We start from the raw sequence: 461373 nt of genomic DNA on the forward strand, positions 1-461373 counted from the left end.
CCGCGGTCCCTTCGTCTATCGGTTAGGACGTCAGGTTTTCAACCTGAAAAGAGGGGTTCGACTCCCCTAGGGACTGCCACCGGCGGATCGTTGAGAAGTCACTCCGATCCCGGATTAACCAAACCCCAACCATTTGGGCCGGATCGAGGCGAGTAAGCCTATCGATTCACGGACTTTTTTCGAACGCATACAGGAACTATCCACAGCCGTTGTGGTTAACCCACTGTCGTCTCGGTGCAGAAGCGCCTGTCTCACATCCGAGTGGTCCATGTTTATCGCCATCGCCCGTCCGGCGGTGGAGCCCCAAGGCCCCGACACCGTCGCCGTCCCCGGCTCTTCCGCCATTTCTGAACCGACACCCCGCGCCCTGCATGCGCGCCTGCTGGAAAACGCCGCCCTCAGGCGGATGCGCGGCCTTGAACGCCGTCGTGAGCAGCGGCTTGATGACGCCGACTACTGGCTGCACGCCGCCCCTATGGCGGTGCAGAAGGCCAGCGCCCTGCGCGAGGACAAGAGTTTCGCGCCCCTGCCTTAGGCAAGAGCTTAACGCAGCTCGGGGGTCCGCCGGCGCAGCGACGCCTTCAGCTTGTCGAGCCTCCGCGCCGCCGACTTCGGGCGGACCCGTTCGCGGTGCTCAAAGCCGCCGCCCCAAAGGTCGTGCACGGCCTTCGCAAGGTGGGGATGTCGATCATGCTGGTGGACGATAGGGCTGACCGTGCCGTCCGGATTGACCACGCGGCCCTCACTGAACGCCAACCCCTCCCCCGGCGTCAGGCCCAAGGTCGCGACCCGGCCGTAGTTCGGTTGGATCGCCGCCGCTGTCAGTCCTTGGTGGATCGCCATGTTGAAGGCCGCCTGATCGGCGCCGAAAGCCCCGCCGATCTCAGACCGGGGCGTGGCCGCCAGCGACAGGATCAACCGCGACAGGCGCGCGACTTCGGCCCGAGGACCGAGAACCGTCCCGACGCACAGACAGGCCTTGTCGCCCAGTTGCGCGGCCTGGGCCTCGCCGAACAGGGCGCGCAGATACTTCATGTTGAAAGCATGGTCGGCCAAGGGCGCCTCGGCCTCGACGAAGGCTTCCACCCCCGCCGGCGGCCGCTCAAACGGCGGGGCCTGGAAGATGACGTCGCGCACGTCGCAGGCCAGGGCCGCGCCGGGCCGGTCGCCCAGCAGACCGGCGAAGGCCACGAACCTCTGCATCACCGGATGGGGCGCCCAGCCGCGCCAGACCGGCGCATCGACGGCGGTCACGCCATGCTCGGCCAGGAAGGCGCGCAGCTCAGCATCCGCATCCACCACAAGCGCGACCGAACCGTCGAACACGGCCCGCAACGACAGCACGAATGGCGCGATGTCGGCGGCGTCATAGCCGGTGGCGTAGCCGACCACCGCATCGCCATCGGGCAAGGGCGTGATCCGGCGTCCGACCTCCAGCGCCTGGGCCAGCCAGTCCAGATAGTCCGACCGGACCGCCCCCTGTTTCATGGCGTCAGCGCGGGCCCATCAGGTCGGCGAACCGGTCGAACAGATACAGGCTGTCGGCCGGCCCGGGCGAGGCCTCGGGGTGGTGCTGGACGCTGAAGATCGGCTTGTCCTTGACGGCGATGCCGCAGTTGGTGCCGTCGAACAGGCTGACGTGGGTTTCGGTGACGGCCTCGGGCAGACTGTCGCGATCAACGGTGAAACCGTGGTTCATCGACACGATCTCGACCTTGCCGGTGGTCAGATCCTTGACCGGATGGTTGGCGCCGTGGTGGCCCTGTTCCATCTTCACCGTCTTGGCGCCCAGGGCCAGGGCCAGCATCTGGTGGCCCAGGCAGATGCCCATCAGGGGCTTGCCGCTGGCGACCAGTTTCTGAATCTCGGGCACGGCGTATTCGCCGGTCGCGGCCGGATCGCCCGGACCGTTCGACAGGACGACGCCGTCGGGATTGCGCGCCAGAACCTCTTCCGCCGTCGTCGTGGCCGGGACCACAGTGATCTTGGCGCCGGTCGAGGCCAGGGCGCGCAGGATGTTGCGCTTCACCCCATAGTCGATGACGACCACGGTCTTGCGCCCTTGCGTCTTGGGGTGGCCTTCCGGCCATTCCCACAGGCCCTCGTCCCATTCGAACGCCTGAAGCGTCGAGGCGGGCTTGGCCAGGTCCAGGCCGACCAGACCGGTCCAGGCGCGCGCCTGGGCGATCAGGGCGTCCAGATCGAACTGGCCGTCCGGATTATGGGCGATGACCGCGTGGGGGGCGCCCTTGTCACGGATAATCTTGGTCAGGGCGCGGGTGTCCACGCCCGCCAGCCCGACCACGCCGCGCCGTTTCATCCAGTCGTCGAAACTGGCGTCGGACCGATAGTTGGCCGGATCGGTCGGCACGTCGCGGAAAATGGCGCCGCGCGCGGAGGTGTCCGAACCGCCGCCCATCTGTTCGATATCTTCGACGTTCGTGCCGGTGTTGCCGACATGGGGGAAGGTGAAGGCCAGGATCTGGCTCATGTAGGACGGGTCGGTCAGGATTTCCTGATAGCCGGTCATGGCGGTGTTGAAGACCACCTCACCCAGCGCCGATCCGACAGCGCCGACGCCGATCCCTTGCAGGATCGTGCCGTCGGCGAGCGCGAGGACGCCCGTAGCGCCCGGAAGTATCTTGGTCGTCATGGGCGCGCTCCTACACACGAATCCAGCCTAAACGGAGGCCGGAGACAAACGGCGGGGTCGTTAAGCCCTGCCGTGCGCCGGGTCAACGACCATCCGCATCTTACGCCGGTCCAACCAGCCGGAACTGGGCCGTCGAACCGCCCTGGGCATGGGGCGCCAGCCACAGATCGAACAGGCCCGGCTCGATCCGATAGGCGTTGTCCGCACCGATGAAGCCCAACTGACGGGCGTTCAGCGTGAAACGCACCGTCTCGGTCTGGCCCGGTCGCAGCGTCACCCGCTTGAAGTCCTTCAGCAACCGCCCCGGCTGGGTCAGGCTGGCGACCCGGTCGTGGACATAGAGCTGCACCAGTTCCTCGGCGACGTGTGCGCCCCGGTTGGCGACGGTCACGGCCACGTCCAAGGTTCCGGCCCAGGCCAGTTCATTGCTCGCCATCTCAACCGGACCATAGGCCACATCGCCATAGGTCAGGCCGTAGCCGAACGGATACAGGGCCGTATTGGTCGTCTCGCGATAGCGGGCCTTGTATTCCTCGATCGGCAGGGCCGGATTGGCCGGACGGCCGGTGTTCTTGTGGTCGTACGAATAGGGCTGCTGACCGGACTTGTGCGGGAAGCTGACCGGCAGGCGGGCCGACGGGCCGTGCGACCCGAAGATCACGTCAGCCACGGCGTTACCCATCTGCTCGCCCAGGAACCAGGTGACGACGATGGCCTGGGCGTTCTTGACATTGCCCTCCAGCGCCAGGGCTCGGCCGTTGCGCAGCAGGATGACCATCGGCTTGCCGGTGGCGGCCATGGCGTCGACCAGGGCCTGCTGCGGGGCCGGGACGACGATCTCGGTGCGCGACTGGGCCTCGCCCGACATCTTCTGGCTCTCGCCGATGGCCAGGACGATGACGTCGGCGTTTGCGGCGGCGCGGATGGCGTCTTCGATGCCGCCGTCCAGCGGGGTCTCAATGCCCGAACCGCGCGCGACGGTCAGGGTTTGCGGATCGGTCATGGCGGCGCGGAAGCCGGCCTCCAGCGAAACCCGACGCTCCGGCGCGCCCCAGATGGTCCACGGGCCCCAGACATTGTCCACGTCGTCGGCGAAGGGGCCGACCAGGGCGATCTTCTGGCTCTTGTTCAGCGGCAGAAGCTGGTTGTCATTCTTCAGCAAGACCAGCGACTTGCGGCCGGCCTCGCGCGACAGGGCGATGTGGTCGTGCGAGCCGACCACGGCCTTTTCGCGCACCGGGTCGGTGCCGCGATAGGGATCGTCGAACAGGCCCAGGGCCGCCTTGGTGGTCAAGAGGCGACGCACCGCCTCGTCCAGCCGCGCCATCGACACTTCGCCGCTCGCCACCAGGCTGGGCAGGTGTTCGAGATAGAGGCCCGACACCATCGAGACATCGACGCCGGCGTTGAAGGCGATGCGCGCCGCGTCGCGGCCGTCCTCGGCGAAGCCGTGGGCGACCAGTTCCTGTTCGGAGGTGTAGTCAGAGACCACAAAGCCCTCAAAACCCCATTCGCCGCGCAGGATGTCGGTCAGCAGCTTGCGGCTGCCGGAAGCGGGCACGCCGTTCACATCGTTGAAGGCGCTCATGATCGACAGGGCGCCCGCTTCCACCGAAGCCTTGAACGGCGGCAGGAAGACGCCGCGCAGCGTCTGTTCGCTCATGTCGGTGGTGTTGTACTCGACCCCGCCGATGGCGCCCGAATAGGCGGCCATATGTTTGGCGGTGGCCAGGACGGCGTCGCGATCGTCCAGCCCCTTGTCGCCCTGGAAGCCGCGCACCCGGGCGGCGGCCAACAGGTTGTTCAGCAGCACGTCCTCGCCGGCGCCCTCGACATTGCGGCCCCAGCGTTGGTCGCGCGCCACATCCACCATGGGGGCGTAGGTCTGGTGCACGGCGGACGCCGCCGTTTCGACCGCCGCCGCGCGGGCCGTACGGCGCGCCAGCTCGGTGTCGAAGGCCGCGGCCTCGGCCAGGGGCACGGGGAAGATAGTGGACAGGCCATGGATCACATCCGCCGCGAACAGCAGCGGGATCTTCAGCCGGCTTTCCTCCATCGCCACCTGCTGGATGCGGCGGCCGGTCTCGGCGCCGATGCCGTTGAACAGACTGCCGACCTTGCCTTCGCGGATCATGGCGGTGACGCGCGCGGGATCGCCGGTGCCGTCCAGCGGGTTGACCGCCGTCGGCATCCAGCGGAACGGGTCGGCCAACAGGTTCAGCTGCCCCGCCTTCTCTTCGACCGTCATCGCCGCGATCAGATCCTCGATCCTCTGGCGGTGGCGTTGCACGGTGCGCGAGGTTTCAGCGGAAACAGGCATGGGGAAGACTCCGGTGCCCATCAGGGCCAGAAGCCCCAGGCCAGACAAGAAGTTTCGACGGGAAGCCGAAGGCTTTATAGGTCGCGTCTTAATGGGGCGCTCCTTCGGGAAGTTCTGGCGGGGAAGACCGGACTGCGAGTTTGGTGGCCTAACCTCTGGCGGCGGGCGCCGTCCAGACCCGCGCCGGATGTAAATGATGTAACTGTCCCGCCGCCAACCGCGATAAGCGGCTCAACCTAGGGCGATATCCAGGAACATCATGCCCACCAGGCCGATCATCAACCCGATCATCGAACTGTCGCCCTTGGACTGTTCGCGCGTCTGCGGAATGATCTCGGCGGTGACGACATAGATCATCGCGCCGGCCGCCAGACCCAGACCCCACGGCAGGGCGCCGGGCAACATTCCGACCACTCCGGCGCCAATCAGGCCTCCGACCGGCTCGACCAGGCCGGAAGCCAGCGCGCCCAGAAAAGCCGGCCCGCGACCATAGCCCAAAGACGCCATGGCGGCCGAGACAGCCAGGCCTTCCGGCATGTTCTGGATGCCGATCCCCAGGGCCGTGGCCAGCCCCTGGTGCATGTCGCCGCCGCCGAAACTAACGCCCACGGCCGCGCCTTCAGGGAAGTTGTGCAGGGTGATGGCGATGATGAACAGCCAGATGCGCCGTGCCAGATCCTTGGACTGGGCCGGGCCGATGGCCAGCATGTCCACAGGCGCGAAACGGTTCATCAGGCCGATGGCCGTCGCACCGATAAGCACCGCCGCCGCCATCGTCCCGGCCGCCCAGGCCTGAGACGCGCCGCCGGTTTGCAGCACGTCCACGCCGGGAATGATCAGCGAGAAGAAGGACGCCGCCAGCATGACCCCGGCGGCGAAACCCAGCAGCACGCTCTGGGTCTGCTCGCTCGGCTTCTTTAGGAACAGCATGGGCACGGCGCCCACCGCCGTCATCATGCCCGCCGCCAGACTGCCCAGGGCGCCGGCGGCGATCGGGGAAAGAGTTTCCATCATTCGCTTGCTGTGAAGGCCGACACAGCAAGAGACAAGCCCGAACAGTCGCGTTAGAGAAACCTTCATGTCCCAAGTCGCCTGCCCCGCTCCTCGCCCGGACGCCGCTTCCGCCCTGGCTGCGGCGCGCCGGGTCGTGATCAAGATCGGATCTTCGTTGCTGATCGACGCCGAAACCCGGCGGCCGACGCACGACTGGCTGGCGGCCGTGGCTCGTGATCTGGCAAGCCTGAAGGCCGAGGGGCGCGAGATCATTGTCGTCTCGTCGGGCTCCATCGCCTTGGGCCGCGGCCGTCTGCCGAACCTGGGGACGCGGCTGGAGGACAAGCAGGCGGCGGCTTCGGTCGGTCAGTCCCTGCTTATGGCCGCCTGGTCCGAGGCCTTGGCGCCGCACGATCTGGTCGTCGGCCAGGTGCTGCTGACCCGCGACGACACAGAACGCCGCCGTCGCTGGCTGAACGGCCGCGCCACCGTCGAGGCCCTGCTGGGCCATGGGGTCATCCCCATCGTCAACGAAAACGACACCGTGGCGACGGAAGAAATCCGCTACGGCGACAACGATCGTCTGGCCGCGCGCACGGCTCAGCTGGCGCGGGCTGACCTGCTGATTTTGCTGTCGGATGTGGACGGCCTCTACACCGCCGACCCGCGCCGCGATCCCAACGCCGCCCACTTGCCGCTGATCGAGACGCTAAGCCCTGACATCCTGGCCATGGGCGGGGGCGCCAACGCACAGGCCGGGGTCGGGACCGGCGGCATGGCGACCAAGCTGGCGGCGGCCCAGATCGCCCGCTCGGCCGGTTGCGCCACCATCATCGCCTCGGGCCAGACCCTGTCGCCCTTGGCGGCCATAGCGGACGGCGCCCGCGCGACCCTGATCACCGCCCCCGACGGCCCCATGGCCGCCTACAAGCAATGGATCGCCGGCAGCCTGTCGCCGGCAGGAACCCTGACGCTGGACGCCGGGGCGGTGACGGCCCTGGCCGCCGGTAAAAGCCTGCTGCCCGCAGGCGTGACGGCCGTGACCGGCGACTTCGAAAAGGGCGATTGCGTGCGCCTGACCGATCTGGACGGCGCCTCGGTCGGGGTGGGCCTGGCCGCCTACGCCGCCGACGAAGCCGCCCGCATCCGGGGCCGCCGCAGCGACGAGATCGAGGCCATCCTCGGCTATCGCGGCGCCGCAGTGCTGATCCACCGTGACGATATGGTTTTGGACGACCGATGACCGATCTTGAGACCCGAATGCTCGACACTCAGATGCTAGAAAGGGGCCGCCGCGCCCGCGCCGCCGCCGCCGGCCTGCGCGACGCGACGGCCGCCGCCCGCACCCGCGCACTGGAGATCCTGTCCGAAAAGCTGACGGCCGCCGAAACCGACATCCTGGCCGCCAATGTCCGCGATGTGGACGCCGCCCGCGCCAACGGCATGACCGAGGCCCTGATTGACCGGCTGTCGCTGACGCCCGCGCGCGTCGCCGGCATGGCCCAGGCCGTGGCGACCATCGCCGCCGTGCCCGACCCCCTGGGCGTCGAGACCGAACGCTGGACCCCGGCCAACGGCCTGGACATCGCCCGGGTCCGCACCCCCATCGGGGTCCTGGGCGTCATCTATGAGAGCCGGCCCAATGTCACCGCCGACGCGGCCGCCCTGTGCATCCGTTCCGGGAACGCCGCCATCCTGCGCTGCGGATCGGACTGTCTCCAGTCATCTCTGGCCATCGCCGGGCTGATTGGCGAAGCCCTGGCGCTGGCCGGCCTGCCCGCCGACGCGGTGCAACTGGTCGATACGCCGGATCGCGAGGCCGTGGGCCTGATGCTAGGCGGGTTGGACGGCGCTATCGACGTCATCATTCCGCGCGGCGGCAAGAGTCTGGTCGCGCGGGTCCAGGCCGAGGCGAAGACGGCGGTGCTCAGCCATCTTGAGGGTCTGAACCATACCTATCTGCACGAGGCGGCCGATTTGGACGCCGCCCGCGCCATTGTGCTGAACGCCAAGATGCGGCGGGTGTCGGTCTGCGGCGCGACCGAGACCCTGCTGGTGGACCGCGCCGGCGCCGCTCGCCTGCTGCCCCCGGTCGCCGCCGACCTGATCGCCGCCGGCTGCGAACTGCGCGGCGACGCCGAGGCCTTGGCCCTGGTCCCCGCCATGATCCCGGCGACCGACGCCGACTGGACCACCGAATATCTGGCGCCCATCCTGGCGGTGCGGATCGTCGATGACCTGGACGCAGCGACGGCCCACATCGCCCGCTACGGCTCGGGCCACACCGAGGCGATCATCACGACGGACGCCCAGGCCGCAGAACGGTTCGCGGCGCGGGTGGACAGCGCCATCGTCCTGATCAACGCCTCGACCCAGTTCGCCGACGGCGGCGAGTTCGGCTTCGGCGGCGAGATCGGCATCTCCACCGCCCGCCTGCACGCCCGCGGCCCGGTCGGGGCGGAACAACTCACGACCTACAAATATGTGGTGCGCGGTCAGGGCCAGACACGGCCTTGAGCGGCCAAGGTTTGCTGTTCGGAACCCGAAAAACCGCGCAATGAATTCATTCCCACGCATTCAACGCGGGATTATTTTTGCAATTTAGTCATCTTTAGCCCCTGTCACGCAAACGGTAATTGCGCGAGCCCCGCCATTTGCGGCATATGCGCGGCATGCATAAGACCCTGAAGCAAGGCGGGACTTTCGTCGTCGAACCACGCCGCCTCTCGAAGGCCTCAGCCGAACTGCGCGCACGCGGGTTCGGCGAGATTACGATTCCGCCCTCGACCGAGACGGCCGAGAAACAGGCGTCGCGCTGCACCGACTGCGGCGTGCCCTTCTGCCAGAACGCCTGCCCGCTTCAGAACAACATCCCCGACTGGCTGCGCCTTTCGGCCGAGAACGAGCCGCGTGAAGCCTGGCGTGTGGCGTCCCTGACCTCGACCATGCCCGAGATCTGCGGCCGCATCTGCCCGCAGGACCGGCTGTGCGAGGGCGCCTGCACCCTGAACCAATCCGGCTGGGACGCCGTCACCATCGGCTCGGTCGAGGCCTGGCTGGGCGATCAGGCCTTCGCCAACGGCTGGGTCGAACCGATCCGTCCGGCGGCCGAGCGCGGCGAGAGCGTCGGCATCGTCGGCGCCGGCCCGGCCGGCATGGCCGCCGCCGACCGCCTGCGCAGCGAAGGCTATCAGGTCACCGTCTATGACCGCCACGACCGCGCCGGCGGCCTGCTGATCTACGGCATCCCCGGCTTCAAGCTGGAGAAGCACGTCGTCCAACGACGGGTGGACCGCCTGATCGACGGCGGCGTCCAGTTCGCGCTGGGCTGCGAAATCGGCAAGGACGTGACCCTGACCGAACTGCGCGAGCGCCATGACGTCGTCCTGCTGGCCATGGGCGTCTATCAGCCCCGCATCCTGTCGGCGCCGGGGCGCGGGCCGGATTCGACCGTGGCGGCCCTGTCCTATCTGACGCATCAGAACCGACGCGACCTGGGCGACGCCGAGCAAGACGGCTGGCACGAGGCGCGCGGCAAGCGGGTGGTCGTCATCGGCGGCGGCGACACAGCCATGGACTGCGTCCGCACGGCGATCCGCCAGGGGGCGGCCTCCGTCACCTGCCTGTATCGCCGCGACCGAGAGAACATGCCGGGCTCGGCCCGCGAGGTCGTCAACGCCGAGGAAGAGGGCGTCGTCTTCGAATGGCTGGGCGCGCCCAAGGCCCTGCTGTCGCAAGGCGACACCGTCACCGGCGTTCGCGCCGCGCGGATGCAACTGACCGAAGCGGCCCCTGGCGAGCGGCGCGACATCGTGCCCGTGCCGGGCGCCGACTTCGACATTCCGGCCGACATCGTTATCGAGGCCCTGGGCTTCTCGCCCGAACCTTTCGCGGCGCATGAACCCAATCTTCGCCTGCGCGACGACGGCACGATCAAGGTCGGCTCGATCAGTTTCGCCACCAGCCTGCCCGGCGTGTTCGCCGCAGGCGACGCGGTGCGCGGCGCCTCGCTGGTCGTCTGGGCCGTGCGAGAGGGCCAGGACGCCGCCGCCGAGATCGACCGCTATTTGAAGACCCGCACCGAGGAGGTCGCGGCATGACCGCTCATTTAGGCCAACGGCCGATAGCGCCCCAAGAAGGCGATTGGCTGAACAAGTACGAAGAGACCCGCGACCGCCTGGAAGCCGGCCACGCCTATGACCGCACGTCCGAGCGCGACGCCTGCGGCGTGGGCCTGGTCTGCTCCATTGACGGCACGCCGCGCCGCGACGTGGTCGAATATGCGATCCGCAGCCTGAAGGCCGTGGCCCACCGCGGCGCGGTCGATCCTGACGGCCTGTCCGGCGACGGCGCCGGCGTCATGTGCGAACTGCCCCAGGGCTTCTTCGCCGACCAGGTGGCCTTGATCGGTCAGTCCCTGCGTCCCGGCCCGATCTGCGTCGGCCAGGTCTTCCTGCCGCGCACCGACCTGGGCGCCCAGGATCGCGCCCGCGCCATCGTCGAGACCGAGGCCCTGCGCGCCGGCTTCTGGATCTATGGCTGGCGCCAGACGCCCATCGACCTGTCGGTCGTGGGAACCAAGGCCGGCGCCACCCGGCCCGAGATCGAACAGATCATGCTGGCCCCGCCTCTGGACGACGCCGGCCAGCCGCTGGACGGCGAGGCGCTGGAGCGCGAGCTGTATCTGTGCCGCCGCCGCATCGAGAAGACGGTCAAGACCGAGAACCTGGCCGCCGTCTACATCTGCACCCTGTCCGCACGCTCCATCGCCTACAAGGGCATGGTGCGGGCCGAACTGCTGGGGAACCTGTACCCCGACCTGGAAGACCCACGCTTCGTCTCGGCCTACGCCGTCTTCCACCAGCGCTATTCGACCAACACCTTCCCCGAATGGAAGCTGGCCCAGCCCTTCCGCATGCTGGCCCACAACGGCGAGATCAACACGCTGAAGGGCAACCTCAACTGGATGAAGTCGCACGAAATCCGCATGGCCGCCCAGGCCTTCGGAGACCGCGACCGCGAGGTGAAGCCGGTGGTCCAGCCGGGCGGGTCAGACTCGGCCGCCCTGGACAATGTCATGGAGGTGCTGGTCCACGCCGGTCGCCCCGCGCCCATGGCCAAGGCCCTGTTGATCCCCGAGGCCTGGGCCAAGGACGATGTGGTCATGCCCGCCGAACACCGGGCCTTCTACGCCTATTGCAACGCGGTGATGGAGCCGTGGGACGGCCCGGCCGCCATCTGCGCGGCGGACGGTCGCTGGATCGTGGCCGGCAAGGACCGCAACGGCCTGCGCCCGCTGCGTGCGGTCGAAACCGTGGACGGCCTGCTGATGGCCGGGTCGGAAGCCGGCCTGGTGCCGATCCCCGAAAGCCGGGTGAAGCGCCGCCTGCACATCGGCCCCGGCAAGCTGATCGCCGTCGATATGAAGCACGGCCGTCTGTACGACGAGCGTGAGGCCATCGACGCCCTGTCCGCCGCCCACCCCTATACCGAGTGGCTGGACAATATGGTCGATCTGGAGCCGATCATCGGTCCCGGACCGGAACCCCGCTCGACCTCGGGCGAGGATCTGACGCGTCGCCAGATCGCCGCCGGCTACAGCCGCGAAGATCTGGACCTGCTGCTGGACGCCCTGGTGCGCGACGGCAAGGAGGCGGTCGGCTCCATGGGCGACGACGCCCCGCCGGCGGTGCTGTCGGCCCTGCCGCGCCCGCTGAGCCACTATTTCCGGCAGAACTTCAGCCAGGTGACCAATCCGCCGATCGACCCCCTGCGTGAAGCGGGGTCGATGAGCCTGAAGACCCGGTTCAAGAACCTGGGCAATATCCTGGCCCAGGAAGCGGCCCAGACCGACGTCTTCGTGCTGGACAGCCCCGTCCTGACCAACGGCATGTACGACCGGATGGTCGCCACCGTCGGCGCCGGTTCGACCGTGATCATCGACTGCAGCTACGACACCCCGACCGAAGACGCCCGACCGGGCGCCGGCCTGCGTGCGGCGCTGGATCGGATCATGGACGAGGCCGAGGCCGCCGCCCGCGACGGCGCGGCCCTGATCGTGCTGACCGATCAGCAAGGCTCGGCGACCCGTCTGGCCGCCCCGATGATCCTGGCCACGGCCGGGGTTCACGGCCGGCTGACCAGCGCGGGCCTGCGCACCTATTGCTCGATCGTCGTCCGCACGGCCGAAACGCTTGATCCGCATGGGTTCGCCGTCCTGGTCGGAGTGGGCGCCACCACCGTCAACGCCTGGCTGGCCCAGGACCTGTTCCAGGAGCGTCTGGATCGCGGCCTGTATCCCGGCCTGACGCTGCGCGACGCCTGCCTGAACTACAAGCACGGCATCGAGGCGGGCTTGCTGAAGACCCTGGCGCGCAAGGGGATCAGCGTCATCTCCGCCTATCGCGGCGGCTGCGAGTTCGAGGTGCTGGGCCTGTCGCGCGCCCTGACGGCCGAGTTCTTCCCCGGCGCCCCGTCGCGCATCTCCGGCATCGGCTTGGCCGGTCTGGAACAGGCGGCGATGAAGCGGCACAAGGTGGCCTGGGGCGAGGCCCTGCCCTCGCCCGCCATCGGGGGCTTCTTCAAGATCCGCTCAGGCGGCGAGGCCCATGCCCACGAGGCCAAGACCATCCACCTGCTTCAGGACGCCTGCAACAGGGGCGACTATCGCCGCTTCAAGCAGTTCTCGGAAGCGGTCCGCGCCCAGGCCGACCTGTCCCTGCGCGACCTTCTGGACTTCCGCGAGGGCGTCGCCATTCCGGTTGATCAGGTCGAGAGCGTGTCGGACATCCGCCGCCGCTTCCTGACCCAGGCCATGTCCCTGGGGGCGCTTGGCCCCGAGGCGCACGAGACGCTCAACATCGCCATGAACCGCATCGGCGCCCGCTCGGTCTCGGGCGAGGGCGGCGAGGATCCGGAACGCTATCACCCGCGCGCCAATGGCGACGACGCCAACTCGGCGGTCAAGCAAGTCGCCTCGGGCCGGTTCGGCGTCACGGCCGAATATCTGAACCAGTGCCGCGAGATCGAGATCAAGGTGGCTCAGGGCGCCAAGCCCGGCGAGGGCGGGCAACTGCCCGGCTTCAAGGTAACCGAGTTCATCGCTCGGATGCGCCACGCCGTGCCCGGCACCACCCTGATCAGCCCGCCGCCGCACCACGACATCTATTCGATCGAGGACCTGGCCCAGCTGATCTATGATCTGAAGGCCATCAATCCCGACGCCAAGGTGACGGTGAAACTGGTGTCCGCCTCGGGCATCGGGGCCATCGCATCGGGGGTGGCCAAGGCCAATGCCGACGCCATCCTGATCGCCGGCCACAACGGCGGCACCGGCGCCTCGCCCCAGACCTCGATCAAGCATGCCGGCCTGCCGTGGGAGATCGGCCTGGCCGAGGCCCATCAGGTGCTGACGCTGAACAATCTGCGCGGCTCGGTGACGCTGCGGACCGACGGCGGGGTCCGCACCGGCCGCGACGTCGTGATCGCCGCCATGCTGGGCGCCGAGGAATACGGCGTGGGCACCGCCGCCCTGATCGCCATGGGCTGTCTGATGGTGCGCCAGTGCCATTCGAACACCTGCCCCGTCGGCGTCTGTTCCCAGGACGAGCGGCTGCGCGAGAAGTTCACCGGCACCCCGGACAAGGTGGTGAACCTGTTCACCTTCATCGCCGAAGAAACGCGCGAGATCCTGGCCTCGATCGGCGCCCGGACGATGGACGAGATCATCGGCCGCACCGACCTGTTGCGTCAGGTCCGGCGCGGCGGCTCGCACCTGGATGACCTGGACCTGAACCCCCTGCTGGTTCGGGTGGACGAGGGCGCGGCCGGCAAATGGGCGGACAAGGTCAGAAAGCCCATCGCCGACAGCCTGGACGCCCGGGTGCTGAAGGACGCGGTGCGCTTCCTGGATCGCGGCCAGACGCTGGAACTGTCCTATCCGCTGAACAACACCCAGCGCACCGTCGGCGCGGCCGTCTCTTCCGCCATCGTGCGGCGCTTCGGCGCCCAAGGGCCTGCGGGTCGCCTGAAGCTGCGTCTGGAGGGCATCGCCGGCCAGAGCTTCGGCGCCTTCGCCGCCAAGGGGCTCGAGCTGCACCTGACCGGCGAGGCCAACGACTATGTCGGCAAGGGGCTCTCGGGCGCCGAGATCTCGGTCCGCACGCCCGAATGGCGCGAGGATCAGCTGATCTGCGGCAACACCACCCTGTACGGCGCCACCTCGGGCCGGCTGTTCGTCGCCGGTGCGGCGGGCGAGCGGTTCGCGGTGCGCAACTCGGGCGCCGAGGCGGTGGTCGAGGGTCTGGGCGCACACGGCTGCGAATATATGACCGGCGGCCGCGTCGTGGTGCTGGGCGCAGTCGGCTGGAACCTGGCGGCGGGCATGAGCGGCGGCGAGCTGTTCGTACTGGACCAGCCCGGCTTCGCCGAACGGGCCCTGAACGGCGACCTGGCCGGAGTGGCCGACATCGACACGGCGGCGGCCGAACGGCTGCGCGGATTGGTCGAGGCCCACTTCGCGGCGACGGGTTCTCCCCTGGCGCGGCGCCTGCTGGGCGACTGGGAAGCCACGCTTGACCGTTTCGTGCGGATCCTGCCGCTCACGGACATTGTCAGGGCGGAGGAACGGCTTAAGACTTCAGCCTGAGCCGTTCCTTACCTCTCCTCCCCGAGACGCCTGAAATGACCCGAACCGCCGCCTTTTCCGCCGTCGCCTTAGTCGGGGCGGCGGTCGCCTCTCCAGCCGCCGCCGCGCCCCTGCTGGCGCACCAGGCGCCCCTGGTGATCGACAATGCGGCGACCGCCTGGATCCTGACGTCCACCGCCCTGGTGCTGCTGATGACCCTGCCGGGTCTGGCGCTGTTCTATGGCGGCATGGTCAGGAAGAAGAATATCATCAGCGTCATCGCCCAGTCGGCGGCGGCCTTCGCCATCGTCTCGGTGCTGTGGTTCCTGGTCGGCTACAGCCTGTCGTTCGGCAAGGGACCGGAGGCGGTCAATGGCCTGATCGGCGGGGTCCAGGCGGCCTTCCTGAACGGGGTCACGATGCAGACGGCGCACAGTCTGCTGCCCGGCCTGCCGGAGCTGCTGTTCGTCAGTTTCCAGATGACCTTCGCCATCATCACCCCGGCCCTGATCGCCGGCGCCTTCGCCGAGCGGATGAAGTTCTCGGCCAGCCTGCTGTTCTTCGCCCTGTGGCACCTGATCGTCTATGCGCCGATCTGTCATCAGGTCTGGGGCGGCGGCTATCTGGGCGGTCTGGGCGTGCTCGACTTCGCGGGTGGGGCGGTCGTCCACGTCAGCGCGGGCGTCGCCGGCCTGGTCTGCGCCCTGGTTCTGGGGCCGCGTCACGGCTTCGGCCGCGACAACATGGCCCCCGCCAACCTAGTCTATAGCGCCATCGGCACCGGCCTGCTTCTGGTCGGCTGGATCGGCTTCAACGCCGGCTCGGCGGGTGCGGCCGATGCCCTGGCCGCCACCGCCGCCTTCAACACCATTCTGGCCGCCGGGGCTGCGGCCCTGAGCTGGATGGCGGTGGAATGGTTCGACCGCAAGCGCCCGACCCTGCTGGGCCTGCTTTCGGGCATCGTCGGCGGTCTGGTCGCCATCACGCCCGCCGCCGGCTTCGTCGATCCCAAGGGCGCCTTCTTCATCGGACTGATCGCCGGGCCGGCCTGCTATGCCGGCGCGGTCTGGCTGAAACATGCGCTGAAGTACGACGACAGCCTGGATGCGTTCGGCGTGCACGGGATCGGCGGCATCGTCGGCGCCCTGCTGACCGGCGTCTTCGCCACCACCAGCGTCAACGCCCTGTCCGAGGGCGCGACGGTGTGGAAACAGGCGCTCGGCCTGGGCGGCGCCATTGTCTGGAGCGCGGTGGGCACCTTCGCCGTCCTGATGATCTGCAAGTTCACCACGGGCCTGCGCGTCACCAAGGACGAAGAGGTCGAGGGGCTGGACTATACCCAGCATGGCGAAGCCATCCACTGAACGATCGGCCCAGCCTCATCCTGGTCTGTTGACGAAGACCAGGGGCGCCAGCCCTATTCGTCCGTCTTCGCCTTCTCCGCCCGCTCGGCCGCCAGCTTGGCCAGCACACGCCCCCGCCCCTTGGCCAGGGCGTGGATGGCGCCGCGCATGGTGGCGACCTCCTGTTCGGAGAAGGCGGCGCGGCCCAGCATGACCCGCAGGTTCTGGCTCATCGAACGTTTCTTCTCGGGGGGATAGAAGAAGCCGCCGTGCTCCAGCTCCGCCTCCAGATGTTCGTACATGCCGACCAGCAGTTCGTTCGACGCCGGCGGCTCGCTGTCGCGGAAGCGGGGCGGCGGGGCGTCAAGGATCAGGGTGCGCCACTCATAGGCGTTGATCGCCACCGCCTGGGCCAGGTTCAGCGAATGGTGTTTCGGGTCGATGGGAATGGTGACGATGCCGGCGCACAGGGCGATGTCGGTCGTCTCCAGCCCGGCCCGCTCGCCGCCGAACAGCAGGCCGGTCTTCAGGCCCGAGGCGGTGTCGTCGTACAGGATACGGCCGGCCTCGCGCGGGGTGCGGACCGGCTGACGCGTCTCGCGCGGGCGGGCGGTGGTGGCGAAGACGGTGTTCAGGTCGGCGACCGCCTCGGCGACGCTGTCGAACACCCGCACCCCCTCCAGCACCCAGTCGGCGCCCGAGGCCGTGGCCCAGGCCCGTTCCTGGGGCCAGCCGTCGCGCGGCGTCACCAGACGCAGGTCCGTCAGGCCAAAGTTCGCCATCACCCGCGCCACAGCGCCGATGTTCTCGGCCATCTGCGACTTGTCGAGGATGACGGCGGGGGGCGTGAGTTCGGCGGCGGCGAAGTCGGAAGAAGCGGACATGGCCGCCTCCCTACCCGTCCAGGCCGTATCGGGCCAGAGCCGCGCGCAGATCGTCCAGATGCGGCGCATAATTCTTCCACCGCCCCGAGGCCCGGGCGTAAAGCGGTTCGCGCACCTGCCAGACGCTGGCTGTGCGGACCGGCCCCTGGCGCTGATGGAAGTCCATCACCGACGGCTCCCACGCCAGGTCGCAGGCCGCCACCAGATCGCGCACGGCCGGCTCGCCCCGCGCCACCAGGTCGTCGTAGTCGACCTCATACACATCATCCGGCCAGACCGATTTCCAGTGCGCCGCCAGCCGTCGTTCCTGGGCCGTCCAGTGGGCGGCGTGCTCCAGGTCCAGCGCATAGGCCATGTCGTAGGACAGGTGCAGGAAGAAGACCGACAGGGCGTTGTCGATCGGATTGCGCACCGTGTGGATGATCCGGGCCTTGGGGAACAGGGTCTTGGCCAGGCCGATGTAGAGGATGTTGTCCGGGCGCTTGTCCGTGACCACCCCGACGCCGGGCACGCGCTCGCGCACGGCGTTCAGATAGACGTCACGGATCTTGCGCCGGCTGGCGTCGTCGAACACGCCCAGGGCTTCTGGGAAGGGATTGAAGACATTGGCGGCCAGGGTCGGCAGCAGGTCCAGCTCTCCACCGGCGCGAACCCCGCTGTGTCCGCCCAGGATACGCTCGACCAGGGTCGAGCCGGAGCGGAACATGCCGCAGATGAAGATCGGCGCCGCTGCGGGATCATCGTCATCCAGGGCGGCAACCGGCGCCGGCGTCGCCGCGATAATGCGATCAACGAGGGCCTCGGCCTTGGCCGGATCGTAGACGACGCCCTTGGCGCGGGCCAGGGCGGCGCTGGCCTGGTTCGCGGCGACATAAGCGTGGAAGGCGGCGTGATAATCGCCCGCCGCGTCCAGAATCCGCCCCAGGGCGAAGCCCAGATCCGCCTGTCCCAGCCCTTCAGGCGTGGCTGCCAGGGCGGAGCGCAGCCGACCGATCAGGGGATCGTCGGACGTCGCCGTCGCCTGCACCCCCGCAAGCCGCGCCAGGGCCGTGCCGTGGCTCGGTTCGACGGCCAGGACGGACTCATAGGCCTGCCGCGCTTCATCGCGTCGCCCGGCGTCCTCGTATAGATTGCCCAGATTGAGCCAGGCTGGCGCATAGGCGGGCGCAAGGGCGAGCGCGGTCTTCAGCTCGGTTTCGGCCGCATCGGGCCGGTTCAGATCCTCGGCAAGGATCACGGCGCGGTTCAGATGGACTTCTTCCGGGTCGCGCGCGCCCTGGGCCAGGGCCTGATCATAGGCGGCCAGGGCGTCGTCGAGGCGACGCATGCGCCGCAGAAGCCGACCCAGATCGTACCAGACGTCGCCCAGTTCCGGTCGCTCGGCCACGACGGACTGATAGAGGGTCACGGCCTCGGGGATACGCCCCAGGCGCTCGAGGGTCGCGCCTTGCGCGAGGCGGACTTGGTGTGCGTTGGACATCAGTCTTCACCGACCATGGCGAGCCACGGATCAACGGTTCCAGCCTCGACCTCGGCGACCTTGACGGCGGGCCAGCCGATGGAGGCGCTGCCCGAGGCGGTCCAGGCGGCGGTGATGAAGTCCCGCAGCTCGGCCGCGCCCGCCGCCAGACGTTCGTTGACGAAGGCGGCGCCGCGCGGGTCGCTGTCGCGGAAGGCCCCCGCCTTCTCCAGCCGGTAGAAGGGAATGACTGTGCCCACGGTCGTGGTCAGATAGGAGACGGTGCGCGCCTTGACGTCGAACCCGTCCAGATTGGCGGCAGGCATGGCCGCCTCGACCGCGTCCAGGCGAGCGACGCGGTTGGTGAATGCGCCTTCGAACAGGGCGTGGGTCTGGCGCGAATTGGTGAAGCCTTCGGGGTTCGGGAAGTCGCCCCAGCCGTTGTAGTGGATCGTCGTGTGGTGGGGTTGGGACCCGTCGCCGACATAGTGGCCCATGACCCCGATGTCGCGCAGGATCAGGGCCTCGCGGCGCAGGCGGTCGGCCCGGTACCAGGCCAGGCGCTCCATATCGGTCTCGCGCTTCTCAGCGGCGTTCAACACGCGCCAGTAGGCGAAGTCGCGGCCCAGGTTCTGCCAGGCGTCGATCATGGCGTAGGGCAGATAGCCGGCGTCATCGACGTCCAGCCCCGCCTTGGTCAGGGCGGCGTCGTATTCCGACTTCAGGCGCGGCAGTTCGGCCAGGGTCATGCCGCGTTGGTCGAAGACGTGGCCCTCGTCGTCCAGGTCGATGAAGTGGGCGGTGTCGCGCTCGCGGTCATGCGGCTGGCCCGCGCCCTTCCAGCGGTCGGGCTCGCGCGCCAACTCGCCCACGTCGGCGATGGCGCCCGGCGTCTTCAGGAAGGCGGGCAATTCGGCCGGCAGGGCCCGCATGGCCGCGACCCCGATCAGCCTGTGGCCGGTATTGCCCCAGGCGCCGACGGCCACGGCGGGCGCGACGACGGCGATGAACGCCAGGGCGGCGATGGCGAGACGTTTCATGAGACGGACCCGGAAGGAAAGCACGACCGCTCTAAAAGCATGATCGGGGCGTGGGTGGATAGAGGAAGCGAACAGGCGACTTCGACCTCAGTCGCCGACGGCTTCCCGCATGACCGGCGCAGGCGGCCCCGCCTCGTCTTCGTTCAGCAGTTTGCCCTCGCGGCGCGGCTTGATGTAGGGGGCGGGCTGTGGGGTCGGCATATTGCCGCGCATCAGCTGGCGGCCGGCCTTTATGCCGCCGGTCAGTTGCAGGTCCAGTCGAGCCTCGTCGCGACGGCGGACATCGCCGACGGTCTCGGCCGCCTGCCCCTCGTCCATGCCCAGCTCGACCAGGGCGCGCTCGCCGAATTTCAGCGCCGACTCGAAGGTTTCGCGGATCTGATAATCGACCCCGGCCTGGATCAGCCGCATCGAATGGCCCCGGTCGAAGGCGCGGGCCATGATCTTGGTCGTAGGGAACTCGGACTTGACCAGTTCGACGATGCGGTCGGCGACCTCGGGCTTGTCGACGCAGACCAGGACGATCTCGGCCTCATCCGCGCCGGACGCCCGCAAGGTGTGCAGCTGGGCGCCGTCGCCGTAATAGACCTTGAACCCGAACTGCGAGGCGGCCTGGATCATTTCGACGTCGTTCTCGATGATCGAGACATCCACGTCCCGCGCCAGCAGCGGCTGAGACACCACCTGGGCGAAGCGGCCAAAGCCGATGATCAGAACCTGACCGCGCAGATCCTTGGCGAAATCCACGCCTTCGGCGTCCTCGGCAGACACCCTCGGCTTGGGCAGCAGGCGCAGGGTCAGCAGGCTGGTCAGGGGCGTCAGGGCCATGGACAGGATGACGATGGCCGACAGCATGGCCCCGACCTGGGCGTCGAACAGGCCGGCCGTCACCGCCGCACCGTAAAGGACGAAGGCGAACTCGCCGCCCTGAGCGAACAGGGCCGCCCGTTCGACCGCCTCGTGGTGCGAGGCCTTGAACAGCCGGGCCACGCCGTAGATGCCCAGCGCCTTGACCGCCATGAAGGCGACCACGCCGCCGACGACCAGACGCCAGTCGGCGACCACTACCGACAGGTCCAGCGACATGCCGACACTGAGGAAGAACAGACCCAACAGGATGGCGCGGAAGGGCTCTACATCCGCTTCCAACTGGTGCCTGAAAGTGGACTCAGACAGCAGCACCCCGGCCAGGAAGGCGCCCATGGCCATCGATAGTCCGCCCAGCGACATGGCCCAGGCGGCGCCGACCACCACCAGCAGGGCCGCCGCCGTCATCACCTCGCGCCCGCCGTAGCGGGCCAGCAGACGGAAGATCGGATTGACCAGATATTTGCCCGCCAGCAGCACGCCACCGACCGCCGCAACCGCGAAGCCGATGGTCTGCCACAGGGGCGGCGCCTGCTCGTTGGCCACGCCCAGGACCGAGGCCAGGACGGCGACAATGGCCAGAAGCGGCACGATGGCCAGGTCTTCCAGCAGCAGGATGGAGACGGACCGCTGGCCGGGGCCGCCCGCGACCTCGCCGCGCTCTTCCAACATCTGCATGATGACGGCGGTGGACGACAGGACGAAGCCCATGGCGCCGACGAAGGCCACGGGCGCCGAAAACCCCGCCAACATGGCGGTCAGGGTCAGGATCAGGCCGCAGAACAGCACCTGTGCGGCGCCCAGCCCGAAGATGTCTTTCCGGAGCCCCCACAGGCGTTTGGGCCGCATCTCCAGCCCGATGATGAACAGGAAGATGACCACGCCGAACTCGGCGACATGCAGGATGGTCTCGGGTTCCTGGAACAGCTTCAGTCCGAACGGCCCGATGGCCAGCCCCGCAGCCAGATAGCCGAGCACGGAGCCCAGCCCGACCCGCTTGAACACCGGCACGGCGATGACGCCCGCCGCCAGCAGGGCCGCAGCCGCGCCCAGATCCAGTCCCGTCGCTGCTTCAGCCATCACGCCCCCTGATATGCGAGCGACAATATTGGGGAAGCGAACACGATAATGCGAGCCCTATCCGCCCACACCAACGCCGTGATCAACCAAAGACAACGCCGATTTTCGTCAGGCCGTCTCCGGCAGGGGACATGACCGACCAATCTTCAGCCAGTCCGTCGGCCAGGCTTTTCAACCGCTCCAGAATGGCGAGCATCGGATAGGGACCGGTGCTGATCCGACAAGCGCCCGCCGCAAACAGCGCCGTCGCCGGCGGCGCGTTCGGCCCCGCCATCAGGCTGATCGGCCCGCCGACGCCATCGGCCAGACGCTTCACGACGGCGGGATCGGTCACGCCCGGCAGGAAGACGACATCCGCCCCCGCCTCCAGCCAGGCGCGACCCCGTTCGATCGCCATCCCGACGCGCACAGCGTCGCTGTCGCCCAGCCCCAACAGGAAGACGTCCGTTCGGGCGTTGATGACCATTTCAGGCGCGGCGTCGCGCATCGCGGCGATGCGGGCCTGCTGATCGGAAACCGATGCGAGGGCGCCGGGCGCAGCATAGTCGGCGTCCTCGAAATTAACGCCGACGGCGCCGGCCGCCCAGGCTTGGCGCGCGGTCTCGGCCGCATCGACCGCAGCGGGGCCGTAGCCGGCCTCGACGTCGGCGTTCAGCGGCAGATCGAGGGCGCGGGCGATGGTCGCTATCTCCCGCATCATCTCGGCGCGCGTCAGACCCTCGCCGTCGCGAGCGCCGCGCGCCCAGGCGACGCCTGCGCTGGTGGTGGCCACGGCGGCGAACCCGGAGGTCTGAAACACCCGAGCGCTGGCGGCGTCCCAGGCGTTCGGCAGAATCAGACCGCCCTGGCGATGCAGGTCGCGGAAGCCTTGGGCGCGACGTGTCTGGTCGGTCATGCTGATCTCCTGTCTGGATGCGCCATCTGACATCAAATCCACCTCCAAGGGCTGGCGATTTTCGGACGCGGTCAAAATGACGGCGTGACGGCCTCCGTTCGCGGCACATCGCCGGGTCACAGCGGAACTCCGCCGCCTTCGACGGGTTTTGCCGCCAAGCCTCCACAAGGAAATCCGATGAAAATCCGCGACGTCATGACCAGGGATGTCCACCTCGCCCGCCCCGGCGATACGATTCAGGAGGTCGCCGCGCGGATGGCGAAGGGCGACTTCGGCTTCGTGCCTGTGGCGGAGGGCGACCAGCTGATCGGCGTCATCACCGATCGCGACATCGTCGTGCGCGCCGTGGCGGCCGGAGCGGCCCCGACGGCCCCCGTGGTCGAATACATCACCCGCGATCCGCAGACGGTCCTGGACACCGATGACCTGAAGTCGGTTCTCGACCTGATGGGATCGCGCCAGATCCGACGCGCGCCCGTGGTGGACAAACATGGTCGGATCGTCGGGGTGATCTCGCTGGGCGACCTGTCCCCGCGGGTCAAGGAGAAGTACGCCGGCGAAACGCTGGAGAGTATTTCGCGTTAACCCAACCCTCACACCCGACGCTAACGTCCATCATTCATCCTTACGGAAATCGTTGGAGGGTGGAATGGCGCGGGCGCAGTTCCAGAAGGGTCAGAAGGTCTGGGTCGAATGTGTCGGCGCATGGGCCACGATCGAAAAGGTCCAGCCGGTCTGGGCCAAGGGTTTCGACGAGCCGGTGCGCGTCACCTATGACGTCGGCCTGGGTCGCGAGTTCGCCGCCACTGAACTGATGATGGCGGCTGAAGACGCCGCCGGCGCCGATGTCGGCGACTGGCGCCTGCTGCGCGCCCGCAACAAGTGGCAGACCGAGGAAGACTGTCTGCATCATCCCCAGCCCGGGACCTATCCCGTGGTCGTGACCGATACCGCCGATTGGGGCGGTTGGCGCGTGCCTGGGGCCGAGTATGATCGCGATCCTCAGAAGATCGAATTCCAGGCCCGTCTGATCGCGGCCGCCCCGCGTCTGATGCAACTGGCCGAGAGCCTGATCGATCTAGTGGCCGAGGCGCCGGACGACGCCCCGCCCGCCGTTCTGGCCCTGGCGCGCCAGGCTCGCGACACGCTGCAGCCGGTCACCGAAATAGTGGAATCCCCGCCTTCAAGAATTCCATCCCCGGCGACGGCGGCTTGAGGTTCAGAAACCCTTAACCAAGCCTCGACAGGAATCCGCGACACAGCCTAGATTCCCCTGAAGCTGATTTGGTCGGGAGAGCGCCTTGCGAGGCATGGAGCGGAGGCAGGAAGGGCGGGGGCGACGCGCCACCGACCGCGCCTCGGGCGCCCTGACCTGGATGCGGATAGGGGTTCTGGTTCTCGCCCTGGCCACAGCCGGATATGGCCTTCTGCTGTCCCGCGAAGCCGGCCGCCCGACCCGTGACGCTCTGCGGCTTAGCGAAGAAAACCTGAGCCTGAATGCGAGGCTGACAGCCAGCCAGACCGCAGCCCTGATGCGCGCCGCGCGCGACGGCCTGAACGCCGGCGAGGACGCCTTGAGCGAGGACGCCGAACCCATCGCAGTCGTGGAGGCGGCGCGTCGGGCCGCGCCGGACATCGGCTTCACAGTCACCGGCGCCGACGGCGCCCTCCTGGCCCGCCAGGGCGAAGGCAGCCTCGCCGTACCGGGGTCAGACCTGTGGGAGCGCAGGCTTGAGGCGCAGATCACCCCGCCCTTGGTCAAGGGCGCCGGGGTGCGGATCGTATCCGCCGCCGGGATCGTCCTGGCCTCTTCAAATGCCGACGAACAAGGCAAGACCGCTCAGTCCGTGCTGGGCTTAACGGCTGCGGATCTGGCCTCCCTGGAACAGCCGCGTGCGATCGAGACCAACCAGGGCGAACGCACCGTCGCGGCCGCGCCGGTCGCGGCCGGCGGCCCGTATGTCGTCGCGGTGGGCGAGCCGCCGGCCCACGGACTGGCCGCGATGATCGACGACTCCTGGGTTCTGGTCCCGCCCATCGTCCTTGGGCTGGGGGTCATCGGCCTGTTCCTTTGGCAAGGCGTGCGCCGGGCCCGCGCCAGCCGCGAATGGGCCTCGTCCGAGCGCCGGTTCCGCATCGCCGTGGAGGCCGCCCGCTGCGGCGTCTGGGAATGGGATCTGGAAGCCGAAGAAGTCACCCTGTCAGACTATATGGCGACCTTGCTGGGCTTCGAACGGGGCGGCGTGACATCGAGCGACGCGGTGATGGCCCGCATCCACCCCCGTTTCCGCGACGAGGTGCAGCACGCCCTGCGCCAGGCCTCGGCCTATGGCGCGTTCGAAGTGACCTTCCCCGTCCCTGGCGAGGCGGGACGCACGCGCTGGATCGATGCACGGGGCCAGGCGCGCGGCGAACGGGGCGAGACCGGGTTTTCGGTCATTCTGGGGGTGGCGCTGGACATCACCGAGGCGCGCCGCGCCAAGGCGGCGGCCCAGTCCGCCGAGAGCCGGCTGCGGGACGGGGTCGAGAGCATTTCCGAGGCCTTCGTCCTGTTTGACCGGCACGGTCGCCTGATCCTGTCGAACCAGGCCTTCGAGGACGCCTTCGGGTTCGAACGCGGCGTGGTGCGACGCGGCGCGGTGAAAGATGAGCTGAACCGGATCGCCGCCCTGGCGATCAAGGCGGAACACGCGCCGGCGCACCGCCGCGCGGGCCTGCGCGAGGTCGAGCTGCACGACGGGCGCTGGCTGCAGTTGTCCGAACGCTTCACCTCCGAAGGCGGGTCGGTCGTCACCGCCGCCGACATCACCGCCATCAAGCGCGAAGAGGCCGAGCGCCGCCGCGCCGTCGAGGATCTGAGCCGGACCGTAGCCCAGCTCGAATCCAGCCAGCAGATGCTGTCCCAGCTGGCGCGGAAATACGAAGTCGCCATGACCCGGGCCGAGGCCGCCAGCCAGGCCAAGTCCGAGTTCCTGGCCAATATGAGCCACGAGCTGCGCACGCCCCTGAACGCCATCAACGGCTTCTCGGAAATCATGGCCGCCGAGCTGTTCGGCCCCATAGGCGAGAAGTACAAGGGCTATGCCGGGGACATCCTGAAGTCGGGTCAGCATCTGCTCAGCCTGATCAACGACATCCTCGACATGGCCAAGATCGAGGCCGGCAAGATGACCCTTCACTACGAAGCCGTGTCGCTGCGCGAGGTGTGCGACGACGCGATCCGACTGATGCGCGGCCGGGCGCAGGACTCGGGCCTGACCCTGACCGTGGAGGCCGGGGACCTGCCGGACATCGAGGCCGACCAGCGGGGCGTGAAGCAGATTCTGCTGAATCTGATCTCCAACGCCGTGAAGTTCACGCCCGAGGGCGGCGCCGTCACACTGTCGCTGACGCCCTTCCAGGGCCCGGCCGGTGAGGGTCGCGTGCGGATCGCCTGCACCGACACCGGCATCGGCATAGCGTCAGAGGACCTGTCCCGGCTGGCGCGGCCGTTCGAACAGGTCGAGGGGCAGCACTCCAAGACGACCCAGGGGACCGGCCTGGGTCTGGCCCTGACCAAGTCGCTGATCGAGCTGCACGGCGGCCAACTGGCGATCCAGAGCGAGCCCGGCGTCGGCACCGTGGTCAGTTTCGACCTGCCCACGCGGCGGCCCAGTTCTTCGATCACCCCGATGAAGGTCGCCTTCGCCGCCTGAAGCGGCCAGTCCGAACGCATACACCCCAAACAAAAACGCCCCGGAGCCTGAGCTCCGGGGCGTTTCGCCTGCATTAGGGTCGCCGCCCGCAGGCGGCGACCCTGACAGGGGATCAGAAGGCGTAACGGACCGAGGCCTGGATCGTCCGCGGCGCGCCTTGCGACGCATACGGGCGGCTGGACGCGCTGTAACCCGGCTCGGTCGGCGTGACCGTCACGATCGTGCCGAGCGAACCATAATAGTCCTCGTCGAACAGGTTGATGACGTTCAGCTGCACATAGGTGCCGGCCATGCCGAAATAGCCCAGGTCGAAGCGGGCGTCGGCGTTGACGGTCGTATAGGCGTCGACCTTCAGATCGTTGACGTCGGTGACCCAGCGTTCACCCACGTACTTGACCTGAACGCCCGTCTGAAGCGGACCGGTCTCGTACTGGGCGCGCAGACCGAAGGTCCAATCCGGCACCTCGACCAGGGTCTTGCCGGCCGTCGCATAGGTGGTGGTCGAGTTGTAGACCACGTCGTCCTTGATCTCGCTGTCGTTATAGGAGGCCGACAGATAGACCGACAGGGACTCGATCGGCGAGAAGCCCAGCTGGGCGTCGAAGCCCTTCAGATCCACGTCGCCGACGTTGCGGTCGGCGTAGATGCCGGTCTCTTCGTCATAGGTCGACAGGATGCGGTTCTCGAACTGGCTGTACCAAAGGCTGGCCGAGGCGATCAGGGTTCCGCTCTGGTAACGATAGCCGATGTCGAAGGTCTTGCTCTTCTCCGGATCGACGATCGGGCTGACCAGGTCGCCGTCGGCGTTGTACGTCACGGTGTACAGATTATCCGTCCGCGGCAGGGTCAGGCTTTCGGCATAAGAGCCGTAAACACTGTGGGCCGAGTTGAAGCGCCAAGTGGCGTTCAGGTTCGGCAGGATGTCGTCGAACGACTTCTCGCGGCTGTAGGGTGCGATGTAGTCGGTCGTCGAGGTTCCGAACCGGTAGTAGGTGTAGTTTGTGGTCGAGTTCGGCGAGACCGTCGCGGTCTGGGTGGTGCAGAGCACCGAGCTGGTGCCCTTGGCCGAGTAGCAGTTCTGGTTCATCTCGCGCTTGAAGAAGGGGGCGCGGACGCCCAGGCTCAGGCGCAGGTGGTCGTCGATGAACTTGCCGCGGTATTCGACGGCGAACTGGTTCAGTTCGGCATAGGACAGGCGGTCACGCGAACGCAGGGCGTAGCCGTCCAGGTTGACGATGCGATTGCTCTCTTCCTTCAGGCCGCCCCAGATGTCGGCGAAGACCGGCGCGGTCGGGTCCGAATAGTCGATATAGCCGTATTGGCCCGTCTGGCGGTGACGCGCCCAATCAAACGTATAGGCCAGGCGGAACGAGTGGTTCTCGCTGGGCGACCACAGCAGCGAGGTGTTGATGCCGTAGCGCTGGGTGTGGGTGTTCGACGGCGCCATGACGCGGACGGTGTCCAGCGTGTCGCCGTCGCCGTTCAGATCGACGCCGCCCGAGGTCTGCGATCCGCGCAGCAGGGCGTTGGTCTCGGTCAAGGTGGTCTGCTGCGACCCGCCGTTGGCGAGGGTGTACTGGAACGACGGATCGAAGGTGAAGGTCAGACCCTTGGCCAGGGTGAAGCGCGACTGCCCCCGGATATTGCCGGTGTCGGACGGGTTGATGCGCAGACCGTAATAGTTGGTCGTATTGCTGTCGGTGTCGGCCGTCCCATTGCGGAAGGTCGGCGCCGTATAGGTGTTGACGTAGTCGACGTCCCAACCATAGGGGCTGACTTCGACGTCTGACCGCGAGTCCGTGGCCGACTGGATCAGATACGGGCCGTTATAGGCGTTGTTCCGGTTGCGGTTCCAGTGGAAGGCCAGCGAAACGAAGTCGCCGTTGTCGCGGATCGGCTGGTAGATCTTGGCGTTGTATTGGGTCTTGTTCAGGTCGCCGAGACCCTTGAACTTGTCATAGGACTGGTCGGAATAGGCGAACCAGGCGCGCGTGCCCCAGGGGCCGACGGCGCCGGTGTTCAGCAGCATGGCGAAGCGCTTATAGTTGAAGTCGCCCAGCGAGCCCTGCACCCAGCCGCCGAAGTCTTCGGTCGGGGTGATGGACGAGATATTGATCGTGCCGCCGGTGGCCGAAGCGGTGGGGCTGTCGGCGTCGGTGGTGCCGGTGTTGACCGTCGCCTTGTCGATCAGATCGCTGTCGAGCTGCTGGTTCGTATAGAGGGAATAGTTGCCCGAGTCGTTCAGCGGCATGCCGTCGAAGGTCTGGGCGATACGGGGGCCGTCAAAGCCGTGCAGACGGATGTTGCCGCCCGACGAACCATAGGGGTCGTTGTTGGTGAAGTTCATACCAGGGACGAGGTTCAGGACCTCGTTGATCGACTGGCCCGAGGCCTGGGTCGAAATCAGTTCCTGATTGATGGTCGAACGGCTCTTGCCGACCGACTCGGCGGTGATCACGCCGTCGATAGTGCGCGGACCGCGCTGACCCGTGACGACGATTTCCTTCAGTTCAGCGGCTTCCGTACCCGTCGATTGGGCGGAGGCGGTTCCGGCGAGAGAGAGGACGCCGGCCAGGGCGGTCGTCGCCCAGATCAGCTGTTTGCGGCTTGTCATTTAATCGATCCCCGATTGATGCGTACGGGCGGCCGTATCGGCTCTCCCATCGCTCGCCCGGTAATCGGTTCAGCAGAACAATTCTCGAAAAAAATGTGAAGTATAAATGACAATCACAGTATTTTGCCCCAATATTTCAATAGCGAAACATTAGAATGCATTGCCTTTTCCACAATGACATCACCACGACATTTGAGGCAATCAATATATCTAACATGACATGTACGCCCGCACCCATGAGCAGCGGCCGCAAACGCAATATCGGACCAGATTCGTCAGCCCAAGCAGGACTTCAGGCTGTGCGAATAATCCCTGCGCTCGCAACCACCGGCCAGGACGTCAGCCGCCCGCCTGCACAGGGGCCGCCCTTGCACTCGCCGGTCAGGGGCTCGAACACCGCGCCGTGCCAGCCGCACAGGATCAAGGCGCCGTCAGGCGTCAGATAGCGGTCCAGCTCCATGGCGATGGGGAAGCCGGCATGCGGGCAGCGGTCAATCCAGCCCGCAACCACCCCATCCTTACGCACCACAAAGCCGTGAAAAAAGGCCTCGCCGATCTGGAGAACGAAGCCGCGCGAGCCAGGATCGGCGATATCGGCCTCGGCGCACAAAGCCACGCCGGGCGGCGTCTTCCAGACTCGCTTGCGCTCGGTCGCTTCGTCGGACACGGAGGTCAGACCCGCTCTGCCTTCAGAGGGCGCGACAACAGGCCGTCGATCAGGCCGTCCACAGTGATTTCACCCGCCAGCAGGGCGGCGATGCCCTCGGCGATGGGGGTCTCCACACCCAGTCGGGCGGCCAGGGCGCGCACAGCCGGCGCGCTCTCATAGCCCTCAGCCACCGAGCGCTTGCCCGCCAAGGCCTGTTCCACCGTCCGGCCTTGGCCCAAGGCTAGGCCCAAGCTCATGTTGCGCGACTGGGGGCTGGAACAGGTCAGGACCAGATCGCCCAAACCGCACAGCCCCGCCACGGTCTCGGCCTGCCCGCCCATGGCGACGGCGAGGCGGGTCATCTCCGCAAAGCCGCGCGTGATCAGGGCGGCGTGGGCGCTGCGACCCAGTTGACGTCCCTCGGACACGCCGCAGGCGATGGCCAGAACATTCTTCAACGCCCCGCCCGCCTCGGCGCCGACCAGGTCGGTGGCCAGATAGGGTCTGAAGCCGGGCGCCGACAGGGTGTTCAACAGGGCCTGCCCCAGGCATTCGTCAGCGCAGGCCAGGGTGACGGCGGTCGGAAGACCGCGCGCCACCTCGCCGGCGAAACTGGGGCCGGACAGAACCGCCGCCGGGGCGTCCGGCAGGGTCTCGGCCAGCACCTCGGTCATCAGCTTCATCGTGCCCCGCTCGACGCCCTTGGAGCAGAGCACCACCGGCACGCCGGCCCGGTGATAGGGGGCGAAGGCCGTCAGGGTCGCGCGCATATGCTGGGCCGGCGGCACCGCCAGGATCAGGTCGCAGTCGCCCAGATCAGCCAGATCGGCGGTGAATTTGAGACCTTCGGCCAGGGGCACGCCCGGCAGATACAGGTCATTGGTCCGCGTCGTCGCCAGAGTGTCGGCCAGTTGCGGCTCGCGCGCCTGAAGCGTCGTATCCAACCCGGCGCGGACGCAGACCTGGGCCAGGGCCGTGCCCCAGGCGCCGGCGCCGATGACCCCTGCGGTGCGGAATTCCATGCGCCCTCCCGAGGCGGTCTCTTTGGTCATGACTTCGCGCCCTTGCGGCCCGGCTTGTGCGAAGGATCGGCCAGAGCACGGGCTTCGTCCAGCGGCCATCGCGGCCGAGCGACCACGTCGATGTCGCTGGTCAGGCCCAAAGCCAACCGTTCAGCGCCGGCCAGGGCGATCATGGCGGCATTGTCGGTGCAATAGGCCATGGGCGGCGCCAGAAAGTCGAAGCCGTGTTTCGCGGCCGTCGCCTGTAGCGTGGCGCGGATGGTCTTGTTGGCGGCGACGCCGCCCGCAACCACGAACAACCGGTGCTCATGGGTCTCGGCATAGGCGGCCAGGGCCCGCTCGGATCGATCCGACAACTGGCGGGCGATGGCGCTCTGGACCGCGTCGGCCAGATCAGCCTTATCCTGCTCGGTCTCGCACGTCTGGGCGATACGGAAGGCCGCCGTCTTCAGGCCCGAGAAGGAGAAGTCGCAATCCTTGCGCCCCAGCAGGGCGCGCGGCAGGTCGATCTTCGAGCCGTCGCCCTGGGCCGCCAGCCGCTCCAGCGCCGGCCCGCCGGGATAACCCAGCCCCAGCGCCTTGGCGATCTTGTCGAACGCCTCGCCCGCCGCATCATCGATGGTGGCGCCGATACGGCTCATGTCGCCGACGCCGCGCACCTCCAGCAGTTGGCAATGGCCGCCGGAAACCAGCAGCAGCAGGAAGGGATAGGCGACCTCCTCGCCCAATCGGGCCGAGACCGCGTGCCCCTCCAGATGATTGACCGCCACCAGGGGCAGGCCGCGCGCCAGGGCCGCCGCCTTGCCGAAGCTGAGGCCCACCATGACCCCGCCGACCAGGCCCGGCCCGGCGGTCGCGGCGATCCCGTCCAGTTCTTCATAGCCCATACCGGATTCGGCCATGGCGCGGCGCGTGACCTCGGCGATCATCTCGACGTGGCTGCGGGCGGCGATTTCGGGGACGACGCCGCCATAGGCCGCGTGATCGTCGATCTGGCTGTGAACGACCGAGGACAGGACCTCGGCTCGGCCGCCCCGCTCGGACGGGTGCAGGCGCACCACCGAGGCGGCGGTTTCGTCGCAGCTGGTCTCGAGACCCAGCACCGTCAGGGCTTCACCAGGAACGGGGGGGACATCCCGTCCAGTTGCCGCTGCGGCGCCGCTGCTATAGTCGGCGGAACTCTCCATCGGGTCGAGGTAGCGATCCGGCGTCCGGTAAGCAACGATCATGACCCTTCCTCTCCGCATCGGCACCCGGCGGTCGAAACTGGCCCTGGCCCAATCCGGCATGATGCAACGGGCGATCGGCCGCGCGCTGGGCGTGCCCGAAGACGAGATCGAGGCCGCCGTGCCCCTGGTCGAGATCGTCACCACCGGCGACCGGATCCAGGACCGCCGCCTGATGGAGCTGGGCGGCAAGGCCCTATTCACCAAGGAGATTGAGGAAGCCCTGCTGGACGGCCGGATCGACATCGCCATCCATTCCATGAAGGACGTCCCCGCAGAACAGCCCGAGGGCCTGTGTATCGCCGCGATCCCGGAACGCGAGGACGCCCGCGACGCCTTCATCAGCCGCGACTTCGCCAGTTTCGACCAACTGCCGTTCGGCGCCCGGTTGGGCACGGCCAGCCTGCGTCGTCAGGCCCAGGCCCTGGCCCTGCGGCCGGACCTGAAGATCGAAATGCTGCGCGGGAACATCGACACCCGGCTGCGGCGAGCGGCCGACGGGGATTTCGACGCCATACTGCTGGCCGTCTCGGGCATGACCCGGCTGGGCGTGACTGAACATATTCGCGAGAAGCTGTCGTTGGACGCCTTCCTGCCGGCGCCGGGCCAGGGCGCCCTGGCCATCCAGACCCGCGCCGCCGACATCGACGCCCCCCTGAACGCCCGCTGGATCGCCGCCCTGAACCACCCTGAAACCGCCGTCGCCGTCGCCGCCGAACGGGGGGCCATGACGGCGTTGGAGGGGTCCTGCCGGACGGCGGTCGGCGCCCATGCCCTGATCGAGGGCGACACCCTGCGTCTGACCACCGAAATGCTCAGCCCCGACGGATCGGCCCGTTGGCGCCGCGCCGGCGAACTGTTCCAACCCAACGAGGCCGACGCCCGCGCCCTGGGCCAGCGGCTGGGCGGCGAGGTCCACGCCTTCGCCGGCGATCAGGAGGTCGATCCCTCGACCCTGGACGGGTGACCGCCCCTCGCCGCGACACACCGGCGAAACCGCGCGTCTGGGTCACCCGCGCCGAGCCGGGCGCGTCGCGCACCGCAGCGCGCCTGCGCGACATGGGGTTCGAGCCGCTCGTCCATCCGCTGCTGGTGGTCGAACATCTGAAACCGGCCCTTCCAGACCTGGAACGGTTCGCCGCCCTGGCCTTCACCAGCCCCAATGGCGTCGTCGCCTTCGCCGCCCTGACACCGCGCCGCGACCGTCCTGTCTTCGCGGTCGGCAAGGCCACGGCCCAGGCCGCGCGTCAGGCCGGCTTCGTCGCCGTCCGTTCCGCTGATGGCGACCTGACCGCCCTGGCGAGATTGATCGCTGCAGAATTGAGCGACGCGGTCCTGCTGGCGGCCCAGGCCGAGACGCCCGCCGGCGACCTGTCCGCCGCCCTGAAGGCCGCAGACGCCCGCAACATCGCCGTCACGATGCTGAGCGTGTATCGCACGACCGGCAAACGGCTCAGGCCGCCCGTCTGCGACGCGGTGCTGATCCATTCCCCGCGCGGCGGCCAGGCGCTGGCGTCCCACATGGCCCAATCAGACATGGTTTACGCCTGTATCTCGGCCGCAGCCGCAGCGCCCCTGATCGCCCTCGGCCTGACCCCAGCCGTGTCTGAACACCCCGACGAGGCGACATTGTTGGCGACCTTGCAAGCGGCGCTTGGCAAGCGCGATACGCCCGTATAAAGAGCCCCTCTCGCGCGGGCTGTTTCGCCTTCGCAACCGGGCCGCTTTAGCTCAGCCGGTAGAGCACCTCATTCGTAATGAGGGGGTCGCGTGTTCGAGTCACGCAAGCGGCACCACCTCGCGGCTTTCAGCGCCGCGAGTCAGAAGCAAACGCCGAGCTCGTCTTAGGCGCTTCAGAACTGAAGCCTATCGCAGTCTTTCTGAGATTAATTATTGTAGACTCGATACATTAACCTTGATATTCGCTTCATAGTTGATAAGAACAATATTCTGAGTACGTAGCATTCCTCTAAAGTGCAGCTACGGCTTGACGCCTTCGATGATTTGGGGCCTGACGGCGGCATTATCGTCTCCCCCCGAAGGCAAAGATGAGCGACACAGTAGATCCCATCGACATCGCCATCGGCGCGCGCATCCGCAGCCGCCGCGAAGAACTCCGCATAACCCAGGCCCAATTGGCCGCCGGCGCCGGCGTGACCTTCCAGCAGATCCAGAAGTACGAGCGCGGCGTGAACCGTGTATCGGCCGCCCGACTGCTGCAGATCGCCGCCGTTCTGAAATCGACCGGCGCCGCTCTGCTGGGTGAACTGGAGACGGCAGAAGGCGACGAACTGGTTCTCGCCTCCCCTGGGGTGGCGGAATTGCTTTCAGCCTTCCGCAGCATCCGCGACGCCGAGAAGCGCGACGCCCTGCTGGTCATCGCCAAGGGGCTGCGCGGCTGACATCAGGGGCGGGGTTGAAGCAGTCTTTCCATGGCTGGCCCCGCCTCCCCGCCAACCGTCAGGTCCGCCAGCCACGACTGGACGGCTTCCAGGGCTCGCGCATCAAGCCGGTCCGAACGGCCTGAGTCGGTGATGTTCTGACGGACGATTTCCAACAGGCAGGCGGCCTCGACCGCGCTGGACGGGGCGTGGTTCAGCAAGCGCGCCTCGGCCTCGACCATCGGGCCAAGATCCAGTTCGGCTAGCAGCAGGTTATCGCCGCTGGACGCAAGGCTGGAGACGCCGAGCTTGTCTGCGACATGCGCAGTTTCGAACCACGACCTGAAAAGCGGCATGAAGTTCGCGAGCGATTTAGCCGTCACAGTTGATATCCTTGTCTTTCAAGACAGGCGCGGCTTGGCGCGCTCTGACTTCTGATTGGAGTAGGGGGCGGCGTTCGCCTCCCAGACGCCGAAGAGTCCCAGGACCATGATTTCAACCCAGGCCACCATGCGGGTGGTCACGATCGACCATGTCAGGGCGTCCGGTCCGACGAGGGCCGACACATGGGTGCCCAGCGCCAGAAGCTGGGCGCCGGCGGCGAGCAGAAGCCACCACCGATCATAGCGAAGGCTGAGTTGGGCGAGCCAGGCCAGCAGCCCGGCGGACACCAACGCCACCGCCCAGCGAAACTCCCCCACGGCAAGATGATCGACCCACCCGGACAACAATTGCGCCAAATACAGGCCCGCGGCAGCCTCTCGCTCTGGTCGCTTCCCTTTCCAGATCAGCAGAACCAGCGAGAGATAGGTAAGGCCTACGCCAAACACCCAGAGCGGAGATGGCATGCCGTCGACGCCGATCAGGCCACGAGGTGCAGTACGTCGGCCTGCGCGACAGGATTAGACTTGCTCTCGTGCATGCCGTCCATCCGCCACCCGATCTGGTGCGCGTCCGCCACAGACGCCAGACCCGCGTGACCCGAGGTGACGGCTGCGCGAACCGTGGCGAGCCGGTTGAGGCCCATCACAATGTCTTCCAGCGCCGACTGACCGACCTCGGCCGCCAGGCGCGCCTCGACCCGCCCTTCCAGCGACGTCTGGATCAGCTTGCAGACCTCGATCATGGCCTGATCGACCGCGTGTTCCGCGGTTCTGACCTGGCGTGCGACCCTGAGCCCGACTTGCATGTTTTTCATTGCTTCATCCTCCAAGATGTTTCCCGCGTCAGCGAGCCCATTCAGGAGCGATCCGATCAAACAGGGAGGGAACCACCATGCCTGCCGTCACGATCCCGATGGCGAGCAACAGGGCGACGGCGGCCCCTGCGACAATGACCGCCAACCTCCCGCCGACGCCGCGAGGCGGCGCAGGAAGGAACCAGGCGGCCGGAAGTCCCCGGCCGTCGTCCTCCGGATGTCCGGCCGACGCCCGCTCAACAAGCCCGTCTTCGCCGACATGGGAAATGAGTATCGGCTCCCCTGAGTAGGCGCTACTCAGCCGCCGCGCGGCCAACCGACGATCGGACACGCCCAGTTTGCCATAGGCGCGATGCAGGTGATTGCCGACGGTTCGCGGCGATATGCCCAGACGCGCGGCGATCTCCTTGTCCACAAGACCGAGGCCGGCCAGGCGAACACACTCGATCTCTCTCGGCGACAGACTTTCAGACATTCACGCGCTCCCCCACCCTTGTCATAGAGGAATTTGCAATGACAACCAGATGGGACGTGCGGCCACCCAATACGGGAAGATCACTTGAACATATAAACATGTCTTTATATGTTTGACGGATAAGTTTGTCGGCTGACACAGACAGGAGCCTCTATTGGCCACTCGTTCCTCCTTCCTCTTCACCTCGGAAAGTGTGTCCGAAGGACACCCCGACAAGGTGGCCGACCGCATCTCGGACACTGTCGTCGACGCCTTCCTGTCCAAGGATCCCGAGGCCCGCGTGGCGTGCGAGACCCTGGTCACCACTCAGCGGATCGTTCTGGCCGGCGAGGTCCGTGCGACCCAGCCCGGCAACACCAAGGAACAGAACGAAGCCTTCACCCAGACCATTATCGACAGCCTGGAGCCGCTGGTCCGCGCCGCGGTCAAGGACATCGGCTACGAGCAGGACGGCTTCCACTGGGAGACGGCGGACTACGCCTGCTTCCTGCACGCCCAGTCGGCCGACATCGCCGTCGGCGTCGACTCGACCAATGAGAAGGACGAGGGCGCGGGCGACCAGGGCATCATGTTCGGCTACGCCTCGAACGAGACGCCGGAACTGATGCCGGCGACCCTGCAGTACAGCCACAATATTCTGAAGCGCCTAGCCGAGGTGCGTCACGCCGGCGGCTCACAGCTGGAGCCCGACGCCAAGAGCCAGGTGACGATTGAATACGAGAACGGCAAGCCCAAGCGCGCCGCCTCAATCGTCCTGTCGACCCAGCACGCCAAGGGCCTGAGCTCCGAGCAGGTCGCCGAGATCGTCAAACCCTATATCCTGGAGGTTCTGCCCGAGGGCTTTACCGACGAGGACACCGTCTGGCACATCAATCCGACCGGCATCTTTGAAATCGGCGGCCCGGACGGCGACGCCGGCCTGACCGGGCGCAAGATCATCGTCGACACCTACGGCGGCGCAGCCCCCCACGGCGGCGGCGCCTTCTCTGGCAAGGATCCGACCAAGGTGGACCGTTCGGCCGCCTACGCCTGCCGCTACCTGGCCAAGAACGTGGTCGCGGCCGGCCTGGCTGACCGTTGCACCATCCAGATCTCCTACGCCATCGGCGTGGCCAAGCCCCAGTCGATCCACGTGGACCTGCACGGCACCGGCAAGGTCTCGGAGATCCTGCTGGAAGAAAAGCTGCTGGACCTGATCGGCGGCGCCACGCCGCGCGCCATCCGCAAGCATCTTGGCCTGAACAAGCCGATCTACGCCCGCACCACCGCCTATGGGCATTTCGGCCGCGCGCCGGACGCCGAGGGCGGCTTTAGCTGGGAAAAGACCGATCTGGTCGATCAGTTGAAGGCGCTGGCCTAAAAAAGGCTCAGGCGGCCTGGTCGTCCAGGACCAGGCCGCGAACGCCCGTCAGATTGGCGTTCGTCAGGTCCAGTTGACGCGTCTGGGCGCCGTGCAAGGTCGCCCGCCCCAGATCGGCTCCGGCCATGACGGCCCGGCGCAGATCGGCGCCCGAAAGGTCCACGCCCCGCAACACCGCTCCGGTAAGGTCGGCGGGCAGCAGCCGATCCGCACCGATCAGCAAGGGGCCCAGTTGCGCCCCACGCATGTCTGCCCCGTTCAGCTTCGCGTTCTTCAATCGCGCGCCCCGAAGGTCCGCGCGGCAAAGCTTGGCGGAGCGCAGGTCAGCGTTTTCGAGGTGTGCGCCCTGAAGCTGCACCCCCTCCATGTCCAACCCATAGAAGACCGCCCCCTTGGCCGACAGGGCGGTAAGGTTCAGGCCCGTGATCGACTTCAGCGGACGCAGGTCGACGCCGTCGAACACGGACGGCTGTCCCTCGGCGCCACCCGTCTCGCACCAGCGGGCATGGACGCGCAGCATCTCGGCGGCCGGCATCTGGTCAACGGACTCGCCGATGGTGCTCTTATCCGTCAGGGCGCCCTCCATATTGGCGCCGTCGGCGCACCACATGGTCATCTTGCAGCCCACCAGGATGGCGTCGCGCATATCGGCGCCGGACAGGTTGGCGCCGGACAGGTCTGCACCGGCCAGATCCGCGCCCCGGAAGTCGGCCTGTTTGAGATTGGCGCGGATCATCTTGCAGTCCTTCATCACCGCGCCCGAAAAATCGGCCTTGATCGCGATGACGCCCGACATCTTGGACCGCTGAAGATTGGCGCCGGCCAGGCAGGCGCCGCTGGCCTCGGTCTCCTGGCGATGGCGGGGCTCGATGACCTTGAAGCCCAGTTTGGCGTCGGCGGCGGCGATGGTGCCCTCGCGCAGGTCGGCTTCGAACAGGTCGGCGCCCGACAGGTCCGCGCCGCGCAGGCAGGCGCCACGAAGATCGGCGCGACGCAGACTGGACTCGGCTAGGACCACATCCTGCATGTCCGCGCCAAAGAAATTGGCGTTGTCCAGCTTGGCGCCGGTCAGGTCGCAACCTTCCAGACAGGCGGCGGCGAAATCGGCGTCCGCCAGGTTGCGGCCGGTCAGCTTGAGGCCGGAGATGTCCATCCAGGCGAAGACGGCCCGGGCGCCGCCGGGACGGGCCTGGAACAGCCGGTCGTGACGAGCGCAGATGATATCGACTTCAGCCTGCGTCAGGCGCTTGCGCACAATGGGTTCAGCTGCCTGGGCCATTGCGCCAGACTAACGGCGATCGACTTAAGAAAGCCTTGCTCAACAGACGGTTGTCAGTCCGTCAGCAACCCCTGTTCGCGAAGGGCCTCCGCCAGTTCCCCGGGGGATGTCCACAGGCGAGTATAGCCGGCCTCGCCCAGCCGCTTCAGCTCGGTCACCAGATCCGCCTTGGCGGAGGCGGCGAACCGACCGTCGAAGCCCGCCCCATCCTTGCTGATCCGCACCATCGGCCGTCCCGTCTCAAGTCGATGCAGGAAGCCTTCACACAGGGCCGCGCCCTCTTCGCACATTAGACCGGTCTCGACCGTCAGCCCCTTGGCGCGAAGGCGTTCGGTGCCGCGGCCGGCGGCGAAGGGCGAGGGGTCAAGACAGGCCACGACCACACGCCCGACCTGGGCCTCGGTCAGGAAATGGGCGCAGGACTGCCGACCCGATGACCGGGCGCCACACGGCTCCAGCGTGACATAGACGGTTGCGCCCGCAACCTCCGCGCCGGCGGCGGGAACAGCCTGCTCTTCGGCATGGGGACGTCCGCCCGGCGCCGTGGCGGCCTGGGCGATCACCCGACCGTCCTTGACGATGACGCAGCCCACGGCGGGATTGGGCCAGGTCTCGCCCATACGGCCGGTCGCCAGCTCTATGGCCTGGGCCATGAAGGCGCGGTCGGCGTCGGACCAGCTCATGCGACGGCCGGCAGCTCTTCGGCGCGGGCGGCGTCAAGATAACGGGCGGCGGTCGGCTTCAGGTCGGCATCGAGGTCGATCTCCAGCGGATTGCCGGTCGGGATTTCCACCCCGACGATCTTGTCGTCCGGCACCGCGAACAACAGTTTGACGATGGCGCGCAGCGAATTGCCGTGGGCCGCGATCAGGACGTCCTCGCCGGCCTTCAAGCGCGGCGCGATCTCGGCGTCCCAATAGGGCTCGACCCGCTCGAGGGTGGTCTTCAGGCTTTCGGTGTCGGGAATGGCCTTGCCGGCATAGCGGGGGTCGGCGTTGAAATCGAACTCTCCGCCGGGCGCCAACGGCGGGGGCGGCACATCGTAGCTGCGGCGCCAGACCTTGACCTGGTCTTCGCCGTGCTTCTGGGCGGTCTCGGCCTTGTTGAGGCCCGTCAGGCCGCCGTAGTGACGCTCATTCAGGCGCCAGTCCTCGACGACCGGCACATCCGTCAGGCCCGCAGATTGAAGCGCCAGAGCGCCGGTGCGCTTGGCGCGGGTCAGGACCGAGGTGAACATGACCGCGGGCGTGAACCCCGCCTCGGCGATCAGCTCGCCGCCGCGACGGGCCTGCGCCTCGCCTTCCGCTGTCAGATCGACATCGACCCAGCCGGTGAAACGGTTTTCCAGGTTCCATTGGCTCTGGCCATGGCGGAGCAGGATCAGGCGCGGCATTCGATCGGTCCTCGGCGAAACAGTCTGTCCGGGTAAGCCGCCGTCATGAGCCGGTCAAGGCTTGCGCGCGCCGCCATGTTGCAGCGCACAGCCGAGGCGCCACCTACTCGGCTTGTGGCGGCCAAGGGCGGCCGCTAGGCTGGCGCCATGTCCGACCGTCTGTTCTTTCCCATAGCCTTAGCCGCTATCGCCGCTCTGATCGCTCTGGCGGTGGTCTGGCCCTGACCGGTCAGAAGGCCGAGAAGGCAGGACGGAGCCAGTCCGCCCTGCCCTGTCCCGTCAGTACAGAATCTTGCGCAGGTTGATGCGGAACACCCGGCCCTGCGGGTCCAGATAGTCGCGCTGGTAGTTGACCGGCGTGGACCCGTCGCTGCTGGTGACGGAAATCCGGTCGTCGAAGATGTTCTGCACGCCCAGGCCCACGCGCGCCCCTTTCAGGAAGGGGAAACGCTCAACCCAGGCGGTGCGCTGGGTCAGGTCGGCGAAGGCGAACAGATTGATCTGGGTGCGGTCCGAGAAGTCGAGATCGGCCGAACCCGCGCTGTCCCCGTCGACGGTCGTGCCCGACTTCCAGTTGGCGTTCACAAAGGCGCCGAAGCCGTTCTTGAACAGGCCGGTCTGGAGCTGAACCTCGTGACGCGACTGGCCGCCCGAACCGGAGATGGAATCCCCATCCAGAAGGTCCAGCGGCGCCAGACCGTCGCGGATCACCACCTCGTCCTGAACGCGCCAGGTGTGGGTCAGCGAGAAGTTGAACATCCCCTGCCCCGGCTGCATGCCGGGCGCGGTGGAACCTCGCATACGACCGCCGCCGGGCCCTCCCGGTCCACCGGGACCGCCGGGACCGCCGCCCACACGCATCGCGCCGCCCGGGGGCGGGCCGCCCGCCCCCGGCCCGCCGGGTCCGCCCGGTCGCTGGCCCATCATGGCCGGATTGGGCTTGCCGAAGGGTTTGGAGAAGTTGAAGCCCCACTGGACGTCCTGCTGCTCACGGCTGGCGAAGTTCAGCGGGCGGGCGTCGATAGCGAGAAGCGTACCGTCGTCCGCGCGGGTGAACCGCTCGGGCAGGGCGGCTTCGAGGTCGGGGGTGATGGCGGGGAAGCTCGAAATCTCATCCTCGGCCTCGGTGCGGGTATAGGCCAGGTTCAGGCGTAGATCGGTCGCCGACAGCGGCTGCCAGTTGACGCCCAGCTTCAGGATCCGGCGGTTCTCGGCCTTCAGATTGGGATCGCCGCCGGTGACCTGGGTGACCTGGACGGTCTGGCCGGTCGAATAGTCGAAGACGGCGGTGTTCGGCGTCGAGATGGTGGGATCGTTCAGCTGCTGGATCGTCGGCGCCTTGTCCTCGTCCGAATAGTTGGCCGACAGGGACAGCCGCGCGACCGGCGACCAGTTCAGACCACCGCCCAGGGCAGACACGCCGCCGAAGTCCGACAGTTCCTGGTAGGCCAGGTTCATATTGGCGGACAAATCGCCGATCTTCGGCAGGACGCCCTTGTCCACGCTGGAGATCGGCAGGTCGAAATTGGCCTGCAGGCTGCCCTGGTCGCGGGACTGCGAGCGGTCGGTCGAGACGCCTGATCGGAAGCTCTCGGAATCCAGCGACTCGTGCTCGCCCCCGACTTTGAAGGTGGTGGTGACGCCGCCGGCCGGCAGCTCCCAGGCCGTGCCGTTCAGCACGACCTCGCCCTCCAGCGACTGCGAGATAGAGTTTGCGGTGTTGCGGGCGGCAGGGGTGACCGCCCCGCTCAGGTCACCGTAGGGATCAACGCTCGTGTCGCCGGCGAGGATCGCCGCCTTGAGGGCGGCGTCGTCGAGGCCTGCGCCGGTCGTGGTGTCCGTTTCGATACGGCTGTATTCGCTCGTCGCCGTCCAGCGCCACTCGCCCAGATAGCCGTCGAACACCGTGCCCAGTTCTGCGGTGCGCGTATTGGTCTGGCGCTGAAGGGCGTCCGGCAGGCCGACGTAGCGATACAGCTCGACCGCCGCGCCGTCGGGCGACCAGGGATTGCCCTCAGGCAGGCTCAGACTGACGCCCGGCAGGCCCAGATAGCTGCGGCTGCTGCTGTCCTCCAGGCTGCCGCTCAAGGTCATGCCGACCTTGTCGTTCAGATCGTGCTTGTAGGTTCCCGCCACCGACGCCTCGGCCGTGCGCGGCTGCAGGGTGCGATAGGCGTTCAGGTCGGTGTCGCCAACCGAGTCGAGCTGCGTGCTAGTCCCACTGCGATCAATGTTCCGCTCGGACTCATACAGGGCGTTGCTGCTCTCGCCATTGACGTCCAGCGACCAACGGTCCGCACCGGCGATGTTGAGGATATTGTTCTCGCTCGCCGTCGTCGTGCGACCACCCTGATCCGACCGGCTGACGTTGACCGAGGCGGTCAGCGAGCGGAACTGGGCCTTTAGAACAATGTTCACGACCCGCTGATTGGCGCTGTAGCCGTAGGACAGGGCCGTTTCCTCAGGCAGGATGTCGAACCGCTCGATCGCTTCCGGCGGGATGCCCCGAATTTCCCGGAAGCCGGAAATGCGACGACCATTGACCAGGAAGACCGGTGATCCACCGCGCGCGCTGCGAGTCTGGGCCTCAAGCAGGGTCACCAGTTCACCGATGTTGGTGGCGCCAAAAGCCTGAATCTGATTGGCGTCATAGGAGACGATCGGCTCCTGCCCTCCAAGAGCCACGCCGCGTTTCACTGCCGTGACTTCGATGTCCGGCAGCACCGTCGTGGGCGCGTCCTGCTGCGGCGCTTGAATTTCCGAAGCTCCCGTCGGAGCGAGTGCGAGCAGCATGAGCGCGGTCGGGATCATGAGAACCGTGTTCCAGAGAAAGAAATCAGCCCCCTTGGGACGGGACAATCATGGCCGGAAAGCGGCTAAATTCATGAAGTTTCAGAAAGCGTGGCTCACCTTCAACACCGACAAAACTTGTGCGACGGAAACTGGTGCGCACCCCGTTAAACGACGTTGAGACGAGTTTTATCGCCAAAGAAGAAGAAGGGGCGGAACCGGCGTCCCACCCCTTGATATTCTGTCAGAACTCTTCCCAGCCGTCAGAACCAGAACCGACCGTCAAGTCGCGTCCGTTCGCGACCTTGACCACGCGTTGCTCAACCCTCGGAGCCGCGCGCGAGGGCGGGCTCGCAGGCGCGCCTCGAGCGGCCGAAGCCTTGGCGCCAGACTTTCCACCTGAAACCCGAAAGAAGGACACCTGGGCCGACAGTTCAGCCGTTTCCTGGCGCAGCGAGTTGCTCGCCGCTGTAGCCTCTTCCACCATGGCGGCGTTTTGTTGCGTCACCTGATCCATCTGGTTCACGGCGATATTGATCTCGTGCAGGCCGGTGGCCTGTTCCTTGGCGGATGCTGCGATCTCCACCACCAGGGCGCTGATGTCGTTGACCTGGGATGCGATGGCCTGCAGCGCCGACCCGGCCTCGCTGACCAGGCGGACGCCGTTCTCGACCTCTGAGCCCGAGCTGCTGATCAGGGTCTTGATCTCCTTGGCCGCCTCGGCCGAGCGCTGAGCCAGGGCCCGCACTTCGGAGGCGACGACGGCGAAGCCGCGGCCGGATTCGCCGGCGCGCGCAGCCTCGACCCCGGCGTTCAGAGCCAGCAGGTTGGTCTGGAAGGCGATCTCGTCGATGACGCCGACGATCTGGCTGATCTGACGCGATCCGCCCTCGATCTTCTGCATGGCCTGGACGGCGTTCATGACGACCGCGCCCGACGCCTCGGCGCTTTGGCGGGCGCCGCTGGTGACCTCGGCCGCCTTGGTGGCGCCCTCGGCGGTCATGCGCACAGTCGCGGTGATCTCATCCAGCGCAGCGGCGGTTTCTTCCAGGCTGGCGGCCTGTTGTTCGGTGCGGCGCGACAGGTCGTCGGACGCCTGGCTGATCTCGCCGGCGCCGGAGTCGATGCCATGGACCGAACCGAGCACTCCGGTGACGGTCTCTTCAAGACGGGCGATCGAGCGGTTGAAGTCGGTCTTCAGAATTTCGCTGCGCTCGGGGAAGGGCGCGTCGATGCGATAGATCAGGTCACCTTCGGCAAGGGCGGACAGGCCCTTGCCCAGGCTTTCGATAACGACGGCGTTTTCAGTCGCCTCCTGCTGCGCGGCGGCCTCGCGGCGACGACGTTCGGTCTCAGACTCGTCGCGCATCGATTCCGCTTCCTGCTCCAGCGTCTTGGCGCGAAGACCGTTGTCGCGGAAGATCTGCATGGCTTGGGCCATGGCCCCGACCTCGTCCTTACGGTCCGTGTCGGGGATAGCGACGTCCAGCTTGCCCTGCGCCATGGCCGACATGGCGCCGGTCATGCGGCGCACCGGGGCGACCATCAGGATCGACAGTTGCACGCCCAGGAAGACGGCGGCCGCGACCAGGATCAACCCGCCGACAGCCAGGGCGAGGAAGGAGGCCGTGATCGCCGAAGCCTGTTCGGCGTCGCGCAGGTTCATCCGCTCGACTTCGATGTCTCGAACCTGAGTAATGGACTTGGTGATGTGGGTCACGCGAACCTTGTCGCCCGAGTCGATCACGACGCGACGCGCAGCCTCGATACGCGCCAAATCAAGCGCGGCCTCAGTCAGCGGCGTTCCGAACTCGGTGCGCCAGGCCATCGCATCCTGCTGAGCCTTATCGACCAGCGCCTTCTCTTCGGCGGTGAGATTGGACGCTTGAAGGGCGGCGACGGACTCTTCGAACTGCTCCCAGCCGGTTTTATACACGTCGAGATAATCAGCATTGCCGGTTAGCAGGACGCCCCGCATCTGCGAGTTCAGACGAATGAAGCCCTTCTCTGCAACGTGGGTGCGATCGATGATCGCTTTACTCTCAGCGTTCAGCTCGGCGGCCGTTTTCATCTCTGACAGTTGGAAGAACACGGCGCCGATCATCGCGGCGGCCACAGTCAGCAAAAGGGCGAAGGCGATCGCCAGCTTCCGCTGCATCGGAATGTTCTTCGGATTCATTTTATCGTCTCGTTAGGGCTCATCACTGTCTTGACGATCAATTGTGAAGAAACCCGGAACGGGGGGCCGTTCCGGGTTCCTTCTAGACTTATCCGGGTTTCTTCTAGACTTAGAAGGCCGTCTGGACGCGAACAGTGACCGTATTTCCGCTGTCGTCGCCGACATAGGTCCCGGTCTTGTTATCGATCGACCAGGCGCTCCAATGGGTGGAGATGCGCGTGTTGTTGGTCGGGTACCAGTTGACGCCCAACAGCCAGGAATCGGCTTCACCGCCCGTGGGATTGTCGCTGTAGTCGGCCGTGTCGTAACGGCCGACAACCTCAAGCGCGCCATAGCCGTCGGTCCCCAGCGGGTTCAGGACCTTGGGGCGTGACCAGGTGCCCGTTCGGGCCGACAGGGGCGGCTTTTCGCCGGTGATGAAGAAGCCGGCCGAGATGCTGTAGGCGTCCTGGTCGTAATCACGGGCCGCCGTTTCGAGCACGCGACGTCCGCCTTCGGCCATCAGCCAGCCCGAGCGGTGCACGCCGCCCAGTTCCAGGCCGAGACCCTTGCTGCCCTTGGGATCGGCGTAGGCGCCGGACGACAGGCGCAGATTGTCGTTGCCGCGCGAGGTGACAACCAGGCTGCGCGCCGCCACCGAGGCGTTAGGCGTCAGATCCTCGACAAAGCCCCACCCGCCGAGGTGTAGGAAGCCGGCGTCCGTCTTGAACGGCGACCAGTGGGTGCGGCCCATCAGGGTGACGGAGTCATTCGTCGTGCCGCCGCTGATGGCGTCGCCGGTCAGCGACAAGGAGGCGTGCCAAACGCTGCCGGTCAGCTTAGACGAAACGCCGACGCCGTAGGCGCCGCGCTCCGGCCCGACGGTCGAGACCATCAGGCTGCGCTCCAGGAAGGGAACGACATCCTCCGCCGTGCCGCCTTCGACGCCGCGGTCGTTCAGGCGTTGGCCCATGGACACTTCCAAGTCGCGACCGCCCAGTTTGGCGTTATAGGCCATGAAAGCGTTGGCGATGCTGACGGCGTTGTCTGCGAGATCGGCTTCAATCCAGTAGGTGAACCCGCCGGCGATCTTGCCCTGACCGCCGATACGCAGGCCACGCAATTCGGTCGTCGTCAGGTTCCGGCCGTCGAAATCCGAACCGAAAGTGTTCGACAAATCGGCAGTGACGCGCATCCGAGGCTTGAAGGTGAAGCTGCCGTCAGGGCTGCGCAGCTCGGGCACGCCCGAGGCCCAATCGACGGGGGAAGGCGCGGCGGCGGCCTGAGCGGCCGGACGCGGCGTCACAGCGACAGGAGGCGGCGTACCCGCAACAGCAGGCGCCGCCGCCGGGGCCGGAGCGTGCGACTGGGCTTCCAGTTGCTCCAGACGCGCCGACAAGGCCTGCACCTGTGCACGCAGGGCCGAGATTTCATCTGCCGACGGCGTCGCCGATTGCGCGAATGCCGAAGTGCTGAGGGCGGCGAAGCCGACGCCCGCCAGCAGGGCGCGTTGAATCATCATGGGGCTGTACTCATCAGTGGATGCTTGTTGTGATCAGCCGTAAAGCCTGATTGTTAACGAAGGGCCAAATTTGGATAGGCAAAACTGCGTATCGTTGTTTAAACCTGTCCCAAATGCAGTACAGGCGCCGCGCTTTCGCGACGGCGCCTGTTTCCCGGGGAGGAAATCAATCGGCGGTGACCAGGTCCTTGTCACCCGGTCCGGCGGCGGGATCAGGCTGAGCCGCGATAGGCTGGGCCGGACCATTCAGCGCCGCCTTCAAGGCGTCCCGATCCAGTTCACCCTCCCATCGGGCGACGACGATGGTGGCCACCGCATTGCCGATGAAGTTGGTCAAGGCGCGGCACTCGCTCATGAAACGGTCGATGCCCAGGATCAGGGCCATGCCCGCGACCGGGACCGTGGGGACCACCGACAGGGTCGCCGCCAGGGTGATGAATCCGGCGCCCGTGATGCCGGCCGCCCCCTTGGACGACAGCATGGCGACCAGCAGCAGCAGGACCTGCTGCTCCAGCGTCAGATCGATGTTAAGGGCCTGAGCGATGAACAGCGCCGCCATCGTCATATAGATGTTGGTGCCGTCCAGATTGAACGAATAGCCGGTCGGCACGACTAGACCGACCACCGACTTGGACGCGCCGGCGCGTTCCATCTTGGTCAGCAACGACGGCAGGGCGGCTTCCGAAGAGGAGGTGCCCAGGACCAGCAGAAGCTCTTCCTTCAGGTACCGGATCAGCTTCAGAATGTTGAAGCCGTTAGCCCAGCCGACAAGACCCAGGACGCCAACCACGAAGACGATGGCCGTCAGATAGAAGGTGGCCACCAGGGCGGCCAGATTGGCGATCGAACCGATGCCGTACTTGCCAATGGTGAAGGCGAAGGCCCCGAAGGCGCCGATGGGCGCAGCCTTCATCAGTATGGCGACCAGCTTGAAGAAGGCGTGGCTGATCGATTCCAGGAAGTTCAGCACCGGCTTGCCGACATCGCCGACCATGGCCAGGGCCAGGCCGAACAGAACCGAGACGAACAGAACCTGAAGAATATTGCCCTCAGAGAAGGCCGAAACCATGGTGTCCGGAATGATGCCCATCAGGAAGCCGGTGATGGTCGTCTCGTGCGCCTGCTCGGAGTATTTGGCGACCGCGCCGACATCGAGGGTGGCGGGGTCGATGTTCAACCCACGGCCCGGCTGGACGATATTGGCGATGACCAGGCCTAGGATCAGAGCCAGGGTCGAGAAGGTCAGGAAATAGGCGAAGGCCTTGGCCGCCACGCGGCCGACACGGCCGATGTCGCTCATTCCCGCGATGCCGGTGACGATGGTCAGGAAGATGACCGGGGCGATGATCATCTTCACCAGTTTGATGAAGGCGTCGCCCAGGGGCTTCAGGCCTTCGCCGAAGCTAGGCCAGAAATGCCCGATGACGGCGCCCGCGACGATGGCCGTCAGCACTTGGAAATAGAGATGCCGATAGAAGGGTCGGCGAACGGCCGGCTCAGCGGCTGAAGGAAGCGCGATCACGGGAGACTCCTGTCACTGCGGGACCATCCCGCGGTTTCCTCAACGGCCCCCGCTGCTGACGGCGAGGTTCCGGCGACAAATGTCTCGCATGGCCTGAAGCCCTCCAAGCTCATTCGAAGGACAGTCTAAACCTTTGATTAGAAAGTGAAGTCTATCGATCCACCCGGACCAGCTTCACAAGACAGTGCGGTTCACCACACAAAAGGTTCGCGCATTTGTGCGAAATGTCGCACAGATAAGGAATGAAGCTGTCCGCGATGCGCACCATTATCGAAAAAGCTTCGAGTTTTGTCCGACGCCCGTGGACGGTCTTAGTCGGCGGTTGGCTGGCGGCGAGTCTGCTTCTGGGCGGCGTCGTGGGCGAGGCCGCACGCCGTGACGCGATCGACGAGTTGGAGCGACAGGCGTCCGCCGGCGCCGTCATGCATGCGGCGGTATTGCGCAGCGAGTTGGAAAAGCAGCGCGCCATCCCCGCCATATTGGCGGAGGATCCGGATGTGGCGGGACTTCTCAGATCGCCTGACACGGGCGCCGTGGATCGCGTCGATCGCAAGCTTGAGCGCCTGGCGATCCAGACGCGCGCAGCCGTCATCTATGTGCTGGACGCCAAAGGCTTGACCCTGGCGTCCAGCAACTGGCAGGCGCCCACCAGTTTCGTCGGCATACGCTACGACTTCCGACCCTATTTCACCAACGCCATGCGCGACGCAAAGGGCGAGTTCTATGCGCTCGGCACGCGCAGCGGACGGCCCGGCCTGTATCTTTCTCGCCGTGTAGACGCGAGCGACGGAACACCCCTGGGCGTCGTGGTGCTGAAACTGGAATTCGACGCGCTGGAGTCCGAATGGCGCAGTTCTGGCGAACCCGCCTGGGTGGCCGATCCGGGCGGCGTGGTCCTGGTGACCAGCGTGCCGGAATGGCGTTTCCGCACCACGGGGACGATGGACGAAACGCGGCGCCGTCTCAGCCAGATCGATCTGACCCTGCGCCCCGACGCGCTCGCCCCCCTGCCCTTCCAGACGCCGAACGGCGATCGGCCCCGTCTCGTGCGCACAGCCGTAGGCGAAGGCCGTCCCCAAACCTGGATGCATTCCAAGACCGTGACGGCTACGCCAGGATGGACCCTGCATCTGCTGACGCCCGAGCGGGGCGTGGTCGGGACCGCCGTGGCGGGCGCGCGCGGGCTCGCCTTGCTGATCACCAGCCTGCTGGCTCTCGCCGCCGCCCTGCTGTTGCGGCGGCGTCATCAGGCCATCGCCCGCGCAAGGGCCGAAGAGGAAGGCCGGCTAGAGCTTGAACGCCGCATCCGCGAACGCACCCACGAGCTTCACGAGGCCAATCTGGCCCTGAATCGGCAAATCGATGAGCGGCGGCGCGCCGAGGCGGCGCGGGAGCTGCTGCGCGACGAACTGGTCCAGGCCAGCAAGCTGGCGGCCTTGGGCCAGATCGTCGCCAGCGTGGCCCATGAGATCAACCAGCCTGTCGCCGCCATCTGGACCCATGCGGACACCGCCGTTCTGTTGTTGGAGCGAGATCAGCCCGACAAGGCGCGTGATGCGCTTCGCAAGATCGGCGACCTGACGCGCCGGATCGGCGCCATTACTCAGGACCTGCGTCTGTTCTCGCGCAAGGCCGCGCCCAGCATCGACGCAATTGAGCTGGAAGACGCGATCCAGGGCGGACTGCAACTGACCCGCGGAAGGCTGGAGGAAGGCGGGATAAGTCTGGAGCGGATCGGCGGCGGCGAGGTTCGAATTCTCGCCGATCAATTCCGGCTGGAGCAGGTCATCGTCAACCTGATCAAAAATGCTGCGGAGGCCATGGAGGGCCAGGACGACGCCCGGCTGATCCTGTCGATCGAACGCCAGGGGGAGCGGGTGCGCCTGATCTTCGCCGACAACGGCCCAGGCGTCGCGCCCGAGGTGGCCGGCCAACTGTTCACCCCCTTCGTCACGACACGCGCCAATGGCCTGGGCCTGGGCCTGGTCATCTGCCGCGATATCATCGCCAGTTTCGGCGGCGAGCTGGACCTGATCCCCAGCGCCCGGGGTGCAACCTTTATCGCCTCGCTCAAAGCCGCCTGATGCAACCCTTCCCCTCGCAAACTGTGGCTCTCGTCGAGGACGACACGGACTTCCGGCAAGCGCTGGTGGAGCGCATGACCCTGGAGGGGCTGGAGGTGAAAGCCTTCGCCGCCGCCGAGACTGCGCTGAAGTCTTTGACCGCTGATTTTCCCGGCGTGGTGGTGACCGACCTTCGTATGCCCGGCATGGACGGGCGCCAGCTTCTAACCCGGCTTCAGGTCTTGGACCCGACCCTTCCGGTCATCATGATCACGGGGCACGGCGATATCGCCGACGCGGTGGCCGCCATGCACGACGGCGCCTATGACTTTGTAGCCAAGCCGTTCCCCTTCGAACGTCTGCAGGACAGCCTGAACCGGGCCCTGGAGAAGCGCGGCCTGGTGCTTGAGAACCGGCGTCTGGCCGCCTTGGCCGCCGGCGATGGCGGGCATGAACTGCCGTTGGCCGGATCGTCGCGCGCCATCACGGCGCTGCGGGCCACCATCGCCCAGATCGCCGACGCCCGCATGGATGTGCTGATCGAAGGCGAGACCGGCGTCGGCAAGGAGGCGGTGGCCCGCGCCCTGCACAACGGCGGCCGCAGACGACTGGCGCCCTTCGTCGCCGTCAACTGCGGCGCCCTGCCCGACGGCTTGATCGAGAGCGAGCTGTTCGGCCACGAGCTGGGCGCCTTCGCCGGGGCCATGCGCCGACGGGTCGGGCATGTGGAGCGGGCGCACAACGGTTCGCTGTTTCTCGATGAGGTCGAGAGCATGCCGCTGGGGGTTCAGGTCAAGATGCTGCGGGTGCTCGAGGAGCGTGAGGTCCACCCGATCGGCGCCAACGAACCGAGGGTGCTGGACCTGCGGATCCTCGCCTCGGCCAAGATCGACCTAGGCGAGGCGGCGCGGCGCGGCGATTTCCGCGAAGACCTTTTCTACCGGCTGAATGTCGTGCGGCTGCGGGTGCCGCCGCTGCGGGAGCGTCGCGAGGATATTCCGCTGTTGTTCGCCCAGTTCCTGCGCCGCGCGGCCGACCGCCACGGCGTCGAACCGCCGAGCGTGACCGACGGCGTCCGCCGCCGTCTTCTGGAAGAAGACTGGCCCGGCAATATTCGCGAACTGGCCCATTTCGCGGAACGGGTCGTCCTGGGCCTGGAGGACCGATCCGGCGTCGAGGACTCTGGCCTCAGCCTGCCCGACCGGCTGCACCGGTTCGAGGGCGAGTTGCTGAGGAGCGCGCTTCAAGGCCATCGCGGCGATATCGTCGCGGTGCTGGAAGAAATGCAGATTCCGCGCAAGACCCTGTACGACAAGTTGCAGCGCCACGGGTTGAAGCCTGCCGACTTCCGCAACTGATCGTCAGGCGGCGACGCGGGCCTTCAGCAGTTCGACCGAACTCAAGGCCGCAACCACTCCATCGAGAAGGCCGGCCAGGGTGATCGGCTTGGACAGATGGCCGTCGGCGCCCGCCGCCCGTCCGGCCTCCACATGATCCGCCAAGGCGTTCGCCGTCAGCATGATGATCGGCGTGCGTCCCCGCCCGGCCTCAATTTCCAGCGCGCGAATGGCGGCGGTGGCGGTCAGGCCGTCCATCACCGGCATTTGCATATCCATCAAAACCAGATCGAACACACCCTGCCTGCACGCCTCAAGCGCCTGGGCGCCGTCCTCCACCACGACCAGTTCGGTCGGGAAGCCCGCCAGCATGATCTCGATGACTTTGCGGTTGGCGGGATGATCGTCGGCCAGAAGAATACGTCCTGGGAAGGCGACCTCGTTTGCGTTCGACGTTTCCGCCGGACTTGGCGCGACGGAGGCGGACGTCTCGGCCTGCGTTTCGGCCAAGGCAATCTCGAACCAGAAGGCCGCCCCATCGCCCGGCCGGCCGTCACAATCCAGAACGCCGCCCATCAGTTCGACCAGCTCTCTTGAGATGGCGAGCCCCAGCCCCGTCCCGCCGAACCGACGCGTGATAGAGCCGTCCGCCTGCTGAAACCGATTGAAGATGCGGGACTTCTGCTCATCGTCGAAACCGCAGCCGGTGTCGCTGATGGTGAACCGCACGCGACCGTCGTCCGCGACCGCAGCCGTGACCGTGACGGATCCAGCCTCGGTAAATTTCAGCGCATTGGAGATCAGGTTCGACAGCACCTGCCGCAGACGGACCACATCCCCCTCTACCGCGCGTTCGACAAGAGGATCGACCTGGACGCGCAGTTCGACGCCCTTCTCATCGGCCTTCGGTCGATACAGGGCCGCAGCGCCGCGCACCGTGTCGCCCAGATCGAAGATCGACCGTTCCAGTGCAATCTGTCCCGCCTCGATCTTGGCGGAGTCCAGAATGTCGGACAGCAGGCGCTCCAGCGTCACGCCAGAGGACCGGATCACATCGACCATTTCCCGTTCACGGGGTTCCAGAGACGCGCGCGTCAGGGCGTCCGCCATGGCCACCACGCCGTTCAAGGGGGTGCGGATCTCGTGGCTCATATTGGCCAGGAACTCAGACTTGGACCGGTTGGCGTCTTCCGCACGTCGACGCGCGACGCGTAGATCCTTGGCCTGGCTCCACATCCACAGCAGGGCGGCGCCCGCAGACAGGACGAAGATGACGCAAAAGGCGAGCAATATCCCTTGCAGCCGCGTGTTGGCCCGCGCTGTCTCCAACTGCGCGCGCCGCTCCATCAACTGCTGTTGCATGTCGCCGGTGACCTGACGGATGCCGCCGCTGAACCGACGGGCGTCTGCAATACGTTCCTGGCGGGCGTGATCGCGAAGCTTGACGAAGGCCTCGGACGCCCGCCCCTCGGCGAACAGTATCTCGGCCTCCACATGGGTGATTTCCGACCGCCCTTCCTCTCGGAAGCGGTCGAGGGCGGCCCGGCGGCGGATTTGCTCCAGGTCCCGGCGCGCACCGGCGACCTGGCCCATCCTGGCGCGAGCTATGGCGCGGACCGGCAAGAGTTGCGCCGCCAGAAACGAAGCCACTTCCAAGCCTTCTCCATAGGGCTCCAAACACTTCAGCACATCCTGCGGCGCATCGGCGGCCTCGGCCGCCATGGCGCACAGCCGGGCGTCATACACCGCCAGGCTGGGAAGACCGGCGCGCAGGGTCAGCCGATGATGGGCCTGATAAAGGCGCTTCGCCTGCTCAGCATCGCCCAATTGGGCCGAAAGCCGCGAGAGATTGTAGATGGCGTCGAAGTCGGGTCGTGGATAGTCAGGATTGGCCAGGTCGATCTCGAACTGACCGAAGGCGGCCGTGGCCCCGTCGAGGTCGTTCAACTTCATCAGGCCCATGCCCGTCATTTCCCAAAGGCCGGCCCGGGCCACTTGTGCATACGGAGTCTTATCGGGAATGAGGGAGTCGGCGTCGGCCAGCAGCTTTAATCCCTCGCCGATCTGGTCGCGATCCATCAGGGCCAAGGCCCAGATTCGGATGGCGTGGACGCGGGCGAACCAGTCCGGCTCCATCGCCGCAAGTCGACGCATTTCATCGGCGGCGGCGGTCTCGCCCTCGTCATAGCGCAGGGTCAGACCATTCAGTTGGGCGATCCGGACGTAGCGCTGGTCCCCCTGATGGCGGGCGGCGGCCGCCAGTCGGTCGTTCCACATCTCGGCCGTGTCGAACTCGCCCTGGTTCAGGAAAATCCAGGCCACATGATAGAGCCGCTGTAGGCCTTCGCGGTCGTTGCGCCTCATCGCGTCGTGCCCGAAGGCTTCCAGCGCCGCGAAATTGGTGGCGCCGGCCCGTCGCTCGACCGCCTGGGCCAGCTCAAGCGGCGAGCGCGCCCCGCTGTTCTGCTGGGCGGATGCGTCATCGACGACGGCATGGCCCCAAAGGAAGCAAACGAGGGTTACAAAAACGGGTAATCTAAACATGCGGCTTCCGATTTGAACGGATATTGGCCGGCATTTCGTTGAAAATGCTTTATCGGCCTCGCTCAAACGACGCCTCGTGCGGCGAAATCAGACTCCGCGTTGACCACTCCCGGGCTTTCGGCTATAGGCCCGCCCTCTTGAGATTTCCGCGCCGTGGACGTGTGCTCCGCGGCGTTTTCCGTTCGAAGGTTTGAAATGGCTAACAACCCCGGCGCCCGCAAGGCGATCCGCAAGATCGAAGCGCGGACCGAAGTGAACAAGGCGCGTCGTTCGCGCGTCCGCACCTACCTGCGCAAGTTCCAGGAAGCCCTGGCCGGCGGCGACGCCGCTGTCGCCAAGACGGCTTTCGTGGAGGCCCAATCCGAGCTGATGCGCGCCGTCTCCAAAGGCGTCGTTCACAAGAACACCGGGTCGCGCAAAGTGTCGCGCCTGGCTGCCCAGCTGAAGAAGCTGTCGGCCGCCTGAATCCTTAAGGGATTTCCAGCATACGGAGCGGCTATCGTCGTTCCGTTATGACATTAGTCCGCGTTTTCAACGGCGAAGGAGCATGTGCTCCTTCGCCGTTTTGCGTTTGGCCGTTAACTCTCTTTAGGGGCGAATACGGACTCCACACCGCCGAACTGGGGAATTTCCCAAGCAGGATTAGCGTTTGACGGAGTCAAACAATTTAACTGCGAATCGACCAACGAATCAGCGTTGACCGGACCGGCGTGCGGCGTAAGTTTTGGCCTCTAACGCACTTCCATCCCAACACGGATGAAGACGGCGCGGGACGATAGTTTCGCGTTGGCGGGAGATGTCTGTCCAGGAGCTCGGCCCCGCCCGAAAAGCATCGCTTTTCGGCGCAGGAGAAGTCGTCCCTGAACCATCGCCCTGAAGCGCCGAAGGTCGGAACAGTTTTTGAATTGGGTGGCGGAATTATGGTTGGGGGTGCGACGGCGGTAGTGAGTAGCGTGAACGGATCGAACATGACCGACCCGGATCGGATCTGGAACGAGGCTTCGGTACGCCTGCGGGCCGAAATCGGCGACGGCCCCTTCTCGTCCTATATCGCGCCTTCCGCCGTGCGGATGGATTCTGCGGGCCAGTTGATCCTGGTCACTCCGACCGCCTATGCCCGTGACTGGGTCCGCAAGAACGCCCTGCGCCGCATGAACGAACTGTGGCTGGGGCTGGACGGCCTCAACCGTCGCCTGGACGTCCGTTGCCGCGCCGAAGTGGGTTCGGCGCCCCCTGCCTCGGCCATCATCACCGGCAACGTCCTGGACGCCACGCCGCGCCTGGCGGCCCTGGCCCAACCCACGGTCGCCCCCATCGCTGACGGCGCCCGCGCCGTGCGTGCGGCCGGTCTGCAGGACCGCCTGACGTTCGACAGCTTCGTCGAGGGGCAAGGCAACGCCTTCGCCGTGGCCATCGCCAAACAGGTGGCCAGCTGGGCTGACGGCCATTTCAACCCGGTCTTCTTCTGCGGCCCCTACGGCTACGGCAAGACCCACCTGCTGAACGCCATCGCCTGGGAGGCCCAGCGCCTGCGGCCCGAGGCCAAGGTGGTCTATCTGACCGCCGAACGCTTCCTGTCCACCTTCGTCAAGGCGATGCAGGACCGTTCGACCGCCGCCTTCAAGGAAAGTCTACGCTCGGCCGACATGCTGCTGCTGGACGACGTCCAGTTCGTCGGCGGCAAGACGAGCACCCAGGAAGAACTGCTCTCGACCCTGACCGCCCTGATCGAGGACGGCAAACGGATCGTCTTCTCGGCCGACCGCGCGCCCATGGCCCTGACCGAGGTCGAGCCGCGTCTGCGCAGCCACCTGGCCGCCGGCCTGACCTGCCCGGTCGAGGCGGGCGACCGCGAGCTGAAGATCGCCGTGGCCCAGAACCGTCTCAAGGCCCTGTCGGCCCTCGGCGTCGTCCAGGGCGAGGCCAATCCCGAGGTTCTGGCCCAACTGGTCGATCGCACGCCCGGCTCGATGCGTGAGCTGGAGGGCGCTGTGAACACCCTGGCCGCCGCCGCCGGTTCGCGCCTGTCGACCGTCTCGGTCGACGAGGCCTCGATCCTCCTGGGCGCGGCCCTGCGCGGCGGACCGGAGCGTCGCATCACGGTCGATGAAATCCAAAAGACGGTCGCCGACCACTTCAACCTGAAACAGGCCGACCTACTCAGCGAGCGCCGCACCCGTTCGGTGGCCCGCCCGCGCCAGATGGCCATGTATCTGTGCAAACAGCACACGACCCGCTCCTATCCCGACATCGGCCGTCGCTTCGGCGGTCGCGATCACACCACCGTCCTGCACGGCGTGCGCAAGATCGAGGAACTGATGGGCCAGGACGACCAGATCGCCCGCGACGTCGAGGCCCTGACGCGCAAGCTGCGGGGCTGAGTGAATCTCCCTCCCCTTCATGGGGAGGGATGATCGCGTAGCGATCCGGGTGGGGCCGAAAGGGCGCGAACCGTAGCGCTTACACATTTCCCCACCCCGGCTTCGCTTTGCTTCGCCGCCCCTCCCCATGAAGGGGAGGGAGAAACAGAAATCTGTGAACGGCTTCGGTCGCCTTCCTTGCTCCTTGCGCCCAATCCGCTAGTGTCCAAGGCCCTCTATCGCGGCGCTCCAGCCTGAGTCGCTGCATCCGGGCGAGACGACATGCAACTGACCATCGAACGATCCGCGCTCCTGAAGGCCCTGGGCCATGTGCAGAGCGTGGTCGAACGTCGAAACACGATCCCGATCCTGTCCAACGTCCTGCTCAGCGCGGGCCGGGACCGGCTGGCCTTTGCGGCCACCGACCTGGACATGGAGATGGTGGACGAGGCCGAGGCGACGGTGAACGTCGAGGGCCAGATCACCGCCCCGGCCCACACCCTGTACGAAATCGTGCGCAAGCTGCCGGAAGGCGCCGAGGTGTCGCTGCTCTATTCGGGCGACGATCCCCGCCTGGTGGTCTCGGCCGGCCGGTCGCGCTTCAACCTGCCGGTCCTGCCGGCGGGCGACTTCCCCGTCATGTCCACCGACAGCGCCGGCGCCTCGTACGTCATGCCCAAGGAAGACCTGGCGCGCCTGATCGACAAGACGCGGTTCGCCGTCTCGACTGAAGAAACCCGCTATTATCTGAACGGCCTGTACCTGCACACGGTGGCCGAGGCGGGCGTGCCCCTGCTGCGCGCCGTGGCCACCGACGGCCACCGCCTGGCCCTGGCCGAGACCCCTGCGCCCGAGGGCGCGGCCGGCGGCCCCGGCGTCATCGTGCCGCGCAAGACCATCGATCAGGTCCGCCGCCTTCTGGACGACGCCGGCGGCCCGGTCCAGGTCACGGTCTCGGCCCAGAAGATCCGCTTCCAGATGGGCGAGGCGTCCCTGACGTCCAAGGTCATCGACGGCGCCTTCCCCGACTATCTGCGCGTCATCCCCAAGGGCAATGACAAACAGGCCGACATCGACAACGCCCTGTTCGCCAAGGCCGTCGACCGCGTGGCCACCATCTCCGCCGAAAAGAGCCGGTCGGTGAAGCTGGCCTTCGACAACGACCGGGTGAAGCTGACTGTCCGCAATATGGAGGCCGGCCAGGCCGAGGAAGAGGTCGAGATCGGCTATTCCGACGAACCGTTCGAGATCGGCTTCAACGCCCGCTATCTGCTGGACGTCGCCGGCCAGATCACCGGTGAAAACGCCGCCTTCCGGTTCGCCGACCCGGCCTCGCCGACGCTGGTGCTCGATCCAGGCGATCCGGGCGTTCAGTATGTGCTGATGCCGTTGCGGGTGTGATCGAGTGGCGAGTGGCGAGTGATGAGTGGCGAGCACACCTCGCCCTGCTTTCCTCGCCACTCGCCACTCGCCACTCGCCACTCGTCACTTCCTTGATCACCTCCCTCACCCTCACCGACTTCCGCTCCTATGCGAGCGCTCGGCTGGAGCTCGCCTCCGGCCCCGTGGTGCTTCACGGCCCGAACGGGGCGGGAAAGACCAATCTGCTGGAGGCCGTCAGCCTGCTGACCCCCGGCAAGGGGCTGAGGGGCGCGACCGCCGCCGAAATGGGTCGGCGCGAGCCCGGCGAGGCGACAGGCCGCGCCTGGGCCGTTATGGTCGAACTGGACGACGAGACGCGTCTGGGCACCGGGGTCCAGACGGCGGGCGCGGCGCGGCGCATCGTCCGCATCGACGGCGAGACGGCTCAGCCGGGGCGGTTGCTCGATTATCTGCGACCCGTCTGGGCCACGCCGGAACAGGATCGGCTGTTCTCCGACGCCCGGGCCGAGCGGCTGAAATTCTTCGACCGGCTGGTCTTCGCCGCCGATCCCGACCATGCCGCCGCCGTCTCCGCCTATGAGAAGGCCCTGCGCGAGCGGCTGCGACTGCTGAACGACGCACAGGATGGACGCGAGGCCGACCCGGTCTGGCTGGACGCCCTGGAGGCCCGGTTGGGCGAGGCCGGCGCCCGCGCCGCCCTGGCCCGCGTCGCCGCCCTGCATGCGCTCCAGGCCGCCATCGACGCCCGCAGCGACCGCCCCTTCCCCCAGGCCAACCTGGGTCTGGACGGGCCCGCCGAACAGATGGCCGAGGCCGGGGCGGAAGAAGACGAGATCGCCGCCGCGATCCGCGAGGGCCTGGCCAAGGCGCGCGCCCGCGACGGCGCCGCCGGCCGCTCCCTGTTCGGCCCGCACCGCACCGACCTGACCGCGCTTCACCGCGAGAAGAACCGCCCCGCCGCCGAGGGCTCGTCCGGAGAGCAGAAGGCCCTGGTCCTGAACCTGATCCTGGCCCAGATCAGCCGCCTCTCGCACCATGACGCCGCCAAGGCCGCCCGCCCCGTCCTTCTGCTGGACGAGGCCCCCGCCCACCTGGACGAAGCCCGCCGCGCCGCCCTGTTCGACGAGATTGTCGCCCTGAACCTCCAGGCCTTCATGACCGGCACCGAACGCGCCCTGTTCGCCGGCCTGGACGGCCGCGCCCAGTTCGTCCGCGTCGCCGACGGAGCGCTGGCGAGCGACTAGTCCCCGCCTCGGCGTTCGGCTATTCTGACGGCCATGGCGACCCTGACCCTCTCCCTGCCGGATTCCCTGAAGGCCTTCATCGACGCTCAGGTCGCCGACCAGGGTCTGGCCGCCGACAGCGACTATGTCCTCGCCCTGCTGCAGTTGGAGCAGGAAAAGAAGCGTGTGCGCGACATGCTGATCGAAGGCCGGGATTCCGGACCGGGCCAGATCGTGGACGACGCCTATTTCGAACGCCTGCGTGATCGCATTCGCCGCGCGGCCGAATGACGTTCGCCGTCTCTCCTCGCATAGCCGCCTTGCGCGACGTCGAGGAGACCGTTGACTATTACACTCGGGAAGTCGGTTCGCAGACGGCAGATCGGTTCGTCGATGGCTTGGCCGCCGCCTATGACCGTCTAGCCCATGCGCCGAAAGCCGGGTCGCCCCTGCTGGGTGCAAGCCTCGGACTGCCCGAACTCCGCACCTGGCCGATCCCCGGCTTCCCCTATCTGGTCTGCTATCAGGCACGCCCAGGGGTCATTGACGTGTGGCGTGTTCTTCACGCCCAGCGGGACCTAAGACAGGCTTTTTCCCCGAGCGCTCACTGACCTCGGCCGCGCTGCGGCGGCAAGTTTCGTATTCGCCGCATTGAACCGACCGACTACGCCGTTTTCACACCGCCGGAAGACCTCCGCACAAACCCCGCACCGCCCGCCCGTTTCGCTCGCAATTCCTGTCAAATTTCCTATATCTTACCCGCTTCGGACGCCGCCCGGATTCGCGTCGTTCGCCCCCTGTCTCGAAGCCCGTCCGCCGGGCGTCTCAACGACCGATTTCATGACCGATCCGATTGCCGACATGCCCGAATACGGCGCTGATTCCATTAAGGTTCTCAAAGGCCTGGACGCGGTGCGCAAACGCCCAGGCATGTATATCGGCGATACGGACGACGGCTCCGGTCTGCACCACATGGTCTATGAGGTGGTGGACAACGCCATCGACGAGGCTCTGGCCGGCCACGCCGACCTGGTCCAGGTCATTCTGAACGCCGACGGCTCGGTCACTGTGACCGACAATGGTCGCGGCATTCCCACCGGAATCCACGAAGGCGAAGGCGTGTCGGCGGCCGAGGTCATCATGACCCAGCTGCACGCGGGCGGTAAGTTCGACCAGAACTCCTACAAGGTCTCGGGCGGTCTGCACGGCGTGGGCGTGTCCGTGGTCAACGCCCTGTCCGACTGGCTGGAGCTGAAGATCTATCGCGACGGCAAGGCGCACCAGATGCGATTCGAGCGCGGCGACACGGTCAAGTCGCTGGAGATCACCGGCGTCGCCCCGATCCGCGAGGACACCGGCAAACCGCTCAGCGGCACCGAAGTCACCTTCTATCCGTCGGTCACCACCTTCAGCCACATCGACTTCGACCTGAAGACGCTGGAGCACCGCCTGCGCGAACTGGCCTTCCTGAACTCGGGCGTGGTCATCAAGCTGTCGGACCATCGCGGGGCCGAGCCGGTCGAAATCCTGTTGCACTATGAAGGCGGCGTCGAAGCCTTCGTTCGCCACCTCGACAAGTCCAAGACGCCGATCCTGAAGGACGTCATCGTCATTCGCGGCAAGAAGGAAGGGATCGAGATCGACCTCGCCCTGTGGTGGAACGACAGCTACCACGAGACGATGTTGTGCTTCACCAACAACATCCCCCAGCGGGATGGCGGCACCCACCTGTCGGCCTTCCGCGCCAGCCTGACCCGCGTCATGGGCAGCTATATCGAGAGCTCGGGCGCCGGCAAGAAGGAGAAGGTTTCGGTCACCGGCGAAGACGCCCGCGAGGGCCTGACCTGCGTCCTGTCGGTCAAGGTGCCCGATCCGAAATTCTCGTCGCAGACCAAGGACAAGCTGGTGTCGTCCGAGGTGCGCCCCGCCGTCGAAGGCCTTTGCATCGAGGGCCTGTCGCAATGGTTCGAGGAACACCCCGTCGAGGCCAAACAGGTGGTCGCCAAGATCATCGAGGCCGCCTCGGCCCGCGAAGCCGCGCGCAAGGCCCGCGACCTGACCCGACGCAAATCGGCGCTGGAGATCAGCAGCCTGCCCGGCAAGTTGGCCGACTGCCAGGAGCGTGATCCCGCCAAGTCCGAACTGTTCATCGTCGAGGGCGATTCCGCCGGCGGCTCGGCCAAACAGGCGCGCAACCGCGAGAACCAGGCCGTCCTGCCCCTGCGCGGCAAGATCCTGAACGTCGAACGCGCCCGTTTCGACCGGATGCTGTCGTCCGATCTGATCGGCACCCTGATCCTGGCCCTGGGCACCGGCATCGGCCGCGACGACTTCAACGCCGACAAGCTGCGCTATCACAAGATCATCCTGATGGCGGACGCCGACGTCGACGGCGCCCACATCCGCACCCTGCTGCTGACCTTCTTCTATCGGCAGATGCCCGAGCTGATCACCCGCGGCCACGTCTATATCGCCCAGCCGCCCCTCTATAAGGTCTCGAAAGGCAAGCAGTCGCGCTACCTCAAGGACCAGTCCGAGATGGACTCCTATCTGATCGAGGAGGGCTCGTCCGAGGCCGAGCTGGACCTGTCGACCGGCGAACGCCGCCTGGGTCTGGATCTTCAGGCCCTGGTGCGCGAGGCCAAGGCCTTCAAGGCCGGCGTCGATCGCCTGAGCCAGCGTGCGCCCGGCTTCGCCATCGAACAGGCGGCCCTGGCCGGTCTGTTCGCCGAACACTCTGACATGGCGGCGACCTCTGCCGCCGCCGCCGTCCGCCTGAACCTGTACGCCGAAGAGGGCGACGGCGACTGGACCGGCGCGCCGGGCGAACAGGGCGCTGTGGTCTTCACCCGCACCCGTCGCGCGGTGCAAGAGACCATCGTGCTGGAAGAAACCCTGATCCGCTCGCTGGACGCCCGCCGTCTGGCCGAACGCGCCGCAGCCTGCGACGGCGTCTTCGCCGCCCCCGCCGTCTATCGCCGCAAGGAAAAGTCCACCACCATCCGCGGCCCTCTGGACCTGCTGAACGCGGTGCTGGACGCCGGCAAGAAGGGCCTGGCCATCCAACGCTACAAGGGTCTGGGCGAGATGAACCCGGAGCAGCTGTGGGAAACCACCCTGGACTCCAACGCCCGCACCCTGCTGCAGGTCTCGGTCGAGCACGAGGAAGACGCCAACGACCTGTTCGCCAAGCTGATGGGCGACGTCGTCGAACCGCGGCGTGAGTTCATCCAGGAAAACGCCCTGGATGCGGCGGTCGACGTCTGATCGCATAGACTTCGGCGACGTGCAGGGTTTGGGAAACTGAGATCCTCGCGTCTTAGTCGCTCTCTCAAATCCGCCGAACACGGACGAGGCATTGGGGCTGGATTTCCATCCAGCCCCAACCTTGGATCACCATCCGACACAAGGGGAATCCTGCGATTCCGACCCAGCCGATTTCGCTCTAATATCGAGCGGTCAGCCGTACGCCATAGGTGCGGGGCGGTCTCAGGCCATTATAGACCACGCCCAGGATGGGGCGGGGGAAGCTGGTCGAATAGACCGTTTCGTCCTCGATATTGTTGACATAGGCGCTGGCGGACCAGGCGCCGGATGGCGCATCCAGCGTCATATAGGCATCGCTCATCATATAGTCGTCCTGGCGTTGCTCCTCGAGATACTCGATCGACAGATAGCGGCTGGCCTCGATCCGCGCACGTACCCCGGCTGTCAGTTCGAAACCGCCCGCCAGAGGGAATGTGTGATCATAGCTGAGGTTCAGCGACCACTCCGGCGAATTGATCGCCGAATATCCTGAACAATCGACCGTGTAGATTCGGGCCGGCGCTGCAACGGCAAGGCTTTCGTTCTCCTTCCAGGGACAGGCGACGCGCGGCGCTGCACCCTGGGCCGAAAAGGCATTATAGACAAAACTATCGTAGATTGCGTCAAGATACTGGATGTTGGCGCCGAAGACGCCGTTCTCAGACATCTGAAAGCGGATGTCCGCCTCGAAGCCCTTGATGGTGGCGTCGCCGACGTTCGTGGTGACATTGGCCTGGGTGTAAAAGTCGGCGCCGCTGGCTCTGATAGGTCCATTATAGCTAATCTGCTGGTCCTTGTAGTCCCACCAGAAGACTTCCATGTTGAACTGAAGCCGATTATTCAGGAACCGGTTCTTGGCGCCAATAGTGTAGGCGGTCAGTTCTTCCGGGTCATATGTATTGTCGCCCACCGACGTGAAGAAGCCACCGGATTTAAAGCCCGTCGCGATGTTGGCGTAGACGAGCGAAGCGGGCCTCGCATCGAATTCCACCCCTGCCTTGTAGGTGAATTTCTCAACATCCAGCGATCCGGACAGCTGAAGGAACGGCCCCGTCGCGCTGCCGAGCGGTCCCGTCGACTGACGGAACAAGGTCTCGTGGCTCTTTTCCTCGGTCGTGTAGCGACCGCCCGCAACAAGCCGGAAGGTCTCCGCCAGCGCATAGGTGGCCTGACCGAAGAGGGCGTAGCTACGCGTCTCCTGCTGAGGGAAGAAATGAGTTGTGGAGGCGTTGCCCTGGAAGAATCGATTCTCCGCATCGACATCCTCGTCGAAGAAGAACGCACCGGCGACATATTGCAGGGGGCCGTCGCTCGAGGACGCCAGTCGCGCCTCAAGTGAGAACTGGTCGATGGTTTCCCTGACTTCCCCCTGAAACCCCGTGCTCCAGAAGAGAATATCCGGTTCACTCCTGCGATAGGCGGGGATCACCGTCAGGACTCCCACACCAAGATCAGCCTCAATGGTGGCCGTAAGCCCCCAGAACTGACTGTCCAGAAATCCGTCGTCCTGCGGAGCGACGACAACCCCGGAGTTGATGAGGCCCGGAAACCTTGATGTCAGGGCCGCGACGCTGCGCGGATCTGAACCGCCTATCCGTTCGGACGGGGCCGGGCCGGCGGGGTAGAAATCGCTCGGCACGGTGACGCCGCCGGTCCCCTTTCCGCCCTGAGCGAAATAGTCGGCGGCAAGCAGGACGGACCAGGTCTCGTTCGGCCGCCATAATAGGGAAAGCCGCCCGGCTGTAGCGTCTTCATCGTCGTAGCCGTCCGACATATAGCCATCGCGCTCTACGTCCTGGAAGGCGAAGCGCACCGCAGCCGTGTCCCCAAGCGGAAGATTGACCATGCCGGCGAACCGGCGATGCGAATAGTTGCCGATTTCGGCCGTAGCCTCAGCCGCGAAATCGCCGATGCGCGGGCGGTTCGGCAGGACGTTGATCGCTCCCCCCGTGGCGTTGCGCCCATAAAGGGTGCCCTGCGGCCCCTTGACCACCTCGACCCGTTCCAGGTCGTAGAAGCTGCCGTTGGGCGCGCTCGGCCGACCATAGTAGACGCCGCCGACGTTGTAGGCGATGGCGTTCTCGGCGAAGGCGTTGGCAGGCAAGGTGCCGACGCCCCGCAGGTAGAAGGCCGTATTACCGCCTGAAGGTTGGACCACAAGCGACGGAACCATCCGCGTCAGTCCCGTGATTTCGTTCACACCGGCGTTGGCGAGCGCCTCGCCGCTCACGGCCGAAACAGCGACTGCGGCGCGTTGAAGACTTTCACTGCGGCGCTGGGCCGTGACGATGATTTCGTCGAGGGTGGCCTGTCCATCCGAACGGGTCTGGGCGTCGGGCTCCGTATCCTGAGCGGAAGCCGCCGACACGGCGGCCAGGGCCAGGACGGCGACGGATGTCATCATGATGTAGCGCATGGCGTTTCCCTTTTGCGACCGTTCCACAAGGCGCAAGCAGGCCCGCCCCTCAACGGGACGTTTGATTGCGAATGGATGGACGGCCTGTTCCCTAATGCTTGGTTCCCGGTTCTTTGGCGGACCGGTTACCGAGCAAGCGAACACGGTTTAACCAAGCAGTAAAACAGCTTTTATCAATCGCATGTATTGATAGGACAGATGGGAAGGGACGTCAGATTCTTGCGGCGGGCTGGCCCGTCTTCGCGAACATCAGGCCGCTGATCTTTTGGTGCTGGTCGGGCGCAAATGACGCGGACTGGGTTCGCCGAAAGCATGGGCGACCCTTTGTCGGCCCCGCAACGACCAGATAGGCTTATTGGATCAATCGTTTGGATACATGGCCGCGCCATCAGCGGGCGTTCCATGCCGCCCCCGTCCGCTCGCCATCCTAATCTTTTGTGATCAGCTCGACGCCCATGGCGGTGGCCTCGCCGCCGCCGATGCACAGGGCCGCCATGCCCTTCGTCTTGCCCCGCGCCTTCAGGGCGGACAACAGGGCCGTCAGGACGCGCGCGCCCGAGGCGCCCAGCGGATGGCCCAGGGCGCAGGCGCCGCCGTTGACGTTGATCCTGTCGTGGGGGATGCCCAGCTCTTGCATGGCGATCATCGGCACGATGGCGAAGGCCTCGTTGACCTCCCACAGATCGACGTCTTCAGCCGTCCAACCGGCCTTGGTCAGAGCCTTCTTCAGGGCGAAGACCGGAGCGGTGGTGAACAGACTGGGTTCATGGGCGTGGGCGGCCTGGCTGACGACCCGCGCGACCGGGGTCAGGCCCAGGGCATCCGCCGTCGATTGGCGCATCATGACCAGGGCGGCGGCGCCGTCCGAGATAGAGGCGGCCGAGGCGGCGGTGATGGTGCCGTCCTTGCCGAAGGCGGGCTTCAGATTGGGGATCTTGGACGGGTCGGACTTGGTGGGCTGTTCGTCGCGATCAACGACCACCACGCCCTTGCGCGTCTTGACCTCGACCGGCGTGATCTCGGCGTCAAAGGCGCCGCTGTCCTGGGCGCGCTTGGCCCGGCCGGCGCTTTCGGTCGCATAGGCATCCTGCTGCTCTCGCGTGAACTGATAGGCCTTGGCGGTGTCCTCGGCGAACTGCCCCATCAGCTTGCCGGGCTCATAGGCGTCTTCCAGACCGTCCAGATACAGGCTGTCGGAGATGACGTCGTGGCCGATCCGGGCGCCGCCCCGGTGCTTCTGCATCAGATACGGCGCATTGGTCATCGACTCCATGCCGCCCGCCACGATCACCTCGGCCGACCCCGCCAGCAGGGCGTCACGCGCCATCATCGCGGCCTGCATGCCCGAGCCGCACATCTTGTTGATCGTGGTCGCCTCGGTCGAGATCGGCAGGCCCGCCCCCATACCCGCCTGACGCGCCGGCGCCTGGCCCAGACCGGCGGGCAGGACGCAGCCCATGATGATCTGTTCGACCTTGTCCGGCGCCAGACCCGCCCGCTCCAGCGCCGCCTTCACCGCCGTCGCGCCCAGGTCGGTGGACTTGGCGTCCGACAGCGCGCCCTGGAAACCGCCCATCGGCGTGCGGGCGTAGGAGACGATGACGACGGGATCGGCGGACATGGTCGAGCTTCCTCTGGCTTTGGGCTCTGAGATAGCGATCCGACCGCCCGATGTGAACCGGGCGGCCTGCTGCGATCAGGCGAAATGGAGCCGTCGGTAGCGGCCCCGGAAATACAGCAGCGGATCGCGGCGCGGTTCGAACCGGGCGCGCGTCACCCGGCCGATGAAGACCAGATGATCGCCGGCCTCGACCACCTGATGGGTCGCACATTCGAAACTGGCCAGCGAACCGGACAGAATGGGGACGCCCGTTTCCCAGGTCTCCCAGGCGACGCCGTCGAACCGTTCGGCCGACGACCGGGCGAAGGCGCCCGACATCGGCTGCTGGCCGATGTGCAGGACGTTGATGGCGAAATGCTCGGCCCGCTGGAACCGCTCCAGATTGGACGAGCTGCGCGCCAGGCAGAACAGGATCAGCGGCGGATCCAGCGACACCGAGGAAAAGGAGTTAGCGGTCAGGCCGACCGGCTGGCCCGCCTCGTCCAAGGTCGTCACCACCGTCACCCCGGTGGCGAAGCAGCCCAGGGCGTCGCGCAGGGTACGCGGATCTGATCCGGCCTGGTAGTAGAGGGCGTCGCGAGGCGCCTGTCGCTCCAGGAAAGCCAGGATGACGGCGTCGGCCGCCTCCCCCGACTCGGACAGGGTATCGGGCCTCAACGTCAGGATCGGCAGCCCCTCCAGGGGCGCGGTCGTCACGGCCGGGGCTTCGCCCACGACGATCAGGCAACTGGCCAGAGGCGGCCCAGAGACGATCAAGGCCGGAGCGACCCGCGCCAGGGTCTCGGCCGAACACAGGATGGCGGGACGAGACGAGATGTCGGTCAACAGGCCGCGCAGGGCCGTGGCCTCTTCCCCTTCGTCCAGCCCCGTCGCCGACAGCACATGACGCCCGGCCTCGACCAACGCTCGAACCCATTGGATCCAGTCGGGCGACAGCGACGCGAGCGGTCCGATCAGCAGAACGACGGGATCCTCCGGATCGCCCCAACCCTGGACCTCCAGGCCTCCGATCCGGGGCGGCGATGCGATCATGAGGCGTGGTTGTCCAAAGCGAGCGGTAAGAGACGTCTAATAGGGCAGGTCCAACCGCCGACGCCACGATTTACGCCCGCAATCGGGGATCGGATCATCCGGCGTCGAGATCCGCCAACCGTCCGCGCAGCATCTGCAACATGGCCGAGAAGTCCCGACCGCCGTGACCCAGGCCGTCGAACAGGGCGTACATCGCTTCGGCCTGGGCGCCCAAGGGGGTCGAGGCGCCCGATTTGGCCGCCGCATCCTGGGCCAGCTTCAGATCCTTCAGCATCATGGCGGCGGCGAAACCGCCTTGATAGCCGCGGTTCGACGGGGCCGTGGGCACCGGGCCGGGCCAGGGATAATAGCTGTTCACGCTCCAGCACTGGCCTGTGGATTTGGACGCGATTTCAAAGAACCGCTCTGGATCCAGACCCAGCTTCTCGGCCAAGGCGATCGCCTCGCACGTCCCCAGCATGGAGACGCCCAGCAGCATGTTGTTGCAGATCTTGGCCGCCTGACCGGCGCCGTGGTCGCCGGCGCGGATGGTGATCCGGCTCATCGGCTCCAACGCGGTCTCGACCCGGCTGAAATCGCCTTCGTCGCAGCCGACCATAAAGGCCAGGGTTCCCGCTTCGGCCGCCACCGTCCCGCCCGAAACCGGCGCATCGGCGAAGGCGTGGCCCGATTCCTTGGCCAGACCCGCCACCTTGCGCGCCGTCTCGACGTCGATGGTCGAACAGTCCAGCAGCAGGGCGCTGGACGGGGCGGCGCCGATGATCTGTTCGGCATAGACCTTATGCACATGGGGTCCGGCGGGCAGCATGGTGATGACCGCCTCGGCGTCGGCCACGGCCTCTGCGACCGATCCTGAGGGCCTACAGCCTGCTTCGCGCGCCCGTTCCAGGGCGGCGGCGCTCAGGTCGAAGGCGGCCACCGCATGGCCGGCCTTGGCCTGATTGGCCGCCATCCCGCCCCCCATATTGCCCAGGCCGATGAAGGCGATCTTGGTCATGGTCTCTCTCCCTTGGTCGGCGCCCCTATCTGTCGAGGGGCGTCCATTTTTCGTTGTCCGGCAGCGGCGTGAACAGCGCGTCCAGCATCTCGTCCGTCACACCCGACAGGTCCGCCGGGGACCATCGGGGCGCATTGTCCTTGTCCACGATCACGGCCCGCACCCCCTCCTGGAAGTCGTGGGTGCGCACCACCCGGCCGCCCAGAGCATATTCCATCGCCATGTTCTCGGCGAAGGAGGTCAGGGCGGCGCCGACACGCAACTGGCGCAAGGTGACCTTCAGCGACTGCGGCGACTTGGTCTTCAGCGTCGCCAGCTGGGCCAGCGCCCAGTCCGAGCCTTCCGTCTCCAGCGCCGCAAAGATGTCCTCGACCCTGTCATGGGCGAACAGCCGGTCGATGGCGTCACGGTGGGGGTTCAGCGGCGCCTCTTCTGGCTCGGTCGGGCAGACCCAGCGGTTCGCCTCCTCCAGCGGGTCCGACGGGTTCGCCAGCAGCGCCGCCTTGAACCCCTCGATATCGATGGCCGGCACGAAATGAGTATGGATTCCCAACGCCACCGTGTCCGCCACCTTCAGACGCACGCCCGTCAGCGCCAGCCAGACGCCGGTCTGGCCCGGCAGACGCGGCAGAAACCAGCCGCCGCCGACATCAGGGAACAGGCCGATGCCCGTCTCCGGCATGGCGTAGGTCGTCCGCTCCGTGGCGATACGGATCGCCGACGGCTCCGAAATCCCGACGCCGCCGCCCATGACGATCCCGTCCACAATGGCCGTGATCGGCTTGGGATAGTCGAACATCAGGTGGTTCAGCCGGTATTCCGCCAGGAAGAAGGCCCTGGCCTCGGACGCGTCCCCCGCCCCGCTCTCGGCGATCATGCGGATGTCGCCCCCGGCGCAGAAGCCGCGCTCGCCGGCATGGTCGATCAGCACCGACGTCACCAACGCGTCCGCGCGCCAGGCCGCCAAGGCCTCGATCATCGCCTCGCACATCGCCCGGTTCAGGGCATGGATGGCCTTGGGCCGGTTCAGGGTAATGCGGCCGACGCCGTTCTCGACGCGGGCGATGATTTCGGGTTCGGGGTTCATTATCGGCTCAATCCCGCAGATCAAAAACATCCACGCCGACGGCGCGGCAGGCATCCAGCAAAGCGGCGTCCCGGGACGCGAGAGCACCGCCGTTCCCCAAGGCGTGAAGTAGATAGGCGGTGTCGAACAGGCTGAGTCCGTGCGTCACGGAGGGGCCGATCAGCGCCAGCGCCGCCTCGCTGTCTCGCGGCGGCGTCAGCCGGATGTCCAGTTGATCCAGTTTCTCGCGTAGCTGATCCAGATCGGCGCGGCCGCGTCCTACCCGCAACGAGATAAAATTCCCGATCTCCCACACGAAGACGTCCGGCGCCGTTCGGTAGACCTGTTCGTCCAAAAGCAATCGATCCGCCGCCTGGGTGCGTTGCTCAGGAAAGAGCCAGCTGATCGCGCAAGAGGCGTCAATCGTAACGGTTTTCATTGCGGACCAGTGGCTTCAACTCGTCCCAACTCATGTCGGCCAGGGTCGGATCGATAGGTTGAGCATCTCGCCAAGCGATGATCTTCTCTGCCACGGCCTTGCGCTCTTCCGGCGACAGGGTTTGACGCTGGGGCATGGCCGGCACGATTTTGACCGCCGCCCGCCCTCGCCGCGTGACTAATATTTCTTCTCCCGTTCGCTCCACCTCGGCGATCAAGCTGGTGAACGAGGTCTTGGCTTCCAGCACTCCGACCTCACGCATGGCGCGGCCTCCTGACCATTATGGTCAGAACATAGTCTGTCTTGCGGATTGCGGCCATAGGCTGCGTCACTCTCGCCCCATCTCCCGCGCGATGATCACCCGCATGATCTCGTTGGTCCCTTCCAGGATGCGGTGGACCCGCAAGTCGCGCACGATCCGTTCCAACGGATAGTCCTTCAGATAGCCGTAGCCGCCGTGCAGTTGCAGGGCCTCGTCGGCGATCTGGAAACAGGCGTCGGTAGCCAGGCGCTTGGCCATGGCGCACCATTTGGTCTTTTCGGGATGATCAGTGTCGATGGCCCAGGCGCCGCGCAGCACCATCAGCCGCGCCGCCTCCAGGTCGGTGGCCATGTCGGCCAGGCGGAACTGTAACGCCTGAAACTCGCCCAGCGGCTTGCCGAACTGTTTGCGTGTCGTGACGTAGTCCTGCGCCGTCTCCAGCGCCAGCCGCGCCCCGCCCAGGGAACAGGCGGCGATGTTCAGCCGCCCGCCGTCCAGACCCGCCATGGCGTAGCGGAAGCCCGCCCCTTCTTCGCCCAGCAGATTGGCGACCGGCACACGGCAGTCGTCGAACTGGACGATGGCGGTCGGCTGGGCGTTCCAGCCCATTTTGCGCTCCTGGGCGCCGAACGACAGGCCGGGCGTTCCGGCCTCGACAATGACGGCGCTGATCCCCTTGGGGCCCTCCCCTCCGGTCCGGACCATGACCACATAAAGGTCGCTGGTCCCCGCGCCCGAGATGAAGGCCTTGGCGCCGTTCAGGACATAATGGTCGCCGTCGCGCACCGCCGTGGTCCGCAGGGCCGCCGCGTCCGAGCCGGAGCCCGGCTCGGTCAGGCAATAGGAGGCGATCTTCTCCATGCCGACCAGATCGGGGACGAAGCTTGCGCGCAGATCGTCCGACCCGAACCGGTCGATCATCCAGGTCGCCATATTGTGGATCGAGATGAAGGCCGCCGTCGCCACATCGCCGCGCGACAGCTCCTCAAAGATCAGCGCCGCCTCGACCCGGCCCAGGGCCATGCCGCCGTGTTCCTCAGCCGTATAGATGCCGCAGAAGCCCATCTCGGCCGCCTCTTTCATCACCGCGACGGGGAAATGCTTCTCCTCGTCCCAGCGCGCCGAATGGGGCGCCAGTTCGGCCTCGGCGAAGGCGCGCGCCGCGTCCTGAATGGCGCGCTGGTCATCGGTAAGGGCGAAATCCATGATCTCTAAACCTGCTCAATCATCCTGGGGCGTCCCGACCACCGGCCACACTGGACAGCAATGGGATACGCCCCAGGATGATGATGGCTGACTATCTCGCCCCCGTCAGCACCCCATACAGATCCGTCCGCCGATCCCGGAAGAAGCCCCAGGCCGCGCGATACTTGTCCAGTTCGTCCAGGTCGAAACGGTGCACCAGCACACCCTCCTCCTCGGCGTCCAGGCTCTCGACCAGATCGCCCTGCTGATCGGCGATGAAGGAATGGCCGTAGAAGGTCTGGCCGACCTCGGTCACCGTCTCATGGCCGATGCGGTTAGCGCCGACGACCGGCACGGCGTTGGACACCGCGTGCCCCTGCATGGCGCGCCGCCAGGGCTGGGCCGTGTGCAGGGTGGCGTCGTGCGGCTCGGTGCCGATGGCCGTCGGATACATCAGGACGTCGGCGCCCATCAGCATCATTGCCCGCGCGGCTTCCGGGAACCACTGGTCCCAGCAGATGCCGACCCCGACCTTGCCGAACCGGGTGTTCCAGACCTTGAATCCGGTGTCGCCGGGCCGGAAATAGTATTTTTCCTGATAACCCGGACCGTCGGGGATATGGCTCTTGCGATAGATCCCCAGAGCCTCTCCGTCCGCGTCCAGCATGACCATCGAATTGTAATACTGCGGCCCGTCCTTCTCGAAGATCGAGACCGGAATGGCCACGCCCAATTGCTTGGCCACGGGCGCCATGGCCAACACGCAGGGATGTTCGCGCCATTCATAGGCCTGGCTGAACCAGTGCTCCTCCTGCGAGACGCAGAAATACGGCCCCTGGAACAGTTCCGACGGCAGGATCACCTGTGCGCCCTTCGACGCCGCCTCACGCACGAAGTCGATGGTCTTGGCGATGTTCGCCTGCATATCCTCGCCATAAGAGGTCTGGATGCCGGCGACGGTGATGGTGCGGGTCATGCTAGGCTCCGAGTGAATAGTGCGAGTGAGCAAGGGGTGAGCCGGTCAGCGGCGGTCGCTGATCGATTTCAGCAGGCCGGTGGTCATGCGTCCCAACTCGAACAGGTCATCCATTATCGCACGGAACGACGGCTCTTCGATGTAGGCGAGACGACGCGCGATGATCAGAAGGGTTTCAAGTTCCGCCAATGAGCCACGCGCAATCCCGATGAAATGCCCAAACTCCCCGGGTGTGCGGCGGCCGGCCCCTTCTGCAATATTAGCCGGCACAGACACAGCGGCCCGACGGACCTGACTGACCAAGCCATACTGCTCCGCCTTCGGCCAGTCGGCCGTCACCCGATACAACGTCTCCGTCATGTCCAGAGCAATCTGCCAGACCTTCAAGTCACGGTGACTGCGGGGCGCCCCCTCGCTCACCCCTTGCTCACTAGCACTCGTCACTCACCCCGGCTCCTGCTGGGAGATACAGTGAAACGAGCCGCCACCGGTCAGAATGGCCTTGGACGGCAGCGGGATGATCTCGCGATCAGGGAAGGCGTCCTGCAACGCCTTACAGGCCATATCGGCTGCACCGTCATCACCATAGGTCGGGACCACCACGGCGCCGTTGGCGATCAGGAAGTTCATGTGGCTGGCCGGGATCGGGCGTTCGTCCTCGTCCAGAACCAGACCCGGCGACGGGATCCTCAGCACACGGAGCTTACGTCCCGCCGCGTCCGTCATACCCGACACATCGCGCGCCGTGGCGTCATAGACCTCGGCGTTGGGATCGTTGCGGCCCCAGGCGACCGGGCAGGCGACCACGCCCGGCGCCACGAACCGCGCCAGATTATCCACGTGTCCGTCGGTGTGGTCGTTCAGAAGGCCGTCGCCCAGCCACAGCACAGCCTTGGCGCCGATGGCCGTCTCCAGCGCGGCGGTCGCGACCGCCTCGTCCTGATTCCAGGCCGGGTTGCGGTTCGGGTTCAGCAGGCACTGGCGCGTGGTCAGGACCGTCCCCTCCCCGTCGTGATCCAGCGAGCCGCCCTCCATGACGAAGTCGTTCCACGTCAGGGCCACGCCCGAATGCTCGCCGATCTGGTCCGCCACCAGTTCGTCGCCCGGCATGTCATACTTGCCGCCCCAGCCGTTGAACCGGAACGCCGCCGCCGTCTTCGACCCCGCGCCGAAGATCGGCCCGGTGTCGCGCAGCCAGATGTCGCCGAACTCCCCGGCCACCACCTCGACATTCTCGACCCCGGCGAAGCGCGCCTGAGCGTCCGCCAGAACCTCGGCCTTGCCGACCATCAGCCTGACCTGTTCACGTCCCGGCCCGGCCAGGGCCCGCACCAGCCCCTCGACCTCGTCCTGCGCTTGTTCCAGCGCCTCGAACCAGTATTCGGCATGGCTGGGCCAACCCACCCACATGGCGCGGTGCGGAGCCCATTCTGCGGGGATGAAGGCGGTCATCGGCGAACTGATCCTGTCTAGGTCCGGCGGCGGGTCCGGAGACGAAACGCGAGCCGCGCCATATGGCCCCTCCCGCCCCCGACTTCAACGGCGGGCGGCATCATCACCCCGGTGGCAAAGAAAAAGGGCGGCCCGCGAACGGACCGCCCTTCGTCGTTTCAGTCTGGCTTGGCCTTAGAAGGCGTAGCGCAGGCTGGCCATGATGGTCCGGGGCGCCGAGATATTGGCGTACGGACGGCTGTAACCCGGTTGTCCAACCACCGACGACGTGGTCGTACCCAGCGAGCCGTAATATTGCTCGTCGAACAGGTTGATGACGTTGAACTGTAGATAGGTGCCTTCAAGGCCCAGCGGGGCAAAGTCGAAGCGGGCGTCCAGATCAACGACGGTGTAGGCGTCGACCTTCTGGTCGTTCACGTCGGTCACCCAACGCTCGCCGACATATTTACCTTGGATCGCAGCCGAGAAGACCGGGTTGAAATCGTAGGCGATACGCAGACCGAAGGTCTCCTTCGGCGTCTCGACCACTTCCTTGCCCTTGGTCAGAGCAACCAGGGTGGAGGAGATGTTGACGTTCTCCTGCAGTTCGCTTTCCAGCAGCGCCATCGAAGCGAAGATGCTCAGCTTGTCGGTCGGCTCCCAGCCCAGCGAGCCGTCGAAACCGTAGGATTCCACGGCGCCGACGTTGCGGTCGACGTTGAAGCCCAGGTCCTGGTCGTAGGAGCTGACGATTCGGTTCTGGTAGTCGGTGTGCCAGACGGCGGCCGAAGCGATCAGGCTCGAGGTCTGGAAGCGATAGCCGAGGTCGAAGGTCTTGGTGTTTTCCGGCTGGACGTCGGGGTTTCCGATCGAACCGTCGGCCAAGCGAGTCACGGAGTACAAGCTGTCCGTGCGCGGAGCGGAAAGGCCCTCAGCGTACGAGGCGTAGAGCATGTTTGCGCCGAAGCGGTAGGTCGCGCCGATGTTGGGCAGCACGTCATCGTACTTCAGTTCCCGCGAGTAGGGCGCGATGTACTGGGTCGTGGCGCCGGCGAAGGTGACGTTGCCGTTGGCCAGCGTGGCGTTCGGGACTTCAGTGGTGCAACGGACGCTCGAGGACGAGTTCTGCGAGTAGCAGTACTGGTTCAGCTCACGCTTGAAGAAGGGCGCACGCACGCCGATGTTGATGCGCAGGGCGTCATTCAGGAAATCACCACGATATTCGGCGGCGAACTGGTTCAGCTCAGCGTAGGACAGACGATCCCGTGCACGCAGATAGAAGCCGTCCCGGTTCAGGATGCGGTTATCCTTGTCATCCAGACCACCGAACTCGTCAGCGAATCTCGGGTTCGATGGATCGCCGAAATCGACTGCGCCATAAGCGCCGGTCTGACGGTGACGGCCGTAGTCCAGCGTATAGGCGGCGCGCAGTTGGTGATCCTCGTTGAGGTTCCAGATCAGCGAGCTGTTGATGCCGTAACGATAGGTATTGGTGTTCGACGGCGTCATGACGCGAACGCGGTCCAGCACATCGCCATCACCGTTCAAATCCACACCGCCGGTAGCCGACGAACCGGCAAGCAGCCGCCAAGTGGTGTCGTTTGCGCCAGTCGCCGCAGCTTGCGACTCGGACATCACAGTCTGCTGACCGCCGCCATTGGCTTGGGTGTACTGGAACGAAGGATCGAAGGTGAAGGTCAGCCCCTCAGCCAGAGTGAACTTCGAGTTGAGGCGGATGTTCCCCGTATCCGACGGGTTGATCCGGAGCCCGTAATAGGCCGCCTGGACCGTGCTGGACGTGTTGGTGTCGTAGTCAGCGACGCCGTTGCGGAAGGTCGGCACCGTATAGTTGGTGCTATAGTCGATGTTCCAGCCAAACGGGCTGGTTTCGACTTCGGCCGGCGTGACGACGCCGTTAGCGGCCGTCGATACCAGGTTGGGGCTGTAGTAGGCGAAGTTACGGTTTTCGTTGTAGTGAGCCGACAGGGCCACGAAGTCGCCGTTCCCACCGATCGGCTGATAGATGCGGAAATTGTACTGGGTCTTCTTCAGGTCGCCCTGACCCTTGAACTTGTCATACTCTTGGCTGGAAACGGCGAACCAGGCCGAGGTGCCCCACGGGCCGAACTCGCCGGTATCGACCAGAGCCATGATGCGGCGGAAGTTGAAGTCGCCCAGCGCCCCCTGGACCCAGCCGCCAAAGTCCGTGGCGGGACGACGCGACACATAGTTGATGGTGCCGCCGGTGGCCGAAGCCGTCGGGCTGTCCACGTCCGTCGTTCCGGTATTAACCGAGGCGCGCTCGATCAGTTCCGGATCCAGTTGTTGGTTGGTGTAGCTGGCGTAGTTGCCCGTGTCGTTCAGCGGAATACCGTCGAAGGTCAGCGAGACGCGGTTGCCGTCAAAGCCACGCAGACGAATGTTGCCGCCCGACGAACCGTAGGGGTCGTTGTTGGTAAAGTTCAGACCCGGCGTCAGGTTCAGGGTCTGGACGATGGTCTGACCGGCGGCCTGGGTCGCGATGAACTCTTGCGTCACGGTCGAACGGGTCTTGCCGGCCGTTTCCGCGACGATAGTGCCGTCCGTGGTGCGCACGCCGCGCACGCCGGTGACGACGACTTCTTGGACTTCGGTCGCTTCCGTACCGGTCGATTGCGCCGAGGCGGCGCCGGCGCCGGCCATGACGCCGACGATGGCGGTAGTCGCCCAGAAGAGGCGCTTGCGGTTGATCATTGCATCTATCCCCAGATGAAGGCCGCACCGGGCCCCAAAGGCGACAGGCGGGGTCGCCTGCCGAAATCTGGCCCCATCTACGTCCCGTGTTGCAATGTCAGGCGACAGTTATACGACAGTGATATGACAAGGCCCTTATGTGGCCTTGTCGCAACATTCATGTCGCAGCATGTCAGGCTGCTTAGAAATTCCACTCAAACATGTCAGCGACGCCATGCGCCGTCCGCTCGATGGCGCGCGGTTCGTGGAAGTTGCCGTTCACCTGGCTCTGGGCGATCACATGGGCGCGGAAGCGGGCGAACAGCGCAGAATCCGGTGCCTGGGGCGCAGCCCAGAAGTCGTCCAGCGATTGCTGGTCTGTCAGACCGTCGAAGTCGAAGAAGGCGTCGCCCATGACCTTGACCGGGGTCTGGAAGCCCAAGGCCGACAGGGCGGCGCTGGAGTTATTCACCACCATGCCGCGCGACGCCCGACACAGTTGGGCCAGATTGCCACCGTCGATGAAATCGACCCGGCCCTGCAGCCCGCGCTCTATGACCAGCCGCCGCGTGACCGCCGCCAGATCGACCACGCCGGGATCAAGCGGATGATTCTTGACCACCAGCCGGGCCTGTTTGGGCGCATGGGCCGCGAAACTGGTCATAAGCCTGGCCAGGAAGGCGGTGTTGTCCGGATAGCGCGAATACCGCAGCAGTTGGGCGTCGCCCTCGCGCTGAAGACAGGCGATGAAGAAGTCGCCCCGCGGCGCGATGACGTCCACATGGCTGGCGGCGGACGACTGGAAGGCCAGCCCCAGATACCGCCGAATATGGCCCAGGCACTGAGCCAGGGGCGAAAACGTATAGTGGTTGACGTAGCGCGGGAACAGCAGCCGCCCCAACCCTTGGACCAGATGGTAGGTGCTGATATTGACCACATGATAGGGCAAAATCCGTCCCACAGGGACAGGCTCGGGCAGTTTCGGCGCCGGCGCCCCATAGGCCTGTTTAAAACGTGGCAGGCCGCTGGCCGCATTGACCCCGTTCCGTTCCACCGTGATCCAATCGGGACGGAAATAGCCGTTTTCCAGCACCCAAACCCTGGCCGCCAGGCTTTCGGCGGCCGACAGCACGGCGCGATTGTAGGGTCCGCCCTCACCGAACAGAATGACGTCTGAATAGCCCGCCGTCATCTCCGCCAGCCGCGCGCCCCAGACTTCTTCTCCGCCCTTGAACACCACCCCGCCGCTTCGCCGCCATTCCATCGCGTCCCCGGCGTTGAAGATCATCCGCCGCACGGTCGCACCGCGCGCCTCCAGCACCTTCGCCAGTAGGGCGCTGAAGCGTCCGAACGGCGCGGAGACGATCAAAAACCGCCGACCTTGAAGACCGGCTTGGTTCGTGGATGACGTGGGGGGCGCGCGATTCAGCTCGGTGGAATCGTCCGGGCAGAAAGCAGGTGACGAAGGCGACGGCCTCGTTCGATCCTGTACATACGAAGAAACCTGAGCGCGAAGTCTGTAACGACGCTGCCGACGCGTCGACACGGACCTAGCGGTGGGGCGCGCATCCACCATCAAACATCTCTCGATTGCAAGTCGCCGATTCGCAGAGGCGCACTCGCCAACTCTGCGTCTTTAAAATCACTAGCGAGAGACCCCATCATCCCGGCCACTGTGACTTTTCCAACAGAACCGTTCAACCCATTTCGAGCCCCGCCTCAGAAGATATTTCCGATGGCGAAACATTAAGACACACAGTCGAAGGCCGCCGCCTCCAGAAGGAGGCAGCGGCCCTCGCCGTCATCTTCGCACAATCTCAGCCTGCGTCGTCGGCTCGACCGAAATCGAACCGGCGATCAGGCTTAGAAGTTGATGTCGATGGTGGCGCGACGGTTCAGCGGTTCACGCACGCCGTCGGCCGTGACCTTGGCCAGGGCGGTTTCGCCCTTGCCGTCGAGGGCGATGACGCCGCCGGCGACGCCTTGCGAGACCAGGGCGTCCGCGACGGTGCGCGAACGACGGTTCGACAGGCCGAGGTTATAGGCGGCCGAGCCGGAGGTGTCGGTGTAGCCGACGATGACGACGCGGGTCGCGGCGCCGGTCTTGGCGTAGTTCGCAGCCTGGGTGACGACCGAGCGGGCTTCAGCCGTCAGGTCGGAACGATCCCAGTCGAAGTAGACCACGAACTGACGCGCGGCCGGCTTCTGAGCCACCGGCGGCGGGGGCGGCGGGGGCGGAGGAGGCGGCGGGGGCGGGGGCGGGGGCGGCGGAGGAGGCGGGGGAGCCGCTTCTTCGGCGCCGAAGCTGTAGCGCAGACCCAGGGTCACGGTGTGCGACTGATCGTAGTCGCCGTCCCATTCGCCGAACGAGGTGCCGCCGACAGTGGCCGAATCGAACGAGACGTCGCCGGTCAGATAGCGATAGGTCAGGTCGATGTTGGTACGGTCGCCGATGGCCCAGGCCAGGCCGGCGATCGCCTGAGCGGCGAACTCGGTCGAGTCTTCATCGGTGTTGAAAGTGGCGCCGCGGCTGTCGCGCAGATTGCCCGAAACCTTGGTGTCCACGCGGTTCACGCCGACGCCGAGGCCGACGAAGGGACGCACGCCCCAGGCTTCGTAACCGAAGTCATAGATGACGTTCGCCATCAGGGTGGCGGAGTCCATGCTGCCTTCCGGGGAGTAGCAGCCACCGGTCGCCGGGGTGACGTTGCAAACGCCGCCGGGACCAGAGACGGCGCGCACGGTGCCGATGTCGCCAGAGCGATAGCCGCCCTCCAGTTCGACGCGCCAGTTGGGGTTGAAGCGATAGCCGAGACGGGCGAAGGCAGCCCAGCCGTCGTTCACTTCATAGTTCCAGTTCACTGCAGTCGTCGACGACTCGGCGTTGATGTCGTCGATGATGTGGTAACCCGCATCAACCGCGCCGTACCAGCCGTTGGGTTCCGCCGAGGCCGCGCCGGCTGCGAACAGCCCTGCGACGGCGACAGAGGCGAGAAGTTTGAGCTTCATAGCTTCCTCAATCTGTAAAATGCCCGAAGCCGAGCTGTTGCCCGACGTTCCCGAGCCAAACGACATCACTTGGCCCTAGTTCCGCCCGGCTTCGACGAATGTGGCGACTGTGGCGCCGTTTCAACACAATGAGCGAACGCTGATTTGGGCGACACAGCTATTCTGATCGACAGTCCCTCTTGCGTTGACCCAACGTGAGGCGCCTAACTTCAAGCTGAGAAACGCCACGGCCTCAAGCAGCGCGAAGCGCGATAGGCCACACAAACAGCCTCAAGCAGCGCGAAGCGCAATGGGCCAACCAGGAAAGACAATCCCATGCGTGAAGCCGTCATTGTCTCCACCGCCCGCACGCCAATCGGTCGGGCCTATCGCGGAGCGTTCAACGACACCCAGGCCCAGCAGCTGGGCGCCCATGCGGTGAAACACGCGATCCAGCGCGCCGGGGTCGATCCGGCCGAGATCGAGGACGTGATCATGGGCGCGGCCCTGCAGCAGGGCTCGACCGGCACGAACGTCGCCCGCCAGATCGCCCTGGCCGCCGGCCTGCCGTCGACGGTTCCGGGCATGAGCCTGGACCGCCAGTGCGCCTCGGGCCTGATGGGCATCGCCACCGCGGCCAAACAGGTCGTGTTCGACCAGCAGAAGATGGCGGTCGGCGGCGGGCTGGAGAGCGTCTCCCTGGTCCAGAACCAGCACATGAACCTGTACCGCGGCAAGGACGAGGCCCTGCTGAAGCTGGCGCCCCATATCTATATGTCGATGCTGGAGACGGCCGAGGTCGTGGCCCGGCGCTACGGCGTCAGCCGCGACCGCCAGGACGAATACGCCCTTCAGTCCCAGCAGCGCACGGCCCAGGCCCAGGCCCAGGGTCGGCTGGACGCCGAGATCGTCCCCATGACGACCACCATGCTGGTCACCGACAAGGCGACCGGCGAAACCGCCTCCCAGGAAATCACCCTTTCGAAGGACGAGGGCAACCGACCCGACACGACGCTCGAAGGCCTGAAGGCGCTGAAGCCGGTGTTCGGCAGCGGCGAGAAAATCCAGCAGGGCGAGTTCATCACCGCCGGCAATGCGTCCCAGCTATCCGACGGCGCCTCGGCCTGCGTCGTCATGGAGGCCGGCGAGGCGGTGAAACGCAATCTCCAGCCGCTGGGCGCCTATCGCGGCATGGCGGTGGCGGGGGTCGAGCCGGACGAAATGGGCATCGGCCCGGTCTACGCCGTGCCCAAACTGCTGAAACGCCATGGCCTGACGGTGGACGACATCGGCATCTGGGAGCTGAACGAGGCCTTCGCCGTCCAGGTGCTGTATTGCCGCGACACCCTGGGCATCCCGAACGATCTGCTGAACGTCTCGGGCGGCGCCATCTCCATCGGCCACCCCTACGGCATGTCCGGCGCCCGCATGACCGGCCACGTCCTGATCGAGGGCAAGCGGCGCGGCGCCAAATACGGCGTCGTCACCATGTGCATCGGCGGCGGCATGGGGGCGGCGGGGCTGTTCGAGATTTTCTGAAGGGCTCCCGCCCACTCCAACTCCGTCATCCTAGGGCTTGTCCCTAGGATCTATACGCCCGGTGCATCCGCAGGGGCCCTGGCCTTAAAGACCGGGAGTATGGATCCTCGCCACAGGGGCGAGGATGACGATTATAGGTGGCTGCGACGACGGGGAGCGGGAGACGCCTCAAACCCGCTCGCTGACCTTGATCGCCACCCGGCACCCGGCCTTGATCACCCCGCTCAGCAGCCGATAGGCTGGCGCCTCACGGCTGCCGTGTTCGATGGCGTGGTCGTGGTGCGCCAGTTCTTCGTCGCGGAACTGTTTCAGTTCGGCGGCCAGGGCCGGATCGCGGTCGCCGATCTCGGCGATCTGGTCGGCGTAGTGTTTCTCGATCACGCTCTCGACCGCCTCGGTACAGGCATGGGCCGCCTTCTCGCCCATCAGAGCCGTGCCCGCGCCCAGGGCCGAGGCCGCGATCCGCCACAGCGGCGTCATCGCCGTAGGCCGCACGCGACGTTCGTTCAGCAAGCGCTCGAACCGGGCCAGATGCACTGCCTCCTGATCCTGCATCTCGCCCAGATCACGCGCCATTTGGCCATGCGCCTTGCGGCCCTCAAACACCGCCTTCTGGGCGCGATAGATCAGCACAGCCGCATATTCGCCGGCGTGATCGACGCGCAGAATCTCGTCCATCCGCGCCTTGTTCGCCCCCATTCCGGGGCGGGGCAGGGGAATATGGGATGCGGCGTCCGACATGGCGTCAGGCCTTTTCAAACCGGGGGGCGCGGGCGTCCTTGGGGCGTTGGGCCGCCAGCAGGCTGAACCCGGCCAACGCAATAGAGATGACGGCGTTCCAACCCGCCATCGAAAGACCCAGCCAGCTCCAGGCCACGGAATCGCACATGGCCACCCGCTGTGACGGTCCCGTCCCCAGCGCCAGGGCGGTCAGGCTTTCCAGATCGACGGCGCCCCCGCCGACGCAGGTCGCAGGCAGGCTCCACCACTTGTATTCGCCGCCCATATGGAAGACGGCGGTTATGGCGCCGGTGGCGAAGACGGCGGCCAAAAGGAAGGAGGCGATTCGCGGCGTGCCGCGCCGGCTGCCGCTCAGGATCGTCCAGGCCGTCGCCACCACCGCCACGGCCACCGCGCCCCAATAGACTTCACGCTGCTTGAGACACAGGTTGCAGGGCGCCAAGCCCGCGAACCGCTCGAACGCATGGGCTGCAGCCAGCATCGCCAAGGACGCGGCCAGGGCGAAGGCGGTCCACCAACGGGTCAACAGGCGATAGAGTTTTCTCATCGTGAAACGGTCTTACTCTGCTCCAGTCTCGGCGTCGACTTACAGAAGCTTCAGCACGACGATCAGCGCGATCAGCACCGCCAGCCCGATCCCGGACCACAGGGCCAGCCGCTTTTCGACCTGGGCCAGCATGGCCGGCCCCCAGGTCTTCAGGATCCAGGCCTCCAGAAAGAACCGCCCGCCGCGGGTCGCCGCCGACGCCGCCATGAAGATCGGGAAACTGAAGGCGGCCAGGCCCGAGGCGATGGTCACCAGCTTGTAGGGAATGGGGGTGAACCCCTTGATCAATATGACCCATAGCCCCCACTGGGCGAACCATTCGCGGAAATGATCCAGCCCGTCCGCATGGCCCAGGAACCGCAGGATCGCCAGGCCGACGTCGGTCAGAAAATAGCCGATGGCGTAACCCAGAATCCCGCCCAGGACCGAGGCCAGGGTGCAGACCCCGGCGTAGAAGTACGCCTTCTCCGGCTTGGCCAGGATCATGGGCGCCAGCATCACGTCGGGCGGAATCGGAAAGAACGAGCTCTCGGCGAAGGACACGACCGCCAGGGCGGGCGTGGCGTGGCGATGGCGCGCCAGATTGAAGACGCCGTCATAGAGCTTACGAAGCATGGATAGTCCCCTGGGAGGCCTGATCCGTAGCAAGCCCGCGCCCCGCCGTCACCCGCTGCGACACCGCAACCCTCGCGACGGACGCCGACCTGATCTAAGGATCGCCGGATGACCGCCTCCCCGCCGTCCCACCAACACGACGACGTCAGCCAGAACGTCACCCGCCTGCTGCGCCGCCTGTCCGACGACGGGGGCGACGTCGGCCTGACCCTGGACGAGATCCGCGACCGGCTGGACGAGCGCGCCTACGGCCTGCTGATCCTGCTGCTGTCCATCCCCTGCCTGGTGCCGGGCCTTTACGGCGTGCCCCAGGTCGTCGGCGTCGCCATCCTGTTGCTGGCCGGCCAGATGCTGGTGGGGCGCGAAGAACCCTGGCTGCCGCGCTGGCTGCTGAACCTGCGCGCCAAGGCCTCGTGGCTGAAGGCCATGGCCGATTTCGCCGAGTCGAAACTGGGCTGGATCGACCGGCTGTCGCGCCCCCGCCTGCGTCGCTTCGCCGACGGGCCGGGCGAGAAACTGGCGGCGGGCTTCATGATCCTGGCCACCCTGACCATTGTCCTGCCGATGACCAACACCATCCCCTCCATCGCCCTGGCCCTGCTTTCGGTCGGCCTGATCCAGCGCGACGGCCTGTTCGTGATCGCCGGGGCGGCGGTGACGACGGGCTGGCTGACCCTGCTGGGCGTGGTGGCGACGGGCCTTCTGTTCGGCGCGGAATGGGCGACGCGGCTGCTGCCGGGCTGACGGCTAGTCGTCCGACCGATCCGACGCCAGCCCCCGCTCGATCCGGACCAGGTCCAGCACCCCGATGATCTGACGCGACCGCCACTGGCTCATCATATAGATGATCGGCCCCAAGCCCACGGCGACGAGGAGACTGACCACCTCCCACATATGGGCGCGCATGAAGCTCAACAGGCTATCTCCCGCCAGTTCTGCCAGCAGGGCCAGGATCGACAGGGGGACCGTCAGGTAGCCGACGATGACGAACCGTAAAATCTGGTCCTGCCGACGCGCGTTCAGGTTCGCCAGGGCGTACAGGGCCTCGAAACCCGCCTCGTCTATCCCGTCCAACAGATCGAGGGTCTTCAGCGTCGAGGGATTCTGTCGGAACCCGCTGACGAAATCCACCCCCGCATAGCCCCAGGCGCCGGGCGTATAAAAGCTGGACGGGATCAGGCTCCAGACCGGAAACAGCGCCTTCAGCCGCCGCCAAAGCGCCCACAGGTCGCCGTTCGGTTCTAAGTCTTCCATGACTTTCCCCCTGCTCCCCTTGTCCCTCGCGTCCCAGCCTCGCGACGAGATCATGATTCTGCGCGGCCATCCCTGATCATCGCAGAATGTCCAAAGTTTAACGGGAGGCGCCCGCAAATTTGTCGGAGGATATGTCTGAGGTCGCAATCAGCGGCCTGGTTTTTACGCTTGAAGCCGAGTGCAATGATCCGTCTTGTCCCCTCTCTGATCCTCACCTCTACCCTCCTGACCTTGGGCGCGGCGTCGCCTTCTCTGGCCCAGGAGGGGGCGCCCGACTACAGGCCCAGCTTCGATCCGTCCGCTCTGAAAGGGCCGCCGGCGGGGCCGCCAAATGAGGTTCTGGTTCTGGGGACCGTGCATCTGTCGGAACTGGAGGAAGGGTTTCAGACGGATCTTCTGTCGCCCCTGCTGGACCGGTTGACCGCCTGGCGTCCGACCGCCGTGGCCACTGAGGACGTGTCGGGCCTTCAATGCGACGGCCTGCGCCGCTATCCCTCGCGCTACGCCGAAACCATCAAGTTGCGTTGCTGGGATCCCGCGCCGGCGAACCAGGCGACGGGCCTGGACGTGCCCGCCGCCAACGCCGAGGCGGAACGTCTTCTGGCCGACTGGCCCGCCCAACCCACGGCCGCGCAGCGGCGGCGCCTGGCCGCCGTCTTCATGGCGGCCGGAGAGCGCAGCTCCGCCCTAGTGCAATGGTTGCGCCTGGCGCCGGAGGATCGGATCGCCGACGGCGCGCTCACCCCCGAACTCGTCGCCATGCTCGAACGGCTCCGGACGCGCCGGAACGAGACCTATGCGATCGCCGCCCCTGTGGCGGCGCGGATGGGGCTGGAGCGTCTGTGGAGCGTGGACGACCATTCCGCCGACACGGCCGGAACGGACGACGAGGCGGAAAACGAGGCCGCCCAGGCTGCGATCATGGCGGCCTGGAGCAATCCGGCCAGCGAGGCGCGCCGGGCAGAACACGTCAGACTGATCGGACAGATCTCCCAACCCGGCGGGGTGCTGGACATTTACCGGGCCTACAATTCCGCCCAGGCGCAGCAGCTGGCCTATCGCTCCGACTTCGGCGCGACCCTGGTCGAGCCGTCGCCGCAAATGTTCGGGCGCCAGTATCTCGGCTACTGGGAAACCCGCAACCTGCGCATGGTCGCCAATATGCGTGACGTCCTGGGCCGCCATCCAGGCACGCGGATGCTCGCCATCGTCGGCGCCTCCCACAAGGGCTACTACGAGGCCTATCTGGACCAGATGCATGACGTCCGTCTGGTCGATGTTGAGACCGTGCTGCGCTGAGGCGGCGGGGGCGGCGCCATCACGACCCTGTGGGACCGCCTTGGCTCTGTCGTCATCCGCGACTAGGTTCCGCCCCAATCGGCGGCGCCTTTCGGTTAAGCCCGCCACAAAAGCTACGCGGGAGACGCGCCATGAACGACATGACCCTGTCCAAGGCTGAACAGATCGACCAGGACAACCCCCTCGGCGTCGACGGATTCGAATTCGTCGAATTCACCGGCCCCGAACCCAAGGCGATGATTTCGCGCCTTGAACTGATGGGCTTCACCCAGACCCACGTGAACCCCAAGACCGACGTGGTTCGCCTGAAACAGGGCGACATCAGCTTCCTGGTCCACCGCAAGCCCACGGATCGTCCAGGGAGCCAGGCCGAGACCTTCGCCAGGGACCACGGCCCGTCGGCCAACGGCATGGCCTTCCGCACCACCGACGCCAAGGCCGCCTATGAAGGCGCGCTGGAACGCGGCGCCGTGGCCGCGACCGATGCGAACGGCGGGGCGCTGGGCGCCTATCCCTATATCCTCCAGGGCATCGGCGGTTCGCTGCTGTACGTCATCGATCAGTATGGCGACGCCGGCTCGCTGTATGACGCCTGGGACGAGATCGAGGGCTGGGAAGAGGCCGAGCGCAAGAACTCGATGGGTCTCGAGATCCTGGACCACCTGACCCACAATGTCCGTCGCGGCCAGATGCGCACCTGGTCGGGCTTCTACGGCTCGGTCTTCAACTTCGAAGAGCAGAAGTATTTCGACATCAAGGGCAAGGCGACCGGCCTGTTCTCGCAGGCCATGATCGCGCCCGACCGCGCCATCCGCATCCCCCTGAACGAGAGCCAGGACGACAACTCCCAGATCGAGGAATTCCTGCGCCGCTACAACGGCGAGGGCATCCAGCACATCGCCCTGACCACCGAGAATATCTTCGAGACGGTCGAGGCCATGCGTGCGCGCGGCGTCGACTTCCAGGACACCATCGAGACCTATTTCGAACTGATCGACAAACGCCTGCCCAACCACGGGCATGACGTGGAGCGGATGCGCAAGAACCGCATCCTGATCGATGGTTCGGACGAGGACGGCCTGCTGCTGCAGATCTTCACCCAGGACACCTTCGGTCCGATCTTCTTCGAGATCATCCAGCGCAAGGGCAACGAGGGCTTCGGCAACGGCAATTTCCAGGCCCTGTTCGACTCCATCGAACTGGACCAGATCCGTCGCGGCGTCATCAAGGTCGACGCCTGAATGCGGATGCGGCCGCCGACCTGGCTGCCCTACCTGGGGCCGCCTCTGGCCGGGCTGGGCGCCGGGATCGTCGGGGCGTGGCTGGGCGGCGGGTTCTGGATTTCCCTGCTCGCCGCCCTCATCGTCGGCTTCGCCCCCATCGTCGCCTACCGCCTTTGGAAGCGGCTGCACCATCGGGGATGAGTCACTTCCCCTCTGAGCCGTCATCCTCGGGCTTGACCCGAGGACCGGACGTTCCGCCGCATTGCGCCTGAGGCGACGCACAGTCCGCCCGACGCCTGATCCTCGGGTCAAGCCCGAGGATGACGGGGAAAGAGGCGTCAGCTCGCACAATCTCGTCCACCCGGCATCTGAAAACGCACAGCTTTTCAGATTCTCTCCGCAATCGACCTGACACGCCCCGACGCTCGGTTAGAATGGCGGCCCAACGCGGGGAGCGGGCCATGACGCGAACGACACGGACTGAACCACAGGCGCGCCGTCGCCCGGCGCCCGGGCGCGGCGCAGTCCAAGAATGGACGAAAATAGACTCAAAAAATTCTGAGTCGATTCGTCTATTCACCCCGCCGCGCGCCGTTCTGGCCGCCCTGGCCGCCCTGGCCGCCGCCCCCGCAACCGCCCAAACCCCGACCGACGCCCCCCGCTGGTCCCTGGCCATCCACGGGGGCGCGGGCGTGATCGAGCGCGCCAGTCTGACGCCGGAACAGGACGCCGCCTATCGCGCCGCCCTGCAACGCGCGCTGGACGCCGGATCGGCGGTGCTGGCGCGCGACGGCTCGGCGCTGGACGCAGTTCAGGCCGCCGTCCAGGTCATGGAGGACGATCCCCTGTTCAACGCCGGACGCGGCGCCGTCTTCACCGCGGCCGGCCGCAACGAACTGGACGCCGCCGTCATGAACGGCGTGGACCTGACCGCCGGCGCCGTCGCCGGCCTGACCACCACCCGCCACCCGGTCGCCGCCGCCCGCGCGGTGATGGAACAGTCGCCGCACGTCATGCTGATCGGCCCCGGCGCCGACGCCTTCGCCGCCCAGGCCGGTCTGGAACAGGTCGATCCGTCCTTCTTCTTCACCGAACGCCGCTGGCAGGGCCTGATCAAGGCCCTGACCGAGGCCGGCCTGCCCCTGCCCGCCCGTCCCGCCGGAGCCCCCGCGCCTGGAGCCCAAGCGGCCGTCGCCCCGCCGCTGAACGAGAAGAAGTTCGGCACGGTCGGCGCCGTGGCCCTGGACAGCCAGGGTCGTCTCGCCGCCGCCACCTCGACCGGCGGCATGACCGCCAAACGCTGGGGCCGGGTCGGCGACGTGCCGATCATCGGCGCCGGAACCTACGCCTCCAACGCCGACGGCTGCGCGGTCTCCGCCACCGGCTCGGGCGAGTATTTCATCCGCTCCACCGTGGCCCGCGACATCTGCCGCCGCACCGCCGACGGCGCGACCGTCCAGGCGGCGGCCGAAGCCGAGATCGCCGACGTCGGCGCCATCGGCGGCGACGGCGGCGTCATCGTCCTGGGCCTGACCGGAACCCCGGCCTTCGCCATGAACACCTCGGGCATGTATCGGGGCGCAGTGGCCTCGAATACGCCGGCCCACGTCGCCATCTATGCCGACGAAGACTGACCTCCTCTTTCGTCATCCGCCGACAAGCCGCGCAGCGGCGCAGGTCGGGGGATCCAGCGGCGCGCGCGAGCGCAAACCTTTCGCGAACTCGCCCCTTAGCGTTCTTGCGGCAGAGGGATTTCGCCTTCGGCGCCGCTGGGTCCCCCGGTTCCGCTTCGCGGCCCGGAGGATGACGAAAGCAAAAACTCGTTCCCTGCTGTAAGATAGACCTCATGACTCCGACCGACGACGAACTGACCAAGATGGCCGAGGAAGAACTGGACGCCGCCTGCGCCATGCCCTTCGTCGAGCTGAAGAAGATCACGCCCTGGGGCGACTCCTATGTCGGCTTCGCCCCGTCCGGCCGCGAGGTCGAGGTCGAGCGCCGCTATCTGTGGGCGGTCGAACCCGCAGGCGGGGTGGTGGTCGAGGTCGAGGTGCGCGACCCCGCCGCCCGCGCCGGCGCCGAGGCCAAGGCCCTGCTCACCGAACATCGTTAACCTTTCACTTGGCCCCGCTTCGCGGCTGCGGCATGATGTGAGCGTCTGGGGACAGGGGCGTGCGCATGGCGATTTCGATCAACTACCCGTCGGATTTCGTCCCGGCCGAGCCCGCGCCCTTCGACGTGGCGGACCCAACCCTGTTCCTGGGCGTAGATCCCCTCATTCTTCTGCTCCTGTTCGTGATCGGCCTGTTGCTGTTCGCCGCAGGGGGCTGGGGCGCACGCGAGTACAGCTATCGGCGCGAAGGCGGGGTCGGCCGCGACGGCGACGCGGTTCCCCAAATCTACAAGCGCCTGCTCCATGTGCTGGAGAACGCGATGAAGGCCAGCAGCAACGCCCTTCCCGCCCGCGCCCAGGAAGTGGAGGAAGAATTCCAGCGCCTGCTTGGTCCCCTGCTGGTCATCTGCGCCAGCGTCGGCGGACCGTTGAAGGATTTGAAGAAGGCCCTGATCGGCGACGCGCCGAAGGAAGAACCCAAGAAAGCCGACAAACCGGCCGAACCCAAGCCTGAGGCCGCTTGCGGCTGCGGTGGGCATGGTGGACAGGATCGGGGCTGTAGTTGCGGCGTCGGCGCCGCGCGTGACCGGGGCTGCGGCGGCGGCCATTCCGTCATGCCTGCCGTGATCGTCAGCCAGACGGTGGTGGCGAACGGCTTCGTCTGCCTCTGCGGCCGCCCCTCCAAGGGTGAAGCCTGCACCTGCCCAAAGGAACCGGCCAAGCCTCACGCCAAACCGGCCGAGGCGCATGCGGAGACCAAGCCCGACAAGCCTGAGAAACCCAAGAAAATGCCCGAGGACCAGCGTGCACGCGCTTTGCGCGAAGCCCTCCAGGCCCTCTACGACCACTGGTCGGTCGAAGTTGATCGGATCAGAGAGCTTGAAAACGCCCGCCGCGCCCTGTGCACCGCCCCGCCGAAGCCCAAGAGTGAGACGGAGACCGGCCATTCCCCCGTCTGGTCCAGAGGCTGACCACCGGTCTGTTCCCCCCGCCGCGAATTCGGTCTAGGCCTTGGGCATGAAACTCGCCTCGCTCAAGCATGGCCGCGACGGCCGCCTCGTGGTCGTGTCGCAGGACCTGCACTGGTTCACCGACGCCTTCCTGATCGCCCCCACCCTCCAGGCCGCGCTGGACGACTGGGACCGCTGCGGTCCCCGGCTTCTGGCCCTGGCCGAGAGCCTCGAGCATGAGGCCGTGCCGCGCGGCCGCTTCCACGAACGCGACGCCGCCCCCCCCCTGCCCCGCGCCTATCAGTGGGCCGACGGCTCGGCCTATGTGAACCACGTCGAACTGGTGCGCCGCGCGCGCGGCGCCGAGATGCCCGCCAGCTTCTGGACCGATCCCCTGATGTACCAGGGCGGTTCCGACAGCTTCCTGGCGCCCCGCGATCCCATCCCGCTGGCCGACCCCGCCTGGGGCTGCGACCTAGAGGCCGAGATCGTCGTCGTCGTCGGCGACGTGCCCCAGGGCGCGACGCGGGACGAGGCCCTGGCCGCCGTCCGCCTGGTCGGCCTGGTCAACGACGTCTCCCTGCGCAACCTGATCCCGGCCGAACTGGCCAAGGGGTTCGGCTTCGTCCAGTCCAAGCCCGCCAGCGCCCTCTCGCCCGTCCTGGTGACACCAGCTGCGCTGGGCGACCGCTGGAAGGACGGCAAGCTGCACGGCGAACTGACGGTCCAGCTGAACGGCGCCGACTTCGGCAAGGCCGACGCCGGCGTGGACATGACCTTCGACTTCGGAACCCTGATCGCCCATCTGGCCAAGACCCGGTCCCTGTCGGCCGGGACGATCATCGGGTCGGGCACGGTCTCGAACCGCGACGCCGACGGCGGCCCCGGCAAGCCGGTCTCCGAAGGCGGCCTGGGCTATTCCTGTATCGCCGAGGTCCGCACGGTCGAGACGATCCTGCGCGGCGCGCCCGAAACCCCCTTCCTCGTCCATGGCGACACGGTCCGGATCGAGATGCTGGACGACCACCATCACTCGATCTTCGGCGCCATAGAACAGACGGTCGCCCCGCTTCCAAGCCGCCCGTAACAGCGCTAGGCTGACGGCGATCAGTCTCCGGGGGGAGGCGCCGGAGGATCGACATGCCACCCGAGAAGCTCATACCGCTGCTGGTCTTCCCAGCCGTGCTGATCCTGGTGCTGCTGAAGAACCGGCGCAAGCGGGTGCTGAAACCGCAGTTCCTGTGGATCATGCCCGCCATCGTCGTACCCCTGATCGGGCTTGGGATCTGGGGTTCCAGCTACAGCCCGCGCGCCGTCCACGCTCCCTTCGGCCCCGACGCCTGGGCCGTCCTGGCCCTGGGCGCCCTTCTGGGCGGCGCCGCCGGCTGGTATCGCGGCAAGACCGTCACCATCGAAAAGGAGCCGGACGGCTCCCTGATGGCCCAAGCCTCTCCGCTGGGCCTGATCCTGCTGATCGTACTGTTCGCGGGCCGGGCCGGCCTGCGCGACCTGATTGAGACCCACGCCGCCGAATGGCATTTGAACGCCATGGCCGTCACCGACGCCTTCCTGGTCCTCGCCATGGGCATGATCGTCATGCAACGCGTCGAGATGTACATCCGCGCCAAGCGGGTTCTGGCCGGCGGCGTTGATCCACATGTTGAGGTCGTGACTTAAGGTTCACGCTTTACGCCGCCGTCGCCTCTGTGGCATGAGGCGGTCCTTCCGCTGCGGGCGTGGTGGAATTGGTAGACGCGCTGGACTCAAAATCCAGTTCCGAGAGGAGTGCCGGTTCGACCCCGGCCGCCCGCACCACCTTCTGAAATTTATGGAAATTCGCGCGCAGGCGGTCTTCAGACGGAGACGGCCCGCCCCGGAGCCAATAGGTTCGGCGCGCCTACGCGCACCGGAGCCAGACAGGTTCGGAACGGGCCGTAAAAGATCGGTACGAATACTAAAATCCGACCCGGTTCTATATTGGCATTAAGTCGCATTGCTGGAAAGGTGCGCCACTAACGAAAATGCACTTCACCCGCAAAAGCCTGGTGATCAACCCAGCGCCCCGTGGAAGAAGCCGGTCACATCGGCCAGGACGGTCGCCTTCTTGCGGAACAGGAGCGAGAAGGTTGAGATCAGATCCGCATGGTCCAGCCCCGGATAGAGTTTCGCCTCCGACCGACCGCCAACCGCCCTCATCCGTTGGTCGAGAATGGTCGTGTCCTCGGCATGGACCACGACGTCAGCCATGCCGTGGCCCAGCCAGATCGGCGGCGCGTCGGGACGGACGAAGGTGACCGGCTGGGTCAGGGTGGGGTCCGGCGCCCGACCAAAGGCGTTCCGTGACGCCGCCACATCGAACGGCAGAAAATCATAGGGCCCGGCCAACCCCGCCGCCGCCTTGATCAGACGGGGACGTCCCACGGCCTCCATATAGCGGCGGTCCAGGGCGATCATCATAGCCAGGTGCGCGCCCGCAGAATGGCCCAGCACGCCCAGTCTGTCGGGGGCGCCGCCATAGTCCGTAGCGATATCCGCCGCCTTGGCCGTCGCGGCGGCGGCGTCTTCGATGAAGGCGGGGAAGACGGCCTGGGGGGCCAGGCGGTAGTCGGGCAGGGCCACGACGAAACCCTGGGCCGCCAGGGCCTGCGCCGCCCAGCCATAGAGGTCTCGCGAACCCGAGTCCCACCCGCCGCCATAGAAGAAGACCACGGTCGGATAGGAACCCCGCGCGGTCGGCGCATAGAGATCCATTCGCTGCCGGGCGTCGTCGCCATAGGCGAGGTCGCGCGCGACGCGGCGCGCGCCCGCGTCTCTTGGGCCCAGGCTGTTGAGCAGGCCCAGGGGCGAACAGGCGGCGGCGAGAAGGCCCAGAGCGGGGGCGAACAGACCTCTTCGTGTCATGCGGTACGATCCATGGCTTTCACAATATCGCGTCGCGGCCGGTTCGGCTCCGTCCCTTGAAGATTATCGCGTCCCGGCGATCAACCGGCCGTAACCGGCGTCCTCGGCCCGATCTGGATCGACAAGGGCGAACGCGGCGGCGATCGGCTCCTGTGGTCGGTTTCAATGCGCCAGTCTGGCCTTGGGGCCAGCGGCGGTCAGCCCCCGTATGGAAGCGAAATTATCATCCGTTTCCACCTCAGTTGTCGTGAAAGCTTTACATCTCCAAAAATCGGCGCATATTTCATCAGAGCCCTGATCTTAATTCAGGCCATAGGAGGATGCCCGATGACCCGTTTCGTAACGCCCGTCCTGATCGCCGCTACCCTGGCCGCGGTCGCCACCCCCAGCCTGGCCCAGTCTACGCGTAGCCAGACGGCCCAGCCGGCCAAGCTTCAGTCCGTCATGGTCTGCGCCACCGACGCCGCGACCCGGCGCGCCTATCAGCGTGAATTCGGCGCCGCGCCGGTCTTCGTCACCGCCCAAGAGGCGGTCGAAGCCCGCCAAGCCGGCCAGCGCTGGGCCGCTCCGCGTTGCATGACCGAGCGGCAGTACGACCGCCTGGTCTCCATGACCCAGACCCGCGCCTCGCTCTGACCCCTGAGGCGGCGCAGTAAAAAGGGGCGCGGCCTTGCGGCTGCGCCCCTCTTTCGTTCTGGAGATGACCCGACCTATTGGGCCGGGGTCAGGTATTTGTTCAGCCAGCCGAACACCTCGTCATGCCATTGCAGGCTGTTGGCCGGCTTCAGCACCCAGTGGTTCTCGTTCGGGAAGACGATCAGACGGCTGTCGATGCCTCGGCGTTGCAGCGCCGTATAGGTGGACAGGCCCTGAGCCGTCGGGATGCGGAAGTCCAGGTCGCCCTGCACCACCAGCATCGGCGTCTTCCAGTTCTCGACGTGATTGGCCGGGTTGAACTTCTGGTAGCCCTCCGGCTTGTCCCACGGCGTGCCGCCGTATTCCCACTCGGTGAACCACAGCTCCTCGGTCGAATAGCCCATGCCGAAGGTGTCGAAGACGCCGTCGTGGTTGACCAGACACTTGAACTCATTGGACCAATTGCCGGCAATCCAGTTGATCATATAGCCGCCGTACGACGCCCCGAGGGCGCAGGCGTTGTCGCCGTCCAGGAAGGCGTATTTCTGCTGGGCTGCGGCCCAACCCTTTTGCAGATCTTCCAGCGGGCGGTCGCCCCAGTGCTGGCTGATGGCGTCGGTGAAGGCCTGGCCGTAACCGGTCGAGCCGTGGAAATCGATCATCACCACCGCATAGCCGGCGCCGGCATAGGTCTCAGGGTTCCAGCGATAGGACCAGCCGTCGCCGAACGAGCCCTGCGGCCCGCCGTGGATCAGGAAGGCGACCGGGTACTTCTTCCCCTCCTCATAGCCGACCGGCTTGATGACATAGCCGTGCACCGTCTCGTTGTTCCAACCGGGGAAGTTGAACTGCTCGTATTCGCCGAACGCCTTGGCCTCCAAGGCCGGGTTGGCCACGGTCAGACGACGGGGCATTTCGCGACCCATATAGGTCTTGAAATACAGATCGCTGGGCGACTTCAGACTGTCCTGGGCAAAGACGAAGCCCGACGGAGTCTGCTGGAAGGCCGAGACATGGCCCGGCCCGGTGACCGGGGTCACCACGCCGTTGCGCGTATCCACAGCGAACAGTTTGGTCGAACCGACGTCGCCGGCGGTCGTATACAGGGTCTGGCCGTCGCGCGACCATTGCAGGGTGTCGGCCGAACGGTCCCAGTTCGACGCGATCTCGCGCTTCTGGCCCGATTGCACATCCATCAGCACGATCTGATAGCGATCGGCCTCAAAGCCCGGACGCGCCATGGCGCGATAGGCCAGGGTCCGGCCGTCCGGCGAAAACACCGGACCCGCGTCCCACGCCGGATTGTCCGGCGTCAGGTTCGAGAAGGTTCCGTCCCCGGTCAGGCCGTTGGTCTTCCACAGGTCGAAATTGGTGCTCCACGGCTCGGTCTTGCCGGCCAGCCGCGCCGAGAAGACGACGGAATCGCCCGCCGGAGTAAAGACGAAATCGCTCTCGTCGCCGAACGGCTTGGACGGGGTGTCGCCGTCGAAGCCCTTGGTCACCCAGACCGGGTTCCCCGTTGTCTGGCCGTTCCGGCCGATGGACTGGACGAACAGATGGTTCTGGGTGTGGTCGTTCCACGTATCCCAGTGGCGTACGAACATCCGGTCATAGACTTGGCCGGTCGATTTCCGCTCGGCCACGGCCTTGCCCGTTTCGACTGAGGCGTTCAGGTCGGCCGCGTCCGGATAGACGGCCAGGGACACGGCCACCTTGTCTCCACTCGGACTGATCCGATAGGCGTTCACGTCCAGCGGCAGATTGGTCACCTGCACCGGCGTCGCCGTGGGAGATGCCACCCGCCAGACCTGGCTGGCGCCCGACTTGCCCGACAGGAAATACAGATTGCCGTCCCCGCCCCAGCGGGCGGTATTGGCGCCCTGATCCGAAATGGCCAGGCGGCGCGGCGCCACGTCCGGCGTCTCCAGATCCAGCAGCCACAGACTGCCGGCGCGGCGGTTGGCCTCCACATCCGTCGTCGTCACCGAATAGACGACATAACGCCCGTCCGGCGACACCTGCGGATCGCCCAGCCGGTTGGCGGTGATCATGTCGCGATAGGTGAAGGCTTCCGGCGTGGCAGGCGCGGCCGGAACCGGGGCGGGCGGAACCTGGGCCAGGGCCGGAGCGGCGCTCATCAGGGCGATCCCCGCGCAGGCGGCGGACAGGAGGGAACGGTGACGCATGGGGCATTCCTCGCAAAGCTTGCAGCCGCGAGGCGTAGCACCCCCCTTCGCCGGGCGAAAGTTGCTGCGCGCAGGCGTCTTAGCTAAGATGGATGGACCAAGGAGCGACAGATGACCATCGTCACCGTCCATCACGCCAAGACCCACCTCTCCAAACTGATCGCCGCCGCCGAACGCGGCGAAGAGGTCGTCATCGCCCGCGGCGACAAGCCGGCGGTGCGGATCGTGCCGTTCGAGTCCAGGCTCACGACGCCCGTCGCGCCCCGTTTCGGGGCGCTGCGCGAAGAAGGTCGGTTCGATGAAAGCTTCTTCGACGCACTGCCGGAGGAGGAGTTACGCCTCTGGGAAGGACGTGAGGATTGAGCCTTCTGCTCGACACCCACGCCCTGCTGTGGCTGGCTTTCGGCGACGAGCGCCTGCCCCCGCGCGTTCGTGCTCGCCTGGAAGACCGGTCTGTCCCGATCTATGTCAGCGCCGTTTCCGCCATCGAGGTCGCGATCAAGCACCGGATCGGCAAGCTGCCGCAAGCCGGTTCGATAGCTCGAGACTTCGGCGGGGCGATCACCCGCCTGGGCTTGCAGGGGTTGCCGATTTCCATCGCCGAAGCGGAACTCGCCGGACGGATGGACGGCGATCATCGCGATCCCTTCGATCGCCTGCTCATCGCCCAAGGCCTGCTCAACGATCTGACGCTGGTCTCCAACGAAAAGCTGTTCGACAGCTTCGGCGTGGCGCGCCTCTGGTAGGCTTGCTCACTTTCACTGAACCGGCGACAAGCGGTCGTCCATGAATCCCGCCGCCCTTCCCGTTCGCCGTTCGCCCCATATCGTCGATGTCCTCATCGCCGAGCGCGCCCCGCGTCTGACCGCCTCGGCCTGGTGGCCGATAGTCCGGCCGGCCCTGTATTCCGTGCTGAACTACAAGGCTGCGGTGCAGATGGCCGACGCCATCCAGGGCCTGTCGGGAGCCGAGACCCTAAACCATGTCTCAGACCTGCTGAGCCTGAAAGTCGCCGCCGACCATCTGGACCGCCTGCCCGCGACCGGCCGCTGCGTCGTGGTCGCCAATCATCCCACCGGCATCGCCGACGGGGTCGCGGTTTATGACGCTGTCAGACAACGCCGCCCCGACGCCATCTTCTTCGCCAACGCCGACGCCCTGCGCGTCTCTCCCCGGCTGGCTGAGACGGTCATCCCGGTCGAATGGGTTCACGACAAGCGCACCCGCGAAAAGACCCGCGCCACCCTGAACGCCGCGAAAGACGCCTTCGAGGCCGAACGCTGCGTCGTCATGTTCCCCGCCGGCCGTCTGGCCCGCGAGAAGAAGGGCGTTCTGACCGATCCCGAATGGGCGTCCACCGCCGCCTCCCTGGCGCGCAAATACGGCGCGCCCGTCATTCCCATGCACGTTACCGGCCCCTACAGTCGGCTGTTCCACCTGTTCGACAAGATCTCGCAGGAACTGCGCGACGTGACCCTGTTCCACGAACTGCTGAACAAGGCAGGCAAGCCCTTCGGCGTCGTGGTCGGTCAGCCGATCCCGCCCGAGCGACTGGACGTGGACGCCGTCAAGGCCACCGTGGCCCTGAAACATTTCACCGAACGGACCCTGGCCGCCGATCCCGACGCGGTGTTCCCATGAAGATCAACCTTCCCGACGCCGAGGCCACCACCCGTCTGGGCCACGCCATCGCCCCTCTTCTGGCGCCAGGCGACAGCCTGCTGCTGTACGGGCCGCTGGGCATGGGCAAGTCAACCCTGGCGCGCGGCCTGATCCGCGCCCTGACCACGCCGGACGAGGACGTGCCCAGCCCGACCTTCACCCTGGTCCAGTTTTATGAGTCCGATCCGCCCGTCGCCCATTTCGACCTCTATCGCCTGACCCGGCCGGAAGAGGCGTTCGAGATCGGCCTGGACGAGGCCCTGGACGAGGGCTGCGCCGTCATCGAATGGCCCGAGCGGCTGGGCGAGGAGCCAAGCCGGTTCCTGGGGCCCGACCGGCTGGCCATCGAAATTTCCGAACACGGCGACGGCCGTGTTGCGACCGTTTCCGGCGCAGGCCGGTGGGAAGACCTGATCGACCATGTCCGTTTCTGATCGCGAACAGCTTCGCCTCGACTTCCTGAAGGGCGCCGGCCTGGCCGAGGCGGCGCGCGCGCCCCTGCGCGGCGACGCCTCGACGCGGCGCTACGAGCGGCTGACCACGCCGGACGGCGCCAGCCTGATGCTGATGGACCAGGCGCCCGCCGCCGAAAGCCCGCCCGCCGACCCATCCTGGACGCCGCAACAGCGCCAGGCCGCCGGCTGGAACGCCGTCGCCCGCCTGTCCGCCGGCCGGATCGAGGCCTTCGCCGCCGTCGCCGCCCATCTGAAGTCCCTGGGCCTGTCCGCCCCCGAAATCCCGGCCCTGGACGCCGCCAACGGCCTGGCGGTGCTGGAAGATTTCGGCGACGCCCTGTTCGCCCGCGTGATCGAGGACGGCGCCGACAAGACGCCCCCCGAGACATCGATGTATCTGGCCGCCATCGAAGCCCTGGCGACCCTGCACGACGCCGGGAACCCGCCCCAAACCCTGCACGGCCCCGGCGGCGACTGGCCCCTGCTGACCTATGACGAGACGGCGCTTCAGGGCGGGGCGGATCTGTTCGTCGAATGGCTGCCACGCTTCGACGATCGCGTGCGCTTCGACGCCGCCGCAGTCGCCGACTGGCGCGAAGCCTGGGCGCCCCTGGTCGCCTCGGGCGCGGCCGGCGCCTCGGTCATGGCGCACCGCGACTATCACGCCGAGAACCTGATCTGGCTGCCTGAGCGCCAGGGCCCCGCCCGCGTCGGCATGATCGACTTCCAGGACGCAGTGCGCGCCCACCCGTCCTGGGATCTGCACTCCCTGCTTCAGGACGCCCGCCGCGACGTGTCGCCGGCGCTGGAGACCGAGGCCCTGGACCGCTATTTCGCCCTGCGCCCCCATGTGGACCGCGCCGCCTTCATGGCCGACTACGCCGGCCTGGCCGCCCTGAACGAGGCGCGGATCATCGGCATCTTCGCCCGGCTGATCGCCCGCGACGGCAAGCCCCGCTACCGTCAGTTCCTGCCACGCATGTGGCGGCATCTGAACGCCAATCTGGAACAGCCGGCCCTGGCGCCCGTCGCCCGCTGGTTTGACCGCCACGTCCCAGCCGAGGTGCGCGCATGACCGCTCCCAAGACCGCAATGGTGCTCGCCGCCGGCCTGGGCACCCGGATGCGCCCCCTGACCGACGATCGGCCCAAGGCCCTGGTCGAGGTGGCGGGGCGCGCCCTGATCGACCATGTGCTGGACCGGTTGGCCGACGCGGGGGTGGAGACGGCGGTCGTCAATGTCCACTGGTTCGCCGACCGGCTGGAGGGTCATCTGGCCGCGCGCGGACGCGGCCCCCGCATCCTCATCTCCGACGAACGGGCCGAACTGCTGGAAACCGGCGGCGGCTTGAAGAAGGCTCATCCCCTGCTGGGCGAGGATCCCGTCTTCGTCGCCAACATCGACAGCGTCTGGATCGACCGGGGCGACGCCCTGGCCGATCTGATCCGCCTGTGGAACCCCGAGACCATGGACGCCGCCCTGCTGCTGGCCCGCCGCGAGGGCTCCATCGGCTTCGAGGGCGACGGCGACTTCTTCCTGGCCGAGGACGGAAAACTGACCTTCCGCGGCGACGCCCCCTCCGCCCCCTTCGCCTATATGGGCGTCCACATCACCCGCCCCGGCTATGCCGACCACGGCCCCGACGGCCCCTTCTCCCTCAGCCCCCTGTGGCGCAAATCCGCCGCCGAGGGTCGCCTCTACGGCTGTGTCCTGGACGGCGACTGGATGCACGTCGGCGATCCCCAGGCGCGGGATCAGGCCGAGGCGAAACTGGCGGGGCAGGGATGACGCCCGCCGCTTTGCCGCGCCCCACCCCCTCCCCGTCATCCTCGGGCTTGTCCCGAGGATCCATACGCCCGGTGTTCGCCGGTACGCACCGGGCTCGACGGAGTCTATGGATCCTAGGCACAAGGCCTAGGATGACGGAATTGAAGTGAGCGGCTTCGACCCCTTCGCGGACCTCCCTCAAGCAGCCGACCGCCGCGCGGTCGGCGCTAGGGAAACAGAAGTGCGCCCCCGCTGGTACGCCATCCCCGCGCACCGGCCCTTCCTCGAGGATCTGGCCGCCGGCGTCCTGGCCTGGCTGGGCGATCTGCCGCCCGAGACCCTGTCCGACGCCACCATCCTGTTGCCCAACCGCCGCGCCGCGCGCGCCTTCACCGGCGCCCTGTCGAAACTCTCGCAGGGCCGCCCCATCCTGCTGCCTCAGGTCCGGCCGTTGGGCGATCTGGAGGAGGACGAGCCGCCCTTCACCCCCGGCGCCCTCGGCCTGGACCTGCCGCCCGCCATCCCCGCCCTGACCCGCCGCTTCGAGATGGCGCGGATGATCGTCGAACAGTTCGACAGCGACCTGACGCCGATGCGGGCCCTGGATCTGGCGGATGCACTCGGCGGCTTCCTCGATTCCTGCCAGCTGGAAGAAATCCAGAACCCCGAACGGATCGCCACACTGGTGGACGGCGAAATGGCCGAGCACTGGGAACGGTCAGCCGAGTTCCTGGGGCTCGCCGTCACCGCCTGGCCCAAACGCCTCGCTGAACTGGGCCTGGTCGATCCCGCCTGGCGCCGCGCCACCCTGCTGCGCCGCCTCGCCGAACTATGGGACCACACGCCCCCGACCCAGGCCGTCATCGCCGCCGGTTCGACCGGCACCGTCCCTGCCGCCGGCGACGTGCTGAAGGCCGTGGCCAGGGCGCCCCTGGGCTGCGTCGTCCTGCCCGGCCTCGACCTCGATCTGGATGAGGCGGTCTGGGACCGGCTGGACGAACAGCATCCGCAGAGCGCGATGAAACGACTGCTGGACCGCTGTGAGATCCCCCGCGACGCCGTCCGCCCCTGGTTCCGTCCCCCGGTCGCCCCCGCCGTCGAGGCGCAAGGCCTGGCCCGCCAACGCCTGGTCAACGAGGCCCTGCGGCCTGCCGAGGCCACCGACGACTGGCGCCGCGCCATCCGCGACCTTCGCTCGACCGCCGCCGCGCGGGGCGAGGCCCGCGACCCCATCGCCGAAGGTCTGCAAGGCCTGTCCCTGCTCACCGTCCGCGCCGAGGAAGAGGCCGCCGCCGCCATCGCCCTGATGATGCGAGAGACGCTGGAGACGCCCAATCCTGATGGAACGGGCAAGACCTGCGCCCTCGTCACGCCCGACCAGGCCCTGGGCCGCCGCGTCGCCGCCCGGCTGGAACGCTGGGGCGTCGTCCCGGATTCGTCGGCCGGCGCCCCCCTGTCGCGCCTGCCTGCCGGCGCCCTGGTCGATCTGTGCGCCCGCTGGATCGCCGATCCGGTTCAGCCCCATCTGCTGCTGGCCGTCGTCAAACATCCGTTGGCCCGGTTCGACCTGGGCGACGCCCCTCAAGCCGCCGCCGTCGCCGCCCTGGAGGAACACGCCCTGCGCGGTCCTCGCCCGCGCGACTTCGCCGCCATCCGCCGTCGCCTGCTCGAGGCGGTCGAACCCGACCGGCGCGGCAAGGCCCCGCCCGAGTGGAAACGCGACCGCCTGTCGGCCGCCACCCGCCTGGTCGATCATCTACAAACCACCGTCGAGGCCGCGACCGCCGCCTTCGCCCCTGACGCCGATCTAAACACGGCCGCCTCCGCCCTGACGCGCCTGATCGAGACCCTGGCCGGCCAGGACGCCTGGGCCGGTCCCGACGGCGAGGCCGCCGCCGGCCTTCTGTCCGGCCTGATCGAGGGCGGCGCCTCGCTGGGCCGCATCGACCGGGCCGACCTGGCCGAGCTGACCACATCGCTGGTGCGCGAGACCGTGGTCCGCACCGGGGGCGCCACCCATCCGTCGCTGCGGATCCTGGGGGCCATAGAGGCGCGGCTGGTGCGCGCCGACCGGATGATCCTGGCCGGGCTGGAGGAAGGCGTCTGGCCCCAGGCCGCCCCGACCGATCCCTTCCTGTCGCGTCCGATGCGCAAGGCCCTGGGCCTGCCCCCGCCCGAACGTCGCCTGGGCCAGACGGCCCAGGACTTCGTCCAGGCCGCCTGCGCCGACGAGGCCATCCTGGTCCATAGCGAACGACGCGGCGGACAGCCCGCCGTGCGTTCGCGCTGGCTGTGGCGGCTGGAGATGCTGACGCGGGGCGCCCATTCCGCCGAAACCCCGGTCGAACTGCCCCGGCCCCGCACCGTCCTGGACTGGGCCCGCGCCCTAGACGCGCCCCCGCCCGGACCGCCGCGCTTCGCCAAACGGCCCGAGCCGCGCCCGCCGGTGCATCGCCGTCCGCGCAGCCTCTATGTCACCCGCATCGAACGCTGGGTGCGCGACCCCTACGCCATCTACGCCCTGTGGGTGCTGGGGCTGGAGGCGATGGAGCGTCCCGGCGCCTCGGCCGAGGCTATGGAGCGCGGCAACGCCGTCCATGCGGCCATCGAACGGCTGACCCTGGACTGGCCTGACGACCTACCCGACGACTGCGAAACCATACTGCACGACCATCTGCTGCGCGAACTGGGCGCGCGCGGCTTCGAGGATGCGGCCATGGCGCGCGAGGCCCCGCTCGCCCGCAACGCCGCCCGCTGGCTGACCGATTTCGAGCGCCGCCGTCGCGCGCGGGGGATCGACATCCTGGTCGAGCAACAGGGCGTGATGACCTTCGACGGCCCCGCCGGCCTCTTCACCGTCAAGGCCTTCGCCGACCGGATCGAGCTGGCCTCCGACGGGGCGGCGGTGATGGACTTCAAGACCGGGGCCGCGCCGTCCGCCAAACAGGTCAAGTCCGGCTTCGCTCCGCAACTGACCCTGACCGCCGCCATCCTGGCCGACGGCGGGTTCGAAGGCGCCAAAGGCCCCGTCACGCCCGACGAACTGACCTATGTCCGCGTGGTCGGGCGCAAGACGGCGGGCGAGGTCATCACCCGCGCCTCGGGCGCCGAGGCGGCCGACCTGGCCCAGGCGGCGCTGGAGGGACTGAAGCGCCGCGTCGCCCGCTTTGACGACCCGAACACCCCCTATGTCTCCTGGGCCGCGCCCCAGTTCATGGGCGCCCAGGGCGGCAACTACGACCATCTGGCCCGCGTCTGGGAATGGTCGGTCATCGGCGACGGCGAGGACAGCGAATGACCGCCCCCTCCCCTCAGATCATCGCGGCCGACCCGCGCCTGACCGTCTTCGTCACCGCCAACGCCGGCTCGGGCAAGACCACCACCCTGGTCAACCGGGTGGCGCGGCTGTTGCTGGACCAGGTCGATCCCGGCGCCATCCTGTGCGTCACCTATACCAAGGCCGCCGCCGCCGAGATGCAGGCCCGGCTGTTCGACCAGCTGGGCGGCTGGGCCGTGCTGGACGACGCCGCCCTGTCGCGCGAACTGGCCCGGCTGGACGACGGGGATCCGCAGACGATGGATCACGCGGCGCTTTCACGCGCCCGCAAACTGTTCGCCCGCGCGCTGGAGACGCCGGGCGGGCTGAAGATCCAGACCATCCACGCCTTCTGCGAAAAACTGCTGCGCCGCTTCCCGCTCGAAGCCGGGGTCTCGCCCCGCTTCACCGTGCTGGAAGACCAGGCCGCCACCGCCCTCAGCGAGGCCGCACGCAAGGAACTGGCTCAAACCGCCTACGACAATCCGGACGGGCTAATCGGCCTGGCCTACAGCCATTTCGCCGTCGAACTGGACTGGCAGCGGTTCCAGGCCCTGCTGTCGATGATCGAGGCCAAGCGCGCCGATCTGCTGGACTATATCGACCGCGCCGAGGCCGGAACCGCGCCCGATCCCTACGCCCTCACCGGCGCCGAGGCGGGCCGCAGTCCCGAAGAATTGGAACAGGACTTCGTCGCCTGGATCGACCCCGCCGAATGGAACCGCATGGCCGAGGCCATGGCGACCGGCTCGACCAACGACCGCAAGATCGCCGACGCCATGAGCGTCGCCGCGCCCCCCTACGCCGGGTTCGCGGCCCTGGCCGGGGTCTTCTGCACCCAGGCGGGCGAGCCGCGAAAAAGCATGGGCACCAAGTCGGCGCCGCAAGGGGCGGTCGGCTGGCTGGTCGATCTGCAAACCCAATTCCTCGCCACCCGTGAGGCGCTGCGTAAGGCCCGGATCGCCGATGACACGATCAAGGTCCTGACCCTGGCCCGCGCCCATGCCGCCTTCTACGAGGCCGCAAAGGCCCAGCGCGGCGCGCTCGACTTCCCCGACCTGGTCGCCCGCGCCGCCGCCCTGCTGACCCGCAGCGGGGCCGCCGCCTGGGTGCTGTACAAGCTGGACGGCGGGGTCGATCACGTCCTGATCGACGAGGCCCAGGACACCGCCCCCGAACAGTGGGCCATCGTCCGCGCCCTGACCGGAGAGTTCTACTCAGGCCAAGGTTCACCTCATCGGGCCTCGGGCCGCACCGTCTTCGCCGTCGGCGACGAGAAACAGTCGATCTACTCCTTTCAGGGCGCCCGGCCGGAACGTCTGCGTCAGGAACGGGCCGACTTCCTGGCCCTGGCAGAGGGCGCCGGCGAACCCTTCGCCGGGCCCGAGCTGAACACCTCCTACCGTTCGACCGAAGAAGTGCTGACCTTCGTCGACGCCGTCTTCGCCGATCCCGACCGCACCCGCGCCCTGACCGGCCCGCAAGGCGACATCGCCCGCCACATCCCGGCCCGCATCGGCCAGCACGGCGCCATCGACCTGTGGCCCCTGTTCCTCGACGAGCCCGCGCCCGAGACCGACGCCTGGGACGATCCGGTCGATCAGGAGAGCGCCGGCAGCGCCCGCAAACGCCTGGCCCGCGACCTTGCCCGCGAGATCCGCCGCCAGGTCGAAAGCGGCCTGGCCGTCTTCGACAGCCGCACCCGCGATCTCCGCCCCGCCGGCTACGGCGACTACATCGTCCTGGTCCGCCGCCGCGACGCCACCTTCGAAGAAATCATTCGCGCCTTGAAGACCGAGGGCGTCCCCGTCGCGGGCGCCGACCGGCTGAAACTGTCCAGCCATATCGTCTTCGACGACCTGATCGCCCTGGCCCGATTTGCGCTCTTCCCCGACGACGACCTGTCCCTGGCCGAGGTGCTACGCAGCCCCCTGTGCGACGTGGACGAGAATGGTCTCTACGCCTTGGCGGGCCGCGAGAACCGCAAGGCGGGTCAACTGTGGCGCGACCTGCGCGACCGGGCGCACGAACGCCCCGAATGGACCCGCGCCCGCGACCTGCTCCAGGCCGTCATCGGCGCGCGCGGCGGCGACCCGTTCGCCTTCTTCTCCCTGGCTCTGAACCGGGTGGACGACACAGGCCGCTCCGGCCGCGCCCGAATCCTGGCCCGGCTGGGCCGCGAGGCGGAAGAAGCCATAGACGAGACCCTGAACCAGGTGCTGGCGGCCGAGAACCGGGGCGCGATCGACCTGGAGGCCTGCCTCGCCCAGCTCGAGGCCGCCGACGTCGAGGTGAAGCGCGAGCTGGAAGGGGCGCGCGGCGAGGTCCGCGTCATGACCGTCCACGGCGCCAAGGGGCTGGAGGCGCCCATCGTCATCCTGCCCGACACCACCATGAAGGCGAAGGCCCAGGGGCCGTCCCTGATGCCCGCCGTCCCAAGAAGCGAGAATGGCGAGGACGAAGGCGAGGCCTGGCTGATGGCCCCCGGCTCGGCCAAGGACGACTGCCCCGCCTCGGCCGACGCCCGCGCGGCGCGCCAGGCCCGCACCGACGACGAGACCCTGCGCCTGCTCTATGTCGCCCTGACCCGCGCCCGCGACCGGGTCATCGTCATGGGCCGCGCCTCCAGCCGGGGCGCCGAGCCCGGCAGCTGGTGGTCGGTGATCGAAGAGACCTTCGACCGCTTGGGCGATCAGGTACGCGAGGTCGAGAACGGCGTCCGCCGCTTCGGCGTCGATCCCGAACGCCGTCCCGTCGCGACCGCCCAAGACCGCACGACCGCAGCCCTGCCCGCCTGGGCCGCCACGCCGCCGTCCGCCGACGCCGCCGCCCGCTTCGCCGCGCCGTCGCGGATGGAGGGCGCGATCCGCATTCCCGCCCCCTCGCCCCTGGCGCGCAGTGCGGCTGGCGGCGCAGCCCTGGGCCGGTTCCGGCGCGGCGACCTGATCCACCGACTGCTGGAGCGCCTGCCCGAGATCGCGCCCGCCGACCGCCCCGACGCCGCCCGTCGCCTGCTGGCGCGCGAGACCGATCTGGACGAAGCCCAGCGCGCCGAAATGATCGCCGCCGCCTTCTCGGTGCTGGACGACGCCCGCTTCGCCCCCGTCTTCGGCCCCGGCTCCCGCGCCGAGGTCGCCCTGACCGGCGCCCTGCCTGGACCGTCCAGCGTGGCGATCAACGGCCGCATCGACCGGCTGGTGGTCACGCCCGACCGGGTGCTCGTGATCGACTACAAGACCAACCGCCCCGCCCCCGACGCCCTGGACCGGGTCGATCCCGCCTATGTCTTGCAGGCCGCCGTCTATGTCGCCGTGCTGAAACGCCTCTATCCCGACCGCCCGGTCGAGGCCGCCCTGGTCTGGACCGACGGCCCCAAGCTGATGCCCATCCCGCAGGCGATGCTGGACGCGGCGCTCACACCTTAAGCTCCGTCACCTGCGGATTGACCCGAGGGTGACCAATCGAGGCGCGAGATCAAGGCGGCGGAGGGGCGTCCGGCAGCGGCGGCAGAGACTTTTCTTCACCCCGCACGTCCCGACGCGCCCCGCCCGGTCCCTTGCGCGCCAGAAGCTCGGCCAGGGCCGTCCGGTCCTGGACGTCCAGCTTTTCCAGCATGGCGATGGTCCCGCCCTCCAGACGCGCCCGACCACGCAGTTCAGCTGTGCGTGACTGGTCCAACAGGGCCTGGACCCGCGCAGGATCCATCTGCGGCTGCCGGGCCGCCTCGACCGCCTGACGTCGCGCATCGCGCGCCGCCTCGAAGTCGGGACGGGCCGAAAGAGCGACGGCGCGCATCGAGGTGCGAACCTCCTGGCGAGCTTCGGGGCTGAGCCGACTGATGAACTGGGGGAAGCCGCCTTCGCGGCCGGGGCGGCTTTGTTCGGCGATCCGTTCGTCCACCTTGGCCCGGCTGATCAGGAAGGCCGCCCCCCCGCCCAAGGCGAACAGGTTCAGCGCCACCGACGCCGCCAGCGCGATCTTCAGCGTGCGACCGCTCATCCCAGAACCTCCGTGTCGTCCACCGCGACCAGGGTGGATTGATACAGGACCGCATCGGCCCGCTCATTTGCGGTGACATGGGAGGTCAGGCCGACGCCCGCGACCACGCCGGCGCAGGCCGCCGCCGCCCAGCCGGCGCCGAGATAGAAGGCGATCCGGTCCAGATGGAAGCGACGGACATTGGCTTTCGGCGCGGCGGCCAGGATACGCGCAGCCAGATCGGAGGACGGCTTCGGGGCGGGCGAGGCGTCCAGCAAAGCGTCCAGCGCCGCCGCCTGATCCAGCACCGACCGCAGCGACGGATCGGCCGCGATCAGGGTCTCAGCGAAGGCGCGTTCGGACGCAGGCCACCGACGCAGGTCGGCGCCATAAGCATCCGCCAGAGCGTGCAACCGTTCCGCCTTCATCGTCCGTCTCCTCTACTCGCCCCTGGGGCTATATCCGCCAGGGCCAAACGCAGTGCGCGGCGTCCGCGCGACAATAGACTTTCCAGCGCCTCGACGCTGATCTCCATCAAGGCGGCCGCCTCGATGTTGGACAGCTCCTGATAATGGCACAGGACCACCGCTTCGCGCTGGCGATCCGGCAGGCGTTTCAGCGCCGCATCGACCCGCACGCCCGTCTCGGCCGCCAACAGGCCCCGGTCCGGCGCGGGCCCTTCGTCCGGACGATCCGGCGGAGTGTCCGTGGGAATCTCGCGCCGTCGCCGCAACCGGTCGTAGCAGAGGTTCAGCGCCACCCGGTGCAGCCAGGTGTCGAACCGGGCCTTGCCGGGCGTCCATTTCGGCGCCTGTCGCCAGGCCTTCAGCAGGGTCTCCTGGGCCACGTCCTCGGCCTCGGCCGCGTCGCCCAGCATCCGCTGGGCCAGGGCGAGGATGCGCGGCAACTTGCGCGCGACAAGCGTCTGCGCGGCCGCCGGATCGCCCTGACCCACGCGGCGCACCAGATCCTCGTCGGGGTCGACGATCGCGACCAAATCCGCCTCTTCCGCTGCTGACGAAAGGGACCGATTCGCGCGCGAAGGCCGACCCCGACACTGTTCTTACTCCGAAGCGGGGGGCGGGGAAGCCGGTTCTTGACCCGGACCTTGATGGCGGCGGTGATCGGGACGCTCGCCCCGACGGGCCGGCATGGCGGCGCGACGTTCCTCGGCGGTGACGACGCCGTTCTTGTCGGCGTCCATCTTGTCGAAGCGCTCGCCCAGCTTGGCGGCGACTTCGGCGATCACCACGGGGCCGGGTTCGCGACCTTCGGGTCCGCCCGGCGCACCGGGGCCTTCAGGACCGCCGGGACCGCGCATCGCATGGCGAGGGCCGCCGCGACCAGGACCGGGTTCGCCACGGGGACCGCGGCCGTCGCCGTCGGCTCGCTCGGCCCCGCCAGCACGTTCGGGACGGCCGGCGTCGAACTCGGCGCGGCTGAGGGCGCCGTCGCTGTTCGCGTCCAGCTTGGCGAAGCGTTCATTGGCCCGCTCGGCGCGCTTGGCCTGCATGGCGGCCTCACGCTCGGCGACGCTGACCGTGCCGTCGCGGTTGGCGTCCAGGGCGGTCAGGCGGCTGACGCGCGCGTCGACGAAGGCGGCGCGGGTCAGGTCGGCGTCACGATCCGGAGCGTCCTCAAAAGGACCGTCCATGTCATTCGGCGGCGGGGGCGCATCAGCCGGCGGCGGCGGAGGGGGCGGCGGGACTTCGGCGGTGGCGGCGCCGGCGACGGCGCCCATGGCGGCCGCCAGTGCGACGGCGCTGAGGCTGTTCAGAAAGATCTTTCTCATCTCGATATCTCCTTAGGACCGCTTGTCGCGGCCTTCGACATGCCCTGTCAGGAGATTGAACGCAGCCCCGCCTAATCTCCGTCGCGGGCCTCTTCGCGGCCGGCGGGGACCGCGCGTTCGAACGCCTTACGCGCCCGCGCCCGCAGTTCGGTCAGTTCGGTCTTCAGCGCCGCGAAGTCCTGCGCCCCCGCCGCCTCGGCCAGCCGCAGCTGAAAGACCCCTGGTTCGGCCTCGGGATCGACCCGGCCTTCGAAGGCGGCGGCCAGCAGGTGAGCCAGCCGCTGCTGAACCCGCCAAGCCTCGGCCAGGACGGGGTCGTCGTGCAAGGCATCGAGCGTCGACAGCGTAAGGGTCTCGCCGGCGACGGCGGCCTGGAGCTGGCGGTACTGGGCCGCGAACTCGGCGTCCACCTGGCCGCCGGGCGACAGTTTCAGATCCCAGAAGCCATGCGGGCGGCGCTCGCGGTCCATCAGGGCGCGCATCTTGCGGATGTCGGCGGGCACATCGACGCCAGGCCGGGGCCGCCGCAGGGCCGCCTCGATCGCGGCCGAGACTCGGTCGCCGAAAACCGGATCACTGGCCCAGACGACACGCGCGCGGGTCAGGACCATGAACTCCCAGGTCTCGGCCTCGCCGGCGTAATAGTCGTCGAAGGTGGACAGCCGCACCGAGACCGGCCCCTTGGACCCTGTGGGCCGCAAGCGCATGTCCACCTCGTACAGACCGCCCTCGGCCGTATGGGCCGACAGGGCCGCGATCAGCCGCTGGGTGAAACGCGCGTAGAAGACGTCGGCGGTCCAGCCCTTGATCTCGGACACCGTCTCGAGCGGGGCGTCATACAGGGTCATCAGGTCCAGATCGGACCCGGCCGTCATCTCGCGCGAGCCGGCCTTGCCCAGGGCCACCACCGCCACCGCGCCGGGGAAGGCGCCGCCCAGCCGTTCGGTTTCGGCCAGGGCCGCCGGAGACAGGGTGCGCATGGCGGCGTCGGCTAAGGCGGCGTAGGCGCGCCCCGCCGCCTCGGGTCCGGCGCGCCCCGTCAGGGCGTGAAGGCCGATACGGAACATCTGTTCGCGATGCAGGCGGCGCACGGCGTTCATGGCCTCTTCGAAATCCTCGGTCTCTCCCGCTTCGCGCTGGATTTGCTCGGTCAGGCCTTCCTCGTCCGACAGGTCAGCCAGAAAGCGGGCGTCAAGCACCCCGTCCAGCGCCGCCGGCTGACGCCCCAGGGTCCGGGCCAGGCGCGGCGCGAAGGCCATGACGCCCAGCACCATCTCGAACAGTTTCGGCTGGTTCAGGAACAGGGCCTGGACCTGAACCCCCGCCGCCAGGCCCGAAAAGAAGACAGCGAACCGGCGGAAGGCGTCATCGGGCGCGCCGGACCGGGCCAGGGCCTCCAGCAACCGCGGCGCCAGGCGGGTGAACAGTTCGCGGCCCCGCTCGGTCCGGGTCGCCGGGATACGGCCATGGTGCCAGCTGCGGATGGTGTCCGCGACCGATGGAGCCTCGGAAAAGCCCATGCGGCGCAGGGTCTCCAGCGTCTCGGGATCGTTCTCGACCCCGGTGAAGACCAGGCTGCCATAGCTGGAATCCAGCTCCTCGCCGCCCTCGAACAGTTCGCCATAGCGGGTGTTGACCCGCACCAGCAGGGCCTCGACATGGGCGTCGAAGGCGACAAGGTCGTCCCAGCCGGCCAGGGCGGCGACGGCCGCGCGGGCCTGGGCGTCCTCGGGCAGGCGGTGGGTCTGCTCGTCGTCCAGCATCTGGATCCGATGCTCCAGCCCGCGCAGCCCGACATAGGCGGCGGACATCTCCTGGGCGACAGGCGCGGAGATATGGCCGGCCCGGGCCAGGGCCGCCAAGGCGTCGAGGGTGCGCGTCGCGCGCAGGTCAGGGTCGCGCCCGGCTAGGATCAGCTGCTGGGTCTGGGCGTAGAATTCGATCTCGCGGATGCCGCCCCGGCCCAGTTTCAGATTGGCCCCGGCGGCGTGCAGCCCCTCGCCCGTCTTGTGGACGTGGATCTGGCGCTTGATGGCCTGGATATCGAGGACGGCGGCGTAGTCGAGGCTGCGCCGCCAGATAAAGGGGCGCATCGCCTTGACGAACCGGGCGGCGGCGCGCGGGTCGCCCAGCACCGGCCGCGCCTTGATGAAGGCCGCCCGTTCCCAGTTCTGGCCGACGCTCTCGTAATAGGCCAGGGCCATGGGGCCCGACACCACCGGCGGGGTCGAGGACGGGTCGGGCCGCAGGCGCAGATCGACGCGGAAGACATAGCCGTCAGCCGTCCGTTCGGTCAGCAGGCTGGCGATCCCCTTGCCGACGCGGTTGGCGAAACCCTGCATCTCCTCGCCCTCGCGCAGGGCCAGGCCCATCAGGCGCGGCTCGAAGAAGAGGGAGATGTCGATGTCGGACGAATAGTTCAGCTCGTTGGCGCCATGCTTGCCCATGGCCAGGCCGAACAGGCCGGGGATCGGCCCGCGCGGATCATCAGGCGGCGATACCAGGCGGCCCCGCGCCCGCTGCTCCGCCGCGACAGCGCGCAGGGCGGCGCGACAGGCGGCGTCGGCGAAACTGGACAGGGCGCCGGTGACTTGATCCAGATCCCAGACCCCGCCCAGATCAGCCAGGGCCGTCAGCAGGTGCAGATCGGCCTTCAGCACGCGCAGAGGGGCGCGCACATCGTCAGGTTCGGCGTCCAGGGCGTCGGTCTCGGCGAGGATGCGGATCAGACCCGAGGTCGGGTTGATCTCCAGCAGCCGACGCAGGTGGGCGGGGCGGCGACGCATCAGCCCGGCGAGATAGGGCGAGGCGCCGGCCACAGACGCCAGGGCCGGCCAGGCGGCGTCCAGGGTCTCGCGCCAGCCGTCGGCCTCGGCGGCCTGGGTCAGGGTCTCCAGCAGGCGGTCGGCCGCTGCGGGGTCCGCGACGGGGCCTGCGGGGGTCAGGCTTTCGAACAGGGGTTGGGGCTTGAGATCGGGCATTCAATTCTTCCGCTCATCCCCGCGGACGCGGGGACCCAGTGCTTTCGCTCGGCACTGTGTTGGACCACGATCCCGACACGCGCCACAAGCCTGATCGCCCAAAGAACTGGGTCCCCGCGTTCGCCGGGATGAGCGGAAATCTCTAAGTTTGCCCCGCCGGCGGCAGCACCAGGGCCACCCGCAGGCCCGGCCCGAAGCCGTCATAGGCGCCGGGGCCTTCGTCCAGCACCACCCGGCCGCCGTGGGCCTCGGCCACCGCCGTGACCAGGGACAGGCCCAGGCCCGAGCCCGGCTCGGTGCGGCTGTTGTCCAGGCGCACGAACCGCTGGACGACGCGCTCGCGGTCCTCTTCCGGCACGCCAGGGCCGGTGTCGGTGACGGAATATTCGATCTCACCCGACGAGCGCCGCCGCGCCCGCAGCTTCACCGCCCCGCCCGCCGGCGTATATTTGATGGCGTTGTCGATCAGATTGGCCAGGGCCTGGGCCAGGAAGGGCTGGTTGCCCTCGATCATCAGGCCGGTCTCGACCTCGGATGAGAAGTCGATGGACTTGTCCTCGGCCGCCGGTTCGTAAAGCTCGGCCATGTCGGCGGCCAGTGCGGCGGCGTCCATCAGCTTCGGGTCCGGCGCGCCTCCGGCCTGAAGCCGGGCGATGGCCAGGACGGTGTTAAAGGTCTTCAGCAGGTGATCGGCTTCGTCCAGGGCGATGCCCAGGGCGTCGACTCCATTGATCTTGCCTGCGTCGGCGTCGATCAGGGCCACCTCCAGCTTGGCCCGCATCCGCGTCAAGGGCGAACGCAGGTCGTGGGCGATGGCGTCGCCGGCATGGCGGATCGAGGCCATCGACCCCTCCAGCCGATCCAGCATGGTGTTCAGCCCCTGGCCCAGTTCGTCCAGTTCGTCGCCGGTGTGGCGGATCACCGCCCGCTGTTTCAGGTCGCCGTCCTGCACCGCCTGAACAACGCGGTTCAGCCCGCCCATGGCGCTTTCGACCCGACGGCTGATGTAGAGGCCGCCCGCCAATCCCAGCAGCATGACCAGACCCATGGCGCCCCACAGGGCCTGGGTCAGGCGCGACAGATATTCCTCAATCCCGCCGATGTCCTCGCCGACGAACAGGGTGTCGCCGCCCGCCAGCGGCATGATCACCCCGATAGACCGTCGGGTCTCGACCCGGCCGTCAGGATCGGTGTCAGTCAGACGGAAGGTGCTCCACTCGCCCTGCCCGACTTCCGGCGTCGCTTCCAGATCGAAGGGCATGACGGACAGGTTGCCGGTGACGATCTGCCCGTCCGGCCCGGTCAGCAGATACAGATAGGGGCCGCCCCGGATGGTGCGTTCGACCAAGGCCTGGTTCAGGGCGTCGATCCCGCGCGTGCGGTGGACGGCGGTCAGGGCCTCCAGCTCGGTCTCCACATCCGTCCGCGCCCGCGCCTGGGCCTCCGACGCCGAGGCGAAATAGACATAGGCCAGGATCGCCCCCGCCGCCGCCACGAACAGGGCCAGGAACAGCAGCGTCAGCCGGAAAGGCGTGCGGCGAAGGAGGGAGGGGAGGCGCATGGGTCTAGCAGGCGGCGACGGCGGCGGTGGTTAGTGAGGAGTGCTAGTGAGCGAGGGGTGAGCGAGGCCGCGACCTTCATCGAAATCGCAGCTCACTTCTTGCTCACTAGCACTCTTCACCCCTCGCCACCGACTTCTACGCCTCCAACCTATACCCCGCGCCGCGCACGGTCTGGAGCATCGCCCGGTCGAAGCCCTTGTCGATCTTGGAGCGCAGGCGGCTGATGTGGACGTCGATGACATTGGTCTGGGGGTCGAAATGATATTCCCACACCTTCTCCAACAGCATGGTGCGGGTCACCGACTGGCCGGCGTGGCGCATCAGGAACTCCAGCAGCTGGAACTCGCGCGGCTGAAGGTCGATCTCAGTCGTTCCGCGATGGACGGTGCGGGCGATCAGGTTCATCTCCAGGTCGCCGACCTTGAGCACGGTCTGCACCCCGCCGGTCTCGCGACGGCGCGACAGGGCCTCGACCCGGGCGATCAGTTCGGCGAAGGCGTAGGGCTTGACCAGATAGTCGTCGGCGCCGGCCTTCAGGCCCGTGACCCGGTCCTCGACCTCGCCCAGGGCCGACAGGAACAGGACCGGCGTCTGGTCCCCGCCCTTACGGACGGTTTCCACCATGCCGACGCCGTCCAGGCGCGGCATCATCCGATCGACCACATAGACGTCATATCCGCCCTTCTGGGTCTCCAGCAGGCCGAAGGCCCCGTCCACGGCATGGGTCACATCATGCCCCGCTTCGGACAGCCCCCGCACCATGGCCGTCGCCGCCTCTGCGTCGTCCTCGACCACCAAAATCCGCATGGAACCCCTCCCGGAATCAAAATCGCCGCCGATGGTAGCGCATCGGCGGCGATTGACGAGTTAAGGCTTGGTCAGATTGAAGATCAGTTTTTCGGCAGCCTGGGTCGGATGGCCTAGCGTTCAAAACCAGCTTGAGCCGCACTCTGTGTTCAACAAAAAATGAACCCGCTTAACCGCACCGTCAAGTTGACAAACACGCCCCCTCAAGGCGAACTGATAGCGCCCTTGGATCGCTGGGGCACCCAACCTTGGAGGACAGAGTGAAAAGAACGCTGATTGCCCTGAGTTTGCTTGCGTCAGCTATAGGCTATCCCGCCTTAGCATCACCGGCAGCTTCATCTCATAAACCGACCTCAGTGAGAGCAGTGACGGTTTGCATAACCAATCACTATCCGGATGGCGAACCTTTCTTGGACTGCCAAACCGTGTACTTCTACGATGACGAAGTCGTCCAAGCGTAACCATCGTAAAGAATAGCCCGCCATCAGAACAGCGATGGCGGGCTACGCATCGCTCTATTCTTTAAAACTCAGCACATAGGGTACGTTACCCCTGCTGCGTACCCAGATCAGAAGATAAGCTCCGGATCGACCAGACGCTTTTGCCGAATCTACCGCGTTCCGGAAGTCGTCCACGGTTCTTACGGGCGTGTTCTGAACCTGCTGGATCACGACGCCTTGCCCAAGACCAGGATCGACGCCGCTGGCGACACCCGTGATCGCCAGACCCTCGACAGTGGCAGGCGCACCAAGACGCTGACGTAGCGCGGGGGTCAGCGGCGCTACGGTCAAGCCTTCGACCGTTGCCGGGGCGCCGGGCGGCGAATTGGGCACGCTGCCGTCCTGGTTATTCAGTTCCGTCTCTGTCGGGCGAGAACCAGAACGGGCCGTAATGGTCAGGCGACTTCCGTCACGCAACACATCCATCCGCAGACTATCGCCCGGCTTGGCGGCGCCAACCAGACGAGTGAGCTTGGTCGAAGAGTCGATCGCTTCGCCGTTCAGCGAAACGATAAGATCGGTGAAGCGCAGCCCCGCCTTGTCGGCAGGGCCGTCGGGCGTCACTTCTGCAACGAGGGCACCCTTCTGATCCACCTTCAGGCCCAAGGCGCCCAAATCGTCAGGCGTAGGGGTGCTGACTTTGACGCCCAAATAGCCGCGCTCGATGACTTCGCCACGCATTAGGCGTGACGTGATCTGTTTGGCGATTTCCGCAGGAATGGCGAAGCCGATGCCGACCGAGGATCCGGTGGGAGAAAGAATGACAGAGTTCACGCCGATCACGCGGCCATAGATGTCGAAGGTCGGGCCGCCTGAATTGCCACGGTTGATGGCGGCGTCGATCTGAAGAAAGTCGGTGTAGGCGGACGAAGCATCCGGCAGGATGCGCGCCTTAGCCGAGACGATACCAGCGGTCGCCGTGCCGCCTAGCCCGAATGGATTGCCGACAGCGATAACCCAGTCGCCGACTCGCGGCTCGGCCGTCTCTTCAAAACTAACGTATTTGAAGTTGTCGCCATCTACCTTGATCACCGCCAGATCCGTGGCCTCATCACGCCCGATCAGCCGCGCCGTCAGTTCGCGGCCGTCCGACATCTTGACCTTGATCTCGGTGGCGTCGGCGACGACGTGGTTGTTGGTGACGATGAAGCCGTCCTGCGAGATGAAGAAGCCCGAACCGGCGCCCTGGGTCGTCTGAGGCTCGGCCTCTTCGCCTTCACCGCCTTGTCCCTGGGGCGGGACGAACTGGAACGGCAGGCCGGGGATCTGGAAGGCGCCGCCGCCCTGGGGCTGTTCGACCTTGACCGTCACATCGATCTGAACGACGGCGGGGGCGACCTGTTCGAAGATGTTGGCGAAGCTGTTGGGCGCGCCGGGCGGGGGCGAGAAGCTGTCGCCGTTGGCCGGGACGGGGGTGATCCGGTTCACCGCCTGGGGATCGGCGTGGGCGCCGGGCCAGTTGATGACGCCGCCGGCGGTGGCGCCCGCCGCCAGGGTCAGGCCGGCCAAGGCCCCGAGAATGAACTCTTTGCGCTTCAGCATCTTGTCCTTGCGATCCTCTGTCGGGGCCGAGCGGGCCCCGCATTCGCGTTTGATATAGGTGGAACGGGCGAGACGCCAATTCCAACGTTCGATGGTTGATCCCGACTAACGCCCGTCGTGAGGCGAGCTTGCGTCAGGATCGCGGCGAAGCTTCTCATTTTGCAGAACTTCGTCCAGGCGGCGCTCTTCGTCAGGCGACAGGGGCGCGGCCTCGGCCGGGCGGCGACGCGCGCGCAGCATCAGGACGGCGGCGGCCGACAGGACGAGGGCGAAGGGACCGAACCACAGCAGCCAGGTCCCGACCCGCACCGGCGGGGTGAACAGCACATAGTCGCCGAACCGCCGCACCAGGTCGTCGCGCACCGCCTGGTCGGAGGCGCCTGACGCGATCTCCTCGCGGATCAGACGGCGCATGTCGCCAGCGACGCCCGCCGGACTGTCTGCGATGGCCTCGTGCTGGCAGACGACGCAGCGGACATCCTTGAACAGAGCCTGGGCGCGAGCCTCCTGGGTCGGATCGCTCAAGGGACGGTCGGGGGCGGCCGGAGGCTCGGCCGCCGTCAGCATGATCGCCAGGACCGGCGCGGCCAGCAGAACCCACAGCCGCCTCACGCCGCCGTCCTCCGCCGCGTGCCGACGCCCAGCCGCAGGCGACGGTCCAGCAGGGACAAAAGCCCCCCAAACGCCATGATCATCGGCCCTAGGAAGATCAGCCGCGCCCAGGGATTCCAGTACAGGCGCACAACCCAGGCCGGAGCCTCCGGCGTCCCGGCCCGCTCGCCCATCACCACATAGACGTCGTCCAGACCCCGGAAATCCAGGCCCACCTCGGTCGTCGTCTGACCGCCCGTGGGGAAGAAGCGGCGTTCGGCCGTGACGGTGCTGGCCCGGCCTCGGTCGTCCGACGGGCGCACCGTCAGTTGGCCTTGTTCGGCCAGATAGTTCGGGCCTTCGACCACCCGAACCTGATCCAGTGTCACGGTCCAGGGGCCGGCGGAGACGCTCGAGCCCAGGGACAGGGCGCGCGCGGCCTCGGCCTTGAAGCCGGTCTCGACCACCGCCCCCAGGATGAAGACGCCCAGGCCCAGGTGCGCCAGGCTCATGCCCCAGGCGCCCAGCGGCAAACCTTTCAGGCGGCGCAAGGTCTCGACGCCCGAGGTGCGGAACAGCCGCGCCCGTTCGGCGACCTCCGCCAGCGACCCCAGGATCAACCAGGCGCCCAGACCGACGCCGGCGGCGGCGAACGCCCTCCTGGGCTCCCACAGGGCGTAGGCCGCGAGGGCGCTGACAAGTGCCAGGCCCGCCGCCACGGCCAGTCTCTGCATCGCCCCGGGCAGATCGCCGCGCTTCCACGCCAGCAAGGGCCCGGCGGGCAGGATGATGAAGGCGACCGTCATTAGGGGCACGAAGGTGGCGGCGAAATAGGGCGGGCCGACCGAGATGGTGGCGCCGGACGCGGCCTCCAGGATCAACGGATAGAGGGTGCCCAGCAGGACGGTCGCGGCGGCGGCGGTCAGGAACAGATTGTTGAGCACCAGCGCACCCTCGCGGCTGACCGGGGCGAACAGGCCGCCGCCCTTCAGCTGGGGCGCACGCCAGGCGAACAGGGCGAAGGCGGCGCCGGCCGTGACGCCGAGGATGGCCAGCAGCATCAGGCCCCGCTGGGGATCGACGGCGAAGGCGTGGACGCTGGTCAGAACGCCGGAGCGCACCAGGAAGGCGCCCAGCATGGAGAAGCTGAAGGCCAGCAGGGCCAGAAACACCGTCCAGCCCGCCAGGGCCCCGCGCCGCTCGGTCACCACGGCGCTGTGCAGCAGGGCCGCGCCCGCCAGCCAGGGCATGAAGCTGGCGTTCTCGACCGGATCCCAGAACCACCAGCCGCCCCAGCCCAGCTCATAATAGGCCCAGAAAGAGCCCAGGGTGATGCCGACGGTCAGAAAGGCCCAGCTAGCCAGGGCCCAGGGCCGCACCCACCGGCCCCAGGCGGGCCAGAAGGCGGTCTGGGCCCGGCCTTCGATCAGGGCGGCGACCGCCAGGGAGAAGCAGACGGAGAAGCCGACATAGCCCGCGTAGAGCAGCGGCGGATGCACGGCCAGGGCCGGGTCCTGAAGGAGCGGGTTCAGCGACGCCCCCTGGAAGGGCGCGGGGTCCAGGCGGGTGAAGGGGCTGGAGGTGAAGACGGCGAAGGCCAGGAACAGCGAGCCCAGCGCCCCCTGCGTCGCCACGGCCGAGGCCTTCAGCCCGAACGGCAAACCACGCGCCCGCGCCAAGGCGCCGCCGAAGACGGTCAGGACCAGACACCACAGTAGCAGCGACCCTTCGTGACTGCCCCAGGCGCCGGCGACCTTGTACAACATCGGCTTGTCGGTGTGGCTGTTGGCCGCGACGTTGGAGACTGAGAAGTCAGAGACGACGAAGGCATAGATCAGGGCCGCGAAACTGAGAGCCACAGCGCCCGCCGCCGCCAGGGCCGCCCCTTGCGCCGCACCCGCCAGCACCGGACTGCGCCGCGCCCGCCCCACCGCCGACAACACCGCCTGCAAGATCGACAGGGCCAGGGCCAGAGAGAGGGCGAAGGCCCCGAGTTCGGCGATCATAGGCTTTCGGTCGCGCTATCGGCCTGCGGCCTGCTTGAGCGCGTGTTCACGGCGGGGTTTTCCGGCCGCCACTCGCCCTTGGCCTTGATCCGGTCGGCGACCTCGCGCGGCATATAGTTTTCGTCGTGCTTGGCCAGGACCTGGCTGGCGTGGAAGACGCGGTCGGCGCCGAACGACCCCTGGGCCACGATCCCCTGCCCCTCGCGGAACAGGTCGGGCAGGTCGCCATGATACTGGACCTGGGTCACAGCGATATTGTCGGTGACGGTGAAGACCACGACGCCGTCGCCGGACTTGCGCACGCTGCCGGTCTCAACCAGGCCGCCCAGACGGATGTTGCGGCCCTGCGGCGCCTTGTCGGCGGTGGCCTCGGACGGCGAATAGAAGAAGGTCACGCTGTCCTGCATGGCCCACAGCGACAGGCCGACAGCCAGGGCCAGGATCGGGGCGACCGCCGCCACGACCCACAATCGACGGCGCGCCTTCGGCGATTTCGGCAGCCAGCTCATGGGTTTGCGGTTCCGCTCCCCGACGGAATTTTCTTTCCGTCTATAGGGGCCTGCGCCCCGCGCCAACGCGTCATTGCGCCCTCGGCAGGCGGCGTTCCAAATCCTGGCGACGCGGATCGGCCGGGTCCAGGGCGGCGATCAACGGCGTCCACTGGGCGCGCGTCGCCGCCGCATCGCCCCGCTCGAACGCCGCCTGCCCCAGGAAGAAGCGCGCGCCCAACTGGTCCGGATCCAGCCGAACCGCCTCACGGAAGGCGGCCTCGGCGTCGCCGCCGATCCGGCCGTCATTGGCCCGCACCAGGCTTTCGCCCAGCCGCGCCCAGGCCTGAGCGTCGGTCGGCTCCAGTTCTATCAGCCGGCGAAAGGCCGAGGCGGCGCCCAGAGGGTCCTCGGCGGCGAACCGGGCCGCGCCCAGCATGGCCAGAGCCTGGCGATCTTGCGGATTATCGCGCGCGACCCGCGCCGTCACCGCCGCCAGTTGCGCCGGTTGCAGAGTCTCCAGCTGGGTGGACCACTGATCAACCCGCCGCTCATAGGCCTGGTCCGGCAGACCCGGCGACGCCGTAAAGACATAGAGGGCCAGCGCCCCCGCCGTCGTCGCGCCGATCCCGCCCAGAACCCACAGCCGGTCATGCCGGCCGACCACAGGCGTCGCCGCAGCCACGGCCTGTCCCGCCAGAAGCCGCCGCCCCGCCTCGGCCCGTGCAGCGGCATGGGCCGCCTCGTCCAGCAGGCCGCGCGCCTTCAAACGGTCCAGTTCGTCCAGTTCACGGCCGCCCACATCGGCGTCGGCGCCGGCCGGATCGGCCCCACGCCGCGCCCCGGTCAGCACCAGCAGGCCGGCCATCGCCGCCGCCAGACCGGTCATTATCCAGAAGACGATCATCCCCGCCGTCTATCGCATCAGACGACGCCGGGCGAGGCCCCAGAGTTCGCACCTGTGGTCGCACCTGCGGTCGCACGGGCGGCCTCGGCGGCGGCGGCGCGGCGTCGCACCGCCCGCGCGGCCTCCAGGGCTTCGATCAGGGTCAGGAAACGCGCCGCCACGCCGATCAAACGCAAGGCTTGATCCGGATTCTCCACATCGCCGTCCGCCACACTGTCCAGCGCCTCGTTGGCCCAGGTCGACATATAATCCGTCAGCTCGACCTTCAACCCCATCCGGTCCGCCTCGCAGCCGAAGGTGGTGGCCGCGCGGCGCAGACCGGAGACAGCGGACAACAGGGCCGCCGCCGCCTCGATGGCCTCCCCCTTGGCCGGGGCCTCCAGCCAAGGACACAGGCGCGTCATCCGCCCGGTCAGCACCTGACGCTTCATCGGCAAGGCCGCATGGACGGCGACGGAGGTGGACTTCATCAGGCCCGACAACTGGCCGGCGACCTGAACCCTGGCCATTCGTGCGGCCCGTCCCCAGGGCGAGTCGGGACGCACCTGAAGCGTCATATCCATCTCGGCCAGAACCCCGGCGCACCAGGTCACGTCGGCCACCACCTCGGCCATGACCGTCTCGTCCTGAAGCGGACGGGCCGCGGCGATGCGTTGTCCCCGCGTTTGCACCGAAGCCAGCAGGCGCTCGACGAAGACCCCCATGTCCGAATGACTCAGGATGATCTCGCTGTCCGCCAGCCGACTGGTCTGGGTCACGACCCGCAGCATTCGTTCGGCGTCGGCGACATGGGCGAACAGGATGTCGATCATCCGTTGCCCCCCGTCCGACGCGACGGCCACAGCGTCCTGAATCAGCAGCCTCAGCCCCGCCAGCTGATTGTCGTCAGGCCGCTCCAGCCAGGCCGGCAGGCGCGGCAAGGCGCTGCGGGCCAAGGGGACCAGATCGAAACAGCCCGCCAGCTCGGCCGGCGTGGCGGGGGGCGCGCCCGTCTCGGGCTTGCGATACCCGGGCCAGACCTCGCCGGGTCGATCCCGCAGCACCGCCGCAGCATGGGCGCACAGCCGGTCTGCGACCAGGGTCCATTCGCCGTGAGAGGGGCCGGCCCCATCCAGCAGACTGAGAAACGACTCTTCGTCCCGTCTCGCCTCGCGCCATATCCGCGCCAGAAGGAAGGATGGGAAAACCAGGGCTGGGGTGGCGTCTGCGCGCGGCTGAAACAGGGGCAGCAGGGGGGCGAAGGCCGTGTCGCGACGGACGCGGTCGCGCGCCTCCTGCACGATCATGACCGCCAGCTCCGCCGCCTTTCCACCACCCAGGGCGGGCACGGCGGCGCCCAGCTGGGTCAGGGCGGCGTCCGGCGCGGCCTGAACCACCGCCTGAAGGGCGGCGCGATGGGCGGCGGACAGCGAGGACAATTGACGCTCCCGTCAAAGGAGGACGAAGACGACACCGTGCCTGCTTTCCGTTAACAACGGCTTCTCGCCTCGCGCCGCCCCTTGAGCCGGGACCACGAGACGCCATATTCGCGCCACGACGCCGGGCGCCAGAGTCTCGGGATACGGAGCGCCGATGCCGGTTATCGAAATTCAAGGCCTGACCAAGACCTACAAGTCCGGGCTTCAGGCGCTGAAACGCGTCGATCTGACCATTGAGAAGGGCGAGATCTTCGCCCTGCTGGGGCCGAACGGGGCGGGCAAGACCACCCTGATCTCCATCGTCTGCGGCATCGTCAACGCCTCGACAGGCACGGTGATCGCCGACGGTCATGACATCCGAAAGGATTTCCGCGCCGCCCGCACCAAGATCGGTCTGGTGCCCCAGGAGCTGACGACAGACGCCTTCGAGACCGTCCTGGCCACCGTCACCTTCAGCCGCGGCCTGTTCGGCAAGCCGGCGAACCCGACCCTGATCGAACAGATCCTGAAAGACCTGTCGCTGTGGGACAAGCGCGACGCCAAGATCATGACCCTGTCGGGCGGGATGAAGCGCCGGGTGATGATCGCCAAGGCCCTGAGCCACGAGCCGGACATCCTGTTCCTGGACGAGCCGACCGCCGGGGTCGATGTCGAGCTGCGCCGCGACATGTGGACCATGGTCCGCAAGCTGCGCGAGCGGGGCGTCACCATCATCCTGACCACCCACTATATCGAAGAGGCCGAGGAGATGGCCGATCGGGTGGGCGTGATCCTGAAGGGCGAACTGATCCTGGTCGAGGAAAAGACCGCCCTGATGAAGAAGTTGGGCAAGAAGACCCTGACCCTGAACCTGATCGAGCCGCTGACCGCCCTGCCCGCCGACCTGTCGAATTGGGCCCTGGCGCTGAATGCCGACGGGGGCGAGCTGGAATACAGTTTCGACGCCCAGGCCGACGACACCGGCGTGCCCTCGCTGATCCGCCAGCTGGAACGGCTGAACATCGGCTTCAAGGATCTGAACACCCGCCAGAGCTCGCTGGAAGACATCTTCGTCAGCCTGGTCCACCGCGACGGGGAGGCCGCCTGATGAACTTCAACGGACATGGCGTCTGGGCCATCTATCGGTTCGAAATGGCGCGCGCCCTGCGCACCATCTGGCAAAGCGTGGTCACGCCCGTGATCACCACCGCCCTGTATTTCATCGTCTTCGGCAGCGCGATCGGCGGCCGAATGGATGCGATCGACGGCGTGGCCTATGGCGCCTTCATCGTGCCAGGCCTGATCATGCTGAGCCTGTTCACACAGTCGATCTTCAACGCCTCCTTCGGCATCTATTTCCCCAAATTCACCGGCACCATCTACGAGATCCTGTCGGCGCCCGTGTCGTCGCTGGAGGTGGTGATCGCCTATGTCGGGGCGGCGGCGACCAAGTCGGCGGTTCTGGGCCTGATCATACTGGCCACATCGACCCTGTTCGTGCCGCTTCAGGTGCTGCACCCCGTGGCCATGCTGGCCATGCTGGTGCTGATCTCGGTGACCTTCAGCCTGTTCGGCTTCATCATCGGCATCTGGGCCGGCAGTTTCGAACAGCTGAACTTCATCCCCATGCTGGTCGTGACGCCCCTAACCTTCCTGGGCGGCTCCTTCTATTCGATCAACATGCTGCCAGACGTCTGGCGCGCGGTGGCCCATTTCAATCCGGTGGTCTATCTGATCTCGGGCTTCCGCTGGACCTTCTACGGCCAGGGCGACGTGCCCATCGGCATCAGCGTGGCCGCCACCCTGGGCTTCTTCGCCCTTTGCCTGGGCGTGGTCATGTGGATGTTCAAGACCGGCTATCGGCTCAAGGCCTGACGGCCGCCCGGCCGTCACGAAACCGGCCATATCGCCTGCGAGTAGAGTAGCATGTCCGACGACGCCAAAAGTCCCGCCGCCCCGACCGACCCCGTGGGGGCGCCGCCGGAGCCGTTCCAGCGCAAACAGGTGACCTGGGGCCGCATGCCCACGACCACCTTCCACGTCGGGCCCGTGCCGGTCGCGCCCAATCCGCTGGACCGGATTCCCAACCGTCCGCCGCTTAAGACGCCGCTGGGCCAAGCGCAGGCGGGTCAAAGCCTGTCCGGCCAACCCCGCCAGACGCAACCGCGCCTCGCGCCGCAGCCCAACGCGAGCATCCTGAGCGGCTCCTTGATCCCGCTGGCCCGCCCCACGCTCGACCCGCGCCCCGCCGCGCCTGCTCCTCAGTCTGCTCCCCAGCCTGCCCCGCAGGCCTCGGACACCGACCAGACGGTTCGCCCCCTGCCCGGCGCCGCGCCTGAACCTGCGCCCATCTCAGCGGCGGCGACGCCGGTCGCACCCAGCCCCGCCCCTTCATTGACCCGGCGCACGTCGCGACTGCCCGCCTATATCGGGCTCGGCGTCCTGGCCGTCCTGGCGATAGGCGGCGGTCTGTGGTTCGCCCTGCGTTCCGCCCCAGAGCCGGCGGCGACGCCCGTTTCCTTGACGACCGCGCCCTCGACCGCCACGCCGCCTGCCGCCGTCCCCTCGCAATCAGCTCCGCTGCCCCAGGCCCCATCCACCCAGGCCACGCCCGTCGACGCCAGCTCGACCGAAACCGCGCAGGCCCGCGACACGACGCCCCTCGCCGCCCCCCGATCGACGACGCCGCCGCCCACCCCGACTGTCGTCGCTCCCCGCGCCGCAACGTCCAGTCTCGCCCCAACGCCCAGTCTCGCCGCGCCGTCGCAGCCCACGCCGACCGTCACCCAGCCGCCCCGGATCGTCGTCGCCCCAGCCCCCCCGCCTGCGCGCCAGACCCCGACGGATCCGGACACCCCCGTCGTGACGCGCCCCCAGTCGCTGGACTGACCCGGCGCACAATTCACGGCGTCGACGCCGGAATGAACGCCCGAACCGCTGTTCCTTCCATTTGGTTATCCTCCCGTTAACCATCCTCCCGGCATTTTCTGCCCAGTGATTTGCGGGAGCCTGTGGCGATGAACGGCGCGGAAGTTCTGGATGTGGGGCGCGACGCCATCTGGCTGACGATCCAGCTGTGCCTGCCGGTCCTGATCGTGGGCCTGGTGGTCGGCGTGGTGATCGGCCTGTTCCAGGCACTGACGCAGATCCAGGAACAGACCCTGATCTATGCGCCCAAGATCATCGCCATCTTCGCGTCCCTGCTGGTGTTCTTGCCGCTGATGGGCGCCCTGCTGGGCGGGTTCATGCGCCAGATCGCGGCCCGCATCGCGGGCATGTAGACGGGTGGAGGCCTACGCCACCGCCGATCAGGTCTGGGCCGGCGGGCTGATCTTCGCCCGGATCGGGGCGATGCTGATGCTGATCCCGGGCTTCGGCGAGACCTATGTGCCGCCGCGGGTGCGGCTGTCGCTGGCCCTGATCATCAGCCTGGCCTTGTGGCCGGTGGTGCGCGGGGTCCTGCCGGGCCTGCCCGAAACCCTGGGCGGCATGGCGGGCTGGGTGATCCGTGAAGTGGTGGTCGGTCTGATGATCGGCATGCTGTTGCGCATGTTCCTGACCGCCCTGACGACGGCGGGCGAGATCGTGTCGCTTCAGACCACCCTCAGTTTCGCCCAGACGGCCAATCCGCTCCAGGCCGCGCCGGGATCGACCATCGCCTCCTTCCTGATGCTGTTCGGGGTGACGCTGATCTTCGCGACCAACACCGATCACCTGTTCATCGCCGGCATGGTGGGCTCCTACGAACTGATCGCCCCGGCCAAGCCCCTGATCATGAGCGACTTCACAGAGATGGCGGTGCGGACCCTGGGCGACAGCTTCCTGCTGGGGGTGCAGCTGTCGGCGCCGGTTCTGGTGTTCGCCCTGATCTTCAACCTGGCCTCGGGCCTGATCGCGCGGGTCATGCCGTCGTTCCAGGTCTATTTCGCCGCCGCGCCTCTGAGCGTCATCCTGGGCCTGTCCATCTTCGCGCTCAGCCTGGGCGCCCTGGGCACCGTTTTCATCGACCGCTACCGCCGCCTCGCCGAGGTGTTTGCGGCCGGCGCCTTCGGGGGAGGGGCGGGTGGCTGACGACACCGATCCCGAGTCGAAAACAGAAGACGCCACCCCCCGAAAACTTGAGGAGGCGCGCAAGAAGGGCGACGTCGCCAAATCCCAGGACGTCGGCCAGGTCCTGTCCCTGGTCGGTGCGGCGGCGGTGGTGTTGGGGGCCGGAGGCTGGTTTTCCGGTTCCATGGCGGAACAGCTGCTGCCCTTCCTCGCCCAGCCTCATCAGATGCTGGGCATGCTCGATTCCGGCGCGGGGACGCAGATCCTGGCCAAGGCCCTCTGGGCCATGACCCCCTTCCTGGGGTCCGTCATGCTGGCCACCATCGTGGGCGGGGCCGGCGGGCACCTGGCGCAGTCCGGCCTGATCTTCACCACCGAAAAGCTGAAGCCGCAGTGGTCGGCGGTGAATCCCCTGTCCGGGTTCAAGCGGATCTTCGGCCCCGACGGCCTGATGCAGTTCGTCAAGACCTTCCTGAAGCTGATCGCCGTCTGCGTCGTCTGCTGGATGGTGCTGAAACCCCATGTCCGCGAGTTCGAGAACATGGTGACGCTTAGCCCCGCCGCCCTGCTGCCGCTGGCGCGGGACATGAGCGTGGCCCTGTTCATCGCGGCCATAATCCTGCTGTCGGCCACGGCAGGCGCCGACTTCCTCTGGCAGAAGATGCGCTTCGCCAAGCGGATGCGGATGACCAAGGAAGAGCTGAAAGAGGACTACAAACAGTCCGAAGGCGACCCTCACGTGAAGGCCAAGCTGCGGCAGATCCGCATGCAACGCAGCCGCCAGCGGATGATGGCCAATGTGCCCAAGGCCACCGTCATCGTCACCAACCCGACCCACTATTCGGTCGCCCTGCGCTACGAACCCAGCGAGGGCGACGGAGCGCCGGTGTGCGTGGCCAAGGGCGTCGACGCCCTGGCCCTGCGCATCCGTGAGGTGGCCAAGGAACACAATGTGCCGATCGTCGAGAACGTGCCCCTGGCCCGCGCCCTATACGCCTCGGTCGAGATCGACGGCGTCATTCCCAAGGAACATTTCGAAGCCGCCGCCAAGATCATCGGCTTCGTCTTCCAGTCCCGAAAACGTCGGTAAGACCCTGTAAGGCCCCAGGTCCGATTTGGGGGTATGATTCAGACCACTGATTCGCGAGGCCGCATGAAGTCCACCCGTCGTCTTCCGTTCGACCTGCTCGCCGTCGCGACGGCGTTCGGCGTCGTCGTGGCCATCGCCGCCCTGGCCTATCCGGCCTTCAAGGCCAATCCGATGTCGGCGCCAGGGATGATCCTGCTGGTGACGGCGGGTCTGATCGCCCTGATCGGCCTGTTCGGCTTCCGCCGCGCCGAAACGGTCAAGCCGTCCAGCGACGTGGCCGTGGACATGCTCGACGCCATGGCCGAGCCGGCGGCTCTGGTGTGGGAGACGGGCCAGGTGCTGGCCTTCAACGGCGCCTGGGCCCAGGCCAACGGCACGATCACCGCCCTGCCCCGCGGCAAGTCGGCCCAGGCCCTGTACATGGCCTTCGCCCAGGCGCGCCGGGGCGAGCCCGGCCACGCCATCGTCCAGATCGGCGACCGCGAGGTCGAGGTCGTGATCGGGCGCGCCGGCGACAACCGGTTCCTGTTGCGGGTCGCGCCCGAGGCCGTCCTGCCCGTACCGGTCGCCGCAACGGCGCCGGCGAACGGCGCGGCGGCGGGCGAGTCCCGCGCCATGGCCGCCGGCGCACCGTTCGGCTCGGCCGTCATCGAAGGGGCCGACCTGTTCGGCGGCCGCGCGCAAGAAGCCAACGCCGCCCTGGCCGTCCTGACCGGTCCCGGCGCGGCCCGCGACGCCGCCTTCGGCCATCTGTTCGAGCCGATGGGCCTGGCCGAGGCCCGGGTGAAGCTGGCGGCCGGTTCGTCCGGCCCCATCGAACTGGTCGCACGCGCCTATCCCGACAAGATGCTGCACCTCTATGTGGCGCCCGAGGGCGAGCGCAAACGCATCTGGCTGTTCGACGTCTCGGCGCAGAAGTCGATGGAGCTGCAGCTGTCCCAGGCGCAGAAGATGCAGGCCGTGGGCCAGTTGGCCGGTGGCGTGGCGCACGACTTCAACAATCTGCTGACGGCCATCCAACTGCAGCTTTCAGGCCTGCTGGAACGCCACCCGGTCGGCGATCCTTCGTACGACGGGCTGAACGAAATCCGCCAGACCGCCATCCGCGCCGCCGACCTGGTGCGCAAGCTGCTGGCCTTCTCGCGCAAGTCCACGGTCCGGCGCGAGCGACTGGACCTGGGCGAGCTGGTCGGGGAATTCGCCGTCCTGCTGCGTCGTCTGCTGCGCGAGGACGTGCGGCTTGAGACCGACTACGGCCGCGATCTGCCGGTGGTGCTGGCCGACAAGAGCCAGTTGGAGACGGCGGTCATGAACCTCGCCGTCAACGCCCGCGACGCCATGCGCGGCGTGGTCGAGCCGGGCGATGCGGTCGTCACCATCACCACCCGCCGCCTGACCGCCCAACAGGCGCGCGAAATGGGCTGGTCCAACGCCCCGACCGAAGAGGTCGCCCTGATCGAGGTGTCCGACACCGGACCCGGCGTGCCGCCCGAGTTGGTCGACAAGATTTTCGAACCCTTCTTCACCACCAAGGCGATCAACGAGGGCACGGGCATGGGCCTGGCCACCGTCTACGGCATCGCCCAGCAGGCCGGCGGCCATATCTCGGTCAGCAATATCGAGGGCCCCCACGGCATGAGCATGGGCGCCGCCTTCCGCATCTTCCTGCCCGCGGCGGGAGAAGCGGAACTGGCCGAGGTCCAGCCGGTCGAGGTCAAGGTCAAGGCGCCGCGCGACCTGTCGGGCGCCGGCCGCATCCTGTTCGTCGAGGACGAGGACGCCGTGCGCGGCATCGCCGCCCGTCTGCTGCGCCAGCGCGGCTATGAGGTGATCGAAGCCGCCGACGGCGAAGAAGCCCTGCTTCTGGCCGAGGAATACGCCGGCCAGATCGACATGATGATCTCCGACGTCATCATGCCCGGCCTAGACGGCCCGTCGCTGCTGAAAAAGGCGCGCAAATACCTGGGCGACGCGCCGGTCATGTTCATCTCGGGCTATGCCGAAAGCGACTTCTCGGACCTGCTGCAGGACGAGGTCGGGGTGTCCTTCCTGCCCAAGCCGCTGGACATCAAGACCCTGGCCGAACGGGTGAAACAGGAACTGCACGCGGGCTGAGCCGCACGCGCGCTCTTGCGGTCAGGCGGCGCGTCGGACGGTGGCGGGCGACTTGACGTAGAGGCCCTGACGGCCGCTGACAGGGCGGAAGGCGACGGTCTCGCCTTCCAGCTGTTCGTCCAGCCCCAGGAACAGGCAGCCGTCGTCGACCAGCCGCCGTTCCAGCCCGTCCAGCACACGGGCCCGACGCGACGGCTCCATGTCGCCCAGCACGTTGCGGCAGAAGATGACGTCGAAACGGGCCTCGTCCGCCGGCTCGTCCAGCAGATTGGCGCGGGCGAAGCGAACGCGGTCGGCCAGTTCGTCACGCGCTCGCCAATTATCCTCGGCCGGTTCGAACCAGCGCAGCATGGCTTGGGCGGTCAGGCCGCGCTGGATCTCGAAGCCGGTGTAGAGGCCGGATCGCGCCTTCTCGATCGCGCGCTGCGACAGATCGGTGGCGACCGTGTCGACGATCACTCCGGCGTCCAGACCCGCCATGGCGATGGACCAGGCCTCCTGCCCGGTCGAACAGCCGGCGGACCAGACGCTGACCCGGCCGCCGGGGCGCGCGCGGCTCAGGGCCGGCAACAGTTCCTTCTCGAACGCCGCGAAGGGAGATCGGTCGCGGCGGAACCAGGTCTCGACGTTCAGCAGGGCCTCGATCACGGCCCAGCCCAGGGACGCGACCGGATTGGCCCAGAGATTGGTCAGCAGGGCCTCGACATTGGCATAGCCTTCGCGGCGCGCGATCGGGCCCAGCCGGTGTTCGGCCAGGTGGATGCGATCCCGCGTCAGCCGATAGCCGGCGCGGGTAGCCAAGAGCCCCTGGAGTCTGTCGAAGTCCTCGGGAGTCATGCCGCGATCGCGCCGACCTCCATCAGTTTGGACTGCAGGATTTCGCCGTCGAACGGCTTCATCACATAGTCGTCGGCGCCGGCGGCCAGAGCTTCGGCGATCCGTTCGGGACGGGTCTCGATGGTGCAGAACAGGATCTTGGGCGCGTCGCCGCCGGGCATGGCGCGCAGGCGGCGCAGGAAGGTCAGTCCGTCCATCACCGGCATGTTCCAGTCGATTAACAACATGTCGGGCATCACCCCGGTGCAATAGGCCAGGGCCTCGGCGCCGTCCGCCGCCTCGTCGACCTCATAGCCCAGACCCTCGACGATCCGACGGGCCACCTTGCGGATGATCCGGCTGTCGTCGACGATGAGGCAGGTTTTGAAATCCAAGGCGAGGCTCCCCAGGGCGCTGGGCTTCCGACAGAAGTCACGCGTCCCGCACCATCGCCCGATTCCAGTTAACGAGTCGTTTGGAAACGCCTCAAAGGGGCATTCTGGCGATCAGCGAAACGCGACCTTCCTCGACGCTCGTCTGCAGGACGCCGCGCGCCTGAACGACGGTCAGCCATAACCAGTAGGGCTGAATCCACTGGCCCGCCAGCCCCTCCGTCAGTCGTTCGCCGGCCAGGCCCGTGACGGCCTCAGGCTTGAGCCGTGCGCGTGCGCCCTCGGCGAAGCCTTCGAAGACCAGGACGCCCTCCTCGACATGCGACTGGATCACCGCATTGCCGCCCATCGGCAAGGCGCCGACGGTCAGATAGGCCAGATTGGTCAGGGCCCGCGCCTGTGGCTTCGAGAACTCGCCCTCGACGATCCGCCAGTCCAGCGAGGCGCGTCCACCCTCGGTCATGGCGGCGACCAGGGATTGAAGCTCGCGGGCGTTGAACCTTTCGCTGGTCGTCGCCGCGCCGAAGGCCACCCGGGCGAAATGCACCAGGGAGACCATCTTGCGGGCGCTCTGTTCGATCAGGGACAGGGCGTCCTCGCGCATGTCCTGGGCCGTGGGATCGCGCATCAGATCCAGGCCCGAAACGATCGCGCCCGACGGACTGATGAAGTCGTGGCACAGTTTGGCGGCCACATAGGTGGCCAGCTCGGTTCCGTCGACGGGCAGGTCCAGCGGGGCTTTGGCGGCGGCGGTCGAATTCATGGAATCGAGCATACTCTCGTCGGCGTTCTGGTCACAGTTCGTATCGCGCGCGAAGCTGACGTGATTTGCCGGTTCATGGAACCGCCGTGATGGTCTATCGAGCGCCTAATGACGACCTCCCCCATGAACACCCTGTCCCAAGACCTTGAATCCGGCACCCTGGCCCTAGCCATAGCCGAGATCGCCGAAGACGCCGCGCGCGTCATCCTGCCCTATTGGCGCAGCGACACGGCCGTTGAGACCAAGTCCGACGACAGCCCCGTCACCCAGGCCGACCGCGCCGCCGAGGCCCTGATTCTGGAACGCCTGGCCGCCCTCTATCCCGGCGTCCAGACGGTGGCCGAGGAGGCCGTGGCCGCAGACGGCGCGCCCGATTCGGCCGACGACTGGTTCTGGCTGATCGATCCGCTGGACGGCACCAAGGGATTCGTGCGCGGCGGCGAGGCCTTCACCGTCAACATCGCCCTGATGCACGCCGGCTATCCGGTCGCGGGCGTGGTCACAGCCCCCGCGACGGGCACCACCTGGCGCACCGACGTCCCCGGCGCGGGCGCTTTCCGCCGCCAGTTCGGCGAGCAGCAGCAGGGCGAGGCCCACGCCGGCGCCGAATGGCGGCCGATCAAGGTTCGCGACCGCCCACAGGAGGGCATGGCCCTTCTGAGCCACAGCGTCTCCGACGAAGAGGCCACGCGCCTCGCCGCGCGCCACGGCTGCACCCGCTGGCAGGGCACGGACTCGTCGCTGAAGTTCTGCCTGATCGCCGAGGGTCGGTTCGACGCCTATCCGCGCTCGGGCCCCACGTCGGAATGGGACACGGCGGCCGGTCAGGCCGTGCTGGAGGCGGCCGGCGGCCGCGTCCTGGCCGACGACGGCCAGCGCCTGGCCTATGGCAAGCCGAAATTCCTCAATGGGCCCTTCGTCGCCATGGGCGGCTGACGCTGAGAGACGGGAGAGGATTCTCTCCCTTCATCTTTCGGGCCTATATGGAGATCGACGACCGGCGCGCGCCGGCATAGCGGACGATCCGATGGCCGACTTCTCCCTGTTCCACTCTCCCCCGTTCCACTCTCCGAAGACCCACGGCTTCGTGCGCGTGGCGGCCGCGACCCCGGTCAGCCATATCGGCGACCCGAAGGCGAACGCCGAGGAGCACCTGGCCCTAATCCGTCAGGCGGCCGATCAGGGCGTGGACCTGATGGTCTTCCCCGAGCTGTCGCTGTCGGCCTACGCCATCGACGACCTGCATATGCAGGCGGCTTTGCTGGACGAGGTGGAGCGCCAGATCGCGGTCATCGCCCAGGCTGCGGGCGAGCATGATCTGGTGGCGGTGGTCGGGGCGCCGATCCGCAACGGCGACGCCCTGTACAACTGCGCCGTGGTCATGGGCGCGGGCGAGGTTCTGGGGGTCGTGCCCAAGACCTATCTGCCCAACTACCGGGAATATTACGAGAAACGCTGGTTCGCCCCGGCGACGGCCCGCGCCGAGGACGTGATCCGGCTGAACGGCGAGACGGTGGATTTCGCCCCCGGTCTGGTTTTCGAAGCGGTCAACCGGCCGGGCTTCGTCTTCGCGGTCGAGATCTGCGAGGACTATTGGGCGCCCCTGCCCCCGTCCACCCGAGCCGCTCTGGCGGGCGCTCGCATCCTGCTGAACCTGTCGGCCTCCAACATCGTCATCGGCAAGGCGGACGAGCGCGCCATGCTGAGCGCCAGCCATTCGGCCCGCACCCTGTCGGCCTATGTCTTCACCGCCTCGGGTTGGGGCGAGAGCACGACCGACCTGGCCTGGGACGGTCAGGCGACCATCCACGAACTGGGGTCGAAACTGGCCGAAGGCGAACGGTTCGCCCTGGAGAACCATCTGACGATCGCCGACGTGGACGTGGACCGGATCGGGCTGGACCGGCTGCGGAACGGCACCTTCGCCGAATGCGCCCGCGTCGAGGGCGAACCTGCGACTGTCGTGCCCTTCATGGCCCGCGAAGACGCGGTCGAGAGCGAGCTGATCCGCCCGCTGGACCGTTTCCCCTTCGTCCCCGACGACGCCGGACGGCTGGATCAGGACTGCTACGAGGCCTTCAACATCCAGGTTCAGGGCCTGATGCGCCGGATGACGGCGACCCAGGCCGAACGGCTGGTGATCGGGGTGTCGGGCGGGCTGGATTCGACCCAGGCCCTGCTGGTCGCCTGCCGCGCCTTTGACCGGCTGAACCTGCCACGCACCAACATCCTGGGCTTCACCATGCCGGGCTTCGCCACCTCGGACGGGACCAAGTCCAACGCCTGGGCCCTGATGAAGGCCCTGGGCGTAACCGGGGCCGAGATCGACATCCGCCCCGCCGCGGAACAGATGTTCAAGGACATCGGCCACCCCTATGCGGCGGGCGAACCGGTTCACGACATCACCTTCGAGAATGTGCAGGCGGGGCTGCGGACCGACTATCTGTTCCGGCTGGCCAACCAGAACCGGGCCTTCGTCCTGGGCACCGGCGACCTGTCGGAACTGGCCCTGGGCTGGGCCACCTATGGCGTCGGCGACCATATGAGCCACTACAACGTCAACGGCGGGGTGGCGAAGACCCTGATCCGCCACCTGATCCGTTGGGTGGCGGCGCGCGAGCTGGTCGGCGCCGAGGCGACCCCGACCCTACACGCCATTCTGGACACCGAGATCTCGCCCGAACTGGTCCCGGCCAAGGACGGCGTGATCCAGTCCACCGAGGGGACGGTCGGCCCCTATGCGCTGAACGACTTCTTCCTGTTCTACATCAGCCGCTTCGGCCTGAAGCCGTCCAAGGTCGCCTTCCTGGCGCATCAGGCCTGGAGCGACGCGACCGCCGGACATTGGCCCGCGAACACTCCCGATGACGAAAAGGTCGAATACGACCTGGCGACCATCAAGGCCTGGCTGCGGAAATTCCTGATCCGTTTCTTCCAGACCGCCCAGTTCAAACGCTCGGCCCTGCCCAATGGGCCCAAGGTCGTCACCGGCGGCTCCCTGTCCCCACGCGGCGACTGGCGCGCCCCGTCGGACGGCAATGCGCGGGTCTGGCTGGACGAACTGGACGCCAACGTGCCTGACTAGTTTTCTTTCGTCATCCTCCGGGCCGCGCAGCGGAACCGGGGGACCCAGCGGCGCGCGATAGCGCGAACCTGTCGCGGATGAGGCGTTTGACATGGTGCGGCGGAAACATCGCCTTCGGCGCCGCTGGGTCCCCCGGTCTGCGCCGCCAAGCGGCGGCTTGCCGGGGGATGACGAAAGCAAGGTGAACCGCTAGAAGCGTCGCCATGACCGAAGACGTGACCAAAGACTCGAACGGCAACATCCTGGCCGACGGCGACAGCGTGACACTGATCAAGGATTTGAAGGTCAAGGGCTCGGGCGGGGTGACGCTGAAGCGCGGCACCCTGGTCAAGAATATCCGTCTGACCGGCGACACCGACGAGATCGAGGCCAATGTCGACAAGGTGCGCGGCCTGGTTCTGCGCGTCGAGTTCGTGAAGAAGGCCTAACCGCCCCCTCTTCCCAAATGGGACGTCAGCCGCCATCTAGCGGCCTATGACCGACACCCTCGCCGCCCCCGTTTCGACCGCCGCAACTGGCAAGATCCCCGTCACCGTCCTGACCGGCTATCTCGGCGCCGGCAAGACAACCCTGCTGAACCGGATCCTGACCGAGGATCACGGCAAACGCTACGCCGTCATCGTCAATGAGTTCGGCGAGATCGGCATCGACAACGACCTGGTGGTCGGCGCCGACGAGGACGTGTTCGAAATGAACAACGGCTGCGTCTGCTGCACGGTGCGTGGCGACCTGATCCGCGTGGTCGCCGGCCTGATGAAGCGCCAGCGGCCCGGAAAGCCCGCCTTCGACGCCATCATCGTCGAGACCACGGGTCTCGCCGACCCCGGCCCGGTGGCCCAGACCTTCTTCGTCGATGAGGACGTCAAGGCCAAGACCCAGCTGGACAGCGTCACCACCCTGGTGGACGCCAAACATGTGATGGCGCGGCTGGACGATTCAAAAGAGGCCCGCGAACAGGTGGCTTTCGCCGACCGCATCATCCTGAACAAGGTCGATCTGGCCACGCCGGAAGAACTGGACGCGGTCGAGACCCGTCTGCGGGCGCTGAACCCGTTGGCGCCCATCGTCCGGGCCGAACGCTCGAACGTGCCGCTGGATCAGGTGCTGGGTCTGCACGCCTTCGACCTGGATCGGATCCTGGAGGTCCAGCCGGACTTCGCCAACCCGCCGCACGGCGCGGACGGCCATGTGCATGACGAACACTGCGGCCATGATCATCACGATCATAACCACGGGCATGACCATCACCACGATCATGGGCACGACCATGGCCACGACGCCCATTCCCATGGCGCCCATTCCCATGGCGCAAGGGGTCACGCCCACCAGGACGACATCAAGGGGATTTCCCTATCGCTGGACCGGCCGCTGGACGGCGCCAAGTTCACCGCCTGGCTGGACCGGCTGCTGGGCGAGCAGGGTCAGAACATCCTGCGCGCCAAGGGCATCATCGACGTGAAGGGCGAAAACCGCCGCCTGGTCTTCCAGGCCGTCCACATGATCCTGGAGGGCGACCTGCAACGCGAATGGGGCGAGAGCGAACGCCGCTGGAGCCGCGCCGTCTTCATCGGCCGCGAGCTGGACGAGGCCGCGCTGCGGGCCGGGTTCGAGGCCTGCGCGGCCTAAGGATCAACGTCCGGGCCGAAAGGCCCGGACGGATCTCAGATCAGAACGGCAGCAGATTGCGCTGGCGGCTGTAGCTCATGGTGCCGACATTGGCGCCCAGACGCAGGCCGACGCCGGTGCGGATCGGCGCCAGGACGATGCCGTCCGCCTGCTGATAGTTCACACCCAGGCCGGCGATCAGATAGGCCGTGCCTTCGACGCCCGGATAGCGGCGATAGATCATGTCGGGGTGGTACAGGCCATAGACCAGGGTGAAGACCCGGCTGGCGTTGCCGCCCCAGTCCCAGCCCACCGACGCCCCCTGCCAGAACACCTCCTGCGAGGCCGACAGGTCCTTCATATGCAGGGCGCCGCGACCATAGCGCGCGCCCACCACGACCGCGCCCGAGCCCTCTTCGCCCGCGATATAGGCGGTGGGGCGATCCCCTTGGTCGGCGAAGATGCGTTCGATGGCGCCCCCGACGGCCTCGGCCGCAATACCCAGCTCCTTGGACCCCGCCGCGACCAGTTCGTCGAAGCTGTAGGACTGGGCGCTATTGTCCGACTGGATCGGATAGTTGGGATTGGCGGGCGCGGTGGCGCAGGCGCCCATCGACGAGGCGCCGGCGGCGGTGGCCAGGCCGGAAAGGATCAGTTGGCGGCGATGCATGTGGGGGCGCTCCGAGAACGGCGAGAGGACAGCCGGCGGGGACGCCGGGCTTTGTAACAGAGTCCCCGACCTTTGCGGCAGCCTTGCGGCTGCAAGGTTAACGGGGGCTTACGGAGGCGTTGTAGCGCTTCCTTCTCCCCTTGCGGGAGAAGGTGGCCGAGCGGAGCGAGGTCGGATGAGGGGTCGCTCCCCGCCGCCGCCTGCGTGACCCCTCGCCCGACCGCGCCAGGACGACGGCTGCGCCGCCGTGCGCGGTCTCCCTCTCCCGCAAGGGGACCATTGCGTTACGGTCCCGCTTTTGGCTTGGCGCGATAAGGCAGCGCTCATGCTGGTGAGATTGGGTTGTTTCGGGTCGGGTCGGCGGGTTTTGGACGGATTCCGGGCTTGGTCAGGCGGGTTGCAGGGCGGCCCAGCGGCGCAGATTAAAGGCCATGGCGACCATCAGCATCTGGCCGGACGCCTTGGTCAGACCGATGTAGCGGATGCCGGTCAGGCCCATGCGGCGCTTCCAGGTGGCGAAGGTGGTCTCCACGGCGGCGCGCCGGCGAGCGATCAGGCGGTTGAGCCGGGCCAGACGGGGCGGCAGTGTCGGGTGATGTTTGTTGGGCCGTCGCATCAGGCGCGGCTTGATGCCCTGAGCCTTGAGCGCGGCCTGCCGAGCATGGGTGTGATAGGCCGCATCGCCCAGCACGGCCCTCTCATCGCCCCGGACCAGAGCGTCGGCGGGAGTGGTGTCGTTGACGTTGGCCGGAGTGGTCAGGATCGACCGGATCAGGCCCGAGCCCTGATCGACGCCGACGTGGGCCTTGTAGCCGTGGGTCGAACCCGGCTTGCCAGAGCGGCGGGCGTAGGCGGCGTCGGGATCGACCCTGGCCTCGCCGGGGCCGCGCCGTCCTGCGGCCTGCGTCTCGATCAGGGTGGCGTCCAGCATCGTGCCCTGCTTGAGGACCACGCCCGCACCCTCCAACTGACCATCCAGCTCTGCGAACAGACGCTCCAGCAGCCGATCCCGCACCAGCCGGTTACGGAACCGGCACAGGGTCGTGTGGTCGGGAACCTCGTCCTCCAGGCTCAGCCCGACGAACCGCCCGAACGCCAGGCTGTCGCCCAGCCGGAACTCCAGCTCGGCGTCCGACAGCCCATACCAGGCCTGAAGAAGCAGGGCCTTGAACAACAGCAGAGGCCGATAGCCGGGTCGGCCCGGCCCCTCCTCGCGAAGCCCCGCCAGCGTTCGCTCGAACCCGGTCCAATCGACCAGAGCCGACACCCGCTCCAGGGCCGCGCTGCCACTACGCCGCGCCAGCGCAACCTCGCCAAATCCCAACTGGCCCGTCCGCTTCACCGACATCGTAATCCCTCCGTCGAGAACAGGGAATCACGATCCGCGAATAATGCAACGGTCCCGCAAGGGGAGAGGGAGACTGAATCAGCCTCTCAGCTTGCCGCCCTGCTTCTCCACCGCCGCCACAATCTTTGCGGTCAAGGCCTCGATCTCGGCTTCGGCCAAAGTCGCCTCACGCGGCTGGATCACGACTTCCAAGGCGACGGACTTGAAGCCCTCGTCCACTCCCTTGCCGCGATAGACGTCGAACACCCGCACATCGGCGATCAGCGCCTTGTCGGCGCCGGCGGCGGCCCGGACCAGGTCGCCCACCGGCTTGGCGTCCTCGACCACGAAGGCGAAGTCGCGGGTCAGGGGCATGAAGGCCGACAAGTCCGCCGATCCCCGCGCCTTGCCCGACTTGCCGCGCGGCTCGGGCACAGCGTCCAGCACGATTTCGAAGCCCAGCATCGGGCCGTCAGCGTCCAGCGCCTTCAGCACGCGCGGGTGTAGTTCGCCGAACTCGACCATGACGTTCTTCGGGCCCAGTTGCAGCCGGGCCGAACGGCCGGGGTGCCACCAGTCGCGGTTCTGACCCTGGGCGAGTTGCAGCGAGGCGACCGGGGCGCCGATCTCTTCCAGCAGGGTGGTCAGATCGGCCTTCAGCGCGAACAGGGCGTCTTCCCCAGCGCCGGCCCAATGACGGGCGGCGTGCGGGGCGACCAGGGCGGCGATGACCGTGCGTTGATCCTTGGGACCGTCGCCCAGATAGATGGGGCCGATCTCGAACAGGGCGGCGTCGGCGAAACCGCGCGCGACGTTACGCGCCGCCGCCTGGATCAGATTCGGCAGGGCCGAGGGCCGCATGCAGTCCAGATCGGCCGCAATGGGGTTCTCCAGCACCAGCCGGTCGTCTCCGCCGCCGAACAAGGCCGCCGTCGATTGTTTGGTGAAGGACCAGGTGACGGCCTCGGCATAGCCCAGGGCGGCCAGGGCGCGGCGCGCCGTGCGGACGCGGGCCTGGCGGGGGCTCAACACGCCGCCGGCGGGGCGGGCGACCTCGGGCAGGGGTGTATCGGGCAGGCTGTCGAAGCCCTCGATCCGCGCCACCTCTTCCACCAGATCGGCCCGACCCTCGACGTCGCGCCGCCACGACGGCGGGGTGACGGTCCAGGGCTCGGCCTGATCGGCGGGGCCGGCGGTGACCTTGAAGCCGAGCTGGCCCAGGATGGTGCCGATCCGATCGTCGTCCAGGTCCATGCCGCTGAGACGTTTCACATAGGCGGGGTCGAAGGCGAAGGGCGCCGGGCCGGCCGGGGGCTCGCCGACGAAGACGATCTCGGACGGCTCGCCGCCGCACAGGTCCAGGATCAGGCGGGTCGCCAGTTCCAGCCCCGGCGTGACCGAGACCGGATCGACGCCGCGCGCGAACCGATACTGGGCGTCGGAATGGATGCCGAGCGCACGGCCGGTCTGGGCGATGACCAGCGGATCGAACCAGGCGCTTTCGACGAAGACGTCGGTCGTGGTCTCGTCGCAGCCGGTCGACTCCCCGCCCATGACGCCGCCCAGGCCGATGGGGCGCTCGCCCCCGGCGTCGGCGATGACGCAGTCTGTGGAAGCCAAGGTGTAAGTTTTGCCGTCCAACGCGATCAGGCTTTCGCGATAGCGGTCACCCTCTTGCACATATTTCGTGTCATCACGCAATTCCCCACGAAATGCATCCTCGGCATGGACTGACTGGCCGCCGCGCACCACAATCTCGGTCCCCGACAGCTTGGCCACGTCATAGACGTGCAGCGGGCGGGCGCGGTCATAGGCGATCAGATTGGTCACATCGACCAGCCGGTTGATCGAGCGCAGGCCGATGGCGGTCAGACGTTTTTGCAGCCAGGCCGGCGACGGCCCATTCTTCACGCCCCGGATCACCCGACCGGCGAAGACCGGACACATCTCGGTCGCCTCCAACCGCACAGTGATCGGCGAGGGGAAGGCCCCGCGCACCATGGCGATGTCGAAATGCTTCAGCTTGCCGACGCTGGCGGCGGCCAGATCCCGCGCAATGCCGGCGACGCCCAGCCAGTCGGGCCGGTTCGGCGTCACTTCGAAGTCGATCACGGGTTCCGCGCCGAACAGACCGGCGACCGGCGTCCCCACCGGGATCTCGGGCGGCAGTTCCTGAATCCCGTCGCTTTCGTCCGCCAGCTCCAGCTCCGAGGCCGAGCATAGCATGCCGTTCGACACCACGCCGCGCACCGGCTTTTCGACCAGGGTCACGCCCAGGCCGGGCACATAGGCGCCAATGGGGGCGTAGATGGTGGTCAGGCCCGCCCGCGCGTTCGGCGCGCCGCAGACGATCTCCTTCAGCCCGTCGACGGTCTCGACCTGACAGACCTGAAGCCGGTCGGCGTTGGGATGACGCTCGGCCGACAGGATCTTGGCCACGGTGAAGGGCGCCAGCTTGGCGGCGGGATCAAGAACCTCTTCGACCTCCAGCCCGGCCATGGTCATGGCCTCGGCGATCTGATGGACGTCAGCCTCGGTCTCGAGGTGGTCTTTCAACCAGGAAAGGGTGAATTTCATGCGGTGGGCGCGCCCCCGAGGGCCTTAATGAAATGATCGATGAATTCGTCTGTGCCGGTGAAGCCCATGCCGAAGAAGACGCAGCGGTCGAACTTGCAATTCTGCATGGCGATGGTCCCGACCACCTTCTGCGGGCTGACGGGACGCAGCACCAGGCTGCGCACGTCCCCACCGTTCTCGCCCATATTGCAGCCGTCGAAATGGACGCCGCTCAGCGCCAGAAGCACGCCGGGGCCTTCGATGACGCAGCTGGTGAAGGTCTTGTCCTCGATCAGCGACCGGTTGGTCGCCTCGACCGTCTGCCGGTACAGGCTGAACAGCGGGAAGGTCATGCCCTCGTAATGGCTGCGCTGGGCCAGATCGTCCGGCACGACCACCTGGCGGCGCTGGACGACGGGGTTCTGCTGGAAGGTCATCAGCTCAGTCCGCTTGCAGGATTGGGGGCCGAAAAGGCCGAGAAGCCGTAGTGGGCCAGCCAGCGCGTGTCGGCGTCGAACATGGGGCGCAGGTCGGGCACGCCGTATTTCAGCATGGCCAGACGATCCACCCCCATGCCGAAGGCGAAGCCCTGATACTCGTCCGGGTCAATGCCGCAGTTGCGCAGCACATTGGGATGCACCATCCCGCAGCCCAGGATCTCCAGCCAGTCGTCGCCGGTGTTGAACACCAGTTTCCCGCCGGATCGGTCGCAGCGGATGTCCATCTCGGCCGAGGGTTCGGTGAAGGGGAAGTGGTGCGGACGGAACCGCGCCTGGACCTCATCCAGCTCAAAGAAGCGGGCGATGAAGGTCTGAAGCGTGGTCTTCAGGTGGCCCATATGGATGTCGCGGTCGATCACCAGACCTTCGATCTGATGGAACATCGGCGTGTGGGTGGCGTCCGAATCCTTACGGAAGGTGCGGCCCGGCGCGATGATGCGGATCGGCGGCGTCTGGGACATCATGGTGCGGACCTGCACCGGCGAGGTGTGGGTGCGCAGCACCTTGCGCTCGCCCGTCTCGGGGTCGGGCTTCAGGAAGAAGGTGTCGTGCATCTCCCGCGCCGGATGTTTGGGCGGGAAGTTCAGGGCGGTGAAATTGTGGAAGTCGTCCTCGATGTCCGGGCCTTCCGCCACGGCGAAGCCCATCTCGGCGAACAGGGCGATCATCTCGTCCATCACCTGCATGGTCGGGTGGACCCCGCCCTTGCGACGCGGCCGGGCCGGCAGGGTCAGATCGACGCGCTCGGCCTGAAGCCGGGCGTCCAGTTCGGCGGCCTCCAGCTCGGCCTTCTTGGCCGTGATGGCGGCGGACACGCGGTCGCGCAGGCCGTTGATCATCGGCCCCTGTTCGCGGCGTTCATCGGGGCTCATGGCCCCCATTCCCTTCAGCAGGCCGGAGACGGAGCCGGACTTGCCCAGGGCGGCGACGCGCACCTCTTCGAGGGCGGCGACGGTTTCCGCGCCGCCGATGGCGTTGATCAGGTCGAGTTCGAGTGTGGCGAGATCGGTCATTTGGCCCGTGCATTAGCGGGCCGGGGGCCGTTCGTCACCCTTGAAGGCGCGCGGCGGGATCGATCAGGGCGCGGAGGCGATGGCGGGCAGGTCCGCGGCCGGCGCCTTGTTGGCCGCGACGATCCAGGCGGGCGGTTCGGGCTCCCAGCGAATGGGTTCGCCGTCGGTGACCTTCCAGCGGTGCAGCCACGAGATTCCGTTGGCCCGCACATAGGTGTCCGCATGAGCATAGATCGGGTCCGACAGGGCCTCTTCCAGCGTGACGAACCGATAGCCGCGCGCCAGATAGAGGGCGTGGATCTGCGGATAATAGGCCTGGTTCAGGCTGTTGGCGTGCAGCAGCAGGACCTGCGCCGGCTCGCGCCCGCCGGTCAGCTCGGCGCTATAGGGTTCGAAGAAGTCCAACACCGTCGTCATATGCGCCACATAGGCTTCGCCGATGCGGCGCTTCAGCGCCTCGTCGCCCAGTTGCTCGGCCTTGCGATACACGTCGGCGAACATCCAGTCGTTGTTGTCCAGGGTCACAGGCGCGACCGTATAGCCGCGCTGGGCCAGGCCGGCGGCGATGGCGTCGTGCTTTTCCTGGGTCTCGCCGGTGAACAGATAGGGGTGGCGGAACCAGTGCAGGGTCCGGCCGTGCGCCTCCAGCACCGCCCGCGTGGTCGGGGCGCCGGCGTCCACATCGGCCAGATAGGCCTCGGCCGTGGTGCGGTGAATATTGATGTGGCTGAAGCTGTGGTTGCCCAGATCGAGCCCGCCGTCCAGCCAGACGCCCAAGGCCGTCGGCAGGGTCGAGACACGGGTCGGCTCGCACACCTTGCCCTCGTTGACGAAGGCCGTCCCATGGGTGTCCAGCGGCTTGAGCATGGCGACGAAATCGCGGGTCAGGCGCATCAACTGAACGGGATCGCATAAGGCCTCATTCGCTGCCTGATAGGGCAGATCATCGAATGTCACCGCGACCCGTCGCTCCTGCGCGAACGCCGGCAAACTCAGGGCCAAGGCCAGCACCGGAGCCAACATCACGCCAAGGATCGGAACACGTATCGTCATAGTCTCAGCCTAGCCCAGACTGCGGCCGGCGGACACCTAGGCAATACACCGTCCGCATGCAGACGACTTGTCCGAAGCATGCCTTGAAAGGTTCATGAACGGCAAAGCCGATGTTAAATATCACTCGCTAAGCCCTCCCTCGTGGACATGAGGGGGGCCGAATGCCGCTGATTGGTGATTTCGTTGACTTGATCGCGCCGGTGGCTCCGTCCACCCCGTGCGCCGAGGTGTTTGACCGGTTCCAGACCGAGCCCAACACCCTGGCCCTGGCCGTGGTGGCGGACGACAATCGACCGGTCGGCATTATCGAGCGCAACGCCTTCACCCTGCGGATGGCGGCCGAGTTCGGGCGCGCGCTCTACGCCAAGAAGCCGGCCGAAAGCCTGATGGACCGCAACGCCCCCATCGCCGAGGCGGCGACCAGCGCCGAGACCTTCTTCCAGGCCTATGGCGCCGCCGAACTGGGCGCCCTTCTCAGCGGCTTCATCGTCGTGGCCGACGGACGCTATCTGGGGGTCGGGACCGCTTTGCAGGTCGTCCAGGCCGGGGCCGCCCTGCACCGCCAGCGCGCCGAGGAAATGGGCGCCCTGGCCCGCGACCTGGCCTATGCCGAGGCCGAGGCCGTCGCCTCCAGCCGCGCCAAATCCGAGTTCCTGGCCGTGATGAGCCACGAAATCCGCACCCCGTTGAACGGCGTCCTGGGCGTCGCCGCCCTGATGGACAAGAAGCTCGAACAGGAAGAGCTGCGCCCCTATGTCCGAACCGTCATCGATTCCGGCCAGAGCCTGCTGCGGCTGCTGACCGACGCCCTGGACATGTCGCGCGCCTCGGCCGGGATGCTGACCCTGGAGGAAGAGCCGCTGAACCTGTCGGCCGTCGCCTTCGACATCGACGCCCTGTGGCGGGCTCGCGCCGAGGAGAAGGCGCTGACCCTGACCGTCCGCACCGACTTCGAGTCCAGCCCCTGGGTCCGGGCTGACGGGATGCGGATCAAACAGCTGCTGAACAATCTGGTCGGCAACGCCCTGAAATTCACCCAGAGCGGCGGCGTGGTCGCCACCCTGGCCAGTCGCACGACGCGCGACGGTCTGCGGGTCGAACTGACGGTGGACGACAGCGGGCCCGGCGTGCCCGAGGCGGCGGCGGCGACCATCTTCGACCCCTTCAACATCGGCAAGGCCGGGCGCGAGGGCGCCGGCGCCGGTCTGGGCCTAGCCATCTGTCGCCAGATCGCCGAGCGGATGGACGGGACCATCGGACTGAGCGTGGCGCCGCTGGGCGGGGCGCGGTTCCACGTCGTCCTGCCGCTGAACGCCTGCGCGGCCGACGAGGCGGGCGCCGCCTCGCCCATGGCCGAGCCGACGCCCCACGACACGCTTCATGTGCTGGTGGTCGACGACAATCCCACCAACCGCTTCGTCGCCGGCAAGCTGCTGGAGATGTTCGACTGCACGGCGGAGATGGCCGAGAACGGTCAGGAAGCCTTGGAGGCGGTTCAGGCCCGGCCCTTCGACCTGGTGCTGATGGACATCAAGATGCCGGTCATGGACGGGGTCGCCGCCACCCGCGCCATCCGCGCCCTGCCCGGCCCGGCCGCCCGTCTGCCGATCCTGGCCTTGACCGCCAACGCCGACGAACGCGACGAGCTGGACTATATCGCCGCCGGCATGAACGGGGTGGCGCAAAAGCCGATCCAGCCCGACGCCCTGCTGAACGCCATGCGGCTGGTTCTGGCGGACGCCGAGATCGACCGCCCAGCGAAATCCATGGCGGAACCCATGGCCGAGACCGCCACGGCCTGACCCCAGAACGAAGAACGCCCGCCCCGGCGAACCGGAGCGGGCGTTGATCTTTGCCGTACCGGCCTCGACTTAAGCGAGAGCGGCGCGGACCTTGTCGGCGACGGCCTTGAAGCCCGCCCCGTCAGCGGCGATCGAAGCCAGGACCTTGCGGTCCAGTTCGATGCCGGCCTTGTTCAGGCCGTTGATGAACTGGCTGTAGGTGAAGCCTTCGATACGCGCGGCGGCGTTGATGCGCTGGATCCACAGGGCGCGGAAGTTGCGCTTCTTGGTGCGACGGTCGCGATAGGCGTATTGCCCGGCGCGATCGACGGCGGCCTTGGCCGTACGGATGGTATTCTTGCGGCGGCCTGAGAAGCCCTTGGCCTGCTCCAGAACCTTCTTGTGCTTGGCGTGCGAAGTTACGCCACGTTTAACGCGAGCCATGTCGCTATTCCTTCAAATTCTTTGGGTTGAGATCAGTCGTACAGCGCGCGCCGATCAGGCGTACGGCATGTAGGATTTGATCTTCTTGGCGTCGGCGTCGGCCATGGTCTTGGTGCCGCGGTTTTGACGGATGTATTTCGAGTTGTGGCTGATCAAGCGGTGACGCTTGCCCGCAACCCCGGCCTTCACCTTGCCCGTGGCCGTGAATTTGAAGCGCTTCTTGGCGCCTGACTTCGTCTTCAGTTTCGGCATTTCGATCTCCTTTTTGAGGGGCTACCGCTCTTCGAGCTACTTGAGCCCGCGTCGTGGTGTTCCTCAGAGTTTAAGAACCGCCTAGGCATGCCTGTTCGCCCGGCGGTTCGGTACGCGAAGGCGCGGCTTGTAAGCGAAGACGCCTGCCGACGCAAGATGAGTCAGGACAAGGACTTGGCGGGCGCTTCCGCAGCGACCTGACCCCGCAGGATCGCCCGGCCCGCGTTGATCGCCATCACCGCCGCCGGAATGGTCAGAAGCGCGCCGACCAGGAAGGGCCAGTCGTGCCCCAGGCCCGAGAACAGCGCCCCGGCCGCCATCGGCCCGAAGATCCGCGCCACCGAGCTGGAGGCCATGTTCAGCCCCAGCATGGCCCCCTGCTGATCCGGAGGCGAGGCGCGGCTGATCATGGCCGAGATATTGGGCATGGCCAGGGACATGCCGCAGGCGCCCAGAGCCATGACGATCGGGATGACCCACCCCTGGACCACCGGCAGGGACAGGCCGCCCAGCTCCAGCCGAGTCGCCGGGAACCATTCGACCGGCGCCAGCACCTGCAGCACCAGCGAGGCGCCGAACAGCAGCATGCCGGTCGCCAGCACGCGCGCCTCGCCAAACCGTCGCGCCAGCCGACCGGCGAAGAAGCCCTGGTTCAGCGTCGAGACGATGCCGACGATCATGAAACTGAGGCCGACCTCGCGCGCGCCCCAGGCGTAGCGGCTCTCGGACCACAGGCCGAATACGGCCTCCATGGCCGAGAAGCCGGCCATATAGATCAGGGTCACGATCAACACCCGCGACACCACCGGATTGGTCCGCGCGTCCTTCAGCCCCGCCAGGAAGGGCGGACGCGCCGCCGAAGGATCGGCCTTGGCCCGGCTTTCGCGCAGGAAGACCATCACCCCGACCGCCGCCAGGGCCGCCAGAATCGCGGCCAGGAAGATCGGCAACTGATAGCCCAGCCGTCCCAGCTGCGGCTGGGTCAGCAATCCGCCCAGCCCCGGCCCGACGATGAAGCCCAGGCCAAAGGCGGCGCCGATCAGCCCCATCCGCCCCGCCCTCTGCTCCGGCGGCGTCACATCGGCGACATAGCCCTGCACCGTCGAAATATTGCCCGCTCCCAGGCCGGTGAACAGGCGCACCGCAATGGCCAGCCAGATGTTGGGCACAAAGGCCAGCATCAGATAGCCGACCGCATTGGCCGCCAGGGTCACGAGCAGCACCGGCTTGCGCCCGATCCGGTCCGACAGCCGCCCCCAGAAGGGTTCGGCGAAGAACTGGCCCAGCGAATAGGCCGAGAACATCAGGGTGATCTGCCACGCCTCAGCCTTCAGGCTCTGGGCGAAGAAGGGCAGCAGCGGCACCACCAGGCCGAACCCGACCAGATTGATGAAGACCACCGAGAACAGCACCGCCAGGGCGGGCGCGCGAATGACGGGAGGCGGGGGCGTTTGGCTCATGCCCCACGCTTAGCGCGACGCTTGGCCCGCGAGAAGCGCCGTCGCGCCGCCTCCCTTCAATCCCTCAGTTTGGCCCGACGGGATTGTTCGCCTCCAGGAACCGCACCGTCTCGCGCAGCATCTGCTGACGGGTGTCGGCGCGCGACAGCCAGTGGTCCTCGCCCTGAAGCTCGATGAACTCCACCGGCTTGTCCGCCCGGCGCATGGCCTCGGCCATGACCCGGCTCTGCTCGATCGGCACCACCGTATCGTCCTTGCCGTGGATCAGCAGCAGAGGCCGGTCGACCGTCTCGGCCAGCCGGGCCGGCGACAGGGCGTCCAGCGCTCGGTCGTTCAGCCGCGCCGCCCCCATGAATCGGTTCCAGTAGCGGACCGTCTGGCTGTCGTTCCGCCCCTCCTGCCGCGCCTCCCAGTTGACCATCCGGCGCAGGTCCGACACCCCGGCGACGGCGACGCCGCAGCGATAAACCCCCTTGTCCAGGGTCAGGCCCGCCATGGCCGCATAGCCGCCATAGCTGGCGCCGACGATGCAGACGCGCTCGGGATCAATGATCCCCTCGGCCGCCAGCCAGCGCACCCCATCCGAGAGATCGGTCTGCATCTTGCGGCCCCACTCGCCATAGCCCGCCTCCATAAACGCCAGGCCATAGCCGGTGGAGCCCCGGAAATTGGCCTGAAGCACCGCATAGCCCCGCGACGCCAGGGCCTGGGCCCACCAGTCGAAGCCGGCCACGTCCTGCGACGCGGGCCCGCCGTGCGCCAGCACGATCAAGGGCAGGCCAGATGGCGCCTCAACCCCCGGCGGCAGGGTTAGATAGCCGGGAATATCCAGACCATCCGCCGCCGCATAATGGATCGGACGCATCTCGCCGACCTGATCGGTCGATATGGCCGGATAGGCGTCGGCCAGGACGTCGGCCGCCCCGCGGCTGAAATCGACCAGCTGATAAAGGCCCGGTTCGCCGATGTCGTTGAACACGACGATCAGGTTCTGGGCGTCGTTCCAGGAGGTCAACTTCGGCCGCTTGCCCACAAAGGCCCGCTCGATCGCACCCCACCGCCGCGCCGCCGCCGGGTCGATGAACTCGTAATGCGTGCCGTCCTCCTCGGTGCGACCACCGCCGATCAGCAGACGGGTGCGCGGATGGTGGACCAGAAAATCGGGATGATGTTCGAACGGCAGCTGGGTCCATTCTCCGCTGTCCACATTGACCTCGAACAAGACGTCGGCCGACTCCGAATCCTCGTCCTCGGCGGCCAGATCCGGCCGGTCGGCGCCGACGATGATGGTACGCGCCGTCCGGCCCATGCCGATCAGGTTGGGCGTATCGACTGGCGCGTCCACCGCCCAGGCTTCGCTGAACCCATGCCCCTTGGGCAATCGCAACGACCACCGCCCGCCGCGCTCGACATAGCGGGCCAAGGCGATCACCTTGCCGTCGCTGTCCAGCACATAGTCCTCGATCTCGCGATCCATGGATTCCACCGACCGCCCTCGGCCGGTGGTCAGGCTGATCCGATACAGGTCGATCTGGCCGGTGGTGATGTTGAAGCCCCGCGCGAACAGGGTTGGGCCCTCCTCGGTGCTGCGGATCGAAGCAGGGCCGATCAGAACAGCCAGGACGTCCGGCGTCCGGTCCAAGACCTGAACCAGCTTCTTCTTCTCGAGGTCCAGCACCTGGCCGAAGAATAGCTCCCGGCGGGACATGCCCAGCAAGGGGATGCCTTGCGTCTGCGAGGTCACGACCAGCACGTGCCCCTCTCCGATCCAGCGCAAATCACGAACCTTGGCGTCGCCGATGGCCGCCGCGAACAGATGCTCCCCCGTGGTCATCCGCGTCACCGCGATGGCGCGGATTTCGCCCACGACCGTGATCCGGGCGATCAGATCGCCGCTGGGCGACACCTCCATATATTCGACCGCCGGCGTGGCGCTGTAGGCCTCCAGGGGCGGGAGTGCAGGAACCTCCGCCAAGGCCGCCGCCAGGCACGGCGTCGCACAAGCAACAGCAACCGCCAGGGCCGCCGCCCTCGCCACCGACTTCAACATCAAACGAGACTCCCCCAACGACCCTCAACTCAAACGATATAGGCGGAAGTTGCAACCGCTTTGGCGGCGGCCCGCGTCACGGAGGATTATGGGCGTTCAGAAAACGCACGGTCTCGCTGAGCATCTTCTGCCGCGTATCGGCCCGCGACAACCAGTGGTCTTCGCCCTCCAGACGAATGAACTCGTATCGTCGTCCCGCGCGCGCCAGGGCTTCGGCCATCTTCACGCTCTGCTCCATCGCCACCACCGTGTCGTCCTGACCGTGCATGAGCAGCACCGGCGCGTCGCCCTGAGCCGCCAAGTGGGCGGGCGACAGCAGGTCGAGTTGACGGTCTCCCAGGCGCTCGGCGCCCATGAACCGGTTCCAGTAGCGAACGGCGCGGCTTCCCCGGCCAGTCTCCCGCGCTTCCTGCAGCACCATCAGACGCAGGTCCGACACGCCGCCGAACGAGACCGCGCACCGGTAAACGTCCTTCTGTAGGGTGACGCCCGCCAGAGCGGCATAGCCCCCATAGCTGCCCCCGACGATACAGACGCGCTCAGGATCGATCCGCCCCTCCTGCGCCAGGCTTTGCACCCCGTCGGACAGGTCCGTCTGCATCTTGCGGCCCCATTCGCCGTAACCGGCCTCCATGAAGGCGTCGCCATAGCCGGTGGATCCCCGGAAATTCGCCTGCAACACCGCGTAACCCCGGCTGGCCAGCGCCTGCGCCCACCAGTCGAAACCGGCGACGTCCCGTGCGGCCGGGCCGCCGTGCGCCAAGACCACAAGCGGCAAGCCCATCGAATCGGCCTGACCGGGAGGCAGGGTGAGATAGCCGTGGATCTCCAACCCGTCCTGGCCCCGGTATTTCACTTCGCGCACGGCCCCGACCTGGTCGGGTCCGATCTCTGGATAGACGTCGCCGATGATGTTCGCGTCGCCGCGCGCAAAATCCACCAGCTGATACTGGCCTGAACTGTCCTGTCCGCCGGTGAAGACCACGACTTGGCGCATGTCATCGCTCCAAGACACCAACTCGGGATTCCGTCCCGCGAACGCCCGCTCCACGGCAGTCCAGCGCTGGGTTACGTCCGCATCGAAAAATTCGCTGTCGCTTCGGCTGGGGCCCAGATGGACTCCCCCCATCAGAAGGCCGGTCCGCGGGTGGTGGATCAGACGCGTCGGGTGGCTTCGAAAGGGCAAAGCCGTCCATTCACCCGTATCGACATCCACTTCGAACAGTTCACCCAGTTCGTCGCCGTCGCCGGCGGCCCCGATCAGGTCGTCGCGTCTTGCATCGACCACGACGGTGCGCGGCCGTCGCCCCATGCCCCTCAGCGCCGGACCGTCCAAAGGCGCGTCGGTCGCCCAGGCTAAGGTCATGAAAGTCTGTCCCAACGGCAGCAACAGAAGCCACCGTTTGCGTGTCCGGTCGTATTCCGCCTTGGCCAGAACCTGACCCTCGGCGTCCAGCACATAGTCGTCGATGTCCCAATCCATTTCATCGCTCACCCGCCCCAGGCCGGTGGCCGGGTCGATGCGGTAAAGATCCAGGCGCCGACTATCGAACAGACGAAAACCACGCACGAAAACGGCAGGGCCGCGTGGAGTCTGGCGCACCTCCGCAGGACCGAACAACATCGGCATCACGGCGCGATTGCGATTGAACAGGGGCGTGACCTTGCGCGCCGCCGGCTCGAAGATCAGCCCATAGGAGAGCTCGCTCTTCGGGACGCCGATCGACGGCAGGGACTGGGTTTCGGACATAACGATCAACAACCGGTCCTCGCCGATCCAATTCACGTCACGGACCTTGGAATCCCCGATGTCGGCCAAGCCGATTGGATCGCCGGACGCCAGATCGGTTACCAGCAGGCCGCGCTTTTCACCCTCGACCTTGACCGACGCCAGCCGCGCGCCACTGGGCGATACGCTGACGAACTCGACCGCCGGCAGAGCGCCGTACGCACCAAGCGGCGCCGGCTGGGCGTAGCCCGGCGCCGCTTGGTGCGTACGGCCAAGAAGAGCAGACTCAGCGCCGCTCCCAGCCCCTTCAACCCTCTTGCATTCATGGCGTCCCCCGACTGTCAGGAACTCAACCAGAGGCGGGGCGCAACCACAAGTGCACGACGCATGACAAAACGCCCCGGTCGTTTCCGACCGGGGCGTCCAATATCAGCGATGGATCGTGTCGATCAGCGCGGGGCCAGGATCATGATCATCTGGCGGCCTTCCATCTTGGGCGAGAACTCGACCTTGGCGATTTCGTCGAAATCGGCCTGGACCTTGTTCAGCAGCTTCATGCCCAGTTCCGGGTGCGCCATTTCACGACCGCGGAAGCGCAGGGTGACCTTCACCTTGTCGCCCTCGTCGAAGAAGCGGTGCATGGCCTTGGCCTTCACCTCATAGTCGTGGGTGTCGATGTTCGGACGGAGCTTGATTTCCTTCAGTTCGACGACCTTCTGGCGCTTGCGCTGCTCGGCCTTCTTCTTCTGCTCCTGGAAACGGTGCTTGCCGTAATCGAGGATCTTGGCCACCGGCGGTTCGGAGGTGGAGACGATCTCGACCAGGTCCATCCCGGCTTCCTCGGCGGCTTCCAAAGCGGCGGAGGTGGGCATGACGCCCTGTTTCTCGCCATTCTGATCGATGAGCAGAACGCGAGGGGCGCGGATATCCTGGTTCATACGCGGCCCGTCTTTCACGGGTGGCGCTTGCATGGGACGGCGAATGGGCGTCGTTTCCTTATGTGGTCAAAGAAGTCGTGGGTCGTGATGAGCGAATGCACGCGGCTGTCGCCACGCTCCTCTCAAGACCGACAATATGCGCCAGGAAGCCCGGTTTTTCAAGGCTTCGCGGGCGTTCCGGCGATATAGGCGTCGTGCAGCGCCAGCACCGCGTCGAAGACATGATCGACACTCAGATCTTCGATGGGGGCGAACTGGCCCCGCGTCTCGTTAGAGGCCGCCGTTCGCGTCTTTGGACCCCATGGGCCGTACAGCCACCATTCGGTCGGGCCGAACAGGCCCAGGGTCGGTCGACCCAGGGCGGCGGACACGTGCATCAGGCCGGAATCATTGCCGACGAACAGGTCCGCCCGATCGATGGCGGCGGCCGAGGCCAGGATGTCGCCCTTGCCGACGAAGTCGATGCCGCGTGCTCCTGCGGCCTCCAGGGCCGGGGTCGCCGGCGGCCGGTCGCCCGGCCCGCCCACGGGCATGAACCGCCAGCCGTCAAAGCGCGGCTCGGCCTTCAGCTTCTCGACCAGGGCGCCCCAGCGGTCGGCGGGCCAGCTCTTGCCCGGTTGGTGCGCAATGGGGGCCAGGGCGATGATGGGACCAGGGCCCGCGCCTTCCGCCAACTGCGGATCGATGACGGCGGCGGCCTCGGCCCGCGCCTGGTCGTCCAGGAAGATTTCGGGGTCCAGCGGCGTCCGCGCCCCCATCAGCCGCGACACCATCTCGACCTTGCGCAGCCCGGTCTCCCAGGACCGATTATAGACGACGCGCCGCTTGGCCGGGACCAGATAGCTCAGGGCCGAGCCCCGGATGTCGATCACCAGGTCCCACTGCGTCCCGACCGACTGTTTCCACAGATCGAGCCAGTGTCCGGCCATCTTCTTCTTGTCGAGCACGATGGTGCGCACCACGCCGGGCGCCGAACGGAAGAAGGGCGCCGGCGGACGCCCGCAGGCGACAGTGATCTGCGCCCCCGGAATCTGACGCGCGATTTCGCGGATCACCCCCGAGGAGATGACGCAGTCGCCGATGCGATTGGAGGTGACGAACAGGACCTGGGGCGCAGGCATGGGGGGGGCGGACACGCGCATTCACCTCATTGCAATCCGGCGCTTCGCTATCAGGCCCGAGGTTGTTATGCGAGGGCTGCTGGACGGGAGCGATAATGAAGGTCGGAATTTTGGTGTTTGACGAGGTCGAGGTGCTGGATGCGCTTGGCCCGTTCGAAGTCTTCTCGGTCGCCAACCGCGTCCACCGCCGCGACGCCGGCAAGACCAATCCGATCTTCGAAGTTATCCTGATTTCGGTCGATCCCAACCGGACGGCGACGGCGCGCGGCGGCCTTCATCTATCGACCGACGTCTCGATCGAAACGGCGCCGGACCTGGACGTGCTCATCGTGCCCGGCGGCGTAACCTCAGAGGTTGAAGTGAATAGGCGGCTCATCGCCTGGCTGACCGCTCGGACGGGAACGCCGATGATCGCCTCAGTGTGCACCGGCGCCTTCCTGCTGGCCGTGGCAGGCTTGCTGCGCGGCAGACGCGCCACGACCCATTGGGAGGATCTGCCCGATCTGGCGCTGCGCTTCCCTGATCTTGAAGTCGTAGGCGACGTTAGGTGGACAGGCGACGGCCGCGTATGGACCTCGGCCGGAATATCCGCAGGCCTGGACCTGAGTCTGCATCTCGTCGAAATCCTGGCGGGTCGTGAACTGGCCGTCGCGACTGCGCGCCAGATGGACTATCGATGGACGGCGACCGGAACGTCCGGTGAGGTCGAACCCCATGCCTGATCGCGCCCTTCTCCTATCCCGCCCCGATGGCGAGACGCTCGCCTTCAAATGTATCGACGGCGACGGCCCGACCGTGATCTGGGTAGGCGGCTTCCGCTCGGACATGGAGGGGACCAAGGCCCTGGCCCTGGAGGCGGCGGCGCGCGAACGCGGCTGGAGCTTCCTCCGTTACGACCATTTCGCCCACGGCCGGTCCTCCGGCGACTGGCGCCAGGCGACCATCGGCCGCTGGCGCGAGGATGCGATCGCCCTGATCGACAGCCTGTCCGGCCCGGTCATCCCCGTCGGCTCGTCCATGGGCGGCTGGGTCGCCCTGCTGGCGGCCCTGGCGCGACCGGAGCGAATCAAGGGCCTGATCCTGGTCAACCCGGCCCAGGACTTCACCGAACGACTGATGTGGCCCGGCCTGGCCGATCACGAGCGCCAGGCCATCCTGCGTGAGGGCGAGACCCTGATCGTCGAGGAGGGTCTGGGCGAATACGTCCTGACTCGCCGCATGTTCGAGGAGGCGCGCGACTGGCTGCTGCTGGACGGCGTCATCGACATCGCCGCCCCTGTCCACATCCTCCAGGGCCGCGCCGACGACGTCGTGCCCTGGCGCCATCAGGTCGAACTGATCGAGCGATTGACGGGCGGCGACGTGCGTCTGGACCTGATCGACGGCGGCGATCACCGGCTGTCCACGCCCTCAGACCTCGACCGGCTGGTGGCGGCGGCGGAGGGGATGCGGCGCTAAGCCCCGAAGCGGTCGTTCAGCCAGGCGACGATCAGGTCGCCAACACACGAGGATGACAGCATTGGGTGTCAGCCCATTGTCGGGATGACGAAGGAACTGTCCGAGTGCTCCAACGCCGAGTCAGGCCAGCGCGCGGTGACGGTCTTGGTCTTGGTCCAGAAGCGGACGCCCTCCATGCCATGCTGGTTGATGTCGCCGAAGGCCGAGCGCTTCCAGCCGCCGAAGGTGTGATAGGCGACCGGCACCGGGATGGGCACATTGATGCCGACCATGCCGACATTGACCCGGGCGGCGAAGTCGCGGGCCGCACGACCGTTCTGGGTGAAGATGGCGACGCCGTTGCCGTACTGGTGGTTCGACGGCAGGGACAGGGCCTCTTCAAACGTCTCGGCGCGGACGATCTGCAGCACGGGGCCAAAGATCTCTTCCTGGTAGGATGACATCTCGGGCTTCACGTGGTCGAACAGCGACGGGCCGATGAAATAGCCCTTCTCGTGGCCTTGCAGGCTGAAGTCGCGGCCGTCGACCACCAATTCGGCGCCTTCTTTGACGCCTTTGTCGATCCAGCCCACGACCCGGTCACGATGGGTCTGGGTCACCACCGGGCCGTAGTGGGCTTCGGCGTCCGTCGACACCCCGACCTTCAACGACGGGATCTCCGCCACCAGCCGCTCGCGCAGCTCGTCCGCGGTCTTCTTGCCGACCGGCACAACCACCGGCAGGGCCATGCATCGTTCGCCGGCGCTGCCGAAAGCGGCGCCGGTCAAATCCTTGACCACCTGGGCCATGTCGGCGTCAGGCAGGACGATGCCGTGGTTCTTGGCCCCGCCCATGGCCTGAACCCGCTTATGGTTGGCGGCGCCGGTCTGATAGACATAGTGGGCGATGTCGGACGAGCCGACGAAGCTGACGGCGTGAATCAGCGGATGGGTCAGGATGGCGTCGACCGCCGTCTTGTCGCCGTGGACCACGTTCAGCACCCCGTTCGGCGCCCCGGCCTCGAGCATCAGTTCAGCCAGCCGCACCGGCAGGGACGGGTCTCGCTCGGACGGCTTCAGCACGAAGGTGTTGCCGACCGCGATGGCCACCCCGAACATCCACATCGGGATCATGCTGGGGAAGTTGAACGGGGTGATGCCCGCCACCACGCCGAGCGGCTGGCGCATCGAATAGACGTCGATGCCGGGGCCGGCGCCTTGGGTGTATTCGCCCTTCAGAGCATGCGGAATGCCGCAGGCGAATTCGATGACTTCCAGACCGCGCTGGATGTCGCCTTTCGAGTCGGCGATGACCTTGCCGTGTTCGCTGCTGAGCAATTCGGCCAGTTCATCCATCCGCCCCTCGACCAGGCGTTTGAAGTCGAACATGACGCGGGCGCGGCGTTGCGGATTGGTGCTGGCCCAGCCGTCGAAGGCGTTCTGGGCCGCCTGGACCGCGCGATCGACCTCGCCGACGCTGGCCAGCTGGACGCGGGCCTGGACCTCGCCGGTGTTGGGATTGAAGACGTCGCCGAAACGACCGGACGCACCGTCGAAGGCCGATCCGTCGATGAAATGGCGAATGTCACGCACCATACCTGAGATTCCCTATGACGTTATTGCTGTTGCAGCCGTCATAGCAGGCAGGATCGCCCTCTTGCAGCCCCAGACGGCGAAAAACCCGCCCATCCCGTGCAAGGCCCCGGATCGAGACCTCGAAGATAGCGACAATAGTTCTCAACTAGACCGGTCCGACAAAGAGCGTGAAGACGGCAACATTGCAGCCCCAAAAGAGCAGTCCATGAATTTGCTAATGATTATCATGGCTAATATTTGTTGCCGTACTGAAATATATGTTCTCGTTCTCCCCCAAGTTGATATACGATCCGTCAATTCAACCGTCGGCGTTAACTCTCCCTTCTAGTGGAGAGGCGCCGTCCGGATGGGTGGGAGACGAAAAATGGAGCCGTTTGCACAGAGCATCCTGATGGATGCCCCTATGGCGATTGTCGCGGTCGATAGATCCGGGCACGTCCGTTGCGCCAATGCGACGGCCGAACGGTTCTTTGGCCGTTGCTTGATCGCGCCGCCCGCAGACATTTCCGATCTGATCGATGATTTCGACACCGCAGTGCTGAATTCACCTTCCGCTGTAAAAGACATCAATGCGTTGAGCCGGAGTTCCGGAAAGGACCTTTACCGCCGTGCGCGGCGATTTGACGGTCGGCAAGCCTTCGTGGATTTGCAAGCCGCCCCGTTCTCAAAAGCGGGCGAAAATCTGGTGACGCTGTTCATTCTGGACATGACGGCCTCGGTCGAGGCCGAAACCGCACTTCAGGACGTCAAGTTGCAGATCATCCACAACTGGAGACTGAACTCCCTGGGGGAGGTGGCCTCGATGTTGGCGCATGAGCTGAATCAGCCCTTGGGCGCGGCCGTCAACTATCTGGCGGCGGCGGAATCCGCGTTCCGACGACGCGGAGTCGATGCGTCCGAGACGGCTGACATGATGAGCTCGGCCAAGGGCCAGATTGAACGTGCGACCGACATCATTCGACGGTTCCGATCGCTTCTGGCCCACGATACAGGCTTTCAAACCCGTGAGAACGTCGCCGCCGTGATTGACGAGATCATGCCGATTCTGCACGTTCATGCTCGAGAGACAGAGGCGGAGCTCGCCGTATGGATTGATCCTGCCGACTTCACGCGTTGCGACCGCGTTCAACTGCAGCAGGTGATCCTGAACCTGGCCAGAAACGCCATGGACGCACCGCGGGTCGGGACGCCGCGCAAGGTTGAGATTTCAGGGCGACAGACGCCGGACGGCTACCTCATGGTCGTCAGCGACAATGGGCCGGGCGTGGCCGCTGAGATGGTCGACAGGCTGTTCGACCCGCTCGTCAGCAGCAAGCCGGGCGGAATGGGTCTAGGCCTTTCAATCTGTCGCACCATCGTCGAGGCCCATGGCGGCGCCATCGAGCTAGGGTCCAGCCCCCAGGGCGGCGCCGCTTTCGCCTTCACACTCAATGCCAACGTGCACGATTTTCATCGCCCCAGCGGCACAGACGACACCAACGCCGCCCCGGACGATTACAGTCAAGACGCCGTCACGCCGAATGCCCGACGGGCATGATCTCTGTCGGGAGCCCAAAGCGACGTCAGGTAGGTACAAACCACTATTGAAAGCCGCCCCCTCTAGATTAGAATTCAACCATGGGTTCTCGGGAAATCTTCAACCATGGGTTCACGAGGAATCATTGCGGCCGGATTCATGCCGGCCGATGAAAACACAGCCACGACGCTGATCGCCTTCGACGCACTCATCCAGCGATTGGACCAACTTCTCGATGATCTGCTCGTCGATGACAGTCTGAACCAAACGACCTTCCAGGCTTTGAACGTCATAGAAGACGCGGGTCGGCGCGGGCTCAGGCAATGCGTTCTGGCCGAGACTCTGCAACTGCCGGCGGCGACCATATCGCGACTGGTCGATACTCTCGTCAAAAACGACCTGATCGGCCGCAGCGCTCATCCCACAGACCGGCGCGTCACCATGTTGACGTTGACAACGGCCGGAGAGAAACGCCTTGCGCGGCGGCGCGCCGACTATCGCAGCCTGGCAAAGGCGCTCCCCCTCGAAGCCGCAGAGGCCATGCGAAGCGTGGCGCCGCAACTGGACTTTGTCATTCGGGCGCTCACGCCGGCTCCGTCGGGCGAATCCACCTGCGACAGAACGCCCAAAAGGTTGCAGGCCACAACCATTCCACGCGTCAACTCAGATTAACCCTGACTTAGCTCCGAGTGTTCACCCTTTCCCAATCATAAGAAAGGGCGAGCATGTCGACTGATATGGAGCTTCAGAAACGGCTGAATTTTCTGAAGCTGGACACTCGCGCCAAGACGGCGCTTTCACAAACGCGACCGGCGATCGAGGCGGCGATCGGGCAGAGCCTGGACGCATTCTATGATCAGGTCCGCGCCACCCCCGACGTTGCGCACTTTTTCAGCTCCGAAAGCCATATCGCCGGGGCCAAAAACGCTCAATCCAGGCACTGGTCGCTTTTGGCCTCGGGGGAATTCACACCCGAATATGTCGAGGGCGCCCGTCGAATTGGACAGATCCATGCCCGGATCGGGCTTGAGCCCCGCTGGTACATCGGGGGCTATGGACTGATCCTCAACGGTCTCATCAAGGCCATCGTCAAAGCTCACGCCGCCAAGCGCGGCCCGTTCGGCCGCAAGACCGACGGAGACGCCCTGGGCGAGGCCATCGCCAGCGTGGTCAAGGCCGCCATGCTGGACATGGACATCGTCATCTCCCTGTACCTCGAAGCGGCCGAAACCGCCCGGCGCGAGGCGGACGAGAAGCGCGTCCAGGCCGAAGCCGAACAAAGCCGCGTCGTTGCGGCCACGGCGGACGCCCTGACCGCCCTGGCCCAGGGCGATCTGACGGCCCGGATCCATACCGACTTCCCCGGCAGCTACGCGCGGTTGAAGGATGACTTCAACACGGCCATGGCCCAACTGGACGCCGCCATGGCGGAGATCTCCGGCAACACCCAGGCTATGCAGGCCGGCGCCGGCGAAATCAGCGAGGCGGCCGACGACCTGTCGCGGCGCACCGAACAACAGGCCGCGACGCTGGAAGAGACCGCCGCCGCCCTGGACGAGATCACCGCCACGGTGAAGAAGACCGCAGAGGGCGCCAACCAGGCGGCGACGGTCGTGGAGACGTCACGCGTCGCGGCGGAAAAGTCGCGAGAGATTGTTCACCGCGCGGTCGACGCCATGGGCGCGATCGAGTCATCGGCCGACAAGATCGGGCTGATCATCGGCGTCATCGACGAGATCGCCTTCCAGACCAATCTGCTGGCCCTGAACGCCGGGGTCGAGGCGGCGCGTGCGGGCGAGGCCGGTCGCGGCTTTGCTGTCGTGGCCTCCGAAGTCCGGGCCCTGGCTCAACGTTCCGCCGAGGCGGCGCGCGAGATCAAGTCGCTGATCACGGAATCCTCCGTGCAGGTTAAATCGGGCGTCAGCCTGGTCGGCGAGACGGGGGAGGCCCTGTCGGCGATCGTCGCGCGCGTGATGGAAATCGACCAGCTGATGTCCGAAATCACCGCCTCCACCCAGGAACAGTCCACGGCGCTGCACCAGGTCAATACGGCGGTGAACCAGATGGACCAGGTGACCCAACAAAATGCTGCGATGGTCGAGGAATCCACGGCCGCCAGCCACAACCTGACGCAGGAGGGCGCGCGTCTGGCCTCGCTTGTCGCCCGGTTCCAGATGACGAACCAAGGCGGTGGCCGGCAGACGGGCGGCGCCGCAGCCAGGCCGACAAGCAGCGCCCACCCGCCGTCCGCGCCGCGCCCTGTCGCTAAACCGGCGCTCCGGCAGGCGGGATCGGCGGCCCTGGCCGCAGCCCCCCAGGCGAGCGATTGGGAAGAATTCTAACGCGGGCGCGTCACCACGCGATCGGCTTGCCGTCCCAGGCAAAGAAGCGGCCGCTGTCCGAAGGCTGAAGCCCATCGACGACCTGGAGGAGCGCCCGCGCGGATTCAGCCGGCGACAGACGCCCGGCGACCGGCGAACGGGCGGGGAACGCGGCGCTGAGACCCGTCTCGACCGTGCCCGGATGCAGAGCCGCGCAAATCCCCAGCGGGTGGGTCCGCCGGTGCTCGACCGCCAGGGTGGCGATGAACATGTTCAGCGCCGCCTTGGACGCCCTGTAGCCGTACCAGCCCCCCAGCCGATTGTCGGACAGGCTGCCGACGCGTGCGGAAAGAGCCGCAAAGACGCTGGGCCGGTCGCGCGGAATCAGCGGCAGGAAATGCTTCGCCACCAATGCCGGGCCGACAGCATTGACCAGGAACAGCTGCTGGAGCACCGCCGCGTCCAGGGCGCGCATGGTCTTCTCAGGCTCGATCCCTTGTCCGTGAAGCACGCCCGTCGCGACGAGAACCCGCGTGGGCCGCCCCAGGGCCGAGACGACCTCGGCGGCGCGTGCAATCTGCGCCTCGTCGGTGATGTCCGTCTCGACAAAGGTCCAGCCGGCCTCGGTCGGCCAATCCGCCGGGCGGTTTCGTCCAAGCCCCGCCAGTCCCTCATAGCGCCGTTGCGCCCACAGTTCTCGCAGCAAGGCGGCGCCTATGCCGCCCCCGGCCCCGACCACGACCGCGAGACCTTCCGCCCGCTCAGTCATCGGACAGAATCTCATCGACCCGGCGCACCAGGGCTTTCGGTTCAAACGGCTTGGTCATGATGTGCATCCCAGGATCAAGGTCGCCGCCGCGATACGCTCGGCGTCTCGCCTGACGGGGCCTGCGCTTTTTGGATCGTAAGGGTCGGATTCCGTCAAACGCCTTCACCTCCGCCACGCCTCGGCCAAAGGGGCGCTCGGGCGTAGAAACACACGAAAAGCTCTACGGTTCATCCCCACTCACGGATGACCGCAAGCGCCGGCCGAGAATTGGGCAGCGCCGCGCCCGATAAGCGCGAAACCGTACAGAACACCGCCTTACCGTGACACTTAAACCACCGGAACCATTAAAGAAATTTCGCCAAAAATGGAACTGAGTCCGCGCCCGGCCATTTCATTGCGCGGCCCGGCTTGGCGGGTCGGAGCGCATGTCATGAAGATCGCGCAGGTCACCCCGCTTTACGAGGCCGTCCCTCCGAAGCTGTATGGAGGAACCGAGCGCGTCGTGGCGCATCTGACGGACGCCCTGGTGGATCTGGGCCACGACGTCACCCTGTTCGCCAGCGCTGACGCCCAGACCCGGGCGCGCCTGATCCCGGTTCGCGACCAGGCTATCCGCCTCGACCCCGCGCCTTTGAAGTCCGACCTTGCCGCCCACCTGTCGATGCTGGGCGAAGTTCTGGACCGCGTGGATGAGTTCGACGTCGTCCATTTTCATACCGACATGATCCATTTCCCGCTGTTCAGACCCTATGCGGACAAGACCCTGACCACCCTGCACGGTCGCCTGGACATGAAAGACCTGCCGGGCGTCTACCGCCGGTGGGGTGAGTTCGGGCTCATCTCGATTTCCGACGACCAGCGCAAACCGCTTCCGCTCGCCAACTGGCAGGCCACCGTCCATCACGGCATGCCGGGCGAACAGTATGTGTTCTCGCGTCGTTCAGAGGGGTATCTGGCGTTCCTGGGACGGATATCGCCCGAGAAGCGGCCGGATCGCGCCATCGAGATCGCGACCAAGCTGGGCATGCGTCTGAAGATCGCCGCCAAGGTCGATGCTGCGGACAAGATCTACTGGGAAGACACCATTCGGCCCATGGTCGAAGGCAATCCGCTGATCGAGTTCGTCGGCGAGATCGGCGACCACCAGAAGTCGGCCTTCCTGGGCGGCGCCGACGCCCTGCTGTTCCCGATCGACTGGCCCGAGCCCTTCGGCCTGGTGATGATCGAGGCCATGGCCTGCGGCACGCCTGTGGTCGCCTTCCGTTGCGGCTCCACGACGGAGATCATCGAGGACGGCGCCACCGGCTTCCTGGTGGACACCATGGAGCAGGCCGTCGCTGCGGCCGGCCGCGTTCATCTGCTGGACCGCGAGGCCGTCAGGGCCAGGTTCGACCTGCGCTTCTCAGCCACCGCAATGGCCCGCCGTTATCTGGACGTCTATGGCGACCTGCTGGCGCGTCGTCCGTTCGCCGGGGCGGCCTTGGCTGAGGAAATCCGCAAGGACATCGTCACGCCCCTGCGTCCCCTCTCCGAAGACCGGAGCTTCGCTGCGATCGCATAGGCGCCGCCTTGGCGGTTTCACGAAGAAATACAGGCGGCGAAGGTGAACCCTCCGCCGCCTTCGCCATTTGATCACTCAAGCGGCTCCGCAACGTCGCACTCGGGTGGAATAGGCTCGGGACTGGCCTCAAACGACAAGGGAGAGACCACATGGACGACGCCTACAGCACGCAACTGACCGCAGGCGAATCCATTGAGGCCTCGGGTCTCGAGCAGTTGATGGCGCTGAAGGAAGGCGACACCTTCCTGGTCGCCGACGGCTGGGGCGACATGAAGGGCGGGGCGGACGGCCTGTTCGCCGACGACACCCGCGTCCTGTCGCGATGGGCCATGACGGTCGGACTGGCCAGGCCGTCACGCCTGTCGTCGGGCGTCAGTCAGGACAACGTCTTCTTCTCGTGCCACACCACCAATCGTCCCCTGCCCCCGATGGGCGGACGTTCGGCCCCGGCGGGGGTGCTGCACATCGAACGGCGGCGCTTCCTGTGGGGGCGGCGGATGTTCGAGCACATCCAGATGGTCAACCACGGGGTCGAGGACATCCTGCTGCCCCTGGCCTTCGACTTCGGGGCCGACTTCGCCGACATCTTTCAGGTGCGCGGCACGTCCCGGGACAAGCGCGGGACCATCCACACGCCGACGACCGACGGCCGCCGCGTCACCTTCCGCTACACTGGACTGGACGAGGTGGATCGCGGCAGTTGCCTGGCCTTTTCCGAGCCGCCCGCCCGCCTGACGCATCAGCGCGCCGAGTTCATGTTCAGCCTGCCCAAGGGTCGGTCCATGGACCTGTTCATCGAATGCGGCGTCGAGTCCTGCGAGGCGCCGGACGCCCGGCGCTGGCGAGAGTACGCCGTCCAGGCGCGTCTGGCCATGCGCGCCAAGCGGCGACGCGGGGCCTCGGTGCGCGGACCGCGCAGCCCGCGGTTCAACGGCTGGCTGGACCAGTCGCGAGCCGACATGGCCCTGTTGACCACGGACCTGCCGACCGGCCCCTACCCCTTTGCCGGGACGCCCTGGTTCTCGACCCCGTTCGGGCGCGACGGCATCATCGCCGCCTGGCAGATGCTGTGGCTGGACCCGTCGCTCGCCAAGGGCGTCCTGACCTATCTGGCGTCGCGCCAGGCGACCGAGACCTCGCTGTTCCAGGACAGCCAGCCCGGCAAGATCATGCACGAGACGCGGGGCGGCGAGATGAGCGCCCTGCACGAGGTGCCGTTCGGCCTGTATTACGGCGGGGTGGACACCACCTGCCTGTTCGTGGCCCTGGCCGGCGCCTACGCCAGCCGCACCGGCGACCTGGGCCTGATCCGCACCCTGTGGCCCAACCTGATCGCCGCCGCCGACTGGATGCGCGACTATGGCGACAGCAACAATGACGGGCTGATCGACTATCAGCGCGGGGCCGATACGGGCCTGTCGAACCAGGGGTGGAAGGACTCGGAAGACTCCATCTTCCACGCCGACGGTCGCTTCCCCAAGGGCCCCATCGCCCTGCTGGAGGTCCAGGGCTATGCCTTCGCCGCCTGGCGCGCCCTGGGCGATCTGGGCGAACGCCTGGGCGACGCGCGGGCGCCCGAATGGCGGATGCGAGCCGATCAGGTCCGCGCTCTGGTGGAAGACAAGTACTGGATGGAGGACGAGGGCTTCTACGCCGTGGCCTTGGACGGCGACGGAGAACAGTGCCGGGCCATCGCCTCGAACGCCGGCCACCTACTGTTCACCGGCCTGCCCTCGGTCGAGCGCGCGCGCCGCGTCACCAAACGTCTGTTATCGGCCGAGTTCCGCACCGGCTGGGGCATACGCACGCTCGAGCTGGGCCAGGCCCGGTTCAATCCAATGAGCTATCACAACGGCTCGGTCTGGCCGCATGACACCGCCATGGCCGCCGCCGGCATGGCCAACTACGGCGAGCGGCAGGCGGTCGCTGATATCCTGGCCGAGATTCACGCCGCCGCCGCCCATTTCCACCTGCGCCTGCCCGAACTGTTCTGCGGCTTCCCGCGCGAACCGGGCGAGCCTCCCATCGCCTATCCGGTCGCCTGCCTGCCCCAGGCCTGGGCGGCGGGGTCGGTCTTCCTGATGCTTCAGGCGGCGCTGGGCCTGTCCATCGACGCCTGGACCGGAACTGTGGACATGGCCGACCCGGTGCTTCCTGCGGGTCTGGAACGGCTGAAGATTACCGGATTGACGGTTGGAGACGCCGTGGTCGACCTTTCGATCCGGCATGTCGGCGGCCGCGCCGTGGTCATCCCCGACCACCGCCAAGGCAGGCTCGCCGTTCGGACCCTGCGTTGAAGGACAGCGCGGAAACGGTCGGACCTCTGCGGCGTTAGGTGAGCGTTCGACGACGCCGGCGAAGACGAAGGCCGCCCCGCGCAAGACAGCGGCCTGACCGGAGAGGAATTGCACTGCACGACCGAAATCGGTGCAATGTGCAAAAGAGTGCAATTTCGAACCTTCACCGCCCCTGCTCCCTCATCAACTCGCATCGGCCATTATAAGGGCGTTTCGGAGAGCGGGCGGTGACTGCGGATTTTTCGGCCCCGGAAGATTGAAAACGCTGGGTTTTTCTCTCAGAATTGGGAGCGAAAGGGCGTTCTGCAGCTAAGGACCGGCGGGTTACGGCCCTGGATGGACGGCCCGCGATAGCCCTCGGCCACGCGCGCGAACAGATTAAGGCTGTCATTGACGTCATAGACTGCGCCGAGGAGGATCGGATGGGCGATCCATCGCGCCTTCAAAGCGACGCTAACCCGACGGTTGGTCCAGCGGGGAAATCCTTGGTCGCGTCAGGATTTCCCGCACTATGTCGGCGATAAAGGGGGCCATGGCGTCAACCTCGAGGACGGGGGCCGAATCGTCGCGGACCACCTCGACCCCCGCCGCCAGGGCAAGCAGAAGCCTGGCGCGTTCCGTGGCCCCCTCGCCGCCCATGGCTTGTGCGAGCGGAGGGATGAGACGACGCTCGATGATCTCGCAGATCAAGCGCGTGGCGGCGGGATCCGCCGCTGATCGCACCGCCACGTGCACCAGATCGTCAATCCGTCCAGGCGCAGTCAGCAGGCGTTCGGTCAGGGTCTCACCGGCCTCTGCTGGATCAAGCGGCTGATCGAAGATCTGGTTGAACAGGTCGATCTTGGATTCGAAATGCCGGTACACGAGGGCGTGGTCTATGCCCGCCTCGACCGCGATTTCACGCATGCTGGCGCCGAAGCCCCGCTGGATGAACAGTTTGCGGCCAGCGCAGAGTATGGATTCGCGCGTCACCTGCTGACCGGGTCGGCGGCGGATGGCGCAGGGATCGGTCGTTGGCGACTTGGCCGGTTCGACCCCCGAGCCGCCAGAGACGCGCCGACGTGTCATGATGCGATCACGGCACGGGCGACGTCCCCGGCGTCAATCACCGAAGCCCTCCGCCCAAGGTGCGGTAAAGCTCGACCAGATTGGTTTCGCGGCTGAGACGTGTGGTCAGCAGTTGTTGGTCCGCGCTGTAGGCGGTGCGCTGCGCGTCCAGGGCGACCAGGAACGAAGAAACGCCGACCCGATAGCGGGCCTCCGATATGGTCGCCGCCGCGCGCGCCGATCCCGCCCGCGCCGTCTGAGCCGACACCTGCTCATTGATCGTGCCGCGTTGCGCCAAGGCGTCCGCGACCTCGCTGAAGGCAGTCTGGATGGCCTTCTCATAGGTTGCGACGGCCGCGTCGGCGTTGGCTTGCGCCAAACGGACATTGCCCATCCGTCGTCCCGCATCGAAGATCGGCAAGCTGAGAGCCGGCGTGATCGTGTGCGAGTAGCTGCCGTCTGTGAAGAGATCGGACAGGGCCGAACTGGCGCTGCCGTAGGAGGCGGTCAGCGATATGGTCGGGAACAAGGCCGCGCGAGCGGCGCCGATGTCGGCGTTTTCCGCCCGCAGTTTACGCTCGGCCTGGAGGACGTCCGGACGCGTCAACAGAACCTCGGATGACACCCCCGTCGGCAGTTCAGCAAGGGTCGCGCCGACCTCGCTCAAGCCCTGGGGCAGGAATTCCGCCGCGACCGGTGCCCCCACCAGCAGGTCCAGCGCATTGCGGTCCCGGGCGACAGTGGTTTCCAGCACCGCGACATCATTGCGCGCCGCCTGATACTGGACGTCCGCCTGGCGAGCCTCAAGCTCGGACGCGGTTCCCAGCCGGAACTGCGCCTGGGTCAGGGACAGGGTCTCCTGGTAGCTGGCGAGGGTCTGGCGCGACAGTCGCAGTTGGTCCTGATCCCCCGCGAGCGTCAGCCAGGCGGTGGCGATTTCTGCGATCAGGCTGATACGGGTCGAACGTTGGCCCTCCTCCGTTGCGAAATACTGCTGCAACGCGGCCTCGCTCTGGTTCCGAACACGCCCGAACAGATCGATTTCGAAGGCCGAGACGCCCAGGTCGGCGGAGTAGGATTCCACCTCCGAGCCGACGGCGGAGCCGGCCGCGGCGACCTGGGACGCATTGTCCGTATAGGTCGCCGAACCACTGAGCGAAGCGGTCGGCAGCCGATCGGCGCGGGTGACCCTGTACTGGGCCCGCGCGGCGACGACGTTCGCCGCCGCCACCCGCAGGTCGCGATTATTGTCGAGTCCCTGCGCGATCACGCTCCGAAGACGGGCGTCGGTGAAGAAGTCCTGCCAACCGAGGTCAGCGACGACGATGGGGCTGGCGACGGCGTCCGGATAGACGCCGCCTTGCGGAAGCGCCGCCGGAACGACGCCCGTCGGCTGGACGAAGGCGGGCGCGAGATTGCATCCCGACAGCAGCGTCGCGCCGGCCAACAGTATTGAGATCGGCTTGATCATGGTTTGGCGCTCTCGGCGGCTTCGCCGCTCTGAAAGGATGAACTGGGGGGTGACGCCGACTTGCGTGACTTGAACAGATTGGTCACGACGACGAAGAACATCGGCACGAAGAAGATGGCCAGGATGGTGGCGCTGAGCATCCCGCCGATGACGGACCGGCCGATCGCGTTCTGCCCGCCTGCCCCAGCGCCGGTCGAAATGGCCAGCGGCAGGACGCCGAAGATGAAGGCCAGACTGGTCATCAGGATTGGCCGCAGCCGCAGACGCGACGCTTCTGCCGCCGCCTCCATGGCGCCCATGCCTCGACGCACCCGTTCCTCGGCGAACTCGACAATCAGGATGGCGTTCTTGGCCGCCAGACCGATCGTGGTGATGATGCCGACCTGGAAATAGATGTCGTTCTGAAGACCCGTGAGTTGCGCCGCCAGAACCGCCCCGAGAACACCCAGGGGCACCACCAGCAGAACCGCTACAGGCACGGTCCAGCTCTCATAGAGGGCCGCGAGGCACAGGAAGACGATCAGAAGCGACAGGGCGTATAGAGCCGGCGCCTGACCGCTCGACATCTGCTCCTCATACGACAGGCCGGTCCATTCCAACCCGGTGCCGGGAGGCGTCTTGGCATGGATCGCCTCCATGGCGGCCATGGCCGCTCCCGAACTGACGCCTGCGGCCGGTCCGCCCTGGATCTGCATCGCGGGCTCGCCGTTGTAGCGAGTCAGTTGGACCGGCGCCTGCGCCCACGACTGGGTGGAGAAGGCCGTGAAGGGCGCCAATTCTCCCGAAGCGCCGCGAACGTAGAAGTCGCTCAGGGACTCGGGCTTCTGACGATAAGGCTGATCAGCCTGGACGTAGACCTTCTTAACCCGGCCACGGTCGATGAAGTCGTTGATATAGGTTCCACCCCAAACCGTGGACACGGTGCTGTTCACGGTGGCGAGATCCAGCCCCATGGAGGCGAGCCGGTCCTGGTCGATGTTGATCTTCAGCTGGGCGGCGTCGTCCAGCGACAGAGGACGCACCTGGGCCAGGCTGGAATCCTGGGCCGCCATGCCCAGCATCATGTTCCGCGTCTGCAGCAGGCTTTCATGCCCGGCGCCGGTGCGGTCGACCAGCCACATGTCGAAGCCGGTGGCGTTGCCAAGCTCGGACACGGCCGGCGGCACCAGAGCGAAGATCATGGCGTCGCGATATTGCGAGAAGGCGCCCATGGCCCGGCCGGCGACCGCCTGAGCCTTGTTGGCTGACCCTTTGCGCTCCTCCCAGTCCTTGAGGCGAACGAAGGCGAGGCCGGCGTTCTGACCCTGACCGGCGAAAGAGAAGCCGCTGATGGTGAAGACGCCCTCGACGTTGGCGGTCTCCTCTTTGAGGAAGTGATCGCGGACGACGTCCAGAGCCTTGTCGGTGCGGTTGAGCGTCGCGCCGGACGGTCCCTGAACCATGGCGATCATCATCCCCTGGTCCTCTTCGGGCAGGAAGCCGGCCGGAAGGCGCATGAAGACGAAGGCCATCACGCCGCAGATCAGGAGATAGACCAGGCCCGAGCGTTTCCAGCTACGCGCGGTCTTGCGGACCCCGCCTTCGTAGCTGACGGTCGCCCGGTCGAAGCTGTCGTTGAACCAGGCGAAGAAGCGGCCCAACGGTCCGGTCCCATGGCTCTTGGACGCATCATGCGGTTTCAGGATGGTGGCGCACAGGGCCGGGGTCAGGATCACGGCGACCAGAACCGACAGGACCATGGCCGTGACGATGGTGATCGAGAACTGGCGATAGATGACGCCCGTCGATCCGCCGAAGAAGGCCATGGGCAGGAAGACCGCCGACAGCACCAGGGCGATGCCGACCAGGGCGCTGGTGATCTCGTCCATCGACTTGCGGGCGGCCTCCTTGGGCGAAAGCCCTTCAGTCTGGATCAGACGTTCGACGTTCTCGACCACAACGATGGCGTCATCGACCAGCAGGCCGATGGCCAGGACCATGCCGAACAACGTCAGGGTATTGATGGAATAGCCGAACAGACTCATCACCGCGAAGGTGCCAAGGAGCACCACGGGAACGGCGATGGTCGGGATCAGGGTCGCACGCCAGTTCTGCAGGAACAGGAACATGACGACGAAGACCAGAACCACAGCCTCGATCAGCGTATGGATAACCTGTTCGACCGAGAGCCGGACGAAGGGCGTGGTGTCATAGGGATAGATGACCTTCACCCCGGCCGGGAGCGTCTGGGCAATGCGGGCCACTTCGGCCTGCACCGCCGTGACTGTGTCCAGAGCGTTCGCCCCAGGCGCCAGCTTGACGCCGAAACCACCGGCGGGCTTGCCGTTGTACAGGGTGCGGAACCCATAGGATTCTGCGCCCATTTCGACGCGGGCCACATCACGCAAACGAACCACAGCACCGTCAGTGCTGGTCTTGACGCGGATCGCGCCGAAATCCGCAGGCGTCTGAAGACGGGATTGAACTGACACAGTCGCGTTCAGCATCTGGTCTTCCGGCGCCGGCAGGGCGCCGATCTGACCTGCCGAAACCTGGGCGTTCTGAGCCTCAACGGCGCTGGTGACATCGGCAGCCGTGACGCCGAATCCGGACATCTTCAGCGGATCGAGCCAGATCCGCATCGCGTACTGCGAACCGAACACCTGGATTTCGCCCACGCCGTTGACGCGGCTGATGGGATCCTGGAATTTCGAGACGACCATGTCCGACAGGTCGACTTGGCTCTGAGTTCCATCCTCAGAATAGAGGGCGGTGATCAGAAGAAAATTGCTCGATGACTTGGCGACGGTGACACCCAGTCGCTGCACCTCGGTGGGCAGTTGCGAGGTCGCGGCCTGAAGCTTGTTCTGGACCTGGACCTGCGCAATGTCGGGGTCCGTGCCCTGTTCGAACGTCAGGGTGATGGTCGCCGTGCCGGCCGATGACGAAGACGACGAGAAGTAGCGGAGGTTGTCGATCCCCTTCAGCTGCTGCTCGATCACCTGGGTCGTCGTGCGCTCCAGGGTTTCGGCGTCAGCGCCAGGGTAGCTGGCCGTGATGCTGACGGCCGGCGGAGCGATGGTCGGAAACTGGGCGATGGGCAGGGAGCGGATCGCCAGCACCCCAGCCAACATCAGACCGATGGCGAGCACCCATGCGAAGATGGGCCGATCAATGAAGAAGCGGGCCATGGGTCAGTGCGCCTGAGCCGGGGATTGCGGCTTGGCCGAGGTCGCTGCGCCGCCCGGCTGATAGGGCGACGCCTTAACCGGCGTACCGGGCATCAGGTTCTGCGCGCCTTCGACGACGACACGATCACCAGGCTGCAGACCGGACGTCACCAGCCAGTCCTGCCCGACGGTTTGGCTCGTCGTGATGGGGCGGGGTTGCAGCTTGCCGTCAGCGCCGACCACCATGACCGAAGCGCCGCCTTTGGCGTCACGGCTCACAGCCCGTTGCGGGGCGAGAATGGCGTTGGAGGCAGACCCTTGCACCAGGACAGCGCGGGCGAACATGCCGGGAAGCAGCAGGCCGTCCGGGTTGTTGAAGATGGCGCGAATGTTCTGGCTGCCGGTGTCGGCGTCCACTGTGACATCCGCAAACTGAAGCGTCCCGTCCTGCGCATAGGTCGAGCCGTCTTCCAGCATCAGCTTGACCCGGGCGCCATTGGCGTCTCGGGTCAGTGCGCCGGACGCGATCTGTTGGCGCAATCTCAGCAGATCGCTGCTGGATTGGGGAATATCGACATAGACGCGGTCGATCCGCTGGATCGTGGCGAGCGGAGATGACTGAGAGGCGGTGACGAGGGCGCCGACCGTGAAGCTGGACCGTCCGATGCGGCCCGATATGGGCGCTCGCACCGTCGTCCGCGCCAGATCGATCTGAGCCGTGCGAAGCGCAGCCGCCTGGGCCTGAACATCCGCCTCCGCCTGCTGAGCGCTGGTCACAGCGTCCTCAAGCTCTTGCTGCGAGATGCCGTTGATCTTGGCCAGTTCCTGATAACGGCGCGCCAGACCCGCAGTCGAGGCCACGGCCGCCCGCGCCTTCGCCAGGCTCGCCTGGGCGCTCGCCACCTGGGCCTCATAAGGCGCGGCGTCGATACGATACAGGGCTTGGCCCACCCGGACAAAGTCGCCCTCCTCAAACAGGCGGGCCGTGACGATGCCATTCACTTGCGGCCGAACGTCAGAGGTCTCAGCCGCGCTGATGCGGCCCGGCAGTTCCGTCGACAGGGTGACGGCGCTGGTCTTGATCGTAACGACCGACACCTGCGGGGGGCCAGCGGCCGGTTGCTGAGGCTGTGACGAACAGCTCGCGAGGAGCAACGCCAGACCAATCGCCGGGGCGACAACTTTCATCCGTTAACCTCTTGCAAACCATATGTGAACGAACGTTCACTCACTGTTGTGCCGGTCCTAGTCTTAGGCTATGGGGCCTGTCAAGTGAGGATATGTACTTTATGGCTTCAGTGGCTAAGGTGAGAGAAGCGCGAGCAGGTGCGCGGCGTCAGGCGCTGATCGACGCCGCACGCGCCCTGTTCTCGAAACAAGGATTCCATCAAACCGGCATGGCGGAGCTGGCTGCAGCGTCCGGCGTCAAGATGGGACAGATCTATCGGGACTTCGGCAGCAAGGACGACATCATCGCGGCCATATGCGAAGAGGACATCTCCCTATTGCTGTCCGATGTCAGACTCTTCGACGACTCCAGGGCCGGCAGTCCTGAGGCCCTGCGGACTTGGATCGACGACTATGTCGATCATCAGCCCCGGGTGGACCAGTGTCGGATGATGACCGAGATTGCAGCCGAGGCCGGACGAAATCCGCGCGTGGCCCAGATCCTGGTCGACTTGGAATCCCGGCTCCTGACGAGCCTCGACTCCACCTTGAACGCCGTAACCAACGGGCGGATCGATCCCATCGTGCGCCTACGTATCGTGAAAATCATGTTCGCCCTGAACTTGGGCTTGATGATCCAAAAGGCGGCGCAGCCCGGCCATGACTCCACCGGCATCCTTCGCCCCGCGATGGACCTGATCTTCGGCGAGCTTGAACGTCTCATGCGCCATGAATAGGCTCAAAGCCTTCCGCGCCTTTGGCCGCTGCGACGCCCGACCGAGCGGCAGCGTTGGACCGCCCTGAAAAGTTTGATCGGGGGCACGCTGTAGATTTGCACGTCCCCTTCCGGCTCGGCGGCGCTTCCACGACCGTCATCTGGAGCCGAGGTCGCGGACGGATGTCAGAAAGGCCGTCGCATACGTAAGGTGTAGCTGGGGTCTGACGGAGGCCACGATTTGGGTGCAAAAGGGCGCCGTGAGATGTCGTCGAGGGGCGAGCATCGTCTACCAACCGCCTGAAAATACTGAAAAATGTCTAAAAATCAAGCGCGTAGACTGGCCGTGGCGCCGATGATGGACTGGCTAAATCCGGGTTATTTTTCAAGCACTTGTGCGATGTTATGTGCAAAATTTGCACACTGAAGTTCCCGCCCCATTCTGCTTTCATTCTCACGAAATGGATAAATAGGTCGGATTGGTCTGCTCCCTGGAAACTGGATCACTGGACGTTCGAGTTTTCTGGGGAGATTTCCCGCGCTGGGAAGGAGCGGAAGACTATGAAGACATCGCGATTTTCGGCCCAGAAGGCGTTCATTTCGAAGCAGGGGCGATGACGGTGTTCCGTGGCGGAGATTTGTAGCTGCGCCGAGGTCAGTTAGAGCATGGCTCGCTTTGACGGAATCGGGATTCCCAAGTTTGCGGTGATCTGATTCAACATTCGTGCTGGATGGGAGGCCAGCCCGGATGACGGCTCCTTATTCGATGGATCTTCGTGAGCGAGCGTTGGCGCGTAAGGCGGAGGGCGAGACACACCGGGAGATCGCGGCGGCGCTTCGGATCAGTCCGTCTTGCGTGTCCAAGTGGACGAAGCGAGTTGGAGAGACAGGTTCGGTGGCGCCGGGCCAGGTCGGCGGCCACAAGCCTCGCACGCTATCAGGAGACTGCGCCGAATGGCTGCGCACCCGCATCGCCTCAGGGCCGTTCACGCTCAGAGGGCTGACGGCCGAACTTGCCGCGCGCGGGATCAAGACCGGCCCTCGAGCGGTGTGGGTGTTCGTGCACGCTGAAGGACTGAGCTTCAAAAAAAACACTGCTGCCTGAGGAGCAGGCCCGGCCTGACGTCGCGCGCCGCCGCGCACGCTGGAAGGCGCATCAGGGGCGGATCGACCCGTCGCGACTGGTGTTCCTGGATGAGACCTGGGTCAAGACCAACATGGCGCCCTTGCGCGGCTGGGGGCCGAGGGGGCGACGCTTGAAGGGCCACTCGCCCTTCGGTCACTGGAAAACCCTGACCTTCATCGCCGCCCTGCGCCATGACCGGATCGACGCGCCCTGGGTTATCGATGGTCCGATCAACGGCGCGATCTTCCTCGTCTACATCGAGAAAATACTGGCGCCGACCTTGTCGCCTGGCGACGTCGTCGTCCTCGACAACCTCGGCAGTCACAAGGGCAAGGCCGCCCGCGCCGCTGTCAGGGCCAAAGGCGCACACATGATCTTCCTGCCCCCTTACTCCCCCGACCTGAACCCCATCGAACAGGTCTTCGCCAAGCTCAAACACCTCATGCGCAACGCCCAGCCCAGAACCTTTGAAGCCACATGGCGAAAGGCCGGAGAGATCATCAATCTCTTCAGCCCCGCCGAATGTGCGAACTACCTCGTCAACTCAGGATACGGTTCCGTGTGAAGGAAGCACGCTCTAGGCGACGTACTTAATTGAAAGAAGAAGCGCGCGCCCTTCAGCGCCTTGGCGGCGCTTGGTATCCAGTCCTCGTAGGGGGCCGTCGAACGCCAGCGCCCCGCGCTTGGCCTGATCCATCATTCGGATCGCGAGATCCAGTATGCCGCCGAAGCCTATCGATCAGCCCTGGCCCGATCCGGCATCACCCCGTCGATGAGCCGCAGGGGCGACTGATGGGACAATGCGCCTATGGAGAGCTTCTTCCACACCCTCAAAACCGAGCGTGTCCATCACCACGTCTACGCCACCCGAGACCAAGCGTGGCGAGACCTGTTCGGATAAATCGAAGCTTCTACAATCCCCGTCGCCTGCACTCAGCACTGGGCTAGATCAGCCCCGCCGAGGCCGAACGCAGAGCGGCATAACCCCGTCCACTTTCTCGGGGGAGGATCAGCCCGGCAAGCGCGGACCCAGCTCCCGCCTTCAGCAGCAGGTTGAGGCCATCGGCCAACTGCCGAAGTCGCAGCAGAAGTTCGTTTCTCAGATGCTCGACACGGTGCTGGCTCAACACGCCGGCTACCCCCGTCGCCACCCCGCCGATCGACGGCGGCGGCGACGGGAGACATCGCAGCGACTGCCTCCGGGGACGGCTTCAGCCGCGCCTCTGGCGGAGCCGTTTCAGCAGCTGAAGAACAGATCCATCCGAACCATCTGCCACCGCAACGCTCTGCAAAAACGGATCACTAGAGCATGGCTCGCTCTGACGGAATCGGGATTCCCAAGTTTGCGGTGATCTGATTCAACATTCGTGCTGGATGGGAGGCCAGCCCGGATGACGGCTCCTTATTCGATGGATCTTCGTGAGCGAGCGTTGGCGCGTAAGGCGGAGGGCGAGACACACCGGGAGATCGCGGCGGCGCTTCGGATCAGTCCGTCTTGCGTGTCCAAGTGGACGAAGCGAGTTGGAGAGACAGGTTCGGTGGCGCCGGGCCAGGTCGGCGGCCACAAGCCTCGCACGCTATCAGGAGACTGCGCCGAATGGCTGCGCACCCGCATCGCCTCAGGGCCGTTCACGCTCAGAGGACTGACGGCCGAACTTGCCGCGCGCGGGATCAAGACCGGCCCGCGAGCGGTGTGGGTGTTCGTGCACGCTGAAGGACTGAGCTTCAAAAAAAACACTGCTGCCTGAGGAGCAGGCCCGGCCTGACGTCGCGCGCCGCCGCGCACGCTGGAAGGCGCATCAGGGGCGGATCGACCCGTCGCGACTGGTGTTCCTGGATGAGACCTGGGTCAAGACCAACATGGCGCCCTTGCGCGGCTGGGGGCCGAGGGGGCGACGCTTGAAGGGCCACTCGCCCTTCGGTCACTGGAAAACCCTGACCTTCATCGCCGCCCTGCGCCATGACCGGATCGACGCGCCCTGGGTTATCGATGGTCCGATCAACGGCGCGATCTTCCTCGTCTACATCGAGAAAATACTGGCGCCGACCCTGTCGCCTGGCGACGTCGTCGTCCTCGACAACCTCGGCAGTCACAAGGGCAAGGCCGCCCGCGCCGCTGTCAGGGCCAAAGGCGCACACATGATCTTCCTGCCCCCTTACTCCCCCGACCTGAACCCCATCGAACAGGTCTTCGCCAAGCTCAAACACCTCATGCGCAACGCCCAGCCCAGAACCATTGAAGCCACCTGGCGAAAGGCCGAAGAGATCATCAACCTCTTCAGCCCCGCCGAATGTGCGAACTACCTCGTCAACTCAGGATATGGTTCCGTGTGAAGGAATCGCGCTCTAGTGATCCACCTAATCCATTGTTTCGACAATACAATTGATGATGCGACGCGAGGTGGATCACTAGTGATCCATTTTGCGCCCGAACATTGCACTTTATATTCAAAGACTTAGGGCCGCCGCAGGTGTGCGTAAGGTGTGCATCGTTCCCACTCCGGAACGATCCCTCCAATCGGCCCCCTCCGGGGCACTGTAATTTTGATCTGTAAGCGGAAGGGTTCCACGCCCGGCGAACCGGCCCTCTAGGCGTCCACCGAACCATCGCCAGAACCACGACGCGGCGCCCAGCCGGGACGACCTCGAGAACGGATCACCTGGGGGGATGTTCGGTCGTGCGCGAGGCGACGGCATCCGACCGGATCGGCAACCCCATCAGCCCGTGCATGAAGCCGTGGAACAGCGGACCCAGCACCAGCCACCACAGCACCAGCCCCGTCAGGCCGCCCAGCGCGAACATCACCACGTCCATCATCAGATCACCCTACACCCGACCCCACCAACGACGCTCAGCGCCGGCCGTTCCTGCCTCACTGCCACGCCGTCAGACAATGCCGGCGCGAAGCCTATCCTGCACTCGACCGCCACGGCCGCAAAACAGGCAGCTCAGGGCAAGTCGTTGGGGGCGCTAAAATCGATGGCGAAGCGACAGGTAGACTCCTTCGATCCCCACCTCACAACGCGGAGACCGCAGGTTCGGGGCGCAAGAACAGCCCAATTTCGAGGGCGCCTAAAGTTGTCACTTCTGAATAACTTGTGACCGGAACAATCTCATCTATCAGTTTTAAGTCAGGGAAATCAGCTATCATTTCCGCGATAATGGATGCGATATCATCATCAATCTCTGGACTTCCTGTCATATGCACAACACGAATAGCAATAGCGCCCTCCCCCACGCTTGCTGAGCAGCTCAACAATTCGCAGTGAGCTCGCCCATACAACGCTCTAAGAAAGGATAATCGGACGATTTCATCTATGGTCATGACCTAAAAACTCGCGTCGGAAATTAGTCGAAGAGATATTTCTACTGGTCGCGCTGGTATAATGTGCGCTCCACTATTTCCGTAAACGATTATTGCCCTGTCAGTAGCGCTGGCAACACCTGTCGCGGGATCAACGTACTGTCCGATCACACCATTGGCTTGCACGCGCTCTTTAAACCCAGGAGCGCCTCGTTCGATCTGACCCACTTGCTGACCAGTCCCTCCGAGACGGTCCAGCATCCTCTGGGCCGGTGCCGTCAAAATGCTACGCCCGGCCTCATAATTATTGTGACCCACGATATGCTTGCCCTGCTGGCCAGCGTTAATGGCAAGTTGAGAAGCGGGGTGCTGCGCACGGGCCGCCACTTGCAAACGCTCAGCAGCAATCGTGGCCCGTTGGGCTTGAGAAGGGGCGATCCGAGACGCCAAATTTGACAGGCGCGCTCCCAGAGGCGCGAGCCGTACCGCGACCCGCTCGCAAACTCTAGCCCACCCACCGATGCACATCCCCGTGGGGTCGGTGTTGTTCACCGGATCGTTTGCGACGTACGCATAGAGGTTGACCTGATCCTCGTACCCGATGGGATCGGTCTGTAGGAACCGTCCCAGGGTCGGGGAGTAGATGCGGGCTTTATAGTGGTACATGTCCAGCTCCGGCAGCCAGGCCTGGCCGGTGTACTGGAACCGGCCGGTGTTGCCCGCGCCGGGGATGCCGTATTCGTCGTAGGTGTTGACGTTGGTCACCGTGCCTGAGGCATTGGTCCGGGCCGTGATCGAGCCCTGGTGATCGGCGTAGAGGTATTGGGGCGCGGTGACGCCCGATCCCTCGAACTCGACCAGGGGCGTGTCGGAGCCGTCGGCGTGGACGTAGCGGCGCAGCATATTGCCTGAGGCGTCATACTCCGCCGTTAGCTTGTCGCCGTCGTAGAGATAGCGGGTGACGGCGTTGCCGTTGCTGGAGCTCTGGAACAGCCGCCCCAGCGGATCCCAGACCAGGCTCGTGCCGTTGGGGCCGGCGATCAGGCGGTTCTCCACGTCATAGACGTAGCTGTCCGTGCCGTCCGAGGTCAGGTTGCCGTTGGCGTCATAGATGAAGTTCTTCGGCCCTGCCGAGGTGTATTGGTTCAGCCCGTTGACCGCATAGTTGCGGGTGACGTTGACGTGGTCGTTGAAGCGGTAGGCGTCGTTCGACACCGTCCGGCTGGTCACCTGGCTGGCCGGATTGTAGCCGAAGCCGGTCGTGACGTCATAGCCGGTCCCCACCGGATCGTGCGTCAGGCTCGTCAGCCGCGACAGGCCGTCATAGTCGTAGCTGGTGGCCCCGCCCCAATAGCCGCCGTTTTCGCGGTAGAGCAACCAAGGGCGTCCTAGCGCATCGAACAGAGCGTGGAACAGACCGACCGTATTGTTCAGGTCGGTGGACCCAATCCGCCCCAGTCCATCGCGGTGGTAGTTAACGTACTGACCGTCCGGATGGGTGATGCGGGTCCGCGCGCCGTTCAGATCGTACTGATGGTTGAAGGTGCGGGTCACCCCGCCCAGATTGACGCTGGACGCGGTCATCCGTCCCAGGCCGTCCCAACTGTTGGTCACCCCCTCCCCGGTCGCGCTGTCGAAGCGGGCGTAGAGCTGCAGCCCGCGCAGATCATAGCCGTAGTAGACGTCCCGCGTCGCCGAGGCCGGCAGACCGCCGCCGTCCGGGATGATCTTGGACGTCATCCGGTTCAGGGCGTCGTAGGTGTAGTTGATGACCCGACCGTCGCGCTTCCTCACCCATTTGCGATTACCCGCCGGATCATAGCCATAGGCCTCGTAATCCGTCGCGCTGACTTCGCCCGCAGTCGTGGTCGAGGGGAAGTACCAGGCGCTCTGACGATCAAAGCCGTCATAGGTCATCGACGCCTTGTTGCCATTGGCGTCCGTCACACTCGTCGGCTTGCCGTTCGGCGAATAGGTGTAGCGGGCATAGTCCTGTTCCAGCGGTGTACCAACACCGCGCTCAACACGAAGCAACTGACCCGCGGCGTCATAGGACTTGCGTTCGATCCGGTCCGGGCCCTGGCTACCTTCCATGCCCAGCGTACAGGCCGACGTCGGCAGGCTCCCAAACGCCGCGAAATTCATACGAACAGCCGTGCATTCCGGCCTTCCTGCGGCATCATAGCTCAACTGTGTAACCGTCAGAACGGTCTCCGCTTGCACAGAGGTCGACACGACAGTGGACACCGCGACAACTGAGGCCACACCCAAAACGATTTCGAGAGCCCCTCTCACGGAAGCACCTCTTCAATTTTTATTGGGCGTCCTGTCACTGGATCGTAAAACGTGCGCTTTACGCGAACAAGATTGAAGTCTGCTCCGTCCGTCGCATTACCGCTTCCAATCTCTTCGCGAATACGCCTCCCGGCGGCGTCATAGGCGAACCGCTGGACCACCCTAGGCAAAGGCCCTGCCCCGTCCGGGTCCTCAGAGATCGATGAAATATGCTGACCTGCCAGATCATATGTATTGTGTGTCACCGCGCCGGAGGGATCCGTGGCAGACGTCGGCAATCCGCGGTGGTTGTAAGCAAAGCCGCGCGTTATTGTCAGCCCGCCTCCAATGGTTGTTTCTGTCGAGCTTAACAGCGTCGAATCCCAATAAGATCGTTGGGTCCGGACTTCATCATCGGTTCCAGCACAGGAACTTATTGAACTGCATTTAGACATTTCAGTAAGGCGGTAAATCGCTCCATCGTTAGTAGACAAGGCATCGTACGTGTAGCGAGTTTCGAGCCTAACACCATTTAACAGGGCGGGTTGTCTTTCCGTTAGAACACCACCATGGAGATCACCGTATGTAAATTCGGTTCTTCCACCATTTCTGTCCTCAACCCAATTGGGCTGATTGCAGGTTAGAGCATTATCGCAATCCGCGTCAAATCCAGCTTTCAACTCAATAAAGCTGCCGTCGGTCGAAAATTCCTTTTCAGAAACAATGTTTCTTCGCACGTCGTACGTGTATTCAACCCTCTTTCCAGATGGAAATGTTACACGCTTAAGTACAGGATTGTGGTAGCCAAACCAATCATACGAGGTTATTCGGCCAGCGTCATCTCTAGCACTTACTAAATAATTCCGACCTATACCGTAGTCGGCACGCCCGCCATAGCCTATTTTATAGGCCCAAGAACGACCTGTGGGATCAATCACCGTTCTCGTACCGGCATAGAGACCCCACAGCGTGTCTTTCCATTCGGGTGGAAAATCCGACGCCCATAGATAGGACCACTGCGCACCGCCCTCATTCACCGTCGAAATTGTGCTCGTCGAACCCAAGGGTTCACCCGGAAGCGACCGGGCTGTGCGGTAAGAAAACGTCCTTACACGCCCGTCTGGATAATTGACCGCAGTAATGACACGCCTCAACCAACCGTTAAGGCGCCCGCCCGTTCCTTCAGTTACGGTGTATGTCGTTTGGCGGCCCGCTTCGTCGGACAAGATAATCTTGCTAGCTCCAACATATCCGACGCGGAGCGAAGGCCAAACTCGGCCATAAGTACACTCCGCAACTAATGGACAGTTTTCTTCAGCCGTGCGTATAAGAGTTGCGGATAATAGGCACGTCCAACCTTTAGCATCATACGGGACACACATTTCGTCCTGTGAGCGGCGACGAATGCGCAGTCTCAACTGATAGCCCGCACTTGATGTAACAGTGACAAACGACCTATAAATTATACTAGGGCTATCGTAATCGAATGTCAGACGCTCTCCATTTGGTCTTACAATGTAATATGCATCCTCGCTTTCATAGCAATCTGTATCGGCATTCCAATTCGCTAGAAATACGGCACGCATACCATCTCTTCTGATATACTCTAGATGATAGGGAGGCAGGGCGGATTGTGAAAGCGTTCCAGCATCTGTCGGTATCGGCCTCACGACCGGGACGGGCTGAGGATGCGGAGGTATTGGAACATCTGAAGAGACCCCCTCAGTAGAAAGGTCGATAATTTCAGACTGACCATCGACGGAAACGAACTGTTTCTCGTACATTTCCCACTCGTCTGGGTTAAGATAGCAACCGACAGACGTCGTGAGATTGTTCCCCCAAGCGGATTCAATATTGGAAGACGATCGATAGATGAGCTGAAATACCGGATTCCCCGCGTTTGCCGCAGGCATGGACAATGTATGCTCAAAAAAGATTGAGCCTGAAACTATATCAACCCCGTTTTCATCACGTGTGACAGGCAGTAACGGCTTTATCGCAGAAGCGACATCCTGGGCCACAACTTGCGCACACGTAACGATAGCCACCACGTTGATGGCAATCGTCAGCGATATTTTTTTTACATTCATAGCTCGTTCCACACCGCCTGAATTTGGTCATTAATCGATCCAAGATTCGCCACGTCCACACAACAATCAAAAAATCTTTGTTCTGCTAATTTATGAGTGCTTGAATCTCTCTGAATTCTTTGCGTTCACTGCACATCTGTTCGGTTCGGCTTATTATCGGTGCCGCCAAGACCTTGCACGGTCTACACGCTGCCTTCGATCTCCAATGTGAGGTTTCCCCACGTCGAATAGCTGACGCCCCCCCCCCCTAGCATCAGTCACGCGGATTTCAGATAAATCTTAGTCCAAGATGATCGGCCCCTCACCGCCTCCGTTGCCGGAGCTGTATCTATCGGAATAGCTTCCGCTCGCAACGAAGGTATCCACAGCGCCCCCCGGCACCGCGTGGACGGTGACCGTCATCTCTTTTCCTTGGAACACTTGTGGGTTGGACAGTGTAGCCGTGTCGCCGTTCACGATCGCCTTGAAGGCGATCTGGTCGCCGTTTTGAACCGTGACCGTTGCTGCGCTCGTGGAGACACTGCTTGAATAGGCGGGCGAGTTCAGTCTCAAGCCTTGGTCTACGCCGTTCTTGACGATATTGACCGCGAGCGCCGCAGATGTGTCTCCGTCAACGACCGCCGACAACGTCAGGGTCGCCGTTTGGCCTGCGGCCAAGCCGCTGATTGTCCTTGCTGCGCCTGTCGAATAGTTCGGACTCTGGCTTGAGCCGTTGACCGAATTCCACCACGCGCTGACCATCGGCCAATCTGTCGCGGCGACATTGCCGCCGATATTGTAGTTGTTATCGGCATCGACGACACCGCTGACGTTGAAGGCCGCGAGTTGTGCGCCGGTCTGCAAATTGGTGATGTAGCCGCTAAAGGAAGACTGACCCCGCCCCGTCGTCGTCTCGAACAATGCACGCGTGTGTATCAGATCGCCGTTGTTGACCGTCACGTCGAGGACTGCGGAAGCATCTGTTAAGACATGCTCGATCCAGGAGGCCCCGTTGTTGGTAGAATGGAAAACATGGAGACGGCGCGTGCCCGTCGAGCCCGCAGCAAAGCTGTCCGACTGATTGCCACGCGTGAAACGCAACGTCACAGGCCGGTTGATCCCCGCCACCGTGAGCATGGCCGTATTGGTCCAGGCTGCGTTATCGTTCGATGTGACCGACAGAGTCGGGATCGATATCCCATCAAGCGTGTAATCAGGAATGTTGTAGTTGTTGTCGTTGTCGACGGTCATGGTGGCGGTTCGGTTGGAGAGCTGAGCCGCTCCACCGGGCTGGGACAGGTTCCACACCACCATGTTCATCGTGCCGGTCTTGCGCCCTTCATAGGTGCGCGCATCCACGGCGTAATGGACCTTGTCGCCGTTGTTCACCGTGAAGTCGACGTATTGGTAGCCGCTGTTGCGGGGATCGAACGAGCCCTGGTGGACCCAGCCGGAGCCGCTGTCGCGATAGACGTTGACGTAGATCTCGTTGAAGTTGCCGCTGTAGTTATAGCGTTCGACCCGCAAGGTGACGGGCTGGTTGATGCCCGTGACCGTCTGCGCCGGACCGAACCAGATCGTCGGATCGTTGGTCACCGCATTCTGGTCGGTGAAGTCGTTGAAGACCTCGGGCGTGTAGTCCGGAGCCGCCGCCGTCTGGGCCACGGTGAAGGTGTCGATCGTCTGGCCGGTGGTGAGGTTCTGGACCGTCACGGTGTAGCTGCCTAAGCGCTGCGCGCCATCGGCGGACACAGCCCGCGCCACGAACTGCACGGTCTCGCCGGGCGCGAACTCGCCCCCAGGCCACGACCCGTTGCCGAGATTGGTCGAGTGATACCGCATCACTCCGTTGACCCACATCTCCAGCCGCGACCCCGCCGACAGATTGCCGCTCAGATTAGTGATCGTTCCACGCAGCGTGACATTGCTGTTGACGCCGTTGAGCGGCAGTGCCGTCCCGCCGGTGACGAAGTTGGTCGAGGACGAGGTCCCGGAAATGTTCGACCAGTCGAGGGCGTCGAGCGTGTAGTCCGCCGCCGTCGTGACCTGGAAGGTGTCCGTGACGCCGCCGACATTCAGGGTCGCCGTCTGGTTCGCGCCGCCCGCACTAGGGGCCTGGACCTGAACCTGAACCGTCTGGCCCGCAGACACCGTGCCGGCCGTCGTCGCCCAGGCGCCGCCGTTGATCCGGTACTGACCGCCGCTGATCGACACCGCCGCCGACGCATTGATCCCGGCGATCGTCACCGTGTTCGACGCCGACCAGGCCCCAGAAGCCCCAGTGACCGGCCCGCCCAGATCATAGGCGTCCGGCGTCGTGTCCGCCGTCGCTGTGACCTGGAAGGTATCTGTCACCCCGCCCACCGTCAGGGTCGCGGTCTGGTTGGCCCCGGCTGTCGCCGGAGCCTGCACCTGAACCTGAACCGTCTGGCCGGCAGACACCGTGCCCGCCGTCGTGGTCCAGGCCCCGCCGTTGATCCGGTACTGGCCGCCCGTGATCGACACCGCCGCCGCCGCATTGATCCCGGTGATCGTCACCGTGCTCGAGGCCGACCAGGCCCCTGACGCCGCCGCCACCGGATTGCCCAGGTCGTAAGCGTCGGGCGTCGCGTCCGCCGTCGCTGTGACTTGGAAGGTGTCCGTGACGCCGCCGACGTTGAGCGTCGCCGTCTGGCTCGCACCGCCCGTCGCCGGGGCCTGGACCTGAACCTGAATCGTCTGACCGGCTGTGATCGTTCCGTTCGCCGTCGTCCAGGCGCCGCCGTTGATCCGGTACTGGCCGCCGCTGATCGACACCGCCGTCGCCGCATCGATGCCGGCGATCGTCACCGTGTTCGACGTCGACCAAGCGCCCGAGGCCGCCGTGACCGGATTGCCGAGATCATAGGCGTTCGGGGTCGTGTCGGCCGCCGCCGTCGTCACTTGGAAGGTATCCGTGACGCCGCCGACATTGAGCGTGGCCGTCTGGCTCGCGCCGGGTGTCGTCGACGCCTGGACCTGCACCTGGACCGCCTGGCCGGCGCTCACCGTGCCGGCCGCCGTCTGCCAGGCCCCGCCGTTGATCCGATACTGGCCGCCAGTGACGGACACGGCCACAGCGCCGGTAAAGCCCGACACGACCGGCGCGGCGCTGAGGAGCCATGCGCCAGCCGTCGCGCCGGTCACCGCCGCACCGAGATCGAAGGCGGTCGGCCCCGTCTGAACGCCCGCCACCACAACCTGGCTTCTGTTGCCGGCCGCGTCATACGCATAGGTGACCGTCGCGCCGCCCGCAGTGGTCACCGTCTTCAGACGGCCCAGGGCGTCGTAGGTATAGGTGGTGGAGACCTGCGCATGGCCCGCCGTAGGGCAGAGCATAGAGGCTGAAAGCCCCATCGCAGACGCGACGACCAAGCTCTGACCCATATAGCGCATTGAACGTCCCCCTAAGTAACTTCACCTACCCAGGATTGAGAAGCTTCGCAATGCGGAAATGACACCGATCTGTAAGATCCAGCGCGGAAACGGCTTTGGCCTGACCGTACCGGCCTCACAACCGCGCCAGGATCTGCCGCCAAAGCCACAACGGCGACTCCGTCCGCACGATTTCTCGGTCAAGGGGGAGATACGCAACTGTCAGACAAACGGTCGTCCGGCCGCGCCTTCGCCCAGGCAGTGATCGTAGACCTCGCGGTGCCTAGGCCAGCACACCCTGCCGCCCCACGCTCCGGCGCAACAACCGGCCGACGGATCGGGAATCCGAGGTCTCAGGGCGCGGGCGGCGCTTCCGCGCCCCGATAGGCCGCCCGATCTCCCCAGGGGACGAGCGGCGCGGCGCCCCGCGATCCCGCCGCCGCCCCGTGCGACATCATCCAGGTCTGGACGCGGCCCAAGGCGGCGAAGCCCTGAGCGGTCAGGTCTTCGCCGGTGTGAATCACCTCGAGCAGACAGGCGACTTCGGTCTCCGAGGTCGGAGTCGCAGCGAGCAGCAGGCGCTCGCAGTCGTCGAGCCTCTCCTCGTAGGCGCGTTCGGCCGCGCAACAGGCTTCGTAGGACGGGAATTCATCGGGCGCGAAGCCTTCGAACCGGCGGAGCTCGCCCCATTGGGCGAACAGGACGGCGAAGGTCGAGGTTTGGCTGTCAGCCATGATCAAGTCTCCAGGCCCCGCGCCTGCGACGCGGCGGCCTCTATGGGGTTGGGGTTCAGGCCGGTCTGTTCGGCGCCAGCCGATAGCGGCGCACCACATGGGCTTCGTAGGCGCCGACGAGCAGCACGATCAGCAAAGCGATCCAGGTCGCCAGCCGGACCGTGACGGCCGTCCAGTTGTAGATAAAGGCGGGGCCCAGCGCCGCGAAATGGGTCAGGACCACGGCGATCTGCAGTCCGGCGGCGAACAAGAGCCACCACCGGTCCGCGCGCAAGGCAAGGGCGACTAGGCCGACGGCGCAGCCAAGATCGACCAAGGCGACGCCCCAGCGGAAGTCGTCGATCATCAGATGCTGCGCCAGCGGACTGAGCAGCATGTCGGCCAGCAGAAGCGCCGCGCCCCAGCGATCGGCCCGACCGCCCCAGGCGACCGGAGCCGCCAAGGCCGCCAAACTGACGATCAAGAGCCCCGCCTGAAGCATCAGTCCTCCAGGACCTGCGCCGCAGCTCTGGCCGCCGGCTGCTCCTTGCCTTCCAAAGGGCCGCCGGCGGTGATGGCGATGCCCAGGACGCGCGCGGTGCGCGCCAGCCGATCATGACTGGCCACGAGCCTGGAACGGCCTTCGACGAGGGCGCTTGCCGCCGCGTGGGCGTCGATCAGGGCCTGGTGGCCGGCCTGGGCGGCGAAACGGGCGCCGGCGCGATGCCGGGTCATGTCGTGGGTCAAAAGACTGATCTCGGCCAGGGCCTGATCAACGGCCTGTTCGGCCGTCTGCAGGCGCCGGGCGATGAGATTGGCGAACTCGGTCTTGTCATTCATGGCGAACCTCTCGGCTAGGAAGGCCGCCATGCGTCGAGCGTCGAGAAGATCGTCGTCACTACAGACGTCAGTCCGCCCAGAACGAGCAGCCACAGCGTCGTCACGCCGACGATCACTCCCAGTCGAACGAGCCGGCGCCCCGGCGGCGGCCGCCAAGCGCGGGCGAACCAGGGACGGTCGTCTTTGAGAGACCCCACGCCCGGCAGGTCGGCCGGACGCAGCCGCTCTGGCAGCCGCTCGACCAGTTCCGCATCGGTCATTCCGGCGCCTGGGTATTGAATGCCCAAGGCCTGTGCCGCCGCCCGTCTATGGCTGGTTCCGAGCTTGGCGTTGGCGCTTTGCAGATAATTGGCCACCGTCGAGGGCGTGATGCCCAAGACATCGGCGATCTCCTGGTTGGACAATCTCAGCCCAGCCAGTTGCACGCATTCGATCTCGCGCCGCGTCAATCGCCCCATCGCCCTAGCGTCCGTTCGAAAGCTCGATTCGCCGCCCAAGGCGGCCGGCGAAGCCTAGGTCAGGCCTCGACATCCGCGTCAGCCTCGACGGGAACCTCAGCCAGTTGCCGCACCAGGTCCAGGACCAGCTTCTGGTTCCGAGGCGACAGCTCGGGCGCCAGTCGGGCGATCTCCATCGTCAGTCTTGTGACCGCCTTGCGTGCATCGCGCACGACGCCGTCCGTTTCGCCAAGACCCTCGAAGAAATAGTTCAGATCGACGTTGAGGAAGTCGGCCATTTCCCAAAGGCGCGAGGCAGCGATCCGATTGGCGCCGCGCTCGTATTTCTGGATCTGCTGGAAGGTGACCCCCGCCGCCTGGGCCAGTTGCGCCTGGCTATAACGCAGCATCTGCCGACGTTCGGCCACCCTGCGGCCGACGTGTCGATCAATGGGATTAGGGGCGTCGCCCTCGGGCGTCTTGATCGCGGCTTTAACCATGCGGCCGAGCTAGCCGTGCTCGCGCGCGAGTCGTCAAGTCGCGTGTCGATATCCGCAGTGGAGGCTCGGTCTCGTCTCCCGCGCCCTTGAGCCGGAAACTCTGGGCGAGTGCCGTCCCGCCGAACCTCCGGCGCTCGGGCCCTATCCGCCAAAAGACGGCGGTCTGACGGTTCTAGACGGAATAATATTCCACAGCCGCGCCGGCAATGCGCACCCCGTAATGTCCGCTTCCAACATTGGTGGGGGCGGAAAACGCGATATTTTGCAGGGCCTGCAAAAGGGTTTCGTCCCAGAATTCGGTTTCGCCGAACAGGATCACAGAGGCGGGATTGGCGTGGAACGCGTGCAGGCGGTCGGCGACCTCCTGAACATCATCAATGGTGAAGGGCTCGTCCTGCGCGTTGAACAGGGCGAGATGAATGCCGAAGACCTGGCCTGCGTCCGTCAGTCCGGCCAGCAACAGGCAGGAGGTGATGGTGGAGAAGATGACGCCGCCATTGGCCGACCCATATTCGTCTTCCTGGATGTTGTTGGCGTCGGCCGCCTGGGCGAGCGTGAACACGGCGGGTTGATCGCTGTTCAAGTTCTTCGGTACGGGCGGGTTCGCCCTTGAGGGGGCTGCATAGGGGACGTGCACAGACAGCAGTTCGGTCCGCTCGAACGCCTCGCCCCCCACCCGGCCCTTGACCGAGAGGCGACAGAATAGCCCGCCGGCGACGGCGGCCCCGGCAGCGGGGACGACGGCGCGGTGTTGGCGATCAAAGACCACCGGCGTCTTGGTCTGGATATGGGCGAAGATGTCGCCGCGCGGCAGGAGGGCGTCGCGCACCCGGTGAAGCGCCAGGATCGCCTCCCCGGAGGGATGGCCGGCGTCGCCCAGGCCGAGCGGCGGGGCCGGCGGCAGCGCTTCGGCATGCGCCTTCATCAATGTGGCCAGCGAGGTGCGTGGATAGACGATGTCCGCGACGGCGGCGTCGATCTGCAACCCGTCCGGGACGTCGTCGAAGGCGGCGACAATGTAAAGGGGTTCGCCCTCCACCGGAGGCTGGATCGCACCGAGCGCGAGCGACGGCGCGGGCGTCGTCGGCGCGGCGAAGACCCCGATCGTCACCGGCAGGGCGACAGCGCCTGCGTACATGATCTGGACATACCATTGGCCCGCACGGACGGGCGCCGGCAAATTCCACAGGCAATAGCCGCCGCCGACCAGGCTGGGCTGGGTCGGCAGGGTGATCCCGGGCGGCGCGACCAAGGTGATGCTGATCTGGTTGGGCCCCGGGTTGGGCGAGGCCGTATAGGTCAGGGCCGCATTCTCCCAGACGACGCTGATCTGGGCCTCGGCCAGCCCGGAAGCCAGGGTCGCCGGCTGAAGCCAGAACCCCATCGGCGACACCGGCTTGGCCTGGTTCACGACGGTGATCCACCCGGGTCTTTGACCGCGAATCTGGTTCAGCGCCGTCTGCATGTCGCTGGGGCCCGGCATGTAATAATAGACGCCGCGCGAAACCGTGGCGATCTGGTTCAGCAGGGTCAGGTTGGCCGTGGGGCCCGGCGCACAGACGGAGGTCGGCGTATAGGTGGCCAGCGTCAGGGGATCGACGCCGCCCGGGCTCTGTTGCCCGGTGCTGACGAGAAGGGCGCTGGGCAGCGCGCCGGCCGGCGCCGTCGCGAACACGCCGTACGCCGCCTGCAACCCGGCGCCGATGTTGATGGTCGCGCCGGTGAAGCCGAGCGCATCGACCGCCGCGTCCGCCGCCGTCAGTTGCGACAGGGTGGCGTCCACCACCGCCAGAATATTGGTCGATGGATAGACAATGGCTCCGGCCGCATCGAACGCCGCCACCGCCACAGCGTCATTGGCCAGAAGGTCGTCGATGAAGGCCTTGACGCCGATCGTCGCCGTGGCGGCGAAGCCCGAGCTTTCCATAAGCGCCGAGGTTTCGAGGATCGGCACGACGGCGACTGAGGACATGGGATTTCCCGGACAAGAAAAGGACGTCGCGCAGGACGGCGGATCAGCCGTCGATCACGGGCACGCTGACGAGCTGGGTGCGCTGCACCGCCAGGCCGGATTTTTGCGAATAGCCGGTCGCATGAACCACGAGATTATAGCTCCCGCTCTGCTGGGTGTCGGTCAGCTGCAATTGGCGCGTGGCGTCGCCCGTCGTCGCCAAAGGCGCTTCAAATCGCCGGTAGGGCAGAATGTCGTGCGTGGGGAGATAGAGCCGATGCAGAAGCGCCAACCGACGCTCTGGCGTATCCTGCTCGTGCGCCGGTTCGTCCAGGACCGGCGATAGGGCTTTGAGATCGTCCGCGTATTTGATCAGGGCGTTCTTCACGCTGATCATGGGGGCCATGACCCGTGCGGCCATGGAGGTGACGGTGATCGGCTCGCCGTCGTCATGGACGAGATGAGCGTTCAGGGTCAGGGGCGAGCCCGCCTTGACGAACTCCGGCGTCTCCAGCGTGAGCAGGGCTTCACTGACCCCGGCCGGCGTAAACTCGAACACCCCGGTCGTGACCGACAGGCTGTTCGACGTCCCGGCGTATTGGACATAGACGTTCCAGGTCCCGTTCATGGGATTGCCGACGTCGAAGATGACATAGCCCGGCCCCGAACGATTGGGCGTGATCGGCGAAATCTGTCCATCGGGCTGATACAGGACGATGTAGAGCTGGTTGCCGGTGGGCGACGGATTTGACGAATAGACGAAACTCGGGTCGCTCCAGACCACCCCGACCTGCTGCAGGTCCGGAGTGGATATGGCCGCAGGCAACAGCAGAGACTGCTGCGTCGGCGTCATGGCGGTCAGATAGTTGAGTACGCTCTGGATGCGCGGCTGGCTCGAGCGGATCTGATTGTAGATCTGCATCATGTTCACCGGATAGGCGACGCCGTAATAGAGGCCGTTGGTGCGCGTCGCGACCTGCTGCAACTGAGCCGCATCCACGTAGGAGCCCATGCCGCAGGCGTAGACGGGGAAGCTCGGCGGCACATTGATCGGACTGGTGCCGCAGTTCTGCTGCCCATCGGTCAACAACACCGTCGCCTTGGGCGCGACGCTGGATGCGGTCAGCAGATTGTAACCGGCCTGAATGCCCCCGCCGATATTGGTGCAGTTGCCATTGAAGGTCAGTGTGGAGATGGCCTGGGTCGCGGCGGCGATCTGCGAAAGCGTGGCGTCGACCACGGCCATCTGGCCATTGGGCGCGTAACAGTTGTTGGCGTTGACGTCGTAGTTCACCACCCCGATCGCATCACCGGGAAGGGCGTAGGACACGAAGGCCTTGCTGTCGATCAGGGTGTTGGCGACCCAGGGCGACATGCTCGCCGAGGTGTCGATGATGAGGCAGGCGGACACGGTCACGGTCATGGCGGCTCTCTCGATAAGACGGCGCGGTCAATCGCGCCCTAAAGGGACGGCGGATCAGGCCGGAGGCGTCTGCTGGGGCGCGAGATTGATCATCGGCGCCGACAAATCGGCAGGGTCGATATTGAAGGTGACCTGGCCGGCCGCGGCCGTCGTGGCCGCAGCCACGACCCTGCCCCCGTCCAACAGTTGAAGGTCCACGCCGGGCTCGATGAAACTGTTGTCGTCGAAGAGAAGGGTGACGGTGACGGACATGGCGCTCTCTTGATGCTCTGAAAAACAAGGGCGGGCAGGCAGACTGAACCTGAGCCTGAGGCGGCGGCGCCCAAGCGCCGAAACCCGCTCAAGGATTGGTGTCGATGAAGGTGGTCGTGGCGTTGTCGGCGATCTGGCCCACATAGGTGAACACCGCGCCCTGGAACTCGCGATAGACACGCCGCATCAAGGTCCCGGCCGGCCCGGTCGGCACGCCGGTGAGCATGGGAAAGGCCTGGTTGGCCGCAACCGCGACCGTGGCGCTCCAAGGCCCCGGCGCAGACTCGTACTGCGCCGCGACGAAACTGACCGCATAGCGCACCTGGGCCCCCGCCACCCAGTTCGGCGGCACGGATTGGGCGCTCTGCCAGCCCGAGATGACCGGGCCCGTCGCGGGAGGCGCGGGGAAACCGGTCGGTTGGTTGGGACTGTAGCTCTGCATCAAGGTCAGGGTCGACCAGCCCCACCAGCTGCTGGTCCACGAATAGTCGTTGAGATCATCGACATTGTTGCGGCGGAGAACGACCGAGCCGTCCCAACTGAACAGGGGCGAGATATTGCCGTTAGCCTGGGCCGTCGTGCGGTCGGCGGCCTGGGCCAGGTTGGGGATACGGGCCAAGGCCGCATAGGCGGCGGGCTGAGGGTTGGTCCCATTGACGAAGGCGGCGAAGATTTCGTCGACGGACTCCTGGACCGCGACATCGACCAGGGTTCGATTGGCGAGATCGACGGTGTCGAAATATCGCTTGTCGCCATAGGCGCGCCACGCATTGCCGTGGGCGTTGGTGACATTCAGACCCCAGAGGCAGTTCTCGTCATGCATATAGCGCGACAGCAGTGAGCCGACATTGCTGGGAGTGACGCCTTCGTAGAGCTCCTTGCGGGGCGTGGTGATGTGGCCGCCCGAGAACAGATCCGACAGGAAGTGGTCGGCGAAGGCGTTCATCGCATAGGCGTAGCCGAGCGCCTGCCCCTGCTGGGCGGGCGGCGCCGCGCGCGCCGCCAGCGCCTGGGCCAGCGCAGCGGCGTGGCCGGCTTGATAGGCCAGGACGGCGTGAGCGCCGAAATGGTCCCAGTTCACCGCCGCCAGATTGAGATAGCGCCCCAAGGGCACCCAGGGCGAAATGATCGATCCGCCGCCGGTGATGCGGTTCCATTGTTCCGACAGAGTGTCGCCGAGCGCCGCATAGGCGGACGAGGCGGATTGGCCCTGCTGAAGCGCCGCGTTCACCGCGTCGATCTCGGTCTGCATGACTTGCAGGATTTGGGGGGCCTCCGCCGCTGCCGCCGCCGCGACCGCCAGGGAATTATAGGCGTTAGTGAACCGCGTAACCCGGTCCGCTGCGGTCGCGCCGTCCGAAATCGGCGCATCCGGCAGGCCGTAGAAATCCCCGCCGAGAGAGACGATCTGCCCGTAAGTCAGGCGCAAGCCATTGGGGAGCGGGATCGCCAGGCTGTAGGCGGGAATGCCAGGCTCAGATGCGGAAAAATACAGAAAGGCGCTGTCGCCGATCGCCGTGTGCTCTCCGCCCTCGAACATTACATTCTGCGGGGCGCCGACAAGCGTCGGCGGGCCGTCCCAGCGCTGGGCGAGGGAATGTTTGACGTTGCGCGTCGGGGGTTCGGGCAGGATCAGGACCACCGGCGCGGTGGTGCAGGTCAAGGCGATCCCCGCGCCTGCGAGGTCGTCGAGCGATCCGAGCGACAGACATCCCTGCTGCTTGGCTGCGATCACGATCGGATTGGTCGCCGGATCGCCCCTCAAAAGCGACAGGGGGGGGAGAGGCGTCAGCGCGTTCAGGCATTACGGCAACCCTTAGTGAGCGAAGGCGGCGAACGAATGCAACTGACGGTAAGTTGCGCTTGATCCAGGGCGCGCACAAGCTCAATTCTGGTTGTGATTTAAAATAGTTCTGATTGTGCATTGCCGCAAACCCTGTTCGGTCTGCCCCGTCGGCCGAAGCCTGGTCCTGCCGATCGGAAATGCGCCTCATACCTATCCGAGATCGAAGGCCGGTCGGGCGACGACGACGGCGCATCCGCCTTCACGCCCTTCGGGCCGAACGCTCAGGATGGCTTCCTGGTGGGCCGGCCTGAAGGCCAGCCGGACTTAGGGCTCCGCCCTCGGCGCACTTCGGCACGCCTTCCGCCCCGCTTCGGTCCTGGCGAGGGGCGTCGATCTCTCCCGAGACCCAAGGCCCTGCAGCCGGGTCCCCGCGAAGGCGCACCTCCGTTTGCACACCCGCTGCTCGCCGCGAGGCAGGGTTTCAGGCGCGCAGTTCGCGTGCCTGTAACCCCTGCCAAAAGGAAGCAGAGCCATGACGGCGCAATCCACCCATCCCGCTCCGACGCCCGCGACAGACGCGGGCGCGATCCTGGGGACGACCTTGGTCGTTCCCTTGAACCGGCTGAAGGCCTCGCCGAAGAATGCAAGAAAGACGCCCCATGCGGCGGCGACCCTCGAAGCCCTGGCGGCCTCGATCAAGGCCAAGGGGGTGTTGCAGCCGCCCGTGGTCGAGATCGATCGCCGCGCCGATGGAAGTCCGACCGGCGACTACCTCGTCACCATCGGCGAGGGGCGCCGTCTTGCCCTGCGGCTGCTCGCCAAGCGCAAGACCCTCAAGCGCGCCCATCCGGTTCGCGTGAGCGTGGACGAGACCAACGACGCCCATGAGATTTCGCTCGACGAAAACATCACCCGCGAAGCCATGCACCCCGCCGACCAGTTCGAAGCCTTCAAGCGTGTGGCGGACGAGAAGGGCTGGGGCGCCGAAGAGATCGCCGCCCGGTTCGGGGTCTCGGCCCAGACCGTGCGCCAGCGGATGCGATTGGGCGCGGTGGCGCCGGAGCTGATCGCCGCCTATCGCGCGGGCGACGTGTCTCTGGACCAGTTGATGGCCTTCGGCGTCAGCGACGACCATGCCCGGCAACGCCAGGTCTATGAACAGACCGGTCCCTATGCGGCGCCCTATGTGATCCGTCGCGCCATGACCGAGGCCAAGGTGCGGGCCGACGACCGGCGCGCCCGCTTCGTCGGCGTCGAAGCCTATACGGCGGCGGGCGGCGGCGTCCTGCGCGACCTCTTCACCGAGGACGGGGGCGGATGGTTCGAAGACGTGGCCCTGCTGGACCGGCTGGCCGAGGCCAAACTCGCCGCCTTGGCGGACGAGGTCCGCCAAGGCGAGGCCTGGAAATGGGCCGAGGGGCGGATCGACATGGCCTATGACGCCCGCTTCGGACGGGTCTGGCCCGAGGCCGTGGTCCGCACCCCGGACGAGGCGGCGGCGGTGGCGGCCTTGGCCGAGGAATACGACCGGCTGATCGCCGAGGCGGACGAGGACGAGGGATTGAGCGAAAGCGCCGACGCCCGGCTCGAAGCCCTCGACCGCGAACTGCAAGCCTATGGACCGGCGTATGACTATCCGGCCGAGGCCAAGGCGCGGGCGGGCGTCCTGGTGATCCTGGGCCACGACGGGACGGCGCGGTTCGAACGGGGTCTGGTGCGGACCGAGGACGTGCTGGCTTCGCCTGAAACCGAGGATAAAGGCGCGGGTTCCGGCGAGGACGCGGCGTCCGAAGAGCGGGGAGCGGACGAACGGGACGCGCCGTCGGGCTTGGCGTCCGAACCGCCTTCGGCCGACAGCGGCGCGCCCTTGTCGGATCGGTTGATCATCGATTTGAGCGCCCACAAGACCATGGGGCTGCGCGACGCCCTCCAGACCCAACCCATCCTGGCCTTGACGGCGGTGGTCCATGTCCTGGCCCTGTCGGTCTTCTATCCGGTCTATGATCCGCCGACGCCCTTGCAGTTACGGCTGACCAAGACGGGCCTGGAAAAGGCGGCGCCCGGCGTCTCCGAGACCCCGGCCGGGCGGCGCGTGGCCGAGCGTGGCGAGGCCTGGGCGGTGCGCTTGCCAGACAAGGCGGCGGACCTGTGGGCGGCCCTGGTGGAGATGTCGGGGTCGGACCTGCTGGACCTCCTGGCCTATTGCGCCGGATTGAGCGTCCAGGCCGTGCGCGATCCCCACGACCGTCATCCGGCGGCCTGGGCGCAGGCCGAGGTCCTGGCCACGGCCTGCGGTCTGGACATGACCCAGACGTGGCGCGCGACGGCGGCGTCCTATTTCGGGCGGGTGTCCAAGGCGCGTGTGCTGGAGGCCGTGGGCGAGGCTGTCGATGCGGAACAGGCCGGGCGATTGGCCGGGATGAAGAAGGCCGACATGGCCGAGGCCGCCGAAGGGCTTGTGGCAGGGACGGGCTGGCTGCCGCCGATGCTGCGCACCGCGCCCGCCAACCCACAGGGCGAGGCGAAGGCGCCGCATGACCCCAGTCAAGTCGGCGGCGAAGCCGGGCAAGAAGCCGGTGATCCTGACGCCGATCCGTTCGCCGCCGAATAAGCGTTCTATAGGGTGAGGCCGCGCGCTTCGGCGCGCGGCCTTGCGGTCTTCGCCTTGCAGAAGGGCGCCAAAGGGCTTTGGTCTGGAGGACTGTCCGATGTCGTTGACCGAAGGCGCGCCACGCGTCTTGGTCGGCGCTCGCCTCTCGTCGCGACATAGACCGCGAAGAAGGGTCAGGTCTGTCGCATGGAACGCGGATTCGACCGCAAGCGCGTCACGGCCGCGCACCCTGGCCCCGGTCCATGCTGTCGATGTGAACCGGGCGGGCTGAACCCTCGCCGACGCCGTGCGCTCCGCTGCGCGGCCAGATCAGGCTGAAGCCGCCGTCGATCTCGAACAGGCAGGCGTAGATCGGGGCCGGAAAGCGCGGGTCGTCGAGCTTGACCGAGAGATAGTCGCCGTTCGCCAAGCGGTCCATTGTCTACGTTCCGGACGCTGATCGCCGTGGCCGCCCAACGGAAATCGGGCGGATATCGTCGTCGTTTCGAGCCTCTGCTCCCCACAAGCCCTCTTCGGAAATGAGCCTGTGCAGCGCGCCGGAGCCGCGTCGGAGGAGGCGTATTCCGGCCGGTGCGTCTCATCGCCGTCTCTCGCAACCGGCCGCGCCGCGCGGACCTCTCTTGGCCTGATCTGGCCGACCCGCCGCCGGTCGCCGCAACCTTGCCGACGACTTTCTTCCCCGGCCTTCGGCCTTCCTCGCGCAACAAGAAAGCCGTCGTCTTGCGGTCCTCCGCTTCACTTCGGGGCCCATGACGCCCTGCGGGCGCGGGCCTGCGGACCGGCGTCGGGTCGGCCTGTCGATCGCCATCGAGGCCGCGGCTGGCGTGGCCCGATCAGCAAAGGAGAGACTGACATGGCGACCATTGGAACCTTCACCCTCACGGACGGCGCCTATTCCGGCGCGATCAAGACCCTGACCCTGAATGTGCGCAACGCCCAGCTTCGGCCCAACGAGAAGGCCGACGACAAGGCCCCCGACTACCGCATGTTCGCCGGCGCCACGGAGTTCGGCGCAGCCTGGAAAAAGACCAGCCAGGCCAACCGCGACTATCTCTCGGTCAAGCTCGACGACCCGAGCTTCCCGGCCCCGATCTACGCCTCCCTGGTCGAGGTCGACGGCGGGTTCAGCCTGATCTGGTCAAGGAACTGAGCAGAAGGCGGCGGCGCCGAGGCGCCGCCGCCTTCCCCTTCAACCCCATGCCTGGAGAGGACGTCCTGACCCGTCTGAGCGGTTTCACTCGCCCCGATGTCCACGCCGACCTCGCCGATCTCGAACGCGGCGTCCGCGCCTGGCCCCCGCGCGGGACCAAGACCGGCGTAGGCCGACCCCCGCGCCACGACGGCCAAACCTATCACAGGACCAAGGTCAGTCTCCTTTGGACTGACGCCGCGAGCAGGGCTTCGCGCGCCCGACCTTGATGAGCTTTCGTCAGCGACGGCGCGGCAGTTTTGCAAAGCGCGTCGGCCTCTCGGGCTATATTATTGTTTTCGGTAATTTTAGAGCCGTTTGCCCGTTTCACCGCTGCAATTTACCGTTTAAAGTAAAATCAGTTGATAAAGGTCGAGCGACGGATTATTTTTATCCAATACGATAAAGGAAGACGCCGTGAGCGATGAACTCAGCGCCGCGCTTGCCGAAGTGGGCTCCCGTATTCGCAAGGCGCGCGAGACCAGCGGCTTGAACCTTCATGAACTGGCGCGTCTCAGCGGCATCAGCGCGCCGGCCCTGTCTCTCATCGAAACCGGAAAGCGCGACCTGCGCATCACGACCCTGTATCGGATCGCCGGCGCTCTCCGCCTCCGCGCGGGCGACCTGGTCGAGGACAGACCGGGCGCCGATCTGGGCGCCGATCCGGCCGCCGCCGTCGCGAGCGGCCAAGGCTATGACCTTGAGGACTACAGATGACCGACCCGGTTCCTGTCTGGTTCGACGATCTGAACCTCGGCGCCGTCACAGTCGGCGAGGATGGGGCGCTATCGTTTGATTATACGCAGCGATGGCTCGAGACCGGGGGAGCCTTTGCGCTATCCCTGACCATGCCGTTGGGCGACGGGCCGTTCGGATCGGACATCATCTCGCCCTGGCTCGCCAACCTCCTGCCCGAAGAACGCCAGTTGGCGGTCCTCACGCGCGCGTTCGGCCTGGACCGGGCGGACACCTTGGCCCTGCTCAAGGTGATCGGCGGCGACACCGCCGGCGCCCTGTCGTTCAGCCTCCCCTCCGAGGCGTCGAAATGGGCCTATACGCCGCTGACCGAATTCTACCGGATCGAGGCCCCCCAGGCGGCGCTCGAACGGCATTTCGAGGACCTGCGGAGCCGGCCGTTTCTCGCGGGTGAAGACGGGGTCCGTCTCTCCCTGGCCGGGGGGCAGGAAAAATCCGCCCTGGCGCTCCTGGACCCCACGGGCGTCCCTGTCCTGCGGTTGCCGCAGCCGGGAGACGTCCTCGCCATCCCGCGCCATGGCGCGCCCTCGACCCTCATCCTGAAGCCGGACAATCCCAATCTCCCCGGCATCGTCGAAAACGAGACCTATTGCCTGCGTCTGGCCCAGGCCATCGGGATCGAGACGGCCAAGGTCACCCTCCTTGCCGCCGGTCGCCGCAAGGCGATCTGCGTCCTGCGCTACGACCGACGACTCAGCCGCGCCCACCGGGTTCAACGTTTGCATCAGGAAGACTTCGCCCAGGCGAACGGTGTGCCGCCCGGGCGAAAATATGAGCGCGGCACGCTGCGAGGGCCGGATCTGAAGACCCTGCTGGGGACCGGGCGCCGGCTTTCGCCGAGCGACGCCCTGTCCCTTCTGGACCAGCTGATCTTCAATATCCTCGTCGCCAATACCGACGCGCATGCAAAAAACTATTCGCTTCTGCTGCCCGTCGGGGCCGGTCCGCGCTTGGCGCCGCTTTATGATGTCTCGACCGTCCTGCCCTGGCCCGACGTCGTCCAATATTTCGCGCAGAATATCGACGGCCGAAAACGCAAGCCCGGCGATGTGGACGGGCGCCATTGGGACGCCATCGCCGAAGCGTGCGGCTACCGTCCAGCGGACGTCCGAAAGCGGGTCCAGGAACTCGTGGATCGCATGGTGGCGCAACGCGCGGCGACGGCCTTGGCTGTTGCGAGCCTGCCCGGGAGCGCGCCCGGCTATGTCGAGGAGGCCGCGACCCTGATCGAAACCAACGCCCTTCGTATCGGAGGACGTCTGCGCACGGCGCCGCCCCGAGGCGGCGAAGACCGCTCCCAAGGCGATTGAGAGCCGCGTTTTGGGCGTCGGAGCGTCGTCCACATGGATTCGCCGATGCGAGCCTTGCGCTGTGCGACGGCGGCTCGACCCTCTAGTGGCCAGGAGAAGTCGGCCCTCGCCTCTTCGCTTGGAACCCGCGCCCGCGCCTCCAGCACCGATCGCGGCTAGGGGGTCCTCGCGGCGCAAGCCGCTACAACGCCGGACAAACTGACGGCCTTCCAGGCGGCGGTGGACGCCATCATCGCCGCCGCCGCCGCCCATGCCGAGCATGCCGTCGTAATGTTGAACGCCGCCGCCGGAACGCTCGAACCCACGGGCTGATCGGCAAGATACGGCCGATGCCCCGGCGGCATCGCCTGATGCCGGCGCGCCCGCTATCGACCGCGCCCTCTTCGCGAAATCCTGCCCGCATCCGGCGCGTCGCCCTCCAGCGCCGCGCCAGCGTCCCAGGAGATCGCCATGACCGACGCCTTCACGCCCCTGCCCCCGCGCTTCCTGCGCACCCCCGAAGCCGCCCGCCATCTCGGCCTGTCCGGCCGCACCCTTGAGAAGCATCGCTGCTACGGCACCGGTCCCGTCTATCGCAAGATCGGGGGACGGGTCGTCTATGCGGTTTCAGACCTCCAGGCCTGGGCGGATCGCGGCGCGCGCACTGCGACCGACCTGCCCGGCGCCAACCCGGTCCTGCCCGCGCGGCGCTCCGGATCGACGAACCCGTCCTCGTCCGGATCGGTGCGATGAACGCCGCGCGCTCCGGGCCCGAAACGGCCGATCCGGTGCGAGCGCCGCGCCCCACGCCGCCGCTGACGCTCGCCGTCCAGGCCGGTCCGGTTCCGCGAGACGCCCTGACCTGGGTCGAACTGATCGACGACGAAGGCCGCACCGAGCGCTGGATCCGCTTCGGCGCCGTGGTCGAAACCCATGCCGTCAGCCGCCGCAACCGCTTCGTCGCCTTCGCCCCCGGCGCCGTCTTCGCCTATGTCCGTTGGGCGTGCGGGCCGCGCGGCGCTCTCGGCGCCCGGCTCGATATCCTCCAGGCGGTCTATCGCACCGGCGCCCGGGTCGCCGTCCCCGGCGTCACGCCCGGCGCCGTCAGCCTTCTGCGGCTGAACGGTTGGGGCCGCGTGCGCCACGCCCTCGCCGTGATCGACGCCGTCGCCGAAACCGGCGTCGCCTTGGAAGCGGTCGCACCCGATCACTGGCGCCACGTCCATAACCGCATGACCGCCGGGCTGGCGCCCCAAGCCTATACCCAGGTTCGCCACCGCGCTCTGAAATTGCGTCAGGCCCTGGGCGCGGCGGTGCGGACATGACCGCCCGGCGTCGGCAAGACCGCCGATTCCCGATCCTCGGCGCATCTCTGCTCGCGCTCTGCGCCATGGTCTTTTCCGGCCTTGCAGATCCCACGCCGCGCCTGATCTGGAACGCCAGCGCCAGCGCCCCGATCGGCCTCTATCGCCTCGATCCGGACGCGCCTGTCGCCCTCGGCGCCCGCGTCGCCTATCGGCCGACGCCGGACCAGGCCCGCCTGTTCGCCCAGCGCCGCTATCTTCCCGCCGGCCTGCCCCTGCTCAAACCCGTCGCCGCCGTCACGCCGTCGCGCGTCTGCCGCGACGGCGACGCGCTCAGGATCGACGACCGGATCGTCGCTCGCGCCCGGCGGACCGACCGCGCGGGCCGCCCCCTGCCGGTCTGGTCGGGATGTCGAAGCCTGACACCCGACACGGTGTTCCTGTTGGCCGCGACGCCGGACTCGCTCGACGGACGCTATTTGGGGCCCGTGAGGTGCGACCGGATCCTCGGCCCTGTCACGCCCCTGTGGATCCGCGAGCCGGTCCGATGAGGCGTTCGAATCGCGTCGCCCTCCTGCTCCTGGCGCTCCTCGCCTTGAGCGACCGCGCCGCCGCCCAGGCCTCCGTCGGCGCAGCCGAGCGGTCGGCTGGGTGGACGCAGCCGGCGTCCGCCCTGGCGGATTTGGACGCGATAATCGTGGAGGCCGCGCACCGGTTCGGCGTGCCGCAAGCCTGGATCCGGGCCGTGATCCGCGCCGAAAGCGACTTCGATCCGCACGCCGTCTCGTCGGCCGGCGCCCAGGGTCTGATGCAGCTGATGCCCGCCACCTATGCCGAACTGCGCGCCCGCCACGGGCTCGGCGCAGACCCGTTTTCACCGCGCGACAACATCCTCGCCGGCGCCGCCTATCTGCGGGTCCTGCATGATCGCTTCGGCGAGACGGGCGTGCTGGCGGCCTAGAGCGTGACCAGACAGCGCCGCCGCGTCCTTGGTGGAAAGCCACTCTCGCACTGCTTGTCATCGCCGATGAAGCGGCCAGAGACATGGGATTTGAGACCGGCTCTCCCAAGTCCGCTCAAGCTGCGACCGCTGAAGCGCCCATGCGGGCCAGGATCGCTAACAGTGGTAAGGTGAATACCCTGTCGAAGGCGCAGCAGGACCACGTCTGCGTCTTGCCGAAAAGCCGCACGCCTAAGGTCGGCTGCACCCTAAGATCGCTCTCACATAATCTTGCTCTGCTTCCTTCCCGGGGGCTGGCGCGGGCCTATTGGAGCCCGCCTCCTCCGCTCCGGCAGGGCGACACTATCCCCAGCATAGCCAACCCGTTTAATCTGATCGTCATCCCGGCACCTTTCACGATCCGCGCTCGCGCCTTCACGGGCACGCCCGCTGCGGATGCGACCTGGGGCTGGTTCCATGTCGAACCGCACTGGTGCCCTCGCAGTGGCGAGGCCGAGAAAATCGAGGCTGGCTTTGACGCCTTCTGGGCTTTTGTTGCCTCGATCATCGAGCGGGCGAAAGAAGACGTCGGTGTTGTCCACGGGCTGGTCTTCCCCGAAGCCAGCCTGAGCAACGAGGTGTTTCGCAAGCTCTGCGAACGGCTCGAAGACCTGGATCAGTTCGAGCTCGTCGTCGCGGGACTGTTTGATGCGCCTGACGGCGCCGGCGGTATCCGCGACGGCAATTTTGCGGGCATGGCGCGTCGTCATTGCGGGCGCGACGGCAAGATGCAGTTCGATTTTTCGACGCGAGAAAAACATCATCGCTGGCGCGTCGATAAGAGTCAGATCGAGGCCTATGCGCTCGGATCGGCGCTCGACGCCAGCCTCGGCTGGTGGGAGCACATCGACATCCTCAGCCGGAGCCTGGACATCTTCGTCCTACGAGGTGGTGCGACCGTGACGACCTTGATCTGTGAGGATCTGGCTCGGAACGACCCCTGTCAGGAACTGGTCCGCGGCGTAGGCCCTAATCTTGTATTTGCTCTGTTGATGGACGGCCCCCAACTTCGTGATCGTTGGCCTGCGCGTTACGCCACCGTATTGGCAGAAGATCCAGGTTCGTCCGTCCTGACCGTAACCTCCATGGGCCTAATCCAGCGGTCTAACGCATCAGGTCAATTTCCCCCGAGTGGCAAAGTCGCCCTTTGGCGCGACGATACGGGCCGAACTGTCGAGCTGTCGCTACCGACCGGATCGCACGGCCTATGCCTGACGCTCCAACCAACCCAGCTCACAGAGCGTACTCTGGACGGGCGTGACGATGAAGGCGGTGCTCAATCGTGGCGATTGACCGGGATTTTACCGGTCAAAGGAAATACCAACGAGGAGATTCTCGCCGGTGATTGGCCGACGAAGCGACCCTAAGCCGCCAACGGCCGGTCGTCAGACGTATCGACCTCGTCTTGCGCCGGCGCCATCTCGAGCGCGACTGCGTACGACGCATGGCCCATCATATCTTCGAGGCGTTCGAGCGCTTCGCGATTTTGCTCGAGGAAGGCTTCGCCATATTCCAACATATGTATCCTCCTTCAGAACGTCCTACGTACACGACAATCGCAAACGCTTCACGAACGTGAAAATAAACCTCTTATTGGCGACGTCAAACTCCAACGTGCAATTCAACGTAATTCGCTTCGAAAAGTTCGACGTGCGTATCGCCCGTAAACTTCGCAAATTTCACGAACCGTATTTAACTTCGATACGTGTATGAACCGCTGCGAGCGTGTGTACGAATGAAAGTGTGGGTTAGATAGCCACACGATCGAATGCCAATTTTCAGAATTTCGCGGATAATGGATATAGCACCTGCGTACCTCGCGGATGGCTAATGCCCACAAGCTATGATTATGGGCATTCAATCAGTTTGAGAGGATGATCAACCAATGTCGAATCGTCCTATCTATCTCGACTATCAAGCCACGACGCCGGTGGATCGGTCGGTCTTGGAGGCGATGCTTCCCTTTTTCACCGAAGTGTTCGGCAACGCTCACTCAGGCGAACACCCATTCGCGATTGAAGCATCAGATGCGATCGAGATTGCCCGACGTCAGGTCGCGGACTTGATCGGCGCGCAACGGCGCGAGATCGTCTTCACCTCCGGGGCCACAGAAGCGAACAATCTTCTGATTGCTGGCGGGACTCGAGCTATGGCGCGACATGGGCGGAATCGACTTGTCACCCTAGAGACGGAGCACAAATCTGTACTCGAAGTAGCGACCGGTCTCGCCGAAGAAGGTTTCGATATCCGCGTCTTGCCTGTCGAAAGCGACGGGATAGTCGATTTGGATCGAATGGCGGCTGCTATTGATGATTCAACCGCGATCGTGAGCGTCATGGCCGCCAACAACGAGATCGGAGTAATTCAGCCTCTCGCCGCCATAGGCAAAATGTGTCGGGCTGCCGGCGCGGGATTTCACGTCGATGCTGCCCAAGCGGCCGGCAAAATCCCGCTTAACGTCCTCGATCTGTCAATCGATCTCATGAGCCTTTCAGCACACAAGTTCTACGGCCCCAAAGGAGTCGGCGCAGCTTTCATCTCTCGAAAAGCGCCAAGCCGTCCACTACCCATAAGCCGCGGCGGCGGCCAGGAAAACGGGCTGCGCCCCGGCACGCTACCGACGGCTCTTTGCGTCGGCATGGGTGCCGCCTGCGAACTCGCCGCTTTGAAGATCGATCATGAAGCAGTCCAGTTGATTGCTCTAAGGGATCGCTTCCTGGCGCATCTTGTGGCCGCCGACCTGACCTTCGACGTAAACGGCGATCTGACCCATCGACTTCCGGGAAACCTCAACGTTACCTTCCTCGGGGTCGATGCTGAGGCCTTGCTTATGACTATCCGTAATCAGGTTGCGGCTGCTTCTGGATCGGCGTGTACGGCGCAATCGCTTGACCCCAGCTATGTCGTTCAGGCCTTAGGATTTGGTGATGCACGCGCGGAGGGCGCAGTTCGGTTTGGGTTCGGACGAATGACGACAGTTGCCGAGGTGGACACCGCAGCTGCCGCCGTCATACAGGCGGTCCGAAATCTGCGGCGTGTCAGCTACGCGCCCGAAAGGGCGATCAGCGCATGACAGTCGATCTCTTACCGGACGTTAGTGTCCTCGAAGCCAAGATCGCCGACATCCAAGCGGACCTGCTGGATGAATATGCATCCGACCATGCCTATCCCTGGATCATCGGCTTCTCCGGCGGCAAAGACAGCACGGTCGTCGCTCAATTTGTCTTCGAGATGCTTCTCTCGCTACCGCCGAAGCGTCGGACGAGGCCCGTGCATATCGTCGCCAACGACACCTTGGTCGAGGCCCCGCTCGTTGCCCAGCATCTCGACAAGATGCTCACCAAGATTAGGGCCGCCGCAGAGACACTGCGCCTGCCCGTAACGGTAGTGAAAACCACGCCCAAGACGGACCAGACTTTCTGGGTTAACCTCATCGGCCGCGGCTACCCGTCTCCGTCGCGGACCTTCCGCTGGTGCACCGACCGGATGAAGATCCAGCCGACGTCACACTATATTCTCACCCAGGCAGCGGCCAATGGTCAGGTTATCCTCCTGCTCGGCGTACGGCGCGAGGAATCCGCGACGCGCGCCGTCAGTGTGAACCGCTATTCGAACGGCGAGCGGCTCAACAACCACAACGCCCTGGCCGGCTGCCTCGTCTACCGCCCGATCGTCGACCTGACGACGGATGAGATCTGGCAGATCCTTCTGCAGCGCAGACCCCCCTGGGGCGGCACCCATCGCGACATCGTCACCCTCTATCGCAATGGTCAGGGCGGCGAGTGCCCTCTGGTGCTCGACAAGACGGACGCCCCCTCCTGCGGCACCTCGTCGTCCCGGTTCGGCTGCTGGACCTGCACGGTCGTGGTGAAGGACCGCAGCATGGAAGGCTTCATCGAAGCGGGGCATGCCCATCTCGAGCCCCTGATGGAGCTTCGCGACTGGCTCGCGGAGATCCGGAGCGACCCAGGACGCCGCTCGGCTCACCGGCGCACGGGCAAAATCACCCACCTTGCCGATGGTTCGCTGATACCCGGTCCCTTCACCCTGGCGGCGCGCCGGGAAATCCTCGAGGTCCTGCTGGACACCCAGACGCGTGTCGGGGAACCCTTGATCACCGAGGCCGAGATTGCGGTGATCAAGGACATCTGGGCGCAGGATGCGGCGCGCGGCATCTCGCAGATTACGGCCGAGGCTCTTGAGGATTTCCAGCCATGACGGCCAAGTCGACCTTGCTGGACGGTCCGGAAGGAACACTGGCGCTCAAAGGCCTGTCGGAGATCGACAAGCTGTCGCCCGACGCCGCGCGCGCCCTGGTCGAAGCGGTCCGCGCTCAATCCGGTCGGCGGCGCCGGGGGCTCTTCGATCAGTTCGACGCGGTGCTTTCCCATGACAGCTAGTTTGCGCCTGTCGGAAATCCGCCTCCGGAACTGGAAGGCCTATCAGAACGCCACCCTCCAGCTGCCCGCCGCTGAAAGCGGGCAGGTGGTGGTCATCGGCGGCCAGAACGGCGCGGGCAAGACCAGTCTGATGGAAGCCCTGGTCCTGGGCCTCTACGGTCGCGACGGCCTGTCCCTTGTGGCGAGGGCCAAGGATCGTCGCCGCGGAGAAGCCTCTTATGACGGCTTTCTGGAACGGGCGCTGAACCGCGACGCCGGCGCCGAGAGGCCTATGACCGTCGAACTCGTGTTTGTGGGGGGGCCGCGAGGCCGCATCGCGCTGGAGCGGGTCTGGTATTTCTCAACGTCCGGTCGCCACGAGCGCGACGATGAAGACGTCAGGATCCGCGAGGGCGATGACGAGGACCTCGTCCCCATCCCCGAGGACGGTCGGGAGGCGTTCCTGCGCGCCTATGTGTCCGACAATCTCCTGCCGGCCAATCTGGCGTCCTTCTTCATCTTCGATGGCGAACATGTCGATCGTCTAGCGGGGCTGGACCTCGAGGGTCAGGTCCGAAGCGCGGTGGAGGCCATGCTCGGGGTTCCTCTCCTGAGGCAGACCATTCAGGACCTGCGGGCCTACGCCAGGGAGCGCCGCCGCGACACGCGCGAAACCGAGGGCTCCGACCTCGGCGCGCTGCGGGTCAGCGTCAACGCCCTTGAGACCCGCGAAGATGCCCACCGCAATGTGGTGGAAGCGACCAATGACCAGCTGACGCCGCTTCGCGAGGAGCGCGATGCGATCGTCGCCCGGATCGGGTCACTGCACGGTGATACCTACGCCAGCTTCAAGGGTCTCTTCGAAACCCGCGAGCGACTGGTCCGCGACCGTGTCGAGCTGCAGGAGGAGTTGCGTCGTGCGTTGTCGGTAGACCTGGCTTTCGCCCTGGCCGGCGGCCCCTTGCGGCGAACGGTCCAGGCCCGGCTTGACGCGGAGACCCTACGAGAGCGCTGGCTCTCCGGATTGCAGACCAGCGACGCGCGCTACGCCGCCTTCGTCGGCCTTCTGGAGGGCGACCTTACGACGCCCGATGCGCTGGGCCAGTTGCGCATGGCCTGGGAGAAGGTGTGGAACGCTCCGCCCGACGGCAGCGCGCTTAATCTGCGTCACGGTCACCTGGGCGATGCGGAACGTCATCTGGTGTCTCGCCACCTCAATCTGGTCTCCGAAGCGGCAGGATCGCGGATCGGCGACCTGGCCCGGCAGGTTCAGGCGACCGAAGCGGCGATCCATGAGGTCGAGGACCGGATCGCCCGGCAGAACGGCGTTGACGAGATGTCTCAAGGCCTGGCCGGGGAGTTACGGCGCGTCCAGGGCCTGATCGCCGATTTGGAAGCCAGACACCGTCTCGAGGTCGAGGCGCTCGACGAGGCGCGTCAGACCCTGGCGCCGCTCAAGCAGTCTCTCGCCCTGCAGGTCAAATACCATGCGGACGCCGCGCCGGTCTTGCGCCGGGCCGACAAGGCGGAACGCTATGCGAGCGTCCTGGAAGATGTCATCGACGCGGTCGTTCCGCAGCAGATGACCGCCTTGTCCGACGCCGTCACCCAGGCTTATCGCGCCCTGGCCCACAAGGACGAGGTCGCCCGGATCGAGATCTCCGCAGGCGGCGACGTCCGTCTTATCGACGAGCGCGGCGAAGATCTTCGAAACCGGGACGCCAGCGCCGGCGAAACCCAGATTTTCGCCCTCGCGCTCATGGCGGCCATCGCCGCCACCGCGCCGGTCTTTCCCATCGTCATGGACACCCCGTTCGCGCGTCTCGACCCCCGTCACCGTCGCAATGTTCTGCGTCATTTCGCGGAACTGGGGCCTCAGCTCATCCTGCTGGCACACCCGGCCGAGATCGGCCCGGAGGACCTAGAGGGTCTTGGCGCGCGTCTCGCCCCCCCGATTGAGGTCGCCCAGGACCAGGTCAGCCGCGTCAGCGGTATTCGGCCGGGAGCGCCGTCATGACTCTGAGCCTGCTGGACCTTGCGCGGCTTGACTACAAGACGACACGGGCTGCCGATGAGCTGAACGTTCGGCTGCAGACGCTTCTGGCCCTGCCCCATCGTTACGGCCCAGCCCGTTTGGCCATCGGCCGCTCGCTCGGCGTGGCCTCCATGCCGGAGCTCGATCTCAACCACATGGGCTATGGCAAGACCATCAAGGGCGAGCAACTGTTCGGCCACGGCACCGAACTCGCGGCCTGGGTCAGTTTGATCATCGAACACGCCGGACGCGACGATTGGGATCGCCGGGAGTTCCAGGCGCTGGTGGCGGCCCATTGGCAACGCGGCATCACCTTCCTCTGGGAGGACTGGAAGGCGGCGGGCAAGGATTTTGACGCCTTCGTGGCGCGTCTTGTGCGCCACAGCGAGAGACACGGCGAGGGACGCCGGCTGTCCTCGGGAGCCGCCTCCTGAGCGCCGACGGCCGCCTCGGCAGTCCGCTGCTCGATGAGGACGAGTGGATCCTTTTGCTGGATCTCTATCTGCGACGCCACCCGGCCACAGTGTCCGCTCACGATCCTGAGCTCGAAGCGCTGAGCGCTTTGCTGTCGCGCCGCGCGACGAGGGGGTCCAAGCCGATGACCCAGTGGCGAAGCCCGGACGGGCTACGGGCCCGAACCTCTGTGTTTCGCGTGCTGGACCCCAGGGTCACGACGCCGGACACCAAGCGCACGGCGCTGTCGGACCGGGTCTGGAACCGGTTTCGCGATGATCCCCAAGGCCTGTGGTCGGCTGCAGCGGTGTCCCTGCAGGCGCTCCGGGAAGGCCGGGCCGAAGCCGACGCAATCCAGAGGCAGGACAGCCCGCAGCCAACGCGAGGACCCGGGGCGTGGGCGGGCGGCTATGCAACCGAACGGGTGGATGGTCTTCGCTGGGTCTATGTCATGCGCCTTGCGCAGAAACCCACCGGCCTGAAACTCATGGACGGCGATTCCTTCCTCAAAATCGGGCGCTCCCATGATGTCGATGACCGCGCCCGTCAGCTGAACGCCTCATTCCCCGACGCCCTGGGGCTGAGTTGGCGACCGATCGACGCCGTTCTGATGGACACGGAAGCCGACGCCCACGCCGTCGAGCAACGCACTCTTTCAAAGCTGCATGACGCCGGTTGGAGCGCGGGCGGCGAGTTCGTTCGGGGCGATCCCGCCGCCGTAGGGGTCGTCCTGAGGGCCAGCGCCCTGGACGAATAACGCCGCCGCTCAGGTTCATGCCCCGTCAGCCTGCCGAGCTTTCGGGTCAGCTCTCGAGCGCCCTGAACCGTTCGGCCGCCTCCTCCAGGAAGCTTCTCAGTTCCTCCGGGTGAAGGTTGCGCTCCTGCATCAGGATTTTCAGCGCGTGATGCGCCGCAGTGTTGAGCTTCAGACGATGCTCCAACCGATCCAGCAAGCGCTTGGTGTCGACGTAGCGGAGCAGAAACACCAGACGTTCGGCGGGGTTGACCGGAGCCGCCGCGCGCAGGGCGGCGACATGACCCTCGACCTCCGCGGCGATGGCCTTGTCCTCGTCCGTTCCGGCCGCGATCGCCGATTGACAAGTCTGGATGATATGCGCCGCCTTATCGTCACGGAAATAGCGCGGATCACACGCCCTGCCGCCCTTGTGCCAGGCGGCGAAGTAAGGCGTCGCTTCCAGAAGCGCCTCGCATTCCTCAAGGGCCTTGGTCAGGGCCGAGGCCATCTCCGTCGCCCCGGCGGGCAGGGGTTTGCGTTGCACGCCCACCCAAGGGCCCATCAGTTGGGGCTCAAGCAGGTAGGCTTCTATTTCCCAGAGAGAGGCCACCTTGACGTCCTCGTCGCCACTGGCTCCATCGAGGGCGGCCGGATCGGTCGAGAACAACAGGTCCCATTTCCACAACCGGTGCAGGCTGTCCCTGTCGAGAACGCCCAGTGCGGGGATGTCTTGATCCCAGCTGTATCGGACGGCTGGCGCGACCGCGGTGCACCCGCCTCCAAAGTTACCGACGTCCTCGGCCGGCATGAATTCGAACTCCGCCTGGAGATCCTCAAACCATGATTTGAAGAGTTCGACGTCAGAGGCGCCTTCCAGGATGACTCTCGGCAAGCCACGCGCATGGGCGAGGAACTGCTCGCTGGAGCTGAAGCTCTCGAGTTCCGCGACGTTCACTTCGAAATCCGGTACCGCGGCTTGATGAGGGCGGCTCCTTTCGACAGGCGCGCCTCGGCCTTGAACGGGTTGATGAACCGGAAGATTTCCTTCTGATGGCTTGTCATGAAGAAGCTAAGCCCTGGATGTTCACGCGCCCAGTCCTTCAGCACAGCCGTCAGGCGGCGCTGGAACACGACGTGAAGATGTTGCTCGACCTCGTCGATCAGGACGATTGTCGAGCCTGACATATGGCTGGCGATGCGCACCACGAGCTGTACCAGCTGTCGTTCGCCGCTGCTGAGTTCATGCAGACGGTGCGTCGCCCCGTTCTCCCGCACTTTGACTGGCACGATAAGCCGCTCGCGATCGACGGCCTGCAGTGCCTTGCGGCCAGTGAAGACCAGCCGCGTCACCAGGTCCAAACACCGGCTCGCGCGGTCGTCCGCGAGCCAGCTGAACCAGACGAACAGATTGTCGAGCGATTCCGACCAGTGTTCGCCGTCCGTATCGAACTTGCGCGCCGGTGCATAGGCCAGCAGGTCGGGGCGGACCACGCCCTCCTCCGTCGGCGGTCTACGGATGCCCCGGTTGGATGGGAAGTAGAGCACTGTGGGAAAGCCGGCCACGCCCTCGAACAGGTCCATCGAGGGCTGGCCCACATGGGCGATCACCGCGTTGTGGAAAGCGATCGCGATGGCGTCGGAAGTGGGCGAGCGTGTCACGCCTTCGCCGACACCGGCCTGGTGGAAGCGCAGGACGACAGCTTCGTCCGCCTCCGCGCGCCGTAGATCTTCCTCTGTTGGTCGGTTCAGGAGTCCCGGAGCTCCGGCGACGATAGACAAAAGATAGGATCGGGCCCGGTGACCATCGTCGAGGACGATGCGAGCGTCGATTTGCACACCGCCCTTTTCACTGTCCAGAGCCGCCATGCCGTAGCCTTCGGGCCAGGCCGACCGCTCAAGCAGTTTCATGATCCTGTAGATGGCCTCGAGGATCGTGGTCTTCCCCGCGCCGTTGGGTCCCATCATCAGATAGAGGTCATTGGGCACGCCCTCCTCGTTGACGAACGACAGGGACGTCAGGCCCCGAAGCGGGCCCACGTCGGCGAGGTGCAGGCCAACCAAGGAAAACTGGGTGGGTCGCAAGTTCAGGAGCGTGTCCGTCATTGTGCGTTCGCCACCGCGACCGCGGACCTGATGTCCTGGCTCGTGACCTGAGCCCCATGGACGCGCACCGGCTCTCGGCCGACCAACTTGACTAGCATGTCGCCCCTCATCAGCAGGTTCTCCGCTCCCGCCTCGTCGAGAATGATACGACTATCGGTTGCCTTCTGAACAGTGAGCGCGATCCGGCTGGGGATGTTGGAGCGCAGCAATCCAGGGAAGGTCGCGGCCTCTGGCCTCTGTGTCGCCAGGATCAGGTGGATGCCGACCGCCCTGGCCTTCTGGGCCAGCCGGACCAGAGGCTCCTCAGCCCCGGTCTTGCCCATTAGAAAGTCTGCCAGTTCGTCTATGACCACCACAATCCGGCGCATCGCTGATCCTGCGGCCATAGCCTCGGCGATGTTCCGGGCGCCAAACTCGCGAAGCTCGTTCTGTCGTTGGTCCATCTCCTGAGCGAGCCGCTTCAGCAGACCGACCGCGTCGCCCATGTCGGTGACGACCTTGCCCTCGCGCAGACGGACACAGCCGTCATAGTCCGTATAATCCACGCCCTTGGGATCGATGATCACCAGTTCCGGGGTTTCCCGCGACATCAAGAGGGACAGCATCAGAGCGTTCAGGCAGACGCTTTTTCCGCTTCCTGTCGCGCCCGCGACGAAGAGATGCGGCGCCTCGGCGAGATCGAAGACGAAGGGGGTGTTTAGGATATCGACGCCAGGGGAGACGGCCAGTCCGCGCGTCACGCCGGTGAGTTCCGCGCGGACCGAAGCCCACGGCACATTGCGCCAGGTAGCGCTCGGCCGGGGCACGTCTAGGACCACGCGACGCTCGCCCTGTTCGCGAGACAGGACGAGGCCGCCTGACGCCAGTCCGATAGCGAAGGCGAGATCGCCCAGACGTTTGCGGAGCCGCTCGAAGTCCTCCACGCCGCCCAGGACGAGTGGATATCGCGTCAGACGCGGCCCCAGTACCGGTTCGCCGACAGGATCGGCGCCGACGCCGATCTGGTCGAGCCCGCGGGCGATGGAGGGCCATCCCACTACGAAGGCACCTTCGGCGTCGTCGGCGTCGATGGGGGCGGCTCCCTGGTAAAGCTCATCTAGCAGCCAGTCGTGGAAACTTCTTCCGGGAGCCCAGCTTGATCCGATGATCTCGAGCCCCCGACGGGCGTGACGCTGCAACAGGTCGATGTATCGATCTTGGTCCGCAAACACGTCCACGCCGTGCTTGACGGTCAAAAGCAGCATAATGGCGTCGTCATAGTCGGGATCGGCTGGCCCGGTTGAAACTGGATCGGCGCGTTGCCCGGCTCCAGTGACCTGACGGAGATGAAGCTCGCTGGCCCGGAGTCGGCTTGGTGGCACCTTGAAGCGCTCGCCCGGATCCTCGTCGATCTGAAGCGATCGTGCGACCGCGAAACGGACAGGCCACCACATAAAACCGGAGTCCTGTCCGAGCCCCTCGCTCAGAATCCGTTCGAACAGGGTCTTCTCGTCTTCGGTAAAGAATAGTCTATCCATGGTCCGACCCCGTCCTGCGCTGACGTGTCACGTCTTCGATCCTGGCGCTCACGCTTCCATCGTTGCGTATCTCGTATCGGCGCGCGATCCGGCTGTTCAGTCGGGCGAAGTCGTCCTCTGTCAATTCCGAGTTGGTCGGAAGCACCACGAGCGGCATACCGGCTTCCGGGAAATAATCGCTCATAAGGATTTCGCGGTTTTCGCGATCAATGCGCCCCAGCGGTGTGTCGATGATGACTGGCAGAGGCAGTTTGGTCTCCTCCTTTAGGGCCCATAACATGCTCATGGCCGCCAGCTGGCGCATGCCAGCCGACAGGCTGTAACGCGCTACAGGGTCACCAAACTCGTCGATGTAGGTCATGCCGAATTGCTCGTCCAACCGTACGGATTTCACGAGCTGGGTCGGCCCCAGAAGAATGGCGACCTTGGCTTGAAGGCGCGCCTCGACCGAAGCCCGGATCTGGCGACGCCGCTCGTCCTTGTAGGATTCAAGCGCCCGCTTGGTCCGAACCGCCGTCTGGTAGGCGGCATTAAGTTTCACGACATGGTCGAACCGTTCGTAGAGCCGTTTGACGTCATCGGCGTGCTGTGCCTGCTCTCTGCGCGCCTTGGTCTCATCGAGCGTCAGAGTGGCGATCTGACCCACGCGATCGCGGATGACCGTCTCCAATCCCTCCAGTTCGACCGTGAGTTCGGCATATCGCTCCCGGGATTCCTCCGAGGTGATGTCAGATTCTTCGAGTTCGCGCTCCAGGCTCGTCTGATCGTGCGTTAGCTGACGCATGCGCTGCAGCAGGGAGGCCTGGGACGCGACGATGGTGTCGCCGGTCTGACTCCAGACGAGGAAGCGATCGCGCAGGGCGCGAAGCTTGCGCGGGCTCAACGAGGCGAACAGCGGGTTCTCCGGACGGCCGTCGTCCAATCCGCCTTCTGTGAGCCCTCGCCGCACTGCGTCTCGCACGATGGCTTTGCGCGGTTCGTCCGCCACCAGCGACGGGTCTACGTCCATCAGGGCGGACACCACGGCGTCCGGGGCGGTCCGATGAACCCTTGTCGCGACGTCGACGTCAGCGCCACCCTCCAGTTGGGCTTCGAGAAGATCGAAGGCGCGTCGGGCCATCGCCAGATTGGCGATTGCGGGTGCCTCGACCGGCAAAGTGCTGGCGATCTGATAGCTCAGCCGCGCCTGTTCTTCCTTCAGCAAAGTGATGCGGTCTTCCAGGCGGCGCCGCTCCTCCTCGGATAGGCCGTTTCGCAAGGCCGCCCGTTCGATTTCCAACCGAAGGCGCGTGCGGTCGAGATCCGCGACCTCTTCCTCGAACTCGATCCGCTGTCGCTGCGCCGCGTCGCCCGTCAATCGGGCCGTCCGCTCGGCTCCCTCGGCCTGCGCGATCTGAGTGCGGACCGTTTCTGGAATGCCCACCTTGCGCCGCTCGCGGCCATAGACGTCGATCTCCCGCGTTAGATGGGACACAAAATACAGCCCCAGAAGCCGCTCGATTTCAGCGCGCTCCCGACCGACCTCCGCATCGGCGAGCGACTGGATTTGTTCGCCATCGAAAAAGAAGAAGGACAAGATTTCGCGAGGAGCCCACGCCTGCAGGTATTGCTTGGCTTCGACGCCCTCGAGGCGACGATGGCCTAGGACGACCGTCACCTGCTCCTTGTAGTCCGTCCCGCCCTTGAGCGGAAAATATACGCGTTCTGCTCGACAGGCTTGCTCGTCGTCGGAGGTCCAGCTGAGCGCCACGCGAGCTGGCTCCTCCGTCGCGCGCGCCAGGATATTGAAGACTCCGAACCATCGTCCCTGCTGGCCCGTCACGAAGGCCTTCGGCGTGAGCGGCGTGGCTTCGCCGAAACCGACCCTGAGCATTCGGGGATCATCTGTCCCCACGAACAACAGCTTCATGGCGTTGAGCAGGCTGGTCTTGCCATGACCATTCCTCCCCTGAACCACGACGATGTTCTTCTCGGGCGTGCAGTCGGAGAGACGAATTTCGCTTCGACCGCGATAGGCGAAGATATTCTCGAGTTCGATCAACTCGAATTTCACCGCTTGGCCTCCTTGGCCTTCAGGTCTTCGTTCGCCGCAGCATCGAGAATCTGGGTCACGCGGCGTCCGAACTTCGTGCGCTCGCCGGGGACCGTGAAGTCCGGGAATTCATCCTCCAATGCCAACAGCGACTGCAGCGTCTTCCGGCCGATCTCGTTGCGATCTGCCGCGCGGGCGATGAGCGCCGCCATTTCATCCGTGTTCGTCAACTTGTGATCGCCCCCATGCACGCCCTTAGCCGCTATAACCTACTAGGCGTTGAAGCCAAACTTTGTCGCGTAATCCAAGAGTCTCGGCCGCCCGCGGTTTCGAATAAAATCCGGACAGCGTGGGATGAGGTCCAGATCGGACAACCGGGATGGGTTGTGAGCAAGGCGAACCCATCCTGCGATCACAGCCCTGGGTTGACGGTCAAATTCCGATCGACTACCGGACTTAGGGTTTCGGGGGTTGAATGGACGCGTTTCTGCAGAGTTTAGCGGAAGGGGAGCAGCGGCTAGTTAAATGCCAGCCCATGCCGTCGCGATGGATGGCTTTCGCGGCCAAGCATCCGTTTACCTGGACCCACGTACCCTTTTCGGCCGCTACGGGCGAGCAGGTTCCTCAGGAGCCCGGCTTCTACTGTTTTTTCGTTGGGCTTCCGCCCGCGTCTCTGCCGCCGATCGGTTTTCCCCTTTATGTCGGTAAGACCGAGCGGACTCTACGAACGCGATTTCGCGAATATGTCCGGGAAAAGGACGACGACGAGGGTCGTGTTCGCGCGCGCAAGTTTTTGAAGGTCTTCGAGGGAGAGCTCTATTTCTCCTTCACAGTTTTTCGCGGCACGCCCGCAGAGGTCAAGGCGATCGAAACCGAACTCCATAACGCCCTGATGCCAGCCTACAGTGATATAGGATACGATGCTGACGTCCGGGAAGCGAGGCAGGCATGGCAGTGAACGGACAGCTCTTTCTTCCAGCCCTCCAAGGCGCGTTCGGGGACTGGACCTACTACACGGCACTGATGAACCTGTCGGATCTGGTCGCCAGGGTTGGGTATGCCAGTCAAATTCAATCGAACGACAAGCTAAGCGACCTAATGCAACGAGCTCTGGATGATCAGGGGCGTGGCGCGGACATCGCCCGCTATCTGGAGGCGACCCCCGCCCGTTTTTTCAACGCCCTCGTCGTCGGCGTCCAAGGCGGAGCGCCTTCATGGCATCCCTTCGGCCTCTCATCGTCACTCGCGGATCACGACCTCGGCACCGTAATCGAACGCGACCAGGACCTCGTCGGCTATCTCCAGCTTCGCGGCGATGAGACGCTGTTTGCCTTGGATGGCCAGCATCGACTGTCGGGGATACGGACCGCACTGAATGACGGCGTGAAGATTGAAAATGAGAAGGTCTCCGTCATCTTCGTGCCCCACATCCCAACGGTCGAGGGCCTGCGTCGGACGCGAGGCCTGTTCATCTCGCTCAACAAGAAGGTCGTTCCGGTCAAGCGAAAGGACATTATCATCCTTGACGAGGTCGATCTTCCGGCCATCATCACCCGGCAGCTCCTCGACGAACACCCATGGTTCAGCCGAGGGCAGGTCGATTTCGATCGTTTCGGCAACGCCTTACCCGCCACATCGGATGCTTGGACCACGATCGGGAATTTCTACGATGTAAACAAGGCTGTCATTGGCTCGGTGATCGAGGGACGGCGCGCAGAAGAACTCAAGGACGCCGAGCGGAACCGGCTGCCGGATGATCGGATCGCCTTCTACAAGGACGGCGTAATAGACTTCTACAAGCGCCTCGCCGCACTGGATCCAATTCTCAAGTCCGCGTTCGAAGGCAATGATGTCAGCAACGTGTGTCGAGCCGCCCGAACCTCCGATAGCCCCCATCTTCTGTTTCGCCCTGTCGGTCTTAAAATGATTGTTCGCACTGCGGCGGAACTGCGCAAGTCGAAGTCCGTCGCGTCTACCTTCAAGGAGCTCGGACGCGTCCCGATCCTGATGGATGAGAAACCGTTCTCGGAGACAATCTGGGACACAGATCGCGATCGGATGGACAACAAGGGCGAGTCTCTAGGCACAAGACTGCTGGCCTACATGCTTGGGCTGTCCGCCGCAGACGAGAAGCTGCGTCAAAGTTACGCTGATTGGCGCGGCGTCGAGCGGGAGGGGGTGCGGCTTCCGAACCGGTTTCCGCCTGCGTGACAAGTTAACGCCCGCTTGGAGCCAGCCGACTGGTGGCTATTGCAGGGTCACTGCGCCATTCCAACCAAAGATCCGGCAGCGGTTTAGGCGAGCGGAAGTTCGACCCGCTTCTATCCGTCGGAGAACCGGAATTTAGCAGCGGGCTGCCCCGGCCAACACGGCCAACCTGTGCGTGCTCGACGCATTGACCAGTTGCCGGAGCCATCGCGCTGCCTCGTAAAGCGCGACAAGATCCTCCTCGGAAACATCATATTGATCGGAGTATCGCGCTTCAACGTAGGCCCGTTTTAGCATTTCAAAGCGACGTCGCTCGAGCTTTGTCTCCCGTGGCCATGCGGCAATGAGGGCCTTGTCTACGTCCTCGGCTAAGGATCGCAGAAACTTGATGTTATGGGAGCGCGGGAAATAGAAGGTGTGGACCAAGAGACTGAGGATGTAGGCCGTCTCGACGGCCTGATGCAGGTGAAAAGCTGTACGTTTTCGCGCATGAGAACCCTCATTTGATCGCTTCAGCCACCGCTCTGCGTCCTCAAGCCAGGCATCCAAATCGATCCGCTTGGCCTCCAAATATCTTTCAGCCAATGCGAGGGCATTATCAGGTGTCATTGGCTGCGGGACAGCCAAAGGATGTCCCGGCAAATCATAAAGGATGACGCCGTCTCGAACGATGTCGGTCCAAAAGTACTCGCCTCGGCCTATAGCTGCGTTTACCTCGGCGAGGTCGTGGACGATGATGTTGACCGTCCTGCCGATCGTGGTGTCGTGCAGAATCTTGTCCTCAGCGACATACCAGTAGTCGGCGATATCGGTCAGCTTCTCGTTGCTGACGATGATCAGCAGGTCGAAATCGGAGAGGTAACCGTTCTCGGGCTCGTCCACCCAATCATCGCGGGCATACGATCCGAACAGGATGATCTTGAGGATTTTGCCGTGCTTGCGCCAGGTCTGCGTGCCGCCGGCGATTGAAGCGTCGAACTCTGTCAGCAGCGTCGTGCGGATGCGGGCCAGCTCGGCCTGTTGCTTCTCCGGCAGGTGATCGATGTCACGCTTCATCGGTCTGACCCTGCGCCAAAATGAAAGGCGACCGCCCGGGTGGTGAGAACATGGCTTGTAACATGCGCCCATGCCTTTGGCCGAAACCTGAACATACGCATGGGCGACCCGAGACGGTCTGAGCGCCACTATACATCTCAAGGCTCCTCGGAAAACCACTCATGGTCATGCCGCCAGCGCCGCAGCGATCGCGTGCAGCCCTTCTGGCTTGAGATGGGTATACCGCCTCAACATCTTCCAATCCTTATGCCCGGTCACAAGTGCAACCTGGGGAATTTGAAACCCAGCCTCGAACAACCTGCTCGTTCCCTCGTGCCGGAGATCGTGGAAATGCAAATCTACGATCCCAAGCTCTTTGCAGGCCCGCGTGAATGCCGTCCCTGCCGAGCGATGGTTGAATGGAAATATCCGCATGTCCCGGTTTGACCGTGGCGGTCCCTGCGCTTCAATGATCCCGATCGGATCATACCCGGACACTTTCAAGAGTGGGATGCGCTGATCATTGCCGACCTTCTCTCGGGGATCTTTTCGATCTCGTATCGTGAGCATTTTGGTCCTCGCGGCGTAATCGTCCCAAGTGACCCGGAAGATTTCCTCCTGCCGCATGGCCGTGGCGACAGCGAAGCGGATTACCCTCCCCATAGGGATAGCCTGACGGGGATTGGCCTCGAAATGCTCGATCAAACGCGCGAGCTCTTCTTCTGTCGGACGACGATCCCGCTCCATTCCCTTTCCGACCAGTCCCAGCCGCTTCAACGCCAACCGCGCCATATTGACCGGCTCGGCGGAAATCATCAGCCCATGGACTGCGATCGCGTGCGTGATGACCAGCTTGATGGCGCCGATGTCGATGCTCAAGGTCATCGGTCCAGCGCCCTCTTTGGCTCTGTCTTTGCCGAAGTCGATGAAAAGCTGCCTATCGAGCTGGCCAAGCTTCTTTCGCCCAAGCCGCGCCCTGAGCATCTTTAATGTCGCCGCCTTCGACCGCCTCGGGGCCCTGCCGACCGATTTCATGTCCGCGACGTGGAGGTCAATGAGTTCGGCGAATGTCGTAATCCGCGCGACCCGAGAATCCCGCGGCGTCTCACCGCGATCGATTTGGCGTTCTGCCTCGACCGCCCAGGCCTTGGCATCGTCGAACCGCAGGAAGGTCTCGCTCGCAACGTGTCCCTTACGCCGAACTTGGGCGCGCCACCGGCCAGACTTTTGTTTGCGGATGGAGGCCATGATTTGGGTGCAAAAAGGGTGCAGTGAGATGTCGTAGAGGGGCGAAAACCGTCGAAAATGCGCGTAGAAGCGTCGGCGAACATCGTCTGCCAACCGCCTGAAACTACAGAAAAAATGTCGATAAATCAAGCGCGTAGACTGGCCGTGGCCCCGATGATGGACTGGACGGATCGGCACTGCCGGGCCTTTCACAGGTCCCTGACGGTGCGCGCCCTGCTCTATACTGAGATGGTGACGGCGCCGGCGGTGCTGCACGGAGACCGGGATTATCTGCTGGGCTTCGACGCCGTCGAGCACCCTGTCGCCCTGCAATTGGGCGGGTCCAATCCGGTCGAACTGGCCGAGGCGGCCAGGATCGGCGCTGACTATGGTTATGACGAGATCAATCTGAACGTCGGCTGCCCGTCTGACCGGGTCCAGTCGGGTCGGTTCGGCGCCTGTCTGATGCGCGAGCCGGAACTGGTGGCCGACTGTATGGCGGCGATCAAGGAGGCCGTCGATATTCCCGCCACCGTCAAATGCCGCATCGGCGTCGACGATCAGGACCCGGAGATCAGCCTGTTCGCCACTGTGGACGCCTGCGCCGCCGTGGGGATCGAGGTCTTCATCGTCCACGCGCGCAAGGCCTGGCTGCAAGGCCTGTCGCCCAAGGAAAACCGTGACGTGCCGCCGCTGGACTACGACCTGGTGCGCCGGCTCAAGCGCGAGCGGCCGCACCTGAACATCTCCATCAACGGCGGGATCGCGAACCTCGATGAGGCCGAGGCCCATCTGGCCGATGACGAGGACGGAGTCCGACTGGACGGCGTCATGCTGGGCCGCGTCGCCTATCATGAGCCGGCCCTGCTGGGGCAGGCGGACCGCCGCCTCTATGGCGCCGCCAGCGAAGACGTGGACGCCTTTGCCGCCCTGGACCGCTACCGCCCCTATGTGGCCGCCCGGCTCAATGAGGGCGTGCGACTGGCCGCCATCACCCGCCACATGTTGGGCCTTATGCACGGGCGACCGGGCGCGCGGGCCTTTCGGCGCATTCTGACGGTCGAGGCGATCCAACCGGGCGCGGGACTTGAGGTTCTGGATCGCGCCGCCGAGGCCGTGCGCGAAGCCGAAGCGCGGCGCGAAGACGCAGCCTGATCCGCGACGAGAAATCGTCCGTTTGATCATACACTTGCGGGAACCACCCACGCGTGAACGCCCCAGACTCGCCGACGCGCCCCTTTCTGGCCACAAGTTAACGCGAGTTTTACGGTGCCGGCGGCGTTGGGAGCCGGTGCTGTTATGAGCAAATCGGATGATCGGCGCTTCCGCTGCCTTCGCCATTCTCTGGGCCGCCGTGTCTTCGCTGTCGAGCGATCCGGTCCCTTACAATGTCGCCGTCGCGGCGGATGAAGCCAGGGTTGAAACCCCGGCGCCCGAGATCGGTTCCACCGACGCCTCGTCCGAAATCGAATTGAGCCTCAGCCCCGACCAGGCCGAACTGATGGCCGGAGACCCTGACTGGCGCGCGTCGGCGCGCCTCTATCATGCGGGCGGCGGCGGCGCGACGGGCAACGACTCCCTGGGCTGCCGACCGATCGCCATGCGCACGGTCGCGGTCGATCCCCGCGTCATCCCCCGTCGCACCAAACTGTTCATCCGCGAGACGGTCGGTCTGCGTCTGGCCGACGGCTCGATCCACGATGGCTACTGGTATGCGTCGGACACCGGCGGCGCCATCAAGGGCCAGAAGGTCGATCTGTTCACCGGACATGGCCGCGGCTCGATGGCCCAGGCCCGTCGCCTGAACATGCAGACCCTGACCATCGCCGACGCCGGCCGTTTCGACGGCTGCCCCCCGGCCTGGGAAGACGCGTCCAACTGATTGGGCCGCGAAACGAAAAACGCCGGCGCGCCTCGCGGCCGCCGGCGTCTTTGTGTTCGCCCTTGTGGTCGAGCCCTAGTCCAGTTCGCTGACCTTCAGCGTGGACTGCACCATGTCGTCCCCGTAGGTCCCGACCCAGACGTCATAGCGACCGGCCTGCGGATTGGTGATCAGCACCTTGGGGTTCACCCCGCCGCCGCTGTCGTCGTCGCAATACCAGCGGCCGTTCGGGGCGTTGATCAGCAGGGTCGTGTCCTCGGACGCCTCGACGAGGAAGGTCAGGTCCATGGAGCCGGGCTCGAAGACGACCTGGTAATCCGCCGCCGCGCTGACCTTGCCCTCGCAGCCCGATTTCGCGCTTGCCGCCGGGATCGAGCCGCCGGCCAGGATGGTTTTCTCGTGCGGGTCGGGCGTGAAGCCGGTTTCCAGGTTCACCGAGCCGAAATTGGGATCCAGACCAGGGTCCGGGGTGCCGGCGTCGGTCGCGTCCGATCCCCCCAGCTCACTGATCTCCAGCGTCGACTGCACCATGTCGTCGCCATAGGTGCCCAGCCAGATGTTGTATCGTCCGCTCTTGGGCTCGGAGATCAACACCTTGGGGTTCACGCCGCCGCCGCTGTCGTCATCGCAGAGCCACTGCCCGCTCGGCGTATTGACCAGCAGAGTCGTGTCCTCGGACGCCAGCGCCCGGACGGTCAGGTCGAACTCGCCGGCCTCGAAATTCAGTTGTAGGTCCGGCGCGGCGCTGACCGAGCCTTCGCAGCCCGACAACGCGGCCGAGGCGGGCACGGAGCCGCCGGCCAGAATGGACTGGGTCCAGGGATCCGGCGTGAAGCCGGTCTCCAGCGCCACCTCGCCATAGTTGGGATCAAGGTTGAAGTCCGGCCTGGCGCCGCTCTTCTGCGCGACGCTGACGCTGGGTGCGAGCACGAGCGCGGCGCTGGCTGCGATGGCGATGAGCTTCATGGGCGATTTCCCTCCCCTGCGGCCTCCCGCCGCAGGGCGATCCTATCCGCTTCCGCCGCAAGGCACAGCTTCAAATCACAGGGGTCGGGTTCAGAACCGCCGTCGCCCGGACGCCGTCTCGAAGAACAGGCGGAAGTCGCCCATCAGGCTCCACAGCGGATATTTGAATGTGGCCGGCCGGTTCTTCTCGAAGAAGAAATGCCCGACCCAGGCGAAGCCGTAGCCGATCAATGGCATGGCCGGCAGCCACCAGGGGTTCAGCGTCAGCACGAAGGCGAGGAAGGCCAGGATCACCAGACCCGTGCCCACGACGTGGATCCGCCGACAGGTCCGGTTGGAATGCTCGTGGATGTAATAGGGATAGAAGGCCTCGAACGAGGCGTATCGTCCCTGGGGTTCGGACGGCGTGCTCATGGGCGGAGGGTGCGCCCGGATGGAGCGAGGGGCAAGAGCAGCCATACCCCCCTTCCCATCCCCGTCATCCTAGGCCTTGTGCCTAGGATCCATACGCCCGGTCTCGCAAGTGGCGCACAACGGCAGACACCGGGAGTATGGATCCTCGCCACAAGGGCGAGGATGACGAACCAGGTGGTAAGGCGTGGTGCCTAACGTCTCAGCCCTTGGGCTTGCCTTTGAAGCCTTCCTTCTTGAAGCCCGGCTTGGCCTTGAACGGCTTCTTGGCGAACGGCTTGTCGCCGGCCGCGTTGGAGCGCGGGTTTGCGCCGCCGCCATCGGCCTTGGGCGCCCAGGGCTTCTTCTTGAACGGCGGGCGGGCGTCGCCCTCGCCGCCGTCGGCGCGCTTGTAGGGGGTCTTCTTGAACGGACGATCGCCTTCGTCGCGGTTCGGCTTGCCGGAGAAGCGGCCGGCCTTCATCGAACCCGGGGTCGGGGCTTCCGACGACGTGATCTTGACCTCGTCGTTCGAGGCGGCGACGGCCTCGCGGAAGGCCTTCTCGTGGGTCTTGGCGATCTCGAACCGGGTCTCTTCCGGGAAGGTGCGGATGGCGCCGATCTGGGGCTTGGAGATGCCGCCGATGCGGCAGATCAGCGGGATCAGCCATTTGGGGTCGGCGTTCTTGTTGCGGCCCACATCCAGGCGGAACCAGACCACGTCGTCCGAGCCCAGGCGGTCGCCCGGCCAGGGCTGGGCGGCCGTGCCGTCTTCGTTGCGCACGGTGCGCTCGCGCTTGACGGGGCTGCGATCCGAACCCGGATCGGACAGTTCTTCCGGCGCCGGCTGCTCCTTGCGCAGCAGACGCACCAGGGCGGCGGCGATCTCGTCGGGCGTGCGCTCGGCGATCATCCGCTTGGCGACGATCATGTCTTCGTCGGACACGTCGGCTTCGAAGAATTCGGGCGACAACAGACGGCCTTCGTCGGCCTTGCGGATCTCATCGAAGGTCGGTGCGCCGGACCAGACGGCGTCGACGCCGGCGTCATCCATCAGACGCTCGGCCTTGCGGCGGCGCGAGTGCGGCACCAGCATGACGGAGACGCCCTTCTTGCCCGCCCGGCCCGTCCGGCCCGAACGGTGCAGCAGGCCCGCGCGGTTCATCGGCAGTTCGGCGTGGATGACCAGACCCAGGTCGGGAAGGTCCAGACCGCGTGCGGCCACGTCGGTGGCCACGCAGACGCGGGCGCGGCCGTCACGCAGCGCCTGCAAGGCGTCGGTCCGTTCGCGCTGGCCCATCTCGCCGGACAGGGACACGGTCGAGAAGCCGCGCTCCAGCAGAGAGGCCTGGAGATGGCGCACGGAATCCCGCGTCGAGCAGAAGACCATGGCGCGCGGCGCCTCGTACCAACGCAGGGTGTTGACCACCGCGTGCTCGATCTCGTTCGGGGCGATGCGATAGGCGCGGTATTCGATGTCGGCGTGCTGGCGCGTCTTGTCGGTGGCGTCGATCCGCACCGCGTCCTTCTGGTAGCGCTTGGCCAGGGTCGCGATCTCGCGCGCGATGGTGGCCGAGAACAGCAGGGTGCGGCGTTCGGCCGGCGCATGATCCAGGATGAATTCCAGATCCTCGCGGAAGCCCATGTCCAGCATCTCGTCGGCCTCGTCGAGGACGGCGACCTTCAGTTCGGACAGGTCCAGATTGCCCCGGTCGATGTGATCCTTCAGGCGGCCGGGCGTGCCGACGACGATGTGAACGCCAAAGCCCAGGGCGCGGGCTTCACGCCGTGCATCCATGCCGCCGACGCAGGTGGCGATCTTGGCGCCGGAGTCGGCGTACAGCCATTGCAGCTCGGCCGCGACCTGCATGGCCAGTTCCCGCGTGGGCGCGATGGCCAGGCAGAGGGGCGCGCCGCCAGGACCGAAGATGGGTTTGTCGCCCAGCAGGGTCGGGGCCGCCGCCAGGCCGAAGGCGACCGTCTTGCCGGACCCGGTCTGGGCCGAGACCAGCAGGTCGCGTTCTGCGTATTCGCCTTCCAGGACGGCGGCCTGAACCGGGGTCGGCTCGGCATAGCCCTTGTTGACGAGTGCGCGGTCGAGCGCGGGATGGACGGCGGGAAAGGGCATCGGCTACCTGGGACAACGGACAAGGCGGTCGTCGAAACGGCCGCGCCCGGCCGAGGACAGTCCTCAGGCCGGGCGAATGATGGGCGCTCTATACACGGATAAAGGCGCAAGCGGGGCGGAAAACACCGTTCACCCTGTTTGTTACAGAGGCGTTGACCGGGACGGGTCCAGAGTGCGGACTGAAGGAGACCGCCCATGCAGGCCATGCCTATCGCCACCGTCGGAATGATGAGCGCTCAGCTGCAGTTCGACGCCAGCGCGCGCCGCACCGCCGCCGAACCCCTCGAGAACCTCGCCGAGGAAACCGTAGAGCGGATTCAGGCCGAGACCGCCTTCAGCGCCAATGCGGCCGTCGTCCGCACTGCGGATGAGATGACCGGGACCCTGCTGGACATGCTGGCCTAGCGGTCGGTCGCCGGCTCCGGGCCCAGGATGCGCCGGATATAGGGCCAGGCCCTGGCCACGGCCGAAATCACGCCGACCAGGCTGGCGAAGAACTGGAAGCCCGCCCAGACGGCGCTGAACACCGCCCCGCCCAGAAACAGCTCCGACAAGGGGTAGAGCACGGACGCGATGGCGATCTGGAAGTCGGCGTAGGCGACCGAATATTCGATCGACCGGTCGGCGAAGAAGGCGATCACCACCGCCGCCGACACCGGCGACCAGAGCAGCGGCAGGACCAGCAACACAGCCGCCAGCAGCACCGCCAGCTTGGTCCCCAAGGTCCGCCCCGAAAGAAAACTGGCCACGACGCCGACGCCCAGGATCAGGGCGACCAGCGCCAGCAGGGCCGGAAGCACCAGATCCGCCGCCGCCATCAGGTCCATGAACAGCATGCCGACCAGTATGGCCGCGCCGCTGATCAGAAAGCCCGCCACCCACAGGGCGGCGTACTGGCTGAACCGCTGTTTCAGATGACCGATGTCGAACATGGCGCTCCCCGACGACGCCTCCCCCGAGGCCGCCTCAAGGATACTCGCCTTCGACGCGAAGTCGACTCAGAGAACCGCGATCATCGGAATGTCGCAATCGACGGGTCGGCAGGGATCAGAATTCCTCCCATCCCTCCGTCGCAGGCGCAGCCTGAGCTTTGGGAGCCGCCCCGCCGCGACCAAGGGTCTTGAGGGCGGCGGCCATATGGTTCGAGCGGGCCGGCGAGGACGCCTTGGGTGCGGCGCGTTCCGTCTGCGTCGAAGCCGATGCGCCCACCTTGAACTGCGCCATCGACGCCTGCAGCGCTTCGGCGTCCTGAGCCAAGGCCTGGCTGGCGGCGGTCGATTGCTCGACCATGGCGGCGTTTTGCTGGGTCACCTGGTCCATCTGGTTCACGGCGGTGTTGACCTCGGCCAGGCCGATGGCCTGTTCCTGGGCCGAGGCCGCGATATCCGCCACCAGGCCGTCGATCTCGGCGACCCGGTCCACGATCCGTTGCAGGGCCTCGCCGGTCTGACCGACCAGTTTCACGCCCGAACCGACCTGGTTGGTCGAGGCGGAGATCAGGGTCTTGATCTCTTTCGCGGCCTCGGCCGAACGCTGGGCCAGGGCCCGCACTTCAGAGGCCACCACCGCGAAGCCACGACCGGCCTCGCCGGCGCGTGCAGCTTCAACCCCGGCGTTCAGGGCCAGCAGATTGGTCTGGAAGGCGATCTCGTCGATGACGCCGATGATCTGGCTGATCTGAGACGACGACCCCTCGATGGCCTGCATGGCCAAAACCGCGTCGCGGACGATGACGCCCGAGGTTTCCGCGTCGCCCTTGGCCGCCTGAACCACGTCCGAGGCCTGGCGGGCGCCCGAGGCGGTCTTGTTCACCGTGGCGGTGATCTCGTCCAAAGCGGCGGCGGTTTCTTCCAGGCTGGCCGCCTGCTGTTCGGTGCGATGCGACAGATCATCGGCGGCCTGCGATATCTCGCCGGCGCCCGAGCGGATGCTGGCGACATTGCCCAGGACCACGCCCATGGCCTGTTGCAGCTGGGCGATGGCGGCGTTGAAGTCGGTCTTCAGCTGTTCGGCCCGCGGCGCCACATCGGTCGTGAACCGGTGCGTCAGGTCGCCGTTGGACATGGCCGCCAGACCTTCGGCCAGGGCCGTCAGGGCCACGCGGTCCTCCTCGGCCAGCCGCGCCTTTTCGGCCTCGTTGGCGCGATGCTCGGCTTCGCTGACCGCACGCTGGGATTGGGTTTCGGCCTCCAGGCGGATCTTCTCCGCCGCATTGTCGCGGAAGGTCCCGACAGCGATGGCCATGCGGCCGATCTCATCGGTGCGACCTTGGGCGGGAATAGCCACGTCGAGATCGCCGCCGGCCAGTCGATCCATGGCGCGGGTCATGGCGACGATGGGCTGGCTCAAGGCGCGCATAAGCCAAATGGTCATTGCGCCCGCGACCAACAGGGCCAGAACCCCGCCGACGACCAGGGCGGCGTATCCGGCGTCGAACGCGACCTTCTTGTCGCCCTCTCTCTGGGTCAGCACACGCCGCGCCGCCTCGTCTACCGCCGCAACGGCCGTGCGGACATCGTCCAATCCCGCCGTCTGCATCAGTTGCGCCCCGGCCTGAGGCCGAGTGGCGGGATCGCGGGCCAGGCCCATCAGGCCTTCCGACTGTTGGTGGAAGGCGGTCGTGGCGGCGCTTAGCGCCTGGTGCTGGGCGGCGTACACATGGGTCGGATCGCTGGCGTCCAGCGCCGCAACCGCCTGGTCGAAGGCCGTCTTGCGCGCCCTGTAGTCCTGAAGAGCCTCGTCGCGCCCCGTCGCCACATAGGCGCGCATGGCGTTCTGTTCCTCGACCGCCGCCCCCAAGGCCCGGTACGCCGCGTCGCTGATCGCGCGTGCAGACTGTTCGGCCGTATCGGACTGCTGGATCGTCACAAGGCTGAACAGCACCACCAGGGTGGCCACGCCGCACGCGCTCATCATGGCCCCGAGGGCGATCATGAGCTTGATGGATACCGATAGGGACCTGAACACGTCCGCCTCCGAATACTAGGATGCGCCAGGGCCTAAGGGAGAGTCCTTACCAAAACTTCTAAGGCTAAGTTTTCGACATCGCCTTTTCGGGCAGGTGGAAGAAGTCCGTGAACCGTTCGAGGACGCGAACATCACCCTTGATCGAGAGATCCCCCTCCGCCTTCAAATCCGCAATCGGAACCTTGCCGTAGACCGCCGCCGCGACCAGGGAGGGCCGCGTGGTCAGGGTGACGTCCGCATCTTCGATCTGGCCGCGTAGAGCCTCCAGCTTGCCGTCCGCGATCTCGACGCGGAAGGCAGTCTCATCGAAAACGAAGCCGACGACCATGGCCGCTTCACCGGCGCGAACGGGATCGAACATGGTCTTGAACGACAGCATGATCGAGACAGCGCTGATCGGCAGGGTGGGATCATGACCCGGCGACCGCGCGGCCCAGCGCCCCAGGACCATGAAGACCGGCTCGATCTCGCGGCCCCACTCCGTCAGCTCATAGACCTGAACCGAGGCCGGCGGCGGCAGTTTGCGACGTCGCACCACGCCTGAGGCCTCAAGCCCCTCCAGCCGCTGGGTCAGAACATTGGCCGAAATTCCGTGCAGATCCTTCTTCAGATCGCCGAACCGGCGCGGACCCAGCATCAGTTCGCGCACGACCAGCAGCGCCCAGCGTTCGCCGATCAGGTCCAGCCCATGCGCCGCGCCGCACGCATCGTGGTACCGACGCCCCGGCTTAGAGGTTACTTCTTCTAACTTCATAGTTGACTATTTTAATCTCTCGCGGCACGGTTGGCAAACATAGGGAGAGGAAAGACGAATGACCCAGCTGATTTTCATCAATCTGCCCGTCGCTGACCTGAACCGGTCCATCGCCTTCTATGAAGCGGTCGGCGCCACGAAGAACCCGATGTTCAGCGACGATACGGCGGCCTGCATGGTCCTGTCGGACGTCATCCACGTCATGCTGCTGACCCACGACAAATGGCGCACCTTCACGGACCGCCAGATTCCCGACGCCCACAACTCCGCCCAGATGCTGCTGTGCCTGTCGCGTGACAGCCGCGACGCGGTCGATGAGGTGGTGGCCCAGGCCGGGGCGGCCGGCGGGACGGCGGACCCGAACACGCCCCAGGACTACGGCTTCATGTACGGGCGCAGCTACGCCGACCCGGACGGCCATATCTGGGAGACCATGTGGATGGACCCCGCCGCCGTCGCCGCCGGCCCCGAAGCCTTCGCCGCCCATGAACTGACGCCCGCCTGACCGAAAGGCCGATATGTCCGCCCCCTTCGAACTCAGTGTCACCCGCCTGATCCAGGCCTCGCCCGAAGACGTGTGGAAGATCTACGTCGAGCGGACAGGCGAATGGTTCTGCCCCCGCCCCTGGACTACGCCCGCCGTCGATTGGGACCTGCGTGTCGGCGGCCGCGCCAATGTGGAGATGGCCTCGCCCGAGGGCGAGCGCCACGCCTATTCCGGCGTCTTCCTGGAGGTGATCCCCGGCCGGCGTCTGGTCTCGACCGGCGCCATGACCGAGGGCTGGGTTCCTCAGCCGGGCGAGATGAACTTCGTCCGTATCGACACCTTCGAACCCGAGGGCGACGCCACCCGCTACACCGCCGTCGCCCGCCACTGGGACGAAAAGGCGATGCAGACCCACCGCGATATGGGTTTCGAACAGGGCTGGGGCGCCGTCGCCGATCAACTGGCCGAACTGGCCGAACTGGCCGAATCCAAAGCCTGAGGAGAACGACGATGACCTATCTGAGTGGCTTCGTGACCCCTGTGAAAACGGCCGACAAGGCCGCCTATCTGAGATGCGCCCAGGCCGTCGCGCCCATCCTCAAGGAGTTCGGCGCCCTGTCCGTCGTCGAAAACTGGGGCGTCGATATTCGCGACGGCAAGCTGACGGACTTCAAGATGGCGGTGAAGCTGGAACCCGATGAAACGGCAGTCCTGTCCTGGATCATCTGGCCCGACAAGGCGACCGGCGACGCCGCCGAGAAGAAGATGATGGAGGATCCCCGCTTCCACGAGATGGAAATGCCCTTCGACGGCAAGCGGATGATCTTCGGCGGCTTCGAGACGATCTTCGAGGCCTGACCGCCACGTCAGCGCCGCGCGCTCCGGTGTCGGCCTATCGGCAGAAACGTGTGTCGGTCGCTTCCAGATGCAGATGGTCGTAGTGGACGGCGTTATAGTCGGGGCTCAGCACCGTGCCGAAGATGCGGCAGGCGTCATCGCGGACGCGGCGCAGGAAGCGGGCCTCGGGCGCGTCGCCGTCCCAGTCGTTCGTCACCGTGATCCGCCGCCCGTCGCGCAGCCGCACCCCGGCGAAGTCCAGGGCCGCCGCCTGGGCGTGGGCGCTGATCCGGGTCGAGCCCGCGCCATTGTTCACATTACGACAGGCGTAGGCGCCCATGTGGTCGATCTGGACCACGTCGGACCCCAGGATCTCGCGCGCCGCCGGCTCGAGCGACTGACGCCGCCAGAGGCTCAGGGCCAGGGCCGTCTGACAGGTCATCTCGACATCGCCCGGCGCCATTCGCGCCACCGTGCCCATGTCGGCGCCCAGGACCCCGCCCTGGCTCAGTCCGCAGACGGCTGAGTTCTGACGGTCCGGAATGGGGCTGAACGTCACCCGCGCGGCGTTCAGTTCGGCCAGACATCGCCCCAGGTCCGCGCCCACCCGCACCACCGCCCCTTGGGTTCCCCCGTCTATGGGCCGGTCGATCAGCCCCCCGATCAAGGGCGCTCCGCTGCGTCCCGGATAGGGCGACGGCCGCAGCGGCTCGGGCGCGCGCCGCACACACCCGCTCAGGATCAGCAGAACCGCGAGGCCGACCGACAGACGCATCATCAGAACATTGGAAGCCATCGCCTGAATCCTATCCGATTCCCGATGGCGCGTCGGTCACGAGGCGGAGAGCCGCCTATCGCCGTTCCGGGGCGGCGCCGGCGGCCCGACACCGGTCGGAGCAGAACCGCACCTGATCCCAGTCCCGCGCCCACTTCTTGCGCCACGCGAACGGCAGACCGCAGGCGGCGCAGATCTTTTGCGGCAGGTCGGCCTTAGCGGGCGCTCGGCCCAGATTGACGTGTTTTCGAGCCATGCCGGTTCGCCACGAAAAAGGGCGGCCCCGTCGGAGCCGCCCCTGATCGTCTTCAGCTGTCCAGGAAGGACCGCAGTTTGCGCGACCGGCTGGGGTGTTTCAGCTTGCGCAGGGCCTTGGCCTCGATCTGACGGATCCGCTCGCGCGTCACCGAGAACTGCTGGCCGACTTCTTCCAGCGTATGGTCGGTGTTCATGCCGATGCCGAACCGCATCCGCAGCACCCGTTCTTCACGCGGCGTCAGCGACGCCAGCACGCGGGTGGTGGTCTCGCGCAGGTTCGACTGGATGGCGGCGTCGATGGGCAGGACGGCGTTCTTGTCCTCGATGAAGTCGCCCAGGTGGCTGTCTTCCTCGTCCCCGATGGGGGTTTCCAGCGAGATCGGCTCCTTGGCGATCTTCAGGACCTTGCGCACCTTCTCCAACGGCATGGCCAGTTTCTCGGCCAGTTCTTCCGGGGTCGGCTCGCGGCCGATCTCGTGCAGCATCTGGCGGCTGGTGCGGACGATCTTGTTGATCGTCTCGATCATGTGCACCGGGATACGGATGGTCCGCGCCTGGTCGGCGATGGACCGGGTGATGGCCTGACGGATCCACCAGGTGGCGTAGGTCGAGAACTTGTAGCCGCGGCGATATTCGAACTTATCGACCGCCTTCATCAGGCCGATGTTGCCCTCTTGGATCAGGTCCAGGAACTGCAGGCCGCGGTTGGTGTATTTCTTGGCGATGGAGATCACGAGGCGCAGATTGGCCTCGACCATTTCCTTCTTGGCCTGCCGGGCTTCGCGCTCGCCCTTCTGCACCGTCTGGACGATGCGGCGATAGTCGTCGATCGGCAGGCCGGCTTCCAGCGCCACAGCGGCGATGTCGCCGCGGATAGTCGCGATCTGGCCGGCTTCATTGTCGCTGAACTTGGTCCAGCGCACGCCCTGGTCCTTGATCCGGTCGGTCCAGGTCGGGTCTAGTTCGGCGCCGAAATAGGCCTTCAGGAATTCGGGCCGCGAGATGCCGTAGCTGTCGGCCAGGCGCAGCAGACGCCCTTCCAGACCGATCAGGCGCTTGTTGATCGCATACAGCTGCTCGACCAGGGCCTCGATGCGGTTGTTGTTCAACTTCATCGTCTTCAGACGATCCGAGATGGACAGCGTCAGGCTGCGATAGGCCTTCTCGTCCTTGGCGCTCAGCGCCTCGCCCTTCAGGCGGGTCTGGACCAGCTTGTCCTGCAAGCTCCGGAAGGCGCCGAAGTCGGCGGCGATGAGGTTCAGAACCTCCATCACCCCGTCGCGCAGCTCGGCTTCCAGCGCCGAGATCGACATGCCGCCGCCGTCGTCGAAATCGTCGTCGTCGTCGTCGTCGGATTCAGGCTTGTCTTCGGCGACCGGCTTTTCCTCGGCCTCTTCTTCCTCTTCGCCTTCGGGCTGGGCGGCGCCCGGCAGGGATGAGGGGTTCAGCACGCCGTAGGTCGCGTCCAGGTCGATGACCTCGCGCAGCAGGATGCGGTTGTTCTCAAGCTCGTCGCGCCACACCATGATGGCTTCGAAGGTCAGGGCGCTTTCGCACAGACCCGAGATCATGGCGTCACGACCGGCCTCGATCCGCTTGGCGATGGCGATTTCGCCCTCGCGGCTCAGCAGTTCGACCGAGCCCATTTCACGCAGATACATGCGCACAGGGTCGTCGGTGCGGTCATAGGCGGCCTTGGCCGGCGCTTCGGCCACGCCGGTGGAGGCGGTGGCGGCGACGTCGGTGGACTGCTGCTCCTGCGCATCCTCCTCGGCCTCGACGACATTGACGCCCATTTCCGACAGCATGGCCAGGGTGTCTTCGATAGCGTCCGGCGTGACTTCTTCGGACGGCAGGACCTTGTTCAGCTCCTCCATCGTCACATAGCCGCGCGCCTTGGCCTGTTTGATGAATTTCTTGACGCCGGCGTCGGTCAGATCGAGCAGGGGCCCGTCGGTCGTAACCTCGGCGTCCTGCGTCTCGGTCTGTGCGTTCATAGTCAGTTCGTCTCCAGCCGGAGGGGGTGATCAATCCACCCCGGCGAAAATACAATGCCTGGCGAGGCGTAAGGTTACGCGCCCGCGCTGTCTTCCCAAATCATCCCGGCTTTGATCGCACGACAAAGCAAACCCCGCGCGACCCACGTCGGCGGAACCCTTCATCCTGCCCCGGCGCATCTCACGCCAGGACCGAGGCGTCTTAGAACGCCTGCGACCATCGGACCCTTGCCTCGGCGAGGGGCGCATTTGCGACCAGGAATGGCGCGTCGGGCTTTGCCGCCGCCTTCTCGACCTCGCGCACTAAAGGCAATCATGATCCGATTGCGCCAGATGGCGTCGCAAGCGGGCAGAGTCAAGCGCATCCCCCTCAATCGGCGCGCAGCCAGTTCTCGACCCGCAAACCCGGCACGCGCGCGAACTCGCGTTCATTGTCGGTGACGAGGATGCAATCCAGCGCCAGGGCGTGGGCGGCGATCAGCAGGTCGTTGGCGCCGATGGGTGTTCCGGCGCGTTCGAGTGCGGCGCGAACCTCAGCATACCTTCGGTCCGCCGGCTCACTCCAGGCTTGCACCGCGAAGTCGTCCAGCAGGCTTTCGAGCCGTGACATGAGCCGAAACGACTGCTTCTTGGCAAACCCGAACCGCAGTTCCGCCAACACAACGACGCTGATGCAGATGGCGCTGGGATCGATCAACGCCAGACGCTGCGAGGATCGTCCCGCCGGGTCCTTCAAAAGGTCGGAGACGATGTTGGTATCGAGGAGGTACTGGATCAAAGATTGACCGGTTCGGGCGGAGGATCGTCGATCTCCCCCAACTCCTCGTCGATCGGCTCCATCGTCGCGAGACGCGCCAGAAGACGAGCCGACGACCCCATCCGCAGCCCCGCCCGTTCGATAATCAGCCGATCTCCCTCCTGACGCACCACGGCGTCCGCCGGAGCGGCGACGCCGCTCGGCAGATGGACGACCTGATGGTCGCCGTCTTGCGTGATCCTGACAGGCTGGGAACCATCCATGGCGCGAGACTACTCCAGATCGTGAAGCCCGCCAATCGAGGCGTATCAGACCAGGGTGGTCCAGAAGTCCGGCGCCGCAAACGACCGGGTGATGGCGTCGCGTTCGGCCTTCAGCCGGATCAGGGCCTCGATGCCCGTGCCCTGGCCCATATCCTGTTTGGCGGTTTCGATGGCGCGCGACAGGGCGGCGAGGTGTGTCATCAGCCCGAACACCTTCAGCCATTGGGCCCGCGACTCCGCCACGGCCAGGTCTGACGACAGGAAGGCGGCGCCGGATTTCGCCGCCGCCTTCTCGATCTCCGTCAACAGGGGATCAAAGCCGGAGTCGCGCAACCGATGCCGCACCACGGCCGCATCCGACGCCTGGCCCGACAGCCGCAACCGCACCAGTTCCTGGGCCAGCCCCTCCAGGGCGGCGTCGCCGAACCCCTGGACGCTGACCTCTTCCAGATGGTCGTCCAGCCGTTCGATATCGTCGATGGCGGCATAGGCCAGGGCCGCCGCCACCGGGCTGACGGCGCGGAACAGGGACTGCATCGCCTGGGCGCCCTCGACCGTCTGACCCAGTTTGGGGGGCGGGCCGAACCGGCCTCGCCCCTGCCCCGGCGTCCAGGGCGCGCGCGCCGGGGTGCGCGGAAACAGGGCGTCGAACCGGTCGAACAGGTCGCGGCGATATTGTTCCGCCAGGTCCTTGTCCTGAATGGCCGAGGCGGCGGTCCGCAATCGCGCTTTGAACCCCGCCTTGCGTTCCGGCGTGTCCAGCGGCTCGACGTCCTGTTCACGGCGGAACAAGACCTCGGCGAAGCCGTGGGTGTCGGCCAGGGCCTGGCGCAGGGCCGGCGCCCCCTTGTCGCGCAGGATGTCGTCGGGGTCCTGACCACCGCTCAGCAGCGAGAACCGGAACGACCGTCCGGGCTTCAGCAGCGGCAGCGAGCGTTCGATGGCGCGATAGGCGGCCCGCAGCCCCGCCGCGTCGCCGTCGAAACACAGCACCGGCTCATGACTGACCCGCCACAGTCGCTCCATCTGTTCTTCGGTCAGGGCCGTGCCCATGGGCGCAACGGCCGGCAGGCCCGCGCGCTGGCAGGCGATGACGTCCATATAGCCTTCGACCACGATGATGGCCTGGTTGTTCTTGCTCTCCGCCCCCAGGATGCGCCGCGCCTCGGGCAGGCCGTAAAGCGTCGCCCCCTTGTGAAACAGCGGACTCTCGGGACCGTTCAGATATTTGGCCCGGTCGTCGGGATTCATCGCCCGGCCGCCGAAGCTGACGATCCGTCCCCGCGCGTCCAGGATGGGGAACATCAGCCGGTCACGGAACCGGTCATAGGGCTGGCCGCCGCTTTCCGGCGAGATCAGCACCCCGGCCTCGACCAGTTCGGCCGGCCGCGCCCCGCGCTGAACCAGGGCCTGTTTCAGCCCCTCGCGGTCATTGGGCGCATAGCCCAGGCCGAACCGCTCCCACTGATCCTCGGGAAGACCGCGTTTCTCAAGATACTCGCGCGCCGCCTTGCCCGGCGTGCGGCGCAGATTGGCGGCGAACCATTTCTGGGCCAGGTCCATCCAGTCGGACAGACCCTGACGCTTCTGCTCGCGCTCGGCCTCCTTCGGGTCTTCGGCCGGCAGTTGCATGCCCGCCTCGCCCGCCAGCCGCTGCACCGCCTCGACGAAGCTCAGCCGCTCGGTCTCTTGCAGGAAGGAGATGATGTCGCCGTGCTTGCCGGACGAGAAGTCGTGGAAAAAGCCCTTGTCGTCATTGACGAAAAACGACGGCGACTTCTCCTTAGAGAAGGGCGACAGCCCGACATACTCCCGCCCCTGCCGCTTGAGCTTCACCGTCCGCCCGATCACGTCGGACGGGCGAAGGCGGGCCTTCAGTTCATCGATGAATCTTTCGTCGAAACGCACCCGGCGATCCTTAAGCCCTGCGGCGCTTCACGTCGATGATCGGGCATGTCGATGATCGCAGAACGATCAGGCGGTTCGTCCGGGCATCCCCCGAAGTCCGAACGAACCGCCGCATCGCAGAAGGCGTAAACCGCAGCGTCCCCCAACGCCTTGGCTTAACGAAGTCCTAACGCCTCGCGGACCTGCATCTGACGTTCACTCGCATCCTCTGTCGAGAGGGCGCCGACCGGCGTGATGCGGATCGTGACCGGACTGTGTCTTTCTCGCCGCGCCTGGTTTTTGTCACCGGCGTCCGAAGGGCACCACCTTGTTGGCGTGGTCATGCCCAATATCGGCGGACCCTAGGAATTCTATGCCCGATCTCAGGCACCAGTAGCGAACGATCTCATCCGGAGACTGGCCGAAATCGGGATCATTTGGCGTGACATCAGAAACACGTCCCAGGCGAATTCCAGCCACACGTCGGATAGAGTCCTGCCCCGTCAAGTGAAACATCATTCGGTCAATCCGATAGGCCGCCTCCGACACCTCCTCCAACATCAGGACATGGCCGGACAGATCGGGCTCTAGGTCCGTGCCCAGCAACTGGTCGATGATGGTCAGGTTGAAGGCGACGGCCGGTCGAGGGTCGATCGCCAGCGACGGCTCGATCCAGTCCGTCCGCCCGGTCGTCAGCCAGGCCAGGGCGCCTTTCGCCGTCGCATCGTCCCGCACCGAATCCGAGGCCATCGGCCCGTGCGCCAGATGTTCGAACCCAGCCTTGTACATCCCCGCCAGCAGGCTGCCCGCGTCGGAATAGCCCAGATACCGCTTCTTGCGGGCCACGGCGTTCAGGCGCGGGATGACCGACTCAGCGATCCGGCAGGATCCATAGCCGCCGCGCGCGAACCAGATGGCGTCGATGCGGGGATCATTGGCGAACTCGACGAAGGCGTCGGCCCGCGCCCGGTCGTCGCCGGCGAAATGGCCGTGTTTCAGGAAACAGGCGGGGTGAAACACCACCGCCACGTCCCCGTCAGGATGGTGCTGCGCCATCCAGGCCTCGACGGCCTCGGCCCGCGCCTTGGCGAAGCGCGAACTGGCGCAGACCACGCCGATCTTGACTGTATTGCTGCTCACGTCCGTCTTCTTCGTCGAATATTGCAATCCGCCTCTGGCGGATCGGCCCGATCCCCTGTTCTAAGGGGGCATGAACCAAGACGCCTCCTATTTCTTCTGCGGCATCGGCGGGTCGGGCATGCTGCCCCTGGCCCTGATCGTCCAGGCCCAGGGGCACCGTATCGAAGGCTCGGACCGGGCGCTGGACCAGGGGCGCACGCCCGAGAAGTTCGACTGGCTACGCGCCCACGGCGTGACCCTGCACCCTCAGGACGGATCGGGCGTAACCCGCGCCGCCCAGACCGTCGTCGCCACCGGCGCGATTGAAGAGACTGTGCCCGATATCGGCGCCGCCCGCCGCGTCGGGGCGACCATCTTCACCCGCCCCCAGCTGCTGAGCCAGTTGTTCAACGCCGCCCCGACCTCGGTCGGCGTCGCGGGCACCAGCGGCAAGTCCACCATCACCGGCATGATCGCCTGGATCCTGAACCAGACCGACCGCAACCCCACCGTCGTCAACGGCGCCGTGATGAAGAATTTCGCCGATGCCGACCACCCGTTCGCCAGCGCCCTGGTCGGAGGACCCGATCTGTTCGTGGCCGAGGTGGACGAGTCCGACGGCTCCATCGCCGGCTATGACCCCACCGTCGCCGTCGTCTCCAACATCTCGCTGGATCACAAGTCGATGGAGGAACTGCGCGACCTGTTCGGCGGCTTCACCGCCCGCGCGACCACCGCCGTGCTGAACCTCGACAATCCCGAAACGGCGGCCCTGGCCCAGACCCTGCCGGCCGACAAGACGATCACCTTCGCCCTGGGCGAGGAAAAGGCCGACCTGTCCGCCCATGACCTGGTCCCCCTGCCGACCGGCATGAAGTTCCGCCTGATCGAGGGCTGGAGCGAATATGACGTCGTCCTGAACGTCCCCGGCGCCCACAATGTCGCCAATGCCCTGGCGGCGCTGGGTGCGACCCGGGCCCTGGGCGTGCCGACAGGCCAGGCGGTCAAGGCGCTGGAGACCTTCGCCGGCATCCGTCGCCGGATGGAGGTGGTCGGGACCGTCAACGACATCACCGTCATCGACGACTTCGCCCATAACCCGGACAAGATCGCCGCCACGCTCAAAGACCCTGCACGCCTTCGACGGCCGTCTGCTGATCCTGTTCCAGCCCCACGGCTTCGGCCCGCTGAAACTGATGAAGTCCGAATTCATCGACGGTTTCGCCGGCCTGATGCGCGAGACCGACGTCCTGCTGATGCCCGAGCCGGTCTATTACGGCGGCACCACCGACCGCAGCGTCGGCTCCGAAGACATCGCCTCGGGCGTCCGCGCCGCCGGCCGCACCGCCGAGGCCCTGCCGACCCGCGCCGACTGCGGCGACCGGATCGTCGAGATGGCGCAGCCGGGCGACCGGATCATCGTCATGGGCGCCCGCGACGACACCCTGTCCAGCTTCGCGGCGGAGCTGCTGGAACGGATAAGCTCACCCTCCCCTACCGACTGAGGTCAAGAATGCTCGTCTCCCTGCTTCTCGCCTTCACCCTTCAAACAGCGCCTCACGAAGAGCTTCGGTCTGATTTGACCGAATTGGGAGAACTCATCTCTGTCGGAACTCACTGTGACAGAGCTGGATATCCCGTCGACTTCGAACCCGCCCACCTTATGGAAGCTCGCCTCAAGGCGCGCGCCGCTGAAGCCGGCCTCTCGGAAGAGGAGGCCACGAACATCATGAACGACGGCTGGGCACGGCAGGACGCGCTTTTCCCGCCCAGGAACCTGCCCGAGGATTTCGACGACGACGACTTTCTGGCGAGTCTGAACGAAGCACAGAAAATATTTCCGCAAGTTTGTCGCCAACTCGCGACCGACCACCCAGAGATGATCCAAGTCGCTGATGTCGATGAAGCCGACCGGGACTTGGTCGAGCGCTTCGATCTTTACCGTCAGGCAATCGCCCTGAAACGAGCACGCACGGGGTCTCAGTAGACGTCCCGCCGATAGCGGCCGTCTTCGAGCAACTCCAGCACCTGTTCGGCGCCCAACGCCGCCTCCAGCGCCGCATGGACGCCCTGCGACATCCCCTCCAGACTGCCGCAGACATAGATGACCGCCCCGCGCGCCACCCAGGCGCGTAGTTCGTCGCTCGCCTCCGCCGTCAGATCCTGCACATACCGCCCGTCGCCTTCGTCGCGCGAGAAGCACCGGTCCAGCCGCCGCAACACGCCCGACGTCAGCCACGCCTGTAACTCTTCATCGAAGAAGGCGTCGTGCGCCTGCGTCCGTTCGCCGAACAGCAACCAGGCCCCGCCGCCCGCCGCCGTCCGCGCCTTCAGATGCGCCCGCAATCCCGCGATCCCCGTGCCGTTGCCGATCAGGATCATCGGCGTCTCGTCCGCCGGTCCATGGAAGCTGCGGTTCGGGCGTAGCCGCATGCCGATCTGGTCGCCGACCGCCAGATCCTGGGTCAACCAGCCCGAGGCCAGCCCCGGCGTTCCGTCGGGATGGCGCATCAGGCGGATCAGGCACTCGACCCGCCCGTCAGACGGCAGCGAGGCGATGGAATATTCCCGCGCGCCGGGCGTCGCCCCGTCCCGTTCGGGCAGGCCGACCTCGGCGATGTCCCCGGCCGCCCAATCGCCGAGGCGGCCGACCGGTTCGAACGCCAGATGATAGGCCGCTCCGCCCGGACTGCCCGGATTGACCAGGGTCCGCTCGACCAACCGCCAGGGATCGAAGGCGGCCGGAGCCCAGTCCGGCGCGGCGATACTGCCGGTGATCTGGTTCAACTGATGTTGCCAGCGACGGACGGCGCCGGCCTCGCCGTTATCGACCTCCACCACGTCGAACAGGGCTTCGGCGTCCGAGCGGCGCAACCAGCCGTCCACCGCATGGCCGAAGCCGCAGAACTGATCATAGCTGCGGTCGCCGAGGGCCAGCAGTCCGAACCTAAGCCCCTTCAGGTCCGCCGCCTCACCCATCAGTTTGCGAACAAACCGGGCCGCAGTGTCGGGCGGGTCGCCCTCGCCGGTCGTCGATACGATCAGCAGGGCCCGCGACGCCGCCTTCAAGGCCGCAAGATCCAGATCAGCGAAGGACAGGACCCGCGCCCCGACCCCGCCGTCCTGCAAGGCCTTGGCCGTCATCCAGGCCAGCTCCTCGGCGAATCCCGTCTGGCTGGCGAAGGCGACCAGCACCGCCTCGCCCGGCCCGGCCATCGCCGCCGACCGTGCGCGCGCGGCCGCCTTGGCCCGGCGCTCGCGCCAGACGACGAGACCCGTCAGGACCAGCCACAGGGCTGCCGTCCCGGCGGCCCAAAACCAACGCACGGGATCGCCTGTCACCAGGGCTCTTCCATCATGGCGGCCAGGGCGGGCGTCATCCGTTCGACCGGCCCGCGCGGCGTCCGCTCCACGAACAGGGCCGCCAGACCGATCGCCTCGGCATGTTCAGGCCCGTCGAACGGCCCCATGACCGTCAAGGCCGTGGCGTAGGCGTCCGCCTTCATCGCCGACGGGTGCAGCACCGTCACCGAGGCCACGGCGTTGGTCACCGGCCGGCCGGTCGAACCGTCGATCGTATGCGGATAGACCCGTCCATTGTGTTCGAAAGCGCGGCGATAGTCGCCGCTGGTCGCCATGGCCATGTCGTACAGGGCGGCCACGGTGCGCGGCTCGGTCGAGCCCTCGACCCGCTCGATCTCGACCCACCACGGCTGGGCGTCCGGCTTGACGCCGCACCCCTTCAGCTCGCCCCCGATCTCGACCAGGTGCGAGGTCGCCCCGATGGCCGTCAGCCGGTCCGAGACCCGGTCCACCGCATGGCCCTTGGCGATGCCCGAGAAATCCAGCTTCATCCCGCCCATCTGCATCAGGCCCCGCGCCTCGCGGTTCATCCTCAGCCGACGCCAGCCCGACACCGCCAGCGCGGCCTCAACCTCTTCGTCCTCAGGAACCGGCAGCAGGGCGGAACGCGGCCCCGGCGGGCCGAAGCCCCACAGGTCGACCAGGGCGCCCAGGGTCGGATCGACCGCGCCATTGGTCTCGTCCCCCAGATCCATGGCGGCGTCCAGCAGGCCCCAGAAGGGCTCCGATACCGACCACATCCCTTCCGGCGCGGCGTTGAATCGACTGATCTCGCTGTTCGGCTCCCAGGGGCTGAAGGCCGCGATCACGGCCGCCAGCTCCTGTTCGATCGCCGCCCGCGCCTCGACCGGCCCCAGCAGGGGCGGGCCGATCAGGCGCACGCTCCAGGTCGTGCCCATGGTTTCGCCTTCCAGCGACAGAACCACGTCGCTGGGCGGACGGGGCGGAACCCCGTCCATGGGCGGAATCAGAACCCGATTGTCAGCGCGGTCGGCGAGCGGAACCTGCTCGCCGACGACGACTGTGGGCGGGGCGGCGCGGGATCCGCGCGAGAAGGGGCTGTCAGACATGCCCGTGGCTTAGGGCAGGACTTCCATCACCGCCACATAGCTGGCGTTCGAACCCAGGGTCTCGCCCTGCGCCGGCGCACGAACCGAGGCGTTCAGCCAGTACATGCCGGCTTCGGGCCAGGTCACGGTGAAGGCGCCGTCGGCGCCGGTCTTGACCGTCATTTCCTCGGGATTGTCGCGATAGCGCACGCCGCCGCGCGCGATTGTGACCTCCAGATCGGCGGCCGGTTGCCCGTCCTTGACCAGTTTGAAGGTCGCGGCTTCGCCGGCGGCCAGGTCGTTGGGATGGGTCACGGGAACCAGTTCCAGCCCCTCGCCCGTCGGCTTGAAGACGCCGTCGGTGGCGTTGTTCAGGGTGACGAAGGTCTCGATCCGGCTGGCGGTGCGGGTCGCCTGGACCTCGGTCGCGCCTGCCGGCAGGGCCGCAGGAAACTCGGCCGCGGTTCCGCGCCAGCGCTTCTGTTCCCCGTTCAGCTTGTAGCTGGCCATGACGCCGCCCATGACATTGGCGACCTTGTAGGTGCCGTTCTGCGTCAGGTGGACGTCGAAGGTGGTGCGGTACTGGCCCTGCATCAGATGTTCGGGCTGAACGGCCGATCCGTCCGGCGCCGTCACCACCAGGCCGTTCATCCGCATGGCGGCGTGATCGGGGATGAAGACCCCGTTCGACATGCCGGCGTCGAACCCGACCCAGGCGTCATTGCCCGACAGGCTGGTCGAGGTGGGAGACATCCAGGCGCGGTGGGCCTGGGCGGCCATGGGCGCAGCCAGGGCGGCGGCGAAAGCCAGAAGCGTGATCGTCTTTTTCATGGGTCTGTTCCTCAGCGAGAGACGGAGACGCTCACGGCGCCCAGTTCGGTGGATCCGGAAGCATTGGCGGTGTTGGCGCCGCCCCAGCGGAAGGGCACGCGCACGACTTCGCGTCCGCCCAGCTCACGCGCCGCCTCGACGACGATCGTGTACTGGCCGGGTTGAAGGCCGCGCAGGCGGGCGGCGGGGACGGTGATGGTCTGGCGACCCGGCGCGCGGGTGGCGCCGGAGACGCCGTCGGCCGGCAGGCTCATGGCCCGGCCGCCCTTGCGCCACCAGGTGCGCAGATCCTTCAGCCAGTCCTTGCCGTCGCCCTCGTTGTTGCGGGTCTGCTGGTACCAGACCGCCAGGGTCTGGACCGCCGTCTGATCCGGCCGCTCGATCCACACCGCCACATAGGGGCGGTGATAGGAGGCGGTGTTCAGCCGCGGCACATCGACGGTGACCGACAGATCCGCAGCCAGAGCCGGCGCGGCGGCGGCCAGGGAAAGCCCGGCCGTAGTGATGACGATGGGAAGCAGGCGCATCCGGAACACTCTCACGAAGCTCAATGAATAAAGATCAGGGCGATGACGACGGGGATAAGCAGACCCAGGGCCGCCAGCGGCCAGGTGGACGGCCGCCCCTTGGCGTGCAGCCACATCAGGCCCAGCCCCGTCAGGGCGAAGATAACGCAGGCCACGGCGAAGACGTCGATGAACCAGAACCACACCGCCCCGGCGTTGCGGCCCTTGTGCAGGTCGTTGAGGTAGGCGATCCACCCCCGCGTCGTCTTCTCGTGCAGAACATCTCCCGTTGAACGGTCGATGGTCACCCATCCGTCGCCGCCCGGCGTGGGCAAGGCGACATAGATTTCCTCCGCCGTCGTCTCGGTAGGTTTGCCGGCGATCTCGGCCTTCAGGGCCTGGGCCGACCAGCGGGCGACGGCGTCAGGAACCGGGTCCGTCGTCTCCTCGGGGAAGTCGGCCAATCGCGCCAACAGGGGCGCCGGCAGGGCGGCCGTCTGTTCGACCGTCACCGGATCGGCCGGGATCGACGCCGCGTGGTTCAGGGTGATGCCGGTCGCCGCGAACAGGACCATGCCCACCAGGCTCAGCGCCGCCGAAATCCAGTGCCAGGAATGAAGCTGTTTCAGCCAGAAGGACCGCGCGCCGTTCAGCGCCGCCTTCGGCTTTGCGCCCCCCTTTGCAGCGGGCTCGACAGGCTGTTGTGCGGCGAGTTCGGTCACGCTGTGGCTGTGCCACTGTTGCGAACCGTTTTCAATAGCATCCAGCGGACGAAATCGCCGCACCAATGTTCAGTAGCTGAACCTCATGCCGGCCCGCAGTGTACGCGGCGGGGCGTAGCCGGCCACGTCGGTCCCGGTCATAGACACCTCCACCGCCTCGTCGAAGGCGTTGTCCAGGGCGGCCCAGACCATGACGCCTTCGCGCGCCGCCCATTCCGCACGGGCGTCCAGGGTTACGGCGGCGTCCAGCGTGCGACTGTTCAGGTCATCGTCGAACCGCGCCGATTCATAGCGCGCGGCCAGACCCAGGGTCAGCCGCTGCGTCGCCCGCCAGTCCAGACCCGCAGTCACGCTCCATTCCGGCGCCTGGGCCGGACGCAGGCCGGTCAGCTGCGACGCCGCCGTCCCGCCGTCCACCTCAGCGTCCGTCCAGGACAGGACGGCGTTCAGCGACAGGGCTTCGCTCGCCTGGACCGAGCCATTCAGCTCGACGCCCCAGGCCGCGATGGTCCCGGCGTTCTGGCGCTGGCGCAACACGCCCCCGGCCGGCACGAAGCCGGCGCGGGGGAAGGTCCCCGGCCCCTCGCCGATCGTCACATTGACGATGGCGTCCTCGATCTCGTTCCAGAAGACCGTCGCCCCCCAGGCGGTCCCGTCCCGGTCGTAGGCCAGGCCCGTCTCGATCCCGCGCAGAGTCTCGGGCTCCAGCGCCGAATTGGCCTCGGTGACGTCGTTGCCGACGCGGAACGGCCGGTGCAGTTCGTTCAGCGTCGCCGGCCGGAAGCCGGAATAGGCCGCCGCCCGCCAGGCGTAGCCGGCGCCCAGCAGATTGCTCAGATCCCGCCGCGCCGCCAACCGGGCGCTGAACACCTCGCCCGACCGGTCCTCGGCCGTCTCGTCCAGGATCGGCGCGCCGGTCGCCAGGGTGTATTCGTAGCGGAAGCCCGCCTCGTTCTTCCAATGGTCGTAACGCAGCCCGCCGGCGACCAGCCAGTCCCCGCCGGTCCAAGACCCGTCCACATAACCGCCGGCCACCGACGTCTCGCCGCCCGCGCGCCGTCCCCGGGCGAAGCCCGCGCCGGTCGGATTGCTGAACAACTCGTTGGTCTCGCCCTCGTTGAACCGGGCGTCGGCGCCGACCTCCCATTCCAGTCGCCCGCCGGCCATCTCGGACACGCGGCGGCGCAGGGCGGCGTTCAGCCCCCAGCCGGTCGCCGGAGTCCTGTACTGATCATTGGCCGGGGTCGTGGTCGACCGATCCGCCGCCACCGAGGCCGAACTGTTGGCCAGATTGCTCTCTATCCGCCAGGCCTGCAGCCGCCAGCCATAGCCATCGACGGGCGGGGCCTTGGCCGCCGTGGCGCTCAGACTGTGGCCGCTGGCGTTGGACCGGGTGTTCAGCAGGCCGGACCCGCGATCCTCCTCCCAGGTCGCCGTCCGCAGCGACAGGTTGGCCCCCTCGAGGTTGAGCCCGTCCAGAGGCGCATCGACCCGCAGGGCGGCGCTGCGGCTGTCCAGATCCAGCGGCGTATCCGCCGCCCCGGCCGCCGATCCACGCACCGGCGTATAGCCGTCGCTGGTCTCGTACAGGCCTGACAGGGTAACGCCGACCGGCCCCAGCATCGTCGATCCCGACCCCGCCGCCCGCGCCCCGCCGCGCTCGCCGACCGACAGGTCCAGCACGCCGCCGCCGTCCCGTTCCGTCAGGCCGATAGTCCCGGTCAGGGCCCCGGCGCCGTATGGCCCCGCCCCGGCGCCGCGCACCACATCCACCCGCTCCAACGACTCCGGCGCAACCTGGGACCAGATCACCCAGCCCCCGAACGGATCATTCAGCGGAACCCCGTCCAGCGTGACCAGGGTCCGCCCCGCGCCCGACGGCGCGATGGCGCGCAGCGAAATCCCCTGGGTCGTCGGATTGGCGGCCAGACTGGACGTCCGCCGGAACAGGGACACCGCCGGCACGGTCCGCAAGGCCTCGTCCAGCCGGGTCGAACGCTCCAGCACGGCCTGATCCAGCCGCACCACCGAAAAGGCGGCGTCAGCAGCGGCGGGCGGAAGACGGGCGGCCGTCACCGTGATTTCGGACAATTGGGCGGGCGGTGCGGGGGGCGTGTCTTGGAACATTCCGGACACAATAGACCAGCTTCGCCCTGGTTCACCCCTGCCGCCTTATAAAGCGGACTGCGCCCCCCGGGTTACAGCGTCACACCTCGGACCAGCGCCGCAGCAGGTTGTGATAGACGCCGGTCAGTTCGATCACCGCCTGATCCTTCGGCCCCTTCTCCAACCCCACCCGCTGGGTCGCGACGTCCAGGCGGAACAGCATCTCGCGGTCGCCGTCGTCGCGGATCAGGCTCTGCATCCACATGAAGGACGACACCCGCGCCCCGCGCGTCACCGGCATGACCTTATGAAGGCTCTTGGACGGATACAGCACCAGGTCTCCGGCCGGCAGCTTGACCGACTGGGGGCCATACATCTCCTCGATGATCAGCTCGCCGCCGTCGTAATCCTCGGGCTCGGACAGGAACAGGGTGGCCGACAGGTCGCTGCGGATACGGACGCCGCCGCCACGCTGCTGGCGGATGGCGTTGTCCACGTGCAGCCCGAACTCGCCGCCGCCTTCGTAGCGATTGAACAGCGGCGGAAAGATCGTGTGCGGCAGGGCGGCGGCCACGAACATCGGATTGGCGTTCAGCGCCTGAACCACCAGAGACGAAACCTCTCGGGCCACGTCCGAGTCTTCCGGCAGTTGCTGGTTCCGCTTCGCCGTCGCCGACTGATGGCCCGAAGTCATATTGCCGTCAGCCCAGGGACCGGCGTCCAGCCGCTCGCGCAAGGCCTTCACTTCGGCCTTGGAGAAGACTTCGGGAATCTGCAGCAGCACGACAGGTCTCGCTCAAAAGAAAACGGCCCCGCCGGAGGGACGGGGCCGTTGAGGATAGGCCGGGGATCGGCCGTTTAGAAGCGCAGGTTCAGCGCCAGGATCGCCTGCCGCGCCGGGGCGACATCGGCGTGGTGAACCCCGTTGGTGCGGATGATATATTCCTCGTCCGTCAGGTTCTTCACGTTCAGCTGCAGGCTGGCGCGATCCGTCAGATCGTAAGAGGCGAAGGCGTCCACGCGCGTCCATTCCGGCGCATAGATGCGGTTGGTCCCGCCGCCCGCGCCGCCCTGGTTCCCGCCGAAGGACTTGGACGTGTAATAGACGCCGCCGCCCAGGGTCAGCTTGCGCGTGACGCGATAGGTGCTGAACAGGCTGGCGGTGTGTTCCGGCGTATTGGCCAGCGGATCGCCTTCGTTGACGCTGGTGTAGGCCCCCTCGACCAGTTCGGAGTCCATATAGGTATAGCCGCCGAAGACCGTCCAGGCGGGCGTGATGCTGCCCGACACGCCGAGCTCCAGCCCCTTCACCTCGACCTCGCCCGCCTGTTCGTAGTCCGTCGTGCCGGACACCAGGATGATGGCGTTCTTACGCGTGGTCTGGAACAGGGCGGCCGACAGAGCCAACCGGTCGCTGAAGACATTGGCCTTGGCGCCGATCTCGAAGCTTTCGCTGTCCTCCGGGTCAAGAACCTCGTTGGCTAGATCACCCGACCCGGTGCCACCGGACGCGTTCTGATCGCCGGACGAGATGGTCGGCGGCGTCGAGGAGGTGGACCAGGAGGCGTAGACGCTGCTGCTCGGCGTCGGCTTGAACACCAGGCCGACCTGATAGTTGGTGAACTCCCAGGTGCGCTTGGGCACGATCGTATAGGTCGGAGTGCCCCATACGCCGGCGGTAGGTTGGGTCGGCGTGACGGTCGCGTTGATCCCGTCCACCGCATACTGATCCCAGCGCACGCCCAGGTTCAGGATCAGCCGCTCGCTCAGGGTGATGCTGTCGTTGGCGTAGACGCCGATGGTCTCGGTGGTGTTCGAGCTGATCGGCCCGCGATTGATGACGCCCGTCCAGGCGTCGTCGGCGTTCGGATTATAGACCTGGGTGCAGTCGCCGGCGCCCAGGGCGCTCGATGCGGTCGGATAGGAACCGCTGACCGTGGTCAGGCCCGTCGGGCAGGTCGAGCCCGAAGTGGTGTAGGTCGAATAAGAGGCGTTGCGGTTCCGCTCGCGCGACAGTTCCACGCCCACGTCATAGCTGTGCTTGATCGATCCGGTGGCGAACTGACCATAGACGTCAGTCACATTGGCCAGGGTGGTGACCGGGTTCCAGCGGGTCTTGGTGCCCCGCTTCATCCAGTAGGTGCCGTCGGCCGCCCGCCCCACATAACCGCCGTCGCCGGGGTTGGTGACGATATAGTCGTTCAGGGTCTCGGAATAGCGGCTGACGTTGCGGATCGTGGCCACGTCGTTCAGGCGGTGCTCGGCCTTGAAGGTGAAGGTGTCCACCTCATTGGTCAGGAAGTCCCGACCCTTGACGCCGTAGAAGCTGTCGTAGGGCACGTCCAGAATGCCGCTGTCGGTCGTGCGCACCCCGATCTTGGTGAACAGCGGGATGCCGTAGTCGGGCATCTGGTCGCTGGTCAGGTGATAATAGCTGAACACCATCGACGACGGCGTGCCCAGGCCGGCGCCCAGGCTGATCGCCGCGCCCCACTTGTCATAATCGACGCTGTCGCGACCGGGCACATCGCCCTGCGCGCCCATCAGATTGACCCGCAGCGCCGCCGTCCCGCCCAGCGGCATGTTGGAGTCGATCGTGCCGCGCAGATAGGAGTCGGTGCCGACGCTGGCGCCGATGTTGGTGAACTCGGTCAGTTGGGGCGCCTTGGAGCCCATATTGATGCTGCCGCCGCCCGAACCGCGACCGGAATAGACCGCATCAGGCCCCTTGATGACTTCGACCTGCTCCAGGTTGAAGACTTCGCGTTGCTGGCCGCCCGTGTCGCGCAGGCCGTCGACGAAGATGTTGTTGCCCGACGACTGACCCCGGATGAAGGGCCGGTCCGCCAACGGCTGCCCGCCTTCGCCCGCGCCGAAGGTGATGCCGGGCGAGTTCATCAGCACGTCTTGCAGCGACGACGCGGCCGTCTGCTCGATGATCTGCTGCGGAATGATGGTCACCGCCCGGGGCGTGTCCAGCAGGGGCGCCACGAACTCGGGGCTTTGCGGCTCCCGCTTCTTCAGTTGGCCATTGACGTTGATCGTGCCGAGATTGGTCGGTTGTTGCTGCTCAGCGGTGAAGACTACGCCGTCTTCGGCTGGAACCTCGGCGGCAAAGGCCGGCGCGACGACCAGCATGCCTGCGGCGCTGGAGGCGAACAGAAGCGAACGGAGCGCGACGGCGCGGGACTCGGACATATTGAAGCGACCTTTTGGCCTGATTTTGCGATGCGGTCGCAATAGACAGCTTCACGCCTTCGCACAAGCACAATTGCGACTTAGTCGCACTTGGGTCGCCACAGTTCAGATAACCGCCGTTATTGTCGCCGTCTTTGCGGGCTTCAGGTCCAGCCAGGTCGGATCCGGCATGGCCTTGTGCGCGGCGGCCAGGGCCTCGGACCAGCGCCGGCCCAGGTCGCGGAAATAGGGATCGTCCGCCTCCAGCCGCCGCTCCATCCCCGTCAGGCCGTCGCGCGGCATCACGATCAGGTCCAGCGGCGGCCCCACCGCGATATTGGACCGGATCGTCGAGTCGAACGAGATCAGCCCCAGTTTCACCGCCTCGGACAGGGGCGTGTTGTCATGAAGGGCGCGGTCCAGGATCGGCTTGCCGTATTTCAGCTCCCCGATCTGCAGATAGGGGGTGTCGGCCCCGCACTCGATGAAATTCCCCTGACCATAGATCAGGTACAGACCCATCTTGCCGCCGCCGATCTGGCCGCCCAGCAGCATGGAGGCGCTGACGTTCAGGGCGTCGGCCGTCGGCGTCGGAGGCGTATTGATCGTGGCCCGCACCATGGCCATGGCATGGCCCAGGATCTGGGCGGCGCGGAACAGGCTGGGCACGGTCTCCAGCGTCTCCGGCCCAGTCGAGTCCGGCAGCTTGACCCCCTCGGCCACCATGGCCAGGGCCGTCTGGGTCACCGACAGGTTCCCCGCCGTCGCCACGGACAGGATCCGTTCGCCCGGCGTCCTGAACACGTGCAGTTTGCGATAGGACGAGATGTTGTCCACGCCCGCATTGGTGCGCGTGTCGGCGATCATCGCCAACCCGTCGTTCACCAGCATGCCTACGCAATAGGTCACTTGCCTCTATCCGCTCCCCGGTCTGCGAATCGTTCGACGCTAACAGATTCTCGCGTCATGGCGATCAGGACCATCCCCGGCTCTGATGTTGTTGCTGGCTCTGTTGCACCGGCCGCACATGAAGCGCGACCGTCAGACTGCCCACCCCGCCGCCGTAGCTGGTGCCCCGGATGGGCGTCGCGCCCAGCGCATCCAGCCCCGTGGCGATCCGCACATAGTTTTCCGTCGGACAGATGCCGTTGGCCGCGTCGAACCCGACCCAGCCCAGCCCCTCGATCCAGGCCTCGGCCCAGGCATGGGCGGCGTCCTGGTCGTGCTGGCCGTCCGACCGGTTCAGGTGGCCCGAGACATAGCGAGCCGGCACGCCCAGGGTCCGAGCGCTGGCGATGAAGATCTGGGCGTGGTCCTGGCAGACGCCGCGCCCGATGGCGAAGGCCTCGGCCGCCGTATGGGTGGCGGACGTCGCCCCGACCTCGAAGGCCACGCCGCCGTGGATCGCCCCCATCAGGCGGTGCATCCGCTCCAGCGGCGCGCCCTCGCCGATCCCGCGCGCAAACTCGACCAGGGCCGCGTCCGCCTGGGTCAGGCGGGTGTCGCGCAGATAGACGCCCGGCTGCAGCCGCTCGTTCTGGCCCCGGATCACCCCGCCGGTGTCCACGGTCGAGACCTCGCCCGTCACCCGTATGGTCAGGGCGTCGGTCGGCCGCTCGGTATAGAGGCTGTGAACAATATTGCCGAAGGCGTCCTCGCTGCGCCGCAGCCGGGCGTCAACGTCGGTCTCGACACGCCATTCGCGCACCTGCTGGCTTTCGCACGACTTGGGCGTCAGCCGCAGCATCTGCACGATGAACCGCGCCGGCCGGGCGTAGGCGTAGCGGGTGGAGTGATCGATCCGTATCCGCATGGTCAGACCAGATACTGTTCGTGGACGGCGGCGGCCAGGGCGTTGTTCTCGTTCAGGAAGCCCTGGATATATTCGTGCAGACCGGACTGGAAGATATCCTCGATCCGGGCCTCGTTGAACTGGGTCAAACGGTTGGAGGCCAGCCGCTGGGCCGGGCCGCGTCGGCCGTAATCAGCGGCCAGCTTTTCCAGATAGCTGACGATCATCCCCTGACAGCTGGCCAGCGACCGCGGCATCTGCCGGTTCAGCACCAGCAGGTCCGCCACCAGCCAGGGCCGCACGCTCTCCCGGTAAACCCAGCGATAGGCGGTCAGGGCCGAAACCTCGCGCAACAGGGTGGTCCACTGGAAATAGTCCAGCTGCCCCCCCACCCGCTCGCCGGGCGGCAGCAGCAAGTGATATTTCACGTCCAGCAGGCGGGCGGTGTTGTCGGCCCGTTCGATCGCCATGCCCAGCCGCAGGAACCAGTAGGCGTCATTGCGCAACATGGTCCGCGACGAGGCCCCCTCGACCGCCAGCGAGGTCGACTTCACGAAGTCGAGGAAGTTGGTGAAATCATCCCGCTTGGTCGGCTCGCCCAGTTCGTTCAGCCCGTTCCAGGCGCCGTTGATCGCCTCCCACAGCTCGATGGTCAGGGCCGTCCGCACCGAACGGGCGTTGGTCCGCGCCCGGGTGATACAGGCCTTGATCGAGGTCGTATTGTCGGCCCCGAACGCCAGGTATTCACGGACGGACTTCTCGGACACCGTGCGGCCGGTCGCGTCGAACGCCGACTTGACGCCCGAAGATGAAATGGCCCCCGCCCAGGCGGTGACCGTGGCCTGATCCTTGGCCGGCAGGGCCGCCAGGCGGATCGCCGCCTCCAGGATGCGCGCGAGAAAATCGGCCCGCTCCATATAGCGGCCGGTCCAGTACAGGCTGTCTGCGGTGCGTGAGAGCATCAGTTGTCCAACACCCAGGTGTCCTTGGTTCCGCCGCCCTGGCTGGAGTTGACCACCAGCGACCCCTCCTTCAACGCCACTCGCGTCAGGCCGCCAGGCGCGACCCGCACCCCCGCCGGACTGGATAGGACGAACGGCCGCAGATCGACGTGCCGCGGCGACAGATCTCCCCCGTTCAGGGTCGGCGCCGTCGACAGGCTCAGCGTCGGCTGGGCGATGAAGTCGTTGGGATCAGCGATCAGCTTGGCCCGGAACGCCTCGATCTCGGCCTTGGTCGAGGTCGGCCCCACCAGCATGCCGTAACCGCCCGATCCGCCGACCTCCTTGACGACCAGCTCGTCCAGCTTGCCCAGCACCTCCTTCAGCGCGTCCGGCTCGCGGCAGCGCCAGGTCGGCACATTCTTCAGGATGGCGTCCTCGCCGGTGAAGAAGCGGATGATCTCGGGCATATAGGTATAGACGGCCTTGTCGTCGGCCACCCCTGTCCCGACCGCATTGGCCAGGGTCACACGGCCCGCGAAATAGGCCGACATCAGCCCCGGCACCCCGACCGCCGAGTTCGGCATGAAGGTCAGGGGATCGATGAAGTCGTCGTCGATGCGGCGATAGATGACATCGACCCGCTTGGGCCCCTCGGTCGTGCGCATATAGACGGTGTCGTCATTGACGAAGAGATCCCCGCCTTCGACCAGCTCGACCCCCAGCTTGTCGGCCAGGAAGCTGTGTTCGTAATAGGCCGAGTTGAACGGCCCCGGCGTCAGCACGACGATGGTCGGATCCTCGCCCGCCCCCGACGGCGCCGAGGCCTGGAGCGAACGCAGCAGCATGTCGGTATAGATCTCGACCGGCCGCACCGCATGTTCGGCGAACAGGTCGGGGAACAGCCGCATCATCATCTCGCGGTTCTCCAGCATATAGGAGACCCCCGACGGCGTGCGGACATTGTCCTCCAGCACATAGAAGCCGTCCTCGCCCGTGCGGACCAGATCGACCCCGGCGATATGGCACCAGACGTCGCCCGGCGGCCGGCGGCCCTGCATCTCGGGCCGATAGTGGGGATTGGTCAGGATCAGGTCAGCGGGCACGATCCCGGCGCGGATACAGTCCTGCGGCCCGTAGATGTCCTTTAGGAAGGCGTTGATGGCGGTGACCCGCTGCTTCAACCCCTTCTCCAGCCCGCTCCATTCGTCGGCGCCGATGATACGCGGCACCACGTCGAACGGGATCAGCCGTTCGTTGGACTCCTCGTCGCCATAGACGGCGAAGGTCACGCCCATCCGGCGGAAGAACAGCTCCGCCTGGCGCGAGCGCGCCTGCAACAGATCCGGCGGGGCGTTTTCCAGCCAGGCCGCCAGGGTCTTGTAGCTGTCGCGGATCGTCCCCGATCCGCCGCCGTTCATTTCGTCGAAAGCTCTCGTCATTCGCCCCCGCCGCGTTGAGATCGCAGCTTGGTCTATCCCCAACGAAAAGCGCAACAGTTTTGTTGCACTGCGGCGACGCTCACCTCCCCGTTCGCGAAGGCGAACGGGGAGCAACCATGTCAGTTGAGCACGGGCGTCCAGGGCTGATCACGCTTGAGGACGAGGTTTGCGGCTTCGATCAGCTTTCGCATGACGGCGACGAGGGCGACCTTCGGGGGTTTGCCGTTGTCGATCAGGCGCTGGGCGAAGGCCTTGAGCGCGGGGTCGCATCGGCGGGCGGCCATGGCGGCGATGTAGAGCAGGCGTCGGGGCCTGCATCGTCCCCCGGCGATGAACCTCTGGCCCTTGTGGGCGCCAGAGTCTCGGTCGAACGGGGCCACGCCGATCAGGGCGGCGGCCTGGCCCCGGCCCATGGCGCCCAGTTCGGGCATGCGCACGACCAGGCCGAGAGCGACGATGGGACCGACGCCCGGCAGGGAGCGCACCAGGTCGAAGCGCCGCGCCAGGTCGGGCCAGGCGCGCAGGCGCGCCAGCAGATCCGCCGCCAGCCGGGCCTTGCGCGCCTTGAGCTGGGCCAGTTGGGCGCGGGCCTCCTCCAGCAGGTCGGGCAGGCGGACATGCTCCATCTGGGTCTTGAGCAACCTCACCAGGTCGGCGGCCTGTTCATAAGCGGTCAGCCGCTCGGCCAGCTCCCTCAAGCGGGGATCGGCGGCGGCCTTGACCGTATCGACCTGGGCCGTGGCCAGGGCGATCAGCCGCGCGTCGATCCGGTCGTTCTTGGCCCGCAGCCGCTTGATCCGGGCGAACAGCCGCACCTCCAGCGGCTGATGGACCACCACCTCCAGCCCCGCCGCCGCAAGCGCCTCGACCACGCCGCGCTCGTAACCGCCCGTCGCCTCCAGCCCGACCCGGCCGACGCCGCGCGCCGACAGCCAGGCCAGAAGCTCGGCGTGCCCCTGGGCCGTGTTGGCGACCTGCAGCGTCGCCGCCGGCTCCGCCCCGTGAAGCGCGACATCCAGCCGGGGCTTGGACACATCGACCCCGGCGATCCGTGTGTTAGACTTGGCCTCGTTCATCGATCCCTTCCCCCGGTCCGAGCTTCGCTCGGCCAGAGGACAGGCTCTTGTGGCTTCGGACCCAATCGTCCCTGCAACCATCCGGATCAGTGAACAGCCGACGGCGACCCAGCTCCCCGACGGCCCCAAAGGCCAAGGACACGGGCGGTCCCTCCATCGGTGGCTCGCCTGATGCGGTGAACATCAGGCGAGCATCCCGGATCAGGGGAAATCTAACAGATCAGCGACAAACAAGGACAGGTCGCGCCAGCGACCAGGAGGGGGCGACTCGGTCTCTGATATTTTAGCGGGTCGCCTTCGCCGTCGGAGTCACCCCCTCCTGACCGCTTCGCGGTCTGTCCTCCCCATGCGCCTTCGCGCATGGGGAGGTGAAAATCAGGCCCCCACCGCCTTCATCGAAACCGAGACGTCCGCCAGCTTCGCCACATCCACCGGCGTCCCCTTCCCGATCAGCTGTTTGCCCGCCATGAACTCCGGCGGCGCATTGACCGCCTCGACGCAGACCACTCGGTCCCCGTTCAGGTGAAACACCGCAAAGCCCCCCGCCGTCGGATCGCCCCGCACCACCTGACGGTCCGCATCGAACGTCAGACCCGCGATCTGAAGCTTGAAGTCGTACTGATCGGACCAGAACCACGGCACCTCGGCCGCCGGCCCCGGTCGTCCGACGATGGCCGCCGCCGCCTGCTTGGCCTGTTCCAGCGCATTGGGCACGCTCTCCAGCCGGCGCGACACCCCGCCGTGAACCGGAACCGGCCGCCGCGTCATGTCGCCGACGGCGAAGACGGCCGGGTCGCTGGTCCGCGCCTGCTCGTCCACCACCACCCCGTCGTCGCAGCGCAGGCCCGCCGACCGCGCCAGGCTGTCGCACGCCAGGGCGCCGACCCCGACCAGAACCGCATCCGCCTGCACCACCGATCCGTCCGCCAGGGTCACGCCGTCAGGGGCCACGGCGACCACCTCGGCCCCGGTCATAATCTCGACCCCATGCGCCCGATGCTGGGCGGTGAAGAAGGTCGAAAGCGTCTCCGACGCCACCCGGGCCAGCACGCGCGGCGCCCGTTCGATCACCACCGCCTCGGCGCCCAGGGCCCGGGCCGAGGCCGCCGTCTCAAGCCCCACATAGCCGCCGCCGACCACCGCCAGCCGCTTGCCCGGCCCCAGTACGGCCTTCAGCCGTTCCGCGTCCTTCAGCGTCCGCAGCTCCAGCAGGTCGGGATGATCTCCGCCCGGAACCGGCAGTTTCCGCGCCGTCGATCCCGTCGCCAGCACCAGGACATCATAGGTCTCGCTCGATCCGTTCTGGAAGGCGACCGTCTTCGCCTCCAGGTCCACCGACACGGCGACCATCGACGGCCGAAACTCGATGCCCTGTTCGGCATAGAAGCTCAGCGGCCGCAGCAGCAGCGCCTCCAGATCCGCCTCGCCCTTCAGCCAGGCCTTGGACAGGGGGGGCCGCTGATAGGGCGGCGCATCCTCCTCGCCCACCAGCACGATCGGCCCCTCATGGCCGTACTGCCGCAGAAACGCCGCGACGGAGCCGCCGGCATGTCCGGCGCCGATGATCAGAATCTTGGTCATGGGCGTGGTTTAGAGTGGCGAGTGGCGAGTGGCGAGTGGCGGATCAGTGAAGAGTGCTAGTGAGCAAGAGGTGAGCCAGGCACATCCAGCTCACTCCTCGCTCACTCCCCGCTCACCCCTTGCTCACTAAACACCCCTTGACCGTTCCACTGTTACAGCATAGTGGAACGCGCATGACGACCCCGCCCGCCCGCGACGCCCTCTATGACGCCCTGCTGTCGATGCAGACGCGCGCCGAGATCGACGCCTTCCTGGCCGATCTCTGCACTCCGGCGGAACTGCGCGCCTTCGCCGAGCGCTGGCAGGTGGCGCGCCTGCTCGACGCCGGCGACAAGTCCTATCGCGAGATCGCGGCCGAGGCTCACGCCAGCCCCACCACCGTCGTCCGCGTCGCCCGTTATCTCAAAGACATGCCGCACCAGGGCTACCGCATCGCCCTGGACCGCCTGAAGACCCCGAACTGAGTATCCGAACATGAGCACCGTACAGGGCCGGCTTCGCATCGCCGTGCAGAAATCCGGCCGTCTGGCCGACCGCAGCCTCGACCTGATCCGCGACGCGGGTCTGAAATGGGTCAAGGGCCACAACGACCTGCTGTATCGGGTCGAGAACTATCCGATCGACCTGCTGCGCGTCCGCGACGACGACATCCCCACCTTCGTGGCCGACGGCGTCTGCGACTTAGGCATCGTCGGCGAGAATGTTTTGGAGGAGGGCCGCAACGGCGGCGCCAACGCCTCCGTCGTCATGCCCCTGGGCTTTGGCCGCTGCACCCTGAAGATCGCTACGCCCCCGACCCTGGCCTATGACGGCCCGGCCTCGCTGGACGGACTGCGTATCGCCACGTCGTATCCGAAGATCCTGCGCCGCTTCCTGGACGAGCGTGGCGTCAAGGCCGACATCGTCGTCATGCGCGGCGCCGTCGAGGTCGCGCCCCGGCTGAAGCTGGCCGCCGCCATCTGCGACCTGGTCTCGACCGGCGCGACGCTGGAGGCCAACGGCCTGGGCGCCAAGGACACGGTGCTGGAAAGCCAGGCCGTCCTGATCCAGTCCCCCGTCGCCCCCGAGCCCGCCCTGCAACACCTGTTGGACAGCATCATCGAGCGGATGTCGGGCGTCGTGTCTTCGCAAGGCGCCAAATACGTCATGCTGAACGCCCCGCGTTCGGCGCTTGACCAGATAACCGCCATCCTGCCGGGCGCCGGTTCGCCCACCGTCATGCCGCTGATGGGCCGCGACGACGCCGTCGCCGTCCACGCCGTCTGTCAGGAGGCCGTCTTCTGGGAGACGCTGGAGAAGCTGAAGGCCGCCGGCGCCTCGGCCATCCTGGTCCTGCCCATCGAGAAGATGATGTGATGAAACTCATCGACTGGTCCTCCCTCGACGCCGCCGGAAAAAAAGCGGCCCTGGCCCGCCCGGCCCAGCGCACCGCCGGCGACGTGACCGAGGTGGTCCGCACCATCCTGGACGACGTGCGTATCCGCGGCGGCGCGGCGGTCGCCGACTGGTGCCTGAAGCTGGACAAGGCCCCGCCCCGCCGCATCGCCATCACGCCGCAAGCCGTGGCCGAGGCCCGCAACGCCCTGCCGCCCGGCGACGTGCGCGCCCTGCGCATGGCGGCCGAGAATGTCCGCGTCTTCCACCAGGCGACCAAGCCCGAAGACACGCCCTTCATCGAGACCACCCCCGGCGTGCGCTCGAAACTGGCCTGGCGTCCCATCGCCTCCGCCGGTCTCTACATCCCCGGCGGCACCGCCCCTCTTTTCTCCTCCCTGCTGATGCTGGCCATTCCGGCCGGGGTCGCGGGCGTGGGCCAGCGCGTCGCCGTCACCCCGCCTTCAAAAGACGGCGGCGTCCACCCCGCCATGATCCTGGCCGCCGCCGAGGCTGAGCTGGACGCCCTCTGGTTGATGGGCGGGGCCCAGGCCATCGCCGCCCTGACCTTCGGCGTCGAACTGGAGGACGGAATCATCCCCGCCTGCGACAAGCTGTTCGGTCCCGGCAACGCCTATGTCGCCGAAGCCAAGAAACAGGCGTCTGCTCTTCCGGGCGGCCCCGCCGTCGACATGCCCGCCGGCCCGTCGGAGCTGATGGTCATCGTCGACCGCGACGCCGCGCCCGAGATCGCCGCCGCCGACCTGCTCAGCCAGGCCGAGCATGACGCCGACGCCCAGGTCATCCTGGTCTCCACCAGCCGCGCCACCATCGACTACATCCTGTCGGAGGTTGAGACCCAGGTCGCCACCCTGCCGCGCGAAGCCATCGCCCGCGCCTCGCTGAACGAGGCCCGCGCCATCCTGGTCCGCGACCTCGACGCCGCCTGCGAAGTCGCCAACCTTTATGGCCCCGAACACCTGGCGATCCAGATCGACGATCCCGAACCCCTGGTGGATTCCATCAAGGCCGCCGGCGCCGTCTTCGTCGGTCGGTTCGCGGCCGAGACCCTGGGCGACTACGCCGCCGGCCCCAGCCACGTCCTGCCGACCGACGGCGGCGCCCGCACCCTGGGCGGCGTCACCACCGCCAGCTTCATGACCACCATGTCGGTCCAGCTGGTCTCCGAGGCCGGCGCCCGCGCGCTTGCCCCCATCGCCGCCCGCCTGGCCCGGATGGAGGGCCTGGAAGCCCACGCCCGCGCCGCCGACCTGAGGGCCGAAGGATGAACGTCGTCAGAGCGGGTTCAGTGAGGAGTGCGAGTGAGCAAAGAAGTGAGCGAGATCGCGCCGCCTTCACCGTTCTGAAGCTCACCTCTTGCTCACTAGCACTTTTCACCCCGGCCCTCCCCTACGGAGCCGCCCAATGACCCTGCCCGCCCCCTATCCCCCGCTGGTCTCCGGCGGCGACGGCCTGGACCGCTATCCCGGCGAGCCTGCCGCCCTCGCCGCCCGCATGGCCGCGATCTACGCCGTGCCCGCCGACCAGGTCCTGCCGGTGCGCGGCCTGACCCACGGGCTGGAGCTGGCCTATCGCCTCGCCGCCCGCGACGGCGGCTCGGTCGAGGCGCCCAAGGCCGAGCCCTATGACAGTCTCGCCGCCATCTATCCGGCCAAGGGAGCCCCCGCTGTCGTCGTCATCCGCGCCCTCGGCTCGCCCGAGGCCGTCGCCGAAATGGCCGCCCGCGTCGCCCCCGCCCTGCTGGTGGTGGACGAAGGCCTGATCGAGTTCTCCGACAGCGTCTCGGCCGCCACCGTCGTCGCCGATCAGCCGAACCTGGTTGTGCTGCGCAGCCTGTCCCTGGCCTATGGTTTAGCCGGCGCCCGCGTCGGCGCCGCCATCGCCCAGGCCCCGACCCTGGCCCGCCTCGCCTCGGTGCTCGAACCCTACGCCCTGCCCGAACCCCTGGTCCGGCTGGCGCAACAGGCGCTGGACCCGTCGCGGATGATCGAGACCGCCGAGCGGATCGCCTCGGTCCGGCGCGAGCGCGAGCGGATCGCCCGCGAACTGGGCCGCCAGATGCCGGTCGAACCCGGCGTGGGCCCCATCCTCATGGCCCGGCCGGAAGACCCCGCCGCCGCCCTGGCCGCGTTGGCCACCTATGGCGTCGCGGCCGACCTGTCGGGCGACCGCCTGCGCCTGCCCGTCTCGATCAAGCCCGAGGTCAACGATCGGCTGCTGGCCGCCTTCGGCCTGACGCCCGCCAAGCGCCGCCCCGCCCGCGTCGGCCAGGCCGTCCGCGATACGAAAGAGACCCGCATCGTCTGCGCCGTCGACCTGGACGCCCCCGGCCCCATCAAGATCGAGACCGGCGTCGGCTTCTTCGACCATATGCTGGAGCAGATCGCGGCCCACGGCGGCTTCTCCCTGCGGCTGCAATGCGAAGGCGACCTGCACACCGACCCCCACCACACCATCGAGGACAGCGCCATCGCCCTGGGCCAGGCGCTGAAACAGGCGCTGGGTGAGCGCAAGGGCATCGCCCGCTACGGCTTCGTCCTGCCGATGGACGAGGCGAATGCGACCGTCTCCATCGACCTGTCCGGCCGCCCCTATCCGCTGTTCGAGGGCACGTTCGACACCCCCTTCATCGGCGACTACCGCACCGACCTGACGGCCCACGTCTTCCGCTCCCTGGCCGAGGCCATGGGCGCCGCGGTCCATATCTCGGTCACGGGCCAGGACGACCACCACAAGACCGAGGCTGTCTACAAGGCCTTCGGCCGCGCCCTGCGCCAGGCCATCCGGATCGAGGGCGATGCGGTGCCGTCCACCAAGGGGGTGCTGTGATGGGCGCGGTTTTCACCGTCGGAGGCGGTTCAGTGAAGAGTGCTAGTGAGCGAGAAGTGAGCTTCTGGGCGTCAACGCCTGCACAGTCCCGCTCACCTCTTCGCTCACTAGCACGCCTCACCCAAGCCCTCCCCAAATGACCGAAGTCGCCATCATCGCCTATGGCGCCGGCAACGTCGCCTCGGTCCAGTTCGCGCTCGAGCGTCTGGGCGCCGTCGTCCGCCTGACCGACGATCCCGCCGTGATCGCCGAGGCCGAACGGGTCATCCTGCCCGGCGTCGGCGCGGCCGGCTACGCCATGAGCCGCCTGTCGGAGCTGGGCCTGGTCGAATCGATCCGCGCCTTCCCCCGCCCCCTGCTGGGCGTCTGCCTGGGCCAACAACTGCTGTTCGAAACCAGCCAGGAGGGCGAGGGCGTCGATCTGCTGGGCTTCATCCCCGGCGCCGTCTCCCGGCTGGAGCCGGCGGGCGCCCTGCCCGTGCCGCATATGGGCTGGAGCCGGCTGACGCGCGACCGCGACGACCCGCTGCTGGAGGGGGTCGCCGACGGCGCCTACGCCTATTTCGTCCACGGCTATGTCTGTCCCGACGGCCCCGCCACCCTGGCCCGCGCCGACTATGGCGGCCCCGTCCCCGCCATGGTCCGCGCCGCCAACCGCTGGGGCTGCCAGTTCCACCCCGAGCGCTCGGCCGAGGCCGGGGCGACCATTCTCAGGAACTTCCTGAGCCTGCCCGAGAATCCATCATGCTGATCTACCCCGCCATCGACCTGAAGGACGGCGTCTGCGTGCGCCTGATGCACGGCAAGTTCGACCAGGTGACGCAATACGACGAACAGCCCGCCGCCCGCCTCAGCGCCTTCGCGGCCGAGGGCGCCGAGTGGATTCACATCGTCGATCTGGACGGCGCCGAGGCCGGCCAGGCCATGCAGCACGCCCTGATCGGCGACCTGACCCAGGCCATCGAGGTCAAGATCCAGTCCGGCGGCGGCGTCCGCGGCGCCAATGACGTGGCCAAGCTGCTGGACGCGGGCGTGTCGCGCGTCGTCGTCGGCTCGCTGGCGGTGACCCAGCCCAATGACGTCGCCGCCTGGCTCAAGGGCTTCGGCGTCGAACACATCACCCTGGCCCTGGACGTGAAGATCGAGGACGGCGTGCCCGTCCCCGCCCTGAAGGGCTGGACCCAGTCGTCCGGCGTCACCCTGTGGGAGGCGCTGGATCGTTATCCCAAGGGGACGGCCAAACACCTGCTGGTCACCGACGTCGGCCGCGACGGCGCCATGACCGGGCCCAATCTGGAGCTGCTGGCCGAGATCCGCCGCCGCCGCCCCGATCTGGCGCTCCAGGCCTCGGGCGGGGTGTCGTCTCTGGACGACATCGCCGCAATCACGGCCCTGGGCTGCGACGGCGCCATCGTCGGCCGCGCCCTGTACGAGAACCGTTTCTCCTTGCCGCAAGCCATAGCGACGGCGGCATGACAGCCCAGTCTTCAGCCAAGAGGGCGGTCCGATGACCGCCCGGCGGATAATCCCCTGCCTGGACGTCAAGGACGGCCGGGTGGTCAAGGGCGTGAAGTTCGTCGGCCATACCGACATGGGCGACGCCGCCGAACTGGCCGCCCGTTACCGCGACGCGGGCGCCGACGAACTGGTCTTCTACGACATTACCGCCAGCCCCGAGGGCCGGACCCTGGACTATGGCTGGATCAAGGATATCGCCCGGCTGCTGGACATCCCCTTCTGCGTCGCCGGCGGCATCCGCAGCGTCGATCAGGCGGCCCGATGCCTGGATCACGGCGCGGACAAGGTCTCGATCAACTCTCCCGCCCTGGAACGCCCAGAACTGATCGCCGAAATGGCCGCGCGGCTGGGCAGCCAGTGCGTCGTCGTCGGCGTCGACAGTCGTCTGGAGGACGGCGACTGGGTGGTCCACAAATACACCGGCGATCCCGACGCGCGCCGCCGCGCCGGCAAGCGCACCCTGGACTGGCTGGATGAGGCGCAGAGCCTAGGCGCCGGCGAGATCGTGCTGAACTGCATCGACCAGGACGGGGTCCGCAAAGGCTACGACATCGAACAGCTGTCCGCCGCCCGCGCACGCCTGACCATCCCCCTGATCGCCTCGGGCGGCGCCGGCGCCCCCGAGCATTTCAAGGCCGTGTTCGAACAGTCCGACGTCTCCGGCGCCCTCGCCGCCAGCGTCTTCCACACTGGCGCGATAGCCATCCCGGACCTGAAGGCCTATCTGGCGGGCGAAGGGCTGGAGATGAGATTGTGACCCGATCCCCGCATTCCTCCCCCCTTGGGGGAGGGGGACCGCCGCGCCTCTTGCGCGGGGGTGGAGGGGGCCCGCCCGCGCGCCGCCGCCCGATGTCCACCACCCCGCACGCCCTTACCCCCTCCACCACCCTTCGGGCGGTCCCCCTCCCCCTGAGGGGGAGGATTTTTGAGGAGAGGATCCCATGATCGACCCCACCACCATCGATTTCGAAAAAGGGAACGGCCTGGTCCCCGTCGTGGTTCAGGACGCCGCCACGCTCCAGGTCCTGACCCTGGCCTATATGGACCGCGCCGCCCTGGACGAAACCCTCCAGTCCAAGGAAGCCACCTTCTTCTCGCGCTCGCGCGGCGGACGCTGGCGCAAGGGCGAGACCTCGGGCGACCGGCTGCACGTCGTCGGCATCACGGCCGACTGCGACAGCGACGCCCTGGTCCTGTCCGTAAACCCCGTCGGCGACGCCTGCCACCTGCACCGCCCCAGCTGTTTCGGCGAGGCCGACGCGCCGGGCCTGGGCCGCATCGCCCGGCTGGAACAGACCATCGCCGAACGCGCCGCCGCCGATCCGTCCGAAAGCTGGACGGCCAAACTGATCGGCCAGGGCGTCAAACGCATCGCCCAGAAGGTCGGCGAAGAGGGCGTAGAGACCGCGCTGGCGGGCGTCGCCGGCCCTGATGAAGAACTTGCCAGCGAGGCGGCGGATTTGATCTATCACCTCTTGGTGCTTCTCCACGCCCGTAACATGGTGTTTCAGGACGTGCTGGACGTGTTGGCCTCCAGAGCGGAAGCGGGCAAAGCGACGCCCAGACCTTAAAGGCGACTGATCCCGGATAATGGGATCGATCAGGGGACAAGTATGGCGGCTCTCATTCTGTTCGGCGGCGGCGGCGATCTGGCGATGCGCATGCTGTTGCCCTCGCTCTATTTCCTCGAGCACGACGGGCTCCTGCCGGACGATCTCAAGATCATCGGCGCCGCCCGTTCCGATGAAACCGCCGACGAATATGTGGCCAAGGTCCATGACGCGGTGAAGGCCAAGGCCGAGGCGGACAAGGCCTGGGACGACCATAGCTGGGCCAAGATGAAGGCTCGCCTCGACTATCTGGCTGTGGACGCCACCGACCCCGCCAGCCTGAAGGGCCTCAAGGATCGCGTCGGCGACGGCGAGGTCACCTCCTTCCTGGCCGTCTCGCCCTCGCTGTACGGCCGCATCGTCACCGCCATGAAGACGGCCGGCCTGGCCGAGCGCAACTGCCGCATCGTGCTGGAGAAGCCGGTCGGGCGCGACCTCAAGTCCTTCCTCGAGATCGACGACGCCGTGGCCCACGCCTTCCGCGAGGACCAGGTGTTCCGCATCGACCACTATCTGGGCAAGGAGACGGTCCAGAACCTGACGGCGCTGCGCTTCGGCAACACCATCTTCGAGCCGCTGTGGAACAATCTGACGATCGACCACGTCCAGATCACCATTGGTGAAACGGTCGGCGTCGGCGACCGCTGGCCCTATTATGACGAATACGGAGCATTGCGCGACATGCTCCAGAACCACATGCTCCAGCTGCTGTGCCTGGTGGCCATGGAGCCGCCGTCAGACCTGGACCCCGAGTCGCTGCGCAACGAAAAGGTCAAGGTGCTGCGGTCCCTGCGCCCCATCACCCATGAGGACGCCGAGCGCGTCACCGTGCGCGGCCAGTATGTGGCGGGCGTGTCCGAGGGCAAGCCGGCCAAGGGCTATGACGAGGAGCGCGGCGCCGATTCCGACACCGAGACCTTCGTCGCCATCCGCGCCGACATCGACAACTGGCGCTGGGCCGGCGTGCCCTTCTTCATGCGGACCGGCAAACGCCTGCCCGAGAAGCGCACCGAGATCGTCATCCAGTTCAAGCCCGTCCCCCACTCCATCTTCGACAACGAAGAGGGCGAGGCGCCGGCCAACCGCATGATCATTGAGCTTCAGCCCGAGGAAGACATCTCCCTGACGGTGATGAACAAGCGCCCTGGCCTGGACAAGCGGATGCAACTCCAGCCCATCACCATGAGCCTGTCCTGGGGCGTCGACGGCAAGTCCGCCGCCCCGCCGCGTCGTCGCATCGCCTACGAACGTCTGCTGCTGGACGCCATGCACGGCGACTCCACCCTGTTCGTCCGTCGCGACGAAGCCGAACAGGCCTGGAAATGGGTGGACGAGGTCGCCGAGGCCTGGGCCGAGTCCGGCCTGAAGCCCGACGAATATGTCGCCGGCACCTGGGGCCCCGACAGCGCCGACATGCTGATGATGCGCACCGGCCGCGACTGGAACACCACCGATGTGTAATCTCATTCTTTCGTCATCCTCCGGCCGGCGCAGCCGGACCGGGGGACCCAGCGGCGCGCGAGAGCGCGAACCTGTCACGGACGAATTCGTATCCGCCATTTCGCCTGCGCTGCGCTACGGCGCCGCTGGGTCCCCCGGTCTGCGCCGCGAAGGCGCGGCTTGCCGGAGGATGACGAAAGGAAGGAACAGCCAATGACCCTCCCCATCGAAACCTTCCCCACCGTCGACGCCTGGGCCGAAGCCACCGCCGGCCGCCTGTCCGAGACCCTGGGCGCCGCCGTCCGCGACAATGGCCGGGCTGTCTTCGCCGGCCCCGGCGGCTCGACCCCCGCCCCGGTCTATCGCCGCCTCGCCGCGACCGATCTGGACTGGGCGAACATCGCCGTCACCCTGGTGGACGAGCGCTATGTCCCCGAGACCTCGCCAGAATCCAACGCCCGGCTGATCCGCGACACCCTGTTGCAGGACAAGGCCGCCGCCGGTCGGTTCATCCCCCTCTATACGCCCGAGGTCACGGTCGATCGCGCCGCCATTGTCGCCGCCCACGCCCTGGCGGCTGAGGGCGGACGTTTCGACGCAGTGCTTCTCGGCATGGGAGAGGATGGCCATATCTGCTCCATGTTCCCCGACAGCCCCACCCTGAAGACCCTGCTGACCCCGACGCTGAAGCCGACCGTCCTGGGCGTGCCCCACGGCCGCGACGGCGCCGCGCCGACGATCGAGCGCCTGTCGATCAACCTGGCCTATCTGATGTCCGCCGGCCGGGTCATCCTGGGCCTGAAGGGCGCCGCCAAACGCCGCGTGTTCGAAGAACAGGCCAAGGGCGACCCCAAGATCCAGCCCATCGCCGCCCTGATCGCCGCCGGCGTCCCGCTTGAAGTTCTGTACACGGAAGCCAGCTGACATGACCCTGCACCCCACGGTGGCCGCGGTCACCGCCCGGATCGTCGAGAAGAGCCGCGCTGCGCGCGCCGACTATCTGCGTCGCATGGACGCCGCCCGCGACAGCGGGACCGGCCGCGCCAAGCTGAGCTGCGCCAACTGGGCCCACGCCTTCGCCGGCCAGACCATCGCCGACAAACTCACGTCGATGGACGGGTCCAAGCCCAACCTGGGCATCGTCACCGCCTATAATGACATGCTGTCGGCCCACCAGCCGTTCGAGCGTTTCCCCGATGTGGTCCGCAAGGCCGTGCGGGAAGTCGGCGCCACGGCCCAGGTCGCCGGCGGCACCCCCGCCATGTGCGACGGCGTCACCCAGGGTCGTCCCGGCATGGAGCTGTCGCTGTTCAGCCGCGACGTCATCGCCATGTCCACCGGCGTGGCCCTGACCCATGACGCCTTCGACGCCGCCCTGATGCTGGGCGTCTGCGACAAGATCGTGCCCGGCCTGTTCATGGGCGCCCTGGCCTTCGGCCATCTGCCCGTCGTCTTCGCCCCCGCCGGCCCCATGCCCTCGGGCATTCCGAACGCGGAAAAGGCCCGCGTCCGCGCCGAGTACGCCCAGAACAAGGTCGATCGCCAGACACTGCTGGAAAGCGAGATCGGCTCCTATCACTCGCCCGGCACCTGCACCTTCTACGGCACGGCCAACTCCAATCAGATGATGATGGAGCTGGCGGGCCTGCACATGCCCTCGACCGCCTTCGTCCACCCGGACACCGGCCTGCGCGACGCCCTGACCGCCGCCGCCGCCAAGCGCGCCGTCGAACTGGCCCGCAGCGGCGAATGCCGCATGGCCGACGTCATCGACGAGAAGTCCATCGTCAACGCCATCGTCGCCCTTCTGGCCACCGGCGGCTCGACCAACCACGCCATCCACCTGGTCGCCATGGCGCGGGCGGCGGGCGTGCTGATCGACTGGACCGACATGGACGAGCTGTCGTCCGTCACCCCCCTGCTGGCCCGCGTCTATCCCAACGGCTCGGCCGATGTGAACGCCTTCCAGGCCGCCGGCGGCGTCGCCTTCGTGGCGCGTGAACTGGCCCAGGCCGGCCACATCCACTCCGACGTCACCACCATTATGGGCAAGGGCATCCACGCCTATTTCCAGGAACCGTCGATGGTCGATGGCCAGCTGGTCTGGCGCGACGGGGTCAAGGAAAGCCTCGATCTCGACATCCTGCGCCCCGCCTCCAACCCCTTCGACAAGGAGGGCGGTCTGCGCCTGGTCAAGGGCGACCTGGGCCGCGCGGTCATCAAGGTCTCGGCGGTCAAGCCCGAGAACCGCATCGTCGAGGCCCCCGCCGCCGTCTTCGAAACCCAGGAAGACGCGCTTCAGGCCTTCAAGGACGGCAAGCTCTACCGCGACGTGGTCGTGGTCCTGCGCTTCCAGGGCCCCAAGGCCAACGGCATGCCCGAACTGCACAGCCTGTCGCCCGCCCTGTCGATCATCCAGGACAAGGGGTTCAAGGTCGCCTTCGTCACCGACGGCCGCATGTCGGGCGCCAGCGGCAAGACCCCCGCCGCCATTCACGTCAGCCCTGAGGCCCTCGCCGGCGGCCCCCTGGCCCATGTGAAGGACGGCGACATCATCCGTCTGGACGCCGAGGCCGGGGTTCTGACCACGGTGGGCGTCGACGGCCTGACCGCCCGCCCCGCCGCCGCTCGCGGCGACGCCAACGCCGCCGGCTCAGCCTGGGGCTATGGCCGCGAGCTGTTCGGCGCCTTCCGCCACGTCGTCACCACGGCTGAAGAAGGCGCCACCGTCTGCTTCGCCTTCCCCAGCGGCGCCCAATCGCATACGGACACGCCACCCGATCCCAACTTCGTCGACCGGACCGTGGACGCCTGATCCGACGCACCGACCCGCAGGAAAGACTTTATGACTGACAAGACCCTTCTCGTCGGAGACGTCGGCGGCACCAATGCGCGCTTCGCCGTCGCCCGCATGGTGGACGGCCGTCCCGTACTGGACCACCACGAAAGCTTCCCGGCCGAGACCTATCCGACCTTCCTGGAAGGCGTCGCCGCCTTCATCGACGGCTGCGAAGTCAAGCCGACCGGCGGCGTCATCGCCGTGGCCGGTCCGGTCACGGACGGCGAGATCGACCTGACCAACTCGCCCTGGCGCGTGTCCGAGGCCGAGCTTCAGACCCTGGGTCTGAAACCCGTCAAGCTGATCAACGATTTCGAGGCCCTGGCCTGGGGCGCCCCCGTGGTGCCGGAAGACCAGCTGGAAAGCCTGGGCGGCCCCGTAGACGGCGACCCCCACGCCACCGTGGCGGTCCTGGGTCCGGGCACCGGCTTCGGCGTCTCGGCCCTGATCCGCGACGCCCACGGCAAGGAAATGGCCATGCCGTCGGAAGGCGGCCACGCCTGTTTCCCTCCCGGCGATCCGGTCGAGGACGAGATCCTGCGCATCCTGCGCCGCCGCTATGACCGCGTCTCCATCGAACGCCTGATCTGCGGCCCCGGCCTGCTGAACATGCACCGCGCCCTGGCCGAAATCGACGGACGCGAGACCCATATCGAGGATCCGGCCGAGATCACCAAGGACGCCCTGGCCGATCCCAACAGCCCGTGCGGCGCGACCCTGGCCCGCTTCTGCGCCATCCTGGGCGCCGTGGCCGGCGACATCGCCCTGACCACGGGCGCGCGCGGCGGCGTCTATATCGCCGGCGGCATCGTCCCGCGCATCCTGCCCTTCATCAAGACCAGCCCCTTCCGCCAGAGGTTCGAGCGCAAGGGCCGGTTCAAGGACTATATGTCCGAAATCCCGACCAAGGTGATCATGCACAAACACGCCGCGCTTCTGGGCGCCGCGCGGGTCGCCTTCGCCGAATCCGAGGGCTGAGGCAGACCTTGGCCCGCATCAGCCCCCGTCGTTCGCGGCGGGGGCTTTTCGCGCCTCACCCGGTCTTCGGCGGCCACGGCACGAAGGCGCTGGTCCGTTTCACATAGTCCGCATACCCCGGCCGCGACCTGTTGATCGCCTTCTCGGTAATCCCGATCCCCGACCAGCGCGTCAGGGTGAAGGTCAGGAAGATCGGCCCGGCGATCGACCACAGACCCACGCCCGTCTCGGCCGCGATCAGCCACAGCCCCCACCAGACGCAGGCGTCGCCGAAATAGTTCGGATGCCGCGTATAGCGCCACAGGCCGGTGTCCAGCACCCTGCCCTTGTTGGCCGGATCGCGCTTGAACGCCGCCAACTGGGCGTCGCCGACGCTCTCGAATACAATCCCGACCACCGCCAGCAACGCCCCGACCCCGGCGACGACGCCCAGCCCCGGCTGAGGGGCGACCTGCCCCAACTGCACCGGCAGCGACGTCAGCCAGGCCAGCACGGCCTGGGGCAGAAACACGAACAACAGCGCCGTCTTGCCAAACGACCAGCCGTGGGACTTTTCCTGATCCTCGACGATCTGCACATACCGCCCATCCGCCCCGCTGGCCCGCCAGCGGCGGAACAGATGCCAGCCCAGCCGCAACGCCCAGACCGCGCACAGCCCCACCAGCAGCGCCTTGCGCGCCGGATCGCCCTCGGCGCGCGGCAGGGTCGCCAGGGCCAGCAACAACATGCCCAACGGCCAGACCGCATCGATGAAACTGACGTCCTTCAGCTTCAGCGCGACCCGCCATAGGCCGAGCATCACGGCGACGATCAGGGCCAGGTTCAGTCCCAGCAGGATGAGGATGTCGGTCAGGGTCATGGGCCTGATACGGCGGCGGTCCAGCGATGGATGGCGCCTAGGCCGGTTCAACCACCGTCAGCTCCGGCCACCGCCCCCGCGCATTCTCGACAGTCTTGACCCAGCCCTTGGCCAGCGGCCGGTTCGGGTTCGGCCGCACGACCATGGCGAACACATCCTCCAGACCGAACGGCGCCGCCACGGTGATCGTGTCGTCCGCTTCCAGCCGCACCCCGACGGCGAAGGTGGGGGCCACGAACCGGCCCAGGGCTTCGTCGGTCGCGTGCAACGGTTCATAGGGCTCGCCGAACCGGTTCTGGAACCACAGGTGCACCCGCGCCTGATTGCGGACCTCGACCTGGCTGCGGAAGGGTTCGTCGAAGGCGGCGGCGACCTGTTTGATCACCACGTCCTCGGCCTCGTACGACAGGTCCGACCCGTCGAAATAGGCCAGGTCGTAATCCTTGATCCCGTATCCCGACGGCCGTCCCGTCCTGGCGTTCCACACCGCCTGATAGACGGCGCCCGACACCAGCCGCCAGTCGGGCAGATCCAGCGCCCGCACCGTCCGCAAGACGTGCATCAGGCCGGGATCGGCGCGGACGATTTCGATCAGTCTTTCAGCTAATTTGGGGCTCAGGGCGTCGCTCATCCCCACGCCTTAGCCTCCCGATCCGTTCAGCGGGAGACCTCGCGCGCCGTCATCCACAGATGCGCGCCACCCTACCCCCGTCATCCCAGGGCTTGTCCCTGGGATCCATACGCCCGGTATCGACGACGGCGCACTGCGTGGAAACACCGGGCGTATGGATCCTCGCCACAGGGGCGAGGATGACGATACTTGGTGCAAAGCCTGCGCCGCACCGGCCAGCTATGAGACCACCGACCGGCCCCTACGCGCACAATTTCCGAGATAAGCCTTTAGCAATTCAGAGACTTGCGTATTTGTTCGACGAAATACCCGGCGCCCATTCAGCCCCGCTTACAATGGCGGCTCGGTCTTTGACATCGCCAGATACCCATACAAGCCGCCAGGTGGCACAGTGCCATTTCGGCTATGAGATTTTCGCTTCCAACACAGCCACTTACGAGACGTGGCGCAAATGGCGCCCTATTTTAGCGCCACGCCATTCGCCCCTAGCCCCGCACCGGCCAGCCGTGATCCAGCGGCCCATGCCCGCCGCCCAGGCCGGGCGCCCGCCGGATGGCCTCGCCAACATAGGCCCAGGCTTCCGCCACCGCGACCTCCAGCGGCCGGCCCAGGGCCAGGCCCGCCGCGCACGCGCTGGCCAGGGTGCAGCCGGTGCCGTGGGTGTGGCGGGTGTCGATCCGTTCGGCTTCCAGCACCGTCTCCCCGTCGGCCGTCATCAACAGGTCGATCACCGTCGGCCCGTCCACATGACCGCCCTTCATCAGCACGGCCCGGGCGCCCAGTTTCAGCAGGGCCTCGCCCGCCCGCCTCTGACCGTCGATGTCGCGCACCGCCAGCCCGGTCAGGGCCTCGGCCTCGGGCGCATTGGGGGTCAGCAGGGCCGCGCGCGGGATCATCAGGGTCCGGACCGCCTCGACCGCCGCATCGGGCAATAGCGGATGGCCGCCCTTGGCCACCATGACCGGATCGACCACCGCCGGGGCCTTGGCCTCGTCCAGCAGGGCCGCCACCGTCTCGACCACCTCGACCGAGCCCAGCATGCCGGTCTTGACCGCATCGGTCCCTATATCCTCCAGCACCGCCCGCGCCTGGGCCGCGATCAGGTCCAGCGGCAGGGGGTGGACCCCATGAACCCCCAGGGTGTTCTGCACCGTGATCGCCGTGATCGCCGTGGCGGCGAACCCGCCCATCATCGTCACCGCCTTGATGTCGGCCTGGACGCCCGCGCCGCCGCCGCTGTCCGACCCCGCCAGGATCAAGACCCTGCCCCGATGAAGACTCATGCCTGCGCCCCCGAGAACAACTTCAGGCCCACGATCCCCGCCACGATCAGCAGGATGCACACCGCCCGCACCGCCGTCGCCGGCTCGCCATAGACGACGATCCCGACCAGGGCCGCGCCCACCGCCCCGATCCCGGTCCAGATCACATAGGCCGTGCCGATCGGCAGCTTCTGCGTCGCCACCCACAGCAGGACCATGCTGGCCGCCAGCGCGACCAGCACGCCCAGCGAGGTCAGCGGCCTTTGCAGGCTGACGTTCTTGAGGCCGGACGCCCACAGCACTTCCAGCAGACCGGCGACGACCAGCGTCACCCACGGATTGATCGACAGGATCCAGGACATGCCGACCAGATGGCCCAGTCGGCTCATCGGAGCAAGCATGGAGCAGGCAAGCGGATCACTCCGCCGCCGCCACCGCCGCCTGAAGCTTCAGCGCCTGAACCGTCTCGCGCACATCATGGACCCGCACCATCCGCGCCCCGCGCCGCGCCCCCTCCAGCGCCAGGGCCAGCGAGCCGCCCAGCCGGTCGGTCGCCTCCACCGCCGTCGCATCAACCGCTTGGACCGTCCGCTTGCGGCTGGCGGCGTACAGCACCGGGAAGCCCAGCTCGACCAGCGCGCCCAGCCGCGCCGTCAGCGCCATATTGTGGTCCAGCGTCTTGCCGAACCCAATGCCCGGATCCAGCCAGATCCGCTCACGCGCCACCCCCGCCGCCACCGCCGCCTCGGCCCGCTCGCGCAGATAGGCGACCACCTCGCCCACCACCTCGTCATAGCGGGGATCGGCCTGCATGGTCCGGGGTTCCCCCCTCATGTGCATCAGCACCACCTCGCACCCCAGCTCGGCCGCAACCGCCAGGCTGTCGGACGCATGGGTCAGGGCCGTCACGTCGTTCCACATGGCCGCCCCCGCCGCCACGGCGGCCCGAGCCACCGCCGGCTTCATCGTATCCACGCTGATCAGGCCGGCCCACCGCGCGCGAACCGCAGCGATCACCGGCGCGACCCGGTCGATCTCCTCGGCCTCGCCCACCGGCTCCGCCCCCGGCCGAGTGCTCTCGCCCCCAATGTCCAGCACCTCCGCCCCCTGCTCGACCAGCCGCATCGCCTGGTCCACAGCCGCCTGCGTCGACGCCCACCGCCCCCCGTCGGAGAAGCTGTCGGGCGTGACGTTGACGATGCCCATGACCTGAACCGTCATCCCGGCCTCCCGATCAGCCCGCCCAGCGCGTCCAGATAGGCCGCGAAGGCCTTGCGCCCCTCAGGCGTGATCGACACCCGGGTCAGGGGCTTGTTGTTCACGAAACTCTTGGCCACGGCGACATAGCCGGCCTCCTCCAGCTTCTTGATATGGACCGACAGATTACCCTGCGTCGCCTCCAGCACCGTCTTCAGCTCGGTGAAGTCGGCCGCCTCCGCATCGGCCAGATAGACCATGATCCCCAGCCGCATGCGGCCGTGGATGACCTCGTCGATCCGCCCCAGGTCGTTCAGCCCCATGGGTCAGCCGGCGTCCGCATCGACGGTGCGCTTCTTCAGCGACTCGCGGGTAATGATCCAACCCGGCCCCGCGAACAGCAGGAACAGCGCCGCCGTGGCGACATACAGATAGATCAGCGGCTGGCGCACCAGCAGGCCCAGCGCCACCGCCGTCGCCCACCCGCCCAGCGACGCCGCCAGCATCCAGCCCTTCTTCTTCAGGGTCCAGGCCACGTACCAGGCCGCTGACTGAAGGGCGAAGATCATGGCCGGGTAATAGAGCCAGACGGCGAAATCCTCGTCCCGCGCCGCGCCGAAACCGAAGACGATGATGATGGCCAGATTGGCCATGCCCGCCCCGCTGAAGGCCGCGTTCAAGGTCCGGGTCACGATGGGGCTGGCCTTGGGTCGCTTGCGGTCTTCGCGGATGGCCCAGACCATCACCACCAGAAAGGCGACGGTGATCCCGGCGACGAAGGCCAGGCTGACCGGCCCCGACCAGCGGACGATGCCCAGGGACTGGCCGATGTGGACCAGGCACTGAAGCCCGTACAACAGGCCGCCGGCCAGATACATGACCCCCATGGTCAGGGTCGCGCGCGGATCGCCCCCGCCCTGGACGATTGAACGGAGGAAGGCCAGGTCGGCCTCGGGCGTGCTGCGGGACGTGTCGATCATCGATGATTCCTCTGCGGCGGGCGCGTCACTCGGATGGACGCGGCGGCCGGGGTTGGCAAGCTATTCGGCGGGAGACAGGACGGGCGCGGGGCTGCGCCGCCAGGGAACCCGGCGTCCGTTCAGCCAGCGGCCCATGAAGCTATGGCGGATCAGCAGTTCATAGGTCGCCAGACAGACGGCCAGCACCCCCAGCGACACCCCCGCCAGCTTGGCCGGCCAGGGCGCGTCCCAGTCCTGCACCCAGACCTGGGCCAGCATGACCAGCGGCAGGTGCAGGATGTAGACCCAGTAGGAGGCGTCGGCGAAGTAGCGCCGGACGGAGCTGTATCCGGACAGGAAGCGCAGGCACAGGCCGGTCGCCGCCAGGGCCGAGGCATAGACGGCGACGGCGACCACGGCGGCGGCGACCGCCTTGGCCGGGGTCGGATCGGCCATGGGCTCAAGGCTGGGTCCGCCCGCCAGCCGCCATGACCACACGCCCGCGACCACCGCCAGGATCAGATAGACCGGCCAGAAGCCGGCGAGCCGCTCCAGCAGGTCGCGACGGCGGTCCAGCAGGAAGCCCAGGACAAAGGCGCCGCCGAAGCCGACGAGGGCGGCTGTATGCGGAACCAGTCCGGTATCCGGCGTCGGCACGGCGAAGAAGGCGATCCACTTGGGGTCCAGCCAGAAGGCCAGCGCCAGCGGGGCGGCCAGGATGAAGGGCGTCTGCCAGCCGATCAGAACCCCGGTGAGGCGATCGACTCCGCGCCCCCAGCCTCCGGCCCGATCCAGGGCGGCGAAGGGCGCCCTCAGCACCAGGGCCGCGATGCAGAACAGGCTGAGCAGATACAGGAACCACAGATGGGTCAGCGGGAAATTGGTCCAGTCATGGGTCGGCGGCGGCGGCGGCGGGGCGCCGGGCGTGACCAGGCCGTTGACGTGGGCGTTCCACACCAGGGCGACGATGATCCCCGCCAACACCGGCAGCCAGAAGACCGCCAGCGGCCCGGCGATGCGAGCCGCGCGATCCTTGGCGAAGCCCCGCCAACCGCGGCGCGCCAGCATCAGATGGGCGAACAGGCCGGCGATCAGAAAGAAGGCCGTCATCCGGAACAGGTGGATGGCGAAGAACAGCCCCGCCGCCCAGATCGAACGGCTGTCGTCCGCCACGATCCAGATCTGCTGCGGAAAGAAGGACAGGCTGGCGTGCACCACCACCCCCAGCAACAGGGCCCCGCCCCTCAAGGCGTCCAGCCCGTGCAGGCGCTCGGACCGCTCGATTTCAGATGCCGACATGAGACCTCCTCCCTGATGGTGAAAGCCATATCCCACAGACTAGTCTGTTTTGCAAACTAGTTCATCAGCTTTCTCCCCTCTCCCCCCTCATCGTCACTTTCCGATCCTCATCCCAGGGCCTTGCGGCGCCGCTGTCCGGTTTAGTTTTTGGGGACGGGGCGCCGCGAGGGCGAGGATGACGGGTGGGGTTTGAGAGCCTAAGCCCCCACGATCACCGCCAGCAGCCGCGCCCGCTCATCCGCCGTATACGGAACCGCAGGCCCCCGCCCCCAGACCGGATCGGGCCACAGACCGTCGTCGCGGCGGCGGCCGACCATATGAACATGCAACTGCGCCGTCACATTGCCGATGGCCCCCACGTTCAGCTTTTCGACCGCGCCCAGCCGTCGGACCAGTTGGCCCGCCCGCACCGTCTCTTCCATCAGCGCGCCCCGCTGTTCGACGCTCAGATCCTCCAGCTCCACCGCTCCCGCGACGCGCGGGATCAGGATCAGCCAGGGGAAGCGGGCGTCGTCCTGAAGCCGCACATGGCACAACGGCCATTCCGCGGCGGCGACGGAGCCGGCTTCGAAGGCGGGGTCTGGACGAAAGTCGGTCATCGGGGCTCCTGAAGGCGCGTCAGCCAGCCTTGCAGCGCCGCCTTTGCGGGTCTAGACCGCCCGCACGATTAATCCCCATTCGCACACGCAATAAACGGAGACATCCATGGCTCGCGCGAAGATCGCCCTCATCGGCGCCGGCATGATCGGCGGCACCCTGGCCCACGTGGCCGCGCGCGAAGCGCTGGGCGACGTGATCCTGTTCGACATCGCTGAAGGCACCCCCCAGGGCAAGGCGCTGGACATCGCCGAGGCCACCGCCGTCTTCGGCTCGGACGTGGCCCTGAAGGGCGCCAACGACTACGCCGACATCGCGGGCGCCGACGTCTGCATCGTCACCGCCGGCGTGCCGCGCAAGCCGGGCATGAGCCGCGACGACCTGATCGGCATCAACCTGAAGGTCATGAAGGCCGTCGGCGAGGGCATCAAGGCCCACGCCCCCAACGCCTTCGTCATCTGCATCACCAACCCGCTCGACGCCATGGTCTGGGCCCTGCAGAAGTTCTCGGGCCTGCCCAAGGAGAAGGTCGTCGGCATGGCCGGCGTGCTCGACTCGGCGCGCTTCGCCTACTTCCTGGCTGAAAAGACCGGCGTCTCGGTTCAGGACATCCACGCCTGGACCTTGGGCGGTCACGGCGACGACATGGTGCCGATGGTGCGCCACTCCACCGTCGGCGGCCTGCCCCTGCCCGACGCGGTCGCGGCCGGCTTCCTGTCGCAGGACGAGCTGGACGCCATCGTCGACCGCACCCGCAAGGGCGGCGGCGAGATCGTGGCCCTGCTGAAGACCGGCTCGGCCTTCTACGCCCCGGCCGAAAGCGCGATTGCGATGGCCAAGTCCTACCTGCTGGACCAGAAGCGCGTCCTGCCCTGCGCCGTCTGGCTGTCGGGCGAATACGGCCTGTCGGACCTCTATGTCGGCGTCCCGGCCATGATCGGCGCCGCCGGCGTCGAAAAGGTGATCGAGTTCACCACCAACGACGACGAAAAGGCGATGTTCGAAAAGTCCGTCGCCTCGGTCCAGGGCCTGCTGCAAGCCTGCAAGGATATCGACGCCTCGCTGGCTTAGGCGATCATCCAGATCGAATGACGAAGGGCCTGCGGATCGCTCCGCAGGCCTTTTTTCTTTCTTCCTTCTCCCGTGGGAGACCTCTGCGGAATGAGGCATTTGACTGGGAGGGTCTCGTCGCCGAGGTCACGGGTCTGTCGGACAGGCGATGTTGATCGCCTGTTGGGGCGTTGTCGGCGGCCTTGGCTGGGCGTTGGACGCAACTCGGCTGTCAGGTCGCCGGCAATCCTGCGACGCGGCGTAGGTTGAACACTGTGGCCAGACGGAAGATGTCGGCGAGGTTCACGGCGAAGCTGGTTGATCGGGCGCGGGCGTAGCCGAACACCCGCCGGGCAGTTCCGAACACCTGCTCGACCACGGCCCGGCGCTTGGCGATCAGCTTGTTCCTCTGGGTCTGCCAGTAGGGCAAGGCCTTCTGGTGCTTGTGCGAGCGGTGGCAGATGCGATCCTTGCACCCGCGTGCCTTCAATCGGGCGCGCCGTCCTTTGTGCTCGTAGCCCTTGTCGGCATAGACCGCCTTCTCGTCGCCCTGGATCAGCGTCTCGGCCACCAGGCTCTCGCCGACATGGGCCGGGGTCAGCACCACGGCCCGGATCAGGTTGAAGCCCTGGTCGGTGGCCACGTGCAGCCGATAGCCAAAGTGGCTCTTGCCGTTCTTGCGCGTCCAGCTGGCCCCGGGTTCGCGCTCCAGCCCCGCGCCCGCGCCCTGCTTGATGTCGGGCTTGCGCGACGCCGCCGCCAGCAGGGTGGCGTCCATCAGCGTGCCGCTGCGAACGATCAGGCCCCGCGCGTCCAACTGGCGGTTCACCTCCTCGAAACAGGCCTGCATCACCCCTTCCTGGCCGCCGTCAGGCGGAACCGGCAGATCGTCGTCTCGTCCGGCGTCGCCTCATCCAGGCCCAGCCCGCAGAAGCGCCGGAACGACAGGCGATCGGTCAGCGCCTCTTCCAAGCCCGGGTCCGAAAGGCCGTAGAGCATCTGCAGATACAAAGCCCGGATCATCGCGCTGGCCCGGTAGGGCTTGCGCCCCAACCTGCCCGCATGGACCTGCTCGGCCAGCTTCTCCAGCGGGGCCCAGTCGATCACCTTGCCAATGGCGTCCAGTCGCGCGTTCGTCCCCAATCTCGGATCGACCAACGTCTCAGCCAAGCTCAACTGCTGATCGGCCATAACCGCCCCTCGCTTCTACGGATCCCGTCACAGATAGAGAATCACGACCCCGCCCCGCTGGGAATCACATCCCCGCAACACCCCAAATGTTTCGCAGAGGTCTCCGTGGGGAGAAGGTGGCCCGCAGGGCCGGATGAGGGGACCGCCGGTGGGCCAGTTCGCACCCCCTTGCCCCTCACCCTTTCGCGCGAAACCCGATCGCTACGCTCTCGGGCGCTCAAGCCCTCTCCCGCTGGGAGAGGGATCTACTCCCGCACGTGAGCCAGCCAGTCCTTGCTCTGCATCTCGTTGAACCGCGACACCGTCCGTTCGAACTCGAACGCCCCCACCCCTTCGGTATAGAGGGCCTCGGGCCGGGCGGCGGCCAGGACGATCAGCTTGGTCTTGGCCTCGTACAGGGCGTCCACCAGGGTCACCAGGCGGCGCGCCTCGTGGTGGTTGGCCGAACTCAGGATCGGCACCTCCTCCAGGAACAGGGTGTGGAACCGTTCGGCGATGGCCAGATAGTCCTGCGGCCCCAGCGGCCGGCCGCACAGGTCCGCAAAGCTGGCCCGCGCCATCGACCCCACCGTCCGCTCCACCACGACATCGCGCCCCAGGACGGTCAGATGCGCCGGTTCTTCCGGCTCGCCCCCCTTCAGCTCGCGCCACAGGTCTTCGAACCCGGCGCGGTCGTCCGGCGTATGCCAGACCTGGGCCGAACTCAGCCGGTCCAGCCGCCAGTCGCGCGCCCCCGCCGTCTCGACCACGGCGCACCGGTCGCGGAGGATGTCGATGAAAGGGACGAACAGCTGGCGGTTGATGCCGTTCTTGTAAAGGTCCTCGGGCGCCCGGTTCGAGGTGATGGCCAGCACCACCTTATCCTCGAACAGAGCCTCGAACAGCCGGCCCAGGATCATGGCGTCGGCGATGTCCGTTACCTGAAGCTCGTCGAAACACAGCAGCCGGGCTTCGGACGCGATCAGCTTGGCGATGGGGGGAATGGGATCGTCGCCCTTGTGCGTCCCGAACACGGCCTTGCGGGTCTTCGCATCCCCCTCGCGCCACTGGCGCACCAGGTCGTGGATCCGGGCCATGAAGGCGTGGAAATGGGCGCGCGTTTTCCGGGGCTCGGGCGTTGCGGAATAGAACAGGTCCATCAGCATGGACTTGCCCCGTCCCGGCGGTCCCCACAGATAGATCCCCTTCACCTCGGGGGCGCGCCCAAACAGGCCCCGTTTAGCCAGATCGACCTCCAGCCGCTCCAGGGCGACAATGACGGAGGCCTGGGCCGGATCGGGCGTCAGCACGCCCTCTTCCACGCGGATGTCGTAGGCGTTTCGGATGCGGGAGGTCATGAGCCCCCACATAAGGCCCCACCGGCCGAAAAGCGATTGCTTCGCGGCTGCGAACGCCTATTTGCAGGGCCATCACTACAATGCGCTCAAGCAGCGAGGTCCCGAGGGCCGAGCGGTAGCGCGTCCGAAGGACAAGAAATATGGGTTATCGCGTCGCGATCGTCGGGGCCACGGGCAATGTGGGCCGCGAAATGCTGAACATCCTCGAGGAGCTGGAATTCCCCGTCGATGAAATCCACGCCATCGCCTCGCGCAAGTCCAAGGGGGTCGAGGTCTCGTTCGGCGACAAGACCATCAAATGCCAGGACATCGAACAGTTCGACTTCTCCAAGGTCGATCTGGTCCTGATGTCGGCCGGCGGCGAAGTCTCGCGCGCCTGGTCCGAGAAGATCGGCAAGGCTGGCCCCATCGTGATCGACAACTCCTCGGCCTTCCGCAAGGACGCCGACGTGCCCCTGATCGTGCCCGAGGTGAACCCCGACGCGGTCAAGGACGCCAAGAAGAAGAACATCATCGCCAACCCCAACTGCTCGACCATTCAGCTGGTTACGGCGCTGAAGCCCCTGCACGACGCGGCCAAGATCAAACGGGTGGTGGTCTCGACCTATCAGTCGGTGTCCGGCGCCGGCAAGGAAGGCATGGACGAGCTGTGGAACCAGACCAAGGCCATCTACGGCCTGGGCGACGCCCGTCCGAAGAAGTTCCCGAAACAGATCGCCTTCAACGTCATCCCCTACATCGGTTCCTTCCTCGAGGACGGCTCGACCGACGAGGAGCAGAAGATGTCGGACGAGACCCACAAGATGCTGGACCCCGACATCAAGGTCACGGTCACCTGCGTGCGGGTGCCGGTCTTCGTCGGCCACTCCGAAGCCGTGAACATCGAGTTCGACCGCCCCATCGCCCCGGACGAGGCCCGCGCCATCCTGCGCGAGGCGCCGGGCGTTCTGGTCATCGATAAGCAGGAGCACGACGGCTATATCACCCCCGTCGACGCCGCCGGCGAACACGGCGTCTATGTCAGCCGCATCCGCAAGGATCCGACCGTCGAGAACGGCCTGAACCTGTGGATCGTGTCCGACAACCTGCGCAAGGGCGCCGCCCTGAACGCCGTCCAGATCGCCCAGCTGCTGGACGAGACCGGCGTCATCACCTCGTCGTCGGGGTATCGTTCGATCACGGTGTAATTTCTTTCGTCATCCTCCGGCGCGCGCAGCGCGACCGGGGGACCCAGCGGCGCGCGTGAGCGCGAACCTGTCGCGGACACGATTTCGGCCGTCATGCTGCTGGGAGATTTCGCCTTCGGCGCCGCTGGGTTCCCCGGTCTGCGCCGCGAAGGCGCGGCTTGCCGGAGAATGACGAAAGTGAAGTTGAGTCCCCCATGACCGCCCCCACCCCCAACGATCCCCGCGCGGTCGCCACCGCCATCGCCTGCTACAGCCTGTGGGGCCTCTTGCCCCTGCTGTTCATGGCCATGGCCGCCCATGGCTTCGGCGCGCCCGAGATCCTGGCCCACCGGGCCGTCTGGTCGGTGTTCGTGGCGGGCCTGTTCCTGCTGCTGGCGGGCCAGTGGGGCGAGGCGCGGCGGGTGCTGGCCACGCCGCGCACCCTGGCCTGGCTGACCCTGTCGGCGGCGATGATCGCCACCAACTGGAGCCTCTACGTCTTCGCCACCACCCAGCATGCGACGCTGGAGGCCAGCCTCGGCTATTATATCAATCCGCTGCTGAACATGGCGGCGGGGGCGGTGTTGTTCCGTGAACGGATCGACCGCTGGAGTGCCGTCGCCATCGCCCTGGCCGCGGTCGGGGTGGTGATCCAGACCATAGCCCTAGGCCATGTGCCGATCATCGGCCTGACCCTGGCCATCACCTTCTGCGCCTATGCGGTGATCCGAAAGCGGGTGCCCGCCTCGGCCCAGACCGGCCTGTTCGTCGAATGTCTGTTGCTGCTGCCCATCGGCGCCCTGTTCCTGGCCTGGCTGGCCACGCACGGTCAGGCGACGGGTTTCGCCTCGCCCGCAGGTCTGGCCTGGGCCCTGGTCAACGGCCCGGCGACGGTCATTCCCCTGGTGCTGTTCGCCTGGTCGGCGCGGCGCCTGCCCCTGTCCACCCTCGGCTTCATCCAGTTCCTGGCCCCCACGCTCCAGTTCGCCTGTGGCGTCTGGGCGGGCGAGGCCCTGACCCCGCTGCGGATCGTCTCCTTCGTCTTCATCTGGGCCGGGGCCGGCGTCTTTGCGCTTGGGGCTGCACAGCGGTCGCGCGCCGCAAGACGCGCCATGGCTCTGTCCGAAACGGTCTAGAACGCCCCGTACAGCGCCTCCAGCAGCCGCCGGGGGCGCGGGTCGCCGATCAGGTGCGGCGACTGGCGCGTCATCACATAGGCGGCCGACAGGCGGCGCGACGGATCGGCCATGGCCATCGACCCGCCCCAGCCATAGTGGCCGAAGGATTCGCCCGGCCCGAAGACGTTCAGCCCGTCGTTGCGCATCAGGCCCGCCGCCCAGCTGATCACATAGGGCAGCACCTTGTCCTGGCCGTGGATCCGCTCGCGCGTCAGGTCGCGCAGCACGCCTTTCGACAGCAGCCGCCGCCCGTCCAGCATCCCGTCATTGGCCACAACGCCCAGCATCCGGGCCAGACCGGCCGCCGTGGCGTGCATATTGGCCGAGGGGATCTCCATCTTGCGCCATTCGGTCGAGCCGCGCCCGCCCGGCGCCGAGCCCCGGTCCAGGAAGGCCGCCTGTTTGATGGGGTCCACCGTCCCCAGGCTGGGCGCCGCCGAGGGTTTGCGCATCTGGGCCACCCGCCCGTGCTGGTCCTCGGGCAGGCCGATCCACAGGTCCAGATCGGCGAAGTCGGCGCGCAGGGCCTGGCCCATGGTCCGCCCCGTCGTCAGGCGGAACACCTCATTGGCCAGATAGCCGACCGTGACCGGATGATAGCCCGAGGCCGTACCCGGCGCCCACATCGGCGCCTGGGCCGCCAGCCGGGCGTTGACCGCCGCCGGATCGAACCACAGCGACGGCTCCACCGCCTCGGAAAAGCCGGGCAGGCCCGCCTGGTGGCTCATCAGCTGGGCGACCGTGACCTTGTCCTTCCCCGCCTGGCCAAAGGCGGGCCAGATCTGCGAGACCTTCTCGTCATAGGCCAGCTTGCCCGCCTCAACCGCCGTAGCCATCAGCAGGGCCATCACCGCCTTGCCGGTCGAAAACACCGGGGTCAGGGTGTCCTCGGCGAAGGGCGCCGTCTTCGCCGTATCGGCATGCCCCGCCCACAGATCGACGACCGGCGCCCCCTCGATCATCACACAGAACCGCGCCCCCACCTCATTCAGCCCCTCGGGCGCCTCGGTGAAATTGGCGGCGAAAGCGTCCTTCACCGCCGCGAAACGCGGATCACAGACGCCATGGATGTCGAGAGCTTCGGTCATGGAGGCGTTCATAGACCGCCCCCTACCTGCGGGGGAAGGGCCGTCGCGCCCCCTCCGTCGCCTACGGCGACACCTCCCCCAGAGGGGGAGGATTTCGGTGTTGCGCTCCTCCCCCTCTGGGGGGGGCGGGCTCGGAGCGAAGCGGAGAGACGGAGGGGGCCCGCCCGCACGAAAAAGGCCTCCCGCCGAAACGAGAGGCCTCAATCTTTACGACCCTTGGAAAGGATCAGGCCGCGACGACCTCGGTCGCCTGTTCGGCCAGGATGGTCAGGCCTTCGCCGTTGACGTCGGCGAAGCCGCCCTTGACGTCATACTGGGTCTTGGTCCCGCCGACATAGACGGTCACCAGACCCTCACGCAGGGCGGTCATGAAGGGGGCGTGGTCCGGCAGGACACCGAAGTCGCCCTCGACGCCCGGCGCATCCACCTGGTCCACGAGGCCCGAAAAGACCTCGCGTTCCGGCGAGACGAGGGAGAAGTTCAGCTTGCCGGCCATGATCAGGCTTCCGACGCCATCTTCTCGGCCTTGGCGACGGCCTCTTCGATCGGGCCGACCATGTAGAAGGCCGATTCCGGCAGGTGGTCGTACTCACCGGCGACGATGCCCTTGAACGAGCGGATCGTGTCGGCCAGCTCGACGAACTTGCCGGGCGAGTTGGTGAACTGTTCGGCCACGAAGAAGGGCTGCGACAGGAAGCGCTGGATCTTGCGGGCGCGCGAGACGATCAGCTTGTCCTCTTCCGACAGCTCGTCCATGCCCAGGATGGCGATGATGTCCTTCAGGCCCTTGTACTGCTGCAGCACTTCCTGGACCGAACGGGCCACGTTGTAGTGCTCCTCGCCGATGACCAGCGGGTCCATGATCCGCGAGGTCGAGTCCAGCGGATCGACGGCGGGGAAGATGGCCTGGGCGGCGATGTCGCGGTTCAGAACCGTGGTCGCGTCCAAGTGGGCGAAGGAGGCGGCGGGCGCCGGGTCGGTCAGGTCGTCGGCGGGCACATAGATGGCCTGGACCGAGGTGATCGAACCCTTCTTGGTCGAGGTGATCCGCTCTTGCAGGTTGCCCATCTCGGTCGCCAGCGTCGGCTGATAGCCCACGGCCGACGGGATACGACCCAGCAGAGCCGACACTTCGGAACCGGCCTGGGTGAAGCGGAAGATGTTGTCCACGAACAGCAGGACGTCCTTGCCTTCCTCGTCGCGGAAATACTCGGCGATGGACAGGCCGGTCAGGGCGACGCGGGCGCGGGCGCCGGGAGGCTCGTTCATCTGGCCGTAGACCAGGGCGCATTTCGAACCCTCGGTCGAACCGCCGTTCTTGGCCGGATCGACGTTCACGTTGGACTCGATCATCTCGTGATACAGGTCGTTGCCTTCGCGGGTGCGCTCACCCACGCCGGCCAGAACCGAATAGCCGCCGTACGCCTTGGCGATGTTGTTGATCAGTTCCTGCATGGTCACGGTCTTGCCCACGCCGGCGCCGCCGAACAGGCCGATCTTGCCGCCCTTGGTGTAGGGGCACATCAGGTCGATGACCTTGATGCCCGTGACCAGGATTTCCGACGACGTGGACTGCTCCTCGAACGAGGGCGCCTCCTTGTGGATCGGGCGGAATTCGGCGGTCTTGATCGGGCCCTGCTCGTCGATCGGCTGGCCGACGACGTTCATGATACGGCCCAGGGTGCCGGGACCGACCGGCGCCTGGATCGACGAACCCGTGTCCGACACGGGCTGACCGCGCGTCAGGCCTTCGGTCGTGTCCATCGAGATGGTGCGGACCATGTTCTCACCCAGGTGTTGGGCGACTTCCAGCACCAGGGTGAAGGGCTCGCCCGTCTTCTGGTCGATGTTCTGCGTATGCAGGGCGTTCAGGATCGCCGGCAGGTGGCCGGTGAACTCGACGTCCACGACGGCGCCGATGACCTGGGCGATACGGCCCGTGGCGATGGCGGAGACGGGGGCGGCTGCCACCGATGATGGGGCGGCGGCCTTCTTGGCGGCCGGCTTCTTGGCGGCGGGTTTCTTGGCGACGGTGTCGGTCATGGCTGGGGTCCGTATCGGAATGTCTGTTCGGTCGGGATCAGAGGGCTTCGGCGCCGGCGATGATCTCGATCAGCTCGGTGGTGATCTGGGCTTGGCGCTTGCGGTTGTACTGCAGCGTCAGGGCGTTGATGAGGTCGCCGGCGTTGCGCGTGGCGTTGTCCATCGCCGCCATCTGCGACCCGAAGAAGCCGGCCTGGTTCTCGTACAGGGCGGCCAGGATCTGGGTCGTCAGGTTGCGCGGCAGCAGGGTCTCGAGGATTTCCTCTTCCGAGGGCTCGTAGTCATAGACCGCGCCGTTCAGGTCGATGGGCTGTGCGTCCCCTTCGACCACGGCCGGGATCAGCTGCTTGCCGGTCGGGACCTGCTGGATGACCGATTTGAACTGGCTGTAGAACAGGGTGACCACGTCGGCCTGGCCGTTCTCGAACGCCGTAGCGATCATTTCGGCGACCGGCTGGGCCAGGGGCAGGCCGATGGTCTTCTGGGCGCTCAGCTCGAAGGTGTGAACCACCTTGGCGCCGTACAGACGGACCAGCTGATCGCGCGACTTCTTGCCGACGGCGATGATCTTCACATCCTTGCCGTTGGCGATCAGGCTGTTGATCCGCTCGCGCGCGGCGCGGATGACGTTGGTCGAGAAACCACCCGCCAGACCCTTGTCCGCCGTCGCCACCACGATCAGGTGACGCTGGTCCTGACCCGTGCCGGCCAGCAGCTTGGGCGCGTCGGCGCCCGAGACGCCGGCGGCCAGGTTGGCGATGACCGAGGCCATCTTGCGCGCATAGGGTCGGGCGCTCTCGGCCTGATCCTGGGCGCGTTTCAGCTTGGCCGCGGCGACCATCTGCATGGCCTTCGTGATCTTCTGCGTGGCTTTCACGCTTCCGATCCGATTGCGCATTTCCTTGAGGCTGGCCATCCGGCTTTGCTCTTCCTCTAACTAACCGGCGGGGTTCAGGCGAAAGTCTTGACGAAGGCGGCCAGGATGTCCTTCAGCTCGGCCTCGAGGTCGGCGGTCAGGTCCTTCTTGGTGCGGATGCCGTCCAGCAGCGAGGCGTGGTTCGCGTGGATGCGGGCCAGCAGTTCCTTCTCGAACCGGCCGACGTCGCTGACGGCGATACCGTCGATATAGCCGCGCGTACCGGCGTAGACCGAGACGACCTGTTCTTCCATCGCCAGCGGCGAATACTGCGGCTGCTTCAGCAGCTCGGTCAGGCGGGCGCCGCGGGCCAGCAGCTTCTGGGTCGAGACGTCCAGGTCCGAGCCGAACTTGGCGAAGGCGGCCATCTCGCGATACTGGGCCAGCTCGCCCTTGATGGTGCCGGCGACCTTCTTCATCGCCTTGGTCTGGGCCGACGAGCCGACGCGCGACACCGAGATGCCGACGTTCACGGCCGGGCGGATGCCCTGGTAGAACAGGTCCGATTCCAGGAAGATCTGGCCGTCGGTGATCGAGATCACATTGGTCGGGATATAGGCCGAGACGTCGTTCGCCTGGGTTTCGATGATCGGCAGGGCGGTCATCGAGCCCGAGCCATAGTCTTCGTTCAGCTTGGCCGAACGCTCCAGCAGGCGGCTGTGCAGGTAGAAGACGTCGCCCGGATAGGCTTCGCGGCCCGGCGGGCGGCGCAGCAGCAGGGACATCTGGCGATAGGCCACAGCCTGCTTGGACAGGTCGTCATAGACGATCAGGGCGTGCATGCCGTTGTCGCGGAAGAACTCGCCCATGGCGGTGCCGGAGAAGGGCGCCAGGAACTGCAGCGGGGCCGGTTCCGAGGCCGTGGCGGCGACGACGATGGTGTACTCCATCGCCCCGGCCTCTTCGAGGGTCTTGACGATCTGGGCGACGGTCGAACGCTTCTGGCCGATGGCGACGTAGATGCAATAGAGCTTGGCGCTCTCGTCATCGGTCTTGTTGACGTTCTTCTGGTTCAGGATGGCGTCGATGGCGACGGCGGTCTTGCCGACCTGACGGTCGCCGATGATCAGCTCGCGCTGACCGCGGCCGACGGGGATCAGGGTGTCGATGGCCTTCAGGCCGGTCTGCATCGGCTCGTGAACCGACTTGCGCGGGATGATGCCCGGCGCCTTGACGTCGACGCGGCGGCGCTCGGTGAACTGGATCGGGCCCTTGCCGTCGATCGGCTCGCCCAGCGGGTTGACGACGCGGCCCAGCAGACCCTTGCCGACCGGCACGTCCACGATCTCGCCCAGGCGGCGCACATCGTCGCCCTCGGCGATCTGGGCGTCGGCGCCGAAGATCACGGCGCCCACGTTGTCGCGTTCCAGGTTCAGGGCCATGCCCTTGACGCCGGCCTTGGTGAACTCGACCATTTCGCCGGCCTGGACATTGTCCAGACCGTGGATGCGGGCGATGCCGTCGCCGACCGACAGCACGCTGCCGACGTCGGAGACATCGGCTTCGACGCCGAAGTTGGCGATCTGCGACTTGAGGATGGCCGAGATTTCAGCGGCGCGGATGTCCATGACGGGCTCTCTGTTCTTCAGTCTTCTGCGGGTGCGCCGATCAGGCGCGCATTCGTTTGGCGGGAGCGGGCCTTAGGTCCGCTGCTTTCTGGTTTCTGAAACGCGCCTAGGCTCGTTTCAGGGCGAACTTCATCTGGTCGAGCTTGGTCTTCAGCGAGGCGTCGAACAGTTTCGAGCCCACCTTGATCTTCAGGCCGCCCAGGATAGCCGGATCAACGCGCGCGGTCAGTTCCGGCGCCTTGCCCAGGCTGGCGTTCAGCGCGGTCTTGATCGCGACCAGCTGCTTGGCGTCCAGCGCCTGAGCCGAGACGACCTCGGCGGCGACGATGCCGGCGTGCTTGGCGTAGCGGGCCTCGAACCCGGCGATCACGCCCGGCAGATCCTTGGCGCGGTGGTTCTGGGCCAGCAGACCCAGGAAGTTGGCGGTGGTCTGTTCGAACTTGGCCTTGGCGGCGATGGCGACCAGGCCCTTGCCCTGATCCTCGGCCGAAATGACCGGCGAGGTGGCCAGGCGACGCAGGTCGGCGCTCTCGATCCAGGCTGCCTTCAGCGACGCCAGGTCGGCGCGGACGGCGTCCAGGCGGCCGGTTTCCAGCGCCAAATCAAACAGCGCCTGTGCGTAGCGATCGCCGACTTCCGTCGTTCTGAAATCATCAGCCACTGATTAGGGTCCGAGGTCGTTGTGTCAGGGTCGCGACCGATTGCGAGGGTCGCAACGGCCAAAAGCCTGAAATGCTTACGGAAAGCACGATAGAGGCCGTATTCGTGAATACGCCCCCTTCAAGCCGGGCGCCTGATAGCACGGGGTTTTGCTGCTCGCAACATTGCGTGAAGGGGCGATGAAGCCGCACCCCGTCACAAGCGCCCGCCCGGCGTGTCGCACACCGGTCATCCCCGCATGGGATATCGCGCCCTACTCCCCCTCGAGCCTCAATATCCCGAGACCCCAGATGAAGCCTGCCGCCCTGCTGATCGCCGTCGCCTTCGCCGCCCTGGCCTCCGCCTCCGCCTCCACCTCCGCCGCCGAGTCTCCAGCCTCGGACGCCGCCCGCCCTGTGCGGCTGATGAGCTACAACATCCGCTACGACGCGCCCGACGACACGCCGAACTGGGTTCAGCGTCGCCCGCATATGGCGCGCCAGATCGCCTTCTTCGATCCCGACGTCCTGGGGGTCCAGGAAGCCCTGATTCCGATGGTCGCCTATCTGGCCGAACAGGCGCCGGCCTATGACCACTATGGCGTCGGCCGCGACGACGGCGCCCAGGCGGGCGAGACCACCACCCTGTTCTGGCGGCGCGCCCGGTTCGAGACGATCAGCACCCAGACCCTGTGGTGCTCGCCCACCCCGGACCGACCGTCCAAGGGGTGGGACGCCGCCCTGCCCCGCACCGTGACGCGGGTCGTGCTGCGCGACCGGGCCAGCGGCCGTCTGCTGGACGTGCGCAACGCCCATATGGACCACGTCGGCGCGGTCGCGCGCGAGCACTGCGCCGCCCTGGCTGCGGACCTGGCCCCGGCGACGGTCGAGGGCGTGACGGCGGCGGTGGTGCTGATGGGGGATTTCAACGCCGGCCCAGACACCGCCGCCTATCGCCGCGTCCTGACGGCCGGACTGCGCGACGCCCGCACGGTCAGCCCCGTCGCGTTCGGGCCGGACGGCACCTTTAATGACTTCGACATCGCCAAGGACAATGACGGCGTCGCCATCGACCATGTCTTCGTCGGCCCCGGCCTGTCGGTCGAACGCTACGGCGTGCCGACCGATTCCTTCGCAGGCCAGGTGATCTCGGACCACTTCCCTGTCGTGGTCGATATCGCCCTGGACGGCCGGTGATTGCCAAATGGCGGCCAGGGGTGCGACGATTGCGCCGCACCCTTGCGCTTGATCGGAACCTGCGGCGGCCCTAGCGCTTTCCGCCCCCGCTTTTCCCTCTAGGACTTTTCATGCTCGACAGCATTACGCCCCTGCTCTCCGACCCGGCCGCCTGGGCCGCGCTGGTGACGCTTATCGTGATGGAGGTCGTGCTCGGTATCGACAACCTGATCTTCATCTCGATCCTGTCGAACAAACTGCCGGCGGAACAGCGTCAGAAGGTGCGGCGTATCGGCATCGGCCTGGCCTTGGTCATGCGCCTGGCCCTGCTGTCGATCATCGCCTGGCTGGTCGGCCTGGTGCAGCCGGTCTTCACCGTCATGGGCAACGAATTCTCGTGGAAGGATCTGATCCTGATCGCGGGCGGCCTGTTCCTGGTCTGGAAGGCCACCAAGGAAATCCACCACACCGTCGATCCCACGCCCAGCCATGATGTGCTGGATAAGAAGGACGTGGTGATCAGCAACGTCGGCGCGGCGATCTTCCAGATCATTCTGCTGGACCTGGTCTTCTCGATCGACTCGATCCTGACGGCTGTCGGCATGACCGAACACCTGCCGATCATGGTGATCGCGGTCCTGGTCGCCGTGACCGTCATGCTGCTGGCCGCCGACCCGCTGGCCAACTTCATCAACGAGAACCCCAGCGTCGTCATGCTGGCCCTCGGCTTCCTGCTGATGATCGGCATGGTGCTGATCGCCGACGGCTTCGGCTATCATGTGCCCAAGGGCTATATCTACGCCGCCATGGCCTTCTCGGCCGGGGTCGAGGCCCTGAACATGATGGGTCGTCGCTCCACCACGAAGAAAGAGAAGGCCACGGCCGCCCGCGCCCAGGCCGATCAGGCCGAGGCCCGCGCCAAGAAGGCCGAGGCGGAAGCCGCCGCCGAACAGGCCTGATCCGATGACCCGCCTGTCGTTACGTCTCGCCGGCCTCGTCTCCGGCCTGCTGCTGGCGACAGGCGGCGTCTTGCCGGTCCACGCTCAGGTTCCGGTCCAGGCCTATGAGGTCGTGCGCGCCTATCCGCACGACACGACGGCCTTTACCGAAGGCCTCTTCATCCATCAGGGGGCCCTGTACGAAAGCACCGGCCTGTACCCGTCCTTCATCCGCCAGGTGCAATTGGAAACCGGCGAGGTGCTGCGCCAGCGCGACCTGCCGACCGTCTATTTCGGCGAGGGCATGACCACGCTGAACGGCAAGCTCTACAGCCTGACCTGGCGCAACCACATCGGCTTCATCTGGAAGCTGGACGACTTCTCGCCCCTGGGCGGCTTCTCCTATCCCGGCGAGGGCTGGGCCCTGACCACCGACGGCCGGCGGCTGATCATGAGCGACGGCACCGACCAGCTGCGCTTCCTCGATCCCGACACCCTGGCCGAGACCGGCCGGATCTCCGTCACCGCCGACGGCAAGCCGCTGTACCGGATCAACGAGCTGGAGTGGATCGACGGCGAGGTCTTCGCCAACCTGTGGCAGGACAACCGCATCGCCCGCATCGACCCTGAGACCGGCGTGGTGAAGGCCTTCATCGACCTGACAGATCTGGTCCCCCAGGACGCGGGCCTGGACCCCAGGGACGATGTCCTGAACGGCATCGCCTGGGACGCGGCCGGCAAACGCCTGTTCGTCACCGGCAAACGCTGGCCGCAACTGTTCGAAATCAAGCTGCGCTGACCCCGGAAACAGCGAGGGGGCGGACGCCTGCATGCGTCCGCCCCCTCGCCGCCTCTGCTCCGGCCTTGATCAGCCGTGCAGGTCGAACCGGTCCAGCTCCATGACCCGGGCCCAGGCTGCCACGAAGTCATCGACCAGCTTCTTGTGTCCGTCCGCCTCGGCATAGACCTCGGCCAGGGCGCGCAGAACGGCGTTGGAGCCGAACACCAGATCGACGCGCGTGCCGGTCCAGCGCAGTTCGCCGGTCTTGCGATCACGACCGTCGAACAGATCCTTGGCTGACGAAGAGGCCGACCACTTCACGCCCATGTCCAGCAGGTTGACGAAGACGTCGTTGGTCAGGGCGCCCGGCCGATCCGTCAGCACCCCGTGGGTCGAACCGCCCACATTGATGTTGATGGCGCGCAAGCCCCCGATCAGCGCCGTCAGTTCAGGCGCAGTCAGGGTCAGACGCTGGGCCTGGTCGATCAACAGGGACTCGGCGGGAACGGTGTAGCGGGCCTTCTGATAGTTGCGGAAACCGTCGGCGACCGGCTCCAGATAGCTGAAGGACTCGACGTCGGTCTGGGCCTGGCTGGCGTCCGTCCGGCCCGGCGTGAAGGGCACGATGACGTCATGGCCAGCGGCCTTGGCCGCCTGTTCAACGCCCGCGGCGCCGGCCAGCACGATCAGGTCGGCCAGCGAGACCCGCTTGCCGCCGGCCTGTTCCTGGTTGAAGGCGGACTGCACGCCTTCCAGGGTCTTCAGCACCCGATCAAGGTGCTGGGGCTGGTTGACGGCCCAGTCCTTCTGCGGCGCCAGGCGGATGCGCGCGCCATTGGCGCCGCCTCGCTTGTCCCCGCCCCGGAAGGTCGAGGCCGAGGCCCAGGCCACGCCCACCAGCTCCGAAACGCTCAGGCCCGTCGCCAGCACCTGGGCCTTCAACGTGGCCACATCGCCCGCGTCGATCAGCGGATGATCGACGGCCGGCACGGGATCCTGCCAGACCAGTTCCTCCTGCGGAACCTCCGGCCCCACATAGCGCGAGCGCGGACCCAGGTCGCGGTGGGTCAGCTTGAACCAGGCGCGGGCGAAGGCGTCCGCGAAGGCCTGGGGATCGTTCAGGAAGCGCCGCGAGATCTTTTCGTAATCGGGATCGACCCGCAGCGCCAAGTCGGTGGTCAGCATGGTCGGCCGACGCATCTTGGTCGGATCGTGGGCGTCGGGAATGATTTCCCCGGCGTCCTTGGCCACCCACTGGTGGGCGCCGGCGGGCGACTTCTCCAGCTCCCATTCGAAGCCGAACAGGTTCTCGAAGTAGAAGTTGCTCCACTGGGCCGGGGTCTGGGTCCAGGTGACTTCCAGGCCGCTGGTGATGGCGTCCCCGGCCTTTCCGCTGCCGAAGCTGGAGGTCCAGCCCAGGCCCTGCGCCTCCAGGCCATCAGCCTCGGGCTCGGGTCCGACATGCTCAGCCGGGCCGGCGCCATGGGTCTTGCCGAAGGTGTGGCCGCCGGCGATCAGGGCGACCGTCTCCTCGTCGTTCATCGCCATCCGCGCAAAGGTGTCGCGGATATCGCGGGCCGAGGCCAACGGATCGGGATTGCCGTCGGGGCCTTCCGGGTTGACGTAGATCAGTCCCATCTGAACCGCCGCCAGCGGGTTCTCCAGATCGCGCGTGTGTTTGACGCCGTCGGCGGTGTCGTCCGCGACCAGAACGGCCTCGTCGGCCGGCTTGTCCACGCCGTTCGAGCCGCGCGCATAGCGTTCGTCGCCGCCTAGCCAGGTGTTTTCACGCCCCCAATAGACGTCCTGATCCGGCTCCCAGGTGTCTTGGCGACCACCGGCGAAGCCGAAGGTGCGCAAGCCCATGGTCTCCAGCGCCACATTGCCCGTCAGGATGAACAGGTCGGCCCAGGAGATGGCCTGACCGTATTTCTGCTTGATCGGCCACAGCAGGCGGCGCGACTTGTCGATGTTCACATTGTCCGGCCACGAGTTCAGGGGGGCGAACCGCTGCTGGCCACGCCCGCCGCCGCCCCGGCCGTCGCCGACCCGATAGGTGCCGGCGCTGTGCCAGGCCATGCGGACGAACTGAGGCCCGTAGTGGCCGAAGTCCGCCGGCCACCAGTCCTGCGAATCCGTCATCAGCTGGCGCAGGTCGTTCTTCAGCGCCTCATAATCCAGCTTGGAAAAGGCCTCGCGATAGCTGAACCCCTCGCCCAGCGGGTTCGACCGCGACGAATGCTGGTTCAGCAGATCGGTGCGCAGCTGCCCCGGCCACCAGTCGCGGTTCTGGACCCCGCCCCCGGCGACCGACTCTGTCGTCGCGCCTGAGAACGGGCATTTGGCTTCGGTGGTCATGGCGGTCTTCCCTATGATGGCGCGATGCGGCGGGCGTGTTGGCGATAGCCCTTCGGCCGACGTGGCTATTGAACACGGCCCAGCTTCATAAGGCCAATCGATTATCTTTGATTTCGGCATAGGCTTGGCCTATCTGTCTCGAATGCTCCCCACCCTGCGTCAACTCCAGTACCTCAAGCTTCTCGCCGAACACGGCAGCTTCTCCCGCGCCGCCGAGGCCGCCCACGTCAGCCAGCCCGCCCTCAGCGCCGGGGTGCAGGAGCTGGAACGGATCCTGGGCGCCCCCGTGGTCGAGCGGGCGCGCGGCGCCGTCATCATGACCGCCGTCGGGGCCGAGGCCGTGCGCCGGGCCGAGGACGTCCTGGCCCGGACCGAGGATCTGGTCGAGGCAGCCAAGAACGCGGGACGGCTGCTGTCGGGCCGGTTCCGCCTGGGCGTCATCCCGACCGTGGCCCCCTTCCTGCTGCCCGCCAAACTGCCGTCGCTGAAGATCGCCTATCCGAACCTGAAACTGTTCATCCGCGAGGATCTGACGCCCCGTCTGATCGCCGCCCTGAAAGCAGGCCAGATCGACGCCGCCGTCATCGCCCTGCCCTACGACGCGCCGGGGGTCGAACACGCCCGTATCGGCGACGACGAGATCCTGGCCGCCGCCCCCCACGACCACGCCCTGGCCGCCCCCGGCCCGATCCGCCCCGGTTCGCTGCGGGCCGAGGATCTGATCCTGCTGGAAGACGGCCACTGCCTGCGCGACCACGCGCTTGCGGCTCTGGACATCGAGGCCCCGCGCGGCGACGACGTCTTCGCCGCCACCAGCCTGCACACCCTGATCCAGATGGTCGGCTCGGGCCTGGGGGTCAGCTTCCTGCCCAAGATGGCGGTCCAGGCCGGCCTGGCCGACACCCCTTCCGTCGTCATCCGCGCCTTCGAGAACCAGGCCGACGGCGCCCCGCCCCACCGCGAAATCGTCGTCGCCTGGCGCTCCGGCTCCAGCCGCGCGGCCGAGGCCCGGTTGCTGGCCGAAGCCCTGAAGCTGGATTGAGGGTCGCAGGATGACGGACGCCAAGCTCAAGATCGCCGTGATCGGCCCCGGCGCCATCGGCGGCACGGTGGCGGCCTGGCTGGCGCAGCGCGCGGATCTCGACGTCCTGGTCTGCGCCCGCACGCCGTTTGCGGACCTGGAGATCGAAGCCCCCGGCGGGCGGATCGCCGCCACGCCGACGGTCGCGACCCGCCCGGACGGTCTGACGCCCGTCGACTGGGTGATCGTGGCCACCAAGACCTATGACACCGCCTCGACCCTGGTCTGGCTCGAGGGGCTGGTCGGCCCTGAAACGCGGGTGGCCATTCTCCGCAACGGGGTCGAACACCTGGCCCCGTTCGCCGACCGAGTCCCCGTCGACCGCCTCGTCCCCGCCGTGGTGGACATACCGGCTGAACGCCGGGCGCCCGGCCGGATCCTTCAGAGGCGCGACGGCTGGATCAAGACTCCAGACGGCGAAGCGGGCGCCGCCTTCGTCGCCCTGTTCGCCCATACGCCGATCCACGCCGAGACCACGGCCGACTTCCGCTCCGAAGCTTGGAAGAAGCTGGCCCTGAACTGCGCCGGCGCCGTCAACGCCCTGATCCTCAAACCCTCCGGCATCGCCCATGACGAAGGCGCCGCCTCCGTGATGCGCGCCCTGGTCGCCGAATGCGTCTTGGTGGGTCGAGCGGAAGGGGCGCTCCTGCCCGACGATCTGCCGGACCAGGTCATCGCCGGCTATCGCGCCGCCGCCCCGGACGGGATCAACTCGCTCCACGCCGACCGCGCCGCCGGCCGCCCCATGGAGCTGGACGCCCGCAACGGGGTCATCGTCCGCCTCGGCGCCCGCCACGGCCTGCCGACCCCGGCCAACGCCCTGATCGTCGCCCTGCTGAACGCGGCCGCGCTGTAGGCGCGGTCCCGCTTTTGGGCTCAAACAAAAAGGGCCGGCGGATCGCTCCGCCGGCCCTCTTTCTATCTCAGCGAACCGCCGACTATTCAGCCGCGATCGGGGCCTCGGTTTCCGGGCCGCGGGCCAGGTTGCGCAGGACGTAGGGCATGACGCCGCCGGCCAGCAGATAGTCCATCTCGGTCTGGTTATCGATGCGGCAGCGGACCGGGAAGCGGGCCATCTTGCCGTCCGACGGGCGGAACAGCTCGACCCACAGGTCCTGACGCGGACGCAGCTTGCCGACATTGGCGTCGGACAGGCCGCGGATGGTGACGATCTCCTCGCCGGTCAGACCCAGCTTCTGCCAGCCGTCCTGTTTGAACTGCAGCGGCACGACGCCCATGCCGACCAGGTTCGAACGGTGGATGCGCTCGAAGCTTTCGGCGATGACGGCGCGAACGCCCAGCAGGCGCGTGCCCTTGGCCGCCCAGTCGCGCGACGAGCCGGTGCCGTATTCCTTGCCGGCGAAGACGACCAGCGGCCGGCCTTCCGACTGGTAACGCATGGCGGCGTCATAGATCGACATGGTGTCGTTCGACGGGAAATGCTTGGTGACGCCGCCCTCGATCTCGGGCGTGATCCGGTTCTTGATCCGGATATTGGCGAAGGTGCCGCGCATCATGACTTCGTGGTTGCCACGGCGGGCGCCGTAGCTGTTGAACTCGGCCGCCTCGACGCCGTGGTTCGTCAGATAGACGCCGGCGGGCGAGGTCTTCTTGATCGAACCGGCCGGGGAGATGTGGTCGGTGGTGATCGAGTCGCCGAAGATGGCCAGGACGCGGGCCTCGACGATGTCCTGGACCGGCGTCAGGTCCATCGACAGGCCTTCGAAGTAGGGCGGGTTGGCGACATAGGTGGAGGCGTCGTCCCACTCATAGGTCTGGCCGCCCGTGACCTTGATCGCCTGCCAGTGTTTGTCGCCCTTGAACACGTCCTTGTAGCGTTTGGCGAACATGGCCGGGGTGACCGACTTCTTCTGGATGTCGGCGATCTCCTGCGAGGTCGGCCAGACATCCTTCAGGAAGACGTCATTGCCCTTCTTGTCCTGGCCGATCGGATCCTTGGTGATGTCGATCCGCATCGAGCCGGCGATGGCGTAGGCCACGACCAGCGGCGGCGAGGCCAGATAGTTGGCCTGGACGTCCGGGTTCACCCGGCCTTCGAAGTTGCGGTTGCCCGACAGGACCGAGGTGGCGACCAGGGCGTTGTCGTTGATCGCCTTCGAGATCGCCGGATCCAGCGGGCCCGAGTTGCCGATACAGGTGGTGCAGCCGTAGCCGACCAGGTTGAAGCCCAGGGCGTCCAGGTCCTTTTGCAGGCCGGCGTCGGTCAGATAGTCGGTGACGACCTGCGAGCCGGGGGCCAGCGAGGTCTTGACCCAGGGCTTGGCCTTCAGGCCCAGGGCATGGGCCTTGCGCGCCACCAGACCGGCGGCGATCAGGACCGACGGGTTGGAGGTGTTGGTGCAGGAGGTGATGGCCGCGATCACGACGTCGCCGTCGCCGACGGTGAACTTCTCACCCTCGACAGCCGCGCGCGGGGCGTCGGTCGGACGGGCGAAGACATCGACCAGGGCCGTTTCGAAGGCCGGGGCGGCCGTGGTCAGTTCGACGCGGTCCTGGGGACGCTTGGGACCGGCCAGCGACGGCACGACGGTGGCCAGGTCCAGTTCCAGCACGTCGGTGAAGACCGGGTCTTCCGAGGTCTCGTCGATCCACAGGCCCTGGGCCTTGGCATAGGCTTCGACCAGGGCGACGCGCGCCTTGTCGCGGCCGGTCGAGGTCAGATAGCCGATGGTCGCGGCCGAGACGGGGAAGAAGCCGCAGGTGGCGCCATATTCCGGGGCCATGTTGGCGATGGTCGCCTGGTCTTCGATGGTCATGTTCGGCAGGGCGTCGCCGAAGAATTCGACGAACTTGCCGACCACGCCCTTCTTGCGCAGCATCTGGGTGACGGTCAGCACCAGGTCGGTCGCGGTCGTGCCTTCCGGCAGACGGCCGGTCAGCTTGAAGCCGATGACCTCGGGGATCAGCATCGGGATCGGCTGGCCCAGCATGGCGGCCTCGGCCTCGATGCCGCCGACGCCCCAGCCCAGGACGGCCAGGCCGTTGATCATGGTGGTGTGCGAGTCAGTGCCGACGACGGTGTCGGGATAGGCGACCGTCTTCTTGCCCTCTTCCAGGGTCCAGACGGTCTGGGCCAGGTTCTCCAGGTTCACCTGGTGGCAGATGCCGGTGCCGGGGGGCACGACGCGGAAGTTGTTGAAGGCCGACGAACCCCAGCGCAGGAAGTTGTAGCGTTCGATGTTGCGCTCATATTCGCGCTCGACGTTCTGGCCGAAGGCCTTGGCCGTGCCGAAGTGATCGACCATGACCGAGTGGTCGATGACCAGATCGACTGGAACCAGCGGATTGATCTTGGCGGCGTCGGCGCCCAGGGCGCTCATGGCGTCGCGCATGGCGGCCAGATCGACCACGGCGGGAACTCCGGTGAAGTCCTGCATCAGGACGCGGGCCGGACGGAAGGCGATCTCGTGCTCGACCGAGCCCTTGTTCTCGACCCAGGCGGCGACGGCCTTCAGGTCGTCCTGCGTCACCGAGACGCCGTCTTCGTTGCGGAGCAGGTTCTCCAGCAGCACCTTCATCGAGCGCGGCAGACGGGAAATCCCGGTCAGACCGGCTTCCTCGGCGGCCGGAAGGCTGTAATAGGCGTATTTCTTGCGCCCGACGGAAAGGTCCTGGCGGGTGTTGAAGCTGTCGGTGGACGGCATGGAGAGTTTTCCTCTGTTCAGCGCCGCCCGACAATCCGGTTGCGCCTTCGCGCGACAGACGCAGCGGCTCACAGGGCCCCTGCGCGCGCGGCGAAAGCCTGCTGCGGCAATCGTGCCTATAGTCCGCTCATCGCGCACCGTCCATGTGTCCACACCCTCGACGCGGACATTGAGAAAGGTTCTCAAAACAAAGGCGTTCTTCTCCCTCCCCTTCATGGGGAGGGACGATCGCGCAGCGATCAGGGTGGGGCCGTCAGGATCGCATCGGCGGACACGCCCCCACCCGGGCTCGGCTGACGCCTCGCCGTCCCTCCCCATGAAGGGGAGGGAGACTTCGTCATGATCCACGCCCTCTCGATCTCCGACCTGACCGTCTCTCGCGGCGAGCGCCTGCTGTTCCAGGGTCTCGACCTGCGCCTCCAAGCCGGCGAAGCCGTGGTGCTGACGGGCGCAAACGGCGCAGGCAAGACCAGTCTGCTGCGAACCATCGCCGGCCTGTTGCGTCCCGACGCCGGAGAGGTCGCCTTCCACGACGGCGACGGCAATCCGCTGGACGAGCGGCTGGCGCGCGGCCGCGAAACCCATTTTCTGGGCCACCAGGACGGGCTGAAGACCGGGCGGACGGCGCGCGAGGAGCTGGGTTTCCAGTGCGACTGGCTGGGTCACGTCCAATGCGGCCTGGACGATGCGGTCGAAGCCTTCGGCCTCGCTCCCCTCCTGGACCTTGAAGTCCGCCGCCTGTCCGCCGGTCAACGCCGCCGCCTCGCCATGGGCCGGCTGGTCGGCTCGCCGCGCGCCCTGTGGCTGCTGGACGAGCCCATGGCCCCGCTGGACACCCGCTGGCGCGCCGTCTTCGCCGACCAGATGCGCCGCCATCTCGACGCCGACGGCCTGATTCTCGCCGCCGTCCACGACCCCCTGCCCCTCCCGGCCCGCACCCTGGACCTGGGAGGCCTGACGTGAGTTGGTCCTTCTTCATCGACGAGTCCGGTCAGGATCGTCGCGCCTCGCCATATGAGGTGCTGGCGGCCATCGGGGTCGAGGACCGCCGCATCTGGCCTTTGATCAGACAACTGTCCGATGCTCAGGCCCACTTCTTCGGCATGCGGCTTTTCGAGGCCTATGGACGCGAAGCCAAGGCTCAGAAGCTGCTCAACGCCAAGACCTTCCGGCTCGCCGGGCAGATGCCATCCTTCGACCATGCCGAGCGCACCCGGTTGGCAAACGAAGCCTTGATGGACGGCGCGCATCCGACGACCGAACGACTGACCGCCCTCGGCCAAGCGAAGATCGCCTACTGCCGTTTCGCCTTAAAGCTCGCGCGCCGCCAGAAGGCCCAGGTCTTCGCCACCATCGTTCCTCGCACTGCGCCCAGGCCGGACGACTTCAACGCCTTGCGCAAGGACTATGCCTATTTGTTCGAGCGGATCTTCTACTTCCTGAACGGGTTGGAGGAGGAGCCCATGGGCTATCTGGTCTTCGACGAGATTGACCGGAGCGCCTGTCATATCCTGCTGGGACAGGTCTCGAACTATTTCGTGCGCACGGCAAATGGACGGACCCGGGCGCGCCTGATCATTCCCGAACCCTTCTTCGTTCACAGCGACCTGACCACCCTCGTCCAACTGGCGGACATCATGGCCTATGTGATCAGTTGGGGCGTAAGGCTGCGAAGCATGAACGAACCGGCGCGCGCTGAACTGTCGCTTATCGCCGACGACGTATTGGCCCTGAGGTTCGCGCGACGCCTCGCCGGCGGGGAATGGCAATCCGGCTTCAAGATCATCAACGACCTTAGGCCTGCCGGCGGGGCCCGAAATTGAAAAAGGCAATGCTCCCGTTTCCGGTCACAAAGCCTCCAAAAGGCAATATCGTGATCTCGCCCCGCAGTGTCAACGTCGGAGCAGGCGAATGAGCTCGGACGCCGAACCCCGCCCGCCCGGCCTGCGCGGCGCGACGCGCGTGCTGCTGGAGCGGGAGTTGGATCTGGCCTGGAGCGGCGGGGGCGGCCCCCTGCTGGCCTGCGGCTTTTTCATCTGTCTGACCGCTGTCCTGCCCCTGGCCGTGGGCGGCGATCCGCGCACGCTTTCGCCCGTGGCCGGCGGGATCGCCTGGCTGGCTCTGGCCCTGGCCTCGCTGCTGTCGCTGGAGCGGCTGTTCGAGCGGGATCTGGAGGATGGGGCGCTGGACCTGTTGGCGCTCGGCCATCTGCCGCTGGAATCGGTCGTCCTGATCAAGGCCCTGGCCCAATGGATCGCCGTCGGCCTGCCCCTGGCCCTGACCGCGCCGGTCGCGGCCCTGGCCCTGGGCCTGCCGCCGGCCTTGATCCCGCTCACCGCCCTGTCGGCCCTGATCGGCGGGGCGGGCTTCGCCTTTACCGGAACCCTGGGCGCCGCCCTGGCTCTGGGGGCGAAGCGGGGCGGCCTGCTGATCGCCGTCGTGGTCCTGCCCCTGTTCATTCCGCCCGTGGTCTTCGGCGCCGGAGCGCTGGAACGCGCCGCCTCGGGCCAGTCGCCCGCTCCGGCCCTGGCCTTCCTGGGCGCCTATGTCCTGTTCGCCGGCGTCATTGCCGCCTTCGCCGGGGCGGCGGCGGTCAGGAACGCCCAGGGATGACCCGCACGATGCGCCGCTTGCCCGCTGCGGCGCCGCCGCGTAATCGCTGAAACCATGTTCGGCCTGTCCAACCCGCAGCGTTTCATGGCCTTCACCGGCCCCTTGACGCCCGTGCTCTGGGCGGTCGCCGCCGTGCTGCTGGCCGTGGGCGCCTGGCTCAGTTTCACCGTCCCCGCCGACTATCAGCAGGGCGACACGGTGCGGATCATGTTCGTCCATGTGCCCGCCGCCGTCTGGGGCCTGGGCGCCTACGCCGCCTTGGGCGTCTCCAGCTTCTTCGCCCTGGTGTTCCGCCACGCCCTGGCCGACGCCGCCGCCCGGGCCGCCGCCCTGCCCGGCGCCGCCTTCACGGCCCTGGCCCTGTTCACCGGCTCGCTGTGGGGCCAGCCGATGTGGGGGACCTGGTGGGTGTGGGACGCGCGCCTGACCAGCGTGCTGGTCCTGTTCCTCTTCTACCTCGGCTATATGGCGCTGCGGGCCTCGATCGACGATGAGCAAAAGGGGGCGCGCGCCGCCGCCGTGCTCGGCCTGGTCGGCCTGATCAACCTGCCCATCGTCAAGTTCTCGGTCGACTGGTGGAACACCCTGCACCAGCCGGCCAGCTTCCTGACCCCTGGATCGTCAGGCCTGGACCCGGTCTATCTGCCGCCCTTCCTGACCATGCTGGCGGCCTATGGCGCGCTGTTCGCGGCTCTGTGGCTGACGGCGATCCGCACCGAGATCCGCCGCCGCCGCGTCCTGAGCCTGCGCGCCCGCCAAGCCCTGGAGGCCTAGGATGCCCGATCTCGACATGACCCCCTACGCCGCCTTCGTCTGGCCCGCCTGGGGCGTCAGCGCCCTGGTCCTGACCGCCCTGACCGCCCGCGCCGTGATCGCCTCGCGCAAATGGAAGCGCGAGCTGGACCAGCTGAACGCCGACGCGCCGTCCGAAACGACGGACACCCCTCGTCCTCAAGTAGCGCGAAGCGCGATAGGGCCCCAAGAAAGTCCTCAAGTAGCGCGAAGCGCGATAGGACCAAAAAAGTGAACCGCTGGCTGGCCCTCCTGCCCCTGGTGGTGCTCAGCGCCCTCGCCGCCCTGTTCATCGGTTGGTCGCTGAAGCGCGATCCGGCCTTCAAGCCCGACGCCATGGTCGGCCAGCCCATCCCCGAAACCGTCCTGCCCATGCTGACCGGCGACACCGCCGGCCCCGGCAATCTGGACCTCAAGACGGCGGGCGTCGGCCGGCCCATGCTGGTCAATGTCTTCGCCTCCTGGTGCGCGCCGTGCCGGATCGAACACCCAAAACTGCTGGCCCTGAAGGCGCGCGGGATCGCCGTCGTCGGCGTCGCCTACAAGGACGAGCCGGTCGCCACCCGCGCCTTCCTGGACGAGATGGGCGATCCCTATTCCATGGTTCTGGTGGACCGCGAGGGTCGGGCCGGCCTGGACCTGGGCATATCCGGCGTGCCCGAGACCTTCGCCGTCGACGCCATGGGCCGGATCACCGCCAAACAGTCCGGCCCCCTGCTGAACGACGCCGACATCGAGCGTCTGGTGGCCTCTATGCAGGCGCCCGCCAGACCCTTGCCGAGCCCCCTGCCGAACGAAAAAGCGCGTTAACCCTTTTTCGAGACGCCTTGTTAACGATTGATCGCTCCGAATGCGTTAACGATTGGGCATGAGCGCGATTCGCCCAGGTTTGCCGCAGTCCTTGCCCACGCCCGTGGGCGGCGCTCCGTCTGCGCGAAACGCCCAGGCCGCCTTCTTCCGCACCGCGCTGAACCAAGTCCAGGCGGCCCAGGTTCAAACCACCCCGATCCAGGTTCAGGCCCAGACGACCGCCGCCAACCCGACCCGCACGGTCGCGCCGGCGCCCGCCGCAGACGGGGAAACGCCCCGGATCATGCGCCCGGGCACCTATCTCGACATCAAGGTCTGATCGGCGTCGCGCCCAACTGCAGCCGGCAGGCGTCCGCCCCGGACGCCCCGACCGCCAGCGCGGCTCGCCGGCCCTCTCCGAAACCATCCAGAGTGCGATAGCCTCAGGATCGCCCTAGCTCATCCCGCCTTACGGGCCAGGGCCTGAAGCCGGGGTCGCACCTTCAGAAACACCCGATAGGCGGCTTCCAGCCCCGCCAGCACCACCGGCGCGCGCGCCGCCAGCCCGAGGGGCCGCAGCAGGGGAATGGCCCGCCACATGGCCGCAAAGGCCGCAGCTCCCGACAGCAGCCGCCCGTCCTCGCTGGCGTGGAACCGGGCCAGCAGGGCGTCACGATCCAGAGGACAGGACACGTCGTCGCCCGAGGCCACATCGACGAACTGGATCGCGTCCCGGCGATCCAGCCGCCGCATCAGCGCGATCTCGCGACGACACAGCGGGCAACCGCCGTCGTACCAGACGAGCAGCGGGGTCTTGATTGGATTTGGGGGCAAGGAAGAGCTCCAGTCACAGACGACGACGGCCTTCCGGGGGCGCTGCGTAGTCGCAATCCTATACGCAAATTTCTATAATCTGGATCAGACGCCGCCCCGATCGATGACCGATGGCCGATACGATGGATGCCGAAATGACCGACCGCCCCGCGCTGCCGCCCCTCGCCCGCATCCTGGGTTTCGCCGGTCTGCTGCCCCAGGCGGCGGCGGTCGCGGTCCTGATCTTCGGCGGGCCGGACGTCCGGTTCGCAGCCCTCAGCCTCGCCTATGCCTACGCCGCCCTGATCTTCAGCTTCCTGGGCGGGGTCTGGTGGGGCCTAGCCGCGACTGCGCGAGCACAAGCGCCCCGCTGGGTCTGGATCGCCGCCGTGGCTCCGTCCCTGCTGGCCCTGGCGACGGTCTGGCCCTGGGCGAGCGGCCAGACCTGGCCCGGCCCATCCCTGATCGTCCTGGGCGTCTGCCTCGCCGCCAGCCTGACCGTCGATCTCCGGCTCAAGGCCGCCGGTCTGACGCCCCAGGGCTGGCTGGCCCTGCGCGCGCCCCTGTCGCTCGGACTGGGCGCCCTGACCCTCGCGGCCGGTCTGATCTAGGGCAAAAAAATCGGGGCCCGCCGCGAACGGCAGGCCCCTGATTTTGTCAGTCTCGACTTGGAGCGGGCGAAGAGATTCGAACTCTCGACCCCAACCTTGGCAAGGTTGTGCTCTACCACTGAGCTACGCCCGCACTCCGTAGGAGCTAGGTGCGCTCCCCGTCGAGGAGGGGGCGTATAGCGGAGGGTTGATCGGTCCTGCAAGAGGTTTTTTCGGGCTACCGTGCTTCGTCCGACTTGAGCAGGAAAAACGCCCGACGCCACACAACAGGAACACCCCCCGGCTCGCCGCCTGAGCGCCTTCGCGCTCAAGCAGCGAGCGACCGCGTCGCGAGCGTAGCGCCCCTTCCGCGCCTCAGCGCGGCGCCAGTCTGATAGCCCCGTCCAGCCGGATGCATTCGCCGTTGATATAGACGTTCCGGGCCAGCTCCAGCACCAGCGAAGCGTAGTCAGCGGGCGTGCCCAGGCGGCTGGGGAAGGGGATGGCGGCGGCCAGGGCGTCCTGGATCTTCTGGTCCATGCCGGCCATCATCGGCGTCCACATGATGCCCGGCAGGATGGTGTTGCAGCGCACCCCTTCCTGGGCCAGATCCCGCGCGATGGGCAGGGTCATGGCGTAGACCCCGCCCTTGGACGCCGAATAGGCCGCCTGGCCGATCTGGCCGTCCTGGGCCGCCACCGAGGCCGTATTGACGATCAGGCCGCGCTCGCCGTCCGCCATCGGCTCCAGCGTCACCATTCCGGCCGCCGACTGCGACAGGACGCGGAAAGTGCCGAACAGATTGACCCGCACCGTGCGTTCGAACTGGGCCATGTCGTGGGCCTTGATCTCGTCGGTGTCCTTCTTGCGCGAGACGGTCTTCATGCCGGTGGCGATGCCGGCGCAGTTGACGGTCAGCCGCTCCTGGCCGTGGGCGGCGCGGGCCTTGGCGAAGGCGGCGGCGACCGAGGCGTCGTCGGTCACGTCGACCTGGCAGAAGACGCCGCCGATTTCCTTAGCGATCTCTTCGCCGCGTTCGGCGTTCAGATCGAACAGGGCGACCCGCGCCCCGGTGGCGGCGATGGCGCGCGCCGTGCCTTCGCCCAGCCCCGAAGCGCCGCCCGTGACCACCGCAGACATGCTATTGTCGAGTTTCATCGCGTGCGTTCCTATGTTTCATTGAACCTGAGTTTCGTTTGAGGATTTAGCGGCCATGACCGCCAAAGCCAAACCCGCCGATCCCGCCGACGCCCTGGACCCGCGAAAGGCCCTGGTCCCGTCCGTGGTCAAGGTCAACGAGGCGCGCGTGAGCAGTGGCTTCTGGCCCAAGATCACCCGCACGGCGGCCCGCATACCCTTCGCCGACCAGGCCCTGGCCGCCTGGTACGCCGCGCGCGATCCCGAGACGCCGATGGCGGCCAAGGGCATGATCTTCGCCGGCCTGGCCTATTTCGTCCTGCCCATTGACGCCATTCCCGACATCTTCGCGGGCATCGGCTACACCGACGACGCCGCCGTGATCACGGCGGTCCTCGCCATGGTCGGCGCCAACATCAAACGCCGCCATCGGGACCAGGCCGAGGACGCGGTCCAGCGGCTGAAGGGCAAATAAAACCTTCCCCCGCTTGCGGGGGAAGTGTCAGGCCGTGGCGCGCAGCGACACGCCTGACGATGGGGGAAGTCTTCCTTTGAGCGACACTCCCCTCTCCGACCCTGGTTCGCTTCGCGAACGCCGGGCCACCTCTCCCGCAAGCGGGAGAGGGTCTGATTCAATCCCCCACGACCACCACGATCTTGCCCAGGGCCTGACGGTCCCCCAGCGCCTTGATCGCCGCCCCGGCCTTCTCCAGCGGGAAGGTCTGCGACACGCGCGGCTTGATCTTGCCCTCGGCGTACATCTGCATCAGCTCGGCCATGTTGGCGGCGTGGGCTTTCGGATCGCGCGCCACGGCCGCGCCCCAGAAGACCCCGATCACCGACACCGACTTCAGCAGGGTCAGGTTCAGCGGCAGGGACGGAATCCCCGCCGGGAAACCGACCACCAGATACCGCCCGTTCCAGTCCATGGCCCGCAGCGCCGGTTCGGCGTAGTCGCCGCCCACCGCGTCATAGACCACGTCCGCGCCGTCACGCCCCGTCGCCAGTTTGAACTCGCCCGACAGCTCCTTCTGCCCCGCCTTGTCCATCGGCCCGGTCGGATAGATCAGACCGTTGTCGGCCCCCAGGTCCAGGGCGAACTGGACCTTGTCGTTGGTCGAGGCGGCGGCGACCACGCGCGCCCCCATCGCCTTGCCCAGTTCGACGGCGGCGGCGCCCACGCCCCCGGCCGCGCCCAGCACCAGCAGCGTCTCGCCGGGCTTCAGCTGCGCCCGGTCTTTCAGCGCATAATAGCTGGTGCCATAGGTCATGATCAGGGCCGCCGCCTCCTCGAAGCTCATGGCCTCGGGAATGGGAATGACCGTCTCGGCCTTGACCGCCAACCGTTCGACCAGCCCGCCCCAGCCGGGCACGGCGATGACCCGGTCGCCCTTGCGAACCCCTTTGACGCCCTCGCCCACCGCCTCGACCACGCCGGCCACTTCCGCGCCGGGCGAGAAGGGCCGTTCGGGCCGGAACTGGTATTTGTCCTCGATGATCAGGGTGTCGGGAAAGTTGATCCCCACGGCCTTGACCTCGATCACCACCTCGCCCGCCTTGGGCGTGGGATCGAGCACGTCCTCGACCACGAGCGTTTCGGGACCACCGGGCGACTTGGACAGGACTGCGCGCATTCTTCCTCCCTTGGGCCTATCGCGCTTCGCGCGACTTGAGGCCCGTTTGTGTTCGACCGTCATGGCGCGGCCTTCATCGCGACGCTAAAGAGCGCCACGCCCGATTGAAAGAGGCGACAGAAGCAGGCTCAGGAAGACGACATGACCGCCCTCATCCTCCACGGCGGCGCCGGCGCCCGGCGCGAACGCAACTATGACGCCGAGGTCGTGCATATGCGCCAGGTGGTCGAGGCCATGAAGACGCGGCTGGACGCGGGCGACAGCGCCCTGGACGTGGCCGTGGCGGCGGTGACCCTGCTCGAGGATTCCGGCCTCTATGTCGCCGGCAAGGGCGCCTCTCCCAATCTGGCCGGCGCCTATGAGCTGGACGCCAGCCTGATGGACGGCGCCACCCGCCGGGCCGGCGCCGTCGCCGCCCTCCAGGGCTTCCGCAACCCCGTCGTCGCCGCCCGCGCCGTCATGGACCGCACCCCCCACGTCATGCTGGTCGGCGAGGGCGCGGCCCTGTTCGCCCATGATCAAGGGCTTGAGCCCATCGCCGACGAGGCCGCCTGGTACACCGGCGCCGGCCAGGGCGAGGACAATCATCCGCCCGGAACCCTCAGCCACGGCACAGTCGGCTGCTGCGTGCTGGACAGCCAGGGCCGCCTCGCCGCCGCCACCTCGACCGCCGGGGTGTTCGGCAAGATGCCGGGTCGCGTCGGCGACACCCCCATCCCCGCCGCCGGAACCTGGGCCGACGGCCATGCCGCCGCCTCCTGCACCGGCCAGGGCGAATATTTCATCCGCGTCGCCGCCGCCGCCCAGGTCGCCTGGCGCGTCGCCGCCGGCCAGACCCTGACCGCCGCCACCCAGGCCGTCATCGACCAGATCGGCGGCCTTGACGGAGAAGGGGGGGGCGGCGACGGCGGAATGATCGCCCTGGACGCCGCCGGAAACATCGCCTGCCCCTTCAACAGCCAGGGCATGAAACGCGCCTGGCTGACCCCCGGGGGCGAGATCGGGGTCGAGGTGTTCGGGCGCTGAGCTGAGGCCCAGATTCGAAGCGCCGTTCTGGAAGCGCCCACGAAAAAGGGCGGCGAGACTGGCCCGCCGCCCTCCTTCAGTCTTGTCTTCTCAGCCGAGGCTCAGAAGGTCCAGTCGAAGCCGATGCGAACATAGCGCGGCGACTGATAGCTGGTCGCCTGACCGTAGTAGGGGTTGTTGTCGTCCGTGTTGTTGGGATCGTACCCGCTCTGATCACCGAACTCATTGAGATCAGTGACGGCGTCAGCGTCGAACAGATTGAAGATGTCAGCCCGCAAGACCAGATCGCCCGGAATGCTGACCGGCACCGTGTAACGCAGCGAGACGTCAAAGGTCGTCTGCCAGTCCGAGGTCATTTGAGAACCGCGCGGCGTAGCCTCACTGTCGCAGTAGTAGGACGCGGCCCCATAGTCATAGGCGAAGTTGTTCTCGTCAGGATAGTAGCCGATACAGCCGTAGTGACGCGGCGAGGCCACGGTCAGATTACCGCCGACCGACAGGTCACGCAGGGCCTGATAGGAGCCGAACAGCTTGAACACATGTGCCCGGTGGTTTGGCAGCAGACCATAGGAACCGTCGGTCAGCCCCGGTTGGTCGAAGTCCTGGGTGATGCCGGCGTCGGACTGGCCGTTGTCCGACTTCACATAACCCTCGGTATTGCCCTCGCTCTTGGACAGAACATAGGAGCCGCGCAGCCCCCAAACCCCGTCGAAGGCGCGCTCAAACGTCAGTTCCAACGCCTGATAGATCCGCTTGGCCTCCGGATAGCCCAGTTCCTCGGCCGAGAAGGTTACGGTCCGAACATCGGTCTCACCCGGCAAGGCGTCCGACAGAGTGATGGTCGCCGACGAGCCCGGGTTGACGACCACATACTGGTGGAAGCCCGACCAGATGCTGCCGCAGCCCGAGATGCCCTGCTCTTCGCAATAGTTCAGGACGGCCGCATCGACCGCGACGTCTTCGGCGCTCCGAGCCAGGTTGCGATAGGTGTAGTTGGCCCCGACGGTCCAGAGATCGCCGATCTTGCGTTCATAGCCGAACTGGAACTCGTCCTCGGCGGTCGATTCCAGATTCTTGGCCACCAGCGACTCGGTCGAGGGTATTGAACCGTCCGCCGACACGCCGCAGCCTAAGACGCCGGCCGTACCGATCCCGCCCGAAGGACATGAAACCGCGCCCGAGTAGTTGACGATCTGTGTGCCGAGGTTCGGCAGGCCGTTCTCATCATAGGGCGTGGACTGATCGACTGTGAAATACTCGCTGAAGTACAGTTCCGCCGAAGACATGCGGAAGGCCGTATTTGACGCGACAGGCAGATAATAACGCCCATAGGAGCCGAAGAAGCGGCTACGTCCGTCGTTAAGCGGGTCGAAGGTGAAGCCCAGACGCGGCCCGATCTCGTTATCGAACGACACGATCGTATCGCCCGTCCCGCTATTCAGATCGAACTTGTCGAGCCGGACGCCGAGATTCAGCGTCAGTTGGTCGTTCACGTCCCACGAGTCCTGTAGATAATAGGCTTCGTTCTGGTTTTCAAACTTGCCGCTAGCGTTGTAAGCGGTGACCCGAACATAGGTATCTCCGGCTGCGATACTGCCGTTCTTAACATAAGCCGAAGCGGCCGTAGCCGTATAGTACCTGTAGTATTGATCCCCGTTCGTTGCTGTCGTACGCTCCAGCGTCAGGTTTTCGTGATCGACGCCTGCCCGAACATGGTGCTTGCCGAAGAAATCGAAATAGAGATCCGCATCAAACCTCCAGAACTCACGCTCAGTATTGCGAATTGATGTATATGTCGAGCTCGTTTGATCAGACACAAGACCAATGTAATCGGATTCTGTTGTCGATGGATCATCGCGATAATCATACGCATACGAATCCGTCGTAGAGCCGGTTTTCGATGGCTGACTTTCCTGATTCTTACCATAGGCCGCGGAAATCGTCAGCCAGTCGGTTAAGGTGCCTGTATAGCGCGCAACGTAACTCTCACCGCCGGTCTTGGAGTAAGATGTGTCTGTCTGACCGCCGACCACGCCGGTTGCGCTATCCCACGCATAGATATCGGAATTGGTCTCCCGCGTCGTGTCAAACCAAGTGAATTCCAGATGGTGGTCATCCGTGACATAGCCATCGATCTTGACCCCGTAGAAGGGATCATCCGATTTACTGATCGTCTTATTGTTGCTGGTGATGCTGTAAGACGTGCTCTCGGTGTCGCGGAACTCGGTCAGACCATAGAAGAACAGCCGATCCTTGATGATCGGGCCGCCCAACTCAACCGTCGTGGAGCTTGAATCGGCCTCGTACAGCGAATTGGCGGCGGAATAGGTGTCGGGCGACTGGGACCGTAGGCTGTCGGGCGCATAGTTGCCGTGCAGAGCCATGTAGAAGTCGTTCGAACCCGACTTGGTCACGGCGTTGACGATGCCGCCTGTGGCGCGACCGTACTCGGCCGCATAGCCGCCGGTCTTGACCTCAACCGACCGATAGAAGTCGAACGGCACGGTGGAGCCGCCGATATAGGTGTCGAAGTTGGTGATGTTCAGGCCGTTGACGTAATAGGCGTTCTCGGCCACCGACGAACCGCCGATGGACGGCACATCGCCGAAGGTGCTGTCGCCCGGCACCGTCCCCGGCGCCAGCAGGATTATCGAGGCGATGCTGCGACCGACCGGCGTGGTCTTGACCAGGTCCTGCACGTCGACCGTCAAGCCTGTGGTGGTTTCGTTGAAGTCCAGGTTCCGGCGCGCCGCCGTCACCACGATCTCACCCACAGTGTCGGCGGCGCCTTCGGTCAGACTGAAATTATATGAGGAGGTGCCGCCAAGGGCGATCTGAACCGACTGGGCCACCGGGGCGTAGCCGGGCGCCGTGATGGTGACCGTATAGCGGCCGATCGGCAGCAGAGCAGCGCGGAAGTCACCCTCAGCGCCCGTCGTCGCCGAGCGACTGAAGCCCTGTTCCGTGGACTGGATCTCAACCGTGGCGCCGGCGACCGGAGCCCCGCCCTCGCCGACGACCGAACCCGTCAGTGTGCCGGAGGAGATGTCCTGGGCCATGGCCGGCGTCGGCGCGACCAGAACCGGCGCCACAATCCCGGCGGCGACGGTCAGGCTGCTGATAATCGTGCCTGACAGCAGAGTCCGTCGTATACTGCGAATGTTCAACTCAATATCCCTCCAGTTGAGTAAATGGGTCAGCCTGACCCATATGCCGCGGCTGCGGAGGCAGCATGGAGGATCTTGTGGCGATAATTTACGCCCCACCAACCCACAAACATCTCTATAATTAAATTTCCAACATGCATGTCACCCAATTGCCGCAATCTTTTTATCTAAGTTGCAATAATCAATACTTGCTATTGCCAAATAGTAATATTTTACATTGCAATACTGCATTTAGATACATTTTTGACATCTTTGAGGACGCCGGCCGACGACCCGCCGTCTTTCCGCGCCGCACCGGCCATCATTACAGCTCTGTAAGGTGCACGGCGGGCGGACGCTGGTACGGTCGCTTCCGCCCCGGCGTTCCGGGCCTGGGAGACCCCTGATGAAAATTCGCCTGACCGTCACCGTCGCCGCTTCGGCCCTGCTGCTGGGCCTCGCCGCGCCCGCCTTCGCCGCCCTGGCCCCCGCACCCGTCGCCGCCCAGGCGCCTCAGGGCGTGGAGGTGCCGCCGCTGGGCTTCGCCCGGCGTGTGCTGCCCAACGGGCTTGAGGTCTATACGGCCCGCGACGCCGACACCTCGAACGTGACGGTCCAGGTCTGGTACAAGGTCGGGTCCAAGGACGATCCGGCCGGCCGCTCGGGCTTCGCCCACCTGTTCGAACACCTGATGTTCAAGGCGACCAAGAACCTGCCGCCCGAGACCTTCGACCGTCTGACCGAGGACGTGGGCGGGTCGAACAACGCCTTCACCGCCGACGACACCACCGCCTATTTCGAGACCGTCCCCGCCAACCACCTGCAGCGGATGCTGTTCGCGGAGGCCGAGCGGATGGGTTCGCTGGTCGTGGACGCGCCGACCTTCGTCGCCGAGCGCGACGTGGTGAAGGAAGAATACCGCCAGCGGATCCTCGCCAACCCCTACGGCCGCCTGTTCGGCCTGTTCGTGCCCGAGACCCTGTATCAGGAGAGCCCCTATCGCCGCGCCGGCATCGGCTCGATCGAAGAACTTGAGGCCTCGTCCCTCGACGATGTGCTGCGTTTCCACGCCACCTACTACCGGCCCGACAACGCCTATCTGATCGTGGCGGGCAATTTCGACCAGGCCCAACTGGACCGCTGGATCGACCAGTATTTCACACCGCTGAAGAACCCGACGACGCCGCTCCCGGCCAATAATGTCGTCGAGCCCGAGCCCGCCGGTCCGCGCGAAGCCACCTATTATGCGCCGAACGTCCCCCTGCCCGCCGTCGTGGTCGGCTGGCCGACGGTCAAATACGCCGACGCCGACCGCGCCGCCCTGACTGTGCTGGACGGCATACTGTCGACCGGCGAGAGCAGCCGCCTGTATCGTTCGCTGGTCTATGATCAGCAGATCGCCGCCCAGATCGGCTCGACGCCCGACTTCGCTCAGCAGGCCGGCAATCTGACCGCCCTGGCCATCATGGCCCAGGGGCATACGGCCGAAGAAGGCATCGCCGCCCTGAACGCCGAGGTCGCCAAGCTGCGCGACGCCCCCGTCACCGCCGCCGAACTGACCGAGGCCAAGAACGAGATCGTCGCGAACACCCTGCGCAATCGTGAGACGGTCGACGACCGCGCCGTGGCGCTCGGCTTCGCTCTGATCAACACCGGCGACGCCGCCGCCGCCGACCGCGAGATCGCCCAGATCCAGGCCGTCACCGTCGCCGACGTCCAGCGCGTGGCCCGCAGATATCTGACGCCCCAGCGCCAGTCGACGATCCGCTACCTGGCCGCCGGCGAGCAGAACCCGCCCTCGGTGCAGAAGATGAACGTGGATGCGCCGGTCAAGGTCGCCGACCTGGCGCAGGCCGGAACTCCCGCCGTCCTGCTGCCCGAGGCCGAGCGCGCGCCTCTGCCCCAGCCCGGCGCGGAAGTGGCCCCGGCCACCCCCGCCGTCGCCGATTTCCGGCTGGACAATGGCCTGCGCGTCCTGGTCGCCCCGACCGACGGCCTGCCGCTGGTCTCGGCCCGTCTCAGCTTCGACGCCGGTTCGTCCGACGATCCCTCCGGCAAGGCCGGGATCGCGTCGATGACCGCCGCCCTGCTGACCCAGGGCACCAAGACCAAGTCGGCGCCCGAGATCGCGACCGAGATCGAACAGTTGGGCGCCTCCATCGGCGCCGGCGCCGGGGTGGACTTCACCAATGTCTACGCCAACGCCCCGGCCAACGCCTTCCCGGCCACGGTCGCCCTGATGGCCGATCTGGTGAAGAACCCGGTCTTCGCCGCCGAAGAGCTGGAGCGTCAGCAGGCCCAGGCCCTGGACGGCCTGCGCGTCGCCCTCAGCCAACCGGGCTCCATCGCCAGCATGACCGTGGGCCGCGTCGTCTATGGCGACGCCCCCTATGGCGCCACCCTGACGCAGCAGACCGTGCCGGCCATCACCCCGGCCGACGTCGCCGCCTTCCACGCCGCCCGCTATCGCCCGTCGGACGCCACCCTGGTCTTCTCCGGCGACATCGCCCCCGCCGCCGCCCGCGCCCTGGCGCAACAGGCGTTCGGCGACTGGCGCCCGGCCGGAACTGCGCCCGCCGCCACCGCCAATCCCGCCGGCCAGGCCCTGGCTCCGCGCATCGTCGTGGTGAACCAGCCCGGCGCCGGCCAGGCCGCCGTCGTCGCCGCCATCCGCGGCGTCTCGCGCACCGACGCCGACTATTTCCCGCTGACGGTGGGCAACACCCTGCTGGGCGGCGGCTTCTCGTCGCGGCTGAACCAGGAAATTCGCATCAAGCGCGGCCTGTCCTACGGCGCCGGATCCTCGCTGGGCGTCCGCGCCGACGCCGGGCTCTTCACCGCCTCGACCCAGACCAAGAACGAGACCGCCGACGAGGTCGCCGATCTGATCCTGGCCGAGATCGCCAAGATGGGAACCGAGACCCCGACCCAGGACGACCTGGCCCCGCGCCGCGCCACCCTGATCGGCGGCTTCGGCCGTTCGCTGGAGACGGTCGACGGCCTGGGCGCCCTGGTCGCCAACCTGGCCCTCTACGACCTGCCGATGAGCGATCTGGCCGACTACGCCGGCCGCGTCCGCGCCGTCACCCCGGACCAGGTTCAAGCCGCCTTCGCCGAACACCTGCCGGTCAACCGCGCCAGCTTGGTGATCGTCGGCGACGGCGCGCTGTTCCTCGACGCCCTGCGCGCCAAACACCCGAACCTCGAGGTGATCGAGGCCGGCGATCTGAACCTGAACAGCGGCTCGCTGAAGTAGGGGCTGGCCCGCTCTTCCCGGCGTCGTAACCTGCGGCCTTGTCTGAAGCCCCCTCCGCCGCACGGGCGGGGTGGGGCGTGCGAGTCGGATGCGCTGACCATCCGGTGAGGCACGATGCCGCCCCGCCCCTTCCATACCCCTCCGGACAGAACAGCGGCTGGCGGCAGGTCAGTTTGGATGGAGGATGCCGTCAGTCTCGATCAGCTTGAGGGCCTGGGCGAGGGTCTTGCTGCGATGTAGGCAGCGCCAGGCTCCAGTGTGGCGATGCCACTGGATGTTGAAGCGGTCAGTGGCGACCCAGTCCAGGCGGACGAACGGTGCATCGAACTCTTCGCCAGGATTGTCCGTGAAGCCTGATCGGTACCGCTGGATGAAGCGGTAGCGCCCCCCGTGCCATCTACCCAGAATGTCGACCGGGCAGTTGAACTCTGTCGGACGCACGACCGGCAGGAATCGGGGCTTCAACACCTCGGCGATGAACCGCTCACAGGTGGCGGTGATGTATCCCTTTTTCCGCCTCTGGGAGCCCGGTGCTCATTGAACGGCGCCGCCGGCCAGCCAGGCTTGGGGATCGACATCGTTCCACTTGGCGGTGGCGATAGGGATACGGCTCAACGAGCCGCGAACAGGCCCGTGAACGACGACACCCCCGTCGCTTTCGCGCCGGGGGTGTCGTTAATCTTGGGTGCGGGAGTAGGATTTGAACCTACGACCTTCAGGTTATGAGCCTGACGAGCTACCGGGCTGCTCCATCCCGCGGCAAACGGTAGTTTCGTGAGGAAGAACGTTTCGAGAAGACCGCATTTGCGGTGATTAGATTTCATCATCGGCTGTCCGCCTTGTAGACCCGGCGGCGACCTACTCTCCCGCGCCTTGAGACGAAGTACCATTGGCTCTGGAGGGCTTAACGACCGAGTTCGGAATGGGATCGGGTGTGGAACCTCCGACATAGCCACCAGGTCAACAAGGCGGACAGCGGATGATGAGAAGACATTGTCTGAGATTGCTTCGGTCAAGGAGCAATCATCGAATGAGTTTTGCTGAGAAACGATCAAACCGATCGGATTATTAGTACCAGTAAGCTTCATGGGTCGCCCCACTTCCACACCTGGCCTATCAACGTGGTAGTCTTCCACGATCCTCAGCGAAGCCTTGTTTTGAGGTTAGTTTCCCGCTTAGATGCTTTCAGCGGTTATCTATTCCATACTTAGCTACCCTGCTGCACAGCTGGCGCCATGACAGGTACACCAGAGGTATGTCCATCCCGGTCCTCTCGTACTAGGGACAGATCCTCTCAAGCTTCGAACACCCACGGCAGATAGGGACCAAACTGTCTCACGACGTTCTGAACCCAGCTCACGTACCACTTTAAATGGCGAACAGCCATACCCTTGGGACCTGCTCCAGCCCCAGGATGTGATGAGCCGACATCGAGGTGCCAAACTTTGCCGTCGATATGGACTCTTGGGCAAAATCAGCCTGTTATCCCTAGAGTACCTTTTATCCGTTGAGCGATGGCCCTTCCACTCGGGACCACCGGATCACTATGGCCGACTTTCGTCTCTGCTCGACTTGTCAGTCTCGCAGTCAGGCGAGCTTATGCCATTGCACTCGACGAGCGATTTCCGACCGCTCTGAGCTCACCATCGCGCGCCTCCGTTACACTTTAGGAGGCGACCGCCCCAGTCAAACTACCCACCACGCCATGTCCCGGGACCGGATAACGGCCCTCGGTTAGACGTCAACGACAGTAAGGGTGGTATTTCAAGGACGACTCCACCAGAGCTGGCGCCCCGGTTTCATAGTCTCCCACCTATCCTACACATACGGTCGCTAACGCCAAGGCGAAGCTATAGTAAAGGTTCATAGGGTCTTTCCGTCTGACCGCGGGAACCCCGCATCTTCACGGGGAATTCAATTTCACTGAGCCTATGCTGGAGACAGTGGGGAAGTCGTTACGCCATTCGTGCAGGTCGGAACTTACCCGACAAGGAATTTCGCTACCTTAGGACCGTTATAGTTACGGCCGCCGTTTACCTGGGCTTCAGTTCGTCGCTTTCACAACTCCCTTTAACCTTCAGGCACCGGGCAGGCGTCAGACCCTATACGTCGCATTGCTGCTTCGCAGAGCCCTGTGTTTTTGCTAAACAGTCGCTACCCCCTGGCTTGTGCCACTCAGTCCTGGTTGCCCAGGGTGAGTCACGCTTATTCCGAAGTTACGCGTGCAATTTGCCGAGTTCCTTCAGCATAGTTCTCTCAAACGCCTTGGTATGCTCTACCTGACCACCTGTGTCGGTTTCGGGTACGGTCTCTGCTGGAGTTATTTCCTGGGACAACGCCCCCGCACACACAATCCAATAAGTGGGTACGAGTTAAGCCATCCGTCACTTCCAGCTGGTGCAGGAATATTTACCTGCTTCCCATCGACTACGCTTTTCAGCCTCGCCTTAGGGGCCGACTAACCCTGCGCAGATTAGCTTTACGCAGGAACCCTTGGTCTTTCGGCGGGAGTGTCTCTCACACTCCTATCGTTACTCATGTCAGCATTCTCACTTCCGATACCTCCAGCCAGGCTCACGCCTGACCTTCACCGGCCTACGGAACGCTCCGCTACCGCTTGCAGTAAACTGCAAACCCATATCTTCGGCGCACGGCTTGAGCCCCGTTACATTTTCCGCGCAGGATCGCTTGATCAGTGAGCTGTTACGCTTTCTTTAAAGGATGGCTGCTTCTAAGCCAACCTCCTGATTGTCAAAGCAATCCCACATCGTTTCCCACTTAGCCGTGACTTGGGGGCCTTAGATGATGGTTAGGGTTGTTTCCCTTTTCACGACGGACGTTAGCACCCGCCGTGTGTCTGCCCGATAGTTCTCTTGGGTATTCGGAGTTTGGTTAGTATTGGTACCGCTCGCGCAGCCCGCAACCATCCAGTGCTCTACCCCCCAAGGAATTCGTCGGACGCTCTACCTAAATAGATTTCGCGGAGAACCAGCTATGTCCAGGTTTGATTGGCCTTTCACCCCTATCCACAAGTCATCCCAGAATTTTTCAACATTCACGGGTTCGGTCCTCCAGTTGGTGTTACCCAACCTTCAACCTGCTCATGGATAGATCACCTGGTTTCGGGTCGTCATACGTCGAACTTAGCGCCCTATTCAGACTCGCTTTCGCTGCGCCTACACCTAACGGCTTAAGCTTGCTCGACACATGAAGTCGCTGACCCATTATACAAAAGGTACGCCGTCACCCCGCTTGGGGGCTCCGACTGCTTGTAGGCTTCCGATTTCAGGATCTGTTTCACTCCCCTTGTCGGGGTGCTTTTCACCTTTCCCTCACGGTACTTGTTCACTATCGGTCGTAGAGGAGTACTTAGGCTTGGAGGGTGGTCCCCCCATGTTCAGACAGGATTTCACGTGTCCCGCCCTACTCGAGTCTCTTGCTGTTTGATGACTACGGGGCTTTCACCCACTATGGCCGACCTTTCCAGATCGTTCGTCTTTATTTCACAAGAGCACTGGCCTGGTCCCGGTTCGCTCGCCACTACTACGGGAGTCTCGGTTGATGTCCTTTCCTCCGGGTACTGAGATGTTTCAGTTCCCCGGGTTCGCTTAATGAAGCCTATGTATTCAGCTCATTATACCTTTAAACAATCCGCCAATCGCTGTTTCCGAAGAAACAGAGTTGGAAGACTGTAAAGGTGGGTTTCCCCATTCGGAAATAACCGGATCAAAGGGTGCTAGCGCCTCCCCGGTTCTTATCGCAGCTTGCCACGTCCTTCATCGCCTCTCTACGCCAAGGCATCCGTCAGAAGCCCTTCAACGTTTGATCGTTTCTCAGCAAAACTCATGCTTGGTTTATTCCGCCCGACTGGAAAGTTGCCGGGGGACCAAGCCTGATATTTGTCAGACAATGTCTTCTTCTCGAACAAGACCTACAAGCTCAGGGGAGCCGGTCACGTTCTTCCTTCACGATTTCAATGCACGCCCGCCTTACGGCCAACGGCAAACTCGAATGCGATCACAAGGTCCTGGTGGAGCCAGACGGAGTCGAACCGACGACATCCTGCTTGCAAAGCAGGCGCTCTACCAACTGAGCTATGGCCCCGTTCCAACCAGGAACAGTGCGAAGCCCAGGAGAGCTGTCGGCGATGCCGTCTTGAGGCTGAGAACCCCCAGCGAACCAGAAGTCCTGGTAGGCCCGGGCAGACTCGAACTGCCGACCTTACGCTTATCAGGCGTACGCTCTAACCACCTGAGCTACGGGCCTATGGCAGCGACAGCCGGGCCAAACTTTCAAGAAAGATTGGGAACCCAGGCTCGCGATCGCGTCACCAATACATCAACCCGAATGGTCGATGCGTCGATGACGAAAGTGGAAAGAGAAACGGAGACGGCGGCATTCCGCAGTTTATTGGAGCCTCAATAGACAGCCTCGTGAGAGACGGCCTGGAGAAGCATCCTTAGAAAGGAGGTGATCCAGCCGCAGGTTCCCCTACGGCTACCTTGTTACGACTTCACCCCAGTCGCTGACCCTACCGTGGTCGCCTGCCCCCTTGCGGTCAGCGCAGCGCCTTCGGGTAGAACCAACTCCCATGGTGTGACGGGCGGTGTGTACAAGGCCCGGGAACGTATTCACCGCGGCATGCTGATCCGCGATTACTAGCGATTCCAACTTCATGCCCTCGAGTTGCAGAGGACAATCCGAACTGAGACGACTTTTAAGGATTAACCCTCTGTAGTCGCCATTGTAGCACGTGTGTAGCCCACCCTGTAAGGGCCATGAGGACTTGACGTCATCCCCACCTTCCTCCGGCTTAGCACCGGCAGTCCCATTAGAGTTCCCAACTAAATGATGGCAACTAATGGCGAGGGTTGCGCTCGTTGCGGGACTTAACCCAACATCTCACGACACGAGCTGACGACAGCCATGCAGCACCTGTGTCCTAGTCCCCGAAGGGAAAGCCAGATCTCTCTGGCGGTCCAGGCATGTCAAAAGGTGGTAAGGTTCTGCGCGTTGCTTCGAATTAAACCACATGCTCCACCGCTTGTGCGGGCCCCCGTCAATTCCTTTGAGTTTTAATCTTGCGACCGTACTCCCCAGGCGGATTGCTTAATGCGTTAGCTGCGTCACCGAAATGCATGCATCCCGACAACTAGCAATCATCGTTTACGGCGTGGACTACCAGGGTATCTAATCCTGTTTGCTCCCCACGCTTTCGAGCCTCAGCGTCAGTAATGAGCCAGTATGTCGCCTTCGCCACTGGTGTTCTTCCGAATATCTACGAATTTCACCTCTACACTCGGAGTTCCACATACCTCTCTCATACTCAAGACACCCAGTATCAAAGGCAATTCCGAGGTTGAGCCCCGGGATTTCACCCCTGACTTAAATGTCCGCCTACGCTCCCTTTACGCCCAGTAATTCCGAGCAACGCTAGCCCCCTTCGTATTACCGCGGCTGCTGGCACGAAGTTAGCCGGGGCTTCTTCTCCGGGTACCGTCATTATCGTCCCCGGTGAAAGAATTTTACAATCCTAAGACCTTCATCATTCACGCGGCATGGCTGCGTCAGGCTTTCGCCCATTGCGCAAGATTCCCCACTGCTGCCTCCCGTAGGAGTTTGGGCCGTGTCTCAGTCCCAATGTGGCTGATCATCCTCTCAGACCAGCTACTGATCGTCGCCTTGGTGAGCCTTTACCTCACCAACTAGCTAATCAGACGCGGGCCGCTCTAATGGCGATAAATCTTTCCCCCGAAGGGCACATTCGGTATTAGCACAAGTTTCCCTGAGTTATTCCGAACCAAAAGGCACGTTCCCACGTGTTACTCACCCGTCCGCCACTAACTCCGAAGAGTTCGTTCGACTTGCATGTGTTAGGCCTGCCGCCAGCGTTCGCTCTGAGCCAGGATCAAACTCTCAGGTTGAGTTGACTTCTGACCTAAGCTTAAGAACATCCCGAAGGACGTCTTGGCATTAGTTCTACGTATTTTATTGACGAGTTCCCATTCATCGATCCGAAGACCGACGCATGGTATCTTTTCAAAAAGACCGCAGATAGTCAGTGTCGTATAATGACCAGATGGTCATCGCTAGAACACCGCCGCCTGCGTTTCTCTTTCCATATCAACAATGTCAAAGACCTAGAACCGCCTCAGCGGCCCGACTTGTTTAGCGCCTCGTCGTCGGCGGAGGCGGCGATTTAGAGAACCGCGAACCTCGTGTCAACCGCTCTTTTCAGAGATTTCGCAGAACCAAGACCGAAGCCTCAAAACCACAAAAAATCACCGGAGGAAAACGCAGAGGCTTTCCCCTTAACCGTTCGGCGATTCGATCGGAGCGCGGAACCTATTGAAACCAACCCAGGAAAGCAAGAAGTTTCTCAACTCTTTCTTCCCCTCAAAACCCTCGAAACCGAAGCTCCGAAGCCCTCAGGGCCGGCCCGTTTCCGAGCGAGGCGGTCCTATACGGGCCACCCTTTTCCGCCGCAACCAGATTCTGAACCTTTGTGAAAGATTCTCGAAAACCGCCGATGGACGACCGCGCTTCCCAAGCCGGCCCTCCCCCATCAAAGCGTCGCCCACCAGGAACGACGACCCGGCCCGGACGTTTGCCGCCTATGACAAAACATATCCTCGCGGCCCTGATGGGCGTCGGCGCCGTCTTCGCTCTGTCCGCATGCGTCAGCCTGCAGTCCGGCCCCGTGGGCAATACAGCCGTTCCCGAACCGGCCAAAGCCGTGGACCTGACCCGATATGCGGGGCGCTGGTATGAGATCGCGCGCTATGAGGCCGGCTTCCAGCGCGGATGCGAAGCCAGCACGGCGACTTACGGCCTCCGTCCGGACGGGTTGATCAGCGTCCTCAACACCTGCCGTCAGGATGAGGTGGACGGCGCGCTTCGCTCGATAGAGGGCAAGGCCAAGGTTATCGACAGCGGCGTGAACGCCAAGCTGAAGGTCTCCTTCTTCGGCCCCTTCTATTTTGGGAACTACTGGGTGCTGGATCATGCCGAGGACTACTCCTGGTCCATCGTCGGCGAGCCTTCAGGCCGTTACCTCTGGCTGCTCTCGCGAACGCCCGCCCCGTCGAGCCAGGTCCGCGACACGATCCTGAGCCGGGCGCGCGACCTCGGCTATGATCTCTCTCTGTTGAGAATGACGAAACAGCCGGAGGCCTGACGCCTCGCTGTACGACCGCCAGACGTGAAGAAGGCGCGCCACAACGGAAGCCTTCGCGCGCGCGATGCGGCGACCTTCGACGCTTGGAACGTCTTGGGAGCGACTTTGAATGTCTTGGGAAGAAATGGTGGACGCGACAGGGATTGAACCTGTGACCCCCTCGATGTCAACGAGGTGCTCTCCCGCTGAGCTACGCATCCGCCGTAGGGCTCCGAAAAATCACTCCGGAGCGGGAAGAGCGGTCGTATAGCGGCACGCCCGGACGGCATCAAGCCGATTTCACGGCGAGAATGCGATTTTTGGCCGAACGCCGTTAAGCCCGCCGTTCAGCCGCCTTGAAACCCCGCGTCAGGCCGCGACCATCCGCTCGACCTCATTGACCAGGTCGCGCAGGTGCACAGGCTTGGACAGGACCTTGGCCTGGGGCGAGGCCTGGGCGGCGGTCAGGGCGACGGCGGCGAAGCCGGTGATGAACATGATGCGCAGGCCGGGTTGGCGGGCGGCGGCGACGCGCGCCACCTCGATCCCGTCGGCGCCGGGCATGACGATGTCGGTCAGCAGCAGGTCGTAAGGGCCGTGCTCCAGGGCGTCGATGGCGTCGTCGCCGTTCTCACAGTCGATCACCTGATGCCCGGCCCGCTCCAGCGCCCGGGTCAGGAAACCGCGAAGCGAACTGTCGTCTTCGGCCAAAAGTATGCGCGCCATTCGAGAAGTGCCCGTTCTAATCAGACGCCCAGCCTAGGCCGCCAAGCGTAAACCGGCGATGAAATTCCACGCGCGGCCGCCTTCCTTCCACAACGAAACGCGCTATGCGGTGCGTATGAGTATGGACGGGGCCAGTTTCGCGATCACTCTGCCGCCCGAGACGGCGCCGCAGACGGCCCTGGTCTTCGCCTCCCCCCATTCAGGCCAGACCTATCCCGACGATATGGGCGCCGTCGCCGGCCTGTCCCGTTCCAGCCTCAGGAGCGCCGAGGACGCCCTAGTCGGAGCGCTGGTGCGGGCAGGGCCAGACCATGGCGCGCCTCTGATCGAGGCGCGGATCGGCCGGGCCTATCTGGATCTGAACCGCGACCCCGCCGAGTTGGATCCCGGCCTGATCGACGACGTCGAGGGACCTGTCGGGGCCAAGACCCGGGCCGGATATGGTCTGATCCCGCGCCTGACCGGCGACGGCCTGGCCCTTTACGACCGACGACTGTCGCGAGCGGAGGCCGACGCGCGCATCCGTGCGGCCCACGCCCCCTATCACGCCGCCCTGGCGGATCTGATGGCCCGGACCCACGCCCGCTGCGGCCGGGCGGTTCTGATCGACTGGCATTCCATGCCCGCGCGGGCGGTGGGGGCGGAGGTGGTGCTGGGCGACCGGCATGGGTCGTCTTGCAGCACGCGACTGACGCGGCGGCTGCGCGATCTGTTCGAGGCAATGGGCTGGCGGGTGGCGCTGAACCATCCCTATGCGGGGGGCTGGTCCACCCAGGTCTGGGGCCGACCCGACGAGGGCTATGAGGCGATCCAGATCGAACTGAGCCGCAGCCTGTATCTGGATGAGGCGCGCCAGACGCCCAACGCCGCCCATGGCGCGACGACAAAGGCGTTGAACCGCGTCATCACTGCGCTTTGCGCCGAGGATTGGGCGGACGGCGCCCCCACCTGACTGATCGGCGACAAGTCAAAAAAAAGCCGCGCCCGGAGGCGCGGCATATAAAGTCTATAGGGAGGAAACGCCCAGGAAGGGCAAGACGCCCGAAGGCGTCGAAGGTCAATCTAGGTTGCGATGCACAATCGGTCAAGCGCAGACAGCGGTTTTCAGGTCACGGGTTGTTACGCAATTGCGGCGCCTTTCGCCGCAATTCGCCGCATTGGCGAGGTCTCCAATCATTCACGCCTACCGCAAACGCAAAATGACCGTCATTCACCCAGCAGGCGACGCGCGTTGCGGATGGCGCGGGCGGCGGGCGAGGCCTCCTGGCGATAGATCAGCAGGCCGAAGGACGAGGCCACGCCCAGGGCCAGCCACAGAGGCCCGAACAGCCAGGCCGCCGCCGCCAGGGCGAAATAATAGCCGCGCACGCCTTGGCTGAACGCGCTCAGCGCCGGGTTCAGCAACTCAGCCGCCGCATCGCCGAAGGCCTCGCGGTCGGTCTTGTGGTGCAGTTCGGGGGCCGCACCGATCAGGGCGAGGGTGTAGTTCATCTGACGCAGGGCCCAGATGAAATCCAGAAACCCGCGCGCCAGACAGATCAACACCAGAGCCAGTTTGGCCTCCAGGATCTGGATGGGCACATTTTCCGCCCCGACGGCGGCGAAGCCTTCCAGCTTGCTTTCGCCGCCGAACAATATCCCCCCCACCGCTGCGATCAGCAGCAGATTGGTCGAGGCGAAGAAGGAGGCGGAATTGATCGAATGCCCCATCAGCTGACTGTCGACCAGTTTCAGCTCGCGATGGGTCATGGCCGACATCCACATGCGGCGGACATGAGCCATGTCGTCGTTCAGCGAACCACCGTAGCGGCCGACGAATTTCAGGATCGGCGCATAGCCGAGCCAGCAGATAAAGAAGAGCGCCAGCGCGGCCCAATCAACCCAGGTCATGACGCGAAATGACCCCAGTCGGGGGCGTCGCGCAAGAGCTTCGGCTCACGTCGCGCTTGCCCCGACGGCCCGCGCGGCCTATCACCCATCGCCCAATATTCGCAGTCGCAGCAAAAGACCCGCCATGAACCTCGACGCCATTCCGGTCGGCCCGAACGCCCCCTGGGACATCAACGTCATCATCGAGATCCCCCAAGGGGGCCTGCCGGTGAAGTATGAGATGGACAAGGCCTCGGGCGCCCTGTTCGTCGACCGCTTCCTGCACACCGCCATGTACTATCCCGGCAACTACGGCTTCATCCCGCACACCCTGTCGGACGACGGCGATCCCTGCGACGTCATCGTGCTGAACCCGACGCCAGTCGTGCCGGGCTGCGTCATCCGCTCGCGCCCCATCGGCGTGCTGAAGATGGTGGACGAGGCCGGCGGCGACGAGAAGATCCTGGCCGTGCCGGTCGACAAGCTGAACCCCTATTACACCGAGATCGCCAGCTATCGTCAGCTGCCGGCCATCCTGATCGAGCAGATCGAGCACTTCTTCACCCGCTACAAGGATCTGGAGAAGGGCAAGTCGGTCACGGTCAAGGGCTGGGGCGACGCCGGCGAGGCCGCCGAACTGATCCAGATCGGCATGAAGGCCCACCAGGACAAGCTGGCCGCCCAAAAGGCCGACAAGAAGGCCTGACCCAAGGCGACATCGCCGAACCATCAAGGCGTCCTCCGATCCGGGGGACGCCTTTTTGCTACCCCTCGACGCGGCGCCCGCCGGCGTCGATCACCACCTCGCCGTCTTCCTTGACGAAGGGCTTCAGCCCCGCCTCGGGCAGCAGGTCCAGCACCGCCTCGGACGGCCGGCACAGCTTCACGCCCCGGGGCGACACGACGATGGGCCGGTTCATCAGGATCGGATGGGCCTCGATCGCATCCAGCAACTGATCGTCCGACAGGCCGGGCTCGCCCAGGCCCAGCTCGGCATAGGGCGCGCCCTTTTCGCGCAGGATGTCGCGCACCGATCCGCCCATCCGCTCGACCAACTGCGCCACCAGGGCCCGGCTGGGCGGGGTCTTCAGATATTCGACCACATGGGGCTCGATCCCGACATGGCGGATCAGGGCCAGGGTGTTGCGCGACGTCCCGCAGGCGGGATTATGATAGATGACGACGTCCATGGGGGCCTCGCTTGCAAATCAGGGGGCCGCACGCCCGACGCCGGCCCGAACCCGTGCTTCTAGATCATCTTCATGATCTTCGCCGTCACCATTCTCCTAATCACGGCCCTGGCCATCGACGCCCCGTCTGCGACAGGCCCAGTACGGGCGGCCCGGTGCGGGAGACCCAGTGCGGGTGGCCATGATCTACGCCAATGTCATCGCCAGCGACCTGGCCCCCAAGATGACCCCCATCGGCTCGCTGGCCACCCTGTTATGGCTGCACGTCCTGGCCCGAAAGGGCGTCCGCATCGGTTGGGTCTATTATATCAAGATCGGCCTGATCCTGACCCTCCCCGTCCTCGCCGTCACCCTGACCGCCCTGGCTTTGCGGCTGACCGTCTAAGCCACAACACCAGCCGCCGCCGCCCAACCACCCGCCCGTCTCCTCCCCCTCTGGGGGAGGTGGCGCGGCGCTCCTTCAGCGCCGTGACGGAGGGGGTGCGTCCGCGAGACCGGCGCCTGTGCTCGAGCAGGCCGCACGCAGTCCCGTGGTGACCATGCCCAGCTTCGCCCGATTGTCCGCCCGTGACTCCAAGGCGAAGTTCAGAAGGTCTGCTTTATGCCGGTGGCCGTCACATTCGTAATGAGCTTGGGATCGATGAGCCCCCACAATGGATTTCGGTCAACGGCATCTTGCGGCAGATGCACATGGTCAAGATCGATGCACACCAGACCAAGCGTCTCGTCGAACTTATCGTGGCGGGTCTGCACTTTCACCACTACGGCGAGAACACGCTCGAGACCGGGATTAGCCACTGGTGGACCGTCACACGGCCAACCCCGAGGCGTTAACCAGAGGCGATCAACTCGGTGCTGCTGGCGCCGGCGCGGGAAGCACGGGTGCCTGATAATGTGCAATCACGGCGTCTATTCGCGCCAGCAAAGGATCATAGCCTGACCAGTTTATGGTGGCGGCATTCTTCGCGACAACCTTGCGGGCGAAGTCGGTCTTTTTGATATGCTTCGCCGGGTCGAAACTATCGTTTGGTCCAGGGAAAACTTTCCCGGCTAGAAATTTAGGGAAGTCGGCCCCCAGCAACGTCTCTATGCACGAATGCTCCCCGCTGCCCGGCTCCGGGGTCTTCACGACGTAGAGGTTCGCGACCAGGTGATAAAACGGGTCCGTGGAATTGAGGCTTAGCGCTTTCCCGAACTTGCCGTTGATAGCGCCGGCGAATGAGCCGAGGCCCGAGTCATTATCCAAGAGCAAAATGACGGGATGAAGCATCGGCTTGTAGTCGTAACGTTCAAGCCGTTTGGCATATGTGATCGCCAGGTTCTTTAGGGGATCGCTCCCGCCCATGCGGAGCAAGGTTGTGACCGTGTTTTCGTAGTTGAAGAACTTTATCTTGTACGTGAACCCGTTGGGTGAGACTTGGCCCAATCCCGGATGGGCGACGGCTAGGCGTCGAATGGCGTTGCGAAGGTACACCGGGTCGGTGTGCCCCTCGGTCACGATCAACGGCTGCTGTGGCGCGACGAAGTAGTCGTAGAAGTGAAAGTTCTCGTGGGTCTTCTGTCCGAAGATCAGCGGCGGTTTATGCTTGCTCCCAGGCTCGGCCACTGGCCGGATGTGGGACTTCATTTTGACGTTGTAGACGTGGCCTAGGACCCCGCGAAGCGAGGCCAAGCTCGTCTTTATCGACTCGGGGTCTTGAGGGTCGGTAGATGGCCGGTAGTACATGCCTGTCTTGTATAGCGACTGGCACATGGAGCGCACGCGGCCCCAGTACTGCTGCGAGATATTGACCTTCTCGTTGACGGTTAGGCCTGTCACCATCTGGCGCGACGCCTTCACCTGCATGCGCGTCTTGTCGTGGTTGATGACGAAGCCAGAGCCTTCGATCTTGTCGATTAGCGCTTGACCGAGGACCCACGGAACTTCCGGGGAAGATCCGCCTGTAGCCAAAGCCTCCGGGAAGGACTTGGCATTCGTTGAGAACGTAATGTCATCCGCGTAGCGCGAGTACGTGACCTTGTGCTGCTTGGCGAACCTAGCCAGCCGCTGGTCAAGGATGCGGGCGATCAAATCGGAAATGATTGGCGAGCATGGACTGCCCTGCGGAAGCGCATTCTCGAAACAAGCAAGCTGGGCGAGGATCGTCGCGCACTCAGGCTTCAGTTCGAAGGCCTGGTCCTTGATGAAGAACCCGCGGACTCGAGGGAACGTGAAGGTCGGGAAAAAATCGCTTAGGTCGAGATTAAGGACGTAGCGCCTATTTTTGTGGACGGTCGCATTCGTGATGATCGATTGGCCCTTCCGATAAGCGTGCGAGAGCGGTCGCAGCCCCTCGATTTTGCTCTCGGCATCGCATTCGTAGAGGATGTTGGCCAGCACACGCTGGTAGGTTTTCATCTTGCCCATGGGGGCGTTGATGATCCGCTCGCCGCCCGACTTTTTCGGTATTGGAAACGTCTGATACCAAGCCGCCTCGGGCACCTTGTACAGCGTGTTGATGAGCGACTTCGTCGGCGTGTTCAGCAGCACGGCGAAATCCGTCAGCGTGCTCGCAGATTTGAGCTGATCCAGCGTCGACAAAGCCACCACCCAAAGTTGGACGGCTTACAGGCACTCCTATTCCCAGCGATCCATATAGCATGAATCGAGCATAGCGCCCCGTAAGGTGCAGAGACGTTGTTTCATATGCCGCAACAAGACGACAACAAATCTGGCCTGTAAGCCTTATCGCTACGCTAGCACTCGCGTCCTGCGAGTGTCTACAGTTGACATCACGAGGGTTTGCGGTTTGCCCCCCGGGCAGGGAATGGAGGCCAATCCCATGAAGGATGATTTTGGAACCGACCATGAAACGGGCGTGACGTCATCGCTTCCAAAGGCGGGCTTCAGGGCCGCGCACAAAGTCGCGTTTGCGGCGTGATGCCGATTGCCGCTCCTGGCGCATACGCGACATTGACAATGAGCCTTAGGCTGTCGGCAATCCCTAGTCCGCGTCGTGCGCTCGAGATCACGCCTTTCTTATCCCAATTCCGCAACCAAACCCCGGCCTTTTCAACGCCCTGCCTCCCGCAACCGCCCCTCAACCTATCACGCCTCAAAACCGTGCCATCATGTCCGCACGGTCTTTGACAACTGAACCCCTCGCCCGTCCCGACCCGCTCGGGCCGGCGCGCCCCGTCGCCCGCCCCCGAAGATTGTACGAAAATAGACTCCATTTTTTTGCAGTGGATTGAGTCTATTCCCGCCCTGGAACGGCCCGTCGGCGCCGCCCCCTCCCGCTCGGGCGTTCGGCGCCCTATCTGCATTCCATGACTGACCTCTCCCCCCGCGAAATCGTCTCCGAACTGGATCGCTATATCGTCGGCCAGGACGACGCCAAGCGCGCCGTGGCCGTGGCCCTGCGCAACCGCTGGCGTCGCAAGCGCGTGCCCGAGGATCTGCGCGACGAGGTGACGCCCAAGAATATCCTGATGATCGGCCCGACCGGCGTCGGCAAGACCGAGATCGCCCGGCGGCTGGCGCGGCTGGCGGGTTCGCCCTTCCTCAAGGTCGAGGCGACCAAGTTCACCGAGGTCGGCTATGTCGGCCGCGACGTGGACCAGATCATGCGCGACCTGGTCGAGAGCGCCCTGGTCATGGTGCGCGACCGCCGCCGCAGCGAGGTGCGGGCGCGGGCCGAGGGTGCGGCCGAGGACCGGATCCTGGACGCCCTGGTCGGACCCGGCGCCGGTCCGGCGACGCGCGACAGTTTCCGCAAGAAGCTGCGGGCCGGCGAGCTGGACGACAAGGAGATCGAGATCGCCCTAGCCGACACCGCCTCGCCGATCCAGGGGCTGGACATCCCCGGCGGCGGGGCCGTGGGCCTGCTGAACCTGTCGGAGATGCTGGGCAAGATGGGCGGCGGCCGGACCAAGACGGTCAAGCTGACCGTCCGCGACGCCACCGCCCCCCTGATCGCCGAAGAGGGCGACAAGCTGCTGGATCAGGACAGCCTGACCAAGGAGGCGCTGATCCTGGCCGAGAACGAGGGCATCGTCTTCCTGGACGAGATCGACAAGGTGGCCGCCCGCCAGGGGGCCTCCGGCGCCGACGTCTCGCGCGAGGGGGTCCAGCGCGACCTGCTGCCCCTGATCGAGGGGACCACCGTCTCGACCAAATACGGGCCGGTGAAGACGGACCATGTGCTGTTCATAGCCTCGGGCGCCTTCCATGTGGCCAAGCCGTCGGACCTGCTGCCCGAGTTGCAGGGCCGGCTGCCGATCCGGGTCGAGCTGAAGGCCCTGACGCGGGACGACTTCAAGCGGATTCTGACCGAGCCCGAGGCCAATCTGATCCGTCAGAACCAGGCCCTGCTGGCCACCGAGGACGTGACCCTGACCTTCACCGACGACGCGGTAGAGGCCCTGGCCGACGCGGCGGTGGCGGCCAACTCGGCCGTCGAGAACATCGGCGCCCGGCGGCTTCAGACCGTGCTGGAGCGGGTGCTGGAGGAGACCAGCTTCAAGGCCTCGGACCTGGCGGGCCAGACCGTGGCCTTCGACGGGGCGGCGGTGCGCGACAAGCTGAGCGCCCTGACCAAGGACGTGGACCTGAGCCGGTTCATTCTTTAGCGGCCCGCTCGCGCCGATGGCGGTTGCGGCGGCGCATCAGCCGGTCGGCGACCGCCTCGGCGTGGCGCTGGGTGAAGGCCAGGGCGGAGGGATTGCCGCGCTTGGCGCCGATGCTGTCGGCCACCTGGGCGCCGCGCTCGCCGATGGGCAGGGGCTTGCCGGTGGTGGTGTCTATCGCCGTCTGATGCTCGATCTCGGCGTTCAGCTCGGCCCCCATCAGGATCACCTGCACCGACAGCCAGGTCCACAGCAGAAAGCCCATCATGGCCGCCAGCGGGCCGTAGGAGTCGGTGCGGACGAAGTTGCTCAGGTACCAGCTGAACACGAACGAGACCGTCAGGCTGACCACCGCCGCAAAGATCGCCCCCGGCGTCAGCCAGCGCCAGCGCGCCTTCTGCCGGCACGGGCCGAACCGGTAGATCAGGGTCAGGGCGGCGACATAGCCGACCAGCAGCAGGGGCCAGCGCAGCAGGGCCAGCAGGCCCCACTCCTCCTCCAGCCCGAACAACCGGATCGCCACGGGCGCCCCGACCACCAGCAGCGAGCTGAACAGGACGGCCGCAATGGCCCCCAGGGTGAAGCCCAGGCACAGCAGGTTGTAGCGGACGATGTTGCGGCGCTCGACCTCGTGATAGGCGATGTTCAGCCCGTAGAAGAGCACCTTGACCGCCCCATTGGCGGTCCACAGCGACAGGGCCAGGGTCCAGATCAGTGTGAAGGTCAGCTGGCCGTTCGAGTTCGCGGCCAGCCGCTCCATCTCCCCGCCCAGGAAGGCGGCGATACTGCTGGGCATGACCCCGTACAGGAACTGAAGCCGGCTCCAGGCGTCGGCCGGATCGGCGAACAGGCCGTACAGGGTCACGAACGTCCCCAGCAGGGGGAACAGGGACAGCAGGGTGAAGAAGGTCACGCCCCCGGCCACGAACCCGACCCGGTCGCCGAAGTAGGAGCCCCCCGTGCGCCACAGGATGTCGGTCCAGCCCTTGCGCGGGATATGCTCGGGCCGGGCGGCGAGACGGCCTCGGCCCGGCTCCTTCGTCTCGTAGTCCTCGGGCGTCGGGGGTTTGGGCGGCAGGGGTTCGGGGCGTTCGGGCCGCAGCTCCAGCCCGAGCTTGTGGCCCTGGGTATAGAGCAGATGGGCCGCGCCGGCGCCGGCGCCGAGGCCGCCCAGGGCCGCCGCGACGAAGGTCCACAGCGAGTGGCGGGCGGGGCGGACAGGAGGCTTGAACCGGAACATCAGCAGGCGAACGGCGCAGCGGCTGCGACGTTCCCGCCCGCCCCGCGGCCGGCCGTGCTTGAAATCCCGGCCGCGAAGGGCCAATCACCCGAAATGACCACCGAGCCCCTCTCCCCCAAGCCCGCCGACGGCGCCGCGACCCTGCTGACCGTGTGGAAGGCCGCCCAGGCCCGCCTGAAGGGCGGCCGCATCGACAGCCCGGCCATCGACGCCCGCCTGCTGCTGGAAGCCGCCGCCGGCGCCAGCCGTATGGACATCCTGACCGACCCCTACCGGGTCGTCACCCCCGAGCAGCAGGCCGAGTACGAGGCCATGGTCGAACGCCGCCTGCGCCGCGAGCCCGTGTCGAGGATCGTCGGCAAGAAGGGCTTCTGGAAGATCATGCTGAACGTCACCCCCGACGTTCTCAGCCCCCGCCCCGACACCGAGACCATCCTCGACATCGCCTTGCTGGCCTTCGCCAAGACCCAGGCCTTCAGCATCGCCGACCTGGGCACCGGCTCGGGCGCCATCCTGCTGGCCCTGCTGGCCGAGCGGCCGGCGGCCCAGGGCGTGGGCGCCGACATCTCGACCGAGGCCCTGGCCGTGGCCAAGGAGAACGCCGCCAACCTGGACCTGAACGAGCGCGCCGCCTTCCTGAGGACCGAATGGGCCGCGGGCTTCGGCGACGCGAGCTTCGACCTGGTGGTGTCCAACCCCCCCTATATCCCCACCGACCACATCCCGACCCTGGACCCCGAGGTCCGCGACCACGACCCCCACCTGGCCCTGGACGGCGGCCCCGATGGCTTGCAGGCCTATCGCGACCTGGCCCCCGAGGTGAAGCGGATCCTCAAGCCCGGCGGCGTCTTCGCCGTCGAGATCGGCTGGGACCAGGGGCCCCAGGTCAAGGCCCTGTTCGAGGCCCAGGGCTTTGCCGACGTCAAGGTGATCAAGGACCTGGGAGAACGCGACCGCGTCGTCACCAACGGCCCGGACCCCCGGACCAATCCGATCCCGCAGGAGTGAGGGGCGCCTGTCACGAAAACAGGGTGACAAGGCGCCAAAAGCGCCAAATCCGATCTGAACATAAGCCCTGCCTCCCCTGGTCCTGCCCCTTCGCGGGCGACAGAATGGCACGGTTTTCGGGGGTGGTTAGCAGAAGGCGGTTTGACGGAGATAAGGCCTTGATAAGGCGAGGATTCGCGCGTGAAATTGTGCGCGCTCGACCACGAGCGCGGACCTTCCCCCGCTTGCGGGGGAAGTGGCAGGCCGTGGCGCGCAGCGACACGCCTGACGATGGGGGAAGTCCTTCGTCTTAAGCGACACTCCCCTCTCCGACCCTGGTCCGCTTCGCGGACGCCGGGCCACCTCTCCCGCAAGCGGGAGAGGGTCTTTCGCCTATGCCGAGCGTGGGGGCGATCCCGCATCGTGCGGCGTCCAGAGCCCCTCCACCCCCGCGCAAGCGGCGCGGCGGTCCCCCTCCCCGCAGGCGGGGAGGAGACGGTGCGACGGCCCTTGCCTGTCTCCTCCCCATGAAATGGGGAGGAGGCGCGACGCGAAGCGGCGTGACGGAGGGGTTCTAAGCCGCATCACCAGTCTGCACCCCGCCCCGTCATCCTCCGGGCCGCGAAGCGGAACCGGGGAAATCCTCATCCTCGACGGGCGGCGTCCAGTTCGGATCATTGACCGGATACCAGCCCTCGGCCAGATCGCGCCAATCGGGGTTGGCGGCCTCGATCAGCTGCAGCTTCCAGTCCCGCAGCCATTTCTTGAGCCGTTTCTCGCGGCGAATGGCCTCCACCACCCAGACGTGCTGTTCGAACCAGACCAGTTGGGTGCAGCCATAGGCCTTTCCGAAGCCGTCGAAGACGCCGGTCCGATGCTTCCACACCCGCGCCGTCAGGTTCGCCGTCATGCCGACATAGAGCGTCCCGTTGCGCCCGCTGGCCATGATATAGGTGGCGATGAAGGTGCGATGGGTCGGCATTCACACAACCTATACGACGCACCACCTTTCGTCATCCACGCCCCATCACCTTTCGTCATCCTCCGGGCCGCGAAGCGGAACCGGGGGACCCAGCGGCGCGCGTGAGCGCGAACCTGTCGCGGACAAGATGTTCCCGCATCGTGCGGCGGAAAGATTTCGCCTGACGGCGCCGCTGGGTCCCCCGGTCTGCGCCGCGAAGACGCGGCTTGCCGGAGGATGACGAAAGGAGGAAGGCGCCGTTCGCGGCCGCACCCAGTTCCAGCAGCCGAACGGCGACTGGCAGAAGCGCGACGAAGGCAATGGCCAGTTCATGGAGCGGAAATCGTCTCCGGGACCATTCAAGGGCGTCGCGAAAGAGCCGGACGGCCGCGACACCAAGAACGCGTAAGCGGCCCCAACCGACAAACCCGCCCCGCCTTTCGTCATCCTCCGGGCCGCGAAGCGGAACCGGGGGACCCAGCGGCGCGCGTGAGCGCGAACCTGTCGCGGACTAGGTGCTCCCGCATCGTGCGGCGGATGGATTTCGCCTGACGGCGCCGCTGGGTCCCTGTGTGTTGCAGGTGTGTCAGACTGTGTGCGGGCGGGAAACCGTTGGGTCCCAGGTCCTTGCAGACCGTATCGGGGTTGGGTTCCCGCCCGCTTTGGTATCCACCTGAACAGTTGCACGAGGCCGCAGCCACGGACCTCGCATCACAGGGACAGGCTCATGAACATAGCCCCTGGCATCGTGGGGATCGATATCTCCAAGCGATTTCTTGACGTTTTCGACCCTCGGATCGGCCGGCCAGAGCGGGTGGCCAACACCGAGCCGGAGATCCAGGTCCTGGCGCTTCGCCTGGCCGCATCTGGCGATCGGGCGGTGTTCGAGGCCACCGGCGTCTATGACCGGATCCTGCGACGCGCCCTGGAAAGCGCCGGCGTCGGCTTCAGTCGCGTAGATCCGAGCCGCGCCCGCGCCTTCGCCCGCGCGGCTGGCTTCCTGGCCAAGACCGACGCCGTCGACGCCCGGATGCTGGCGGCCATGGGCCAGGCCCTGCAGCCGCGTCTTGAGGAGGTCGTCGCCCCGGCTCGCGAACGCCTAGCCGGACTGAATGCCCGCCGCGACCAACTCGTCGCCATGCGCGCCCAGGAGCGCAACAGACGCGCCGAACACCGCGACGACCCGGATATCCAGGCCAGTCTGGATCAGCACCTGGACTGGCTCGACGCCCAGGTCCGCGACCTCGACGCCCGCATCCGACGCCTGATCGCGGCGGACCTCGAACTGCGCCAAGCCGAGCAACATCTGAGGTCGGTTCCCGGCGTTGGCCCCGTCGCCGCCGCCACGTTACTGGCTCGGGTTCCCGAGCTGGGTCGGCGTTCTCCAAAGGCCATCGCCGCTCTCGTCGGACTCGCGCCCTTCAACGCCGACAGCGGCGCCCGAAGAGGACATCGTGCGATCCGCGGCGGACGAAAGCGCGTCCGCGACGCCCTCTACATGAGCGCCGTCACCGCCGCCCGCTCGAACACCGTATTCTCGACCTTCTACAGCCGGCTGCGGGACGCCGGAAAGCCCCCGAAGGTCGCCCTCGTCGCCGTCGCCCGAAAGCTACTCACAACACTCAACGCAATCGCCAGAACTCAAACGCCGTTCAAGGCATAAACACAGTTGCCCCGGTCTGCGCCGCGAAGAGGCGGCTTGCCGGAGGATGACGAAACGTATGGGATCAAAATAGATATCGCCGGAGGTGGATCGTGGAAATAAGTCGAGAGCGCCGCGAGCGCTGGGAACGTTTAACGAAGAACGATCCGTTCAATCAGTGGCTCAAACCGCAGGTGACTGCTCCAGATGGAAGTCTCGATTTAAACGCCCTGCATGACGTTGCTCTTCGGTACGGCGTTGATCGCCGCGACCAGTATGCACACCTGAACCCGGGCCAGGTCAGAATGAACCTTGGCAACATATTGAGAAGGGCTGTCCCCCCAACCGACTATGGAATCGAGCCCAACCTCGCGACCAGCGTCATCGAAGCAGCAGGTGAGCCACTGGCCACCTCGCTTGTGACGGCGAGCGTTCGAGAGTTGCTGCAATTGCATGGCGCAGTGATGCAGGAACTGAACCGCCGCGAGGTAGTGCGGACATCGAACAGCCCCGTTGGAGACTACGCCGAGTTGCTGTTCGCCACCGCTTTCGGTTGGGATTTGGAAAGTTCGTCAGCCGCCGGACATGACGCCACCGACAAAGACGGCGTTCGCTATCAAATCAAGGGCCGGCGACTGACGAAAGCGAACGGGTCACGGCAACTGAGCTTTCTTCGACGCCTTCCAGAGAGGAAGTTCGACTTCCTTGCAGCGGTTTTGTTCGACGACGCCTACCGCGTACAACGCGCAATCATTTTGCCGCACGACGGCCTTGAAGCCCGCAGCCGCTACAGCGCCCATGCCAATGGGTGGCTATTTCGTCTGGAAGATTCCTGTTGGTCCATGCCCCTTGCGCAGGATGTCACGAAGCAGTTGCAAGCGGCGGCAGAAACGATCTGACCGCCGCTCGCTTCGTCCCTCTAATGCACCCGCGCCTTCCCGATCTCCAACCCGCCCTCCCCGGCGGTGACGGCAATCACCCCGCCGTCCTCGATCTCCCCGGCCAGCAGCTTCCTCGCAATCGGGTCCACCAGCTCCTTCTGGATCACCCGCTTCAGCGGCCGCGCCCCATAGGCCGGGTCGTAGCCGCGGTCGGCCAGCCAGGCCAAGGCCGCGTCGTCCAGGGACAGGTTCAACCGGCGGTCGGCCAGCAGTTTCTCGAACCGTGACAGCTGGATCCGCACGATGCCGCCCATCTGTTCGCGGCCCAGGCGGTGGAACAGGATGATCTCGTCGATCCGGTTCAGGAACTCGGGCCGGAAGTGGGCGCGGACGGCGTCCATGACGAAGGGGCGGACGGCCTCGACATCGTCGCCTTCGCCTTGATCGGCCAGATACTGGCTGCCCAGGTTGGAGGTCATGATGATCAGGGTGTTGCGGAAGTCGATGGTGCGGCCCTGCCCGTCTGTCAGGCGGCCGTCGTCGAGCACCTGGAGAAGCACGTTGAAGACGTCGGGGTGGGCCTTTTCGACCTCGTCGAACAGGACGACCTGATAGGGGCGACGACGCACGGCCTCGGTCAGGGCGCCGCCCTCGTCATAGCCGACATAGCCGGGAGGGGCGCCGATCAGGCGGGAGACGCTGTGCTTCTCCATATATTCGGACATGTCGAGCCGGGTGATGGCGGCCTCGTCGGTGAACAGGAACTCGGCCAGGGCCTTGGTCAGTTCGGTCTTGCCCACGCCGGTCGGGCCCAGGAACAGGAAACTGCCGAGCGGACGGTTGGGGTCGTTCAGGCCGGCGCGGGCGCGGCGCACGGCGTCGGAGACGGCGGCCAGAGCCTCGTCCTGACCGACGACGCGGCCGCCCAGGGCGGTCTCCATCTGGAGCAGTTTCTCGCGCTCGCCCTCCAGCATCTTGTCGACGGGGACGCCGGTCCAGCGGCTGACGACGGCGGCGATCTGTTCGGCGTCGACGACTTCTGGCGTTAGAGGCCCCCCGCCCCCCGTCTCGGCGGCCTCGGCCTCGGCCAGTTGTTTTTCGATCTGGGGGATCTGGCCGTAGGCGATTTCGGAGGCGCGGCCGAGGTCGCCGGCGCGTTGGGCGTTGGTCAGTTCCAGACGCAGGCGGTCCAGGGTTTCACGCAGTTGCGCGCCCTGGCCGACCTTGTCCTTTTCGGCCTTCCACTGGGTGGTCAGGTCGTCGGACTGGCCCTCCAGATCGGCGATCTCGTCCTCCAGCTTTTCCAGCCGGTGCTGGGAGGCCTGGTCGGTCTCCTTCTTCAGGGCCTCGCGTTCGATCTTCAGCTGGACCAGGCGACGGTCGATCTCGTCCAGGGACTCGGGCTTGGAGTCCACGGCCATGCGGACGCGGCTGGCGGCCTCGTCGATCAGGTCGATGGCCTTGTCCGGCAGGAAGCGGTCGGTGATGTAGCGGTTCGACAGGGTGGCGGCGGCGACGATGGCGCTGTCCGAGATGCGGACCCCGTGGTGGACCTCGTACTTCTCTTTCAGGCCGCGCAGGATCGAGACCGTGTCCTCGACCGTCGGTTCGGCGACGAAGACCGGCTGGAAACGGCGGGCCAGGGCCGCGTCTTTTTCGACGTGTTTGCGGTATTCATCGAGCGTGGTGGCGCCGACGCAGTGGAGTTCGCCGCGCGCCAGGGCCGGCTTCAGCAGGTTGGAGGCGTCCATGGCGCCGTCGCCCTTTCCGGCGCCGACCAGGGTGTGCATCTCGTCGATGAACAGGACGATGCCGCCCTCGGCCGCCGAGACCTCGGACAGCACGGCCTTCAGCCGTTCCTCGAACTCGCCGCGGTATTTGGCGCCGGCGATCAGGCTGCCCATGTCGAGGGCCATGACGGTCTTGTCGCGCAAGGATTCCGGCACGTCGCCGTTGACGATGCGCAGGGCCAGGCCCTCGACGATGGCGGTCTTGCCCACGCCGGGCTCGCCGATCAGGACGGGGTTGTTCTTGGTCCGCCTAGCCAAGACCTGGATGGTGCGGCGGATCTCTTCGTCGCGGCCGATGACCGGGTCGATCTTGCCGTCGCGGGCGGCCAGGGTCAGGTCGCGGGCGTAGCGTTTCAGGGCGTCATAGCCGTCCTCGGCGCCGGCGCTGTCGGCGGTCTTGCCCTTGCGGACCTCGGCGATGGCGGCGTCCAGCTTGTCGGCGCTGGCGCCCGAGGCCTTCAGCACCTCGGCGGCGACCCCGCCCTCGCGCGCCAGGGCGGCCAGCAGGCGTTCGGTGGTGACGAAGGCGTCGCCGGCGGTCTTGGAGGCCTCCTCGGCGGCGGCGAAAACGCGGGCGGTGTCGCCGTCCAGATAGAGCTGGCCCGAGCCGCCGCTGACCTGAGCGCGCTTCTTCAGCGCGGTCTCGGTGTCCGCCTCGGCGCGTTTGGCGTCGCCGCCGGCGGCGGTGATCAGATTGCGGGCCAGGCCGTCACGTTCCTCGAGCAGCACCTTGAGCAGGTGTTCGGGGGCGAACTGCTGGTGACGGCGGGCCAGGGCCAGCGACTGGGCCGACTGGACCGCCTGTTTGGCGCGGTCGGAATAGAGATCGAGATTCATACGTGTCCCCTCGTGAGGCGGAAATGGTCCGACACGCCCTCTGGAGCAAGCGACGCGTCCGTTCGCAGGAAGAAGTGGGTGGGTTGAACCAGCCACACAAGAGCCCGAGCGGCGGCGGCCGCGCCTTGACCGGGGTCAATTGCGGCCAACACCGGCCCCATTGGCGTCAGAGATGAAATGTTTGAATCGGTGCAACGGATTAGCCGGGACAAGGCGTTTAGCAGGTCTCTATTCACCTACGGAAAGGCGCTGTCCCATGCGCAAGTCTATCATCGCAATCGCCGCCGGCCTGATGGCCCTGAGCACCGTCTCGGCCCAGGCCGCCGCCCTGGACCAGAACCGTCCCGCGCCGGACCGCCAGGAGCAGCATCAGAACGACAACCATCAGAACGACAACCGCGCGAACAACGCCCAGGGCGGCCAGCACCGGGACTCCTACGGCTCGTGGTCGTCGAGCTGGGGGTCGCGCCCGCCGGCGCCGCCGGCCCACTTCAAGCGTCAGTCCAACTGGTACGCCCACGTCCGCGCCTGCCAGCAGCGCTATCGCACCTATAACGCGCGCACCGACCGCTACACGGTTCGGGCCGGCCGCACGGCGGTCTGCAGCCTGTAAGGCCGAACAGCGCCGCTCATCCGTCCCGGCGGACGGGCGGCGCCGATCTTGGCTTGAAGAGCGGGCGGCCTAGCCGCCCGCGGGCGGCGGGGTGAAGTCGAACTGCTCGGGCCGCTTTTGGCCGCCGCCGAAGGTCCAGGTGAAGCCGACATAGGCCGCCCGACCGCCGAAGGTCTGATCGGTGCGATCCCGGAAGGCCGGGGTGTCGAGGGTGGTGGTGGAGCCGAAGTCGTCGAATAGGTCGCGCACCGTCATCTGCAACGACCATTTGTCGTTCAGCTTGTGGCGGTAGCCCAGGTTGACCAGGACGGACTGCTCGCGCCGGCCCTGGGCCAGCAGCTGATCGCCGCTCCATACGCTGGACACCTGCACGAAGTCCTTGGGCGTGGCCTGCCAGTTGAGGGACAGCCGTCCCGACACGGCCTCGCCGGTCCGGTCCTCCGCGCCGATGATGCCGCCGGCCTCGATCTCCTGGCGGTACAGGTTGACGCTGGCGTTATAGCGCAGGGTGGGCGCCAGGGCCCCGCTGGCCACCAGTTCCAGGCCGGACGAGGTGCTGGAGCCCAGATTCTCGGGCCGGGTCAGGAAGACGCCGCCGCCCAGGTCCGTCGTCGCCTGGGTGAAGGCGCCGCTGGTGTCGCGATAATAGAGGGTCGCCTGATAGAAGGTCTGCTGCACCCGTTTCTGCCAGGTCAGCTCGAAGGAGTCCGTCTCCTGCGGCTCCAGGTCCGGGTTGCCGGACCGATAGTTCTGGGGGTCGCCGAAGGTCAGGAAGGGGTTCAGCTCGGCCGGGCCGGGCCGCTGGATGCGGCGGCTGTAGCTGGCCTTCAGGCTTTCGGTCTCGCTGAGCTGATACTGGAAATGGCCGGTGGGATAGGCGCGGAAATAGTCCTGGAACGTGGTGATGCCGGTCGTGACCTGATCGAGGTCCAGGTTCGCCTGCTCGAGGCGAAGGCCGAACTGGCCCGACAGTTTCTCGCCGAAGGGTCGCTCGTAGGTGACGTAGAGGGCGTGGACGGTCTGATCGACGTCGAACCGGTTGGTCACCAGCGGATCAGGCGTCAGCGCCGCCTTGGACGGCCCGCGCGAGACGGCGTTGTCCTGCTCCAGCATGGTCGCCTGCAACTCGTAGCCGAGGCGCAGCTTGCCGCCGCTGGACAGGGGCCGGACATAGGCGCTGGTGAAGCCCAGCTGGTCCTGGCGGTTGCCGGTGTCGAGGACTTCGAGGAAGGGCGAGACGACCGGGATCTGCTGATCGACCAGGGTGTCGGAGCTGTAGCCGAACCGGTTGCGGTCGAACCGCAGCTCATTGGACCATTCCTGACCCTTGTCGTCGAGCCGGCGCAGCATCCGCCCCGTCACGCCCGAGAACTGGCCGTTGAAGCCGCCGTCGGAACGGCGACGATAGGCCGAGGCGATGCCGCCCGCCGCGTCGTCCGTCTCTGACAAGGCCACGCCGCCGCCGCCCGCGTCCACATCCGTATGACGCAGTTCAGCGACGAACTGGGTCTTGGCGTCCAGATTATACTCGGCCGCCAGGCGCACGAAGACGCTGTCGGAATCGCCGTCGATCGACTGGGTCTGGCGGGTCTGAAGATAACGGCCTGAGCCGGCGTCGAGCCGTTCGCGCAGACGCGCGAGTTCGGACAAATAGAGATCATGCCGCAGGCCGACGTCGGCCGACAGCGTCGTCTTGCCGCTGACGTGGGCGACGGAACCGCCCAGGTTGTAGCGGCCGCCGTCGCCGATATTGGCGCGGATCGAACCGCTGGTGGTCTGGCCCGGACGCACGGTGGTCGGCTTGGTGATCAGGTTGATGACGCCGCCGGATCCTTCGGGGCTGTAGGCCGCCGACGGATTGGTCATGACCTCGACGCGCGAATATTGTGACGCCGGGATCTGCTGGATCATCTGCCCGCGACTGGGGCCGTTGAACTGGGTCGAGGGCCGGCCGTCCACCAGGATGGTGACGTTGGAATCGCCGCGCAGGCTGACATTGCCGTCAGGATCGACCTCCACCGACGGCAGATTGCGGAGCGCGTCGGCGAGCGTGCCCGTCGTGGCCTGGAGGTCATTGGCCAGGCTGTAGCTCTGGGAATCGATCGAGGTGCGGATCTGATCTGCACGCCCGGTCACCGTCACGTCGCTGACGGCGGCCGGCGCGTCCTGAGCCGGGGCCGGCTGGGTTGCGGGCTGCTGGGTTGCGGGCTGGCCAGAGGGCGACTGAGAGCCGGTCTGGGCCGGAGTTGAAGGCGCCGTCGTGGTAGGCGCCGACGTAACGCCCGCAGACTGAGCCAATGCTCCACCCGCAATCCCCGAAACGGCGACACCGAGCATAAGCGCGAACTTGAAGGATTTCATAGCTTTGCGACCCCCATACGACCCCGGCGTCAAGCCGTCCCCGTCGTGACGTCCCTGGAAATACCGAGGGCGCTTTGAAATGCAAAGTTACTTCTTGTCCATATGATTACGACTTCGTCACAATGGCGGCCGCACAACCAGGGGGAGGCGGGCGCGGGCGCGCTACAGCCGCGTCTCCCACGCGGTCCAGGCGGCGATCAGGATCAGAGCGCCGGCCATAGAGGCCCGAACCCCGGCGCCCTGGCTGCGCGCGATCCGGCCGCCGGCGCGGGCGGCCAGAACGACGATGAAACTGTGAACGGCCAAGCTGATCACCACATGGATGGCGCCCAGTGTGAGCGCCTGAGGCAGGGTCGGGCCGTGGCTGGGCCGGATGAAGCCGGGCAGCAGGGCGATGTAGAACAGGGCCGCCTTGGGGTTCAGCAGATTGGCCGTCAGCCCCCGCAGGAACAGGGCGCGGCGTCGATGTTCGGTCTCTTGCATCGGCCTGGCCGGATCGCCCTCGCCTCGCCAGGCCTCCCAGGCGAGCCAGAGCAGGAAGCCGACCCCGGCCCAGCGCACGACCTGATACAGGGCCGGCCATTTCAGCACGATCTCGGTCAGGCCGAAGGCGGCGGCCAGCATCCACAGCGTCAACCCCAGGGTGATCCCCGCCACCGCCGACAGGCCCGCCGTCCGCCCCTGAGACACGGACAACAGCGCCAGCCAGCCCATATTGGGGCCGGGCGTGAACTCGATCAGAATGACCGCAACCAGGAACGGCAGGATCACGCCTGGATCGACCGGCCCGTTCGTCAGAAATTCCATCTGCGCCTCCAGCCCGAGGTCTAGGCCGTGTCAGGCGCCGGGTCCAATCGTGACCGGCGGACCTTGGCCAGGCGTTGCATTCGGCCCGGCGGGGCGGCTAAGCCTTGTCGTCCTTCGTCGGAGTGCTTTTTCATGACCGTCCGCCTGTCGCGCCGCGCCCTGTTCGCTTCCGGAGGTGCTGCGGCGCTGGCGGTCCAAGCCGTGGGCGCCCCGGTCTGGGCCCAGGCGGCCAATGACGACGCCGCCCTGGCCGAGGCGGTCGACGCCTATGTGAAGACCGCCATGGCGGCCTGGCCCGAGCAGCCGGCGCTGGGGATCGCCGTGGTCAAGGATGGAAAGCCGGTGCTGACGCGCGGCTATGGGGTCAAGGTCCAGGGCAAGGCCGCCCAGGCCGACGAACACACCCTGTTCGCCATCGCCTCGAACAGCAAGAACGTCACCGCCGCCGCACTGGCCATACTGGTCGATGAGGGCAAGGTGAAATGGGACGCCCCCATCAAGACCTATCTGCCCGACTTCCGACTGTCCGATCCCTATATCACCGACCATATCACGGTGCGCGATACGCTCAGCCACCGGGCCGGGTTCGGCCTGGGCGCCGGCGACCTGCTGTTCTGGCCCAACAGCGACCGCACCCGCGCCGAAGTGATCGCCCAGGCCGCCTTCGTGCCCATCGAGGACGGGTTCCGCGCCGCCTATCACTATTGCAACCTGATGTTCGTGGTCGCGGGGGCGGTGATCGAGGCCGTGTCGGGCCTGACCTGGGAAGCCTTCATCCAGACCCGCATTCTAGACCGGGTCGGCATGACCGAGACCGTGCCCCTGGCGCGGCTGGCCGACCCGGCCAAGTCCGCCCTGCCCCACGGCCGGGTCGGACCGCCCCTGCGCTATCAGGGGGCGATGACGCCCATCGCAGCCTCAATCGTCGAGGTGTGGAACTGGGATTCGGCGGCGGCGGCGGGCGGGATCTGCACCACGCCGACGGACTGGGCCAAGTGGATGACCGTGCGGCTGAACGAGGGCCTGCTGGCCGACGGAACGCGGCTGTTCTCGGAAGCGGCGGCGCGCGAGATGTTCAGGCCGAACATCATCGTCGGCAGTTCGCCGGGACCGACGGCGGAACTGCCGAACCGGTCCATCGCCTCGACCTACGCCATGGGGTTCCAGGTCCAGGACTATCGCGGCGAACGGTTGATCAGCCACGGCGGCGGCTCGCCCGGCGGGATTTCGGCGACGGTGCTGATCCCCGGCCGCAAGACCGGCTTTTGCATCTTCTCCAATGCCGAGGAGAGTTTCCTGCTGCGCGCGCTGCGCTCGGGCATCGCCGACCTGTGCATGGGCAAGGTGGATGTGGACTGGATCGCCGATTCCAAGCGGCTGGAGACCAAGGGCAACGCCGAATCGATCACCGCCGCCGCACAGATCGACGCCAAACAGGCGGCCGGCGCCGCGCCGTCAATGCCGCTGGACGCCTATGCCGGAACCTGGCGCGATCCCTGGTACGGCGACATAGTGATCGCCCCCAAGACCGAGGGGCGCGGGCGCAATCGCAAGACCGGTCTGTGGCTCAGCTTCACCCACACCCCGGCCCTGCAAGGCTGGCTGGAGCCCTATGACGGCGAGACCTTCCGCACCCGGTTCCCGGACAAGCGGGAGGAGGACGCCTTCGTCACCTTCAACATCCAGACCGCCAAGCCCGCGACGGCGACGATGAAAGGCGTCTCGCCCGACATCGACTTCTCGTACGACTATCAGGATCTGAGATTGACGCGGCTCTAGGGCGCGATGATCCGCACACGGACAACATAGACCGCAGATGCGCGTGGGCCGGCTGTATAGCCGGCCCGGACATCACGGCGGCCGCACCCTGACTGAAACACCTCTGCGCTTTCGCGAGGGAGATGAAGGCCTCGATGAACCCGCCTCGACCGCCTCGCCGCCGGACCAGCCCCGTAATGTGAAGCATTCATAAAGTTTCGGCGGGCTGCGCCGATGGCCGCGTCCCTTGAGCTTGGGGGCATATCTCAGCTCCGGTTCAGGGACTGCGGTCGATGAAAAATCTTTCGTTCAAAACAAGACTTCTCGCGTCGTCGATGGCGCTATTCTCCATGGTCGCAGCGGCGCAGGCCGCCGCTCAGGACCGGACGGCCGCCACAGACGAAACCGCCGAGGTCGGCGAGATCGTCGTCGTCGGCACGCGAAACGACGCTATCCGCACCCAGATGCGCAGCGACAACGCCGTCAGCGTCATGTCGGCCGAAGACCTGGAACATACGGCGGTTCACAACGTCGCCGAGGCCCTGGCCCTGCTGCCGGGAATCAGCGTCCAGAACACCGGCAACTCCTTCTTCGGCGGCGTCGACGGCGCCTCGCGCGGCGAAGGCATGTTCGTCGGCGTGCGCGGCATGAACTCCGAGTTCACCCTGGCCCTGATCAACGGCGTCAACGCCGCCCAGGGCATGCCCTATTCACGCCAGGTGCAGCTGTCGCTGCTGCCGCCGTCGGGTCTGAAGACCATCGTGGTCAACAAGAACTCGACCGCCGATATGGACGGCGACGCCATCGGCGGCACGATCAACTTCGTCACGCCCTCGGCTTTCAGCATGGACGACGGCTATGCCTCGCTGTCGTTCTCCGGCCGGGTCGAAAGCCGCGCCCGCGACTATGACGAAGACGGTCTGGGCGGCGGCGTCAGCGGCGAGATCGCCCGCCGCTTCGGCCAGAGCGAGCAGTTCGGCCTTTATGTCAGCGCCTTTTACGACAAGCGCAACTTCGCCAACTCCATGATCGCGGGCCTGATGGCGGCCCAGAACGACGGCGGCTGGGCCTATCTGCATTCGACGACGAACTCGGCCGCAGGCGTCAATCCAGACGGCATGGACCAGGAGGCCAACCTGGCCCTGACGAGCCTGAACGTCGGCGTCTCGACCGGCTACACCGAGCGTTTCGGCGGCAATTTCTCGCTGGACTGGCGGGCGGACGACAGCCTGGACGTCTATCTGCGCGGCTCCTACGCCTTTGCGGAAACCCAGCAGAACTCGACGTTGAACCAGTTCATCCAGAACCGCGGCCGCGTTCTCAACGCCGCGACGGGTCTCTATGATCTGAACCTGACCAACTCTTCCGTGCGGGTCTGGTACACGACCAATCCCGAGGATGCGGACCTGAGCACCCTGACCTTCGGCGGCGTGAAACGTCACGGCGCCTGGACCCTGTCGCCGTCGATCATCTATTCCTACGGCGGCAACGACCGCCCGGACCATATCGAAGCCTCGATGCGCAACAACCAGTCGGACCGGTACAACAACGGCTCGACCCTGCCCTACAGCGGCCTGTTCGCCGGCTATAACGCCGACGGCTATCCGATCCCGCTGCTGACCTCGGCGCAGCAGGACCTGGTCAACAACTCGGGCACGGCCCTTCTGGCTCGCCGCGCCGGTCAGCGTACGGAGCAGTTCTCGAACCAGCAGAAGGTCGGCGCCCGCTTTGACGCCCAGTATGACTTCGACGGCGGCGCCCTGTCCTACGTCAAGACGGGCGTGAAATACGTCGAGAGCCATCGCCGCGTCAGCAGCCGCGACTGGACCAACGATCATTTCGCCAACCTGCTGGGCCGCGCCGGCGTGACCTGGGATGAGCTGGGTCTGGTCGAAGGCTATTTCGACTCGGCCTATCCGGGCCTCTATGACATCCGCGCGCCGAAGGTGAACCACGACCGTCTGGTCGAACTGTTCAACCAGTATTTCGACGCCACGGCCGCAGCGGCTGACCTCTGCTACCTGAACTGCAACACGCTGAAGGGCGACGAGAACGTCGCCGCCGCCTATGTGACCGGCAAGTGGGACATGGGCGCGATCGAGGTCATTCCGGGCCTGCGTTTCGAAAACACCCAGATCGAGAACACCTATTGGAACAACGACGTCTCGGCGAAGCGGTTCGAATCCAACTCGACCGAGTACAATGAGTGGCTGCCCAGCCTGTTCGTCAACTATCGTCCCACCGGCGACGCCGTGTACCGGGCCTCGATCACCCGGTCCTATATGCGTCCGGCCCTGGTTCAACTGGGCGGGGCGGAAACGACCGTGCGGGGCGACAACTCCATCACCGTCACGCGCGGCAACCCCGATCTGAAGACGCTGAAATCCTGGAACTTCGACGCCTCCGCCGAATGGAGCAACGCCTTCGGCGGCTACGCCATGGTCGGCGGCTACTACAAGCAGCTGTCGGACTACATGTACGACAACGGCTCGACGACCGTGAACGGCGGCGAGAACGGGGGCGGGACCGAGTACAATGGCGAGATCTTTGATCGCGTGACCATCGTCTCGCCGACCAATGGCGGCGACGGCTACGTCAAGGGTATCGAGATCCAGCTGTACCAGGCCTTCGACATGCTGCCGGGCTGGCTGTCGGGCTTCGGCGCCGGAGCCAACTACACCCGTCAATGGACCGAGGTGGACATCGGCGGCGGCGAGAAACACCGGATGCAGAACGCCCCGGACGCACTGGCCAACGTCAAACTGAACTATGCCTGGCGTAACCTGTCGCTCGACCTGAACTGGAACTACTCGGGCGAGACGGTGACGGCCTATAATCGCGTCGCCGGCCTGGACTACTGGACCCGGCCGATCCGCCGGACCGATCTGCACGCCGGGTACGCGTTCGATAACGGGGTGGCGCTGGACCTGTCGGTGTCCAACCTGTTCGAGGACTACAGCTACTGGGCTCACGTCGGGCGCAACAGCCTGGCGCTTTCGGACGTGGTCAATTCCGGCCGCACCACCCTGCTGACGCTGAAGTACGACTTCTGACGTCGGCTTGGGGGCCCGGCGCGTTTTCCCCGCGCGCCGGGCCGCCTTCATCAAAGACTTCGCATGATCCGTTCGCGCCATCCGACGACGGAGTCGACCGGGTTCTTCGCGCCTCGAGCGTCTAGAAAACACTCTTCAGGGTGACGGCCACGCGTCGGCCGGAATCCACCACGTCCGAAATGGCGGTGCTGTCGCGTCCGACATGGGCCCAGTAGGAGTATTCGCCGGTCAGATTGGTCACCGTCACGTCCAATCGGGTGCACCGATCGAATCGCCAGCGCGCGCGGGCGTCCAGCCGCGCGACGGCCCGGACCCACAGATTGTCCCAGTCCCCCTCGGCCTCCAGAACATCGTAGTCGGACAGGTAATCGTCTGTGTAATTCAGACTCAGAAACACGGCCGCTCGGCCCTGAGCATAGGACAGTTCAGCGTTTCCCAGCCATTGCGGCGCATTGACCATCGGCTGCGACCGACCCAGGACTTCGCCCAGATCGACCCGTGACCACTGACGGCTCAGATTGACGTCCAAACTCGCCTCGCCCCCCAAGCCGAAGGGATCGCCCAGCGGCAGGAACCACTCGGCCTCCAGGCCACGCGTGTCGCCGCGCCCCCCGTTTCGCGGCGTGACGATACGATAGTCTCCGTCCTGCGGCGCCACCCCGACGCCCAGGCCGGAGCCGCTTTCGTAAAGATAGTGATCGATACGCTTGGCATAGGCTGAAAGACTGAGGGCGCCGCCGCCCGGCAGCCATCGCTGGTGCGACAGATCCAGGTTCCAGGCGCCGGCGCTTTTGAGGTCGGGATTGCCGCGCGTGACCGTGGTCACCCCGTCCAGGGTCTCCGTCCGCGACCCGCCGCCCAGTTGCATGAAGGCCGGCCGGCTGTACGACCGCCAGACCGCTGCACGCCAGACGCCGCGATCGCTCGGCCGCCAGGACAGGTTCACACTGGGCAACAATGCGGCATAGTCGCTGCTGTTGACGCCCCAGCCGCCCGGCGTCTCGCCTCCCTCATCCTCGGACATGACCCAGAAGCGGTTGACGATGTGCGTCCGCTCGTAGCGCAGGCCGAACTGGGTTTCCCAGCCGCCGACGGCGCGGGTCGCCATGGCGTAGACGGCCTGAACCGTCTCGCGCCCCGACTGGGTGTTGCAGTTCAGATTGTCGACGTACAGGGTTCCACAGGTGTTGAAACTCTCGTCCGTGCGATTGGCCTCGAACAGCGCTTCCAGCCGGTCGTGATCGATCCGGGGGATCGACCAGTCGTACAGACCCGGAAAGACCTGGGCGTAGACCCCCCGCGCGATCCCCAGCGCCTCCCAGGTCAGCCCGGATCTTTGATACCGGTCAGCGAAGAATTCATTGGTCCAGTTTCGGTCGGTCATATCCCGATCGCTGCGCGTCAGCTTGGCGCCCGCCCGGAAACTGCGCCACGCCCCGCTCTCCGGGATAAAGCTCAGGCCGAAGCCGCCGCCATAGCGAACCTGCTGGCTGAACTGTTCCGTGCGCTGGCCCGCGCGGCGCGCCAGCAGCGTCGACCCGGCCTGATCCAAATCCTGGAACACGCTCTGCGGCCATTGAGGAACCGGCAAACCGTCGCGATAGGTGACGGTCAAACCGCCGAAGGCGCGGGGCGTCTGGCCGATATTGTAGGAGTCGCTCTGATTGATCCAGGCCGACGCCTCGAGGTGATCCGGCCGCGCGCTCTCGCCGCGACTGGCGAACAGATACGGCGACAAACGCCAGCGCCCTTCGACGGCCTCGGCGGTCAGGCTGGCTGTGGACAGGGCCACAGTGTCGGGATTGGTTTCGTACCAGACCCGCGTGGACAGATCCTGGACTGACAAACGATAGACGCCCGATCCGTCGTCGCTCCAGGACTTCGGGCCGCTGACCACCTGGCTGAAGGTCGAGTTCTGCTCGGTGTGCGCCTGGGCGTGGGTGGCGTTCAGACGCAGATCCAGCCCCGGCGCGGCGCGCCAGTCCAGCGTCATGGCGTAGTTCTGCTGTCGGCTGCGGCCGCTTGAGACTCCGACGTTCAGACCGGTCTGGATCAAGTCGTCCTGAGGCCGGGACGCATTGATCGGCCCGCCCGCCGCCGAGTTCGACCGACTGTAGGCCCAGCCTCCGTCGTTCTGCGCCGCCATCACCCCGGCCAGCTCCGAGTTGACGAAACTGCGGTCCTCGTACGCCGCCGCCACATAGAGGCCCAGCCGCCCGTCGGCGCCGAACCGGCGTCCGTGCTCGACCCGGATATCTTCGCCGAGCCCGGGTTCGCCGTACGCGCGCGCCCGCGTCTCCACACTTGCGCCAAGGGTGACGGCGGTCCAGGGCGAGCGGGACAGGTCCGCCGCGCCAGGCGTCTGGAAATCCAGAGCCGCGCCGATGAAGTCGCCGTCGAGATCGGCTCGGCCGGTTTTGTGCACCACCACGGTCTGAAAGGCTTCGGGCGGCAGCAGATTCAACTGGACCCCGCGCGAATAGGGCAGGCCCTGAGCCACGGATACGCCGTTGATCATGCTGAGATTATACTCGGCGTTCAGGCCCCGGTAGGCGGCGTACAAGCCTTCGCCGCGCGACGCCGAGTCGATGCCGCCGATGAAGGACCGGCCGGTGTTGATCACGGTCATGCCGGGAAGGTCGCCCAAGGCCTCGGACAGGTTCTGGGCCGCGCCTCGCGCCATGTCCTCGCGCGACAGGCTGCGGACCGCCGCCGGTCCTTCCAGGTCGCTGGCCAGACGGCGCTCAACCCCGGAGATATCCAGGCGAGCGGCCACGACCACGATCGGTTCGAGGTCGGCGGTCGGCGGGAGGGCGGGCGGCGGCGGCGGCGGCGGCGGGGCAAGGCGCGAACGGGCGACGATGACGAAGGTTCGGGCGTCCACCCTTCGCACTTCGAAACCCGCGTCCGCCAAGGCCAGATTGAAAGCGCGGGTCACCTCGATCCGACCTGTCACGGCCCGGCTGCGACGTCCCTCCAGCCGTTCCGCCGGGAACAGAATCTGCACCCGTCCCTGATGCGCCAACTCTCGCAGAGCCGAGGCCATAGGCTGGGCGGGAACATCGAAGACCGGAATTTGACCCGCAGCCAAGGCTGTTGACGGCAGGACCGCCGCCATGGCCACGCCGCCGATAGACCGGAGAAAACGGTGACGACCGTCACAGCCCATGTGGGACGACCCGTGAATGAACCCCGCGACTGACGGGCTTCTAAGGTCCGGCTGCAATGGAATGATGACATGGCGTCAATTCATTTGGCGGCCTGTCGACGCGGCTGCGTCCCTTGAAGTACAGGCTCCAGCGAGTTCGGATGTTTGACGGCGTCGCACCATCGATGACAGCTTCACAGAAGCCGACAGACGGCGAGAGCCGCGCTGCGGCGATCATGGCTGAACTGCTTCAGCGGTTCGACACACGGCTGCGTCGGCATCTGGTTCGGTTTCTCGCGCCCGCCGACGCCGAGGATGCGCTTCAGGACATCTATCTGCGTCTGACACGCTTGGCGTCCGGTGTTCCGCCGCCCGAGTTCAACGCCACCTATGTGTTCAAGACCGCCGACAGCGTGGCGCGGGATCTGCGTCGCCGCCGGATGGGACGCGGCGGTGATCGCCACGTCGAAGTGCCGGACGACCTGGCCCACGACGCCCCCTCGCCCTTCGACGAGTTGCGCTGGCAGCAAAACGCCGACCTGCTGCGCCGCGCCATCGCCAGCCTGCCGCGCGACCAGCGACTGGTGCTGATGATGCACCGGGTCGAGGGGCTGACCCTGGTGGAGATTTCAGAACGCAGACGCATCCCACTGCGAACGACCCAACGTCTGCTGGCCGATGCGCTTGCAAGTTGCCGACACAGACTTAAGGATTGTGGATGGTTCGAACTGTAATTCAATTGCGCCCCCCGATGCGTGACGACGAAGCTGAAGCCTTCGTCGCGGCTCGCCTGGCTGAGGAGCGGGGCGAGGTCGTCGATCCGCGCGCGGCGTCCGAGATCGACGACGTCTGGGATGCGATCGGGCAATTGGACGCCTCTGACTTCGCCGTGGACGAGGTGAAAACACGTCTCGCGGTGAACCGCCGCGCCTGGCTGGTGGGTGGAACCCTGGCCGCCGGCGTCGCTTTCGGCGGCGTCTTCCTGTGGCGTGCACAGCCTGTCGTCCACGAGACCGGCATAGGCGAGCGTCGCACCGTCACCCTGCCCGACGGCTCCCAGGTCACGCTCAACACGGCCAGCCGCATCGAGGTTCGGTTCGGCGGCGGTCGCCGCGAAGTCGTTCTGGCCGCCGGCGAGGCCTTCTTCTCGGTGCAGCGACAAGCCGACCATGCGCCGTTCGACGTCTTCAGCCACGCGGCGCAAATCCGCGTCACGGGCACCCGGTTCAACCTCTATCAGCACCCGGACTTCACCGACGTCGATCTGCTCGAGGGCGGCGTCACGGTGGGCCCGGCGAACGGCCAGATGAACGGCCAGATGAACGACCAGACGCGCGACCAGGCGAACGCCGCCGTAAGGCTCGCGCCCGGTCAGGCGGTGCGCGTCTCCGCGTCCGGTCGCCCCGGAAGCATCACAAGCGCGCGCGTCGGACGGATAGACGACTGGCGCAGGGGCCTGGTCAGTTTCGACCGAACCCCTCTGTCGGCCGCCGTCGCTGAGATGAACCGGTACAGCCGCGCCCCCCTCCGGCTGGACGACGCCGCGCTTGGACAACTGCGGATCGACGGCGTGTTCGAGACGGGCGACACCGCCGCCTTCGCCAAGGCGCTGCACGGTCTGTACGACGTCGCCGTTCGGCAGGACGGCGAGGCGTGGCGCCTGTCGTCGTCATCCGGCGCGACGAACGCTCGCCGCTAAACGCCCGCCGGAGCCCGGGGTGGGTCGGATCGGCTCGAACAGCCCGGAACGGGCATGTCGCGAATTATAGAAACTACGCGCTGCGGTTCTCCGCAAACAACAGCCTTGAATCAGCGATCAGGGGATTTGGGACTCCACCTTGTCCGCACCGCCTAGGGCTTCGCGCGCGGCGTCTCAGGTCTCTTCCTGCTGGATTTGCTTGAGTCGGTATGGATCCAGTCTACGCATCTCCTTCTCGGCGCGGCGGTCCAGAGCGAAGATCGGAGCGTCGCGGTTGATTCGCAGACTGAGGCGATACCAGGTTTCCACCACCTCTCTCTTGAAGGCCTCCACAACACACAACCCTCGGTAGCGCACCTGGCGGATCACGAGGTAGCGGGCGAGCGTGCGTCCGGGACTGGGGTCTCCGTCGGTCAGGCTTCGGATCGCCGTCCTGTTGCATTTTGGCGCGATCCGGCGGTCGACTATGATGCTCAGGGATTGACCGGGGTGCGCCGCTTGACCGTCAAGTTGAATGCGGTCGTCGTAGTCATCGACCGCGTCGGCGTCGTGGATGACAATCTGACCGCCGGACGAAAGGGCCTGGCTGGAGAGACTGATGTTGAAGCTGTCCCGACCAATCTTTTTAAACTCCTGCCGCCCAGTCCCATCCTCGTAAGTCACCCGGACGGGCAGAACGGAGTCGGCGTCTGCCTGAACCTTGACGACGACGGCGACGGCCGGTCTCGCCTGGGTCTGGCCCTGGGCCTGGGCCTGGGCCTGGGCCGTGAAACCAAGCCCCGAGAAGATCAGGCCCGCGAGAACCCCAAAGACAGGTCGCATCATCCTGCGCTCTCCGTATCAACCGCCTTGAGACCGAGAAGGACGCCGATCACTGTGGCCAGCGCCCCGATCACCATGCCGAGGAAACGGTTCTTCAGCAGATCGAACGATGCGAGGCTGTCCGCGCCCTCGGACGCATGCCAGTAGAGCAGCTGAGCCGTCTCGTCGTTCGAGAGGATGAGCGAGAGGGCGACCGCGGCGGCGACTCCGGCCGCGCAAAGGCCGATCACGGCATAGGTCCATCGACGATTTTGCGCCGTCCAGAGGGTTGTCACGGTCAATCCGGCGATCAGGGGCGTGAAGAGCGTGGAGGCTTGGCCGTAGGGGCCTTCGTCCGTCATCAGAAGAAGCAGCAAGGCGCCTGGGCCGTTTTCACCCTGAAGCGCGCCGACAAGACCGGCGGCGGCGGCGGCGACGAGAGGGGCGACATAGGCGGCGATGAGGGTGATCAGAATATAGAGCGCGACGCGCCGCTGGTACGGGTTCATGCCCGAACGGTTACGGGAAGGGGTGCGCGGAGCCATGTCGAAAATCGTTTCGCTGCGGCGGTTGAAGGTCAGACGGAGGCGCCGCCCGTCGATCCTGTGAAGGAGACGACGGAGCGGAGGCGGACGATCAGGCGGTCCCGATTGTTCCAGTACATGGCGGGAATATCATTGGCGTAGAAGGCGAGTGACCCGGCCCGGGCGGGCCGAAAGAGCAGGCGTTGTCCTACGGCGACTGGAGCGGGATCGTCATGGCCAATCGATGCGATAAGCGCGAACCAGGCCTCGGCAGGCCGGCGCCGCAAGGACTCGAAAAGCTTGAGCTTCGGCGCGGCGTAGCCTTCTGGCCCGCACGTGTTGGTCCAGTCGGTCCAGGCGCCTTCCGCCTCGATCAACCACGTCTGGTCGGGGGTGACGTGAACACCGCTTTCGGACCAGTAGGCGCGGGCATGGACCGCGAATTCATACTCGGGGCCTGTCGGGCCGTGTTCGTCGTCGTGTTCGTCGTCGTGCGAAGGCGCCAAGGAACTTTCCCCGAGGTTCTCCGCCATAGCGCCCCAAGGTCGAACGCCTGTCAATCTGGAATTGCAATGTTCGATTAACGTTGTTTTATTGGAGCGTTAATGTTGGGGGCCGAGGTGAGAAACATAGCGATCTTTTGCGACGGCACCTGGCAGACATTGAGCCAGGAATACGCGACCAATGTCGTCAAGCTGATGCGGGCCGTACGGCCTCGTACGCCGGAAGGCGTCGATCAACTGGTCTACTACGACAACGGCGTCGGGGTCGGCGAGGGCGTGTTTAACCGGGGCACCAAGCTTCTGGGCGGGGCCTTCGGCCAGGGGCTCGATCACAAGATCGTCGAAGCCTACCAATTCCTCTGCATGAACTACGAGCCAGGAGACCGTATCTTCATCTTCGGCTTCAGCCGCGGCGCCTATACCGCACGGAGCCTGGCCGGACTCCTGCGCCGGGTCTGGGTGCTGAAGCGCGAGAACGTCCAGAAGATCGGCGCCGCCATGGCGCTCTATCGCGGTGCGCCGCGGGAGGATGCGCCGACTGCCGAGAAGGCGAAGGCGGCCGAAGAGCAGAGGGCGTTCAATGCGACGTTCGGCCATCCAGTGGGGGCGGTCACCGGCGTGCGCGCCCATGATCGCGAGGGATTGCTGGCGCCGGACGCACAAGACAGCGCGTCCATCCAATATGTCGGGGTGTGGGACACCGTCGGTTCGATGGGGATTCCGTCCAAACTGCCCTTCGCACCCGACTTCAACAAGAAGCACCGTTTCCACAGCACAGACCTGTCGCGTTTCGTTCGATCGGCGCGGCACGCCGTCGCTATCGACGAGCAGCGCGAGACCTTCACCCCGGCGCTCTGGACCAATATCGACAACCTCAATGACAACGCCGGCGCCGGGACCGCTCCCTACGACCAGCGCCCCTACCAGCAGCACTGGTTTCCAGGCGTGCATGGATCCGTCGGGGGCGGGAGCGGCGATCATGGATTGTCGGCGGCAGCCCTGCTTTGGGTCGCCGCAGGGGCGGCGCGTGCGGGTCTCGCGCTCGAACAGATGCGCATCGATGAGGCCGTCGCGATCTGCGATCCTCTGGCGGCGTTCGACAAGCCCAGGAAGGATCTGGGCGGAATGATCATGGCCGCCATCGGCAAGACGCCGCGCCAGCCCCCCGACCATCTCGACGCCATCTCCCTGTCGGCCTGCCGCCGCTGGCACGGATTGGCGAACTACCGTCCAGAGACCTTAAGGGCGCGCGCTCAGGATCTCAAAGAATGGGTCGCGCCCCCTGCCGCCAGCTTCTACATGGGCTGACGCTTAAGTGGTCCCAACAAAGATTGTCGGCAAAACCTAGAAGGGGCCGCGCAATTGGTTGAAATGGAGCGCCCTCCGATTCAGCGACCAACTTCGAACCAAGCTAAGGCTGTCATTCGTTACGATTCCCGCTTCGCGCCCTATCCCGTCATTGGCGGCACGTCGAGAAGACGACATTCAGAGGTTAGGTGCGACTCTTTGGGCGCCCATGTCTCGCGAGACTGACCGCGAGGACGTATCAGCGGGAGGGCGGCCGATCATGGGTGCTGCGCGTCTTCCGGCAAGCCAGCCAGGAAGGCGTTCGTCGCCGTGTAGAGAGCGTGTCGCCCAGTCTCCAGATGCATCAAATGCGTGGCCTCTGGAACGGTGACGATCCGATACTCGAGGTCTGACGCGAGCTTGCTTTCGAACCACGCCGCATCGGCCGCCGAAGAGGAGGCGTCCCATTCGCCACGCACCAATATTACGGGTCTGGTGAGCTCCCCAGGATCATAGCCCAACCGTCCCGACCGGGCGGCCAGAAGATCCGCCGCAGGCCCGGACGGGATCTTGACCGACGCCGGGGTGCGCTCGTTCGCTTGAGGGTCAGAGGCCAGGTACAGGCTGGCCCATCGCGGGAAGTCGGCTTCCTCCAACACAGGCGCATGGCCTGCCGGCACGCCCCCGACGAACCGGGCGTGCTGCTGGGCGATTGTGACGAGAGACCAGCGCGAGGTTTGGCTGGCCGACGGCCCCTGACGCTCAAGAATTGGCCCGAACAAAACCAGCCGATCAACCGCCTCAGGATGCTGGATGGTGAAGAGCGCCGCGGGGATCGTGCCCCAGGAATGGGCGATCACGGAGACCCGGCTGGCGCCGGTCTGTTGGCGGATAAAGGCCACGGCGCGCGCGATCTGTTCGGCGGCCTCGGGTGCTCGACCGGGCGGCGTCCCCACAGGATCGTCACTGGCCATGTCCGGGTAGCGTTCGGAACCGCCGTAGCCGGCGAAGTCCAGAGCGAAGACATCGAACCCCGCCGCGTTCAGGGCGTCGGCCCACGAAGTCCCGCCGAGACGAAACATTACCGACGATGCCGAAGGGAAGCTGGAACCGTGGATATAGAGCACCGGGCGGGACCGATCGCCGTCGGCCGGCGTCTGTTCGCGCACCAGGAGTTCAGGCCGCCAGTTGGGCGCGGCCTGGCCGGACAGACGATGGTCGTGGCTGGATTGGGCCATGGCCGAAGATATGGACATCATGGCTCCAAAAATGGCGGCGACGGTGATCAGGGTCTTGCGCATGAGGCGGCTCCTTTTCCGCCTCTTGATCATAAGCCAGGGAGCGGATGTTACGGCCAAGCCTGAAACATCGAAGACGGATTTGGGTTAGACTCGCGGGATGAAAGAAGGTCCAGACATCGCGATGATCGGCGCCCTGCTGGGCGATCCGGCGCGCGCCAACATCCTTGTTGCGCTCCTCGGGGGGCAACCCCTGACCGCAGGCGAACTGGCGCGCGAGGCCGGGGTCAGCGCACAGACCGCCAGCGGCCATCTGGGCCGGCTGTATGACGGCGGTCTGCTGGCCGTCGCGAAACAGGGACGGCACCGCTACTACAGCCTGCACAATTCGGAGGTCGCCGTACTTTTGGAGCAGGTGCTGGGACTGGCCGCTCGTGTCGGTGCGACGCGGACTCGTCCAGGCCCCAAAGACCTCGCCCTGCGTGAAGCGCGGGTCTGCTACGACCATCTGGCTGGCGAACGCGCTGTTGTTCTGTTTGAGCGCCTGCAAGACCTCGGCGCGTTTTCGGGGGAGGTTAAAGGCCTTGCCTTGACGACACGGGGATCGGCCTTGCTGTCGCAGATTGGCGTCGAACTGGACGCCCGCTCCCGCCGCCCCGTCTGCAAGGCTTGTTTCGACTGGAGCGAGCGCAGGCCGCATCTGGCCGGCCTGGCGGGCGCGGCCCTGCTCGACCGCTTCATTGTCCTGGGTTGGGTCCGTCGGTCGCCGGGAAGCCGGGTCGTTTCGGTGACCTCTACTGGCGCAATAGCTTTGGACAGGCTCTTTCTGCCTTAACCTCTGACCTTGCTCATCGCGGAGACTACCGTTTGGAGCACAGCGTTTTCCGTACAGGTGTTGGAACGACATTGAATGATCAGCCAATTCCTTAGGCGGATCAACACCCGTCGCAGACAGACCGGCGTATCCAGTCGGAAAGGCCGACACTGCACGTGAAACACTGTCGATCTGATTTCCATAGCGCCAGCAAGTTCGCTAGTCTCCTCCTGCGGCTCCATAGAGGCTACGCTGCCTTTTTATTGCTGCACTGGTCCGCACGCACTTCGCCAAACGGCGCTAATTTCGCGCACGCACCCGAAGTCGGTAGATGATGGTCGAAATTGTGACTCCCGAGCTCCGAGAACCCATCCACGATTACGCCGCAGCGGTCGCTCGGTTCGGAGAGACACTCGGACAACCCGTTCCAGAGCATCGGCTGGATCAAGTCCTCGATGCAATCGCGGCGGACTCGGTGGATGTCTTCGGCAGCAAAGCGGCGGCCGCCAGATTTCTGGCGGAGTCTCCAATAGAGGGGACCAGGGGTGCAAAAGCCGTCGCGCTGGACATTGGCATCAGCCGGATTCTGTCTCGGATCGATGGCTTGCGGTTTGGCGCATTCGGCTAGAGCATTTTCCGATCAGTCTGCGTCATACCCTGCGGCGGCGAAGTAGTTTGCGCATTCTTGGGGAGAGTAGGTCTGGATGATGCGGACGATGGCGTCCCAGAGTTGGTCGATTGTCCGTGCGGCGGCCTTTCTCAGCAGGGCCTTGAGCTTGGCGAAGGCGTTCTCGATCGGGTTGAGGTCGGGACTGTAGGGGGGCAGGAACAGCAGCCGTGCGCCGACAGCCTCGATGGCGTCCCTGACGGGCGTGCTCTTGTGGGCGGCGAGATTGTCCATGATCACGACGTCGCCGGGCTTCAGGGTCGGGGCGAGCACCTGTTCGACATAGGCCAGGAACCAGGCCCCGTTCATCGGGCCGTCGAGCACCATCGGGGCGGTCATGCCCGTCAGCCTCAAGGCTCCGACGAAGGTGGTCGTCTTCCAGTGACCGTGCGGCACGCTGCACCTCAGCCGCTGCCCGCGCGGCGCACGCCCGTGGCGGCGGGCCATCTTGGTCGAGGCTCCCGTCTCATCGATGAAGACGAGCCGCTCGGGATCGAGGTCGAGCTGGTTGTCGAACCAGGCCTGACGCCGGCTCAGGACGTCGGGGCGGCTCTGTTCGTCCGCGTGCGCCGACTTTTTTTGAGCGTGATCCGGCGACGCACGAAGAACCGCCACAAGCTCGACACGCTGGTCCCCACGCCCTGTTCGGCCAGAGCCGTCTGAAGCTCCGCCAGGGTGATGTCGCTCTTGCGCTCGACCAGGCCCAGGATCAGGTCGGCATGGCCTTCAATCCGCCCAGAGCGCCGGTCTCCGCCCAGAGGCCGGCCGCACGTCGCCCTGGCGGCGGAACCGCATCGAAACCATGTTCGGCAGGCTGAAGGACTTGCGACGCGTCACCACCCGATAACCGGTGCCCGAACGTCTTCCCATCTGCCGTTGCCCTCGCCGCAACATTGCTATTCCGGCTATGAAGCCCTGAGCCTAACCAGAAAAACCGATCAATTCTTAACCACTTCTACTATAAAAGATGAATATCTTCTTATACGTTTTTCTTTAAAATTCACTGTAACCACGGAAGAACTTTTGAAAACGCTCTCATGCGATACGTTTTTGACGATGTAACCGCCGCCCCGAAGCATGTTAAATACGTGCCTTGCCATCAACGCACTTAGCACAAGCGCACCAACAAACCCCGCCTCCCAAGATCTACGCTCAAAGCCGGAGTCTGGGAGCGTCAACACCCGCAGAGGTGTATGATATGGAGAAACCGTAATGAAATAGATCAGCGCGGAAAAAACCCCAATAGCAATAAACCACACTCTTTTAGATCGGTATTTAACATCCACATTAGCGCTGCGTTCCATAAATCCTCACACCGGCACTTCGTTGAAACATATCATCGAGATTCCGCGCTGTCTCCCGCGCCACTTTAACCGCTTCAGCTCGCGCTGCTCTATACAAACCCCCTCCGAGCGCGTGGCCAATTTTATCGCCTAGTGAGCCGCCAAGAGTGCCCCCAACAGCGGCACCGCCTATCGGCCCGGCTGGCGTGTCCGAGTCGACCCACCGCCCAACAACAACTCCACCCGCCGCTCCGAGCGTTCCAAAGACCTGTCCGAGCACCGTCTCTGGAACGTACTCAGCGATCGCCTCACCTGCAGTCACCTCGCCGCGCTGAACACGTTCGACCTGCTCACCAGCGCCCCGCACGGCTCCGACGACGGTATTTCCTCGACCAAGAGCTCGGCCGTAAGGTGCAGTTCTGGATGATTGCTCCATACCATCAGCAGCAGCGCCTGATACATTCTCAACTACATCAGAAGCTCTACCAGCTTGCTCTCGGCATGCCTCTTCACAGGCAGACTGCATACCGCTCGGATCGCTCTGATTCACCGGATCATTCCCGACATAGGCATAGAGATTGATCTGATCCTCGTATCCGATGGGATCAGTCTGTAGGAAGCGTCCGAGGGTGGGGGAGTAGATACGGGCCTTGTAGTGGTACATGGCCAGTTCGGGCAGCCAGGCTTGGCCGGTGTACTGGAACCGGCCGCTGTTGCCCGCGCCGGGGATGCCGTATTCGTCGTAGGTGTTGACGTTGGTCACCGCGCCTGAGGCATTGGTCCGGGCGGTGATCGAGCCTTGGTGGTCGGCGTAGAGGTACTGGGGCGCGGTCACGCCCGCTCCCTCGAACCAGACCAGAGGCGTGTCGGAGCCGTCGGCATGGACGTAGCGGCGCAGCAGATTGCCCGAGGCGTCGTACTCCGCCGTCAGCTTGTCGCCGTCGTAGAGATAGCGGGTGGCGGCCTGGCTGTTGCTGGCGCTCTGGAACAGACGCCCCAGCGGATCCCAGACCAGGGATGCGCCGTTCGGCCCGGCGATCAGCCGGTTCTCCACATCATAGACATAGGTCCCACCCTGACCGTCCGCGGTCAGATTGCCGTTGGCGTCATAGGTGAAGCTGGCCTGGCCGGCCGAGGTGTACTGGTTCAGCCCATTGACCGCATAGTTGCGGGTGACGTTGACGTGGTCGTTGAAGCGATAGGCTTCGTTCAACACCGTCCGGCTGGTCACCTGGCTGGCCGGATTGTAGCCGAAGGTCGTAGAGACGTCGTAGCCGGTTCCGACCGGATCGTGGGTCAGGCTCGTCAGCCGCGACAGGCCGTCATAGCCGAAGGTCGTCGGCGAACCCCATGCGGCGCCGTTCAGCCGGTAGAGGGCCGAAGCCCGTCCCAAGGCGTCGTACTGGGGATGAAGCAGCTGGGCCGAACCGTTCATCACGGCCGTATGGATCCGCCCCAGGCCGTCGCGATTGTACTCGACCGACTGGCCGTCGGGATAGAAGAGCCGGGTCCGCGCACCGTTCAGGTCGTACAGATGGCTGAAGGTCCGCGTCACCCCGCCCATGTTCAGGCTGGAGGCGGTCATCCGCCCCAGGCCGTCCCAGCTATTGGTCACCCCCTCCCCGGTCGCGCTGTCGAACCGGGCGTAGAGCTGCAGCCCTCGCAGGTCATAGCCGTAGTAGACGTCCCGCGTCGCCGAGGCCGGCAGACCGCCGCCGTCGGGGATGATCTTGGACGTCATCCGGTTCAGGGCGTCATAGGTATAGGTGATCACCCGACCGTCGCGCTTCCTTAACGACGTGCGGTTGCCGTTCGCGTCATAACCGTAGGCTTCGTAATCCGTCGTGCTGACTTCGCCCGGCGTCGTGGTCGAAGGGAAGTTCCAGGCCACCTGACGATCAAAGCCGTCATAGGTCATCGACGCCTTGTTGCCGTTGGCGTCAGTCACCGAGGTCGACTTGCCGTTCAGAGAATAGGTGTAGGCCGCATAGACTTGCTCCAGCGACGTGCCGACGGCGCGGCGAACCTGCAGAAGTTGCCCCGCCGCGTCGTAGACGTTGCGCTCGATCCGGTCCGGACCCTGACTGCCTTCCGTCCCCAACGTACAGGCCGAAGACGGCAGGCTCCCGAACGCCGCCGGGTTCATCCGAACCGCCGTGCATTCCAGGCGGCCCCGGGTATCATAGCTGTATTGCGTCAGAGAACCGGCACCGCCGGCCGATGTCCGACGGTCATTCAGCTTTCGCCCGAGCGAGTCGAAAACCGTGTCTGTTTGATGGACGATCGTGAATCCAGTCCAGGCTGCGGGCTGGATCGCCTCAGACTGCCAGGATAGCAGATGCCCGCTTTCAATCCGGACCAGGCGTCCGTTGACGTCATAAGTCCTTCGCTCAGCCGGAAACGGCAAAGGTCCGTCGCCATCGGGATCCGGCTGAATGGTCCCGACCAGTCGGCCGCCATCATCAAAGCGAAAGCCGGTCGTGTAACTCGACGGAGAAACCTGGGCCCATGCGCCGCTCGTCACGGCGAGACAGCAAAGGACCATAGAGAGAAATGCTCGTTTCATGACATCTCCTAGGCGCAGCTTGCCAAGCCGGCGGCCGGCGCGGTCTCCGCGATCCTGTTGCCCACAGCGTCATAGACATAGCAGGTGCGTTGGCTGACGCCGTCAGCCGTCACCACCTTTCCTCGCAACATGAGATTGTTGACCTGACCCACGACATCGGGACCGTAGTCGTAGGTAGTGACCACCTCATCGGCTGAACCACCGCTACAGCCGGAAGTCGTCGTCGCCCCGGTCCGGCAGAGACGCTCCTCGCTCAACAACCAGATGGGGGAAGCCGCCTGCACCACAGCGCCGGTCGCATTGAGCCACCTTGCGTACCGTTGGACATATCCATAGCGCTTTAGCGAAGCGGCGCCGTTGACTAAGGGTCCGAGCTCCGTAAGCACGCCTCCGTGCGCGGCGGCATAGGTGTAGGACGTCGTCTTACCGGCAGCATCCGTGATTGACTCAGGACTGTTACAATATCGTTGATTCTGCCAGTTACACACAGCCGGAAAACTGCGCGTGACGCTGTTTAACTGACCGCCTGATTTTCCATAGTGAATTTCTTGCAAAACATTCCCACGCGCATCTCGGGAATATGTAAAATAATCGCCTTCAGGATTAATAATTTTAACTATATTTCCAGCGAACTCATCAAACCTAACAGATCTTCCATTTTCATCTATGAAAGACAACCCTGCTGCATTTCTGCTACTAATGTACTTTCGTGTCTCGGCACCCCTAGAAACTGTCACCGTCAGGCTATCGCCGGCGTTTTGATAAGCGTAACTCGTCACCGTCTGGCCCATTGTGGCCAAAGTGACCCTATTGCCAAGCTCTCCGCCCGGACAGTTGTATGCAATACAGACCGTCGTGATAGCTGCGCGCGTATAGGATTTATATACCGTGCCGTCCGGATTGAAAATCCTGTATGAATCCGGCGCCGACTCATATCGGATCGCGCCATAACCGGGAGCGGTCGTTGTAGAGGAAGTTACTCCATTCAAGGTCTGGGGCGCTGAATATAAAACGGTGGGCCAATTCCTTGACAGCTGACATGAGTCAGCTATGGGATCGCAGTACTCCACGGCATTGTTTATGGCGGTAACCGATGAAATCTGCTCCCAATCGGGAGAAAGAGGAGACTGCGCTGATCTCACGTCGGTAATATATTTAAATTTTAGCTGATATCCAGCGTTGCTGGTGATGGACTGGACGCGCGTTTTGAATACGCCGCCAACGGTAGAGTCCTTGTAATGAAATGTGTAAACTACGCCATTTGGATGTGTAACGGAGCTTAGAAAGTTTATATATTGCTGCTGAGCGCCAGTCAGAGCCACAAAAACTTTAAAGAAATCAAGTACAGTGCCGTCCCTTAGCGCGCCCCAGTCATGACCGTCATTCATGGGGATCGTCATCATGCCCTGGGCTGTATTGACCTCGTTTCGTGAGACATTTCCATATGACATCGATTTGGAGCTGTAGGAGGATTCCACTTCCTCTCTAAAGTCGAGAAAATTTGAAAAATTTGAGCGCCATGCGTTATCATAGGTCCGTTCGTAATGCAGAGCACCGACGGCATCTCCACCAACCCGCACGCCTGGCTCGTTGATATGTATATATCCCGCCTGGATATCTACGCCGTTCTCATCTATTTTTGGACGTTCCGGGGCAGGCGAAGATATCTGCGCCCCAACCACTCTAGGCAAAGCCAACAACGCGAGCGTTGACACGCCTATTACGGCAACCCAATATTTGCGCTTCATATGTTCCCCAACATTATATCGACCCTCTCCAAGCGAACCAACTTCAATTTTTGGAGGTCTCATTCACCGCGAACTCGACGTTCGTCGCATCCGGATACAAGGCAAAAGATTTGAGAGGCGACGCGCGGCGATTGCGCCGATTTTTGAATCATCAATTTTCTCTTTTAACGTGCTGCAACCGAGGGTTCCGGATCCGAGATGTTAAAGACGATTAAGGTTCCACGCCCCCGGTCGCGCCCGCGATTTCGAGGTTGAAGGCGCCCCATGGCGAATAGCTGACTGTCCCATTCGCGTCAGTTATCCGGATCCTGTACTGCCCAGAGCTGTACCTCGCGGTCGAACCCGAAATCCGCACATAGGCCGTGGTTCCGCTGACACTTGTCGTCGGCGTCGAACCCGTCACATTCTGCAATTCGACTGCGGCGGTCCAAGTGCCGGAACTTCCGGCGACGGTGAATGTGACGGAACCGCTGGCCGTGACCGGTCGCCCGGCGCGGACGACCTCTTCGAACACATACATGTCCGCATTGCTCAGCGTGACGGTCGCGCCATAGCCCCAGTTGTTGTCGGCATCGAGGATGCCGCTTTGGTAATGGTGGTCGATGTGGGCGCCGGTCGTGGCGTTGTAGACCTGGACGTCGAAGCCGTACTGCTTACGGCCCTGGCTGGTGAAGGCGTCAGTATAGAAGCGGATTTGCTCGCCCGGCTGGACCACGGCGGAGACCGATCCACCGTTGCGCCAAGGCGTGGACGCCAAACGTCCACGGGTCGCGCTTTCGATGTAGAAATCCCCTCCGTCCGCCAGATTGTAGCCTTGGCCTGTGATGTTCTGGAGGTCCGCACGCAGGGTGACGGCAGCCTCGATTCCCGAAATCGTCCGGTAACTGGTCGCGCCGGCGCCGATGTTGGCGTTGGTTTCGAAATGCCCGTTGTCCCAGTCCACCGGACTGACGTTTCGGATCGGATAGTTGTTGTCGTTATCGACGGTGATGTTGGCGGTTCGGTTTGAAAGCTGGGCGGCGCCCCCGGGCTGCGACAGGTTCCACACCACCATGTTCATCGTGCCGGTCTTGCGACCATCGTAGGTGCGCCCATCGATGGCGTAGTGGATCTTGTCCCCATTGTTCACCGTAAAGTCGACGTATTGGTAGCCCGAGTTACGGGGGTCGAACGATCCCTGATGCACCCAGCCCGAGCCGCTGTCGCGGTAGACGTTGACGTAGACCTCGTTGAGATTGCCGCTGTAATTGTAGCGTTCGACGCGCAGCGTGATCGGCTGGTTGATGCCCGTCACTGTCTGGGCCGGCCCGAACCAGATGGTCGGATCGTTGGTCACGCCGTTCTGGTCGGTGAAGTCGTTGAAGGCTTCGGGCGTATAGTCCGGCGCACCCGCCGTCTGGTTGACGGTGAACGTCCCCAGCGCCTGACCGCTCGTCAGGTTTTGCACCGTGACCGTATAGCTGCCGGAGCGCTGGGCGCCGTCGGCCGACACCGCACGCGCCACGAACTGCACGTTTTCGCCCGGCGCGAACTCCCCGCCCGGCCAGGAGCCGTTGCCCAGATTGGTCGAGTGATACCGCATCACGCCGTTGACCCACATCTCGAGCCGCGAGCCGGCCGACAGATTGCCGCTCAGCCCCGAGATCGTACCCCGAATATTGACGTTGCTGTTGATGCCGGTCAGCGTCCGTCCGGCACCGCCGGTGACGAAGTTCGTCGACTGCGAACTTTCGGAGATGCTCGGCCAGCTGACGGCGTCGAGCGTCGTGTCCACGGCGGCCGTCACCTGGAAGGTGTCCGTCACCCCGCCGATATTGAGCGTCGCCGTCTGACTGGCGCCGCCTGTCGCAGGAGCCTGGACCTGAACCTGGATCGTCTGGCCGTTCGTGATCGTTCCGCTGGACAATGTCCAGGCTCCGCCGTTGATCCGGTACTGGCCACCGCTGATCGACACCGGCGTCGCAGCGTTGATTCCAGCAACCGTCACGGTCGCCGACGCCGACCAGGCCCCGGACGCCGCAACGACAGCGCTGCCCAGCTCGTAGGCATCCGGCGTGGTGTCCGCCGCCGCGGTCGTGACCTGGAAGGTGTCCGTCACCCCGCCGACGTTGAGCGTCGCCGTCTGGCTCGCTCCAGCCGTCGTTGAAGCTTGCACCTGCACCTGGATTGTCTGACCCGCCGTGACGGTTCCGCTCGCCGCGGTCCACGCCCCGCCGTTGATCCGGTACTGACCGCCGCTGATCGACACCGGCGTCGCCGCATCTATGCCCGCGATCGTGACCGTGTTCGAGCTCGACCAGGCGCCCGCCGCCCCCGTGACGGGCCCGCCGAGGTCATAGGCGTTCGGTGTCGTGTCCGCCGCCGCGGCCGTGGTGACCTGGAAGGTGTCGGTCACACCCGCAATGTTGAGGGTGGCGGTCTGACTGGCTCCGGCCGTTGCGGGCGCCTGAACCCGCACCTGGACTGACTGTCCGGCGCTGACCGTCCCTGCGGCTGTCAGCCAAGATCCGCCGTCGATCCGGTATTCGCCGCCTGTAACGGAAATCGCCGCCGTACCGGTGAAGCCCGAGACGACCGGCGAAGCGCTCAAGATCCAAGCCCCTGCCGTCGCGCCCGTCACGGGCGATCCCAGATCGAACGCCGCAGGCGCCGTCTGAGCGCCTGCAACAACCACCTGGCTTCTGTTGCCGGCGGCGTCATAGCTGTAGGTCACCGTCGCCCCACCCGCGTTGGTCACCGCCTTCAGACGGCCCAGGGCGTCGTAGGTATAGGTCGTGGACACCTGCGCCTGCCCCACGCCCGCACAGAGCACAGAGGCCGAAAGCCCCATCGCGGACGCGACAAACACACCCCGACCCACATAGCGCATTGAACGTCCCCCCTACGTAGCTTCACCTACCCACGATTGAGAAACGCCGCAATGCAGAAATGACAGGCAGCCGAAAGATTCGGCGACTTTTTGACATATCGGAGAAGTTCACGCTCCCTCGTTGTAACGGGTTGGCGCCATCCGTTTTACGAGCGATATGGAACGCGTGGCTTAAAACGAGGCGGGGATATGAGCATCCAGTTGAAATCGGGCTGCGGCGCGCTTGGCCTTACCGCCGCACTCGCGCCCGCCGTCGCACAGGCGCAGATTGCGATGGCGGATCCGAGAGGCTCCGGCCCCATCGTCTCTGCGGTCCAGTGGCTTCAAGGCACTTTGTTGGGGACGGTCGCCACCGTCGTCGCCGTGGTCGCTGTCGCATGCGTGGGCCTCCTCATGCTCACCGGGCGGATCAACTGGCGGCACGGCGCGGTCGTCATCATCGGCTGCTTTATTCTGTTCGGCGCCGTGAGCATCGTCTCCGGCATCCGTTCGGCCGCCGTGTTCACGGGCTGATCCCTTGGACAGTCTGGACCGAGCGCCGCTTTTCACAGCTCTGACGCGACCGCAAATGTTTGCGGGGGTGACCTATAATTACTTCGTCATCAACGGTGTAATCGCTGCAGAACTGTTCCTCGTTTTCCGATCGATCTGGGTGCTTCCGGTCGCGCTTATCATCCATCTGGCAGGCGTGCTGATTTGCCTTCGCGAACCCCGCGCCATCGACCTTTGGTTGATCAAGATCGGCCGATGCCCTCGCGTCCCGAACCATAGACTGTGGCGATGCAATTCTTATCGCCCCTGAGCCAAGGGGAACGGACCGTCAAACGGGAGCAACCGGCCGGCCTTCATCTGCCCTACGCCCGCCATGTGGATGACCACACCTTGGAGACGCGGGACGGCTTGCTTCTGCAGACCATAAGGTTGCGCGGCCTTCTGTTCGAAACAGCCGACACCGACGAACTGAACTATCGAAAGGCGCTAAGGGACGCGACCCTTCGCGCTATCGGCACGTCCCGGTTCGCCCTTTACCATCATGTCGTACGCCGCCGGGTCTCGGTGGACACTGCGGCCGAATACCCCGACGCCTTCTCTCAGGTGCTGGGGGATCGATGGGCGGACCGCCTATCGACCCGTCAGCTGTTCGTGAACGACCTTTATCTCACCCTCATCCGGCGCCCGTTGCAGGGGCGACTGGGTCTGGCGGATCAAGTTCGCGCCTGGCTTGAGCGCGCCGGCGAAGCGCCCACTGCAGCCCTTACCCAAGAACTCGCCCAACTCCACGCGGGTCGCGAGGCCTTGATGGCGGCGCTCGGCGACTACGCACCGCGACTTCTGGGCGTGACGCAATCTGACCAAGGGCCGCACTCCGAGCCGCTGGCGTTTCTGTCCGAGCTTTACAACGGCGAACACCGTCCCGTGCTGTTGCCCCACCAGGATCTCGGCGCCTATCTGCCCTACCGACGGGTCAGTTTCGGCCAACAGACAGTGGAGCTTGCGCCCAGCGGGCATCTTCCCCGCAGCTTTGCAGCTCTGGTGTCGATCAAGGATTACCCCCAGTACAGCACGCCGGGGATGTTCGATGACCTCCTTCGCTTGCCGTTCGAGTTGACCATCACCCAGTCCTTCGCCTTTGTTGAGCGAGGCGCGGCGCTGGAGCGCATGAACCTGGCCTTGCGACGCATGCGATCGGCCGAAGACGAGGCGGTTTCCTTGCGCGCCGAACTGTCCCTCGCCAAGGACGAGGTCGCCGCGGGGCGCGCCGGTTACGGCGAACATCATATGACGATCGCCGTGCGAGGGGACACGCTTGAAGCGGTGGACGCCGGCGTCGCCGAGGTGACCGCCACCCTGTCGGCTCTAGGGGTGGTCGCAGTGCGCGAAGAGATCGCGCTGGAACCCGCCTTTTGGGCCCAGTTCCCAGCCAACTTCAAATATATCGCGCGTCGCGGCCTGATCTCGACGAACAACTTCGCCGGTCTCGCCAGCGCTCATAACTTCCCGACCGGCGAGGCCGACGGGGGGCACTGGGGCAAGGCCGTCAGCCTCCTGGAAACCACGGCGGCCGGCCCGTACCATTTCAACTTCCACCAGGGCGACTTAGGCAACTTCACGGTGATCGGGCCTTCCGGCTCTGGCAAGACCGTGGTGCTGAACTTCCTCCTCGCCCAGGCGCGCAAGTTATCGCCGCGCATCATCTTCTTCGACAAAGACCGAGGCGCCGAGTTGTTCATCCGCGCCATCGGCGGGCGCTATGACCGGCTTCGTCCCGGACTGGCCGCAGGCCTCAACCCGCTTCAGCTTGACGACACGCCGGCCAACCGGTCCTTCCTCATCGAGTGGCTGAGCCAACTCGCCGGCGGCGTGGATGTCGCCGATCTCGCCCGCATCCGAGACGCAGTGGCCGCCAACTTCGAACAGCCTGTAGCGCATCGTCGGCTCAGACACCTGGTGGAGCTGTTTCGCGGCGACGCCAAGCCCCACGGCGCCGACCTCTGGTCCCGCCTGGCGCCCTGGTGGGGCGAGGGCGAGCGCGCCTGGCTGTTCGACAATCCTCACGATTTGACGGACCTGTCCAACGACACCGTGGGCTTCGACATGACGGCGGTGCTGGACGAGCCGGCGCTGCGCACGCCGGCCATGATGTATCTGTTCCATCGTGTCGAAGACCGTCTGGACGGGTCAGCCGCCATCATCGTCATCGATGAGGGATGGAAGGCGCTGGACGACGAGGTCTTCGTCCGCCGAATCAAGGATTGGGAAAAGACCATCCGCAAACGCAACGGCATCGTCGGGTTCGCCACCCAGAGCGCTCAAGACGCCTTGGAGAGCCGGATCGCCAGCGCCATTGTGGAGCAGGCCGCGACCCAGATCTTTATGTTGAACGCCAAGGCGCGCGCCGAAGATTATGTCGCGGGCTTCGGCCTCACGCCTCACGAATACGATCTCATCCGAACCTTGCCTGACAGTTCGCACTGTTTCCTCATCAAGCGCGGCGGGGAAAGTGTCGTGGCGCGCCTCGACCTTTCAGGTGAGGACGATATCCTGACCATACTGTCCGGCCGGGAACGCACCGTGCGGCTGTTGGACGAACTCCGGGCCAACGTAGGCGACGATCCAGCCGAATGGATGGACCCGCTCCTTGAGCGGGCGCGGCCCTTATGACCTGTGCTCCCGTCCAGACCGGCGAACCGTTTCTGTCCAGCCTGCTTGGCCATGTCGACTGCCAGGCGCAGGCTCTCGGCGCCATAGGCTATCAGACGCTGGCGAGCCCCTCCTCCCCCCTGTCGCCGGTCCTCACCGCGCTCCTGACGATCTTCATCGCCCTGTTCGGCCTGCGTCTGATGCTCGGTGAGCCCCCTCGGCTTGCGGCGGGCGTCTTGAGCATCGCCAAGATCGGCATCGTCATCACGCTCGCCACCAGTTGGTCCGCCTATAGCACAGTGGTCTACGACGTCGTCGTGGACACCCCGGGGCAGTTGGGCGCCGCCATCGCCGGTCCTACAGGACTGCCGGACCAGGACCATGACATGGTTCAGCGGCTACAGCATGTCGATAACGCGATCCGGCGCCTGACCGACCTCGGCAGCGGCCGGAACGACCTCGAATCCGTACCGCCTGCCGGGTCTTCGCCTGCCGATCCTCAGCGCGCGCCGATCGCCGACGATCCAGCCTTCGGCTGGTCCCGGGTCCTGTTTCTGTCGTCCGTCGTCGGAGCCGCGATGGCCGTGCGCGTCACAGCGGGAGTGCTGTTGGCGCTCGCCCCCCTGTTCGCCGGCTTTCTGCTCTTCGATTTCGCGCGGGGCGTGTTCGCCGGCTGGCTCCGCGCGCTCCTCTTTGCCGTCTTGGGATCGCTGGCGATCAACCTGCTGCTCGGGGTGCAATTAGCGGTTATGGAACCCTGGCTGTCTCAGGTTCTCCAACTTCGTCAGGCCAAGGTGGTCGCCGGAACAGCGCCGATCGAACTCCTGATCCTGTGCCTGATGTTCGCCATCGGCCTCATCGGCAGTCTCGCCGTCCTGCTCAAACTGGCCTTCACACTTCACATCCCCGCTACCGGGGTCGCCGTTGTCGGGGAGTGGCTCCAGTCTCAACGGTTGCGGTCGCCCGAGCCCCAGACTGCTCCGGCCTGGGCGCCCCGGCGAGACGCCGAAACCCCGCCGTCCCGTGCTGAATCGGTCGCCCAGGCGGTCATGTCGAGCCAAAGGCGCAGCCCTCGTCCGACGGACCGGTCCCCTAGCCTCGTTGCGCGAACGGTCGCCGGCGCGCAGTCTCCGAGCCTAGGCGACGACCTCGTCATTCCCGACTTCGGTCAGAGCCTACGTCGCACCAAGCCGCGCAAATCCATCGGCGCCGCCATTCGAGACAGCCGCAAATGAAGAAGTCCTCACGAGAGGCGCTGGACGCCTATTATCGCGAAGCGGGGAGCTGGGCGGCGGATCAGATCGGCGCCCTGAAGGTCTCTCGTCGCATCGCCTGGATCACGGCTGCGGTCGCCGCCTTTGTGGCCGTTGTCGAGGGCGTCGCGCTCATGGTGCTCATGCCCCTCAAGACAACGGTGCCCTACACGCTTCTGGTCGATCGGACGACGGGCTTTGTTCAAGCGCTCAAGCCTTTGGATCCCGCCCAGATCACGCCGGACCGCGCGCTCGTCCAATCCATGCTGGTCCAGTATGTCATCGCGCGCGAGAGCTTCGACATGACATCGCTTCAGGCCGATTACGGCAAGGTCGGCCTATGGTCCGCAGGGGCCGCCCGCACGGAGTATCTCGCCGGAATGCAGGCGTCGAACCTGAGTAGCCCCCTCAACCTCTATCCGCGCACGACCGTGGTCCAAACCCGCGTCAAGAGCGTCTCGCCGCTCAGCGACAAGTCCGCGCTCGTCCGTTTCGAAACCTTCCGCCGAGACGAGGGCGCTCAACCCCAGCCGCCTCTGTCCTGGGTTGCAGTCATTGAGTATCGCTTCTCTGGCGAGCCGATGGCGGCCGATGACCGGTTCCTCAATCCGCTCGGCTTCCAGGTCACCCGCTACCGGCGCGATCCGGAGGCGCTGACGCCGCCCCCTGCACTACAAGCCCCGATCCAGCAGGAGCCGTCGAGCGCGCCGGAGCTCGGCGAGGAAAGCCTGCTGCCATGATCCGGATCGCCGCCCTCCTTGTCGTCTTGGCGTTCGGCAGCGAAGTCTCCGCTCAAACTGCGGCGGCCGCACCGTCCGATCCGCGCATTCAGACCATGCCCTATGACGCCGGTCGGGTCGTGCCGCTGAGGATCGCGCCGCGTCACCAGCTCACGGTGATCTTCGGCGCGGACGAACGGATCGAGAATGTCGCCATCGGCGATTCCGAGGCCTGGCAGGTCACAGTCAACAATCGCGGGGATTCCCTTTTTCTGAAGTCGCTGCAGACCGGCGGCGCAACCAATATGACGGTCATCACCGACGCCCGGGTCTACAGCTTCGAGCTGACCCCGGCGGCGAACCCAGGATTCGACGTCCCCTATACCTTGCGTTTTGTCTACCCTGAGCGCCCCCAGGCCGACCAGACGCCGCCCCCCACGCCCGGGGTCGGACGGTACCGACTGACTGGCGCCCGTGGCGCGAGGCCTGCTGCGATCGACGACGACGGCGTCAGGACCTATATCGAATGGAAGCCCCAGCAACCCTTGCCGGCCGTCTTCTCCGTCGACGAGCGCGGCGCCGAGACCCTTCTCCAGGGCCAGACGCGTGACGACCGCTATGTGATCGACGCCGTCCACCCGACCATCCTGTTCCGCCTTGATCGCCAGGTCGCTCGCGCGACACGGCAGGCCCCTCGCGAGGATAGACGGTGACGGCCGACCTGGACCCCAGACAAGGTTCGAACGACGTCCGCCCTGTCGTGGCGGGAGCGCAGCGACGCGTCCCCACCTGGCTGCTCGTGGGCGTGGTGGTCGTTTCTGGATTGGGCCTGTTCGTGATGCTGGAAGGGCGACGCCAGGCCGCCATGGCGCCCGCAGTAGCGCCCAAGGCTGCCGAAGTGGTCGCAGGAACAATGGCGCCGCCGCCTCTGTTCGTTCCTGTCGATCCAGCCCTCGACATCCCCCCCCCTCCGCCGCCAGAGCTTCCGCCTCAGCCGACGCCGGCGATCACGCCTGCCCCTTCCGCCCCTGCCCCACTCTTGCCGTCTGTTCCCGCGCCGGCGTCGAGTCCCGCCCCCGTTCCTTCAGTGCAGCCCGCCGCTTCCCCTGTCGTCCAGAGTGCGGCTTCCGAGGGCGATGGCGGCGGGCCGACCTTGGTCATCGACACGACGGCGGCCCCGCCGGCAGCGGTCTCGGCAGAGGGCGCCCCTGCCGCCAACGACAATCCGGCCATCCGCACGAGCCGGATCCGGCGGCCGTCCTCCACGGTGCTACAGGGTACGCTCATTCCGGCCGTCCTCGAGACAGCGCTTGACTCCTCTCGTCCAGGCCAGGTGCGCGCCATCGTCTCGCGCGACATCCCCAGCTTCGATGGCAGTCGCGTCCTGATTCCGCGGGGTTCTCGTCTGGTCGGCAACTACGAGGCCGATCTGACCGACGGTCAAAGCCGCGCCTTCGTCGAATGGACGAGACTGGTCCGCCCCGACGGCGTCTCCATCGCGCTCGGTTCGCCGGCTGCAGATCTGCAGGGGCGCGCCGGCGTCCCCGGCCGTGTAAACAGCCATTTCCTGGCGCGGTTCGGTTCGGCCCTGCTCCAGACCACCTTGAACCTGGGCGCCAGCGCGGCCGGCAGGAGCCTCGGCGGCGATTCCTCCGTCGTCGTCGCCCTTCCCGGCGCCACGCAGAACCTGGGCGCCTCGGCGTCCGCCAGCACGATAAGGCCGACCCTGCGCGTCGCGGCCGGCGCGCGGGTCTCGGTTTTCGTGGCGCGGGACCTGGAGTTTTCGTCCGGAACGCCGCGATGACCAGGCTCGCCCCCCAGGGACAGGTCTATCTGCACAGCTATCTGGCGCCCTTCGCCGACATCCTCGCGCGGACCGACGTCACCGACATCTATGTCAATCGTCCGGGCGAACTCTGGGCCGAAACCCTCGGCGGCGAGGTGGAGCATCACCCTGCCCCGACCTTGACGCGAGATGTGCTCGACCGCCTGGCGCGCCAGATCGCGGCCCTCGCCCACCAGGGCGTCAGCCGCGAACACCCGCTGCTGTCCGCCGCCCTGCCGAGCGGAGAGCGGGTCCAGTTCATCATTCCCCCCGCCACCCGCGGCGAGCCCGCCCTGGCCATCCGAAAACATGTCGGGTCGGATCTCCGGCTCGACGACTATGTGGCCGCCGGCGCCTTCGAGGATCTGGCGGCACGCTCAGCCCTCGGCGCCGCCCCGGACGATCAGGCGCGCCTTCGGGCCCTGCTGGACGCCGGAGATATGGCGGGCTTGCTCCGCTCCGCCGTGCTGGGGCGGCGCAACATCCTGATCTCGGGCGGCACATCGACAGGGAAGACGACCTTCCTCAACGCCCTGATCGCCGAAATTCCCCTGAACGAGCGGCTGATCTTCATCGAGGACACGCCCGAACTGAAGTTCCCGCACTGCAACGCCGTCGGTCTGCTGGCCGCGCGCAGCGTCCTGGGCGAATCCGGCCTGACGGCGGAGGACCTTCTGAACGCTTCCCTGCGGATGAGACCGGACCGGATTCTACTCGGCGAACTGCGGGGCCCCGAGGCCTTCACCTTTCTACGCTCCGTCAACACCGGTCATCCGGGCTCCATGACCACGGTGCACGCCGACAGCCCGGCGCGGGCGATTGAACAGATCGCCCTGCTGGTCTTGCAAGGCGGCGCGCGGTTGAGCCGGGAGGACGTCCTCCACTATGTGCGCTCCACAATCGACGTCTTCGTGCAACTGGATCGGCGCGGCGGGCGCAGGATCGTCTCAAACATCCAGCTTCGGGGCGATTGGCTGTGAACAGCGTCGGTCTAACTCACAGCAGGCTCGCTGATCTTCGTTGCCTAGCCACAGGCCAGAGGCGACTATCCAGCCGGCGTCGGCCAAGTCTCTTGAATTGAGCGGCGTCTTAGAATGACAGTCCTCCCCCCACCGCCCGAGACGAATGCGCTGTCGGTCGCCGCCCAGTGGATCGCCGACGTCCTGACCGGACCGGTAGCGACAAGCCTGGCGGTCATCTCGATCGCCGCCCTCGGCTACCTCATATTGAACGGACGCCTGGATCTTCGGCGTGGGCTGCGGATTGTCCTGGGGTGTTTCATCCTGTTTGGTGCGCCCACGATTGCGCTCGGTTTTAGAGACGCGACGCACAATCTAGAGCGCGAACGAGCGACGCCGCAGATGATGAGCCCAACCGTTCTGACGCCGCCTTCGCGAACGATGAATAGCTCGGCGGATCCCTATGCCGGCGCAGCGGTCCGAAGATAGAGAAGGAACTCGTTTCTAAGACCGCGAAAAAGTTGCGAATGTCTGCAACTCGCCCGCCAACAACTCATCCAGCAACTGCTTTTCGGCCGTCTCCTGACGACGTGACCCCGATGCTGGACCGATCTGACACACTCACCGCCTGCTTTTTGGGGACTGATGCGTGACAATCCATTTTCCACTATCTGCGATAAAGTCCCAGATTGAGTCCCACCGTTCCAGTTCCGCACCATCTTCAAAAACCGCCACTTCACCATTGCTGTCCAAAATGATCGGAAGGAGATCATCTTCGAAAATGAACGTGCCAGCAATGAAGTGGTCGGCGCTAGCAAAGGTAGGGTTTCCGAGGAGATTACCAAAGTCTAGCGATATTGGCTGACCAAGAGGGCTCGTCGGGTCGCGCTTTTCGGATGCTACCAAGCCCTTTAGAATCAGGGCTCCATCGAACAAGCGTGCTCCGTTCGCAGCACTCAGCCATTCTAGGGCATACTTGTTTGCCCTTGCCCCGTAGCGGCCCTCCACCTGTCGAAGACCGTCCGCATTCAACCCATCGTAGACTCTATGGCGGTAAGCTGCGGGTGCAATTTCAGGCCTGGGCATCCAAAGAAATCCGCCCTCCACCATAACAGGTTGGCCGTCAGCAGTACCGGACAGAAGGGTGGCAAGTTTTCGGTGCAAGGGCTTCATCGAGAGACTCTATACGTCCGTAATCAGGGTTGGTTATGACATCTATCGGATCGAACAAACTGATTACTTGGACCGCCGTATACGTTCCCGCAAGAATCTGCATCAACGCCGTTTGTGAGGGAGCCGCGGGAGGATGGGAAATAGTCCCTCCCGCTGAGCGATCAATCAAATCGCCGGATGTGGTGCCACGCGTGCCGCCCGTTGTTCGATGGACATCTGCGTGCTCAGCACGAGACAAGAATCTGATATTGTCAGGATTTCCAGCATCAGCTGTATGATTTTGAACGTCACGAATGTGGTGTCCATCAAAGCCACGCACCCGCCCCGTGGACAACAACTCCCGAGTTTGACTCTTTGTCCATTCTCGCGATCCTGCCCCCGTTTGCTGCACCAACTTTCGCTCCATAGCCCAAGCTTGTCGCACAGCAGCGCGACGGGCGGCATCCACAATGGCCCTACGGGCTAGTCGCTCTGCAAATTCTGTCAGCGGATTGCCACGCATACCCGTCGGATCGCTCTTACTCACCGGATCGTTTGCGACGTACGCATACAGATTGATCTGATCTTCGTATCCGATGGGATCGGTCTGGAGGAAGCGACCGAGGGTCGGGGAGTAGATGCGGGCCTTGTAGTGGTACATGGCCAGCTCCGGCAGCCAGGCCTGGCCGGTGTACTGGAACCGGCCGGTGTTGCCCGCGCCGGGGATGCCGTATTCGTCGTAGGTGTTGACGTTGGTCACCGCGCCCGAGGCGTTGGTCCGGGCCGTGATGGAGCCCTGGTGATCGGCGTAGAGGTACTGGGGCGCGGTCACACCTGATCCTTCGTACCAGACCAGAGGCGTGTCCGAGCCGTCGGCGTGGACGTAGCGCCGCAGCAGATTGCCCGAGCCGTCGTATTCCGCCGTCAGCTTGTCGCCGTCGTAGAGGTAGCGGGTGGCGGCCTGACTGTTGCTGGAGCTCTGGAACAGACGCCCCAGCGGATCCCACACCAGGGATGCGCCGTTGGGCCCGGCGATCAGCCGGTTCTCCACGTCATAGACGTAGGTCCCGCCCTGACCGTCAGCGGTCAGATTGCCGTTGGCGTCATAGGTGAAGCTGGCCTGGCCGGCCGAGGTGTACTGGTTCAGCCCGTTGACCGCATAGTTGCGGGTGACGTTGACGTGGTCGTTGAAGCGATAGGCTTCGTTCGACACCGTCCGGCTGGTCACCTGGCTGGCCGGGTTGTAGCCGAAGCCGGTCGTGACGTCGTAGCCGGTCCCGACCGGATCGTGGGTCAGGCTCGTCAGCCGCGACAGGCCGTCATAGCCGTAGGTCGTCGGCGAGCCCCAGCTCGCGCCGTTCAGCCGATAGAGGGCCGAAGCTCGCCCCAGGGCGTCATACTGCGGGTGCAGCAGTTGGTCCGAGCCGTTCATCACGGCCGTATGGATCCGCCCCAGGCCGTCGCGATTGTACTCGACCGACTGGCCGTCGGGGTAGAAGAGCCGGGTCCGCGCGCCGTTCAGATCGTAGAGATGGCTGAAGGTGCGGGTCACCCCGCCCATGTTCAGGCTAGAGGCGGTCATCCGCCCCAGGCCGTCCCAGCTATTGGTCACCCCCTCCCCGGTGGCGCTGTCGAACCGGGCGTAGAGCTGCAGCCCCCGCAGGTCATAGCCGTAGTAGACGTCCCGCGTCGCCGAGGCCGGCAGACCGCCGCCGTCCGGGATGATCTTGGACGTCATCCGATTCAGGGCGTCGTAGGTATACTCGATCACCCGGCCGTCGCGCTTCCTCAACGAGGTTCGGTTGCCGTTCGCGTCATAGCCGTAGGCTTCGTAGTCCGTCGTGCTGACCTGGCCCGGCGTCGTGGTCGAGGGGAAGTTCCAGGCCACCTGACGATCAAAGCCGTCATAGGTCATCGACGCCTTATTGCCGTTGGCGTCCGTTACCGAGGTCGGCTTGCCGTTCAGAGAATAGGTGTAAGCCGCATAGACCTGCTCCAGCGACGTGCCGACGGCGCGGCGCACCTCCAACACTTGCCCCGCCGCGTCATAGACATTGCGTTCGATCCGGTCCGGCCCTTGGCTGCCTTCCGCCCCAAGCGTACAGGCCGAGGCTGGCAAGCTTCCAAACGCCGCCGGGTTCATCCGAACCGCGGTGCAGGTCGGGCGGCCGACGGCGTCGTAGGCGCGCTGCTGCACGCTCACGATCGTTTCGGCCCGGGCGTTCGTGCCGCCCGTCCCAACAATACCGATCGAGCCCGCAAATAGGGCAAGGAGGAAGGCGGGAGAGCACCTCATGGCAGCACGTCCTCCACCTTCATCAAACGACCCGTGGCAGGGTCATAGGTCATCCTCTTGAAGCGGCTGAGGACAAAATCCGACGCGTCGGCGCTCTGGGCTGTTCCGGTTTCGATACGGATAGGCTTGCCGTCCAGGTTATAGACGTTTCGTTCGACCGTTCGAGGCAGCGGCCCCGCGCCGTCAGGATCCGGCGAGATCGTCGCAACCAGTTCGCGATAGGCATTGTAGACGAAATAGGTGGTGTCTGCAGTTCCCGGCAACGGACCGTCAGTCGCCACCAAATTGCCGACCGCATCGTAAGTCGTTCCCGTCGTGACCGGAGCGACAGAGTTGTCGCCGACAGCCGTCGTCTCCGTAATGGGAAGAAGGTTGTCGTTGTAAGTATAGGTCTTGATCGTCTCGTCTGCCGAACCGGCGCAACTCGCCTGGGTCCGGCACTGCGACACGGAGGCCAGCTTCCAGATCGGTCGCCCCGTGGGGACCAATTGCCCCGAAGCATTGAGAATCCGGGCTTCAAGCTGCTGATAACTATAACGGGTCTGCGGTCGCACCCCGTCCGGGCCAGCGGGTCCAGTCACCGTCTCTACCATGCCACTTGGGCCGTGGTAGCTGTAATCCGTTCGCCCGCCTCTCGCGTCGATCGTGTAGATTGGCTTGTTACAGACCTTCATCGTCGTCTCGGAGCAGTCGCTCGGATACGACGCCTGGAAGGTCACCCGCGCCGTGCCCCCACCCGCCTTGGGCGTCTCCGTCACCTTGGACAGATTGTTGCGCACATACTCGTAATCAGCCCGGTTCCCCTCCGGATAAACCACACTCAGGATCTTTCCCGTCTCCGTGGGAGCATAGTCCTCATATTTCGTACCGTTCCAAACCTCCATCACATACTGGGTCAAACGCCCAAGCCGGTCCGTGACATTGATGTGCCCCGGATCTCCGGACACCGTCAAAACGCCGCCGTTAGGATCTATCGACTTGGAGTTGACGTCAGTGCAATACCAATGCTCGCCCCCTCCCACCCATTTTGCTGTGTGAGAATAGGTCCAGACGCCGGCCTGATTGTTCAGTGTCCGCGTCCGCATTCCATGCAGTCCACCACAGTAGGCGGAAAAGATCGAGCCGGTCATAGCCGCCGGAACAGCCCCAATGAGTTCCTGCGTCAAATTGATAACGACCCCTTCGGCACTCGTGACGCTGACGTTACGCGCTTCCGCAAAGCTTCCATTTCCTTGAGTCTGCAAAACACCGATTGCATCAACTCGACTCAAGATCTCGATACCAGCACAACTTGCCGCGCCGGTCGGGCAGTAAGACGAACTCAGATTCAGCAATGGATGCGTGTTCGAAGGCGAATATTGCCATCTATAGCCGTAACTTGACCAAACACCCGTATCATCATAGATTAATTCTGCACCATCAGGACTCACGATTGATTCCAGCCATGCATATGTCTTGGGCTCAGCATTTGTCCACCCCCCAACATTGAAGTTTGGTACTTTTTTAAATCTCCAAAGCGTTCCGTCAGATCTATAAACAACTATATATTCTTCACCATCAACAACAAGAGATCCATCTCTAAGCACATGAGACGCATACGGGTTAAACGGGTCAACTTGAAATACAATAATTTCATGGCCAAGCCTATACGATCTATATTCCCCGCCGCAGCTATAACCGTTATTACTGCCTGGACTTTCGCTTATAAACGGGCAAAATCGATCAACTCGGGAAAATCTTGGCGTACTCCTGTCAGAGGATCTGGTCAGAGGGTTAATCGTGACCTGCAAGACCGTCGCGTCTTTAGGTCCGATAGCCCTATGACTGCTGCGTACGGGATACTCTCCAGACCGCAAATCGACCCCAACCTCGTCACGCGTCTGAATCCTAGGCGCCTCAGGGAAACCCGCAAACGGATCTTGCGCCAAGGCAGAGGAACTCATGAACAAGGCGCCAACGGCGCCGATCATGATTCCCACGAAAATCCGCCCCAGATCAAAATCTCTCCCCATGGCGCCAGAATGCCCGACACCATGGCACGTCACGTCACCGCGAAACCAGCAATTCGCGGCGGATGATCTCCGAGAAGAACGAGCCCGAACCCACATCATATTTCTGAACTCGAAGCCATGATGGACAAAATACATTGTTCACATATTTCACTATTAAGAACGAACATTCCGCGTTGATTTAATCAACCACACATATTTCCTGCCCAGGTGGCGGAACACAGGGCTCGAGTCCGTAATAGTTGTTGTCGTTGTCGACCGTGATGTTGACCGTTCGACTGGACAGCTGAACCCCACCCCCCGGTTGAGACTGGTTCCAAACGACCATGTTCATCGTCCCCGTCTTGCGGCCCTCGACTGTACTCGCCTCTACCGTATAACGGATCTTGTTTCCGTTCGTGACGGACACATCCACATACTGATAGTTCGAGGTGTCGCGGGGGTCGAAGGTCCCCTGATAGACCCAACCCGATCCAGCGTCGCGATAGACGTGGACATAGATCTCGTCGAGATTGCCGCTGTAGTTGTAGCGCTCGACCCTGAGCACGATGGGCTGGTTGATGCCGGTGACCGTCTGCGACGGACCGAAGGACACGGTGGGATCATTGGTCACGGCGGTCTGATCCGTGAAGCTGCTGAAGGCGTCCGGCGTATAATCGGCCGCCGCCACCGCTGCGGTCTGGCCTACGGTGAAGGTGTCGACGGCCTGGCCTGTCGTGATGTTCTGGACCGTGACCGTATAGCTGCCCGACCGCTGAGCGCCGTCGGCCGACACCGCCCGCGCCACGAACTGCACGTTTTCGCCTGGCGCAAACTGACCGCCCGCCCAAGACCCGTTGCCCAGATTGGTCGAATGATACCTCATCGACCCATTGACCCACATCTCAAGGCGCGAGCCGGCTGACAAAGTGCCGCTCAGCCCGCTGATCGTACCCCGCAGATCAATATTGCTGTTGACGCCGCTAAGCGCGAGGCCGTTTCCACCCGTAGCCAAGTTGGTCGATGAGGAGCTTTCGGAGATGTTCGTCCAGTTCAGCGCATCCAGTGTGTAGTCCGCTGCCGTCGTGACCTGGAAGGTGTCCGTCACTCCGCCGACGTTGAGGGTCGCCGTCTGGCTGGCGCCTGCCGCCGTCGGCGCCTGCACCCTGATCTGGATCGTCTGGCCGTTCGTGATTGTTCCGGCTGAAGACGTCCAGGTCCCACCGTTGATCCGGTACTGACCGCCGGCGATCGAGACCGCAGCGGCCGCGTTGATTCCGGAGACGGTCACCGTCGCCGAGGACGACCAGGCGCCTGCCGCGCCAGAGACAGCCGCTCCGAGGTCGTAGGCGTTAGGCGTGGTGTCCGGCAGAGGAACAGCCGCGGTCTGGTTTACGGTGAAGGTATCGACGGTCTGGCCTGTCGTGATGTTCTGGACCGTGACCGTATAACTGCCCGACCGCTGAGCGCCGTCAGCCGACACAGCCCGCACAACGAACTGGACGTTCTCGCCCGGCGCAAACTGCCCGCCTGCCCAAGAGCCGTTGCCCAGATTGGTCGAATGATACCTCATCGACCCATTGACCCACATCTCAAGGCGCGAGCCGGCTGACAAAGTGCCGCTCAGCCCGCTGATCGTGCCCCGCAGATCAATATTGCTGTTGACGCCACTGAGCGCGAGCCCATTGCCGCCCGTCGCCAAATTGGTCGATGAGGAGCTTTCAGAGATGTTCGTCCAGTTCAGCGCGTCCAGGGTATAGTCTGCGGCCGTCGTGACCTGGAAGGTGTCCGTCACTCCGCCGACATTCAGCGTAGCCGTTTGGCTGGCCCCGCCTGTTGTCGGCGCCTGGACCTGAACCTGGATCGTCTGACCGTTCGTGATCGTTCCGCTGGACGATGTCCAGGCTCCGCCGTTGATCCGGTACTGCCCGCCAGAGATCGACACCGGCGTCGCAGCGTTGATCCCAGCGACCGTCACAGTGTTGGAGGTTGACCAGGCGCCCGAGGCCCCGGTCAGCGGGCCGCCGAGGTCATAGGCGTCCGGCGTCGTATCAGCGACGTTGTAGTTGTTGTCGGCGTCGACTGTGACGCTGACATTGCGTTCGCTCCACTTCACCCCGGAACCGTCCATGCGCCAAACGGTCATGTTCCACGAACCTGATCGGCGACCTGCGGCGGAAATGCCATGGGCGAAGTACTTTACACGGTAACCGTTCTGAACGGTCACATCCTTGTATTGGTAATCGCTTCCTCGAACCTGATAATATCCACTATCGACCATGGTCCCGGCAGCATCGAAGACCTGATAATCGATGTAGGCTGCGTCCAGATCGCCGCTGTAGTTGTAGCGCTCGATCCGCAGAACGAGAGGCTGGTTGATGCCCGTGACCAAGCTCTCGGTGCCGATCCAGCCGACATCGGGGTCGTTCGAGTTGATCGTAATGTCCTGGAAGGTGGCGGCATCCGGCGTGGTATCGGCAGCCGCAGTCGTGACCTGGAAGGTGTCGGTCACGCCGCCGACGTTGAGCGTCGCCGTCTGGCTCGCTCCAGCCGTCGCTGAAGCTTGCACCTGCACCTGGATCGTTTGGGCCGCCGTGACGGTTCCGCTCGCTGTGGTCCACGCCCCGCCGTTGATCCGGTACTGGCCGCCGCTGATCGACACCGGCGCCGCCGCATCTATGCCCGCGATCGTCACCGTGTTCGAGCTCGACCAGGCGCCCGCCGCCGCCGTGACCGGCCCGCCGAGGTCATAGGCGTTCGGCGTCGTGTCCGCCGCCGCCGCCGTCGTGACCTGGAAGGTGTCGGTCACGCCCGCAATGTTCAGAGTGGCCGTCTGACTGGCTCCGGCCGTCGCCGGCGCCTGGACCCGCACCTGGACTGACTGTCCGGCGCTGACCGTCCCCGCCGCCGTTTGCCAGGATCCGCCGTTGATGCGGTATTCGCCGCCCGTAACGGAAATCGCCGCCGCACCGGTGAAGCCCGAGACGACCGGCGAAGCGCTCAAGACCCAAGCCCCTGCCGTCGCGCCCGTCACGGGCGATCCGAGATCAAAGGCCGCGGGCGCCGTCTGAGCGCCTGCAACAACCACCTGGCTTCTGTTGCCGGCGGCGTCATAGGCATAGGTCACCGTCGCCCCACCCGCGTTGGTCACCGTCTTCAGACGGCCCAGGGCGTCGTAGGTATAGGTCGTGGACACCTGCGCCTGCCCCACGCCCGCACAGAGCACAGAGGCCGAAAGCCCCATCGCGGACGCGACAAACACACCCCGACCCACATAGCGCATTGAACGTCCCCCTACGTAGCTTCACCTACCCACGATTGAGAAACGCCGCAATGCAGAAATGACAGGCAGCCGAAAGATTCAGCGAGCCCAAGCTCGCATTTGCGCAACAAGCAGGATGTGAGAATAAGACGGGAAGCGCGCTACGAAGCGACGCGGCGGCTGTCCGAGTAAAGTGCAACCGTGGAGAGGCGCGCGCCGACGTTCGCTCAGCCCGTCCTCTGCTCGCGACAACAAGATCCTATCGCTCGCCACCAACGAGCGTACCATTCCCGGCGGCATTTTTCTAGGAAGCATGCCCCAGCGTTCAGGGCGGCGAGCAGCATCCCAAAGAGCATCATTGCGATGGTCCTATCGGCAGCAGAAGACCGACCGCCCAGGCTATATGCCGGACTACCTCCATGGTGCCTCTCCCGCAGGCGCCCGAGCCGCCGCCCTGCCGAAACAGCCATCCTCAAATGACGCTATCGCCCTTGGCTGCAGCGCAGTGACCATTTCCGAAAGGGCCTCCCGCGGCCAGAAGCCCGACTCGTGCCGATGCCATCCGGCCTTTGACAACCGGCTCGCCGTCGCATTTGGATTTCGGCCCGTAATGGCCGCCAGTTCCGAAACGCTTATATACTCCTTGCAGAATCGCTCCGCCGATTCAGCATCAATCCCAGACTGATTATCATCTTGGCGTCGCTGCAAATAGCCAGCCTCCAGCAATCGAGCGATATCAGCCGGAAAGCAGTTCAGAAGACTTTCTGTTTCGCCCCAAGAGAGTATGATGGGTCGATAAGCGCCAAAGTCCTCTGCTCCCCATACCTGCAGGCCGCGCTCCTGGCAAAGCCTGCCTGTCAGCGCCAATGCATCATCTGGATGGATACAGAGTCTTTGGAAATGCAGCACGTCAGACCCACCTCGCCCCAAAGCGTGCTTGAAACGGCCGTCGGCCACCGCGCTCAAGAATCCCGCCCAAGGCTTGTAGCCGCCTCCCAAGCGGCGGAACACTTGAACAACCGGCAACCACTTATCGCCGCTGCCGGCGCCCACACAAGCCAGCTGGACCATTCTCTCAAGACCAGCAAGGCTTGCGGCGCTCAACTGAAGCCCCGGAAAGAGATCAGGCGCTGAGGCCGCAACGTAAGGCTCGATAATCCGCGCGGCGAGAAGCTGCCGCACATCGACATTGCTCAACCCCACCCGACGCCCCCAATTCCACGCCGAGACCCTGCTTCGCAAAACCGTATCAAGCCGCGCGACATCGTCCTCGGAGAACCAATCGTGTACGCGCTCAACGCCACGCCCCTTCCGTTCTCCCAACACCCCGCCGTCGATCAGCGTTCGCAGCTGGGAGCGCTCAATCTTGAGACGCGCCGCCACTTGAGTGGCGGTCATCTGCTTCTGCTTTTCGCGGAGAGACTTGAGATGGAGAATTCCGTAGAAGAGCGGCTCAGGTCCCATAAGACGCCGGAGCGCTCGATTCACGTCGAAACAATGAGATTTTGCGGCCTTTCTTATCCGACCAAAGAACGGATGCGCAGGCAAGTTTTGATCGACATTACGCAGCGCATCAATTGAGTCTGGCGCGTCTTTTACGATCTGGAGCCCCAGACGCAGACACTTATACTCCTGATCTGGACTACGCCCGATCTTTGGTTCCATCGCGGCGCCCGTCGCCGTTAGCAGGGTTGCGAGCTGCTCAACTGAAAGAAAGCTCATCCAGCTGGGAATAAAATCACCTGTGCCTCTGCCCTCCAACAGGCGCGAGAGGACCACCAGATCCTCCCGCTCTGCCTGAGGGGCCGATGGAAGCTCCGCGCGGCTAAGATCGTACAGGCAAGTCTCGCACCGATCGATCGCATTAGTCGCCCAAGTCAGTTTCGACTGACATCTTGGGCAGGTTTCGATGACGGCGCCCCAGGTCTCGGGGCAAAACGGGAGCGGTCGCAACTGCCAAGTAGTTCGATGATAAGGAGCTTGCCGGAGCGCCGCCGGCGCGACCCTGCGCCAGCTCCAGCTCCGAATCCTGGGAGAGTACCGCGCGCTGTGGCCGCGGTCGAACAGCACCTGCACCTTCGCGGCGTCCAGGCCGAGCTCGTTAACGATCTCAGCGACAGCTGCCTCAGAGATGCTCACCGGCGGCCAGCGCACCCCCGCCGGCAGGAAGGTGCGCGGGCTGTGTAGGATGTTCTGTTTAGCCACGCGGCACAGATATCCAGCCAGACTTTCTCCCTCTTCCAACACAGGTTGGACGACTAGTTTGCGACGAGACGGCACGAATAACAAAGGGTTCATCTGCAAATCTCGGCAAACGGGTTGCGGCCTACAAACCCCTGCGGCAAGGCCCAGCGCTCGGTCGCCAGATGAAAGTCTTCGAGCTGGATCGCCTCATGGCCGCGCCTAAGCGCGATCTCCAGGGCAGACTCGGTGAGGCGAGACACGCGACCGATTACGCCATCCGCGACTGTATGCAGAGCGCTCAGAAAATCTGGATCGAACAGTCCTGAAGACGTGCTTATCAGTTTTTGTCGGACAATCTCAGCGTCCAACCTTTCCCAATACCCGCGAAGCAGCCTCTGATCGCCGTCGAGAGTCGATCGCAGGCGAGGAAAGTCACAGGGCTGAAGGAGCCGAGCGTTAAATTGAAGGTTTCGGGCGAACATCTCGCCGGCTTCTTCGGTGCCCAGAAACACGATCGGTATCGCTCCGAGATCCAGAAGACTTTTGAGGCTGTCAGTCACGTCTCCGGAACCAGCCGCCATGTGCTGCACTTCATCGATGAACAGTAGCTCGCAGCCCATCTGCTCGAAAAATCCGAGCGCCCTGTATTTCAGGGTGATCTCGTCCGATCGTCCCAGGCAGCTGTCGCCAAATTTATGGAGGATCGATGTGTAAAACTTCTTCACCGTTGTAGCGCGGTCGAGCGAAACATGCATGACGCGTCTACGCTCTGGTTCAGAGCGATCACGCAACTCGACGTCGCGGATAAAAGCTTGGGCCGCTGTCGTCTTCCCGGAACCCGAAGGCGCCAAAACACGCATTCCACGCTGAGGCTGCCCCTTCGTGGCCCGTCCCAGTTCCATCAGGTAATCGCACCGGGAATGAAATTCGACGTGCAGCGGATAGGGAACAAAGATCGTCCGGAACTGCGCAATTCGTTCTGCGACCATTCGGTTTGTTGCACCCGAGGTGCTTTCTCGCGCCAACGGCGATCGGACTGAATGGAACTTGAGCGTGGACATCATTCAAACCCTTTCCAGTCCAAACCGGTAGCGCCGGGGCCGAATTCCTCTAGGGTTACCGGCATGGCTTTGGTGGCCGTTGGCTGCCGACGTCGGGTAGATGACTTGGCCTTTTTACGGGGCGCCGGTCGCGACGATGCCAGACCGGCGTCGGTTCGAGACGAGGCAAGGCAGATTTGATCGATGACCGGAGCCAAACCGTCGTGGCGAGAGGTCGCGAAGCGCATCTCGACGACGCCTTCCATCGATGTTTGAACCGGCGCTTTTTTGATCCGAGCAACGGCGCTACGCCGACGAAGAGTAATATCAGGGAATAGCCGATCGACCTTAGCCGCAAGTTTTGCTCGTGCCTGAAGTCGATCTTGTTGGGTCGTGAAGGCTAGATCCGCCGCCCTGGCCCATTCCTTAAGCTTGTTGTGATGCCATAAAGACATGCCTTGGGCGTATTCAGGATCGCAGCAAGGAAGCGTATAGTAACGGCGCTCGAGGTGGTGCCACACGTGCACCTCTGCGATATTGGCGGGATTGTATTTGACTTTGACCTTGCAAGTCATCGATCCTGAGCGGCGCTGACCTCGAACTGGAGCCGATCCCACGAGATCGTTCAGGAGCTTCTGCACCGTCGCAGCACAGCGATACTGGAGACCGTGGATTTCGATGCCTGACCGGCTGAGCCGGCGCCCCTCCGCGACGGCGCCCAACATCTTGTCAAGCTGACGCAAATCGCTGTGGACGGGAATTCCGTACCGTTGGGCATCTTTCTGCCAGACGGCTGCTGGGGCGGCGCCCAGCGTGGAATGGCGCTCGAGATGATACAGCCGGATCGCATCCCAGATTAGGTCTTCAATCTGCTCGACGGTCAGCACGGCCCTGGCAGCCGGGTCATACCCCAGTTCCCTGAGCGTATGGATTGGGAGCCTCGCGCCAGGAAGCTGGTGAATCAGGAGCTGATTGAGCGTGCGGAAGAAGCGCTCGACGATGGCCTTGTGCTCCGGCGTAGCCACCGGTGCTAGGCGCAGCGTCGTCCCAATGTCCGAGAGTGCGTCCTCAAAGGATAGACCGGCGAACTCCTTGCCGTTGTCGACCACGATCTCGTCGAAACGACCAAATACTTCGACCAGGTTCCGGGCTGGGCCGGTCTCCTCTTTGAAGCGGACCTTGGGCGTACCCGCGCGACGAAGGCACTCCATTACGGAGTAGATCGAGGGCGGCTCGAAACTCAGCACGAACCCAACCACGCAGCGCGATCTGACATCGATCAACAGCGTCAGCCACGGGCTGCCAATGGGCAGCATCCAATCCCCATCCAACACCGCGACCGCGTCCAGGCGCGTATGGTCCATACATCCTAGCTGAAGCGATCGCCGAGCGGTCATGGAGCCTGCGATCGCCTTCATCTGGCTTCGGCCCTTCTTCTTCCCGGATTTGAGCATGCTGTTTTCCAGCGTACGGGTCTTCTGGATCTGTCTCCGAAAGGTCTCGAAACTGGGCGTTCTCACAGGCTCCCTACCCGCGAGTTCACGCCAACGGCTCAAGCGCATCACACGTACGGCGCACTGCGCATAAGCCGTCACCATGGTCTTGGAAGGATCACGCCAATACCTCTGCACCCAGCGATCAATCAGCGCCTGGGCCTCCGGAGCTAAGCGTTTCGACCGAGGCACGCGTCCCGTCAGAGACATCACATCCCGAAGCTTGCGATCACCTGGAACGCCCCTCCCCATCCAGCGAATGACCGTGCGCGGTGAGGGCGGCGCTCCAAACTCTTCAGCTAGTCGCCCTTCTCGCCAGATCCGGGCAACAGCCACGCCAATGGTGTTTTCAGATCCATTATGCAGCCCGCGGCAATCCAACTCGCGTAAAACCAAAAGCCGCAGTCGTGCCCTGGGATCCAGCCTACGGATGGTCTCGGGGTCATATTCTCGCTCCGTCTCAAGCCGCCGGGCTACATAGGCGCCCGGGTGGCGGCGACGAACCAGGCGACCTGCGGCGTAAGCCTCGATTACCCAGGGCATATCCGGCGTTCGACAACCATCGTCGTCTTCAACCTGAACCGGCTTAAGGCTCTCCTCGTGCAGGAACAGGAGAAAATCGCTTGTCAAAGCCTGATCGAAGACAATCGGCGCCCCATCCAAAAGCCAGCGCTCACCCTTTCTGAAATCGATCCCCACCTCACATCTCCTTAGACTGGAGAAGGCGGACCGAGCTTTCGCCGCTGAGTGGACGACGGAGGTCGATATCGACTATTCGCGCGACCATCATCGCCCTAACGATGGCGGCGCCTGTGACGCCGCGACCAAGGACGTTTGTGACCTCGTCGAACGGTCGCGCCCCCTCCTTAAGGGCGCCTGTGACACGATAGATGTCGAGATCGTCGAAGTCGGTTAGTCGGTCCTGCTGCACGAACTCGATGTTCCGATGAACGGTCAAGTTCCGTTCTAGATGTCGGCGCCTCACGACAGTGAACCGCCATCCCAGCTGGCGACAGAGGCTTCGTACCCGTTCAAGCTTGGCCTGGTAGTCGATGTCCTTGAGATCACGTAGATCGCTCTTCAGTTCGACAACTTCTACTTGGCCACTGCCAAGCAGGCGGACACAGTCGGCGATATAGGTCCGCCATTGTCCGTCCAGGTGGAATTCGAATCGGAACGGCTGAGCGCGGTAATCCACGACATGCGTGTCGACCTCGCAGTGCATGAAGAAGGCACGCTCTGTCATGCTCTCGAACACCTGAGAGCGTCCGGCCTTGCGACTGGCGTAGCTGCCGGTCGTTTGAACACGCCGGCCAGTGATGATGCTGCGGATCGGGCGGTCGTTCTCCGGCAGCACCAGCCTGCCGGAGACGACATACTCGTGGTGGCCTGGCGGGCTGAGTGCCGACCTAATCGCCCCGGAAAGGGTTATGCCGGCAGTCGATCTATCGGTGGCTGTAGAGCGAGCGCGGGCGATCACACCCTGTGTTGAAGGTGTATCGAACATGAGATTTTCCCAGAAATGCTGTGCGGGCAATGTGGATCAGGCCAGCCGCCAGGCGCGCAAATCCCCATGCGTCCCCGCTGAAGCCGCGCGGGATCGCTTGACGCGATATGCATTATGGGAGAGATTTCGAGGGTCGGAACCAACGACCTCAGGGCTCGCCCGGAGAAAAGCCCGCGCTTTACCGAGCGCGGGTTTTTTCTTTGTCTAGCGGTTGGAAGCGGAAGCTATCGGTCGGTCAAGGTCACCTCCTGCTGTCCGCCCACCACCAGCCTGTAACGATCAGGCCAAACGGTTTGTGGAGCTTGGCCGAGCGCATCGGCGATAGCCTGCTCGATGCGTTTTGATCGCCTAAAGCCACGAGAGACTATCGACACAGAGGACGGGGACACATCGAGGGACCGAGCAATATCCGAAAGGCTCATGCCTTTCAGGTTCAAAGCATTCTTGATCTTCGCGTGTCGTTTATCGTCTACCATCGCGCGACCCCTAGCTGCAGGCGTTAAGATAACGTGCAAAATCTTACATCATCAAGCAAATTTTCGCGAGGTGGTTTTGGGCGACGTCTGTCAGCCGTCAGGAACAGTTTGGGTCTCAATGCACCGACGTTTGCTGATCGACTGGGCTTTCCTCGACGGACCTACCTGACTTGGGAAAGAGAAGAGTCTGACCCGCCGGCTCGCCTCCTTCTGCTTCTCGCGCGAGACTATGACATCGATCTGATCTGGCTTTTGGAAGGGCCGCAGGATGTCGTGCAATACGGCAGCGCTCGATGGGATTGGGACCGCTACATCGCGCTCAAGCGCTCACTGAAAGACTTGGCCATACGCCTTGGCCTGAATCCGAGCGAAGATCAGATTATCGATGTGATGCGCGAAATCTCGACCGGTCCGCGACATCAGGATGAGGACGCCCTTCGACATGTCGAACGGCTTTGGAAAGCAGCCTTGGGGGCACCGACCAATGGATGAGGATGACGACGGCAAAGTGGTTGCTTTTCCCGCCAACAAACATGACTACAACGACGACGCTGAGATCAGAGCAGCGACCGGGGTCGAGCGGGCGGGCGCTATCCCAAAACTCACGGAAGGATCACAGCCAACTCCCCGCCCGCGGTGGGCTGCAATCTGGACCTTCTTGGCCATTTCAATTCTGTCCCTAATCGTTGCTGCTCTGTCCCCAACGGGCCCGGAGGGGACGATAAAATGGCGCGCGGCTCTTGCCTTCGTCATCGCGATCCTCATGGGCGGGGGAGCGTTAATGTACCGGTATTCGAAGGAATTCTGGACGACCGAGCCGTAAAACAGAGGTAAGCGGCGTAACGCCGAGTGTGAGACGCGGTAGCCGGCAGCTCGGCGCCAGGGGCGGTCATGCGAACCGTGCCGTGAACACGACTAGAGGGAGCCACAAAGCTGGGCACCTGGTGACTGATACGCTGGTCAGCCATGGGATCGATTGCTCAGCGAAAATCCCGCGTCATGACCCGGATGAAGGACGCTGCGTTCAATCTGCATCAAGCGGCCGAGCGCGCGTACATCTGCTTCCTGCTCGTTTACACCTTCTATTTTCCGCGCGCTCACAACATCAAGTTCCTGAGGTCTCTGGCCGAGGACACCGACAAGCGCCTCGTCGAGGCCTGACCGCATGAGCAGCGAGCCGAGCGGCGGCGCTTCGAGACGCTGATCCGGCTGTCCTTGAGCACGAGCACCGGGCCGGTACAGCGGGCTTCTTCGGCGATCTCCTTGAGAAGGGCGGACTTACCGACGCCGGGTTCGCCCTCGATCTGCACGAAACGCCCTTCCTCGAGAGCGGCCTTGATCTTGCGATAGGCTCCCGAGCGGTGAAGCCGCAGCCCGTGGATGTTGTCCTTCACCGAAGCCAGAACCCTGTCCGAGGCCTTGGCGATGATTTCCAGGTCTGCGCGGAAACGCCCGGGAAGGCCGGTTGGAAGGCTGTCCGCCCTCAAGCCGCCGAGCAGGGTTGCGCGCGTCGCGCCGCCGCCTGCCGGCGTCATCTCACCAGCCACCTTGACGAAATGCGCCCAGAGGTCGTTCGCCCGGTCGCGATCGGCGTCCGGAAGGTATCCGCGAATCCGATCGTGCACGGCTTCGAGATCACGCGACCCGGCATCCACGCCGATGTCGAAGTGGAGGATGACGAAGCGGCGAAGGAAGCGCCAAAGCGTGTCGTTGTCGATGGGTTGACCGCTGTGCGCGGCGAGGGTCTGGCGAACCGTCTCGACGAAGGCGGCCCGGTCCTTGTGTGAAAAATCCGGCTTTGAAATCCGCGAGACAAAGTTGTCGCCGCCCGGACTCTGCGTCGCCCAGCTCAGGACGGCTTGATAGTGTTTGTCGGCCCGTGCGTTGAACACGCCGATGGCGACCCCGAGGCGGTCATGCGTTTCGTCGAAACAGGTCCGGAAGGTGTCCCACGCCTGCGCAAGGCTGGCGGTCCAGTTGACGTCCTTGTCCGTAAAGGACAGCTCATTCTTGACCTGAAGATGAAGCTTGCCGACGGCCCCATCGCTCATGCGAGAGGTGACGACCAGATCATCGAGCGGCTCCCCAAAGGCCGCTCGCTGAGTCAGAACCTTCTCGACATAGCCCCCGGGGAGTCCGCGTGCGGGCGCCTCGGCAAAAGCCGCCGTCAAGAAGGCGGCGACCACGCGGGCCTCGAGATGCGTGCCGCCGCCACCGGTTGCGAATGGGCTCGTCAAGACTTTCACCGTCGCGATTCTCTGTCGCGAGAGTACTGTCGGGGGCCGGCACAAAACAAAAACAATATTATCCTCCCGAGTCTTTCCCGGGGGACGAAATCGGCTTTAGGCGCCGGAGCCTTTCGCGAGACGCCTGCCCTGCAACGTCAGGCGCGCTCAAGCTTGAGACATGCACCTGGACGAGAACCCCGCGATCAAGGATCACCCGGTGTTCTACGTCAACGACGTCCACGTCATCGCCCGGAACGACGCAATGGTCTCGGTCAACGCCACGCTAGAGATCGACCTCAATGGTGCCTGCTGTTCAGAGCACCTGAATGGTCGCCAGTTCACGGGCTCCGGCGGCCAGATCGATTTCGTGCGCGGGGCTTACACGTCCAATGCAGGGAAATCGATCATCGCCTGCCGCGCGACCGCAAGGGCGGCGCCGGCTCGCGCATCGTCTCGACGTTTTGCGGCCCGGTCACAACGCCCCGTAACGATGTCCACATCGTCGTTACAGAATATGGCGTCGGCAACCTTAAGGGCCTGAGCACCGCCGCGCGAGCCCGCGCGTTGATCCGCTTGGCCGCGCCGCAGTTTCGTGACTAATTAGCGGCGCACGCGAAGGCGATGGCCTTGATTGCCTAGAAGCGGACTTTTCTGAGGGCCGAGTTGAGTCAGATCCAGGCTTTCACAATCTGGACCGATCTTGATCCAAAGTGAACTTTCCTAACCTCGCGGTTGGATCGACGCCTGCCTGATGGCAACACGGTGCCGAGCAGTAAAAGTGCCAGAAGGTCGTGGGGAGAATCGGTCCCTGCGATTCTGCAGAAGACTGCACAGGCAGCCTCCGTCTATTCAGACGACGCCGTTTAGGCTCCCAAACCGATCACAGCTGAAGACCATGAACGTTTCACAACTTAAGCCTGCCTGAGGGTGAAACCTCAACTCATTCCGTCAACAATCTGGTTTTGCTGCACATTTTAAAGCACAAGAGCCACAACCAAGCTGCCTATGACATCCTTAATGTGAAACCATGTCAGGCTTAAATTGTACCGACAACAGGTGAGTGGCGACCCCGGCAGGACTCCAACCTGCGACCTCGGCTTTAGGAAAGCCTTGCTCTATGCGGCTGAGCTACGGGGCCACGGGGATGACCTAGCGGTTCAGGCGATGCGGGGGAAGATGGCTGCGAGCCGGATCGGTCGTTTTGGCGGCGAAGACGCCACAGCGGCCCCTCGGCGAGTTGTGGTTAATCGACGTTAAGATACAATATGTTGCGGGGAACAAACGACGAATCCGGCAGAGTCGCCGATTCGGTCCTGATTCGTTTCACCCCTGTTCCGCGAGACGGCGTCGTCTGTTAACTGGCGGTCGCGCCCCGCTGAACGACGGCGTGCAGGCCCGCCAGCAGATGATCAATCGCCTCGCCGCCCTCGCAGCCGTTGGCCAGAATCAGGGTGAGGGCGTGAGCGTGAACTTCGACTGCGGGCCAGGACCAGGTCTTGGCGGCCGTCATCTGATGCGTCGCCTCACACAGGCTGTAGGCGGCCGTATAGAAGGGCGGGATTTCGAGAAAGCCGGCGAGGTCCACCAATGCCGACGCCAGCGCATAGATCTTGCTGTCCGCTTTCGGCGGACGGCGGCGACACAGGCGGTTCAAAAGATCGACCTGGGCCTGGAGGATCTCCATGATCCTGTCGCGGTGGCTCTCCAGGCCCTGTTCGGCCCGCTCGACCGCTTCTTCTATGGTGATGCCGCCGGGGCGGGCCATCTGCCTTTGAAGCGAGGTGCGCACCTTGCGGATACGGGGTGGCTCTGGGGGCGGGGTCATGACGCGATACTCATAAATTGACCTTCATGGGCTTCAGCATCATGTCGATCGTGTCCTGGTCCATATTGGCCTCGACGGCTTCGCCGAGGTCTCCGGACAGATCGGTCTGACGCCGGCCTTCTTCTCCTGGCGGCGGGCCATAGTTGCGAACGCGGCGATCGGGGCCGACGTAGGTTTCCACCTCGACGAAGTCGCGGGAATGAACGCCTAGCCAGGCTATGCGCTTCAGCAGAACCGACGGCGTCAGCGGCTTGGCGACGATGTAGCTGGCGCCGCAGTCCCGCCCCCGGGCCACGCGGGCATGGGCGGCGTGACCTAGAATCATGATGACGGGGGTGAAACGCGCGGGTTCAGCGGCCTCGCGGCGCAGCCAGCGGACGAAGTCGTAGCCGTCCATTTCGGGCATGGCGCAATCGACGAGGATGAGATCAACCGCCCGACGCTGAAGCAGTTCGACAGCGTCCTTGGCCGCATGACATTTCAGCTGCTCTCGGACGCCGAAACCCTGGACGATCGAGCTAAGCAGATCAAGCGAGGCCGGTTGGTCATCGACCAGAAGAACGGTCGAATGCGCCAGATTGATCTTGTCCGGCGTCTTATGCACGGGATCAGAACAACATCAGATCGCCCGAGTCCGAAGCTCCGGCCGTCTGTACGCCGGCGGCGGGGCGCAGACGCACCGCCATGTCGGCCAGGGATATTCGACTTACGGATTCCGCAGGCGTCGCGCCGTCGCCCAACATGCGAAGCACGCCGGACAGGGCTTCCAGCCTTTGGGTCAGAGCGTCCAGGGCCTGGGCCTCGGTCAGGGCCTCGGCTCGTTCTTCCGGCGGCGACCGACGCACCAGACGGCTGACCAGGGCCTCGACGTGATCGATGCCTTCGCGCACGCGCGTCAGCTCGTCGGCGATAGCGGCCAGAAGTTGCGCGTGTTCAGGCGGGGCATGCATCAGAACAGCTCCAGGGCGCCCGTATCGACGGGAGGGGGTGCGACGGGGATGGGCTTGGGCGCCACGGTGTCGGTCACAGCGCGTTGCATGGCCTTGCCGGTCACCGGCCAGTAATGCACCCGCCGGCCGCCGTCGCCGCGAAGGCTGCCGCCGACGACGGGAATGCCTTCGTCGCGCAGGAATTTCTCGGCGAAATCGGCGTTGGAACGCCCAACATCGCGCAGACTGTCGAACATGCGGCCGCCGCCGAACAGTTTGGCCTCCAGCCGCTCGCGACGCCCGCCGGCCTTCAGCATTTCGTTGATCAGCAGTTCCATGGCGTAGGCGCCGTAGCGACGCCCGGCGTCGGTGCCGGCGCCCGAGCCCTCAGGAAGCAGGAAGTGGTTCATGCCGCCGATTCCGGCGACCGGGTCCCTCAGGCACATGGCGACGCAAGAGCCCAGGATGGTGCTCAGCACGACGTCCGGATCGCGCGTAATATGGTGTTCGCCCTGCCCGACGTGCACCTTTTTTTCCTTGGTGTCCTTGAGGGCGGCGAAGCTCATGTCAGAACCCCGAACACCGCTTCCAGCTTGCCCTTCAGTTGAGCGACCGTGAAGGGCTTGACCAGATAGTTGTTGACCCCGAACTGCACCGCCCGTTGCACCAGTTCGCGGTCGGCCCGACCGGTCAGCATGATGAAGGCGGTCTTGGCCGTCGGGGGGTGGGCGCGCACCGCGCGCAGCAGCCCCAGCCCGTCCAGGTTGGGCATGTTGTAGTCGGAAATGATCAGGTGCGCGGGCTTCGAGATGATGTCGCGCAAGGCGATATCACCGTCGGCGGCTTCGCGGATCTCGCGCACGCCCAGTTGTTGCAGACTGGTGCGAACCAGCGAGCGCATGGTCATCTGATCATCGACGACCAGGCAGTGTAGAGAGGCGGCTGCGGGCATGGGGGCGCTCCCGGGGGTCAGGCGATCGACCGCGCGCCCGATTCGGCGCACAGTTCTAGGATGGCGGAGGACAGGCGATGAAGCGGCAACTGCCGTTCCACGGCGCCCAGTTCGAAGGCGGCCTTGGGCATGCCGTAGACGACCGAAGTCGCCTCGTCCTGCCCCAGGGTGCGGCCGCCGGCGTCACGAATAGCCTTCAGGCCCTTGGCGCCGTCACGGCCCATCCCGGTCAGGATCACGCCGGTCATGGGGCGCTTCAGCTTCACGACGGAGTCGAACATGACATCGACCGAAGGGCGGTGGCCGTTGACCGGATCGCTCTGCACAAGATGGCAGCGCGGGGTCATGCCGGGCGTGACTTCAAGGTGAGCCGCGCCGCCGGGCGCGAGATAGATGTGCCCGGTCTTCAACTGGGCGCCTTCGAAGGCTTCGGTCACGGTCGGCGCGCAAACGCGGTCCAGACGGGCGGCGAAGCTGGCGGTGAAGGTCGCCGGCATGTGCTGGGTGATGATGGTCGCCGGACAGTTGGCCGGGAAGCCGCTCAGAACCGTCAACAGGGCTTCCACCCCGCCGGTCGATGACCCAATGGCCAGGATATGGTTGGCGGCGGGACGATAGGTGGTCGGCGCCGCCGTCCTCGCCGGTATGTCGGTGCGGGCCCGGACGCGCGAGCGCGCCGCCGTCTTCACCTTGTCGATCAGGTCGTGGAAGGCGTCGACGCTGGCTACGGCCGGCTTGGCCACGGCGTCCACAGCGCCGATTTCCAGGGCCGCCAGGGTGACGTCCGTGCCCGCCGCCGTCAGGGTCGAGACCATGACCACGGGCATGGGCCGCAGCCGCATGATCTTTTCGAGGAATTCCAGCCCGTTCATATTGGGCATCTCGACATCCAGGGTCAGAACGTCGGGGTTCAGCTCCTTGATGGCGGCGCGCGCCTCAATCGGGTCGGCGGCCGTGCCGACAACCTCGATCTCGGGATCCGACTTCAGGGCGGCCGAGATCAGGCCACGCATCGTCAGGCTGTCGTCAACCACCAGGACCTTGATCTTGGCGCTCATCATGTGGCTCCTAGGCGGTAGGTGGTCAGACCTGCGGTCTGAAGCTTGTTAGCGGCAGGCCCGGCGACGCGCTCGGAGTGGCCGATATAGAGGGTGGCGCCGGGTTGCATCAGCGGCACGAACCGGCTCCAGACCCGCTCCTGCGTCGGATCGTCGAAATAGATGACGACGTTGCGGCAGAAGATCGCATCGAACTTGCCCTTCATGGGCCAGTCGCCGATCAGGTTCAGTTCCTTGAAGGACACCAGCCGCTTCAGTTGCGGGCCGGCGGTCCAGCTCCCGCGATCGGAACGATTGAAATATTTGCGCCACAGCGTAGCCGGCGCCGGCTCCAGCGCCTCTTCGGAATAGGTGCCGTCGTGGCCCTGGGCGACCATGTTCGGGTCGATATCGGTGGCCAGGATGCGCACATCCAGGTCCGCCGCTTCGGGCAGGACCGACAGCAGGGTCAAGGCCATCGAATAGGGCTCCTGCCCGTTCGAACAGGCCGCCGACCAAAGCCGCACCCGGCCGCCGGCGCGGGCCCGCTCGACCAGCTTGGGCAGAACGCGGTCGCGCAGGTCGTCGAAATGGTGCGGCTCGCGATAGAAGCGGGTGACGTTGGTCGTCAGGGCCGCCGTCATCTTCTGACGTTCGTCGATCCCATCGGCGCCCTCGACCAGGGCGCAATAGTCACGGAAGCTGGACAGGCCCAAGGTCCGCAGGCGCTTGGCCAGGCGCGAATAGACGAGCGCGGCCTTGCCTTCGTTCAGCGCGATGCCGGCATGGGCGTGCAGCATTTCTGCGATCTGACGAAAGTCGTCGGCGGTGAAGACGAATTCACCCTCTACGATCGACCCCCGTCCAGGAGCGGCGCTCATGCGGCTTCCGCCTCGACCTGGGGCAGGATGTGATCCAGTTCGATCAAGCTGATCATACGGCCGTCGATCGAGAAGATTCCCTTGACGAAGGTCTTCACCTGATCGCTGGCGCCGTCAGGCGTCGCCTGAACCGAAGCGTCGTTCATTTCCAGAATGTCCGAAACCGCGTCGACCAGCAGACCGACCATCCGGCCGCCGATATGGGCGACCATGATGACGTGACGGGCCGTAGGCTCGGACGTTTCCAGGCCGAACCGCGAGCCCAGGTCGATGATGGGCAAAACGGTGCCGCGCAGGTTGATCACGCCCTTCATATAGCTGGGCGAGCGGGGCAGCGGGGTCGCCGGGGTCCAGCCCCGGATCTCACGCACCGACATGATATCGACGCAGAATTCCTGCTGGCCGATCCGAAAGGCGATGAGTTCGCGCTGGGAGTCGTTGGCTTCATTCATGGTTCAACTCGCGAGCTTGAAGTCGGGGCGGCCGGATTTGCGGCGCATGTCGGTGACGAGAACGTCCACATCCAGGATCAGGGCGACGCGACCATCACCCAGGATAGTCGCGGCGGCGACGCCCTCGACCTGCTGGTAGTTGGTCTCAAGGCTCTTGATGACGACCTGGCGCTGGCCCTGAATGGCGTCGAACAGCAAGGCCGCCTGCTGGCCGCCCTCGGTCTCGACCACCACGGCGACGCCCTCGGACGGGATAACCGGCGTGTCCCGGAAGCCCATCGTCATGGCCACGTCGATCAAGGGCAGGAAACGCTCGCGGAAACGGATGACCGGATCGACACCCCCGACATAATGCAGGTCGCTCTCTTGCGGCGTCAGGCTTTCGACGATGGCCGGCAGCGGCGCGATCAGGATCTGGTCGGCGGCGGACACCACCATCCCGTCCAGCACCGCCAGAGTCAGCGGCAGACTGAGGGTGAAGGTCGAGCCCTTGCCGGGCACCGAACTGATCGAGATCCGGCCGCCCAGTGCCTGGATCGAGCGTTTGACCACATCCATGCCCACGCCGCGTCCCGAAATATCGGACACCACGGCCGCGGTGGAGAAGCCGGGCAGGAAGATCAGATTGTCGATCTGCTCATCGGTCAAGGCGGACTCCGCAGAGATCAGCCCCTTGTCGATGGCGATCTTCTTGACCCGCTCGCGGTTGATGCCGCGACCGTCGTCGGAGATTTCGATGACGATCCGGCCCGAACGGTGCAGGGCGGCCAGGCGCACAGTGCCCTCGGCCGTCTTGCCGGCGGCGACCCGGTCCTCGGGCGTCTCCAGCCCGTGGTCGATGGCGTTGCGCAGCATGTGGGTGATGGGTTCGGCCAGGCGCTCGACCACGGTCTTGTCGACCTCGGTGTCCTCGCCCGCCGTGACCAGACGAACCTGTTTGGAGACCATGTCGGCGACTTCGCGAACCAGGCGCGGCATGCGCTGGAACACCGACTTCACCGGCTGGGCGCGAATGGCCATGACGCTGTCCTGAATCTCGCGCGTCAGCAGCTCGAGATCTTCCAGGCCCAGGGCGATGCCGGACGAACGGGCCAGGCCGCTTTCCAGGACGCGTTGCGACAGCATCGCCTGTTGGATCACCAGTTCGCCGACCACATTGATCAGGCGATCGACCCGATCCAGATCGACCCGGATGGTGACCGGCGCCGGGGCGACGGGCGCGGCGACCTGGGCCGGCGGGATCGCGGCCGGCGTGGGCGCCGGCGCCGCAGCGACGGGCGGAGGAGCGACAGGCGCGGGCGCTGGTTCGGGCGCTGCAGCGGGGGCCGCTGCGGCTACAGGCGGCGCGCCGGCAGCCTTGGCCAGAAGGGCGGCGACATCCAGGTCATCGCTGGCCGGCAGCACTGCGGGCGGCTCTTCTTCAAATTCAAGCATCGGCGCGCCGCCCAACGGTGAAACTGTCAGATCGCAGTCGGCTTCAACAAAGTCGAAGACTTCACGAACGACCTTTTCCTCGACCCCAGCGGTCAAATCGATGGTCCAGGTCAGATAGCCTTCCTCGGCGACGAGGATGTCGAGCGCGGGCAGGCTGCTGTCGTCGACCGACACGGCGATGGGGCCCAGTCGCCCCAGCTCACGAAGCAGCAGGCCGGCCTCGTTAGCGCTGCCGTACATGCGGCTGTGAGGCTTGAACGAGACGCGCCAACCCGTCTGCGCCTCGGCGGCGGCAGCGGCCTCCGGCTCGGCCGGCGCACCCAGATCGGGCAGGGGCTCGTCCAGGGCCACGTCGAAGGCCATGGGCGTAAAGCCAAAATCGTCTTCGTTTTCCTCTTCCTCCGGCGGAGCCTCGCCGCCGTGGGTCAGAAGCTGAAGCTCATGAACCAGGCCTGCGGACCGTTCCTCATCAACCGGAGGAACCAGACCTTGGGCCGCCTGGATATGGTCGGCCAGCACGTCAGAGGCGCGCAGCAGGGTCTTGATCGTAACCGTGTCACAGGGTTTGCGGCCGGCCCGCAGCTCGTCCATCAAGGTTTCGAAAACGTGGGCGAAGCGAACCAGAGCCTCCAAGCCGAACGCACCGGCGCCGCCCTTCACCGAGTGGACGGCGCGGAAGACGGCATTGATGGTTTCAAGGTCGGTCTGACCCTGTTCCAGCAACATGAGCTTCGATTCCAGGTCCGCGAGCAGTTCGTCGCATTCCTGGAAGAAGGTGGCTTTAATGGCTTCGAAGGCGTCCATGACGTGCAGCCTTACCGATCTCTTGGATTAAGCCGCGACGCGGCGAACGGCGTCGACCAATTTGATGGGATCGAACGGCTTGACGATCCAGCCCGTAGCGCCGGCGGCGCGCGCGCGGGCCTTCTTCTCGGCGTCGCTCTCGGTCGTCAGCACCAGCACAGGTGTGACGCGATGGTTCGGATCGGCGCGCATGCCCTCGATGAAGCCGAAGCCGTCCATGCGCGGCATGTTGATGTCGGTGATGACCACATCGATCGAGTCCGGGCCTTGAGCGGCCAGGGTCTCCAGACCGTCGATACCGTCGACGGCCTGGATCACGGTATAGCCCGCGTCCTCCAGCGCCATCAGCAGCATGTCGCGCATGGTGCGGGAATCATCGACGGTGAGCACTGTCTTTTTCACGCGGGCGTTCCTTCAATGAGGTCTTGAGCGTTGATTTCAGGCGCGCCGAAGGCGGCCCATTGTTCAGAAAAACCTTCAGACCGGGGTTCGATCGTCAGATCGACCCCGTCGGCGGCCCAGGTCTTGTGGGCCGACAACAGCACTTGCAGACAAAGGCCGCCCAAACGTTCGACGTTGGAGGCGTCAAGGGTGATCGCCTGTCCGCGTCGGGCCAGCAATTCGGCCTTCAGCGGCTCGGCCGCATTCATGTCCAGCACAGGCGCTAGAACGATGGCGTCGGTCATGAAAACTCTCCTCCCTCTGCCTCAGAGCCAAACATCGCACGGCGTTGGTAAATATCGCTTGAAGAGAGAATCCATCAGAACTCTTCCCAACCCTCGGCCTCCGCCTCGACCTTGGGCGCAGCGCCGCCACGCCCCACGGTCTTCAGCGCCTGGATGACACGGCTGACCGGCTTGGCGGGCGCGGGCGCTTGCGAAGAGCGAGCGGGGGCAGAAGCCCGATGCGGCGCCGCAGCGTCTTGCGTACCGGCGCCGACCTTGAACTGGGCCACGGACGATTGCAGCGCCTCGGCCTCCTGGGCCAGCGAATGGCTGGCGGCGGTCGATTGCTCGACCATGGCGGCGTTTTGCTGCGTGACCTGGTCCATCTGGTTCACGGCGGTGTTGACCTCGGCCAGGCCGATGGCCTGCTCCTGGGCCGAGGCGGCGATTTCCGACACCAGGCCGTCGATCTCGGCGACGCGGTCCACGATCCGTTGCAGGGCCTCGCCGGTCTGACCGACCAGTTTCACGCCCGATCCGACCTGGGCGGTCGAGGCCGAGATCAGGGTCTTGATCTCTTTCGCGGCTTCCGCCGAACGCTGGGCCAGGGCCCGCACTTCGGAGGCCACCACCGCGAAACCACGACCGGCTTCGCCTGCACGAGCGGCTTCAACGCCGGCGTTCAGGGCCAGCAGATTGGTCTGGAAGGCGATCTCGTCGATCACGCCGATGATCTGGTTGATCTGGCTGGACGACCCCTCGATGGCCTGCATGGCCGTGACGGCGTCGCGGACGATGACGCCCGAGGTTTCCGCATCGCCCTTGGCTGCCTGAACCACGTCCGAGGCCTGGCGGGCGCCCGAGGCGGTCTTGTTCACCGTGGCGGTGATCTCGTCCAGAGCCGCCGCGGTTTCTTCCAGGCTGGCCGCCTGTTGTTCGGTGCGGCGCGACAGGTCGTCGGCGGCCTGAGAGATCTCGCTGGCGCCCGAGCGGATGCCCGCGACATTGCCCAGGACCACGCTCAGGGCCTGTTGCAGCTGGGTGATGGCGGCGTTGAAATCGGTCTTCAGCTGCTGCGAACGCGGCGACACCTCCACCGTGAACCTATGGGTCAGGTCGCCGTTGGACATGGCCGCCAGGCCCTCGGCCAGAGCGGTCAGGGCCACATGGTCTTCTTCGGCGATCCGCGCCTTCTCGGCCTCATTGGCCAGACGCTCCTGTTCGGACATGGAACGCGTGGCTGCAGCTTCCTGCTCGACGCGAACCTTGTCGACGGCCGCGTCGCGGAAGGCGACGATGGCCTGGGCCATCTTGCCGAACTCGTCCTTGCGGTCGGCGCCGACAATCTGAATGGCAGTGTCGCCCGCCATCAGTTTTTGCATATAGCCGATCATGCTGAAGGTCGGCCGCACGATGGAGCGTGTCGCGACCAGACCGGCGACAAGCGCCATCAGTATGGCCCCGGCCAAACCGATCACCACACCCATCAAAGCATTGCGCGAGGCGGCGGCCTGCGCCTGACGCGCGGTCTCCAGGGCAGCGTCGTTTGTGGTCCTCAGCTCGTCGATGGCGGCTTCGACCGGCTCAATAAACTTGTCGGCGGTGCCGGTCTGACCGACCATCTGCTCCGCCTCGGCGAGACGCCCTTCGGCGATCAGGCCCTTACCGACCTGAACAATATTCTCGTACCAGCCGTCGGCCGCTTGGATCGCCTTGTCGATCGGCGCCTGACGATCCGCCGGAATATCGGCGCGCATCTCTTCGAGCGCTGCCTTGAACTTGGCGCGGTGAGCATCCAGACGCTCGGTGTAATAGGGGTCCTCAGACAGCAGATAGCCTCGATAGGAGTTCTCCTGCTTGGAGAGGCGGAACTCTGCGACCGCAAGGCTGCGGTTCAGCTTGTTCTCCACACTTCTGGCTTCGTCGGCGTGCTGAACTGCGAACAGGTTCGTCACCACGACGGCGCCCATGACGGCGATCGCCGCGAGGACGATACCGAAAGCAAAGACGAGCTTGCGCCCCACCGGCATGTTTTCAATGAAGTTCAACTTACTCTCCCAAGGTCTTTTGACGGACCAGAACCAATCAGCACTGACAGTCCGAGCCCCCCTTCGAAGGCCCCCGCCGCCCTTTCCACCCCCGGCCCTTGCCTTGATCGCGCGCCTCAGAAACGGGCACGAACCGGGAAACGCTAGGCGCCAAAAACGACCGGCGCCTGCCCAGCAAGAATGGAAGGATGATTAATAAGAATTCTGAACCGCAGCTTAGGTAGGAATACGTAAAGCCGTTGCGCATAGAGGAACATGAGGTCGTTCAATAGGATGCGGCCGTTTCGCCCGACCATGAACGGCGAGAAGGCCGCCGAACATCGGTGATTTCGGCCTAGGGGGCCGCCTCGCTGGCCCTGAGCTTTTGCAGGAGACCGACCATGCCGAAGGTCGATCGCGCGAGGGTGCGGCTCATCGCAAGTCCCATCAGCAAGGCCATGAGGATCGCGCTGGCCAGACCACCGGTCAGCGTGATGACGGCGTTGCGCGACGCCTCAACCTGCGCCTGCCGCGAGGCCTCCAGCGCCACTGCGTTTACCTCCTTCAGAGTATTGATCGCCCCTTCGACCGGCTCGACGTATCGGTCAGACACCCCGACTTGTCCCACCAGTTGTTCGGCTTCGACCATGCGGCCTTGAGCGATCAGGGCCTGGCCCGCCAAGGCGACATTCAGGCGCCAGTCGTCGGCCGCCCGCAAAGCTTGGTCGATCGTGGCCTGGTGCTCTTGCGGCGTGTCGACGCGCGCTTCCTCAAGGGCTTTCTTGAACTCGGCGCGGTGGGTCTCCAGCCGCGCGATATAATAGGCCTCCGCCGACAGCAGGTGGCCGCGATAGGAATTTTCCTGCCGGGCGAAGCGGAATTCCGCCTCCACAAGCGCGCTATTCAAGCTTTCCTGGCGCGTCAGCGCCTCGCTGGCGCTCTTCAGCGCCAACAGATTCGTGACCATCAAGACGCCCATGACAACCAGTGCGCCGAGGGTCAGCGCCCAGGCCAGCGTCAATTGGCGGCCCGCCGTAAGATTTCCGATCAACTTCACGCCAATCCTCCCTTGGTCCACGAAGACAAGAATGCAGCTCGGAAAACAGGCTTCCAAGCCTGTGCTCGCGCCTCTTCACAAACCGTCATTCCACGAAACGACAATGTGGAGCCGCCCCCTACGAAACCTGAACCGGAGGTTAAGTATGAACGCGTACGAAGGGTTGGCGCGACCACCGCCTCAGGCTGTGCTTTCCTGGGCAATCATTCGCCGCAACAGCGCCATTAGGGACAATATTGCTTTCCAGCGAAGCCCATGCCGGTATAGAAAATACGTCAGAAAAGCGGCGACGGTGCAGTTGAGATGATTTCGCAGCAGCGAGATCCCACATGAAGCGGGTGAGAGCAGATGCCTTTACTGAATTTGTAAGGGGTCGAAGCTGGCAACCTGCCGCCCCCCCCTCACGGAACGGCGTTTTTCTTGCTTGCGCCTGCGTATCGGTAGCAACAATCACCAAGGTCGCTTTGCAGGATATCGAGCACGTCCACTATATGCCGCTGTTGGGAGCGGTCATGGCGACCGCCCTGCTGGGGAACCGCCCCGCCACCTTTCTCGCCATTGTGCTTTCGGTCGCCGCCGATCTCATGGTGACGACGCGCATCAGTCTAGCGGGCGTGGCCGCCAACACCCTGCTGTTCGTCTTGATCGCCTCGGTCATGGCCGAAGTTTGTCATCGCCTGACGAGCAGAACGGCGCTGTTGCACAGCATATTGACGTCGGTCCCCGTGGTGACGCTGGACAGCGAGGGCCGCATTCTTCGCATCACGGCCCCCGCAGCCGATCTTCTCGGCGTCGCTCCAGCCAACGCCCTGAACCGGGACTTCCGCATCTTCGCGCCGGATTTCGGCGAGCGGACGCTCGGCGCCTTGCTGCAAGGCGACGCCCTTACGGCGCCCGCCGCTGGGTATTGGATGGCGCGCCGTCCCGACGGCGAAATCATTCCTCTGATCATCCATGCCAGCCTGTTGGCCCACAGCGTCGATCCGGAGCGTGTCGTCCTGTCCCTTGCGGATCAGAGACAGGCTCTGGCGGTCAATGACCGGATGCGGGAGTTGATGGGCCAGCTCAGCAGAAGTTGGCGGCTGAACTCGATGGGCGAAATGGCGGCCACCCTGGCGCACGAATTGAACCAGCCGCTTACCGCCGCCACCGTCTATCTTCATGCCGGACAGACGGATATCGCCCGCGCGGGGCCAATCGGCGACAGCGCCGGCCGCGCCTTGGATCTGGCGAAGACCCAGCTGCTGCGCGCCGGGGACATCATTCGCCGCATGCGCGAACTGATCGCCACCGGCGGCCCACAGCTTACCGAGGAGCGAGTGTCGTCGATGATCGAGGACCTGCGGCCCTTGCTCGATCTGATTCGGCAGGACACCGGTGTCGTCATCCGCATCGATGTGCACGACGCCAGCGATCGGGTTTTGGCCGACCGAATCCAGTTTCAACAGGCGATCGCCAACCTGGTCCGCAACGCTGTGGACGCCGTTTGCGGACACCACGATGGGATGGTTTCGGTGACGGGACGCAGTCTGGCGAACCAGGGTTATGAAATTCGGGTCGAAGACAACGGTCCCGGCATAGCCGAAGACCAGATGGACCGAATCTTCCAACCGATGATGACGACAAAGGCCGGTGGAATGGGGCTGGGCCTGTCCGTCACCCGCTCGATCGTCGAAAGCCATGACGCCGTCCTGACCGTAGGCCGAAGCCTGCTGGGCGGCGCCGCCTTTTCCTTCTGCCTATCCCCCGTCTCGGAGCTCGAAGCCGCATGACCGACCATTCCGTCTTCATCGTGGATGATGATCAAGCCATGCGAGACTCGCTGCTGCTGCTTTTGAGGGGCGAGGGCATCCGCGCCCGAGGCTTCGCCAGCGCCGCCCTTTTCCTCGAGGCCCTTCCCGACGAGAAGTCCGCCTGCGTCATCACAGACCTGCGGATGCCCCAGATCGAGGGGACCGAACTGATTCAACGCCTTCGGGTTCTGCGAGGCGAAAACTGGCCCATCATCGTCATCACCGGCCATGCCGATGTGCCCCTGGCGGTCCAGTTGATGAAGGCCGGCGTGATCGACTTCATCGAAAAGCCCTTTGATCCGAACCGCATCCTCGAGGCGGTGCGGGGCTGCCTCTCGGTTCTTCAGCGCCACGGGGCCGAAAGCGAGGCGCGAGAGCAGACATGCGCCCGTCTGGCCACCCTGACCCCGCGTGAACGCCAGGTGTTCGACGCCCTGATCGACGGGAAGTCGAACAAGGAAATCGCCCTGATCCTCGACATCAGCCCCCGCACCGTCGAGATTTTCAGGGCCAAGGTGATGCAGAAGATGCAGGCCACAAGCCTGTCCATGCTGGTCCGGCTGGGCCTGAGCGTCGCAGAGGCCTGAAACTTCGGCGTAAACGCCCCTTGAGCCGCCCGCCGATCGTCGCCACTTTACGCGGGTCATGAGCGACCGGTCCGCAGGCCTCGCCCCGTCCCGCGTCACCGCGGTGCTGGGGCCCACCAACACCCAACACCGGCAAGACCCATCTTGCGGTCGAGCGGATGCTGGGTCACGCCTCGGGCATGATCGGCCTGCCGCTGCGCCTTTTGGCCCGCGAGATCTATGAGCGGATCGTCAAACAGCGGGGCGCCGCCGCCGTCGCCCTGATCACGGGCGAGGAAAAGATCGTCCCGCCGCGCCCGCATTATTTCGTCTGCACGGTCGAGGCCATGCCGCTGGAGCGGTCGGTCGAGTTCCTGGCCGTGGACGAGATCCAGCTGGTCGCCGATCCCGAGCGCGGCCACGTCTTCACCCAGCGGCTGCTGCACGCACGCGGCCGGTTTGAGACCATGTTCCTGGGCGCCGGCACGCTCGAGCCCCTGATCCGCCGCCTGGTTCCAGACGTCGAGATCGTCACGCGGGATCGGCTGTCCACACTGTCCTACGCGGGATCAAAGAAGTTGACCCGCCTGCCCCGCCGCAGCGCCATCGTCGCCTTCTCGACCGAGCGGGTCTACGCCATCGCCGAATTGATCCGGCGTCAGAGGGGCGGGGCGGCCGTGGTCATGGGCTCGCTCAGCCCCCGCACCCGCAACGCCCAGGTGGCCCTGTACCAGTCAGGCGAGGTCGATTTCCTGGTCGCCACCGACGCCATCGGCATGGGTCTGAACATGGATGTGGACCATGTCGCCTTCGCGGGCCTGAGGAAGTTCGACGGCCGCAGAACCCGCTGGCTGCACGCCCACGAAATCGGCCAGATCGCCGGGCGCGCCGGCCGTCACCTGCGCGACGGCACCTTCGGCGTGACCGCCGAGGCCGAGGATCTGGACGACGATCTGGTCGAACAGGTCGTCGAGCACCGATTCGATCCGGTCGAGGCCGCCGAATGGCGCAACGCCCGACTGGACTTCGACACCCTGCCCGACCTGTTACGATCCCTGACCGTCACGCCCCAGCGCAGCGGCCTCAGCCTGACCGCCGAGGCGCTGGATGAAACCCTGCTGCGCCGCCTGATCAAGGACGAGGAGGTCGCCCGTATCGGCCGTTCGCGCGGCGCGGTCATGCGGTTGTGGGAGGCCTGCCAACTGCCCGACTTCCAGAAGACGACGCTGGACGAACACGCCCGACTGGCCAAGGACGTCTTCCACGCCTTGACCGGCAAGCGGGGCCGGCTGACCGACGACTGGATGGCCCCGCGTTTCGCCTTCGTGGATCGCGACGACGGCCAGATCGATCAGCTGTCGGCCCGGCTCTCGGCCGTCCGCACCCTGTCCTATATCGCCAACCGCCCCGACTGGGTTCATGACGCCCAGGGCTGGCGTGACAAGACCCGCGCCCTGGAAGACCGCCTGTCCGACGTCCTGCACGAGCGTCTGACCGCGCGTTTCGTCGACCGTCGCACCACCGCCCTGATGCGGGCCCTGAACGTGCGCGAGGACACTTTCGCGGGCGTTGCTGAGGACGGCGAGGTCACGGTCGAGGGCCAGGTGGTCGGCCAGCTTGAAGGCGTCCGCTTCCAGATGGAGAAGGGCGCATCAGCCCTTGAGGACCGCACTCTGCGCCAGGCCGCGGTCCGCGCCGTGACGCCCGAGATCAATCGCCGCCTCGGCCGTCTCGCCGCCGAGACGGACGACGGTTTCGCCGTCACGCCGGACGGAGCCGTGCTGTGGCGCGGCGTCCTGACCGCCCAGATCCAAGCGACGCCGGCCGGAGCCGACCCGTTTTCGCCGGTCGTCCGCCTGTTGGGCGAACTTGGGCCGACGCCCGCCCGCGAGCGGGCCAAACGCCGGATCGAGGCCTGGCTGGCGTTCGAGGCCGGCCGGGCCCTGCGCGATCTGCGCCGCCTGCGCCAGGCGGTGGAATCGGGCGCGCTGAAGGGTTTGCCGCGCGGGATCGCCTTCCGCCTGATCGAGGCCGGGGGCCTGATCGATAGGCGCGACGTCGAACGCGACCTGGCCGCCCTCAGCCAGGTCGAGCGGCGCACGCTGAAAAGCTTCGCCATCCGCGTCGGGGTTCATTCCGTCTGGCTGCCCGGCCTGCAAAAGCCTCGCGCCCGCCATTTCGCCCAGGCCTTCCTGGACGCCCCGCTGATTCCCGCGACGCCGGACCTGATCCCGCTTCCGCCCGAGCCGCCCTCGCCTCGCCTGCTCTCGGCGCATGGACTGCGCATGGCCGGCCGCTGGCTGGCGCCGGTCGAGACCCTGGAGAAGATGGCCGAGTTGCGCGCCGCCAAGACTGCGGACCGCGGCCGCCTGTCCGACGACGGTCTGATCGACCTGGGCTGGACCGCGGAACAGGCCAAACAGATCATCGCCGCCCTGAAGACAGAACGCGCCCGCCAGCCCGACAAGCCCGGCGTCGCCCCCAAACCACCCAAGGACTCGCCCTTCGCCGCCCTGGCCGCCCTGACGGCGCCTCCAGCGACGCCGGCGCGCGCGAAACGTCGTCGCCCACGTCGAAAGGCCCAAGCTTGAGCGACGACGCCTGCCGTATCGATGTCTGGCTGTGGCGCGCGCGGTTTGTGAAGACGCGGGCATTGGCCGCCGCGCTGGTCGAGCGCGGGGCGGTGCGATTGACGCATCAGGGGCGTGAGGCGCGGCTGGACAAGCCCAGCCGCTACGTTCATCCGGGCGACCTGCTGACCTTCGCCCAGAACGGGCGGGTCACAAGCCTCAGGGTCGAGGCCCTGGGCGAGCGGCGCGGGCCCGCCGAAGAAGCCCGCGCCCTTTACGTCCTTATTTCTGAATGACGAACTCGCCTTCGATGTGCAGCTTCACCTCGTCCGAAACGGCCGGCAGGGCGTAGTTGATGCCGAATTCCGAACGCTTGATGGTGGCTTCACCGTCGAAGCCGGCCTTGTAGGCGCCCATGACGGGCCCGGCGGCGTTGAACACGACCTCGATGGTGACCGGCTTGGTCACGCCCTTCAGCGTCAGGTCGCCGACCACGGTGGCTTCATTGGCCTTGCCCGGATGAACCGTGACCGAACGCGAGACGAAGGTCGCGGTCGGATGGTTGGCGGTGTCGAAGAAGTCGGCGGTCTGAAGGTGACCCTTCAACCGGTCATCATTCGGCGCGACATCGGCCAACGGGATGGTGGCGGTCAGGGTCGAGGCGGACGGATTGGCCGGGTCCAGCTTCAACTCGGCCTTCACGTTCACGAACTGACCCGTGTAGGTCGAGAGGCCGAAGTGGTTGACCGACCAGGTGATCTTGCCGTGGCTGGACTCCAGATCGTAGTTCCCGGCGGTGACCTCGGCCGGGTTCTTGGTCAAGGCGGCCTGGGCCACCACGGCGCCGCCGGCCATCAGGCTCAACGACAGGGCGCCGGCGACGGCGTATTTGGCGAAAGAATTGCGCATTGGGGGATTTCCTGTGGGGTGGATCTTGATATGCAATCAACACAGTTGCGGTTAGACCCGCCCCTTAGTCAAGGGCCGCGAGTCGGCTTGCGAACGTCTCTCGCCTTAAGCCCTACTGTTGACAGTTGGTTGCGTGGCCGCCATGTCGCAGGCCTCCCGCTCACAACCTCGACCCGTTTTTTCGCCAAATGACCTACATCGTCACCGACGCCTGCGTGAAATGTAAGTTCATGGACTGCGTGGAGGTGTGTCCCGTGGACTGCTTCTACGAAGGCGAGAACTTCCTGGTCATCGCCCCCGACGAGTGCATCGACTGCGGGGTCTGCGAGCCGGAATGCCCCGTCGACGCCATCGTCCCGGACACCGAGGACGAACCGGACGGCAAATGGCTTCAGGTCAACGCCGAATACGCCAAGGTCTGGCCCAACATCACCGTCAAGGGCACGCCCCCCGCCGACCGCGAACAGTATGAGCGCGAGACCGGCAAGTACGAGAAATACTTCAGCCCCAAGCCCGGCAAGGGCTCCTGAGCCGGCGACGGTTTTCGACGCCGATCCCGGTCGAGCGGCCAAGGTCAAACTGTCGTAAATCCTCGTCGGGCCTGTGGACGTTTTGAAAACCCGTCATTTTGTGATAGGGTCTGTTTCATTGGATCGGGCGGTCCGCGAAAACTTCGCGCCGCCCGTGTTTGCGACAAAATCCCGCCCACAGACGGGATCGGCCAGAGGTTTGGTGATCCGTTTCCGCATTTGACGCCCAGCATGACCTCCCCGGCGGCTCCCACCGACGGTTGAGGTCCTGTTTGCGTCGAGCGCGCCTTCGCTTCGCCCGGCCCTGAACCGGGAAAGGACGAATATGACGAGCAAGACTGGTCTGGAGTTCAAGGTTGGCGACGCGGTCGTCTATCCGGCGCACGGCGTCGGCAAGGTCGCGGCGGTCGAGACTCAGGAAGTCGCGGGCATGTCGCTGGAAGTCTATGTCGTGACTTTCGACCATGAAAAAATGACGCTGCGCGTCCCGACCAAGAAGGCCGCGACGGCCGGCTTGCGTTCGCTGGCCGCTGACGACGTCGTCACCAAGGCCCTGACCACCCTGAAGGGCCGCGCTCGCATCAAGCGCACCATGTGGTCGCGCCGGGCCCAGGAATACGAAGCCAAGATCAACTCGGGCGACCTAGTCTCCATCGCCGAAGTGGTCCGCGACCTGCACCGGGCCGACACCCAGCCGGAACAGTCCTATTCGGAGCGCCAGCTCTATGAATCGGCCCTGGACCGCATGGCCCGCGAAGTGGCCGCCGCCAACAAGATCGACAAGGACGCGGCTGTCGAGCTGCTGGCCAAGTCGCTCAGCGCCAAGAAGCCGATCCCGACCGCCGAAGCCGCCTAAATACAGGCCTGGGCTTCGACCTCGGACAAACGAAAGGGCCCCGGAGCGATCCGGGGCCCTTTTTGGTTTGACCGACATCAAGGCGCCCCCGCGGCGTCCGGCGCTCTGATGGGGTCCAACAAGGAGCCGACCATGACCGACGCCGCCGCCCCGCTGGGCTTCCACCACATCCGCCTGGAACTGGCGCGCGAGCCGCAGCACCCAGAGGGGGACAACGGCATCGGCTATGACATTCTTGCGCCGCTGAAGGCCGACAAACGCCTGGACGCCGCCGCCTGGCGCGAAGCTCCAGACAAATGCCGCGTCCGCAGCTTCTCTCACGGCGCCACCCTGGCCTTTGGTCGGCTGCGCCACGCGGCGCCCGACCGCTGGTTCCTGGACTTCGAGTCTGGCGAAGCGGACGACGCGCACGGTTTCCGTCTCGCCGATGAAGTGCTCGAGACGGGCGAATACGTCAGCCTGTCCACGGGCGACCAGACCCATACCTATGTGGTCGCCCGCGCCGAGGCGGTCTGAGGATCAGAAATATTCGGCGTTGGCCGGGCATTGGGCGCTGATGCGGCGCGCCGTGATGGTGGCGGGAATATAGGGGGTGCCGCGCAGCAGTTGGGCGCCGCCACGGAAACTGAAGCTGGTGTCCTCATAGGTTCCAGACAGTCGCACATTGACCCGGCGTCCCTTCTTGTCCTGACAGGTGCCCTCGAACCGGGCCCGGCCGTCCCCGACCACACGGGTCGGATAGGTGCAGCGCCAACGGTTGGTCGACAGGCCGCCGAAGAAGCGGTTGATTTCGCTGGGCCGGACACATTTCTGCTCGGTGTCGCGCTGGCCGACGGCGCTGGTCGTATATTCCCAATAGCCTGGCAGGACCTCGCTTTGGGCCGGCGTCTGGGCCGGTGCGATCGCGGGCGCGGCCAGCATGAAGCCGCCGGCCATCACAGGCGCCAGCACGGCCCACAGCTTGAGGGACCGGGCGCGTTTGGACAGAGGAGCGATCGGGGAGGAGCGAGACATGGCGGCCTTCTGTTCAGCTTGGATCTTCATGATATGACTCATAGCGCGCGTCATTTGAATGACGCCTGAACGACACCCGGTTCCGACGCCATTGCGGCGATCCGCGAAACCGGGCCAAGACTCGGCTTGACGCCCGACCGCCTCTTCCCTTATACGGCCCCCTCTCGCGCGGGCTGCTTCCCGCGCGTACTTGTTTCATGCGTCTTCTCCCATGCTTCGGGCTGGACGCCGCACCTTAAGGATCTGACGATGTCGCGTCGTTGCGAACTCACCGGTATCGGCCCGATGGTCGGCCATAGCGTGAGCCACTCGAACATCAAGACCAAGCGCCGCTTCCTGCCGTCGCTTAAGACGGTCAAGGTCACCTCGGATTCCCTGGGTCAGACCTTCTCGCTGCGTATCTCGAACGCTGCGCTGCGCACCCTCGACTACAAGGGCGGCCTGGACGCCTTCATCGTCAAGGCCCGCGACGAGCAGCTGTCGATCGCCGCCCAGCGCATCAAGCGCCAGGTTCGCGCCAAGCTGGCCGAACAAGCCGTCGCCGCCGCCTGATCGGCGACCGCTGAAACTGTTCTGGAAAAGGCCGGTGGCGACGCCGGCCTTTTTCTTTGCGCGCCTTCCGGGGCGGGTCTAATCCCGAACCGTAATCGGAGGGGATTCCGCATGACCGTCGCCCGCACCCTGGCCTTCACGGCCGCCGCCCTGACGCTGTCGGCATGCGCCACCTTGGGCGACGCCCCACCGCCGATGCGGGACTCGACCGCCTACACCCTGGCCACCGACCAGCCGCTGACCGCAGAGCAACAGGCGGTGCAGTTCGACACCGCCGACCTGTCCATCAAGGTCATTCCGCAGGACAAGGCGATCGACGCCGTCGCCGTGCTGGGCTTCACCGCCAAATCGCCCTTGAACCGGCTGGTGGTGGATCTGGACACCCTGTTGCCCATCTCCTCGGTCCAGATCGACGGGGTCGCAATCGCCGCCGACCACTGGTCCAACCCCGAAGGGCGGCTGAGCGTCGATCTGCCCCAGCCCCTGACGCCGGGCCAGTCCGTCGCCCTGCGCGTGGCCTATGCCGGCAAGCCCCGCGTGGCGCCCCGCGCGCCCTGGGACGGCGGCTTCGTCTGGTCCACGGCGCCCTCGGGCGAACCCTGGATCGCCACCGCTGTCCAGGGCGAGGGCTGCGACATCTTCTGGCCCTGTATCGACAGCCCACACGGCGAGCCAGGCCGTGTCGACCTGCACATCACCGTTCCCTCCGACCTGTCTGCGCCGTCCAACGGCCGCTTCCTGGGCAAGGTGGATCACGGCGACGGGTGGACCACCTGGAACTGGTCGGCGAAGACCCCCAACACCTACGCCATCGCCCTGAACGTCGGCCCCTACGAAGAGGTCAGCGGCCGGTACGAAAGCCGGTTCGGCAACACGATCCCGATGAACTACTGGCATCTGAAGTCGGACGCGCCCGAAAAGGTCCAGGCCCTGTTCGCAGAATTCCCCAAGATGCTGGACTTCTTCGAGGCGACGGTCGGACCCTTCCCCTTCGGCGACGAGAAGATGGGGGTGGTCGAGACCCCGCACCTGGGCATGGAGCACCAGACCATCAACGCCTACGGCAACGGCTACAAGATCGACGGCCGGGGCTATGACTGGCTGCTGCAGCACGAGTTCGCCCACGAATGGTTCGGCAACCAGCTGACCAACCAAAACGCCGACGACATGTGGCTGCACGAGGGATTGGGCAGCTATATGCAACCCCTCTACGCGCGCTGGCTGATGGGCGATCGCTATATGCAACGCGAGCTGGCGAACCAGCGCGAGGGGCTGGTCAACAAATTCCCCGTGGTCTCAGGCACGCCCAAGACCGAGGACGAGGTCTACAAGGGCGACGTCGGCCCCGGCGGCGACATCTATTCCAAGGGTTCGCTGATCAGCCATTCGCTTCGGATGCTGATCGGGGACGAGGCCTTCCACCAGGCCCTGACCCGACTGGTTTATGGAACCGACGATCCGCGCCCCGGCGGCTTCCAGCCCCTGTACCGTTCGACGCAGGACTTCCTTCAGATCGTCAATCAGGTGACGGGGCAGGACTACGGCTGGTTCTTCCGCGGCTATCTGTACAACGCCGCCCTGCCCGTGCTGACCCAGACGCGAGAAGGCGAGTTGCTGAATCTGGAATGGACCAGCGGGAACGGCGAACCCTTCCCCATGCCTCTGGAGGTCGAAATCGACGGCCGCGTCCAGACCGTCGCCATGACCGGGGGACGCGGTCAGATCACAGTCCCGGCCGGAGCCCACGTCCTGATCGATCCGCAGAACAAGGTGCTGCGCCAGATGGACGTGATCGACGCGCTGAGGGCCTATAAGGCGCAGCAGAAGGCGAAGACGCAGTAGTTCCCCACACGCAATCTCCGTCATCGCTCCCAATCTCCGTCATCCTCGGGCTTGACCCGAGGATCGGATGATCTGCAGCTCATACAGAAGCGTTAGGCACAGTCCGCCACTACGCCCGATCCTCGGGTCAAGCCCGAGGATGACGGATGGGTGTTGGAAAAGACCCTAAGCCGCAACCACCGTCACCGACTGCCGCACCATCCGGCACCGTTCCTGGGTGGTCAGGAAGGCGATGTCCGCCGCGTCGCGTCCGCAGGCGATCCGCACCAGACCTTCGACCGGCGCCAGCCGCGTCGCATCGACCAGCCACCAGCCGTTATCCAGCCAGACCTCGAAGATGGCGTGGAAGTCGGGCGGGGTCAGTTGGTGGGCGAAGGCGCTGACTGCGCGCGCGGGAATGCCCGAGGCCCGGCAGAAGGTCATGCCCAGGTGGGTGAAGTCGCGACACACCCCGGCGCGGTCAATGAAGGTCCGCGCCGCCGTCGTCTCGGTGTCCGACACGCCGTGCTCATAGTCGATGTTCTCGGTGATCCAGTTCAGGATCGCCAACACCCGAGCACCGCCCGAGGTGTCGCCGAACTCGCGGGCCACAAAGCGGCCAAACTGATCGGACGGACAATAGCGGCTGGGCTGGAGATAGGGCAGAACCTCGGCCGGAAGCTCGCCCCAGTCGTGCTGGGCCACATCGGGCGGCAGCCCCTTCAGCACGCCGTTCTCGACCACCGCCTCATAGATCAGGGTCACTTCCCCCTCGACATGGCAGCGCAGGGTCCGGGCGCCGAAGTCGACATCCTCGTCTTCGTGAAACTCGACCGGCGGATCGAAGGTCAGGGTCTCCTGAAGAATGTCCTGGCCCGGCCAATGGGCGACCTGAATCTTGTAGATGGCGTCCGTCGGCGGATCGAAACGATAGACGAGCTCGGCGCGGACGCGCAGTTTCATGAAGGGCAACCAGTCAAAACGGGGGGACGGCGCCCCCAACGCCATGCGACTGAGGCCGTTCCATGTCCCCGCCGTCCTACGGCCTCCCCCGAGACCCAGCGACGGAGAAAATGCGCCGTCTCGCACCCCTCAGGCGCGAATAGATCAACAACCGCAGTCGGTTGGGCGCTCGCGCCGTCGTCCGGGCATGCGCGCCCGCATCGAGGCCGCGCGCCCGCTGTGGCGGAAGGTCGCAGGGCGGCGTAAGAGGCCGCATGCCCCCCCTCGTCTCACGCGTCTCGTCGCTTGTCTCTCCGCGCGCCTTCGCCCTGATCGTGCTGCTGATCGCCGCCTGCGTCCTGGGCCTGGCCCCGATCCTGGTGCGCCTGACGGAGACGGGACCGGCGGCGGCGGGCTTCTGGCGGTTCGTCTTCGCCCTGCCCTTGCTGACCGTGCTGGCGTCGCGCGAGCCCGGCGGCATCGCGGCCCCGTCGAAATGGGCGCTGCTGGCGGGCCTGTTCTTCGCCCTGGATCTCAGTTTCTGGCACTACGGCATCGTCATGACCTCGGTCGCCAACGCCACGGTCCTGTGCAATCTGACGCCGGTCGTCGTGACCCTGTTCGGTTGGATCGTGCTGAAAGAGGCGCCGCGTCGGCTGTTCCTGCTGGCCCTGGTTCTGGCCATGGGCGGCGCCTTCGCCATGGCGGCGGGCGCTGACGGCGGCCAGGGGACCAATCCGCCGCTGGGCGACGCCTTCTCCCTGTCGGTGGCGGTCTGGTACTCGGGCTATTTCCTGGCTGTGAAGGCCGCGCGCGCCACGGCGGGCGCCATGCGCGTCACCTTCTGGGCCACCCTGCTGGGCGCGCCCCTGCTGCTGATCGTCGCCCTGGTTCTGGGGGAAGACATCATCCCGGCGAGCGCGGCGGGGTGGGCCGCCTGTGTGGCCATGGGGGTGATGCACGTCTTGGGCCAGGGCGGCGTCGCCTGGGCCCTGGGCAAGCTGCCGGCTTCGATCACCGCCGTGACCATCCTGATCCAGCCGGTCGTCGCCGGCCTGCTGGGCTGGTGGGTCTTCGGCGAGACCCTGACCCCGATCCAGGCCCTGGGCGGCGCCCTGGTGCTGGGGGCCATCGTGATGGCCCAGCGCTCGCAACGGACGAAGCCGACGCCCGACGGGCTCAAGTAGCGCAAAGCGCGATAGCCCAACATGACGGGCTCAAGTCGCGCGAAGCGCGGTAGCCCAACCCGACGGGCTCAAGTCGCGCAAAGCGCGATAGCCCAAAAAAGAAAACGGGCGCGAAGGAAGCCCCCGCGCCCGCATCTTAATATTGTCGGCTGTTCGGCTTAGAGGAGCTTGAGGTCGATCGCCGAGGTCTTGCCGCGCTGGTTTTCCAGCTCGTATTCGACCTTGGCGTTTTCATCGAGACCCTGAAGGCCGGCCTTCTGAACGGCGGTGACGTGAACGAACACGTCAGAGCCGCCGCTGTCGGGCTGGATAAATCCATAACCCTTGGTGGGGTTGAACCACTTGACCGTACCGGTCGCCATGTCTGCGTCTCCGTAAACGCGCTTTTCCAGGCGGATCCCCCTCGGGGTGACCCGACAATCCATCTGGACAGCTCGTTCAGGCGAAGGAGCGAGACGCGGGTGTGGACCCCACGCAAAATCCGGACTGTGCTGTTGTTGTCACCCGGCTTTTCCAGTCGGTCAACAGCAAAGCGATTCGCCTGAGGGGTGATTCAAGCTTAACGGCACAGGCCGCGCTCGGCGCCGTCGATATGCAGGTGGTTCGCGTGGGCCGCGTTGTAGTCCGGCGTCAGAACCGTGGAAAACAGCCGGCAGGCGCCGTTTCGCACCTCGTGAAGGAAACGCCCGCCCGGCTCGCCCGCCGGACCCTGGCCGCGCCAGTCGTTAAGCACGCTGATCGTTCGCCCATCCTCTAGGGGCACCCCCGCCACATCCAGGGCATTGGCACCCGCATGTTCGCTGGGTCGTTCCTGCACGTCCTCGGATCCATAGATGCGGCGGCAGGCATAGGTCCCATAGTTGTCGACCCGCGCCGGCGCCGATCCCAGGATGCTGCGCGCGGCGGGCTGCAGCACCTGGCGATCCCAGATGACATAACGGACCGCCAGCGGGCATTGCATGACCACATCGGCCGGGGCCAGGGGCGTGACCGCCCCGCCGGTGATCCGCACCGCGCCGCGCACCACGCAGAAGCCGCCGTCGTCGCGATCCGCCGCCCGCTCGACCTCGACCCCCGCCGTGCGCAGCGCCTGCATACAGGCCTCGGTCGCGCCCTGAACCTCTTCAGCCGAAGCCGTGGGAGGAAGATCGAAATCCGCCACCTTGGCCGCCGTCGCCCGGCCGACCGGATGGCTGAGGTCCAGCGGCTTCCACGGCAGGTCCTGCGGCGGCGCATAGGCGTTCATCAACGCAAAGGCGGCGCAGGCCAACAGCCCGACCTCCCAAAGCAGATTCCAGAAATCAGCGAAGTCGCGCTTCATACATCCCCAGCATGGACCGCCCACGGTCCCGCTGGCAAACGCCGCAACCACGCGAACGTTCACACCCCGCGCCGCGACAGCCTTAACACTTGTTCAGATTTGCCCGCTGTGCTGGGTATGCGCCTTTCGCGCGCCCAGTTGCGGCGCGGCAGTTGGGAGTGAGCCGTTGACAGCGACGGATGGGGGGGCGCTCGAGCCTCGCAAGACTTTCCTGGGGCACCCGCGGGGGCTGGTGGTTCTGTTCTTCACCGAAATGTGGGAACGGTTCTCCTACTACGGCATGCGGGCCCTGCTGGTCCTGTATCTGACGCAGCACTTCCTGTTCAGCTCGGGCGAGGCCCAAGGCATCTACGCCGCCTACGCAGCGCTCGTTTTTCTGATGCCGGTCATCGGCGGCATAATCGCCGACCGATATCTGGGGTCGCGCAAGGCCGTCATCATCGGCGCCGTCCTGCTGGTCATGGGCCATTTCACCATGGCCTTCGAGGGCACGGGCGGTCGTGAAAGCCTGACCATCGGCGACACCACCTATCAGATTCAGGTCGAAGGCCGCGATCAGAACCGCAAGATGTTCGCCGTCAACGGCGACGAGCGGGTCCATATCGCCATCACGCCCGAAGGCGTTTCCACCGTCGCCGCCGCAACCGCCGCCCCGTCCGACTTCCCCGCCTTTACGGCGACGGGCGGCTATACATTGGAGACCGAGCGGGACCAGAAGCTGGGCGAGCCCGTTCTGTTCCTGGCCCTGGCCCTGATCATTGTCGGCGTCGGCTTCCTGAAGGCCAATATCTCGACCGTCGTCGGCGCCCTGTATGAAGAGAACGATCCCCGTCGCGACGGGGGTTTCACCATCTTCTACGTCGGCATCAATCTGGGCTCCTTCCTGGCCACGGCCGCCTGTTCCTATCTCGGCTTCAACTATGGCTGGGCTTACGGCTTCGGCCTGGCCGGCATCGGCATGCTGTTTGGGCTTCTGACCTTTGTCCTGGGCCAGTCCTGGCTTGAGGGTCGCGGCGCACCGCCTGTTCCAGTGGAAGGTCGTTCGATCCTGGGCGTGCCCCTGGTTCCCTTCTTCTGGATCGCCGGCCTGGTCGCTGTCATCCCGACCTGGCTGCTGATGCAACGCCACGAGATCATCGAGACGGGCCTGCCCTGGATCGCCGGCGTCATCTTCGCCTCGGTGGTCGGCTATACGGTCTTCCGCCTGAAGGGCGCCGAACGCAGCCGCATGCTGGTCGCCCAGCTGCTGATCTTCTTCTCGGTGCTGTTCTGGGCCCTGTTCGAACAGGCCGGCTCTTCGCTGACCCTGTTCGCCGACCAGTCGACCCAGATGCCTGACTGGTTCAACGCCGGCTACACCCAGATGTTCAACCCGGGCGTCATCATCATCGGCGGCCCGATCCTGGCCGCCCTGTGGGTCTGGCTCGGCAAACGGAACCTGGAGCCCTCGACCCCGGTCAAGTTCTCGTTCGGCCTGGTCTTCGTCGGCCTGGGCTTCCTGGTCCTGACCTGGGCGGCGGCGAACCAGGCCAATGAGGCCTTCCGCGTGCCCTTGCTGTTCCTGTTCCTGACCTATGTCTTCCACACGATCGGCGAGCTGTGCCTGTCGCCGGTCGGCCTGTCGATGATCACCAAACTGTCGGTGGCTCGGGTGGTCGGGATGATGATGGGTATCTGGTTCCTGTCCAGCTCGGTCGCCCATATCGTCGCCGGCCTGATCGCCAAGGCGACGGCGACCGATACGGTCGCGGGCGTGGTGACCAGCCCCGCGCTGGCGTTGCAGACCTACGGCTCGATCTTCGGCACCATCGGCTGGACGGGCGTCGGGGTCGGCGTCTTCCTGCTATTGATCTCGCCCTTGCTGAAGAAGGGCATGGCCGGGGTCCACTGAACCACGCGCCTCTGGACCTGAAGAAGCCCCGGCGGAGCGATCCGCCGGGGCTTTTTGCTGGTCGGCGCCGGCCTCAGAAGGTCTTGCGCACCCGGACCGAGACGAAGGTGCGGGGATCGACGGCGCTGTCTTCGACAAAGGCGACGGCCCGAGTCTGGCGGTTCGCGAAGACCGTCCGGGTCTGGGTGAAGTCGTCCCAGAGGTTCAGCTGGGCGCGGATCGCCAGGGTCGGCGACGGCTTGTACTCGGCGAACATCTCGAAATAGTCCGCGCCGCGCCATTTGGAGACCTGGTCCGGCGAGTAGCTGGCCTCGCCCAGGTAAGGCAGCCAGTTCACGCCCCATTGCAGCTTCCAGCGCGTGATGTCCTGCTCGATGCCGATATTGGCCTGGGTCGGCCGCGCGTCCGAAATGGGCCGTTCTTCGCCCGTGGTCGGGTCGGTGACGGAAGTCTTGTTCCAGTCGTTGCTGAAGGTGAAGCGGGCGCCCTTCACGCCCAGCTTGTCCAGCGGCACAGTCACGTTCAGCGACAGCCGGTCCAGCGTGCCGTCGCCGATATTGCCGACCGCCGACAGGCCGTCGGCAAGCGGGATCCGGTCGATGGCGTCGATGATCTCGTCATGGCGATAACCGATGGAGACCACGCCCTCGCCCCAGAAGCGGCGCTCATAGGTCAGTTCCGAGATCCAGCGCTGCTCCGGCTCCAGGTCGACATTGCCGCCATAGACATTCTCCTCGTCCAGGTCGGCCGAGGCGGCGAAGTCCGAGAAGTCCAGCTGGCCCAGTTCGCGCTCGAAGCGGAACCGCAGCTGGTTGTTGGGCATCGGCGTCCAGGTGGCCATGAAGCGCGGCTTGGCGAAGAAGAAGCTCTTCTCCTGATTGGCGTCGCCGGACTGGCTGATGGTCGAGGCTTCGAGGCGTAGACCCGCTTCCAGCGTCAGGTCCGGGTGCAGCCGCCATGTGCCCTTGGAAAAGGCCTCGCCGCGCGTCTCCTCGACCTTGACCGAGGCGCTGGGCAGGGCGATGGGCACGCCGCCTTCGCTATAGGCCTGGTCTGTCTGGCGCATATTGTAGGCGACCTCGCCGCCGGTCTCGATGGTCAGTTTGGGCGAACGTTCGTGACGCACCAGGGCGCGCAGGATGGTCTCGGAGCTTTCGCCCGAATAGGCGAACACCTGTTCAGGCGCGTCCACGCCGTTGTTCAGGACATTATAGGTCGAGACCCCGTCCCAGCTGCCGAACTCGTGCATCAGCCGGGTTTCCAGCTTGAAGTGAGCGTTCAGGGGGCGTTCCCAGGTCACGCCGAACTCGCCGCCGTCCTCGTCCTCGCTTTCCAGGCTTTCGCGGAAGGCGGTGGCGGATCGGCTGGTGTTGTACCCCTGCCAGTCGCTGATCCCGTAGCGGGCGGTCAGATCCACCTTGCCGCCCGCCAGCGGCCCGGCATAGACGCCGCGGATCGAGTCGCCGCCGCCATAGCTGTCGTTGTCGGTGACCTCGTCACGCAGGACAGTTCCGGCCGCGTCGCGGCGGATGAGGCGGCCCGGCCCGTTGGAGTCGCTGGTGCTGATCCCGTCGGACAGGGTCACGCCCCAGCTGCGGTCGCCGTCCCGAGCGGTAAACTGATAGCTGCCGCTGGAGAGGTCCTGGCCAGAACCTTCGAACTGGGTGGTGCTCCAGGTCAGGATGGACTGACGGCTGGCCTCGGCCTTCAGGATGACGTTCACGACAACCGAGAAGCCTTGCATGTCGATGCCGGGCGCCCCGCCGCGGATCAGCTCGATCCGCTCGACCTGGCGGGCTGGAGTACGGCTGAGCACGTTCGAGCCGGCGTCGTTCTTGGAGGCGGGGCGGGCGTTGTTGATCAGCACATTGCCCACCGCGCCTTCGAAGCCCCGCGCGCCGCTGCCGTCGTCCAGTTCGAACCCAGGCACGCGGTTGACCATGTCGAGCGCGGTATTGGGCCGCTGGGCGAGGAAGAAGTCAGGCGTGAAGACCAGCACGCCGCGCTGGGCGGCGTCGGCTAAGGGCGCCTGGCGGGTCGGGCCGGTCGGCACGGGCGCCTGGGCCACTTGCGGCGCGTCGCCGGCATGGGCGGTCGCGGCGGAAAACAGCAGGGCGGTGGTGGCCAGCAGCAGGGTCTTGTTCATCGGTCTTCCCCTCAAGTTCGTCGGCGAGAGGTGTGCCGATCCGTTCCGTTCATCTCCAGTTACAAGGTGGAAAGGTGGATTAAATCGGCGACAGCATTACCGGATGTTCACGTGCCTATACTTTCGATTGTGAGACTATACGGTCATGAACAGGGGGACGGACATGAAAGCATTGATTCTGGCTTTGGGCCTGATCGCTGCGGCGACGCCGACGCTGGCCCAGACGGCCGAGGAGCCCGCCACGGTCGATGAGATCATTGTGGTCGCGCGCCGGATCGAGGGGCCGATGTGGGAGGTCCAACGCGGCGACAGCACGCTGATCCTGGTGGGATCGATTAACGGCCTGCCGCGAGACATGGAATGGCGCACAGACGCTCTGGTCTCAGCGGTGGAAGGGGCGGATCGGGTGCTGTTCCCGATACAGGGTCAGGCGTCGTTGGCGGATGTCGGACGGCTGCTCTGGCGGATGCGAACCCTGACGCGCCTGCCCGACGGCCGCACGAGCGCAGATTATCTCTCGCCCGATCTTGAGGCGCGGGTGGAACGGATTACGGCCGAGGGGCCAAGCCGCCAAAGCATGATGATGCTGTCGGCCGACCTGATGGAACATGGCGGCTATGCCCGCCGCGCGCGCCCAGTGTCGGAGGTGGTGCGACGGGCGGCGCGCGCGTCCCGCAAGCCGGCCGAACCGGTTGGTGTCTTTCACGGCGACGAAATGGTCGAGAAGATCCTGACCACGCCGCCCGAAGCCTATCTGGACTGTATCGAAAAGGCGGCGACGGCCGCAGAAGCCGGGGAGGCCGAGGGCGAGCGACGGGCGGAAGCTTGGCGACGCAGGCAGGTGCCGGCGGTGCTGGCCTCGCCGCTGGAGCAGGCGACGAACGCCTGCTCCTATTGGGCGGTGATGGGCGAGGGCGAGAGATTGCGGGGCATCTGGAACAAGGCCGTCGATGAGGCCTTGTCGCAGCCCGGGGTAACAGTGGCCATCGCGCCGCTTCGGCTGTTGGCGGAGACCGACGGCGTCCTGGACCGGCTGGAAACCCAGGGGCTGGAGCCGATCGGACCCGAGTGGCGGCCCGTGGCCCCCTGACCCCTTAGGTCGCGGGGCCCGGCGGTCGGGAACGGCCTCGCCCATGCCGGCGCTGCTGCGTTCGGCGGGCATGGTGCTTGCTCTCGAGTGTGGCGCGGAAAAACCGCGTCGAAGGCCAAGGCGCCTTTGACGTCAGACCGCTGTTCCGCCGACGGTCAGGCCGCCCATCTTCAGCGAGGGCTGGCCTATGCCGACGGGGACGCCCTGGCCGGCCTTGCCGCAGACGCCGACGCCGGGGTCGAAGGCGAAGTCGTCGCCGATCATCTGGATCTTGGTCAGGGCCGTGGCGCCGTCGCCGATCAGGGTGGCGCCGCGCACCGGTGCAGTGATGACCCCGTCCTCGATCAGATAGGCCTCGTTGCACTGGAAGACGAACTTGCCGTTGGTGATGTCCACCTGGCCGCCCGAGAAGTTGGCGGCGTAGAGGCCCCGCTTGGTATTGGCGATCATGTCGGCCTTCGAATCCTTGCCCGCCTCCATGAAGGTGTTGGTCATGCGCGGCATGGGCATGTGGGCGAAGGACTGGCGACGGCCGTTGCCGGTGGCGGCGACGCCCAGCTGACGCGCCGACAGCCGGTCGTGCATCAGGCCGACCATGATCCCGTCCTCGATCAGGACGGTGCGCGAGGTGGGCGTGCCCTCGTCATCGACCGACAGGGAGCCGCGACGCCCGGCGATGGAGCCGTCGTCGACCACGGTGACGCCGGGGGCGGCGACGCGCTGGCCCATCATGCCGTTGAAGACGGACGAGCCCTTCCTGTGGAAGTCGCCTTCGAAGCCGTGGCCGATGGCCTCGTGCAGCAGGACGCCGGGCCAGCCGGCCCCCAGGACCACGTCCATCTCGCCCGCCGGGCAGTCGATGGCGTCCAGATTGACCAGGGCCTGGCGCAGGGCCTCGTCCACCTGGGCCTGCCAGCGCTCGGGCGCCACCCAAGCCTCGAAGCCGGCGCGGCCGCCGGCGCCGGCGCCGGCGCTCTCGCGCTTGCCGTTCTGTTCGACGGTGACGGAGACGTTCAGCCGGACCAGGGGGCGGATATCGCGCACCACCCGTTCGTCGGCGCGCAGGATCTCGATGGCGCGGCGCTCGCCGACCAGGGAGGCCGAGACCTGGACCACGCGCGGGTCGCGGGCGCGGGCCCAGGCGTCGATCTCGGCCAGCAGGGCGATCTTGTCGGAGAAGGCCGGCGAGGCCAGGGGATCGACGGCGTCATAAAGCTGCTGATTGGTGGCGCGCGGTCCCTCGGCGACGCGGGCGGCGTGGCCTTGCTTGGCCAGGGCGGCGCTGTCGGCAGCGCGGCGCAGGGCGGCGGCCGAGATCTCGTTGGCGTGGGCGTAGCCGGCGGTCTCGCCCGCCACGACCCGCAGGCCGAAGCCCTCGGTCGCGTCATAGGCGGCGGACTTCAGCCGGCCGTCGTCGAACACCAGGCTCTCGCTCTCGGACCGTTCCAGGAACAGCTCGCCGTCGTCGGCGCCGGCCAGGGCCGTCTTCAGGATCGACAGGGCTTCGTCGGTATCGGCGGCGTCGAGGATGAGGGGCGGGGCGGCGTGAACGGTCATGGGCTGTAGGTAGGGGTTGGCGAGCGGTTCGTCACCTCGCGGCGAGGAATAGACTCAATCCACTCGAATCTTTTGGAGTCAATTTCAGTGTGTGTTTCCGGCGATCTCCTTGCGGCGTTGGGCCAGGCGAGGCTTGGAACCCAGCGACGCCGAAGGCGAAATCCGTCAGCGCGCGGCCCTACGCCCGGAATGAAGAAAGAGAAGAGGCCAGCGCGCACAATGACGCTGGCCCGCTTCAAACAATTTCAACGACTTGTGAACATCCAGCGCCTTTCGACCCACCGGTGGCCGGCAGTGTGAGATCATCTTTGCATGAGAAGCGACACCACAGCCCCCATCGACCGCCACCGCGCCGTTTTCGGCAGGTTTGGCGCCTCTGGCACGTTTGGCGCCTTGGCACGCTGTTTTCGCGCCATTCGCGCCAGAACGGGCGTCACATCATATTTCGCCATTCAGGGCGTAGCGCAGCAAAAGCCCGGAAGGACAAAAACGAGGGCCGACCTACCGCGCCAGCTTCCCCTTGGCCTTATCGGCCGACAAAACGACGTCCGGATCCGGCGCCGCGATCTCCTCGCCGCAATGGTCCAGCACCGCCAGGATGTGGCGCATCAGATTGAGGCGGGCCGTCTTCTTGTCGTCGGTGGCGACGACGGTCCAGGGGGCGAAGTCGCGATCCGTCGCGTCCAGCATCCGGTCGCGGGCGTCGGAATAGGCGTCGAACCGAGTCTCGGCCTCCGCGTCCAGCGACGACAGCTTGAACCGTTTCAGCGGATCGACGCGGCGTTCCCTCAGCCGCTCGGCCTGTTCCTTGCGCGAGATGTCGAGCCACAGCTTGATCAGAATAATCCCGTCGTCGGTCAGCATCCGCTCGAACCGCGGGGCGTCGGTCAGGAACTGGGCGTACTGCTCGGGCGTGCAATAGCCCATGACCGGCTCGACCCCGGCGCGGTTGTACCAGGACCGGTTGAAGATGACCGTCTCGCCCGCCGCCGGCAGGTGCGGCACGTAACGCTGGAAATACCACTGGCCGGTCTCCCGGTCGCTGGGCTTGGGCAGGGCGACGACGCGGGTCTGGCGCGGGGACATGTATTCGGTCAGCCGCTTGATGGCCCCGTCCTTGCCGGCGGTGTCGCGCCCCTCGAGCACGATGACGACGCGCAGACCGTGTGCGATGGTCCAGGCCTGGGTCTTCACCATGGCGAGTTGAAGCTGTTCGAGCTCGGTTTCGTAGGCGTCGGTCTTTTTTCCCATAGGGCGACAGTGGAACGGGGGCCCCGCCAGGGCAAGCGGAGCGGCGGAACGCGGCCCGAAGATGACGATCTTCTCACGTGCCCGCACCGCCCGTCGGGGTTAGGGTGGTCCGAACCGGGAGGGGTTTCGACGATGCTGAACCGCCGAATGCTAATGATGTCCAGCGTAGCCGCCGCGACCGCCGGAGCGACGGTCGCCAGAGCCGCATCCGCCGACGCCTATGAAGCCGCGCTGGAGGCCGCCTTCGCCCAGACCCAGCCGGTCGCCCTGGCCGGCGGGATGGTGACGCGCGAAGGCCTGGTCTGGTCCGGGGCGCGGGGCGTGCGTCGGGTCGGCGCAAGCGATCCCGCGACCCTGGACGACCGCTGGCACCTGGGGTCCAACACCAAGGCGATGACGGCGGCGCTGTATGGGCGACTGGTCGATCAGGGACGGGCGGACTGGGACACGGCGATGGGCGACCTGTTCCCGGGGATGAAGATCGATCCGGCCTGGGAAGGCGCGAGCCTCAGCGACTTCATGCATCACCGGGCGGGCGTGAAGGACGCCGACGCCCTGGGCATGATCTTCTTCATGACGGCGCGGGGCGACCCCCGCCCCCTGCCGCAGCAGCGGCGGGCCGTGGTCGAGCGGATCCTGGGCGCCGCGCCCACGGGCGCCAAGGGAACGTTCGAATACGCCAACGCCAACTATATGCTGGTCGGGGCGGCGATCGAGGCGATCACGGGCCAGTCGTGGGAAGAGACCATGCAGGCCGAGTTGTTCGCGCCCCTGGGCCTGACCTCGGCCGGGTTCGGCGCGCCCAAGACCAATACGACGGGCGGGGCCAATGTCTGGGGCCACCAGAGCAAAGGGGCGGCGCGCACCGCCGTGGATCCGGCCGATCCGGGTGCGGACAATCCAGCGGCCCTGGGGCCGGCGGGCACGGTCCATATGAGCCTGGCCGACTATGGCCGCTGGCTGAGACTGTTCCTGACGGACGGCGACGGCTGGCTGAAACCCGAGACGATCCGCCTACTGACGGTTCCAGGCGCCGGCGAAGGCCTGCCCTACGCTCTGGGATGGATCGCGCCGACGCAGATTCCCTGGGCCGGCGGGCCGGTGCTGACCCACGATGGATCAAACACCCTGTGGTACGCCACCGCCATAGTGGCGCCGGCGCGAGGCCTGGCCTTCATCGGCCTGAGCAATGAGGGCGCCGGCCAGGCGGCGACCAGCGGCCTGATGCGGAACCTGGTCGCGACCCTGGCCGGATAGGACACCAGGCCCGATCGCGCGCGCCCCCTATGTCTAGACCAATCGTCGCTTGAGTTGGCGATGGACGATTGGTCTAGATTCTTGCTTTTCGCATTCTTAGCCGGCGAATGCTCTAGACGCCGGGGCGGGACTTCAGCGTATCGCGGATTTCGGTCAGCAAGGCCTCGGTCGCGGTCGGCGCCGAGGGGGCCGGATCGGGCTTGGCGGCTTCCTGGCGACGCAGGGCGTTGATCCCCTTGACCACCATGAAGACCACGAAGGCGACGATCAGGAACTGGATCACCGTATTGGCGAAGGCGCCGTACTGGATCGCGACCTTTTCCACCGTCTCGGTCGCCGGGTTTTCCGGGCGCAGCACCCATTCCAGCTCGGAAAAGTCGATGCCGCCGGTCAGCAGGCCGATGGGCGGCATGACCACCTGATCGACCAGGCTTTTGACGATGCCGTTGAAGGCGGCGCCGATGATCACCCCGACGGCCAGATCGACGACGTTTCCCTTGACCGCAAACTCGCGGAATTCGGACAGAAGGCTCATGGGGTCGCTCGGTCTTTAGAGGTTCAGGCGTCGCCGGACGCGTTCAGACGCTCGCGCAGTTCCTTGCCGCTCTTGAAGAAGGGCACGGCCTTGGCCGGCACGTCCACCGTCTCGCCGGTGCGCGGATTGCGCCCCAGACGCGCCGGGCGGGACCGCACCGAGAAGGCGCCGAAACCGCGCAGCTCGACCCGACCGCCCTCAGCGAGGGCGCCGGTCATCTTGCCGAGGATGACATTCACCAGCCGCTCCACCTCCGCATGGGTCAGGTGGGTGTTTTCGGCCGCAAGTTTCTCGATCAGTTCGGACTTGATCATCAGGCCCCCTGCCAGCGCGTGATCGACGGGTCAGCCCCCGTCGAGGATCCAGACACGCACCCTAACCCCCGCTGGTCGCGGGAAAAAGCCCTTATCCACCAAGGACAGGCGGCATTCGCACGATTTATGTGCGGTTCCGTACACTCGTATGCGTCAAAAAGAGAAAAGGGCGACGGGATCGCTCCCGCCGCCCTTCAGTCTTTTTACGCTACCGCGAAGCGCGAGGCGCTCCGCAGCTTAAGCGCTTAGTCCTTGGTGCCGGCGTTCTTCAGCGCGGCGCCCAGGATGTCGCCCAGCGAAGCCCCGGAGTCGGACGAGCCGAACTGTTCGATGGCTTCCTGTTCGTCCTTCATTTCCAGCGCCTTGATCGACACCGAGACGCGGCGCGAGGCCTTGTCCACGGCGGTGATCATGGCGTCGATGCGATCGCCGACGGCGAAGCGTTCCGGACGCTGCTCGTTGCGATCACGCGACAGGTCCGACTTGCGGACGAAGGCCGTCACCGGCGCGTCGTCTTCACCGAACTTGACCTCGATGCCGCCCGACTCGATCGACGAGACGGTGACGGTGATCTGCTGGCCGCGGCGATAGGTGTCGCCCTCGCCGATCGGATCGCCGCCCAGCTGCTTGATGCCCAGCGAGACGCGTTCCTTCTCGACGTCGACGTCCAGGACCTTGGCCTTGACCATCTCGCCCTTGCGGTAGCGCTGGATGGCTTCTTCACCCGAGACCGACCAGTCGAGGTCGGACAGGTGCACCATGCCGTCGATGTCGTTGTCCAGGCCGATGAACAGGCCGAACTCGGTGGCGTTCTTGACTTCGCCCTCGACGGTCGAGCCGATCGGGTTGTTGGCGACGAAGGCGTCCCACGGATTGTCCTGAGCCTGTTTCAGGCCCAGCGAGATGCGGCGCTTGGAGGCGTCGACGTCCAGGACGACCACGTCCACTTCCTGAGAGGTGGAGACGATCTTGCCCGGATGGACGTTCTTCTTGGTCCAGGACATTTCCGAGACGTGCACCAGGCCCTCGACCCCGGCTTCCAGCTCCACGAAGGCGCCGTAGTCGGTGATGTTGGTGATGCGGCCCGTGTACTTGGCGCCGACCGGATACTTGGCTTCCACGCCGTCCCAGGGGTCCGACTGCAGTTGCTTCATGCCCAGCGAGATACGTTGGGTGTCCGGGTTGATCTTGACGATCTGGACCTTGACGCTGTCGCCGACGGCGAGGACTTGCGACGGGTGCGAGACGCGCTTCCACGACATGTCGGTGACGTGCAGCAGGCCGTCGATGCCGCCCAGGTCCACGAAGGCGCCGTAGTCGGTGATGTTCTTGACCACGCCGTCGCGGACTTCGCCCTCTTGCAGCTGGCCGACCAGCTCGGTGCGCTGTTCGGCGCGGGCTTCTTCCAGGATGGCGCGACGCGAGACGACGATATTGCCGCGCGGACGGTCCATCTTCAGGATCTGGAACGGTTGTTCCTTGCCCATCAGCGGGCCGACGTCGCGCACCGGGCGGATGTCGACTTGCGAGCCGGGCAGGAAGGCCGAGGCGCCGCCCAGGTCGACGGTGAAGCCGCCCTTGACGCGACCGACGATGGCGCCGTTGACCGGCTGACCTTCGGCGAACACGACTTCCAGACGGGTCCAGGCTTCCTCGCGGCGGGCCTTGTCACGGCTGATGACGGCTTCGCCAAGGGCGTTTTCGACGCGCTCGAGGTAGACCTCGACGTTGTCGCCGACCTTCGGCAGCTTGGCGTCTTCGCCCTGGCCGAATTCGCGCATCGAGATGCGGCCTTCGGTCTTCAGGCCCACGTCGATGATGACGATGTCTTTTTCGATGCCGACGACGCGGCCGTGGACCACTTGGCCTTCGCCGAAGTCGCGGCCCTGCAGTTGTTCGTCGAGCAGCGCGGCGAAATCGTCGCGCGAGGGGGAGAGGGTGTCAGTCATGAAGCTGAAAAGCATTCCGTAGGGGCTATGGCGCGCGACCGGACGGCCCCGCGCGAGGTGGACGCCACTGACACAGCAAGCCGCTGCGCCGAGGCGATAGGGAAAGATAGGCAGGTCGTCAGGATGCGAGGCCGTTCAGAACGATCAGGACGCCCGCGGAAGCCGAGGGTGGACGCGTTGGATTTGCGAAAAAGGTCAGAGACCGTGTTTCGCGCGCGCCGCCTCGACGATACGGCGGGCCGCATCGAAGGCCGCCTCTATACCCATGTCGGTGGTGTCCAGCAAGACCGCGTCTTCAGCCTGGATCATCGGGGCCGCGCCGCGACCGGCGTCGCGTTCGTCCCGGCGCTGGATGTCGGCCAGCATCTCGTCGAAGCCGATGTCGAAACCGCGCGCCATCAGCTGTCTCCAGCGACGGTCGGCCCGGGTCTCGGGCGCGGCGGTGACGAACAGTTTGGCCGGGGCGTCCGGGGCGATCACCGTGCCGATGTCGCGCCCGTCCAGAACCGCGCCCCCGGCCTGGGCGGCGAAGGCCTGTTGCAGGTCCAGCAGGGCCGCGCGAACGCCGGGATGGCCGGCGACGCGACTGGCCGCCTCGCCCGCCTCGCCGGTGGTCAGCCGGGGGTCTTCGGACACGTCGGCGGCGTCCAGAGCCCGGGCGACCTGGGTCGCGGCCGCCTCATCGTCCAGCGAACCACCGGCCTCCAGCAGTTTGACGCCCACAGCGCGGTACAACAGGCCGGTGTCCAGATGCGGCAGACCATAGGTCTGCGCCAGCCGCGCGGCGATAGTGCCCTTGCCCGAGGCGGCGGGGCCGTCGACGGCGATGATCAGCGGCATCAGGCGGCGGAGTCCACACGAACGGGGGCAAGGCGCAGCCCCAGGGCCTGCATCACCTTGAAGATGGTCGAAAGCTCAGGCCGTCCCTCTTCGCTGAGCGCGCGGTAAAGGGCCGTGCGCGACAGGTCGGCGTCCTGAGCCATTTTCGTCATGCCCTTTGCCCGCGCCACAGCGCCCAAGGCTTTGGTGATGATGCGCGGATCGCCGAACTCGGCGGCGTCTTCGAACGAGGACACCAGATACTCCTCCACCGCTTCCGGCGTGTTCAGGTAGCGGGCGGGATCGAATTCGATCAGCGGCTCAGTCATTTCGATACTCCTCAGCCAGCCGTTTCGCCTCGACGATGTCGCGGTCCTGACTCGACTTGTCGCCTCCAGCCAACAGAATGACCCAGGCCTCGTTCTTCTTCATCGCATACAGACGATAGCCAGGTCCGTAGGCGATCCTCAGTTCGCTGACGCCCTCGCCCACCGGCTTCACATCGCCCCAGTGGCCGCCCGACAGCCGTTCGAGACGAGTCGTGATCCGAGCGACCGCCCTATGATCGCGAAGCCTGAGAAGCCAGCGATCAAAGACCGGCGTGAAGGTCAGCCTTACAGCCGCATCGTCGTCTATAGGCGACATTTCGTCAAGAGATCCGACCGCCCAGACCGTTCATCATCTCGACGAAGCCGGGGAAGCTGGTGGCGATCATGCCCGGTTCGTCGACGGAAACCGATTGATCGGCGGCCAGACCCAGGACCAGGTGGCTCATGGCGATACGGTGATCGTGGGCGGTGTGGACGGTCGCGCCGCCCGGAACCGAGGCGGCGCCCGTGACGATGAAGCCCTCGGGTTCTTCCTCGACCGGCACCCCGCAGGCGCGCAGACCCTCGACCATCAGCGAGATCCGGTCGCTTTCCTTGACCCGCATCTCGCCCACGCCGCGCATGACGGTAACGCCGTCGGCAAAGGCCGCCGTCGCGGCCAGGATCGGATATTCGTCGATCATGGAGGCGGCGCGCGCCTCGGGCACGACCACGCCTTTCAGGGCCGAATGTCGGGCGGTGATGTCGCCGACGTCCTCGCCGCCGGCCTGACGCCGGTTGGTGATGGTCAGATCGGCGCCCATCTCGATCCAGGTGTCGAACAGGCCGGTGCGCAGGGGGTTCAGCATCACCCCTTCGACCGTCACGGCTGAACCCGGAACCACCAGGCCCGCCGCCAGGGGGAAGGCGGCCGAGGACGGATCGCCCGGCACGGCGACGAAGGTCCCAGTCAGGGCTTGGCCGCCCTTCAGGGTGACCGTCCAGCCCTCGCCCACCTCTTGCACACCGACCTCGGCGCCGAAGGCGCGCAACATGCGTTCGGTATGGTCGCGGCTCTTTTCAGGCTCGGTCACCGAGGTGACGCCCTGGGCGTTCAACCCGGCCAGCAGGATAGCCGACTTGACCTGGGCCGAGGCCACGGTCTGCACATAGTCGATCGCCGTCAGCGCCCCACCGGTCAGGGCGACCGGCAACCGGTCCTCGGCCGCCAGCCAGCCGAACCGGGCGCCCATGTCGGCCAGGGGGCCGGTGACGCGCTTCATCGGCCGTTTCCGCAGCGAGGCGTCGCCGTCGAAGGTCGCCGTCAGCCCATAGCCGGCGGCCGCCCCCATCAGCAGGCGCACACCGGTGCCGGCGTTGCCGCAGTCGATCACAGATGCGGGTGTTTTGAAGCCCCCCGCCCCTTCGATCCGCCATTTGCCGGCGCCGGTCCGCTGGACCTTGGCGCCGAAGGCTTCGACCGCACGGGCGGTGGCCAGGACGTCGTCGCCTTCCAGCAAACCCTCGACCTCGGTCACGCCGGAGGCCATGCCGCCCAGAATCATCGAGCGGTGTGACATCGACTTGTCGCCGGGCGCGCGGACCGTTCCAGCAAGGGCGTCAGAGCGTCTGGCGGTCAGTTGAGTCGGCATATTCACCCGCTTCAGGCTGTGTTGGGGAGGGAGCCGCGCGGGCCGCGCGAAAGACAGCTTTTGACAGCGGCTCCTAGGGGTGGCAAGGGACCGCCCCGAATTCAACCCGTTGAAAGTTCCAAACGTGGCCAATCCCGAACTGGGCGCCAAACAGGTTTGCCCGAACTGCCAGGCTAAGTTCTACGACCTGAACCGCCGCCCCGCCCACTGCCCCAAATGCGGCACGGACTTCGATCCCGAAGAAGCCCTGAAGCTGCGCAGCCGTCGCGTTCGTCCCGGCTATCCCGCCGACGACGAAGAGACGGAAGATCAGGTCAAGGACAAGAAGGCCGAGTCCGACGAGGACGAGGAAGAAGAAATCCGGGCGCCGGAGATCGACGAGGAAGGCCACGAGCCGATCCTCACGCCCGACGACGATGACGACACCCCCGCCGATGCTTCGGAAGAAGCCGGCATGGGCGCCACCGACGGCGACGACGACGACCTCGGCGACGATGACGACGACTCAGTGCCGTTCATCGAAGACGACGACGATGACTCCATCGAGGACGAGATCGCCAAGCCGTCGCGCGACGACGACTGATTTTTTTGTTGCGTCAGCCGCGTTTCCCTTTAGGGGAGACGCGGCAGGCCAGCGGCCTTTCGAACCTCTGTTGGGTTTGAAATCGCTGCTGTTTTTCACATCCGGAACCGATGTGAAAATAAATGTCGAAACGGGCTTGATCGAAAAAAAGCTCTGACATAGGTTCCGCCGCCTCGCCGGGGGCCATCGCAAGATGAACCGGGCGAACCAGACCGCAAGGTCCGGGGCTTTAGCTCAGTTGGTAGAGCGCTTGCATGGCATGCAAGAGGTCAGCGGTTCGACTCCGCTAAGCTCCACCAGTTTCCAGAAGCCCGGCTGCGAAGGCAGCCGGGCTTCGTTGCATCTGGAGCTCAAGCACCCCCGCCGAAGCGGAACTGAAGGCGGCGTCAGTGTGCAGCCTTGGCCCTCGTCCGGTAGGCATGAAGCAAGGGCTCGGTATAGCCGTTCGGCTGAGCCGCGCCCTCGAACACCAGGGCGCGGGCGGCCTGGTAGGCCAGGCTGGCGTCCGGATCGGGGGCCATGGGACGGTATAGAGGATCGCCGGCGTTCTGGGCGTCGACCTTGGCCGCCATGCGTAGGAAGGCCGCATCCACCTGCTCGGGGGTGCAGACCCCGTGCAGCAGCCAGTTGGCGATATGCTGCGAACTGATCCTCAGGGTCGCCCGATCCTCCATCAGACCGACGTCGTGGATGTCGGGCACCTTGGAACAGCCGACGCCCTGGTCGATCCAGCGGACGACATAACCCAAGATGCCCTGGGCGTTGTTGTCTAGCTCGGCCGCCACCTCGTCCTCGGACCAGTTGACGCCGTGGGCCAGGGGCGGGGTCAGCAGGGCCTCCAGCCCCGGCGTCGGGCGGGTCGCCACCTCGGCCTGGACGGCGAAGACGTCCACAGCGTGATAATGGAGCGCGTGCAGGGTGGCGGCGGTCGGCGACGGGGTCCAGGCGGTGTTGGCGCCGGTGCGGGGATGGGCGATCTTCTGCTCCAGCATATCGGCCATCCGGTCGGGCGCGGCCCACATGCCCTTGCCGATCTGGGCCTTGCCGGACAGGCCGCACTTCAGGCCGATGGCGACGTTGCGCGCTTCATAGGCGGTGATCCAGGCGCTGGACTTGATGTCGGCCTTCCGCACCACCGGCCCGGCCTGCATGGCGGTGTGGATCTCGTCGCCGGTGCGGTCCAGGAAGCCGGTGTTGATGAAGACGATCCGATCCTTCACCGCATGGATACAGGCCGCCAGATTGGCCGAGGTGCGGCGTTCCTCGTCCATCACCCCCACCTTGATCGTGTAGCGCGGCAGGGCCAGCAGATCCTCGACCGCGTCGAACAGCCGGTCGGTGAAGGCGCATTCGTCCGGCCCGTGCATCTTGGGCTTGACGATATAGACCGATCCCGTCGCGCTGTTGCCGAAAGCCCCGAGGCCCTTGATGTCATAGAGGGCGATCAGGCTGGTGACGACGGCGTCCATGACGCCTTCGGGCGCATCGGAGCCGTCGGCCAGGCGGATGGCCGACGTGGTCATCAGATGGCCGACGTTGCGCACGAACAGCAGGCTGCGGCCCTTCAGGGTCACGTCGCCGCCCTGGGGCGCGGCCCAACGGCGGTCGGGCTCCAGCGTGCGGGTCAGGGTCTCGCCGCCCTTCTTGAAGGTGGCGGCCAGGTCGCCGCGCATCAGGCCCAGCCAGTTACGATAGGCCTCGACCTTGTCCGCGGCGTCCACGGCGGCGACCGAGTCCTCCAGATCAACGATGGTGGTCAGGGCCGATTCCAGCACCACATCGGCCAGGCCCGCCGCATCAGCGCGGCCGACCGCGTGAGACCGGTCGATCACCAGTTCGATGTGCAGGCCGTGGTGCGCCAGCAGGATCGACGACGGCGCAGCCGCGTCGCCGCCGAAACCGATGAACTGGGCCGGATCCTTGAGCGCAGGCGTCAGGCCGCCCTCGACCACCGACCAGCCGGCGACATCGGCGTGCGACCCGTCGGCCAGGGGCGCGGCTTGATCCAGAAACGCCTTGGCGCGGGCCACGACCCGGGCGCCGCGCGCCGCGTCATAGCCGCCGCCGGTCGGCAGGTCGCCCAGCGCGTCCGTGCCGTACAGGGCGTCGTACAGGCTGCCCCAGCGGGCGTTGGCGGCGTTCAGCAGGAACCGCGCGTTCAACACCGGCACGACCAGCTGCGGCCCGCCCATGCGGGCGATCTCGGCGTCCACCCCGCTCGTTCCGATGGCGAAGGGCGCCGGCTCATCGACCAGATAGCCGATCTCGCGCAGGAAGGCCTGGGAGGCGGCCCCGTCATAGGGCTGACCCCGTCGCGCGGCGTGCCAGGCGTCGATCCGGGCCTGAAGATCGTCGCGCCGGGCCAGCAGGGCGCGGTTGTCCGGTGCGAACCGCGCGAAGACCTGCGCCGCTCCCGCCCAGAAGCCCGCCGCATCCAGCCCCAGTCCCGGAAGGACCTCCTGCTCGATCAAGGCCACGAGCTCGGCCGCGACCTGCAATCCGGCGCGATCTTCATAGGTGGTCATGGCGGCCCTTCTCCGGCGACGGCCGGGCTGTAACAATGCGTGATCACGCTAAGCCGACCAAGCGGACCTTCGCAAGGGTCACGTCGCGTCAGGCGGGTCGCTTTTCGTTGAGGGGGCCGGCTTGCGGTCCGCGCGCGCGACGTCATGATCCGGTTCATGACCCTGTTTCGCCCCCTTCGACTCTACAGCGTCCTGTTCGCCAGCCTTGGGGTGATGATCCTGGTCACCGTGTCGACCCCCGCCGTGGAAAGCGCCCTGACGCGCATAGCCTATGGCTGGATCGCCGGGGTCGCGATCTTCATCGCCGCCACTCTGGTGCGAATGGCCCTGGCGCAGGACGCCGACGCGATCCGCAGACGGGCCGCGGCCCTGGACCAGACCGGCGCGGCCGTGCTGCCGCTCAGCCTGCTGGCGGCGGCGACCAGCATCATCGTCGTGATCGGCGAGGCGCGGGCCGGCGGATCTCCCCTACGAGACGGCCTGTTGGCCCTGGCGACGGTCGCTCTGTCTTGGACCTTCATCCACCTGATCTTCGCGCTGCACTACGCCCACGCCTTCTATCAGCGGGGCGAAGGGGAACAGGACAGGGGCGGACTGATCTTCCCCGGCGAGACCCGGCCCGACTATTGGGATTTTCTGCATTTCGCCCTGATCATCGGCGTGGCCTGCCAGACGGCCGACGTCCAGATCGCCGATCGGGGAATCCGGCGGCTGTCCAGCGTCCACAGCCTGACCGCCTTCGTGTTCAACACCGTGATCGTGGCGCTGGCGGTCAATCTGGCGGTGGGCGGGCTGGGCGCAGGCTAGAGGTTCCACCCCGGTCGGTCACAAAGGCTTAACCGCGTCCGTGAACCGGACCGCAAGCGAACTGTCGTAAATCGGACAGCACGGACGACATCGCGTCCGGTTCGCCAGAAGCGTTTGGTCCATGCTGTTTCTTCTCAACGACGTCGTGTTCGATCTGGACGAGGCCTGCCCGGTCACGCCCGCCGACGCGCGCCGGTTCGAGAAGCTGGGCTTCGACTATGTGCTGGAACTGGGCTGCGAACTGTTCGCCGAGGATCCGCTGCTGCACCGCACCGACCCCGAGCGGGCGCGTCGCCTAGCCTGGCTGATCGCCGAGCGCAGCCCGGACGTCAACGCCGCCCTGTTCGCCGCGCCGGCCGCAGGTTGCAACCCCGACCTGGTCGAGCCGCGCTTCTGCACCCTGCCCGACGCGGTGATGAACCAGTTGCACGACAAGGGCCGTCGCCTGGACGCGATCGCGGCCGATCGCGCCGTATGGAACCGTCTGGCCGCCTGACGCCGGCTGGCTTAAACTGCCTCAGAGCGCCCTGAACAGGACGTGCACGAGCGTCGCGACGACGAAGATGAAGCCGAAGCCCATCACCAGGCCCACGGCCGGATGCATCTTGCGGGGGTGTTCTAAGCGAGACCGGTCGAGACCGGAAACGCGGTCTTCAGGATGGATCACAGCCATCGTCTTTTCCTTTCCCTATGGTCCCGGTTTGACCCGGGAGGGGAGCGTCGGGCTCTGACGGCCTGATCGTCCTCCAACTCGACCATGACTCCAATAGCCCCTGATGGCGAGGGGTTATTTGATCTGCGGCAAATGGCGCGCAGAGGGCGGGTTTTTTCGCGCGATCTGCACACGGCCCTTTACGATCCCGCACAACCTTTGCGACAACGCGGGGGTCGGGGGAGACGGGATGGCTTCAGTCCCGTTCGGCGCGGATGGGGAACAAGCGATGAAACGATCGGGACTGGGCGCCCTATTGGCGGCCGCCTTGGCGACGCTGGCGCTTTCGGCGACGGCCGCGCGCGCCGAGTGGCTGAAGGCCGAAAGCGAACGCTTCATCGTCTACAGCGAGGGCAACGAGCGGTCGCTCCGAGACTATGTTCAGAAGCTTGAGACCTTCGACCGGGTCATGCGCTACCGGTCCGGCTTCCCGATGAGCGAAGCGCCGGCCCGCAAACTGCCCATCTATCTGGTCAACTCCAGGTCCGGCCTGCTGCGGGTGCACCTCGCCACCGCAAAACATGTCGTCGGCACCTATTTCCCGACGTCCGAAGACATATTCGCCGTGGCGATCCGCGGCGAGAACGACGAAGTCCTGCTCCATGAATACGTCCACCATTTCATGCTGGGCAGCATGCCGGCCGCCTATCCCGGCTGGTTCGTCGAAGGGTTCGCCGAATACTACATGACCGCCGATATCGACGGCGGCAGGATTCAGGTGGGCGGCTATAGCGAAAACCGGGCCTATTGGCTGGTCAACGGCGACTGGATCCCGCTGGAGATGCTGCTGCGATCGCGACCCGGCGACATCACGCGCAGCAGCTATCGCGAAACCTATTATCCGGTCGCCTGGTTGCTGACCCACTGGTTCTTCAGCGACCCCGCGCGTCTTCAGCAGTTGGGCGCCTATCTGACCGCCGTCTCCGAAGGCGCCGACCCTGTCGAGGCCATGGAGACCGCGACCGGCATGACAATGGGTGAGTTGCGCTCCGCCTTGCGTCGATACCTGAACCAAAGGTCGCTGGTCGTGCGGGTCATCACCGGCGACTTCCCGCCTGCGGAAATGACCGTGACCCGCCTGCCCCGTTCGGCGAACGACCTGCTGCTGATCAATCAAAGGCTGAAGATCGGCGTGGAGGACGAGGATCGGGCCGCCCTGGGGCAGGAGGTGGCGAGCATCGCCGCCCGCCACGGCGACGACCCCCTGGCCCTGCTGGCGGCCGGCCACGCCGGCATGCATTTCGGCGACCGCCCCGCCGGCGAACGCGCCCTGCAACGGCTGATCGAGCTGGAACCCGACAATGTCGAGGCGCTGCAGTTCCTGGCCCAGGAGCGCCTGCGTCAGGCGCGCGATGTCGAGGAGCCGGCTGAAAGGATCGCCTTGAAGCGCCAGGCGAGAGACTATCTCAGCCAGGCCTACGCCGCCGCAGAGAACGATTATCGGACCCTGATGCTGGTCGGCGAACTGCGGAGCGGGGAGCCCAGCTATCCCAACGAAAATGACCTGCTGACGCTGGGGCTCGCCTTCGACCGGGCGCCGCAGTTGGCCGAGGTCCGCCTGGCCTACGCCAGCGCCCTGATCGCGACCGAGGACAAGGAGACCGCGCTTGCCCTGCTGGCGCCCCTGGCGAACAATCCGCACGGCGGCGGCGCGGCGGACTATGCGGCGCGGATCATAGCGGCACTGAAGAATGGAGACGCGCTCCCCTCGCCGGACTCCGAGGTCACATCCGAAGATGAAACCCCGCCCGAGCCCGAAGACGATCCTGAATCGCCTCCGGCGCCCGCCAACGAGTGACTTTCGCGGCCGGGCGCGCTAGTCGCGCGCCATGACACTGACACTGCCCGAAGAAGCCGCCAAGTCTTCAAGGACCCTCGCCGCCGAGGCGGCGAGGCGCCGGACCTTCGCCATCATCGCCCACCCGGATGCGGGCAAGACGACCCTGACCGAGCATATCCTGCTGGCCGGCGGCGCCATTCGCGCCGCCGGGGCCGTGCGAGCGCGGGGCGAGAACCGGCGGACGCGGTCCGACTGGATGAAGATCGAGAAGGAGCGCGGCATCTCCGTCAGCGCCTCGGTCATGACGTTCGAGCACGACGGCAAGATGTTCAACCTGCTCGACACGCCGGGGCACGAGGACTTTTCCGAAGACACCTATCGCACCCTGACCGCCGCCGACTGCGCCATCATGGTGCTGGACGCCGCCAAGGGGATCGAACCGCAGACGCTGAAACTGTTCGAGGTCTGCCGCCTGCGCGACATTCCGATCATCACCTTCATCAACAAGCTGGACCGAGAGGCCCAGGACCCGATGACCCTGCTGGACGACATAGCCAGCCGCCTTCAGTTGGACCCGGCGCCGATCTGGTGGCCGGCTGAGAGCGGCAATCGTCTGCGCGGCATGGTCGAGGTCGGCACCGGCCGGTTCCAGCCCTATACCCGCAAGATCGCCGGTTCAGCCGAGGATCCCGAACACCCCGCCGCCCTGCCGCTGGACCAGGCGGCGCAATATTTCGAGGCGGGCGAGCAGGACAACCTGGCCGAGGCGGTCGAACTGGTCGAGGGCGGCTATCCGGCCTTTGACCGCCAGGCCTTCCTGGAGGGCCATATGACCCCGGTCCTGTGGGGGTCGGCCCTGCGCCATTTCGGCATCGACGAACTGCTGAAGGCCATCGGCGACTGGGCCCCGGCGCCCAAGGTGATGAAGGCCAGGAAGGAATCCCCGCCCGAGACCCGCAACGCCCCCGCCCCCGTCGATACGGTGGTCGAGCCCGGCGCCGACGAGGTCACCGGCTTCGTCTTCAAGGTCCAGGCCAATATGGACCCCAACCACCGCGACCGGATCGCCATGTTCCGCATGGCCTCGGGCGCCTTTAAGCGCGGCATGAAGCTGAAGGTCCAGAACACGGGCAAGTCCCTGTCGGTCAATGCGCCGATCATGTTCTTCGCCAGTGACCGCGAACTGGCCGACGACGCCTTCGCCGGCGACGTGATCGGCATTCCGAACCACGGCGTGCTGCGGGTCGGCGACAGCCTGTCGGAGAGCGGCGTGGTCCGGTTCGCCGGCCTGCCGAACTTCGCGCCTGAAATCCTGCAACGGGTGCGGGTCAAGGATCCACTGAAGGCCAAACACCTGAAGAAGGCGCTGGAAGGCCTGGCCGAGGAAGGCGTGACCCAGCTGTTCCGCCCCGAGATCGGGGCCGACTTCATCGTCGGCGCCGTGGGCCAGCTGCAGTTCGAGGTCATGGCCGACCGGCTGGGCGAGGAATACGGCCTGGACGTCGTCTTCGAACCCAGCCCCTACGCCGAGGCCCGCTGGGTCAACGGAAGCGATGCGGACATCGAGGACTTCTCGGGCAAATACCGCCCGCAGATGGCCCGCGACATCGACCAGGCTCCGGTCTTCCTGGCCAAGTCGAGCTGGGAAACCGGCTATGTCGGCGAACGCTTCCCCAAGGTGGCCTTCACCAAGACCAAGGAGCGGGGTTAGCCCCGCGCCATCGCCTCCTGGATCACCGTCGTCGACTTGTCCGGCCCCAGGCCGTAGGCGACGGCGGCGCGGTATTTCCCGTCCGGCCCCATCAGATAGACGGTCAGGGAGTGGTTCATCGTATAGGCCTCCCCCTCGCCGACCTTCTCGTAATAGGCGCGGTAGGCCTTGGCCGCCTGGGCGACCTGGTCCGGCGTGCCCGTCAGGCCGATGGTCCCCCTGGGGAAGCCGTCTGAGGACAGATAGTCCTTCAGCTGCTGGGGCGTGTCGCGTTCGGGGTCGATGCTGACGAAGACGATCTGGAGGTCGTCGGCCTTGTCGCCCAGCCGCTGCTGCACCGCCGCCATCTCGGCCAGGGTGGTGGGGCAGAACTCGGGGCAGTAGGTGAAGCCGAAGAAGACCAGGCTCCATTTGCCGTTCAGCATCGTCTGATCAACGGTTGCGCCGTCCTGGTTCACCAGCTGGAAATCGCCGCCGACCAGGGGCTGGCCGGTGGAGGTGACCTCGGCCGTCGCGGGGGCGCGGCCCGACACCACCACCACGGTGACGATGGCCAGGGCGGCGGCGATGGCGATACAGGCGCCCGCGAACAGCAGGATGGAACGACGCGGCATGACGACCTCTGACGAAAACCTCGGACCCGGTCTATAGAAGGCCCGTGACCTCGACAGAAGACCGCATCGCGCCGCACGCCCCCGCCGGACTGTCCGAGGCCGGATGGGGCGACGCCCCGCGTCGCGGCCGGGGATTTTCGCTACGCACCCTGATCGTCCTGCGCTGGTTGACGATCCTGGGGCAGAGCGCCGCCATACTGACGGCGTCGCAGGGCCTGCACTTCCCCCTGCCGCTCTGGCCCTGCCTGATCGTCATCGCCGTCAGCGCGGCGGTGAACGTCGGGGCCATGGCGCGGGTGCGGCGACTGGAGGCCAGCCTGCCGGACGGCCGGACCACGGCCATCCATCTGGGATTCGACATCTTCCAGCTGGGCGTCCTGCTGGGCCTGACGGGGGGGCTGGAGAACCCCTTCTGCCTGTTGCTGGTGGCGCCGGTGACGATCGCGGCGGCGGCCCTGCCCGCGCGCCAGGCCGTGACCCTGGGCCTGCTGGCCCTGATCGCGGTGGGGGTGCTGTTCTTCTGGTCCGAGCCCCTGCCCTGGCGGCCCTACGAGAATTTCCACCTGCCGCTGCTCTACCGGCTGGGCATGGTCATGGCCCTGGTGACGGGCGTGGTCTTCACCGCCGGCTACGCCTGGCGGGTGGCGGCCGACGCCGAGAAGTTGGAACTGGCCCTGGCCACCACCCAGGACGTCTTGCAACGCGAGCAGCGTCTGGCGGCCCTGGGCGGGCTGGCGGCGGCGGCGGCGCATGAGCTGGGCACGCCCTTGGCGACCATCCAGGTCGTGGCCAAGGAGTTGCAGCGCGCCTCGGCTCCCGACAGCGACGCAGCAGAGGACGCCGCCCTGATCCTGCAACAGGCGGAACGGTGCCGGGGCATTCTGGCCCAGCTGTCGCGACAGCCGGAGGGGGACGACGCCCTGTACGCCGACGTGGCGCTGAAGGCCCTGCTGGAAGAGGTGGTTGAGCCGCACCGGGGCTTTGATCTGGAATTCGAAGTGCTGGTGAAGACCCCGCCCGGCCAGCCCGCGCCGCGCGTGCGCCGCCTGCCCGAGGTGGTTCACGGCCTGTCCACCCTGGTCGAGAACGCCGCCGACTTCGCCGCCTCCACCGTGCGGGTCCAGGCCCAGGTCGACGCCGGCTGGATCGAGATCGCCATCCTGGACGACGGACCGGGCTTTCCCAGCGACATCCTGCCCCGATTGGGCGAGCCCTATGTGACCAGCCGCCCCCACGGCAAGGCGCGCCTGGCCCTGGCGGCCCAGATCGCGGCCGCCGCCTCGGGCGCACGCCTGACCCGGCCGGACACGGCGGTGGCGCCCAGCCAGGGCGGCATGGGCCTGGGCTTCTTCATCGCCCGCACCCTGCTGGAGCGGACCGGCGGCGTGGTCAGCGTGGGCCAGGGCCTGTCCCGGCCGGAGGCCTCGTCCGAGGGGCGCGCCCCCCTGCGCGGCGCCCGTGTGGCGGTGCGTTGGGCCCGCCCGGCGCTGGAAGTCGCCTCATAAACGGTCCGAACCGCACCGACGCCCGTATTGGGTCGAAGCGTCGCAGGCGATAGCTTGATCTTGACCGAACGGCCTTGCGTGCCGACTTGAAGCGGCAGGAGAACAGAATGTCCGAACTCGAGACCCGTATCGCCAGCCTGGCCGACAAATCCTTGCTGTTGCTGGACGACGATCAGGCCCTGCGCACCCGCATGGGCCGGGCGCTGGAATCGCGCGGGTTCGAAGTGACCACCGCCGGCTCCGTCGCCGAGGCCCATCAACTGTTGCGCGACAAGGCCCCGGCCTTCGCCGTGCTGGACATGCGGCTGGACGACGGCAACGGCCTGAAGATCGTCGAGGCGGTGCGCGAGAAGCGCGAGGACGCCCGCATCGTCATGCTGACCGGATACGGCGCCATCGCCACCGCCGTGGCGGCGGTCAAGGCCGGGGCGGTCGACTATCTGTCCAAGCCCGCCGACGCCGACGACGTGGTCAAGGCCCTGCTGGCCACGGCCGACGAGGCGCCCGAGCCGCCGGACAATCCGATGAGCGCCGACCGGGTGCGCTGGGAACATATCCAGCGGGTCTACGAGCTGTGCGACCACAATGTCTCGGAGACCGCGCGCCGTCTGGGCATGCACCGCCGCACCCTGCAGCGGATCCTGGCCAAGCGCGCGCCGCGTTAAGACCTAGCCGGTCTTGCCGAGCAGCCGGCCCAGACGGGCCAGCTGCGGCTTGACCATCGGCATGGTCAGCATGGTCGATCCCACGGCCATCAGCAGCAGGGCGGTGAAGGTCTCGTTGGTGATGATCTGCTTGTCCAACAGGATGTTGGCGAAGATGATCATGATCAGGGCCTTGGTCTGAAGCAGCCAGCCGATGATCGAGGCCTCGCCCTTCTCCCACTTCAGGATCCGGCCGGCCATATGCACCCCGGCCAGCTTGCCCGCCACCGAGGCGACCAGCAGCACCGCCGCCGCCGCGAACACCGCCACGCCGCCGACGTCCCACTGGGTCCGCAAGCCCGTCGACAGGAAGAAGACCGGCATCATCGCCAGCAGGACATGGTTGCGGAACAGGTCCATCCTGGCCTGGTCGAACCAGCGGTGATCCAGCACAGCCCCGGCCAGAAACGCCCCGACCATGAAGTGCAGGCCCGACCAGTCGCCGGCGAAACCGCAGGCGGCCAGCCAGATCAGGGCGACGTACCAGCGGTCCGACTCCGGCAGCCGCTTCATCAGCCGGCGCACCGCCCAGGCCGCCACGGCAAACCCGATCAGGAAGCCGGCCTGACGCCCGACCCTCTCCCAATCCAGCAGGATCAGGGCCAGCACCCCCCAGATGGCGATGTCGTCCAGGCTGGCGTAGCGCAGGATCCGCTGGCCGATCGGCCGGCGCAGGATCTCCAGCTTTTCCATGAACAGGATCAGGATCGGCAGGGCGGTCACGGCGCAGGCCATGCCGATCCCCAGCACCACCTGCCAGGTCTGGCCCTTTGGCCCGGACCAGCCGGGGAATTGCAGCATGCCGAGCGCCGCCAGGGACCCGAGGGCCAGGGGCGCGATCAGGGCCAGGCCCGAGGTGACGGCCGTCTCGCCGCGCTTCTCCCACGCCTGATGCAGATCCAGCTCCAGACCGGCGATGAAAACGAAGATCATCACCGCCCACCAGGCCACGCCGTTCAGGGCCGTGATCACCTGGGGATTGAACACCGTGTCGTAATAGGCCGGAAAGGCCGCCCCCAGCACGCCCGGCCCCAACAGGATGCCGCCGACGATCTGCACCACCACCAAGGGGGCGTAATGATCGGTCTTCAGGCCGCGCCAGACCAGATAGGGCAGGCTGAAGATGATCAGCATGGCGATCAGATACAGCTCGGTCGTATTCATCACATGCGGCATCACACCCCTCCCAAGGCGACGCTTCGCCCCCTGCGCCGCCCCGCCTTGGCCGGCGGATGTCACGCACACGAGACGCCCTAGCGGGCGAAACTTGGAGCGGGCGATGGGAATCGAACCCACGACATTCAGCTTGGGAAGCTGACGTTCTACCTCTGAACTACGCCCGCGCGAGGTCTTCCTTAGACGCAGGTCTGGCGCGGCTCAAGACGGCGGGGCAAGGTCTTGTCCGGGGGAGGATCCAAAATGCGCAGAGGCAACGACGGAGGCGGCCAGGGCAGCCTCGGCTTCGGCTGTCTTGCGGCCGCAATACTGGCGGCGGCGATCGCGGCGGCGCTGTGGGTGATCTTCGCCTGGGGCGTCAACCTGGCCTGAGCGCCGCCGCCTTCCGTCTATTCTACTCGACGCTTTCGACGGCGACGCCGCGCGACTTCAGGATCGACTGGACGCTGTCGTCGCCGGTCAGGTGGGCGGCGCCCACGGCGATGAAGGCGGTGCCGGAGCCCTGGAGCTGGGTCTGGATCTGGTCGGCCCAGTCGGTGTTCCGGTCGACCAGAATCACCTTGTGCAGCTCCGGGGCGTCGGTTTTCATCTCCTCGACGACGATCTCGTCCAGGGCTTTGACGTCGCCCTTGGCCCAGGCCTCGACCATGGAGTCGAGGACGACCACCGCCTGGTCATAGTCCTTCAGCGTCTCGCGCAGGAATTCCATTTGGACGTCGTCGGGCAGGGTGGCCAGCATGCCGATCTGGTCTTCAAGGGTCTCGAAGCCGTGAATGGTCTTGCCGGCGGCCTCGGCGCGCGCCTTCAAGGCCGGTTCGACGCCCGACTGAGGATCGTAACCCGCCTTGACCAGAGGAGCGACCGAGAGGGACAGGGCGGCCAGCCAGGGTTTCAGCGGATCGAGCTGGGCGGCCGAGGCGCCGATGCTCTGGGCGGCGACGTCCAGCTGGGCCAGTTCATCGGCCGTGAGACGGCTGGACAGAGGGGCCTGGGGCGACAGACCATACTGCTGGATCAGGGGCATCATGGCCGCCTGGTCGTCAGCGTTGGTGACCTCGAACCAGATCTCCGAGGCGCTGTCGAAGGCGGTGTTGACGCGCGGGCTGGCCCAGCCGGTGGTCGGGCGCAGCACATGGACCGTGCCGAACAGATACAGGGTCGAGTCCGCATCCTTGACCACCCACAGGGCCGGTCCCTGGCCCTGGATGGCGGGCGCGGCGGCGGCTGGAGCCGGGGCGGCCTGAGCCAGGGCCTGGGCAGGCGCGCCGGCGATGGCGAAGACCAGGGCCAGGCCGGCGGCGACGCCGACGACGCCCTGGGCCAGATTGGAGACGGAGGATTTCAGGCGTTTGGAAAGGGTCATGATTGGTTCCTCGGTTGGAAAATGCGGAAACGTTGGGGCTTAGGCGAGCCCGCGACGGGCGGACACGACGGCGGAGACAAACAGGTAGAGGGTCATCAGGACGGCGTAGACGTCCCAGGCGGTGAGCGGCGGCAGCAGGCTGAGCCGCTCGGCTGCCGCCCACAGGAACAGCAGCCCCTGTCCCAGGAAGAAGGTCGCGGTGGCGGCCTCCAGGGTGGTGCGGCGCAGCAGTTCATCGACGCCGCGCCACATCCTGATGTTCAGCACCGTATGAAGGGCGAACAGCAGAATGATCAGACCCATCGCCAGGCCGCCGGCCAGTCCCGCCAGAGCGAAGGCCAGGGGCAGCAGCAGGATGAAGCCGGAGAAGCCAAGGACCGCCGCCTGGAAGCGGGCCTGACCGACCTCCTCCGGCGAGGCGGGCTCTTCCAGATGATACATCCGGGCCAGACGACGCGGGTCCAGACTGATGACCATGACCGCGCCGGCGCCGATCATCAGGGCGATGCCGGTCAAGGCCGCCAGAGCGTCTGACCATCTCAGGTCCAGGCCGTCCAGGGCGTCCGGCCCGATCAGCTGGGGCAGGAGCGTTCGGCCGAAGACATAGCCGGCGGCGCCCATGACCGCGCCGAAGCCGAAGCCGACCAGCAGACGACGCGGCAGGCGTGGATTTTTGGGGGAAGAGACGGTCATCCGTCGTTCTCCTGTTCCGAAAAAATGGATTCGATGGGTTGGGCGAAGATCCGGGCGATCTTGAAGGCCAGAGGCAGGGAGGGGTCGTAGCGACCGGTCTCCAGCGCATTGACCGTCTGGCGCGACACGCCCAGCAGTTCGGCGAGATGGGCCTGGGACCAGTCGCGTTCGGACCGCAACACCTTGAGGCGGTTGTTCATGGTTCAGCCCTCACCGGCGCTTCCACCACCACCAAGCCCAGGCGACGCCGTAGCCGAGCAGCATCAGCAAAATCATCGCATAGGCGCCGATGGCCGCATGGATGGCGGGGTCATCCCGGTCGAAGAAGGTGAAGGGAAGACGCCATTCCGACGCCTGGGGCAGGAAGGACAGAATAATCGCGATGCCGCCCAGCATCATGCCCGTCGAGCCGCCCCAGAACCAGGCGGACTTGTGAGCCTCGCGCGCCGCCTCATCGATCGAGCGCATCCACAGCACGGCCGTCCATAGGGCGGCGGACATAAGCCCGACACCCAACACGCCGAGCACGACTGGCGCGACCGCCACCTCAAACCGGGCCATGGCGTCAGGGTCGTCGGCGAAGACATAGCCGACCGCGTATCCAGCGACGCCGGAGAGGATGATCAGGACGACCATGGCTACAGCCGAGCCGATCAAGATTTTCACGACAGTCCTCGGCATGGAATGCCTCCTTGTCCTTATGACAAGGAAACTTTACCTCGCGACCCGCGCCTGTCAAGCACCCTTGTCAAAGAGACAAGCTCAGTTGTCTGCCGGTCCCGTCAGCTCCGGTCGGGTGATGAGGCGCGGCTGGGTTTCGACCTGGGCCAGGGCGGGAATTTCCTTGCCCTCGTGGTCCACCTGCAGATCCTCGAACCGGCGGGCCGAGACCATGACCTGGCTCTCCAGCGAGCCGACGAACTGGTTGTATTTCCCCACCGCCTGATCCAGCGCCCGACCCACCGCCGAGGCATGGCCGCCCATGACCGACAGCCGCTTGTAGAGTTCGCGCCCCAGGGCCGCGACCTTGTCGGCATTGGCCGCCTGTTCCTCGGCCCGCCAGCCGTAGGCGACGGCCTTGCACAGAGCGAACAGGGTGGAGGGGGTGGCGATGACGACCCGCGACTCCATCGCGTCCGACAACAGGTCCGGCGCATGGTCCAGGGCGGTGGCCAGGAAGCTGTCGCCCGGCACGAACAGGACGACGAAATCCGGGCTGGGCTTGAACTGGTCCTGATAGGCCTTGGACGACAGCTGGCGCACATGGGTCTTCAGGCTGGCGGCGATGCGCAGGCCGACCGAGCGGGCGCGCGCCTCTTCGTCGCCCTCCTCGTCGTCAAAAGCCAGCGGCACCTTGGCGTCGATCACGAACAGGCCGCCGCCGGGCAACCGCACCAGGAAGTCGGGCCGGTTCTGACGCCCCTCGTCATCTGCGCTTGAGGTCTGTTCGGTGAAGTCGAACCGCCCGGCCATGCCCGCGGCCTCCAGCACATTGCGGCAGGTCTGTTCGCCCCAGCGACCGCGCCGCCCGGTGTTGCCGCGCAGGGCCTCGGTCAGCTTGCGCGCCTCGTCTCGCGTCGCCGACGAGGCCGCCATCAGCTGGGTCAGCTGTTCCTTCAGACCGCCGGTCTCCTCGGCCCGGGTCTTCTCCAGCGCCGCCACATGTTCCTGAAACTTGGTCAGGGTGTCGGCCACCGGCTTCAGCTGGGCCGCCATCCGCTCGCGCGCCAGCTGGTCCTGGGCCCGGAAGGTCTCGGTCGCGCGACTGACCATCTGATCCGCCACCACCTGAGCCGACTGGGCCGCCTGGGCCTTCAGCAGCTCGCCCATGGTGACCCGACTCTCCTCGACCAGATCGATCCGCGCCAGAGCCGCCGACAACGCCCCCTGCGCCCTCTGCCACCCCATATAGGCCCACAGAAAACCGCCCCCCAGGGCGGCGGCGAGAACGGCGAGGATCAGCGCGAGCATGTTCATGCTCCGTTCCTAGCCGGAGTCGGCCTCCCGGAAAAGCCGGTGAGTGGCGGATTACGCCGGCCGTCGGGCCCGCATGGCTTGAACGATGGTGCCGTCGTCCAGCCAGTCCAGTTCGCCGCCCACCGGCACGCCGCGCGCCAGGGAGGTGACCTGGACGTCGGGGCCGGCGATGCGTTCGGCGACATAGTGGGCGGTGGTCTGGCCGTCGACGGTGGCGGGCAGGGCCAGGACGACCTCGCGCACGGCGCCGCCCCCCTCATTCTGGTGTCTGACTCTACCGACCAGTTCGGCGATGCGCAGATGTTCGGGGCCGACCCCGTCCAGGGCCGACAGCAGGCCGCCCAGCACATGATATTTGCCGCGGAAGGCGCCCGACCGCTCCATGGCCCACAGGGCGCCAGCCTCTTCGACCACGCAGATCAGGCCGTTGTCGCGCGATCCGTCCGAACAGATGGCGCAGGGGTCGCGGGTGTCGGGCGCGCCGCAGACCGAGCAGGACACAACCTTCTCGGCCGTCTCGGCCAGGGACGCCGCCAGCGGCACCAGCAGTTGCTCGCGCCGCTTCAGCAGGGCCAGGGCCGCGCGCCTGGCCGAGCGCGGACCCAGGCCCGGAAGCTTGGCGAGAAGCGAGATCAGCCGCTCGATCTCAGGGCCCGCAGACGCCGCCATCAGAACAGTTTCGGCATTCCGGGAATATTCATCCCGGCCATGGGGCCGGCGGCCTCGCGCATCAGGGCGTTGTTCGCCTCGTCCAGCTTGCGCTTGGCGTCGGCGTGGGCCGCCACGATCAGATCGGCCAGGATCTCGCCCTCGCCCGGCGTCAGCAGGCTGTCGTCGATCCTGACCGCGGTGATCTCGCCCGCCCCCTTCAGGGACACGCTCACCAGCCCCCCGCCCGAGGAGCCCTGGGCTGAGGTTTCGGCCATCTTCGCCTGGGCGTCCTGCAGCTTTTGCTGCATCGCCTGGGCCTGCTGCATTAATTGGGTCAGGTCTTTCATCCCCCCTAGATAAGGCGAAGCCGGGCCGGGCGACAGGGGGTGTTGGTCGCATCAATGGAAACGATGGATTGCGATATTCGCACTTGATACAGTTGCGGAAAAGATTAAATCAGCACCTGCATTTGTTGCCTTTGTAATCAGGACGCCTTCCCATGGCCTATGATGCCGTCACCCAACGCGACGCCCCGCTGTCGGACGCCGCCCTGTCGCAACTCTTCACCGAGGCGCGCACCCGCAACGCCTGGAGCGACCGCTCGGTCGCGCCGGAGCTGCTGCACAAACTGTATGACCTGACCAAGTTCGGCCCGACGGCCGTCAACGCCAGCCCCGCCCGCTTTGTCTTCATCACCTCGCCCGCGGCCAAGGCGCGCCTTATCCCGCTGATGAGCGAGGGCAATCGCGCCAAGACGCAGCAGGCGCCGGTGAACCTGATCATCGGCCAGGACATCGACTTCCACGAGCAGTTGGACACCCTGTTCCCGCATGCGCCGGGGGCCAAGGCCTGGTTCGCCGACGAGACCAGCCGTCGTGAAAGCGCCTTCCGCAACGCCTCGCTGCAAGGCGGCTATCTGACCATCGCCGCCCGCGCCCTTGGGCTGGACGTCGGCCCCATGTCCGGCTTCGACGCCGCCGCCGTAAAGGCCGAGTTCTTCCCCGACAGCAAGGTCGAGCCGAACTACATCCTCAACCTGGGCTACGGCACGGAAGACAACCTGTTCCCACGCTCGCCGCGCCTGTCGTTCGACGAGGCCGCGACCATTCTCTGAGGTCGTGACCGGACCAAGGAAAAGGGGCCGGCTCGCAGGCCGCCCCCTTTTTGATTTCGCGAATTCCCTCACCTCAAGTTCGTCATCCGAGGGACAAGCCCGAGGATGACGACAAGGGGAGTGAGGTCAGCTGTTCGCCGGCGCCGCGCTGGTCGCAGCGGGCGGAGCCGCCGGGGTCGCCTGGGTCGTCGGCGCAGCACCGACCGCCGGAGTTTCGCCGGTCGCCTCGGTCGCAGGCGCGCCCTCGACCGGAGCCGCCCCCTCGACCGGAGCCACAGCCCCGGGCTGACGCGCGGGATCGGGCGCCGGGATGGCGAGGCCGCTCGAGCCCTGGCTTCTCAGCCAGGCGATCAGATTGATCCGTGTCTGGGTGTCGCGAATACCGGCGAAGGACATCTTGGTGCCCGGTACATAACGAGCCGGGGCGGTGATGAAGCTATTCAGTTCGTCATAGCCCCAGGCCGGCGCCTCGGCCTTGTGCTTGGTCATGGCGTCCGAATAGGCGAAGCCGGCGCTGTGCAAGACCGGTCCGCCGACCACGCCATACAGATTCGGACCAATGCCGTTGGCTCCGCCCTGCGCCGCGTTATGGCAGGCCTGGCAGCGCGCGAAGGCGGCCTCGCCGGCGGCCAGGTCTGCGGCCGGCAGGAGCGTACCCCAGTCCGGCGGCAGCTCGGCCTGCTCAGCCCCGGCGGCCTCGTCCGGCGCATCGACGAAATAGCCCATCTTTTCCGGCGGCTCGGAATGATAGATCAGGCTCGATGCCTGCTGCACGACCAGGACGACGAACGCCGTCCCCAGGGCCGCACCAAAAATCTTGTTCCATTTCAGATCGCCGCTCATGCGCGTCGTCTCATCCCGTCCCTAAGGTTTCCCACCTTCGCCATCTTAACGCAGCGAAGCCTTCCTTGCCTGATCAGGTCTTACACGGTAGCGCGGGGTTCGCAACCGGCGCGAAGCCTCAAGCGCCGGCGAGCAGATCGAGACAGAGCCATGAATCCATTGATATTGATACCCGCTCGCATGGCGGCGACCCGTTTGCCGAACAAGCCGCTGGCCGATATCGGAGGCAAGCCCATGATTGTGCGGGCTTATCAGCAGGCGGAAGCCTCGGGCCTGCCGGTCGCCGTGGCCGCAGGGGACCCCGAAATCGTCGCCGCGATCGAGGCCATCGGCGGCCGGGCGATTCTGACGGACCCCGACCTGCCCTCAGGCTCGGACCGGATCCGCGCCGCCGTGGACGCCATCGACCCGCAAGGCGATTTCGACGCCGTGATCAATGTCCAGGGCGACATGCCCTTCGCCGATCCCGGCCTGGCCACGGCCTGCGCCGCCATCCTGCACGGTGAACCGAGTTGCGACATCGCCACCCTGGTCGCCGCCGAGGCCGACGTCTCTGATCGGACCAACCCCGACGTGGTCAAGGCCGTCCTCGCCCTGGCCGAGAACGAGCGTCAGGCCCGCGCCCTCTATTTCACCCGCTCCACCCTGTACGGCGACGCCCCCGTCTGGCGTCACATCGGCGTCTACGGCTATCGCCGCGCGGCCCTGAACCGCTTCTGCGCCGCGCCCCAGTCGCCGCTGGAAAAGCGCGAGAAGCTGGAACAGTTGCGCGCCCTGGAAATGGGGATGCAGATCTGGGCCGCCGTCATCGACGAAGCCCCCCTGTCGGTCGACAATCCGGCGGACCTGGAGGCGGCGCGGGCCTTGGCTTGAACGGCGACGAAATTGCACATGGAAAAACAGTGCAATAGAGTGCAATTTGGACGCATTTCGTTGTTTTCGTTGACGAAATAACTTCGTCAGAATTGCACTGGTGCAATTTCCCTTAGCGGCTTCTTTTGCGCAACGATGTCAAAGACCCGGCGGTGATCATAAGCCCGATCAGACCGGTGCATAGCAAAGGGGCGATGCGGAAACGCAAGCCTTTGAACACACGCGGGTTCGTTTTCAAAAATAGGATGGAAGACGACCTTTCCCTCCCCGGAGCAGGAAGGGAAAGGCATCTGTCTAGCGCTCCTCCGCCCAGGCCTTGATCAGGCTGTGGGCGATGGCGAAGGACGGCGGGGCCTGGAGGGTCGGGTGGTCGCCGGCAAGAACCGCGCGCGCCTCGGCCCGCGTCAGCCAGGCCACCGATTCCAGCTCGGTCTGATCAGGCCGGGCCTGATCATCCGACACCTCGGCGATCAGGCCGATCATCAGTTGCGACGGGAAGGGCCAGGGCTGACTGGAGTGATAGACGGCCTCGACCACCGTCAGCCCCGCCTCTTCCTTGACCTCGCGGGCGCAGGCCTCCTCGATCGACTCGCCGGGCTCCAGGAAGCCGGCCAGGGCCGACATCCGCCCCTCCGGCCACGACGCCTGACGCCCCAGCAGGCAGATCGGCTCGGCCCCGCCCTTGTAGACCGGCAGCATGATGGTGACCGGGTCCACGCGCGGGAAATGTTCGGTCCCGCAGGCCGGGCAGCGCCGCTTCCACCCGCCCGAGGTCGTCTCGCTCAGCGTCCCGCAGTTGGCGCAGAAACCGTGTTTGCGCCGCCAGTCGAACAGGCTCTTGGCCCCGCCCGCCATGGCCGCGTCCTGGGCAGGCAGAACGGCCGCGGCGCTGCGCATTTCGTGAAAGACGCCCAACCCCTTTAGCGGCCCCTCGGTCGGGTCGATGGAGCCCTCGAACTCGATGGCGAAGACCGGGGCGTCCTTCCACAAACCCAGAAAGGCATCGCGGTCCGGCACGATGTCGCGGGCGTGTTTCAGCGACAGCCAGGCCAGGCGCGGCCCGTCAGCCGTCTCCTCGACCAGGGGCCGTCCCTCCCACAGGATCAGGGCCTGGGCTTCGGGGTTGGCCTCCTGCGCGGCCAGCCATTCCGAATCGTTGCGCAGGTCGCCGGCGCGGTCGAGCGGATTGCCGGCGAAGATGTTCTGATGAGCCATCCGGCCTTGTAACCCTTGATTCCATCCGCCGCACCCGTCATATCCCGTCTCGGAGATCGCGCGGGCGAAGGTTTCGCCAATCTGGTCAGGGCCGGAAGGCAGCAGCCACAACGAATTCCCCTTCGGGTCGCGCGGTCTCTACTCACTCTTTTTTGGTGCGCTACGCTCGCGACGCGGTCGCTCGCGGCTTGAGCGCGCACTGTCTCCTCCCCACGCAGTGAGGAGGGGGACCGCGAAGCGGTGGAGGGGCTCTCGACGCCCCACTGACTTTCGTGATGCGGTGAAGAACCCCTTGTGTGTCGATTTTCGGTTAGTTTGCGAATGCGGGCGGTTGTTAGCGCAACCGCCCGCCGCGGCCTTGAACCCGCATGCCCCCTGGCTTTGATGCCGTGACGGAGCCTGGGTCAGGCTGTGATCTTCCAAACCCGAACAGTTGCACGGGACGAGGATCCCGCACTGGCAAGGAAGGGTCGCAAGATGACACAGGATAGAGTGTTTGTCGGCATTGATGTGAGCAAGGCGAGGCTGGATGTCGCCTTGACGACGGGCGAGGCCTGGTCGGTGAGCAATGATCGGGCGGGCTGGCGCGCCTTGGTCGACCAGCTCCAGACGATCCGGCCTGAAGCCGTCGGGCTAGAGCCTTCGGGCGGCTACGAACGGGGCCTGGTCGAGGCCTTGACGCAGGCCGGCCTTGCGGTGCGGCGGGTGGAGGCCGGTCGGGTCCGCGCCTTCGCGGGTGTTCTGGGCCTGAAGGCCAAGACCGATCTGATCGACGCCCAGCTGATCGCCCGCTTCGTCCAGACCCTGCCGGGACGGACGGTGGAGCCCAACGCCCGCGCCCAGGCTCTGGCTGAGTTGGTCGATGCCCGCCGCGCCCTGTGCGAGGAACAGGTTCGGGTCCGCAATCAAGCCGAACAGGTGCGCGACCCGATGCTGCGTCGCATGGCCGCCCGCCGCCTGAACCGGATGAAGGCCGACGTCGTGCTGCTGGAGAAGCGTCTGGCCGCCACCGTCGCCGCCGATCCCGACCTGGCCGAGCGCGACAGGTTGATGCGCTCGGTCCCCGGCGTCGGCCCGGTGTTGAGCTGGACCCTGATGGCCCACCTGCCCGAACTTGGTCGGCTGAGCCACAAGCAGATCGCCGCCCTCGTCGGCGTCGCCCCCTATGACCGCCAGAGCGGATCCTTGAAGGGCCGAAGCATGATCCGAGGCGGACGCGCCGTGGTCCGCAACGTCGCCTATATGGCCGCACTGATCGGGGCCCGCCACAACCCTGTCCTGGCCGCTATGAAACAGCGCCTCGCCGCAAAGGGAAAACCCGGAAAGGTCATCCTCGTCGCCCTGATCAACAAGCTGATGACCCTGCTCAACGCCGTCGTCCGCGACCGTTCCGAATGGAGAATCGCAACCCACTGACAAACACAGTTGCTCCGTCACGGCGCGAAGACGCGCCGCGCCACCTCCCCGTCGCTACGCGACAGGGAGGAGACAGATCTAGAATCCCTTCTTCCAGCCGCTCACCCACTGTAAGACTGTCGCCATGACGGACAGCGACACGAATCTCGACGGCCCGCCCTGGGAAGAGGACGACGTCGTCGAGCGCGACGAGAACACCGACGATATGTTCGGCGCGCCGGCCGCTGCGCCTGAGCCCGCCGCCGCGCCAGCGCCCATCGCGGCCCCTCCGGTCGCCAAATCCGCCCCATCCGAAGTCGAAGCCCATGTCGATGACGGGTCCGCCTATCAGGTGCTGGCGCGCAAATACCGGCCGCGCACCTTCGAGGATCTAATCGGCCAAGAGGCGATGGTCCGCACACTGACCAACGCCTTCTCGACCGGCCGGATCGCCCACGCCTTCATGCTGACCGGGGTTCGCGGGGTCGGCAAGACGACCACCGCCCGCCTGCTGGCTCGCGCCCTGAACAACGAGACGGAGACCATCGACCGGCCGTCCCTGACCCTGACCGCCCACGGCCGGCACGACGCCGCCATCATGGCCGGCCAGCATATGGACGTGATGGAGATGGACGCGGCGTCCCACACCGGCGTCAACGACATCCGCGACATCCTGGAAAGCGTCCGGTATGCGCCGGTCGAGGCCCGCTACAAGGTCTATGTGCTGGACGAGGTCCACATGCTGTCGACGCAGGCGTTCAACGCCCTGCTGAAGACGCTGGAAGAGCCGCCGCCCCACGCCAAATTCATCTTCGCCACCACCGAGATCCGCAAGGTGCCGGTGACGATCCTGAGCCGCTGCCAGAGGTTCGACCTGCGCCGGGTCGAGCCCGAGATCCTGGTCGATCACCTAGGCCGGATCGCCGAGCGCGAGGGGATGAAGATCGAACAGGACGCCCTGGCCCTGATCTCGCGCGCCGCCGAAGGCTCGGTCCGCGACGGCCTGTCCCTGCTGGATCAGGCCCTGGTCCAGGCCGAGCGCGGTCAGATGGTCAAGACCGAGACCGTGCGCGACATGCTGGGCCTAGCCGACCGCAGCCAGACCATCGCCCTGTTCGAGAGCGTCATGGCCGGCCGCACGCCTGAGGCGCTGGAGAATTTCCGCACCCTGTACGGCTTCGGCGCCGATCCGGTGCAGGTGACCAACGACCTGCTGGAACACTGCCACGCCGCCTCGGTCGCCAAGATGCTGGGCCCGAACGCGACCCGCCTGCCCAATGACCAGGCGCAGAAACTGGCCGCCCTGGGCGCCGCCATTCCGGCCGCCACCCTGTCGCGGACCTGGCAGATGCTGCTGAAGGCGCTGGACGAGGTGAGACGCGCGCCCAATCCCGCCGACGCCGTGGAAATGGCCATTGTCCGCCTGGCCTACGCCGCCGACCTTCCGGGCCCGGAAGAGGCGTTGAAACGGCTACAGTCGGGCGAACCCTTCGGCGGCGGTTCGGCCCCGCGCGGCGGCGGCGGCGGCGGCGGCGGCGGCGGCTCCGGCGGCGGAACCTCGGCCCAACTGGCCGCCCGTCCCGTCATGGCCCCCGCCCTGCCCGATCCGCAGAGCTTCGAACAGGTGGTCGCCCTGATCGGCGAGAAACGCGAAGTCGGGCTGCAGATGGACGTCGAACGGTTCGTCAAACCCGTCTCGTTCAAGCCCGGCGCCATCGTCTATGAAAGCGTCGAGGGCGCGCCGGTCGAACTGGCCCGGCGCCTGGCCGGCCGACTGCGGGAATGGACCGGCCGCACCTGGCTAATCGCCGCCAACGGCCAGGGCGGCGGCGAGACCCTGATCGAGCGCCAGAAGAAGGAGCGCGCCGCCGAGCGCGAGAAAGTCGAGGCCGACCCCTTCATCAAGGCGGTGCTTCTGGCCTTCCCCGGCGCCAAGCTGGGCGAGATCAAGACCATCGCCCCCACTGTGGTCACGCCGGAAATCCCGGAGCCGTCCGAGGACGACGACGAGGACTGAGGGATTGGTTGTTCGGAAATGCGGGCGGCTTCGATCCGCCCGTTTCGGCGTCAGTAGGCGTTGACGCGCTTCAGGATCATCGGAACCGTGCGCCAGATGATCAGCAGGTCGTCGCGGAAGGTCCAGCCGGCGGCGTATTCCACATCCGCCTCGACCCGGCGGGCCATGCAGCTGAGCTGATGGATCTCGCCGCGCAGACCCAGGATCTGGGCCAGGCCTGTCAGGCCGGGACGCACGGCGAACCGATCCGTGTAGCGGGGCAACAGGGCGCCATGAGTGATTGTCGTGCGCCAGGGCGTGCGGACGCGGCCCGACCAGGGACATGTCGCCCATGACGACGTTCAGCAGTTGCGGCAGTTCGTCCAGGCTGGTGGCGCGGATGAAGGCGCCGACGCGGGTGACCCGCTTGTCGTTCTTGGAGGCGTGGGCGATCTTGTCCCCGTCCTCGGTCACCGTCATGCTGCGGAACTTGAGGATGGTGAAGATCTTGCCGTCGCGACCCGTGCGGCGCTGACGGAACAGAACCGGTCCGCGGCTTTCGACCACCACGGCCAGGGCGATCATCAGCAGGGCCGGCAGCAGAACCAATACCGCCGCGCCGGCCAGGATCACATCCATGGCCCGCTTGCAGGCAGCCGAACCGGGACCACGCCGGAAAGCCGGCGCCCACACTTTTTTGTGAGGCTGGGACGGCGCGGAAAGGGTCGAGGTCGCAGTCAGCGACGGATTGGACAAGCTGTCGAACATCTCGGCCTCCTCCTTAGCCACGCAAACTTCCGTAGGGACAGTTAAGCGGTGAGTAATGTTGCATTGCAAGATAAAATGCCGTGACACCGCCCCAAGACACCATTCTGTTACCCGCAGGCAACGTGCGAAGATAGCCTGGAAGTTGGTTTGCGGATCAACCCTCGAGCGAGGCCACGGCTCCGGCTTCGGGACGCGCCCGACCGCGTCTTGCCCCCCGCGCCTTGAGCCCGTCGCGAATCCGCGACTGAATCCGATCATCGATCAAGAAATGGAAGGCGAAGGCGAACCCCACCGCCGCCAGCACGCCGCCGCCCCACAGGGCCCATTGAACCGGCTCCGACAGGGTGAAGCGCGCGACGGCGACATTGACCAGGCCGAACCAGGCGATGCGCACCACCTCGTTCGAAATGAACATGGAAAAGGACACCATCGCCGACGTCTCGACCAGTTTCAACGGGCGGCGCACCGGCACGGCGCCGGCGGCCAGAATGATGATCGAGATCATCGCCAGAGAAATCAGAGCGTTCTTGTCAAAGGCCTGGGCGATCGCCAGGCCACAGAAGGCGGCGACGCCGGCCCAGCCGGCGAAGCGAGGCGCGATCCAGACCTTCTGGGCGAACCAGGCCAGGCTCATGCCCAGGAAGAACAACGGCAGGGCGCGAATGAAACCATAGCCCATAGGCATCTGATAGACGGGATAGCCCAACAGGCTCCAGCACAGCTGGTTGGCGGCCAGATAGGCGCCCACGCCCAGGGCCAGGGCGCCCCAGGCACCCAGCCGCGTCAGGCCGCGCAGGATCCAGGGGAAGCAGAGGTAGCAACCGATCAAGGCCGAGATCGACCAGGTCGGCGCATTCCAACCCAGACCGCCGTGAACCCCATAGGCCTGAAGCAGAAGCAGTTGAGCCGGCAACTGATCCCAGCGGAACCACTCCGGATTACGCGGCGCGGCGCCCAGCGCGGTCCCCAGCACCACCAGAACGACCAGCGTCAGCCCCAGGATCAGATGGGCCGGAACGACGCGCAGGAACCGCTTCAGGAAGAAGTCGCCCGGCGACATCCGCCCCTGCCCGACCGCCGCGCCATAGACCCGCATCAACACATAGCCGGAATCGATCAGGAAGAAGTTGGTCAGCAGGAAGCCGCCCCGTTCAAACACCGGGTGCAACGCCTGCGCCAGCGGGACCGGGCCGGCGGCCTGATAGTGGTGCAGGATGATCATGAAGGCCACGATGAAACGCAGCGCGTCCAACCATCCGCCCCGGGCGATGGGTGTTGTCTCGTTTCGGGTCGAAATCAGGGTCCAGGGCACGAAAAAGTCTCCTAAGACCCCGACCTCGCAAGAGACGGGCCCCCAGACAGGCCTTTAGCCGCGCACCAGGCGCATGAACTCCTCACGCGTTCGCGGATCGTCGCGAACCACGCCAATCAGGTGGCTGGTCGTCAGGCTGGCGCCCGGGGCGTTGACCCCGCGCAGGGTCATGCAGCTGTGCTCGGCCTCGATCACCACGCCCACGCCCTGAGGCTTCAGCACGGTCTGGATGGCCTCGGCGATCTCAGCCGTCATCTTCTCCTGGATCTGCAGGCGACGGGCGAAGCCGCGCACGACCCGCGCCAGCTTGGATATGCCGACGACCCGGTCTGTCGGCAGATAGGCCACGTGCGCCCGCCCCACGACCGGCAACATGTGATGTTCGCAGAAGCTGACGAAACGGATATCCTTCAGCACCACCAACTGGTCGTAGCCGCCCGTCTCCTCAAACGTCTTTTCCAGATAGGACAGGGGATCGGTTTCATAGCCAGAAAACAGTTCGCGATAGCTGCGCGCCACCCGCGCCGGCGTCTCCAGCAATCCCTCGCGATCAGGATTGTCACCCGCCCATTCGATCAGGGTGCGAACGGCGGCCTCGGCGTCGGCCTGGGTCAGTCGGGCGGCGGGAGCGGTAGGGAAAGCGTCGGTCATTGCGGGCCTAATAGCGATGCGAGGCGGAGAAGGGAAAGCCTTCCGCCCGTCATTTACGTCGCAGCGACCGATTTAGACGCGGGTCCGCAAATCGCGCTTCGCTCTGGGATCATGGCCGTCCGTTCAGGCCGCGCACGGTTCATCACACGAGACTGAATCCAGAGCGGCGATCTGGGTTGTCGACAACAGCCGCACCAGATCGATCAGGACGACGAATCCCTCGTCGCGGCGGACGACGCCCGAGATATAGTCCGAGCGCCATTTGACGCCGATGTCGGGCGAGGACTCGATCTGGTCGGCGGTGAAGGCCGTGACCTCGAACACCCGGTCGGCGACCAGACCCAGGCTCAGCACCCGATCCTCCAGCGGGAGGTCCAGCACCAGGATACGGGTGTTCAGCGTCGGCTCGACCGGCGCCATGCCCAGGCGGATCCGCAGATCCGCCGTCGGCACCCCCCGACCCCGCACGTCCGTCAGGCCCAGCAGATAGTCCGGACCGTTGGGGATGCGGGAGGGGGCCTGATAGGTCAGGATTTCCCGCACCAGGCCGACCGGGGCGGCGAAGACCTCGTCACCCAGGCCGAACGCGACATACTGGCCCTCGGCCGCGCCTTGCCCCTCGGCCGCGCCGGACATCAGGCGCTCTCCCGGAAGTCCATGTCCTCGGCGTCCGCGCCGCCGGTGGTCATGTCCAGAGCAAAGCCCTGAGCCCGCGCCTGCTGGGCATGAACGTGCGGCCTCGCAATCGCGGGCGACGCCGGACGCGCAGCCTTGAAAGTCGCAGGACGGGCGCGCGCCCGCACCGGGTCGCGCGCGGGCGTTCCAGCCGCATCCGTGCGGAAGAAGGCGATCGAGGTCTGCAGCTCCTCGGCCTGAGCCGCCAGTTCCTCGGAGGTGGCCGACATTTCCTCGGCCGCCCCGGCGTTCTGTTGGATCACCTTGTCCAGTTGCTGGATGGCGTCATTGATCTGGGCGGCGCCGACGTCCTGTTCGCGGCAGGCGGCGCTGATCTCGGACACCAGTTCGGCGGTCTTGCGGATGTCCGGCACCAGGCGTTGCAGCATCTCGCCGGCGTCCTGGGCCGCCTTGACGGTGTCGCCCGACACGGCGCCGATTTCGGCGGCGGCCGTCTGGCTGCGTTCGGCCAGTTTGCGCACTTCCGAGGCGACGACGGCGAAGCCCTTGCCGTGCTCCCCGGCGCGGGCGGCCTCGACCGCAGCGTTCAGGGCCAGAAGATCGGTCTGGCGGGCGATCTCCTGCACGATGCCGATCTTGGCCACGATGGTGCGCATGGCGTCCACCGCACGGTGAACCGCCTCGCCGCTGGTTTCTGCGTCCTTGGACGACTGGCGCGAGATCTTCTCGGTCTGGGCGGCGTTGTCGGCGTTCTGTTTGATATTGGCGGCCATTTCTTCCATCGAGGCCGAAGCCTGTTCGGCGGCGGCGGCCTGTTCGGTCGCGCCCTGGCTCATCTGTTCCGAGGAAGACGACAGTTCCTGGCTGCCCGCCGAGACATTGTCGGCCGCCGACAGGGCGTCGCCGATGACCCCGCGCAGGCGTTCTATCATCCGGTTCAGGTCGGTCAGCATGTCGCCGATCTCGTCTCGACTGGTCACGGCGACGTTCTTGGTCAGATCGCCCTCGGCGACGAGGCGAACCGCTTCGCAGGCGCGGGCCAGGCCCTTGCTGACCACTAAAATAATCCCGACACAGCCGGCGATCGCACCCAGCAAGGCGATGACGGCGGCGATGATCAGGCTATTGCGGGCCTCCTCGAAGACCGCCGTCGCCTCCTCGTCCGCCTCACCCATCAGCGCCTTGTCGGTTTTGACGATGCGCTCCGCCGCTTCCTCGATCGCTCCGAGGCTGGCGCGCGCCTCGTTCATCATCAGACCTGTGGCGCCGGCCTTGTCGCCCGCAACGGCGCGCCGGTCGATTTCCTCGCCGATCGGCTTGTAGACGGCCCACGCCTGCGCCAGGGCGACCCATTCGGCCCCGGCCTGTTCAGACGTGGCCGCCTGACCCTGGGCCAGCAGTTGATCCAGATTGGCGCGCGCCTGATTGTTTTCGCTCGACATTTCTCGCACGACGTTCGGATCCTCGCTCAACAGCATGCCGCGTTGGCGTCGCACATAGCCGCTGAACTCGGTCTCTATACTCTGGGTGCGGCTCAACTGAGCGGCCGGGCCGGCCAGCACATGATGGATCCCCGCATTCAAAGACGACAAGTGGGTTAGGGATACGCCGACGAGCACGCTGATCGCCACGATCAACAGCCCGAAGGTCATGATCAGCTTGGCCTTGATGGTGAAACGCATGGCTATCTCCCCGAGCAAACGCTCAATGACGAACGACGAGAGCGACCGACGCGGACGTCCGGACGCAGATGAATAATGTGCAGATCACGGTCGAGACGCGGCTTGGCGACGGCAGCGGCCGTGCGCCTTTTCTTTGGCCGTTCCTACAATCGTAACCCCCCATTTACAGGACGGATCGCACCACAACTAAAACGCATCATTACGAAAGACGGTTAAGCCGACATCAAGCAAAAGATACGGAAGTGTACCTAGAAAAAAGCCCTCAAATTCTAGTAAGGTTACCGGAAATTAGGGCCAAATCGCCCCACAACAAAAACCCAACCCTAGGTCGCAACTACGGACTGAACGGAGGCGGTGTTCTCACCAAGCTTGGCGGCGCGCCTCAAGGACATCTCGGGCGCAATGGCCACGCCTCAGCAGGCGATTTCACGTTTCGGGCTCTTCTTTACCCATGAACCGCTCGCCCCGCCTGGCTTAGCGCCCAGCATCCTTCGTCAGCTTCATGAAGCGCCGACATCCGCTGCGACACACTCATCGAGAAGTGCGCGACACGGGACATCCAGCCCGACCGGCCCGACCGGCAATGCGCCTCGGTGATTGCTTAGATAGATTGGGTTTTCTGCGTCTTGGGTCCCACGCGGGTCCCTGGGCCCCACGCTAAGCGAAGCAATGACAGCAAGTGTTTGAAAAGATGGCGCACCCGGAGCGATTCGAACGCCCGCCCCCCAGATTCGCAGCCTGGCGATTAGGCGCGACAATTCAACTACTTACGAAGGATCGCCTGTAACAGCGTGCAGCATGCCGCCTCTGCAGATCAGCAAAGTTACAGATCGCCGAGATGCCTCTTTGGCCTTGTTAGCCGCCCCTCCTGGTGGAGATCGGCGATGCGAGGGACGGACGAACGCAGCGGCTGACAGCTTCAGAGCACGGCAGCCTCGCGACGGCGACTCGCAGGGGGCGGGCCACGCAACTACGTCAGTCCCAGCCGCCATACTCCGCGTTTTCGTCTGCCGTTCGGGGCCATCTATCAAGGTTGCCCTCCATGGAGGCGCGAGGCGCCCGTACGACTAGCCCGGCAGCCGATCCCGTTCGGCCGCATGCCAACGCCAGGCGGTGCGGACAATGTCGTCCAGGGTCCGGGTCGGGGCCCAGCCGAGCACCTCGCGCGCCCGGCTGTTGTTCGCCACCAGGCAGGGGGCGTCGCCGGGACGGCGCGGCGTGGTCTCGACCGGGAAGGGCTGGTTCGTGGTGCGGCGGATGGTGTCGATCAGTTCCTTGACCGTCGTGCCCGTACCGGTGCCCAGGTTGAAGACCGTCGTTTCGCCGCCGTCCAAAAGGTACTTAAGCGCCCGCACATGGGCGTCGGCCAGGTCCATGACGTGGATGTAGTCGCGCACCGCCGTGCCGTCGCGAGTGTCGTAGTCGTCGCCGAACAGCTTAAAGCCCTGACGCTGGCCCAGGGCTGTCTGCAGCGCCAGGGGGATGGCGTGGGTTTCCGGGTGGTGGCGCTCGCCGATCCGGCCCTCTTCGTCGGCCCCCGCGGCGTTGAAATAGCGCAGGCAGACCGAGCGGAAGCCGGCGTAGGTAGAATAGTCGGCCAGGGCCTGTTCGACCATCAGCTTGGTCCGGCCATAGGGGTTCAGCGGTGCCTGGGGATGGGTCTCGTCCATCGGCAGCCGCACCGGGTCGCCATAGGTGGCGCAGGTCGAGGAAAAGACCATGACCTCGATCCCGCCGCGCCGCGCCGCCTCGATCAGGGTGATCGCCCCGGCGACATTGTTCTCATAGAAGCGGCCAGGCTCCTTGACCGATTCCCCGACCTCGATCAAGGCGGCGAAATGCAGGACGGCCACGGGCTTATGCTTGGCGATCACTTCGTCCAGGCGGGCGCTGTCGCGGATGTCGCCGGTCTCCAGCTCGCCCCACTGGACGAAGGCGGCGTGGCCGTTCGACAAATTGTCATAGACAACCGGCCGGAACCCTGCCTGCGACAGGGCCAGACAGACATGCGAGCCGACGTAGCCCGCCCCGCCGGCGACCAGAACCGTGTCGTTCATCGTATCCCCCACATGTCGAGTTCACAGGCACTTACTGCTCATCGGCACCCGCCTGCGATGAGCGCCGTCTAAACTACCTGAACCTCAGCGCCGGCTGGCGTTCAAAACCAAGCCTTTCAGAAGTCGCCTGCAACTGCGTCCAGGCCGCCATGATGTGGTAGAAGGAGCTGGCGGGCGCGGGCTCGTCGATGAACTGGCCGTTCTCCAGCAGCTTGTCTCGCCACAGACCGTCGTCGGTCAGATAACGCCACAAGGCCCGTTGCGCCATAGCGGCCTGTTCGAGCAATCCCGTCCGGTCGCCGTCATCGGAAAGTTCCGCGAGGATCAGCGAAGCCTTTAGCCACTCCGTCTGCGGCCACAGGCGGGCGCGGCGGCTGAGGACGGCGCCGTCCTGGTCCATAGCGTCGACGGCGACCTGACGACGCGGGCCGACGCCACGCAGTCCGAAGGCGTAGAGTTTGCGCGCCGCGTCGATGGCGGACGCATCGCCACGCGCGCGGCCGTAGCGAGCCAGTAGCCAGGCCCATTCGAACTGATGGCCAGGCTCGACCAGCCGGCCGTCATCGCCCGCCGCCGGCGACCAGTCTTCGGCGAAGAATTCGCGTAGGAAGCCGCCCTCGGCGTCGATAAAGTGCTGACGAGCCAAGGTTACGATCCTGTCGCTGAGCGCGCTCCAGCCCGCATCTTTACTGACAATCTCCCAAGCCAAGGCGGCTTCAAGCAGATGCATGTGGCAGTTGGACTGGAACGGATAGGCACCGTTCTCGATCAGCCCGCCCGTCGGCGGCGCGTCAGCGAGAAGACGGTCTCGTACCGCCTTGGCCCTCCCCTCATGCTCCCCTTCCATCCCCGCCTGCACGGCCGAAGCGAGCGCGAAGAGATGGAACGCCTGATCATACAGCATGGGCGTCTCGTCGAGCGGCGATCCGTCGGCGGCCAGAACGGTCCGCATCAGTCCGTCGGGTCGGAGATAGGCCGCTTCGATTCGCGCCAGACCGCTTTGCACGACCTCACGCCAAGGCCCATGCCAGCCCATCCGTCCGGCGTCGGCAAACACCTGAACCTGTCGCGCCTGAACACGGGCGCGCCGTTGGCTTTCGACCTGCCGCCCGTCGAGGCCGAGCAGTTCCGCAAAGGCGCCATCCGCCGATTGGCCCAGCGCGCTCCAGATCGGCAAGGCGCGCATGTTCAGCCAGCGGGTGAACCGGGCCCCGCCGTCCAGCAAGGATTCCGGCGCCAGTCGCGCGAAGTCGAGGTGCTGCGGCGACGACAGCTTGAGCCGCTCCACCACCTTCTTCACGTCCTGGCTACGGCTCAGGTCGCAGACCAGCACGGCGTCGCGTTCGGCGATGATGGCCAGGTTGCGCACCCCGATGGCCGCGACCACCATGCCTTCCGGCGCCCGCGCCATACAGCCTTCTGCGTCCTCAAAGACAAAACTGCCGAGGTCGCCCTCCCCCGTCGCGGCTACGGCGTCCCACGCGCCGAGATCGGACCATTCGAAATCCACGGCCAGGACCGAGGCTCGTTTGGTCTTCTCCATGACGGCGTAGTCGATCGAGATCTTAGGCGCGCTCCGGAACGCCGCACCCAGCACCGCCAGGTCGCCATCGCCTTCGTCCGGCAGGGCCTCGCGTGCGGCGGCCTCCACCGCAGGAGCTGCGGACTGCAGTTCCCCCAGCAGGGTGGCGGCCGAAACGATGAAATTGCCGCTGTTCCACAGATAGCCATCAGCAATGTAGCGCTCGGCGGTGTCCCGATCCGGCTTTTCGACGAAGGCCTTTACAGCGGACAGGCCTTCACCCTCAGCCGCGATATAGCCGTAGGCCGAGGACGGCTCGGTCGGCGTGACGCCCAGCGTCACGATCAATCCCGCCTGTGCCGCCTCGGCGGCCCGTTCCGCGGCCGTGCGGAAGGCTTGATAATCCGGGATGTGGTGATCCGAGGCGACGAAGATATTCACGCCGTTCGGATCACGCCGTACGGTCCAGGCCGCAGCGACGGCCATGGCCGCAGCAGAATCCCGCGCTTCCGGCTCAAGCAAAATTTGGGCGGTCACGCCCAATTCGGCCAGCTGCGCCAGAATGGCCTCACGGTGCGCCACGCCCCCGACGACGATCAGGCGTCCGCCCGTGTCCGCCAGGGGCGCCACCCGCAGCACTGTTTCCTGAAACAGCGATCGGTTGCCCGACAGCGGAATAAACTGCTTGGGCC

At 65.9% G+C, this 461373-nt stretch carries 396 protein-coding genes, 12 tRNA genes, 3 rRNA genes, 1 other RNA gene and 10 pseudogenes (1 of these 422 cut by a window edge); 177 read left to right on the top strand and 245 right to left on the bottom strand.

The features are described 5' to 3' along the window. Positions 1-4 precede the first annotated feature (4 nt). Positions 5-79: transfer RNA gene (locus tag OU998_RS14845), tRNA-Glu, on the top strand. A 189-nt stretch (positions 80-268) separates the two neighbouring features. Beyond that, complete coding sequence (locus OU998_RS14850) at positions 269-535, top strand: hypothetical protein (RefSeq protein WP_267514432.1); 267 nt, start codon at positions 269-271, stop codon at positions 533-535. A gap of 8 nt (positions 536-543) precedes the next feature. Here the strand turns inward: OU998_RS14850 and OU998_RS14855 are convergent, their stop codons facing one another. The 4 genes from OU998_RS14855 to OU998_RS14870 all read right to left on the bottom strand — a co-directional run bounded on the left by OU998_RS14855 (position 544) and on the right by OU998_RS14870 (position 5984). Beyond that, positions 544-1488, bottom strand: coding sequence for a hypothetical protein (locus tag OU998_RS14855; protein WP_267514433.1), 945 nt, complete (start codon positions 1486-1488; stop codon positions 544-546). Positions 1489-1492: 4 nt separating this feature from the next. Next, positions 1493-2653 carry a glutamine-hydrolyzing carbamoyl-phosphate synthase small subunit gene (gene carA, locus OU998_RS14860; protein ID WP_267514434.1) on the bottom strand — a complete coding sequence of 387 codons (1161 nt, stop codon included), beginning with the start codon at positions 2651-2653 and terminating at the stop codon, positions 1493-1495. Between the two features lie 100 nt (positions 2654-2753). Then, positions 2754-4994 carry a glycoside hydrolase family 3 N-terminal domain-containing protein gene (locus OU998_RS14865; RefSeq protein WP_267516821.1) on the bottom strand — a complete coding sequence of 747 codons (2241 nt, stop codon included), beginning with the start codon at positions 4992-4994 and terminating at the stop codon, positions 2754-2756. Between the two features lie 210 nt (positions 4995-5204). After that, complete coding sequence (locus tag OU998_RS14870; protein WP_267514435.1) at positions 5205-5984, bottom strand: ZIP family metal transporter; 780 nt, start codon at positions 5982-5984, stop codon at positions 5205-5207. A gap of 67 nt (positions 5985-6051) precedes the next feature. Between OU998_RS14870 and proB the strand changes: the two genes are divergently transcribed. From proB to OU998_RS14895, 5 genes are all read left to right on the top strand, one after another. Beyond that, positions 6052-7209, top strand: a complete 1158-nt coding sequence (proB, locus tag OU998_RS14875) for a glutamate 5-kinase (RefSeq protein ID WP_267514436.1) — start codon at positions 6052-6054, stop codon at positions 7207-7209. Continuing rightward, a complete protein-coding gene (locus tag OU998_RS14880) occupies positions 7206-8483 on the top strand; it encodes a glutamate-5-semialdehyde dehydrogenase (RefSeq protein ID WP_267514437.1) in 1278 nt (425 codons plus the stop codon). The genes proB and OU998_RS14880 overlap by 4 nt, the downstream gene beginning before the upstream one ends. 155 nt (positions 8484-8638) lie before the next feature. Continuing rightward, positions 8639-10066: an NAD(P)-dependent oxidoreductase gene (locus OU998_RS14885; protein ID WP_267514438.1), complete on the top strand. Its 1428-nt coding sequence runs from the start codon at positions 8639-8641 to the stop codon at positions 10064-10066. Then, entirely contained in the window at positions 10063-14613 is a 4551-nt protein-coding gene (gene gltB / locus OU998_RS14890; protein ID WP_267514439.1) for a glutamate synthase large subunit, read from the top strand. Before OU998_RS14885 ends, gltB begins: the two co-directional genes overlap by 4 nt. Positions 14614-14648: 35 nt before the next feature. Beyond that, positions 14649-15956 (top strand): ammonium transporter, encoded by a 1308-nt coding sequence (locus OU998_RS14895; RefSeq protein WP_267514440.1) that lies wholly within the window; start codon positions 14649-14651, stop codon positions 15954-15956. Between the two features lie 53 nt (positions 15957-16009). On the opposite strand, the gene OU998_RS14900 is transcribed toward OU998_RS14895, so the two are convergent. The 5 genes from OU998_RS14900 to OU998_RS14920 all read right to left on the bottom strand — a co-directional run bounded on the left by OU998_RS14900 (position 16010) and on the right by OU998_RS14920 (position 22160). Then, positions 16010-16819: an RNA methyltransferase gene (locus tag OU998_RS14900; RefSeq protein WP_267514441.1), complete on the bottom strand. Its 810-nt coding sequence runs from the start codon at positions 16817-16819 to the stop codon at positions 16010-16012. A 10-nt stretch (positions 16820-16829) separates the two neighbouring features. After that, the gene (locus tag OU998_RS14905) at positions 16830-18299 is read right to left on the bottom strand and encodes a tetratricopeptide repeat-containing sulfotransferase family protein (RefSeq protein WP_267514442.1); all 1470 of its coding nucleotides are present in this window, start codon (positions 18297-18299) and stop codon (positions 16830-16832) included. Then, positions 18299-19318 (bottom strand): S1/P1 Nuclease, encoded by a 1020-nt coding sequence (locus OU998_RS14910; RefSeq protein ID WP_267514443.1) that lies wholly within the window; start codon positions 19316-19318, stop codon positions 18299-18301. The genes OU998_RS14905 and OU998_RS14910 overlap by 1 nt, the downstream gene beginning before the upstream one ends. Before the next feature lie 87 nt (positions 19319-19405). Next, positions 19406-21265: a monovalent cation:proton antiporter-2 (CPA2) family protein gene (locus OU998_RS14915; protein ID WP_267514444.1), complete on the bottom strand. Its 1860-nt coding sequence runs from the start codon at positions 21263-21265 to the stop codon at positions 19406-19408. Between the two features lie 82 nt (positions 21266-21347). Beyond that, positions 21348-22160: an isocitrate lyase/PEP mutase family protein gene (locus OU998_RS14920; protein ID WP_267514445.1), complete on the bottom strand. Its 813-nt coding sequence runs from the start codon at positions 22158-22160 to the stop codon at positions 21348-21350. Between the two features lie 177 nt (positions 22161-22337). On the opposite strand from OU998_RS14920, the gene OU998_RS14925 reads away from it, so the two are divergent. The 3 genes from OU998_RS14925 to OU998_RS14935 all read left to right on the top strand — a co-directional run bounded on the left by OU998_RS14925 (position 22338) and on the right by OU998_RS14935 (position 25855). Further along, positions 22338-22745, top strand: a complete 408-nt coding sequence (locus tag OU998_RS14925; RefSeq protein ID WP_267514446.1) for a CBS domain-containing protein — start codon at positions 22338-22340, stop codon at positions 22743-22745. Between the two features lie 64 nt (positions 22746-22809). After that, positions 22810-23376 (top strand): hypothetical protein, encoded by a 567-nt coding sequence (locus OU998_RS14930; RefSeq protein ID WP_267514447.1) that lies wholly within the window; start codon positions 22810-22812, stop codon positions 23374-23376. Positions 23377-23470: 94 nt separating this feature from the next. Continuing rightward, positions 23471-25855 carry a PAS domain-containing sensor histidine kinase gene (locus OU998_RS14935; RefSeq protein ID WP_267514448.1) on the top strand — a complete coding sequence of 795 codons (2385 nt, stop codon included), beginning with the start codon at positions 23471-23473 and terminating at the stop codon, positions 25853-25855. A 112-nt stretch (positions 25856-25967) separates the two neighbouring features. Here OU998_RS14935 and OU998_RS14940 read toward each other — a convergent pair whose 3' ends face one another. The 4 genes from OU998_RS14940 to tsaD form a co-directional block, all read right to left on the bottom strand. Continuing rightward, the gene (locus tag OU998_RS14940) at positions 25968-28469 is read right to left on the bottom strand and encodes a TonB-dependent receptor (protein ID WP_267514449.1); all 2502 of its coding nucleotides are present in this window, start codon (positions 28467-28469) and stop codon (positions 25968-25970) included. A 292-nt stretch (positions 28470-28761) separates the two neighbouring features. Beyond that, complete coding sequence (locus tag OU998_RS14945) at positions 28762-29136, bottom strand: Rieske (2Fe-2S) protein (protein WP_267514450.1); 375 nt, start codon at positions 29134-29136, stop codon at positions 28762-28764. A 5-nt stretch (positions 29137-29141) separates the two neighbouring features. Next, entirely contained in the window at positions 29142-30140 is a 999-nt protein-coding gene (locus OU998_RS14950; protein WP_267516822.1) for an NAD(P)H-dependent glycerol-3-phosphate dehydrogenase, read from the bottom strand. 26 nt (positions 30141-30166) lie between these two features. Continuing rightward, positions 30167-31369 carry a tRNA (adenosine(37)-N6)-threonylcarbamoyltransferase complex transferase subunit TsaD gene (gene tsaD / locus OU998_RS14955; protein WP_267514451.1) on the bottom strand — a complete coding sequence of 401 codons (1203 nt, stop codon included), beginning with the start codon at positions 31367-31369 and terminating at the stop codon, positions 30167-30169. Between tsaD and hemC the strand changes: the two genes are divergently transcribed. The 4 genes from hemC (at position 31368) to OU998_RS14975 (ending at position 33768) form a co-directional block, all read left to right on the top strand. Further along, positions 31368-32333 carry a hydroxymethylbilane synthase gene (gene hemC / locus OU998_RS14960; protein WP_267514452.1) on the top strand — a complete coding sequence of 322 codons (966 nt, stop codon included), beginning with the start codon at positions 31368-31370 and terminating at the stop codon, positions 32331-32333. The genes tsaD and hemC overlap by 2 nt on opposite strands. After that, positions 32330-33046 (top strand): uroporphyrinogen-III synthase, encoded by a 717-nt coding sequence (locus tag OU998_RS14965; RefSeq protein WP_267514453.1) that lies wholly within the window; start codon positions 32330-32332, stop codon positions 33044-33046. The genes hemC and OU998_RS14965 overlap by 4 nt, the downstream gene beginning before the upstream one ends. Before the next feature lie 40 nt (positions 33047-33086). Beyond that, a tRNA-Thr gene (locus OU998_RS14970) sits at positions 33087-33162 on the top strand. 252 nt (positions 33163-33414) lie between these two features. Continuing rightward, the gene (locus tag OU998_RS14975) at positions 33415-33768 is read left to right on the top strand and encodes a helix-turn-helix domain-containing protein (protein WP_267514454.1); all 354 of its coding nucleotides are present in this window, start codon (positions 33415-33417) and stop codon (positions 33766-33768) included. Between the two features lie 2 nt (positions 33769-33770). Here the strand turns inward: OU998_RS14975 and OU998_RS14980 are convergent, their stop codons facing one another. The 4 genes from OU998_RS14980 to OU998_RS14995 all read right to left on the bottom strand — a co-directional run bounded on the left by OU998_RS14980 (position 33771) and on the right by OU998_RS14995 (position 35420). Beyond that, entirely contained in the window at positions 33771-34103 is a 333-nt protein-coding gene (locus OU998_RS14980; protein ID WP_267514455.1) for a hypothetical protein, read from the bottom strand. Between the two features lie 45 nt (positions 34104-34148). Next, entirely contained in the window at positions 34149-34475 is a 327-nt protein-coding gene (locus tag OU998_RS14985; protein ID WP_267514456.1) for a hypothetical protein, read from the bottom strand. 134 nt (positions 34476-34609) lie between these two features. Then, positions 34610-34945 (bottom strand): hypothetical protein, encoded by a 336-nt coding sequence (locus OU998_RS14990; RefSeq protein ID WP_267514457.1) that lies wholly within the window; start codon positions 34943-34945, stop codon positions 34610-34612. A gap of 28 nt (positions 34946-34973) precedes the next feature. Then, positions 34974-35420 carry a helix-turn-helix domain-containing protein gene (locus OU998_RS14995; protein WP_267514458.1) on the bottom strand — a complete coding sequence of 149 codons (447 nt, stop codon included), beginning with the start codon at positions 35418-35420 and terminating at the stop codon, positions 34974-34976. A 154-nt stretch (positions 35421-35574) separates the two neighbouring features. Here OU998_RS14995 and metK point away from each other — a divergent pair, with 154 nt between their 5' ends. Then, complete coding sequence (metK, locus tag OU998_RS15000) at positions 35575-36780, top strand: methionine adenosyltransferase (protein ID WP_267514459.1); 1206 nt, start codon at positions 35575-35577, stop codon at positions 36778-36780. Between the two features lie 7 nt (positions 36781-36787). Here the strand turns inward: metK and OU998_RS15005 are convergent, their stop codons facing one another. From OU998_RS15005 to OU998_RS15035, 7 genes are all read right to left on the bottom strand, one after another. Further along, positions 36788-38059 (bottom strand): pentapeptide repeat-containing protein, encoded by a 1272-nt coding sequence (locus OU998_RS15005; RefSeq protein WP_267514460.1) that lies wholly within the window; start codon positions 38057-38059, stop codon positions 36788-36790. 53 nt (positions 38060-38112) lie between these two features. After that, positions 38113-38742: a bifunctional diaminohydroxyphosphoribosylaminopyrimidine deaminase/5-amino-6-(5-phosphoribosylamino)uracil reductase RibD gene (locus OU998_RS15010; protein WP_267514461.1), complete on the bottom strand. Its 630-nt coding sequence runs from the start codon at positions 38740-38742 to the stop codon at positions 38113-38115. After that, positions 38739-39452: a 2,3-diphosphoglycerate-dependent phosphoglycerate mutase gene (gene gpmA, locus OU998_RS15015; RefSeq protein WP_267514462.1), complete on the bottom strand. Its 714-nt coding sequence runs from the start codon at positions 39450-39452 to the stop codon at positions 38739-38741. Before gpmA ends, OU998_RS15010 begins: the two co-directional genes overlap by 4 nt. A 279-nt stretch (positions 39453-39731) precedes the next feature. Beyond that, positions 39732-42263 (bottom strand): TonB-dependent receptor, encoded by a 2532-nt coding sequence (locus tag OU998_RS15020; RefSeq protein WP_267514463.1) that lies wholly within the window; start codon positions 42261-42263, stop codon positions 39732-39734. Between the two features lie 223 nt (positions 42264-42486). Next, on the bottom strand, positions 42487-44421 hold the full coding sequence (locus OU998_RS15025; protein WP_267514464.1) for a methyl-accepting chemotaxis protein: 1935 nt from the start codon (positions 44419-44421) through the stop codon (positions 42487-42489). 109 nt (positions 44422-44530) lie between these two features. Beyond that, positions 44531-45922 (bottom strand): OprO/OprP family phosphate-selective porin, encoded by a 1392-nt coding sequence (locus OU998_RS15030; protein WP_267514465.1) that lies wholly within the window; start codon positions 45920-45922, stop codon positions 44531-44533. Between the two features lie 166 nt (positions 45923-46088). Beyond that, entirely contained in the window at positions 46089-47444 is a 1356-nt protein-coding gene (locus OU998_RS15035) for a dicarboxylate/amino acid:cation symporter (RefSeq protein WP_267514466.1), read from the bottom strand. 242 nt (positions 47445-47686) lie between these two features. Here OU998_RS15035 and OU998_RS15040 point away from each other — a divergent pair, with 242 nt between their 5' ends. Then, on the top strand, positions 47687-49528 hold the full coding sequence (locus OU998_RS15040) for a sensor histidine kinase (RefSeq protein ID WP_267514467.1): 1842 nt from the start codon (positions 47687-47689) through the stop codon (positions 49526-49528). After that, complete coding sequence (locus OU998_RS15045) at positions 49528-50865, top strand: sigma-54-dependent transcriptional regulator (protein WP_267514468.1); 1338 nt, start codon at positions 49528-49530, stop codon at positions 50863-50865. Before OU998_RS15040 ends, OU998_RS15045 begins: the two co-directional genes overlap by 1 nt. Positions 50866-50868: 3 nt before the next feature. Here the strand turns inward: OU998_RS15045 and OU998_RS15050 are convergent, their stop codons facing one another. Further along, the gene (locus OU998_RS15050) at positions 50869-53388 is read right to left on the bottom strand and encodes an ATP-binding protein (RefSeq protein ID WP_267514469.1); all 2520 of its coding nucleotides are present in this window, start codon (positions 53386-53388) and stop codon (positions 50869-50871) included. 195 nt (positions 53389-53583) lie between these two features. Here OU998_RS15050 and rpsT point away from each other — a divergent pair, with 195 nt between their 5' ends. From rpsT to gyrB, 7 genes are all read left to right on the top strand, one after another. Continuing rightward, positions 53584-53853, top strand: coding sequence for a 30S ribosomal protein S20 (rpsT, locus tag OU998_RS15055; protein WP_135194610.1), 270 nt, complete (start codon positions 53584-53586; stop codon positions 53851-53853). A 455-nt stretch (positions 53854-54308) separates the two neighbouring features. Beyond that, on the top strand, positions 54309-55769 hold the full coding sequence (gene dnaA, locus OU998_RS15060; RefSeq protein WP_420709759.1) for a chromosomal replication initiator protein DnaA: 1461 nt from the start codon (positions 54309-54311) through the stop codon (positions 55767-55769). A gap of 261 nt (positions 55770-56030) precedes the next feature. Further along, on the top strand, positions 56031-57149 hold the full coding sequence (gene dnaN, locus OU998_RS15065; RefSeq protein ID WP_267514471.1) for a DNA polymerase III subunit beta: 1119 nt from the start codon (positions 56031-56033) through the stop codon (positions 57147-57149). 92 nt (positions 57150-57241) lie between these two features. Continuing rightward, positions 57242-58375: a DNA replication/repair protein RecF gene (gene recF / locus OU998_RS15070; RefSeq protein WP_267514472.1), complete on the top strand. Its 1134-nt coding sequence runs from the start codon at positions 57242-57244 to the stop codon at positions 58373-58375. Between the two features lie 33 nt (positions 58376-58408). Next, the gene (locus OU998_RS15075) at positions 58409-58645 is read left to right on the top strand and encodes a ribbon-helix-helix domain-containing protein (protein WP_267514473.1); all 237 of its coding nucleotides are present in this window, start codon (positions 58409-58411) and stop codon (positions 58643-58645) included. Continuing rightward, positions 58642-58965, top strand: coding sequence for a type II toxin-antitoxin system RelE/ParE family toxin (locus tag OU998_RS17115; RefSeq protein WP_420709760.1), 324 nt, complete (start codon positions 58642-58644; stop codon positions 58963-58965). Before OU998_RS15075 ends, OU998_RS17115 begins: the two co-directional genes overlap by 4 nt. Positions 58966-59194: 229 nt before the next feature. After that, complete coding sequence (gyrB, locus tag OU998_RS15080) at positions 59195-61621, top strand: DNA topoisomerase (ATP-hydrolyzing) subunit B (RefSeq protein ID WP_267514474.1); 2427 nt, start codon at positions 59195-59197, stop codon at positions 61619-61621. A gap of 178 nt (positions 61622-61799) precedes the next feature. Here gyrB and OU998_RS15085 read toward each other — a convergent pair whose 3' ends face one another. The 14 genes and pseudogenes from OU998_RS15085 to OU998_RS15150 all read right to left on the bottom strand — a co-directional run bounded on the left by OU998_RS15085 (position 61800) and on the right by OU998_RS15150 (position 78806). Next, positions 61800-64076 carry a TonB-dependent receptor gene (locus tag OU998_RS15085; protein WP_267514475.1) on the bottom strand — a complete coding sequence of 759 codons (2277 nt, stop codon included), beginning with the start codon at positions 64074-64076 and terminating at the stop codon, positions 61800-61802. Between the two features lie 427 nt (positions 64077-64503). Continuing rightward, complete coding sequence (locus tag OU998_RS15090; protein WP_267514476.1) at positions 64504-65697, bottom strand: acetyl-CoA C-acyltransferase; 1194 nt, start codon at positions 65695-65697, stop codon at positions 64504-64506. Between the two features lie 75 nt (positions 65698-65772). Next, on the bottom strand, positions 65773-66729 hold the full coding sequence (locus OU998_RS15095; RefSeq protein WP_267514477.1) for a flavin reductase family protein: 957 nt from the start codon (positions 66727-66729) through the stop codon (positions 65773-65775). Between the two features lie 94 nt (positions 66730-66823). Beyond that, positions 66824-67735, bottom strand: a pseudogene (mmsB, locus tag OU998_RS15100) (3-hydroxyisobutyrate dehydrogenase); the annotation flags it as partial. Positions 67736-67751: 16 nt separating this feature from the next. After that, on the bottom strand, positions 67752-68813 hold the full coding sequence (locus OU998_RS15105) for an enoyl-CoA hydratase/isomerase family protein (protein ID WP_267514479.1): 1062 nt from the start codon (positions 68811-68813) through the stop codon (positions 67752-67754). A 7-nt stretch (positions 68814-68820) separates the two neighbouring features. Further along, the gene (locus tag OU998_RS15110; RefSeq protein WP_324287968.1) at positions 68821-69231 is read right to left on the bottom strand and encodes a type II toxin-antitoxin system VapC family toxin; all 411 of its coding nucleotides are present in this window, start codon (positions 69229-69231) and stop codon (positions 68821-68823) included. Beyond that, positions 69212-69493, bottom strand: a complete 282-nt coding sequence (locus OU998_RS15115; RefSeq protein ID WP_267514481.1) for a type II toxin-antitoxin system Phd/YefM family antitoxin — start codon at positions 69491-69493, stop codon at positions 69212-69214. Before OU998_RS15115 ends, OU998_RS15110 begins: the two co-directional genes overlap by 20 nt. A 66-nt stretch (positions 69494-69559) precedes the next feature. Further along, the gene (locus tag OU998_RS15120; protein ID WP_267514482.1) at positions 69560-70699 is read right to left on the bottom strand and encodes an isobutyryl-CoA dehydrogenase; all 1140 of its coding nucleotides are present in this window, start codon (positions 70697-70699) and stop codon (positions 69560-69562) included. Positions 70700-70790: 91 nt separating this feature from the next. Beyond that, complete coding sequence (aguB, locus tag OU998_RS15125; RefSeq protein ID WP_267514483.1) at positions 70791-71654, bottom strand: N-carbamoylputrescine amidase; 864 nt, start codon at positions 71652-71654, stop codon at positions 70791-70793. Between the two features lie 45 nt (positions 71655-71699). Continuing rightward, positions 71700-72041 carry a four helix bundle protein gene (locus OU998_RS15130; protein WP_267514484.1) on the bottom strand — a complete coding sequence of 114 codons (342 nt, stop codon included), beginning with the start codon at positions 72039-72041 and terminating at the stop codon, positions 71700-71702. 57 nt (positions 72042-72098) lie between these two features. Then, on the bottom strand, positions 72099-73106 hold the full coding sequence (locus OU998_RS15135; RefSeq protein WP_267514485.1) for an agmatine deiminase family protein: 1008 nt from the start codon (positions 73104-73106) through the stop codon (positions 72099-72101). Between the two features lie 174 nt (positions 73107-73280). Then, positions 73281-75818 carry a TonB-dependent receptor gene (locus OU998_RS15140; RefSeq protein ID WP_267514486.1) on the bottom strand — a complete coding sequence of 846 codons (2538 nt, stop codon included), beginning with the start codon at positions 75816-75818 and terminating at the stop codon, positions 73281-73283. Positions 75819-75999: 181 nt separating this feature from the next. Further along, positions 76000-77166 (bottom strand): capsular biosynthesis protein, encoded by a 1167-nt coding sequence (locus OU998_RS15145; RefSeq protein ID WP_267514487.1) that lies wholly within the window; start codon positions 77164-77166, stop codon positions 76000-76002. Positions 77167-77660: 494 nt separating this feature from the next. Continuing rightward, positions 77661-78806, bottom strand: coding sequence for an outer membrane beta-barrel protein (locus OU998_RS15150; protein WP_267514488.1), 1146 nt, complete (start codon positions 78804-78806; stop codon positions 77661-77663). Between the two features lie 315 nt (positions 78807-79121). Between OU998_RS15150 and OU998_RS15155 the strand changes: the two genes are divergently transcribed. Next, complete coding sequence (locus OU998_RS15155) at positions 79122-80324, top strand: acetyl-CoA C-acyltransferase (protein ID WP_267514489.1); 1203 nt, start codon at positions 79122-79124, stop codon at positions 80322-80324. Positions 80325-80492: 168 nt separating this feature from the next. On the opposite strand, the gene OU998_RS15160 is transcribed toward OU998_RS15155, so the two are convergent. The 3 genes from OU998_RS15160 to OU998_RS15170 are packed head-to-tail and all read right to left on the bottom strand — an operon-like array spanning position 80493 to position 82227. Then, positions 80493-81065: a demethoxyubiquinone hydroxylase family protein gene (locus tag OU998_RS15160; RefSeq protein ID WP_267514490.1), complete on the bottom strand. Its 573-nt coding sequence runs from the start codon at positions 81063-81065 to the stop codon at positions 80493-80495. Between the two features lie 4 nt (positions 81066-81069). Then, positions 81070-81612: a disulfide bond formation protein B gene (locus OU998_RS15165; RefSeq protein ID WP_267514491.1), complete on the bottom strand. Its 543-nt coding sequence runs from the start codon at positions 81610-81612 to the stop codon at positions 81070-81072. Positions 81613-81651: 39 nt separating this feature from the next. Beyond that, a complete protein-coding gene (locus tag OU998_RS15170) occupies positions 81652-82227 on the bottom strand; it encodes a YqaA family protein (RefSeq protein ID WP_267514492.1) in 576 nt (191 codons plus the stop codon). 108 nt (positions 82228-82335) lie between these two features. Between OU998_RS15170 and OU998_RS15175 the strand changes: the two genes are divergently transcribed. Further along, positions 82336-82971, top strand: coding sequence for an exopolysaccharide biosynthesis protein (locus tag OU998_RS15175; protein ID WP_267514493.1), 636 nt, complete (start codon positions 82336-82338; stop codon positions 82969-82971). Positions 82972-82974: 3 nt separating this feature from the next. Here OU998_RS15175 and OU998_RS15180 read toward each other — a convergent pair whose 3' ends face one another. After that, positions 82975-83481: a hypothetical protein gene (locus OU998_RS15180; RefSeq protein ID WP_267514494.1), complete on the bottom strand. Its 507-nt coding sequence runs from the start codon at positions 83479-83481 to the stop codon at positions 82975-82977. A 183-nt stretch (positions 83482-83664) separates the two neighbouring features. Here OU998_RS15180 and OU998_RS15185 point away from each other — a divergent pair, with 183 nt between their 5' ends. The 9 genes from OU998_RS15185 (at position 83665) to OU998_RS15225 (ending at position 90881) form a co-directional block, all read left to right on the top strand. After that, positions 83665-84780 carry a DUF5694 domain-containing protein gene (locus OU998_RS15185; RefSeq protein ID WP_267514495.1) on the top strand — a complete coding sequence of 372 codons (1116 nt, stop codon included), beginning with the start codon at positions 83665-83667 and terminating at the stop codon, positions 84778-84780. Between the two features lie 131 nt (positions 84781-84911). Further along, complete coding sequence (gene hppD / locus OU998_RS15190) at positions 84912-86021, top strand: 4-hydroxyphenylpyruvate dioxygenase (protein WP_267514496.1); 1110 nt, start codon at positions 84912-84914, stop codon at positions 86019-86021. A gap of 6 nt (positions 86022-86027) precedes the next feature. Next, on the top strand, positions 86028-86204 hold the full coding sequence (locus tag OU998_RS15195) for a hypothetical protein (RefSeq protein WP_267514497.1): 177 nt from the start codon (positions 86028-86030) through the stop codon (positions 86202-86204). A gap of 260 nt (positions 86205-86464) precedes the next feature. Then, positions 86465-87637, top strand: a complete 1173-nt coding sequence (locus OU998_RS15200) for an isoaspartyl peptidase/L-asparaginase family protein (protein ID WP_267514498.1) — start codon at positions 86465-86467, stop codon at positions 87635-87637. A gap of 212 nt (positions 87638-87849) precedes the next feature. Next, positions 87850-88116, top strand: coding sequence for a hypothetical protein (locus OU998_RS15205; protein ID WP_267514499.1), 267 nt, complete (start codon positions 87850-87852; stop codon positions 88114-88116). Positions 88117-88181: 65 nt separating this feature from the next. Further along, the gene (locus OU998_RS15210; protein WP_267514500.1) at positions 88182-89087 is read left to right on the top strand and encodes a hypothetical protein; all 906 of its coding nucleotides are present in this window, start codon (positions 88182-88184) and stop codon (positions 89085-89087) included. A 46-nt stretch (positions 89088-89133) separates the two neighbouring features. Next, positions 89134-90153, top strand: a complete 1020-nt coding sequence (locus OU998_RS15215) for a fumarylacetoacetate hydrolase family protein (RefSeq protein ID WP_267514501.1) — start codon at positions 89134-89136, stop codon at positions 90151-90153. 53 nt (positions 90154-90206) lie between these two features. Beyond that, positions 90207-90743 carry a CcdC protein domain-containing protein gene (locus OU998_RS15220; RefSeq protein WP_267514502.1) on the top strand — a complete coding sequence of 179 codons (537 nt, stop codon included), beginning with the start codon at positions 90207-90209 and terminating at the stop codon, positions 90741-90743. A 53-nt stretch (positions 90744-90796) separates the two neighbouring features. Beyond that, positions 90797-90881, top strand: a tRNA-Leu gene (locus tag OU998_RS15225). Positions 90882-91115: 234 nt separating this feature from the next. Here the strand turns inward: OU998_RS15225 and OU998_RS15230 are convergent. After that, positions 91116-91967, bottom strand: a complete 852-nt coding sequence (locus OU998_RS15230; protein WP_267514503.1) for an alpha/beta hydrolase — start codon at positions 91965-91967, stop codon at positions 91116-91118. Between the two features lie 327 nt (positions 91968-92294). Here OU998_RS15230 and OU998_RS15235 point away from each other — a divergent pair, with 327 nt between their 5' ends. Then, positions 92295-92603, top strand: a complete 309-nt coding sequence (locus tag OU998_RS15235) for a hypothetical protein (protein ID WP_267514504.1) — start codon at positions 92295-92297, stop codon at positions 92601-92603. A 74-nt stretch (positions 92604-92677) separates the two neighbouring features. Here OU998_RS15235 and OU998_RS15240 read toward each other — a convergent pair whose 3' ends face one another. After that, entirely contained in the window at positions 92678-94789 is a 2112-nt protein-coding gene (locus OU998_RS15240) for an alpha/beta hydrolase family protein (RefSeq protein ID WP_267514505.1), read from the bottom strand. Positions 94790-94900: 111 nt separating this feature from the next. On the opposite strand from OU998_RS15240, the gene OU998_RS15245 reads away from it, so the two are divergent. The 8 genes from OU998_RS15245 to addA all read left to right on the top strand — a co-directional run bounded on the left by OU998_RS15245 (position 94901) and on the right by addA (position 105414). Further along, entirely contained in the window at positions 94901-95152 is a 252-nt protein-coding gene (locus OU998_RS15245; protein WP_267514506.1) for a type II toxin-antitoxin system Phd/YefM family antitoxin, read from the top strand. Then, entirely contained in the window at positions 95149-95535 is a 387-nt protein-coding gene (locus tag OU998_RS15250) for a type II toxin-antitoxin system VapC family toxin (RefSeq protein ID WP_267514507.1), read from the top strand. The genes OU998_RS15245 and OU998_RS15250 overlap by 4 nt, the downstream gene beginning before the upstream one ends. 40 nt (positions 95536-95575) lie before the next feature. Next, the gene (locus tag OU998_RS15255) at positions 95576-96430 is read left to right on the top strand and encodes a GNAT family N-acetyltransferase (RefSeq protein WP_267514508.1); all 855 of its coding nucleotides are present in this window, start codon (positions 95576-95578) and stop codon (positions 96428-96430) included. Further along, positions 96427-96885: a tRNA (adenosine(37)-N6)-threonylcarbamoyltransferase complex ATPase subunit type 1 TsaE gene (gene tsaE, locus OU998_RS15260; RefSeq protein WP_267514509.1), complete on the top strand. Its 459-nt coding sequence runs from the start codon at positions 96427-96429 to the stop codon at positions 96883-96885. Before OU998_RS15255 ends, tsaE begins: the two co-directional genes overlap by 4 nt. Then, positions 96872-97981, top strand: coding sequence for an N-acetylmuramate/N-acetylglucosamine kinase AmgK (amgK, locus tag OU998_RS15265; protein ID WP_267514510.1), 1110 nt, complete (start codon positions 96872-96874; stop codon positions 97979-97981). The genes tsaE and amgK overlap by 14 nt, the downstream gene beginning before the upstream one ends. Then, on the top strand, positions 97978-98694 hold the full coding sequence (gene murU, locus OU998_RS15270; protein WP_267514511.1) for an N-acetylmuramate alpha-1-phosphate uridylyltransferase MurU: 717 nt from the start codon (positions 97978-97980) through the stop codon (positions 98692-98694). The genes amgK and murU overlap by 4 nt, the downstream gene beginning before the upstream one ends. 220 nt (positions 98695-98914) lie before the next feature. Beyond that, complete coding sequence (gene addB, locus OU998_RS15275) at positions 98915-101971, top strand: double-strand break repair protein AddB (protein ID WP_267514512.1); 3057 nt, start codon at positions 98915-98917, stop codon at positions 101969-101971. Beyond that, positions 101968-105414: a double-strand break repair helicase AddA gene (addA, locus tag OU998_RS15280; protein WP_267514513.1), complete on the top strand. Its 3447-nt coding sequence runs from the start codon at positions 101968-101970 to the stop codon at positions 105412-105414. Before addB ends, addA begins: the two co-directional genes overlap by 4 nt. A 49-nt stretch (positions 105415-105463) precedes the next feature. On the opposite strand, the gene OU998_RS15285 is transcribed toward addA, so the two are convergent. From OU998_RS15285 to OU998_RS15345, 13 genes are all read right to left on the bottom strand, one after another. Further along, a complete protein-coding gene (locus OU998_RS15285; RefSeq protein WP_267514514.1) occupies positions 105464-105988 on the bottom strand; it encodes a periplasmic heavy metal sensor in 525 nt (174 codons plus the stop codon). Beyond that, positions 105985-106395, bottom strand: a complete 411-nt coding sequence (locus OU998_RS15290; RefSeq protein WP_267514515.1) for a hypothetical protein — start codon at positions 106393-106395, stop codon at positions 105985-105987. Before OU998_RS15290 ends, OU998_RS15285 begins: the two co-directional genes overlap by 4 nt. After that, positions 106392-106964 carry an RNA polymerase sigma factor gene (locus tag OU998_RS15295; protein ID WP_267514516.1) on the bottom strand — a complete coding sequence of 191 codons (573 nt, stop codon included), beginning with the start codon at positions 106962-106964 and terminating at the stop codon, positions 106392-106394. Before OU998_RS15295 ends, OU998_RS15290 begins: the two co-directional genes overlap by 4 nt. 66 nt (positions 106965-107030) lie before the next feature. After that, complete coding sequence (locus tag OU998_RS15300; RefSeq protein WP_267514517.1) at positions 107031-107759, bottom strand: EF-hand domain-containing protein; 729 nt, start codon at positions 107757-107759, stop codon at positions 107031-107033. Positions 107760-107830: 71 nt separating this feature from the next. After that, positions 107831-110740, bottom strand: a complete 2910-nt coding sequence (locus OU998_RS15305; protein WP_267514518.1) for a bifunctional [glutamine synthetase] adenylyltransferase/[glutamine synthetase]-adenylyl-L-tyrosine phosphorylase — start codon at positions 110738-110740, stop codon at positions 107831-107833. 142 nt (positions 110741-110882) lie between these two features. Continuing rightward, positions 110883-112301: a sensor histidine kinase gene (locus tag OU998_RS15310; RefSeq protein WP_267514519.1), complete on the bottom strand. Its 1419-nt coding sequence runs from the start codon at positions 112299-112301 to the stop codon at positions 110883-110885. Positions 112302-112437: 136 nt separating this feature from the next. Next, complete coding sequence (locus tag OU998_RS15315) at positions 112438-113109, bottom strand: response regulator transcription factor (protein ID WP_183196194.1); 672 nt, start codon at positions 113107-113109, stop codon at positions 112438-112440. Between the two features lie 515 nt (positions 113110-113624). After that, the gene (locus tag OU998_RS15320; RefSeq protein WP_267514520.1) at positions 113625-115151 is read right to left on the bottom strand and encodes a trypsin-like peptidase domain-containing protein; all 1527 of its coding nucleotides are present in this window, start codon (positions 115149-115151) and stop codon (positions 113625-113627) included. A 105-nt stretch (positions 115152-115256) separates the two neighbouring features. Continuing rightward, on the bottom strand, positions 115257-115763 hold the full coding sequence (locus tag OU998_RS15325) for a cytochrome c-type biogenesis protein (RefSeq protein ID WP_267514521.1): 507 nt from the start codon (positions 115761-115763) through the stop codon (positions 115257-115259). Continuing rightward, entirely contained in the window at positions 115760-117748 is a 1989-nt protein-coding gene (locus OU998_RS15330; protein WP_267514522.1) for a heme lyase CcmF/NrfE family subunit, read from the bottom strand. The genes OU998_RS15325 and OU998_RS15330 overlap by 4 nt, the downstream gene beginning before the upstream one ends. Continuing rightward, positions 117745-118257, bottom strand: a complete 513-nt coding sequence (ccmE, locus tag OU998_RS15335) for a cytochrome c maturation protein CcmE (protein WP_267514523.1) — start codon at positions 118255-118257, stop codon at positions 117745-117747. The genes OU998_RS15330 and ccmE overlap by 4 nt, the downstream gene beginning before the upstream one ends. 70 nt (positions 118258-118327) lie before the next feature. After that, a complete protein-coding gene (ccmI, locus tag OU998_RS15340) occupies positions 118328-119143 on the bottom strand; it encodes a c-type cytochrome biogenesis protein CcmI (RefSeq protein WP_267514524.1) in 816 nt (271 codons plus the stop codon). Between the two features lie 17 nt (positions 119144-119160). Next, complete coding sequence (locus OU998_RS15345) at positions 119161-120561, bottom strand: hypothetical protein (RefSeq protein ID WP_267514525.1); 1401 nt, start codon at positions 120559-120561, stop codon at positions 119161-119163. A 154-nt stretch (positions 120562-120715) separates the two neighbouring features. Here OU998_RS15345 and OU998_RS15350 point away from each other — a divergent pair, with 154 nt between their 5' ends. The 7 genes from OU998_RS15350 (at position 120716) to cckA (ending at position 127795) form a co-directional block, all read left to right on the top strand. Next, positions 120716-121648: an ABC transporter ATP-binding protein gene (locus tag OU998_RS15350; protein WP_267514526.1), complete on the top strand. Its 933-nt coding sequence runs from the start codon at positions 120716-120718 to the stop codon at positions 121646-121648. Then, on the top strand, positions 121648-122415 hold the full coding sequence (locus OU998_RS15355; RefSeq protein ID WP_267514527.1) for an ABC transporter permease: 768 nt from the start codon (positions 121648-121650) through the stop codon (positions 122413-122415). The genes OU998_RS15350 and OU998_RS15355 overlap by 1 nt, the downstream gene beginning before the upstream one ends. 51 nt (positions 122416-122466) lie before the next feature. Continuing rightward, positions 122467-123429 carry a hypothetical protein gene (locus OU998_RS15360; RefSeq protein WP_267514528.1) on the top strand — a complete coding sequence of 321 codons (963 nt, stop codon included), beginning with the start codon at positions 122467-122469 and terminating at the stop codon, positions 123427-123429. Positions 123430-123557: 128 nt separating this feature from the next. Next, positions 123558-123821, top strand: coding sequence for a flagellar biosynthesis protein FliQ (fliQ, locus tag OU998_RS15365; RefSeq protein ID WP_267514529.1), 264 nt, complete (start codon positions 123558-123560; stop codon positions 123819-123821). A 4-nt stretch (positions 123822-123825) separates the two neighbouring features. After that, positions 123826-124611 (top strand): flagellar biosynthetic protein FliR, encoded by a 786-nt coding sequence (fliR, locus tag OU998_RS15370; RefSeq protein ID WP_267514530.1) that lies wholly within the window; start codon positions 123826-123828, stop codon positions 124609-124611. After that, positions 124604-125680, top strand: a complete 1077-nt coding sequence (gene flhB / locus OU998_RS15375) for a flagellar biosynthesis protein FlhB (RefSeq protein ID WP_267514531.1) — start codon at positions 124604-124606, stop codon at positions 125678-125680. Before fliR ends, flhB begins: the two co-directional genes overlap by 8 nt. 63 nt (positions 125681-125743) lie before the next feature. Beyond that, complete coding sequence (gene cckA / locus OU998_RS15380; protein ID WP_267514532.1) at positions 125744-127795, top strand: cell cycle histidine kinase CckA; 2052 nt, start codon at positions 125744-125746, stop codon at positions 127793-127795. A 21-nt stretch (positions 127796-127816) separates the two neighbouring features. On the opposite strand, the gene OU998_RS15385 is transcribed toward cckA, so the two are convergent. The 3 genes from OU998_RS15385 to chpT all read right to left on the bottom strand — a co-directional run bounded on the left by OU998_RS15385 (position 127817) and on the right by chpT (position 129778). Further along, the gene (locus OU998_RS15385) at positions 127817-128596 is read right to left on the bottom strand and encodes a CheR family methyltransferase (RefSeq protein ID WP_267514533.1); all 780 of its coding nucleotides are present in this window, start codon (positions 128594-128596) and stop codon (positions 127817-127819) included. A gap of 32 nt (positions 128597-128628) precedes the next feature. Next, entirely contained in the window at positions 128629-129006 is a 378-nt protein-coding gene (locus OU998_RS15390) for a response regulator (RefSeq protein ID WP_267514534.1), read from the bottom strand. Positions 129007-129097: 91 nt separating this feature from the next. Then, a complete protein-coding gene (gene chpT / locus OU998_RS15395) occupies positions 129098-129778 on the bottom strand; it encodes a histidine phosphotransferase ChpT (RefSeq protein ID WP_267514535.1) in 681 nt (226 codons plus the stop codon). Between the two features lie 96 nt (positions 129779-129874). Between chpT and cysQ the strand changes: the two genes are divergently transcribed. The 4 genes from cysQ to OU998_RS15415 all read left to right on the top strand — a co-directional run bounded on the left by cysQ (position 129875) and on the right by OU998_RS15415 (position 134477). Continuing rightward, positions 129875-130702 (top strand): 3'(2'),5'-bisphosphate nucleotidase CysQ, encoded by an 828-nt coding sequence (cysQ, locus tag OU998_RS15400; RefSeq protein ID WP_267514536.1) that lies wholly within the window; start codon positions 129875-129877, stop codon positions 130700-130702. A 91-nt stretch (positions 130703-130793) separates the two neighbouring features. Next, on the top strand, positions 130794-132851 hold the full coding sequence (locus OU998_RS15405; protein WP_267514537.1) for an NAD(+) synthase: 2058 nt from the start codon (positions 130794-130796) through the stop codon (positions 132849-132851). A 203-nt stretch (positions 132852-133054) separates the two neighbouring features. After that, positions 133055-133279 (top strand): alkylphosphonate utilization protein, encoded by a 225-nt coding sequence (locus OU998_RS15410; RefSeq protein WP_008263608.1) that lies wholly within the window; start codon positions 133055-133057, stop codon positions 133277-133279. A 46-nt stretch (positions 133280-133325) separates the two neighbouring features. Continuing rightward, positions 133326-134477, top strand: a complete 1152-nt coding sequence (locus OU998_RS15415; protein ID WP_267514538.1) for a CobW family GTP-binding protein — start codon at positions 133326-133328, stop codon at positions 134475-134477. A 40-nt stretch (positions 134478-134517) separates the two neighbouring features. On the opposite strand, the gene OU998_RS15420 is transcribed toward OU998_RS15415, so the two are convergent. The 6 genes from OU998_RS15420 to OU998_RS15445 all read right to left on the bottom strand — a co-directional run bounded on the left by OU998_RS15420 (position 134518) and on the right by OU998_RS15445 (position 141575). Further along, positions 134518-135126 carry a DUF1134 domain-containing protein gene (locus tag OU998_RS15420; RefSeq protein WP_267514539.1) on the bottom strand — a complete coding sequence of 203 codons (609 nt, stop codon included), beginning with the start codon at positions 135124-135126 and terminating at the stop codon, positions 134518-134520. A gap of 388 nt (positions 135127-135514) precedes the next feature. Next, positions 135515-136474 (bottom strand): IS5 family transposase, encoded by a 960-nt coding sequence (locus tag OU998_RS15425; RefSeq protein WP_267514385.1) that lies wholly within the window; start codon positions 136472-136474, stop codon positions 135515-135517. Between the two features lie 78 nt (positions 136475-136552). After that, positions 136553-139030, bottom strand: a complete 2478-nt coding sequence (gene pheT, locus OU998_RS15430) for a phenylalanine--tRNA ligase subunit beta (RefSeq protein ID WP_267514540.1) — start codon at positions 139028-139030, stop codon at positions 136553-136555. Then, positions 139027-139446, bottom strand: coding sequence for a hypothetical protein (locus OU998_RS15435; RefSeq protein WP_267514541.1), 420 nt, complete (start codon positions 139444-139446; stop codon positions 139027-139029). The genes pheT and OU998_RS15435 overlap by 4 nt, the downstream gene beginning before the upstream one ends. Further along, positions 139446-140522 carry a phenylalanine--tRNA ligase subunit alpha gene (pheS, locus tag OU998_RS15440; protein WP_267514542.1) on the bottom strand — a complete coding sequence of 359 codons (1077 nt, stop codon included), beginning with the start codon at positions 140520-140522 and terminating at the stop codon, positions 139446-139448. Before pheS ends, OU998_RS15435 begins: the two co-directional genes overlap by 1 nt. Positions 140523-140585: 63 nt before the next feature. After that, complete coding sequence (locus OU998_RS15445) at positions 140586-141575, bottom strand: polysaccharide deacetylase family protein (RefSeq protein ID WP_267514543.1); 990 nt, start codon at positions 141573-141575, stop codon at positions 140586-140588. 161 nt (positions 141576-141736) lie between these two features. Here OU998_RS15445 and OU998_RS15450 point away from each other — a divergent pair, with 161 nt between their 5' ends. Then, positions 141737-143377, top strand: coding sequence for a response regulator (locus OU998_RS15450; RefSeq protein WP_267514544.1), 1641 nt, complete (start codon positions 141737-141739; stop codon positions 143375-143377). A gap of 69 nt (positions 143378-143446) precedes the next feature. On the opposite strand, the gene rplT is transcribed toward OU998_RS15450, so the two are convergent. The 7 genes from rplT to OU998_RS15485 all read right to left on the bottom strand — a co-directional run bounded on the left by rplT (position 143447) and on the right by OU998_RS15485 (position 151365). Further along, entirely contained in the window at positions 143447-143800 is a 354-nt protein-coding gene (gene rplT / locus OU998_RS15455) for a 50S ribosomal protein L20 (RefSeq protein ID WP_267514545.1), read from the bottom strand. Between the two features lie 54 nt (positions 143801-143854). Further along, positions 143855-144052 (bottom strand): 50S ribosomal protein L35, encoded by a 198-nt coding sequence (gene rpmI, locus OU998_RS15460; RefSeq protein ID WP_267514546.1) that lies wholly within the window; start codon positions 144050-144052, stop codon positions 143855-143857. Positions 144053-144213: 161 nt separating this feature from the next. After that, entirely contained in the window at positions 144214-145512 is a 1299-nt protein-coding gene (locus OU998_RS15465) for an MFS transporter (RefSeq protein WP_267514547.1), read from the bottom strand. A 64-nt stretch (positions 145513-145576) separates the two neighbouring features. Next, positions 145577-147562 (bottom strand): alpha/beta fold hydrolase, encoded by a 1986-nt coding sequence (locus tag OU998_RS15470; RefSeq protein ID WP_267514548.1) that lies wholly within the window; start codon positions 147560-147562, stop codon positions 145577-145579. A gap of 76 nt (positions 147563-147638) precedes the next feature. Then, on the bottom strand, positions 147639-149312 hold the full coding sequence (locus OU998_RS15475; RefSeq protein WP_267516824.1) for an alpha/beta hydrolase family protein: 1674 nt from the start codon (positions 149310-149312) through the stop codon (positions 147639-147641). Positions 149313-149740: 428 nt separating this feature from the next. Beyond that, positions 149741-150262, bottom strand: a complete 522-nt coding sequence (gene infC / locus OU998_RS15480; RefSeq protein WP_267514549.1) for a translation initiation factor IF-3 — start codon at positions 150260-150262, stop codon at positions 149741-149743. Between the two features lie 125 nt (positions 150263-150387). After that, a complete protein-coding gene (locus OU998_RS15485; RefSeq protein WP_267514550.1) occupies positions 150388-151365 on the bottom strand; it encodes a glycosyltransferase family 9 protein in 978 nt (325 codons plus the stop codon). Between the two features lie 80 nt (positions 151366-151445). Here OU998_RS15485 and OU998_RS15490 point away from each other — a divergent pair, with 80 nt between their 5' ends. After that, positions 151446-152072 carry a DJ-1/PfpI family protein gene (locus OU998_RS15490; RefSeq protein ID WP_267514551.1) on the top strand — a complete coding sequence of 209 codons (627 nt, stop codon included), beginning with the start codon at positions 151446-151448 and terminating at the stop codon, positions 152070-152072. Continuing rightward, positions 152065-152808: an alpha/beta fold hydrolase gene (locus OU998_RS15495; protein ID WP_267514552.1), complete on the top strand. Its 744-nt coding sequence runs from the start codon at positions 152065-152067 to the stop codon at positions 152806-152808. The genes OU998_RS15490 and OU998_RS15495 overlap by 8 nt, the downstream gene beginning before the upstream one ends. Before the next feature lie 68 nt (positions 152809-152876). Here the strand turns inward: OU998_RS15495 and OU998_RS15500 are convergent, their stop codons facing one another. Continuing rightward, the gene (locus tag OU998_RS15500; protein WP_267514553.1) at positions 152877-154382 is read right to left on the bottom strand and encodes a CoA-acylating methylmalonate-semialdehyde dehydrogenase; all 1506 of its coding nucleotides are present in this window, start codon (positions 154380-154382) and stop codon (positions 152877-152879) included. Positions 154383-154746: 364 nt separating this feature from the next. Here OU998_RS15500 and OU998_RS15505 point away from each other — a divergent pair, with 364 nt between their 5' ends. The 3 genes from OU998_RS15505 to OU998_RS15515 all read left to right on the top strand — a co-directional run bounded on the left by OU998_RS15505 (position 154747) and on the right by OU998_RS15515 (position 158240). Further along, positions 154747-155919 carry a sensor histidine kinase gene (locus OU998_RS15505; protein ID WP_267514554.1) on the top strand — a complete coding sequence of 391 codons (1173 nt, stop codon included), beginning with the start codon at positions 154747-154749 and terminating at the stop codon, positions 155917-155919. A gap of 138 nt (positions 155920-156057) precedes the next feature. Beyond that, a complete protein-coding gene (locus OU998_RS15510) occupies positions 156058-156570 on the top strand; it encodes a MarR family winged helix-turn-helix transcriptional regulator (protein ID WP_267514555.1) in 513 nt (170 codons plus the stop codon). A gap of 53 nt (positions 156571-156623) precedes the next feature. Continuing rightward, entirely contained in the window at positions 156624-158240 is a 1617-nt protein-coding gene (locus tag OU998_RS15515) for a globin-coupled sensor protein (RefSeq protein ID WP_267514556.1), read from the top strand. 10 nt (positions 158241-158250) lie between these two features. On the opposite strand, the gene OU998_RS15520 is transcribed toward OU998_RS15515, so the two are convergent. After that, positions 158251-158988: an SDR family NAD(P)-dependent oxidoreductase gene (locus tag OU998_RS15520; protein ID WP_267514557.1), complete on the bottom strand. Its 738-nt coding sequence runs from the start codon at positions 158986-158988 to the stop codon at positions 158251-158253. Between the two features lie 430 nt (positions 158989-159418). Here OU998_RS15520 and OU998_RS15525 point away from each other — a divergent pair, with 430 nt between their 5' ends. Further along, the gene (locus tag OU998_RS15525; RefSeq protein ID WP_267514558.1) at positions 159419-160549 is read left to right on the top strand and encodes a glycosyltransferase family 4 protein; all 1131 of its coding nucleotides are present in this window, start codon (positions 159419-159421) and stop codon (positions 160547-160549) included. A gap of 149 nt (positions 160550-160698) precedes the next feature. After that, on the top strand, positions 160699-162846 hold the full coding sequence (locus OU998_RS15530; protein WP_267514559.1) for an amylo-alpha-1,6-glucosidase: 2148 nt from the start codon (positions 160699-160701) through the stop codon (positions 162844-162846). A gap of 453 nt (positions 162847-163299) precedes the next feature. On the opposite strand, the gene OU998_RS15535 is transcribed toward OU998_RS15530, so the two are convergent. The 4 genes from OU998_RS15535 to OU998_RS15550 are packed head-to-tail and all read right to left on the bottom strand — an operon-like array spanning position 163300 to position 169611. Beyond that, the gene (locus tag OU998_RS15535) at positions 163300-163914 is read right to left on the bottom strand and encodes a TetR/AcrR family transcriptional regulator (RefSeq protein WP_267514560.1); all 615 of its coding nucleotides are present in this window, start codon (positions 163912-163914) and stop codon (positions 163300-163302) included. A 37-nt stretch (positions 163915-163951) separates the two neighbouring features. Further along, on the bottom strand, positions 163952-165364 hold the full coding sequence (locus OU998_RS15540) for an efflux transporter outer membrane subunit (RefSeq protein ID WP_267514561.1): 1413 nt from the start codon (positions 165362-165364) through the stop codon (positions 163952-163954). Continuing rightward, a complete protein-coding gene (locus tag OU998_RS15545) occupies positions 165361-168534 on the bottom strand; it encodes an efflux RND transporter permease subunit (RefSeq protein WP_267514562.1) in 3174 nt (1057 codons plus the stop codon). The genes OU998_RS15540 and OU998_RS15545 overlap by 4 nt, the downstream gene beginning before the upstream one ends. 3 nt (positions 168535-168537) lie before the next feature. Beyond that, the gene (locus tag OU998_RS15550; RefSeq protein ID WP_267514563.1) at positions 168538-169611 is read right to left on the bottom strand and encodes an efflux RND transporter periplasmic adaptor subunit; all 1074 of its coding nucleotides are present in this window, start codon (positions 169609-169611) and stop codon (positions 168538-168540) included. Positions 169612-169802: 191 nt separating this feature from the next. On the opposite strand from OU998_RS15550, the gene OU998_RS15555 reads away from it, so the two are divergent. The 4 genes and pseudogenes from OU998_RS15555 to OU998_RS15570 all read left to right on the top strand — a co-directional run bounded on the left by OU998_RS15555 (position 169803) and on the right by OU998_RS15570 (position 173855). After that, positions 169803-170417: a TetR/AcrR family transcriptional regulator gene (locus tag OU998_RS15555; protein WP_267514564.1), complete on the top strand. Its 615-nt coding sequence runs from the start codon at positions 169803-169805 to the stop codon at positions 170415-170417. A gap of 726 nt (positions 170418-171143) precedes the next feature. Continuing rightward, positions 171144-172086, top strand: a protein-coding gene (locus OU998_RS15560) for an IS630 family transposase (protein ID WP_267513427.1) whose coding sequence is annotated in 2 segments (ribosomal slippage) — positions 171144-171479 and positions 171481-172086 — 942 coding nt in all. Because the reading frame shifts where the segments join, the coding sequence is not laid out codon by codon here. 93 nt (positions 172087-172179) lie between these two features. Continuing rightward, positions 172180-172469, top strand: a pseudogene (locus OU998_RS15565) (integrase core domain-containing protein); the annotation flags it as partial. 443 nt (positions 172470-172912) lie between these two features. Continuing rightward, positions 172913-173855, top strand: a protein-coding gene (locus OU998_RS15570) for an IS630 family transposase (RefSeq protein WP_267514565.1) whose coding sequence is annotated in 2 segments (ribosomal slippage) — positions 172913-173248 and positions 173250-173855 — 942 coding nt in all. Because the reading frame shifts where the segments join, the coding sequence is not laid out codon by codon here. A gap of 322 nt (positions 173856-174177) precedes the next feature. Here OU998_RS15570 and OU998_RS15575 read toward each other — a convergent pair. From OU998_RS15575 to OU998_RS15640, 14 genes are all read right to left on the bottom strand, one after another. Next, a complete protein-coding gene (locus OU998_RS15575; protein WP_267514566.1) occupies positions 174178-174339 on the bottom strand; it encodes a hypothetical protein in 162 nt (53 codons plus the stop codon). 199 nt (positions 174340-174538) lie between these two features. Continuing rightward, positions 174539-174847: a hypothetical protein gene (locus OU998_RS15580; protein ID WP_267514567.1), complete on the bottom strand. Its 309-nt coding sequence runs from the start codon at positions 174845-174847 to the stop codon at positions 174539-174541. A 3-nt stretch (positions 174848-174850) separates the two neighbouring features. After that, positions 174851-176971, bottom strand: a complete 2121-nt coding sequence (locus OU998_RS15585) for an RHS repeat-associated core domain-containing protein (RefSeq protein WP_267514568.1) — start codon at positions 176969-176971, stop codon at positions 174851-174853. Positions 176972-177117: 146 nt separating this feature from the next. Beyond that, the gene (locus OU998_RS15590; RefSeq protein ID WP_267514569.1) at positions 177118-179190 is read right to left on the bottom strand and encodes a hypothetical protein; all 2073 of its coding nucleotides are present in this window, start codon (positions 179188-179190) and stop codon (positions 177118-177120) included. Between the two features lie 279 nt (positions 179191-179469). Next, complete coding sequence (locus OU998_RS15595) at positions 179470-182583, bottom strand: beta strand repeat-containing protein (RefSeq protein WP_267514570.1); 3114 nt, start codon at positions 182581-182583, stop codon at positions 179470-179472. A 332-nt stretch (positions 182584-182915) separates the two neighbouring features. After that, a complete protein-coding gene (locus OU998_RS15600; protein WP_267514571.1) occupies positions 182916-183296 on the bottom strand; it encodes a hypothetical protein in 381 nt (126 codons plus the stop codon). 55 nt (positions 183297-183351) lie between these two features. Then, positions 183352-183777: a hypothetical protein gene (locus OU998_RS15605; RefSeq protein WP_267514572.1), complete on the bottom strand. Its 426-nt coding sequence runs from the start codon at positions 183775-183777 to the stop codon at positions 183352-183354. Continuing rightward, positions 183777-184115 (bottom strand): hypothetical protein, encoded by a 339-nt coding sequence (locus tag OU998_RS15610; RefSeq protein ID WP_267514573.1) that lies wholly within the window; start codon positions 184113-184115, stop codon positions 183777-183779. Before OU998_RS15610 ends, OU998_RS15605 begins: the two co-directional genes overlap by 1 nt. 14 nt (positions 184116-184129) lie before the next feature. Further along, positions 184130-184573 (bottom strand): response regulator transcription factor, encoded by a 444-nt coding sequence (locus OU998_RS15615; protein ID WP_267514574.1) that lies wholly within the window; start codon positions 184571-184573, stop codon positions 184130-184132. A 59-nt stretch (positions 184574-184632) separates the two neighbouring features. Beyond that, positions 184633-185052, bottom strand: a complete 420-nt coding sequence (locus tag OU998_RS15620; RefSeq protein ID WP_267514575.1) for a helix-turn-helix domain-containing protein — start codon at positions 185050-185052, stop codon at positions 184633-184635. A 172-nt stretch (positions 185053-185224) separates the two neighbouring features. After that, positions 185225-187024, bottom strand: coding sequence for a hypothetical protein (locus OU998_RS15625; protein WP_267514576.1), 1800 nt, complete (start codon positions 187022-187024; stop codon positions 185225-185227). Positions 187025-187067: 43 nt separating this feature from the next. Next, positions 187068-188426 carry a vWA domain-containing protein gene (locus tag OU998_RS15630; RefSeq protein WP_267514577.1) on the bottom strand — a complete coding sequence of 453 codons (1359 nt, stop codon included), beginning with the start codon at positions 188424-188426 and terminating at the stop codon, positions 187068-187070. Positions 188427-188480: 54 nt separating this feature from the next. Beyond that, positions 188481-188678, bottom strand: coding sequence for a hypothetical protein (locus OU998_RS15635; protein WP_267514578.1), 198 nt, complete (start codon positions 188676-188678; stop codon positions 188481-188483). 88 nt (positions 188679-188766) lie between these two features. After that, complete coding sequence (locus OU998_RS15640; protein WP_267514579.1) at positions 188767-190413, bottom strand: hypothetical protein; 1647 nt, start codon at positions 190411-190413, stop codon at positions 188767-188769. A gap of 583 nt (positions 190414-190996) precedes the next feature. On the opposite strand from OU998_RS15640, the gene OU998_RS15645 reads away from it, so the two are divergent. Next, on the top strand, positions 190997-193075 hold the full coding sequence (locus OU998_RS15645) for a ParB/RepB/Spo0J family partition protein (protein WP_267514580.1): 2079 nt from the start codon (positions 190997-190999) through the stop codon (positions 193073-193075). A gap of 298 nt (positions 193076-193373) precedes the next feature. Here OU998_RS15645 and OU998_RS15650 read toward each other — a convergent pair. Then, positions 193374-193472, bottom strand: a pseudogene (locus OU998_RS15650) (DUF736 family protein); the annotation flags it as partial. A 456-nt stretch (positions 193473-193928) separates the two neighbouring features. On the opposite strand from OU998_RS15650, the gene OU998_RS15655 reads away from it, so the two are divergent. The 8 genes from OU998_RS15655 to OU998_RS15690 all read left to right on the top strand — a co-directional run bounded on the left by OU998_RS15655 (position 193929) and on the right by OU998_RS15690 (position 199980). Further along, positions 193929-194225 (top strand): DUF736 domain-containing protein, encoded by a 297-nt coding sequence (locus OU998_RS15655; RefSeq protein WP_267514581.1) that lies wholly within the window; start codon positions 193929-193931, stop codon positions 194223-194225. A gap of 456 nt (positions 194226-194681) precedes the next feature. Beyond that, the gene (locus OU998_RS15660; RefSeq protein WP_267514582.1) at positions 194682-194981 is read left to right on the top strand and encodes a helix-turn-helix domain-containing protein; all 300 of its coding nucleotides are present in this window, start codon (positions 194682-194684) and stop codon (positions 194979-194981) included. Continuing rightward, positions 194978-196330, top strand: coding sequence for a type II toxin-antitoxin system HipA family toxin (locus OU998_RS15665; protein ID WP_267514583.1), 1353 nt, complete (start codon positions 194978-194980; stop codon positions 196328-196330). The genes OU998_RS15660 and OU998_RS15665 overlap by 4 nt, the downstream gene beginning before the upstream one ends. A 450-nt stretch (positions 196331-196780) precedes the next feature. Next, the gene (locus tag OU998_RS15670) at positions 196781-197062 is read left to right on the top strand and encodes a helix-turn-helix transcriptional regulator (protein WP_267514584.1); all 282 of its coding nucleotides are present in this window, start codon (positions 196781-196783) and stop codon (positions 197060-197062) included. Further along, positions 197059-197634: a DUF2840 domain-containing protein gene (locus OU998_RS15675; protein WP_267514585.1), complete on the top strand. Its 576-nt coding sequence runs from the start codon at positions 197059-197061 to the stop codon at positions 197632-197634. Before OU998_RS15670 ends, OU998_RS15675 begins: the two co-directional genes overlap by 4 nt. Further along, entirely contained in the window at positions 197631-198164 is a 534-nt protein-coding gene (locus OU998_RS15680; RefSeq protein WP_267514586.1) for a S26 family signal peptidase, read from the top strand. Before OU998_RS15675 ends, OU998_RS15680 begins: the two co-directional genes overlap by 4 nt. Beyond that, the gene (locus OU998_RS15685) at positions 198161-198574 is read left to right on the top strand and encodes a lytic transglycosylase domain-containing protein (protein WP_267514587.1); all 414 of its coding nucleotides are present in this window, start codon (positions 198161-198163) and stop codon (positions 198572-198574) included. The genes OU998_RS15680 and OU998_RS15685 overlap by 4 nt, the downstream gene beginning before the upstream one ends. 83 nt (positions 198575-198657) lie before the next feature. Beyond that, positions 198658-199980, top strand: a complete 1323-nt coding sequence (locus OU998_RS15690; RefSeq protein ID WP_267514588.1) for a hypothetical protein — start codon at positions 198658-198660, stop codon at positions 199978-199980. Here the strand turns inward: OU998_RS15690 and OU998_RS15695 are convergent. Beyond that, entirely contained in the window at positions 199977-200132 is a 156-nt protein-coding gene (locus OU998_RS15695) for a hypothetical protein (RefSeq protein WP_267514589.1), read from the bottom strand. The genes OU998_RS15690 and OU998_RS15695 overlap by 4 nt on opposite strands. Positions 200133-200498: 366 nt before the next feature. On the opposite strand from OU998_RS15695, the gene OU998_RS15700 reads away from it, so the two are divergent. The 6 genes from OU998_RS15700 to OU998_RS15725 all read left to right on the top strand — a co-directional run bounded on the left by OU998_RS15700 (position 200499) and on the right by OU998_RS15725 (position 206237). Then, positions 200499-201686, top strand: coding sequence for a cysteine desulfurase family protein (locus tag OU998_RS15700; protein ID WP_267514590.1), 1188 nt, complete (start codon positions 200499-200501; stop codon positions 201684-201686). Then, positions 201683-202831 (top strand): DNA phosphorothioation system sulfurtransferase DndC, encoded by a 1149-nt coding sequence (dndC, locus tag OU998_RS15705; protein ID WP_267514591.1) that lies wholly within the window; start codon positions 201683-201685, stop codon positions 202829-202831. Before OU998_RS15700 ends, dndC begins: the two co-directional genes overlap by 4 nt. Next, a complete protein-coding gene (locus OU998_RS15710; RefSeq protein WP_267514592.1) occupies positions 202828-203013 on the top strand; it encodes a hypothetical protein in 186 nt (61 codons plus the stop codon). Before dndC ends, OU998_RS15710 begins: the two co-directional genes overlap by 4 nt. Then, complete coding sequence (locus OU998_RS15715) at positions 203003-205009, top strand: AAA family ATPase (protein WP_267514593.1); 2007 nt, start codon at positions 203003-203005, stop codon at positions 205007-205009. The genes OU998_RS15710 and OU998_RS15715 overlap by 11 nt, the downstream gene beginning before the upstream one ends. Next, positions 205006-205461, top strand: a complete 456-nt coding sequence (locus OU998_RS15720) for a hypothetical protein (RefSeq protein ID WP_267514594.1) — start codon at positions 205006-205008, stop codon at positions 205459-205461. Before OU998_RS15715 ends, OU998_RS15720 begins: the two co-directional genes overlap by 4 nt. 164 nt (positions 205462-205625) lie before the next feature. Continuing rightward, entirely contained in the window at positions 205626-206237 is a 612-nt protein-coding gene (locus OU998_RS15725; RefSeq protein ID WP_267514595.1) for a GIY-YIG nuclease family protein, read from the top strand. A gap of 46 nt (positions 206238-206283) precedes the next feature. Here OU998_RS15725 and OU998_RS15730 read toward each other — a convergent pair whose 3' ends face one another. From OU998_RS15730 to OU998_RS15750, 5 genes are read right to left on the bottom strand one after another with little or no spacing between them, the layout of a single operon-like run. Next, entirely contained in the window at positions 206284-207171 is an 888-nt protein-coding gene (locus OU998_RS15730) for a hypothetical protein (RefSeq protein WP_267514596.1), read from the bottom strand. Then, entirely contained in the window at positions 207168-208319 is a 1152-nt protein-coding gene (locus OU998_RS15735; RefSeq protein WP_267514597.1) for an AAA family ATPase, read from the bottom strand. The genes OU998_RS15730 and OU998_RS15735 overlap by 4 nt, the downstream gene beginning before the upstream one ends. Then, positions 208316-209836 (bottom strand): FtsK/SpoIIIE domain-containing protein, encoded by a 1521-nt coding sequence (locus tag OU998_RS15740; RefSeq protein ID WP_267514598.1) that lies wholly within the window; start codon positions 209834-209836, stop codon positions 208316-208318. Before OU998_RS15740 ends, OU998_RS15735 begins: the two co-directional genes overlap by 4 nt. Continuing rightward, the gene (locus OU998_RS15745; protein ID WP_267514599.1) at positions 209829-211889 is read right to left on the bottom strand and encodes an AAA family ATPase; all 2061 of its coding nucleotides are present in this window, start codon (positions 211887-211889) and stop codon (positions 209829-209831) included. The genes OU998_RS15740 and OU998_RS15745 overlap by 8 nt, the downstream gene beginning before the upstream one ends. Beyond that, entirely contained in the window at positions 211886-212080 is a 195-nt protein-coding gene (locus OU998_RS15750) for a hypothetical protein (RefSeq protein ID WP_267514600.1), read from the bottom strand. Before OU998_RS15750 ends, OU998_RS15745 begins: the two co-directional genes overlap by 4 nt. Positions 212081-212343: 263 nt before the next feature. On the opposite strand from OU998_RS15750, the gene OU998_RS15755 reads away from it, so the two are divergent. Both OU998_RS15755 and OU998_RS15760 read left to right on the top strand, forming a co-directional pair. Continuing rightward, entirely contained in the window at positions 212344-212826 is a 483-nt protein-coding gene (locus OU998_RS15755) for a hypothetical protein (RefSeq protein WP_267514601.1), read from the top strand. Then, positions 212817-214079, top strand: coding sequence for a DGQHR domain-containing protein (locus OU998_RS15760; protein ID WP_267514602.1), 1263 nt, complete (start codon positions 212817-212819; stop codon positions 214077-214079). The genes OU998_RS15755 and OU998_RS15760 overlap by 10 nt, the downstream gene beginning before the upstream one ends. Positions 214080-214211: 132 nt before the next feature. On the opposite strand, the gene OU998_RS15765 is transcribed toward OU998_RS15760, so the two are convergent. Next, positions 214212-215132 carry a HEPN domain-containing protein gene (locus OU998_RS15765; RefSeq protein ID WP_267514603.1) on the bottom strand — a complete coding sequence of 307 codons (921 nt, stop codon included), beginning with the start codon at positions 215130-215132 and terminating at the stop codon, positions 214212-214214. 165 nt (positions 215133-215297) lie between these two features. Beyond that, positions 215298-216359, bottom strand: a complete 1062-nt coding sequence (locus OU998_RS15770; RefSeq protein ID WP_267514604.1) for a site-specific integrase — start codon at positions 216357-216359, stop codon at positions 215298-215300. Between the two features lie 114 nt (positions 216360-216473). On the opposite strand from OU998_RS15770, the gene dusA reads away from it, so the two are divergent. Further along, entirely contained in the window at positions 216474-217493 is a 1020-nt protein-coding gene (dusA, locus tag OU998_RS15775) for a tRNA dihydrouridine(20/20a) synthase DusA (RefSeq protein ID WP_267514605.1), read from the top strand. Positions 217494-217650: 157 nt separating this feature from the next. Further along, positions 217651-218220, top strand: coding sequence for a 3D domain-containing protein (locus tag OU998_RS15780; RefSeq protein WP_267514606.1), 570 nt, complete (start codon positions 217651-217653; stop codon positions 218218-218220). A 75-nt stretch (positions 218221-218295) separates the two neighbouring features. On the opposite strand, the gene OU998_RS15785 is transcribed toward OU998_RS15780, so the two are convergent. From OU998_RS15785 to OU998_RS15795, 3 genes are all read right to left on the bottom strand, one after another. Then, positions 218296-219186 (bottom strand): hypothetical protein, encoded by an 891-nt coding sequence (locus tag OU998_RS15785; protein ID WP_267514607.1) that lies wholly within the window; start codon positions 219184-219186, stop codon positions 218296-218298. A 90-nt stretch (positions 219187-219276) separates the two neighbouring features. Beyond that, entirely contained in the window at positions 219277-219600 is a 324-nt protein-coding gene (locus tag OU998_RS15790; protein WP_267514608.1) for an Mpo1-like protein, read from the bottom strand. Between the two features lie 199 nt (positions 219601-219799). Next, positions 219800-221704 (bottom strand): DEAD/DEAH box helicase, encoded by a 1905-nt coding sequence (locus tag OU998_RS15795; RefSeq protein WP_267514609.1) that lies wholly within the window; start codon positions 221702-221704, stop codon positions 219800-219802. Between the two features lie 195 nt (positions 221705-221899). Here OU998_RS15795 and OU998_RS15800 point away from each other — a divergent pair, with 195 nt between their 5' ends. Beyond that, positions 221900-222109 (top strand): flagellar basal body rod C-terminal domain-containing protein, encoded by a 210-nt coding sequence (locus tag OU998_RS15800; RefSeq protein WP_267514610.1) that lies wholly within the window; start codon positions 221900-221902, stop codon positions 222107-222109. On the opposite strand, the gene OU998_RS15805 is transcribed toward OU998_RS15800, so the two are convergent. The 3 genes from OU998_RS15805 to OU998_RS15815 form a co-directional block, all read right to left on the bottom strand. Next, a complete protein-coding gene (locus tag OU998_RS15805) occupies positions 222106-222636 on the bottom strand; it encodes a hypothetical protein (RefSeq protein WP_267514611.1) in 531 nt (176 codons plus the stop codon). The genes OU998_RS15800 and OU998_RS15805 overlap by 4 nt on opposite strands. A 115-nt stretch (positions 222637-222751) precedes the next feature. After that, positions 222752-224638: a methyl-accepting chemotaxis protein gene (locus OU998_RS15810; protein ID WP_267516826.1), complete on the bottom strand. Its 1887-nt coding sequence runs from the start codon at positions 224636-224638 to the stop codon at positions 222752-222754. A gap of 97 nt (positions 224639-224735) precedes the next feature. Continuing rightward, complete coding sequence (locus OU998_RS15815; RefSeq protein WP_267514612.1) at positions 224736-225425, bottom strand: winged helix-turn-helix transcriptional regulator; 690 nt, start codon at positions 225423-225425, stop codon at positions 224736-224738. Positions 225426-225483: 58 nt separating this feature from the next. On the opposite strand from OU998_RS15815, the gene OU998_RS15820 reads away from it, so the two are divergent. Genes OU998_RS15820 through OU998_RS15830 form a run of 3 tightly spaced genes read left to right on the top strand, consistent with a single transcriptional unit; the run spans position 225484 to position 226770 of the window. Beyond that, positions 225484-225930 carry a VOC family protein gene (locus tag OU998_RS15820; protein ID WP_267514613.1) on the top strand — a complete coding sequence of 149 codons (447 nt, stop codon included), beginning with the start codon at positions 225484-225486 and terminating at the stop codon, positions 225928-225930. A gap of 13 nt (positions 225931-225943) precedes the next feature. Next, positions 225944-226411: an SRPBCC family protein gene (locus OU998_RS15825; protein WP_267514614.1), complete on the top strand. Its 468-nt coding sequence runs from the start codon at positions 225944-225946 to the stop codon at positions 226409-226411. Between the two features lie 11 nt (positions 226412-226422). Continuing rightward, on the top strand, positions 226423-226770 hold the full coding sequence (locus OU998_RS15830) for a DUF1428 domain-containing protein (RefSeq protein ID WP_267514615.1): 348 nt from the start codon (positions 226423-226425) through the stop codon (positions 226768-226770). 34 nt (positions 226771-226804) lie between these two features. Here OU998_RS15830 and OU998_RS15835 read toward each other — a convergent pair whose 3' ends face one another. The 7 genes from OU998_RS15835 to OU998_RS15865 form a co-directional block, all read right to left on the bottom strand. Continuing rightward, positions 226805-227545 (bottom strand): extensin family protein, encoded by a 741-nt coding sequence (locus tag OU998_RS15835; protein WP_267514616.1) that lies wholly within the window; start codon positions 227543-227545, stop codon positions 226805-226807. A 55-nt stretch (positions 227546-227600) separates the two neighbouring features. Then, on the bottom strand, positions 227601-227780 hold the full coding sequence (locus OU998_RS15840) for a DUF2256 domain-containing protein (protein ID WP_267514617.1): 180 nt from the start codon (positions 227778-227780) through the stop codon (positions 227601-227603). A 52-nt stretch (positions 227781-227832) separates the two neighbouring features. Beyond that, positions 227833-229779, bottom strand: coding sequence for an RNA polymerase sigma factor RpoD (gene rpoD, locus OU998_RS15845; RefSeq protein WP_267514618.1), 1947 nt, complete (start codon positions 229777-229779; stop codon positions 227833-227835). 370 nt (positions 229780-230149) lie between these two features. Then, on the bottom strand, positions 230150-230557 hold the full coding sequence (locus OU998_RS15850; RefSeq protein ID WP_267514619.1) for a type II toxin-antitoxin system VapC family toxin: 408 nt from the start codon (positions 230555-230557) through the stop codon (positions 230150-230152). Then, positions 230554-230799 (bottom strand): hypothetical protein, encoded by a 246-nt coding sequence (locus tag OU998_RS15855; protein ID WP_267514620.1) that lies wholly within the window; start codon positions 230797-230799, stop codon positions 230554-230556. Before OU998_RS15855 ends, OU998_RS15850 begins: the two co-directional genes overlap by 4 nt. A gap of 45 nt (positions 230800-230844) precedes the next feature. Then, positions 230845-232707 (bottom strand): DNA primase, encoded by a 1863-nt coding sequence (gene dnaG / locus OU998_RS15860; RefSeq protein WP_267514621.1) that lies wholly within the window; start codon positions 232705-232707, stop codon positions 230845-230847. A gap of 282 nt (positions 232708-232989) precedes the next feature. After that, positions 232990-233826 carry an LD-carboxypeptidase gene (locus OU998_RS15865; protein ID WP_267514622.1) on the bottom strand — a complete coding sequence of 279 codons (837 nt, stop codon included), beginning with the start codon at positions 233824-233826 and terminating at the stop codon, positions 232990-232992. Between the two features lie 70 nt (positions 233827-233896). Between OU998_RS15865 and OU998_RS15870 the strand changes: the two genes are divergently transcribed. After that, a complete protein-coding gene (locus OU998_RS15870) occupies positions 233897-235792 on the top strand; it encodes a Mur ligase family protein (RefSeq protein ID WP_267514623.1) in 1896 nt (631 codons plus the stop codon). Here OU998_RS15870 and OU998_RS15875 read toward each other — a convergent pair. From OU998_RS15875 to OU998_RS15940, 14 genes are all read right to left on the bottom strand, one after another. Beyond that, positions 235786-237132 carry a sulfite reductase subunit alpha gene (locus tag OU998_RS15875; protein WP_267514624.1) on the bottom strand — a complete coding sequence of 449 codons (1347 nt, stop codon included), beginning with the start codon at positions 237130-237132 and terminating at the stop codon, positions 235786-235788. The genes OU998_RS15870 and OU998_RS15875 overlap by 7 nt on opposite strands. An 11-nt stretch (positions 237133-237143) precedes the next feature. Continuing rightward, positions 237144-238238: an FAD:protein FMN transferase gene (locus OU998_RS15880; protein WP_267514625.1), complete on the bottom strand. Its 1095-nt coding sequence runs from the start codon at positions 238236-238238 to the stop codon at positions 237144-237146. 9 nt (positions 238239-238247) lie between these two features. Beyond that, positions 238248-239048 carry a DUF4198 domain-containing protein gene (locus OU998_RS15885; protein WP_267514626.1) on the bottom strand — a complete coding sequence of 267 codons (801 nt, stop codon included), beginning with the start codon at positions 239046-239048 and terminating at the stop codon, positions 238248-238250. Between the two features lie 11 nt (positions 239049-239059). Then, positions 239060-239575 carry a DUF2271 domain-containing protein gene (locus OU998_RS15890; protein ID WP_267514627.1) on the bottom strand — a complete coding sequence of 172 codons (516 nt, stop codon included), beginning with the start codon at positions 239573-239575 and terminating at the stop codon, positions 239060-239062. 20 nt (positions 239576-239595) lie between these two features. Further along, positions 239596-240207 (bottom strand): PepSY-associated TM helix domain-containing protein, encoded by a 612-nt coding sequence (locus tag OU998_RS15895; RefSeq protein WP_267516827.1) that lies wholly within the window; start codon positions 240205-240207, stop codon positions 239596-239598. A 138-nt stretch (positions 240208-240345) separates the two neighbouring features. Further along, entirely contained in the window at positions 240346-242403 is a 2058-nt protein-coding gene (locus tag OU998_RS15900) for a TonB-dependent receptor (RefSeq protein WP_267514628.1), read from the bottom strand. A 79-nt stretch (positions 242404-242482) separates the two neighbouring features. Next, positions 242483-243166, bottom strand: coding sequence for a Fe2+-dependent dioxygenase (locus OU998_RS15905; protein ID WP_267514629.1), 684 nt, complete (start codon positions 243164-243166; stop codon positions 242483-242485). A 74-nt stretch (positions 243167-243240) separates the two neighbouring features. After that, a complete protein-coding gene (locus tag OU998_RS15910) occupies positions 243241-245580 on the bottom strand; it encodes a TonB-dependent receptor (protein ID WP_267514630.1) in 2340 nt (779 codons plus the stop codon). A 105-nt stretch (positions 245581-245685) separates the two neighbouring features. Continuing rightward, positions 245686-246468 (bottom strand): peptidase, encoded by a 783-nt coding sequence (locus OU998_RS15915; RefSeq protein ID WP_267514631.1) that lies wholly within the window; start codon positions 246466-246468, stop codon positions 245686-245688. A 64-nt stretch (positions 246469-246532) separates the two neighbouring features. Next, positions 246533-247372, bottom strand: coding sequence for a transglutaminase family protein (locus tag OU998_RS15920; protein WP_267514632.1), 840 nt, complete (start codon positions 247370-247372; stop codon positions 246533-246535). 2 nt (positions 247373-247374) lie between these two features. Beyond that, positions 247375-248313 carry an alpha-E domain-containing protein gene (locus tag OU998_RS15925; protein ID WP_267514633.1) on the bottom strand — a complete coding sequence of 313 codons (939 nt, stop codon included), beginning with the start codon at positions 248311-248313 and terminating at the stop codon, positions 247375-247377. Further along, on the bottom strand, positions 248313-249734 hold the full coding sequence (locus tag OU998_RS15930) for a circularly permuted type 2 ATP-grasp protein (protein ID WP_267514634.1): 1422 nt from the start codon (positions 249732-249734) through the stop codon (positions 248313-248315). The genes OU998_RS15925 and OU998_RS15930 overlap by 1 nt, the downstream gene beginning before the upstream one ends. A gap of 119 nt (positions 249735-249853) precedes the next feature. Next, positions 249854-250810, bottom strand: a complete 957-nt coding sequence (locus OU998_RS15935; RefSeq protein WP_267514635.1) for an IS110 family transposase — start codon at positions 250808-250810, stop codon at positions 249854-249856. Positions 250811-251185: 375 nt separating this feature from the next. Next, positions 251186-252391, bottom strand: a complete 1206-nt coding sequence (locus OU998_RS15940; RefSeq protein WP_267514636.1) for an NAD(P)/FAD-dependent oxidoreductase — start codon at positions 252389-252391, stop codon at positions 251186-251188. Positions 252392-252564: 173 nt separating this feature from the next. On the opposite strand from OU998_RS15940, the gene OU998_RS15945 reads away from it, so the two are divergent. The 12 genes and pseudogenes from OU998_RS15945 to glk form a co-directional block, all read left to right on the top strand. After that, positions 252565-252855, top strand: coding sequence for a YerC/YecD family TrpR-related protein (locus tag OU998_RS15945; RefSeq protein ID WP_267514637.1), 291 nt, complete (start codon positions 252565-252567; stop codon positions 252853-252855). Positions 252856-252865: 10 nt separating this feature from the next. Then, a complete protein-coding gene (gene hisG, locus OU998_RS15950; RefSeq protein ID WP_267514638.1) occupies positions 252866-253747 on the top strand; it encodes an ATP phosphoribosyltransferase in 882 nt (293 codons plus the stop codon). Continuing rightward, positions 253747-255054: a histidinol dehydrogenase gene (hisD, locus tag OU998_RS15955; protein WP_267514639.1), complete on the top strand. Its 1308-nt coding sequence runs from the start codon at positions 253747-253749 to the stop codon at positions 255052-255054. Before hisG ends, hisD begins: the two co-directional genes overlap by 1 nt. 136 nt (positions 255055-255190) lie before the next feature. Continuing rightward, positions 255191-256615 (top strand): imidazoleglycerol-phosphate dehydratase HisB, encoded by a 1425-nt coding sequence (gene hisB / locus OU998_RS15960; RefSeq protein WP_267514640.1) that lies wholly within the window; start codon positions 255191-255193, stop codon positions 256613-256615. Between the two features lie 136 nt (positions 256616-256751). Beyond that, on the top strand, positions 256752-257366 hold the full coding sequence (gene hisH / locus OU998_RS15965) for an imidazole glycerol phosphate synthase subunit HisH (protein ID WP_267514641.1): 615 nt from the start codon (positions 256752-256754) through the stop codon (positions 257364-257366). Next, complete coding sequence (gene hisA / locus OU998_RS15970; protein WP_267514642.1) at positions 257360-258091, top strand: 1-(5-phosphoribosyl)-5-[(5-phosphoribosylamino)methylideneamino]imidazole-4-carboxamide isomerase; 732 nt, start codon at positions 257360-257362, stop codon at positions 258089-258091. Before hisH ends, hisA begins: the two co-directional genes overlap by 7 nt. 31 nt (positions 258092-258122) lie before the next feature. Then, positions 258123-258890 carry an imidazole glycerol phosphate synthase subunit HisF gene (gene hisF / locus OU998_RS15975; protein ID WP_267514643.1) on the top strand — a complete coding sequence of 256 codons (768 nt, stop codon included), beginning with the start codon at positions 258123-258125 and terminating at the stop codon, positions 258888-258890. Between the two features lie 184 nt (positions 258891-259074). After that, positions 259075-259704: a bifunctional phosphoribosyl-AMP cyclohydrolase/phosphoribosyl-ATP diphosphatase HisIE gene (gene hisIE, locus OU998_RS15980; protein ID WP_267514644.1), complete on the top strand. Its 630-nt coding sequence runs from the start codon at positions 259075-259077 to the stop codon at positions 259702-259704. 42 nt (positions 259705-259746) lie between these two features. Beyond that, on the top strand, positions 259747-261204 hold the full coding sequence (gene zwf / locus OU998_RS15985; protein ID WP_267514645.1) for a glucose-6-phosphate dehydrogenase: 1458 nt from the start codon (positions 259747-259749) through the stop codon (positions 261202-261204). Positions 261205-261396: 192 nt separating this feature from the next. Next, complete coding sequence (gene pgl / locus OU998_RS15990; RefSeq protein ID WP_267514646.1) at positions 261397-262107, top strand: 6-phosphogluconolactonase; 711 nt, start codon at positions 261397-261399, stop codon at positions 262105-262107. A 1-nt stretch (position 262108) separates the two neighbouring features. Continuing rightward, positions 262109-263998, top strand: a complete 1890-nt coding sequence (edd, locus tag OU998_RS15995; protein WP_267514647.1) for a phosphogluconate dehydratase — start codon at positions 262109-262111, stop codon at positions 263996-263998. A 21-nt stretch (positions 263999-264019) separates the two neighbouring features. After that, positions 264020-265000, top strand: a pseudogene (glk, locus tag OU998_RS16000) (glucokinase); the annotation flags it as partial. Between the two features lie 55 nt (positions 265001-265055). Here glk and OU998_RS16005 read toward each other — a convergent pair. From OU998_RS16005 to OU998_RS16045, 9 genes are all read right to left on the bottom strand, one after another. Further along, on the bottom strand, positions 265056-265859 hold the full coding sequence (locus OU998_RS16005) for a DUF1295 domain-containing protein (protein ID WP_267514648.1): 804 nt from the start codon (positions 265857-265859) through the stop codon (positions 265056-265058). A gap of 37 nt (positions 265860-265896) precedes the next feature. Next, positions 265897-266490 (bottom strand): nucleotidyltransferase family protein, encoded by a 594-nt coding sequence (locus OU998_RS16010; protein WP_267514649.1) that lies wholly within the window; start codon positions 266488-266490, stop codon positions 265897-265899. Between the two features lie 485 nt (positions 266491-266975). Beyond that, on the bottom strand, positions 266976-267773 hold the full coding sequence (gene thiD, locus OU998_RS16015) for a bifunctional hydroxymethylpyrimidine kinase/phosphomethylpyrimidine kinase (protein ID WP_267514650.1): 798 nt from the start codon (positions 267771-267773) through the stop codon (positions 266976-266978). Continuing rightward, positions 267770-268114 (bottom strand): DMT family transporter, encoded by a 345-nt coding sequence (locus OU998_RS16020; protein ID WP_267516829.1) that lies wholly within the window; start codon positions 268112-268114, stop codon positions 267770-267772. The genes thiD and OU998_RS16020 overlap by 4 nt, the downstream gene beginning before the upstream one ends. Positions 268115-268169: 55 nt before the next feature. Further along, the gene (folP, locus tag OU998_RS16025) at positions 268170-268973 is read right to left on the bottom strand and encodes a dihydropteroate synthase (protein WP_267514651.1); all 804 of its coding nucleotides are present in this window, start codon (positions 268971-268973) and stop codon (positions 268170-268172) included. After that, positions 268970-269272, bottom strand: a complete 303-nt coding sequence (locus OU998_RS16030; protein WP_267514652.1) for a winged helix-turn-helix domain-containing protein — start codon at positions 269270-269272, stop codon at positions 268970-268972. Before OU998_RS16030 ends, folP begins: the two co-directional genes overlap by 4 nt. Positions 269273-269275: 3 nt before the next feature. Further along, positions 269276-269929: a hypothetical protein gene (locus OU998_RS16035; protein ID WP_267514653.1), complete on the bottom strand. Its 654-nt coding sequence runs from the start codon at positions 269927-269929 to the stop codon at positions 269276-269278. A 60-nt stretch (positions 269930-269989) separates the two neighbouring features. Further along, complete coding sequence (locus OU998_RS16040; protein WP_267514654.1) at positions 269990-271207, bottom strand: acyltransferase family protein; 1218 nt, start codon at positions 271205-271207, stop codon at positions 269990-269992. Positions 271208-271404: 197 nt separating this feature from the next. Next, entirely contained in the window at positions 271405-271806 is a 402-nt protein-coding gene (locus tag OU998_RS16045; protein ID WP_267514655.1) for an HIT domain-containing protein, read from the bottom strand. 106 nt (positions 271807-271912) lie between these two features. On the opposite strand from OU998_RS16045, the gene mdh reads away from it, so the two are divergent. Further along, positions 271913-272875: a malate dehydrogenase gene (gene mdh, locus OU998_RS16050; protein WP_267514656.1), complete on the top strand. Its 963-nt coding sequence runs from the start codon at positions 271913-271915 to the stop codon at positions 272873-272875. Between the two features lie 211 nt (positions 272876-273086). On the opposite strand, the gene OU998_RS16055 is transcribed toward mdh, so the two are convergent. From OU998_RS16055 to zapE, 3 genes are all read right to left on the bottom strand, one after another. Further along, positions 273087-273704, bottom strand: coding sequence for an IS5 family transposase (locus tag OU998_RS16055; protein ID WP_267514657.1), 618 nt, complete (start codon positions 273702-273704; stop codon positions 273087-273089). Beyond that, the gene (locus OU998_RS16060; RefSeq protein WP_267514658.1) at positions 273704-274045 is read right to left on the bottom strand and encodes a transposase; all 342 of its coding nucleotides are present in this window, start codon (positions 274043-274045) and stop codon (positions 273704-273706) included. Before OU998_RS16060 ends, OU998_RS16055 begins: the two co-directional genes overlap by 1 nt. A 245-nt stretch (positions 274046-274290) precedes the next feature. Then, complete coding sequence (zapE, locus tag OU998_RS16065; protein ID WP_267514659.1) at positions 274291-275382, bottom strand: cell division protein ZapE; 1092 nt, start codon at positions 275380-275382, stop codon at positions 274291-274293. Positions 275383-275522: 140 nt separating this feature from the next. Between zapE and OU998_RS16070 the strand changes: the two genes are divergently transcribed. Both OU998_RS16070 and rarD read left to right on the top strand, forming a co-directional pair. After that, positions 275523-276569, top strand: a complete 1047-nt coding sequence (locus OU998_RS16070) for an aspartate-semialdehyde dehydrogenase (RefSeq protein ID WP_267514660.1) — start codon at positions 275523-275525, stop codon at positions 276567-276569. A gap of 194 nt (positions 276570-276763) precedes the next feature. Next, positions 276764-277684 carry an EamA family transporter RarD gene (gene rarD / locus OU998_RS16075; protein WP_267514661.1) on the top strand — a complete coding sequence of 307 codons (921 nt, stop codon included), beginning with the start codon at positions 276764-276766 and terminating at the stop codon, positions 277682-277684. Here rarD and OU998_RS16080 read toward each other — a convergent pair. The 6 genes from OU998_RS16080 to OU998_RS16105 all read right to left on the bottom strand — a co-directional run bounded on the left by OU998_RS16080 (position 277681) and on the right by OU998_RS16105 (position 284002). After that, a complete protein-coding gene (locus OU998_RS16080) occupies positions 277681-278814 on the bottom strand; it encodes a serine hydrolase domain-containing protein (RefSeq protein ID WP_267514662.1) in 1134 nt (377 codons plus the stop codon). The two genes, rarD and OU998_RS16080, sit on opposite strands and share 4 nt — an antisense overlap. Before the next feature lie 226 nt (positions 278815-279040). Further along, entirely contained in the window at positions 279041-279310 is a 270-nt protein-coding gene (locus tag OU998_RS16085) for an ATP synthase F1 subunit epsilon (RefSeq protein ID WP_267514663.1), read from the bottom strand. Positions 279311-279312: 2 nt separating this feature from the next. Next, on the bottom strand, positions 279313-280857 hold the full coding sequence (gene atpD / locus OU998_RS16090; protein ID WP_267514664.1) for a F0F1 ATP synthase subunit beta: 1545 nt from the start codon (positions 280855-280857) through the stop codon (positions 279313-279315). Positions 280858-280894: 37 nt separating this feature from the next. Beyond that, positions 280895-281773 (bottom strand): F0F1 ATP synthase subunit gamma, encoded by an 879-nt coding sequence (locus tag OU998_RS16095; protein ID WP_267514665.1) that lies wholly within the window; start codon positions 281771-281773, stop codon positions 280895-280897. 35 nt (positions 281774-281808) lie between these two features. Then, on the bottom strand, positions 281809-283341 hold the full coding sequence (gene atpA, locus OU998_RS16100; RefSeq protein ID WP_267514666.1) for a F0F1 ATP synthase subunit alpha: 1533 nt from the start codon (positions 283339-283341) through the stop codon (positions 281809-281811). A 106-nt stretch (positions 283342-283447) separates the two neighbouring features. Then, a complete protein-coding gene (locus tag OU998_RS16105; protein WP_267514667.1) occupies positions 283448-284002 on the bottom strand; it encodes a F0F1 ATP synthase subunit delta in 555 nt (184 codons plus the stop codon). Between the two features lie 289 nt (positions 284003-284291). On the opposite strand from OU998_RS16105, the gene OU998_RS16110 reads away from it, so the two are divergent. The 3 genes from OU998_RS16110 to OU998_RS16120 all read left to right on the top strand — a co-directional run bounded on the left by OU998_RS16110 (position 284292) and on the right by OU998_RS16120 (position 286892). After that, positions 284292-285176, top strand: a complete 885-nt coding sequence (locus OU998_RS16110; RefSeq protein ID WP_267514668.1) for an endonuclease/exonuclease/phosphatase family protein — start codon at positions 284292-284294, stop codon at positions 285174-285176. Between the two features lie 110 nt (positions 285177-285286). Continuing rightward, positions 285287-286114 carry a TerC family protein gene (locus tag OU998_RS16115; RefSeq protein WP_267514669.1) on the top strand — a complete coding sequence of 276 codons (828 nt, stop codon included), beginning with the start codon at positions 285287-285289 and terminating at the stop codon, positions 286112-286114. 4 nt (positions 286115-286118) lie between these two features. After that, positions 286119-286892, top strand: coding sequence for a glutaminyl-peptide cyclotransferase (locus OU998_RS16120; RefSeq protein WP_267514670.1), 774 nt, complete (start codon positions 286119-286121; stop codon positions 286890-286892). A 69-nt stretch (positions 286893-286961) separates the two neighbouring features. Here OU998_RS16120 and katG read toward each other — a convergent pair whose 3' ends face one another. After that, positions 286962-289232 carry a catalase/peroxidase HPI gene (gene katG / locus OU998_RS16125; protein WP_324287969.1) on the bottom strand — a complete coding sequence of 757 codons (2271 nt, stop codon included), beginning with the start codon at positions 289230-289232 and terminating at the stop codon, positions 286962-286964. 142 nt (positions 289233-289374) lie between these two features. Between katG and OU998_RS16130 the strand changes: the two genes are divergently transcribed. Together OU998_RS16130 and OU998_RS16135 are read left to right on the top strand one after the other, a co-directional pair. Next, positions 289375-290274, top strand: a complete 900-nt coding sequence (locus OU998_RS16130; RefSeq protein ID WP_267514672.1) for a hydrogen peroxide-inducible genes activator — start codon at positions 289375-289377, stop codon at positions 290272-290274. A 10-nt stretch (positions 290275-290284) separates the two neighbouring features. Next, entirely contained in the window at positions 290285-291169 is an 885-nt protein-coding gene (locus tag OU998_RS16135; RefSeq protein ID WP_267514673.1) for a 2-dehydropantoate 2-reductase, read from the top strand. 82 nt (positions 291170-291251) lie between these two features. Here OU998_RS16135 and acnA read toward each other — a convergent pair whose 3' ends face one another. Then, positions 291252-293978, bottom strand: coding sequence for an aconitate hydratase AcnA (gene acnA / locus OU998_RS16140; protein ID WP_267514674.1), 2727 nt, complete (start codon positions 293976-293978; stop codon positions 291252-291254). A 339-nt stretch (positions 293979-294317) separates the two neighbouring features. On the opposite strand from acnA, the gene ccmA reads away from it, so the two are divergent. The 7 genes from ccmA (at position 294318) to OU998_RS16175 (ending at position 298512) form a co-directional block, all read left to right on the top strand. Beyond that, positions 294318-294941, top strand: a complete 624-nt coding sequence (gene ccmA / locus OU998_RS16145; protein WP_267514675.1) for a heme ABC exporter ATP-binding protein CcmA — start codon at positions 294318-294320, stop codon at positions 294939-294941. Continuing rightward, entirely contained in the window at positions 294938-295801 is an 864-nt protein-coding gene (locus OU998_RS16150; RefSeq protein WP_267514676.1) for a DUF3800 domain-containing protein, read from the top strand. Before ccmA ends, OU998_RS16150 begins: the two co-directional genes overlap by 4 nt. A gap of 88 nt (positions 295802-295889) precedes the next feature. Continuing rightward, positions 295890-296591, top strand: coding sequence for a heme exporter protein CcmB (gene ccmB, locus OU998_RS16155; RefSeq protein WP_267514677.1), 702 nt, complete (start codon positions 295890-295892; stop codon positions 296589-296591). Positions 296592-296645: 54 nt separating this feature from the next. After that, positions 296646-297365 carry a heme ABC transporter permease gene (locus tag OU998_RS16160; protein WP_267514678.1) on the top strand — a complete coding sequence of 240 codons (720 nt, stop codon included), beginning with the start codon at positions 296646-296648 and terminating at the stop codon, positions 297363-297365. 1 nt (position 297366) lies between these two features. Next, positions 297367-297618: a heme exporter protein CcmD gene (ccmD, locus tag OU998_RS16165; RefSeq protein ID WP_267514679.1), complete on the top strand. Its 252-nt coding sequence runs from the start codon at positions 297367-297369 to the stop codon at positions 297616-297618. Continuing rightward, positions 297615-298193 (top strand): DsbE family thiol:disulfide interchange protein, encoded by a 579-nt coding sequence (locus OU998_RS16170; RefSeq protein ID WP_267514680.1) that lies wholly within the window; start codon positions 297615-297617, stop codon positions 298191-298193. Before ccmD ends, OU998_RS16170 begins: the two co-directional genes overlap by 4 nt. 58 nt (positions 298194-298251) lie before the next feature. Next, positions 298252-298512: a hypothetical protein gene (locus OU998_RS16175; protein WP_267514681.1), complete on the top strand. Its 261-nt coding sequence runs from the start codon at positions 298252-298254 to the stop codon at positions 298510-298512. A gap of 119 nt (positions 298513-298631) precedes the next feature. Here OU998_RS16175 and OU998_RS16180 read toward each other — a convergent pair whose 3' ends face one another. Further along, positions 298632-299006, bottom strand: a complete 375-nt coding sequence (locus OU998_RS16180) for a thiol-disulfide oxidoreductase DCC family protein (protein ID WP_267514682.1) — start codon at positions 299004-299006, stop codon at positions 298632-298634. 134 nt (positions 299007-299140) lie between these two features. On the opposite strand from OU998_RS16180, the gene OU998_RS16185 reads away from it, so the two are divergent. Next, positions 299141-299596: a DUF3429 domain-containing protein gene (locus tag OU998_RS16185; protein ID WP_267514683.1), complete on the top strand. Its 456-nt coding sequence runs from the start codon at positions 299141-299143 to the stop codon at positions 299594-299596. 58 nt (positions 299597-299654) lie between these two features. Here the strand turns inward: OU998_RS16185 and OU998_RS16190 are convergent. Together OU998_RS16190 and OU998_RS16195 are read right to left on the bottom strand one after the other, a co-directional pair. Further along, positions 299655-299729: transfer RNA gene (locus tag OU998_RS16190), tRNA-Gly, on the bottom strand. 221 nt (positions 299730-299950) lie between these two features. Continuing rightward, the gene (locus OU998_RS16195) at positions 299951-300733 is read right to left on the bottom strand and encodes an SDR family NAD(P)-dependent oxidoreductase (protein ID WP_267514684.1); all 783 of its coding nucleotides are present in this window, start codon (positions 300731-300733) and stop codon (positions 299951-299953) included. Positions 300734-300788: 55 nt separating this feature from the next. On the opposite strand from OU998_RS16195, the gene OU998_RS16200 reads away from it, so the two are divergent. Further along, entirely contained in the window at positions 300789-301187 is a 399-nt protein-coding gene (locus tag OU998_RS16200) for a YkvA family protein (RefSeq protein ID WP_267514685.1), read from the top strand. Positions 301188-301344: 157 nt separating this feature from the next. Here OU998_RS16200 and OU998_RS16205 read toward each other — a convergent pair whose 3' ends face one another. After that, positions 301345-302346, bottom strand: coding sequence for an NADPH:quinone oxidoreductase family protein (locus OU998_RS16205; RefSeq protein ID WP_267514686.1), 1002 nt, complete (start codon positions 302344-302346; stop codon positions 301345-301347). 141 nt (positions 302347-302487) lie between these two features. Between OU998_RS16205 and OU998_RS16210 the strand changes: the two genes are divergently transcribed. Next, on the top strand, positions 302488-303372 hold the full coding sequence (locus OU998_RS16210) for an isoaspartyl peptidase/L-asparaginase family protein (protein WP_267514687.1): 885 nt from the start codon (positions 302488-302490) through the stop codon (positions 303370-303372). Between the two features lie 101 nt (positions 303373-303473). Here the strand turns inward: OU998_RS16210 and OU998_RS16215 are convergent, their stop codons facing one another. Next, entirely contained in the window at positions 303474-306539 is a 3066-nt protein-coding gene (locus OU998_RS16215; protein ID WP_267514688.1) for a TonB-dependent receptor, read from the bottom strand. A gap of 385 nt (positions 306540-306924) precedes the next feature. On the opposite strand from OU998_RS16215, the gene OU998_RS16220 reads away from it, so the two are divergent. After that, the gene (locus OU998_RS16220) at positions 306925-309774 is read left to right on the top strand and encodes a M16 family metallopeptidase (RefSeq protein ID WP_267514689.1); all 2850 of its coding nucleotides are present in this window, start codon (positions 306925-306927) and stop codon (positions 309772-309774) included. A 168-nt stretch (positions 309775-309942) separates the two neighbouring features. Here OU998_RS16220 and OU998_RS16225 read toward each other — a convergent pair whose 3' ends face one another. The 7 genes from OU998_RS16225 to OU998_RS16255 all read right to left on the bottom strand — a co-directional run bounded on the left by OU998_RS16225 (position 309943) and on the right by OU998_RS16255 (position 315698). After that, entirely contained in the window at positions 309943-310239 is a 297-nt protein-coding gene (locus OU998_RS16225; RefSeq protein WP_267514690.1) for a hypothetical protein, read from the bottom strand. Positions 310240-310456: 217 nt separating this feature from the next. Continuing rightward, positions 310457-310533 (bottom strand) — tRNA-Met (locus OU998_RS16230). An 86-nt stretch (positions 310534-310619) separates the two neighbouring features. Continuing rightward, positions 310620-310734 (bottom strand): 5S ribosomal RNA (rrf, locus tag OU998_RS16235). Between the two features lie 87 nt (positions 310735-310821). After that, positions 310822-313602: ribosomal RNA gene (locus OU998_RS16240) — 23S ribosomal RNA — on the bottom strand. A 200-nt stretch (positions 313603-313802) separates the two neighbouring features. After that, a tRNA-Ala gene (locus OU998_RS16245) sits at positions 313803-313878 on the bottom strand. A gap of 85 nt (positions 313879-313963) precedes the next feature. Beyond that, positions 313964-314040: transfer RNA gene (locus OU998_RS16250), tRNA-Ile, on the bottom strand. Between the two features lie 197 nt (positions 314041-314237). Further along, positions 314238-315698: ribosomal RNA gene (locus tag OU998_RS16255) — 16S ribosomal RNA — on the bottom strand. The 16S, 23S and 5S rRNA genes sit together here with 3 tRNA genes alongside, the layout of an rRNA operon. A 692-nt stretch (positions 315699-316390) precedes the next feature. Between OU998_RS16255 and OU998_RS16260 the strand changes: the two genes are divergently transcribed. Continuing rightward, entirely contained in the window at positions 316391-316951 is a 561-nt protein-coding gene (locus OU998_RS16260) for a lipocalin family protein (protein ID WP_267514691.1), read from the top strand. 125 nt (positions 316952-317076) lie between these two features. Here the strand turns inward: OU998_RS16260 and OU998_RS16265 are convergent. Next, positions 317077-317151 (bottom strand) — tRNA-Val (locus tag OU998_RS16265). Positions 317152-317299: 148 nt separating this feature from the next. After that, positions 317300-317656, bottom strand: coding sequence for a cell cycle two-component system response regulator CpdR (cpdR, locus tag OU998_RS16270; RefSeq protein ID WP_054764657.1), 357 nt, complete (start codon positions 317654-317656; stop codon positions 317300-317302). A 58-nt stretch (positions 317657-317714) separates the two neighbouring features. On the opposite strand from cpdR, the gene OU998_RS16275 reads away from it, so the two are divergent. Beyond that, on the top strand, positions 317715-318608 hold the full coding sequence (locus OU998_RS16275) for an N-formylglutamate amidohydrolase (protein ID WP_267514692.1): 894 nt from the start codon (positions 317715-317717) through the stop codon (positions 318606-318608). A gap of 254 nt (positions 318609-318862) precedes the next feature. Here the strand turns inward: OU998_RS16275 and OU998_RS16280 are convergent, their stop codons facing one another. Further along, entirely contained in the window at positions 318863-319546 is a 684-nt protein-coding gene (locus OU998_RS16280) for a DUF599 domain-containing protein (protein WP_267514693.1), read from the bottom strand. A gap of 124 nt (positions 319547-319670) precedes the next feature. Here OU998_RS16280 and ppa point away from each other — a divergent pair, with 124 nt between their 5' ends. Beyond that, positions 319671-320231, top strand: a complete 561-nt coding sequence (gene ppa / locus OU998_RS16285; RefSeq protein ID WP_267514694.1) for an inorganic diphosphatase — start codon at positions 319671-319673, stop codon at positions 320229-320231. 58 nt (positions 320232-320289) lie between these two features. Here the strand turns inward: ppa and arsC are convergent, their stop codons facing one another. Beyond that, positions 320290-320715, bottom strand: coding sequence for an arsenate reductase (glutaredoxin) (arsC, locus tag OU998_RS16290; protein WP_267514695.1), 426 nt, complete (start codon positions 320713-320715; stop codon positions 320290-320292). Between the two features lie 169 nt (positions 320716-320884). Here arsC and OU998_RS16295 point away from each other — a divergent pair. Next, positions 320885-321100: pseudogene (locus OU998_RS16295) on the top strand (ArsB/NhaD family transporter); the annotation flags it as partial. A 200-nt stretch (positions 321101-321300) separates the two neighbouring features. On the opposite strand, the gene OU998_RS16300 reads toward OU998_RS16295, so the two are convergent. Both OU998_RS16300 and OU998_RS16305 read right to left on the bottom strand, forming a co-directional pair. Further along, positions 321301-321513 (bottom strand): hypothetical protein, encoded by a 213-nt coding sequence (locus OU998_RS16300; RefSeq protein WP_267514696.1) that lies wholly within the window; start codon positions 321511-321513, stop codon positions 321301-321303. 46 nt (positions 321514-321559) lie between these two features. Further along, a complete protein-coding gene (locus OU998_RS16305) occupies positions 321560-323296 on the bottom strand; it encodes a retron Ec67 family RNA-directed DNA polymerase/endonuclease (RefSeq protein WP_267514697.1) in 1737 nt (578 codons plus the stop codon). Between the two features lie 728 nt (positions 323297-324024). On the opposite strand from OU998_RS16305, the gene hslU reads away from it, so the two are divergent. Then, on the top strand, positions 324025-325326 hold the full coding sequence (gene hslU / locus OU998_RS16310) for an ATP-dependent protease ATPase subunit HslU (RefSeq protein ID WP_267514698.1): 1302 nt from the start codon (positions 324025-324027) through the stop codon (positions 325324-325326). Here the strand turns inward: hslU and OU998_RS16315 are convergent. Next, positions 325316-326563: a YihY/virulence factor BrkB family protein gene (locus tag OU998_RS16315; protein ID WP_267514699.1), complete on the bottom strand. Its 1248-nt coding sequence runs from the start codon at positions 326561-326563 to the stop codon at positions 325316-325318. The genes hslU and OU998_RS16315 overlap by 11 nt on opposite strands. 93 nt (positions 326564-326656) lie before the next feature. On the opposite strand from OU998_RS16315, the gene prmC reads away from it, so the two are divergent. Continuing rightward, entirely contained in the window at positions 326657-327571 is a 915-nt protein-coding gene (gene prmC / locus OU998_RS16320) for a peptide chain release factor N(5)-glutamine methyltransferase (protein WP_267514700.1), read from the top strand. A 586-nt stretch (positions 327572-328157) separates the two neighbouring features. Here the strand turns inward: prmC and OU998_RS16325 are convergent. Continuing rightward, a complete protein-coding gene (locus tag OU998_RS16325) occupies positions 328158-328532 on the bottom strand; it encodes a GIY-YIG nuclease family protein (protein ID WP_267514701.1) in 375 nt (124 codons plus the stop codon). Positions 328533-329238: 706 nt separating this feature from the next. Here OU998_RS16325 and OU998_RS16330 point away from each other — a divergent pair. Then, entirely contained in the window at positions 329239-330174 is a 936-nt protein-coding gene (locus OU998_RS16330; protein WP_267514702.1) for an IS110 family transposase, read from the top strand. Between the two features lie 92 nt (positions 330175-330266). Further along, entirely contained in the window at positions 330267-331052 is a 786-nt protein-coding gene (locus tag OU998_RS16335; RefSeq protein WP_267514703.1) for a hypothetical protein, read from the top strand. Between the two features lie 20 nt (positions 331053-331072). Here the strand turns inward: OU998_RS16335 and clpB are convergent, their stop codons facing one another. Then, complete coding sequence (gene clpB, locus OU998_RS16340; RefSeq protein WP_267514704.1) at positions 331073-333661, bottom strand: ATP-dependent chaperone ClpB; 2589 nt, start codon at positions 333659-333661, stop codon at positions 331073-331075. A 256-nt stretch (positions 333662-333917) separates the two neighbouring features. On the opposite strand from clpB, the gene OU998_RS16345 reads away from it, so the two are divergent. Then, positions 333918-334274 (top strand): BA14K family protein, encoded by a 357-nt coding sequence (locus tag OU998_RS16345; protein WP_267514705.1) that lies wholly within the window; start codon positions 333918-333920, stop codon positions 334272-334274. Between the two features lie 69 nt (positions 334275-334343). Here OU998_RS16345 and OU998_RS16350 read toward each other — a convergent pair whose 3' ends face one another. Together OU998_RS16350 and OU998_RS16355 are read right to left on the bottom strand one after the other, a co-directional pair. Further along, positions 334344-336635 (bottom strand): TonB-dependent receptor domain-containing protein, encoded by a 2292-nt coding sequence (locus tag OU998_RS16350; RefSeq protein WP_267514706.1) that lies wholly within the window; start codon positions 336633-336635, stop codon positions 334344-334346. Between the two features lie 162 nt (positions 336636-336797). Then, positions 336798-337442 (bottom strand): LysE family translocator, encoded by a 645-nt coding sequence (locus OU998_RS16355; RefSeq protein ID WP_267514707.1) that lies wholly within the window; start codon positions 337440-337442, stop codon positions 336798-336800. A gap of 132 nt (positions 337443-337574) precedes the next feature. Here OU998_RS16355 and OU998_RS16360 point away from each other — a divergent pair, with 132 nt between their 5' ends. Together OU998_RS16360 and OU998_RS16365 are read left to right on the top strand one after the other, a co-directional pair. Beyond that, complete coding sequence (locus OU998_RS16360) at positions 337575-339221, top strand: serine hydrolase (RefSeq protein ID WP_267514708.1); 1647 nt, start codon at positions 337575-337577, stop codon at positions 339219-339221. 314 nt (positions 339222-339535) lie between these two features. Continuing rightward, complete coding sequence (locus OU998_RS16365; protein ID WP_267514709.1) at positions 339536-342253, top strand: TonB-dependent receptor; 2718 nt, start codon at positions 339536-339538, stop codon at positions 342251-342253. Between the two features lie 121 nt (positions 342254-342374). Here the strand turns inward: OU998_RS16365 and OU998_RS16370 are convergent, their stop codons facing one another. Further along, a complete protein-coding gene (locus OU998_RS16370; protein WP_267514710.1) occupies positions 342375-345371 on the bottom strand; it encodes a TonB-dependent receptor in 2997 nt (998 codons plus the stop codon). A gap of 215 nt (positions 345372-345586) precedes the next feature. Here OU998_RS16370 and OU998_RS16375 point away from each other — a divergent pair, with 215 nt between their 5' ends. Then, positions 345587-346135 (top strand): RNA polymerase sigma factor, encoded by a 549-nt coding sequence (locus tag OU998_RS16375; RefSeq protein ID WP_267514711.1) that lies wholly within the window; start codon positions 345587-345589, stop codon positions 346133-346135. A gap of 17 nt (positions 346136-346152) precedes the next feature. Continuing rightward, the gene (locus OU998_RS16380) at positions 346153-347100 is read left to right on the top strand and encodes a FecR family protein (RefSeq protein ID WP_267514712.1); all 948 of its coding nucleotides are present in this window, start codon (positions 346153-346155) and stop codon (positions 347098-347100) included. Between the two features lie 174 nt (positions 347101-347274). Here OU998_RS16380 and OU998_RS16385 read toward each other — a convergent pair whose 3' ends face one another. Genes OU998_RS16385 through OU998_RS16395 form a run of 3 tightly spaced genes read right to left on the bottom strand, consistent with a single transcriptional unit; the run spans position 347275 to position 348958 of the window. Next, complete coding sequence (locus tag OU998_RS16385; protein ID WP_267514713.1) at positions 347275-347925, bottom strand: hypothetical protein; 651 nt, start codon at positions 347923-347925, stop codon at positions 347275-347277. After that, positions 347922-348446 (bottom strand): hypothetical protein, encoded by a 525-nt coding sequence (locus tag OU998_RS16390; protein ID WP_267514714.1) that lies wholly within the window; start codon positions 348444-348446, stop codon positions 347922-347924. The genes OU998_RS16385 and OU998_RS16390 overlap by 4 nt, the downstream gene beginning before the upstream one ends. Before the next feature lie 32 nt (positions 348447-348478). Continuing rightward, a complete protein-coding gene (locus OU998_RS16395; protein WP_267514715.1) occupies positions 348479-348958 on the bottom strand; it encodes a hypothetical protein in 480 nt (159 codons plus the stop codon). Positions 348959-349030: 72 nt separating this feature from the next. Here OU998_RS16395 and OU998_RS16400 point away from each other — a divergent pair, with 72 nt between their 5' ends. Further along, positions 349031-350236: a DUF2235 domain-containing protein gene (locus OU998_RS16400; protein ID WP_267514716.1), complete on the top strand. Its 1206-nt coding sequence runs from the start codon at positions 349031-349033 to the stop codon at positions 350234-350236. Positions 350237-350493: 257 nt separating this feature from the next. Here the strand turns inward: OU998_RS16400 and OU998_RS16405 are convergent, their stop codons facing one another. Beyond that, positions 350494-351516 carry an alpha/beta fold hydrolase gene (locus tag OU998_RS16405; protein WP_267514717.1) on the bottom strand — a complete coding sequence of 341 codons (1023 nt, stop codon included), beginning with the start codon at positions 351514-351516 and terminating at the stop codon, positions 350494-350496. 97 nt (positions 351517-351613) lie between these two features. Between OU998_RS16405 and OU998_RS16410 the strand changes: the two genes are divergently transcribed. Both OU998_RS16410 and OU998_RS16415 read left to right on the top strand, forming a co-directional pair. Then, positions 351614-352288 carry an ArsR/SmtB family transcription factor gene (locus OU998_RS16410; protein WP_267514718.1) on the top strand — a complete coding sequence of 225 codons (675 nt, stop codon included), beginning with the start codon at positions 351614-351616 and terminating at the stop codon, positions 352286-352288. Positions 352289-352598: 310 nt separating this feature from the next. Further along, entirely contained in the window at positions 352599-352895 is a 297-nt protein-coding gene (locus OU998_RS16415) for a hypothetical protein (protein WP_267514719.1), read from the top strand. A 12-nt stretch (positions 352896-352907) separates the two neighbouring features. Here the strand turns inward: OU998_RS16415 and OU998_RS16420 are convergent. Continuing rightward, positions 352908-353686 (bottom strand): annotated as a pseudogene (locus OU998_RS16420) (IS630 family transposase); the annotation flags it as partial. A 29-nt stretch (positions 353687-353715) separates the two neighbouring features. On the opposite strand from OU998_RS16420, the pseudogene OU998_RS16425 reads away from it, so the two are divergent. Further along, a pseudogene (locus OU998_RS16425) lies at positions 353716-353845 on the top strand (IS5/IS1182 family transposase); the annotation flags it as partial. Between the two features lie 27 nt (positions 353846-353872). On the opposite strand, the gene OU998_RS16430 reads toward OU998_RS16425, so the two are convergent. The 4 genes from OU998_RS16430 to OU998_RS16445 all read right to left on the bottom strand — a co-directional run bounded on the left by OU998_RS16430 (position 353873) and on the right by OU998_RS16445 (position 361400). Then, the gene (locus tag OU998_RS16430) at positions 353873-354238 is read right to left on the bottom strand and encodes a hypothetical protein (RefSeq protein ID WP_267514720.1); all 366 of its coding nucleotides are present in this window, start codon (positions 354236-354238) and stop codon (positions 353873-353875) included. Continuing rightward, positions 354222-356363 (bottom strand): RHS repeat-associated core domain-containing protein, encoded by a 2142-nt coding sequence (locus tag OU998_RS16435; protein WP_267514721.1) that lies wholly within the window; start codon positions 356361-356363, stop codon positions 354222-354224. Before OU998_RS16435 ends, OU998_RS16430 begins: the two co-directional genes overlap by 17 nt. A gap of 428 nt (positions 356364-356791) precedes the next feature. Continuing rightward, the gene (locus OU998_RS16440; RefSeq protein WP_267514722.1) at positions 356792-358531 is read right to left on the bottom strand and encodes a hypothetical protein; all 1740 of its coding nucleotides are present in this window, start codon (positions 358529-358531) and stop codon (positions 356792-356794) included. Between the two features lie 211 nt (positions 358532-358742). After that, positions 358743-361400, bottom strand: coding sequence for an RHS repeat domain-containing protein (locus OU998_RS16445; protein WP_267514723.1), 2658 nt, complete (start codon positions 361398-361400; stop codon positions 358743-358745). A gap of 189 nt (positions 361401-361589) precedes the next feature. Here OU998_RS16445 and OU998_RS16450 point away from each other — a divergent pair, with 189 nt between their 5' ends. The 9 genes from OU998_RS16450 to OU998_RS16490 all read left to right on the top strand — a co-directional run bounded on the left by OU998_RS16450 (position 361590) and on the right by OU998_RS16490 (position 369786). Next, positions 361590-361913 carry a TrbC/VirB2 family protein gene (locus OU998_RS16450; protein ID WP_267514724.1) on the top strand — a complete coding sequence of 108 codons (324 nt, stop codon included), beginning with the start codon at positions 361590-361592 and terminating at the stop codon, positions 361911-361913. A 55-nt stretch (positions 361914-361968) separates the two neighbouring features. After that, positions 361969-362202, top strand: coding sequence for a type IV secretion system protein VirB3 (locus OU998_RS16455; protein ID WP_267516831.1), 234 nt, complete (start codon positions 361969-361971; stop codon positions 362200-362202). Then, positions 362181-364562 carry a VirB4 family type IV secretion/conjugal transfer ATPase gene (locus OU998_RS16460; protein WP_267514725.1) on the top strand — a complete coding sequence of 794 codons (2382 nt, stop codon included), beginning with the start codon at positions 362181-362183 and terminating at the stop codon, positions 364560-364562. The genes OU998_RS16455 and OU998_RS16460 overlap by 22 nt, the downstream gene beginning before the upstream one ends. Next, positions 364559-365776, top strand: coding sequence for a type IV secretion system protein (locus tag OU998_RS16465; RefSeq protein WP_267514726.1), 1218 nt, complete (start codon positions 364559-364561; stop codon positions 365774-365776). The genes OU998_RS16460 and OU998_RS16465 overlap by 4 nt, the downstream gene beginning before the upstream one ends. After that, positions 365773-366534, top strand: coding sequence for a virB8 family protein (locus tag OU998_RS16470; RefSeq protein WP_267514727.1), 762 nt, complete (start codon positions 365773-365775; stop codon positions 366532-366534). The genes OU998_RS16465 and OU998_RS16470 overlap by 4 nt, the downstream gene beginning before the upstream one ends. After that, positions 366531-367226, top strand: coding sequence for a TrbG/VirB9 family P-type conjugative transfer protein (locus OU998_RS16475; RefSeq protein ID WP_267514728.1), 696 nt, complete (start codon positions 366531-366533; stop codon positions 367224-367226). Before OU998_RS16470 ends, OU998_RS16475 begins: the two co-directional genes overlap by 4 nt. Positions 367227-367666: 440 nt before the next feature. Further along, positions 367667-368317 carry a TrbI/VirB10 family protein gene (locus tag OU998_RS16480; protein WP_267514729.1) on the top strand — a complete coding sequence of 217 codons (651 nt, stop codon included), beginning with the start codon at positions 367667-367669 and terminating at the stop codon, positions 368315-368317. Further along, on the top strand, positions 368314-369318 hold the full coding sequence (gene virB11 / locus OU998_RS16485) for a P-type DNA transfer ATPase VirB11 (protein WP_267514730.1): 1005 nt from the start codon (positions 368314-368316) through the stop codon (positions 369316-369318). The genes OU998_RS16480 and virB11 overlap by 4 nt, the downstream gene beginning before the upstream one ends. Positions 369319-369432: 114 nt before the next feature. Next, on the top strand, positions 369433-369786 hold the full coding sequence (locus tag OU998_RS16490) for a TrbC/VirB2 family protein (protein WP_267514731.1): 354 nt from the start codon (positions 369433-369435) through the stop codon (positions 369784-369786). A 132-nt stretch (positions 369787-369918) separates the two neighbouring features. On the opposite strand, the gene OU998_RS16495 is transcribed toward OU998_RS16490, so the two are convergent. The 9 genes from OU998_RS16495 to OU998_RS17120 all read right to left on the bottom strand — a co-directional run bounded on the left by OU998_RS16495 (position 369919) and on the right by OU998_RS17120 (position 384695). Continuing rightward, complete coding sequence (locus OU998_RS16495; protein ID WP_267514732.1) at positions 369919-370470, bottom strand: hypothetical protein; 552 nt, start codon at positions 370468-370470, stop codon at positions 369919-369921. After that, entirely contained in the window at positions 370421-372646 is a 2226-nt protein-coding gene (locus OU998_RS16500; protein ID WP_267514733.1) for an RHS repeat-associated core domain-containing protein, read from the bottom strand. The genes OU998_RS16495 and OU998_RS16500 overlap by 50 nt, the downstream gene beginning before the upstream one ends. Positions 372647-372741: 95 nt before the next feature. Then, positions 372742-374175: a hypothetical protein gene (locus OU998_RS16505; RefSeq protein ID WP_267514734.1), complete on the bottom strand. Its 1434-nt coding sequence runs from the start codon at positions 374173-374175 to the stop codon at positions 372742-372744. A gap of 760 nt (positions 374176-374935) precedes the next feature. After that, entirely contained in the window at positions 374936-378016 is a 3081-nt protein-coding gene (locus OU998_RS16510; protein WP_267514735.1) for a beta strand repeat-containing protein, read from the bottom strand. Between the two features lie 390 nt (positions 378017-378406). Continuing rightward, positions 378407-379774: a hypothetical protein gene (locus OU998_RS16515; protein ID WP_267514736.1), complete on the bottom strand. Its 1368-nt coding sequence runs from the start codon at positions 379772-379774 to the stop codon at positions 378407-378409. 515 nt (positions 379775-380289) lie between these two features. Then, positions 380290-381243, bottom strand: a complete 954-nt coding sequence (locus tag OU998_RS16520; RefSeq protein WP_267514737.1) for a TniB family NTP-binding protein — start codon at positions 381241-381243, stop codon at positions 380290-380292. Continuing rightward, complete coding sequence (locus tag OU998_RS16525; RefSeq protein ID WP_267514738.1) at positions 381240-383411, bottom strand: Mu transposase C-terminal domain-containing protein; 2172 nt, start codon at positions 383409-383411, stop codon at positions 381240-381242. Before OU998_RS16525 ends, OU998_RS16520 begins: the two co-directional genes overlap by 4 nt. A 1-nt stretch (position 383412) precedes the next feature. Continuing rightward, the gene (locus OU998_RS16530) at positions 383413-384219 is read right to left on the bottom strand and encodes a TnsA endonuclease N-terminal domain-containing protein (RefSeq protein WP_267514739.1); all 807 of its coding nucleotides are present in this window, start codon (positions 384217-384219) and stop codon (positions 383413-383415) included. A gap of 224 nt (positions 384220-384443) precedes the next feature. After that, positions 384444-384695 (bottom strand): helix-turn-helix domain-containing protein, encoded by a 252-nt coding sequence (locus OU998_RS17120; protein WP_420709766.1) that lies wholly within the window; start codon positions 384693-384695, stop codon positions 384444-384446. Between the two features lie 33 nt (positions 384696-384728). Between OU998_RS17120 and OU998_RS16535 the strand changes: the two genes are divergently transcribed. Then, positions 384729-385187, top strand: coding sequence for a helix-turn-helix domain-containing protein (locus tag OU998_RS16535; protein WP_267514740.1), 459 nt, complete (start codon positions 384729-384731; stop codon positions 385185-385187). A gap of 605 nt (positions 385188-385792) precedes the next feature. Here OU998_RS16535 and OU998_RS16540 read toward each other — a convergent pair. Then, positions 385793-386941 (bottom strand): hypothetical protein, encoded by a 1149-nt coding sequence (locus OU998_RS16540; RefSeq protein WP_267514741.1) that lies wholly within the window; start codon positions 386939-386941, stop codon positions 385793-385795. 160 nt (positions 386942-387101) lie between these two features. Here OU998_RS16540 and OU998_RS16545 point away from each other — a divergent pair. Beyond that, positions 387102-387523: pseudogene (locus OU998_RS16545) on the top strand (acetyl-CoA hydrolase/transferase C-terminal domain-containing protein). 461 nt (positions 387524-387984) lie between these two features. Here the strand turns inward: OU998_RS16545 and OU998_RS16550 are convergent. From OU998_RS16550 to OU998_RS16615, 14 genes are all read right to left on the bottom strand, one after another. Then, positions 387985-388061, bottom strand: a tRNA-Arg gene (locus OU998_RS16550). A 216-nt stretch (positions 388062-388277) separates the two neighbouring features. Then, entirely contained in the window at positions 388278-388748 is a 471-nt protein-coding gene (locus OU998_RS16555; RefSeq protein WP_267514742.1) for a hypothetical protein, read from the bottom strand. A gap of 10 nt (positions 388749-388758) precedes the next feature. Next, positions 388759-389352, bottom strand: coding sequence for a response regulator (locus OU998_RS16560; RefSeq protein WP_267514743.1), 594 nt, complete (start codon positions 389350-389352; stop codon positions 388759-388761). 4 nt (positions 389353-389356) lie between these two features. Further along, on the bottom strand, positions 389357-389698 hold the full coding sequence (locus tag OU998_RS16565; protein WP_267514744.1) for a hypothetical protein: 342 nt from the start codon (positions 389696-389698) through the stop codon (positions 389357-389359). Beyond that, a complete protein-coding gene (locus OU998_RS16570) occupies positions 389698-390243 on the bottom strand; it encodes a chemotaxis protein CheD (protein WP_267514745.1) in 546 nt (181 codons plus the stop codon). The genes OU998_RS16565 and OU998_RS16570 overlap by 1 nt, the downstream gene beginning before the upstream one ends. After that, complete coding sequence (locus OU998_RS16575) at positions 390240-390629, bottom strand: response regulator (RefSeq protein WP_267514746.1); 390 nt, start codon at positions 390627-390629, stop codon at positions 390240-390242. Before OU998_RS16575 ends, OU998_RS16570 begins: the two co-directional genes overlap by 4 nt. 17 nt (positions 390630-390646) lie before the next feature. Beyond that, entirely contained in the window at positions 390647-391687 is a 1041-nt protein-coding gene (locus OU998_RS16580; protein ID WP_267514747.1) for a protein-glutamate methylesterase/protein-glutamine glutaminase, read from the bottom strand. After that, entirely contained in the window at positions 391687-392547 is an 861-nt protein-coding gene (locus OU998_RS16585) for a CheR family methyltransferase (protein WP_267514748.1), read from the bottom strand. Before OU998_RS16585 ends, OU998_RS16580 begins: the two co-directional genes overlap by 1 nt. Then, on the bottom strand, positions 392544-392999 hold the full coding sequence (locus tag OU998_RS16590; protein ID WP_267514749.1) for a chemotaxis protein CheW: 456 nt from the start codon (positions 392997-392999) through the stop codon (positions 392544-392546). Before OU998_RS16590 ends, OU998_RS16585 begins: the two co-directional genes overlap by 4 nt. Positions 393000-393002: 3 nt before the next feature. Further along, entirely contained in the window at positions 393003-395237 is a 2235-nt protein-coding gene (locus tag OU998_RS16595; protein ID WP_267514750.1) for a chemotaxis protein CheA, read from the bottom strand. Positions 395238-395264: 27 nt separating this feature from the next. Continuing rightward, complete coding sequence (locus OU998_RS16600) at positions 395265-395639, bottom strand: response regulator (RefSeq protein WP_267514751.1); 375 nt, start codon at positions 395637-395639, stop codon at positions 395265-395267. Next, positions 395636-395923, bottom strand: a complete 288-nt coding sequence (locus OU998_RS16605) for an STAS domain-containing protein (protein ID WP_267514752.1) — start codon at positions 395921-395923, stop codon at positions 395636-395638. Before OU998_RS16605 ends, OU998_RS16600 begins: the two co-directional genes overlap by 4 nt. A gap of 74 nt (positions 395924-395997) precedes the next feature. Further along, positions 395998-397932 (bottom strand): methyl-accepting chemotaxis protein, encoded by a 1935-nt coding sequence (locus tag OU998_RS16610; RefSeq protein WP_267516832.1) that lies wholly within the window; start codon positions 397930-397932, stop codon positions 395998-396000. 352 nt (positions 397933-398284) lie between these two features. Then, positions 398285-399043 (bottom strand): CHASE3 domain-containing protein, encoded by a 759-nt coding sequence (locus tag OU998_RS16615; RefSeq protein WP_267514753.1) that lies wholly within the window; start codon positions 399041-399043, stop codon positions 398285-398287. Between the two features lie 455 nt (positions 399044-399498). On the opposite strand from OU998_RS16615, the gene OU998_RS16620 reads away from it, so the two are divergent. From OU998_RS16620 to OU998_RS16635, 4 genes and pseudogenes are all read left to right on the top strand, one after another. Then, entirely contained in the window at positions 399499-400758 is a 1260-nt protein-coding gene (locus OU998_RS16620) for a sensor histidine kinase (protein WP_267514754.1), read from the top strand. Further along, the gene (fixJ, locus tag OU998_RS16625) at positions 400755-401366 is read left to right on the top strand and encodes a response regulator FixJ (protein ID WP_267514755.1); all 612 of its coding nucleotides are present in this window, start codon (positions 400755-400757) and stop codon (positions 401364-401366) included. Before OU998_RS16620 ends, fixJ begins: the two co-directional genes overlap by 4 nt. Positions 401367-401424: 58 nt before the next feature. Further along, positions 401425-403936: pseudogene (locus OU998_RS16630) on the top strand (helicase-related protein). Further along, positions 403933-404211, top strand: coding sequence for an RNA-binding S4 domain-containing protein (locus OU998_RS16635; RefSeq protein ID WP_267514756.1), 279 nt, complete (start codon positions 403933-403935; stop codon positions 404209-404211). Before OU998_RS16630 ends, OU998_RS16635 begins: the two are co-directional and overlap by 4 nt. Here the strand turns inward: OU998_RS16635 and OU998_RS16640 are convergent. After that, positions 404198-404824, bottom strand: coding sequence for a YceI family protein (locus OU998_RS16640; RefSeq protein WP_267514757.1), 627 nt, complete (start codon positions 404822-404824; stop codon positions 404198-404200). The two genes, OU998_RS16635 and OU998_RS16640, sit on opposite strands and share 14 nt — an antisense overlap. Before the next feature lie 188 nt (positions 404825-405012). On the opposite strand from OU998_RS16640, the gene fdxA reads away from it, so the two are divergent. The 3 genes from fdxA to OU998_RS16655 all read left to right on the top strand — a co-directional run bounded on the left by fdxA (position 405013) and on the right by OU998_RS16655 (position 406726). Further along, positions 405013-405354, top strand: a complete 342-nt coding sequence (gene fdxA / locus OU998_RS16645; protein WP_017505910.1) for a ferredoxin FdxA — start codon at positions 405013-405015, stop codon at positions 405352-405354. 325 nt (positions 405355-405679) lie between these two features. After that, positions 405680-406210 (top strand): CarD family transcriptional regulator, encoded by a 531-nt coding sequence (locus tag OU998_RS16650; protein WP_267514758.1) that lies wholly within the window; start codon positions 405680-405682, stop codon positions 406208-406210. Between the two features lie 132 nt (positions 406211-406342). Further along, the gene (locus OU998_RS16655) at positions 406343-406726 is read left to right on the top strand and encodes a hypothetical protein (protein ID WP_267514759.1); all 384 of its coding nucleotides are present in this window, start codon (positions 406343-406345) and stop codon (positions 406724-406726) included. A gap of 3 nt (positions 406727-406729) precedes the next feature. Here OU998_RS16655 and OU998_RS16660 read toward each other — a convergent pair whose 3' ends face one another. Next, positions 406730-407254 carry a DUF3617 domain-containing protein gene (locus OU998_RS16660; protein ID WP_267514760.1) on the bottom strand — a complete coding sequence of 175 codons (525 nt, stop codon included), beginning with the start codon at positions 407252-407254 and terminating at the stop codon, positions 406730-406732. A gap of 219 nt (positions 407255-407473) precedes the next feature. Between OU998_RS16660 and rpmB the strand changes: the two genes are divergently transcribed. Together rpmB and OU998_RS16670 are read left to right on the top strand one after the other, a co-directional pair. Further along, complete coding sequence (gene rpmB / locus OU998_RS16665) at positions 407474-407776, top strand: 50S ribosomal protein L28 (RefSeq protein ID WP_267514761.1); 303 nt, start codon at positions 407474-407476, stop codon at positions 407774-407776. A gap of 111 nt (positions 407777-407887) precedes the next feature. Next, positions 407888-409618 (top strand): M1 family metallopeptidase, encoded by a 1731-nt coding sequence (locus OU998_RS16670; protein WP_267514762.1) that lies wholly within the window; start codon positions 407888-407890, stop codon positions 409616-409618. Between the two features lie 165 nt (positions 409619-409783). Here the strand turns inward: OU998_RS16670 and OU998_RS16675 are convergent, their stop codons facing one another. Further along, on the bottom strand, positions 409784-410560 hold the full coding sequence (locus OU998_RS16675; protein ID WP_267514763.1) for a transglutaminase-like domain-containing protein: 777 nt from the start codon (positions 410558-410560) through the stop codon (positions 409784-409786). A gap of 254 nt (positions 410561-410814) precedes the next feature. On the opposite strand from OU998_RS16675, the gene OU998_RS16680 reads away from it, so the two are divergent. Beyond that, entirely contained in the window at positions 410815-411726 is a 912-nt protein-coding gene (locus tag OU998_RS16680; RefSeq protein WP_267514764.1) for a DMT family transporter, read from the top strand. Positions 411727-411884: 158 nt separating this feature from the next. Here the strand turns inward: OU998_RS16680 and OU998_RS16685 are convergent, their stop codons facing one another. Together OU998_RS16685 and OU998_RS16690 are read right to left on the bottom strand one after the other, a co-directional pair. Further along, on the bottom strand, positions 411885-412088 hold the full coding sequence (locus OU998_RS16685) for a cold-shock protein (RefSeq protein ID WP_008264090.1): 204 nt from the start codon (positions 412086-412088) through the stop codon (positions 411885-411887). 197 nt (positions 412089-412285) lie between these two features. Then, a complete protein-coding gene (locus OU998_RS16690; protein WP_267514765.1) occupies positions 412286-413047 on the bottom strand; it encodes an extensin family protein in 762 nt (253 codons plus the stop codon). A gap of 166 nt (positions 413048-413213) precedes the next feature. On the opposite strand from OU998_RS16690, the gene OU998_RS16695 reads away from it, so the two are divergent. Then, the gene (locus OU998_RS16695) at positions 413214-414938 is read left to right on the top strand and encodes a peptide MFS transporter (RefSeq protein WP_267514766.1); all 1725 of its coding nucleotides are present in this window, start codon (positions 413214-413216) and stop codon (positions 414936-414938) included. Between the two features lie 73 nt (positions 414939-415011). On the opposite strand, the gene OU998_RS16700 is transcribed toward OU998_RS16695, so the two are convergent. Beyond that, complete coding sequence (locus tag OU998_RS16700; protein ID WP_267514767.1) at positions 415012-417084, bottom strand: TonB-dependent receptor plug domain-containing protein; 2073 nt, start codon at positions 417082-417084, stop codon at positions 415012-415014. A gap of 163 nt (positions 417085-417247) precedes the next feature. Here OU998_RS16700 and OU998_RS16705 point away from each other — a divergent pair, with 163 nt between their 5' ends. After that, positions 417248-418174 (top strand): TraB/GumN family protein, encoded by a 927-nt coding sequence (locus OU998_RS16705; protein ID WP_267514768.1) that lies wholly within the window; start codon positions 417248-417250, stop codon positions 418172-418174. 132 nt (positions 418175-418306) lie between these two features. Here OU998_RS16705 and tldD read toward each other — a convergent pair whose 3' ends face one another. After that, positions 418307-419731 (bottom strand): metalloprotease TldD, encoded by a 1425-nt coding sequence (tldD, locus tag OU998_RS16710; RefSeq protein WP_267514769.1) that lies wholly within the window; start codon positions 419729-419731, stop codon positions 418307-418309. A 501-nt stretch (positions 419732-420232) separates the two neighbouring features. Beyond that, positions 420233-420982: a polyphosphate kinase 2 gene (gene ppk2 / locus OU998_RS16715; RefSeq protein WP_267514770.1), complete on the bottom strand. Its 750-nt coding sequence runs from the start codon at positions 420980-420982 to the stop codon at positions 420233-420235. A gap of 156 nt (positions 420983-421138) precedes the next feature. Here ppk2 and OU998_RS16720 point away from each other — a divergent pair, with 156 nt between their 5' ends. Then, entirely contained in the window at positions 421139-422239 is a 1101-nt protein-coding gene (locus OU998_RS16720) for a serine hydrolase domain-containing protein (protein WP_267514771.1), read from the top strand. A gap of 112 nt (positions 422240-422351) precedes the next feature. On the opposite strand, the gene mscL is transcribed toward OU998_RS16720, so the two are convergent. The 7 genes from mscL to aroA form a co-directional block, all read right to left on the bottom strand. Continuing rightward, positions 422352-422774: a large-conductance mechanosensitive channel protein MscL gene (mscL, locus tag OU998_RS16725; RefSeq protein WP_267514772.1), complete on the bottom strand. Its 423-nt coding sequence runs from the start codon at positions 422772-422774 to the stop codon at positions 422352-422354. 23 nt (positions 422775-422797) lie between these two features. Continuing rightward, a complete protein-coding gene (locus tag OU998_RS16730; protein ID WP_267514773.1) occupies positions 422798-423088 on the bottom strand; it encodes an integration host factor subunit beta in 291 nt (96 codons plus the stop codon). A gap of 245 nt (positions 423089-423333) precedes the next feature. After that, positions 423334-425037, bottom strand: a complete 1704-nt coding sequence (gene rpsA / locus OU998_RS16735) for a 30S ribosomal protein S1 (protein ID WP_267514774.1) — start codon at positions 425035-425037, stop codon at positions 423334-423336. Positions 425038-425232: 195 nt separating this feature from the next. Beyond that, complete coding sequence (cmk, locus tag OU998_RS16740; RefSeq protein WP_267514775.1) at positions 425233-425877, bottom strand: (d)CMP kinase; 645 nt, start codon at positions 425875-425877, stop codon at positions 425233-425235. Beyond that, positions 425877-426185, bottom strand: coding sequence for an addiction module antidote protein (locus OU998_RS16745; RefSeq protein WP_267514776.1), 309 nt, complete (start codon positions 426183-426185; stop codon positions 425877-425879). The genes cmk and OU998_RS16745 overlap by 1 nt, the downstream gene beginning before the upstream one ends. Further along, the gene (locus tag OU998_RS16750; protein ID WP_267514777.1) at positions 426178-426501 is read right to left on the bottom strand and encodes a type II toxin-antitoxin system RelE/ParE family toxin; all 324 of its coding nucleotides are present in this window, start codon (positions 426499-426501) and stop codon (positions 426178-426180) included. The genes OU998_RS16745 and OU998_RS16750 overlap by 8 nt, the downstream gene beginning before the upstream one ends. 4 nt (positions 426502-426505) lie before the next feature. After that, positions 426506-427816, bottom strand: coding sequence for a 3-phosphoshikimate 1-carboxyvinyltransferase (aroA, locus tag OU998_RS16755; RefSeq protein ID WP_267514778.1), 1311 nt, complete (start codon positions 427814-427816; stop codon positions 426506-426508). Between the two features lie 124 nt (positions 427817-427940). Here aroA and OU998_RS16760 point away from each other — a divergent pair, with 124 nt between their 5' ends. Beyond that, the gene (locus tag OU998_RS16760) at positions 427941-428399 is read left to right on the top strand and encodes a TIGR02300 family protein (protein WP_267516833.1); all 459 of its coding nucleotides are present in this window, start codon (positions 427941-427943) and stop codon (positions 428397-428399) included. Between the two features lie 223 nt (positions 428400-428622). After that, a tRNA-Ala gene (locus OU998_RS16765) sits at positions 428623-428698 on the top strand. A gap of 87 nt (positions 428699-428785) precedes the next feature. Here OU998_RS16765 and OU998_RS16770 read toward each other — a convergent pair. Further along, positions 428786-430924, bottom strand: a complete 2139-nt coding sequence (locus OU998_RS16770) for a malate synthase G (protein ID WP_267514779.1) — start codon at positions 430922-430924, stop codon at positions 428786-428788. Between the two features lie 156 nt (positions 430925-431080). Here OU998_RS16770 and OU998_RS16775 point away from each other — a divergent pair, with 156 nt between their 5' ends. Both OU998_RS16775 and OU998_RS16780 read left to right on the top strand, forming a co-directional pair. Next, positions 431081-431731, top strand: a complete 651-nt coding sequence (locus OU998_RS16775) for a DUF1345 domain-containing protein (protein WP_267514780.1) — start codon at positions 431081-431083, stop codon at positions 431729-431731. Positions 431732-431852: 121 nt separating this feature from the next. Continuing rightward, entirely contained in the window at positions 431853-432227 is a 375-nt protein-coding gene (locus OU998_RS16780; protein ID WP_267514781.1) for a hypothetical protein, read from the top strand. Between the two features lie 21 nt (positions 432228-432248). Here OU998_RS16780 and OU998_RS16785 read toward each other — a convergent pair whose 3' ends face one another. Then, complete coding sequence (locus OU998_RS16785) at positions 432249-432404, bottom strand: hypothetical protein (RefSeq protein ID WP_267514782.1); 156 nt, start codon at positions 432402-432404, stop codon at positions 432249-432251. A 268-nt stretch (positions 432405-432672) separates the two neighbouring features. On the opposite strand from OU998_RS16785, the gene OU998_RS16790 reads away from it, so the two are divergent. Then, on the top strand, positions 432673-434241 hold the full coding sequence (locus OU998_RS16790; protein ID WP_267514783.1) for a tetratricopeptide repeat protein: 1569 nt from the start codon (positions 432673-432675) through the stop codon (positions 434239-434241). A gap of 31 nt (positions 434242-434272) precedes the next feature. Then, the gene (locus OU998_RS16795; protein WP_267514784.1) at positions 434273-435934 is read left to right on the top strand and encodes a peptide chain release factor 3; all 1662 of its coding nucleotides are present in this window, start codon (positions 434273-434275) and stop codon (positions 435932-435934) included. Here the strand turns inward: OU998_RS16795 and OU998_RS16800 are convergent. Beyond that, positions 435931-436548, bottom strand: a complete 618-nt coding sequence (locus OU998_RS16800; RefSeq protein WP_267514785.1) for an SCO family protein — start codon at positions 436546-436548, stop codon at positions 435931-435933. The genes OU998_RS16795 and OU998_RS16800 overlap by 4 nt on opposite strands. 44 nt (positions 436549-436592) lie before the next feature. Here OU998_RS16800 and OU998_RS16805 point away from each other — a divergent pair, with 44 nt between their 5' ends. Both OU998_RS16805 and OU998_RS16810 read left to right on the top strand, forming a co-directional pair. Continuing rightward, positions 436593-438053: an ActS/PrrB/RegB family redox-sensitive histidine kinase gene (locus OU998_RS16805; RefSeq protein WP_267514786.1), complete on the top strand. Its 1461-nt coding sequence runs from the start codon at positions 436593-436595 to the stop codon at positions 438051-438053. Positions 438054-438160: 107 nt separating this feature from the next. After that, positions 438161-438718 (top strand): ActR/PrrA/RegA family redox response regulator transcription factor, encoded by a 558-nt coding sequence (locus OU998_RS16810; protein ID WP_267514787.1) that lies wholly within the window; start codon positions 438161-438163, stop codon positions 438716-438718. A 3-nt stretch (positions 438719-438721) separates the two neighbouring features. Here the strand turns inward: OU998_RS16810 and OU998_RS16815 are convergent, their stop codons facing one another. Both OU998_RS16815 and OU998_RS16820 read right to left on the bottom strand, forming a co-directional pair. Then, complete coding sequence (locus OU998_RS16815; protein WP_267514788.1) at positions 438722-439933, bottom strand: cation:proton antiporter; 1212 nt, start codon at positions 439931-439933, stop codon at positions 438722-438724. 92 nt (positions 439934-440025) lie between these two features. Continuing rightward, positions 440026-440100: transfer RNA gene (locus OU998_RS16820), tRNA-Gly, on the bottom strand. Positions 440101-440176: 76 nt separating this feature from the next. On the opposite strand from OU998_RS16820, the gene OU998_RS16825 reads away from it, so the two are divergent. Next, positions 440177-440305, top strand: coding sequence for a hypothetical protein (locus tag OU998_RS16825; protein ID WP_267514789.1), 129 nt, complete (start codon positions 440177-440179; stop codon positions 440303-440305). 22 nt (positions 440306-440327) lie between these two features. Here the strand turns inward: OU998_RS16825 and OU998_RS16830 are convergent, their stop codons facing one another. The 7 genes from OU998_RS16830 to OU998_RS16860 form a co-directional block, all read right to left on the bottom strand. Next, positions 440328-441296, bottom strand: a complete 969-nt coding sequence (locus tag OU998_RS16830) for a TraB/GumN family protein (protein ID WP_267514790.1) — start codon at positions 441294-441296, stop codon at positions 440328-440330. Positions 441297-441335: 39 nt separating this feature from the next. Further along, positions 441336-441989 carry a hypothetical protein gene (locus tag OU998_RS16835; protein WP_267514791.1) on the bottom strand — a complete coding sequence of 218 codons (654 nt, stop codon included), beginning with the start codon at positions 441987-441989 and terminating at the stop codon, positions 441336-441338. After that, positions 441986-442189 (bottom strand): helix-turn-helix transcriptional regulator, encoded by a 204-nt coding sequence (locus tag OU998_RS16840; RefSeq protein WP_267514792.1) that lies wholly within the window; start codon positions 442187-442189, stop codon positions 441986-441988. The genes OU998_RS16835 and OU998_RS16840 overlap by 4 nt, the downstream gene beginning before the upstream one ends. Positions 442190-442199: 10 nt before the next feature. After that, the gene (locus OU998_RS16845) at positions 442200-442670 is read right to left on the bottom strand and encodes a hypothetical protein (protein WP_267514793.1); all 471 of its coding nucleotides are present in this window, start codon (positions 442668-442670) and stop codon (positions 442200-442202) included. Positions 442671-442751: 81 nt separating this feature from the next. Further along, positions 442752-443966 (bottom strand): DNA recombination protein RmuC, encoded by a 1215-nt coding sequence (locus OU998_RS16850; RefSeq protein ID WP_267514794.1) that lies wholly within the window; start codon positions 443964-443966, stop codon positions 442752-442754. Positions 443967-444017: 51 nt separating this feature from the next. Further along, positions 444018-444635 carry a recombination mediator RecR gene (gene recR, locus OU998_RS16855; protein WP_267514795.1) on the bottom strand — a complete coding sequence of 206 codons (618 nt, stop codon included), beginning with the start codon at positions 444633-444635 and terminating at the stop codon, positions 444018-444020. Beyond that, positions 444635-444964 carry a YbaB/EbfC family nucleoid-associated protein gene (locus tag OU998_RS16860; RefSeq protein ID WP_267514796.1) on the bottom strand — a complete coding sequence of 110 codons (330 nt, stop codon included), beginning with the start codon at positions 444962-444964 and terminating at the stop codon, positions 444635-444637. The genes recR and OU998_RS16860 overlap by 1 nt, the downstream gene beginning before the upstream one ends. A 152-nt stretch (positions 444965-445116) precedes the next feature. Between OU998_RS16860 and OU998_RS16865 the strand changes: the two genes are divergently transcribed. Beyond that, a complete protein-coding gene (locus tag OU998_RS16865) occupies positions 445117-445731 on the top strand; it encodes a malonic semialdehyde reductase (protein ID WP_267514797.1) in 615 nt (204 codons plus the stop codon). A 126-nt stretch (positions 445732-445857) separates the two neighbouring features. Here OU998_RS16865 and OU998_RS16870 read toward each other — a convergent pair whose 3' ends face one another. Further along, positions 445858-446574 (bottom strand): c-type cytochrome, encoded by a 717-nt coding sequence (locus OU998_RS16870; RefSeq protein ID WP_267514798.1) that lies wholly within the window; start codon positions 446572-446574, stop codon positions 445858-445860. A 150-nt stretch (positions 446575-446724) separates the two neighbouring features. Between OU998_RS16870 and OU998_RS16875 the strand changes: the two genes are divergently transcribed. Then, positions 446725-447447 (top strand): 3-deoxy-manno-octulosonate cytidylyltransferase, encoded by a 723-nt coding sequence (locus tag OU998_RS16875; RefSeq protein ID WP_267514799.1) that lies wholly within the window; start codon positions 446725-446727, stop codon positions 447445-447447. Between the two features lie 294 nt (positions 447448-447741). On the opposite strand, the gene nudC is transcribed toward OU998_RS16875, so the two are convergent. Beyond that, complete coding sequence (gene nudC / locus OU998_RS16880) at positions 447742-448662, bottom strand: NAD(+) diphosphatase (RefSeq protein WP_267514800.1); 921 nt, start codon at positions 448660-448662, stop codon at positions 447742-447744. A 49-nt stretch (positions 448663-448711) separates the two neighbouring features. On the opposite strand from nudC, the gene ffs reads away from it, so the two are divergent. From ffs to OU998_RS16895, 3 genes are all read left to right on the top strand, one after another. Next, positions 448712-448807: signal recognition particle sRNA small type (ffs, locus tag OU998_RS16885), an RNA gene on the top strand. Between the two features lie 332 nt (positions 448808-449139). Continuing rightward, positions 449140-450078 (top strand): IS110 family transposase, encoded by a 939-nt coding sequence (locus OU998_RS16890; RefSeq protein WP_267514029.1) that lies wholly within the window; start codon positions 449140-449142, stop codon positions 450076-450078. 124 nt (positions 450079-450202) lie between these two features. Next, positions 450203-452074, top strand: coding sequence for a DNA polymerase III subunit gamma/tau (locus OU998_RS16895; RefSeq protein WP_267514801.1), 1872 nt, complete (start codon positions 450203-450205; stop codon positions 452072-452074). Between the two features lie 50 nt (positions 452075-452124). On the opposite strand, the gene OU998_RS16900 is transcribed toward OU998_RS16895, so the two are convergent. The 9 genes and pseudogenes from OU998_RS16900 to OU998_RS16940 form a co-directional block, all read right to left on the bottom strand. After that, a complete protein-coding gene (locus OU998_RS16900; protein ID WP_267514802.1) occupies positions 452125-452337 on the bottom strand; it encodes a sugar transferase in 213 nt (70 codons plus the stop codon). A 73-nt stretch (positions 452338-452410) separates the two neighbouring features. After that, positions 452411-453079, bottom strand: a pseudogene (locus tag OU998_RS17015) (sugar transferase); the annotation flags it as partial. Then, positions 452976-454133: an acyltransferase family protein gene (locus OU998_RS16910; RefSeq protein WP_267514803.1), complete on the bottom strand. Its 1158-nt coding sequence runs from the start codon at positions 454131-454133 to the stop codon at positions 452976-452978. The pseudogene OU998_RS17015 and the gene OU998_RS16910, both read right to left, overlap by 104 nt. Positions 454134-454187: 54 nt before the next feature. Then, a complete protein-coding gene (gene folE, locus OU998_RS16915; protein ID WP_267514804.1) occupies positions 454188-454784 on the bottom strand; it encodes a GTP cyclohydrolase I FolE in 597 nt (198 codons plus the stop codon). 123 nt (positions 454785-454907) lie between these two features. Then, on the bottom strand, positions 454908-455420 hold the full coding sequence (locus OU998_RS16920; RefSeq protein ID WP_267514805.1) for a chemotaxis protein CheW: 513 nt from the start codon (positions 455418-455420) through the stop codon (positions 454908-454910). Next, positions 455420-457102: a methyl-accepting chemotaxis protein gene (locus OU998_RS16925; RefSeq protein ID WP_267514806.1), complete on the bottom strand. Its 1683-nt coding sequence runs from the start codon at positions 457100-457102 to the stop codon at positions 455420-455422. Before OU998_RS16925 ends, OU998_RS16920 begins: the two co-directional genes overlap by 1 nt. A gap of 692 nt (positions 457103-457794) precedes the next feature. Next, a tRNA-Arg gene (locus OU998_RS16930) sits at positions 457795-457869 on the bottom strand. A gap of 300 nt (positions 457870-458169) precedes the next feature. After that, positions 458170-459159: a UDP-glucose 4-epimerase GalE gene (gene galE, locus OU998_RS16935; protein ID WP_267514807.1), complete on the bottom strand. Its 990-nt coding sequence runs from the start codon at positions 459157-459159 to the stop codon at positions 458170-458172. Between the two features lie 73 nt (positions 459160-459232). After that, a protein-coding gene (locus OU998_RS16940; protein ID WP_267514808.1) for an AGE family epimerase/isomerase crosses the window boundary here: on the bottom strand, positions 459233-461373 show its 3' portion. Its footprint extends 70 nt past the window's final position; 2141 of the gene's 2211 nt are visible here — the last part of the coding sequence; its start codon lies beyond the right edge, outside the window; it ends in the stop codon at positions 459233-459235.

Source organism: Brevundimonas sp. SL130, assembly GCF_026625805.1.
In the GTDB taxonomy this organism is placed as follows: Bacteria; Pseudomonadota; Alphaproteobacteria; order Caulobacterales; family Caulobacteraceae; genus Brevundimonas.

Coding starts and splice junctions, on each gene's coding strand:
- OU998_RS14850 (WP_267514432.1), top strand. CDS start 269: ATGTTTATCGCCATCGCCCGTCCGGCGGTGGAGCCCCAAGGCCCCGAC.
- OU998_RS14855 (WP_267514433.1), bottom strand. CDS start 1,488: ATGAAACAGGGGGCGGTCCGGTCGGACTATCTGGACTGGCTGGCCCAG.
- carA (WP_267514434.1), bottom strand. CDS start 2,653: ATGACGACCAAGATACTTCCGGGCGCTACGGGCGTCCTCGCGCTCGCC.
- OU998_RS14865 (WP_267516821.1), bottom strand. CDS start 4,994: ATGGGCACCGGAGTCTTCCCCATGCCTGTTTCCGCTGAAACCTCGCGC.
- OU998_RS14870 (WP_267514435.1), bottom strand. CDS start 5,984: ATGGAAACTCTTTCCCCGATCGCCGCCGGCGCCCTGGGCAGTCTGGCG.
- proB (WP_267514436.1), top strand. CDS start 6,052: ATGTCCCAAGTCGCCTGCCCCGCTCCTCGCCCGGACGCCGCTTCCGCC.
- OU998_RS14880 (WP_267514437.1), top strand. CDS start 7,206: ATGACCGATCTTGAGACCCGAATGCTCGACACTCAGATGCTAGAAAGG.
- OU998_RS14885 (WP_267514438.1), top strand. CDS start 8,639: ATGCATAAGACCCTGAAGCAAGGCGGGACTTTCGTCGTCGAACCACGC.
- gltB (WP_267514439.1), top strand. CDS start 10,063: ATGACCGCTCATTTAGGCCAACGGCCGATAGCGCCCCAAGAAGGCGAT.
- OU998_RS14895 (WP_267514440.1), top strand. CDS start 14,649: ATGACCCGAACCGCCGCCTTTTCCGCCGTCGCCTTAGTCGGGGCGGCG.
- OU998_RS14900 (WP_267514441.1), bottom strand. CDS start 16,819: ATGTCCGCTTCTTCCGACTTCGCCGCCGCCGAACTCACGCCCCCCGCC.
- OU998_RS14905 (WP_267514442.1), bottom strand. CDS start 18,299: ATGTCCAACGCACACCAAGTCCGCCTCGCGCAAGGCGCGACCCTCGAG.
- OU998_RS14910 (WP_267514443.1), bottom strand. CDS start 19,318: ATGAAACGTCTCGCCATCGCCGCCCTGGCGTTCATCGCCGTCGTCGCG.
- OU998_RS14915 (WP_267514444.1), bottom strand. CDS start 21,265: ATGGCTGAAGCAGCGACGGGACTGGATCTGGGCGCGGCTGCGGCCCTG.
- OU998_RS14920 (WP_267514445.1), bottom strand. CDS start 22,160: ATGACCGACCAGACACGTCGCGCCCAAGGCTTCCGCGACCTGCATCGC.
- OU998_RS14925 (WP_267514446.1), top strand. CDS start 22,338: ATGAAAATCCGCGACGTCATGACCAGGGATGTCCACCTCGCCCGCCCC.
- OU998_RS14930 (WP_267514447.1), top strand. CDS start 22,810: ATGGCGCGGGCGCAGTTCCAGAAGGGTCAGAAGGTCTGGGTCGAATGT.
- OU998_RS14935 (WP_267514448.1), top strand. CDS start 23,471: ATGGAGCGGAGGCAGGAAGGGCGGGGGCGACGCGCCACCGACCGCGCC.
- OU998_RS14940 (WP_267514449.1), bottom strand. CDS start 28,469: ATGACAAGCCGCAAACAGCTGATCTGGGCGACGACCGCCCTGGCCGGC.
- OU998_RS14950 (WP_267516822.1), bottom strand. CDS start 30,140: ATGGAATTCCGCACCGCAGGGGTCATCGGCGCCGGCGCCTGGGGCACG.
- hemC (WP_267514452.1), top strand. CDS start 31,368: ATGACCCTTCCTCTCCGCATCGGCACCCGGCGGTCGAAACTGGCCCTG.
- tsaD (WP_267514451.1), bottom strand. CDS start 31,369: ATGATCGTTGCTTACCGGACGCCGGATCGCTACCTCGACCCGATGGAG.
- OU998_RS14975 (WP_267514454.1), top strand. CDS start 33,415: ATGAGCGACACAGTAGATCCCATCGACATCGCCATCGGCGCGCGCATC.
- OU998_RS14980 (WP_267514455.1), bottom strand. CDS start 34,103: ATGCCGCTTTTCAGGTCGTGGTTCGAAACTGCGCATGTCGCAGACAAG.
- OU998_RS14990 (WP_267514457.1), bottom strand. CDS start 34,945: ATGAAAAACATGCAAGTCGGGCTCAGGGTCGCACGCCAGGTCAGAACC.
- OU998_RS14995 (WP_267514458.1), bottom strand. CDS start 35,420: ATGTCTGAAAGTCTGTCGCCGAGAGAGATCGAGTGTGTTCGCCTGGCC.
- OU998_RS15005 (WP_267514460.1), bottom strand. CDS start 38,059: ATGGCCCAGGCAGCTGAACCCATTGTGCGCAAGCGCCTGACGCAGGCT.
- OU998_RS15010 (WP_267514461.1), bottom strand. CDS start 38,742: ATGAGCTGGTCCGACGCCGACCGCGCCTTCATGGCCCAGGCCATAGAG.
- gpmA (WP_267514462.1), bottom strand. CDS start 39,452: ATGCCGCGCCTGATCCTGCTCCGCCATGGCCAGAGCCAATGGAACCTG.
- OU998_RS15020 (WP_267514463.1), bottom strand. CDS start 42,263: ATGATCCCGACCGCGCTCATGCTGCTCGCACTCGCTCCGACGGGAGCT.
- OU998_RS15025 (WP_267514464.1), bottom strand. CDS start 44,421: ATGAATCCGAAGAACATTCCGATGCAGCGGAAGCTGGCGATCGCCTTC.
- OU998_RS15030 (WP_267514465.1), bottom strand. CDS start 45,922: ATGATGATTCAACGCGCCCTGCTGGCGGGCGTCGGCTTCGCCGCCCTC.
- OU998_RS15040 (WP_267514467.1), top strand. CDS start 47,687: ATGAAGCTGTCCGCGATGCGCACCATTATCGAAAAAGCTTCGAGTTTT.
- OU998_RS15045 (WP_267514468.1), top strand. CDS start 49,528: ATGCAACCCTTCCCCTCGCAAACTGTGGCTCTCGTCGAGGACGACACG.
- OU998_RS15050 (WP_267514469.1), bottom strand. CDS start 53,388: ATGTTTAGATTACCCGTTTTTGTAACCCTCGTTTGCTTCCTTTGGGGC.
- rpsT (WP_135194610.1), top strand. CDS start 53,584: ATGGCTAACAACCCCGGCGCCCGCAAGGCGATCCGCAAGATCGAAGCG.
- dnaA (WP_420709759.1), top strand. CDS start 54,309: ATGGTTGGGGGTGCGACGGCGGTAGTGAGTAGCGTGAACGGATCGAAC.
- dnaN (WP_267514471.1), top strand. CDS start 56,031: ATGCAACTGACCATCGAACGATCCGCGCTCCTGAAGGCCCTGGGCCAT.
- OU998_RS15075 (WP_267514473.1), top strand. CDS start 58,409: ATGGCGACCCTGACCCTCTCCCTGCCGGATTCCCTGAAGGCCTTCATC.
- OU998_RS17115 (WP_420709760.1), top strand. CDS start 58,642: ATGACGTTCGCCGTCTCTCCTCGCATAGCCGCCTTGCGCGACGTCGAG.
- gyrB (WP_267514474.1), top strand. CDS start 59,195: ATGACCGATCCGATTGCCGACATGCCCGAATACGGCGCTGATTCCATT.
- OU998_RS15085 (WP_267514475.1), bottom strand. CDS start 64,076: ATGCGCTACATCATGATGACATCCGTCGCCGTCCTGGCCCTGGCCGCC.
- OU998_RS15090 (WP_267514476.1), bottom strand. CDS start 65,697: ATGTCCGCCGATCCCGTCGTCATCGTCTCCTACGCCCGCACGCCGATG.
- OU998_RS15095 (WP_267514477.1), bottom strand. CDS start 66,729: ATGATCGCATCGCCGCCCCGGATCGGAGGCCTGGAGGTCCAGGGTTGG.
- OU998_RS15105 (WP_267514479.1), bottom strand. CDS start 68,813: ATGAACCCCGAACCCGAAATCATCGCCCGCGTCGAGAACGGCGTCGGC.
- OU998_RS15110 (WP_324287968.1), bottom strand. CDS start 69,231: ATGAAAACCGTTACGATTGACGCCTCTTGCGCGATCAGCTGGCTCTTT.
- OU998_RS15115 (WP_267514481.1), bottom strand. CDS start 69,493: ATGCGTGAGGTCGGAGTGCTGGAAGCCAAGACCTCGTTCACCAGCTTG.
- OU998_RS15120 (WP_267514482.1), bottom strand. CDS start 70,699: ATGGATTTCGCCCTTACCGATGACCAGCGCGCCATTCAGGACGCGGCG.
- aguB (WP_267514483.1), bottom strand. CDS start 71,654: ATGACCCGCACCATCACCGTCGCCGGCATCCAGACCTCTTATGGCGAG.
- OU998_RS15135 (WP_267514485.1), bottom strand. CDS start 73,106: ATGACCGCCTTCATCCCCGCAGAATGGGCTCCGCACCGCGCCATGTGG.
- OU998_RS15140 (WP_267514486.1), bottom strand. CDS start 75,818: ATGATCAACCGCAAGCGCCTCTTCTGGGCGACTACCGCCATCGTCGGC.
- OU998_RS15150 (WP_267514488.1), bottom strand. CDS start 78,806: ATGAAGCTCAAACTTCTCGCCTCTGTCGCCGTCGCAGGGCTGTTCGCA.
- OU998_RS15155 (WP_267514489.1), top strand. CDS start 79,122: ATGCGTGAAGCCGTCATTGTCTCCACCGCCCGCACGCCAATCGGTCGG.
- OU998_RS15160 (WP_267514490.1), bottom strand. CDS start 81,065: ATGTCGGACGCCGCATCCCATATTCCCCTGCCCCGCCCCGGAATGGGG.
- OU998_RS15165 (WP_267514491.1), bottom strand. CDS start 81,612: ATGAGAAAACTCTATCGCCTGTTGACCCGTTGGTGGACCGCCTTCGCC.
- OU998_RS15170 (WP_267514492.1), bottom strand. CDS start 82,227: ATGCTTCGTAAGCTCTATGACGGCGTCTTCAATCTGGCGCGCCATCGC.
- OU998_RS15175 (WP_267514493.1), top strand. CDS start 82,336: ATGACCGCCTCCCCGCCGTCCCACCAACACGACGACGTCAGCCAGAAC.
- OU998_RS15180 (WP_267514494.1), bottom strand. CDS start 83,481: ATGGAAGACTTAGAACCGAACGGCGACCTGTGGGCGCTTTGGCGGCGG.
- OU998_RS15185 (WP_267514495.1), top strand. CDS start 83,665: ATGATCCGTCTTGTCCCCTCTCTGATCCTCACCTCTACCCTCCTGACC.
- hppD (WP_267514496.1), top strand. CDS start 84,912: ATGAACGACATGACCCTGTCCAAGGCTGAACAGATCGACCAGGACAAC.
- OU998_RS15195 (WP_267514497.1), top strand. CDS start 86,028: ATGCGGCCGCCGACCTGGCTGCCCTACCTGGGGCCGCCTCTGGCCGGG.
- OU998_RS15200 (WP_267514498.1), top strand. CDS start 86,465: ATGACGCGAACGACACGGACTGAACCACAGGCGCGCCGTCGCCCGGCG.
- OU998_RS15205 (WP_267514499.1), top strand. CDS start 87,850: ATGACTCCGACCGACGACGAACTGACCAAGATGGCCGAGGAAGAACTG.
- OU998_RS15210 (WP_267514500.1), top strand. CDS start 88,182: ATGGCGATTTCGATCAACTACCCGTCGGATTTCGTCCCGGCCGAGCCC.
- OU998_RS15215 (WP_267514501.1), top strand. CDS start 89,134: ATGAAACTCGCCTCGCTCAAGCATGGCCGCGACGGCCGCCTCGTGGTC.
- OU998_RS15220 (WP_267514502.1), top strand. CDS start 90,207: ATGCCACCCGAGAAGCTCATACCGCTGCTGGTCTTCCCAGCCGTGCTG.
- OU998_RS15230 (WP_267514503.1), bottom strand. CDS start 91,967: ATGACACGAAGAGGTCTGTTCGCCCCCGCTCTGGGCCTTCTCGCCGCC.
- OU998_RS15235 (WP_267514504.1), top strand. CDS start 92,295: ATGACCCGTTTCGTAACGCCCGTCCTGATCGCCGCTACCCTGGCCGCG.
- OU998_RS15240 (WP_267514505.1), bottom strand. CDS start 94,789: ATGCGTCACCGTTCCCTCCTGTCCGCCGCCTGCGCGGGGATCGCCCTG.
- OU998_RS15245 (WP_267514506.1), top strand. CDS start 94,901: ATGACCATCGTCACCGTCCATCACGCCAAGACCCACCTCTCCAAACTG.
- OU998_RS15255 (WP_267514508.1), top strand. CDS start 95,576: ATGAATCCCGCCGCCCTTCCCGTTCGCCGTTCGCCCCATATCGTCGAT.
- tsaE (WP_267514509.1), top strand. CDS start 96,427: ATGAAGATCAACCTTCCCGACGCCGAGGCCACCACCCGTCTGGGCCAC.
- amgK (WP_267514510.1), top strand. CDS start 96,872: ATGTCCGTTTCTGATCGCGAACAGCTTCGCCTCGACTTCCTGAAGGGC.
- murU (WP_267514511.1), top strand. CDS start 97,978: ATGACCGCTCCCAAGACCGCAATGGTGCTCGCCGCCGGCCTGGGCACC.
- addA (WP_267514513.1), top strand. CDS start 101,968: ATGACCGCCCCCTCCCCTCAGATCATCGCGGCCGACCCGCGCCTGACC.
- OU998_RS15285 (WP_267514514.1), bottom strand. CDS start 105,988: ATGAGCGGTCGCACGCTGAAGATCGCGCTGGCGGCGTCGGTGGCGCTG.
- OU998_RS15290 (WP_267514515.1), bottom strand. CDS start 106,395: ATGAAGGCGGAACGGTTGCACGCTCTGGCGGATGCTTATGGCGCCGAC.
- OU998_RS15300 (WP_267514517.1), bottom strand. CDS start 107,759: ATGAGAAAGATCTTTCTGAACAGCCTCAGCGCCGTCGCACTGGCGGCC.
- OU998_RS15305 (WP_267514518.1), bottom strand. CDS start 110,740: ATGCCCGATCTCAAGCCCCAACCCCTGTTCGAAAGCCTGACCCCCGCA.
- OU998_RS15310 (WP_267514519.1), bottom strand. CDS start 112,301: ATGCGCCTCCCCTCCCTCCTTCGCCGCACGCCTTTCCGGCTGACGCTG.
- OU998_RS15315 (WP_183196194.1), bottom strand. CDS start 113,109: ATGCGGATTTTGGTGGTCGAGGACGACGCAGAGGCGGCGACGGCCATG.
- OU998_RS15320 (WP_267514520.1), bottom strand. CDS start 115,151: ATGCTGAAGCGCAAAGAGTTCATTCTCGGGGCCTTGGCCGGCCTGACC.
- OU998_RS15330 (WP_267514522.1), bottom strand. CDS start 117,748: ATGATCGCCGAACTCGGGGCCTTCGCCCTCTCTCTGGCCCTGGCCCTG.
- ccmE (WP_267514523.1), bottom strand. CDS start 118,257: ATGAGCTGGCTGCCGAAATCGCCGAAGGCGCGCCGTCGATTGTGGGTC.
- ccmI (WP_267514524.1), bottom strand. CDS start 119,143: ATGATCGTCTTCTGGATAATGACCGGTCTGGCGGCGGCGATGGCCGGC.
- OU998_RS15350 (WP_267514526.1), top strand. CDS start 120,716: ATGCCGGTTATCGAAATTCAAGGCCTGACCAAGACCTACAAGTCCGGG.
- OU998_RS15355 (WP_267514527.1), top strand. CDS start 121,648: ATGAACTTCAACGGACATGGCGTCTGGGCCATCTATCGGTTCGAAATG.
- OU998_RS15360 (WP_267514528.1), top strand. CDS start 122,467: ATGTCCGACGACGCCAAAAGTCCCGCCGCCCCGACCGACCCCGTGGGG.
- fliQ (WP_267514529.1), top strand. CDS start 123,558: ATGAACGGCGCGGAAGTTCTGGATGTGGGGCGCGACGCCATCTGGCTG.
- cckA (WP_267514532.1), top strand. CDS start 125,744: ATGAAGTCCACCCGTCGTCTTCCGTTCGACCTGCTCGCCGTCGCGACG.
- chpT (WP_267514535.1), bottom strand. CDS start 129,778: ATGCTCGATTCCATGAATTCGACCGCCGCCGCCAAAGCCCCGCTGGAC.
- cysQ (WP_267514536.1), top strand. CDS start 129,875: ATGACGACCTCCCCCATGAACACCCTGTCCCAAGACCTTGAATCCGGC.
- OU998_RS15405 (WP_267514537.1), top strand. CDS start 130,794: ATGGCCGACTTCTCCCTGTTCCACTCTCCCCCGTTCCACTCTCCGAAG.
- OU998_RS15410 (WP_008263608.1), top strand. CDS start 133,055: ATGACCGAAGACGTGACCAAAGACTCGAACGGCAACATCCTGGCCGAC.
- OU998_RS15415 (WP_267514538.1), top strand. CDS start 133,326: ATGACCGACACCCTCGCCGCCCCCGTTTCGACCGCCGCAACTGGCAAG.
- OU998_RS15420 (WP_267514539.1), bottom strand. CDS start 135,126: ATGCATCGCCGCCAACTGATCCTTTCCGGCCTGGCCACCGCCGCCGGC.
- OU998_RS15425 (WP_267514385.1), bottom strand. CDS start 136,474: ATGTCGGTGAAGCGGACGGGCCAGTTGGGATTTGGCGAGGTTGCGCTG.
- pheT (WP_267514540.1), bottom strand. CDS start 139,030: ATGAAATTCACCCTTTCCTGGTTGAAAGACCACCTCGAGACCGAGGCT.
- OU998_RS15435 (WP_267514541.1), bottom strand. CDS start 139,446: ATGACCTTCCAGCAGAACCCCGTCGTCCAGCGCCGCCAGGTGGTCGTG.
- pheS (WP_267514542.1), bottom strand. CDS start 140,522: ATGACCGATCTCGCCACACTCGAACTCGACCTGATCAACGCCATCGGC.
- OU998_RS15445 (WP_267514543.1), bottom strand. CDS start 141,575: ATGACGATACGTGTTCCGATCCTTGGCGTGATGTTGGCTCCGGTGCTG.
- OU998_RS15450 (WP_267514544.1), top strand. CDS start 141,737: ATGCCGCTGATTGGTGATTTCGTTGACTTGATCGCGCCGGTGGCTCCG.
- rplT (WP_267514545.1), bottom strand. CDS start 143,800: ATGGCTCGCGTTAAACGTGGCGTAACTTCGCACGCCAAGCACAAGAAG.
- rpmI (WP_267514546.1), bottom strand. CDS start 144,052: ATGCCGAAACTGAAGACGAAGTCAGGCGCCAAGAAGCGCTTCAAATTC.
- OU998_RS15465 (WP_267514547.1), bottom strand. CDS start 145,512: ATGAGCCAAACGCCCCCGCCTCCCGTCATTCGCGCGCCCGCCCTGGCG.
- OU998_RS15470 (WP_267514548.1), bottom strand. CDS start 147,562: ATGTTGAAGTCGGTGGCGAGGGCGGCGGCCCTGGCGGTTGCTGTTGCT.
- OU998_RS15475 (WP_267516824.1), bottom strand. CDS start 149,312: ATGTCCGAAACCCAGTCCCTGCCGTCGATCGGCGTCCCGAAGAGCGAG.
- infC (WP_267514549.1), bottom strand. CDS start 150,262: ATGCAAGCGCCACCCGTGAAAGACGGGCCGCGTATGAACCAGGATATC.
- OU998_RS15490 (WP_267514551.1), top strand. CDS start 151,446: ATGAAGGTCGGAATTTTGGTGTTTGACGAGGTCGAGGTGCTGGATGCG.
- OU998_RS15495 (WP_267514552.1), top strand. CDS start 152,065: ATGCCTGATCGCGCCCTTCTCCTATCCCGCCCCGATGGCGAGACGCTC.
- OU998_RS15500 (WP_267514553.1), bottom strand. CDS start 154,382: ATGGTGCGTGACATTCGCCATTTCATCGACGGATCGGCCTTCGACGGT.
- OU998_RS15505 (WP_267514554.1), top strand. CDS start 154,747: ATGGAGCCGTTTGCACAGAGCATCCTGATGGATGCCCCTATGGCGATT.
- OU998_RS15510 (WP_267514555.1), top strand. CDS start 156,058: ATGCCGGCCGATGAAAACACAGCCACGACGCTGATCGCCTTCGACGCA.
- OU998_RS15515 (WP_267514556.1), top strand. CDS start 156,624: ATGTCGACTGATATGGAGCTTCAGAAACGGCTGAATTTTCTGAAGCTG.
- OU998_RS15520 (WP_267514557.1), bottom strand. CDS start 158,988: ATGACTGAGCGGGCGGAAGGTCTCGCGGTCGTGGTCGGGGCCGGGGGC.
- OU998_RS15525 (WP_267514558.1), top strand. CDS start 159,419: ATGAAGATCGCGCAGGTCACCCCGCTTTACGAGGCCGTCCCTCCGAAG.
- OU998_RS15530 (WP_267514559.1), top strand. CDS start 160,699: ATGGACGACGCCTACAGCACGCAACTGACCGCAGGCGAATCCATTGAG.
- OU998_RS15535 (WP_267514560.1), bottom strand. CDS start 163,914: ATGACACGTCGGCGCGTCTCTGGCGGCTCGGGGGTCGAACCGGCCAAG.
- OU998_RS15540 (WP_267514561.1), bottom strand. CDS start 165,364: ATGATCAAGCCGATCTCAATACTGTTGGCCGGCGCGACGCTGCTGTCG.
- OU998_RS15545 (WP_267514562.1), bottom strand. CDS start 168,534: ATGGCCCGCTTCTTCATTGATCGGCCCATCTTCGCATGGGTGCTCGCC.
- OU998_RS15555 (WP_267514564.1), top strand. CDS start 169,803: ATGGCTTCAGTGGCTAAGGTGAGAGAAGCGCGAGCAGGTGCGCGGCGT.
- OU998_RS15575 (WP_267514566.1), bottom strand. CDS start 174,339: ATGATGGACGTGGTGATGTTCGCGCTGGGCGGCCTGACGGGGCTGGTG.
- OU998_RS15580 (WP_267514567.1), bottom strand. CDS start 174,847: ATGACCATAGATGAAATCGTCCGATTATCCTTTCTTAGAGCGTTGTAT.
- OU998_RS15585 (WP_267514568.1), bottom strand. CDS start 176,971: ATGAATTTCGCGGCGTTTGGGAGCCTGCCGACGTCGGCCTGTACGCTG.
- OU998_RS15590 (WP_267514569.1), bottom strand. CDS start 179,190: ATGAATGTAAAAAAAATATCGCTGACGATTGCCATCAACGTGGTGGCT.
- OU998_RS15595 (WP_267514570.1), bottom strand. CDS start 182,583: ATGCGCTATATGGGTCAGAGCTTGGTCGTCGCGTCTGCGATGGGGCTT.
- OU998_RS15600 (WP_267514571.1), bottom strand. CDS start 183,296: ATGGCTGACAGCCAAACCTCGACCTTCGCCGTCCTGTTCGCCCAATGG.
- OU998_RS15605 (WP_267514572.1), bottom strand. CDS start 183,777: ATGCTTCAGGCGGGGCTCTTGATCGTCAGTTTGGCGGCCTTGGCGGCT.
- OU998_RS15610 (WP_267514573.1), bottom strand. CDS start 184,115: ATGAATGACAAGACCGAGTTCGCCAATCTCATCGCCCGGCGCCTGCAG.
- OU998_RS15615 (WP_267514574.1), bottom strand. CDS start 184,573: ATGGGGCGATTGACGCGGCGCGAGATCGAATGCGTGCAACTGGCTGGG.
- OU998_RS15620 (WP_267514575.1), bottom strand. CDS start 185,052: ATGGTTAAAGCCGCGATCAAGACGCCCGAGGGCGACGCCCCTAATCCC.
- OU998_RS15625 (WP_267514576.1), bottom strand. CDS start 187,024: ATGTCCTCAGTCGCCGTCGTGCCGATCCTCGAAACCTCGGCGCTTATG.
- OU998_RS15630 (WP_267514577.1), bottom strand. CDS start 188,426: ATGACCGTGACCGTGTCCGCCTGCCTCATCATCGACACCTCGGCGAGC.
- OU998_RS15635 (WP_267514578.1), bottom strand. CDS start 188,678: ATGTCCGTCACCGTCACCCTTCTCTTCGACGACAACAGTTTCATCGAG.
- OU998_RS15645 (WP_267514580.1), top strand. CDS start 190,997: ATGACGGCGCAATCCACCCATCCCGCTCCGACGCCCGCGACAGACGCG.
- OU998_RS15655 (WP_267514581.1), top strand. CDS start 193,929: ATGGCGACCATTGGAACCTTCACCCTCACGGACGGCGCCTATTCCGGC.
- OU998_RS15665 (WP_267514583.1), top strand. CDS start 194,978: ATGACCGACCCGGTTCCTGTCTGGTTCGACGATCTGAACCTCGGCGCC.
- OU998_RS15670 (WP_267514584.1), top strand. CDS start 196,781: ATGACCGACGCCTTCACGCCCCTGCCCCCGCGCTTCCTGCGCACCCCC.
- OU998_RS15675 (WP_267514585.1), top strand. CDS start 197,059: ATGAACGCCGCGCGCTCCGGGCCCGAAACGGCCGATCCGGTGCGAGCG.
- OU998_RS15680 (WP_267514586.1), top strand. CDS start 197,631: ATGACCGCCCGGCGTCGGCAAGACCGCCGATTCCCGATCCTCGGCGCA.
- OU998_RS15685 (WP_267514587.1), top strand. CDS start 198,161: ATGAGGCGTTCGAATCGCGTCGCCCTCCTGCTCCTGGCGCTCCTCGCC.
- OU998_RS15690 (WP_267514588.1), top strand. CDS start 198,658: ATGGGATTTGAGACCGGCTCTCCCAAGTCCGCTCAAGCTGCGACCGCT.
- OU998_RS15695 (WP_267514589.1), bottom strand. CDS start 200,132: ATGTTGGAATATGGCGAAGCCTTCCTCGAGCAAAATCGCGAAGCGCTC.
- OU998_RS15700 (WP_267514590.1), top strand. CDS start 200,499: ATGTCGAATCGTCCTATCTATCTCGACTATCAAGCCACGACGCCGGTG.
- dndC (WP_267514591.1), top strand. CDS start 201,683: ATGACAGTCGATCTCTTACCGGACGTTAGTGTCCTCGAAGCCAAGATC.
- OU998_RS15710 (WP_267514592.1), top strand. CDS start 202,828: ATGACGGCCAAGTCGACCTTGCTGGACGGTCCGGAAGGAACACTGGCG.
- OU998_RS15715 (WP_267514593.1), top strand. CDS start 203,003: ATGACAGCTAGTTTGCGCCTGTCGGAAATCCGCCTCCGGAACTGGAAG.
- OU998_RS15720 (WP_267514594.1), top strand. CDS start 205,006: ATGACTCTGAGCCTGCTGGACCTTGCGCGGCTTGACTACAAGACGACA.
- OU998_RS15725 (WP_267514595.1), top strand. CDS start 205,626: ATGACCCAGTGGCGAAGCCCGGACGGGCTACGGGCCCGAACCTCTGTG.
- OU998_RS15735 (WP_267514597.1), bottom strand. CDS start 208,319: ATGACGGACACGCTCCTGAACTTGCGACCCACCCAGTTTTCCTTGGTT.
- OU998_RS15740 (WP_267514598.1), bottom strand. CDS start 209,836: ATGGATAGACTATTCTTTACCGAAGACGAGAAGACCCTGTTCGAACGG.
- OU998_RS15750 (WP_267514600.1), bottom strand. CDS start 212,080: ATGGCGGCGCTCATCGCCCGCGCGGCAGATCGCAACGAGATCGGCCGG.
- OU998_RS15755 (WP_267514601.1), top strand. CDS start 212,344: ATGGACGCGTTTCTGCAGAGTTTAGCGGAAGGGGAGCAGCGGCTAGTT.
- OU998_RS15760 (WP_267514602.1), top strand. CDS start 212,817: ATGGCAGTGAACGGACAGCTCTTTCTTCCAGCCCTCCAAGGCGCGTTC.
- OU998_RS15765 (WP_267514603.1), bottom strand. CDS start 215,132: ATGAAGCGTGACATCGATCACCTGCCGGAGAAGCAACAGGCCGAGCTG.
- OU998_RS15770 (WP_267514604.1), bottom strand. CDS start 216,359: ATGGCCTCCATCCGCAAACAAAAGTCTGGCCGGTGGCGCGCCCAAGTT.
- dusA (WP_267514605.1), top strand. CDS start 216,474: ATGTCGATAAATCAAGCGCGTAGACTGGCCGTGGCCCCGATGATGGAC.
- OU998_RS15780 (WP_267514606.1), top strand. CDS start 217,651: ATGATCGGCGCTTCCGCTGCCTTCGCCATTCTCTGGGCCGCCGTGTCT.
- OU998_RS15785 (WP_267514607.1), bottom strand. CDS start 219,186: ATGAAGCTCATCGCCATCGCAGCCAGCGCCGCGCTCGTGCTCGCACCC.
- OU998_RS15790 (WP_267514608.1), bottom strand. CDS start 219,600: ATGAGCACGCCGTCCGAACCCCAGGGACGATACGCCTCGTTCGAGGCC.
- OU998_RS15795 (WP_267514609.1), bottom strand. CDS start 221,704: ATGCCCTTTCCCGCCGTCCATCCCGCGCTCGACCGCGCACTCGTCAAC.
- OU998_RS15800 (WP_267514610.1), top strand. CDS start 221,900: ATGCAGGCCATGCCTATCGCCACCGTCGGAATGATGAGCGCTCAGCTG.
- OU998_RS15805 (WP_267514611.1), bottom strand. CDS start 222,636: ATGTTCGACATCGGTCATCTGAAACAGCGGTTCAGCCAGTACGCCGCC.
- OU998_RS15810 (WP_267516826.1), bottom strand. CDS start 224,638: ATGATCGCCCTCGGGGCCATGATGAGCGCGTGCGGCGTGGCCACCCTG.
- OU998_RS15815 (WP_267514612.1), bottom strand. CDS start 225,425: ATGAAGTTAGAAGAAGTAACCTCTAAGCCGGGGCGTCGGTACCACGAT.
- OU998_RS15820 (WP_267514613.1), top strand. CDS start 225,484: ATGACCCAGCTGATTTTCATCAATCTGCCCGTCGCTGACCTGAACCGG.
- OU998_RS15825 (WP_267514614.1), top strand. CDS start 225,944: ATGTCCGCCCCCTTCGAACTCAGTGTCACCCGCCTGATCCAGGCCTCG.
- OU998_RS15830 (WP_267514615.1), top strand. CDS start 226,423: ATGACCTATCTGAGTGGCTTCGTGACCCCTGTGAAAACGGCCGACAAG.
- OU998_RS15835 (WP_267514616.1), bottom strand. CDS start 227,545: ATGGCTTCCAATGTTCTGATGATGCGTCTGTCGGTCGGCCTCGCGGTT.
- OU998_RS15840 (WP_267514617.1), bottom strand. CDS start 227,780: ATGGCTCGAAAACACGTCAATCTGGGCCGAGCGCCCGCTAAGGCCGAC.
- rpoD (WP_267514618.1), bottom strand. CDS start 229,779: ATGAACGCACAGACCGAGACGCAGGACGCCGAGGTTACGACCGACGGG.
- OU998_RS15855 (WP_267514620.1), bottom strand. CDS start 230,799: ATGGATGGTTCCCAGCCTGTCAGGATCACGCAAGACGGCGACCATCAG.
- OU998_RS15870 (WP_267514623.1), top strand. CDS start 233,897: ATGAACCAAGACGCCTCCTATTTCTTCTGCGGCATCGGCGGGTCGGGC.
- OU998_RS15880 (WP_267514625.1), bottom strand. CDS start 238,238: ATGTCTGACAGCCCCTTCTCGCGCGGATCCCGCGCCGCCCCGCCCACA.
- OU998_RS15885 (WP_267514626.1), bottom strand. CDS start 239,048: ATGAAAAAGACGATCACGCTTCTGGCTTTCGCCGCCGCCCTGGCTGCG.
- OU998_RS15890 (WP_267514627.1), bottom strand. CDS start 239,575: ATGCGCCTGCTTCCCATCGTCATCACTACGGCCGGGCTTTCCCTGGCC.
- OU998_RS15900 (WP_267514628.1), bottom strand. CDS start 242,403: ATGTTCCAAGACACGCCCCCCGCACCGCCCGCCCAATTGTCCGAAATC.
- OU998_RS15910 (WP_267514630.1), bottom strand. CDS start 245,580: ATGTCCGAGTCCCGCGCCGTCGCGCTCCGTTCGCTTCTGTTCGCCTCC.
- OU998_RS15920 (WP_267514632.1), bottom strand. CDS start 247,372: ATGCGGATACGGATCGATCACTCCACCCGCTACGCCTACGCCCGGCCG.
- OU998_RS15925 (WP_267514633.1), bottom strand. CDS start 248,313: ATGCTCTCACGCACCGCAGACAGCCTGTACTGGACCGGCCGCTATATG.
- OU998_RS15930 (WP_267514634.1), bottom strand. CDS start 249,734: ATGACGAGAGCTTTCGACGAAATGAACGGCGGCGGATCGGGGACGATC.
- OU998_RS15935 (WP_267514635.1), bottom strand. CDS start 250,810: ATGAACGAGGCCAAGTCTAACACACGGATCGCCGGGGTCGATGTGTCC.
- OU998_RS15940 (WP_267514636.1), bottom strand. CDS start 252,391: ATGACCAAGATTCTGATCATCGGCGCCGGACATGCCGGCGGCTCCGTC.
- OU998_RS15945 (WP_267514637.1), top strand. CDS start 252,565: ATGACGACCCCGCCCGCCCGCGACGCCCTCTATGACGCCCTGCTGTCG.
- hisG (WP_267514638.1), top strand. CDS start 252,866: ATGAGCACCGTACAGGGCCGGCTTCGCATCGCCGTGCAGAAATCCGGC.
- hisD (WP_267514639.1), top strand. CDS start 253,747: ATGAAACTCATCGACTGGTCCTCCCTCGACGCCGCCGGAAAAAAAGCG.
- hisB (WP_267514640.1), top strand. CDS start 255,191: ATGACCCTGCCCGCCCCCTATCCCCCGCTGGTCTCCGGCGGCGACGGC.
- hisH (WP_267514641.1), top strand. CDS start 256,752: ATGACCGAAGTCGCCATCATCGCCTATGGCGCCGGCAACGTCGCCTCG.
- hisA (WP_267514642.1), top strand. CDS start 257,360: ATGCTGATCTACCCCGCCATCGACCTGAAGGACGGCGTCTGCGTGCGC.
- hisF (WP_267514643.1), top strand. CDS start 258,123: ATGACCGCCCGGCGGATAATCCCCTGCCTGGACGTCAAGGACGGCCGG.
- hisIE (WP_267514644.1), top strand. CDS start 259,075: ATGATCGACCCCACCACCATCGATTTCGAAAAAGGGAACGGCCTGGTC.
- zwf (WP_267514645.1), top strand. CDS start 259,747: ATGGCGGCTCTCATTCTGTTCGGCGGCGGCGGCGATCTGGCGATGCGC.
- pgl (WP_267514646.1), top strand. CDS start 261,397: ATGACCCTCCCCATCGAAACCTTCCCCACCGTCGACGCCTGGGCCGAA.
- edd (WP_267514647.1), top strand. CDS start 262,109: ATGACCCTGCACCCCACGGTGGCCGCGGTCACCGCCCGGATCGTCGAG.
- OU998_RS16005 (WP_267514648.1), bottom strand. CDS start 265,859: ATGACCCTGACCGACATCCTCATCCTGCTGGGACTGAACCTGGCCCTG.
- OU998_RS16010 (WP_267514649.1), bottom strand. CDS start 266,490: ATGAGCGACGCCCTGAGCCCCAAATTAGCTGAAAGACTGATCGAAATC.
- thiD (WP_267514650.1), bottom strand. CDS start 267,773: ATGAGTCTTCATCGGGGCAGGGTCTTGATCCTGGCGGGGTCGGACAGC.
- OU998_RS16020 (WP_267516829.1), bottom strand. CDS start 268,114: ATGTCCTGGATCCTGTCGATCAATCCGTGGGTGACGCTGGTCGTCGCC.
- folP (WP_267514651.1), bottom strand. CDS start 268,973: ATGACGGTTCAGGTCATGGGCATCGTCAACGTCACGCCCGACAGCTTC.
- OU998_RS16030 (WP_267514652.1), bottom strand. CDS start 269,272: ATGGGGCTGAACGACCTGGGGCGGATCGACGAGGTCATCCACGGCCGC.
- OU998_RS16035 (WP_267514653.1), bottom strand. CDS start 269,929: ATGATCGACACGTCCCGCAGCACGCCCGAGGCCGACCTGGCCTTCCTC.
- OU998_RS16040 (WP_267514654.1), bottom strand. CDS start 271,207: ATGTCGGCATCTGAAATCGAGCGGTCCGAGCGCCTGCACGGGCTGGAC.
- OU998_RS16045 (WP_267514655.1), bottom strand. CDS start 271,806: ATGACCGACTTTCGTCCAGACCCCGCCTTCGAAGCCGGCTCCGTCGCC.
- mdh (WP_267514656.1), top strand. CDS start 271,913: ATGGCTCGCGCGAAGATCGCCCTCATCGGCGCCGGCATGATCGGCGGC.
- OU998_RS16055 (WP_267514657.1), bottom strand. CDS start 273,704: ATGCAGGCCTGTTTCGAGGAGGTGAACCGCCAGTTGGACGCGCGGGGC.
- OU998_RS16060 (WP_267514658.1), bottom strand. CDS start 274,045: ATGGCCGATCAGCAGTTGAGCTTGGCTGAGACGTTGGTCGATCCGAGA.
- zapE (WP_267514659.1), bottom strand. CDS start 275,382: ATGACCTCCCGCATCCGAAACGCCTACGACATCCGCGTGGAAGAGGGC.
- OU998_RS16070 (WP_267514660.1), top strand. CDS start 275,523: ATGGGTTATCGCGTCGCGATCGTCGGGGCCACGGGCAATGTGGGCCGC.
- rarD (WP_267514661.1), top strand. CDS start 276,764: ATGACCGCCCCCACCCCCAACGATCCCCGCGCGGTCGCCACCGCCATC.
- OU998_RS16080 (WP_267514662.1), bottom strand. CDS start 278,814: ATGACCGAAGCTCTCGACATCCATGGCGTCTGTGATCCGCGTTTCGCG.
- OU998_RS16085 (WP_267514663.1), bottom strand. CDS start 279,310: ATGGCCGGCAAGCTGAACTTCTCCCTCGTCTCGCCGGAACGCGAGGTC.
- atpD (WP_267514664.1), bottom strand. CDS start 280,857: ATGACCGACACCGTCGCCAAGAAACCCGCCGCCAAGAAGCCGGCCGCC.
- OU998_RS16095 (WP_267514665.1), bottom strand. CDS start 281,773: ATGGCCAGCCTCAAGGAAATGCGCAATCGGATCGGAAGCGTGAAAGCC.
- atpA (WP_267514666.1), bottom strand. CDS start 283,341: ATGGACATCCGCGCCGCTGAAATCTCGGCCATCCTCAAGTCGCAGATC.
- OU998_RS16110 (WP_267514668.1), top strand. CDS start 284,292: ATGAAGCCTGCCGCCCTGCTGATCGCCGTCGCCTTCGCCGCCCTGGCC.
- OU998_RS16115 (WP_267514669.1), top strand. CDS start 285,287: ATGCTCGACAGCATTACGCCCCTGCTCTCCGACCCGGCCGCCTGGGCC.
- OU998_RS16120 (WP_267514670.1), top strand. CDS start 286,119: ATGACCCGCCTGTCGTTACGTCTCGCCGGCCTCGTCTCCGGCCTGCTG.
- katG (WP_324287969.1), bottom strand. CDS start 289,232: ATGACCACCGAAGCCAAATGCCCGTTCTCAGGCGCGACGACAGAGTCG.
- OU998_RS16130 (WP_267514672.1), top strand. CDS start 289,375: ATGCTCCCCACCCTGCGTCAACTCCAGTACCTCAAGCTTCTCGCCGAA.
- OU998_RS16135 (WP_267514673.1), top strand. CDS start 290,285: ATGACGGACGCCAAGCTCAAGATCGCCGTGATCGGCCCCGGCGCCATC.
- acnA (WP_267514674.1), bottom strand. CDS start 293,978: ATGCCGTCCACCGACAGCTTCAACACCCGCCAGGACCTTTCCGTCGGG.
- ccmA (WP_267514675.1), top strand. CDS start 294,318: ATGATCCACGCCCTCTCGATCTCCGACCTGACCGTCTCTCGCGGCGAG.
- ccmB (WP_267514677.1), top strand. CDS start 295,890: ATGAGCTCGGACGCCGAACCCCGCCCGCCCGGCCTGCGCGGCGCGACG.
- OU998_RS16160 (WP_267514678.1), top strand. CDS start 296,646: ATGTTCGGCCTGTCCAACCCGCAGCGTTTCATGGCCTTCACCGGCCCC.
- ccmD (WP_267514679.1), top strand. CDS start 297,367: ATGCCCGATCTCGACATGACCCCCTACGCCGCCTTCGTCTGGCCCGCC.
- OU998_RS16175 (WP_267514681.1), top strand. CDS start 298,252: ATGAGCGCGATTCGCCCAGGTTTGCCGCAGTCCTTGCCCACGCCCGTG.
- OU998_RS16185 (WP_267514683.1), top strand. CDS start 299,141: ATGACCGACCGCCCCGCGCTGCCGCCCCTCGCCCGCATCCTGGGTTTC.
- OU998_RS16195 (WP_267514684.1), bottom strand. CDS start 300,733: ATGAAACTCGACAATAGCATGTCTGCGGTGGTCACGGGCGGCGCTTCG.
- OU998_RS16200 (WP_267514685.1), top strand. CDS start 300,789: ATGACCGCCAAAGCCAAACCCGCCGATCCCGCCGACGCCCTGGACCCG.
- OU998_RS16205 (WP_267514686.1), bottom strand. CDS start 302,346: ATGCGCGCAGTCCTGTCCAAGTCGCCCGGTGGTCCCGAAACGCTCGTG.
- OU998_RS16210 (WP_267514687.1), top strand. CDS start 302,488: ATGACCGCCCTCATCCTCCACGGCGGCGCCGGCGCCCGGCGCGAACGC.
- OU998_RS16220 (WP_267514689.1), top strand. CDS start 306,925: ATGAAAATTCGCCTGACCGTCACCGTCGCCGCTTCGGCCCTGCTGCTG.
- OU998_RS16260 (WP_267514691.1), top strand. CDS start 316,391: ATGACAAAACATATCCTCGCGGCCCTGATGGGCGTCGGCGCCGTCTTC.
- cpdR (WP_054764657.1), bottom strand. CDS start 317,656: ATGGCGCGCATACTTTTGGCCGAAGACGACAGTTCGCTTCGCGGTTTC.
- OU998_RS16275 (WP_267514692.1), top strand. CDS start 317,715: ATGAAATTCCACGCGCGGCCGCCTTCCTTCCACAACGAAACGCGCTAT.
- OU998_RS16280 (WP_267514693.1), bottom strand. CDS start 319,546: ATGACCTGGGTTGATTGGGCCGCGCTGGCGCTCTTCTTTATCTGCTGG.
- ppa (WP_267514694.1), top strand. CDS start 319,671: ATGAACCTCGACGCCATTCCGGTCGGCCCGAACGCCCCCTGGGACATC.
- arsC (WP_267514695.1), bottom strand. CDS start 320,715: ATGGACGTCGTCATCTATCATAATCCCGCCTGCGGGACGTCGCGCAAC.
- hslU (WP_267514698.1), top strand. CDS start 324,025: ATGACTGACCTCTCCCCCCGCGAAATCGTCTCCGAACTGGATCGCTAT.
- OU998_RS16315 (WP_267514699.1), bottom strand. CDS start 326,563: ATGTTCCGGTTCAAGCCTCCTGTCCGCCCCGCCCGCCACTCGCTGTGG.
- prmC (WP_267514700.1), top strand. CDS start 326,657: ATGACCACCGAGCCCCTCTCCCCCAAGCCCGCCGACGGCGCCGCGACC.
- OU998_RS16325 (WP_267514701.1), bottom strand. CDS start 328,532: ATGCCGACCCATCGCACCTTCATCGCCACCTATATCATGGCCAGCGGG.
- OU998_RS16330 (WP_267514702.1), top strand. CDS start 329,239: ATGAACATAGCCCCTGGCATCGTGGGGATCGATATCTCCAAGCGATTT.
- clpB (WP_267514704.1), bottom strand. CDS start 333,661: ATGAATCTCGATCTCTATTCCGACCGCGCCAAACAGGCGGTCCAGTCG.
- OU998_RS16345 (WP_267514705.1), top strand. CDS start 333,918: ATGCGCAAGTCTATCATCGCAATCGCCGCCGGCCTGATGGCCCTGAGC.
- OU998_RS16350 (WP_267514706.1), bottom strand. CDS start 336,635: ATGAAATCCTTCAAGTTCGCGCTTATGCTCGGTGTCGCCGTTTCGGGG.
- OU998_RS16355 (WP_267514707.1), bottom strand. CDS start 337,442: ATGGAATTTCTGACGAACGGGCCGGTCGATCCAGGCGTGATCCTGCCG.
- OU998_RS16360 (WP_267514708.1), top strand. CDS start 337,575: ATGACCGTCCGCCTGTCGCGCCGCGCCCTGTTCGCTTCCGGAGGTGCT.
- OU998_RS16365 (WP_267514709.1), top strand. CDS start 339,536: ATGGCGCTATTCTCCATGGTCGCAGCGGCGCAGGCCGCCGCTCAGGAC.
- OU998_RS16370 (WP_267514710.1), bottom strand. CDS start 345,371: ATGGCGGCGGTCCTGCCGTCAACAGCCTTGGCTGCGGGTCAAATTCCG.
- OU998_RS16375 (WP_267514711.1), top strand. CDS start 345,587: ATGACAGCTTCACAGAAGCCGACAGACGGCGAGAGCCGCGCTGCGGCG.
- OU998_RS16380 (WP_267514712.1), top strand. CDS start 346,153: ATGCGTGACGACGAAGCTGAAGCCTTCGTCGCGGCTCGCCTGGCTGAG.
- OU998_RS16385 (WP_267514713.1), bottom strand. CDS start 347,925: ATGATGCGACCTGTCTTTGGGGTTCTCGCGGGCCTGATCTTCTCGGGG.
- OU998_RS16390 (WP_267514714.1), bottom strand. CDS start 348,446: ATGGCTCCGCGCACCCCTTCCCGTAACCGTTCGGGCATGAACCCGTAC.
- OU998_RS16395 (WP_267514715.1), bottom strand. CDS start 348,958: ATGGCGGAGAACCTCGGGGAAAGTTCCTTGGCGCCTTCGCACGACGAC.
- OU998_RS16400 (WP_267514716.1), top strand. CDS start 349,031: ATGTTGGGGGCCGAGGTGAGAAACATAGCGATCTTTTGCGACGGCACC.
- OU998_RS16405 (WP_267514717.1), bottom strand. CDS start 351,516: ATGCGCAAGACCCTGATCACCGTCGCCGCCATTTTTGGAGCCATGATG.
- OU998_RS16410 (WP_267514718.1), top strand. CDS start 351,614: ATGAAAGAAGGTCCAGACATCGCGATGATCGGCGCCCTGCTGGGCGAT.
- OU998_RS16415 (WP_267514719.1), top strand. CDS start 352,599: ATGATGGTCGAAATTGTGACTCCCGAGCTCCGAGAACCCATCCACGAT.
- OU998_RS16430 (WP_267514720.1), bottom strand. CDS start 354,238: ATGGAACGCAGCGCTAATGTGGATGTTAAATACCGATCTAAAAGAGTG.
- OU998_RS16435 (WP_267514721.1), bottom strand. CDS start 356,363: ATGAACCCGGCGGCGTTCGGGAGCCTGCCGTCTTCGGCCTGTACGTTG.
- OU998_RS16440 (WP_267514722.1), bottom strand. CDS start 358,531: ATGAAGCGCAAATATTGGGTTGCCGTAATAGGCGTGTCAACGCTCGCG.
- OU998_RS16445 (WP_267514723.1), bottom strand. CDS start 361,400: ATGCGCTATGTGGGTCGGGGTGTGTTTGTCGCGTCCGCGATGGGGCTT.
- OU998_RS16450 (WP_267514724.1), top strand. CDS start 361,590: ATGAGCATCCAGTTGAAATCGGGCTGCGGCGCGCTTGGCCTTACCGCC.
- OU998_RS16455 (WP_267516831.1), top strand. CDS start 361,969: ATGTTTGCGGGGGTGACCTATAATTACTTCGTCATCAACGGTGTAATC.
- OU998_RS16460 (WP_267514725.1), top strand. CDS start 362,181: ATGCAATTCTTATCGCCCCTGAGCCAAGGGGAACGGACCGTCAAACGG.
- OU998_RS16465 (WP_267514726.1), top strand. CDS start 364,559: ATGACCTGTGCTCCCGTCCAGACCGGCGAACCGTTTCTGTCCAGCCTG.
- OU998_RS16470 (WP_267514727.1), top strand. CDS start 365,773: ATGAAGAAGTCCTCACGAGAGGCGCTGGACGCCTATTATCGCGAAGCG.
- OU998_RS16475 (WP_267514728.1), top strand. CDS start 366,531: ATGATCCGGATCGCCGCCCTCCTTGTCGTCTTGGCGTTCGGCAGCGAA.
- virB11 (WP_267514730.1), top strand. CDS start 368,314: ATGACCAGGCTCGCCCCCCAGGGACAGGTCTATCTGCACAGCTATCTG.
- OU998_RS16490 (WP_267514731.1), top strand. CDS start 369,433: ATGACAGTCCTCCCCCCACCGCCCGAGACGAATGCGCTGTCGGTCGCC.
- OU998_RS16495 (WP_267514732.1), bottom strand. CDS start 370,470: ATGAAGCCCTTGCACCGAAAACTTGCCACCCTTCTGTCCGGTACTGCT.
- OU998_RS16510 (WP_267514735.1), bottom strand. CDS start 378,016: ATGCGCTATGTGGGTCGGGGTGTGTTTGTCGCGTCCGCGATGGGGCTT.
- OU998_RS16520 (WP_267514737.1), bottom strand. CDS start 381,243: ATGATGTCCACGCTCAAGTTCCATTCAGTCCGATCGCCGTTGGCGCGA.
- OU998_RS16530 (WP_267514739.1), bottom strand. CDS start 384,219: ATGTTCGATACACCTTCAACACAGGGTGTGATCGCCCGCGCTCGCTCT.
- OU998_RS17120 (WP_420709766.1), bottom strand. CDS start 384,695: ATGGTAGACGATAAACGACACGCGAAGATCAAGAATGCTTTGAACCTG.
- OU998_RS16555 (WP_267514742.1), bottom strand. CDS start 388,748: ATGACCCCGCCCCCAGAGCCACCCCGTATCCGCAAGGTGCGCACCTCG.
- OU998_RS16565 (WP_267514744.1), bottom strand. CDS start 389,698: ATGCATGCCCCGCCTGAACACGCGCAACTTCTGGCCGCTATCGCCGAC.
- OU998_RS16570 (WP_267514745.1), bottom strand. CDS start 390,243: ATGAGCTTCGCCGCCCTCAAGGACACCAAGGAAAAAAAGGTGCACGTC.
- OU998_RS16575 (WP_267514746.1), bottom strand. CDS start 390,629: ATGCCCGCAGCCGCCTCTCTACACTGCCTGGTCGTCGATGATCAGATG.
- OU998_RS16580 (WP_267514747.1), bottom strand. CDS start 391,687: ATGAGCGCCAAGATCAAGGTCCTGGTGGTTGACGACAGCCTGACGATG.
- OU998_RS16585 (WP_267514748.1), bottom strand. CDS start 392,547: ATGAGCGCCGCTCCTGGACGGGGGTCGATCGTAGAGGGTGAATTCGTC.
- OU998_RS16590 (WP_267514749.1), bottom strand. CDS start 392,999: ATGAATGAAGCCAACGACTCCCAGCGCGAACTCATCGCCTTTCGGATC.
- OU998_RS16595 (WP_267514750.1), bottom strand. CDS start 395,237: ATGGACGCCTTCGAAGCCATTAAAGCCACCTTCTTCCAGGAATGCGAC.
- OU998_RS16605 (WP_267514752.1), bottom strand. CDS start 395,923: ATGACCGACGCCATCGTTCTAGCGCCTGTGCTGGACATGAATGCGGCC.
- OU998_RS16610 (WP_267516832.1), bottom strand. CDS start 397,932: ATGCCGGTGGGGCGCAAGCTCGTCTTTGCTTTCGGTATCGTCCTCGCG.
- OU998_RS16620 (WP_267514754.1), top strand. CDS start 399,499: ATGGCGACCGCCCTGCTGGGGAACCGCCCCGCCACCTTTCTCGCCATT.
- fixJ (WP_267514755.1), top strand. CDS start 400,755: ATGACCGACCATTCCGTCTTCATCGTGGATGATGATCAAGCCATGCGA.
- OU998_RS16640 (WP_267514757.1), bottom strand. CDS start 404,824: ATGCGCAATTCTTTCGCCAAATACGCCGTCGCCGGCGCCCTGTCGTTG.
- fdxA (WP_017505910.1), top strand. CDS start 405,013: ATGACCTACATCGTCACCGACGCCTGCGTGAAATGTAAGTTCATGGAC.
- OU998_RS16650 (WP_267514758.1), top strand. CDS start 405,680: ATGACGAGCAAGACTGGTCTGGAGTTCAAGGTTGGCGACGCGGTCGTC.
- OU998_RS16655 (WP_267514759.1), top strand. CDS start 406,343: ATGACCGACGCCGCCGCCCCGCTGGGCTTCCACCACATCCGCCTGGAA.
- OU998_RS16660 (WP_267514760.1), bottom strand. CDS start 407,254: ATGAAGATCCAAGCTGAACAGAAGGCCGCCATGTCTCGCTCCTCCCCG.
- rpmB (WP_267514761.1), top strand. CDS start 407,474: ATGTCGCGTCGTTGCGAACTCACCGGTATCGGCCCGATGGTCGGCCAT.
- OU998_RS16670 (WP_267514762.1), top strand. CDS start 407,888: ATGACCGTCGCCCGCACCCTGGCCTTCACGGCCGCCGCCCTGACGCTG.
- OU998_RS16675 (WP_267514763.1), bottom strand. CDS start 410,560: ATGAAACTGCGCGTCCGCGCCGAGCTCGTCTATCGTTTCGATCCGCCG.
- OU998_RS16680 (WP_267514764.1), top strand. CDS start 410,815: ATGCCCCCCCTCGTCTCACGCGTCTCGTCGCTTGTCTCTCCGCGCGCC.
- OU998_RS16685 (WP_008264090.1), bottom strand. CDS start 412,088: ATGGCGACCGGTACGGTCAAGTGGTTCAACCCCACCAAGGGTTATGGA.
- OU998_RS16690 (WP_267514765.1), bottom strand. CDS start 413,047: ATGAAGCGCGACTTCGCTGATTTCTGGAATCTGCTTTGGGAGGTCGGG.
- OU998_RS16700 (WP_267514767.1), bottom strand. CDS start 417,084: ATGAACAAGACCCTGCTGCTGGCCACCACCGCCCTGCTGTTTTCCGCC.
- OU998_RS16705 (WP_267514768.1), top strand. CDS start 417,248: ATGAAAGCATTGATTCTGGCTTTGGGCCTGATCGCTGCGGCGACGCCG.
- tldD (WP_267514769.1), bottom strand. CDS start 419,731: ATGACCGTTCACGCCGCCCCGCCCCTCATCCTCGACGCCGCCGATACC.
- ppk2 (WP_267514770.1), bottom strand. CDS start 420,982: ATGGGAAAAAAGACCGACGCCTACGAAACCGAGCTCGAACAGCTTCAA.
- OU998_RS16720 (WP_267514771.1), top strand. CDS start 421,139: ATGTCCAGCGTAGCCGCCGCGACCGCCGGAGCGACGGTCGCCAGAGCC.
- mscL (WP_267514772.1), bottom strand. CDS start 422,774: ATGAGCCTTCTGTCCGAATTCCGCGAGTTTGCGGTCAAGGGAAACGTC.
- OU998_RS16730 (WP_267514773.1), bottom strand. CDS start 423,088: ATGATCAAGTCCGAACTGATCGAGAAACTTGCGGCCGAAAACACCCAC.
- rpsA (WP_267514774.1), bottom strand. CDS start 425,037: ATGACTGACACCCTCTCCCCCTCGCGCGACGATTTCGCCGCGCTGCTC.
- cmk (WP_267514775.1), bottom strand. CDS start 425,877: ATGCCGCTGATCATCGCCGTCGACGGCCCCGCCGCCTCGGGCAAGGGC.
- OU998_RS16745 (WP_267514776.1), bottom strand. CDS start 426,185: ATGACTGAGCCGCTGATCGAATTCGATCCCGCCCGCTACCTGAACACG.
- OU998_RS16750 (WP_267514777.1), bottom strand. CDS start 426,501: ATGTCGCCTATAGACGACGATGCGGCTGTAAGGCTGACCTTCACGCCG.
- aroA (WP_267514778.1), bottom strand. CDS start 427,816: ATGCCGACTCAACTGACCGCCAGACGCTCTGACGCCCTTGCTGGAACG.
- OU998_RS16770 (WP_267514779.1), bottom strand. CDS start 430,924: ATGACCACCTATGAAGATCGCGCCGGATTGCAGGTCGCGGCCGAGCTC.
- OU998_RS16775 (WP_267514780.1), top strand. CDS start 431,081: ATGACCCTGTTTCGCCCCCTTCGACTCTACAGCGTCCTGTTCGCCAGC.
- OU998_RS16780 (WP_267514781.1), top strand. CDS start 431,853: ATGCTGTTTCTTCTCAACGACGTCGTGTTCGATCTGGACGAGGCCTGC.
- OU998_RS16785 (WP_267514782.1), bottom strand. CDS start 432,404: ATGGCTGTGATCCATCCTGAAGACCGCGTTTCCGGTCTCGACCGGTCT.
- OU998_RS16790 (WP_267514783.1), top strand. CDS start 432,673: ATGAAACGATCGGGACTGGGCGCCCTATTGGCGGCCGCCTTGGCGACG.
- OU998_RS16795 (WP_267514784.1), top strand. CDS start 434,273: ATGACACTGACACTGCCCGAAGAAGCCGCCAAGTCTTCAAGGACCCTC.
- OU998_RS16800 (WP_267514785.1), bottom strand. CDS start 436,548: ATGCCGCGTCGTTCCATCCTGCTGTTCGCGGGCGCCTGTATCGCCATC.
- OU998_RS16810 (WP_267514787.1), top strand. CDS start 438,161: ATGTCCGAACTCGAGACCCGTATCGCCAGCCTGGCCGACAAATCCTTG.
- OU998_RS16815 (WP_267514788.1), bottom strand. CDS start 439,933: ATGCCGCATGTGATGAATACGACCGAGCTGTATCTGATCGCCATGCTG.
- OU998_RS16825 (WP_267514789.1), top strand. CDS start 440,177: ATGCGCAGAGGCAACGACGGAGGCGGCCAGGGCAGCCTCGGCTTCGGC.
- OU998_RS16830 (WP_267514790.1), bottom strand. CDS start 441,296: ATGACCCTTTCCAAACGCCTGAAATCCTCCGTCTCCAATCTGGCCCAG.
- OU998_RS16835 (WP_267514791.1), bottom strand. CDS start 441,989: ATGACCGTCTCTTCCCCCAAAAATCCACGCCTGCCGCGTCGTCTGCTG.
- OU998_RS16840 (WP_267514792.1), bottom strand. CDS start 442,189: ATGAACAACCGCCTCAAGGTGTTGCGGTCCGAACGCGACTGGTCCCAG.
- OU998_RS16845 (WP_267514793.1), bottom strand. CDS start 442,670: ATGCCGAGGACTGTCGTGAAAATCTTGATCGGCTCGGCTGTAGCCATG.
- OU998_RS16850 (WP_267514794.1), bottom strand. CDS start 443,966: ATGAACATGCTCGCGCTGATCCTCGCCGTTCTCGCCGCCGCCCTGGGG.
- recR (WP_267514795.1), bottom strand. CDS start 444,635: ATGGCGGCGTCTGCGGGCCCTGAGATCGAGCGGCTGATCTCGCTTCTC.
- OU998_RS16860 (WP_267514796.1), bottom strand. CDS start 444,964: ATGAAAGACCTGACCCAATTAATGCAGCAGGCCCAGGCGATGCAGCAA.
- OU998_RS16865 (WP_267514797.1), top strand. CDS start 445,117: ATGGCCTATGATGCCGTCACCCAACGCGACGCCCCGCTGTCGGACGCC.
- OU998_RS16870 (WP_267514798.1), bottom strand. CDS start 446,574: ATGAGCGGCGATCTGAAATGGAACAAGATTTTTGGTGCGGCCCTGGGG.
- OU998_RS16875 (WP_267514799.1), top strand. CDS start 446,725: ATGAATCCATTGATATTGATACCCGCTCGCATGGCGGCGACCCGTTTG.
- nudC (WP_267514800.1), bottom strand. CDS start 448,662: ATGGCTCATCAGAACATCTTCGCCGGCAATCCGCTCGACCGCGCCGGC.
- OU998_RS16890 (WP_267514029.1), top strand. CDS start 449,140: ATGACACAGGATAGAGTGTTTGTCGGCATTGATGTGAGCAAGGCGAGG.
- OU998_RS16895 (WP_267514801.1), top strand. CDS start 450,203: ATGACGGACAGCGACACGAATCTCGACGGCCCGCCCTGGGAAGAGGAC.
- folE (WP_267514804.1), bottom strand. CDS start 454,784: ATGACCGACGCTTTCCCTACCGCTCCCGCCGCCCGACTGACCCAGGCC.
- OU998_RS16920 (WP_267514805.1), bottom strand. CDS start 455,420: ATGTCCGGCGCGGCCGAGGGGCAAGGCGCGGCCGAGGGCCAGTATGTC.
- OU998_RS16925 (WP_267514806.1), bottom strand. CDS start 457,102: ATGCGTTTCACCATCAAGGCCAAGCTGATCATGACCTTCGGGCTGTTG.
- galE (WP_267514807.1), bottom strand. CDS start 459,159: ATGAACGACACGGTTCTGGTCGCCGGCGGGGCGGGCTACGTCGGCTCG.